Source organism: Methylobacter tundripaludum (genome assembly GCF_002934365.1).
Lineage (GTDB): Bacteria > Pseudomonadota > Gammaproteobacteria > Methylococcales > Methylomonadaceae > Methylobacter_A > Methylobacter_A tundripaludum_A.
In genome coordinates this window covers 1-450,240 of the sequence record NZ_PTIY01000001.1, presented here as the reverse complement: position 1 = coordinate 450,240, position 450,240 = coordinate 1, and the positions used below count along the sequence as shown (strand labels likewise).

Below are 450,240 nucleotides of genomic sequence, written 5' to 3'. Positions count from 1 at the left end.
ATAAGCTCAACCATCGCCCTCGAAAAACACTCAATTTTAAAACACCTCATGAGGTCTTTTTTCCTGAACAAGAGAGGGATGCCGCATGATTACTAAGATTGCACTTCGGAGTTGAATCCGCCACACGAATTAAGACAAAGCAATCCATCACTCAATATTCTGCACCTGTTCACGCATTTGCTCGATCAGCACTTTAAGCTCTATCGCTATTTTGGTCATTTCCTTGTCGGCCGATTTAGAACCCAAGGTATTGGCTTCGCGGTTCAGCTCCTGCATTAAAAAATCCAGCCGTCTGCCGACCGGGTCTTTTTGCTGGAGTACCCGCAATACTTCCGTGATATGGGTTTCCAGTCTGTCGAGCTCTTCGGCGATGTCCAGTTTTTGCGTCAACAGAACCAGTTCCTGTTCCAAGCGGTCGAAGTCGGGTTGCGCGACCAGTTCGGTAATCCGGTCTTTCAGCTTGTTGCGAATCAGCAGCAGCACTTCCGGCATGCGTTTGCCCGCTGATACGACGAAACTCAGCATCTTTGCGCAACGCTCTTCAATCAGGAGTTTAAGTTGGGCGCCTTCTCTTTCCCGCGCTTCCAGCAGTTGCGCCAGCGTTTGATCGACCAGGGCGGCGATGCCCTGGCTGAGTTGCTCTTTATCAATATCCGGTTCCTGCTGGATGCCGGGGAATGCCAGTACATCCAGCGCTGAAAAAGACAAGGGAGCGGGCATTTGCTGTTCTATGGCGGAGGCTGCGGCAAGCAGCGTGGTGACGGCATCGGCATTGATGATGAAGTTTTGTCCGCTTTTAGCCTGTTTTTTGTAGCTCAATGAGCATTCAACTTTGCCCCGGTTGATCTTGGCGGCAATGGCTGAACGCAGGTCGGCTTCGACAAAACGCAGGCGATCCGGCAGTTTTAAGCTGATGTCGCAGTAACGGTGATTGACTGAGCGCAATTCACAGCTTATGGTTAAGTCGCCTATTTCTGTTTCATTGCCGGCAAATGCGGTCATGCTTCTAATCATTTTTCACCTATAATCAACGGGCTTAAGTATAAACACACAACACGATGGCTGAATATTACGATCCGCAGACCTATCCCAAAGAGTGGAATTACCTGCAAACCGGCACCATTATAGATCAGTATGTCATTGAGCGGGAGTTGGCGCACGGCGGTTTCAGTTCCGTTTATCTGGCCCGGCAAATAGCGGATCAGGTTCAGGTTGCGATTAAGGAATATCTGCCGCGAAAATTCGCCCACCGCACCTGGAACAATGTGGTCGTCGCCAACAGCGAAGAGTCCGCGGCTTTATTCAAGCGCGGCCGGGTGCTGTTTTTCGAGGAAGCCAAAGTTTTGTCGGCGCTGAAACATCCCAATATTGTCGAAGTGATCGGTTTTTTTAAAGCCAACTCCACTGTTTATATGGTGATGACTTATGACTACGGGCTTACGCTAGACAAGCTGTTAAAAAACAAGTCGCTGTCCGTTTCCGAAGATTTTTTGCTGACCTTGTTCAACTCGTTGTTGGCGGGAGTCGGTCATATTCACAGCCGCCAGTTTATTCATCTCGACATTAAACCCGCCAATATTCTGGTGCGTCCGGGCAACGATGCGTTATTGCTGGATTTCGGCGCGATTCAGAGTTTTCCTAAATCGCACCTGGACAAACAAAGCAAGGTTTTAACCAAAGGCTACTCGCCGATAGAACAGCACGACCTGAGCGCCGAGCTGGGCCCGTGGACGGATATTTACGCGGTGGGCGCGAGTATGCGCACTTGTCTGGAGCTTAAAGTCCCGGTTTCCGCACAGGACAGGGTGCTGCAGGATACGCTGGTGCCTGCGGTGAAAGCGTTTAAACGGAAATTCCCTGAACACCTGTTGAAAGCTGTCGATTGGGCTATGGCGCTGCAACCGGAAAATCGTCCGCAATCGGTTGCCGAAATGCGGCAGGCGCTAACGGGCGGTTGATTATTGGTAACTGATGTTACTCAAACCACAAAAACTCACCACGAAGGCACGAAGGACACGGAGAAAAATATAAAACTTCGTGTCCTTCGTGCCTTCGTGGTGAAAATTTCTTAGTTATTGCGTAACTTCCGTTAGTAAATTGAACCGCCGGACAGCGCGCCGTTCAGGTATACTGTGCGGTTTTCATTTTACCGGAATATACATGAGACCTAGCGGACGCAACCCTGATCAACTAAGAGACATCAAATTCACCTGCGGTTTTACCAAACATGCGGAAGGCTCTGTTCTGGTTGAATTCGGCGATACCCGTGTGCTTTGCACCGCCAGTGTCGACAGGAGCGTCCCGCGCTTTCTTAAAGGCAAAGGCGAAGGCTGGATTACCGCCGAATACGGCATGCTGCCGCGCTCGACCCATACCCGGATGGGACGGGAAGCCAGCCACGGCAAACAAGGCGGGAGGACGCTGGAGATTCAACGCCTGATTGGCCGTTCGCTGCGGGCGGCGATTGACTTGAAAGCGCTGGGAGAACATACCATCACCATCGATTGCGACGTGTTGCAGGCGGATGGCGGAACCCGCACAGCATCGATTACCGGCGGATTTGTCGCGCTGTCGCTGGCGGTGCAGAAAATGCTCAAACGCAAACAAATCAAGACCAATCCGCTGCATGGGCAGGTCGCTTCGGTTTCTGTAGGCATCTTTAACGGCGTGCCGGTGCTGGATCTGGATTATGCCGAAGACAGCAATGCAGAAACCGATATGAATGTGGTCATGAACGATGCCGCGGCGTTTATCGAGGTGCAGGGCACGGCCGAGGGCCATGCGTTCAGGAAAGAGGAACTGGACGCGATGCTGGAACTGGCAGGTTCAGGCATCAAGGAATTACTGGAAAAACAACGGATAGCGATAGAAGAGCATAAATGACCTTTTCGACCTTACAAAAAATCGTCCTGGCCAGCGGCAATCCCGGCAAGATCAGGGAAATTCAGGCAATACTGGCGGAGCATCCGATCGTTCCGCAGTCCGAATTTAATGTTGTCGACGTGGAAGAAACCGGCGCTACGTTCGTCGAAAACGCCATTTTAAAAGCCAGGAATGCGGCGTTGCATTGCCAATTACCTGCAATTGCCGACGATTCGGGCTTGGTCGTTGACGCCTTGAACGGCGCGCCCGGCGTCATTTCGGCAAGATATGCCGGTGTCGGCGCCAGCGACCGGGACAATGTGGATAAGTTGTTGCGGGAGCTTGACGGCGTCCCGGATGAACTGCGCACGGCGCGGTTTATCTGCGTGATGGTGTTTATGGAACATGCCTATGATCCTTGCCCGGTCATCGCCCAAGGCGTTTGGGAAGGCAGGATTCTGGATCACGCCGTCGGCGAAAACGGTTTCGGCTACGATCCGGTATTCTGGGTGCCGGAACAGCAGTGCGCATCGGCGCAATTGCCGGCGGCCGTTAAAAATGCGCTCAGTCACAGAGGACAGGCGCTAAAACGTTTAACGGCATTGATCAAGGAAAGGGAAGCCGCCTGATGTGTTGAGGCGGCCGCCTCGCATAGCCTCGATAATATGTTGATGAACAGACTACTCCCTATCGCCACCCGGTTCGCCGATGCCGTTACAGAAATAACACCGCTCGGCAACGGGCTGATCAATGACACCTATTTGGTCGTAACGCAATCCTCCCGCTTTGTCCTGCAACGCATCAATACCCAGGTTTTTCCTGCGCCCGAACTGATTATGGCGAACCTGACCACGCTTCATCGGCATATCGTGCAAAAAGCCGGCGCCAAGCTGCAAATCCCGGAAGTTTTAAACACCGCCGATAACGAGCCGCTGTATCGGGATCAAAACGGCGATTGCTGGCGGGCGCTAAGCTTTATCGCCAATACCGAAAGTATCGAGGCTGTCGGCAGTCTCGGCGACGCGGAGCAGGCCGGTTTTGCGCTGGGGCATTTTCATCGCTTAACCAGCGACCTTGATCCTTTGCTGTTGCATGACACCCTGCCCGGCTTTCATATAACGCCGGGCTATGTAGTGCGTTACCATCAGGTCTTACAGCAGGCCGGGGCCGCAAGTTGTAAAGAAAGCCGTGATTGCGCTGAATTTATCGGCGAATTCCGGCATATCGTCGATGATCTGGAAAATGCAAAGCAGCAGGGTTTGCTGTCTTTGCGTGTGATTCACGGCGATCCCAAATTAAACAACGTGTTGTTCGATAAACACACTAAAAAAATCGTCAGCTTGATCGACCTGGATACCGTCAAACCGGGACTGGTGCATTACGATATTGGCGATTGCCTGCGCTCTTGCTGCTATACCGCCGCGCCGGTCGGGTTTGACCTGAATCTTTGCGCCGCCCTGTTGAAAAGCTATCTGAACGAGGCCGGTGCGTTTTTTACCGAACACGATTATCACTATTTATATCCCGCTATCCGCTTGATCCCTTTTGAATTAGGCATCCGGTTTTATACCGATTATCTGGAAGGCAACCGGTATTTTAAGGCGGCCGATCCCGAGCAGAACTTGCGCCGTGCGCTTGATCAATTCCACTTATGCGCAAGCGTCATGTCGCAGGAAGCGGCAATCAAAGCCCTGATCTTGCAGTTACAAAACAACGTTATTAGCAAGTAAAACCTCCTATTCATCGCCTGTTCCAGACTGAAAATACCTATGCAGGCTGTCGCCGGCAGGATCAAACGCGACTGCTTTTTAGGGCAAGCGGTTTAACTTCAGGCTAGCCGCCAATATAAGTTTATTTTTATTCCCTTCTGTGCTATTACATCAGGCCGCTTAGGAACAGACATAAATTAATTTACGCAATTACCATGAAGAGCATGAAGGACATGAAGACGTCAATCCTTATACCTTTCATGTTCTTCATGGTTTAAAAATAAAACTTGCTCGAGTTATTTTATGCACATTCCTTTCGACAGGCTCAGGGCGAACGGAAAAATCCTTAACTTAATGGCAGTGACGCGCTGTGTGATAACGAGAGCTAACTCAATACCTGCGCGCACACCCCTATCAGAAGTTTTATGTTCCATTCTTCATACCCTTGCGGTTAAATACCGGAACACTCATCCAGCAAACAAAATCAATGAAAGCCGAACCCTGTACCTACGTTATTTTTGGAGCCACCGGAAACCTGTCCCGGATTAAGTTGATGCCGTCTTTGTATCATCTTGACGCCGCGAACCGCCTGCCCGAAGGCACACGTATCCTGGCCATAGGCCGCAGGCCCTGGGATCAGCAAAAATGGCTGGCGGAAGTCAGGCAAATGATCGAGGCCAAAGTCTCGGACAATTTTGATGAAACCGTGTTCCAGCGTTTTAGCGCCCGGCTGCATTATCATCAAGGCGATATAAAACAGTCGCAGTGTTATAGCGAACTGGCCGACACGCTGGACCTGACAAACCGGTTCCCTAAAAACATCGCGTTCTATCTTTCGATAAGCCCTTCGGACTTCGGCACGGTCATGAAGCTGTTGAGCGATACCGGCCTGTTTGATGAACAATACGGCTGGCGGCGGGTGATTATCGAAAAACCGTTCGGCTACGATTTGGACAGCGCCAAGGCTCTGCAAAAACGCATCAGCCGCTATTTATCGGAAGAGCAGATTTACCGCATCGATCATTATCTGGGCAAAGGCATGGTGCAAAACGTGCTGGTGTTCCGTTTCGCCAATGTGATGCTGGAGCCGTTATGGAACCGCAACTATATCGACCATATCCAGATCACCCATTCCGAAGACATCGGCATCGGCAGCCGCGCCGATTACTATGACAACGCCGGCGCCATGCGCGACATGCTGCAAAGCCATCTGCTGCAACTGTTGACGCTGGTCGCGATGGAGCCGCCGGTTTCGATGGAAGCCGAATCCCTGCGCGACGAAAAAGTCAAAGTATTGAAATCCATCCGCCCCATTCCCAGAGAAGCGGTACACGGCCATGCCTTCCGCGCCCAATACGGCAAAGGCAGCGTCGGCGGCGAACGGGTCAACGGCTATTTGCAGGAAGACGGCATACCGCCTAACAGCATCACCGAAACCTATGCCGCAATGAAGCTGTATATCGACAACTGGCGCTGGCGCGGCGTGCCTTTTTACCTGCGCACCGGCAAGCGCATGGCCAAGGCGCAATCGACCATCTCGATTTGTTTTCGCCATCCGCCGTTGCAGTTTTTCCGCGGCACCGAGGTGCAGTGCATGAACCCCAACTGGGTGCTGTTAGGGATACAGCCGGAAGAGTTCATCCGTATTGAAATGACCGTAAAAGAGCCGGGCCTGGAGATGCGCACCCGCTCCAGCAGCCTGGACGCGAGCTTCCGCCAGGAGAATGAAAAAGCCATCGATGCTTACGAAGACTTGTTGCTGGACGTATTAAAAGGCGACCGCTCGTTATTTCTGCGCTTTGATGAAGTAGAATATGCATGGCGCATTGTCGATCCTATCCTGCAAACCTGGGCGATAGAGCGTGACTATATCGTCACCTATCCGGCCGGTTCCTGGGGGCCGGAAGACAGCCGCCGTTTATTCGACAAAGAAAGCCAATCCTGGCGCAGCTCATTAACCCCGGAGTGTAATTGAATGCAAACAAACAGCCGCTGGCATTATCTGGAAACTGGAGATGATGTGGCACAAGCCGCCTGCCAACAAATTCTTAACGCCGCAACATCGGCTATAGCAGAACGCGGCAAATTCAAGCTGGTTTTAGCCGGAGGCGGCACCCCGGAAAAAGTCTACCGCCTGCTTGCCGAGTCCGATGCCGATTGGGTGAACTGGCATATTTATTACGGCGATGAGCGCTGCTTGCCTGCCGATCACCAGGACAGAAACAGCCTGATGGCAAACCGGGTGTTATTGGACAAAGTGGCTATCCCGGCCAATCAGATATTTACCATGCCCGCCGAACTGGGGCCGGAAGTTGCGGCCGACCGCTATAAACTCGCCGTCAGCAAGGCCGGAACCTTCGATATGGTATTGCTGGGCATGGGCGAGGACGGCCATACTGCCAGCCTGTTTCCCGGCCATCAACATCAGCAGGATGAACTGGTGCACGCCGTTTACAATTCGCCCAAGCCGCCGCCGGAGCGCGTTTCGATCAGCGCCAAGGCATTAAGCAACACGCGGGAACTGATCTTTTTGATCACCGGCGCGAATAAACAGGAAGCCGTCAAGCTGTGGCGTTCAGGATCGGATTTACCGGTTGCGAGCATTGTTCCTGAAAATCCAATTGATGTTTACATTGATAGCGATGCGTTTAAGCCGTAGTTCATAACTATCGATCAAAATTGCGAGTAAGACCTTCCAGGTTTTTAAAACCTGGAAGGTCTGGCATAGCGGGGGGAGCTTCCTACCGCTTTGTCCAAGCGGCTCGATCCTGTATCATGTGAGCTCTTTAATTCAATATGTCCGTACAAAAATTCAGCTTCGGCCTCGAACTTTTCACCTTAGATTTATGAATATCGGCAAACTGTATATTATTTCCGCCCCGTCCGGCGCCGGTAAGACCAGCCTGGTTAAACAACTGGTTGCCGATCTGGACGGCCTGACCGTATCGATCTCCCATACCACCCGCCAGATGCGGCCCGGCGAAGCGCACGGCCAGGATTATTACTTCGTCACTGTCGCGGACTTTCAAGCCATGCAGGCACAACAGGCGTTTCTTGAACATGCGCAGGTGTTTGATAATTTTTACGGCACGGCGCAGCAGACGGTCGAAGAAAACCTGAATCGGGGGCTGGATGTGATTCTCGAAATCGACTGGCAGGGCGCGGAGCAAATCAAAAAACTGCTGCCCGACAGTCTCTCGATTTTTATCCTGCCGCCATCGACCGAAGTGCTGTTGCAGCGGCTCAGAAACCGGGGACAGGATGACGAACAGATCATCGCCCGCCGGATGCGCGATGCGGTGACCGAAATCCGCCACCATGACGAGTTCGATTATTTGGTGGTCAATGATGACTTTGCGCTGGCGCTGACTGAATTAAAAAGCATCATTATCGCCAACCGGTTGACCCGGCAGCGCCAGCAGCATAATCTGCGGCCTTTGTTGGCTTCGCTGCTTTCGTAGAGAACGATAATAAAGAGCACCACGAAGGCACGAAGGACACGAAGAAAAAGCCAAAGTAAAAAAACTTCGTGTTCTTCGTGCCTTCGTGGTGAAAAATATTTAAATAACCCCGTTCTCAACCACCGGCAGCACCCAATACCTGATCCCCGAACCGGAAAACTCCACTCTCAGCCGATCCAGTAATTGGACTAATTCATCCTCCGGCACGTACATCTGAAAGCGGATCTTTTTCTGCCGCCCGCTGACCTGCTCAGCCAGCGACAAGCCTTCATGTTTATGGTCATGGGAATTGACCGGAAAACTGCAAAAACCGTGTTCCGATTCCAGCGTCAACAGGCAATCGACAACCGCTTCTTCAAGGCTCGGCGGCACTCCGAGCGTGACTAAATATTCCTTGCTATTCATTCCTTAACCTCCGGCGGCAGTCCAAATAATTTAAACAAAATCGGCAGCAAAAATAAGGTCAAAAAGGTCGATGACACCAAGCCGCCGACCACCACGATAGCCAACGGCCGTTGAATTTCAGACCCCGGCCCCGTTGCAAACAGCAACGGAATCAGGCCGAACGCCGCGATGCTGGCGGTCATCAGCACCGGACGCAAACGCCGGGACGAGCCAAGCTGAACCACTTTGGCCAAATCCATGCCGGCGGCGAGCAGCTGGTTAAAATAACTGACCATGACCACGCCGTTCAACACCGCAATACCCAACAGCGCGATAAAGCCGACCGATGCCGGTACCGATAAATACTCGCCGGACAGCCATAAGGCGAACACGCCGCCAACCAGCGCCAACGGGATGTTGGATAGCACCAATACGGCTTGCCGGACCGAGCCGAACGTCGTAAACAATAATAAAAAAATCAGACCTAACGAAACCGGAATGACCACCGACAGCGTCGCCGCAGCGCGTTGCTGGTTCTCGAACTGGCCGCCGAACTCAACCGTGTAGCCGGTCGGCAAGTCGATTTTTTCAGCAACCGTTTTGCGGGCTTCATCGACAAAGCCTACCAAGTCCCGGTCCTTTACATTGCTGGTAATGACCACAAAGCGTTGGCCCCGTTCCCTGCCCACCGACACCACGCCTTCCACTTTCTCAATTTTGGCGACCGCGGTGACCGGCGCCTGCCCGCCATCCGGCAACGCGATTTGCAGGTTGTCGAAATTGGCGGTATTGCTGTCGCCGCGCAAAATCAAAGGTGTGCGCTTGATGCCTTCCTGGACTATTCCCAACTTCAAACCTTCTATCTGCGCCCGCAGCAACGTTTCAATGCTGTCGCTGTCCAGGCCCAAGCGCCCTGCGGCATATTTATCGATGGTCAGTTGCAAAAACTGCATCCCGGCGTTTTGCCTGGCGAATACGTCGCTGGAACCGGTTATGTTTCTCAATACATCGGCTATTTGCTGGGCTTTTTCATTGAGTACGGCCAGGTCGGCGCCGAATAATTTAACCGCCACATCGCCGCGCGTTCCGGTCAGCATTTCCGAGACCCGCATTTCGATCGGCTGGGTAAACTGAAAGGCGATACCCGGCGTTTGCGCCATGACCTTTCGAATCTCATCCAGCAATTGTTCCTTGCTGTCCATACGCCACTGGTCTTTAGGCTTCAATATTAAAAAGGTATCGGTATCGTTCAGGCTCATCGGGTCAAGCCCCAACTCGTCGGAGCCGACGCGGGCGACGATATCGACGATTTCCGGGATGTTTTTACGCAGGTTTTTTTGCACCTGTATATCCAGCGCCACGGATTGATCCAGCGTAATCGACGGCAGTTTTTCCAGCTGCACGATGATGTCGCCTTCGTCCATGGTCGGCATAAACGTGCTGCCGATTTGGGTGAACACCAGCACCGTCAAGGCCAACAGCGAACCTGTCGCGATAAACACTTTTTTGCTGTTTTCAAGGCACCAGGCCAAGGCGGGCTGATACAGTTTTTGCAATTGTCTGGGCAGCCAGGGTTCTTCGTGCGACACCTCCTTGAGCAAATAGGAGGCGATCACCGGAATCACCGTCAGCGACAACACCAGCGAACCGCTGAGCGCAAACACGATGGTCAAGGCCACCGGGGTGAATAATTTGCCTTCCAGCCCCTGCAAGGTCAGCAACGGCAAAAACACGATGATAATGATCAAGATGCCGGACACCACGGGGGCCGCAACTTCGCGGGTCGCCCGGTAAATAACGTGCAACCGGGGCAAACGTCGGGCTGTTTCCGTGTGAGCCATATGCGTGATCAGGTTTTCAACCACCACCACGGCGGCATCGACCAGCATGCCGATGGCTATCGCAAGGCCGCCCAAGCTCATCAGGTTGGCCGACATGCCCATGTAGTTCATCAAAATAAAGGTGAACAGTGCGGCCAGCGGCAAGGCCAGCGCGACCACCAATGCGGCGCGCAAATTACCCAGAAATAAAATCAGCAGGATGATGACCAGCGCTATGGCTTCCAGCAGCGCGTGTAAAACCGTGTTTACCGCGTGGTCCACCAAGTTGCCGCGATTATAAAAAACCTTGGCTTCAACGCCTTTAGGAAAACCGGGGCTGATTTCGGCCAGTTTTGCCTCTATCCCGGCGATGGTTTGCCTGGCGTTAGCGCCGCGCAAACTCAGCACCAGTCCGGTAACGGCTTCGCCTTCGCCGTTTTTGCTGACCGCGCCGTAGCGGGTCAACGCGCCGATTTTGATTTGTGCGACATCGCCGACGGTAATAGGGATGCCGTTTTTGCTGTCGACCACGATCACGCTGACATCGTCCAGGGTTTTGATGCGGCCTTCGGCGCGGACGATCAAGGCTTCTTCGCCGTCGGTTATTCGGCCTGCGCCGTCATTGCGGTTATTGTTTTGCAAGGCGGCCGTCAGCTGGTCAGTGCTGATGCCTCTGGCCGACATGCGGACATTATCGGGTATGACCTCAAAACTCCTGACCAAGCCGCCCAGCGAATTGACATCGGCAACGCCGGGTACTGTGCGCAGTGCGGGCCGTATCACCCAGTCCAGCAGGCTGCGGCGTTCCATCAAGCTCAAGCCGCCGCCCTCGATGTTAAACATGAACATTTCGCCCAACGGCGTGGTCATCGGCGCAATGCCGCCTTCAATGCCCGCGGGCAGACTCCCCCACATCGTGTTCAAGCGTTCGGCAATCTGCTGGCGCGCCCAGTAAATATCCGTGCCTTCCTTAAAATCGACGGTAATGTCGGTCAGCGCGTATTTGGCGATGGAGCGCAGCATGGTTTGATGCGGAATGCCCAGCAGCTCGACCTCGATCGGCGCGGTGATCCTGGCTTCAACCTCTTCCGGGGTCATGCCGGGCGCTTTAACGATGATCTTGACCTGGGTCGGCGATACTTCAGGAAAAGCGTCAATCGGGATGTTTCTAAACGCGTAATAGCCGCCGCCCGCCAGCAGCACGACCAATAACATCATCATCAGGCGCTGGCCCAGCGCAAAGCGAATCAGGCTAGCCATCACTCATCGCTCCCCAGGCCCAGCCAGTTGGCTTTCAGCGCAACCGCGCCTTGAACCGCTATCTCTTCATTGCCGGTGAGTTTGCCGCTGATAATCGACTCATCGCCCTGTTTACCGGCTACGGTAACCGGGGTTACCAAAAATCCCTGCCGGGTGCGGATAAAAATAAAGGCTTCGCCTTCGTTTTGGGCGATAGCTGTATTGGGGATTTTAAACGTCGCCTTGTCGCTGGGCTGAATAATCCGGGTATTGAGCCGTTGTCCTGCACGCAAAGATGCGGTGTCTTTCGTTACTACCGCTCTAGCCAGTATGGTCTGGTTTTCCGGGTTGACGCTTTGCCCGAGCAGGGTGATTTTTGCGCTGACTTCCGAATTTTCAACCATGACCCGGTCGCCGATTTTAATGCCGCCTATGCGTTCCTGCGGAATGGCGATTTCCAGCCAAAGCTCATCCAGGTTGGCGATGCGGTATAACGGCGCCAGTATATCGATGCGCGTTCCGGCAACGGCTAAACGCTCCAGCACTATGCCGGTAATGGGCGAACGCGCACGGAGGCGCCCGGCTAAGCGGCGCGTTTTGACGAGATGATCGATCTCGGCGGCTGTCATCCCGGCAATTTCCAGTAATTGCCTCTGCTCGTCGGCTTCGGAAACAACGGAATGATACTCGCTGCTGGTCTCCAGCCAGCGCCGTTCCGGGATCACGCCTTCTTCGAGCAGTTTTTTGTCCCGATTATAATTAACCAGGTGTATGCGCCGCACACTGTCCGCTTTCAGGTACTCCCGTTGCAGCGTCAGCAGTTCGGGGCTGTTGAGTTCGACTAAAACCTGTCCTTTTTCGACTTTATCGCCCACCGCCACATTCATTTTATCGATCAGGCCTGCTTGCGATGCGCTGACAATATATTCCTGTGTCGGTGGAACCATCACCTTAGCCGGGGCGGATAACACCGGAAATTGGGTAACGGGTTCGAGTTTACCCAGCTTTATACCGAGGTTATCAAGATTCTCCTTTGAGATTTGAATGATATTTTCAGCCGCATGGCTGCCGAAACCGGCCAGAGTCAATAACAGCACCATTGCGGGGCGAACAAAAAACAGGCTCATGGCAGCACTCCTACGGCTTGATTATAAAGCGCTATATCGCGCTGTAGCGTGATCGCCCGTTGTTTGGCGTTTAACACCGCTTGTTGGGTTCTGGACTGGATTCTTAACAAATCCATCAGGTTGATCTCACCTGCCGAAAAGCTCGACTGGTTCATTTTTAGATGCTCTTCGGCAACCTGTTGCAGTTTAGTGGCGATAATGAGTTCAGCCCGGTTGACTTCCAGATTGTGTTCGGCCTCGTGGTGCGTTTGTTCCAAATCGCGATGCAGTTGTTCGCGCTCCGCAAACAGCTTGTTCAATTCGACATTAACCGCCGCAACCCGCGGCGCCAGATGCGCGCTGCCGCCGAAGGGAACCGTAACGCCGATATTGAAACTGGCTGTACGATTACTGCGCTCATCGCCTGTGAACTGATCGCTGTTGACGCCAACGGCGACATTGGTCTGACCGGAACCGACCAGCTTAACCGTATTCAGTTCCGCCTGCTTGCGTTCGATCAGGCTATTGATCGCGACTAATGCCGGATGATTTTGTTGTATCTCGGTTAAGGCGACCAGTTTTTCCTGAAAATCGCTCGGGATTTTGACCATTTGCGTGACAGTGCTATATCGTTTTCGGGCGTGCATTAATTCCGCTTCAGCCTGCGTCACCACCGAGCGTTTTTGCAGCGATTCCGATTCGGCCAGCAATAAATCGGCTCTGGACAAGTCGCCCAGTTCGACGCGCCGCTGTACTTTAGCCAGCAGCTGATCGGTAACGGCCAGTTCTATTTTCGCCTGTGCATAGCTAAGATCCGCCAGCGCTATATTCCATAAAGCATTCCTGACCAGTCCCGCCACGCGTAATTTAACCGCTGTCGCTTGCGAGCTTGCGTTGCTTTCAGACAGCTGCGCCAATCGTTGTTCGGCATCGCGCTGGCCCAGATTCCATAGCGGCACCTGCACCACGCCGTCAATATAATGCAAGGTGCCGCTGGTTGCTTCCTGGAAACTAAGCAAGGCTTGCGATGAGCCGGCTGTCCAGCTGTCGCCGCGCTGCGCTATCGCCGAGGCTTCTTCTTCCAGCGATTTAAGCCAGGTGACATCCGGGTATTTCTCCAACGTTAAATCAACGACTTTGGATAAACTCAACGCCGGGTCGCTTTCAATCGGATCGTGATGCTCGACAATGGACGCCGAATCGGCAAAGCTGAGCGTTATCGTCATTAAAAAAACGACATTTCCAAACAGGAATCGCTTTTTAACAAGGTTCAAAAAAAACATAAGTTAATCTCAATGCGGCGTTGGCCGCGTTATATCGTTTTAATAAAAACTGGGCTGTAAAGACGTTGCGGCGCAACATTTTTACAAAAAAACGGAGATTATTGGGCAGGAGGCGCGCGCGGGGATAGCGAGGGAATAAACAACCGGCAGACGAACTGCCGCGATTGCGGGGAAAAATTAGTATCGAAAGGAGATAGGGCGGCATTAAATGCCGGGGTCTGTTGATGCAGATAATGGTTGTTATCGAGGTCTACAATAACTTGTTTGTCCTTCATTCCGGCATCGACGCCGACCAGGATGCCTTCGGAATGGGAATCATAATTGACAGTCTGGAACATCTGTTCAGCATGTTCAACGCCATATATTTCGAGACCGGGAACATGCAGGCCCAGGTCTGAAACTTTGTCTCCGGCATGCGCATGCACCAGCGGTGCAATCAGTTGCAGTATCGCCAGCAGGATAACGGTGGATTTGCGGAGTGCTATAAACATGCGGACAATGCTATGCTATAAAAAAGCAATTAACAACTGGTTGTTTACTATTAACAGGGCTTGTCTTTACTTATCCTGTTTCGTAGCGTTCCCTGCGGGGGGCGTTTTTTGATCGAACCGGGATTGATTCGTGGCGTGCTGTCAGTTTAGTCGGTGAGCAGCATCGGAATTTACCCCAACTTGCGATATAAGGTACTTCGATCCATACCGAGAATCCGCGCCGCTTGAATTTTGCTGCCTCCGGTCGCATCCAATACATGGCGAATGTAGGCAAGCTCCAGATTTTCCAGCGTCCAACCCTTGGTCATCGCATTTTGCAAAAAATCTTCGCTTTTCGGTAACCGCGAGGCTTGCGCCAAATCTTCCAGCAACAGGGTGTCATGCTCCGTTAGCGCGATAGCCCTCTCCAGCATATTGGAAAGCTCGCGTACATTACCCGGCCAATGGTAGGCGCGAATCCATCGTAAAACCTCCGCCGAAATATTAACCGGCATCATTTTACCGAGACGCAGGCTGATTTGCCGGCTCAACACATTCACCAGCTCGTCCATATCTTCCTTCCGCTCCCGCAAAGGCGGTATTTCCAGATTGATAACGTTCAGGCGGTGATAAAGATCGGCGCGGAACTGGCGTTCGTTGATTCGCTGCTCCAATGGCTGATGGGTGGCGGCAATCAGACGTATATTGACAGCGGTTTCCTGAGTATCGCCAAGCGCGCGGATTTTGCCCGATTCCAGCGCCTGCAGCAGTTTGGGTTGTATTTCCAAAGGCAGTTCTGCAATTTCATCAAGAAACAGCGTCCCGGAGTCGGCCTGCACGAACAAGCCGTGGCGGTTCTGATGGGAGTCGGTGTAAGCGCCTTTTCGGGCTCCGAACAATTCGCTTTCGACCAGGGTTTGCGGAAGCGCGGCGCAATTGACCGACACGAACGGGCCTTGCCGGCGCGGACTCAACTCGTGGATCCAGCGAGCCACCGCGCTTTTGCCGGTACCGCTTTCACCGGTTAAAAGTATTGTCGAGTCCACTGCCGCCGCGCGTTTTGCCAAGGCCAACATTTGCCGCATGCGCGGACTGTAAGCGATAAAAGCATTTTCATCGTTATTGGCGTTCGCGGAGCCGATTCTGACGGCCGTGCGGCGCATCTGCCGATCCAGCAGGGCGCGTTCTATGGCGGCGTAAAGCTCTTCTATGCGAAAAGGTTTGGTCAGAAACTCGCAAGCCCCGGCACGCACGCTTTGCATGGCAAGCTCGATACTGCCGAAAGCGGTTATGAGCAGCACCAATTGTTCCGGGCGCAGCCGGTGAATAGCCGCTATTAAGTCCAAGCCCCGCATTCCGGGCATTTCCACGTCGGAAATCACCAGGTCAAACGGTTCGGCGGCGATAGCATTCAGAGCGTCAGTGGTGTCGGTGTAGCCTGCGACCGAATAGTCCGCTTGCCGCAACATGTCCAGCAGATAATCGACAATCCCGGGATCGTCGTCTATCACCAGTACGCGGGGTTGGTCTGAACTCATATAGTCTCCTTCAGTGGAAGATGGACGATAAAACAACTGCCCTTGTCCGGCTGGGACTCGACAACGACAGTGCCGCGTAATTCGGTGATGATTGCTTTCACCACCGCGAGCCCCAAACCGGTGCCGCCCTGACCGCCACGGGTGGTAAAGAACGGTTCAAAAAGCTGCGATACATGTTCCGGCGCAATACCTTTGCCGCTGTCGGTCACGCTTAAGCGCAATGCCGGAACGGTTTCTATGGCGCGGGTTAGCGGGGCTTCGCTCAGGTCAACGGTTATCGTTCCCGCGTCGGGAATGGAAGCCAATGCGTTACCAATCAGGTTCAACACGATCTGCTGAACGCCGTCCCTATTGGTTAGCATGAACGGGAGTTGTTCCGGGTGAGTAAAGCTAAGCTCAATACCGCGGCGGCGCACTTCGTAACGCAGCATATCCAACACTTCGGCAATGGCTACGGCGACATCGCAATGCACCCGCTCGGGCGGGCTGCGGCGCGCAAATTCCAGAAGGCGTTGCACGATGCGGGTGATGCGGTCGGTCTGGACAACCAGAATTTCGGCCAGACGGCGCACGTCGTCGGGATGCTCGGCGCAATTGGCCAACGCTCTGGCACGGCCGTTGACAATTTGCAGCGGCGAACCGATTTCATGGGCCAGCCCTGCCGATAATTGCCCGATGGTGATCAGCTTGTCCGCCTCCTGTAGCGCCCGTTGCAGTTGCCGTCCTTGTTGCATTTCGGCATCCAGCCGGCGGTAAGCCGAAAACAGCTCGGCGGTCATCCGGTTAAATTCTTGCGTTACCGAAGAAAGTTCATCCTTGCCTTTTACCGGTAACGGTTCCGGCGGTTCCGTGCTGTTCCTGAAAGCCTGCATAGCTTGACGGAGTTTTTGCAGCGGGCGGGAAATATAAACATGGCCTAAAAAGAAACACAGCAAGGAGGTAAATAAAACGAAAGAAAAAAAAGACCAAAGAATATAAGTCTTGGTTTTACTTAAATCCTCTTTCATTTTTTGCAATGACCGCACTACGGCCAAATTGCCCTGCAAAGACGTCGATGTCTTATTAAAAGGCAGTGACAGTATCAGAAAGTCGGGCTCATCGTCGGGGAAATAATATTGTTTCATTTCGCCGTCAAGGGCGGTTTGCTGTAAGGTTTGTTCGACCTCTTCCGGCCATGCCAAGCTTTCCGCGCCCGAACGGATCACGGTGCGATTTTGAATGTAGATACGAACGTCGATAGAAGGCTTGAGGCGTTCTATTTGCTGCAAAAGCTCTTGCACGTCTTCCGTTTGCCTATCCCGTAAGGCGTTCCCGACCGAAATCAGCAAACTGTAAGTAAGTAAACGTGTTTCTTGTTCAACATCGTCCCGCAAATCTTGCGCTTCGGTTCGAAGTTGATACGTTCCATAGATGCCGAAAACCAGCAAAGATAAGGCGAACAGGGATAGCGTTAATTTATAGATAATCGACATAGTGGCGCATTCTGCGCCCGTATGTTGCAAAAAGCAACATTTCTGCAAAAACGCCGAGCCCTGGCGGCGAGATAAGTATAAGATAAATAAAGTATTTTTCTTTATTAAGTTGTGGCTTATTTATTGCTTTGTATTAAGGGTTTAAAAGATCCGTCAACTTGCGATGCTGTCAACAACTCAGCCAAGGGTCCAAAATTTAATAAGCATAATTACTCAAAATGAAAAATAGCCGAATACTGTTCCTCGCATTGTGCTTAATTGCAGCATCGTGCAGTTCAAAAAAAGAAACTGAAAAAGCCGACAGCCATGAGGTGATAAACCCCATAGTAAAAGATACCTCTTACAGCAGCGAATATGTCGCCGAAATTCAGTCGGTAAAGTATGTAGAGGTGAGGAGCAAAGTTAAAGGCTATATTGAAAATATTTATGTGGACGAAGGGCAGTCGGTAACGGAAGGGCAATTGCTATTCACGCTTAACTTTTTGGAGTTTGAAAAAGAACTGCAAAAAGCGAATGCGGCTTATAAAAATGCTGTTGCCGATTTGAAGGCCGCCGAAGTCGAATTAGCAAACGTGAAGTTGCTGGTAGAAAAAAACATCGTGTCCAAATCGGAGCTTGATGTCATAAAAGCAAAAGCGGATGCCTTAACAGCCAGTGTGGAAGAGGCTAAGGCGCACAAGGAGCAGGCCGCTTTATATCTGTCGTTTGCACAGATAAAAGCCCCCTACAACGGCATTATCAACCGTATCCCGAACAAAGTCGGCAGTTTGATAGCGGAAGGCGATATGTTGACCTCTATTTCCGACAACCGGGAGATCTTCGCTTATTTCAACCTCTCGGAAATCGATTACCTAAACTACATTTCCAGCGTCGAAAAGAAAACAAAAACAGTCAGTTTAAAGCTCGCCAATAACGCACTTTACGGCTACGAAGGCAAAATAGAAATGATTGAAAGTGAATTCGATCAATCAACGGGCAATATTGCTTTCAGGGCAAGGTTCCCAAATCCCGACGCCATTTTAAAACACGGCTCAAACGGCAAGGTCGTTGTCAACAAGCAGCTTAAAAACGCTTTGCTAATTCCTCAAAAGTCAACTTTTGAAATTCAAGACAAGATTTATGTTTTCGTGGTCAATCAGGACGGCGTGCTTAAGCAAAGGAATATCATCCCCAAAATGCGTTTTCCGGATTTTTATGCGGTGGAATCCGGTTTGTCCAAAGACGACAAGATATTGTTCGAGGGCGCTGAGAATGCAAAGGATGGAAATAAAATTCAACCGCTTCCTGTCGATCTGGCGACAGCTATGTCTTTAAGCAGTAAAGATTAACGGGGCGATAAGAATCATCATGACTGCTAAATTTATTCATCGTCCGGTACTTTCCATCGTCATATCGGTCATCATCACCTTGATGGGCCTGTTGTCTTTAACCCGGCTTCCTGTCACCCAGTTTCCCGATATTGCGCCGCCCGAAGTCAATGTCACGACAAAATTTACCGGCGCCAATGCGGAAGTTGTTGTCAAAGCTGTAATAACACCGCTTGAAAGAGCTATAAACGGCGTACCCGGTATGGCCTATATGTCGTCTGTTTCCGGCAATGACGGTAGCGGCGAAATTCAGATTATTTTTAAGGCGGGAACCGACCCGGAAGTCGCCGCTGTCAACGTGCAGAACAGGGTGTCTTCGGTATTGGACGAGTTGCCCGCAGAGGCGATTAAAGCAGGGGTTATTGTCGAGAAAGTGCAAAACGCCATGCTTTTATATATCAACATCCTCAGCTCTGATCCAACCTTAGATGAAAAATTTCTTTACAATTTTACCGACATCAATGTTTTAAAAGAACTCAAAAGAATAGACGGGGTTGGTTTTGCCGAAATATTGGGGTCCAGGGAATACGCCATGCGCGTGTGGTTGAAGCCCGATAAACTGTTGATGTACAACATCTCGGCTGCTGAAGTCATTGAAAAACTGAAAGCGCAAAATGTAGAAGCCGCGCCGGGTAAAATCGGTGAAAGCTCGGGTAAGAAGGCGCAGGCGCTTCAATATGTTTTAAAGTACACAGGCAAACATAACACCAAGAAAGCCTATGAAAACATTGTCTTAAGCAGTAAAAAGAGTGGCGAAATTTTGCGGCTGAAGGATGTCGCCGAAGTCGAACTCGATTCTCAGGATTATAATGTGCTTTCCAAAGAAAACGGCCAGCCCTCCGCCGCCATTTTATTAAAGCAGCGTCCGGGCAGCAATGCCAAGGAGGTCATTGACAACATCAAAACAACCATGGCGGCGATCAAAGCAACTTCCTTTCCTCCGGGTATGGACTATACCCTGAGTTACGATGTTTCCGAATTCTTGGACGCGTCTATTCATGAAGTTATCAAAACGTTAGTAGAAGCCTTCCTGTTGGTTGCCTTGGTGGTGTTTGTATTTTTGCAGGATGTTCGCTCCACCATCATACCCATTATTGCCGTGCCGGTATCGCTGGTCGGCACGTTTTTTTTCATGCAGCTAATGGGTTTTTCCCTCAACCTGATTACGCTGTTTGCGCTGGTGCTGGCCATTGGCATCGTCGTGGACAACGCCATTGTGGTCATTGAAGCCGTGCATGCCAAGATGGAGCATTCGCACATGGGGCCGAAACGCGCCACGGAGCACGCCATGCGCGAAATCAGCGGGGCGATTATTGCGATCACCCTGGTGATGGCGGCGGTCTTTCTGCCCGTAGCCTTTATGGAAGGCCCCGAGGGGGTTTTTTACCGGCAGTTTTCCCTGACCATGGCCTGTTCCATTGTGCTTTCAGGCATCACGGCGCTGACGTTGACCCCAGCGCTTTGCGCCTTATTTCTTAAAAACAGTCATCATGATGAGCAGCAAAACAAATCGGGACTTCAGCTTTTCTTTGCGGGATTTAATAACCGGTACAACAAACTGTCCGACAATTACAAAAAACTGATCGGCGCGATAGCTAACAGGAGAGTCATAACCTTTGGCATATTACTGGCGTTTTCCGTGGGCGCAGGTTTGATCGGGACTAAGGTTCCTTCGGGTTTTATTCCCGAGGAAGACCAAGGGACTATATACGCCAATATCACCACACCGTCAGGCGCAACCCTTGAGCGTACTGAGCAAGTGTCAAGTGAAGTGCAACGTATTGCATCGGGCTTGGACGGCGTGACTTCGGTTTCCAGTCTGGCGGGGTTCAGTCTGCTCTCTGAAGGCACGGGCGCGGTTTATGGCATGAATCTGATCAGCTTAAAAAACTGGGATAAAAGAATCGCCTCCGACAAGGAAATTATCCGCGAGCTTGAAGAAAAAACCCGGCATATCAAAGATGCCGGCGTTGAATTTTTCACCCCTCCGCCGGTGCCGGGTTACGGTAATTCAAGCGGCTTTGAAATGCGCTTGCTGGACAAAACCGGTGGGGGCGATCTGGCGCAATTGCAGAAAGTGGCCGATGCCTTTGTAGTAGAGCTGAACAAGCGGCCTGAAATAGCCAATGCGTTTACCACCTTCAACGCGAGTTTTCCGCAATTCCTGCTGCATATTGACGGCGATAAAGCCGCGCAAAAAGGCGTCACTGCCGAGAATGCCATGAGCACCCTGCAAACACTGATAGGCAGCGAATATGCGACCAACTTTATCCGCTTCGGTCAGTTGTATAAAGTCATGGTGCAGGCGCTGCCCGAATACCGGGCGCAACCTGACGACCTGATGAAGTTGTACATCAAAAATGAATCCGGGGAAATGGTGGCTTTTTCGTCTTTTCTGCGCATAGAAAAAGTCTACGGCCCTGAGCAGGTGACACGCTACAACATGTACACCTCGGCCATGATCAACGGACAGCCTGCTTCAGGATACAGCAGCGGGCAGGCCATTGCGGCAATCAAGGAAGTGGCGGCAACTAAATTACCGAAAGGTTTCGGCTACGATTGGGCCGGGTCGTCACGAGACCAAGCCAACGCGGGCGATCAGGCCATTTATATTTTTATGATTTGCCTGGTATTCGTCTATTTGTTACTCGCTGCGCAATATGAGAGCTTTTTATTGCCTTTTGCGGTAATTCTTTCCTTGCCGATTGGCGTCTTCGGGGCTTTGTGTTTCCTGATGCTGATGGGTTTGGAAAACAACATCTATGCCCAGATAGCCATGATTATGCTGATTGGCATTCTCGGCAAAAACGCCATCCTGATCATTGAATTCGCCACCTTGAAACACAGGGAGGGGAAAACGCCGCTCGAAGCGGCAATTGAAGGAGCCGTGTTGCGGTTACGGCCCATTTTGATGACCTCATTTGCCTTTGTTGCCGGTCTTATTCCGTTAATGTTTGCCTCGGGGGCTGGAGAGATAGGTAATAACACCATCGGTTCGGCAGCCGCAGGGGGGATGATTTTTGGGACAGTTTTCGGCGTTATTGTCATCCCTGGGCTTTATGTGGTGTTTGCAAGCATTGCAGATAAGCATCATCGCGGCGGAAGAAAAGAAGAAGCCGCCTTTACTGAAACTATCTAATATTAAATGAAGAGTCGAATTTATTACCCCTCAGCTATTGCATGTTTGATTGTCGCCTTAAGCGGTTGCGGAACACTCAATACAGTTTTGTCCATCCCGGAAAAGGAAATACCTGCAAGTTTCGGGAACCAAAAAAACACCGCCGGCTCTATTGCAAATATCAACTGGCGTGAATACTTTGCCGATAAGCCTCTACTGAAGTTGATGGATGCCGCCATAGCCAACAACATCGATTTGCAAATGGCCTTGCAGCGCATTGAAGTTTCGCGCTCAAGCGTGAAACTGGCAAACGGCGCGCTGCTGCCGCAAGTGGGTTTGAACATAGGAACCGGGATTCGTAAGTTCGGGCTTTACACGATGGACGGGGCCGGCAATGCGACTACCGAAATCACCCCCGGCCAACTCATACCCGAACATCTGCCTGACTATTATGTAGGGCTACAGGCATCCTGGGAAGTCGATATTTGGGGCAAGCTGCGAAACCAACGCAAGTCGGCGATTTCGCAATACCTGTCAAGCATTGAAGGAACGAACTTTGTCATTTCAAATCTTGTCGCCGATGTGGCGATTTACTATTACGAGCTGTTGGCGTTGGATAATCGACGGGACATTATCAAACAGACCATTTTGAAACAACAGGAGGCGTTGGATGTCATTAAATTGCAGAAAGAAGCCGGCAGGGCGAATGAATTAGCGGTACAACAATTCAACGCCCAGCTTCTCAATGCGCAGGTATTGGATAAAGAAGTGCTGCAACAAATCGCAGAAACCGAAAACAAAATTAATTTCCTGTTGGGACGCTATCCGCAGCCCATTCAGCGCACGAAAGAAGTTTTGTTCAAAGAAATTCCGCAACAAATTTCGGCGGGCGTTCCTTCTGCGTTATTGGAAAACAGGCCCGATGTTCGTGACGCGGAATTTCAGATTGAGGCCAGCAAGTTTGATTTGAAAGCGGCAAAGGCAGCGTTTTATCCTAATTTTAACATTACGGCGAGTTTCGGTTTTCAGGCCTTCAATCCCGAGTTCTTATTTATGTCGCCCGCCTCAATCGCCTATTCCGTTATGGGGACTTTAGTCGCGCCGCTGATCAATAGGAACTCGTTGGAGGCGCGATTCAACACCGCAAAAGCGAACCAGTTGACCGCAATGTATAACTATCAAAAAACAATTTTGAACGCCTATGTTGAAGTGGCGAATGAACTCTCTAATATTCAGAATTTGCAACAAATCAATGTCTTAAAAAAGCAGCAAAGCGATGTGTTGAAACAGGCGGTTGAAGCGTCAAACGAATTATTCAAATACGCCAGGGCAAGTTACCTGGAGGTACTGATCGCACAACAGAGCGCTTTGCAATCGAATCTCGAATTGATCGATGTCATCAAGCGTCAACGGCTATCGACAATAAATATTTACAAGGCCTTAGGAGGAGGATGGCGCTAGAAGGCGCAAGGTTTTTTGCGTCGATGCACGCTTTTCCGCTTCAGGCTAAATCTTCTTTTTTATAATCGGAGGGATACTATATTGATATGTTGCCGTGGATCGCGGATGCAAATGCGACCGGCCTAACAAGAAATTTACAGGGTGTTGAAAACACGGGCACAGTGCTATGCTATTAAAAAAGTAATTGGCGGCTTGTTGTTTAATTATTCACCCCAATGATAGATGAACCTGAACTTAAATTTAACCTTGTGAGTGTTATGAACAAAACTACCGGAATTATTGCCACGTTATTAATCGGTCTTTCCTTGACTTTAGGCGGGATGTCGGACGCCGCCGCCAAGCGTTTCGGCGGCGGCAGCTCTTTTGGCGGCAAGTCCTCCTATAGCGCACCGTACCAGCGTTCTGCAACGCCGCCATCGCGTCCCGCCAATCAGGACCAGCAACAAGCGGCCGCGCCAAACCAGGCGGGCAAACCGGGCTGGGCCAACCGTAGCGGTTTAATGGGCATGCTGGGCGGTTTGGCTTTAGGCGGATTATTGGGTTCGCTGTTTCACGGCGGCGGTTTTCAAGGCATTAACTTTATGGACATCCTGATTTTCGGCGGAATTGCCTTCTTATTGTATAAATTGTTCGCCGCCAAAAAGGCGGGGGCGGTCCAACCGCCTGTTTATAACCGGACGGCTGACAATGGTTATCAGGACACTGTTTCCAGCTATCACGAACCACAGTCGACCCAAGCCGGTCCGGCAGGTTTCGATACTGACATTCTGTTCAAAAAAGATAAAAACACCGGGGTTTTCGCCCAGGCCGTTCAACAGGATGCCGGATTCGTTAGCGCGGCTATTCCCAAAGACTTCGATCAGCAGGCCTTCCTTAGCGGCGCTAAAATAGCCTTTGCTAACCTGCAAAAAGCTTGGGATGAACGCGATCTTGCCGAAATCCGGGGCTTAACCACGGATAAGGTATTTGCGGAAATTCAGGATCAGCTTAAAGCGTCCGATACTGAAAACCGCACCGAAATACTGAAACTGGAAGCGGAACTGCTGGAAGTCAGGGAAGTCGGGTCGGAACTCGAAGCGGTCGTGCTGTTCGATTCGATCATGCGCGAAGATGCCGGCGCTCAAGCCGAGCAAGTCAGGGAAGTCTGGCATTTTATCAAACCGAAAGTCAGCATCCAGCCCAAATGGTATCTGGACGGCATTCAGCAATTGGCCGATTAAGTTTCCAGCGGAGACCGGTATAAAAACGGGTGTTTCCGGATTGTCGTACAGAGCGCCGGAATCGCCCGTTTTTGCTTGCGCTCAAGCCGCCCGTTTTTTCCTGTACCGGATCGATGACATTACCGACAGCGCGATCAATATGGCGCCGGTCAAGCCGGTTACAACTTCAGGAATATGATGGGTTATGCTGACCAGCATGATGCCGGCCAGCACCCCAATCGCATAATGAGCGCCGTGCTCCAGAAACACATATTCGTCCAGCGTGCCTTTCCTCACCAGGTAAACCGTCAGGCTTCGCACAAACATCGCGCCGATAGCCAGTCCCAGCATAATAATGACCACGTCCTGGGTAATCGCAAACGCGCCGATCACGCCGTCGAATGAAAACGACGCGTCCAGCACTTCAAGATAAATAAAACTCATCATGCCGCTTTTTTTAAGCGCCGCGACAACCTCTTCGCCCTCCTCCTCATGCTCGAACAAGGCTGAAAAACTGTCCACGATAACGAATAAGATAACGCCTGTGACGCCTGAAATCATGACATTCAAACGGATTTCCTCGGGCAGGTAGTTTTGGATAATTAACAGCGGACCTAAGGCCATGATTATTTCAATCGCTTCAAGCTTGCCGAACGAAGACATTTTTCGTTCCATGTAACCCAGCCAGTGCAGCTCCCGGTTTTCATCGAAGATGAACGAATAAAACACCATCAGCAGGAACATGCCGCCGAATGCCGCAATTTGCACATGGGATGCTTCCAAATGCTTGGCATAAATCGCGGGGGTTTTTAACGCCATCTCGGTTACGCCAGTAAAATCGATACCGGTAGCGGCCGAAACAATCACGATAGGAAACAGCAAGCGCATGCCGAAAACGGCGATCAAAATTCCCCAGGTTAAAAAATATTTCTGCCAGCGTTCATTCATGCGCTTTAGGATCGATGCGTTAACAACCGCATTGTCGAATGATAAACTGACTTCGAGGACTCCAAGAATAACGGCGATAAAAGCGCCCATGATTCCGCCCCAATAAAATGCTGTTGCCAAACAAACTGCGGTGACGATAAAAGAAAGACGGAAATGCTGCATGTAATACTCTATATTGTTAAGGATTAGTGTGTTTTTGTTGCGCAACTATAAGTGGATTTGATTTAAAATCAACATTTATAAAAATCCGGGCAACGCTTATTTTACGGGTTTTACGGGCTGCTTCTTGTGTAAAAGAAAAAATCGTAAGTGCTGAATTACAAGCGTACTATACCAAAATGCAAGAATTACAAATTCCAAATCGCTGATGCTTATGCCATTGTTCCGGCTGGGGACTCTTTTGTGCCTGACACTCTGTTCATCCCTGTTATTGGTTGAGTCCGCCCAGTCTGCCGAAAAAGTCTCTCTGCAACTCAAGTGGTTACATTCTTTCCAGTTTGCCGGTTACTATGCGGCCAAGGAAAAAGGCTTTTACGCTGAAGAAAATTTGGATGTCGCTATCCGTGAGCGTATTCCCGGCATCAATAACATTGAAAAAGTCCTAAAAGACGAGTCCCAATACGGCGTGGCCGATACCGGCCTGCTGGAGCACCGGCTGGTCGGCAAGCCGGTGGTGGTTTTGGCTTCCATTTTTCAGCATAGCCCGCTGGTCTACCTTACCCTGAAAAACTCAGGCATCATCAGTCCCTACGAGCTTAAGGGCAAACGCGTCATGGAAGACAGTTACGACAATGCGCCGCTACGGGCCATGCTTTATGAAGCGGGCATTTCCGCCGATGAATTTACTCATTTGGATAATTCATTCAACCCCGACGACCTGATTAACGGCAAAACCGACGCCATGGTCAGTTATCTGACCGACCAGATCGATTATTTCAAAAATAAAGGCGTCGAAATCAACATCATTGACCCCCGCAATTACGGCGTGGATTTTTTGAGCGACAATCTGTTTACCACCGAACAGGAAATAAACCGGCATCCCGACAGAGTGCGGCGCTTCCTGCGAGCCTCGCTCAAAGGCTGGGATTATGCGCTGAAACATCAGGACGAATTGATTCGGATTATTCTCGACAAATACAACACCGGCAACCGGCTTACCGCCGCTCATTTGCGCTTTGAGGCGCAGGAAACGGTGAAGATGATCCGGCCGGAAATCGTTCCTATCGGCCACACCGACACCAAACGCTTTGAACGCATCGCCGACACTTACCGGCAATTGGGTCTGGTCGAATCGATAGATCATCTGGATGGCTTTATTTATCGGCAAGACCAGCAAAACAAGCTTAATTTTACTCCGGCGGAACGGGCCTGGCTGCAAGCGCATCCGGTGATTCGCGTAGGCGTAGATCGGGATTTTGCGCCGTATGAATGGATAGACGCTAAAGGTGCGCTTGTCGGCCTGAGCGCGGATTACATCGCCTTGGTCGAGCGGCGGCTGGGGGTGAAGTTTGACATAGTGAAGGATAAACCCTGGGCGGAAATTATCGAAATGGCGCAACGTGGCGAGCTGGATATGCTTTCCAACGCCAATAAAACGCCCGAACGCGAACGCTATTTGATTTTTACCGAAACCTATCTGAATACCCCGATCATTATTGTCAGCGATAATAACGACGGTTTTGTCGGATCGCTGGATCGTCTTGACGGTAAGCGGGTGACGCTGGAAAGAGGCTATTTCATTCAGGAGCTGTTGATGCATGATCATCCTGAAATAAAGCTGGTTCCAGCTGACAATGTACACGATGCGTTGAACATGGTCAGCAGCGGCAAGGCGGATGCTTATCTTGGCGACGCCGCTTCGGCAAACTATGCAGTGAAGCGGGAGGGCATGCTCAATCTCAGTTTTTCCGGGGATACCCACTACAAAAGCTTGCATCGCATGGCAGCGACCAAAGCGAATCCCGAACTGGCAAGCCTGCTCGACAAAGCGCTGGCCGATATTCCCCTGGCTGAAAAGGAAATTATCCAGAACCGTTGGATGAGTTTGAAATATGAGCCCGGCATAAAAACCGAAACGGTTCTGCTCTATGCATCGGCGGCGCTGTTAGTGCTTACTTTTATTGTCGGCTGGAACATGCGTTTACGGCGCGAAATCTGGCAACGGAAACAGGTTGAAGAAGGGCAGCGTATGGCCGCCAGCGTTTTCGCCGGCACTCAGGAAGGCATCCTGATTACCGATGCGCAATGCAACATAATCGATACGAACCCGGCGTTCACCAGCATAACGGGATATTCACGAGACGAGGTGTTGGGTAAAAAACCGAATCTGCTCAAGTCAGGACTTCACGATGCCGGCTTCTATCAGGAAATGTGGCAAACAATCGACCGGCAGGGCTACTGGCGCGGCGAGGTTTGGAACCGTAAAAAAGGCGGGGAGGTATTTGCCGAATGGCTCACCATTTCCGCGGTTACCGACAAACGGAATAAAATAACGCATTACATTGGCGCGTCTTCGGATATTACCCAGCTTAAAGAGCATGAACGCAAGTTGGAGCTGATTGCTCACTACGATCCCCTGACCGGCGTGCCGAACCGGATTCTGTTGGCGGACCGTATGCACCTGGCGTTTGCCCAAACCCGGCGCGATAACTGTTTAATGGCGGTCGGTTATCTTGACCTGGACGGATTTAAACCCGTTAACGACAGGCTGGGGCATGAAGCGGGCGACCAACTGCTGATCGAAATTGCCCAGCGTATTAAAAATGCTCTGCGCGAAGGCGATACCGTCGCCCGCTTAGGCGGCGATGAGTTTGTATTTTTATTGTTGGGATTGGAAAAAGTTGAAGACTGCGAAATCACCCTGCATCGTCTGCTGAAAGTGATCAGTGAGCCTGTTGTCTTGAGAAACCAGCCGGTCTCGGTTTCCGCCAGTATCGGCATCAGCATTTTCCCGGAGGACGACACCGACCCGGATACGCTGTTACGGCATGCCGATCAGGCCATGTACCAAGCCAAGCAACAGGGGAAAAACTGCTTTCATATTTATAACCTGGAGCTGGACCGCCAGCTTCATGCGCATCGCGAAGCGTTGAACCGGGTTGAACAGGCGCTTGAGAACGAGGAATTCGAGCTTTATTTCCAGCCCAAAGTCGATATGCAGCAAGGCGCCGTGTTCGGTGCGGAAGCATTGATACGCTGGCGACATCCTGAGCGCGGGCTGGTCATGCCGGATGATTTTTTGCCGCTGCTTGAAAATCATGAGCTGGCAATCCGGCTCGATGCCTGGGTTATCGATAAGGCCTTGCAGCACATGGAAAACTGGCAAAGCCGGGGCCTGGAACTTCAGATCAGCATCAACATCACGGCCAGATCGCTGCAAACAGACGATTTTGTGCTGCAACTTTATTACGCATTTGAACGCTATCCCGCGACCAAGCCGGCTTATTTCGAACTGGAGATACTGGAAACCCAGGCCTTATCCGATTTAACGCTGACTTCTCAGGTTATAAAAGACTGCCAGTCGTTGGGCGTACAGTTTGCGCTGGATGATTTCGGCACCGGTTATTCTTCGCTCAGTTATCTGAAACACCTGTCGGTGGAAACATTAAAAATCGACCAGACTTTTGTGCGTGATATGCTCGAAGACGATGATGATTTAGCTATCGTGCAAGGCGTTATCGGTTTGGCCGAATCGTTCCGGCGGCAGGTCATTGCCGAAGGCGTGGAATCGATCGCACACGGTATCGCCCTGTTGCAAATGGGTTGCCGCCACGGACAAGGTTACGGTATCGCCAAACCGATGCCCGCCTCCGAGCTTGCCGCGTGGATAAAAGAATGGAAAGCCCCGGCGGAATGGAAAATATCCGATCCATATCAGGAACATTAAAGAATGATTGCAACTATTCGGTAGATCTATTTTTAATAGAACACGGATGACACTGATTAGACGGATTATCATCGTTAACTATGGAGTGCATTGATGTTTTGCTAAACGTAATGCAAGCCGCCCTCAATACTTAACGATGACATAAGCTCATAAAATGCCTTAATATTCTTACGAAGAAGCTCTATATTATCAGCGTTTATCAGCCAAATCCGTGTCATCTGCGTTCTGTTTTTTAGCTGTCGCTCCTCTGGCTGCGCGGGGTTTGCAACCTCAACCGTAACGATTTACTACCATAAACATTAACCGACATGACCTATAACGAAGACTTTTTGATCCTGGCCAATCAGCTGATTGAAGCCGGGCGCTTTATCGACAGCAAAGGCTGGGTGCCTGCGACCAGCGGCAATTTTTCCGCACGGCTGCCGGACGGCAATATCGCCATTACCGTGTCCGGCAAACACAAAGGGCGGTTACAACTGGACGATATTATGCTGATCGATAGCGACGCCAACTCGCTGGACGGCAAAAAACCGTCGGCCGAAACGGTTCTGCATACCTCGCTGTACAAACGGTTTCCTGATGTTAAGTCGGTGCTGCACCCGCATTCGATCAATGCCACGCTGTGTTCGCGGATTTTTAAATCCGAAATCGTGCTGGAAGATTATGAGCTGCTAAAAGCCCTGGCCGGCATTGACACTCACGAAAGCCGGGTTGTAATCCCGGTTTTTGCCAACGACCAGAATATCCCCCGTCTGGCCGGGCAAGTGGAACAATACATGGCCGAACACGAGGCCATATACGCCTACATCATCGCCGGACACGGGCTTTATACCTGGGGCGGTTCGGTACAGGAAACGCTGCGCCATCTCGAGGCGCTGGAATTTTTATTCGATTGTGAATTAAGGCTGCATGGCTACAGGAGATAGAAGACTATGAGCGCATTAACCGTTTACCCCGATAACCAGCCGCAGCTGGGCGAAACAGCCACTGACTTTATTGCCATCCAAAACCGGCTGAATGCCATCGGCGTACAGTTCGAACGCTGGACGGCCAACTGCGATTTTGCCGCCGATGCCGGTCAGGACACCGTGCTCGCCGCTTACAGCGATTCAATAGACCGCCTGAAACGGCAATACAATTTCCAGTCCGTTGACGTGATCAGTTTAGGCCCGGATCATCCCGAAAAAGCCGCGTTCCGGCAGAAGTTTTTGGCGGAACACACCCATGCCGATTTTGAAGTGCGTTTTTTTATCGAAGGCCGCGGCCTGTTTTTCCTGCATGTCGAAGACAAAGTCTATGCGGTGCTGTGCGAGCAAGGCGATCTGATCAGCGTACCGGCCAACACCACGCACTGGTTCGACATGGGCGAGAACCCCAAGTTTAAATGCATCCGCCTGTTCACCACGCCGGATGGCTGGGTCGCCGATTTTACCGGCAGCGACATCGCCAAATCCTTCCCTACCCTCGATCAGTACGTTGCAGGCTTGTCATGATTAAAGCCATCGTCACCGATATTGAAGGCACGACCTCGTCGATTTTATTCGTTAAGGATGTGCTGTTTCCTTATGCGCGGGCTAATCTGGCCGACTATGTCCAGCGCCACGCGAACGACCCGCAAGTCAAAGCGCTGCTGGAAGATGTCTGCACCGAAGTCGGCGAACAGCTGTCTACCGGGCAAATTATCGACCAGCTGATACAGTGGATAGACGAAGATAAAAAAGTCACGCCGTTAAAGTCCCTGCAAGGCCTGATCTGGGAAGCCGGTTACCGGCAAGGCGACTTCAAGGGCCATGTTTATCCCGATGCCGCGGAAAAAATCAAGGCATGGAAAAGTCAGGGGCTGGATTTATACGTCTATTCTTCCGGTTCGGTGCATGCGCAAAAACTGCTGTTCGGACATACCGAATACGGCGATTTGACGCCGTTGTTTTCCGGCTACTTCGATACCCATATCGGCGGCAAAAAAGACCGGGCATCGTATGACAACATAGCTGTGCAACTGGGTATCCCGGCTAATCAGCTATTGTTTTTATCGGATATTAAAGAAGAGCTGGATGCGGCCAAAGCCGCCGGTTTCCAAACCATCTGGCTGACCAGGGACAGCACGCCAGACCCGCAGGCCGAACACCGGCAGGTGAACAGTTTTGAGCAAATCAGCTGGGCTAAAGCCTGAAACCAGGCCGGCAGCGTAAGTTGAATCAGTGGTTGAAAACAGTCAAGCTTGCGCTGTACTATGCAGCTGCCGATTAATTACCCGAAGCCATCATGAAGCCAGACAGCGCCGCTATTAGAAAACGCTACGACCGCATCGCCCCGTATTTCGAGGGCATGGAGGCGGTCATGGAAGGATTGTTTTTTAAGAACTGGCGGAAAAAACTATGGGCCAAGGTCGAGGGGCACCATATCCTTGAAGTCGGCGTCGGAACGGGCAAGAATTTCGATTATTATCCCAAGGACGCCAGAATAACCGCGATCGATTTTAGCGAACAAATGCTGAAGCAGGCGGCGCAAAAACGGGACAGGAAAAATATCGCCGTCGAGCTGGAATTGATGGATATTCAGTCGCTGTACTTTGCCGATAACAGTTTCGATACGGTCATTTGTTCGTTTGTGTTTTGTTCGGTGCCGTCGGCGGTAAAGGGATTGAAGGAACTGTACCGGGTGTGCAAACCCGGCGGGCAAGTCTTGTTGCTGGAGCATGTGCTGAGCTCAAACCCGGTGCTTGCCGCGGCGATGAACCTGCTTAATCCTGTTGTTGTCAGGCTGGTCGGGGCCAACATTAACCGAAACACCGTTAAAAACGTCAAGGCCTGCGCGTTTACATCGGTGCGCGTCGATGAACGCAGCAGCGATATTATCAAGCTGATTGAAGCCAGAAAATAGCGGATATTCGGCAACGACTCAACAGGTGTCAAAAGTAGGCGCCTCCTGGCGGCCGGATTATCACTGATAAATATTGATATAAATCCGCTTAATCAGTGTTCTATTCGCAACTCCCAAGAACCGGCATGAAACTTTTTAACTGGATAGCCGCCGAATTGGGTAAAATACAGTGAATTTTTGGATTAATTATTTACGTGAAGCCACAATTAGAAAACCTGGTACAGACGCCGATCCCGACCAAACACGGCGAGTTTATCCTGCATTATTACAGCAACACCATTGATGACAAAGAGCATGTCGCCCTGGTTAAGGGCGATGTTGCGGGCAAGGAAAATGTACCGGTGCGCATCCATTCCGAGTGTTTTACCGGCGACGTCTTAGGTTCAAGACGTTGCGATTGCGGCGAACAGCTGGATATGGCGATGCAAATGATCGATAAAGCCGGTTTCGGCGTATTGATTTATCTGCGCCAGGAAGGGCGCGGCATCGGCTTGCTGAAAAAACTACAGGCTTATAACTTGCAGGATCAGGGCATGGATACCGTGGACGCCAACATTCATCTAGGCCACCTTGCCGACGAAAGGGAATACAGCATTGCCGCGTTAATGCTGGAAAACCTGAACGTAAAGTCCATCGAACTGATTACCAACAATCCCAAGAAAATAGAAGAGCTGAAAAAGCTCGGCATTAACGTCGCAGGCCGCATTCCGGTCGAAGCGGTGGTTCACGATGACAATGTCGGTTATTTAAAAACCAAAGCGAAAAAAATGGCGCACATGCTGTTTGAGACTAAAAAAAGCTAACTCAGACCTTCCAGGTTTTTAAAACCTGGAAGGTCTGGATGCTCCAAGGCCTTGATTACCTTAAGACTGTTTCAACCAATTTTACCCAATAAGCCGTACCGGCCGGCAATATCTCGTCGTTAAAATCATAATGCGGATTATGCAGCAAACAGCCGTTTTCGGAAGAGCCGTTGCCTATCCAGGCATAGCAGCCGGGTTTTTCCTGCAACATAAAGGCAAAATCTTCCGAACCCATGCTAGGTACCGGCTGCCGATCCACGCAGTCCTCCCCGGCCACGGCAACAGCCGCTTGTAGCGCCAGATTTGTTTCCGCTTCCGCATTAAAGGTCACCGGATAACCCGGATTTTCAGGGTTGAATCTGATTTGGGCGCTGACCCCGAAACCCTCGCAAATTGCATTCACCAGCCTTGTGATTTTATCGGCGATGGTTTTTTGAACCGCGCCGCTAAAGCAACGCACAGTGCCTCTTAGTACAACCGATTCCGGCAGCGCATTCCAGGTGTTGCCTGCATGAATCTGGGTAATGCTGACCACAGCGGGATCGGCGGGATTAACCGTTCTACTGACAATAGTCTGTAACGCGGTAATCAGCTGGGCCGACGCGACTATCGCATCATTGCCCAAATGCGGCAACGCGGCATGGGTCGCCTGCCCGGCGATAATGATTTCAAAGCAGTCGAACGACGCCATCATAGCGCCGGGTTTAACCGCGAAATGTCCGGGCGGAATATCGGGGAAATTATGCAGCCCGAAAACGCAGTCGGCCGGAAATTGTTCGAACAAGCCGTCATCGATCATCTGCTTGGCTCCGGCGCGGCCTTCCTCGGCCGGCTGGAAAATAAAATACACCGTGCCGTTAAAGTTTCGATGTTCGGCCAAATAACAGGCAGCGCCCAGCAGCATCGCCGAATGGCCGTCATGGCCGCAGGCATGCATTTTGCCGTCGTGGCGGGATTTGTGGGCAAAGGTGTTCCGCTCCTGAATAAACAAGGCGTCCATATCGGCGCGCAATGCGATTTTCCTGTCGCCGTTCCCTGCAGAAAGCGTTGCGACAACGCCGGTTGTGCCTAATCCCTGATGAACTTCCAGGCCGAAACTCGACAGCTTGTCGGCGATAAATTGAGCGGTTTGGGTTTCCTCAAAAGCGGTTTCAGGAAACCGGTGCAGATGTTGCCGCCACTCGCGCATTCGTGCGTGTAGTTGCTGTATATCGTTTGCGATGGACATGGGAACTCGAGTGAATTTAATAGTGGCTAATATGCTATAACTAAGGTTTGATAAAAGTAAGAATTTTTATTATGCCTCGGTTTCGGTATTCCGCGACGGGTAAACACGGGCTGGAGCGTTGCATTCACATGGCAAGAGAGCTCGGGTTTGCTCCGGCTTCTGCTGAGAATCAGGCTAAATCAACATCGTTCGGCGCGGCAACCGGAGAAAATACCGTCCGTGCGTAACATCAGTTACAATCGAATTGTGTTTTAGCGCCTGTAAAATGCAAACTTAATTGCCAAATTCAAAGGAACGATATGCTTTTTAATTTCTCCCCGTCTTTAGTATTGACCAAAGCCCCTGCAAGGTGGCTGACGATACTGGCTTTATGCGGCCTGCAAGGTTGCTTTTCACCGATGGCGCTGGATCGGGCGGTCATCGAATACGACAAGACAACAACCGACATTCTGTCCAAACAGCTGCTGTTGAATATTGCCCGCTCCCATCAGCATCAGCCCTTGCATTTCACCGGCGTTTCCAATATTGCCGCGACGTTTAATTTCCAATTTAATGCCGGGGCGACGCCGGCGTTTACCGGTGAGACCGGCTCGTTATTGACGCCGGTGTTTGGCGGCACGATGTCCGAGAACCCGACTATCAGCATCGTGCCGATCGAGGGCGAGGAGTTTACCCGCCGGTTGCTGACGCCGTTTCAGGAAAACAAGCTGACCATGCTGTTGCGCCAAGGCGTTGATGTGGACTTGATTCTGCGTCTGCTGGCAGGCGAACTGCGGGTTAACGGCGGCAGCCAGAGCGGCGTTTACCTGAACAAACCCGGCGATGCCGAAGGCTACCGGTTGTTCCGGCAAGCCGTGCTGCATTTGTCGTCGATCCAGGACAGACACAAACTGTTTGTCGAACCGTTGATGTTTGATCAGCATTGGACCTTGCCGGCCGAATCGTTGACGGCGGAACAAATGGCCGCGTTGCAAAAAGACTTCAAGGTCGAATATCAGGCCGAGCGTAAGCAAATTGTGCTGAGTAAGCGGGTGACAGGGCATATCCTGTTGACCAATTACGATCCGGCGACGTTGAGCAACGAGGAGCGCATCCGTTTGCATGAAGAAGCCGACCAAGGGGCGGTTAATGATGTCAGCGTCGATATCCGCCCCGGATATCCGGGCGGCGAATGGCCGATACACGGAGTCTTTCGCTTGCGCAGTTTTCATAATGTGCTGAATTTTATCGGCCAGTCCATCAGCGACGACCCCGAATATGCCGTAGCCAAACATCCGCAAACACCCGGTGTCAGCGAGAATCCGGTTAATACCCTGTCCTTGCTGGTCGGCGATAACGAGCCGGCGGCGGCCGATCTGAGCGTCAAGTTCGGCGAACATTATTATGCGTTGCTGCCGGAAACCGGCTATCAATGGAATCGCGAGGGATTCCGCTTGCTGTACCAGATTTTTCAAATGACGATGACCGACTTGGGAAAACAGGGCGCGCCGTCCATTACCATTGCCAAATAACGGGAGAAACTTTTGACGGGACAAATTGACAACAGCAGGGTCATGAGATGCGTGGCCTATCAAAACGGCGTCAGTATCGGCGACGTGAGTATCGAAGACATCAGCGAAGTGTTGCAACGGGAACACACTTTTGTCTGGCTGGGTTTGTGCGAGGCGGACAGCGAGCTGTTGGCAAAGATCCAGCTGGAATTCGGGTTGCATGACTTGGCTGTCGAAGACGCCTGTAGAGCGCACCAGCGTCCGAAAATCGAGGAATACGGCGAATCGCTGTTCATGGTGTTGCATACCGCCCATCTTGCGGAAAAGCAGGTCGAGTTTGGCGAAACCCATATTTTCCTCGGGCCGCGTTTCCTGGTGACGGTCAGGCACGGCGCTTCGCGCAGTCACAGCAAAGTCAGGGAGCGTTGCGAGGCCATGCCGCAGCAATTGGCCAAAGGGCCCGGATTTGTACTGTATTCGATCATGGATTTCATCGTCGATAACTATGTGCCGGTTATCGACGGCTTGCAGCAGCGGTTCGATGTGCTGGAGTCGGCGATATTTGAATACCGGCCCAGCCGGCAGACCATAGAAGGTCTTTACGAACTGAAGCGCGAGTTGCTGTTGCTTGAAGGTGCGATTAACCCGGTCATCGATATTTGCAACGAACTGATGCGCTTTCATAGAGGGCTTATTCCCAATGATGTGCAGGTGTATTTCCGCGATATTGCCGATCACATCAAACGCATCGACCAAGCGATTCACGGCATGCGCGAGATGCTGCTCGCGGCGATGCAGGTCCATCTGACCTTTGAGACGGTGCGCCAGAACGAAGTCGTCAAACGGCTGGCCGGTTGGGGGGCGATCCTGGCGATACCCACGATGGTATTCAGCTGGTACGGCATGAATTTCCGGCACATGCCGGAGCTGGATTGGGAATACAGCTATCCGGCGGTGGTTGGCGGCGTGACGCTGTGCAGCCTGCTGCTGTATTTGCGCCTGAAAAAAGCCGGCTGGCTGTAGTTATAAAATGCCCATATGACGCGCGGACAAGGATAGAGCAGCGCGTCCCATCCTGATTAATGGGCTTGTCTGAGGCCAGCGACGCTTGCCATTTCTTGCAAGGTGAAAATCCTTTCCTGGAATTCAAAGGAATACCAGCAGTCCTAATTATTGTGTCTCCAGAACGTTGTTAACTGTATACCCGCTTATTTTTACAGTTTTTTTATAACAACCGCGTTACATTAACCTCTCGGAATCTCCATAAAAGAGAGGCAATCATGACCTTTATTTACAGCTTGAGCGGCTTGCTCGCATTCGCATTATTCGTTTATCTGTTGGTGGCGTTATTTTACCCGGAGAAATTCTAATGACTGCAAACGGCTTATTTCAAATCAGTCTGTATTTTGTCGCCCTGTTGCTGCTGGCTAAGCCGTTGGGCGTTTATATGGCGGCGGTGTATGAAAATCGCCCGCTATTTCTCAAGCGAATATTGGGGCCTTTGGAAACGGGGTTTTATCGTTTGAGCGGCGTTAACCCGGAACAGGAGATGGGCTGGAAAGGCTACACAGCCGCCCTGCTCTGGTTTAATTTGTTCGGCGGGCTGGCGGTATTTGCCTTGCAAATGCTGCAAGCCTATCTGCCGCTGAATCCGCAGCAGATGCCTCATGTAACGGTCGATTCGGCATTCAACACGGCGGTCAGTTTTGCGACTAACACTAATTGGCAGGGTTACGGCGGCGAAACGACGATGAGTTATCTGACCCAGATGCTGGGGCTGAGCGTGCAGAACTTCGTTTCGGCCGCCACCGGCATGGCGGTTTTGATCGCGATGATACGCGGCTTTCAACGCACTCATGCGGACGCCATCGGCAACTTCTGGGTCGATCTGACGCGCGGCACGCTGTATATCCTGCTGCCGCTGTCGTTCGTGTTGGCGTTGGCGTTGGTTGGGCAAGGCGTGGTGCAAACCTTCAAACCTTACCAAACCGTTCCGTTGGTCGAGCAGGTCGGTACGGCAACGGAAAATAACACGCAAACCTTGGCGCTAGGCCCTGCCGCCTCGCAAATCGCGATCAAACAACTGGGTACCAACGGCGGCGGTTTTTTTAACGCCAACTCTGCGCACCCTTTTGAAAACCCGACGCCGCTGTCCAATTTCCTGGAAATGCTGGCGATCTTGCTGATCCCGGCGGCGCTGTGCCATACCTTTGGCGTGATGGTCGGCGACCCGCGCCAGGGCTGGGCCATTTTGGCTGCGATGACGCTGGTTCTAATCAGCTTGGTATTTGTCACGGTCAGTCTTGAGCAAGGCGGTAATCCTGGGCTGGCCAAGCTTGGAGTCGAGCAAAGCGTCGGCGTCGGTCAGTCCGGCGGCAACATGGAAGGCAAGGAAACGCGGTTCGGCATCGTCAATTCAGCGATCTGGGCGACTGCGACGACAGCGGCATCCAACGGTTCGGTCAATTCGATGCACGATTCCTATACGCCGCTGGGCGGTTTGGTTCCGATGTGGCTGATTCAGCTGGGCGAAGTCATTTTCGGCGGCGTCGGTTCCGGTCTTTACGGGATGTTGATTTTTGCGCTGATCGCGGTATTTGTCGCCGGTTTGATGATAGGCCGCACCCCGGAGTATCTCGGCAAAAAAATCGAGGCTTTCGAGGTAAAAATGGCGGCTATCGTAATTTTGATTCCGGCCTTTTTTATTCTGGGCGGGACGGCGTTGGCGGTCATGCTGGAGGCGGGGAAAACAGCGGTCGCCAATCCCGGCGCGCATGGGTTCAGTGAAATTCTTTACGCATTTTCCTCGGCTGCGGGTAACAACGGCAGCGCTTTTGCCGGTCTTAGCGCCAATTCCCCGTTTTATAACATAGCCCTGGCTACCGCGATGCTGGTCGGACGCTATGGAATCATTGTCCCGGTACTCGCCATTGCCGGCTCATTGGCGGCAAAAAAGACCGTGCCGACCACCGTCGGCACCTTGCCTACGCATACGCCGCTGTTCGTGATGCTGCTGATCGGTACCGTGCTGTTGGTCGGTGCGCTGACGTTCGTACCCGCATTGGCTTTAGGGCCGGTGGTCGAGCATTTAATCATGGTTGCAGCAAAAAGTTAGAAGTTAACGGCTTCGTGGTGGCTTTCAATTTAACACGGGGGCAGTTTTAAGGTTAAGTCGTTCGTGGTGAGCCCTTCGATAAACTCAGGAGAGCCTTGTCGAACCATGACCGGCTTAACCGCCCGCCCTTCGACAAGCTCAGGACGAACGGTTAAGCCTCGACACTTGTTCTGCCATAAATGGGAAGTCGTCGTGGTTTATATGAATTTAAGCAATAAGAGAAACAGGCTATGAGCAAGAAAAAACATACGCAACAGCTATTTAGCAGGCAGATCCTGGTGGATGCGCTAGGCGATACCCTGCGCAAACTGGCTCCCCAACAGCAATGGAAAAACCCGGTAATGTTCGTGGTCTATATCGGCAGTTTGCTGACCACCGGGCTATGGCTGTGGGAGTTGTATTCAGGAGACCATGCGCAAACCGGCTTCATGCTGGCCGTAACCTTCTGGCTTTGGTTCACGGTGTTGTTCGCCAACTTCGCGGAAAGCGTCGCAGAAGGCCGCAGCAAGGCGCAAGCGGCATCGTTGCGCAGCGCCAAGCGCGACATCATGGCGAAGAAACTGGACGAAGCGCATTACAGTACGGATTACGCGAAGGTTGCCAGCACCTCGTTACGGCGCGGCGACATTGTATTGATTGAAGCGGGCGACTTTGTACCCGCCGACGGCGAAGTCATCGACGGCGCGGCCAGTGTCGATGAAAGCGCTATCACCGGCGAAAGTGCGCCGGTGATCCGTGAATCGGGCGGAGATTTCAGCTCGGTAACCGGCGGTACGCGGGTGTTGTCCGACTGGCTAGTGGCGCGGATTGTGGTCAATCCCGGCGAAGCCTTCCTGGACCGTATGATTGCGATGGTGGAAAGCGCATCGCGGCAAAAAACGCCCAATGAAATTGCCCTGACTATCTTGCTGGTCGCGTTGACGCTGATCTTTTTGCTGACCACCGTGACGCTGTTGCCGTTTTCACTGTACAGCGTGGAAATCGCCAAATCCGGTACGCCGGTTTCGATCACCGTACTGGTGGCGTTGCTGGTTTGCCTGATTCCTACGACCATCGGCGGATTGCTGTCCGCTATTGGTGTTGCCGGTATCGGGCGGATGATGCAGAAAAACGTGATCGCCACCTCGGGACGGGCGATTGAAGCGGCCGGAGACGTGGATGTGTTGCTGCTGGACAAAACCGGCACGATTACGCTGGGCAACCGTCAAGCCTCGGCTTTTATACCGATCGGCGAGACCACCGAAAAAGAATTGGCTGACGCCGCGCAACTGGCGACGCTGGCCGATGAAACGCCGGAAGGCCGCAGCATCATTATTCTTGCCAAGCAGAAATTCGGCATCCGGGAGCGCAATATTCACGATCTAAATGCGACGTTTGTCGCCTTCAGCGCGCAAACCCGGATGAGCGGCGTCAATATCGGCGAGCGCCAGATTCGCAAAGGCGCTGCCGATGCGATACGCGGCTATGTCGAAGACCTGCAGGCAAAATTTCCGGAGGAAGCGACACGCATCGCCGATGTTGTTGCACGCCGGGGCAGCACGCCGCTGCTGGTTGTTGACGGCATACAGGTGTTGGGTGTCATTGAGCTGAAAGATACGGTTAAAGGCGGCATCAAGGAGCGTTTTGTCGAGCTGCGGAATATGGGCATTAGAACGATCATGATCACCGGCGATAACCGCCTGACCGCAGCGGCGATTGCGGCCGAAGCGGGCGTCGATGACTTTTTAGCCGAGGCGACGCCGGAAGCCAAACTCAAACTGATCCGCGAACAGCAGGCCGAAGGCCGTCTGGTGGCGATGACCGGCGACGGCACCAACGACGCCCCGGCGTTGGCCCAGGCCGATGTGGCGGTGGCGATGAATTCGGGTACCCAAGCGGCCAAGGAAGCCGGTAACATGGTCGATCTCGATTCCAACCCCACCAAGCTGATCGAAATCGTCGAGACCGGCAAACAAATGCTGATGACGCGCGGCGCGTTGACCACGTTTAGTCTGGCTAATGACTTGGCCAAGTATTTCGCGATCGTTCCGGCCGCGTTCGCCAGCACTTATCCGCAACTTGGCGCGCTGAATATCATGGGGCTCAGCAGCCCGGACAACGCGATACTTTCGGCGGTTATTTTTAATGCCCTGATTATCGTCGCCTTGATTCCTTTGGCCTTGAAAGGCGTGACTTACCGGCCGCAAAGTGCGGAAGCACTGTTGCGCAATAACTTGCTGGTTTACGGTGGCGGCGGCGTTATCGTGCCGTTTATAGGGATTAAGTTGATCGATCTTGGTTTAACGGCGCTACCGTTCTGATTAAAGAAAGCCTTCTCCAAAGGGAGAGGGTTGGGTGAGGGGAAATTAACATAGGAAAAAGCCTATTTGCGCTGGTTCCCAAGCTGGAGCTTGGGAACCAGCGAACACGTCGCATCTTATCAAACTAAAATCACAGGAATTATCCATGCAAACCACCATCAAACCTGCATTAATCTTACTATTATGCTTGACCGCATTGACTGGCGTTGTCTATCCGCTATTAGTCACGCTTAGCGCACAATTGCTTTTTCCCACCCAGGCAAACGGCAGTTTGCTCGGCAGTGACGAGAAACCGCTCGGTTCCGAATTAATCGGCCAAGCGTTTAGCCGTCCCGAATATTTTTGGGGACGGCCTTCGGCAACGTCGCCTATTCCCTATAACGGCGGAGCCTCCAGCGGCTCCAATCAAGGCCCTATCAATCCTGCACTGATAGACGCCGTTCAGGCGCGCATCAAAGCGTTACGCGATGCCGACCCCAGCCATTCGGAAGCTGTACCTGCGGATTTGGTGACCGCCTCGGCCAGCGGGCTTGATCCTCACATCAGCCCTGCCGCCGCTGTCTATCAAATCAACCGCGTTGCGATAGCCCGGCATTTGTCGCCGGACAGTGTGCGTGAACTGGTTGATCGTTATACACAAACGCGACAATGGGGCGTGTTGGGCGAACCCCGGGTTAATGTACTGAAATTGAATTTGGCTTTGGATCAGCGTCTTAAATGAAGTCCGGCACGAATCACAAAATCGGCGTTGACAGCATACCGGAGTACAAGGCTAGCCTTGTACATATAAATTGTTCAAAGCTTCCGCTCCTCGGCAACCGCTCCCTGCGTTGCTCTATCTCCTGCATCCTTGCAGTCGTGCTCACGCCCCTTACCTACATAATCCACAGGGATGTGGTGAATGCAGATATTGCAGGAGCAAATATCTGTCCATGTAGGCAAAGCCAGCTTTGAACTCCAAACGCACAATGCACAATGCACAATACACACTATGAACGATTCCACACGACCAGACCCTGACGCCCTGCTTGCCCGCGTAGAGCGCGAGGAAAACCAGCGACGACGCGGACGACTCAAGGTTTTTTTCGGCGCGGCAGCGGGTGTTGGCAAAACCTACGCGATGTTATTGGCGGCTCAAGCCAAGCGGGCTGAAGGCGTCGATGTGGTGGTGGGTCTGGTGGAAACTCACGACCGGCAGGAAACCGTCGCGGTATTACAAGGCCTGGATGTACTGCCGCCTAAGCTGGTGAAACATCGCGGTACGGTGCTGCGCGAGTTCGACCTGGACGGCACGCTGAAACGCCGGCCGGCGCTGGTCCTGGTGGACGAGTTGGCGCACAGTAACGCTCCAGGCTGCCGTCATCCCAAGCGCTGGCAGGATGTCGAAGAATTGCTGAATGCCGGAATCGATGTTTACAGCACGCTGAACGTCCAGCATCTGGAAAGTCTGAATGACGATGTCGGTCAGGTCACCGGCGTGCAGGTTAGGGAAACCGTGCCGGATACGGTATTCGAGCTGGCGGACGAAGTCGAATTGATTGATTTGCCGCCCGATGAATTATTGCTGAGGCTCAAGGAAGGCAAAGTTTATGTGCCTCATCAGGCGGAGCGGGCGATGCACAATTTCTTCCGCAAAGGCAACCTGATTGCGTTGCGGGAGTTATCCTTACGCCTGACCGCCGACCGGGTCGATGCGCAAATGCAAGACTACCGGGACGACCACGCGATACGCGATGTTTGGCAGGTTGGCGACAGGATATTGGTCTGCATAGGCCCCAATGCTATCGCCGAGCGGCTGGTGCGCGCCGCCAAGCGGCTGGCTACCAGTCTTCATGCGCATTGGATCGTGGCCTACGTGGAAACGCCGGAGCTGCAACGCCTGCCCGCCGAGCGTCGCGACGAGGTGTTGCGGGTGCTGCGTTTCGCCGAGCAGCTGGGCGCCGAAACGGTGACCTTGTCAGGCCCCGATATGAGCAAAGAAATCCTGGGGTTTGCCAAAAGCCGCAACGTCACCAAAATCGTGCTGGGCAAACCCGGCCGCCGTGGTTGGAAGCGCTGGGTGTTGGGCTCGGTCGTCGATACCCTGATCACCGAAGCCCATAACATCAACGTCTATTTGCTGGGCAGCCCGCGCGGCGAAGACTTAACCGAGCAAAAAAAGCCGAAAGAAATGCCGGGTGCAAAAGTGCTGCGCTCCGGTTATCCCTGGGGGCGCGCCAAGCGGCGCTGGTTAAATTGGGGCTGGGCGGTGGCTATGACGGTTTGCACCAGTTCGGTTGCCTGGCTGATGTCCGGGAAATTCGAACCGGCTAACTTGGTCATGGTCTATTTGCTGGGCGTGGTTTTCATGGCGGCGCGTTTCGGCCGCGAGGCGTCTGTGCTGACCTCGGTGTTGAGCGTTGCCGCATTCGATTTTCTGTTTGTAAACCCGGTTCATACCTTTGCGGTTGCGGATGTCCAGTATTTAGTCACATTCGTCATTATGCTGTTGGTGGGCTTGATCATCAGCCATCTGACCAGCAATATGCGCTCTCAGGCGAAGGTTGCTTCGCATCGGGAACGGCGCGCCAATGTCCTTTACGCACTGAGCGAGGATCTGGCGGCCAGCCGTACCGTAGCGGATACCGCCAGAATCGCCGCGCGTCATATTCAGGGGGAGTTCGGCGGCGCCAGCGTCTTGCTGTTTCCCACCGATGACAGCCGGATAGTCTACCCGCTGGACCCGCCAGTCCCGGAATCCCTGCGCGATTGCGATCTCAGCGTAGCGCAGTGGGTTTTTGACCACGGTCAGATGGCCGGACAAGGCACCGATACTTTGCCCGGAGCCGGGGCGGTGTTTTTTCCTATGTCCGGTTTTCGCGGCGTCATCGGTGTGCTGGTATTGCGCGCCGCCAATCTGCGCCGGGTATTTCTGCCCGAACAGCGTCGGCTATTGGATACTTTTATCAGCCAGATTGCCCAAACCATTGAGCGGGTGCGTCTTGCCGATGAGGCGCAACAGACGCAATTGCGGATGGAATCCGAGACCTTGCGCAATTCCTTGCTCAGCGCCATTTCCCACGATTTACGCACACCGTTGGCATCCATCGTCGGCGCAGCCAGTACCTTGGTGGAAGAGGACGCCCAGCTTACCCCGCCGGACCGGCAAGAGTTGAGCCTGACCATTTATGATGAAGCGCTGCGTATGTCGAACCTGGCCAATAATATTCTGGACATGGCTCGTTTGGATGCAGGACAGGCATCGCTGAACCGGCAATGGTATCCGCTGGATGAAATTGTCGGCGGAACGTTGACGCGAATGCACAAGCAACTTGCCGGGCGCGCGGTCAACGCCAAGCTGCCGGATGAGCTCTGTTTGGTGCGCGTCGACGCGGTGCTGATCGAGCAGGTGCTGGTCAATCTGCTGGAAAATGCCTGCAAATATACGTCGGCGGGCAGTCCCATCGACATCATTGCCGAAATTTCCGCCCACATGCTCAAGGTCACGATAGCGGATCGTGGCCCCGGCATACCACCGGGAGAAGAGGAAAAACTGTTCGATAAATTTTACCGGGTGCACCGGGAAGGCGCGCAAAGCGGCGTCGGTCTGGGTCTGGCTATTTGCAAAGCTATCATTATCGCGCATGGCGGCGTTATCGGCGCCGCCAACCGGCAAGGCGGAGGGGCGCAGTTCTTTTTTCTGCTGCCCGTAGACGAAGCGCCGCCGCAACTGGCAACCGAGCAGCCGCAAGATGAGTAACGCCAAACCCGTCATTGTGGTTATCGAGGATGACCCGCAAATCCGCCGATTTTTGCGCACCAGCCTGAGTGTGCAGGGATTCCAGGTGGTTGAGGCGGGAACCGGCGAGCGGGGCGTGGTGGAAATAGGCACCCGCAAGCCCGAGCTGGTCATTCTCGACCTGGGCTTGCCGGGCATGGACGGCATAGCGGTGATCCGCAAGGTTCGCGAGTGGTCCGCGGTGCCGATCATCGTGCTGTCGGCCAGAATCCAGGAAATCAACAAGATTGACGCGCTGGATGCCGGGGCAGACGATTACCTGACCAAACCGTTCAGTATCGGCGAGCTGCTGGCGCGCATCCGCGTATCGCTGCGCCACGCCGCGCAACTTACAGGAGATAGCGTCGAAACGCTGTTTCGCGTCGGCGAGTTGCAGGTCGATTTATCCCGTCGCAGCGTGCATATCGGCGACCGGGAAATTCATCTGACTCCGATCGAATACCGATTGCTGACCGTGTTGATCCATCATGCGGGCAAGGTATTGACGCACCGGCAGCTGTTGCTGGATGTTTGGGGGCCCGCCTACGTGGAGCACGCCCACTATGTGCGGATTTACATGGGACAATTGCGCCGGAAACTAGAGGTAGATCCCAATCAGCCGCGTTATTTGTTGACCGAAGCGGGCGTGGGTTATCGGTTGGCGTGTAGGGATGAGCGTGTGGGTAAATATCTTGCATAATGAGCCGTGAGAATGTGTTCTTACGGCTCGTTAAAACATCAGTGGTTTTCTACGCTATTTTGAGAACCGTTCAATCGTGTCACACAGCTCTTCGTCAAGCAGTTCTCTTTTGGATGCGATCCTATCAGCGAGAGAGCCTTTTACTTCATCTGCAAATTGAAATCCTTTAAGCCCATATTCTTTATTAAAGATTGAACAAAATTTGTACAAAGCTCTTTTTCCATCTAATATTCTTGAAAGCTTATCCCATCGGGCATCTGGACTTTGTTCATTGTTAGCGAATGCTAAAATTTTAGCCATATCTTCCAAAAATTCACTTGATTCAAGCGTCATTCCATAAGTTGAAAGGTAGTTATTGATTTTATTATGCAAATCTTCACCTATATTGGCACTGCCAAAACCTTCAGATGTAAATTTAACAGAGCTTTCCTTATTAGCTAAAATAGTACTCAATGTCGTCAATTTAATTAAATCATCCTCATGATTTAACAGCGTTTTAGCCGTAATTTCTGGTTCTAAACGATTAAGTGTTTTGCACCGGAGTTCTGATTTAAAAGCCTCCGGCTTTAATAAATAATTTTCCATTTCCCAACGGCGAAGCACATGAATATTATCTCCATAAGGTGAGGCCGCATGAAACTTGGTATCATCAGTTTCCCAAAAAACATCCTGTTTATTATCTTTCAAAAGCGTATCCCTATCTACAATGCCGTATGCAGTTAATTGCTGGCTTTCAGCTTCCCTAACTTTGCGCAACACAGCAGTGCATCCACCGCTACTTTTTTTACCGTCTTTTCCCGCACTTTCAAAACTGATTTTATCTTGATAATCACTGAACCAATGATCGCTAAAAATACGCACATCTTCAGTTGACTCCAAAAATACTTTAATACCACCTTCATACTTACTGCCGATAAAATCAGGTGCTATCTTTTTAAAGCTACTCATAATATTTCCCTGTTTAGTTCAGTTTAATTCCTGTTGTTCGATTAAATCACCACCGAAATATAAACCCTCTTTCTCAATATTCATCGACGCAGTAAAACGTCTTAGTATTTCAGTCGAATGGGTCGTCATAATTACAGTAAAGCCAGGGTGATCTTTCGCCAGTTTTTCCAATGCATTATAAAGACGATGCTGCCAGCGGATATGTAGGTGCGCGTCGATTTCATCGATTAGGATAATGGTATTGGCAGTACCATGCGCCCCTATTCGGAGAAATAAATGAACCAAGCTTTTTTCACCGCTACTCAATCTATCCAGTCCGTGTATTTCACCATCACCGGCATCAACCTGAGCTTCAGGCGGTACTTTTCGCACACCTTTTAAACGTTTCGGAGTACCGACAAAAACTTGTTCGTCTATAAGTTTCTGTGCGGCTTCGAAAGAGCCATTCTCCAGCCATTTAAGCCAAATAACCAGATTATCCAACGAGTCGCGCCATAAAGTGCTATGTGCATCGAAAGCATACAGAGGCCGATAATTCCAATGCGACGGCTGACTAATATTGCGTCCGCTTCCGTTATTGTCGTCACTGATGCCGGGAATATCCCGATAGGCTGAAAAATAGAGCGCAGTCGGTAAATGAAAACCCGGTTGTAGAAAATGCTCTTCAGGGGCACCATCCAGGCTTGCTCGAATTGTTGAAGATAAGTCCAATAGCAAATCGTCTTTACGGGACATAATAGCCTCGTAACGCCCTGGAACAGGGCTACGAAAACCCAAACGATGCCAGCTTTCCGCACTATGCATAGTCAATAAATCGTCTGTCCAAGGTTTAAGAAAAACCTCCTCGCCAATTGTTCCGGCAAGCACCGATAATACGATGGACATATCCCGGCCTTGCCAATGCAATCGCACCCAAAAATCCAATTGCGCCCGCCCGTCTTTTTTATCCAGATCTTCATGCCCGCAAGCGGAAATTTCCTTTTTACCCAATAAATTCATCAGGCAGGAAAATATCTCCAATGCCGTGGTTTTACCCATTCCATTGGCAGAAACCACCATATAGAAATTACAAGGATGATGCTTGCTGTCGGTGAAGTCTATTTCGTGAATATTTCTAAACGGGCCGATGCGGTCTAAGGTCAGAAATAAAGGCCGAAACTCATATATTCTTAATTCATCCATAATGTATCCACCTTTAAGAAAATTTTACGTTTATCGACAAAATTTTTGGATAGCCAGAGCAATCTCGCTATCGCCGACTCTTGCTCCATGTACTCGTACCGGTTCCGGTTGATCCGTCAGCTTTATTAGCATATCGCCTCTACCCAGTAACGCTTCCGCTCCTTTTTGGTCAAGAATGATTGAAGATTCCGTGTGTTTTTGTACTCTTAAAGCAATCCTGACCGGAATATTGCTACGCAAAAGCCCGCTGAACGTTACAGCATCCGGCCTTTGTGTGGCCAACACCAAATGTATTCCGGTAGAGCGCGCTTTTTGAGCGAGCCGTACCAATGGGGTTTCCAGTTCCCGCGATTGCATCAGCAAATCGGCCAACTCTTCAACCACTACCACAATGCGGGGTAAGGCCGATTTTTTGGAAGCCTCATCAATATCACGTACCCCCATTTCTACGAATAAGCGGTTCCTGGCCTCCATCGTCTCAACCAGCTCATCTAACATATTGGCTGCTTCCAAGGTAGATTTAGCAACAAAGCCACCGAATAAGTCCGGTAATTTTGCGTAAACATTCAATTCAGTGCCTTTAGGATCAATCAACGCAAACTGAAGCTTTTCTCGGCTTTGAGTTCTAAGTAACGAGCAAATCAAACTATGCAAGCAGACGGTCTTACCGCTCCCTGTTGCACCTGCCAATAAAACATGAGGGGCTTCCGCTAAATCCATGCTGAAATTTTCGCCTAGAACGGTTTGTCCCAGCCATACCGGTAATTTTTCCTTATGTGGAAGATCTGCCCATTCATTCATTCTGGCAGGAGAAACGATTTTCCAATGTTCAGGGGAACGGGGAATATCCAGATTGGCAACCCCCGCTTCTTTACTGCCGGATAAGGTAATCGCATTTTCAGGAAGTCCCAAGCGAAAAGATAACTTAGCCAAACCTTTTTTCAGGTTATCGAGGTGGTTGATGTTGGCTAGATAAAGGGCGTAGCGGTCTAATCGGATGCCCTGTTTTATATCGCGGACTTCGCTATGCACACCAATTTCAACCAATGCATTCAGCAATAAGTCAGTCTCGGTTGCTGCTGCAAGTTGAGAGTTATCAGGCTTTAAATCCTGAAATAATTCTTCACGCAACCAATTGATAAAGTTATGACCGGAACTCCAACTGGTGCGTATTTCCCGCAGGCCGCGACGGATATGGCGTTGTAAAAAGAGTTTATAACGTTGATCCGACGCAAATAAATCTTCTTGATGATAAACGCTTAATAAAGCGCGTATCGCATCATCAAAATCATGTAGCCCTTTATCATTTTCCGATTTACCAACGCCGGTGACTTCCCGGAAATCGTAGTCCCTGCCTTTTTTCTCGATAGTATCCAAACCCGATTCGGGTGGTGTTTCTATCTTTAAGGATTTTGCCAAAGCTAGACGCAATACCCCGTATTTCGCCGCTTCGGGTGTACGAAACCCTAAGCTCCTGACTTGCAGGACAATATTTTCATCTTCCTCGCTAATGGAAATGTTAGCCATAGTTTATATCCGGGCTTGTAGGAATCAACTCTACAGTGGTGCTGTCACCGTCAGCATTGTGCAGCAGGAATTCCCGGTGAATATAGGGAGCAAGCAGAGCCCGCTTTCTTTCGTCCAGTTCAGAATCGGTCGGCAATATAATGACCTGAGCCCCTGCATTGGGGTAATACTTTTCCAACAAATTGTCCTGATGTTGTTTATCGATACGGCCTAAGGGCGTATCGATGACAACCGGCAATTGCCGGTCAGCCGCCTCTTTTAAGGACCACAAAAGGGCGGTTGCGCAAAGCTGCTTCATGCCAGCGGACAGGCTGCTCATTGGCACGGTTTCTCCGGATTTGCCGTGATAGCTCAATTCAAAATTGTGGCTGATTTTTACCTCGGCGATAAGTTGGTTGGAATCCAATAATTCATGCAAATGGCGGTTAAAAGCCTGCTCCACGCTATCCCGTTTTATGGCTTTGATTTTCTGTTTATAGGCTTCCAATAATGCCAGCATATTATCCAGCAAGGTCACGCGGTCGCGCGCATTTTGGGCGTTTTTCACCTCGGCCTGCAAGGCGTTGATGGTACTCTCGGCTTTAGTGATCTCAGCCCCCGTTACTTTTTGTTCCTGGGTCAGTTTTTCCGATTCAACCTTTTGCTTCAACAGATGATTTTGTATTGATTCTTCGGCATATTGCAGTTTTTCCAGATCCACTTTATTTTCATCGGAAAGTTGGCTGACCGCTTGTAATTCATCGTCTATTTTTGCCATATCCTGGGCGGCGGAAATCGCAGTATTTAGACGCTGATAAAGCCCATTGGCCGGTTTTTGCTCTGGCTGGTAAGCGGCAAAAAAGTTCGCCAGCTTTCGCGCCTTGCCAGTATCCAAAACAAACAAAGCCTGTTCTTCGTCATTACGAATATCGCGGGCTTTCATTAATGCAGCGATACGTTTTTGATAAAAGCCAACTTGTGCGGTAGTCAGGCGAGTGGGGGGATAAGGCGGCCTGTCAAAGACTTCGATCAATTCATCGGTAATCGAACCGAGCAGCTCGGATATCTCATTGCTTTTGCTGGAAGCACTGGCCTCGGCGACATGCATAACTTGTTGGGCTAAGTCGGTATTCAAGCGCAAAAAGGCATCATGTTCAAATGCCGCGGAAATTTCCGATAAGACTTCGGCCTGTTGTTTTTCGAGCTGGCGCTTGTTTTCTTCCAGGCGTGCGTTTTTTTCCACAGACCCGGTGCCGGTCAACATGCGCATTTTGCGGCGTATATCGCTCAGGGCGTCTTCCTGGGCTTCTATGTCGGCATCGACCTCTTGCTGGGCTTGGCGCAAGGATTCCAAATGCAGTTGCAATTTTTCGAGCCGATGTTCCGCCTTGGTATGGGCTTCCCTTGCCTGGGCATCCATGGCGTTCTTTTGATATTCCCGGCGTAGCTCCTTAGCCACGATTTTTATATTTTCAGCCGGCCGGATATTCAGCAACAATTCCATTTTCTCGATCGTTTGGTTGCGGTTAGCCTCGGCCAAATAGCCAATTTCTTCGGTATCGAAAAAAAAGAAAGGGATAAAGTCCAGCGGCAATAACTCGGATAAATATTGCTGGGCGTCCTCCCCTTTGAGCGGTGCTTTGCGCGGGACATTGATCACCAACTGATCCGAGTGGTTGTCGTTGCTTAAATCCCAACGACGCGTGATGCGGATTTCCTGATGGGCTTGGTCAAGCAAAACCGCTTCAATGCTGCATTGCATGATGTTTTCGCTTCGGGCTTTTTGATTCAGAATTCCCCACCAATCCTTATGCCCCAACACAAAATTCTTTACTGAAGTTGTTGATCCCCGCTGGATGCTTGCCGTCAAATCCTTGGTGACACCGCCGAACAGTAATTTGAGACTATTAAGAAAACTGGTTTTTCCGAAACCGTTGCGGCCCATGATAATGACGATGTTCCGCTGCCCGCCCGGCTCCGGGCTGAAATCGAATTCATGCGTTCCGTAATAGGAAAACAGGTTGTTTAAAGTGATGGATTTAAAAATCATTCCGTCATTATCAATTTGTCCTTAAAAGCAGACTCGGTAAGCATTTTAAGTTTGTTCCTCAATTCCGCTTGACTGCCCCATTGACTCAGGTCCGGATATTTTTGCATTAACTCGCTTAATGAGTTGGCCAGTTCATCCGGGACATCGTGCTCTTTAGCCAATGACAGCAATAATTCCGTGTATTCATTCATGGTCTGTACTTAGCCAAGGTTCCCGCCCGTATTGTTCGGCAATACGCAGCGCACTATCGAAAACGTCAAAGTCGTTAGACCAGACGGACTGGATATACATGATTTCTTGATCGGAAATCAGCCGTTTATCCACTTGTTGTTCCGTTTCCAGCAATTTTTCGAGCATTTCTTTGCGGGTTGCTGCGATAAACGGCCCTTGTCCTTCACGGCCATCGCGCCTGACCGGGCTGCGGCGCGCTTCATCTTCGCGGATGTCTTTAAGCCAATTGCGGTATTCATTAAGCGGCTTCATCCAGGCTTCGCCGTTTTCGATGAAACTTTCCATGGATTTATCGGTTTTGACGACTGTACATGTCCAGCAGCCAAACCGGCTGCCGCCACAAGACGGTGTATTGAGGTCAACTACAACCGGACATTCGCCGCCGTTCGCCTGACGGTATAAATCTAACATAAAATCGTGGCTTTCGCCCCACGGGGGCGGGTTATGCATGAACAGATATTCCCAAACCTCATCGCTAGTCCATTTGGAAATGGGTGACAATACCAACGCATTGGGTATTTCATGATGCGGATTAAGCATACGGCTGCTTAATTCGCGGGCATTCATGCTCTGTCCGCGGCTGATGCTTTCATCGGTGCGGGTGCCTAATAGCAGTATGACACTGCCGTGTTTTCGAATCACATCTTCAATGGCCGATTTAATCGGCTTAATTTTCATTTTTGAAGTACACCATCGAAACCAGCGTGTAGGCGGCGGATAGCCTTTGCCGATCAAGTTACCCCAAAATCCTTGGTCAACGTCGGGCTGTATCAGTTCTGCATGGATAGGCAAATCGGAGGTGGCGGCATGTCTATTAATCGCCGCAATACTTTCTTCCAAATAGGATTCGATGTTGGGTGCTTCTACCCTCGTATCGGACGACACAATGTAGACCGGCTTACGCTGTGTTGAATCGAGGGATAATAACAATTCGTAAACCAGTTGCAAAACCAGCGTGGAATCCTTTCCTCCCGAATAGGCAACAACCCACGGCCTGGAATCTGCCAGAAAATTTGATTTAAGTAGGGCGCGAGAGTACTCAATATGAGACTCAGTCTGCTCAAGAGATGATGTGGTCGATAGCGCTAAATTTGTGTTCATGGGGCGATTATAAAACAATTCAGCAGATATTTTAGGGATTGTTAATTTAATCGCATTTTAGGCAGGGCGCTTTTGGCTTGAAACTTAAATTGGGACCGTGTAAATACTCTATGGCATAGGGAGCGCGGCAGGCTGTGTATCGCGGATTGTTTGAAAGACAAGCCGATGATGCTAATGAGTTGGATATTATTCGGGCAAGCTTGTGCTCTGGTACGCCGCTGGGTAACGAGCGTTTTAAGAAACAGATTGAAGTAATGGTTGGGCGAAAGGTTGGCTTAACCAAGCCAGGGCGGCCATGTCAATCGGGTTCGCTGTGAATGTAAGACTGGAAGCACGGTAGGGAGGAAACGAAATCCAACATGGAAAGCATCAATTGTTGGGCTATTTTAGTCAAGCAAGCCGGTAAAAACTGTAATAAGATAGCCGCAGTTTTTATTTTTAATAAGAGTCACTTTATGCGGCGTTTTATCTTACTGAGTTTGCTTGCCTTTCCGGTCTACGCGGCTGATGCTGTCGATGAGCGGCCGCCGGATCTTGAGGCTGTGCCGGAGGCGCCGGAGCCGCCGCTGCCGATTCAAAACGGCGAAACCATGGAGCCCGACATTACCATTATTCGTAAAAATAAGGAGACTATTCAGGAATACCGTCGCGGCGGCAGGCTTTATATGATCAAAGTTATACCGGCTGTCGGGCCTCCCTATTATTTTCTCGATACCAATGGCGACGGCAAAATGGATGTGCGCCGTAGCGATGGCGATAGAGGGTCCGACATCAATATGTGGAAGTTGCTGGAATGGTAGCCGCTTAGTCAGTGTCGGTATTTACTCGTATAACACGCCCGCAACTCGATCAATTCTTTAGTGCTTATAGTCTCGGCGAAGTCGTCAGTTTTGAGGGGATAACGGACGGCATAGACAATACCAATTATTCGGTAGCCACTACGCAAGGCCGTTTCATCCTGACTTTATTCGAGTCGCTGGCGGCCGATGAGTTGGCGCATTTTTTAAAGTTATTGTTACATCTGGGCAAAAACAGCCTGCCTTGCCCCTGCCCCCAACGCGACCGGCAGGGTAATCCGCTGCGTCAGTTTAATGGTAAACCGGCAGCGGTATTCAGGCTTTTACCCGGTTCATCAACGGCATCGCCATCAATCTTACAGTGCCAGGAAATCGGCTTGCAGCTGGCAAGTTTGCATCGCTGTACGCAGGACTATGTTTTCCCGGTAAAGAGCGGCAATGATATAAGCTGGTGCAAGACGGTGCTGAATAGGATCAGCGTTTATTTGTCGGCAGCGGATCGCGGGCTGATTGATGACGAGCTGGCTTTTCAAACTGAGAACAGCCGGGTTAATCTGCCGCGCGGCGTTATTCACGCCGATCTGTTCAGGGATAATGTGTTGTTTGCCGATGACCGGCTCAGCGGCTTGCTGGATTTTTACAGCGCCTGCACCGATACCTTGCTGCTGGACGTTGCGATAGCGGCTAACGATTGGTGCTGCGATAACGGCACGGTGAATAACGAAAAGTTCGCTGCGTTGCTGGCGGCTTATGAAACTTTAAGGCCGCTGGAGCCGCTGGAGAAACAGCACTGGCCGATCCTGCTCAGGGCGGCGGCGTTGCGTTTTTGGTTATCCCGGTTGGAGCATCAGTGCTATCCTCGCCCCGGCGAAATAACCCAGCAAAAAGACCCGCTGGTTTTTCGGCGTATATTGCTGCAACATAGGCAACAGACTTATTTATCGTTAAACCTTAGGAGTACAGCATGATTAAAATTCTTCATCTCACCTTTATTTTATTGTCGATCTCCAGCTTTGTCGGCAGGATCTATCTGGCCGAAAAGCGCCCGGAATTGCTGGAACAAAAATGGATAAAAATCGGGCCGCATATTATCAATACTTTTTTATTGATCACCGGTTTTACTTTGGTTTTTCAAGGTTCATGGTTGTCAGCCGAGTACGGCTGGATTGTCGCTAAGCTAATCGCTCTGGTCGCATACGTCGGCCTGGGGATTGTCGCGATCAAGAGTCAGGGCGAGCTGCGTTGGAAGGCTTTCGCCGGGGCGCTTGCCTGCTTCGTTTATATCGCGATAGTCGCAGTCAGCAAGCATGCCTTCATATTCTTTTAACGGCTAGAAAAACGCCGTTACAAGGAAAACTCAAGTTTATTGATTTGCCGGTCCAGCCAACATAAAACATCCTTGCCTTTATGTAACGGGGTTTCATCAAGCTCAGGGATTTGGGCGCCGGTTAATAGCTCCCAGCGGGACAGCCGGTTTTTTAGCTGTCCCTGTTCGCTGGCCGTAAAATGATAGCGTTGTATCAGCCGTTCAAACTGCGCCGGTTCCGGCGCAGTTATCAATTCCGCCAGACGTCTTAACTCCGCGAGCAAGGCTTCAATCGTTGCAACATGCGCGGCTATCAATTGAGAAACCTGCTTGGGCTGGATGTTTTCGGCCGGCGATAATGCATTGTCCGAGATAACTTTCAGGCAGTGGATTAATTCGCCTGACGAAAATCTTACGGCGATTTCATAAAATGCGGACGCCTCCATGTCGCAAAGATGGTGCGGGTCATAGTCAATCTGAGGCCTTGATACCGTTTGGATGGCGGCGGTGGGGCAAGGCGGCGTGAAAACCAGCGGCGGATAATAGCTTTTCAGGCTGTCAATATCGGTGATTTTGTCGATTAGAAACAGGCTGCCCAGGGCGTGGTCTTTATGCCCGGCAATGCCGATATTAACCAGCACCGGATGTTCAACCGCAGCAAACAAAGCGTGGGTGTAGGCTACGCCGGCAGCCATCGCGCTTTTTCCCAAGCCGGTTACGGTCAGGCAGATGTCCCGGCCCAAATAAACCGCAAACGGCTGAACAGGCGTCTCTTTTTTTAAGTTGAAATGCTCGACCAGCGGTTTGGCCTCGCAAGGCAGTGCGGCGTAGATAAAAATTCCGGGCGGATTTTGTTGATTCATGGGGCGCAATGTTTCCGTGCTGTAAACGACATTGCCTTTGTTATGGCGCTTGTTTATTTCTTGTCCTGAATCACATGAAAAGCGTCGGTGTAAATATCGCTGATCGATGCGCCTTTCATAAACGCCATTTTCTTGGTGTGGCTGACCATTTCGGGATGTCCGCACAGGAAAACCCGCCATCCGCTTAGGGATTCGGCGGAGGATAAGGCAATCTCATGAGCGCGGCCCCGGACATGATCCGATTCAATACCTTCTCCCGAGACACAAGGCGTGTAATGAAAGTTTTCAAACTCTGCGGCAAGTTCGCGCATTTCATCAATGAAATACAGTCCGTTAAGATCGCGACTGCCGTGATACAAATGGATAGGGCCTGAGTGATCCTGGGCCAAGGCGTCGGAAATAATGCCGTACAGCGGAGCAAGGCCGCTGCCGGTCCCGATCAGCAATAAGGGCTGCTCGGCGCGTCCGGGCAGGTAATGGCACGAGCCTTGGGCTTCTGAAATGGCGACAGATGCGCCTAACTCCAATTCATCATGAACCCAGCTGCTGAATTGGCCGTTCGGCAGGTGCCGGATATGAAATTCCAGAATGTTTTCATGCTGCGGGATATTCGCAATCGAATAGCTGCGGGTTAAGCCGTCGGGCCGTTTTAAATTAACAAATTGGCCGGCGAAGAAATTAAATTGGCTTTGATATTCCAAAACCAAGTGGACGATGTCGGGCGTCAACAGCTGCTTTTCGATGACGACGGCTTCAATCGAAGCGCCTTGCTGGTTGGGCAAGGCAACGGTCATATCCTGTTCTGGACGACAGATGCAAGACAGAAAGTAGTTCTGTTTTTGCAAGGTGTCTTTAAGACCGGCTTGGGCTGAGACAGGTGGAGGAGTATCAAGACTGCGCATCATGCAGGCTTGGCAAAGGCCCTGGCGGCAACCGTTAGGGATCTGCACGTTTTCCCTTAACAGGGTTTCCAATACAGTTTCATCCGGTTGACAGGAAAATGTCGATTCGCCAATCGTTATGCTTCGCATGGTCTCCACCTGGTATTTCAGTTATTTGCCTAATACGTCGTTGCGTGTGCTTTCCGCAATGGCGGCAGCTTCGGCGATCAGCTCTTGAGGTACATTCAGCTCTGTTAATGTCGCGCCAAGGTGCTCCATGACCGCATCAAAATGGCTGCTGTTCAAACCCATTTTGACCAGACGCGCATGGGCATTACGCATATCCTGGCCGGTATAATTATTGGGGCCGCCAAACGCCATGGTAAAAAAGGCCTTTTGTTTGGCGAGTTGTTTGTCCATGTCGGTGTTGTCGAAAAAACGGTTAATGCGGTAATCCGCCAGCACTTTGCGGTAAAAAATATCTACGGCCGCATTAACAGCCGCTTCGCCGCCGATTCTTTCATAGAGTGTTTGGCCGGTTTCTTGAGAATCGCTCATCATGTGTCTCCAGTTGTGTGGGTAATTATTATTATTTAAGCAAACTTGCTCAATCCGAAGTTTATAACAACAGACCGATTTATGCTATATAAAACTTTTACAAGTTATATATGTCATAATGAGCTATTATCTACATCGGCTTAACAAAAAGACATGATGAGAAGGATGAATCCGCTAATACCTCAAAAGATAAGTCCCCGGCAACACCAGATACTTGAACATTTGCTGGAAAACAGGAATGGCCTGAGTGTTGATGAATTGGCTAAAGTACTCGACATTTCAAGAACGGGCGTTCAACAGCACTTTGTCGCACTTGAGCGGGACGGCTATATCAGAAAAAGCATGCTCAATAAAACAGCCGGGCGTCCGGTAACCATCTACGTCATCACCGATAAAGGCAACAACTATTTCCCCAAGCAATACGCCTGGTTTTCAGAATTGATTCTTAGCGATTTATTGCAGGAAATAGGCCCGGAGCGTTTCAAAGCCTATATGCAAAAACTGGGCGGAAGACTCGCGGATAAACTCAGCGGCAAGTTTGATGGGAAAAGTTTAAGCGAACGCGTTGATGAATTGGCCTTGGTCATGACCGATCTTGGTTTTCAAGTCAAAGTGGGCATGGAACCCGGAACTGAAAGTCAAAATATCCAGGCTTTTAATTGTATTTATCACGATCTGGCTCAAAAGCATCATGAGATTTGCGAGTTCGATTTGGCGCTGATGTCTTCTTTGCTGGACAAAGACGTTGAGCAGCTAAGCTGTATGGCCAAGGGCGACTGTAGCTGTAGATTTAGAATCAAATAACTATTCGTAGCGCTTAATCAGTTGTCGGTAATAGCTTGCTTCCTCGGTTTTTCCGCGTTTGGTAACGCCGTTAAGGTAAACGCCGGCTTTTTTTAGCAGCATATTGACCGCCGCCTGCCGGTTTGGGGCGGACAATTGACCGGCATCAATGATTTTTTGCAAGGCGCTGATCCGAAACCGGTCCATGCCCCAGAATGCCTGGGACAACTGGTCTTGATGGCCGCCATGCTTGTTGATTTGCGGCTGTTCAACCAGTAAAACCGGGTAGTTGGCGGTGATTCTGAGCCACAGGTCATAATCTTCACAGGCAGGCAGCCGGGCGTCAAACAGACCGATGCCGGTAAATACCGAGCGGTGTATCAACGCGGTGGACGGGGATATTGCGCAGACCGGCAAGCAATGGCCGAATATCCAGCCGCCGGTCTTGGCGTATTTTTTGGGTACGTCAACCTGGATTCCGTTGCGTATCCAGTTTTCTTCGGTATGGCAAATCCTGTAGCCGGGGTCGGCCGTCAACGCCGCCTTTTGCTTGGCCAGTTTTTCAGGCAGCCATTCATCATCGGAATCCAGGAAGGCCAGCCAGTCGCCGCTGGCTTGCTGGATGCCGAGATTACGTGCGGCACTGACGCCTAGGTTTTCTTGGTAATAATAATTGACCTTCGGAAATTCCCGGCGGAGCATGGCTTCTGTGCCATCGTTAGAGCCGTCATCGATTACCGTTACTTCAGTCGGTAACAAGGTTTGTGAATAGACGGATAATAGCGCGCGTTTCAGCAGATCACGACGGTTGTAGCTGGGAATAACAACTGAAATTTTTATGACAATTACCTTGTGTTCGCCGATGACCTGACGCTGGTCTTATCAGCCTTGAGTGGAAGTCTGGCTGCGCACTCTGATGTTGCTCTTGAGCAAGTTTTATTTTTCATTTTTTTACCATGAAGGACATGAAGCGGCATGAAAGGTTTAAGTCTTCATGTCCTTCATGCTCTTCATGGTAATTGCCTAAATTAATTTACGCACGATCCTAACGTAATGATTTAAAGCCAATTAAGGCCGGATCAGCGGCTTCAACTCCGCTGATCCGCAATCCGCCCTCTTAGTTCTTTATCCGCTCTAGCGCGGGTTTGGATGTTATTGTTCCGTTACCTTCGGCGGCGTTTTTGATATAAATTTGTTTTAAGCGGTTAAAAGCCGACCATAACGTTTTATCCATAACAACTTCGTTGCCGACAGAAACAATGACCCGGATGAGTTGGGGTATTTTGTTTTTGGTTGAGACGATATAAACCGGCTGTACATACAGAACGTTATTGCCCATCGGCAGGATAATCATACGCCCCATTTCAATCCGCGACCCGCTCTGATCCCATAAGGTAAATTGCTCGGAAATCAGCGGATTCTGGTGAATCAAGGCTTCAACCTGCGCCGGTCCATTGACCTGAATATCCTTGCCGAACTTGTAAACGGTAATGCCGGGTTTATATGCCCCGCCGCAATTGGTTTGGTCGAGTGTCCCCGCTACACCGATCATGCTGAGATTGCCCCTGTTAAAAGGCGTCATCGGGTTAATCATTACAAACTCTTCAGCGTCGTTACAGTTGCCAAAGTCCATCGTCTGGTAATAAGGCAATACCTGTTCTCCACGGACATTGGCAAACTGCCAGGTTTCGGCCTGTTCGTAGAATAATTCGGGGCTTTTTTGATGATATTTCGCATACACCTTCATTTGCAGATAATAAAGATCGCGTGGATAGCGCAAGTGTTTCTTTAATTCCGCAGGCATTTCTTCCAGATTTTTAAATACCCCAGGGTACGCATTGCTGTATGCCTGAATAATCGCATCCGATGGGTCGGAAATATAAAAATCGACATCGCCGTCAAAGGCATCGACCACAACTTTAACCGAGTTGCGGATGTAGTTGAAATCTTGATGTCCTTCCAGGAAATCATCGTCCGCAGGTTTGGAAACCGGATATTTATTGGATAAGGTATAGGCGTCCTGTATCCAGTAGAACCGGTCCTTGTCTATAACCAGATAAGGATCTTTATCCAGATGCAGAAAAGGAGTCAGTCTATTAATGCGCTCGGTTATATTTCTGCGCATCTTGAGCTTGCTTTGGTTAGTGATGCCGGTTGAAAAGAATATTTTTTCATCCTTAAAATAAAAGGCGAATAATGCCTTTCTGAACAGCGATGGAATAGGTATCCCGCCCTCGCCGTGGTAAGGTTCCGCTAATTCCGGGTCGGTGCCGGCAATGCCCATGATATTTAACTTGTTAGGCACTATGGCAAAGTGGAATTGCTCCTGACCGTAGTAAATATCCGGGTGCTTAACGCTGAAGCCGACGTCGGAATACATATTTAAATCGCGTAGATACCATATCAGCTGCTTATCGGCATCCTGCGCGGCGGGAGTAGCGGCGGCGCCGTAGCCGTGAGTGTAGCGCAAGTGGGTGTTTTCCCAGTTTTGCGCTTCAGGCGGCAGCTTCGAAATATTGATTTCCCGGGCCGCAAGATTAACCTGCCGGGTATGGTCGAGAACAAAATAGCGGTCTTCATCGACCGACAGGAATTTGTAATAAGGCCTTATTTCCTGTAACTGCTTATAGTTGTCAATGATGAACTCCCTGTCCCAGACCGGAAGATTGTCAAAATGTTTTTGCGTACTCCATGATTCAATGTCGTTCGTCGCATCCAGATTAATAGTCATATCAACCGTCTTGATATTCTTCAAATCGTAAGCGGCCAGCGTCGCGTCGATATTATGCTGCATCAGCGACTTATTGGTTTTGACCGGATTCGGGTTGACGATATATTTCTGGATCAGATCGGGGATAAACTGAATCTTCGGCAAGCCTGCGACACACAGGAACAAAGCCAGCGATATTAAAAAAGGGGTTTTTACCCGGTGTTTTTCTGAAAAAATAAATAAGCCTGCGGTTATCGCTGTCGCCACGAAGGTAACGATTTCCAGCCAGATCAGCGGCAAGTGGTAGCGTAATTCCACGAAACCGGGGCCGTAAAATATCGGCTCGTGGGTCTTAGTATAAAGTAGCGTAAAGCGGTCCAGCATAAAGCCCCAGACCACAAACGCAACGACAAAGCCGATCAGCACGGTGAGATGAATCTTGGCGCCCAACGGGAACTCGGAATTTTCATCGGGTATAAAAATATGTTCCAGCCAATATAAAATGCCGACCATGCAAAAGATCAGCGAGGCGGTGATCAGCATTTCCTGTTGGATTAGCATGTAGGTCGGGTAGGACAGCATATAAAAGCTGACATCCTTGCCGTAAACCGTTTCGGTTACGCCCGAGTCGCTGCCGAAAAAATACAGCAGTGTCGATTCCCATTGATTATAGAAAGGGATGGCGATAAATATCGCCAGAATCAGCGATATTGGGGTATATACGGCTGCCGAACCGTTCATGAAGGTGTCGGCAAAACGCTGGAAACGGCGGCGTTTATCGATATTGCTGAGAAGTTCGTCAGCCGGATTGATGCCCAGGTAGCGCGAGGCGATCCAGAAGTGAAAAAAGAAAATGGCGAAGAACGCCAGCGTGACGCCGCCGGACAGGAAGAATTTGTACAGCAGCCTGAGCCAAAAATAGGCTTCAAGTTTTAATGACTGGTACCACCATAAGTCGACAAACAGATCGAGAAATATGAAATAGAAGGCGACATATAAAATGACAGCGATGACAACTGTCGCCCCAATCAGCGCGGGTAAAAGCTTCAGGTTCCGCATAGTGTCCTCTTAATGGAAAATGTTTTTAACGTTTTCGTTTTGTGCATTTTTTCAGATTACAGCTCGGGGTAAACGCACAGATTGGGTCGTATTCTAACACCCAATAAAATGTTCGTAATGATTTAGACATGATGGCTGAAAAACAATAAGGATATACTGCAACCAAACTGATCGGGAGAGTCGCCATGATCGTGACTCGAAACAATTTCACCGCTGCTTACCGGCGCCCGGCAAACTCAAACAAGTGTAAGATGATTCCCTCGATTAATAAGCAGAATATCGCATGACGCATTGGCTGATTTTTGTTGAGTTTACCGCCTTGGCTTTAGCAATCGGCGTGTCCGGTTACTTTCTCTCGCTCTACGGCGATGTTATCGCCGAAAAAACCGGTTGGGGAGGAACCTGGATCGGCATCGCTTTGCTCGCCACGGTCACTTCTCTGCCCGAGCTGGTCACCGGGATCAGTGCGGTAACGTATGTGAATGTCCCGAATATCGCGTTAGGCGATGTTTTGGGCAGTTGCGTATTCAATTTGCTGCTGATCGTGCTGCTGGATTTCCTGCATCGGGGCGCTTCGGTTTATACCCGAATCAGCCAGGGGCATATACTTTCCGCCGGTTTCGGCGTTGTGCTTCTCGGTTTCGTGGCGTTCAATCTGGTCTTGTATCAACACGGCATTAATCTGAGTTTTTGGCATGTCGGCATATACTCGCCGATCATTGTGCTGTTTTACATTTTTGCGATGCGCACGGTTTTTCGTTATGAAAAAGCCCAGCGTCAGGAAGTCGTGGAAGAAATTGCCGAGCGCTATCCGAAAATCAGTTTGCTCAAGGCGCTGACGTTCTTTATTTTAGTCTCTGTCGTGGTGGTTTTGGCGGGTATCAGGCTTCCGGTAACGGCGGAGCATTTGGCCGAAGCCATGGGCTGGCGGCGCAGCTTCGTTGGCACCGTGTTCGTGGCCACGGCTACTTCCTTGCCTGAAGTGGCGGTTACGCTTTCGGCGCTGAGAATCGGGGCGTTGGACATGGCGATCAGCGACTTGCTGGGCAGCAACCTGTTCGATCTGGTCATTATCGCCGTCGACGATATGGCTTACCTGCAAGGCCCTCTCCTTGCCAGCGTCTCGCCGGTACATTTGGTTACCAGCCAGTCGGCGATCATGATGACCGGCATTGCCGTTGTCGGGCTTCTGTATCGGCCGCAGCAACGCTTGTTCAAGACGGTAGGCTGGGTCAGTCTGTCCATGTTCATCATTTACATCCTCAACTTGTCGGTTCTCTATCTGCAACAGGAGTAGGCCAAGCGAGTGAATGTGTACGCAGTATCAATAATGGCCGGCATTGATTTGCCGGAACTGAGTTTCATCGATAATCAATGAATAGGGAGACCTTTATGCCTTCAGTTAAACGCATCGTTCTGGACGTGCTCAAGCCGCATCATCCAGATGCATTGGATTTGGCCGGCGCGATTGCCTCATTGGCCCCGGACTATCGGGTCAACCTTACCATTACGGCGGTTGATGAGAAAACCGAAAGCGCCGAGGTAATTATCGAGGGCGTAGCGGTCGATTTTGCCGCCGTTAAAGCCGTCATCGGTACAATGGGGGGGACTGTTCACAGTATCGATGAGGTTGAAGTCTCGGGCAGTCCCGCCGATCCGTTTTAAAGGCGCTGAATTGAGTAAAGCGCATTTGACCTTCGGAGACGGAAGCATTGATCAATTGGATTAAGCAGTTGTCCTTTCTATTACACATCACCGGATCGCGCGGTATCGCCCGGCGCTACGTGGTGGTGAACGGCTTTGACGGAGCGCTGACAATGCTGGGGCTTATCATCGGTTTCCATACCAGCGGCGAAACGTCGGCGACGGTGGCGGTAAGCGTTTGCCTTGGCGCCGCAATTGCGCTGTCGGTCAGCGGGGTGAGCAGCGCCTATCTCAGCGAAGCCGCCGAGCGCAGGAAAGCTTTGCGCGAGTTGGAAAAGGCTATGATCGTGACGCTCGAAACAAGTGCGCATGGACGGGCATCCCGGTTGGTGCCGATCATGATCGCTTTGGTCAACGGGCTTTCTCCGTTGCTGATTTCGGTTCTTATCACTTTGCCTTTGTGGCTGGCCTCGCAACAGATTCCTCTGCCTGTAGATCCCATGAACGCTTCTATTGGCATGGCGTTCGTGTTGATTTTCCTGTTGGGGACATACCTTGGCAAAATCGAGCATGGTTTTTGGTTATGGTCCGGTATCCGCGCCGTCTTGATTGCGGTTATTACCAGCGCGCTGATTATCGCGCTGGAACGGTGAGGCTTAACCCTAAAACCTGCGATTACAAATCTTTCGGCCCGTTTCGGTAAATCCAGCCCCGGCGGCGCAGCCATTTTTCGACTTCCACGACAAAGAACACGACCGAAGAAAGCGCCAGACAGAGCAACAGTTCATCGAGGCTCAAGGCTTCGGTCTTGAAGATCGGCTGCAACGCCGGCACATACAACACCGCCATTTGCAGGCAAAAGGTCAACAGCACCGAGCCTAACAGCGGCATGTTGGAAAACAGGCCCTGGCTGAACAGCGATTCCCGCTCCGATCTGATCGCCAAGACATGCCCCATCTGCGACAGGGCCAGCACTGTAAACACCATGCTCTGCCAGCGGGCGGAACCGGTAGAATAAGCCCAGCCTTGGGCGAATAAGGAAACGCCGCCCATCAGCAGGCCGATCCACAGAATATGTTGCCACATGCCTTGCGCAAAGATGCTTTCCTGGGGGCCGCGGGGCGGCCGTTCCATGATGCCCCGTTCTTCCGGTTCGACGGCCAGGGCCAGGCCCGGCAAGCCATCGGTAACCAGATTGATCCAGAGGATGTGGATAGGCAGCAGCGGGATCGGCAAGCCCAGAAAAGGCGCCAGAAACAGCGTCCAGATTTCCGCCGAGTTGCAGGTCATCGCATATTTGATGAATTTGCGGATGTTGTCGAAAATCCGCCGCCCTTCGCGCACCGCGGTCACGATGGTGGCGAAATTATCGTCCAGCAGCACCATATGCGAGGCCTCCCGCGCCACATCCGTGCCGATCTTGCCCATCGCGATGCCGATATTGGCCGCTCTCAACGCCGGCGCATCGTTGACGCCATCCCCGGTCATCGCTACGAATTCCCCCTTGTCCTGTAGCGCCTTGACGATTTTGATCTTTTGCTCCGGCGCAACGCGGGCATAAATACGAACGTCCTCGACTTGCTTCTCGAATTCCTCAAGATTCATCCGGGCCAGTTGCGACCCGGTCAGCACCTTGCCGCCGTCATCGACGATGCCGAGCCTGATCGCGATGGCGCGGGCGGTCGCCGGGTGGTCGCCGGTAATCATGACCGGCGTGATTCCCGCAGTCTTGCATAGCGCGACCGCTTCCTTGGCTTCCGGGCGCGGTGGGTCCATCAGTCCAACCAAACCCAGGAAAATGAGCCCGCTTTCGATAGAATCGGCATCCAGCGTTTGCGGTTGTTCAGGGAACTGCCGGTATGCCAGGGCCAGCACCCGCAGGCCTTCCTCGGCCATTTGCTCGGCAGCGGCCAATGCCGTCTCCATAGACAAAGGCTGCGGGCCGTTGCCGAGCCATTGGTTAACGCAGCGAGGCAGCACATTTTCCGGCGCGCCTTTGGTGTAAGCGACAAGTTCGCCGTTTTCCTGATGCAGCGTGGTCATCAGTTTGCGCTCGGAATCGAAAGGGATCTCGTCCAGCCGAGGCGCGTCCTTGACTAGGTTCGCGCCAACATAGCCCACGCTTTCGGCCGCTTCGTACAAAGCGATTTCGGTGGGGTCGCCCAGCAATTGACCGCCGTGGTCGCGGCGGGCGTCGTTGTTCAGGGCCAGCGCCCGTAACAACGGGGCCGGAAAATCGGGGTCTATGCTTTCCCGCAAACGCTGTTCGGCGTAAAACGCTTCGGCATGCATCCGGTTTTGCGTCAGCGTGCCGGTCTTGTCCGAGCAGATGAAGGTTACCGAACCCAAGGTTTCCACGGCGGGCAGCCTCCGTATCAGCGCGTTTTTCACGACCAGCTTGCGCGCGCCCATCGCCAAGGTCACCGTAGCTACGGCGGGCAGGGCTTCAGGGATGGCTGCCACCGCCAGACTGACGGCGGTCAAAAACATCAGTACGGGCTCTTCGCCGCGCAGTAAACCCACTACGAAAATAATCGCGCAGACGGCTAAAACCAAAAGGGCAAGGCGCATGCCGAAGCTGGCAAGGCGTTGTTGCAGCGGGGTTTTAGTCTCTTTTTCCTGGCGCAGGAGTTCGGCGATTTTACCGAGCTCGGTGTTCATCCCCGTGGCGATGACGACGCCGACGCCGCGGCCGTAGGTCGCAATAGTTCCCTTGTACGCCATATTGAGCCGGTCGCCGAGAGGTGAATCCAATTCCCGTATCAGCGCCTCCGATTTTTCGACCGGCAGCGATTCGCCGGTCAGCGCCGCCTCTTCCACCTTGAGCCTCGCCACGTCCAATAGCTTGAGGTCGGCCGGGACGACATTGCCCGCTTCAAGCATGACCAGGTCGCCGGGAACCAGCTCATGCGCCGCGATAGTTTTGGTTTTTCCCTCCCGCAGCACCTGCGCGGTGGGGCTGGACAAGCGTTTGAGCGCGGCCACGGCTTTTTCCGCACTGTACTCCTGAACGAAGCCGATGATGGCGTTCAACACGATGATGACGAGGATGACGACCGCATCCGTCATCTCGCCGAGCAAGCCCGAAACGATACAGGCCAAAATCAGCACGATGATCATGAAATCGGCGAATTGCCCCAAAAACATCCGAATCGGTCCTTTGCGGCGTTGTTCCTGGATGGCGTTTGGGCCGTAGGTCTCGAGACGTTCCTTTGCCTCCTGATGATCCAGGCCGTTTTCAGGGTTGACTTTGAGCCACGCGGTGGTTTGCCAGGGTTCAAGGAGATGCCAGGGGGGTGCGGAAGTTTGTGGTTTTTGAATCTTTGGTCGCTTGGTCAAGGTTTGACCTCCTGTAAAACAGACGCTACAAGTATCTCAATTTATATGATGATTGTAATATCCCTTAAAAAATGAAAATAAGATAGTGCGGATATTGGTGTTTTAAGAGGGTCTTTGTTCGGGCTATTTAATGATCGTTTTTGAAAGGTCGGATGGTGCGGTTTTTGTCTATCAGAACATTCAGTTGTCTAACTTTAGGGAGGATACCATAGCATAAAACTTCTTTAGCAGATTTACGCAAGTTCGTCATGCTTGTCGGGAGCGGGTATTCAATGCCATGGATGAGTACCTAGGGTCGGTGCGGCAAGATTAATGCTTGGTCGAAAGGGAGCTACGAATTACACTTTGCTGCGTTTCAAAATTGACTGACTTAAATTTCAAAGAGAAATAACTATGGATTACCTTATCGAACAAGGTATCGCGAAGGGACTTGTTTCCTTCGATGCAGAGCAGAAAAACATTAGCTACAAAACCCAAAATAAACGTTTACGTTTTACCGACCCGGAAGAAAAAGTTCGCGCCCGCGCGTATCTTTCCTTGGTATTGGAATATGGCTACACGCCCGAACAAATCGATATTGAAGTGGCCGTTGAGCATCGTGTCCCCAATGTATTTTCAGACATTGTTGTCTACGCCGACAAAACCCTCAAAAAGCCTTTGATTACCGTTGAATGCAAACGCGAAGAAGCCAGCCAGGGGGAGCTCGATCAAGGCGTTGAACAAGCCTTCGGTTACGCCAACTCAATGGATGCCGATTTCGTTTGGATGACCTCCGGCATTCGCAACGACTACTTCCGCCGCGACCGCGTTGCACCCAAAGAGCGTCATGCCAACCGTCTGGCCGATTTGCCGCGTCCCGGCAAGGAAGTTTCCCGATTCAAGTACGTTAAAGGCGGCATCGGCGGTTTTGAGCTGAAAACCGTTGAAGAAAACGAACTGACCCGCATCTTCAAACAAGCCCATGACGCGCTGTGGGCGGGCGGTAAACGTAATCCGGCGGAAGCTTTCGATGAACTGGACAAGCTGATTTTCTGCAAAATCTGGGACGAACGCATCAAACGTATAAACGGCGACCCGTATAACTTTCAGATTTTCAGTGACGACAAAGGCGATGCGCTCAAGCATCGTATCCATGACTTGTATCTGGAAGGGCGGAAAAAAGACGCCGAAGTGTTCAAAGAGGACATTCGCTTGTCCAATGCCGAATTGCAAACCGTGGTCGGTTACTTGGCGGCGACAAACCTGAATAAAACCGACCTGGACAGTAAAGGCCGCGCATTTGAGACGTTCATGACCGGTTTTTTCCGGGGCGAGTTTGGCCAATATTTTACCCCGCGCAAAATCGTCCAGTTCATCGTCGATGCCTTGCCGATCAATAATGACAGCATCGTGCTCGATACTTCCTGTGGAAGCGGCGGTTTTTTACTGCATGCGCTGGACAAAGTGCGCAAACAGGCCGACCTCAAAGCGCAACAAGGCTATTTCGACCCGGCCACGCCCGAAGGCTATAAAGAACATTTCGATTTCTGGCACGATTTTGCCGAGCATAATCTTTACGGCATCGAAATCTCGGAAGGTATCGCCCGCACCGCCAAGATGAACATGATCATCCATGACGACGGCCATACCAACGTTATCGCCTCCGATGGCCTGGAAGCCATCGATACCTTGCGCGAACGGAGCAAAAATAAAGGCTTCAAGGAAAACGGCTTCGACTACATCATCACCAACCCGCCGTTCGGCTCCAAGGTTAAGTTTGCCGAAAAACGCTACCTGGAAAATTACGCCTTGGGCAAAAAAGGCATCGACTGGATAGACGCCAAAATCAACAACGTTAATCTGTTGCGCGAAACGACCCGCGACCAGCAAACCACCGAAGTGCTGTTCATCGAGCAATGCCACCGTTTCTTGAAGCCCGGCGGTATGTTGGCGATGGTCATTCCCGACAGCATCCTGACCAACAGCTCAATGCAATATGTGCGCAATTGGATTGAAGAGCACTGGCGCATCGTCGCCGTCGTCTCGCTGCCGCAATTTGCCTTTGCCGCCAACGGCGCGGGGGTAAAAAGTTCGGTGCTGTTCCTGAAAAAATACAACGCGGCCACGACCGCCACAATCAAAGCCATCAAAACCCAAGCCCAGGATGATTTGTTTGCCGACAAAGCGTTGGGCGCTGCGCTGGAAGCGTTAATCGAAGAAAAGAAAACCGCGCTCAAGCGCGGCGATGCCGTTATCCGGCAGATTGAAGACGATTTGGTCGCCAAGCTCGACGCATTCGAAGCCCAGGGGAATCTTACTGCGGCGGACAAGCGCGAATTCAAGGCGCAAGCCAAAGCCGACATCACCGCGCACAAGGAAAGCGAAGCTTACAAAGACTGGCACCAAGCCACCAGCGACGATTATAACGAGCGCATCGCCAATCTGCGCGAAACGCTGGAAGACGACTTTCTCGCCAAGGTCAAACAGCAGCTTGAGGATTACCCGATCTTCATGGCGATTGCCGAAGATATTGGCTACGACGCCACCGGCAGGCCAACGGCGACCAATGAACTAGAGATCGTAGCTAGTGAATTAGCGCGGTTTTTGGAGCATCTTGAACAAGGAGACACGCGCCCTTTTGCCTAACCCCCGGCCTCAATGAAGACAAATTCTTCATTGTGAGTTGGGGGCAAACAGAATCCCGATATGACCCAAACTATCATCGAGGGCTTGGATATTCTCTTGCTGGATGGAGTAAAGTTGGCAGAATTGCCAGCGTTAAAGGGGGCAAGCGCATTCCGTTAGGCGATACTTACGCTATGGAAGAAACGGGGCTGTACTACCTTCGGGTTGATAATTTGGGGGCAAACGGTTCAGTGGTCGGCGAAATGAAATGGCTTACCCAGCAGACATTTGATGCTTTGGAGCGCTACCGTGTTTTCACGGATGACGTATTGATTTCAATTGCGGGCACTATAGGACGAATAACTGTATTTAATGAAGAAATCTCCCAAGGACCAACCATCCTTACAGAGAATTGCGCAAAATTACACATTGTCGATGGCATATTGCCCCAGTACTTAATGCTGCTTCTGCTTTCGAGGCCGCTTCAAAAGCAGATGGCGCGTGATTACATTCAAACCACCATTCCTAAGCTAGGGCTTGATCGTATTCGCCAATTGCGCATGCCGCCTATTCCAGAAATATCACGTCAGGAACGAGTAATTTCCGAATGGGAAGCATCACTGCAAAAATTTAATCGGACTAAAGAAAAGGCTCATGACTTACTTGCTTCCATAGATAACTATCTACTAACCGAACTTGGCATCACACTGCCACTCGAACCGGAAAACACTATCGCCAACCGCATTTTCACTGTGCAACGTCGAGAGCTGGCGGGATGGCGATTCGATCCTTATTATTTCAATATTCAATTTCATACACTTGAACAAGCCGTTGATGCAGGAAGTTACAGTACAGTTTCGTTAAATCGTCTATTTCTCAGTATGAACAATGGTATCGATTGCCGTGATTTTGTTGAAGACGGCATCCCTTATGTAAAAGTTGCCGATGTAAGAGCATTCGAAATCTCACCCAATAAGGCGCAAAAGGTACCAGTGACCGCTGTGCCTGAGCGTGGGATTGTCAGAAAAGGAGAGTTGTTGCTTACGCGTAAAGGTTCATTTGGAATTGCGGCACTGGTTGACCATAACGACAGTTTTGCAATTAGTTCGGAAGTGTTCAGAATAGAACTTGATAATAGCAAAGTCTCCGGTGAGTATTTGGTTACACTCTTGAATAGTCAATTATGCCAAAGTCAGTTTGATCGTGAAAAGATTGGTGCGATTATGGGTAGCCTGACTCAAGCGGCTCTCTCCCGAATTCATATTCCACTGCCTCCTCTGGCGAAGCAAAAAAGTATTGCAGAATTTGCCAACTCAATTCGTCTGCGATCAAAGCAGTTGATTGCTGAAGCAGAAAATGAACTCGAAACCGCCAAACGCCGCATTGAGGCTATGCTTCTTGGCGAGGTGGAAGTATGAGTTTAAAACATGACGCAGACGGTTTTCTGGTTGGCGCGCCAATCGGGCCTATTACCTTACGCGGCGTCCTGGCTGACACCTTGGGCGGTTTTCTGGTGGTGCGAGGCTACGCCAAATTCAGCGAGCTTGCCGCTCGATCCATTGCAGACCCCGGCTATCAACGTGATTTGATCCCTAAGCATCAGACTGAGATTGAAACGTTTTACCGGCGCGGTGAATACCTGTTTTTCCCGGAAGTGGTGTTGTCGCTGGAATTGCAGACAGACTACGAAAAACCCGGTGCGCCCGATGCCGATCCAGTGCAATTAGTGCTTAAGGGGGAAACGTTCAAGTCCAACATCAACGGCGTAAGCGTCAAAGTCACCAGAACCAAGACGGCGACAGGCTTAGCGAGGGCGAACATCACCTTGCCCGAGGAAGCAGGCAAAATCCTGAAACGTATTGACGGCAATCACCGCATCAGCGCCTTCGAAGCGATGACCGACGTGCAACGCCTCAATAGCAAACCCGTCTCGTTCTGCATCGTGCTGTTGACTCAAGGACAAGCCGAACAAATCGAAAAAGCGCTTTTTTACAATATCAATTCGAAAGCTAAACCTCTCACGTCCGAACAAATTTATCGAAGTATCATTGAAGATGAAGCAGGCTTTCCCGATGACGTGCTTGAACGCGATTTTGGGACTGAATTTGTTGTTTGCCGCCAAACACGTAAGGAATTGAACTTTACCTACCTATCCAATCTGCTGGACGTATTCGGTCAACACGAAGGGCAAGACGACAACCGTTGCTCGGTTTTAATCGAGTCGTTAAAGAATCTGCAAGTCGAGCGCAAGCGATTGAATGGCGTAAGCCTGCTTCCGAATAAGGATGATCTTTTGCAAGCAATTCTGAAGCTCAACAATAGCTATGTGGATGAACGACTACAATGTTCTACCTCGCTTGGACTATTTTCCGCCTTTCTGTTCTTCGCCATTCAGGACGGAGCACGCTATCGGCAATTTGAAACTTGGATGCTGAAAAATCATCTGTATGAACTCCAAGCAATCAATGCTTCAGACGTTATCCGTATTTTTGAAAAAGTGGCGAAATCGCGAAAACAGCAAATTTTTGTTTCGATGTGGTTTGACGAGAAAACCAAGTCAAATTTCGAGGCTATCAAAGCAGCGGTTGACGATCTAAATCAGATTTATACGCAAGATATTAAGCTAAGGCCAATACGGATTGATCAATTCGACACCGGCTTTTCGTATCAAATCACTGCGGAAATACTGCGCCTTATTGATGACTCTGGCTATCTGATAGCCGATTTAACAGGCGGTAACAAGAACGTTTACCATGAAATCGGTTTTTTGATGGGATTGAATCAGGGGCGGGAATTACCTCATGAAAATTTTCTGTTGCTGCACAATGATGGTATTGGTGAAGTTGCTAAGGATGTAGGTTTTAACCTTAACAATTTCAAGCAAATCCGTGTGTCTGACACTAACAGCCTGCGTGAACAACTGAAGAAGCATATAGCGATTTACTATGAGTTGGAGTTTGGCGCATGATTTGAATTCAGCCGTAAAGTACCAGTGAATCAACAGCAGTATCAGGTTTTGCATTGTGCATGACAGTAAAATCCATGGTGTTTAATACAAGTGTGAAGATGCATTTCATATGGATTCATCCATGCGGGTTAGTCCATCAAGGATGAATCGCTGTAATTGACGATTATCGGCCCTTTGCACACAAGCAATCGACGCTTCAATATAAGGATTGGGAGACGCGTCTTGGTTCAGGGCTTGGCTATAGTCAATCGGGTAATAGCCGTTGGCAATGGCAATCAGGTCGAAAAACTGCCGGGTGATGCGGCCATTAAGTTCATAAAAGGGATGAAGGGCAATCAGCTCGCATTGGTAGTAGGCCAGCCGCTCGGCAAAATGTTCCTTAGCCGCACTGTTGGCTTGTCTCAAAAACTGCTCTTGCTCCAGATTGTGGAATAACCGTTTCATCTGTGCAGGGAGGTGCTGTGCCAAACAAAACAAGCTTCCGCCTTTGCTCATATCCTCGCTACGGTATTCTCCCGCCCAATCGTATAGGCTGGCAAAGGTGTGTTTATGCAAGCCGATAAAATAGGCTTCATCAAATCGCGTGTCGGGTTGTAGCTCTGATACTTGAATTCTATAGGAAGCTATTAACAGGTTTGTTTCGATTTCATGCAACAGTTCGGCATCATCTATTCCTAAGCGATTTTTAGGGATGTCTGTGCCTGGCAGATAAATGTCACTTGCTTTGAACTGATACTTGGACACCTTTTTGCTCCATCAACTGTTTTGCCTGTTGCCTAAGCTGTTCGGTGCGTACAGGCTGATAGCCTTCGATGCGCATGGATGTTTGTACGGCTTTAATGAGCATTTCATCCAGTTTGGGATTGGTGGGCATGAGTTATCTTCCCGTGATAAGTAATCCGGCAGGAAATACGGCTGAAGCCCTGCTTAGGATAAAACAAGAGGCTAGTCCAATAACTCCGCCTGGAACCATTGGACTAGCCTCCTGCCGTGGGTGCTTTGCTTTGCGGCTGTATTTGCTTTTATCGCAAAAAGTCTGCGCCTTGTTAAACAGGTGCGCGTGCTTCGCGACCAGGTTTTGAATAGGGGCAATTTGCGGCCCTTTCGGATTTTTACGTTTTTTCATCATTTACCTCTTATAATATGTCAAGTTTGTGTGAATCCACACAGCAGTAATATACCATTTTTTAAGAGTACATAGCGCTAGTGAAATTTAGAAAAGACTTTGATGTCATCGTGGTTGGCGGCGGTCATGCGGGTACGGAAGCGGCGTTGGCTTCGGCCCGGTGCGGCGCGAACACATTGTTGTTGACGCAAAATATCGACACCCTGGGGCAAATGAGCTGCAACCCGGCGATTGGCGGGATAGGCAAGGGGCATTTGGTTAAGGAAGTCGATGCATTAGGCGGGGTAATGGCGCGGGCTATCGATCATGGCGGCATCCAGTTTCGCACTTTGAATGCGAGCAAAGGCCCGGCAGTTCGGGCGACCCGCGCCCAGGCGGACCGTCAGCTTTACAAGCAGGCGGTAAGAACGGCGCTGGAAAACCAGCCCAATCTGGCTTTGTTTCAGCAAACCGTGTCCGATTTGATCGTCGAAGGCGGCAGGGTTGCCGGGGTTAAAACCCAAATGGGCTTGAACTTTAGCGCAAGAGCCGTGGTTTTAACCACCGGCACTTTCTTGGGCGGCAAAATACATATCGGCCTGGAAAATTACAGCGGCGGCCGCGCGGGCGATCCGGCCTCGATTGCGTTGGCCGAGCGTTTAAGGGAATTGCCGTTCAGGATCGACCGTTTAAAAACCGGCACGCCGCCGCGTATCGACGGCCGGACTATCGACTTTAGCAAGCTGGAAGAGCAGCACGGCGATGATCCGGTGCCGGTGTTTTCGTTTCTCGGCAAGCGCGAGCATCATCCCCGGCAGATTCCGTGTCATATCACCCGCACCAATAACAAAACCCACGACATTATCCGTTCCGGCCTGGATCGTTCGCCGCTGTATTCCGGGATTATCGAGGGCGTCGGGCCGCGTTATTGCCCGTCGATTGAAGACAAGGTCGTGCGCTTTGCCGACCGGGATTCGCACCAGATTTTTGTCGAGCCGGAAGGCTTGAATACCCATGAGATTTACCCCAACGGCATCTCGACCAGCTTGCCTTTTGATGTGCAATATGAGCTGGTGCGCTCGATGCTGGGTTTTGAGAACGCCGAAATCTTGCGCCCCGGTTATGCGATCGAATACGACTTTTTCGATCCCAGGGATTTGAAGTCGTCATTGGAAACCAAGCATATGGACGCGCTGTTTTTCGCCGGGCAAGTCAACGGCACCACCGGTTATGAAGAAGCGGCGGCTCAAGGCTTGATCGCGGGACTCAATGCGGCGCGCCTGGTTAAAGGCCTCGACAGCTGGTGTCCGGGGCGCGATGAAGCCTATATCGGCGTGATGATCGACGATTTGATTACGCGCGGCACCCAAGAGCCGTACCGGATGTTCACCAGCCGCGCTGAATACCGCTTGCTGCTGAGGGAAGACAACGCCGATTTGCGCCTGACCGAAAAAGGCAGGGAGTTGGGCTTGGTTGACGACGAGCGCTGGCAGGCTTTCGAGACCAAGCGGGCTGCGATCGCTCAGTTGCAGGGCGAGCTGAAAAAGAAATGGGTCAGGACGGAAACGGAACAGGCGGGCCAAGTCGAGCAATATTGGGGCAAGCCGTTAATGCGGGAAGCCAATCTGATGGATTTGCTGCGCCGCCCGGAAGTGGATATTCGGCAACTGCTGTCGTTTATGGACGATGCCGGGGATATAGATCCGCAGGTAGCCGAGCAGGTTGAAATTCAGGCCAAATATGCCGGTTACATCGACAGACAGCAAACCGAGATCGACAAAGCCTTGCGCTACGATCACCTGCGTTTGCCTGAGGTGATCGATTACAGCGGCGTACCCGGCCTGTCCAATGAAGTCAGCGAGAAGCTTAAAAAGCAGCGGCCGGAAACCTTGGGCCAGGCCTCGCGTATCCCCGGTATTACTCCGGCCGCAATTTCCCTGTTGCTGGTTTATCTAAAGAAGAAAAGCGCCTGATGAAAGCCTGTCCTGAGCAAAGTCGAAGTGACTGCCGAAAAATCCTGGTCTCCGGGATAGCCGAATTAAACCTAAACGTAACTGACCATCAAGTCGATCAGTTGCTTGATTTTATAAAGCTGATTGAAAAGTGGAATAAAGCCTATAATCTGACCGCGATACGGGATAGGGAAGAGATGGCGCGGCTGCATATACTGGACAGCTTGGCGATTGTTCCGCATGTCGAGGGCAAACGCATCATCGATATTGGCACCGGGGCAGGGCTGCCCGGCATTCCGTTGGCGATCTGCCTGCCCGAAACTAGCTTTACCTTGCTTGACAGCAATGCCAAAAAAACCCGGTTTGTGCAACAGGTCGTTCTGGAGTTAAAGCTTAAAAACGTAGCAGTTGTGCATAGCCGCGTGGAAAATTATCATCCTGAGCCCGCGTATGATGCGGTTCTTACCAGGGCGTTCGCCAGCTTGCCCGATATAGTGAAACTGACTGCGCATTTGCTGGTCAAGGATGGCGTGTTGCTGGCAATGAAGGGGCAGAGTCTGGATGCAGAGCTGGCAGAGATAACAGCCAAAAAATCCGTCATATCGGTTAGCGTTCCGGGGGCTGACGTTGAACGATGTCTGGTACGAATACAATCACCTGAACAGGTCGAGGTAAGCTAGTGGGAAAAATAATTGCCATAACCAACCAAAAAGGCGGTGTAGGAAAAACCACCACCAGCGTAAATCTGGCGGCTTCGCTGGCTGCGGCTAACCGGCGCGTATTGCTGGTGGACCTTGATCCGCAGGGTAATGCGGCGATGGGCTGCGGCATCGATAAGCAGGAAGTTAAATATTCCAGCTACGATTTGTTGATGGAAGAAGTGCCTGCGTCGGAAACGGTCATCAAGCTGCCCGAGATCGGTTTTTCGGTGATTCCGGGCAATTCAGACCTGACGGCGGCCGAAGTGGAGTTGATGCATGCCGATCATAAAGAGCGGCGGCTGGCCGACGCCTTGATTCCGATCAAAGCGGACTATGATTTTATTCTGATCGATTGTCCGCCTTCGTTGAACATGCTGACCTTAAATGCGATGGTCGCCGCCAACAGCCTGTTGATACCGATGCAATGCGAATACTATGCGTTGGAAGGCTTGTCCGCGTTAATGAGCACCTTGAAAAACATCCAGGACAGCGTTAATCCCGAGCTGCATCTGGAAGGTATCCTGCGAACCATGTATGACGACAGAAATCGCCTGACCAAGGACGTATCGGAGCAATTGATCCGCTATTTCGGCGATAAGGTATTCCGAACCTGCATTCCAAGAAACATTCGCTTGGCGGAATCCCCAAGTCACGGTTTACCGGTGTTGAGTTACGATAAATCGTCGCGCGGGTCTGTGGCCTATATCGCATTGGCGGGTGAAATGATCAGAAAAGAAAAAAAATCCAGCAAATGACTTTAAAAAAACGTGGACTAGGTCGGGGGCTTGAAGCTTTGTTGGCGGAAGAGGAAAAGCATCAGCCGAAGACTGGGCAAGCGGGCGCTTATCCGGGAGCTAAAGATGCGGATCAGGATGAAATGCAGAGCGCCGGGGAAGCAGGTGGACAAGCGGCAATGCTGATGGCCTTTTTTAAGGACATTCAAAGAGAGCATCTTACTCTGTTGGCGGAAGCCGAGGCTCTAAGAAAGTTGATAGAAGAATTTGAAGCGATAGTCCGCGCTGATTTATCGTAAATCAGCGCAACGGGCATTGCCGGTGAAATGTTAAAAAAGAGAAAAATTGAATTATGGCTGTGAAAAAACGGGGATTAAATCGAGGGCTGGACGCTTTATTGGGCAGTGTTTCCGGTAAAGACGATCACGGCGACACCGGGGAAGGCCATCAGCTGCACACCCTGCCGGTCGAATACATGCAGCGGGGCAAGTATCAGCCAAGAAAAGATATTAACCCCGAAAAACTGCAAGAACTGGCCGATTCCATCAAAGCGCAAGGCATCATACAGCCGGTTGTGGTGCGTAAGATTGCCCCGGACAGGTACGAAATTATTGCCGGTGAGCGGCGTTGGCGGGCCGCGCAATTAGCCGGGTTGCAGCAGGTTCCGGTGGTCATCAAGGAGATAGACGACCGCACCGCAATGGCGATAGCGCTGATCGAGAATATCCAGCGGGAAGACCTGAATCCTTTGGAAGAGGCCGAAGCGTTAAGGCGGCTGTTGGACGAGTTTGAAATGACCCATCAGCAAGTTGCCGATGCAGTCGGCAAGTCGCGCGCGACGGTGACCAATTTATTGAGATTGATCGATTTGCACCCGGACGTGAAAAAGTTCTTGATCAACAGGCAGCTGGAAATGGGCCATGCGAGAGCGCTGCTGTCTTTGGATGGCCCGAAGCAAGTGGCTGCGGCCAACAAGATCGTCAAGGAGGGCTTAACGGTCAGGGCGGCGGAGCGTCTGGTTAAAGACAGCCAAGCCGAGCCAAAACCCCCTAAGGTAAAGGTAATAGACAACGATACCTTGCGTTTGCAGGAGGACCTGACCGCGAAACTGGGGGCAAAAGTAGTCATTGAGCATAAGGAAAATGGCGGCGGAAAGCTGGTCATCGCTTATTCCAGTTTGGAAGAGCTGGATGGGATTCTTGAGCAGATTAGAGCGTGACAGGTAATATGCTGGCGGATGAAGAGCGATCAAAAGCGGCCCTGAGTTTATTGTTTGAGCTTTCGATGCCTGCCGCTTTTCTATCTAAACCGCTTATGGGCGGTGAGCGTATAGCAAAAGGTTGTTCAGGTGCGTCTTTACGCTACGGCTTGGCATGATTTTTTTTAATAGATCATGCTCAAAAGATCAAGTGTACAAGGGAATCAGAATATAAACCATACGGTACATCAATCTTCCTTGATTTAATGGAGTCCGCTAGATATAATTCCCCCGATGTTGAGTATGGAATTGAGAGTGGTCAATACAAAGCGCACTACTGTCAGTAAAATCATAAGTTATCAAATCCTTATGATAGCGCTAATGACGGCAGGATTTGCCCTGGCAGGAGGTAGGCCTTACGCTTTATCGGCGGCTTTAGGCGGGGCGGCGGCGTTTATTCCGAATCTGTATTTTGCATTGCGGGTATATCGATCCGCAGGGCAGGAAGCAAGAAAGATCGTAAGATCTTTTTATGCCGGGGAATCAGGCAAGTTATTGTTAACAGCCGCGCTGTTCTTTATGATTTTCCAGCTTCCAAACATAGAAATATTACCGCTGCTCGCAGTATACGTAGCAGCTTTATCGGTTTTTTGGTTTGCGCTGTTGATGCGCTGACATTATTTATACTTAGAGAGGAACGATGGCTACCGAAGCTCATGCCGAAGGTGCAACCGGTTATATTATTCACCATTTAACTTCGCTAACCGTGGGCGAGGGTTTCTGGGCATTGAATCTGGATACCTTGTTTTTCTCAGCGGTTCTGGGCGGCCTGTTTGTCTGGTTTTTTAAGATGGCGGCAGAAAAGGCTACCGCCGGCGTGCCAGGATTGATTCAGAATTTTGTAGAAATGCTGATTGAGTTTGTCGATACCCAGGTTAAAGATAGCTTCCACGGTAAAAACAAATTAATCGCGCCTTTGGCATTGACCATTTTTTGCTGGGTATTCCTGTGGAACTTCATGGACTTGTTCCCGGTTGATATATTGCCGTTAATCGGTTCGATGATGGGCATTGAATACCTGCGCGTCGTTCCAAGTACGGATTTGAATGCAACATTTGCAATGTCAATTTCCGTGTTCTGTCTGATTATTTTCTACAGCATTAAAGTAAAAGGCCCTTGGGGGTTTGCTAAAGAACTGATGTTCCAGCCATTCGGCCCTTGGTTGTTACCCTTCAATCTGCTGTTAAAGTTAGTAGAAGAAATTGCAAAGCCCATTTCATTGGCGCTTCGTTTATTCGGAAACCTGTATGCGGGTGAGCTGATCTTTATTTTGATCGCTTTATTGCCTTGGTATATTCAGCCGGTGTTGAGTTTTCCCTGGGCTGTTTTTCATATTTTAATTATCACGCTACAGGCATTTATATTCATGGTATTGACCATTGTTTACCTGAGTATGGCGCACGAAGATCATTAAAGATTTTTTAACTTTTTTATAATTAACTATAGGTTTGGAGGTTTCATGGAAATTGCAAAATTGATTGCTGATGTACAAGGCATGACTGCTATCGCAGTGGGTCTGGTTCTGGGTATGGGCGCTTTAGGAACAGCGATAGGCTTCGGTCTGTTAGGTGGAAAATTCCTGGAAGGTGCTGCTCGTCAACCTGAAATGGTTCCTATGCTGCAAGTAAAAATGTTTGTTGTTGCGGGTCTGTTAGACGCGGTAACCATGATCGGCGTTGGCTTGGCGCTGTTCTTTACCTTCGCTAACCCATTCCTGTCTGCTGTAACAGCTGCGGCAGCGGGTTAATAGCCGTTTAACTTTAATAGCAACAAGAGGAACGCATCGTGAGTATCAATGCTACTCTGATTGGGCAAATGATAACCTTTGCACTTCTGGTATGGTTTACCATGAAGTACATATGGCCGCCTTTATTTGACTCTTTAGAAGAACGTAAAAAGAAAATTGCCGATGGTTTGGCTGCCGCTGAAAAAGGTCAGGAACAGATGCATTTGGCGGAGAAAAAAGCCAAAGGCGTTTTAAAAGAAGCCAAAGAACAGTCTTCGGAGATTGTGAATCTGGCTCAAAAACGTGCCAATGAACTTGTCGAAGCATCAAAAGACACCGCCAAAAAAGAAGGCGAGCGTTTGCTTCAGGTGGCAAAGGCGCAGATTGAGCAGGAAAAACAACAGGCTAAAGAAAGTTTGCGTAAAGAGGTATCGGCCTTGGCTTTGCTGGCAGCGGAACAGGTTCTGAGTGCGGAAATCGATAAAACCAAGCACCAAGACATCCTGAGCAAAATTTCTAATCAATTGGGTTAAGCATAATGAGCGAACTGGCAACATTGGCAAGGCCCTATGCAGCAGCGGTATTCAAGCGAGCCTTGGAGACTGGTACTACAGAAAAGTGGTCGAAAAGTTTGGCGTTTATATCGGCTGTGCTGAATGATAAAGAGATTTCTGTTGTAGTGGATAACCCCAAAGTAAGTAACGCGAGGTTGTCTGAGTTGATGCTCGATATTTGCCAGGAACACGTAAATGAAGAAGGTGCGAATTTTCTGAAATTACTAATTCAAAACAACCGGTTAACTTTGGCGCCGACTATTGCGTATTTATTTGAAGCCTATAGGGCGGAAAGCGAAGGTTATGTCGATGTTGAAGTGACAACTGCTTACGCCTTCTCCAAAGAAGAAAAGCAAGGTTTCACTTCAACGCTGGAAAAAACGCTAAGCAAAAAAGTCCATATGAATGTGACCGTGGATAAATCTTTAATCGGCGGCGTAGTGGTACGTGCAGGCGACAGGGTGATTGACGGTTCCATTAAAGGCCAGCTTCAACAATTAGCAAAACGACTCTAAACTAGAGCGAGAAACAGAACATGCAATTAAACCCATCTGAAATAAGTGATCTGATTAAAAAGAAGATCGAAAACTTCGACTTGAGCGCCGAGTCTCACACCGAAGGTACCGTCGTCAGTGTGACTGACGGTATTGTGCGAGTGCATGGCCTTTCGGAAGCGATGCAAGGCGAGATGCTGGAATTTCCAGGCAACACCTTTGGCATGGCGCTTAACCTTGAAAGAGATTCCGTGGGTGTGGTGGTATTAGGTCCATACCAGCATATCTCGGAAGGCGACACCGTAAAATGCACCGGAAAAATTCTGGAAGTTCCTGTCGGGGAAGCATTGCTGGGTCGCGTCGTTGATGCGCTGGGTAATCCTATCGACGGCAAGGGCGCTATCGAAACCACCGAAACTTCGCCGATTGAAAAAATCGCTCCTGGGGTAATTGCCCGTCAATCGGTTGATCAGCCCGTGCAATTGGGCTTGAAATCTATCGACGCGATGATTCCGGTAGGCCGCGGCCAGCGCGAGTTAATCATCGGCGACAGACAAACCGGTAAAACGGCTATTGCGGTTGATGCGATTATCAATCAAAAAGGTACAGGCATTAAATGTATCTATGTGGCTATCGGTCAAAAACGTTCATCAATTGCGAACGTGGTTCGTAAGCTTGAAGAGCATGGCGCGATGGAACACACGATCATCGTGTCGGCATCGGCATCGGAATCGGCCGCGCTGCAATTTATCGCACCTTATACAGGTTGTTCGATGGGTGAGTTTTTCAGGGATCGCGGCGAAGATGCGCTGATCATTTATGATGATTTAACCAAGCAAGCTTGGGCTTACCGTCAGATTTCCTTGTTGTTGCGTCGTCCGCCAGGCCGCGAAGCGTATCCAGGGGACGTGTTTTACTTGCATTCCCGTTTGCTGGAAAGAGCGTCACGGATTAATGCAGCCGAAGTTGAGAAACTGACCGGCGGCAAGGTAAAAGGCAAAACAGGGTCATTAACTGCATTGCCTATTATTGAAACTCAAGGCGGCGACGTATCGGCTTTTGTACCGACTAACGTAATCTCAATTACCGACGGTCAGATATTTCTGGAAAGCAACTTGTTCAACTCCGGCATCCGGCCTGCGGTGAATGCAGGTTTATCGGTATCGCGTGTAGGTGGTGCTGCTCAAACCAAGATCATCAAGAAATTGGGTGGCGGTACACGTCTCGATTTGGCGCAATATCGTGAGTTGGCGGCTTTCGCACAGTTTGCATCCGACTTGGATGAAAGTACCCGCAAGCAGATTGAACGCGGTCAACGCGTAACCGAACTGATGAAACAGAATCAATATTCACCTATGTCGGTCGCGCAAATGGCCGCTTCATTGTTCGCCGCTAATGAAGGATTTCTTGACGGCGTGGAAGTTAACAAGGTGCTTGATTTTGAGGCGGCTTTACAGTCGTACTTGGCGGCAGAGCATTCTGAATTAATGAACAACATTAATGCAACGGGCGATTTTAGCGATGACATAAGAAAGGGTATGCTGACCGCTATTCAGACTTTCGTCAAAACTCATAGCTGGTAAAAGGGTCTTAAGATGGCTGTTGGTAAAGAAATACGCAGCAAGATCGGAAGTATTAAAAATACTCAAAAAATTACCCGGGCAATGGAGATGGTTGCTGCGAGTAAAATGCGTAAAACAAAAGACAGAATGATGGCGACACGGCCATACTCCAAAAAGATTGGGCAGATTATCAAACATCTGGCTCACGCAAATCCGGAGTATAAACATTCTTTTCTCGTTGAACGTCCGGTCAAGCGGGTTGGCATTATTGTAATCAGTTCCGACAGAGGCTTGTGCGGAGGATTGAATTCAAATTTGTTCAGAAAAACTCTGACACAGATGACAGAATGGAACAAAGAGAATGTTGAAATAGACATTTGTACAATAGGTACCAAGGCGTTTGGTTTTTTTGGTAATCTGAAAGCAAATCTAGTCGGGCATGTTTCTAAATTAGGTGACACGCCGCACCAGCATGACATTATCGGCATCATTAAAATTATGTTGGATGCTTACGCGCAGGGTGCAATTGACGAGCTGCATGTAGTATACAATGAGTTCGTTAATACCATGACGCAGAAGCCTACTATCGAGAAATTACTGCCAGTGGTAGCCGGTGAGCTTGATGAAGGCCTAAACGGGCATTGGGATTATATTTATGAACCTGATGCCAAAGAAGTTTTGGACCATTTGTTAACCCGCTATATCGAATCCATCGTTTATCAAGGACTGGTTGAAAATAACGCTTGCGAACAGGCGGCCAGAATGGTGGCGATGAAGAGTGCTTCGGATAATGCCGGAAATATTATCAGCGAATTACAACTGGTTTATAACAAAGCCAGACAAGCTGCTATCACTCAGGAAATTTCAGAAATTGTTGCCGGTGCCGCAGCTGTTTAAGCCCAAGTAAAAATGACACAACACAAGAGGACAACTCAATGAGTTCGGGTAAAATCGTTCAGATTATCGGCGCGGTCGTTGACGTGGAATTTTCACGTACAGACCTGCCCAAAGTATATGACGCCTTAAATGTAGAAGGTATAGGCCTAGTGCTGGAAGTTCAACAGCAATTAGGTGATGGTGTCGTCAGAACTATTGCTATGGGTAGTACCGACGGTTTAAGCCGAGGCTTGGAAGTCAGTAATACTAAGGCAGCTATTGCAGTGCCGGTCGGCCAGGAAACTTTGGGCCGCATTATGAACGTCTTGGGCGAGCCCATCGACGAAAAAGGTCCTATCGGCGAAAAAGTAAAGTGGGGCATCCACCGTGAAGCACCCAGTTATGCTGAGCAGGCGGCAGCAACCGAGCTACTCGAAACCGGCATCAAGGTTATCGATTTGGTCTGTCCGTTTACCAAAGGTGGTAAAGTCGGATTGTTCGGCGGGGCCGGTGTCGGCAAGACCGTTAATATGATGGAGCTGATCCGTAATATCGCGATTGAGCACAGCGGTTACTCGGTATTTGCCGGTGTAGGCGAGCGTACTCGTGAAGGGAACGACTTCTATCACGAAATGACTGATTCAAACGTAATCGACAAAGTATCGCTGGTTTACGGTCAAATGAACGAGCCGCCAGGAAACAGATTGCGCGTTGCGTTGACCGGTTTGACGATGGCGGAATACTTCCGTGATGAAGGCCGTGACGTACTATTCTTCGTTGATAATATTTACCGTTACACCTTGGCGGGTACTGAAGTATCGGCGCTTTTAGGTCGTATGCCTTCTGCTGTGGGTTACCAACCTACGCTGGCCGAAGAAATGGGCGTATTACAAGAACGTATTACTTCAACCAAAACCGGTTCCATTACCTCTATTCAAGCGGTATATGTACCAGCGGATGACTTGACAGATCCATCGCCTGCAACCACTTTCGCGCATTTGGATGCAACCGTGGTATTGTCTCGTCAAATTGCCGAGTTAGGTATTTATCCTGCGATTGACCCGCTGGATTCCACCAGTCGTCAGTTGGATCCATTAGTCATTGGTCAAGAGCATTATGATGTGGCGCGTAAGGTCCAGGGTATCCTGCAACGTTATAAAGAATTGCGCGACATTATTGCGATCTTGGGTATGGACGAATTGTCTGAGGAAGATAAATTGACCGTAGCACGAGCGCGTAAAATGCAACGCTTCTTGTCTCAGCCTTTCTTCGTTGCCGAAGTATTTACCGGTTCACCTGGTAAATATGTATCACTGAAAGATACAATTGCCGGTTTCAAAGGTATTATCGACGGTGAATACGATGCTATTCCTGAGCAGGCTTTCTATATGGTTGGTACCATAGACGAAGCGCTTGAGAAAGCAAAAGGAATGAAATAAGTTAAAATCTGTAGGTAAAGTTCATATCCTTTACCTGCATCCATATAGGCAACAAACATGACCATGACCGTACATGTAGATATCGTTAGTGCAGAAAAGGAAATATTTTCTGGATTAGCGGAAATGGTATTTGCCCCGGCCGAACTCGGCGAGGTGGGTATTTCGCCTCGGCATGCGCCTTTAATATCCAGGCTTAAACCCGGCGAAGTTCGGGTAAAAGTCAGCGACAAGGAAATTTATCCGTTTTATGTGTCAGGTGGGATGCTGGAGATTCAACCCCATCTCATTACTATTCTGGCCGATACGGCTATAAGAGCGAAAGATATTGATGAGGCGGCCGCAATAGAAGCAAAAGCCAGGGCTGAAGAAGCATTAACCGATAAATCGGGCAAAATTGATTTTGCAGCGGCTCAGGCACAATTGCAGGAAGCTATTATGCAATTAAGAACTCTCGATAGATTTAGAAAGCGCGGCGGGTAGTCGGGATATTGCACGACTGCCTTTGCCCTTTTTGAGAAGCCCGATAACGTGTTAATACGCTATCGGGCTTTTTTGGTTTCACGTCAGGCTGTTCTGCCTGACGCCCTTCGGGTAAATGCAAATCTGTTCCAGACAGATTTGTAACGGAATATCAAATGAAAATAACGACCATTATTCTTGCGGCGGGTAAAGGAACGCGTATGCGTTCGGAGCTGCCCAAAATTTTACATAAAATTGCCAATAGACCGTTGTTGCAGCATGTTTATGACACTGCTAAGCAATTGCAACATAATACTGTCAAGATTGTTGTAGGCCACGGTGCGGAGCAAGTCACCGAGACTTTAAAGGATTTAGAGGCCGATTGGGTAGAACAAAAGCAGCAGTTAGGCACAGGACATGCCGTGCAGCAAGTCAGCGATCAAATTGCCGATGCCGACACCGTTTTGATATTGTACGGTGATGTGCCTTTGTTGAAATTGGCAACGGTCAAGTTGCTGATAAATAACGTCAATGACCAATCTCTGGCTTTGCTCACGGTGAATCTCGCCAACCCGGCAGGTTATGGCAGAATAGTTCGAAATGCCGCCGGGCAGGTTACAAAAATTGTCGAAGAAAAAGACGCGACTGCCGGTGAAAAGCTGATTAATGAAATTAATACCGGCATCATGGCGGTGCAAGGTCGACAGTTGAAAAAATGGTTGAGCCGGTTAAACAACAGCAATGCCCAAGGCGAATACTATTTGACGGATGTGATTGAAATGGCGGTTGCCGATCAAGTCAATATCGTTACCAGCCAGCCGGAAACCGAGGATGAGGTTCTGGGCGTTAATAACCGCATACAGCTCAGCCACTTGGAGCGTGTTTATCAGCAAGAGCAAGCCAATGGTTTGATGGAGCAGGGCGTCACCTTAAAAGACCCGATGCGTTTTGACCAAAGAGGCTCGATAGACAGTCTGGGGCAAGACATAGAGATTGATGTTAATGTGATCTTTGAGGGAAAAAACAGCATCGGCAGCAATGTCAAAATAGGCGCGAACACTCAAATAAAAAACTCTATCATCGGCGATTATGTGGAAATTCTGGCAAACTGCGTCATAGAAGACGCCGTCATAGGACAAGGCAGCAGAATCGGCCCTTATGCCAGACTAAGGCCGGACAGTGTTCTGGCTGAAGACGTCCATGTTGGTAATTTTGTAGAAATCAAGAAATCAACGGTAGCCGCAGGCAGCAAAATAAATCACTTGAGCTATATCGGCGATGCAACGGTCGGCAGCAAAGTGAATGTGGGAGCCGGAACCATTACCTGTAATTATGATGGCGTTAATAAGTTCAGGACCATTATTGAAGACGGCGCCTTTATCGGTTCCAATAGCCAGTTGGTCGCACCGGTTACGGTCGGCAAAAACGCCACGATAGGCGCAGGATCGACGATTACTAAAGACACTCCCGAAAACCAGTTGACGTTAAGCAGAGGCAAACAAGTGTCTATTACAGGATGGCAACGGCCCGTTAAGAAGGAGAAATAACATGTGTGGAATTGTAGGCGGTATTGCGCAACGAAATGTAGTGCCTATTCTGATGGAAGGTTTAAAGCGGCTGGAATATCGCGGTTATGATTCGGCCGGCCTTGCGGTTATCAATAATCAGCAAATCTACCGGAAACGGGAGCTGGGCAAAGTCAAAGGCCTTGAAACATTGTTGGAAGCCGAGCCTATTTCAGGCCATGTCGGTATAGCCCATACCCGATGGGCTACTCACGGTAAACCCAGTACGGCTAATGCGCATCCGCATATCAGCCGGGATACAGTGGTTGTAGTTCATAACGGCATCATTGAAAACCATGAGCATTTAAGAGAAGTGCAGCAGCAACTCGGGTACGAGTTCACTTCGGAAACCGACACTGAAGTTATCGCACATGAAATTGATCATGCAATGGAATCGATTCGGCCAAGCTCAGGGCAGGCTACCGATGGATTGCTGAGCGCCGTTAAAAAGACGGTCAAGAAGCTGGAGGGCGCTTATGCTCTCGGCATCATGAGTATTGATTACCCCGATACCCTGATAGCGTGCAGAAAAGGCAGCCCGCTGGTTATCGGCGTCGGCATAGGCGAGTATTTTATCGCCTCTGACGTGGCGGCATTACTCCCGGTTACGCAACGGTTTATATTTTTGGAAGACGGCGACATAGCCGCGATCACCATAGACGGACCGGTTATTTACGATTTGAATGATCAGTCTGTCAGTCGTCCGATCATAGAAAGCCAGTTGACAGCGGATGCCGCCGAGAAAGGCGAGTACCGCCATTACATGCTGAAAGAAATTTATGAGCAGCCCTTTGCTATCTCGCAAACGTTGGAAGGCAGGTTCATCAATAACCGCTTACAGGAAAACGCATTCGGGCATAACGCGGCGGAAGTGTTTGACAACATAAAAGCTATCCAGATTTTAGCTTGCGGCACCAGTTATCATGCCGGCTTGGTCGCGCGTTACTGGTTTGAGGAGCTGGCCCGCGTCCCCTGTAACATCGAAGTAGCCAGCGAGTTCCGCTACAGAAGTCCGGTGTTAGCGCCGGATACCCTGATTGTGACCCTCTCGCAATCCGGCGAAACAGCCGACACTTTGGCGGCATTACTGGAGGCAAAGAAGCTCGGGGCAAAATATTCATTAGCCATCTGCAACGTGCCGGAGAGTTCGCTGGTCAGGGAATCCGATTTGGTATTAATGACCCGGGCGGGTCCTGAAATCGGCGTTGCATCAACCAAGGCATTCACCACCCAATTGGCAATATTAATGTTGCTGGTCATTGCCGTCGGCAGGCGTTTTCAGTTGACTGAAATAGTAGAGCAAAAAATTACCTCGGAATTGTTCAGCTTGCCGGGCAAGATTGAAAAAGTATTGCGTTTGAATGATGAAATTAAAGTCCTGGCCGAGCAATTTGCCGAAAAACAGCATGCCTTGTTTTTAGGGAGGGGGACTCATTATCCGATAGCGATGGAGGGCGCGTTAAAATTGAAGGAAATTTCCTATATCCATGCCGAGGCCTATCCGGCTGGCGAGTTAAAACACGGCCCGCTGGCATTGATCGATGCCGACATGCCGGTGGTGACCGTGGCGCCCAATAACAGCCTGTTGGAAAAACTGAAATCAAACATTCACGAAGTCAGCGCCAGGGGCGGGCAACTAATTGTTTTTATGGATGAAACATTAGCCGCTGCCAATGATGAAAATGTGCGGATTGTAAAAATACCTCAAGTCGGCAATGAGATTTCGCCGATTGTATATACGATCCCGTTGCAGCTGCTGGCTTATCATGTCGCGGTGTTAAAAGGTACGGATGTTGACCAGCCCAGGAATCTTGCAAAATCGGTTACGGTGGAATAGACAATGGCAAAATTATCATTGCAGGAGCAATTGTTAAAATCCGGTTTAGTCAGCGCCGCTAAGGCCAAAACCATTAAATCGGAGAAGCACAAGCAAACCCAGCAGCAACGCAAGAATAAAGTTGAGGTGGTTGACGAGGCGAAGGAGTTGGCTCAAAAAGCGCAGGCTGAAAAAATCGAAAAGGACAGGCAGCTTAATCAGTTGCGCCAGCAGCAGGAAGAGCAAAAGCAGTTGGCAGCGCAAATTAAACAGATTATTGAGTTAAACAGGCATCCTCAAGATCCAGAAGGCTTGGCCTATAATTTTACCGACAATAATAAGGTCAAGCGGCTGTACGTCTCAGAAGCGATGCGCGATCAAATTGCCGAGGGACGGTTGGCTATTGTAAAGCTTGGGCAACAGTATGAAGTGGTGGGGGCCGAAGCCGCAAGAAAGATACAGTCGCGCGATGCGGCCAGCGTGATTGTATTTAATGAGTCCAATAAAACGGCCGATGCGGCTGATGATCCTTATGCGGCGTATCAAGTTCCCGACGATTTGATCTGGTAGGGAGGGAGGTTACAAAACGCAGCAACGGTTGCGGCCCTGCTCTTTAGCCAAGTAAAGCGCCTGGTCTGCTCGCTCAAATGCGGTTTCATCCGTATCATTTAGGATAAACTCGGTAAGGCCGCATGAAATGGTGATCGCAACGGAAGCGCCGCTGGCATTAAAGCCCGTTTTTTCAATGGTTTGACGCAGTTGATTGGCCAGTACCAACGCCGATTGGGTGTCGGTATTCGGCAGCAGCATAGTAAATTCTTCGCCGCCAAAGCGGGAAATAAAATCGGTTGCCCGGGAGTGGTCGGATAATTGTTTGGCTATTAACAGCAACACCTTGTCACCGGCTTTATGGCCATAGCTGTCATTGATGGTTTTGAAATGATCAATGTCCCAGACGATGAGGCTTAATGGGGAATGATAGCGTTTCCAGCGAGCCAGTTCGATTTCCAGGCGCTCGTTATAGGCATTGCGATTTGGCAGGCCTGTTAATGGGTCGCGCAATGCCTGGTTATTGGCGATTTTCAATTTTGATTTGAGCTCGGTGGATTCCGACTCCATTTCTTTTATTTTATTAGCTAAATCGTCCAGTTGTTGCTGCGTTTTTTGGCGTTGAATCGCTTCTTTTTGGGTGTGTTCCTGAATTTCTTTGGCAATGTTGGCTAATCGGTTGCTGATAATCCCTTTTAAAGGTTCCAGCTTAGTGGCGTTGGTTGAGCTTAACTTGAGTTCCTCCATTTGTTCAGAAACGGATTGATCCAGTTTGGTCCTGTTTTCGGCCGATTTTTGAGCGGCCGTACTGGCTCCCATCACGCTAATATCCAGTGTCGCCAACTGTTCGGTAATATGGGAGAGAAATTTATCTATGTCTTGTTGTTCTGATTGGCTATGTTGTTTGATTTTAAGCAGGAGCTTGAAGGATTTATCCAGAATAGTTTCAAAAGAGGCCGGGTTTTTAGCGGCAGCGGCAAGCAGACTTTTAGCTGCTTGCGCCTGCTGATCAAAAATGCTGGGAATTTCGATGCCTTCCAGCAAGTGCAATAATTGTTTGCTGACAATTTCAATATCGATGTGTCCGGCGATGACATTGGATGCCGCCGTATCGTTGTCGGGTTCAATGGCTTCAAGTATCGCGATAAACAATTGATTGGGAGTCCCGAATGCTTCTGTTTCGGTTTTTTTCTTCAGTTGCTTAAGGGCGTTCTGCTGTGTTTCAGCTGTATATTGCTGAAGCAGGAAAGTAAAAAGCAGATCGGTTTCCGGCGCTTGATTTTGCGGTGGCGCATGTTTGATCTGAGCGACGGAATTAGTGAATTTTTCAAGCTCGTCTTTAAGCGTATGGCTATTGATGCCGTTTTTTAATTGATCGCGGATGCTCAGCAGATGCGGATCGAGAAGGGGCTCCAGTCCTGTGGTTGCAATAGTTAGACGCACTATTGTTTTACAAAGCAGGTCTTCTTTTTCCTTGTAAGACTCTGCGGATTGTTCCTGTTCATCAAGCAGATTTAAATACTTTTCTTTCCATTTATCTTGGTCGGCTGCTTTACTGAAAAAACTCATGATAGACCTTGCTAAATGTTAAGGAGTAAGTGTGCTGTGTAATGGGTAGGACTTGCAAGCCGGCCTAATCTATCGCATCGGTTTGTTTCGGCTTCCTCGGCAACGGCCTTTAATGTGGTTGTGCTAATTACGGCACTTCCGCCATCCCCGGCAGTTGAGGGCAATCAGTTGATGCAGGACACAGTTATTTTGCCGCGCTTTCCTTTTGAATCAACTGATTGATGACGTCTATCATTTTTTCATGAGAACCGGCTAAAGGACCATTGGTTTTATACTTGCCGTTAACGATGATTGCAGGAACGCCGGTTACCCCGTAACGACCCGCTGTAGCGGCTGCCTGGCGCATTTTTGAGTCGACCAGAAACGAATTGTAGGCGTCATGGAATTCTTTTTCGTTAACCCCGTGCGCAACAAAGAATCTGGCCAGCTCATCTTCGGTTTCAAGGTGTTGTTTTTTGTTTTGTATGGCATCGAAAAAGTCGGCATGAACTTTGTCGACTACGCCCAGCGCTTCAGCCGTAAAATAAGCTTTGGCATGTTTGCCCCAAAGGTCGCTGAATACAGCGGGTTGTCGTATAAACTCGACGTTTTTAGGCAGATTTTTTACCCATGCTTCCAGTACCGGTTCAAAGCTATAGCAATGTGGACAGCCGTACCAGAAGAACTCAATGATTTCAATTTTATCGGGATTGTGGGTGGGCAGTGCCTGCGACAGGGTTTCATAACCGGCGGATTCAGCTTTTAATAAGGTTGAGCAGGAAAATAATAAGACTAATAAGCTGGTTTGAGCGATTTTTTTAAGCATGGCTGAAGTTCTCTATGGGGTTTGCAGGCCGGGCTTGCGCAAAGCACAATCGAATGTGGCGTAGCCCGATCTACGGAGTTTTATAAATTAAGCTTATTTCATCATCGATATGCGATAAGAAACGGCTTTTATTTCCTCATCCGTCATCTTCTTTGCAATCATGTGCATGATGTTTTCCGGATTATTGCTGCGTGCGCCGGATTTAAAATCGGTGAGTGCTTTGATCAAATAGTCGGCATGTTGCGATTTCAATGCCGGGAATGAGGCGGGTTTATTGCCCTCGCCAAAAGGACCGTGGCAGGCGATACAGGCGGACACTTCGCTTTTTAGGTTGCCGTTGCGGTATAGGTCGCTGCCTTGAGCAATGGTGGCCTGGACATCTTTGTTGCCGGCCGGTTTTTCATCGTCAGCCGCCAAGACAGGCAAGGTGTTTTCCGAAACCTTTTGCGCGGCGTAGTATGCGGAAATATCGGCAATATCCGCATCGTTTAATGTCTGAGCCATAGCCGACATCATGGGGTCGTTGCGGCTGCCGTCTTTAAATGAGCGCAACTGCTGTTCCAGATAAGAAGAATGTTGCTGTGCAAGCTTGGGGAAAGTTGCTACCATGCTGTTACCGTTTTCCCCGTGACAACTGGCGCAGGATTCGGCTTTTTGTTTTCCTGCGTTAATATTGCTTTCTGCATGTAAAATACTCGTAGCACTGGTCAACGCCAGAGAAATTGAAAGTACCTGCAATTTTTTCTTCATCAAATTCCCCTTCGGAATGGTTAATCATTTATGCCAGTCTTTTTAGTTATTCGGGTTGCTGTGCATGATCAAATTTTACTCTAAATAGTAACTCTAAGCGAGACAACGATGAATCCAGTTTATCATCAAGCAAAATTTATTAACAGTTCGCCGCATCTGAAGGATACGCCCCCGGATCGGGGACTTGAAGTGGCGTTTGCCGGGCGTTCAAATGCCGGTAAATCCAGCGCGATTAATACCTTAACCCGGCAAAACGCATTGGCCCGGATCAGTAAAACACCGGGCAGAACCCAGATGCTCAATTTTTTTGAAATTAATGAGCGGCAGCGGTTTGTCGATTTGCCGGGTTACGGCTATGCCAAAGTGCCTTTAGCGGTGAAGAAAAAATGGCATGAGTTGATGGAGACTTATTTAACCAGCCGCAAGTCATTATGCGCGATTATTCTGGTGATGGATGTGCGCCATCCTCTAACCGAATTTGACTGGCAGATGATAGAGTGGTGCGAACACACCGGATTGCCGCTGCATATATTGTTGACTAAGGCGGATAAGCTGACTTACGGCGCGGCCAAAAATACCTTGTTGCAGGTACAAAAGGAGCTAAAAGATGCGAGTTTTCCTTTAACGATACAGCTGTTTTCGTCATTGAAAAAAGCCGGGATCGATGAGGTGCATGCCGCGCTTGATCGCTTGTTTAATCCTGTTGAACAGGATCAGAGCGAAATATCGACACCTTCCTGAGCGAGCAATAATTCGCAGCCGACTTCAGCGTTGTTTCGCAATAAATCTTGATAAATCTCGTCAAGGTGTGCATCGCTGCGGGTGGGTTCATGGTGAGTGAAAAACAGTTTTTTTGCGTTGGCGGCGGTAGCCAGTTTTATCCCCGAATCATAAGTGCCGTGCCCCCAGCCTTGTTTGGAGGCATATTCCTGAGTGGTATAGGATGAGTCGACAATCAACGCATCGACATCTTTTATCGCCAGCACAACTTCATCCCATTTAGCATCAACAAAAGACTGGAATTCAGCAAATTCATCATCTTGCGGATCATAGATGTTGAGTTGCGGCTCGTAATCGCCGGTAAAGAAAACCGATTGGCCGTCGCAATCGATCCGATAGCCGAAATTCAATACCGGATGACTCAGGACAATAGGGGTGATTGTAGCGCTGCCTACCTTGACCGGTACGCCCGGCGTGACTGTGACGTACTCGATCCGGGCATTCAGCTGTGCTTCCCGTATCGGAAAGAAACTGTATTGCAACTGCACGGAAAGAGCCCGGTTGATGGTTTCATTGGTGACCGGATCAATTCCGCCGTAGATGGTAATGTGATTGTTGGGGATAAAAATAGGGATAAAAAAAGGCAGGCCCTGAATATGATCCCAATGCGTATGGGTAATGAAGATATGCGCCTTAACAGGCATTTCTTTCAGCAGGTCTTGTGCGAGGGCGTGTATGCCGGTGCCGGCGTCAAGAATGATCAAATCATTGGCATCTGTCCTGATTTCTATGCAGGTGGTATTGCCGCCGTATTTAACCGTATTGGAGCCCGGTGTGGCTATGGATCCTCGAACACCCCAGAATTTAATTTTCATTGTTGTCCTTTACTGCATGGATGTTCGCGTCTGCCGAGCATTACAGGTTAATAAAAGATTGAGCTTCCGATTTGACGGGTTCCAAATCCCCTAGCGCTTCGCAGATGGCGGGGAACGGCAGGCCAAAGCGGGAGATAATGGCTTCGGGAAACTCTTCTATCAGCGGATTGCCGCCATCACCGAACTGCATGTATTTGCTGATTTGATTCGCGGCAAAAACGCAATCCCTTAAGATATTTTGGTTGAGGCCAGGATTATGATGATGGGCAATAGCGTCAATTAACAGTTCCGACAGCTCCCATTTTTCGGCCAGCATTTTGCCGGCTTGCGAATGATTAAGGCCGATAAACTCGAGTTCGGTCTGATGCAGCGGCAACTGTTGTTCTTTGCTTTTTTCCAGTGCGAGTTTAAATTCATCCGGCATAAATTCAGCAAATACGACTTTGCCAAAGTCATGCAGCAACCCGGCAACAAAGCAATCGCCGGATACCATTGCAGACAAGCCTATGCGCTCGGCAAGCATTTTGCTGATCGCCGCGGTGGTCAATGAATGCAACAGGAATTTGGAGGTGTTGAAATCGGCCTTGTTATCGGCATTCAGCATGCCCATTGCAGCGACGCCTAGGGCTATATTTTTTATGGTGTTGATTCCAATATGCACGACCGCCCGCTGCACCGAGGTGATTTTTTGCGGTAAACCGTAGAAAGACGAGTTAATGGCTTTAAGGATTTTAACCGTCATGATCGGGTCGCATTCAATGACGCGGACAATGTCCTTTGCCGAAGCGTTGAGGTCTGACGTTAATTCCATGACTTGTTGAACGCTTTTAGGAAAAGCGGGCATTTTTTCAACGAGGACGATGAGAGTTTCGTTTTTTGAATTCGGCATTGTGTGTCGTTAAGCAAGAGTCAACAAGAAAAACATAGCAGGGAACAGTATTTATCAGATAGGCAGGCCAAAGTTATATGTCCACTATAATACAACACCGATACAATGCCGAAAAATAATAACTGACGGTTAGTGAGCTTCATCCCAATTATTGCCTATGCCTATATCGACAATCAGCGGTACGTCAAGACCGGCGGCGGCACACATGATTGATCTGATCTTTGCCACGCAATCGTCCAGCTGCTCTTCGGCAATCTCAAATACCAGTTCGTCATGCACCTGCATGATCATTTTGGCGTCCGGGGTGTCCCGATACAGCCACCGGTCGGCGGCAATCATCGCGCGTTTAATGATGTCCGCCGCAGTGCCCTGCATCGGCGCATTGATGGCCGTGCGTTCGGCGTATTGGCGGCGTGCCGCGTTGCGCGAATTGATCTCCGGCAAATACAGCCGCCTGCCGAACAGGGTTTCAACATAGCCTTGCGCGCGGGCTTGCTCCCGGATGTTGTCCATATAGTTCTTAACGCCCGGATAACGGGTGAAATACAGATCGATATAAGATTGCGCCTGGCTGCGCGACAAGCCCAGCTGTTGTGCCAAGCCAAACGATGACATGCCGTAAATCAGGCCGAAATTGATCGCCTTGGCCGAACGGCGCAAATCGGTGGTGACTTGCTCGGGAGCAACGCCGAACACCTCCGCCGCGGTGGCCCGGTGTACGTCCTGCCCTTCGGTAAAGGCTTTCAACAAGCCTTCATCGGCCGACAAATGCGCCATGATGCGTAACTCGATTTGCGAATAATCGGCGGCGACGACTTTTTTGCCTTCGGGTGCGACAAACGCCTGCCGGATTTTTCGGCCTTCTTCGCTGCGTATCGGAATATTTTGCAGGTTGGGGTCGGACGAAGACAGCCTGCCAGTTGCGGCTACCGCCTGATGATACGAGGTATGAATCCGGCCTGTTTGCCCGTCAACCTGTTGCGGCAGTTTGTCGGTATAGGTCGATTTCAGCTTGCTTAAACTGCGGTACTCCAGAATCAGCTTGGGCAACGGGTAGTCGATGGCTAATTCCTGTAATACCGATTCTTCAGTTGACGGTTGCCCTTTGGGCGTTTTCTTTAATACGGGCAGTTTTTGCTGGTCGTAGAGTATGTCCTGAATCTGTTTGGGCGAACCCAGATTAAATGTCTGCCCGGCCAGGTCGTGCGCATGTTGTTCAAGGGAGATAATCTGGCTGGAAAGCTCAAGGCTTTGCTGCGCAAGCATCGCGGTGTCGATTAATACGCCATTGTTTTCAATCCGGGCCAGTACGCTAATCAGCGGGACTTCCATTTCCGTATATAACTCAAGCAATCTCGGCTGCTGCGCCAGTTTTGCGGACAGCACTTGATGCAGTTGCAGGGTAATGTCGGCGTCTTCCGCCGCGTAAGGTGCGGCTTGTTCTATCGAGACTTCTTGGAAGCCTATCTGCTTTGCGCCCTTCCCTGCAACATCCTCGTAATGGATGGTTTCGACGCCAAGGTATTCCTTAGCCAAGTCGTCCATATTATGTTTGGTGGCCGTGCTGTTTAACACGTAGGATTCCAGCATGGTGTCGTGGGCAATGCCGCGCAGGGCAATACCGTGATTGGCCAGCACATGCATGTCGTATTTCAGGTTTTGCCCGAGCTTAGCCTTATGCGGATTTTCCAGCAGAGGCCGCAGTTTTTCCAGTATTTCAGACCGGTCCAGCTGATCCGGTACGCCCGGATAGTCATGAGCCAAAGGCACATAGGCGGCTTTGCCCGGCGTAACTGCAAAGGATATGCCGACTATCTGCGCCTTGCTGTAATCGAGGCTGGTGGTTTCGGTGTCGAAGGCAAACAGTTCGGCTTTTTCCAGTTGGGCCAGCCAGTCGTTAAAGTGCGGCTCGGTTAATATAGTTTCATGATTGGAATCGATTTTGGCTGGCTTGTCTTCGTCGGCTTCGACAGGACTGAGGACAGGCTTAGTCGAAGCACCTGTGCTGAGCCCTTCGGCTACGCTCAGGACCGGCTCAGTCGAAGCATCCAGCGATTTTAACCAGGATGAAAAACCCAGTTCGGCCAATAAGTTTTTCAGTTCCGCCTTATCCATCGGTTGCTGTTTCAAGTCTTCGATGCCGTAGGGCAAATCCAGGTCGCATTTAATGGTGGTCAGTTGTTTCGATAACGGCAGTTGCTCCAAACTGGCGCGCAGGTTCTCGCCGATTTTGCCGCCGATTTCATTGGCATGGGCGATCAGGTTTTCCAGTGTCTGATATTGCTCCAGCCATTTTGCCGCCGTTTTGGGGCCGACCTTGGGCACGCCGGGAATATTGTCGACGGTGTCGCCGACCAAGGCCAGATAATCGATAATCTGTTCCGGCCTGACCCCGAATTTGTCGATAACGCCTTGAATATCCATGCGCGTATTGGACATGGTGTTTTCCAGGATAATATGGTCGGTAACCAGCTGCGCCATATCCTTGTCGCCGGTGGAAATGATGACGTCATAGCCTTGCTGCTCGGCGTGTTGGGCCAGCGCTCCGAGCACATCGTCGGCTTCCACGCCGGACTCGATAATCAACGGCAAGCCCATGGCCCGGATCAGGTTGTGCAACGGTTCAATCTGTACCCGCAAATCATCGGGCATCGGCGGCCGATGAGCCTTGTACTGATCGTAAAGTTCATTGCGGAAGGTTTTACCCGAGGCATCGAAGACCACGGTGATGTGGTCGCTGTGATAGTCGGCGATCAGTTTGCGCAGCATGTTGCTGACGCCGTAAATGGCGTTGGTGGGCTCGCCGTTCGCGTTGGTCAGCGGCGGAATGGCATGGTAAGCGCGGAACAGGAAAGATGAGCCGTCAACGAGGATCAGGCGTTCCCTTCGGCTAAGCTCAGGACAGGTTTGCGTTTGTTGGGACATAAGATTTAGAGGCAAGGTTAGGTGTGAGGCGTCAGGTTTTACGCTTAACATCGACGATATTAGGCAATTGGCTTATTTTATTAAGCACTTGGCTTAACTGATCGGTGTTTTCAATTTGAATGGTCAAATTGAGTTGCGCTGAAAAATCGGGATGCGTATCCAGTGCCGCATTGGAAATATGGATTTTAGCCTGGGCTAAAATCTGGCTAACGTCGTTAAGCAAATTTTGCGGGTTAAACGCATGGATCACAATAGGCACCGCATAGCTGACCTGCTTTGATCCCCAGCTAACCGAAATAAGCTGGGCCTGTTTTTCGGGGCTGAGGTGCAGGATGTTTTCGCAGTCTTTACGGTGGATAGTAATGCCTTTCTTGTGGGAAATATAACCGATAATGTCATTGCCCTGGATCGGCGAGCAGCAATGGGCGAGAGTGGTCAGCACGTTATCAATGCCTTCTACGGAAATGGCCGATTTAATCTCGGCTTCGGGTTTTTTCCGTTGAGCAGGCGCAGGCGGGGCTTCCAGTTCAGGAATCTTAAAAAATGCCGCAAGCTGGCGGCTGGTAATATCGCCGCGGCCTATGGCTTCGAGAAACTTATCGGTGTCCGGCTGATGAAAATGTTTAGCCAACTCCGTTAAGTTGAGCGTTTTTAACCCCAGCCGCTGGCTTTCCTTGTCCAGAACCGACTTGCCTGTGGCGATATTCTGGGCTTGTTGCTGGTTTTTGAACCAGCTTTTGATTTTGCCGATCGCTGCCGATGTCTTTAAATAGCCCAGGTTCAGGTCGATCCAGTTGTGATTGGGACCGCCCTCTTTTGCCGTTAAAATTTTTACCTGTTCGCCGGATTTTAAGGTATAGGTCAGCGGTACAATGCGGCCGTTGACTTTTGCGCCGCGGCAGCGATGCCCTATTTCGGTATGAATGGCGTAGGCAAAGTCCAGCGGCGTGGAGCCTTTAACCAGATCGATTAATTTTCCGGCGGGCGTTAAAACGTAGACGCGATCATTAAATAATTCACTGCGAAAACTTTCGGACAGCGCTTCGTCGCTGCCTTTTTCTTCGAGCAACTTGCGCAAGGAGGCGATGTTTTTTTCAATGGCCGCATCATGTTTGCCGCCTTCCTTGTAAGACCAGTGCGCGGCAACCCCGAGTTCGGCAAAGTCGTGCATTTGCCGGGTGCGGATTTGCACTTCGATGCGGTTGCCGTCGGCATCGAGAATGACGGTATGCAAAGACTGGTAACCGTTCTCTTTGGGATTGGCGATGTAATCGTCAAATTCTTTGGGTATGGTTTGCCAAAGGCTATGCACCATGCCTAAAGTGGCGTAGCAGGTGGTCAGGTTATCGACGATAACCCGCACCGCCAACAGGTCATAAAGTTCGTCTATGTCCAGCTTCTTGCGGCGCATCTTTTTCCAGATGCTGTAAATATGCTTGGGGCGGCCGTAAATCTCGGCGGAAATTCCTTCTTCGGCGAGTTTGTTTTGCAGCAGGGCGATAAACTTATTGATGCAGTTTTCCCGCTGGGCGCGGTTATCGGACAACGACTTGGCGATGCGGCGATAGGATTGGGGCTCCAGATAGCGGAAAGCCATATCCTCCAGCTCCCATTTCAACTGATGAATACCCATGCGGTTGGCGATCGGCGCATAAATATCCAGCGTTTCCTGGGCAATAAAACGCCTGAGCTCATAAGACTCCCTGGGTAAGACCTTAAGCCGTTGAATCCGGTAAGCCAGCTTTATCAACACGGCGCGGACATCCTGAGTCATAGACAGCAGCATTCGGCGCAAGATTTCCGTTTGGCTGGGCTGGTCGGTCATTTCCAGGGAATAAACGGTGACCTTATTCAGCCAGTTAACATCTTTCACCAGCGTTGCAACGGTTTCCCCAAACAGTTCTTTAATGTTTGGGGCCGGATTCAAAGCGGTTAAGCGTGGATCGCTTAATATCGCCGCGATGATGGTTGCCAGATCGACATTGAAATTCATCAAAATGGTTGCCACCTCAACCCCCTTGGGGCGGAAATAATGAGGGTCTTCAGGGATTTGCGCAATGAGCGCCAGAGCCCGATTTATTTGTTCGGTATCGGACGCAGAAAAGCCGCTAAAAAGCTGTTTGTTCGGTTCGGTATTTTTTTGCATCAAACGATAGTCAATAATTCGAAAGTTTGGCAGTTATAATAGGCCAATGCCGGTAAATGTAAAAGCAGTCATTACCTACACGGACGCAGGTAAGGGGCGGAGGTTGCGCTCACCGACATTAGACTTAGCGCCTACGGTGGGCGTAGATTGGCGGAAATATATCGGCTAAATCTGTATTTTAACTTATTGAAATACAATAAAATAAATTTATGACGCTTATGGTTACGGCAACGGCGCCATATTTTTACTAAATAATTACAGTTGAAACAAAATGAAAATTACAATATTCGGAAGTGGTTATGTGGGGTTGGTGACGGGTACCTGCTTTGCGGAAGTTGGTAATGATGTTATCTGTGTCGATATTGATGAGGCGAAAATCGCCAAGCTGCAACAGAATATCATTCCAATATATGAGCCGGGACTTGAAGCCATGGTCAAAGAAAATCAATCGGAAGGCCGGTTGAGATTTACCACCGATATTAAGGAGGCGGTGGATCATGGCGTGTTCCAATTTATAGCCGTCGGTACGCCGCCGGACGATGACGGTTCGGCAGACTTGCAGTACGTGTTGGCGGTTGCCAGGAGTATTGCCGAGAATATGGACGAGTACCGGGTTGTAGTCGATAAATCGACAGTACCGGTGGGTACGGCGGATAAAGTTAAAGCGGTCATGCGGGAGATATTGGCAAGCCGCGGCAAAGAGCTGGAGTTTGATGTGGTTTCAAACCCCGAATTCCTGAAAGAGGGCGCGGCGCTGGATGATTTTATGAAGCCGGACCGGATTGTTATCGGCACCGACAACCCCAGAACGGCGGAATTGCTGAAAGCGCTGTATGCACCGTTTAACCGTAGTGTCGAGCGGGTCATCACGATGGATGTCCGTTCTGCCGAATTAACCAAGTATGCCGCGAATGCGATGCTGGCGACGAAAATCAGCTTTATGAACGAGCTGGCGAATCTGGCCGAGCGTTTGGGCGCGGATATCGAGCATGTCAGACACGGCATAGGTTCCGACAGCCGTATCGGCTACAGTTTTATTTATCCCGGTTGCGGTTATGGCGGCTCCTGTTTTCCCAAAGATGTAAAAGCGCTGGAAAGAACGGCAAAGGAATACGGTTATGATGCGGAACTGCTTAATGCGGTAGAGCGTGTCAATAATCGGCAAAAACACCGTTTGTTCGAAAAGATCAGCGAGTATTATCAAGGTCATTTAAGCGGCAAGGTATTCGCCCTGTGGGGATTGGCGTTTAAACCCAATACCGATGACATGCGCGACGCGCCTAGCCGGGTTGTGCTGGAAGCTTTGATTGAAGCCGGTGCGACGGTTCAGGCCTTTGATCCTGAAGCGTTGGGAGAAGCGCGGCGGCTTTATGGGGACAAGCCGGGGCTTAAGTTCTGCGAGTCGCCCAAGGAGACTCTAAAACAAGCCGATGTTTTGGTGATTGTTACGGAATGGAAGCAATTCCGCAGCCCTGATTTCGATATGCTGAGTCAACAGCTGAAGGACAAAGTGATTTTTGACGGTCGCAATATGTATGAGCCGGAGATGGTCAAACGTAGCGGGCTGGCTTATTACGCGATCGGAAGATAAAAAGTTGTATTTGCGCGGCAAGCGTCTAAACTAAGCGGCGAATGGTTAATAATTATCTTGGTTGGCTATATAAGACTATTCACAAATCATAAATCATATAATTTTTTATAATAGGAAAATAAAGATGAAAAGATTAATAGTGTTATGCGCCGCCTTTTTCTCATTTAATGCCATTGCCTCGCCTGTAAACATCAATACCGCTGATGCAAAAACCATAGGGGAAGCTTTGTCGGGCATAGGCCTGAAAAAAGCCGAAGCTATTGTTAAGTACCGGGAAGCAAAAGGCGCATTCAAAACCGCGGATGATTTAGTCAACGTTGATGGAATCGGCGCGAAAACCGTCGAAAAGATCAGGAACGATATTTTGTTAAGCGATGCCGCTGCTGCGGAGCAAAAGACAGATAAAAAAGTAGACGAAAAAGCCAAGTAAATTATTACCAGGCAACAACCGGCAGTTTCTAATCAGGAGCTGCCGGTTTTTTATTGCGTGGAGCTTATTGACTGGCGTGCAGCCGCTGGACGAGAAGTGGTTGCCGAGCAAAAAACAGGCGGATTAAAAATGCTGTAAAATGAACTAATCGCATTGAGCAGCGGCGCCGGTGCTGGGTGTTATTTTAATCGCAATGGTTTGATATGAAATGAATGAAGAATACGAATACGATGATGAAGAGATTGAATATTACGCAATCCGGCCTAATAAGACGCAAATAAAGAAAGATATGGCGGCGCTTTTTGCGGTCAGCGAAGAAATGTCCGAGTTATCGCCGGGGCAATTAAAAACGCTCGAGCTTCCCGAGGTCATCAATAAAGCCGTTGTCGAAGTGTCCGGCATGCCGCATAAAGGCGCCAGAAAACGGCTGCTGAAGTTTATTGCAGGCCAGCTTCATAAAATAGATGCGGAACCTATTTTAGAGAAACTGGCGCGTATCAAAAATAAAAGCGCCCACGCGGTCAGGGAGCATCATATTGTCGAGCGTTGGCGGGACCGGTTGATCGCCGAAGGCAATGACGCCTTGACCGAGTTGCTGGACGAACAGCCGCATGCCGACCGTCAGTTATTAAGGCAGTTATTGCGCAATGCCCAAAAAGAAGCCGAAGCCGGTAAGCCGCCTAAATCGTCCCGCCTGTTATATCGCCGGTTGAAGGAATTGTTTCAGGTCGAAGGCGAACCGGATGACGAGCCTGGGTTTGAGGATGAAGATGATGAGGAAGAGTTCGATGAGTCGTCCATGCCTAATAATCGCTAAACAAATCCATTTGCCGGAAATGAGCCTGCCCGGATTTGCTTTCCAGTGAAGACAGCGTAATCCCCAGCAAGCGGACATTACGCCTGCCTATATCGGTATTTTTCAATAAGTCTTCAAGAATGGCGGGTATCGCCGCTGCCGCAGTAATAGTCTGCGGCAGCGTCCGGCTGCGGGTGATTTGGACAAAATCATGATATTTGATTTTTACGGTCAGGGTATGGGCGACCAGCTGCTTCTCGGTAACTTTACTCAATGCCTTTTCCATCAAGTCTTGCAACTGCGCGATGACATCCTGTCTAGCTTTAATATCCTGCTGAAAAGTAATTTCCACGCCCACCGATTTCCTGATCCGGTAGTTATTGACCGGTCGGTTGTCTATGCCTCTTGATATGCTGTAATAATGCAAACCGGCCTTGCCGAAATAATGCTGCAACATTTCCAGCGGCAATTCCTTCAGGTCCTTGCCGGTCTTGATGCCCAGCGAGTGCATTTTTATCGAGGTCGCCTTGCCGATGCCGTGAAACTTTTCAACCGGTAGTTGTTCGACAAAGGTTTCGCCCTGTTCCGGCGTGATCAAATAAAGCCCGTCCGGTTTATTGATGTCCGAGGCGATCTTGGCGAGGAATTTGTTATAAGAAACGCCGGCCGAAGCGATCAGCTGGGTTTCCCGCTTAATCGCCGCCTTGATGGCTTTGGCGATTAAGGTCGCGGAGCCTTGATGCAAGCTGGCGTTGCTGACATCCAGGTAAGCTTCGTCCAGGGACAGGGGTTCAAACAGATCGGTGTAGTCGGCAAAGATCTTGCGAATGGCCAGCGAAGCTTCCTGATAAGCGTCGAAGCGGGGTTTTACAAAAATGGCCTGCGGGCATAAACGATAGGCATGAGCCGAGGGCATCGCGGAATGGACGCCGTATTTCCGTGCTTCGTAGCTACAGGTAGCGACGACGCCGCGGGAGTGGGGGGTGCCGCCGACGATGATCGGCTTGTTGCGGTATTGCGGGAAATCGCGCTGCTCTACGGCCGCAAAAAATGCATCCATATCGATATGAATGATTTTGCGGGTAGAGTTCATCGAGTGTAGTTAGTCAACAAGCGCTAATCCAATGGACACGAATGACACTGATTAGGCGGATTTAAACGGATTTTCAAAAAAGCCAAGTTCACTATGCATTTTACGGGCTATCAGTGTTGATCAGTCTAATCCGTGTCATCCGTGTTCTCGGCAACTGCTCCTGCGTTGCCCTAGCTCCTGCATCCATGCAGTCGTATTTTTCTAGCCACTGGATTATTTTGCGGAGTCTTTCGATTCCGGCAAGTTCAGTTCCGCGGTCATGTTCCAGTCGGAGAAAGGAAAGGGCATGACTTCGGTATTGAACGTCAGGAACAGCAAGATATGGTACGTGTAAATCGACAGGCTGCGCCCGAAATTAAGGATGTTGATGTTGGCTTTTCCGGTAAGCAGCGTTGACGCCACCTGCAATAGGATAACGGCCCAAAGCAGCATCCTGACCAGTCCGCCGATAGCCGCAAAAACCAGCATGAAGAAGATTCTTTTCCAGGTGCCAAGTTGCGTCAGGTTGTAGTTGATCTGTTCGTCCATCGTCTTAACCTCGGTTCATAATGTCGCGCAAATCAAGCGCCGCCGCATTGCAGCGAGCGATATAATTTGCCATGGACAGGGAGTAGTTGGCGAAAAGACCGTAACCGCTACCGTTTAAAATCATCGGGCTTAAAATAGGGGTCAGGGCGTTTTCCAGCGCCTTAATCATGATGTCAACGGTACGCATGGCCCGTTTGTCCAGCAAAATATCCTCAAAATCATGTTTGACCGCCCTGAGGATATGCAATAACGCCCAGCTTGCACCGCGCGCTTCATAGAAAACGTCGTCAATCTCCAACCAGCCTACTTTAGCTACGGAGGTGCCTTTTTCATCGGCTGCTTCTTTCTCAAGTTCGGTGAGTCCGGGGCCGTAGTTGCCGCCGGCGCTGTTCGCGGTCAAGCGGGTGGAAAGTCCGCCCAGGCGCTTGATCACAACCTCGGTGTATTGCCACAAATTGTCGGCCCGGGAATAAAATTGCGCTCTTTTGATGGGGCCGCCGTATTTTTGCAGGCGCTCCATATATTTATGCAGAGCCTCGACGCCTTTTTCATATTCGGCTTCGGTTGACGGCAAAGCCCAAGAGTCGTTTTCGTAGTAAAAATAAGGTTCCGCAATCGCCAGATCAGGATCTTCGGCCGATTGGGACTGATCTCTGGCAAAGTGGTTTCTTAATGCCGAGGTGGCGTCGCGCAGCATGACCAATGCGCCGTATTCCCAGTTGGAAATGTTGTCCAGAAACACGCCGGGAGGGGCGACGTCGTTGGTAATATAACCGCCGCTTTTATGCAGCAGAACCTCGGCGATATGGGCCAGGGTGTTGGTATAGACATAACCGACAGGGATGCTTTCGGTGGAGTGGGTTTCTTCGGCGCGCTTTACGGCTTCATCCATCACATTAAACTGATCGGGTTCCCTGCCCCACCAGGCGCCCAGAAAGAACAGGATGATGAGTACGATGAGGATGAAAACGCCAAAGCCCCAGAGTATTCCTTTAGATTTTATGTCGTTCAGTGTATCGTTTGCCGCCATTTTCGATGTCCCGTAAAGAGGTTTCCGAGGGTCAAAAAATATTTCGCCCTTATTGCATTTTTATATGAAAAATTGGCTACATGGTAGCAGGTTTTTTGCTTATGTGCTTATGGCGCAAGCCGCTATAACGGTTTTTTTTTGGCTCTCGGGTGCGCTTTATCATAGATTTCAGCCAGATGTTGAAAGTCCAGGTGGGTGTATATCTGGGTCGTGCTGATATTGCTGTGTCCGAGCAGTTCCTGAACGGCTCTTAAGTCCTGGCTGGATTCAAGTAAATGGCTGGCGAAAGAATGTCTCAGCATGTGCGGATGTATATGTTCGGCAATGCCTTTTTTTATACACCACCGTTTCAGTCTTAATTCAATATTGCGTTGGCCGAGCCGAATTCCGTGCGCTGAAACAAATAACGCAGGCTCGGCGGCAGGAATTTTTACGGCGCGTTGCTGTAGCCAGTTTTCGATAGCGGTAACGGCTTTGCCGCCTACCGGCAATATTCTCGATTTGCCGCCTTTGCCTAGGCGCACAGTCAGCGTACTGTCCGGCAAGTCCAGGTCGGTCAAGTCTAGTGCCGACAGCTCACTCAGCCGCAGGCCGGACGAATAGAATAATTCGAACATGGCCAAGTCGCGGATTTCGAGCAGCGAGCTGGTTCCGGCATCCAGCAAACCGGATAATTGATCGACATCCAGCGTTTTTGGCAGCTTTCTGGCTTGTTTGGGCGCTTGAATATGCTGGGCGGGATTGACGCTGGCCTGGCCTTGTTTTAACAGGTAATTATAAAAACTGCGAATAGCGGACAGCTCGCGTTGCAGGCTTTTGCTGCTCAGGCCTTTGCGGTGTCTTCCTGCTATGTGGGCGCGAATGTCCGTGAGTTTCAGGTCGGCCCACTGGCTGATGGCTTTATCTTTGCAATAGCGGGACAGGTGTTGAATATCCCGCCGGTAACTTTTTACGGTGTGTTCCGACGCGCGAACTTCGACGGTGAGTTGCTTCAAAAAGTCAGCCAGCATAAGCTCGGCATCGGGATGCATGTTAAGGATTCCGCTCCTGCAATAAAGTGATCAGCCGGGTGCCGATGATTTCGCTCATTTGATTCAAGAACAGGTTGCCCATGCTGTAATGGAAGCGGCCTTCTTCGCGGCTGCCGATGGCTAAAATGCCTTCCAATTCGGTAAACGCCATCGGAATGATCGCGCAGGATTTCACTTCGAACGCCGATTCGCCGAACAATACTCTGGCCTGAGCCATCGTCGGGCGGCCGCATTTGGGCTGGTTGCCGGCCAGTTCGTTGGCGAACGGTTCCAGGTCCTTGCTGTCCGGTTCAATAAAGAGATTGCTAAGAGCGGTGTCTGGATTGTGTTTGATGATGCGCACCGCAACAAAGTCGATCAAGAAATATTCCGACAGCACGGTATCGAGATTGGCGACGGCCTCTTCCAGCGTTGTCGCGTCCAACAGCGCCAGGGTGAGCTTGTGCATGCGGTTAAGGGACGTATCGTTATCCCTGGCGATTTCTATCAGCGCGGTGAGCTGGTTTTCCATGTCATGATGCCGACTTCTGAACAGCTCCAACTGCTTTGAGATCAGCGAGACGGCGCTGCCGGTAGGATGAGGAATACTCATGTGCTCCAGCAAATTCAAATGTTCGTGGAAAAACTCGGGATGTTTGCGCAGATAGTCTTCAACTTGGGCTGACGTGAGTTCAGCGGGTTGTTCGCTCATAAGGGTATTTGTCCTTCAAAAACAGAAATGGCAGGTCCCGTCATTAAGACCGGTTGATCACGGCCCGGCCAGCTGACGGTCAGCGTACCGCCGGGTAGCTCGACGCTGACGGTATGATCCAGCAGATTGTGTTCAATGCCGATGACCACGGCGGCGCAAGCGCCGCTGCCGCAAGCGAGAGTTTCCGCGGCGCCGCGCTCAAATACGCGCAGCTTAATGTGCTGGCGATCGACGACCTGCATGAAGCCGACATTGACCCGTTCCGGGAAAAACGCATGGCTTTCCAGGGCTTTGCCCAATTCGGCTACCGGCGCGGTTTTAATGTCCGTGACTTGAATGACGGCGTGCGGATTGCCCATCGAAACGGCGCCGAAGGCTTTTTCAGTGCCGTTAACCAGTACGGTATAGAAGCGGGATTCTTCTTCCGCCAGCAGCGGAATTTGGGCGGGGGCGTGCCGGGGTACGCCCATATCGACAGTGACCAAGTTATCGTCGTCAAAACGCAGCAGTAATTGGCCTGAATTGGTATCGACGCGGATTTCATCTTTGGCCGACAGCTTTTTATCGCGGACAAAACGGGCAAAACAGCGCGCGCCGTTGCCGCATTGGGCGACTTCGCCACCGTCCGCGTTAAAAATACGGTATTTGAAATCGGCGTTGGCGTTGACCGGTTTTTCGACCAGTAACAGCTGATCAAAGCCTATGCCGAAGTGCCGGTCGGACAGCAGCTGGATTGTCTCAGGCGTTAAAGCTACCTGCTGATTGATCGCGTCAATGACCACGAAATCATTGCCGAGGCCGTGCATTTTAGTGAAGTTGATCATTTAGTCGGTGTTTATTTAGGTAAGTGAGTTTTAAAGCGCTACGGTAACAAATGTTCGCCTGCCCAAAGCTGCGCAATGGTTTCCCTTTCCCTGATCAAGTGCAGGCTGCTTCCATCAACCATCAGCTCAGTCAGACGTGGCCTGGAATTATAATTTGAACTCATGGTAAAGCCATAGGCGCCGGATGAGCGTATCGCCAGCAAATCGCCCGGAGCGATTTTTAGCGGGCGGTCTTTACCCAAAAAGTCGCCGGTTTCGCAGACCGGGCCGACAATATCCCAGGTTGTTTCCTCGGCGTTACTTTGCAGGTTTACCGGGATGATGTTCTGCCAGGCGCTGTATAAAGAGGGGCGCACCAGGTCATTCATGGCCGCATCGACGATCGCGAAATTTTTATGGGCAGTCGGTTTAAGATATTCAACCTGGGTCACCAGGATACCGGCATTGCCGACGATAGCGCGGCCAGGCTCCAGTAAGATTTCAAAGCCTGTCCATTCGGCAGATTCAGGACAGGTTTTGCCAAGCCGCGCCAAAACCGCCTGAATATATTCGGCAGGTTCAGGCGGCTGTTCATCTTTATAGCAAATGCCCAAGCCCCCGCCCAGATCCAGGTGATGCAGGTTAATGCCTTCGGCTTTTAGTGTCGCGACCAGATCGAGAATTTTATCCAGCGCGTCCAGGAACGGCCGGGTTTCGGTCAGTTGCGAACCGATATGGCAGTCTATGCCGATCACGTTGATATACGGCATGGCCGCTGCGCGGCGATATTCAGTCAAAGCCTGTTGAATGTCTATGCCGAACTTGTTTTCCTTTAAACCGGTGGAAATATAAGGATGGGTTTTGGCGTCGACATCGGGGTTTACCCGAAAAGACACCGGCGCGATAACGCCCAGTTGTCCGGCCAGAAGGTTAATCCGGTCCAGTTCGCCGCTGACTTCGATATTAAAACAGCGGATGCCGATCTTTAACGCCGCCAGAATTTCATCCTCGCGTTTGCCGACGCCGGAAAACACGATTTTTTTAGGATCACCGCCGGCCTTAAGCACCCGTTCCAATTCGCCCAGAGAGACGATGTCGAAACCTGAGCCTAAACGGGCCAGCAGGTTGAGTATCGCAATATTGGAATTAGCCTTGACGGCGTAACAGATTAAATGCGCGTGCTCGCCAAAAGCCTGATCGAAAGCCTTCCAGTGCCGCTCCAGCGTAGCTCTTGAATAGATGTAGCAAGGGCTGCCGTATTTATAGACAATGTCCTGAACGGCGATGTCTTCGGCGAAAAGCTCGCCGTTTCGGTAATTAAAATGATCCATGTTATTTCTTTTTTTCGGGCTTGGTTTCCGGTTCGGGCGCTGGTTCCGGTTCTACATGAATCGGCGCTGCTTGTCCCGGCAAATAAAGCGGGCCGGGCTGTCCGCAGCCTGCAACAAACGAGTTTAGCAGCACAAGCAGTAATAATTTATAAGGTTTCATAGCGCATTATCATAAATCATTTTTGGTAAGCATGAGGCGCACTGGAGCCCCATGGCAAGAATGGCCGATATAATAAGCCGAATTGCAAGAAAAGGCATCAGAAATGCTGACAGTTACGGGTTTCCCTAATCAGACGGGTGGTATAGCCTTAAACTGAATGGGGCAGCGATTCCCGCCGCTTAAAATTATCGGGACTATTTCCTATGCAGATTAGGTTTGCCAGTGCGGAATTGCCGTAACTTTTGCCAGCCAATGTTTTAGCCTGTCGCGGGTTGGCGGGGTCGGGCGGTCAAAGACGAGACGGGCAGTAGCCCGGAGCACTTTAATGTGCGAGGATAATCGAAGTCCAACATTTTCCTTGGAGCGCTTATGAACCCTAAAGATTTTTTAACGTCCGCTTGCGGCGTACAGATGCCCCGGATTATTTACGGTACGGCCTGGAAGAAAGACGCAACGGCAGCGTTGGTGGAACAGGCTATCGGCTTGGGTTTTCGCGGTATCGATACCGCCTGCCAACCCAAGCATTACAACGAGGCGGGTGTCGGGGACGGCGTGGCCGCCTGCCTGCACCGAGGAATAGACCGCAGCGAGCTTTATCTGCAAAGCAAATTCACGCCGCTTAGCGGCCAGGATCCGATGAGCGTGCCTTATGATCCGAACGCCGGTCTCGGCGGGCAAGTGGCGCAATCATTCCAAGCTTCGCTGAAAAACCTGCAAACCACTTATCTGGATTGCCTGGTGCTGCACTCGCCGCTGGCAAATCCACCGCAGACAATGGAAGCATGGCGGGCGATGGAGCAGATCGTTCACAGCGGCGGTGTCAAACAGTTGGGAATCAGCAATTGCTACGATTTTGGGCAGTTTGAGCGGTTGTATCGGGATGCCGAGATCAAACCGGCCGTTATCCAGAACCGTTTTTATGCGGAGACCGGGTACGACCGGGCTATCCGCAATTTTTGCCGGGAACACGGGGTCATTTACCAAAGTTTCTGGACGCTGACCGCCAATCCCGGTGTCCTGTCTCATCCTACGCTGAAAGCTCTGGCGGTGAAATACCGGCGTAGCGCCGCCCAGATATTTTTCCGCTATTTGAGCCAGATCGGCATTATTCCGTTAACCGGGACCACATCGGAAATCCACATGCGCGAAGACTTGGCGCTATTTGACTTTGAATTGGCCGAAGGTGAATGCGATGCGGTGGAGACATTGCTTTGATTTACTCGATGTTCAGGGCGGAAAAACACGATGCCGGGCCGATTGCCGCTCTGGTTAACTCGGCTTATCGCGGCGAGTCCAGCAGACAAGGCTGGACCACGGAAGACGATTTACTGGCCGGACTAAGAACCGATACTGAAGAGATCCTGCGCTTGATCTCGAGTGAAGACTCGATGTTTCTGCTGTGCAAGGCTGAAGCGGAACTGATCGGCTCGGTGCATTTGCAGAAACAGGCGGAGCAGGTTTGCCTCGGCATGCTGGCAGTAAGCCCCGCATTGCAGGAACGGGACATCGGCAAGCAGTTGTTGGCAGCCGCGGAGCTGGCCGCGCAGGAAACCTGGGCCGTCAATAAAGCGGTTATGACCGTGATCGCATGCAGGAACGAACTGATCGCATTTTACCAGCGGCGCGGTTACCGGCGCACCGGGGTAAGCAAAGCGTTTCCGGTGAATCCCGGGCTATGGACGCCTAAAGTTACAGATTTACGCTTGGAGATATTGGAAAAGATTCTGTAGCGGTAGGGCCACCGCGCACCCTTTACGAATGCCGGCCATTGGGTTCATTGGGCAGCCTTGTCTCAGCGGTTTTCCCATAGTTTGATCATCGCCGCCTTAGAAATCGCAACCTTGCCGATAAAAGGGCGATCGACGGCGATGATCGAAAACATCATTGATCCGATCATCACTCCGAACAGGCTGGCCATAATGCGGGCTGCAACCAGATCATGTTGGTGGGCGAATGCCGAAAAGGTCAGCACCACCAGCGCGGTCATTACCACGGTCACCCATACTTCGCCGGGAATAATATCGGTCGCGGCCATCAGCCGGTTTTGCCGTGCTATTTCGACATCTTTCAAGGTGGCTGTCAGAGACCTGCGTATTTCCTCCGGCAGGCCGGGCAAGCCGGTCAGTACAGTCCGGTGCAAGTTATCGAGGATCTGCTGGGCGCCGGTATTTTCGATACCATCCGACATAGATTGCCATTCTTGCTGTGTTACTGTCTTGGCGTAGGCTGCAATCGCCAAGCCGAACTCGGGATAACGTTGTGCGTCAACCATTTTGGCCGCAAAGCTGAGCGAGCGTACTTCCTGATGCACGGCTTGCTCGGCGAATTCCTTTTCACGCCAGATGGTGTTGGCGACCAGGGCGGAAAAAATCACATAGCCGGCCATCATGGCGCCGCCCAACGGCGGCAGCATGTTGCGAAAGGACGGTTTTAGTTTCGCCAAATGAGTTCGGTGGACTATTTCAACAATCAACCAAGCCAAGGCAACCGTCGTTCCGATTATCAACAACGCCATCACCACAATCGGCAACTCAAGCAAGAACAGTATCATTTATTACATCTCCGAATTAATAGGCCCCAACCAGGCAAACGAGCATCCCGGCGCAGAAAAGGATGTGGATAAGTTTGTTCCACCGGATTAGGAGCAATGCGCTTCGTTTATTGCATCCACGAGCTACGCTCGCTTAGGAGAGCGTCTCCCGTTTGAAAGGTTTTACGATGGTGAAGTATAGCCATTAGGCACAGATATAACAAAACGTAAGGGTCGGGGTTACAAAACCCGGCTCTCTGATTCATGCCGTTCCCAGCGGGTTTATGTTGCGCATTTTCATATCGAAGCAACGATACATCGTCTATAGTTATCTTATTTTTAGAACCGTCGTTGAAAATTAGGTAAGCGCGTGAAGATCCAAGCCCGACTATTGTTGTTAATGTTATCCAAGACCACGTTCACGATGGTCATTGCCTTGCTCGTCACCTCGTATTTGACGCGGGATGTCGTGGAAACAGCGGCAAAGGAAAAATTGGCGGCGATATCGGAAGCCCGATACAGCGCGTTGAGCCGTTGGGCAGAGACGCTACAGGCACAAATGGCTATTTTGGCGGCCGAATCGACTACGGCCGGCTTGTTAGGCCAATTGAGCGCGGAATTTCACAACGTGGGCGACAATGCTCAAGTGCTGTTACAACAAAATTACCTGGCGGCAGGACGCGGTCAGGACGGGCAAAAACCGGCTTCACTTGCAGCTTACGATAAGCTGCAACGCACCGTTGTGGAATTCTTTAACCGTCGTTATGACGCCTACGGTTGGAACGATATGTTTTTGATTGATACCCAGGGTAATGTGGTGTTCAGTCTAAAAAAAGAAGCCGATTTCGCCACCAATTTACACACCGGCCCTTGGCGGGATTCGGGATTGGCGCGGGCGGTCACGCCGTTGCTGCATGATGCTATTCCAGGGCAACTCGGTTTTGCCGATTATTCGCAATATGCGGCCAACAACATGCGGCCGGCCAGTTTTGTTGCTATGCCGATATTCGATAAGGAAAAACAACAGTTTTTAGGCGTGGTGGCTATTCAATTGCCCAGCGCCGGGATGAGCGAGTTGATGATGGACAAAACAGGCCTGGGTGAAACCGGCGAGGTCATCGTAGTCGGCAAGGACAGCTGGGTGCTGACCGACTCCCGTTTCAGCAAGGAAAGCACCATATTGAAAAGACAGATTAAAGCCAAGCCCGAAGATACGGTATTGGCAGGAACAACCGCGACCCTGATCGTGCCGGATTATCGCGGTATTGAAGTGATAGCGAGGGTTAAACCGTTTACCCCCTTTGCCAACGCGCTGGGCGATAAGGCGCTATGGGGGATTATCACTAAAATCGAACACGCTGAGGTATTGCGCGAATACTATCATATCCAGCGCACGTTATTGTTTATCACGGGGGGTTTGATTCTACTTGCGGTGAGTTTGGGGGTATGGGGCGGGCGCACTATAACGCGGCCTTTGATCCGCATTACTGATGCACTGACGCGTTTGGCGAAGGGCGAACAAGTCAAGGTACCCGAATTAAATCGCAGCGACGAAATCGGCGAGATTGCCAAAGCGGCAGAGACCTTTTATACCATTGTTCAACAAGTGGAACAGGAGCACTGGCTCAGTGAAAATGTCACCTTATTGACCAGTGCGGTGTCGGCGGAAAAATCAGTCAACAAGGCGGCGGAACGGGTTTTGCATTTAATCTGCGATTTGTTGGACGTCCCCGTCGGCGCGGTTTATTTATTGGACAATGGGCGTTATCAACGCATCAGCACTCATGGCCTGGCGCGCAGTAATCAAGCCGAGACTTCATTTGAGCCGGGCGTAGGTTTATTGGGGCAGTGCGCGAAAAGCAATCAGGCCTTGGTGCTGTCGCCGGTGCCCGCCGGTTTAACGATTATCAGCACCGGCTTGGCGGAATTTGCCCCGCATGAACTGATCATTTATCCGATTGTTCATAAAAATGAAGTGTTGGCGGTGCTGGAACTGGCCGCGACGGGCTCATTGCAGGCTAAACAACACGCATTTTTGAAAGCCGCCTCCGCGGCCTTGGGCTTGCAATTCGCCAATTTGCAAGCGGCCGAACATAATTCCCTGCTGTTGGCGGAGACCAGTAAACAGGCCGCCGAGCTGCGCGCCAGTTCGGGTTATGCGCGCAGTTTAATTGAAGCCAGTCTCGATCCTCTGGTCACTATCGGTATCGACGGCAAAATCATGGATGTGAATGCGGCGACCGAAAGAGTAACCGGCGTAGCGCGCGACCAGCTGATCGGTAGCGATTTTTGCGATTATTTCACCGAGCCGGATGAAGCGCGCGCCGGTTATCAACAAGTGTTTTCCAAAGGCTTTGTCACCGATTATCCGCTGGCCATTCGGCACACGACGGGCAAAATTACCGATGTACTGTATAACGCCAGTGTTTACCGCGACAGCCAAGGCGAGGTGGCGGGGATTTTTGCCGCCGCCCGCGACGTCACCGAATTACGGGCCAGCTCCAGTTATGCGCGTAGTTTGATTGAAGCCAGTCTCGATCCCTTAGTGACTATCGGTGTGGACGGCAAAATCATGGATGTGAACGCGGCGACCGAAAAAGTCACCGGCGTAAGGCGCGACCAACTGATCGGGAGTGATTTTTGCGATTCTTTCACCGACCCGGATGAAGCGCGTGCCGGCTATAAACAGGTGTTCTCCAAAGGTTTTGTCACCGATTATCCGCTGGCCATTCGGCACACGACGGGAAAAATTACCGATGTGCTGTATAACGCCAGCGTTTACCGCGATAGCCAAGGCAAGGTGGCGGGGATTTTTGCCGCCGCCCGCGACATCACCGATAAAAAGAAAGCGGATCAAATCATGTTCGAACAGCAGCAGTCTTTGTTACAAAGCAACGCTGAAATGCAATCGATCACCGAAGAGTTGCGCAGTCAATCGGAGGAAATGAGATCGCAGAATGAAGAACTGAAATCCAGCCAAGAGGAGTTACGCGCTCAACAAGAAGAAACCTTGGAGAAAAATCAATTGCTGGAAACGCAAAGCAAGCAACTGAAAGAGGTCCTCGCCGAAGTCAATGCAAAAGCCGACCAGCTGCAACAAGCTAATCAATATAAATCGGAATTTTTAGCCAATATGTCGCACGAGTTGCGGACACCGCTGAACAGCATTTTGATCTTATCCAAGAGTTTGGCGGAAAATGACGAACACAACCTTTCCGCCGATCAGGTCGAATCGGCCGGGGTTATCAGCGAAAGCGGCACACAACTATTAACCTTGATTAACGATATTCTCGACCTGTCAAAAATCGAAGCGGGAAAACTGGAGCTGGTAAAAGAATCCTTTTCCTTGAATGACATGGCGGCTTATATACGGCGCGTTTTTTTACCGCAAGCGGAAATAAAACAGTTGTCGTTCGCGATAGAGCTCGCCGCTGACCTGCCCGAAACCATTTATACCGACAGGCAACGGCTGACGCAGGTGCTGTCGAACCTGCTGACCAATGCCATTAAGTTCACCGACGCAGGCTCGGTAAAGGTTCTGGTCAGCAAAATCGATGACGATTTGCAGATCGAAGTGGTTGATACCGGCATAGGCATTCCTCCCGATAAACTGGAACATATTTTTGGCGCATTTCAACAATTAGACGGCTCAACCAGCCGCAAGTATGGCGGCTCCGGCTTGGGGCTGGCGATCAGCCGTAATTTGACCAATTTGCTGGGCGGGGAACTTACCGTTACCAGTGCGATAGGGCAGGGCAGCCGGTTTTTTATACGCCTGAGCAAACTGTTGCAGCCTGAATCTCAGGCCGAATCGCATAATCCCGCGCCGGTATCTTCAGCAATTGCCGCAGTCACTCCGGCTGCGGGCGGCAATATTCTGTTGGTGGAGGATGATACCCGCTTGTTGGCTATTCTGGGGCGCATGATTGCCACATTAGGTTTTACCCCGGTAGCCGTCGAATCGGCCGAGCAAGCGTTATCGGCACTTGCTGAAACACCGCTTAGCGGGATTTTTCTCGATCTGGGCTTACCCGGCATGAGCGGCATGGAATTGTTGCGGCTGTTAAAAGCCGGCGAGGCTACCGCCAGGATTCCCGTGTTTATTATGTCGGGTGCGGTCGATACCGGAGAGGCTAAAAGCTTGGGCGCTCTGGGCTTTTTGGAAAAACCCGTCACCCGCGATACCATCATCAATGCACTGAAAACGATGACGCAAGCGACGCAAGATGCCGCTGTGCAGCAGATTTTACTGATTGAAGACAATCCGATCGATAGAACATTTGTCGAAAAGCTGCTGAAAGATACCGGGAGAGACATCGTTGCCGCTGAAACCGGCAGTGCGGCGTTGCAACTCTTGCAATCACAACGTTTCGATGTGGTCATTCTCGATCTGCAACTACCCGACATGACCGGTTTTGAGTGGCTAAAACAAGCACAACATCATTTGAATCCGCCGCCTATCATTATCTACTCGGCACGCGAATTAACCGAAAACGAAGTGTTCGAATTGAAAGGCGTGACCGAGAGTATAGTGACTAAGGATGCGTTAAGCGACCGTTTGCGTGAGGAAGTGCTATATGCCTTACGCTATGCTGAAGGACCCGCTACGGCAAGTTCGGAACAGGCCATAGGCAAAAAATTACTGCTGGTCGATGATGACGCGCGCAATCTTTATGCTCTCACCAAGGTGTTAAAAAGCAAAGGCTTTACGGTTGAGGTCGCGCCTGACAGCATAAAGGCGTTGGAACTGTTGGCGCAAACAACTTTTGATGTCTTGTTGACCGACATCATGATGCCGCAAGTCGATGGTTATGAGCTGATACGCCGTGTTCGCGCTTTAGATTACGACAAATTGCCGATCATCGCGATCACCGCCAAAGCGATGCAAGGCGACGACGCGCTGTGCCTGCAGGCGGGCGCGAATGCCTATTTAGCCAAACCCGTCGATGTTAATGCCTTAATCGAACTGATCAGCACGCTGTGATGACTGTTTTAATCAAATGGAAAAACCACCACATCGAGGATGTGGAAGTAAACCTGTTGTTGAGTGCGCTTAAAGAACGCTACGGTTATGACTTCTCCGGCTACGCCAGAGCGTCACTGAAACGTCGTTTGTTAGCATTGACGCATGAGTTTGATGTCGGGCAGTTATCTCAACTGATACCGATACTGCTGCATGACGAGAAGGTGGCGCAAACCGTCATCAACAGTATTTCCGTGCCGACCTCGGAATTTTTTCGCGATCCTGGCGTCTGGTATTATTTGCGCACCACTATTTTGCCGCAACTCGCCAGTTTTCCGCGCATCAACATCTGGCAAGCGGGTTGCGGCTACGGGCAGGAAGCCTACAGCCTGGCCATTCTGCTGCATGAATCAGGCTTGTTAAAAAGAAGCCGTATTTTCAGCTCCGATATTAATCCGCTATTTCTCGATAACGCGCAGAAGGGGTGTTGGCCGGCACGGTACAAACAACCATGGAGCGACAATTATGCGCGCGCCGGCGGCAGCGGAGTATTTGCCGATTTTTTTATCGAAAACAAAAATGACATTATTATTCGCGATGAATTTAAACAGCCGATAGAGTTTATTCAACATAATTTAGTTGTCGACGATGTTTTTAAAGAAATGCAGTTAGTGGTTTGCCGTAATGTTTTGCTGTATTTTGGCAATAGCTTACAAGAACAGGTTGTCAACTTGCTGACGCGCAGCTTGGAGCGCGGCGGTTATTTACTGCTGGGACGCGGCGAAAATATTGTAGATTTGGCGGAAAAACACCCGCAGCTGGAACTGCTGGATTGTTCATTACAGCTATACCGTAAACTTATTGGTACTCTTGATGTATAAAATGTTGGTCATAGGTTTATCGGCAGGCGGTATGCCGCTTGTAAAGCAGGTATTGGCTGCCTTACCTAAAGACTATTCCTTGGCGGTTGCTATCGTGGCGCATCTGCCTCAAGGTTACGAAAGTAATCTTGCGCAACTGCTGGATGCGGTAACCGACTTGCCGGTGACGACGGCAAGAGACAAACAGCCTATTGTCGCCGGGCATGTTTATGTCGCCCCGCCCGATTATCATCTGCTGGTTGAGAAAGACAGCCAGTTTAGTTTCTCCTTGTCAGAAGACGAACCCGTAAAATCCGTGCGTCCCAGTATTGACGTGTTACTTAAAAGCGCCGCGGAAGTGTTTGAAAGCGGTTTAATCGCCGTCATACTCAGTGGCGCGAACTCTGACGGCGCAGATGGCATGGTGGCCGTCAAACAACTGGGCGGTTTGTGTATGGTGTTGAATCCACTCGACGCGGAATTTTCCACCATGCCTAATGCCGTCATTCGGCAAGTCGATGTGGATTATATTGCCGGCATAGAGGACATTATCAGTCTGTTGGTTTCAGTAGACGAAAAATTATGACAGGAAAAGCCAAAATTCTGATTGTCGACGATAACCCAAACAATCGTCTTGCCATACGCACCATTTTGAAAGGCATAGATGCCGAGCTGTACGAAGCGGATAACGGTTTTGATGCGTTGACGATGGCAATTGAAACCGAGTACGCACTGGTTTTACTCGATGTGCAAATGCCCGAAATGGACGGCTATGAAGTTTGTGAACAACTACGCGCCGATGCCCGCACCGCCGACACGCCGGTGATTTTTTTGACCGCCGCCTATAAAGAAAACAGAGATAAGATGCGCGGTTATAGTGCGGGGGCGACGGACTATCTTACCAAACCCCTGGACGACCATATTTTGAAAGCCAAAGTCCATGTGTTTCTGCGCCTTTATTGGCAATATCAACAGCTACAGGAAAATAATGCCGCGCTCGCGTTGGCTGCTTCAGTCTTCGAATCGCAACAAGGCATTGTGATTTCCAATGCCGACAACATCATTGTCCGGGTCAATAAAGCCTTTTCTGAAATGACCAGCTACAGTGCCGAAGAAGCCATCGGTAAAAATCCCAGCATTCTCAAGTCGGGCCGTCACGACACCGATTTTTATCGGGCCATGTGGCAGAGCATTCATAATTTGGGCGCATGGCAAGGTGAAATCTGGAATAGGCGCAAAAACGGCGAGATTTATCCCGAATGGTTGAGCATCACGCCGGTTAAAAACAATGGGGTCATCACCCATTACATAGGCACAATGACCGACATCACTGAATACAAATCGGCTGAAGCGCAAATTCACCAACTGGCGTTTTATGATTCACTGACGGGATTGCCCAATCGCCGCTTGTTGTTAGAGCGTTTACAGCACGGCATTGAAATGTGCGTGCGCGATAACAAGCTTATGACGGTCATGATGCTGGATTTAGATAACTTCAAGCCGGTTAATGACAGTTTGGGGCATTTGGCAGGGGACGAACTGTTACAGCAAGTTGCCGGCCGCCTATTGGATTGTTTGCGTACTGCCGACATGATTGCCCGTTTGGGCGGCGATGAATTTACCGTGCTATTGGAAAACATCACCCATGCCGATGACGCGGCCCATGTCGCCGAAAACATCATCACTGCGTTAAGCAAACCTTTTTATTTGGTTCTTGAACATAAGGAAGTGCGCATTGGCGTCAGCATCGGTATCAGCGTGTATGGGCAGCATGGCACGACGCCGCAGTTACTGATGGATCATGCCGATGCGGCCTTGTATAAAGCGAAAGACAGTGGGCGCAATTGCTTTGCTTATTTTTCCGAAGACTTAACGATTGCGGCGCGTAGTCGCATCGAACTGGAATCGCGCTTGCGAGGTGTTATTGAACGTGAAGAATTATTGGTGTATTACCAGCCGCAAGTGGATATCGCCACCGACAAAATTATCGGAGCCGAAGCATTAATACGCTGGCAGCAACCCGTAGAAGGATTTACTTCGCCGGGGCAATTTATTGGTTTCGCGGAAGAAACAGGGCTTATTGACATTATCGGGGCGTGGATACTGCGTGAAGCATGTCGCCAAGGCAGGCAATGGCTGGATGCCGGTTTGCCCCCCTTGGTTTTGGCGGTCAATGTCTCTCCGCACCAATTCCGGCATAGCAATATCATCAGTCTGGTTGCCGATGTGCTGAACGACACCCGGTTTCCCGCACACTGTTTGGAATTGGAGCTCACTGAAAGCGGTTTGATGGACAATCAAGACAAAACGCGATTTATTTTGGATAATCTGCGTCAACTAGGCGTTCATATTGCAATTGACGACTTCGGCACAGGCTATTCGTCGCTGGCCTATCTCAAACATTTTCCGATCACCACGCTAAAAATCGATAAAAGTTTTATCGATGACATCCCTTACCAGCAAGACGACATGGCAATTGCCTCAACCATTATCGCGATGGGGCACATCCTGGGCTTTAAGATATTGGCCGAAGGCGTGGAAACGCCAGAGCAGCTGGCATTTTTGCTGGAAAAAGGCTGTGATAACTATCAGGGATATATCAAAAGCAAACCGGTGCCTGCGCATGAGTTTGCCCGGTTATTGCGTGATCAACAGCGGGACGGGTAACGGAAGATGGAGACTCTCTGTGCCAGATTTAACCCGTGCGGATCTTCAGTGTTTAAGCGTTGAAGTTCAGGATGCCTAAAGTTGCAGATTTGCGATTGGAGATATTGGAAAAAGTGATGTAGAGCCTGACGGCTTGCTTAGCTTGGAAAAATGTTGATTACTTCCAATACAGGTCATCAGACCAATTTATTCGGCACCGATCTGCTGCAACAACTCGATCCCAATGATCCGTTGTTCCGCCTTGCCAGCGTGCTGTCTTGGCGCGAACTGGATCAAGCCTTTGGATGAGGCTATTTTTTGCGCTGATTTTGATCGTTAAAACGGTTAAACCATCCCTGCTTCGGCTGGGTTCCGCTTAACAACTTGTTACCGGCTGAGTCGGAGTGTAGGCATGGTTGGGGGTTTTTTTCAGGGCTGACTACTTATCCAGAGTTCAGGTCAAGAAATTATGGCGCCCATTCAACGTTTGAAAAAATGGCCATCGCAATGGCCTCATTTGCGCGCTCTGTAGTATGAGCAAAATCCAAAAAGACTTCACCTTGCCTGTTTTCAAGAACATTACTCAAGTCGATAGATACAACTCCTTGAGCGTTCAATGCATTACTCTGGCGGACAAATTTGTCAATGCTATAGTTAAATACCCGCTCGATCCCCGGAGGGGTCAACAAGAAGTTATCAATAAGAAATTGCTCGTGTTTAGTACGAGATTTAAGCGAAAAGATGGATGGTTGAAGAAAATGATAAAAATCAGCTCCCGACATTTTGCTGTATTGATGCGCTAACCGAATGTTATTGGCAAAATTCTCGCTTGCCTTAATCGCCCTTGCGTTTATCTCTTCGGCATTACGCGCATTTGGCGGAGGCGACTTCTGCTTAATATATTTGAGCAATGTGGCGAAATTTATTAGCTTTACTTTCTCTAAAACAGGCACTATTTGTGATCCAAGAATATCCGGTTTTTGTGAATTCTGTAGAGTGTTTATGTTGACGCCATGTTCGTAACCGTTGTATATGTTATGTAAAATATCGGGGCCGCCATCGACAAATATTACGATATCTCCTTCTTTTAGTTTTGTCTCGCGTAAGAAATAAAGTTGCTGCTCGGAGTTCATTGATACGGCACCGTAATTAACGACCTTATATTTAGTCGTAATTTCGTTGACTTTGCGCTGCACTATGCTTGGTATAGTGTATTCGTCCGGGACTTCCTGCGAGTATATTGTGGATGAGCCATAAATGTGCACAGTATTTGTCGCGTTTTCCGGAACAAACGCAGTGCGACGGTGTCCGTCAATCACATTGATATACTTGCCTTCAAAATTTATTAATCTACGGACCTTGTCATCGAGCCTTGATCTTTCTCCGTTAGCGGATTCATGAATAAAATCCTCGTTAAAGTAAGGCGAATCAGAATATGCCGGCGGTTTGTTTGCCCGGAAAACCCACCGGGACTGATATACCGGCAGTTTTTTTATGATGAGCAGACTACATACTTCTATTAAATAAGTTGTAGCTACAAGAGTCACAAGGACAATTATTAAATTGGTTATTCTGTTGAATTTCACTGTCACTTTCTCTTGTAAGGTATGATATTGTTCTTTAAAGCGTTTGACTCCGGTCATGCCGTCCTGCACATAAGCCACGTCCTCAAATTTATCGGTTGGGTCGGTTTTCCGGCCGGTTTAACCCGCGTTTAATATCCGTTTTTGAAGCCGCATTTGAAAAATAGGCGGATTTATGGGCAAGCCTCATTTCCAGCAATGTGCGGCGCAATTCGTCAGAAATCAAAATAGATAAAAGCCGCTGTATTTCCCTGGCTTATTGTGATCGCCACAAGCCAACAGAAAGCCAGCGCAGTCCATATAAATTCAGGCCGCACGTAATAAACCGCAATTTTGGTCCGCCTGATGTCGTCAAACCGGTGTAACGCGAAGAACACTAAGATCAACAGCAACGGAAAAATATTATTGTTGACGAATGAAGTAATTCCGCCCCAACTGCCGATAAAGGGGGCCGCCCAAATGTCTAACGCTTTTGCAATAGTCGGGCTACGAAAAAAGACCGCGGCAAAAGCGAAAAAATGAAATGTCAGCAACACTCCAATCCAATCGGGCATTTTACCGGATGGCAATCTGCGCAAGGTGGGTCTCAACAAATAATTAACTGATATGCCGATGCCGTGCAACAAGCCCCAAATCAAAAAAGTCCAATTTGCACCATGCCATAAACCACTTAACAACATGGTAACCAGCACATTGCGGACGGCCTTGAGCCGTCCGTGCCGGTAGCCGCCGAGAGGCTGGAAAAGATAGTCGCGAAACCAGAATGAAAGCGTAATATGCCATCGACTCCATAAGTCGTTGAGCGAACGCGCGGCGTATGGGCGACGGAAATTATTAGGCAGATGAATTCCTAGCGCGAGCGCAAGTCCAATCGCCATGTCAGTATATCCGCTGAAGTCGCAATATATTTGGACCGAGAAACCGTAAATCGCCAGCAGCCCATCCAACGCTCCCGGCATTCCATTCTGTTTATAAACATCATCGACCGCGAAGCCGACCTGATCCGCAAAAACCAGCTTTTTTACCAAACCGAGCGAAAAAATAGCGAGCGGCACGGCAAACCGGCGTAGTGTCGCAATGCGCTGCCGTTCGAGTTGCGGCAGCAGTTCATCGGGGCGCAGAATCGGCCCGGCAATCAGGTGCGGAAAGAACAAGACGTAGGCGAGTACCGTCGACGCGGATGACGTTGCCGGAAACCTGCCTTTGTAAATATCGATTACATAGGCCGTGAGGGTAAAAGTGACGAAAGACACGCCAAGCGGCAATGGCAGATTGAGCAAACTGTCGTGTATGCCAACGAACGGGCCGATCAGCTCCCTAAAGAAAAAATCCGTGTATTTGTAGAAAACGAGCGGTAAAAATAGACCGATGACAGTCGCAACCGCCCGGTGTTTGCGTGCGACAGGACTGGTAGCGCCATTCATCCAAATTACGCCAAGATAGGCTATCGCCGTCAACAAGTAAGGCAGCCATATGTATTCGATTCGCCACCATGCGTAAAAGATCGTGCTACCAAGAATAACCAGGTAAATTCTAAATTGCTTGGGAACGACGAAGTGGAGCAGGAAGTAAACGGAAAAAAATACAAAAAATATCGGCGAACTAAATAGCATTCCCTTTCCTGTTTACTTGTTGATCGAGGCGTCGCCTGATTGGGAAAGCGTTGGCAGGATTGCCTCAGCCATCAGCCGGTGGCCTAGTGCATTGGGGTGCGGATCGGTCGGCATCGCCCAAATATCTTTCGACGGAATACCTTTCATTGTGGACAGTTGGTCGCAATAAATGTAGCCATACTCGGCGGATACTTGTCTCATAATGTCATGGGCAAAATCGAACTTGTAATCAACTAAATTGTATGTGATTGGCGTCATGGCCAGATATATGCGAATACCGTGTGCCTTGGCATAGTCCGAAAGTTGCTTGAGCTTTTCCTTCATTTTGATCATGCCGGGTGAATTCGGCTGATATACATCACGGTAGTACTGCACCATCGATTGCTCTCCCGTCTTCTCGAATACCCGGTGATAAGCGCCCCACAAAGTCACCGCCAGTTCACTGTGCTGCAACAGAAAATTACCTCCGCCAGCAGGGAGGTCTTCAGCGTCGCGCAGGCAGTAATGCACGACTATATCGGTTGGATGCAGGTCGGTAAGTTCATCAAAGAAACGGGAAACGTAGCGTTCCGTGTTGTAGTTGCCGACTCCGGCGTTTAGCACTTGCACGGGTTGCTTGTCGATAGCGCTCAACATCGTCTCAAGTTTTGCCTCGACGGTGTCCTGTTCAGGAACCCCCCAGCCAAATGTGATGGAGGCGCCTAGAAATAGGATTCTTCGTCCGCCGGGCGGCAATGCGGAAAGCGGGCCGCCGCGCAACCCATGCTCGTTAAGCCGGATCTCGACATTCTGCAGTATTGCCGATTTCGACTTAACATGGTCAAAGTCAAGCATTGGCTCGGGACGGCGGATTTTTAGCTCCTTGCCGTAGCGCCACATCTCGATATCGTAGTTGGTCATTGAGCTGTTCTTTATACGCAGGAGTCCTTCTGCGAGGCCTAGTGAGATTGCCAGAGAAAGACAGACTAAAATAATCGAGTGAAATTTTTTACTAGCTTGCCGCATAAAAACCTTCGGGAGAGTTTGAGTTATAAATCCGGATATCCTACTTCAGAAACCTTCATTGTGCTTGGCGTCCGACATATAGGCGCTTATAGGGGGCGCACATTTCCTCTGTGCGGCCGGAGCTTGTAATCTGATTGTCTTCATTATCGGGAGGATTTATTAATGCCAAGTCATGTTGCTATTACAACAATTTGCCGGTTCTCTTTTAATTAACCGCTATGGGCACGGTGCAGTTAGTCCGGCTTAAGGGTAGTGCTGTAATTTATTTTCAGACGGGTATCCTGTTTTTCTTTGTAAAGGATATAGTTCTCAATAACCAGCAATTCGATCTCCGATCCCATAAAACAACGAAAAGCATCCTCGGGGCTGCAAACAATAGGTTCGCCGCGAATGTTGAAGCTGGTGTTAACGAGAACAGGGCAGTCGGTGCGGGCTTTGAATGCGGACAGGAGTTCATGAAACCTCGGGTTGGTTTCACGATCCACGGATTGTATCCTTGCGGAATAGTCGACATGAGTCACTGCGGGTATTTCGGAGCGCGGCACATTAAGTTTATCGATCCCAAACAGCGCCAGCTCCTCTTTCGTCATTTTCCTTCGCTTATTTTGGGCTACATTTGCAACGAAAAGCATATATGGGCTGTCGCAATCAAGTTCAAACCAGTCAGCCATATCCTCTCGTAATACTGCCGGTGCAAAAGGACGAAAACTCTCGCGATACTTGACTTTAAGATTTAAGGTTTTCTGCATGGCGGGATTACGGGGATCTCCGAGTATAGAGCGCGCTCCGAGAGCGCGAGGGCCAAATTCCATGCGCCCCTGAAACCAGCCCACCGCTTTTCCCGCCGCCAAAGCGTCTACGGTGGCGGTAATCAAATCGGAGTCATTTAACTTTTCGAAGCATGCGCCAGCACTGGAGAGTTGTTGTTCAATCTCGCTATTGTTGTAACTCGGCCCAAGGTAAGCGCCGGACATTGCATCTTTTCCATTTGTCCGGCGCGGTTTGTCGAGATGTGTGTAATAAGCCGCCAAAGCCGCGCCAACAGCACCGCCGGCGTCTCCTGCGGCCGGTTGAATCCAAATTTTATCAAATTTACCGTCCCGCAAGATTCTCCCGTTAGCCACACAATTCAGTGCAACGCCGCCGGCAAGGCAAAGATTTTTGCTGCCGGTTTCACTGGAAAGGGCGCGCGTCAGCCGAAGCACTATTTCTTCCGTAACCCATTGAATAGACGCGGCAATATCCATGTGCTTTTGCGTCAAAGGTTGCCCGGGCTTTCGAGGCAGATCGCCAAAAAGCTTGTAGAATTTCTTGCCGGTCATCTTAAGGCCGGTGCAATAATTAAAATATTGCATGTCAAGCCGAAAAGTTCCGTCAGCCTTTAGATCAATGAGCTTGTCCAGGATAACGTCGGTATATTTTGCTTCTCCGTAAGGAGCCAATCCCATCACCTTGTATTCGCCCGAATTGACTTTAAAACCAAGATAATAGGTAAATGCCGAGTATAAAAGGCCTATCGAATGTGGAAAATGTATTTCTTTCGTCGTTTCCAGACGGTTCTCGCATCCGATCGCTACTGAAGTCGTTGTCCATTCGCCGACGCCATCCATTGTTAGTACAACGGCTTCCTCGAATGGTGAAGCAAAAAAAGCGGAGGCGGCGTGACTTTGGTGATGTTCAGCGAATAGCAAACGGCTTTCGATATTTGGCCCCGCGCCCAGCTTTGTCAATTCATCGCGCAGTAATATTTTTTGAAACAGCTTTTCCTTCAGCCAAACCGGCATTGCCGTTAAAAACGATTGAAAACCACGCGGTGCAAAAGCAATATATGTTTCAAGAAGTCGTTCGAATTTCAAGAAAGGCTTGTCGTAAAATACAACATAGTCAATTTGATCCAGTTTCTTGCCGCCTGCATTCAGGCAATACTCAATCGCGCTCTGGGGAAAACGGGCATCATGCTTTTCGCGCGTAAAGCGCTCTTCTTGGGCTGCGGCGATTATCTGCCCATCTGCAATCAAACACGCCGCGCTATCGTGATAAAACGCCGAAATCCCTAATATGTGCATGGGTTCTTCTGCGGATTTCAAAATATGGCGTAGATAAAGGGCGCGATTGCGGAACCCTGACTAAAAACAACCAGTCCGCCGACCAATGCCAGCACGAATACGATCGGCAAAAGCCAATATTTCTTTCGCATAGACAGGAAAACCCAAAGCTCTCGTAAGATGTTCAACATAATTAATTTCTCTTTAAAATTGATTTTTCATGTCTTGTTGTTTAGCTGCCGAAGGCGTCCGTTTTTGCCAATATGTTTGCGCTTCACGATCCAGTCTCAGCTTAAGCAAGTCTTTTTTGAAAAGGCGCATTAATAGTCCAATCGGGAAAATAGTCGATAAGAAAACGATCCCCATAATAAGGGGATTGACTACATGGGATAAAAGCAAGCCGATACGATACCAAAGATTGTTAAGCGGACGTAACGGCGCTACCCAGAAATAAGCAAGAAGAAGAAAAACAGCAGCGGTGGAGAGCCATGCCATCCACCAATAATCATGAAAGTCGCGGACTTGATAGAGTCTTACAAAACCTATGGCGGAAAATGCGGCAGAAAAAGTGATTCCAAATCCGCGTTCGCTTGGTTTTTTTTCCTGCTTCCCACGTAAGCAGTCTGAGCGTTGCTTAGTTAGTCCTGGTGGGGAGCTTTTAATCGTGACTTTTTTCATAAGATTGGCGAATGTCGGTTATTCAAAAATCCCTTAATATATACCAAATTTAATATACCAAATTTAAGAAAAACATCGTCATTTCGGTGGGAAATTGGCGCGCTCTGTCGCCTCTATAGATTATAAATTTTAAGGGACTGTTTTAGGAAGTTAATTTTAGTCAGGCCATTTCGGCATCGGATTGATTATATTGAACTAAGATTTAAATGACCAAGGCACAGCTAAGTCACGAAATGGAATTTCAAAAAGGAAGTCTTGTAAAATGGCGCGCCCGAGACGATTCGAACGTCCGACCACAGCCTTCGGAGGGCTGTACTCTATCCAGCTGAGCTACGGGCGCGTAATGCGTATTCTAACCGATCGGCGCTGTAATTACGACAACATTGTTTTCAAATGCGCCAGACTCGCCTTGCCGCGCTCTTTGATGACTTCCGGGGCCAGCTGTTTTTTGTTGACCCATTCCAGGTCGTCTTCGGGCAGTTCGCTTAAAAACCGGCTGGGTTCGCATTCGGCGACTTCGCCGTAACGTTTGCGATGGGTGCAGTAGCTGAACGTGCAGGTGCGCTGGGCGCGGGTGATGCCGACGTAGGCCAGGCGGCGTTCTTCTTCTATGTTGTCGGTTTCGATGCTGTTTTGGTGGGGCAGGATGTTTTCCTCGATGCCGATTAAAAACACATGCGGAAATTCCAAGCCCTTGGCGGCATGCAAGGTCATCAGGCTGACCTGGTCGCTGGCTTCGTCTTCCTGATTGCGTTCCATGATGTCCATCAGCATGATTTTGGCGACGATTTCCGCCAGCGGCATTTGGCCGTCGGTTTCCTTGTCGGCGATGCGTTTGAGCCATTCAATCAGTTCGTAGACGTTTTTCAGTTTGCGGTCGGCGGAGTCCTTGGTTTTGCTCTCCTCCTGTAAATGCTGCGGATAACCGATTTGGTCGATGAACTGCTCGATAACGGCAAAAGTATCGCCGCGCTCGATGCGGTCGGCGGTATCGATAACCCAGTCGCGGAATTTTGTCAGCCGGTGCATGGCTTTTTCGGACAGCCTTTGGCTCAGGCCGAATTCGGTACTGGCCGCGAACAGGCTGATATGCCGTTCGTTGGCATAGGCGCCGAGCTTTTCCAAAGTGCTCGGGCCGATTTCGCGTTTGGGCGTGTTAATCACGCGCAAAAACGCCGCATCGTCGTCCTGGTTAACGAACAGGCGCAGGTAGCCGAGAATGTCCTTGATTTCCGAATAGGCGAAAAACGAGGTGCTGCCGCTGATGAAATACGGGATGTTGTTTTCCCTTAAGCCTTTCTCGAACAAGCGGGACTGATGGTTGCCGCGATATAAAATCGCATAATCCTGGTAATTGCTGCCGGTCTTGAATTTATGATGAATGATCTCGGACACAATCTGCTGAGCTTCGATCTGCTCGTCTTTATGGCTTAAAACCCGTAGCGGATCGCCGTAACCCAGCTCGCTCCACAGCCGCTTTTCAAAAGCATGAGGATTGTTGGCGATCAGTTGGTTGGCGACTTTAAGGATGCGCCCGGTGGAGCGGTAATTCTGCTCCAGCTTGATGACGTGCAGACGGGCGTAGTCTTTTTGCAATTGCGCCAGGTTTTCTGGCTGCGCGCCGCGCCAAGCGTAAATGGATTGATCGTCATCCCCAACCACGGTAAACCGGCCCAAATTTCCGGCGATTAGCCGCACCAGCTGGTATTGAGTGATATTGGTATCCTGGTATTCATCGACCAGCAAATAGCGAATCTTGTTTTGCCACTTTTCCAGAATAGCCGGATGCTGTTGAAACAGCAGCACCGGGAGCAGAATCAGGTCGTCGAAATCGACAGCATTGTAGGCTTTCAAGCTGCGGGTATAGTCGATGTACAGATTGGCCGCCGGATATTCGTTGGCTTTGGCGATGGTTACGGACTGCTCCGGCGTGACGAAGGCGTTCTTCCATTGGCCGATTTGTCGGGCATAACTGTCGACGTTGTCGATGTCGCAGTCTTTCGCGCCGTGGCTGATCAGGTTGCGCAGCAGCGTGTGCTTGTCCTGTTCGTCGAACAGGGTCAGGCCTGATTTATAGCCCAGCGTCTTGGATTCCGCCCGCAATATATCCAGGCCCAATGAATGGAAGGTCGATACTCGCAGACCGCGTTGTTGCTTGTCGTCCAGCAGTTTGGACACCCGGCTTTTCATTTCCCGCGCGGCTTTGTTGGTGAAGGTCACCGCCGCAATATGCCGCGCAGGCAGGCCTTGCTTGACCAAGTAAGCGATTTTTTCGGTAATCACCCGCGTCTTGCCGCTGCCCGCTCCGGCCAGCACCAATAAAGGATGATCTATCGCTTTAACAGCGGCTTGTTGTTGTGGGTTTAGTTTGGACATTGATAGTTTAGCTAGTTCCCAAGCTCAAGCTTGGGAGTTCGGTTTTGGAAGCTCCAGCTTCCTGTCTCGCGAAGCTGCGACTGCATGGATGCAGGAGGTAGAGCAACGCAGGAGCGGTTGCCGAGAGCTTCGTGTTCTGAGTTCCCAATCTGGAGATTGGGAACCAGCAGAGCTTACGCTAATAAGCATTGTTCATAAAGACAACGCCGCGAAATCCTCGACCGCAACCTGCATAACCCGCTGGGGTTGCCTTTGTTGGTCAGTGATTGCCTGGTAATCGTTTTCGATTTTTTCTAAAACCAAAGCATCGAAATATTGCTCACCGCAAAACGTACATTCAAGACAAGGCACATGCTCAACAACAAGCATCTGCTCGTCTTTTTGGTAGATATAGCGTGTGGTTTTGCTGCTAAGGTGTTTATGACCACAGAACACACATTGCTCGGACATGTTATACCTCGTTCAAACTTAACTTAATCATATAGCGCATTAAACTTTACGATCCAGCTTGCGATAGCTGATGGCTTCGCTTAAATGCGCGGTTTCAATATTGTCCGATTGGGCAAGGTCGGCAATGGTGCGCGCCAATTTTAAAATCCGATGGTAAGCCCGATGCGACAGGCCGAATTTGTCCATCGCCTGCTCTAAAATCCGGTGGCTAGTTTCGGACAGCACACACAACTGTTTAACTTCCTTAGCCGCCAAAGCCGAATTGGCTTTGCCGCTACGCGCAACAGCCAAATTGCGGGCCGCAACCACGCGCGCCCTGATTTTCTCGCTGCTCTCTTCTCCTTCCGGCGAACCTTTGCGCAGCACTTCATGCGAGACCCTGGGCACTTCCAGATGCATGTCGATACGGTCCAGCAGCGGGCCGGATACTCTGGCCCGGTAGCGCATGACTTGCTCGGACGTGCAATGGCAGCGCCCCGAGGCGTCACCCAGAAAACCGCAAGGGCAGGGGTTCATCGCCGCAATCAGTTGGAAACGCGCCGGGAAATCGACTTGCCTTGCGGCGCGGGAAATGGTGATGTGGCCGGTCTCCAGCGGCTCCCTTAGCACTTCCAGAACCTTGCGGTCGAATTCCGGCAATTCGTCCAAAAATAACGTGCCATTATGCGCCAGCGAAATTTCGCCGGGCCTAGGATTACTGCCGCCACCAACCAAGGCCGCCGCCGAAGCTGTATGATGGGGCGCACGATACGGCGGCTTAAGCCAGTTGGCGACATCCAGCCCCTGATCGCTGATCGATGCAATCGCTGCGCTTTCCTGTGCCTGTTGCTCGGTTAATTGCGGCAGGATAGTCGGCAAGCGCGAGGCGATCATCGATTTGCCGGTGCCGGGCGGGCCCAGCATAATCAGGTTATGCGCGCCGGCCGCGGCAATCTCGAAAGCTCTTTTGACGTGATATTGGCCATGCACATCGGCAAAATCTATATCGGCCGCCTTTGCGGTCTGTTCTTCCTGCTGAAACTCGGCCTGTATCAGGTGCTGCCCGGTCAGATGGGAGCACACTTCCAGTAAGTGCATGGCCGGGATAATTTCAATATCCTTGACCAGCGCCGCTTCGGCGGTATTTTCCTTGGGCAGTATCAGTTTCCGCCGATTGTTTCGGGCTTGTATCGCAATCGGCAACACGCCGTTGATAGCCCGCAGTTCACCGCCCAACGACAGCTCGCCGACACATTCGTAGTGATGCAAGTGAGCCGTCGGAATCTGCCCTGATGCGGCCAGGATGCCCAACGCGATAGCCAGATCGAAACGCCCGCCTTCCTTGGGCAAGTCGGCGGGAGCCAGGTTGACCGTGATGCGCTGCATCGGGAACTCAAACTTGGAGTTTAATATCGCGCCCCGGACCCGGTCTTTGCTTTCCTTAACCGCCGTTTCCGGCAGGCCGACAATATTCAGTGCGGGCAGGCCGTTGGCGACGTGAACTTCAACGGTCACCAACGGCGCTTCGATGCCGGAGCGACCGCGACTGTAGATAACCGCTAAGGACATGGCTGCTGGTTCCGGCGGCCTACTTTTCTTCTTTGCTTAACAGTTGCTGTTCCATTTCGGCGACGCGCTTTTCCAAGTCTTCGAGCTTCGAGCGGGTTTTTGCCAACACCAGCTTTTGCACTTCAAACTCTTCGCGTGTGACCAGATCCAGCTTGCCTAACGCACCTTGCAAAATGGCATGGAAGCTTTTTTCAAGATCGTCTTTGAGGCTGTTCAAGCCCGGAGGTATGGCGCCCGCCAAACGGCTGGCAATATCATCAATGGATTTAGGATCAAACATTATGGCAATCTCACAGTAAAAGGGGTAACCGAGTAACCTAATAAAAGCATCACCACGAAGGCACGAAGGACACGGAGAAAAGCAAAATAAAAAACTTCGTGTTCTCGGCAATTGTTCCTGCATTGCTCTACCTTCCCTAACGTTTTTGCGATGAATGGGCCAAATGGCTACTCGCAACCAATGCAAAACGTTTCGGACGGGGCAACATGCCCCGTCCGGCTTTAGTAAAAAACTTCGTGTTCTTCGTGTCTTCGTGGTAAAAAAATCTACTTTAAATTAAACGCTTTTTTAACAAACTCAGGCTGCGCCAAAGCCGCTTTGTGTATATCGGCATTGTAGTAAGTCGTGTCGAACTGCTTGTTCGCGCTATCCAGTTCCCTGAACTTGCCCAGGTCGCCTTTGCTCGCAATCGTCGCGCTCCACCAGCCGGAAGGATACAGGCATTGCGGGAAGAACAAGGTCTGCAAATGCTTGAAGCCGGTTGCGCTCATCGCATCGCGCATCTCGCCGATCAGTTTTAAGTGATACAGCGCCGACTCGCTTTGCTGTACGACCATGCCGTTTTCCGACAGGCAGTTAAAGCAGTCATGGTAAAACTCTTTGCTGAACAAGCCTAAAGCCGGGCCGACCGGGTCGGTGCTGTCGACGATAATAATATCCACCGAATTCGGCTCGGCGTCTTTGACCCATTTAATGCCGTCGATAAACTTCAAGTCGGCTCTGGGATCGTTATTGGATTCGCATAATTCGGGAAAATAGATTTCCGCCAAGCGCGTGACCCGCTCGTCAATATCAATTTGCACGGCTTGTTCCACCGATTGATGCTTTAACACTTCCCTTAACGTGCCGCAGTCGCCGCCGCCGATAATCCATACCCGTTTCGGATCGGGGTGAGTGAATAACGCCGGGTGGCTCATCATTTCATGGTAAAAAAAGTTGTCGCGGGTCGATACCATCGTGCAGCCGTCAATCACCATTAAGTTGCCGAAGGTTTCGGTTTCGTAGATTTCAAGGTGCTGAAACTCGGATTGCTCCTCGTGCAGCTTTTGTTTAATTTTTAACGAAAAGGCCGAGCCGGCCCCAGAGTGTTGCTCGGTAAACCATTCAGATCGGTTCATAGTGTGGATTCCTGGAAAAATAAACGCATAAAGATTTAGTCATTATATTAGAATTCGGCATCTCACGGCACAACGGAGTTAATAAAGTTGAATTTAAGTCAAAGCAAAACCTGGACGACCCGCGAATCTGCGCAAACTTACGCGATAGACAGTTGGGGACAAAATTATTTTTCGATCAACGCCGACGGGCATGTCTCGGTAAAGCCCAGCTCCGATAAAGACGTGGAACTGGATTTGTACGAAATCGCCCAATCGCTGAACGACAAAAAGCTATCCTTGCCGGTGCTGGTGCGCTTTACCGATATTTTAAAAGACCGCGTGACCCAGTTGTCCCGCGCTTTCCAGAAAGCCTGCGCCAATAACGATTACCAGGGCAGTTACACGCCGGTGTATCCGATCAAGGTCAACCAGCAACGCAAGGTGGTTGAAGGCATTCTGGCCGCCGACAACATCGGTCTCGAAGCGGGCAGCAAGCCGGAATTGCTGGCGATTATGGCGCTGTCCAACAAAGGCGTGGTGGTCTGCAACGGCTACAAGGATCGCGCTTATATCCGTCTGGCGCTGATCGGCCTGAAAATGGGGCTGAATCTGTACCTGGTCATTGAAAAGCCGCTGGAACTGGAACTGATTATCGAGGAGGCAGCGCGCCTTAACATCAAGCCGCAACTGGGCGTTAGGGTCAGGCTGTCCAGCATCAGCGCGGGGAAATGGCAAAACAGCGGCGGCGAAAAATCCAAATTCGGCCTTCATGCCCATGAATTGCTGCTGCTGGTCCAGCGACTCAAGCAAACCGGTTTGCTGGACACGCTGAAACTGATGCACTTCCACATGGGCTCGCAAATCGCTAATATTCACGACATCAAAATAGCGCTGAAAGAAGCCGGGCAGTTTTACGTCGAGCTGCATCGTCTGGGCGCTAACGTGAAAATCGTCGATGCGGGCGGCGGGCTGGGCGTGGATTATGACGGCAGCCATTCGCGGCGCGAATCGTCAATCAACTACAGCCTGGATGAATACGCCCAAAATATCGTGCGCAGTTTTGCCGATATTTGCGCGGAAAAACAGGTGCCGCAGCCCGACATCATCACCGAATCGGGCCGTGCGCTGACCGCGCATCATGCGGTGTTGATCACCAACGTGACCGATATTGAATCGGTTTACGCCAACCACGCCGAACTGCAAGCTCTGCCGGAACCGGATAACCTGGTCGAGCATTATCATGATGCGCAGTTCGACTTGTCCGAAGCCCGAGCCCGATTTACCCAGGACAAACTGAGCATTACCGGACTGGCCGAGGCGGAGAACAACTATGCGCTGTTGTGCCGCCAGCTTCAGGCCAAGCTTAATCCGAACAATCAAAGCGAAGCCGCGATATTGCAGGAATTGAACGAGAAATTGGCCGACAAGGTGTTCTGCAATTTCTCGCTGTTCCAGTCGATGCCCGACATCTGGGGCATCGAGCAGATCTTCCCGATCATGCCGATCCACCGGCTGGACGAACAGCCCACGCGCCGCGCCGTTATCCAGGATTTAACCTGCGATTCCGACGGCCGCATCGACCAATATATCGACGGGCAGAACATCGAAAAAACCCTGCCGGTGCATCAAATCGACAGCAACGAGCCGTACCTGATCGGCTTTTTCATGCTCGGCGCATACCAGGAAATATTGGGCGACATGCACAACCTGTTTGGCGATACCCATTCGATCAACATCGAACTCGACGACCAGGGCTACCATTTTTACGACCTGCACGAAGGCGAGCATGTCGACGACCTGCTGGACTATGTGCATATCAACAGCGAAGACTTGAAAACCGCCTACCGGGAAAAACTGGCTCGTAGCGATCTTAGTGAGCAGCAGCGGCAGGAGTACGAGCAGGAGCTGATTGCCGGGTTGACGTCTTATACTTATTTGGCTAAATAACAAGAAAGCAGGCGTGATAGGCTCGGATGTATAACCATCTACACCGCCCGTCATTCCGGCAGGGAGTGCCGGGATCCAGAGCACAAGGATGTGATAAAACGAGATAAAGCCCGACCGGCTTGTGACTGAGTTAATAGAAAAAGTGGTGCTCCCATGATTTCCCTAAAAATCAAACTCGACGATATTACCGAAGCCCTGACCACACGTTTCGACATAGTAGAAGGCGGCTTTTACCTGGACACCGAAACCGGCGACATCCTGCTCAGCACCGAAGGCGTCGATGAGAGCGGCCTGCCGGACGACCTGGAAGACAATCCGCGTTATCGCCTGATCGATCCCTTAGCCTCCTATGAATCGTTCCAAATCATGGAAGACTTCGTTGACAGCCTCGGCGATACCAAGGAAGCGGTCAGGCTCCAAGAAGCGCTTAACCGCCGCAAACCGTTCCGCCAGTTCAAGGACACTTTGCACGAACACACGAGTTTAAGCGATGCTTGGTACGCATTCGAGCAGAAGGAACTGAAGCGTCTGGCCGAAGAATGGTGCGAAGAGAATGGGATTAAGGCGGAGTGGGTTTGAGGGGATATTTTATGATGACATTGGGGCTAAGGAAAAAACTAACAATTGCGAAACGCTTGACACCTTAAAAAGGATCAAGACCAGCCTCTAGTTTTCGAAAATTGACATCAGATATGACTAATGGATAATACTTCCTTGAGAGGTGTCTGCCTTGCGCCGACGTCTGGTTATCCCGCGTTGGCTTTCGACGGATCAAGGAAAAGTGCTATAGGTAATTATGGATATATGGCCCCGTCATATAATGCCTCCATTATCATGCTTAGCGTATGTGTATGGACTGATGATACGCTACCCAAGGTAAATTTAGACGCCTCTCACCTTCTTTGAACTGCCAACATGCCTAATTATGAACATTTTTTCACTGATGAAAAAATCATCAGTGCGCTTTGCAAGCAAAGAATGGTTTTTTGCCGAGATGCCCACGGAAAGGAGTTCTTAGGAAAATTTTTACCGGGTAATCAACGGACAGAAAAGCCTTCACCCATTTTAAGCTTGATGCCTCCCCGCTCCCGATGGAAGAGGGTGTGCAAACAGGCCAGCAATTCTCATCGTCAAAACACAACCAACTTGAAATTCACGGTCAAGCAACTCAGAGAAGCATCCGCTCCTGAAGATCGCTCTTGGATCGCAGCTCAAAATGAGTTAATAGAATCAATACGGGTTAAGGCTCTAGCGAAAGACCGTATATCGTTTGAATCACCAAAAATCACACCAATTCCTAAGGATAAATCAAAGTTAAAATATAGACTTATCGCAAGTTACAGCGATAATCTCGTGGATTCGACTGTCATTGGACAATGTGCAAATTATCTCCGGCGGAAATTTGATGATGCCTACTTTTTAGAATGCTCATTTGCATTCCGCTCACCTCCAGATGGTCAGAAACCTGTTACACATCACAATGCCTTTGAACAATTGGCAAAATTTTGGAAAGAAAACCAGAAGGGCAATCAAATTCAAGCATACATTGCTGAATGCGACATTCAAGGTTTTTATGACACCATTGATCGTGAAGTCATATTGTCTTGCTATGATGCGGCTGTTTTGGAGCTCAAAGAAAAGCATGGTATCGGCATTGATGACCGGGCTAAACAAGTTATTCTTGCCTATTTGGAATCATACACATACAACAATTATGGCCGCCCGAAAGCACTTTCCATATTAGGATTAAATAGTGCATCAACCGAGGTGAAAGACAGGGATGAGACGCTTCAAGAATTTCACGCTCCAGAAAGGAAATATGGGGTTCCTCAAGGCGGTGCTTTGAGCGTCTTTTTTGCAAACCTAATCCTTCATAAAGCCGATTTAGCTGTTATGAAGATACTTGAAACTCAGAGTAGCGATGGGCTTTATGTCCGATATTGCGATGATATGGTAATAGCGACCTTAGATGAAGGTATTACTGGTCGAGCTTTGGAAGCCTATACTGATGAGCTCAAAAAGTTAAAGCTGGTACACCATTCTCCAAAATCGATTGTTGCCTACTCAGGTTCAAAAAAGCGTGACTTTTGGAATACAAAGACAAAGAAAACTTACCTTTGGGGCAATAAAGCTACTGTCTCATCGGCAATGCCTTGGTTGGCTTTTGTTGGCTACCAGCTTCGCTATGACGGCATGGTAAGAATACGACCGTCTTCGATACAAAAAGAGCTAGAAAAGCAACGTAAACTACGGGAGAAGTTTTTAAAAAGCATTGAAACCGCTTTAGAGCATGACAAACCTTTAAATTACTCCAGACGCGAATTATTGGCCTCGCTGGAAGGATGTTTGAGAGCCGGTGCTATAGGAAAGCGTCCTGCATTGGATTTATCATGCGGGCTGACAGAATCAGAATTCGGTTGGTGCAAAGGTTTTAATGAACTGGCATCAGAACATTTGCCTGAATTACAGCCAATTGCCCAAAGCCAACTGAGGTGTTTAGACCGAGGGTTAGGCAAACAGCTAGCAATTGCTAAAGCTAGTTTAGCGGCGCATCCCAAACTATTAGATTCAATGAAGAATGGCGAAAACAACCCCACCCCCAAACTCAAGTACTCAGGTAAACCACGCAGTTATGCCGGTCAATTAAAGCCGAAATCAACAGACGGTAATTAAAAAATCTTTACTCTTGCCTTCATCCGTTGATGCTCGGCTTATAAAAATTAGACGGAATTTTTCGACTCCAAGCCTGTAGAGTACATATTGCATACCGTTTTATTCAGCTTGCGTACACCACTCATTAAATGTAGATTTATCCTTACTAAGGATTTGGTTAAAAATAACTTCCCGAAACCACTGTCTTCTATCGTCAAGCCGTTCGTGCTGAGCTTGTCGAAGCATGATCGGCTTGACGCGGGGTAGGCCAAAATTTTTCCGTCCACCCTTCGACAAGCCCAGGGCGAACGGAAAAATTTTATCCGATCCATATCGGGAAGTTATTAATGACCGTATCCTAAACATCATCATTTCAGGAAACTTTTATGACTGTAATTACATTCGACACTCACCAATTCATCAGCAAACTCATTGCTGCCGGTTTTGAGGCGAAGCAAGCGGAGGCTGTTTCCGATGCTTTTAAAACCGCGCAAGGTGAAACTGACTTGGCCAGCACCCGTGATCTGCGGGAAATGGAATTGCGCCTGGAAGCAAAAATAGACAAGGTAACTTCCGATCTTAAAGTCGATCTTATTAAATGGATGGCAGGGTCATTAATCGCTCAAGCGGCTGTTATTGCTACGCTGGTTAAGCTTTTGTGATATTTGAAAAATGGTACGCGAGGCGCAAAAAAGTGAAGCTATCATTCTACAAGAACAAATCATCAATGAAATCAGACAAATCCCCAGCGATAAATTAGCCGAAGTATATGATCTGATACATTGCTTCCGCCTGGACTTGAGGCATGAGTCTGATGCCTTGCCAAAACAGCGACCTATTGGTTTGGCGAAAGATATTTTTCAAATGCCGGCCAGTTTCTTTGACCCGTTACCGGATGAGAATTCTTAGCCGGCAGTCTGTAGTATTTACCCCAAGCACACACTTTTAAAAAGTGTCGTGAGCATACCCTATCCGGTTTAACAACAAGGGAGAAAGCCGATGACCATCTCGCATGTATTCGACACTTACGCAAAAACCGCCAAAGGCAGAACGCTGCATTTTAATGTGATATTGGATGAAGACGATCAGCAAAAAGCGCTTGGCTTCGCCAAACAATGGCTGGCAAGCATTAATCTGAAAGATGCCGTCGTGACCCCGGAGAATTGTTACTTTTATCACAGCCTCGAAGCTCCGGCAGCCATCAGAGCCGACATCGACAAGAACGGTTACGCAATTTATAAAATGGAAGGATGCCCCAAATAACACGAACCGGGTCAGTGTGCCGCATCCGCGCGGATAAACTCATAATATTAAACAATCTCGGGAAAATAACATGAAAGCAGGCATGATCGGCCTAGGTGCAATGGGCATCGGCATGGCCAGGAATATCGCCAAGGCCGGATACTTGACCGGCGTTTATAACCGCACGGCGGCAAAGGCGCAAAGTCTGGCCGAAGAATTGGATGTCAAGGTCTTCGATCAGCCGGAAGAGCTTGCGGCCAACGTCGATATAGTGCTGATTTGCGTGTCCGCCGATCAGGATGTGTTGGACATGGTTGAGGCGATAGCGCTTACCATCAGGCCCGGCACTGTCGTTGTCGACATGTCCACGGTCAGCGGCGATACCGCGAAGAAGGCCGCCGCTATGCTGGCCGAAAAACAGGCCGATTTTCTTGATGCTCCGGTATCCGGCGGCGTTGAGGGCGCTAAAAACGGCACATTGGCGATGATGGTCGGCGGAAATTCGGCCGCACTGGAACAAGCCCGTCCGGTGCTGGAAGCCATGACCGGGCGCATTATGCACATGGGACCGGCAGGTTCAGGCCAAGCCACCAAGGCGGTCAACCAAATCATGGCGGCGGGTATCAATCAGGCGGTGACTGAAGCGCTGGCTTTCGCACAGGCCCAAAATCTGCCGATGGATAAGGTGATCGAGGTGATTTCCGGCGGCGCGGCAGGCAACTGGTTTCTTCAGCATCGCGGTCCTACGATGACCCGAGGCGTTTTTGCTCCGGGTTTTAAACTGGCGCTACATCATAAAGATCTGAAAATCTGTCAAAGCATGGCAAAGCAATCCGGCGCATCGACTACGCTGATCGAGATGACGATTGCCGATTATCAGCGGTTAATGGCGGAAGGGTACGGCGATGAAGATATTTCAGCGCTTTACCGATTAAAATCGGATTGAAAATTAGCCTAGACCTGTTAAAGTCAGGCGCACCTTAAACATTACCGAGGAATAATTATGTCTGATTACAAAAAATACCAGTGCGGCGTTTGCGGCCATATTTACGATGAAGCGGAAGGCGATCCTGATTCAGGCATTGCGCCGGGCACTTTATGGAAAGATATTCCCGACGATTGGCGCTGCCCAGAATGCGGTGTGGATAAAAGCGAATATGATTTGCTAGGCTAATCGACCCTTACCGGAGCACAGTATGCATATCGTTATAATCGGCTCGGGCGTGGCCGGTGTCAGTTTTGCCGAGAAGTACCGCGCATTATCGGCCGACGATGACATTACGCTGGTAACCAGGGAGCATGACGGCTATTATTCCAGGCCGCTGCTGTCCCGCGGTTTTAGCAAGGCCGATATTGAGCAATCCATCATCCTGAAACCCTTTGATAAGCTGCGCGAAAACAACATCAATGTGCTGTGCGGCGTAGAAGTGACGGCCATTAATCGCGTCGGCAAATCCATTGCGATTAACGGCTCCTGCCAGGAAAAAGAGCTGCAATACGATAAACTGATTCTTGCGCCGGGTTCGTCCGCGTTTATTCCGCCTCCGTTCAGGCTGTATGAAAAGCTGTTTTTCAGCCTGAACAGCTTGGTCGATTTGAAGGCCTTGCGTAAATTCCGGCAGGGTTTTTTAAGTCAAAACCAACGGCCTGACTGGGCGATTGTCGGCGGCGGCTTGATCGGTTGCGAAGTGGCGTCCGATTTGGCGGCGGCAGGCGATAAGGTTACGCTGTTTCATGCGGTGGATCGGCTAATGGAACGCCAATTGGCGGCCGAAGATTCGGCTTTGTTGCTTAAGGTGTTGCAGGATTCCGGCGTGAAGGTGTTACTGAATCAGGCTGTGCAGGAATTTATCAAAGAGGAGGATAAAGTTTGCGTAAGAACCGAGGTGACGGCAGAGTTCGACGGGTTGATCGTCGCCTGCGGATTCAAACCGCGCACCGAATTGGCTGAGCTTGCAGGCCTCGAGACAGGCCGCGGCATCAAGGTCACCCCCTATTTGCAGACCAGCGACGAATCCATTTACGCGCTGGGCGATGTGGCCGAGTTGCCGAACGGAAAACTCTACGCCTTCATTTTGCCGATACGCAGTCAGGCTTTGTGGTTGGCGGAATTTCTGGCCGGACAAAAACAGGACGGCTGGACTCCGCCGGTTTTTACCACCAAAGCCAAAGTGCATGGTTTTGAGGCGGTCCACCCTTATAATGTTTGATACAATCAGGCGAAAGGCGAAGGGTGAAAAAACGCTTTTGCCCTTCGCCTTTCGCCTATAACATGACCCAAAATCGATACTCTGACGCGGAATGCGCCGCCGTCTATCGCGCCATTTATGAGCGCCGCGATATGCGCCATTTTTTGCCCGACCCAATCGATCCCGAGTTGTTACTCCGCCTGCTTGATGCCGCGCATCACGCGCCCAGCGTCGGTTTTATGCAGCCTTGGCGGTTTATGCGCATCAGTTGTCCTGAGCTTCGGAAAGCCATACATGCATTGGTTGAGCAGGAACGCATCCTGACCGCCAAGGCTTTGGACGAACGCGAAGACGAGTTTATGAAGCTGAAAGTGGAGGGTATACTGGAATGCCCGGAAGTGCTGGTTGCGGCCTTGTGTGATCAGCGGGAGCATTATATATTCGGCCGCCGCACCCTGCCGGAAATGGATCTGGCGTCATTGTCCTGCGCGATACAAAACATGTGGCTCGCAGCCAGGGCCGAGGGTATAGGCTTGGGCTGGGTGTCGATGTTCGAACCGGAAGCCTTGAAAACCTTGTTACGCATGCCCGAAGACAGCCAGCCGTTCGCGGTTTTATGTTTGGGGCATGTCGAGAAATTCTACGACAGACCGATGCTGGAACAAGAGCAATGGGCGGATCGTAAAGACCTTAAAGATTTATTATTTGAAAACGTTTGGAATACACCGTGCCGTTAAATTTTGTGATACCCCCGCTCAAATCAACGCTTAGCGCTGCCTTGCAAAGCAAAATCGACCAGAAAACCAAGCCGCTGGGTTCCCTGGGGCAACTCGAATCTTTGGCGTTACAGATCGGACGCTGTCAAAACAGCCTGAAACCGAGTTTAAATAAACCGTGCATCCTCATTTTTGCCGGAGACCACGGCATTGTTGAAGCCGGAGTCAGCGCTTACCCGCAAGCCGTTACTGCGCAAATGATCGCCAATTTTTTGGCCGGGGGGGCGGCGATCAGCGTTTTGGCGCGGCAACACGATATAGAACTATTGATTGTCGATGCGGGCGTCAATGCCGATTTGAACAGCCACCCAAAACTGATCGATGCAAAAATCGGCAAAGGCACCCAAAACTTTTTAACCGATCCTGCGATGACCGCCGAAGAATGCGGCAAAGCCCTGCAAGCGGGTGCGGATCAGGTTCTGCGGCAACATCAAGGCGGCTGTAACTGCATCGGCTTTGGCGAAATGGGCATCGGCAACACCTCATCCGCGGCACTGCTGATGCACCGTTTGACCGGCCTGTCGTTAGTGCGCTGCGTAGGCCGAGGCACCGGCTTAAACGACAGGCAGTTGCAACATAAGGTAACGATATTGCAGCGGGCGTTAAACCAGCATAGAGGCGCAACGGCGCCTTTAGACGTGTTGGCGACGTTCGGCGGTTTTGAAGTTGCGATGATGGTCGGCGCCTATCTAAAAGCCGCCGAACTGGGCATGCTTATTTTAGTCGATGGCTTTATTGCCGGTACAGCGCTGTTAGTCGCCGGTAGGCTGCATCCTCATGTGCTGGATTATTGCGTGTTCAGCCACGTTTCCAATGAGCAGGGCCATCAGACTTTATTGCATCAGTTCAAGGCAAAAGCCTTGCTGGATCTTGAACTGCGCTTGGGCGAAGGTTCCGGCATTGCGTTGGCCTACCCGCTGGTGAAGTCGGCGGTCGTATTTTTGAACGAGATGGCTACGTTTGCCGAGGCTGGGGTTGATCATTAAAATCGGTTAAAGCCGTATTCATCTTTTTAAACTCTCGGAGATACAACCATGCTTAGCAGCCAAGAGCTTTACCAACAGGTTAGCCATTTACCCCCATTAGAAAAATTACGTTTAGCAGAATTATTACTTGCCGATTTGGATACACCCAATCCGGAAATCGATGCTATCTGGCGTGAAGAAGCACAAAAAAGATGGAAGGCCTATAAAGCGGGTGAGCAGAAAACAGTAAGCTACGAAGCGGTTATGCAAAAATACAAATGAAAATAGAATTCCTTGAGTCCGCACAGACTGAACTGGATCAAGCGTTTGAATGGTATGAAGCTCAACAGAAAGATTTAGGCGTACAGTTTTTAAATGAATTTGATGCGGCAATTAGGAGAATTGCTACCTATCCAGAATCTTATATTTTGATTGAAAAAAATGTAAGGCGTTGCTTGGTTAAACGATTCCCTTATGGAATTTTATATGGCATAGATGCCGATAAAATTATTGTTATCGCTGTGGCGCATTTACATCGAAAACCTGATTATTGGATAGATAGAGCATAACAACCATGCGCCATCTAAAACTGTTCCTATTAGCCCTCAGCTTCTACACCCGCCTGCCGCATCCTCAAATTCTGGATTACAAGCAGCTGCCTCAGGCGGCGGTCTACTTGCCTTTGGTCGGCTGGCTGGTTGGCGGCGTCTGCGCGTTGGTATTTTACCTGGCGGATTCAGTTTGGCCGCAAGCCACGGCGGTGATCCTGGCGCTAATCGCCGGTATTTTGCTGACCGGCGCGTTGCATGAAGACGGCTTTGCCGATGTCTGTGACGGTTTCGGCGGCGGCATGGATAAACAGCGCATTCTGGAGATCATGAAAGATTCCCATATCGGGGTTTATGGCGTTCTCGGGCTGCTGTTGATGCTGTTGCTGAAGATCAGTGTGTTAATCGAAATGCCCGCCGCTGTACCTTCTGTGTTGCTGGCCGGGCACAGCATCAGCCGGTTGCCGCCGCTGTTGCTGATGCGGCGTTACCAATACGCGCGCGAACATCAGAGCAAAGCCTCGGGCGCGGTTTATCGACCCAATTTCCGGGAGTTGGCTTTTGCCGCCGTGACCGCGTTATTGCCATTGGCGTTGTTGCCGGTTTTATGCGCGCTGGCAATCATTCCGGTATTGCTTGTCAGCGTGCTGCTTGGACATTATTTTTACCGCCGTATCGGCGGCTATACCGGCGATTGCCTGGGCGCGAGCCAGCAAGTCGCCGAAACTGTTTTTTACTTAAGCGTGAGTGCCTTATGGATATTTATTTAATTCGCCACACCCAGACGGCTGCCGATCCGGGGCTGTGTTACGGTCAAAGCGATGTGGCCCTGGCGGCCGGCTTTGAGGATGAGATGGCGAACCTGCATGATAAACTGCCGGAGTTTGACGATGACTGCAAGATTTTCAGCAGCCCGTTAACGCGTTGCCTGCAATTGGCCGAGACCTTTTCCGACACGGTGACCACCGATGCGCGCTTGCAGGAACTTGATTTCGGCGACTGGGAGGGCAAGCGTTTCGACGACATCGAGGCCGATGCTTTGCAGCATTGGATGGATAACTTTGTGACCGGAGCGCCGCCTAACGGCGAAAACTTCGAAGACTTGTATCAGCGTGCGGACAGCTTTTGGCAGGATTTGTTAGCCACCGAAGCAAAGCAGGTTTTGGTGATAACCCATGCGGGCGTTATTCGCGCCTTGCTGGCGCGCGCCTTGAATCTGCCGCTGGCCAATTCATTCCAACTGCGGATCGATTCGGGTTCCGTGCATAAAATGCGCCGTGCCGACGATTATCTTTACATCGAATACATCAATTTATAATGGACCACGCTCGTAGCTATTACAAAGCAAGCTTTGTACTCCGATGCCTGGAGTCGTCCAAAGCTTGCTTTGGCAGATACTTAAGTTATCGATGAACCACGGCGGCAATATTTACCGATTCGCCCGGCGACTCGGCTGCCTGCCGGAACAGGTGCTGGATTTTTCGGCCAACATCAACCCGGAGCAGCCGGTCGATTTAAGTTGCTTGCAAGGCGTTCAGCTTACGCCTTATGCCGACCCCGATTACGGGCAGCTAAAACAGGCGATCAATCAGCGCTACCCGGTTCCTGCGGGCGTTGATCTGGAACTGTTTAACGGTGCGAGCGCGGCTATCTTCGCCCTGCTGCGCGGCTTGCAGCCGAAAGACCTGGTGTTATATACGCCGTTGTACGGCGAATATGCGCATATCGCCGGGGAGCTGGGCTGCAAGGTGCATAACATTGACCGGTTCGGTCAAATAATGGCGGATATTCCGCAACACAGCACGGTGATTTTTGTTAACCCGTCCACGCCGGACGGCCGGCTTTATGAGTTGCGGGACTTGTTGGCAAAATGGCAGGCGGCAGACTGCACGATCATCATCGATGAGTCGTTCCTGGACTTTAGCCAAGCCGATTCGGTTGCAGAATACACCGCGCATTACGCTAAGCTTTATCTGATCAAATCGCTGAGCAAATTCTACGGCTGCGCCGGTATCCGCATCGGCTTTATTCTGGCGGTGACGGCGGCGATAAAGGAATTGCAGCGCTTTGAACCGGCATGGAAATTATCCAGCCTCGACATGGCCTATATGCGGCAGGCGCTGGCAAATACCGCGTTCATCGAACGGACCCGTCGGCAGACCGCGCATTTGCGCGACTTGCTGCATCATGCCCTGCAAAACTCCGGTTTGTTCGATAAGATTTATCCGGGCCAGGCCAATTTTCTGCTGGCGCGCTTGGCGGACGGCGGCAGCGGTTATCAGTTGCAGGAACAACTGGAGCCGTCGCGGATTTTAATCCGCGTCTGCGACAATTTTGAGGGCCTGGATGAAAGCCATGTGCGTTTTGCGGTCAAGGATGAACTCGCCATAGCCCGGCTTGCCCATAGTTTTAAAAACATTAATAAATAAAAAACTCACCACGAAGGGCATGAAGAACACGAAGAAATAAACTTCATGTTCTTCATGCCCTTCGTGGTGCATAAAAACATTTTAAGTAAACAACGATGAAACCATTAGCCGTCTTCGGCACCAGTTCAGATGCGGGCAAAACCACGCTGGTCATGGCCTTGTGCCGGATTTTCGCCGACCAAGGCTTGAAGGTCGCACCGTTCAAGGCGCAAAACGTCTCCAATAATTCAGCGGTCACCAAGGAAGGACGGGAGATTTCCAGGGCGCAGTGCCTGCAAGCGGAAGCCGCGCGCGTCGAGCCGAGTTACCTGTTCAACCCGGTGCTGCTTAAATCGCACGGCAACGGTTCGGTGCAGGTGGTCGTGAACGGGCTGGTTTATCAAAACCAGTCGATTGCGGCCTATTATGCCGAAATCGACAGATTGAAAGATCAGGTCAAACAGGCCTTTTCATTATTACAGCAGGACTATGACCTGATAGTTGCGGAAGGCGCAGGCTCGCCGGTCGAGTTGAATTTGCTGAACAAGGATTTGTCCAATACCTTTGTCGCCAACAGTTTCAACAGCAAAAATATCCTGGTCGCGGACATCGAGCGCGGCGGCGTATTTGCGTCGATTTACGGCACCTTGGAGCTGATGGATCCGGTCATGCGCAGCAACCTGATCGGGGTGGTGATCAACAAGTTTCGCGGCGACCGGCGTTTTTTCGACGAGGGCGAAAAGATCATCACCGAGCGCTTCGGCGTTCCGGTTTTAGGCGTGCTGCCGTTTAAGCCGCTGAACATCGACATGGAAGACTCCCAGTCGCTGCGTAATTACCGTCAGCGCCTGGACGACGCCAAAATCCGCGTTGCCGTTATCGCCTATCCGGGCCTGAGCAATTACAACGATCTCGATGTGCTGATGGGCGACCCCGAGCTTTATGTCGAGCTGATCCACGCCCACCGCCCGCTGGAAAGCTTCGATATGGTGCTGTTGCCGGGCAGCAAGACCGTGATCCGCGATTTGCAATGGCTGAAAAAGCAGGGCCTGTTCGAGGAGATTTTGCGTTTCAATAAGCCGGTATTCGGCATCTGCGGCGGCTATCAAATGCTGTGCCGGAGCTTGCACGACCCTGATGCGATTGAACATGAAACTGCGATTGTGGAAACAGGCTTGAGCTTTATCGACGATACGGTGATTTATCAAAGCCCGAAAATACTCACACGCGGACAGTATCCGCTGTTTTCATACGCCGAGATCAGCGGCTATGAAATCCATTGCGGACGCATGGACAAGTATCCGCTGTATTATCAGGGCGGCTTGTGCTCAGGAACCCATGTGCATGGGATTTTCGATCACGATGAGTTTCGTACCGATTATTTCAAAGCCATTAATCCGCAGTATCGAGGCTATACCTATGCGCATTACCGCGAGGCCGAAATACAGGGCTTTGCCGATATGGTCGCGGAACGCCTGGATATAGCGGCCATTTTGCAGGCGTTACAGGCGGACTGATGCTTAGAATCACAAAGTTCAAAGCTTCCGCTCCTGCTCACGCCCCTTACCTACATCCATGTAGGCAAAGCAAGCTTTGAACTCCGGCATCTGTATTTTTTGGAGTCCAAAGCTTGCTTTGGCCGTTTAATGTTAAGCAAAGGCATGAGATGTTACGATGTTTTTTGAATTAGCGGCCTTGGCGTATTTTGTCGATATGATTTTTGGCGAACTTCCCTGCAAGCACCCGGTGGTATTGATGGGTGATTTTATCAATGCGTTTGAGCGCCGTTTTTACAGCGACCGGATTTTGCCCGGCGCGCTATTGGTGGTCGGTTTAATAAAATTAACCCTATTGATAAGCATCGCTGTGGCTTATCTGTGCGGCTTCTTGCCGGATTGGCTGTCGCTGACGGTTTTGGCGGTGCTTGCCTCGACAGGACTTGCGATGAATATGCTGCATGAAAGCGTCGCCGCGCTGTTGACCGCCGAGCAGCCCAAGCAGGCGCTAAGCTATCTGGTCAGCCGCGATACCCAAGACATGACCGAAACCGAAGTTTATAAAGCGGGACTGGAAACCTGGGCGGAAAATCTCAGCGACGGCGTTATCGCGCCGCTGTTTTATCTGCTGTTGTTCGGTTTGCCTGGGATTGCCGTGTATAAAGCCATCAATACGATGGATTCGATGATTGCCTATAAAACCGAACGCTATTTTTATTTCGGCAAAACGGCGGCGATAGTGGACGATATAGCCAACTACATTCCCGCCCGGCTGACCGCGTTGCTGATTGTCGCATTGGCAAAAGATAAACAACGCGTCTGGCAATGTTTACGGCGCGACGGCAACAAACTGGAAAGTCCCAATGCCGGTTACCCGATCGCGGCAATGGCCGGAGCCTTGGGCGTTGCGTTGGGCGGCGATGCCAGTTACCACGGCCAAATCAAACATAAGCCGACGCTGGGTTTAGCCCTTAATCCGGTCGACAAGTCTGCATTAACGCAGGCATTGCAAATGAAAACAGGCATTAATCTGATCGTTCTAGGCCTTTTGGCCGCCGGAGCCTTATTGTCATGAAAACACTGTTTATAGGCGGCATCAAAAGCGGGAAGTCGCGGTTGGCGGAGGCGTATATTTTAGAGCAAGCCTCAGCCGATAAACCCTACTATCTGGCGACGAACGAGGTTTTTGATGACGAGATGCAGGCGCGTATCCGCGTTCATCAGCAACGCCGCGAAGATTTATTTGCCACTATCGAAGAACCCGTTAAACTGCTTGAAGCATTGCAAAAATGCCGGGGGCCGGTTTTGGTTGAATGCGTGTCGATGTGGCTGAACAACCAGCTTTATCATCAAATTCCCGAAGCGGATATTTTGCAAGAACTGGAAGCGGTGCTACAGTTAACTTGTGACATGGTGCTGGTGCACAATGAAGTCGGACTCAGCGTCATTGCCGACAACCGCCTGGCTAGGCAGTTTGTCGATCTGTCCGGTAAAGCGGCTCAACTGATGGGACAGCATTGCGATCAGGTGTTTTTTTGCAGTGCGGGCCTGAAGATGAAAATGAAATAATTGCCTCATGCATATGATTAGGTAACTTCAAGGTAAATAGTATGACCAAAAAAACACAAGGGGTTGATGAACTTGTAAGTAAAGTGCTTGAAGCTATTTCACAGCCATACGGTGAAGATCTTATTGAGGATGTATTTCTTGCAATAGAACGGCAGCTTTCTTGGCAAAGACGATATGATGAACTTGTACTTGAATTAGGTAAAAATACAGTGAATCAATGGGTAGGGCAATATACCAAGCAAATCACCGGATTGAAAAATCCTAAGCAAGTTCCTGCAAAACGTAGCAAACTTACGAAGTCATACTCGAAGTTGTATTTATAATGAAACTAATATAGTCATGTTCTATTGATTTTTTATAAGAAAAATATTGCCTAACGAACACTCCAGCGGAGCTTCGCGTTCTGCATCGCTTAACAACAAAGAGACAACCGTGAAAAACACAGTCTGTAAACGCTTATTTAAACTGGCTTTGGCGCTCGCGCTTAGCGGATGCGCCAGCAATCCGGCGGTTAAAACCGATGCGCCTGATCAAGTTACCGGCACTATTCCCAATCGTTCGGTTGAGGATCAAGCGCAGATATTAACCGGGGCGTATGCCCATTCACAGCCGGTGCAAAACTTTATCCGGCACATGGTGCAAGAACACGGTTTTTCGGAAAGCTATTTGAACGGTTTGTTTTCGCAGGCCAAGCGCCTGGATTACGTTATTCGCCTGGAAAATCCGCCGCAATACCACGGTCCCAAACCCGCTCACCCGAAGGTGGGTGGCTGGACGCGCTACCGTCAGCAATTCATCACCGATGCGCATATCAATAACGGCATAGCCTTTTGGAGCAGTAATGCGGATGCGATCCAGAAAGCCAGCGTTACTTACGGCGTCGATCCCGAATATATTGTTGCGATTATCGGCGTGGAAACCTTTTTCGGCCGCAATGTCGGCAAAACGCGCATTCTCGATGCGTTGACTACGCTGGCATTCGACACCCAGCGGCGCTCCAAGTTTTTTACCTCGGAGCTGGAGAACTTCTTGCTGATGACCCGCGAAGAAGGCTACGAGCCTCTTAAACCGGTCGGTTCCTGGGCCGGTGCAATGGGCTTGGGTCAGTTTATGCCCAGCAGTTTCCGCACCTTGGCGGTCGATTTCAACAACGATGGGCATCGAAATCTTTGGGATCAGTACGATGCGATCGGCAGCGTAGCGCATTATTTTTCACGTAACGGCTGGCAAAGCAAAATGCCGGTAGCGGAACAAGCCAAAGGCTATAGCGGCGACGCAACCATTGAGCTGAGCGCAACCAACGGCAGCGAATACTGGCGCGTCCATCCCAATTTTAAGGTGATCAAGAAATACAATAACAGCGATAAATACGCAATGGCGGTGCATCAATTGGCTCAGGCCATAAAGCGCGGCATTTATCAGTCGGACAACAGGGTGGCAAGCTATCTTGCCCGGCGTTGAGCGTTGCGCCTCGCCTGACCGGTCGAACGTAGCGGCTGCCGAGTTTTCCGGCCCGCTACGATCATTCCTTCCTCTTACAAGCACCGCTTCATCGCCACCCCAATATCGGTCGGCGAACTGACCACTTCAATCCCTGCCGCTTTCAGCGCGGCGACTTTACCTTCCGCCGTGCCTTTGCCGCCGGTCACAATCGCGCCGGCATGGCCCATGCGCTTTCCGGGAGGCGCGGTTTGTCCTGCGATATATGCAACCACAGGCTTGGTGACGTGGGCTTTGATATATTCCGCGGCGTCTTCTTCCTCGCCGCCGCCGATTTCTCCGACCATCACGATGCCTTTGGTTTGGTCGTCGGCCTGAAAACGGCTCAGCACGTCGACGAAGTTCATGCCGTGGATCGGGTCGCCGCCGATGCCGACGCAGGTGCTTTGCCCCAAGCCTTGCGCGGTGGTTTGATGCACCGATTCATAGGTCAAGGTGCCGGAGCGCGACACGATGCCGATCGATCCGGGCCGGTGGATATGGCCGGGCATGATGCCGATTTTGCATGCGCCGGGGGTGATCACGCCGGGGCAGTTCGGTCCGATCAGCAATGCGCCGGTACCTGCCATCGCCGCTTTAACCCGCAGCATTTGCAATATGGGTATGCCTTCGGTGATGCAGACGATCAGTTGTATCCCGGCATCGACGGCTTCCAGAATCGCGTCGGCCGCGTAAAAAGGCGGCACGTAAATGACGCTGGCGGTGGCTCCGGTATCGTTGACCGCATCCTGCACGGTGTTGAACACCGGCAAACCCAAATGGGTTTCGCCGCCGCGTTCCGGGGTAACGCCGCCGACCAACTTTGTGCCGTAGTCCAGCGCCTGTTGGGAATGAAACGTGCCTTGTTTGCCGGTAAAGCCCTGGCAAATCACTTTAGTGTCTTTATCGATTAAAATGCTCATGCGGCCTCCTTAGCCAGTGCGACGACTTGTTCCGCGGCGTGCGCCAAATCATCCGCCGCATAAAGATTCAATCCGGTGTTGCTTAACAAGGCCCGGCCCTGTTCGGCATTGGTGCCTTCCAGGCGCACTACCACCGGTACCGCGACATGAACCTGTTCGACGGCGGCCAAAATACCGGCCGCGATAATGTCGCATTGGACGATGCCGCCGAAAATATTCACCAAGACCGCCTTGACGCTATGATCCGACAGGATCAGTTTGAACGCCTCGCAGACTTTTTCAACGCTGGTGCCGCCGCCGACATCGAGAAAATTGGCCGGTTGTCCGCCTTTCAGTTTAACCAGGTCCATCGTCGCCATTGCCAGTCCCGCGCCGTTGACCATGCAGCCTATATTGCCTTCCAGGGTGATGTAATTGAGCCCGAATTGCTGGGCTTTGTTTTCTTTTTCATCTTCTTGAGCGGGATCTTTCATCGCCCTTATATCGGGATGCGCTTCGACTGCGTTATCGTCGAAATTGATCTTGGCATCCAGCGCCATCAGTTCGCCGCTGTCGGTTTCTATCAGCGGGTTAATTTCAATCTGGCTGGCGTCCTTGGCTAAAAACAGGTCGTACAAGCCTTGCATGATTTTGCCCAGCGCTTTGATCTGCGCGCCTTTAAGTCCTAAGGCGTAGGCGACTTTCCGGCATTGATAGCCTTGAAGGCCCGCGGCAGGATGGACCGGAACGGTGATAATCTGCTCGGGCGTTTCGTGGGCGACGGTTTCTATATCCATGCCGCCCGCTGCCGAGGCGATAAAAATAATGCGCTGACTGCCACGGTCGACCAATACGCTCAAATAGAGTTCGCGCTTGATCGGGTAGGTCTTTTCGATCAGCACTGAGTTGATCGGCAGTCCTTCCGCGCCGGTCTGCTTGGTCACCAGCCGTTTTCCGAGCATGTCCCGGCTGAATCCGGCCACTTCAGCCGGACTCTTGGCCAGCTTGACGCCGCCGACCTTGCCCCGGCCGCCTGCGTGAACCTGTGCTTTAACCACCCAGCTCTCGCCGCCCAGCTCCTTGGCAACCTGTTCGGCGCCTTCGGGCGAGGCCGCCTGCTTGCCGTCAGGCGCCGGTATCGCGTAATGCAGAAACAACTGTTTAGCCTGGTATTCATGAATATTCATTTACGACTCCTCGATTGACCGGTAAGGTCCGGCGGGTATTTTTCACACACGGATGACAACTAAATGCTACGATTAAGGTACAAGGTTCAAGGTGCAAGGCGCAAGGTTTTTTCGCCTTGCGCCTTTAACCTCTCAAGTCCCTGCAAAACGCCATTCTAAAAACCGACATGCCGCCAAATACCGACGAGACCATTTATCCCTGCCCGTTCTCCAAAGGTTACGGCATTCCCGCCCAACAAGCCTGGTTATTGCTGAAAGTGTTTTTAGGCTATCGGCTTATCCTGGCCGGTTTGTTTGTTGTGTTGTTTTACAAGTATTCAGGGTCTTCATTGCTCGGCACTTACGACAGCCGATTATTCGTCTACACCAGCCAAAGCTACTTGCTGCTGTCAATCCTGTCGGGCATCTGCATAGCCTGGCGGCTGACGAGCTACACGACGCAGGCGCAACTGCTCATTTTTACCGACATATTCATTCTGACCTTGATCATGCATGCCTCCGGCGGTATCAACAGCGGCATGGGCGCCTTGCTTGCGGTATCCATCGCGGCGGGCGGCTTGTTGATCGGCGGCCGCTGCGCGATGGTATTTGCCGCGATGGCCAGTCTGGCCGTATTGGCCGAACAAGTCGTTGCCGCCCACATGCACAGTTTTCATTCGACTTCTTATGCCAACGCCGGAATGCTGGGCGCTTCATTTTTTACCATCGCCTTGCTGTCCTATATCCTCGCAAAGCGTAGCGAACAAATATTACGGTTGGCCGATCAACAGAAAAAAACCATTACCAAACTCGAGGACCTGAACAAATACATTATCCAGCATCTGCAATCGGGCATCATTATCGCCAACAAGCAGCAGGCGATTCAGATGGCCAATGAGTCGGCATTACGGCTGGCAAATTTACCGGTGCTGCCGGTCACGCTGAGCGACATTTCGGACCATTTATCGCAGGCATTTCAAACCTGGCTGTCCGATCCCGAACAGAATCTTGCGCTGCTGCAACTGCCGAACCAGTCCGAAATTCATAGCCGGTTCATGCCCCTGCCGACAGCTCATGAATTTTTTTACATGATCATTCTCGAGGATATTGCGCTTTATAACCAGCAGGTGCAGCAAAGCAAGCTGGCATCGCTGGGCCGGCTCACCGCCAGCATTGCCCACGAAATACGCAACCCCTTGGGCGCTATCAGCCATGCAGGGCAATTGCTCTCGGAAAACCCGCTGTTATCCGGCCAGGACCGGCGGCTGACTGAAATCATCCAAACCCACTCGGTCCGCGTCAACCATATTATTGACGATATTTTACAGCTATCCAGAAGAACCGACTCAAGACGGGAAAAGATCCAGCTAAAGCCGTGGCTGGACAGTTACCTGAACAATTTCACGCTTGAACACAATGTGAACATCGATGCGTTCAAGCTCTCGTGCCCTGCGGAATCCTTATGCGCACTGATAGATCCGGGCCATTTAAGGCAGATTATGGACAATCTGTGCCGGAATGCACTGAAATACGGAAAGCCCGAAGCCGGGCCAATCATTTTACGCGCTTTCGCGATACGACAGGCGCCCTGCATAGAAGTCGTCGATAACGGTTCCGGCATCAGCCGCAAACACCAGATCCACCTGTTTGAACCTTTTTTTACCACATCGTCTAGCGGTACGGGATTAGGCCTTTATATCTCAAGAGAGCTGGCCGAATTAAATCAGGCGAAATTGAGCTATTATTTAACGGCCGATAACCGGAGTTGTTTTCGGCTTTGCTTGTTAAATGCGGAACAGACCAGAATCGAACTATGAATAAACCATTGGCATTGATTGTAGACGACGAGCCCGATATCCGGGAGCTGTTGGAAATCACGCTGAACAGGATGGCTATCCAGACCTGCAGCGCTGAAAACGTTGCCGGAGCCAAGGCCTTGTTGCGGCAAAAGCCCTTCGATCTTTGCCTGACCGACATGAAACTGCCGGACGGCAACGGCCTGGAGCTGGTCGATTTCATACAAACGCTTCCCGATTCGATACCGGTTGCCGTTATTACCGCGCACGGCAATATGGAGTCGGCCATTCTGGCGATGAAAAAAGGCGCTTTCGATTTTGTGTCCAAACCGGTTGACTTGTCCGCGCTGAGATTGCTCGTTAACAATGCGTTAAAACTTTCCGAAGCAGGCTCTGTTAAAGCAAGGCAACCGCGCGACTCGCTGCTGGGCGAATCAGTAATCATGCAGGAGATCCGGGCAAAAATAGATAAACTCGCCCGCAGCCAGGCCCCGGTCTATATCAGCGGCGAATCAGGCTCCGGCAAGGAACTGGTTGCAAGGCTGATTCATCAGCGCAGCTCCCGTAGCGACCATGCTTTTGTCGCGATTAACTGCGGAGCGATTCCGCACGAGCTGATGGAAAGCGAATTTTTCGGTCATAAAAAAGGCAGTTTCACCGGGGCGGTCAGCGACAAAAAAGGCTTTTTTCAAGCCGCGGAAGGCGGCACCCTGTTTCTTGATGAAGTCGCCGACCTGCCGCTGCCGCTGCAAGTCAAATTACTGCGCGCGATCCAGGAAAAAAAGATCCGCCCGGTCGGAGAGCAGCAGGAAATCCCGGTCGATATTCGTTTGCTCAGCGCGACCCATAAAAACCTTGGCGATATGGTTAAGGACGGCAGTTTCAGGCAGGATTTATATTACCGTATCAATGTGATCGATCTTCATGTCCCGCCGTTGCGGGAGCGGCCCGGCGATATACCGGTCCTTGTCGATCATATATTAGTCAAACTGACCGATGCCGACAGCCAGCATAGGCCGGTCTTGTCGGCATCGGCATTAGCGGCATTGCAACGCTATCATTTTCCGGGCAATGTGCGCGAGCTTGAAAATATCCTGGAGCGGGCGCTTGCGTTGTATGACGGCAGCAGCATCGAGATAGACGATTTGAATCTGCCGGCAGACAGCCGGAAGGTCGCTAAATCGCAGGATTTTGACCCCTCCTTGGGATCATTGGCGGAACATCTGGAAAAAATTGAAAGAAAAGCCGTCACCCAGGCGCTGGAAGACAACAACTGGGATAAAACCGCCGCCGCCGAACAGCTGGGGCTGTCGCTCAGGTCGTTATGCTATCGTTTGAAGCAGCTCGATATGGATTATTGAGCCCCGCTCGCTAAAGAAGCGCTTAACAATTCGACAAGCTCACCACGAACGGAATCGGCAACTTGGGATCGTGCATCAATTAATTTAGGCAATTACCATGAAGAGCATGAAGGACATGAAGGCTTAAACCTTCATGCCGCTTCATGTCCTTCATGGTTAAAAAATGAAAAATAAAACTTGCTCAAGTTATTTCATATGAGGTTGCCGTTAAAAAACAGATCAAACCGGCGGGCGGGCCATGTGTTGGTAAGCGGTTAAGCTTGGTTTACGCAGCAACGCATTCTTGATCCGCCATTCATCCTGCGGTTCAACGCGCACAAGAAAACTGATTTTATCTTGCGCGCTATGGGCAATCGGAATTCCGTCTCGGTATAAAATGCGCTGACCCGGCTGCCCCGGTACGCGTTGTCCCGGCGTAACCAGACCGGTTAAATTCAACGGATCGGCGGCGCTGATGGCAATAAGATCGCCCTGCCCGGTTTGCTTGCGGATTTCTCTGAGGGCGCTTACCGCTTCGGGCAAGGCGTATTGTTCCCCGGCGAAGCCCTGCACGAAGCGGCCGCCGCGCAGCTCGCCCCGCGCCTCCATGTGCCGGAACACATATAACAATTCCCGCCACGGAGGCAGAATGTCTTCCTGATCCAGCAGCTTGCGAAAGATAATGCCGTAACGGCGCAGCAGGACTCGGGCGATGTGTTCGCAGTGCTGATAGCGGTCGGTTTCGACAGGCTGATTCGACCTATTTAACGACCAACGGCCGGAGGCGGCGAACGGATCGTGATGCGGATATTTTTTGCTGCGGCGTTGCTGGATTTTCTGCGGCGTGATCAGCGTGCGCAAGCCCTGAAAACTGTCAGCGGTAACCAGTCCCCAAGCGGCCAGTTCCGCCAGCGCTTCTTCCAGTTGCGATTTGAGCAGGCCGGTTTCTGCCAGCAGGTCTTCGAAGAAGCTGGCGCCCCATTGCTTCAGCGCATCGTAGACTTTTTGCCCTTTGCCCGACAACTCCAGCGCTTCATTCGCCGGCAGCGGCGCATAGGCGCGCCAGTGCGGAAGATTAGGCCGGCTGATAAAGCTGATTGAGGTGGATTTTCCGGCAGGGTTTTTGCGTTTGTTCAACGCAGTCCCGCTAGGAGCTTGCAAACGCAGCCAGGTGATTTTGCCGGAGCCGCACAATTTATCGAGATCTGAAGACAGATAGAAACGCATTCTGGCCGGCAGAATGTCGGCCTCCCAGCTGACGGCCGGAAGACAGAGGCCTTCCAGTTGCAATAAGCGCTGTTGCAAGGTGGCTTCTCCCTCGCCCGGATCATCCAGGCCGTGCCAGCGAAACAGGAAGCGCATGAAGTCCGCGGGAGCTACCGGCTCTATTTCAGTGCGCAATTGCTTGAGCGTATAGCGATGAATGCGCGCCAGTAAGCCGCGTTCGCACCATTCGGTTGCAGTGTTTTCCTGGGTAAACCTTCCTTGAATCACGAAGCCTTCCTGTTGCAAAGCGATTAAGGCGCGGTCAATAGCGGCGATGTCAAGCGCCAGCGGATCTGCCAGTTGCGCGGCGGTGACCGGTCCCAAACCTTCCAGGCGGCTGCGGATGATTTCCGTTGCGGCGCTGTCCCGATCGCTTGCTTCACCAGCGGCAACCGGGGCGATGAAAGGATGAATAACGGCCTTCGGAAACAGCAGTTGCAAAACCTCCAAGCGTTCGGCCGCAATCCATAGGCGCGTGTCATCGGCAAGGGTCATGACGGTTGCGCGTTTGCTCTTTTGCAGGCTTTCCATCAGGCTGGGCCAGCCGTGGGCAAGATTGTCATGCAAGTCCGAAAGCGGGCCGCGTGCTCCCTCGGTTTCGGTCAGAAACCCCAGCACCACCAGCGCGTCGTGAAGTTCGTCCGGGGTATGGGCTTCCGGCCAGGCTTCGATCCGTACCCGTTCGACGGCCTCGGGGTTCAGGCGGCCGATGTCGGCGGCGCTTTGCGGGTCCATGAAGCGCCGTTGCTGCACCGCCAGAGTCCTGCGTTCCTCGGCAGGGGCGTCGTCCAAAAAAGCATAGGGCCGGGCGTTGAGTATTTCCAGGGCCAGCGGGGAAGGGCTTGCCAAATCCCTGGCAATGACGGTGATCGTTCCCTGTTCGATGCCAGTCAACAGCCGTTCCAGGCCGTCGATGTCCATCAACTCGTGCAAACAGTCGGATAAGGTCTGGTTGACCAGCGGGTGATCGGGAATCTCCCGGTTTCCGGCGATGTTTTCCTGACAGGCGAGCTGATCCGGGAAGACCAGGGCGATAAGATCCTCGGCGTCGTTGCGCTGAAAATAGGCCGGGACTTTCTTTCCGGCGCGGTTGCGCGGCACGGCCAGCGCGGTGTTGGCAACCCAGCGCCAGCGCGACGGAAACATCGGGGCCGCTAACAGCGCCTGAATCAGGATGTCTTTGACCGTAGCCGCCTTGAGGTACTGCGCGGGTTCATCCAGCGGAAAACTGTGGGTCGGACCTAGCGACAACACAATGGTGTCTTCGCCGGCGGCGGCCTGTAGTTCGAAGTTGAAGCGGCGGCAGAAGCGTTTTCGCAATGCGAGGCCCCAGGCCCGGTTAATCCGGGAGCCGTAAGCCGAGTGGATGACGAAATGCATGTCGCCGGTTTCATCGAAAAAGCGTTCAAACACGATTTTCTGCTGTGTAGGCAATACCGTCAGAGCCGCCTTGGCCGCGGCCAGATATTGCGCCAGTTGCTCCGCCGCGGCATGGGGAAGCAGCAGGTTCTCTTTCAGATAACGATAAGCCTCGTCTTCTCCCTGTTCGAGCTTGGCATCCACGGTTGCGCGCAAATCCGATACCGCAAGCGACAGTTCATCGCTGCGGCCGGGCGCTTCACCGATCCAGAACGGGATATTGGGCGGCTGGCCGTGGGCATCTTCAACATAGACGCGGCCCTGTTCGATCTTGAGCATCCGATACGAGCTGTTGCCCAGTTGAAAAATATCGCCCGGCAGGCTTTCGAAAGCGAAGTCTTCATTCAGGGTGCCGACAAAAATGCCTTCAGGCTGCAAAATCACATCGTAATCGAACTGGTCGGGAATGGCCCCGCCGTTGATCAGCGCGGTCAGCCGCGCGCCCTTGCGAGGCCGCAGCATGCCGTGAACGGCATCCCGGTGCAGATAGGCACCGCGCCGGCCGCGCCGCGTATGAAAACCGTCGCTGAGCATTTTGACGACGTCTATAAACTGCTCATGGGTCAGTTCCCGGTAAGGCCAGGCAGCGGAAAAGGCCTGATAAAGATCGTTTTCGTGCCACTCGCGGCCGGCAATTTCGGCTACGATTTGCTGCGCCAGTACATCGAGCGGATGCTCGGGAATTGAAATATGGTCCAGTTCATCCCGTTGAATAGCTGCCATCATGGCAGTGCATTCCACCAGATCATCGCGCGACAGCGGAAACAGACGTCCTTTGGGCGTAGCGCCAAGGCTGTGACCGGATCGCCCGACCCGCTGCAGAAAGGTTGATATGGCATGGGGCGAGGCCAGCTGGCAAACCAGATCCACTTCACCGATATCGATACCGAGTTCCAATGAAGCCGTCGCCACCAGGGCTTTGAGCGTGCCCTGTTTTAAACGCTGTTCCGCTGCCAGCCGGTGTTCCTTGGCCAGGCTGCCATGATGGGAAGTGACAAATTCTTCGCCCAAGCGTTCGGCCAGCGCCGCAGCCACGCGTTCGGCCAGACGGCGGGTGTTCACAAAAATCAAGGTCGTGCGGTGTTGCTCGATCAACTGTTCAAGACGATTGTAGATTTCGCCCCAGACTTCCGCCGCCATGACCGCTTCCAGCGGCGAGCCGGTGACTTCTATTTGCAAATCACGCTGCCGTTTATGGCCGGTATCGATAATCGTACATTGCGTTGTCTGGGTTCCTGTCAGAAAGTGCGCCATCAGTTCGACCGGTTTTTGCGTGGCGGATAAACCGATGCGCACCGGCGGCGTTGCCGTCAGTTGCGTCAGGCGTTCCAGGGAAAGCGAAAGATGCGCGCCGCGCTTGTTGCCTGCCAGCGCATGAATCTCATCGACGATAACGCTGCGCACCGGGCTCAGCATCTCGCGTCCTGAATCCGAGGTCAGCAATATGTAAAGGGATTCCGGCGTAGTGACCAGAATATGCGGAGGCTGGCGCTTCATGGCCGCGCGTTCTGCGGTCGAGGTATCGCCGGTGCGGGTTTGGGCTCGGATAGCGACATCGGGCAGACCGCTTTCCAGTAACGCAAGACGAATCCCGTTCAGCGGCAGTTCCAGGTTTTTGTGAATGTCGTTGGACAGCGCTTTGAGCGGCGATATATAGAGAATCCGGGTTTCATCCGGCAACGGCGATTCCAGTCCCTGTTGCACCAACTGGTCGATGGCCGCAAGAAATGCCGCCAGGGTTTTACCCGAGCCGGTAGGGGCGGCGATCAGTGTGGATTCGCCCGCACGAATGACAGGCCAAGCCTGGCGCTGGACGTCCGAGGGGGCGTCGAAATGGGTATTGAACCATTGGGCGACGGTAGGATGAAACGATGTTAACGGCATGGCATCGGAAGTTAGCTTGAGAATACGGGGCCAGTATGAACGGAATCGGATCGTCAATCCAGCCACTACTCAGATTTCTGTCATCCCTGTAAATCAACATCCATTTTTCAGGCAAGTAAGATGGTGGTTGTTTTAAAAACAACAATATTTGTATGATGTTGGCTTTTAAGGTGAGGGTAGCGCTTTACCTTCTCTTAAACCCTTCTCGGCCTAAGACCGCAATAGATGAAGTGAATGCAGCGCAAAATCAATGCGGCATTAAGGACTAATGATTAAGCATTACGCTATCAAATCTCTGATTGATATAAACATAATGAGCAGTTGATTTGATCCGGCGATATTAAACAGGTTCTGACAGGCTGCAATCGGCCATTTTGCGACCTTCAAGTAGCCAAATATCTGAGACTTTTAGCGACGGCTTTGTAGCGTGATGCAGACATGATTACTTGCATGATTACTTGATTTTTTTTATAAGCACTTGGGCTTGAGTTCACATCCCGGTCATTCAGCAAAATTGCCCCGATTCGGAAATTAGAGTGTGAGCTAAAATGACTTATGTATTCGCCAGTTTTTTTACTGGCATTCACCTAACGGTCACTGGCAATTTCTCTTAGGAATTACGAAAATTAGCCAATAGAGAAGTAATATAGCCAGAACTATGCGCAAATTTGTTTGACACCCACAAATAATTCACCGAATTGGTTTTTGCTAAAAATTGACTGCCTCATTGCCGAATCAAAATATCTAAATAATCATGGAATTCGATCTCATACCTGAACGTTTCGAAACTAATCTTCGCGAAAAACTAGAGTTACTTATTACGGACGAAAAATTAGATGAGCTAGATGACATTCTGTTCAACCTGATTAGCGAAGAACCAACAAAAGACGCACTAGATTGTGTAAAGATTACAGCCGAGCTTCTGTCAGAATTTAAACGACCATGGCCATTGGCATATGCTTTGAACACACTACTTGCAGCCAATCTACTGACTAAAGACGTCGACGGTGCGATCAAAATATTTTCGCAGCTTATTGAACACTCTATAGAAAACGATACACCTACAGCAGCACTGTCTGGGATTGATAACATAAAAAGGCTGTTTGCGGAGGGTATACCTTATGACTATCTGCCTTATCTTTTTGAACAAACAGCTAGATTTTATTTACATTTTGGCGCAATCGTGGAAGCAATCACCGAGCTAATTATAGCTGCAAATCTATTCAGCGATTACGGCGCCTACCAGAGTGCATATAGAGTTCTCTACGACGCAGAACATTTAGCGCGTGAGAATAAAAATGCTGTTGAATTGGCGAAAGTCTTAACAGCCGAATGCGCTATAGCTATTATCGAAGGCGATCATGACTTTGCAGCAAAGGCAGGTAATGAAGCAATCGAACTTTATCGAATACTAGAATGTGACGTGCCAGAACACTTAACTTTGAATCTAGCCACATCAGCAATGAAAACAGAAGACTACTCCACGGCTATCAGAGTATACAAGGAGCTCTTAGCTAATAGCCAATGCAAGTCAGTTATGCTTCTGACCATTTTGATCAACTTATCTGCATGCTATCGCAGGATTGGCGAGTTAAAAAATGCAGATATTCACTTACTTAAAGCCAGAGATGAAATAAAAAAGATTTTGCCTGATCCTATTGACTTGGAACTGGCTGTCGAGTTAGAGCTGATCGCGGCAGCAAACGCTCTTGCTGGAAGTAAATTTAATGAATCTACTAAATGTCTTAATACCGCAGTCCATCTTCTTGATGATGCCGCGTCAGTTGTAGATCGACTTCACTATCGACGCGGTCATAGAGAGCGATATGTGGGTCGTATAGAATCGATGCTTTGTCAATTGCCACCTGAGGGCAAATCGGAAGATGTTGAGTTGATAATAGCTTATTGCCGAAGTAATCAACTCTCTGACTGGTTACATATATTGGACTGGGCCGATGAACTCGGGCAACTGCTTAGCGAAAGCGATAAAGCTAGACTTGATAAAGCAATTTTCCAATTGGCCAATTTTGGAGCACCATTTCTATATGGTTTTCGAGAAAAGTACAACGATGCTTTTGGAAGTGATCTGATGCCAGACCCGTGGCAAAAATTCACAGCGTTAGTTACCGATTTAACTGCTAGATACAAGTTTCGCCAACCTCTTTCCACTGCATCCGTTTTCAACTGTGTTAGCATGATTCGCCAGCGGTTGAGTGAAGGATATGGAATTCTAATCAGTATGTTTGCCGCTGGTAAAAAGGCAATGTTGTTGATTAATAGTCAATATATATTATGTGATCTGCCTGATACGGAGACTAAAGACTTTTTTTTGGCCCTGAATCAACATCGCAAAGGAAATGGTACAAGAAAAGTATGGAATGACTCCATCTGCGCTTATCAACAGGTGTTGCTTAAAAAATGCGTACCTTTGACAAAAGCACTTACAGATGACGAAACCTGTCGTGGGATCATTTTTCTACCAGATGGAATGGATTTAATTCCGATCAATTTATTGACTATTGGACATGATGTTCTTCGCAAACGCATTGCTGACGGTAAATTCGTAGTACGCACATGTTTGGCACTCTATTTGGATCGATCTTCTCCTTCCTCTTTGACATCTTTGAGCAACTTGACTGGGCTAATTGAAAAGTCGACAAATCTTAGATTTTCTAGTGAAGAAATCAAAAGTTTCTTCCGCCTGATAAACTCAGAAGGGACGGTCCTTGTCGATCCTACTTGGAGTGAATTTGAACAAAAGATGATGGTTTCAGATATTTTAATCATTGCACAGCATGGAGTATCAATTGCGCTCTTTTCTGACCCTCACTTTGGTAACTTGAGCGGTGTTGAATCTCGTGGGGTTATACGTTTTGACCAAATTCAAGAATCAGCTTACCTGTGGTCGCATCGGTTAGTTATACTGGGCACATGCCATAGCGGAGGGCTAATTAATAGAAATTTCCAAAAAATATTTAAAACACATGAGCTTATCGGATTCCCTAGCATATTTTTAACAAATAGAAAAAGTGTAGTATCAGCTGCTGATTGGGCTGTTTTAGATATGTATAACTATCTTTTGACAACGGTTTTTGCTGAGGAAATGAAACGCAATGACATTCCGCATGCTTTTAGCATCGCGATTGCAAAGCTAGTTGAAATGTCTGGATCGGATGCAATAAATCTCCTTGAACACATTGAGACACAAAGTATTAGAGACGAAATCCTTGAACACAAAGGCATCGAATACGTTGCCAACCTAAAGCAACAACCTTTCTGCTATGGTGCTTATCAAATATATACACTGTTATAAATTTCAAGTCTATGTAACGGACTTTACTCCAATCATTGTGAAAAGGCAGCTTTAAGTTTTGTCGTTTCACCATTGGGTAATAGAGCCTTTTTACTGCCGCTACGCCATTTGATTTGAATGGGTATGAGTAAGATTTATGTGTCGACTAAAGGAATTACTGCAGACATAAGCTATTGACATAAGCGAAAAGCCGCTTGGGGTCGAACTGAGTCAGTCACGAAAGTCTGGGGTCGGCCAATTTTTTGCACTCAGTGCATCGTAAAGTTGATGCCTCTGCCAGGCTGGTTCCAACTAATAACCTGACGGGCGCAAAATTTTCTTTCGGGAAAGTTAACATCTTTAAAAGAGGTGTTTCCGTGACAGTGACCATGCCATCTTTGCCTCGGATTCAAGTTCGTTTCCCCACACCTACACCAATCGACCAAGTTCAACCGTTTTCGGTTGGGCTTTTTTTATCCGCGTTCCCGCGTATTCGTGGGCGGAAATCCACCGTTCCTATTCAGGGCACATTTCACTTTCCCTGGGGCTATATTTTCTCCGAACCTTAGCCATCCGAAAAAGATCGAAGCCCACAAATGTCTGAATTTAACATTTTAAATTTGAATCGGCTGCGCACGGACTAATCGAATGGTTCGGCATCGGTTGGTGGAGAAAGATGCCCACTGCCTTACAATGTTAAGAACAGCGCGGACGTCCAGACTCTTGACTGATCGCGCTGGCGGGCGCTGATAAACAAAGGATGTTCTTGTCCACTTGCCAAGCCGAGCGGCGCAAGATCAATCTGCCCAGCCAACTCTCGGGGCAAATCGCTGTCCGTGAGCCGCTCCAGCGAGATTTTCAGCTCAGCGCCAGGCAATTCCTATACAAAACGGGATTGAGCAAGCAACGCATCACCAGACAGATCGAAAGCCATCTCGGGTGCATGCACATAAGGCTGCGGTTCACGCGGGTCGCCGACCTTGATATAACTGTCGATGCGAGTGCATGCCTGAATTTCGGCTCCCGCCAGCTTCGATAGATCGATTTCCAGGCTGTTGCCGTTGGTGTCGGTACGGAAAATCAATGTGGTCGCATTCCGGCGCCAGACGGTCTGCTCGGGATGGTCGAGCCCCAAAGTGCGAAAGCCTTGGATGACCGCTCCGGTGATCCGTATCTCACCGGTTCAATAAGCGCCGCGGTAGCGATCCTTGATCTGCGCACCGCCCAGACGCAGGCGAATCCTGCCTTCGGCAAAGCCGAGCTCCTGGTGTAAATCGCGCGACCAAATCAGCCGTTCGCCGTCGTAGAGTTCGACCTGTTCCCATCCGGCATCGCCCAGCAGCCGGTATTCCAGCGGCAGTCCCGGTTCAGCGGTGAACACATCGCCCATCAAATGAGTCCCTTGGCTAAGGCTGGCAAAGGTCTGTTCACCGGTGGTTGCAAACGTGTGCCGGGCGCGTAAGGCTCGGCCGACACCGGCACGATCGAAGCGTTCGGCGAGTACGCCGGTCAGTTCGCCGCGCGAGCCGAATACCGCCGTGGCCGGGACTCCGCCGCCGCAATGGCCTTGATGTTCGTCGCTATTGGCCGCTGCGCCGACCCGGTAACCGCGCTGCAAGGCTTCTGCGTAGACCCAGTGGAACAGCCCCCAAGCAGAACTGACTTCGAGCAGGCGCTCGAGCTCGAGATGATGCCAGTCGAGGTTGCAGCGGCGGCCTCCGACATGGGGCGTCATCAGGTGGCCCTGCGGGTCATTGGCATAGGCGGCATAGAGTTCGTCCACCGGCCAGGTGCCGGGCTTGGCAGGGTCGACGGTGACGAAAGTATGCGCGGGGCTAATAAAGGGTGCTTCGACGCGCGCAGACACAGCCCATTCGCCGGAGGCGCTGTTGGTTTTGGAATGCACCTCCTACTTTTCCAGCGGAGCATGCTGCGACCGCTCGACGTTCTTTATCCGGCCCGAGCGTTATGCGTGTGTGTTGAGTGGAGTATTCGGAAACGATTCAAACTGATCCGTTTTAAGCGAAGCGCAGAACAAGTTGATTCCATTCATGGTTCGACAAGCTCACCACGAACGGAATCAATAACTTACCGTTCATCCTGAGCCTGTCGAAGGATTTAATCAGCGCTTCCCTAGGTGAGACTCATTAAAAAAGGGGAGACTAATCCGGCCTCCCCTTCATTATTTTTGAAACTTGAAATTTGCTCCTAGGCCTTATACTTGTCCATGGCTTCCAGCTTTCCTATCGCCTCTTTTATTTTCGCTTCAGCCTCTGCATCCAGTTCCTTGCCGGCATAGACTTTTTCCAGCAAGCCTTCTTCAACCAATGCGTCTTTTATCCAGCGTTTGGTGAAGCGGTAATTGCTGTATGCCGTGGTAACTTCCCCTGTTTTCGGATCTTTTAATCCGGCGCTTTTTACTGCGACAGCTGGGGCTTTTTTAGCGGCGACCGGTTTGGCCGGAGCTGTCTTGGTTGTTGCCGGTTTAGCCGCCGCCTTAGGCGGCTCCGCTTTGGTTGCCGCAGCCTTAGGTGCAGCCGCTTTGCTCGCAGCGGTTTTAGGCTGTTCTGTTTTGGTTACCGCAGCTTTAGGCGCAGCAGGTTTAGCTGAAGCGGGTTTTTCGGTTGAGACCGCCGCCTGTGGTTTGGCTTGTTCCGTAGCGGCTGCCGGTGTTTCAGGTTTTGCTGCCGGCGAATGGGACTTAGCAGTTGCTTTTTGTTCGCCGATGATTGTATAGACAATATAGGCGACAAAAATAGTAGTTAATATAAACAATCCTTCAGTCATAATGGCTCTCCACCTCTTTAAGTTAATTTTTCATCACTGCTCTGAAATTAAGCGCCGCCGGTTAGCAGGGACGGGTCTTGTGCCTACCCTTTGCCCCCTCAGTCCTTTGAAGTCAATTATGACTTTACATTACTACTCTATGCCCTGCTGTCATGCAGGTAAACCGTATCGCTAGAGCCGGAATATACCAGAAGCCGGTGTGCAGGCAAAATTCTAATGCGAAAAACCGTAAACCTGGCCGGTACTTAGCGCTGGCATGTGGCGGTTACCAGCATATCCGGCCTTTCGCCAGCGAGGGCAGGTCATCGCGTAAACCCATTGCGTAATTGTTGAAATAAGCTTTGACCACCGCCGAGTGATTAATCAGGTTCATGCCCGCCGAGCGTAAGCGGATCAAGGGCTCTGCGTTCATGCCGTAAGCCTTGTTCAGCACATCCATGCTCGCCATCATCATCAGGTTATCGCCTTTACGCCAGCGCTCGTAACGGCGCAAGAAGCGCGAACCGGATAACGGCCTTTTTTCCCGTTTGGTTTGGATGACCAGTTCCGCAATGGCTGCGGCATCCAACAGCCCGGCGTTGACGCCTTGTCCGGCCAAGGGGTGCATCGCATGGGCGGCATCGCCGCACAGAGCGAAACGCTGATCGATATAGCGGTTTGCGTATTGAAAGCGCAACGGAAATGCGGCGCGCGGGCCGACGTCCAGCATCTTGCCGAGAATGCCGCCTGAGGCTTGTTCCAGGGCTTGCAGGAAATCTTGATCGGCAAGCGCCAGATGGTTTTTTGCCGTTTCCGAGCTCAAGGTCCAGACAATCGAACACTGCCCGTTTTTCAGCGGCAAAAAAGCCAATGGCCCTTCGTCGAGAAATCGTTGCCATGCGGTGAACTGATGACTCTTTTCGGTGCTGACCGTAGCGACCAGGCCGTCCTGATGATAGTCCCAGCCGGTGATTTCAATGCCCGCCATCGTTCTTAATGCGGAATCCCGGCCGTCGGCGGCAATCACCAGATCGGCCTCCAGGATGCGGCCGTCTTCCAGCCGCAACTGCCTGCCGCTGTCGTTTAGCTGCATATCGACGACTTTTGCCGGCGTTATGCAGGTGGCCGAGGGCAAGGTGTCCAGCACATCCCAAAGGGCGGCGACGGTGACCCGGTTTTCGACCAAATGGCCCAGTTCATTAAATTCGGTGTCGGCGCAATCGAAATGCAACTCGCCGTCGGCGGCGGCATCCCATACCCGCATGTCCCGGTAAGCGCAAATGCCGCGCCGCACCATGCCCGGCCAAGCGCCGACCGATTCCAGAATATTTTGGGAGGCTTTAGTCAGCGCGGAGACGCGAATATCGATAGGCTCCGGCGGCCACTGCCGTTCCGGGTTAAAGCGCTCCAGCAACGCAACCTTGACGCCGCCTTGCGCCAATGCGCAAGCGGTTGCCGCGCCAACCATGCCGCCGCCGCAGACGATGACTTCATAACGCTCGGTCATTGTTCTATCTCCTGCTGCCCAGGCGGGGCAAGCGCCCGGCCAAACCCATCGCGTGGCGCGTCAGCAATGCTTTTGCGGCGGGAATATGATCCAGCACCGCCAGGCCGATATTCCGTGCGGCAGCCAATGCCAGCCAATCGTTGGAAAAAATCCGCACTACGGTATCGGTAAAGTTGATGGTCCGGTCATGATCTTTCTGCCGGGATTCGGCATAAGCTGTTAAGAAATCGGCGGCGCCTATATCTTGACCGGCTTCATGCCGGGTGATGATCATTTCGGCCAGCTGCACAACATCGCGTAAACCTAGGTTAAACCCCTGTCCCGCAACCGGATGCAACTGATGTACTGCATTGCCGATAAGCACGGTTCTATCGGCGATCATTTTTTCGGCGCGTATCAGCGACAACGGGAACGCCCGCCGAGGAGCAGACAAACTAAGCCGGCCCAATCTATAGCCGAAACACTGTTGAAGCTCGGCCAAAAAATCCGCCTCGCTGCCGGACATCAGCGCTTCAGCATCTTCGCTGCTGCGCGTCCAGACCACGGCGCAATGAGCTGTATCAACCGGCAGCAAGGCCAGCGGCCCGGAAGCGGTAAAACGCTCGAATGCGGTATTGTTATGGGGTATCGATGATTTTACCGTGGTCACCAGCGCGGTTTGTCCATATTCGGTACTGTGCTGGGCTATTTCCAGCAGCTTGCGCACCGAGGAGTTGCCGCCGTCCGCGCCGACCAGCAGTTTGGCCGATATATTTAACGGCTCCTCGCCGCGTTTCAGGCTGATGTTGACGGCATCACTACCTGCCATCGAGCCGACCAGACGGGCGGGGCAAATCAGTTCCATGTCGGCCTCGGCTACCCGCTTGGCGACATGCGTTTCAATGTCCCGCGCGGTAATCACATAGCCCAGCGCCTCGACATGTTCTTTGTGCGCCGAGAGCCGGGTTTTGCCGAAATGGCCCTGATCGGAAATATGGATGTTTTTGATCGCCGTGGCGGCCTCGCTGACGCCTTGCCAGATGCCCAGCGCCTCAAGCATTTTCACGGTGCCGGCGGCCAAAGCCAAGGCCCGGTCCCCGGCCGGTGAATCATGGTGTTGTTCGCGGGTGTTTGCTTCAACTATTGCAATCTTCAGCCCGGTGTCTTTTAACGCCAGCGCCAGGCAGTTACCCGCCAAGCCGCCGCCGACAATCACTAAGTCGTAATCATGTCGCATCAGGTCGCCTGCATTAAGCTTTCAATTTCGGCAATGGTTTTGGGCACGCTGCCGGTCAAAATCTCGTGTCCCTCTGCGGTGACCAGCACATCGTCTTCGATACGGATACCTATGCCGCGCCATTGCTCGTCAACGGTCATGCAATCAGCCGGGATGTACAGGCCCGGTTCGACGGTCAACACCATGCCGGGTTCCAGCAGGCGCCATTCCTTGTCCAGTTTGTAGTCGCCGACATCATGCACGTCCATGCCTAACCAGTGGCCGATCCGGTGCATGTAAAACTGTTTGTATTTTTCATCCTTGATCAGTTTTGAGATTTTGCCTTTGAGCAAGCCCAACGATACCAGGCCTTTGGTCAGCACCTCAACCGACGCATCGTGCGCCAGATGCCACGGCAGGCCGGGCTTGATCTGTGCGAGCGCCGCCGTCTGGGCATCCAGAACCAGTTGATAAAGCTGTCGTTGGGGCTCGCTGAAACGCCCTGAAACCGGAAAAGTGCGGGTAATATCGGCGGCGTAATGGTCGCATTCCGCGCCGGCATCGATCAGCAGTAGGTCGCCGCTTTTTAACTTGTCGGCATTCTCTGTATAGTGGAGTACGCAGGCGTTCTTGCCGCCGGCCACTATCGATGGGTAAGCCACCGCACGCAAGCCGTCCTGGATAAAGTTATAGATAAGCTCCGCTTCTATCTGATACTCATACAGTCCGGGCTTGCATTTCTGCATGGCTTTGACGTGGGCGTTGGCGGACACCTCGGCGGCGCGGCGCATCAGTTTGAGTTCTTCGGGGCTCTTGAACAGGCGCATTTCGTGCAGGATATGCTCCAGAGAAACCAGTTCGCCCGGCGCAGTAACGCCGGTTCTGGATTGGCTGCGGATATGGTTTATCCAGAGCAATAAATTGTGGTCGAGATCGGAGTCCCGCCCTATCGGATAATAAACCTTGGCCTTGTCTTCCAGCATGCCCGGCAAAATGTCGTCCAGATCGTCAATCGGAAAAGAGTCGTCAGCCTTGTAATGTGCGGTGGCGCCTTCAAGGCCCGCATGCGCGCCTTCCCATAAGGCCTTTTTTTCGTCGAATTCGCGGCAAAATAAAATGTATTCGCCCTGCTTGCGGCCGGGGATAAAAACCGCCAGCGAATCCGGCTCATTAAAGCCGGTCAAATAATAAAAGTCGCTATCCTGCCGGAACGGGTAATCCACGTCCCGGTTGCGGGTTCGGACTGCGGCGCTGCCGATAAGCGCAATATTGCCGATGCCGATGTGCTGCATTAATTGTTTGCGGCGTTTTTTAAATTCGCTTTGTTTCATGTTTAGATCAGGTAAAGGTTAAGGGCGAAAGGCAAAAGGTTAAAAGTTCAAGCGGTTTTTTCGCCTTTTGTCTTTTGCCTTGCGTCTTCTTTATTCAATTCGCTACGCAGCAATAAAACCGCCGATCTGATGTATTCGGTAATTTCCATAAAATCGCTTTCATCTTCCTCGCCTTCAGCCTCCGTATCCAGCTTGGTGAACTCGACAATATCCTTCAGTATTTCAATCGTTTCCCTGGACCAGTCGGAAGCGGCCTGAGTAAATCCCACGCCCAATAGGAAGCCCTGGCACCAGTGGGTTAGCGCCTCGACCTGTTCGCTCAACAAGGTCTCATCGTCCGGCAACAACAGGTCGAATTCGAACTCGTCGCTCGCCAGCAGGCTTCGCGTTTCCTCGAACAAATGCGTCAGCACCTCTTTGTTTTGATCGGAAACCGGTGTCGCATGCCGAAACAGCTCGGTTAGCCACGCGGCGCTCTGAGCCTGTTCATTGACGCACAACATGCCCGCCGCCATGCCGTGAGCTTGCGCGGCGGTAAGTTCGGCGTCGCCTTGCATTACTATTTCACTAATTGTTTGATAAGTCATAAATTCCACATAATAATTTCACTATCGCGGACTAAAAATATCACTTATGCTACCATTGATCATAAACTTGGATAATATTTGTTAATCCTGAATCGCCCGGTAGATAGGCAATATTCTGCTTAACTACATTGCAATAACCTAGTTGCCACCATGACACAATCAAATCATTCTTTAGAGTTAAAAGACCTTGAGGACAAGCTGGATCAGCTGATCCAGCAATACGCCAGCGTAAAAAACGAAAACAGTTCGCTGAAAACCAAGCAGGATTCATTAGTCAGAGAAAAAGCCAAGCTGTTGGAAAAAACCACTCTGGCCAGAACCCGGGTTGAAGCCATGATTACCCGCCTGAAAGCAATGGAGAACGGATCGTGAACAAGAAGCCCCAGCCTGTATCCCTGATGATTATGGGCAAAGAATACAAAATTGCCTGCGCCCCTGACGAACAAAGCGACCTGATTCAGTCGGCTCAGCAGCTCGACGTTCAAATGCGGCAAATGCGCGATTCCGGTAAAGTGGCCGGCGCCGACAGGATTGCGGTGATGGCGGCGCTTAACTTGGCACACGAGTTGCAGCTGATGAAAAGTCAAAATGCCCAGCTCAACCAAACATTGAGCGAATGCCTGGCAAAAATGACTCACAAAATAGAAAACGTTTTAGAAAATCATTAAACACGCTAAAATACTTTCCTGCATTTCCTGCAGCGTTCGAGAGTGTGCTGGGTGTTTCCTGAACCTGTTTTTACCCCGGGGGCGGATACCAGTACTGGTGTGCATGCCCGTTCCATACGGGAAGCCTGATTTACCGGCCACGTCCCCACTTGAACCTCCGGTTCAAGGACGAAAGCACATTACGGCGCAGGCGGGAGATGCACCATAACATCCTCACTAAAACAAAATCCCGATGAATTACTGGCTAATGAAATCCGAACCCGATACGTTCGGGATTAACGATCTGTACAACAAACCCGACCGGACCGAACATTGGGATGGCGTGCGTAATTACCAGGCCAGAAACATGATGCGGGACGACATGAAGCTGGGCGATCAGGTTTTCTTCTATCATTCCAATTGCGACGTGCCGGGCATAGTCGGCATTATGGAAGTTGTTAAGGAAGGCTACCCGGATTTTTCCGCGTTCGATCCCGATGACAAGCATTTCGATCCCAAAAGCGATCCCGAGCATCCCCGCTGGATCATGGTTGATGTTAAATACCTCAGGACATTGTCCCGCACCATTACCCTTAAAGAATTAAAAGATAAGGAAGAGTTGGCGGACTTCGCGCTGGTAAGGCGCGGCAACCGATTATCCATAATGCCGGTCGGTAAAGACCAGTGGGAGTTTATTCTTTCGCTGGAGTAAAGCGGGTGGAGTTTAAATTAATATGGGTTCCGCCTCTCCGATCCTTGCGATTGTATTCGTTGCATTCATGCAAGTAATGTGTGGATAAATTTGTCTGCCATCAGTACAGATTCAGGTTGTCTGGAGTAATGTTAAGGTCTGGCTAAATCGGCCTGGCTATGAAACAATTGATACATTAACAAGGCGTGATTAGGACGGAATTACGCCCATTTTTTAAGGGAACGGTGTGAGAGATATTTTAGTCATTCAAATTGCTCAGTCGAAGTTGTTCCTGTTGCTTTCTTATGTCTGAGGACATCATGGGCAATAGTCATGCAATTATTCTTGCCGGCGGCAGCGGCAGTCGACTTTGGCCGCTTTCGCGCACATTACGTCCCAAACAATTGCTTCCGCTCGACGGAGAGCAAACATTGCTGCAACAAACAGCACGCCGTTTGCTCAAGCATGTCGATGCCGGGCGTTTGTTAACGGTTACCCATCAGGATCACAAGTTTGAGGTAAAAGGCCAATTGGCGGAAGTTGATGCACGGCTTCCTGCCGCAGTATTGGCCGAGCCCTGCGCCCGGAATACCCTGCCCGCGATTGCGTGGGCGGTCTGGGAGATTTTTAAGCAGGACCGGAAAGCGATGATCGGTGTTTTCCCTTCCGATCATGCAATCGGCAACGAACAAAACTTCCTGTCAGCTTGGCGCTCAGCTGAACTGGCTGCGGCGGCGGGTTATCTGGTATTGCTGGGCATCACGCCGCATGAGCCTGCAACCGGCTACGGTTATATCCAGCCCGGCGAGTCCCTGGGGCTTGATGCAGTCAACCCGGTTTTGAGCGTATCCCGATTTGTTGAAAAGCCGGATCTTGAAAATGCAAAGCGCTTTGTTGACAACGGCTATTTGTGGAATAGCGGCATGTTTGTATTTCGTGCAGGCGATTTTATGCAAATGCTGGAACAGCATCAGCCGGAAATTCACCGGGCAATAACCTCAATGCGTGGGACGGCGGACGTCGAAGCGTCTTATGAAGAGCTGCCGAATCTGTCCATCGATTACGGTCTGGCGGAAAAGGCAAAAAAAGTCGCGGTAGTGCCTGTCGCGATGAACTGGAGCGATCTCGGCAGTTGGGAGTCTATCTATCAGCATCGCGGCAAGGATGAAGCAGGAAATGTTTCCCACGGCGACGTACTGTCGCTGGATACGCAAGACAGCTTGCTATGGAGTTCGAACAGCCTACTGGCAACGATAGGCGTAAGCAATATTGCGGTGATTCAAACGGCTGATGCGACGTTGATTTGCGATCGCAGCCGCACCGAAGACATTAAGCAGTTGGTTGTACAAGTTCAGAAAACGCACCCCCATCTGACGGAAACGCATTTGACGGTACATCGTCCATGGGGAACCTACACGGTTTTGGAAGAAGGTCCACGTTTCAAGATCAAGTGTATTGTGGTCAATCCCGGCGCCAAACTTTCGATGCAAATGCACAATCACCGCTCCGAACACTGGGTTGTCGTGTCCGGTACAGCCAAAATCACCAACGGCGAGCAGGAAATCCAACTGGAGCCTAACCAATCAACCTATATTCCCAAGACGCACCGGCATCGGTTGGAAAACACCGGTACTCTTCCGTTGCAAATTATCGAGGTGCAATGCGGCGAGTATGTGGGGGAAGACGATATCGTGCGTTTCGATGATACTTATGGCCGAACATAGCTGAATGAATAAAACAGCATTAATTGCCGGAGTTGCCGAGCAGGATGGTGATTATCTGGCTGAATTCCCGCTCCAAAGTGACTATGTAGTGCATGACGCCAAACGGCGCTCATCGTTGTTTATGCGCAAGTTATTGGATGTCTCCAGAATTAGTGAACGGGAATGGGCGGCAAGCACCAGCTTGAAAGACGAAATTAAGCTGACTTACAAAGCATTCGGAGGCAATCAGGCATGAAAGCAATTATTCTTGCCGGCGGTTTAGGCACACGGATTAGTGAAGAGACATCAATCCGGCCTAAGCCTATGGTTGATGTTGGCGGCAAACCCGTACTCTGGCACATCATGAAAACCTATTCAGCCCACGGTATACATGACTTTGTCATTTGTTGCGGTTATAAAGGCTATGTGATTAAGGAGTATTTTGCCAATTACTTTTTGCACATGTCCGATGTGACATTTGACATGCGAAGTAACCAGATGGAAGTACATCAGCGCAACGCTGAACCATGGCGCGTAACATTGGTCGATACCGGCGAAGAAACCATGACCGGCGGCCGCATTAAGCGTGTTGCCGATTACATAGGCAACGAAGATTTTTGCTGCACGTATGGCGATGGCATTGGTGATGTGAATATCACTGCGCTGATTGAATTCCATAAACAGCATGGCAAACTGGCTACCTTGACAGCAATGCAGCCGCCGGGACGATTTGGCGCGCTTAATTTGAACGGGAGCAGTGTAATCGGTTTTCAGGAAAAACCGCAGGGAGATGGTAATTGGGTTAACGGCGGGTTCTTTGTACTTTCGCCAGAAGTGCTCGGTTACATTAAAGACGATCATACGGTTTGGGAGAACGAACCTATGGAGCAACTTGCCAGAGACGGACAAATGGCTGCTCATTTCCATTCCGGTTTTTGGCAGCCTATGGATACCTTGCGCGATAAAAACTATCTTGAAGCGTTATGGGCCGGCGGAAAGGCGCCGTGGAAAATATGGTAAGTCCATCATTCTGGGCCAATAGAGTCGTACTGCTAACCGGCCATACCGGTTTCAAAGGAAGCTGGTTTTCTTTGTGGTTGCAAGCTATGGGTGCAAGAGTAATCGGCTACGCACTGGCAGCGCCCACACATCCCAGTTTATTTGATGCCGCCAATGTTGCCGAAGGCATGGTTAGCATCGAGTCCGATATACGCGATTTTGCGGCGCTTTCAGCCGTGTTTGCAAAATATCAACCCGAGATTGTCATACACATGGCGGCTCAGCCTTTGGTGCGCTATTCCTACGCCAATCCGATAGAAACTTATTCCACTAACGTAATGGGTACCGTGCATTTGTTGGAAGCCGCAAGACTGACGAGCAGCGTGCGGGCAATCGTCAGCGTTACCAGCGACAAATGTTACGAGAACCGTGAATGGGTATGGGGTTATCGGGAAAACGAACCGATGGGCGGCTACGACCCATACAGTAACAGCAAGGGCTGTGCTGAGCTGGTTGCATCCGCTTATCGAAGCTCCTATTTCAATCCCGGTAATTTTACAGATCATCGCGTGGCATTAGCCTCGGCCAGAGCGGGCAATGTGATCGGAGGTGGCGATTGGGCGGAAGACCGGCTTATTCCCGACATTATGCGCGCCATCACTCAAGGCAAACCGGTGAATATTCGCAATCCACATGCCATCCGTCCTTGGCAGCATGTGCTGGAGCCGTTATCCGGTTATTTATTGCTGGCGCAAAAGCTTTATGAAGAGGGCGCGGCCTATGCAGAAGGTTGGAACTTCGGTCCGAACGATGAAGATTCCAAGCCCGTGCAATGGATAGTGGATAGCCTGACCAAATCTTGGGGTGAGGACGCGAGCTGGGTGTTGGATCAGGGCGATCATCCGCACGAGGCGCATTATCTGAAACTGGATTGCTCCAAGGCGAAAGCCCGGTTGGATTGGCGGTCGAAATGGCGTCTCGAAGATGCATTGGCTGCGATTATCGATTGGCATCGGGCATACCGGGACGGGAAAGACATGCATGAGCTGACCTTGCGTCAGATCCGGGCATATGACAATGATTTAAACAATTAAGCGGGAATTTGAAGTGGGCAAGGCAGAGTTGAAACAACAGATATTCGATCTGGTTGAGCGTTACAGTGAGTTGCATTTCGCGGAACAGGCATTTGAGGCCGGCTCCAGCGTCATCCCACCGTCCGGTAAAGTGCTTGGCGCCGGCGAATTGAAAAACATGGTCGATGCCTCCCTGGATGGCTGGCTGACCACAGGACGTTTCAACAAGGCATTTGAACAGCGCTTTGCCGAGTTTGTCGGCGTGCCTTACGCACTGACGACTACATCAGGTTCTGCGGCCAACCTGCTCGCGTTTACCGCGCTGACCTCGTACAAACTGGGCGAGCGCGCGTTAAAGCCGGGCGATGAAGTCATTACCGTAGCGGCAGGTTTTCCTACCACCGTTAATCCGATTTTGCAGAACGGCATGGTGCCGGTGTTTGTCGATGTCGATATTCCGACCTACAACATCGACCCTCAAAAAATCGAAGCGGCGGTGAGCGAACGTACTCGCGCGATCATGATCGCCCACACCTTGGGTAATCCGTATGATCTGGATGCTGTGATGGCTATCGCGCAAAAACATGACCTGTGGGTCATTGAAGATTGCTGCGATGCGCTGGGTTCGCTTTACAAAGGCCAGCATGTCGGCACTTTCGGCCATATCGCCACATGCAGTTTTTATCCGGCCCATCACATCACCATGGGCGAAGGCGGCATCGTTTTTACCAAAGACCGCAAGCTGAAAAAAATCATCGAATCCTTCCGCGATTGGGGGCGTGATTGTTACTGCGCGCCCGGCTGCGACGATACTTGCCGCAAACGTTTTGGCTGGCAACTCGGAACTTTGCCCAAAGGTTACGATCACAAATACACCTACTCGCATTTGGGCTACAACCTCAACATCAGCGACATGCAAGCCGCTTGCGCTTTAGCGCAAATGGACCGCTTGCCGGAATTTATAGCCGCACGCAAACGCAATTTCGCCTTCCTTAAGGCGCGGTTGAAATCCTGCGAAGCGCTGCTGATTCTTCCCGAGGCCACTGCGGATAGCGAGCCATCCTGGTTTGGCTTTCCCATTACCCTCAGGGAATCGGCGGGCATTGAGCGGGTCGAGCTGCTGAAATATCTGGATCAATACAAAATAGGCACACGCCTCTTGTTTGCCGGTAACCTCACACGCCAGCCTTATTTCAAAGATAGAACCTATCGTGTCAGCGGCGAACTTGCTCGCACCGATGAGATCATGAACAATACCTTCTGGATAGGTGTTTACCCCGGCCTGAATGAACAGAAGCTGGCGTTCGTGGTCGAGAAAATCGAAACGTTTCTTGGTGTGATCTCATAAAATCACGAGAACATAGGATTCGCATTGAAAGCCTCTGACGTAGTCGCCAAATTTCTGATAAACCATCGAGTTCAGACCTGTTTCGAACTCGTGGGCGGCATGATCACCCATCTCTTAGACAGCTTCGCCGAATCGGGGCAATTCAACATCGTTTCGATGCACCATGAGCAATCTGCTGCGTTCGCAGCGGAAGGCGTGGCAAGATATACCAAAGGGAAAACCATCGCACTGGCGATGGGAACCAGCGGTCCGGGTGCAACCAATCTGGTAACCGGTATCGGGAGTTGCTGGTTCGATTCCGTACCCTGCTTATTCGTCACGGGGCAAGTCAACACCCGTGAACTCAAAGGTGAACAGGCCATCAGGCAGCAAGGATTTCAGGAGCTGGATATTGTTGAAGTGGTACGGTCATTGACAAAATATGCAGTGCGAGTCGATGACCCCGAAGATTTGCTGTCGGAATTGCATAAAGCGTTATCGATATCACTGAGTGGACGTCAAGGCCCGGTGTTGCTGGATATTCCCAACGATGTCCAACGAGCCGGGATTCCTGATGCATTGGTTGAAAAATGGCTGAATGTTCCGCTGGACATCAACACCGGGCCGGAAATAGGTTTGAATGATCTGAAGAACTTGGAAGCGCTTTGTAAGGATGCGCAGCGGCCGTTGATTTGTATCGGCGGTGGAGCGCGCTGGGCCGACTCGATGAGCGATTGGCTGCTGGCGGCAGATGCTCTAGGCGTCCCGTATGTGTCTACACTGATGGGGCATGAGCGGGTGACCGCGGGCAACAATTACTTCAACATGATCGGCAGTTATGGCAATCGCGAGGCCAATTGGGCGGTACAAAACTGTGATTTGCTGATCGTAGTGGGTGCGCGCCTCGATGTTCGGCAAACAGGTTCCGACGTGGAAGACTTTGCTCGTCATGCGCATATCGTCCAGATAGACATCGATCCGTCGCAATTGGCTAATCGCGTTCAGGCCGACCTGAATATTTGTGCAACGGCGGGCAGTTTTTTCAAGGCATTTCCGCTTCAAACAAGCGTATTTTCAAGCCTGGACAAAAACTGGTTGACCGAGCTGTCAAAACAACGCGACCGGGCTCAGCTTAATGAATATGCGGACTGGGAAATCAGTCCCAGTGAGGTTGTCAAAAAACTAAATCGCATTTTGGCTAAGCATGCCGTCGATTACGTTTGTGATGTCGGCAATCATCAAATGTGGGCGGCGCAAAGCTTGCGTTTATCTCCTAACCAGGCTGTTCATTACAGCGGCGGGATGGGCGCGATGGGATTTGCATTGCCCACAGCATTGGGGATAGCCATTCAATCCAGGAACAAAGTTGTTGTGATTAGCGGAGACGGCAGCCTGCAAATCAATATCCAGGAGCTGGATACTCTGAATAGACTGGGCTTGGATCTGGCTATTATCGTAATGAACAATTCAGCGTTGGGCATGGTCAAGAATTTTCAGGATATGTATTTTGACGGCCGGAACCAATCGACTCAGAAAGGTTACAGCAGCCCCTCCTTCACCGATATTGCAACAGCCTACGGGATTGAAGCCCATCGTGTCGGCAACGCGGCGGATACAGAGCGCGCTTTGAATCTGATAGCGGAGCGCAAAAGCCCGCTGCTGATCGAAATTATGATGGATGGCGCGACGGAATGTCGGCCACGCTTAGCTTTTGGCTCGAAGCTGGATGAACAGTTTCCCCCGCTAAGCGTCTAATCGATCCGGCAGCATGATGAGAATTGCCATTCTGGGAGCGACCAGCCAAATTGCCAGAGACTTGATCGTTTCGTTTTCCACAGCGGACGACAAACAGCTGCACTTATTTGCGCGCCATCCCGACGAGGCGGCAAAATGGTTAATGTCTGTAGGTCTTTCAGGTCGCTATCCGGTAGATGAATTTTCCGGGTTTGCCAAGCAGGAATTCGATGCCGTCATTAACTTCGTTGGTGTCGGCAACCCTGCGCAGACGGTGGTCTTGGGCAATTCGATCTTTGATATCACCCTGCGTTTTGATGAGTTGGTGCTGGATTATCTAGGGGCACACCCGGCATGTCGCTACTTGTTTTTAAGCAGTGGTGCCGCATATGGATCGAGCTTCAACGAGCCGGCTGCCCGAAATACGCCGGCGGTTGTGGCGATAAACGATCTGGCCCCGCAGGAATGGTATGGCGTCGCTAAGCTGCATGCGGAATGCAGGCATCGCGCCCATCCTGAATTACCTATCATTGATATACGGGTGTTCAATTATTTCAGTCGCACACAGGATATTTCCGCACGCTTTCTAATCACGGATATTTTGCGCGCTGTTCGCGATGGAATAGTGCTGAAGGCTTCATCCGACTATATCGTGCGTGACTTCCTGCACCCATCGGATTTCTATAAACTGGTCAGCGCGCTTCTTTCTACACCGGCCGTCAACGCTGTTGTCGATTGCTATAGTCGAGCACCAATTAGTAAGCCTGAGCTATTAGCAAATATGCAAAAAGAATTTGGTCTGCAGTATGAAATAACCGACGCAACTGCCGGCGTTAATGCAACGGGTAGCAAGCCTCATTACTACTCATTGAATACCCGTGCCGCGGACTTTGGATATATACCATCCTTGACTTCCCTAGAGGGGATTGTGCAAGAAATGGAAGCGATGTTGCAACAATCTAGATCAAGCAGGATAAACATTTGTTGATGTTCGAGTGATTTATGGTGATTCAATCAATGATTTTGGTCACATGCAGAATAAGTGGTCGTGTAATTACAAATTAAGGATGGCGATGGAAACTAAAAAATTTTATGCTCAATTTGGTGAAGATAAAATTCTCAATGAGATTTTCGACAAAAAAATGGGGACTTGTGTTGAGGTCGGCGGGTTTGATGGCATAACTGGTAGTAATACCTACTTTTTCGAGAAACTGGGATGGCGTTGCTTAGTTGTTGAACCGATGCCAGCTTTCTGCAAAAAAATTAGGGATGCACGTTCATGTGAAGTTGTTGAGATGGCGGCAAGCTATAAATTAGGTGAAGTTGAATTTCATGTGGCCGTTGGAGTTGAAACGCTTTCGACAATAGAGAAAGATGAGAATCATTTTGCTCGAATCAGAAGTTTGAGTCAGCAAGAGGTGGAAAAAATTACAGTAAAAACAGCACGTTTGGATGATATTTTGCTCGAACGAGGCATAACAACCATCGATTTTCTAACAATTGATGTAGAGGGCCATGAAATGTCCGTGCTAGCGGGAATGTCTTTCAGCACAAACTCTCCTAGGATAGTAATTATCGAAGACAACTCACATGGACTTGACCCCCAAGTAAAAAAATTTATGCAATCTGTGTCATATATAAGATTTAAAAAAACAGGGTGTAACGATTGGTATGCAAAAAAGGACGATCCACTAGTTACACTGTGGAATTGTATTGCTACAGAAGTTCCAATATCCATGTATGTAATGAAACAAAAAATTAAACCTTTTGTTCCTCGTTTCTTAAAGCGAAAAACAACCTGAATTAAGTGTGGTAATAGTTAAATAATGCTATTAATTGCGATTGGACGGATTGCTCAGTTCGCGCTCTTGTTGCTAACGCTTCGGCTTGCAACAAGTTTGTTGTCGCCTGCAGAAATGGGTAAGATTTCTATCGTTACAGCGACAGTGGCCTTTTTTGCGTTGTTGCTACTCAATCCTGTTGGCATGTTTATGAATCGCCGATTACATGCTTGGGATTTGAGAGGGCAAGCGACAAATTATTTAATGTATTTTTGGCGCTATCTTCTAATAGTCAATGTATTTTCAGCCCTAGTATTGTTCGCTTTAACCGGATTTAACATTTGGAGCCCGAGCATTAACATTTATTGGCTGTTACTATTGGTTTGCGGAAACCTAATTTTTGGCACGATTAACCAAGTTGTAATTCCAGGATTGAATCTGCTCGGTCACAGAGGTTGGTTTTCTGTTCTGGCAGTCGCCACCACTGCGACGAGCTTGATTTTTGCTGTTGTGCTTGTTCGAGAGGTTTCGCCAAACGCTGAAAATTGGCTAAGTGGATTACTGATCGGCCAATTAATTGTCGGACTGATTGGAAAAAGAATCTTCTTTGGAAAATTACAGCGTGCGAACCCGAAAAGTAACAGACTCCCAAAGTTGTCACATTCACACATCCAGAGTTTTCTTGGATTCGCTTGGCCAGTTGCAATTGCCGTTGGGCTAGGATGGATTCAAAGTCAAGGTTATCGTTACCTGATGGAAGAACGTCTGGGATTGATTGAACTTGGATTATTTGTTGCTGGCTATGGAATAAGTGCTGGTTTAATTGCTGGATTTGAATCTATTTTTACAACTTATTTTCAGCCGAAATTTTATAAGCGAATAAGCAATGATAATATCAACGAGCAATATCATGCTTGGATCGAGTACTCTCAATCTATTCTACCTTCCTTACTATTGACGAGTATTCTTATAATGGCAACGGCACCGGAATTAACCCAGCTCTTACTGGGGAGTGACTTCAAACTGTCAACTCAGTTTGTTGTATGGGGCGCATTGGCTGAACTGGCAAGGATTTCAACGGCTGTTTTTGGCATGGCGGCTCATGCCCGAATGAATACAAAGCTATTGCTTCTTCCGAACTTAGTGGGAGCAGCGATGTCAATCTTATTAATCTGGTATCTGACTCCAGTTTATGGTTCACATGGCATTGGATTTGGCCTTGCATTTTCATCGATGGTCACTTTGCTATTAACTATCTACATAACCAAAAATCACCTGTCTGTAGTCTTGCCTCTGAAGCTATTTGTGAAAAGTGCAATCATGGGAGCGGTGCTATTTGTGATGGCAAAAATTTTAAGTCAATTACTGGACTATGACGGAAGTCATTTATTTGCGTTTATACGGTTGTGCGTTATTGGCTTATTATTTTTGTTGTTTCAATATTCAATGCTACTTCCTGTGTTGCGGAGAGAAGCAGTGATCTCTCATAACTGATTTAGGTTAACGGTTTATGCATTTTGCGTTCTGTAGCGATATCGAAGAATTTAATAAAGATCAATTGCGCGATAAGCAATGGAGTTACCGTTTCCCTGGTTCTGGCTGGATAACATGCTTGTATCGTATGGCTGCAGAATCTGGGATAAATGTAGCATCAGGTGATGTTGCGCTTGCAAATATTGCTTCAAAAAAATGGAATGCGAAAGATGTGTATGTAATACAGGACATGACGTCGACAGACGCAGCTAAATTGCTCGATTTGGGAGCTATGCCATTCTTAATTACTTGTTTTGAAGCGCCACTCTACGCGCCGTTTTTTTACGACAGCGTTGTTCAAATTGCCGATAGATTTAAGTTTAATTTGGGATTCGGTTTTCTAAATGGACAAGGCGGCGCTATAGGAGAAAAGACAAGGCTTCAATTTAGATTCCCTTCTTTTTATTTCGATGATATGCAAGAGGTTCGTTCATGGAAGGATAGGAAAAAGCTGGTACTTGTTGCCGCGAATAAATACAGAGCTAAAAATTTATTTATTCCTGGTCGGCTGAGCCTGATCAATGTATTACGGCAAGTTAAATCGGCGAGCTGGCAATTTATTTCTCCGGCGTATCGTAAATCATTAGCCGCATCGCTTCATGATCGACGTTTTGAAGCAATTGAGTACTTTGCAAGTAAAAAAGAGCTGGATTTGTACGGTGCAGGCTGGGGAGATTTGGATGAGCTGCCGATGGTATGGGGCAATAGGCTTAGAGATGCTGTCAAAGACCAGTATCTGGGGCGATGCGAAAACAAGCTGGAAACAATAAGTGGCTACCGCTTCTCAATTTGCTTTGAGAATATGGTATTGCCGGGATATATGACTGAAAAAATGGTTGATTGCTTTGTCGCTGGAACCGTCCCATTATATTTAGGTGCCCCGGATATTGAAACACTTGTTCCAGTAGAGTCATTTGTTGATATGCGAAATTTTAATTCTTACAATCAAGTTGATAATTATATGAACTCAGCGAATGAGCATGATGCCATAAGAATGATTAGAGCGGGGCGGGATTATTTGAGAACAGAAGCCGGGATGCTTCACTCCTATGAAGGCTTTGCGAGAAACGTAATTAGGTTGGCTAAGACATGCTAGACGTTACTGTATGCATCATGTCCTACAACCGTCCCGCATATTTGCGTGAATCGTTGCATTCCGTTCTTTCACAGACTAAACAACCTAAGAAAATTGTCATCTACGACAATGGTAGTAATAAGGATGTGTATGCAAGTATAGAAGAGTTTATAGGAAGTGAGGTCCAATGGGTTGAGGCCGAGAATAACCATCCATTTATCTGGAATTTCAGCAGAGCCATGCTTAGCAACGACTCCAAATATGTTGTGTTGCTTCACGATGATGATAGGTTGTGCTCCAATTTTCTTGAGACTCAAATCGGCTTATTGGAGGCTAACGATAGTCTTTTGGCTGTTTCATGTAATGGATATTTTATAGATGAAGCTGGTAATAAGACCGGAGAAACTCTTGTGCCCACCGTCGGTGGTGAACCTATTGAGTTGTACACATGTAGTGGGCATGTGGCTTTGAAATATGCAGGAAATTCATGTATACCCCTCTCCCCAGCGATATATCGCAGTCACGCAGTCCGTTCAGTTAAATTCAGAGAAGAATTTGGCAAGGTTTTTGACGCCGTATATTTTTGTGATTTGGCGGAAATTGGATCTATTGCGTATCAAGTTACGCCGCTATACGAGTGTCGGGTGCATGCTGGTCAGGATTCAAGCCACTTTCCATATGATCTAATGAACCGGCTCGAAGAATTTTATTGGTCAAGAACGTGCATGAATGATGCAGAGAGAATTAAACTGCGTGATTTATTGGTAAGGCAGCATACGGCTAGGAATCTTAAACGGCTTTTCCACTCAGTCAAAAAGGGGAATTTATCTTTGATGGCAACCCTTCTGCGGGACGATAAATTTAGATTTGCTGATGCTGTAAGAATAGTCGGAGCTTGGTGTATTAAGTATGTTTTTCAGAGACGATAAAATGAAGTTGCTCGCAAAAGTTCTAAAACACTGGTTATTGGCTTTTCTATATCCTCGTCCACTGCTTGGCATTCTTTATTTACCACGTTTTTTCAACCATTGGTTTCGCTATGCAGGGGAAACGGGCGCGGAAAAAATCCGCGTTCTTGATATGCAACCGTGCTTGGGAGATTGGAGTACTCATACACCATTCGATGCTCACTATTTTTATCAGGGTGCATGGCTTGCCAGACGTATCGGTGCTGCGGAAATTGCTAAGCATGTCGATATTGGTTCCAGCGTTCTCACCATTAGCGTACTGAGCGCTCAAGTCGAAACGGTTTTTGTCGATTATCGGCCACTTAAAGCATCCCTGCCGGGATTAACTTCTATTGCGGGGAATATTCTGAACCTGCCGTTTCCAGATGATTCTATCGAATCGTTATCATGTCTTCATGTTATTGAACATATTGGCCTTGGACGCTATGGCGACCCGATTGATCCTTACGGCAGCACAAAAGCGGCGCGTGAATTGCAGCGCATAGTGAGTCGTGGTGGCAACCTGTTTATTTCTTTGCCGGTTGGGCGCGAAAGAGTCTGCTTCAATGCCCATAGGGTACACTCGCCAATTTCAGTATTAAAGTTGTTTCCAGATATGAAGTTAATTGAATTTTCCTATGTGGATGATGCCGGCCAATACAGTGAAAAAAGAGCAGTGGAGGCCGCGAGCGATTTTGAGTATGGTTGCGGGCTGTTTCATTTTCAAAAGCCCTGATGGTTTTGGTCGATTATGAGTAATATTCTTATAAGGTGCATATGGTAGTTAGTCATATTCTTGGGGGTATCGGTAACCAGATGTTCCAGTATGCTGCCGGACGTGCGCTTTCGCTTGCGAATAGCCAGAAGCTTCTTCTCGACTTGGGCGATTTTTCGGATTACCGCTTGCATCATGGTTTTGAATTGAGCCGGGTGTTCAATGTGATTGCGGAAAGGGCAGAGGTGTCGACTGTGCGTCAGCTATTAGGGTGGAGAGCAAATCGCTTGGTCAAGAAAGTGCTGCGGCGCCCTCAGTTTGCAGGACTCAGGGGCAAGAAGTTTGTGGTTGAGCCCCATTTTAATTATTGGTCCGATTTCTTTAATTTGAACGATGATTGTTATTTGTTTGGCTACTGGCAATCGGAACGTTACTTCAAACCATTTGAAAGTGTTATTCGCCGGGATTTTACTTTTCGGGAGCCATTGGCTGGGCGAAATTCTGAGCTGGCATTGGAAATTGCAAATACCCAGTCAATCAGTTTACACGTCCGTCGTGGGGATTATGTCAGCGATTCCAAAACCGGAAAAATCATGGAAGTATGCTCGTCAGACTATTATCATAAGGCGATCGGTTATATTGCCGAGCGCGTTGAACGACCGGTGTTTTATGTCTTTTCTGATGATATGGAGTGGGTAAGGCAAAATTTAACCGTGGAATTTCCTTGTATTTATGTCGATCATAATCGTCAAGCGGAAAGTTACAGAGATATGCAGCTGATGAGCTTATGCAAGCATCATGTTATCGCAAATAGCACGTTTAGCTGGTGGGGTGCGTGGTTAAATCCTAGCCCAGAGAAATTGGTTGTCGCGCCCGGAAGCTGGTTTTGCAATGGGAATGATGATCGCGATTTGATGCCTAATGAATGGATTCGGCTATGAGTGATCGGTATGACTCAGTGCATACGCCTGTAAGCGTGATTATTCCGTGTTATCGTTGTGCGGATACTATCCAGCGTGCGGTTGATTCAGTGATCGCTCAAACACGCCCCCCGGAAGAGATCATATTGATTGATGACTTCAGCAATGACGGGGGAGAAACGCTGGCCGTTCTGGATCGGCTTCGGCAGGAGCATCAAGAAACGAACATAAAAGTCTTGCGACTCAATAAGAACGGTGGGCCCGGTAGTGCGCGTAACGCAGGATGGGAGCAGTCATCACAACCCTATATTGCATTCCTGGATGCGGACGACAGCTGGCATCCGGAAAAAATGGCGATTCAATATCAATGGATGGCGGCGCACCCGGATGTCGTATTGTCGGGTCATCCGAGCATCAAAATATCGGAAGGCGTTGCATTGCCGGAATTACCAGAAAGCTTGCTGGCTCGCCGGATCAATGAATGTAGATTGCTGTTCTCCAATTGCCTTCCTACACGTTCAGTCATGTTAAAACGGGAAGTCTCTTTCCGGTTTTTCCCTGAAAAGCGCTATGCAGAAGATTACTTGCTTTGGCTCACCCTTGTATTTAATGGTCAACCAGCCTGGTTTTTGAATAGTCCAATGGCTTATTCATTCAAAGAAGAGTTTGGGGATGGGGGATTAACGGGCAACCTGTGGAGAGCGCAACAAGGCATATTGGATACTTATCAAAAAATTTTTAGTGCCGGGTTTATTCCATTTTTCATGTTTATACTGGTTTCGAGTTTTTCGTTTTTAAAATACTTCCGAAGGTGGAGTATTGTAAAATGGCGTTTTTTGATTAACAGCGCCTCTTGATATTTTTGGATAGTAAAGTATGACGACTGACTCGTGGCAATCTATTCGTTGTGAACCAGCAAGAATACAAGGTGTTCGGATTAAACAGCTTTCGACTATTCCATTTTTTGTAAAACACCAACCGGTAATGCTCAGTAAACGCGATGCCTATGCGAGTGCGGTTTCTGGAGCGGTTTTGCCTAGTAACGTCTTAGTGTTGTTTGACTGGCGTAATATTTTTGACGGTCTTGCAACGGAACCCAAAGCATCGTGAAAAAAATCTGTTATGTAGCCACTATCCCTGCGGTGGTCCACGCTTTTTTGCGAGGACACATTCGAGCGGCTGCGGAAAAGTATGATGTAACTGTGGTCTGTAATAACGCCGACGCCCACTTGCTCGATGGCATCAACGCTCGACTCATTCTACTACCCATTGAGCGCAAAGCATCACCTTGGCGCGATTTAATGGTTTTGATTCAGCTGATGATTTTGTTTCGCCGTGAACGATTTGATCTCGTGCATTCCATTATGCCTAAAACAGGACTGTTGAGCATGTTGGCTGCTTGGGCGGCCGGGGTTCCCAATCGGATGCATATTTTTACCGGACAGGTTTGGGCGACAAAACAAGGATGGAAACGCGGATCACTTAAAATGTTCGATAGGCTGATAGTGCTATTCGCTAATCAGATTTTAATGGATAGTCCGTCGCAACGGGATTTTTTGGTTTCTGAAGGTATTTTGCCTCAAGGCAACGGCATCGTAATTGGGCATGGTTCAATCTGCGGCGTTGATGCCGATCAGTTTCATCCTGATGCTCAAGTGCGGGAGAAGGTGCGAAGAGAGTTAGACGTAAGCTTGGAGCAAACCATAGTCCTGTTCTTAGGGCGATTAAATCGTGATAAGGGAATACTCGATCTTGCTGCTGCGTTTGTCGAGATTGCATCAAAGCGAACAGATGCAGTGTTGGTATTGGTTGGCGCTGAAGAGGATATTTCTTTTGCTTATGTGCAAGCAATTTGTGGTGCATATGGGGATCGCTTGCGCAGAGTGAGCTTTACAACTAACCCTGAGCGCTATATGGCCGCCGCGGATATTTTTTGCCTGCCCAGCTATCGCGAAGGCTTTGGTCAGGTCATTATTGAAGCGGGAGCTACTGAAGTCCCGACCGTGGCTACGTGTATTTATGGAGTTACTGACGCAGTGGAAGACAGAAAAACAGGCTTGTTGTTTTCGGCTGGAGATGTTGCCGGTCTTACACAGTCTTTGCTGAAGCTGATAGATGATCGGTCTCTGAGGCACGAAATGGGCACTGCTGCGCGTGCGCGTGCGCTAGAGTTGTTTCCCAGCCACAAAATTTCCGAGGGAATGTTAGCGCTTTATGGCCAGCTATTGACGAAGCGTTGTGATTAATAAATGAGGGAGACGGGGACATTGCATAGCACATTTAGCTCAAGATCGAAGACGGTGCTTGTTAGCGGAGCAAATGGTTTTGTGGGCAGGTCACTCTGTGCTGAGTTGCGTCGGCAGGGGCAATCTGTTCGTGCGGTGGCGCGCTCTGTAAATTTTCAGGTCGAAAATATTGAGACCATGTCAATCGGGACTATAAACGGTGAAACGGATTGGACGGATGCGCTACGTGGTATAAAAGTGGTCATTCATCTTGCCGCGCATGTGCATGTAATGAAAGCTAGCGTAGCCGATCCGCAGGGTGCGTTTCGCAAGGTAAATGTTGAGGGTACCTTTAATCTTGCCCGGCAGGCAGCCGACGCCGGCGTACAGCGCTTTATTTTTATCAGTTCGATCAAGGTCAATGGTGAATTTACGCCATTAGGACAGCCTTATACCGCCGAAGATCGGCCTGCACCTGTTGATCCTTACGGCATTTCCAAGCTTGAAGCGGAAGATGCATTGCGGCAGTTGGCTGATGAAACCGGTATGGAAGTGGTGATCATCCGCCCGCCATTGGTCTACGGACCGGGGGTGAAAGCCAATTTTCGCAGCATGATGCGTTGGCTTGAGACGGGGGTCCCTTTACCTTTGGGTGGGATTCATAATAAGCGTACACTGGTGGCGCTGGATAATTTGGTTGATTTGATCGTAACCTGCATTGATCATCCTGCCGCTGCCAACCAGACGTTTTTGGCCGGGGACGGTGAGGACATATCTATTACCGAATTGTTGCAGCGTTTGGGCATCGCATTGGGCAAACCCGCTAAACTATTCCCTATACCTGTCTGGTTATTAAAGACAGGCGCCATGTTGTTGGGTAAGCGTGAGATGGCGCAGCGGTTGTGTGGTTCGCTTCAAGCCGACATCAGCAAAGCGTCCGATCTGTTGGGCTGGCGACCGCCGGTGAGAGTGGATGACGCGTTGAAAAAAACCGCCGCAGATTTTTTACAAAAATCATAAGCTGCTTAATCTCAGAAACATTCAATCTAAGTAATTCAGTTTTTCACTCCGACAATTTCCTGCCGGGAAAGGTTGTTGGCACTCATAGTAAGCTCAAGGAAATAATTCATGTTATTGGGAGCAGTTGCCGAAGAGCAAACACCTGTCCATACAGTTGTCAATTATTAAATAGAGGTACAAATGATTTTTTTGTGGTTTCTTTTGCTAACGAGTGCCGTGTCTTGGGGGCTTACCGGCTTTTTGCGCAGGTACGCGTTGGCGAGGAACTTAATCGATGTTCCTAATGAACGCAGTTCGCACTCGACACCAACGCCTCGTGGCGGCGGTGTCGCCATTGTGACAGCGTTTTTGGCGGCTCTCCCCCTCCTCAATAGATTTGATCTGCTGGCGAACCCTGTATGCTTGGCCTTATGGGGCGCCGGATGCGCTGTTGCGGTAACCGGCTTTTTGGATGATCATGGACATATTGCCGCACGCTGGCGCTTATTGGTACATTTCGGAGCGGCGGCTTGGGGGCTTTATTGGCTGGGTGGCTTTCCTCCTGTCTCAGCCTTTGGGTATTCGCTGGATTTGGGATGGTTTGGGTACGCGTTTGCGGCCGTGTATGTAGTCTGGTTGCTCAATTTGTACAACTTCATGGATGGCATTGATGGCCTTGCCGGTATTGAGGCGATTACGGTTTGTTGCGGGGGGGCTTTGATGGTGTGGCTTGTTGCGCCCGATTCAACCGCTTGGATGTTGCCGGTTCTTCTGGCTTCAGCAGTGTTGGGATTTCTTGTTTGGAATTTCCCTCCCGCCCGTATTTTTATGGGAGATGTAGGGAGCGGTTTTTTGGGTATCATATTGGCGCTGCTTTCGGTGCAAGCGGCAAGGATTGAACCTGGGTTATTATGGGTGTGGCTGATCTTGTTGGGTGTATTCATTGTCGATGCAACCGTTACCTTGTGTCGTCGCGTATTGCGGGGCGAGAAGTTTTATGAGGCGCACCATAGCCATGCCTATCAATATGCATCCCGCATCATAGGCGCCCATCAACCAGTCACCCTGGCAATAGGCGCTATTAATGTTTTTTGGTTGATGCCTGTTGCGGGTTTGGTTGCATTGGAAAAGTTAGACGGTATTGTTGGACTCATGGTGGCGTATTTGCCGTTATTGTTGTTGGCATATCGTTACAAGGCCGGTGATCGGCTGGCTCAAGCCAGGGATGCCGAGTGAGCTTGTTGAATCGGGGATAATGAAGCCGGTTATTAATGAAAATTGCTATAGAAAAACAGGGATAATTGATGAGGTCACGATTAGCGAACTGGTTCATTGGTCTTGCGCGTCAGAAGAAGGCATTTATTTTGATTAGCGCCGATGTTTTTTTTGCGATGTTTGCTCTTTGGGCGGCCTTTTCTTTGCGTTGGGGAGAGCTGTACATTCCTAAAGACGATGAGTGGTATCTATTTGCTGCGGCCCCGGTGATAGCCGTACCGATTTTTGTCAAGTTGGGCTTGTACCGTGCGATTATCCGTTACATAGAGGTCAGGGCGTTATGGACCATAATTCAGGCGACTACGCTTTATGCGTTGTTTTTTGCGTTTGTATTGTACGAGTCCGGCATCAAAGGCGTCCCCCGGACGGTGTTACCGCTCAACTGGTTGAATATGATGCTGCTGGTGGGCGGAAGCCGTTTTTTTGCGCGTTGGTGGTTGGGTGAGGTTTATTTAAACCTGGGTGTAGGCCGAGGTGCAAAAAATCACAGCAAAAAAAATGTAGTGATTTACGGCGCGGGAAACGCCGGCGTACAGTTGGCTTCCGCATTAGGCTATGGACGTGAATTCAGGCCGGTCGCGTTCATCGATGACGACGAGTTGCTGCATAAACAAAAGGTCAACGGTCTCCGGATTTATCCGCTCAGCTCTTTGCGGTACTTGATAGAAAAATATCAGGTTTCAGACGTTCTGCTGGCTATGCCTTCAGCTAATCGGGCGCGTAAAAGTGAAATTATTCGCTTGCTGGAGCCTTTTGCGGTTCATGTGATGTCGATGCCGGGTTTGTCCGAGATTGCCCAAGGCAAGGTCACCGTTGATGCGCTACAGGAGGTTGATATTGCCGACCTTCTGGGACGCGACGCTGTGGCCCCCGATCAATCGCTGCTGCATGCCAATATCGCAGGCAAGGTCGTAATGGTGACCGGCGCAGGCGGCTCTATCGGTTCCGAGCTTTGCCGGCAAATCATTCTGTTGCAGCCGGAGTCGTTGATTCTTTTTGAAATCAGTGAATTTGCGCTTTATGCGATAGAAAAAGAGTTGCAGCATTTATTAACCAAAGCCAAGAACGATAAAGAAATAAAACTGATTCCTGTATTGGGTTCGGTGGTAAACGCTAAGCGCTGCGAAAAAATATGCAAGACTTTCAAGGTGCGGACGATCTATCACGCGGCGGCTTACAAGCATGTGCCGATGGTCGAAAGAAATCCGGGCGAAGCGGTCTGGAACAATATATTTGGCACCTTGCATGCGGCAACGGCCGCGATAAAGACGGAGGTTGAGACTTTTGTGCTTATTTCAACGGATAAAGCGGTCAGGCCAACCAATACGATGGGAGCGACCAAGCGCTTCGCTGAATTGATTTTGCAGGCGCTCAGCTTTAATCAGGCTAATAATACAAAAACCCGTTTTACGATGGTGCGCTTCGGCAATGTATTGGGATCTTCAGGGTCCGTGGTGCCGTTGTTTAAGGAACAGATCGCAAGAGGCGGGCCGGTAACGGTGACCGACGAGAGAATCATCCGCTATTTTATGACCATACCAGAGGCGGCGCAGCTGGTCATTCAGGCCGGTGCAATGGGTCAGGGCGGCGATGTGTTTGTGCTGGATATGGGCGAACCTATCCGTATTGTTGATTTAGCCAAGAGAATGATTCATTTGAGCGGATTGGAAATCAAAGATGCAGAGCATCCGGGCGGCGACATAGAGATTAGCTATACAGGCTTAAGGCCTGGAGAAAAGCTGTATGAAGAACTTTTGATTGGCGATAACGTTTCAAAAACCGGGCACGAAAGAATTATGCGCGCGCAGGAGCAGGTGATTCCGTGGACCGAACTGGAGAAAATGTTGGCGGTATTGGAGCAGGCAACACAAGATGATGACTTTGAACGGGTTAGGGCTGTTTTGGCCGACGCAGTTACCGGTTTTGTACCGCAATGTGAAATCGAAGACTTGTTGTGGAAAGAAGACAGGCGGATTGTGAATGGATAAATTGACCAGCATGAACGTTTTCGTCCGCGTGGCAAAGGCCGGAAGTTTTGCCGGCGGCGCGCGCGATCTGGATATTTCAAGAGCCATGGCGACCAAACATATCATGCATCTTGAGGGTGTACTGGGTACGCGATTATTCAACCGAACCACGCGCAGCTTAAGCCTGACCGACGTGGGCGCGTCCTATTTGGAGCGATGCCAGCAAGTGTTGCTAGAGGTTGAGGAGATGGAGGCCGCTGTCACGCATTTGCAGACCGAGCCCAGGGGGATTTTAAGAGTCAGTGCGCCGCCGGTGATCGGGGCGACGCATATCGCTTGGGCCGTAGCTGAATTTTTGAAGATACATCCTGACTTGACCGTCGAGATGATTTTACAGAGCAGTCCGGGGGATTTGATTGACGAGGGGATCGATGTCGCTATTTCTTTGGGCGCTTTGGATGATACCAGCATGTTTGCACGGAAATTAGCCAGTTCGTCGTTGGTTGTTTGCGGTTCGCCGGAATATTTTGAGAAATACGGCGTTCCCCAGACGCCGGAAGATTTGGAGGATCACAGCTGCCTGGTCAACTGGGCTATCGCGCCGAGGAATAAATGGCTGTTCAAAGGCGAAGCCGGTTATACGGGGATAACGGTTTCAGGCCGGATGCAGGCGAATGTCGCAGACCCGATACGCATCGCCGCAATTAACGGCTTGGGCTTGGTGATGTTGCCGACTTATATCGTGGGCAGGGACATTGAAAAGGGCAAACTGAAAGCTGTTCTGGAAAATTACACCTCGCCGCCTCTGGATGTCCATGCCATATATCCCCATCGAAAGTATTTGTCGGCAAAGGTCAGGGGCTTTATGGATTTTTTGCAGGAATTTCTGGAATACCGGGTTAGCCGCGGGGAACGCAATCAGAGTGTTGATTAGTCGCGTGTTTTTGGCGGACGTTGCCCGGTATTTTCAGTAATGTAACGCCTTATTTGAACAGGTGGAGCTTCCTTTTTTTACCTATATCCTTGTAGGCAAGGGCTAAATATCAATGCTTGCCAGGAAAAATGCTCCATTATAGCGCCGTCCTGATGGCGTCGTCGTGAGTCGATTTCTTGACCGTGGCCTAGGGGATGCGATAATAGGCGACCGGAATTACTGTTTTATCAGCCTTTACGCAAGAAAAAGCAGCATCAGGGGTTGGCAATGAAGCCAGGTTTGTCGGCCAAAAACGCACGTAGAGATTAATAAGATGATAGAAAATTTAGCTCCGCAACACGCATGGGATTTGTTGCAAAATAATTCAGATGCGGTATTAGTGGATGTAAGAACGAAAGTTGAACATTCCTTTGTCGGGCATCCCCCAGGCGCTATATCCATTCCCTGGAAAGAAGCGCCCGATTGGCAAGTCAATCCGCAGTTTGTTGCCGAAGTTAAAAAGGTTGCACCTGATTGCAATACGCCGGTTTTATTGCTTTGCCGTAGCGGCCAACGTTCGCTGGATGCGGCAAAAGCATTGGAAGAGGCCGGTTATCAGTTGTTGATTAATATTGTTGACGGTTTTGAAGGCGCCCTGGATGAGCATAAGCATCGGGGTAATCTTGGCGGCTGGCGCTTTCAGGGCCTGCCTTGGGAGCAAAGTTAATCTTATAGCCAAATTTGGACCAAGCAGGGTGCGTCCAACAAAATCTAAACAGCAGTCATGACGGCGGCGCCGTCCTTTCTTCCCCCGCATTTAACCCATTAGAGTGCATCACGCATTCATCATGTTTAAAAAGGTGTGCATCGCGCATCTTACATTTGTTTATTTAAACCTTAGAGACCATAAAAGTGATCGAAAAATTAAGAAATATTGCAATTATTGCCCACGTCGACCATGGCAAAACGACCCTGGTTGATAAATTATTGCAACAGTCCGGCACGTTTGCCGCTCATACTAAAGTGACTGAGCGCATTATGGACTCCAACGATATTGAAAAAGAACGCGGCATCACCATTCTGGCCAAAAATACCGCGCTGGACTGGAACGGCTATCACATCAATATCGTCGACACCCCGGGACACGCCGACTTTGGCGGCGAAGTGGAGCGGGTGTTATCGATGGTCGATTCGGTATTGTTGCTGGTCGATGCGGTGGACGGCCCTATGCCGCAGACCCGTTTTGTGACCCAAAAAGCGTTTGCGCTGGGATTGAAGCCGATTGTGGTTATCAACAAAATCGACCGTCCGGGTGCTCGTCCTGACTGGGTTGTCGACCAAACTTTCGATTTATTCGACCGCTTGGGCGCAACCGATGAGCAACTGGACTTCCCTATCGTTTATGCGTCTGCAATCAACGGCTATGCCGGATTGGATCACAATATCTCCGGCGGCGACATGACCCCGTTATTCGAGACGATTGTTTCCAAAGTAAGCCCGCCACCTGTTGATATCGATGGCCCTTTCAAAATGCAGGTGACCAGCCTGGATTACAACACCTACACCGGCGTTATCGGTATCGGCCGGATTCAACGCGGCACTATCAAGCCCAACACGCCGCTGGTTATCGTTAATCGGGAAGGTGTTGAGCGTAAAGGCCGCATGCTGCAGGTTTACGGCTTTCACGGCTTGGACCGCGTTGAAGTTCAAGAGGCGCGGGCAGGCGATATTATTGCTTTTGCCGGTATTGAAAAGTTGGAAATATCAGACACCATCTGCCATCCCGATGCCGTAGAAGTCATGCCGCCATTGTCGGTTGATGAGCCGACGGTCAGTATGACGTTCCAGGTCAATAACTCGCCGTTTGCCGGACGCGAAGGCAAATTCGTCACCACGCGCCAAATTCGCGACCGCTTAGACAAAGAATTGCAACATAACGTTGCGTTGAAAGTTGAAGACACTGCGGATCCTGATAAATTCAAGGTATCCGGCCGCGGCGAACTGCATTTGTCGGTTTTGATTGAGAATATGCGCCGCGAAGGTTTTGAAATGGGCGTATCGCGTCCTGAAGTTATCGTCAAAGAAATTGATGGGGTAAAGTGCGAGCCTTTTGAAATGGTCACCATCGAAGTGGAGGAAATCCACCAAGGTGCGATCATGGAAAAACTGGGCGAACGCAAAGGCGATTTGACTAACATGATACCTGACGGCAAAGGGCGCATCCGTCTGGAATACATGATGCCGTCGCGCGGTTTGATCGGTTTTCAGACCGAGTTTATGACCGCTACTTCAGGTTCAGGTCTGTTGTACCATGTATTCGACCACTACGGACCGATGAAAGCGGGCGACGTGGGCAGCCGTCAACGCGGCGTAATGATTTCAATGGTTGCCGGCAAAGCCGTCACCTACTCATTGCATCCGTTACAAGAGCGAGGCGAGTTATTATTGGTTAATGGTGACGAGGTCTACGAAGGCATGCTGGTCGGTCTGCATTCACGTTCCAATGATTTAACCGTTAACCCTTGCAAGCCCAAAGCGCTAACCAATATGCGCGCTTCGGGTTCGGATGAAAACTTGGTGCTGGCGAGAATTCAGAAAATGACGCTGGAGCAAGCGTTGGAATTTATTGCCGAAGACGAACTGGTTGAAGTTACGCCAAAATCGATACGCTTGCGCAAGAAGTTGTTAACTGAAAACGAGCGTAAAAGAGCGACCAAGGGCTAAGTCAGCGGGCATCATGCTCATCGGCTCACCTTAACCGGCAAGCCGTATTCACAAAAGGGGGGGAACCGTCCGGTTCTCCCCTTTTTTGTGTTTTTGGCCGCAAAGGCCGCTCGATCAGACTTAACTCTGTAGAATTCATAGGCTAAAAATCAGTTGAGCCAAGCCTGAAAAAACATTAGGTTTGCGTTTGGTGGTTACAGCCGATCAAAATCGGAGGCGTTGTTCCGGCAACTATTTTTTTATTACCGATACAATGGATTGCCACGAACCGCATATAAGCGAGTTGAGCCCTACATTCCAAGGTTTTAAACATGAATCGATACGATCAATCTCAAGGTAAAAAAATCGGCAGAGCCGTGATTGTGGCGACGATTATTTTGGCCGCTTTGGCGAGCGCCGGTTGGTTTTATTTTAAGCATCAACAAAGCGCCGCCGTAACAGAACCTGAATCCCGTACTTTGGCGCTTCCTTCAGGTTTTGGACAGATGGATGCAATGAGTGCTTTGTCGATCAAGGAATCGATAGAGGGAGTGGCAGTGGAAGAAGCCGTTTCAGATAACATTGTCGAACTGCAACAGGAAACTGCATTTATTTTGCCCGACCTTGACCATAGCGACGCGCTGTTCCGGGAGGAAATGACAGGCATTTCTCCAGCGCTTGCCGGGCGGCTGAATACGGATCAGTTGGTCAGGAAATACGTTGTCATTGTTAACGATTTTTCGCAAGGCTTGCGGCTTGAAAAGCATCTGCGCTTTCTTCAGCCGGATCAGCCGTTTGCAGTCGAGCAACAGGATGGCTCGCTGTTTATATCGACTAAGAGCTATCAGCGCTATGACTGGCTGGCGGCGGCAATAAATGAACTGGATGTACAGGCGACGCTGGCAGTGTATAAAAAATTCAGGCCGTTATTGTTGCAGGTATTCAGGGAGTTCAGTTACCCGGATGAGTACAGCCTGGAAGATATTTTCACCAAAGCGGCGTCGGTCATTCTTGCTGCGCCTGTTGTTGACGGGCGGCTTGCAGTGCTAAGACACTCGATAAACTATAAATTTGCCGATCGGCAGCTTGAAGCGGCAAACCCGGTACATAAACAGATGCTGCGCATGGGGCCTGAAAATACCCGCATCATCCAAAATAAACTGCGCATTCTGGTTGAGGGATTGGTTAATACAAAAGAATAGTTTTAGCGCGTGCCAAACACCACGATCGTTTTGCCGTGCGCACTAATCAGTTTTTTATTTTCCAGTTCTTTTAAGACGCGCCCGGCCATTTCCCTGGAGCAACTGACCATGCGGCCGATTTCTTGTCTGGAGATATGCAGTTGCATGCCATCAGGGTGGGTTATCGCTTCTGGGCCTTTGCACAAATCCAGCAAGGTCCGGGCAATTCGACCTTCTACATCCATGAACGCCAGATCGCATAAATTACGGCTGGTGTTTAACAGTCGTGACGATAATTGCTCGCCTATCATGAAAAGAATGTCGGGGCCATGTTCCCCCAGATCTTTTCTCAAAATCTGGCGGAGCCGTTCGTAGCTGATTTCGGCCAAATGGCATTCGCCGCGCGTTTTAACGCTGACTTTTCGCGGTTCGGTCCCTTTAAATACGCCGATTTCACCGATAAATTCATTTTTATTCAAATAAGCGAGTATCAATTCGTGTCCGCCGTCGGCGTCTTCCACGCAAACACTGACCGAGCCGCTTATGATAAAATATAAGCGGTCGCCTATGTCGCCAGGCCGAATGATGGTCGTTTTGGCGGGATATTTCTTTATATGGCAAAAGCGTAAAAAATGCTCCAGCGCTGCTTTATAGGGGGATTCTTGGGGGGTAAGTGTCATAGGTGTAATTCATCTGTCCTTAGTGCCGTGGCGGGTCTGGGTAACAATGCAGGATTTTAACAAAAAAATCAATATTGTCACTCTGGCAATAAGTATTTTTATGCTACTCTATGCGTCATTTTTAACCGGGAAAATAAATGCAAGTAACAGTCAAATGGGTCGATGGCGTGATGTTCGTCGGCGAAACCGGCAGTGGACATGCTGTAGTTATGGATGGCCCTCCCGATCACGGCGGCCGTAACATGGGTGTGCGTCCGATGGAAATGCTTTTGCTGGGCGTCGGCGGTTGTTCATCTTTTGATGTGGTGCAGATTTTGCAAAAAGGCAGAAACGATATGGTTCACTGTGTGGCTGAGGTTACCGCCGAACGGGTCGACGCGATCCCTAGCGTGTTCAGCAAGATTCATCTGCATTTTATTGTCACCGGCCATGATTTAAAAGCATCTGCTGTTGAAAGAGCGGTAAAATTATCCGCAGAGAAATATTGCTCTGCTTCCATCATGCTAAGCAAGGCAGTGGAAATCACCCATGATTTTGAAGTTATCGAGGTTTAACTACGTTGAATAAATTGCAATTACACGGCTTTAACAATTTAACAAAGTCGCTCAGTTTCAATATCTATGACATCTGTTACGCTCCGGCTGAACAACAGCAGGCTTATATCGAGTATATTGATGAAGCTTATAACGCCGACAAACTGACCCAAATTCTTAAGGATGTCGCTGAAATTATCGGTGCGCAAGTCCTTAATATCGCCCGTCAGGACTATGAGCCGCAAGGCGCCAGCGTTACCATGCTGATCTCCGAAGGCGAAGCGCCGCCGCCGCCGAGTATGAACAGCCAGTCTCCCGGCCCCTTGCCTGAAACGGTGCTCGCGCATCTGGATAAAAGCCATATTACCGTGCACACTTATCCCGAAAGCCATCCCGATAACGGCATCAGCACCTTTCGCGCCGATATTGACGTCTCCACCTGCGGCCGGATTTCGCCGTTGAAAGCGCTCAATTACCTGATTCACAGCTTTGAATCCGATGTCGTGACCATGGACTATAAAGTGCGCGGTTTTACCCGCGACATTTCAGGTAAAAAACATTATATCGATCATAAGATTACGTCTATCCAGGATTATATTGCGATAGATACGCAAGAAAGTTACCAGATGATTGATGTGAATGTGTATCAGGAAAATATTTTCCACACCAAAATGATGCTCAAGGAAACCGAGCTGGAGAATTACTTATTCGAGAAGGAATGCGATTTGTCCGCCGAGCAAAAAGCGGAAATAGAAAGCAAGCTGCATAAAGAAGTGACCGAAATTTTTTATGGTCACAACTACCGTCAGCGTTATGAAGAAGTTAAGGCTTGATGCTTGATCTGCCGGGGCGAATGAATTCGCCCCGGCAGTGTCTTCTGCATTAAGTTATCTGGTTATGTTTTAATTGCCGCGCAATTAAAGTAATCGGATGAAGCACTTCCAGCGCCACTCCTCTCTCTCTTAGGCCTGCCGATATATGCAGCGCGCAACCTATGTTGGAGCTGACCAGATACTCGGGCTGACCTTCTAAAGCCACATTCAATAAATCATTTAACAAGGCTTGCGCCATTCGCGGATGGTCCAGCATGTAGCTGCCCGCCGAACCGCAGCATTGTATAGCTGCAGGCAGCTGGGTCATTTTAATATCGGGAATTTGTTGCAGCAGCTTTACCGCGCCCTGCTCCTCGCGCATGACGTTTTTTAGCGAACACGGGGTATGCAGGCAGACCGATGCCGCAAGCGGCATTAGTTGGTTGCTGAGATTGCAGCCTGATTTGATCAGAAACTGGCTAATATCAATTACTTTCCCGGCAAACTCGGTTTGTTGATATTCCTGCATCTGACTGCCGCAGCCGCTGGCGATGGTCACTATCGCGTCCAGGTTTTTATCCGCAAAAGCGCTGCAATTGGCTGCGGCCAGCTGTTCGGATGTTTCATTATCGCCGTCATGCAAATCCAGCGCACCGCAACAGGTTTGCTGTTCGGGTATAGATACATTAAACCCGGTCGCAGTTAATACCTTGATTGCCGCATCGACGGTTTCATGATCCAGCAAAGAACCCATGCAGCCGATAAACAAGCCTACGTTACCTCTCACTTCGGCAGTTGCCGGATAATGTGGGGCCAAAGGTTTTGATTCATGATAATCAGGCAGCAGACGATCGACTTTATCCAGTCTTAGCAATCCCGGCAACCCGAGCAATCGCGCCGTTGTTTGCAATCCCGTGGTTTGATAAAACCTTAAACCCGATTGCGCCAGACGGCCGGCGGTTTTGTTGTGGGACACTCTTTTCAGTAATGATACCGACAGTGTGGCGTCGCGATCGCCTTTTATTTGCTCACGAAAATTATTAACCAACCGCCCATAAGGCACCACGGCTGGACAAACCCGTTCACAGGAACGGCATAACAGGCAATTGTCGACATGCTCAACCAGCTTTTTTGATGTTTCCAGATGCCCGCCCGCCCAGGCTTGAATCAATGCAATACGGCCGCGAGGCGATTCGTTTTCGTTTTGGGTTTTATTGTAAGTGGGACAATGCGGCAGACATAAGCCGCATTTAACGCAGATGTCGGCGTCGGCTAATAAGTTATTCATGGTTTTGTGCAGAGATTGCTTCAATTATTTCTGAGTATTCATCGACTTTTGGCCGGTATAAAAACAGCCCCAGCGCCGATAGCCCGGTGAGTATGTACAAGGTGTTGAAACCATCGCCGAACACAAACATGATCAGGCCGAAAATTCCGACAACTTCAATCAGCGACATCGAAATGATGACGGTCACCAGATAACGGCTTTTGGCAATGTTCCCGGGCGTCGCGGCGGAGCAAGGCATGGTTTGATTCAAGCGAAGCTGGATGTGCCGGATCAGGTTGGTCAGCGGAAATGTCACAATTGCAATCACGTAAAACACCGTTCTGAGCAGTACCCGTTGGGCTTCCGGTAGCGGCTGTTGCAGCTGTTCGCCCAAGGTGTGGCAAATAATGATGTAAGCCGCCAGCATGGTAAGCATCATGCCGACAATAACCCAGGGCAGCATAAGATCAGCCTTTAGTTGTTTGCGTTCGACCTGATTCCCCATGTTGTTTCCTGTTAAGTGAATTTAGCGGCCTATGATACCAAACCCTGTCGCCATGAGGCTTGAATTTGTTGGGCCACGAAAACAGCCGGAAGAAATATCAAGTTGTCGGTTGTAAGGTGAAGGGCGAAAGGCGAAAGGTGAAAGGTGAAAGGCGAAGGGCGAAGGGCGAAGGGCGAAGGGCGAAGGGCGAAGGGCGAAGGGCGAAAAAATCAGGTTTCAAATTCCGGCGCCTTTAGCCCTTAGCTGTTTGCCTCTTTTTTAAACATAAAACCTTTTGACAAGATGAGACAACCGGTCGTATCATTTAGCCATGCAGCAGACTACAAAAAAACAAATTAACCGGGAAAATCTGTTAAATCAGGGTGTAACTCTGCTTATGGAGCAGGGTTACCACGGCACCGGACTGAAAGCGATTCTGGATGCGGTACAGATTCCGAAAGGCTCTTTTTATAATTACTTCGGTAGTAAAGAAAACTTCGGCGCGGAAGTTATCCAGCATTATATCGAGCCGTTTATTAAGCAATTGACCGCGCATTTGCAGCAGTCCGAAGGCGATGCGCTCGGCGCGCTGCGGCGCTATTTTGACGAGGGGATTGCCGAGCTTGAGAAAGCGGACTTCAAAGGCGGCTGTCTGCTGGGCAATTTAATGGGCGAAATCGGCGATACCAGCGATCTTTGTCAAAAATCGCTGCAATCCGCCGTCAACCGTTACCGGGATTTATTGCAATCAGGCCTCGCCCAAGCACAGCAACAAGGCACGGTAAGAACCGACAAGTCGGCAGAAGACATGGCCGATCTGCTGGTTAACGCCTGGCAGGGAGCCTTGTTAAGAATGAAAATTGAAAAATCGTCCGCACCGCTCAAGCAGTGTTGCCAGGATCTATTAGGTGATTTTTTTAAAGCGCAATCCTGATTGCGTTTTAAAAAGCCGCCCCATCGTTTTTACAATCAACCAGGAGATACAGATGCCAAAATATATTATCGAACGTGAAATCCCCGGCGCGGGTTCATTGGCTTATCGCGAGTTGCAAGACATTTCGCAAAAATCATGCGGCGTTCTTAACGAAATGGGGCCAAGAATCCAATGGGTGGAAAGCTATGTGACCGACGATAAAGTCTATTGCGTCTACATCGCGCCGGATGAAGAGGCGGTTAGAGAACATGCCGAAAAAGGTGGATTTCCAGCCAACCGCATTTCCCTGGTCAGGACCATAATCGATCCCACTACCGCAGAATAACTCATTAGACCGCTTCATCTATCCCAGCTCCCAATGCGGTTAAATCCACCTGCGGATTTAACCGCATTCAGCAAAGTAATCAGAGAAACCACGATGACAACAAAAAATACAATAAAATTCGCCCGCTCGCTGCTTGTTTGCACGGCGCTGCTTAGCCCGGTGCTGGGATACGCAGAAATATTGGCGATGGTTAATTACGAAAGCAAGCCGGGCCAAACCCCAAGACGGGAAGGCATCGCGATTATCGACGTCGATCCTGCATCGAAAAATTTTGCCAAAATCCTGAATGACATCCCGTTGCCGGACGACTTGGTCGCCCATCATATTTTTTATAACAAAGATCTCAGCAAAGCCTATATCACTTCATTGGGCAACGGCGCGCTGCATGTGATGGACATGACCCATGTTCCTTACCGGCCCAAAAAAGTCGATATGCCCGACTGCAAGGTCGCCGAAGACGTAGCCTTTTCCAAGGACAACAAGACCTGGTACATGACCTGCATGGGCTCAAGCAACGTGATAGTCGGCGATGCCCAAACCGATAAGCAGATCAAAGTGATTGCGGCCGATTCGGAAAACGCTTTTATCCGCTATCCGCACGGCATCAGCATCAATGAAGACATCGACCGCATCATGGTTACCAGCACCGTGCGTCCGTCGGATCTGGGCGATCCCGGCGAAACCGTGACCGTTATCGAAGCGTCCAGCGGCAACGTGTTATCCAGCCACAAATTGTCCGATAAACCTTCCCCTTCCGGCGTGTCTCCGGTAGAGGCGGTGTTCCTGCCCGGATCGAATCCGCCGACGGCTTATATCAACACCATGTTCGGCGGCGCGTTGTGGACGGGTACATGGAATGCGGGCAACAAGAACTTCGATTTCCAGCAAGTGTTCGATTTTAATGCGGTTAAACAGGGCGTCCCTTTGGAAATCTATTTCAATGACGAAAATGACCGCATGTATATTACAACGGCCAATCCCGGTTATTTGAATATCTTCGACATCAGCCAATCCAAGCAGAAGCCGACCTTGATAAAGGCCATACCGACCGCAGGCGGCGCTCACCATGTGGTGCTTTCGCCCGATGAGCAGTATGCCGTCGTGCAGAACAGCTTTTTAAACTTGCCGGATATGAGCGATGGTTCAATTACCGTGATCGACCTGAATAAAATGGAAGTAAAAGCCACTATCGATACATTTAAGAAGCAAGGGCTTAATCCTAACTGTATTATCATGATGCCGAAATGGCACCATGATACTGCGCACTAAGGATATGGTCAGTAATAACTTCTCGACATGGATCGGATGAAATTTTTCCGTTCGCCCTGAGCACAGCCGAAGGGCTCTGCACGAACGGTTTGACGACCGAAAATAGTAGTTATTTGTAACCAGATCCTAACGTGATGCGGGTGAGCTGCATGGAATTCTAACTAACCTGATGTTTTGCGAATGACCCTAAAAATAGCCCTGGCCCAAACCAACTTCCTGGTCGGCGACATCGCCGCGAATGTTGATAATATCGCCCGCGCCGCGATTCATGCCCGCGATGAATTGGGCGCGGAGATGATCGTTTTTCCCGAGCTGAGCCTGACCGGCTATCCGGCGGAAGACTTGTTATTGCGCGCCGATTTTATTACCGAAGCCAATAACGCGCTTTATCAGCTGGCCGACCGGGTTGAAGGTATTGCGCTGATTGTCGGCTTTCCCGAGCGCGACGGCGACAAGCTTTATAACAGCGCTGCGGTGTTGCACCAGGGCGCGATAGTGGCTTGTTACCGCAAACGGGCTCTGCCCAACTACGGCGTATTCGACGAGCAGCGTTATTTTACGGCGGGCAACCAGCCCTGCGTGTTCGAGTTTAACGGCACGTTTATAGGGCTGACCATTTGCGAAGACGTTTGGCGGCAGGGCATTATCGAAGACAACAAAGAGGCGGGAGCGGAGCTGTTGCTGACGCTGAACGCGTCGCCGTTTAATTCGGGAAAAATCCATCAGCGCGAAGCCATTATTTGCAGCCAGGTTAAAGCCGCGAAGATCCCGTTGGTTTATGTCAACCAGGTGGGCGGGCAGGACGAACTGATTTTTGACGGCGCGTCTTTTGTCGTTGACGCGGACGGAGAAGTGGTTTTCCGCGCCGAGGAATTTAAAGAACAGCTCAGCGTGGTCGAATTTGACGGCAGTCACCCGGCAAAAAGCACCTGCGCGCCGCTTTATAATGAAATCTCCAGCGAGTATCAGGCGCTGGTGCTGGGCATTAAGGATTATGTCAGGAAGAACGGTTTTCAGGGCGCCATTTTGGGCTTGTCCGGCGGCATCGATTCGGCGCTGGTTCTGGCGCTGGCCGTCGATGCCTTGGGCGCAGATAAAGTCGAAGCCGTGCTGCTGCCGTCGCGTTATACCCAAGACATGAGTAACGAAGATGCGGTGCTGGAAGCGAAAGCCTTGGGCGTGCATTACCATACCATTCCGATAGAACCCGCCGTTAACGCCTTCACCGGCATGCTGGCCGATATTTTTGCAGGGACCGCTAAAGACGCCACCGAAGAAAACATCCAGGCGCGTTGCCGCGGCGTGATCTTAATGGCCTTGTCGAACAAGCAGGGCAAGCTGTTATTAACCACCGGCAACAAGAGCGAAATGAGCGTCGGTTACGCGACCTTGTACGGCGACATGTCCGGCGGTTTTGCGCCGATCAAGGACGTACCCAAGCTGTTGGTCTACCGGTTGGCGCGTTACCGCAATACCTTATCCCAAGTGATACCGGAGAGGGTCATTATCCGCCCGCCGTCGGCCGAACTGGCGCCGGATCAGGTCGATGCGGATTCATTGCCGCCTTACGATGTATTGGATCCGATACTGGAGCGTTATATCGAAAGGGATCAATCCGCCGATCAAATCATCGCCGCCGGATTCAGGCGCGAAGATGTAGCCAGAGCCATCAGCCTGGTCGACCGTAACGAATATAAACGCAGGCAATCCCCGCCGGGGATCAGGATTACCTCCAGGGCGTTCGGCCGCGACCGGCGTTATCCGATCACTTCCGGTTATCGGGGCATTAAGTCGCCGGGTTGAAACCGCTGCTTCAAGTCTTAAGGTAATGGATTACCCTTTCTCAATTCCTGTCTATTTGTAATACAATGGGCGGGTTTTCAACCGTTTGTTTCGATCACGTAATGTTCCTGTCGGCGGGTTATAAAAACAAGGCTATAGCTGTGTTGGCTGTCGATATTGCCTATTAGCAAAAAACATCCGCATAGCTAAATAAAACATTACTGCTAGCTCAGCTACAGGTTTTTGGCTAGACGGTATTTAATAATTAAAAAAGGGTCAGTTATATGTGTTGGAGTGGTGAAGCGTCAGGCGTTCTAGCCGTCGCAGGTCTGAGTACCGCAGCTTACGTTGCGATCAAACAAGGGGAGTCGAAAGAACTTTGGATTCCGCTAACTTATTTTGCCTTAATGGAATTATTACAGGCGGCAACTTACGTCTATATCGATTTATGCGACAATCCGAGCAATCAGATACTGACGCTGCTGGGCTATCTGCACGTCTCGTTCCAGCCGTTTTTTGTCAACATGGTCGCGATGTACTTCATCCCGGAAAGCGTCAAATTAAAAATTCGCACGACGGTCTATACCATTTGCGCGATCGGTACGCTGTTCATGCTGATTAAGATGTACCCTTTTGCCTGGGCCGGTTCCTGCAACATCGGCGTGGAAGGCTTTTGCGGGCCGAGTGTCTGCTCCACCTCCGGTTCCTGGCATATCGCCTGGCAAATGCCGCTGAACGGCTTGATGTCGGATCCTGTCGGCTGGCTGTTCGGCTTTAACTGGGGCTTGCATGCATTTACTTATATCGTGGTCGCTTTTTACCTGCCGATCATTTACGGTTCCTGGCGTTTCGTAGGTTTCCATTATTTAATCGGGCCGTTTATTTCCGACATTACCACTACCGATCCCAACGAATATGCGGCGGTCTGGTGCCTGTTTTCTATCGCTTTGTGCGTATCGGTCATTAAATCCCCGATCAGAAAATACCTGCACGTTAAGACTTGGCCTTTTTATAAGAAGTATATCGGCGATTCGCTGTAGTGCGTTGGTCGGGTTAGTTTCAGCATAACCCGACTTATCTTTGCGTCCCATGTCGGGCTACGGTGCGGAGAAATTCATGGGTTCTTAAAGCTCATACTATGCGCGCCTAACCCGGCCTACGCGGCTGCGACTGTCAGTTTATATAAATAAAGCAGTGTGATTTTTTTGTTAAATGGATTCAATGGAAGGATACTTAGATTATGGCGAATGAGCAGACATCCTATTCGGCTGTCACCTGCGTAAATTGCAATCTCGACAAATTATGCATCCCTAAAGGCCTCGATCCCTCCGATGTCGGGGAATTGGCGTTAAGAGTCAACCGAAACAACATACGCCAAAAAGGGGAAGTCATTTATCATGCCGGCAGCACGTTCAGGGGCATCGTCGCGTTGCGTTCGGGCAGCGCCAAATTATTAAGTTACGATGGCGACGGCAACGAGCTGATCGTCGATTTTATTCTGCCCGGCGAACTATTGGGCTTTGACGGTTTTGCCAAGCAAACTCACAACTGCACGGCGATTGCGCTGGAAACGGTCAATTTCTGCCATCTGCCGGCGTATCGCTTGGACATGTTGGTCGGCAACACGTCGAACCTAAGCCACATCTTGCTGCAAAGGTCGTGCGACCAATTCGATTTTCAGGTGCAAAAAGCATTGTTCAATCGCCGTACCGCCGAGGAACGCGTTGCGTACTTCATAGTTGCTTTATCGGACCGGCTGAAACTCCGGGGTTATTCCGAGATGGAATTCAGGTTCAGCATGTCGCGCGAGGAAATCGGAAATTATTTGGGCATAACCCAGGAAACAGTCAGCCGTATCTTTCATCATTTTCAGGCCATGAACATGATAGAAATAAAAGCCAAGCGGTTGAAAATAATAGATAAAAAAAAGCTGTCCAGCTAACAGAATAACTGCCGGACAGCCTGGAAGAGAGGATTCGCTGAATAATCTTTGTTTCCCGCTGCCGCTAGACTCGATCGCTAACGTAGCGGGAAAACTGAAATTAAGTTAGAGCTTGCTGTTCCTATAAGCCGAGTTAGAGGAATCTTCGGCAATGGCTTTTTTAGTTGATTCGTATTTGTCGTGTTCGCTGCTTTTAATTGTTACCACTACAGCGACCATAGCCAATACCACGCCACCGACATACAACCAGAAATTGTCTTTTTCTTTTGCTTCGCTCATAAACATCTCCACAAGTATCTATTTAAAAATGAATAGGTTTTACGTTAATGCGGGGATATTTAAACAAACTTCGTCATTAATAATTTGATACAGATCAAGAAAAGTCTGTTTTGTTAACGGGGCTGTTTTTACTGGCAGCTTGTTTTTGGCGTGAGCGCTAGATGGTGCTGAGGTTCACCAAGCGGGCGGCGAGTGAAAGCCGCTCATGCCCAGACAGGCTTTCATTCGCTCCAACTGCGTTTTAGGGACGATATATTTCCGGCTCGGAGTCGTACCAGCGATTCCGGTCACTTCATGATAACCGCCCGCCGCTTCGCGCCCCAGTTCCCCGGCTTGGGATGGAATACCCCCGCACAGCGTTCGCCGCAAAAGCGGCAATTTCCTGACGCATCCAGATTCCATTCGGATAATTCGTACCAGTCGCGGCCGATCAGTAACTTTTTGCAACTGTGGCAATAGGTGCTCTCTGCGGGCTTGTCATGCACATTGCCCACATAGGCATAACGCACTCCGTTTTTTAAAGCGATTTGTCTCGCCTGTAATAATGATGCAAGCGGCGTGGGCGGCTTGTCCTGCATCTTCCAGTCAGGGTGAAACGCGGTAAAATGCATCGGCACATCCGGCCCCAGATTTTCGACCACCCATTGGGTCATGGCTTCCAGTTCGGCTTCCGAATCGTTCTCGCCGGGAATAATTAACGTCGTCAGCTCCAACCATACCGATGTTTCATGTTTGATGTATTTTAGCGTTTCCAGCACCGGGTCCAGGTGGCCGCCGGTAATCTCGTGATAAAAACGTTCGGTAAAGGCTTTCAAATCGATGTTGGCGGCATCCATCCATTGATAAAATTCGGCCCTGGGCTGTTCGCAAACATAACCTGCGGATACCGCCACCGATTTTATACCCAGACTGCGGCAGGCCTTGGCGGTGTCAATCGCATATTCATGGAAAACCACCGGATCGTTATAGGTATAAGCCACGCTGTCGCAGCCGTTATCCCGCGCCGCCTGCGCAATCGCATCGGGCGAGGCCTTGCTCATCAAGGTGTCCATTTCCCTGGATTTACTGATGTCCCAGTTCTGGCAGAACTTGCAAGCCAGATTGCAGCCCGCGGTACCGAACGAGAACACCGAGGTGCCGGGTAAAAAATGGTTCAGCGGTTTCTTTTCGATAGGATCAATCGCAAAGCCGCTGGACCGGCCGTAACTGGTCATCACAATTTGGTCGTCCAGATTCTGCCTGACAAAACACAGGCCGCGCTGGTCTTTGTGCATCTTGCAAAATCTGGGGCAAAGATCGCATTGCACACGGCCATCCTCCAGCGTGTGCCAGTAACGGGTTTTTACGGTATCGTTGGTGATAAAGTCAGTCATGGTTTTTCTCCCGGTTCCGCCAAACAAACGGCACTGTTCAGGTTATAACGTTTCGCTTTCTAGCATGACTTATTAACGGGACAAAATAAACGATTTTCGTCGGCTTAAGTAGTAACACGTATAGATGCCAAACCGCTTTGTTCTTATCATTCCGTTCTACTTTTAGAGTGATTTTTCATGGTTTAATAACCCGGTAACAGTTAAGCGTTACTGTCTTGCGGATTATCCGTATTGCTTTGGCGACAGCTCCGCGCCAAGAGCCCGTCCGTTACCCTGATAATGCCGTTGTACGGATTATTTTTTACCGAAAAACAGGACAAGTTAATGAACAGACAACCCGCCGTGGCAGGTTCTTTTTACCCTGCAAACCCCGAGCAACTTCATCTGATGCTGGACCAATATTTGAGCGATGCGGCATCCGCTGAAAAAGTTCCCAAAGCCATTATCGCGCCTCACGCCGGTTATATTTATTCCGGCCCGATCGCCGCAAGCGCCTACGCGCGGCTAAAAAAAGCCCATGACCGGATAACCCGCGTGGTGCTTATCGGCCCCTCCCATCGCGTAGCGTTCAGGGGCTTGGCTGTGAGCCGCGCGGAAACCTTTACCACGCCTTTGGGGTGCGTCCTTGTCGATCAGGAAGCCGTGCAGAAAATAGTCAAACTGCCTTTTGTCGAATACATTGAGCAGGCGCACACATACGAGCACAGTCTGGAAGTGCATCTGCCTTTTTTACAGGAAATGCTGGATAACTTCGAAATCGTGCCGATTGTTGCCGGCGACGCTTCGCCGGAACAAGTCAGCCAGGTGCTCGATGCGCTGTGGGGAGGGGAAGAAACGCTGATTGTGATCAGTTCCGACCTGAGCCATTATCATAATTACGCAACGGCCCGGCAGATGGATAAATCAACCAGCCGAACCATAGAAAAGCTGGAATATGAACAGCTCGATTTTGAATCCGCCTGTGGTAGAGTGCCGGTCAGCGGACTGCTGAAACTGGCGCGGAAAAAATCGCTGTCGATTAAAACCATCGATCTTCGCAACTCCGGCGACACCGCAGGGGATAAGTCCAGCGTAGTAGGTTACGGCGCTTATGTCATTGAATAAGGAAAACCGGCAGCGCCTGCTGGATTTGGCGAAGAATTCCATCGTACATGGATTGCAGAAAGGTCGGCCGCTAAAAGTCAACCTGGACGATTATCCGGCAGAACTGACAGAACTGCGCGCCACTTTTGTTACCTTGGAGATAAGCGGTCAGTTGCGCGGCTGCATCGGCATGCTGGAAGCGGTCAGGCCGTTAGCCGAGGATATTGCCGAGAATGCTTTTTCGGCGGCCTTCAACGATCCGCGCTTCCCGCCGCTGGACGCTTCCGAACTGGGCGGCCTAGAAATACATTTGTCGATACTGACGCCAGCAGAGCCGGTATCGTTTAGCTCCGAGCAGGATTTAGTATCCCAATTGCAACCCGGTATTGACGGACTGATTTTACAAGAGGGCCATCGGCGCGGCACTTTTTTGCCTTCGGTATGGGAGTCATTGCCGGAACCCAGGCAGTTTTTATGGCATTTAAAACAAAAAGCCGGATTACCGCCCGACTATTGGTCCAACACTATCCGAATTTACCGTTATCACGCCGAAGTAATAGACTGAGCTGTCCGTTACAGCGGACAGCAGTCCCTGAACAAAAAACAGAGACTGCCCCGCAACTTTTTATAAATCGTTCCCTACCTTTTCAATTAACTGTCAAGATCAACGCAGTGCAGATAAGTCCTGCGGTCAAACAACAGTACGACCATTAATGTAAGTTGAACAATGACGTTAAATATCCAGACTATGCTTTTCATGATAATTTCTCCCAGTCCAAAACTGCCGTTCTAATGTTCTTGATATTGTTATCGGCGGACAGTTTTTGTATTAAAGTCAAAATAGTAAATCCCTGGCAATTTAGTAAACATCCAATAACGCCGAAATGAGGATACCAGTGAAAAAGGACGTTGTTTTATATTTTGCCGGGGTATGCCTGTCTCTCTTAAAAAATTTGTCCAGACTTGCTTTTTTAAAAGCATAAAAAGCGCCATTCACTTTATTTTTATTGTAATACATACGGTTAGGGAGTGGTGCTATTCGTGGCCTTTGTGCGCCGGTATTAGAAGCGGCGGATAATGGCAGATTTTTGCCGCTATCCGCCCGTTTCATACCTCATAACAAGCCATGCTCGGCAAACGAATAAGGCTGGCCGTCACCGATAATGAAATGATCCAGCACCCGTATATCGAACAAGGCTAATGCCTGCTTGAGTTTTTCGGTGATGTGTTTGTCGGCCTGGCTGGGTTCGGAAATGCCGGATGGGTGGTTATGGGCGAAGATGACCGCCGCCGCATTATGGCGCAACGCCTGCTTGGCGACTTCCCTTGGATAAACGCTGGCGCCGTCTATCGTGCCCCTGAATAATTCATCCAGCTGGATGACCCGATGCTGATTGTCGAGAAACAGGCAGGCAAACACTTCATAGCTGTAGCCGCGCAGTTGGGCGCTGAGATAAGAGCGGGTGATTTCCGGGCTGGTCAAGGCGTTGCCGCGTTGCAATGCTTCCTTGAAATGTCGCCGGGCCATTTCCAGAACAGCCTGGAGCTGAACATAAGTGGCCTCGCCCAAGCCTTTGCCCCGGCAAAAGCGTTGCTGGTCTGATCCTAATAAGGCATTCAACGAACCAAAATCGGCGAGCAGCTCTCGAGCCAGATCGACCGCCGATTTGCCGGGCGAGCCGGTGCGCAGAAAAATAGCCAGTAGTTCCGCGTCGGTCAAAGCGGCTGAGCCGCGTTGCAACAGTTTTTCTCTGGGCCGGTCTTCTGCCGACCAATCTTTAATGGACATAGGTTCTCCCTAATGCGGTTGGTATTTAAGCATAGAAGAATTTCTTTAGACTTGCCATAATGTCGGTTTTGTTCAAGTCTCAGGGCATGACTATTAACAAGCATATTTTATTGGCCGTCAGTGGCGGCATTGCCGCCTACAAGTCGGCTGAGCTGGTCAGGCTGTTGCGAAAACAGGGCGCAGCCGTGCGCGTGGTGATGACCCGGTCGGCCATGCAGTTTGTCAGCCCGTTGACCTTTCAGGCGCTGTCCGGCAACCCGGTGCATAGCGAATTGCTGGATGCGGATGAAGAGCATGCGATGGGCCATATCAGTCTGGCGCGCTGGGCCGATGCGCTGATTATTGCGCCGGCAACGGCCAATACCCTTGCAAAATGCAGTCACGGTTTGGCGGACGATTTATTGTCGACGCTCTATCTGGCGGCGACTTGTCCGGTTTACGTCGCCCCGGCGATGAACCAGGCCATGTGGCATAAGCCGGTCACCCAGGAAAATATCCAGAAACTTAAAAGCCACGGCGTTACCGTGATCGGCCCCGAACAGGGCGATCAGGCTTGCGGCGAAACCGGCTTCGGCAGAATGTCCGAGCCTGCGGAAATTTGCAGACGATTAATGACTGAACCGGCGGCGCAGTGTTTAGCCGGGTTTAAGGTTTTAATCAGCGCCGGGCCGACCCGCGAACCTTTGGACCCGGTACGCTACATCACCAACCGCAGTTCCGGGAAAATGGGTTATGCGCTTGCCGCCGCCGCATTAAAAGCGGGCGCAAAGGTTACGTTGGTCAGCGGCCCGGTGTCGCTGCCTTCGCCCGCTAACGTGGAACTTATCAGCGTGGAAACGGCCGCACAAATGCATGCGGCTGTTCTATCCGAAGCCGCCGAGCACGATATTTACATCGGCGCGGCGGCGGTTGCCGATTACAGTCCGGTGCTGCCGGAACAACAGAAAATAAAAAAACAGGCCGGACAAACCACGCTGATCCTACAAAAAACCAGAGATATTCTGGCGGAAGTCGCACAACTCCCTAACCGTCCGTTCACGGTCGGCTTTGCTGCGGAAACTCACGATCTTGAACAATACGCGCTGGACAAATTGGCGCGGAAAAAGCTGGATATGATCGCGGCAAACTGGGTAGGGCGCGATTTGGGCGGTTTCGACAGCGAGCAGAATGCATTGCAGGTTTTCTGGAAAAACGGCCGGAAAGACTTCGCAATGACCGACAAAAATCATCTGGCCGAACAATTAATCGGCTTAATCGCAGAAAGAATGGAACATAAAAAAATATGAAAAGAGTACAGCTTAAAATTCTGGACGGCCGCTTAGGCAAGGACATTCCGCTGCCCGAGTATGCGACAGCGGGCTCGGCGGGCTTGGATTTACGCGCCTGTCTGGATGAGCCGGTCGAGTTAAAGCCGGGTGAGACCGTGTTGATTCCAACCGGTCTGGCGATTCATATTGACGATCACCAGTTGGCCGCCGTTTTATTGCCCAGATCGGGCCTAGGCCATAAACACGGCATCGTGTTGGGTAATCTGGTCGGGCTGATCGATTCGGATTACCAGGGCCAGGTTTTTATCTCCTGCTGGAACCGGGGCGACAGCGCTTTTACCATTAATATTGGCGAGCGCATCGCGCAAATGGTTTTTGTGCCGGTGGAGCAGGTACAGTTTGAACAAGTCGACGAGTTTGATCAAAGTTTGCGCGGTTCCGGCGGCTTTGGTCATACAGGCAGGCATTAAGCTTTTCCTTTCAGAGGCGCAAACATGGCACGACTATTTTCTTTACTGGCGGCGATTGCAGTTTTAATGATTCTGGCGGCCGGTGCCGGCGTTTACTGGGTCGGCACGACTCAAATCACGCAGGCCAAGCAGAATGCAACATTGGCTGTTGCAAACAGTGTCGCATCAAGCATAACCGCACAGGTCAACCTGCTAACCAATACGCTGGAAAAAATGGCGCAGGACCCCGAAGTGTTGGCTGCGGTTACCAGCGCCGACACGGCGCTGATGCCGCAGGTGGCCGCAAAGCTTGAAAAACATTTGCCCGAGGTCCTGAAGATCAGGCTGTTGCTGCCCGGCGTCACCGAGCTTGACGACAAAAGCGCGCCGAAAATGGGTTATGCCGATCTGGACATGGTGCGGGAGACTTTTACCAAAAATCAGCTGCCTGCTATACAAGGCGACAGCGGGCCTGACCGGCATCTGGCGATAACGCGCAGGATTGTCCAAAACGATCGGGTGGTCGGCGTTATTCTGGCCAGCTTGAATTACGGCTTTATCAGCAAGACCGTGCAGGCGGCCGGGTTAAAGGACGGACATCTTGAATTGAGACAGGCGGCGCTGGTGTTGGGTGCGGCCGGCGAGCCCGCCAGTGCGGAACCGAACGATGATGCGCAAATCAAGGTAGCGGGCACCGGTTGGGAGTTGCACTACCAATATGCCGACAGCGCAGCTTCCACGGAACCGATGCTCATAGTCGGCATCATCGCGCTTTGCGCCTTGCTGGCGCTGCTGGCTTTTTTCATCGGATGGAGGAAGCTTTCGGGGTTGCTGACGCAAGACCTGGGCAGTCTGTTGAAAGCCTGTAAGGACATGATGACCCATAAGCTACAGCCAACTTACCCGCTTAAGTTGGCTGAAATGAGTGCGGTTGTTTCGACTCTGGCGCAGTTTAAACGGGTTATGGATCATCAGGATGACGATGTAGCCGGCGATAAAAATCCTGTTGATGTTGAAATGAGCGGTTTTTTCGACGACTTTGACGACCTCAAGACCGCAGGCGGTACGACTTCATGGCCGGGAGAGGCGGAGCAAGACAAGGATCGCAATCCGGCTGTCGAAACCGGAAAACAGGAAATTGCTGAAAAAACCGTGCCGGATTTCTTCGACATGCCGCTTTCCAAAAAAAAAACAGCTGACTCAGGTACTATTTTTCGGGCTTATGACATCCGCGGCATCGTCGGCAAGACGCTGACCAAAGAAGTGGTTTACGACATCGGCCGTGCGCTGGGTACCCAGGCTAAAACGCAGGGCGTTAAAACAGTCGTGGTCGGCCGCGATGGCAGAACCTCCAGCCCTGTCCTGGCGGAAGCCCTGGCCAAAGGTATTATTGCAACCGGGCTCAATGTGCTGGATATAGGCATGGCGCCTACGCCGGTGCTTTATTTTGTCGCAAAACACACCGAAGGGCGTTCCGGCGTGATGATTACCGGCAGCCATAACCCTGCCGATTACAACGGCCTGAAGATGGTCATCAACGGCGAAACGCTGGCCGAGGAAAGCATCCGAGAGCTTAAAACCTGCATTGACAACCGGGCCTATGCAACGGGCAAATCCGGCAGCATCGAGCGGAACAGCCAATACGGCAATGAATACATCGGCATTATTTCCGAGGATATACATATCGCCAGACCCTTGTCCGTGGTGCTGGACTGCGGCAACGGCGTCGCCGGCGAACTGGGGCCGAAACTGCTCAAAACCCTGGGCTGTCAAGTGGTGGAGCTGTTCTGCGACATCGACGGCACTTTCCCGAATCATCATCCCGATCCCAGCAACCCCAAGAACCTCAGCGAATTGATTGCAACGGTCAAACATTACAAGGCCGACATCGGCATTGCGTTTGACGGCGACGGCGACCGTTTGGGCGTGGTTGATTCAAACGGCAAAATCATCTGGCCGGACCGGCAGATGATGCTGTTTGCGAAGGATGTGCTGGCCGGAAAACCCGGATCGGAAGTCATTTACGATGTGAAATGCAGCCGCCATCTGGCCGATCAGATTGTAAAATTCGGCGGCAGGCCGACGATGTGGAAAACCGGGCATTCATTGATGAAGGTAAAGCTGAAGGAAACCGGCGCCAGGTTGGCCGGTGAAATGAGCGGGCATATTTTCTTTAACGATCGCTGGTTCGGTTTTGACGATGCCTTGTATTCGGCTGCGCGTTTGATCGAAATACTGTCCAAAGACACGCGCAGCAGCGCCGAGGTTTTCGCCGATTTTCCCGACAGCATCAACACCCCGGAACTGAATGTTGCGCTGGAAGAGGGCGAAAACTTCAGCTTTATGGACAGCCTGCTTAAGGCCGCCAATTTTACCGGCGGTAAAATCACCGATATAGACGGAATGCGCGTCGATTTTTCAAACGGCTGGGGGCTGGTGCGGGCATCCAATACAACGCCGTCGCTGGTTATCCGTTTTGAAGCCGATTCGGATGCCGCCATGCTCAGCATTCAGGAGCAATTCAGGCAGCTGATGAAAAAAATCAAGCCTGATATTGCCTTGCCTTTTTAACAATCCGGTAAAAGCGTAGCGCCGGATAAACCCTATAAAGTTAAATACTATTTAACCCGCTTTCTTGTACAATAGCCGTGCTATCTATAGTGAAATAGTTGTTTATAGTTCCAGTTTTTTAACCCAGGAAAAAATAATGAAAAAAATAAAACTATTACTTGCTTTATCCTTGTTGTTTGGCCTGTTTAGCGCGTCTGCATTTGCCGATGCCCTGACGTCTAATAAAGACATCCTCGGCAGCTGGTTTCTGGAATATACAAAAAAATCGCCGGAAGATACCGAGAAAAAATTGATGGGTATGACCTGGGTATTTGATAACAGCCAACTGATCCAAAAAGATATTCCTCAGGTCAGAGGCAACCCTTATGATGCGCCTGCCGTCGACTATATTGTCGAAGACGGTAATTTAAAGGTCAGCATATTGGGCCGGGCGGGTAAATTCGACGTTTATTCGTTAGTCGAAAAAACCGATTCGACTATGGTGCTTAAAGACAATAAGTACGGCACTTACATGTACTTTAACAAAAAGTAAGCTCTCCCCTGTCGCCGAGACTTAAGTATAACCCTTAAGTCTCGGCAACCGCTCCTGCATAATCCACAAGGATGTACCGAATGCCGATATTGCAGGAGCGAATATCTGCCCATGCAGTCGCCGTCCCCCCCCCGCCCGCTTTTTCACCAGACAAAAAACGCTTTGAGTCCAGGATGGCGCCTGCCGCCGGGCATTGATGTTGTTTGGATGGATAATCGAATGATTTTAATGGATAATGCACACCTATTTACTTGATCTAACCTACGCAGTGAAGCAATGAAAAAAAAGATAGAGGAACTTATCCTGCAAGCCGTTGAAACACTTAAATCTGACGGTGTTCTCGCACAGGACATTACCCCGAATATTACTATAGACCGTACCCGTGATCCGCAACACGGCGATTTTGCTTCTAATCTGGCATTAATACTGGCGAAACCGGCCAAGACCAATCCGCGCCAGCTGGCTGAGAAACTGATGGTCGCATTGCCGCAAGATGCGGCAATTATTAAAGTTGAGTTGGCGGGTCCCGGCTTCATCAACTTCTTTATCGATCCTACGGCCCAATTTCAAATTATCCGGCAAATCCACGATGAAGGCCGTGAGTTCGGCTTGAGTCAAGTCGGCGAGGGCAAAAGAGTCCAGGTTGAATTTGTGTCGGCCAATCCTACCGGTCCCTTGCATGTCGGACATGGCCGTGGAGCCGCCTACGGCTCTGTCGTTGCCGATTTATTGCAGGCGGTCGGTTTTGACGTGCACCGCGAATATTATGTCAATGACGCCGGCCGGCAGATGGACATACTCGCCACCAGCATCTGGCTCAGATACCTCGAGGAATGCGGCGAAGTGGTGAATTTCCCCAGCAACGGCTACAGGGGCGAATATGTCCGCGAAATTGCCTGGGACATTCATAAAAACGCCAGTAACGAATATCGCAGACCTGTAGAGCTGGTATTTGAAGACATCCCGGCCGATGAACCTGCGGGCGGCGACAAGGAACAACATATCGATGCGTTGATCGCCCGCGCCAAAACCTTGCTGGGCGCATCGCTGTACCAGGACTTTTTTCAAATAGGCCTGAACAACATCCTGGAAGATATAAAATTGGACTTGAGCGAGTTCGGCGTCGATTATCAGGAATGGTTTTCGGAACGCCAGCTGATGGATGACGGCTCGGTGGAACAAGCGCTGGGGCGCTTACGCGCCGCCGGCCATCTTTACGAACAGGATGGCGCGACCTGGTTTGCTTGCGCCAAGTTGGGCGACGAAAAAGACCGGGTCGTGGTTCGCGATAACGGTCAATCCACCTATTTCGCGTCCGATATTGCCTACCACATGAACAAGCTGGATCGCGGTTTCGATCGCATCATCAACATCTGGGGAGCCGATCATCATGGCTATATTCCCAGGGTCAGGGCCGCGATTCAGGCCTTGGGCGCCGATGAATCCAAGTTGAAAGTGCTGTTGGTCCAGTTTGCCTCGCTGTATCGCGGCGAAGAAAAAGTGCAAATGTCGACCCGCTCCGGCGAATTCGTCACCTTGCGGCAATTGCGCAATGAAGTCGGCAAAGATGCGGCGCGTTTCTTTTACGTGATGCGCCGGTCGGAACAGCATATGGATTTCGACCTGAAACTGGCGACCTCCAGATCCAACGAGAACCCGGTGTTTTATGTGCAGTACGCCTATGCCAGGGTATGCAGCGTGTTGCGTCAACTGGATGAGAAAAATCTGGAGCGCGACTTGCTGCTGGGCATGTCCAACCTGACGCTATTGGCCGAGGAACACGAAACCAACCTGCTGGGAACGCTGGCGCGCTACCCCGAAACCCTGGAACGCGCCGCGTTGCAATACGAGCCGCATCAGCTGATTCAATACCTGCGCGAATTGGCGACCGAGTTCCACACTTACTACAATGCGCATCAATTCCTTGTTGATGACGCAAAGGTGCGCAACGCAAGGCTCAACCTGATTTGCGCGGTAAAACAGGTATTGGCGAACGGCTTGAACTTGCTGAATATCAACACACCTGAAGCAATGTAACATGGCTAAAGACTACAAACACAGAGCGAAGCACAATCACAGACAAAAGTCGGAGAGCCTTAGTCTGTGGCGCTGGATGCTGATTACGGCATTGATAATTTCGTTTGTAGTCTTCTTGGTTTATTTAAGCAATATCGGATCGAAGCAAACATCCCCGCAGCCGGATGTAGCGGCAGCGCCGGAAGCGGCAAAAAGCGAAGCGCCCAAGCCGGAGAAAAAGCCTGAGGGGCCGGTGTTGCCGCAGTTTGATTTTTACACCATCCTGCCTGAAAAAGAAGTCATCGTGCCGGATTACGAAATTAATACGCGCGCCAGGGAAGAGCGGGTAGGGCAGGCAAAAACCGCCAGTTATATTTTACAGGCCGGTTCGTTTAAAGACTTTAAAGATGCCGACAGCTTAAGAGCCAAGCTGGCGTTGATGGGGATTGAATCCAAAGTCGAGAAAGCCAAAGTCGGCAATGTGGTTTGGAATCGAGTCAAAATGGGGCCTTATGCCCAAATGACCAGCGTCAGCGCCATTCGCGCCAGATTAAGGGAAAACGGTATTGACGTGATCGTCATGGAAGCCAGCCGCTAAAGCGCTTAGAAAGAACAGCACATCACCACGAAGACGTTAACGATCGCCATTTCAAATTCATGCAAGGCGGCCGTTACATGCTCCTCCCCCTCTACGTTCCGTCCGGCAGGATTGTTCTTTGCCTGACTCCTTTCTGCTCACGCCCTGAAGGGACGGCAAACCTATCAAAGCCCCAAAATAGTATTCGGAGCCTATGCGCTGTGCTATGCTTTTTTCAATATATAAAATACAGGGGGGGGAATTGATATGGGTTTAGCATTAAAGGATACTCAACACCATTGCTACGGCGATTACCTGACTTGGCCTGACGATATGCGCTATGAGCTGATCGATGGCAGCGCCTATGCGATGTCTCCGGCTCCCGATCTGGCGCATCAGGATGTGGCGGGGGAAATTTATCGTCAGGCGGCAAACATTTTAACCGGTAAACCTTGCCGCGCTTTCATTGCGCCGGTCGATGTCCGATTGCCGAAACAGAATGAAGCGGACGAAAGCATCGATACCGTCGTACAGCCGGACGTATTGGTGGTCTGCGACAGCAACAAACTGGACCGACGCGGTGTGCGCGGCGCACCGGACTGGATCGTGGAAGTCTTGTCTCCGTCCACGGCCGGTCACGATCAAATAAGAAAACGCAATCTTTACGAACGCCATGGCGTAAAAGAATATTGGCTGATTCACCCGGTTGATCGGGTGCTGACCGTTTACCGGCTGATCGGCGATGAATACGGAAAGCCCGAACTCTATGAATTAAATGGCGAAACCCAAGTCGGCGTGTTGCCGGATATTGTGATCCGCTGGGATGAATTGGTTACGCGATTGCCGGTTGATTATTGACGATCGTCGGGCAAAGTGAAAAAGCGCGCGATGCGCCCGGATTAACCGCCCATTCAGAACAAAGACGGGTTGATTCGCCACGAAGATACGAAGAAAAGACCAGGCAAAACGTTGCGAAACAGGGAATCCCTAAACCTTGTTCCGAGAGAAGTGTATAACGCAAGATCCTGAGTGTTCCTCTATTATGCGGTTCCGCATATCCAGCCTGCCATCAATAGACTATGGCCTCACCTTTAATAATCCAAAAGTTGCAGTTGGAGTGTAAGGAACTTTCGACCATGTTCAAAAGATCATTATCGAAGCAGAGGCTTACCTCCGCTCATTTACAATGCGTAACTGCGGTTTTTAGGTTTATGTCAACCAGGTACGATCGCATCCTGAATTACGAATAACATTGATTATCATTTGCTGGTTGGGTAAGATATTGACTCACTTATTCTGAGGTTTATTTGGGCTTTTTGCTTCAATGCAGCTCTGTTCGAACCGTCTAGCAAAGGAAAATTGTATGTTACGAACAAATCGACTCTTTGTGCCGTTATCACTGGCCGTTATCACCGGTAGTTTTGCATCCGGCGCAGAAAGCGCGGACAAACCCACTGAAATCAAAACCTTGGGCACAGTCAGCATCGTTGGCAGTCCTGCGGAGGTAAAAGACATGCCGGCGTCTGCGCAGGTTATTACTACCGAACAGATACGTGAGCAAAGTTACAGCGATATTAACCGCATATTGCGACGCGCCCCCGGCGTCAATATCCGTGAGGAAGACGGTTTTGGCTTATTCCCTAATATCAGCTTCCGCGGCGTCGATACGACGCGTAGCGCCAAAATCACAGTCATGGAAGACGGCGTATTGACCGCGCCTGCGCCCTATTCGGCGCCCGCCGCTTATTACAACCCGGCCGGCGGGCGCATGAGTGGCGTCGAAGTCTTAAAAGGTTCAAGCCAAATCGGTTACGGCCCGCATATCACAGGCGGCGTGCTCAATTATTTGTCGACCGCAATTCCCAACACCGGCAAAGCCTATCTCAAGACGATCTACGGCAGTTATAACGAAGTCAGAAGCCACGGTTATGTCGGTAACACGCTGGAAACCAAGCACGGGCGTTTCGGTTATTTGGTGGAAGGCTTTTATCGGGATTCAGACGGATTCAAGACCATTGATCAAACCGCCGATTTCCATAACGGCGACCAAACCGGCTTCCAGCAGGTTGAGCCTATGGCGCGCTTATCCTGGGAGCCTAATACCGATTTATACCAAAAAATGGAAGTCAAGTTCGGCTATTCCAGTATGGATGCCGATGAAACCTACTTAGGCACGAGTGAAGCGGATTTTAGAAGCGATCCATACCGGCGCTACTCTTCAACGCGTTTCGACAACATCGATTCCAACCGTTTGGGCGGCTTTGCCCGTTATTTCATTTCGCCGACCGATAACCTGGATATTGTTACAACCGCGTACTATAGCGAGTTCGACCGTAACTGGAGCAAACTGGACAGCATTAGCGGCACTGGGATCAGCGGAACTCTGGCCTCAGCACTGGCCGGAGCTAACGGGGGCAACGGCCTTGCCTGCCTTAAGGGCGATCGTGCGTGTACCCTGCGTGTCCGGGACAACAACCGCAGTTATTATCTGGGCGGGGTTGAAACCGCAGCGACTTACCGTGTTGACTTAGGCGCTACGCATCATGAGTTGAACGGCGGTTTCCGTTACCACGAAGACCAGGAAACCCGGTTTCAACACGACACCACCTACAACCAGACGTCGAGCGGCACTATTTCCGGGAGCACCGTTGGCGCGCCGGGCAGCCAGGATGACCGCTCAGGGCTTACCAATGCCTATGCCTTCTTCCTGAAAGACCGTATCGAATTGGGCAAATGGGGTTTTACGCCGGGTATCCGCTACGAACATCTGAATCAAACGTATATAAACAACAAAGCGCCGAATACCAACGGTTCCAGCTCACTGGACTTATATGCCGGGGGCGCCAGTCTGGATTACCGCTTTAACGACGATTTCATGATGTTCACCAGCGCGCATCGCGGATTCTCGCCGCCAAGCCCGCAAAACTCCGTGATTGACAAGCTGGAAGAAGAAACCAGCAACGCTTACGAGCTGGGCGGGCGTTATACACATGGCGCTTTTTCAGCGGAGCTCACCGGTTTCTATACCCAGTTTGAGAACTTACTGGTGGTCAACAATATCGGCGGTGCAGGAACCGGACAAAGCGAAAACTTCGGCATGGTTGACAGCCGAGGCGTCGAATTGGCGATGAACTTCGACGCCGGGAATGCTTTCGGTTGGGGTTTCCGCAACCCTTACTTCGTATCCTTTACATACACCGATACCGAGCAGCTCAATGCCGCGACTTCGACGGACGCCGAATCGATTTTCAGTTACGGCGCAAAAGGTAACCGCATCCCGTATATTCCCGAATATACGCTCAGTTTCGGCAGCGGATTGCATTTTGACCGGTATGGCGTCGAAGTTTCCGCCAATTATGTCGGGGAAACATTTGCCAGCGCTAACAACACCGCGTATCAAGTAAACGGTGCGGGTGCCGCCGACTCGCGCTTCGGTAAAACGGACGATTACGTCATTGCCGATGTCTCGGCATATTATAAAATCGTCAAAGGCGTAAAGATTCTTGGCGGCATACAAAATCTATCCAACGAAGAGTATTTGGTTTCCAGGCAGCCGTATGGCCCCCGTCCAGGGATGCCCATATTCGCCTATGGCGGGTTTGAAGTCGATTTCGACATCTGAGGGCTTTGATAATACTGTTGTCGCCATCCCGGAAAGAATGCGAGACATATTCTTGCCGGGATGGCGACTTACTGTAATGACAGTGTCCCGAAAATCCTGAACAGTAGACCGCCGTCGCTGAACAGAGCCTTGCCTAACCATCAGCGGAATCAAAAACCTACCGTTCATCCCGAGCTTGCCGAAGGATTAAATCAGCGCTTCCTTAGAGCGGCAGAGGCAATTTGATAACATTCGGACGGGGTTACAAACCCCGTCTTACTTAGCGTTGTTGCGATTGCCGATGTGTGGCAATGAAGTCAAAAAGCGATGGGCGGTCATTTACCCCCATTCGCGGCCGTATCGCTCTTAGAAGGCGGAGCATAGGCCGCCGACCAGACATAGCCGCTGCCGGCGTTGCAGGATGCCCCGCCTTGCCCAATCTGATAAGGCCCCGAATAGATCGGGCATTCGCAGTTGGCGAACCCAGTCGGCTTACCGCTGGAATCCCGTTCAAAGGTGCAAGGCGCTGTCATACAGCCCGCATAAGAGGCCGAAGAGCCGGCGCAACTGGTCTGATCTTTGCCATAGCTTTTTATCTTGGCAAAGCTGAAAGTAGAGAGTAATTCAGCCTTTGGGGCCATCGGTGCTACGCCATTCGCGCCGGCCTGCAAATAACCGCAAACCGGGGCTGTCGGAAGATAGGGGACAGTCTTTCCGAGCAGCGCCAATGCTTTTCCGGCAGCTTCCGAAACCATATTACGGCACTTCTCGCCATTCAGGCCGCAGACGCGAACGGTTTCGACATAAGCTTCGGTATTAATAATGGAATTAATATCAACATACGAATCCCCGGATTCCGCATAGCAGCGGCAATCTGCAACGTTCGGGTTATCTTTGGACACTGTGCAGGGTAAACTGGGTAGCGTCTCTTTGGGTATTTTGCTGGCCGGCGCGGCACTCGGACCGGAATAGTAGCAAAGTGCGTAGCCACTGGAAGAACAGGCCAGGAAGTTGGTCGGCGATAATACGATATTGGCTGCGGCAGGGCCGTATTCGGTCGTCCAGAACTCGTTTTTAACAAAGGGGGCCGGACAATCCTGCTTGCACGTTGCAGGCATATCCTCCGCCCTGGCAACACCGGACAACAGGCATAGCAATGCAAGCAGTTCAAACACATAGCGAAATTGAGTCTTCATAATATGATTCCTAGGTTTTTGACAGCGTGGGTAATATTGGCGTTGATTCCAATATTGTATAAAAGGCAGGATCTGCCCCATTCTTTGTTGCAGGTAAGCAATCGGTTTTTTTGCGGATAAAGTTCGTGGCTGGTTTCGCGGTAGCATACTGCCAAAAACGTGTAACATCAAAAATAAGCCGCCATATCGTTCTTGCCCTGTTTGGAAAAATCCGGGCAAAGGGCTGTTCGATCATCCTGACATGGCGGATTGCTGCCGCGAATCCGCCTTACAGCTTTACAGCGTTACCCGGCTTATCAGTATCAAAAAACATAACAATAAATTTGATATTGACAGCAAAATATCTGATAGTACAATTTGATTATCAAAATAAAAAGGTGAATTTTATGAATGTAAAAGCTATTGTTGATATGTTTGGCGGGCAAACCGCATTGGCAGCATTGATTGGCAAAGGTCAGAGCACTGTAGCCTATTGGGTTAAGGCGGAATCTATTCCGGCAAGATGGCATCCAAAACTATTAATGTTGGCATTAGACAGAGGAATTAATCTTTCTGCGCAAGATTTCATTGAGCAGCCAACCATTGAACAAGACTATCAAACTCCTATGGAAACTAAGGCGGTATCAAAGCAAGAAATATCAAAGGCCATTCAGTTAGAAAATGAAGTTTATAGGGAAGACTCACCTTTTTTATTTTATGCGGCAGAGGATGGCACTATTAAGGTTCAAGTATTGATAGGCGATGAAACAGTATGGGCATCACAAAAAGGGATGGGGGAAATTTTTGATGTTGAATCAAATACCGTGACTTATCATCTAAAAAACATATTTGAAACCAATGAATTAGATGAAGATGCAGTTACTCGAAAAATTCGAGTAACTGCATCAGATGACAAAAACTATGACACCAATTTTTACAGCTTAGATGCAATAATTTCAGTAGGTTATAGGATAAACTCTGTTCGGGCAACTCAGTTCAGAAAATGGGCAACAACAGTTTTGAAAGATTATTTGATTAAAGGCTTTGTTTTGAATGATGAAAGACTTAAACAAGGAAATCAACTTTTTGGCAAAGATTATTTTGATGATTTGCTTGAAAAGATCCGGGAAATCAGAGCCTCTGAAAGACGATTTTATCAAAAAGTAACGGACATATATGCGCAATGCAGTATTGACTACGACAAAGATTCACCAATAACACAGCAGTTTTATGCTCATGTTCAAGATAAATTACATTATGCAATTCATGGTCATACATCATCCGAACTTATTAAATTGAGAGCCGATGCGACAAAGCCTCATATGGGAGTTCAAACATGGAAGAACGAAGGCAAAAAAGGAAAAATCACTAAATTAGATGTTACTGTCGGTAAGAACTACTTATCAAAAGATGAAATTGATAATTTAAATAGACTCGTATCAATGTACTTAGACTGGGCCGAGAATTTTGCTAGAAGGCATAAGCCATTATCAATGAAGGACTGGACAGAAAAGTTAGATGGTTTTTTGGATTTCAATGCCTATGATGTGCTTTCTGATTATGGAAAAGTGCGTCGAGAAGAGGCCAATAGACATGCCTTAAAAGAATTTGAAAAATTTAGAGTAATTCAAGACAGAGAATACAAATCAGATTTCGATAAAGTTATCGATAATATAAAAACGAACAAAAAGCTATCCGATTAATTTTTGTTATCTTCAGGCGTGAGGAGCATTTCGGTCCACGCCTTTATTTTTTTCATCTTTTAAGCTCTTGCTACATAATACAGAGGATTACGCTAAACCTCCTCCTTATCATCCTCATCCCCAGCCATATCCGAAATCTCCTTTAACCTTGAGATGGCCTTAAAATTAATACTGTCTTCCGGGTACATGCCTTCGCTATCTAACACGCCAGCCGATTCCCCGGTCAATAACTCCAGCGTTTCATCGACGTTGGAAACCGCATAAACCGCAAACAGCCCCTTTGCCACAGCATCGATCACTTCCTGTTTCAGCATCAGGTTACGCTTGTTGGCGGCCGGGATAATGGCGGCATGTTGGCCGTTAAGGCCGCGCGCCTGGCACAGCCGGAAGAAGCCTTCTATTTTCTCGTTAACGCCGCCGACCGCCTGCACTTCGCCGTACTGGTTGATCGAGCCGGTCACTGCGAAGGTCTGTTTGATCGGTATCCGGGTCAGCGCTGAAATAAGGCAGCACAGCTCGGCCAGCGAGGCGCTGTCGCCGTCGATATAGCCGTAGGATTGTTCGATCGCGATGCTGGCCGATATGGCCAGCGGAAATAGCTGGGCATAGGTGTGTCCCAGATAGCCGGTCAGGATCATCACGCCTTTGGAGTGGATGGCCTGGCCCAGTTCCACTTCCCGCTCGACATCGACGATGCCCCTGGAACCGGGGTAAACGCTGGCGGTGATGCGCACCGGCGCGCCGAAGCTGCTGCCGCCGACTTCCATTACGGTCAGGCCGTTGACTTTGCCTATCGCGTCGCCGTCGGTATCGATCAGGATGGTGCCGACCAGCATTTCCTCGAGGATGTTCTCGGGCAATCTGCCGTTGCGATGCTCTCTGGCGGCCAGCGCCTGTTCGATATGAGAGCGGTCGCAAACCGGCTGGTCGTCGGGCCTGCAAAACAGGTTGGCTTCGGCGATGATTTCCAGCGAGTCTTTGATCCGGGCGGAAAAATGATGCTGGTTTTCCGCAAGGCGGCAGCTGTGCTCGATCAGGCATTCAATCGCCGTTCGCGTCAACGGTTTGGCCCCGGAATCTGCGGCCTGCTTGATCATCAGCAGGATGAAGCGTTGCATCGACTCGTCGTTACGCGGGATGTAGTTGTCAAAGTCGGCCAGGATTTTGAACATCTCGTTAAACTCGTCATCCAGCTCTTCCAGCAGATAATAAATGTCTCTGGAGCCGACCAGGATCACCTTGACGTTCAGCGGGATGACTTCCGGCTTCAGGGTGATGGTGTTGATGCCGAGGTCCGAATAAGGCGATTCGATTTCAATGCGGCCGGATTGCAGCGCGCGTTTGAGGCCTTCCCAGACGAACGGATAATTCAGCAGTTTTTCGGCATCGAGGATCAGGTAACCGCCGTTGGCTTTATGCAATGAACCGGCGCAAATCCGGCGGTAATTGGTCACCAGCGTACCCTGGTCGCTGACGTATTCGATGCGGCCGAACAGGTTTTGGTAAATCGGGTGCGGCTCGTAAATCACCGGTGCGCCGCATTCCTGCTTGTTATCGACCAGGATGTTGGGCGCGTACAGCTCGGTCAGCAGCAGCCGCTTGCTGGTGTTGTCCTGCGGCTCCGGCGTCCGGCTGGGCATCAGGTAATCGGCAATGGTGTTGCCGAGGTTTTTTTTGATTTCCGCCAGGAAGGTGATCACATCATCGATATTCTGGTAACTGTCGTTCAGTTCGGCAAACAACGGCTCTATCGCCAGATCGATGGTGTCGTTATCCAGTTGCTTGATTTTTTCAACCATGGCTCTGCGCCACTGGGGCAATTCCAGCAAGACATCGCTGAGGTATTCTTCCAGTTCTTCGACACGCTTGTGGAAGACTTCCCGTTCCGTCAGCGGCAATTGGGTGAATTGGTCTTCATTCAGCGCCTTGTTGTCGCGGATAGGCGCAAAAGAAATCGATTCGTTTTCCCTGAACAATGCAATGTCCAATGCTTGGGCCTTTTTATCGACCAGATCGATCGCATTGTTATAGTACTGGTTAAAATGGCGTTCGATAGCGCTCTTTTTCTGCTGGTAAGTCGGGCTTTCGAACGCGGCGGGAAAGGTCGCCAGCAGGTTGTCGATCAGTTTTTCGATGTCCTTGCTGAGCGTCTGGCCGTGTTCGGCGGGCAACTCAACGGCCATCGGCTCTCTCGGATTGCCGAAATTATCGACATAAGCATAGGAGGGCGGCGCGGGCAGCGTTTTTGCCTGGGTATGCAGATGGTTGGTAATCATCGACAAGCGGCCCAATCCCGGCTCGCCCATCACAAAAACATTGTAGCCGGGATTGTTCATCGCGATGCCGAATTCAAGCGCCGATTGGGCTCTGGACTGGCCTAAAATAGTCTCGGGCAGCTTCGGCGCGGTGGGGAACTCAAAGCCCGCCAAATCGACATTCAGTTTCAGTGATTCAAGGGGAAGCTTTAAGGTATTAGGCATGGACAAGAGACGTTCTCGGATTGCGCAAAAACGGTGATTCTAGCATTTTTTAGCGCATTGTCCGCTATCAACCAAACAGCCCGGCGGCTCGCTCACGATGCTAAAAAAACATGATGGCCTTTAACTTTAGAATTGCTGGCGCTGCAACACCATAGAAACCGCCGCGGCGCGGGTGGCCACGCCAAATTTTTCAAAGATATGTTCGAGATGCTTATTGATGGTACGCGGGCTGCTGCCCAGAATAAGACCCACGTCCTTGTTGGTTTTACCCCTGGAAATCCACATCAGTATTTCCGCTTCACGCACAGTAAGTCCCAGGGAGCTTCTTATCCAATCAAGATCCCACTCGTGTGAATGCTTTTCTAAAACCAGCAGAGATTCGCCGGCGCTTTGGCACGGTATTATTTTTGCCAGAAAACCGGCTCCGGCTCGATAACTTTCAAAGGATTCGGATTTATCAATCAGCCCTGAGCGCCGGTTAATCCAGTCGAGCAGCGGTTTGGGCAGCGGCGAACCGACGTCATGCTTACCCGTTAATCCGTGTTTTTGCAGAAACTCATCCAGCCAGCGGATGCCGCCGGGCGTTAACCAGGTGATATTGCCAATTGAATCGATTGCCAACGCGGAAAAAGGGCTGTTGTTTAAAGCATTTTCAACGCGGCGCAGATTTCGGGTCTGAGTCAGCTGCACTTCCACTCTGGCCAGCACTTCCGGGGGCCGAATCGGTTTGACAATATAATCGACAGCGCCTTCATCGAAACCGCGTAACAGGTTGTCCAGTTCGCTTAACGCGGTCATAAATAATACTGGAATATCGGCCGTTTCCGGCGAGGATTTAAGCCGGTTACAGGTTTCAAAGCCGTCAATGCCCGGCATCATAATATCCAGCAAAATAATATCCGGTTTCAGATAAGCGATTTGTTCCAGCGCCGATAAGCCATCGGTGGCAACCAGCACCCGGTAACCGGCTTCCGAGAGCGTGTCCGATAACAAGGCCAGATTGCCGGGCGTATCGTCGACAATCATGGCAATTCCGATAATAGGAGAAGATTTACCGGTCATTGCCGCTTAGCGCCTCACTGGCAATATGCAAGAGTTTCTTGATTTCAAGTAGATCGAATTCGCCGGCCAGCGACATCATCCTCTGCGCAAAATAGCTATATTCAGGATGGTGCTGAATGAGTCGGGTCAAATATTGATTAAGTCCCTGTAAATCGCCGATTCGCACATAGCCGGTTAATTCCTGAACAATGTCTAGTGACGGCGACTGGTCGGAAATTTGCAGTTCGGTTTCATCATCCTGATAGACCCAGTTTAACGCCAAATGCAGTTTAAGTTTGTAGAGTAATTCGCTGACGTGTATCGGCTTGACCAAAAAATCGTTGCAACCGGCATTAACGGCATTGAGCCGATCGGCCGGATAAGCGTTGGCGCTTAACACAACAATCGGCGTTGCATTGCCGTTTTGGCGCAGGAGATGGGCGGTTGCGGCGCCATCCAGTCCGGGCATCGATAAATCCATCAGAACAAGATCCGGCGCATCATATTCGACTTTATCCAGGCATTCTTCGCCGCCGCCGGCCTCAATCAAAACGAAACCTAAGGGCTCTAAAATAGACAGTATCAGCTGCCGATGATCCGGCTGATCATCGACAATGAGGATTTTTTGGCGCTTGCCCTGATAACCGATAATGTCTTCTTCGTGAATGTATTGCTGTTCGCTGCCCAGATTGGGGAGCAGCAGCCTGACGGTAAAGGTGGAACCTTTGCCCTGATCGCTGACCACAACCAGTTCGCCGCCCATGATTTCGCATAGAATCTTACTAATGGTTAGACCCAAACCGCTGCCGGCGTCTAAATTCTCATTCGGTAATTGGGTAAAAGGCTGAAAAATATTTTGCAGTTGATCTTTATGGATGCCGGGGCCGGTATCAACGACCTGGAACGTCGTTACACCGCAGCTGAAACCGATACGAAAGATAACCTCGCCGGCCACGGTGAATTTGACCGCATTGCCGAGCAGGTTGATCAATATTTGTCCGACCCGCTTCTCGTCGCCGCGGACCCGTTGCGGCAGAGTGTTGATAATCTGGCAGTAAAAAGACAGGCCTTTCTGTTCGGCTTGCAGCTTAAACACACTGACCAGGTGCTCAATAAATCCCGGAAAATCGATAGGCTCCTGGCGCAGTTCGAACTTACGCGCTTCGATGCGGGCAATATCCAGAATGTCCTCGATCAGCGCGGATAAATGATCGCCGTTACGCTTTAAAATATCCACCGCCTGCCGTCTGTGCGCCGGTATCGCCGGGTCTTTCTGCAAAATATACGCGTAGCCGACAATACTGTTTAACGGCGTGCGTATTTCATGGCTCATGCTGCTGAGAAAACGGCTTTTCGCACTGTTGGCGCGATCCGCCATTTTGGTGGCTTGCTGCAATTTCGCGTCGGTCTTTTTATGTTCATCGATTTCCATCAACAGGCGCTGGGTTTGCTTGGCGATTTCTTCATGCGCAACGCGCCGGCTCTCGTCGTTCAGGATCAGCCACCAGGTACACAAACCGATGAAGACCAGCAATGAGGCGTAAACCTTAACAAAATTCGCCAGCAACAGATTGAACGACGGCAGGTAGTGTTCGGCAAGCAATAAATCCTGATAGTAAATAATGCCTACAAATATGCTGGTTAAAACGGCCAGAAACAAAAACAACAGGCTAAAGCGTATCAGGCGCAGCCTGACGCCCAGATTCATCCAACCCGGCAAACAGCATTCGGCAAAGCTTTGCAGATAGTCGTCCAGGCGCACGCCCGGTTTACAGGCATCCATGCAACGCGAGTCCAGCGTGCAGCAAAGCGAGCAAATGCTGTCCTCATAGACCGGGCAATACGCCACATCTTCGCGTTCGAAATGATTTTCGCAAATAGTACAGCGACTGACCGGAGTCATATTGTTAAGATGGATGTCGCGCGCCAGATAGCGTTGACTGCCGTATAGCAGAGCGATGCAAGGGACCAGCAGAAAGGCCAGACTCAAGGCGAAAAATGCTGAAAAGGCCTGCGCGAACGCACCGAAAAATCCCAGATAAGCCAATATCGATACTATCGAGGCACATAAGGTTGACAGCGTGCCGACCGGATTGAGATCCGGCAGGTAAGCACGTTTGAACTCAACGGCTTTAGTGCTCAAGCCCAGAGGCTTGTTGATCAGTAATTCCGCCGCAACCGCGCTGATCCAGGCTATCGACATATTGGAGAATAGTCCCAATACTTTTTCCAAAGCGCCGAATACCCCGAATTCCATCAGTAAAAGGGCAACGGAAACATTAAACACCAGCCACACAACCCGGCCGGGGTGGCTGTGAGTCAGCCGCGAAAAAAAATTCGACCAAGCCAGCGAGCCTGCATAAGCATTAGTGACATTGATTTTAATCTGGGAAATCACCACAAACAACGTAGTGACCGTTAACGCTAATTCGGTATTGCCGAACAAGTCGGCGTAAGCCACCAGATACATTTGCGTCGGCTCATGCGCATGGATCGGCGCTATGCCGTGGCGAACAGCAAGATGAGCCAGCAATGCTCCGCCCAGCTGCCTAGCCATGCCGAACAAAATCCATCCCGGACCCGCGGTAATGGTTGCCAGCCACCAGCGCATTCGGTTTTTTTCAGTCAGCACAGGCATAAAACGCAGGAAATCGACTTGCTCGCCGATTTGCGCCACCATTGAAAAGGCGATGGTGGTCGCGCTGCCGAACATCAGCCAGTTAAAGCCCTGACCGCTAGCCGCAATCCAAAAATAGGCTTGCACCGTCATCATCGAGTCCGGTTCGCGCATGAATACGGCAATATAGGGTGCAATCAATAGCACCAGCCACAGCGGCTGCGTCCACATCTGCAAGCGGCTGATCGTGGTGATTCCGAAAGTCACCAGAGGAATGACAGTAACGGCGCTGATAATATGCGCGATGGCGATAGGGATGTGGAAATACAACTCGATAGCCAAGGACATTATCGATGCTTCGAGCGCAAACAACGTGAACGTAAACGAGGCGTAAATCAACGAGGTTATCGTCGAGCCGATATAACCGAAACCGGCGCTACGGGTCATCAGGTCAATATCGATGTTATAGCGGGCGGCGTAATAGCTGATTGGGAAACTGGTGATAAAAATAATCAGACCAACCGCCAGAATAGCCCAAAACGCATTGGTAAAACCGTAATTGATCGACAGGAAGCCGCCGATGGCTTCCAGAACCAGGAATGAGGTAGAGCCGAACGCGGTATTGGCGACCTGGAATTCCGACCATTTGCGGAAGGTGCGCGGTGCGAATCGCAGCGCATAGTCTTCCAGCGTTTCGTTGGCGACCCAGGCGTTATAGTCGCGGCGGATTTTTGAGACACTTTGTCGGATCTTGGTTTCCTCGATGGTTTTTTATAAGGTGAGCCATAAGTAGATAGCTAAAAAGTTTTTTAACAAAATGAAAAAAACCATTTGTCTCCTTATTTACCACGAAGATCACGAAGAAAATAGTCAACTTCGTGTCCTTCGTGCTCTTCGTGGTGAGTAAAAAATGTTAAAAGACTTTTGAACGATTACTTAACCTGTTCACTACCTATGTTCAATCACTACCTCTTGAATCTAAAAACTGCGGCTTTTAGATTAAGCAATAACTACACCAAAGCTCATTAGCAAAGCCTATGCGCTAAACAGCAAGCTATCTATAAAAGCATTGAACTAAAGTGGTGCGGTTAGCCTCAATTACGCCCAATAAGTAATCGAGCTAAAGTTTTCCGGTTTTTTGGTGTGCAAGCTCTGCTTGCACACCAGGTCGAGCCTGCACTCCAGGCTTACATACAAGTCAGCAGCTTATATCAGGCGCTTATAGCCTTTCATGGCCGAATTTTAAAATCACCGGCGATCCCTGATTGTGAATGATGATCTGTTTACGGCCTTCGTTTTCCTTTTCCACGCCCGGTTCATCGGCTTTGACGGCTTCTTCCGGTCTGGTGACGGTTTCGATGCGCACCTCCGGTATCCAGCTTGGCTTAAAACTTGAAGACGGCTCGCTTTGCGTTTTATCCGGCCAGTTAAGCTCGCTCAACAGATTAAAACAGACGGTGCTGATGTGATCGACCAACTGCGCTTCGCTGGCCGCATTGCTGGCAACAAAGTCCATATGCAGATAGCTCGTCTGGGTCGGCTGTGCGATAGAGGCCAGCTCGCAGCCGATCGGCAGCACTTTGGCTTTTTGAAAATCGAGGGCCCTCGGATCGGAATTCCCGGAAGAAAATGAAAATCCGGGCGGCGTTTCGCTGTGCTCAATCAAGCCGATTTCAGCGGTTAAGCTATGGCTGAAAGCCTGATTGTCTTTAGCCCCGACCGGATAACCCCAGCCGGCCAGATTGTTGCCAATCCGGGCGGCCACATCCCGCCCAGCCAATGTCGATTTCAACGAAGGTTGCTTGATCGTACCGATCTTGAATTCAATCCGCTTAATTGATGCGGTGTCGAGCTGTATCGGCTTTTTTTCCAGGCCCGGTGCGCAGGCGCTTAATAACCAGGCCATTGCGATAGATTTGGACAGCAGGCTCCCTACAGGGCCTTGTATCAGCTTATTCATGCGACTCCGGATGGTGTGAGACAGGTTCCTCAACTGTAGACGAGTTGCCGGTTGATGGATATGCGTCATTTGACTGATGAGTCAGATGACGCATTGTGCAAATTTCCCCCGAGCAAAATAATGAATCCAGCCAACTTCCTGGCTGCATCCGGATAACCCGGATGCAATATCAAATCACCTTTTAAATTCTGGGGAACCTGACATGAGTGATTCTACAAAAACAACGGCCGGAATACGAAGCAAGCAACTTCTTCCGGCATTAAGCCTGTTAACGCTGGCGGTCGGCTATGTCCCGGCTTCGCAAGCCGGCGCAACTTTCAAAATTGACGACACCAAATGGGTCAGCATCGGTGCGGGTTTACGCACCAGCTTTCAGGCTGCCGAAAGCGGTGCCGGCGCTGGCGGCAACAAGTGGAGCAACGACTTTAATCTGGACAATATCCGTCTGTACCTCAACGGGCAAATCCACAAATATTTGAAGGTGGAGTTCAATACCGATTGCCAAACCTGTAGCAATGGCGGCGAAGTGCGGGTATTGGATGCGATCGGCAAGTTTGAGTACGTCCCGATGGCGAACCTCTGGGTAGGCCGCATGCTGGTTCCTGCCGAACGCCGGGAAATGAACGGTCCGTTTTACAGCGCGATATACAATATTTTCAGTTCCGGCACGCCGTTCGAGCCGGCCGATTACAATTTGACGATCAAGTCGGACGGCACTTCGGCTGGTTCTTTTGGCCGTGACGACGGAGCGACCTTTTGGGGTGCGGCGTTTGACGGCCGCCTGCAATATGCCGTCGGCTTTTTCCGCGGCTTAAGAGGCGGCGCGAATATTGACGACAATATTCTGTACAGCCAGCGCTTTGCCTACAACTTCTGGGATGTCGAGAAGAATCCAGGCTATTACACCTCCGGCACTTACTACGGCAAAGGCGGCGACATCCTGACCGTCGCCGTGTCCAACCAGTATCAGGAAGACGGCGCGGGTACCGCTTTGGATCATGGCGACTTCCGAGGCACCGCAGTCGACGTGCTGATGGAAAAAGTGCTGCCCAACAGCGGCGTGGTGACGGTAAACGGCGAATACAAAAATTACGGCATTTCCAACGGCTACAGCCAGGCCTCGCGCAATGCGGGCGGCGGTTTTTCGATGTTCGAAGGCAACGCCTATGATGTCAGCGGAATGTACTTGTTCCCGCAAAAAATCGGCATCGGCCAAGTCCAGCCGTATCTACGTTATGTGAACGTCCTGCCTGGCGGCAGTTCCAACCGTAATTCCTACGAAGGCGGCGTGAACTACGTGATCGACGGCCATAACGCGCGCGTGTCCTTGAGCTGGGAATACGGCGATCTTATGACCAAAGGCCTGAATTACACGTCGACGGCTACAGGCGAACACAGCAATGCCGTCAAACTCGGCTTTCAGTGGCAGATATAAATCTATTTAGCCGCTAGAAAATAGAACACAGATGTCACGGATTTTGGCTGATGGATGAAAAGGCAAAAGATGAAAGGCCCAGAATTTTAGCCTTTAGGCCACCTTTCTTTAACTATTTGAGATTTATTAATATGAAAAAATTATCTTCAAAACTGCGCTTACTCGGTATCGCCGGTGCGATAGCGGCATTAACCCTGGCGGCGGGTGCTGCACACGCCGAAGACACGATTAAAGTCGGTGTGCTGCACTCATTGTCCGGCACCATGGCGATCAGCGAAACCACGCTGAAAGACACGATGCTGATGCTGATCGACGAGCAGAACAAAAAAGGCGGTTTGCTCGGCAAAAAACTCGAAGCGGTGGTCGTCGATCCGGCTTCCAACTGGCCGCTGTTTGCCGAAAAAGCGCGCGAATTGCTGACCAAAGATAAAGTGGCCGCGATCTTCGGCTGTTGGACTTCGGTATCGAGAAAATCCGTGTTGCCGGTCATCGAAGAACTGAACGGCCTGCTGTTTTACCCGGTGCAGTATGAAGGCGAAGAATCGTCGAAGAATGTGTTTTATACCGGCGCCGCGCCGAACCAGCAGGCGATTCCGGCGGTCGATTATTTGATGAACGATTTAAAAGTCAAACGTTGGGTACTGGCGGGCACCGACTACGTTTATCCGCGCACCACCAACAAGATCCTTGAAGCCTACCTTGTCTCCAAAGGCGTCGCCAAAAAGGACATCATGATTAATTACACGCCGTTTGGGCATTCCGATTGGCAGGGTATTGTCGCGGACATCAAGAAATTCGGTTCGGCCGGCAAGAAAACGGCGGTTGTTTCAACCATTAACGGCGACGCCAATATCCCGTTCTACAAGGAGCTAGGCAATCAGGGCATTTCCGCAGAACAGATTCCGGTCATCGCCTTTTCGGTCGGCGAGGAAGAGTTGTCGGGTATGGACACCAAGCCGTTGGTGGGGCATCTGGCCGCATGGAACTATTTCATGAGCATCGATACCACTAAAAACGCCGCGTTTATCAGCCAATGGCATGACTTTATCAAAAACCCGAAACGCGTGACCAACGACCCGATGGAAGCGCATTACATCGGTTTCAACATGTGGGTCAAAGCGGTCGAGAAAGCCGGCTCGACCGATCCTGACGCGGTGCAAAAAGCGATTATCGGCGTCGAGTTTCCGAACCTGACCGGCGGCACCTCGAAAATGTTGCCTAACCATCACATCAGCAAACCGGTATTAATCGGCGAAATCCAGGACGACGGCCAATTGCAGACGGTTTGGCAAACCAACAAGCTGATCGACGGCGATGCCTGGTCCGACTTTTTGCCGGAAAGCAAACCGATTATCGCCGACTGGACAGCGCCTATCAGTTGCGGCAATTACAACACCAAAACCAAGAAGTGCTCCGGGCAGAATTTTTGATCGGTAATTAAAAAGCATTTGATCCACGAAAAACACAAAAAGCACGAAAACATTTAAAAAACTTACAAAGTTGTAAATCATCGCTCAAAGCGATGAATGGTGTAACACAGCATGCTAATTTATTTCGTGTCTTTCGTGGACAAACTTTGGTTTTTAGGTTTATTTAAAGTATGGAGTATTATGAAACCGAATTCTTTCAGATGGTGTTGCCGGGTAATGCTGGGATTTATCCTGATGTCGCCAACCTTGAGTATCGGTCAGGAAAATGCCGCCGAGGATGCCTTCTCAGCCGCTTTATCGAATCTTAAAGCCGGGTCCATGCAGGAGCGTGGGCAGGCTATCGAACAACTGGCCGCCGTGGAAAAGCCGCAGGCCGTTGCCGTATTGCAAGCGCTGCTCGACGGGCGATTATTCAATCTTAAGGCCGATGGGAAACTGGTCATCGGCGAAGAAGTCGAAACGGACTACAAGCTTACCGACGCCGAAAGCGGAGAAAATCTGGGCATGGTGGAACGCTCCGCCACGCAAAAAATCACCGTTAATAACAGCCTGCGAACTTCATTGAGGAAAATAATCGGCCGTTTGCAGCTGAATGACGACAATGCCGCGGTAAGACTCGCCGCCGTCAGCGCAATGGGTCAATCCATTGACGACCAGAGTTTGGCGTTGTTGCGCGGCCAACTTATCATGGAACAGGACGAACGCGTACAAAATGCGATCAAGCTTATTTTAGGCCTGGAACAATTAAACAGCCCCGACAAAAGGGTGCGCTTGGCGGCAATCGATTTATTGAAGGACCAAGCCGGCCGGAATGTGGTTAACCGGCTAAACGGACTGGTCGAAAAAGATAGCGACGGCCATTATCTGGAGGCGGACAGCGATGTGCGCAATCAAGCCGAAGCCGCGTTGTCAAAAATCAATTCACAGCTGCAAGCCTATGCCGCTATCGAAACCCTGTTTTTCGGCTTAAGCCTCGGCGCGGTGCTGGTCTTGGCCGCGATTGGTTTGGCCATTACTTTCGGCGTGATGGGCGTGATCAACATGGCGCATGGCGAGCTGATGATGCTCGGCGCTTATACGACTTATGTCACCCAACAACTGATGCCTAACCATTTGGGGCTGTCGTTGGCGATTGCGGTTCCGGCGGCGTTCATCATTTCGGCGCTGGCCGGGATTATTATCGAGCGCGGCATTATCCGCTTTTTATACGGCCGCCCTCTGGAAACGCTGTTGGCGACTTTCGGCGTCAGCCTGGTTCTGCAACAGGCCGTGCGCTCGATATTTTCGCCGTTAAACCGCAGTGTCGCGACGCCGGAATGGATGAGCGGCACCTTGCAAATCAACGACTTTTTGTCGCTGACCTGGAACCGCTTGTACATATTGATTTTCTGCCTGCTGGTGTTTGTGTTGTTGCTGCAAATCCTCAAACGCACCCGCCTGGGCCTGGAAGTGCGCGCCGTTGCGCAGAACCGCAAGATGGCCTTGGCCATGGGCATTCCGACCGGCCGGGTCGATGCCTTGACCTTCGGGCTGGGCTCGGGCATCGCCGGGGTCGCCGGAGTCGCATTAAGCCAAATTACCAATGTCGGCCCGAATTTGGGGCAGGCTTATATCGTCGATTCATTTATGGTCGTGGTATTCGGCGGCGTCGGTAATTTATGGGGCACGCTGGTGGCGGGATTTTCGTTGGGTATCGCCAATAAATTGCTTGAACCTTATGCAGGCGCGGTATTGGCGAAAATACTGGTGTTGGTGTTCATCATTTTATTCATTCAAAAACGTCCGCGCGGCTTGTTTCCGCAACAGGGCCGAGCGGTGGAGGGCTAAGCGATGCTGTTAAAAAACGATAAAGCCGCGCTCTCGGTGCTGGCCGTATTGGCCGCAATCAGCCTGATTGTTCCGGTATGCAATCTGGTATTTGCACCGGGTTCGCCGCTGTATTTCTCCTCTTACACGGTATCGCTGTTGGGAAAATATTTGACCTTTGCGTTGCTGGGCATGTCGCTGGATCTGGTTTGGGGTTATTGCGGCATTCTGGCTTTGGGTCACGGCGCTTTCTTTGCGTTGGGCGGCTACGCGATGGGCATGTATTTAATGCGCCAGATCGGTAGCCGCGGCGTTTACGGCGATCCGCTGCTGCCCGATTTTATGGTATTTCTTAACTGGAAAGAACTGCCTTGGTACTGGCACGGTTTCGAGCAGTTCTGGTTTGCCGCGATCATGATTTTTCTGGTTCCCGGCGTGCTGGCCTTTTTGTTCGGCTGGCTGGCATTCCGTTCGCGGGTGACCGGCGTTTATCTGTCGATTATTACCCAGGCTTTAACTTACGCGCTGTTGCTGGCCTTTTTTAGAAACGAGATGGGTTTTGGCGGCAACAACGGCTTGACCGATTTCAAGGAAATTCTCGGTTTTAACAGCCAGTCCGATTCGGTGCGCGCCTGCTTGTTGATGGCTTCAGGCCTGATCCTGATGCTGGCCTTCCTGGTCAGCCGCTGGATCGTCAACAGCAAACTGGGCCGGGTGGTAACGGCGATTCGCGACCAGGAAATGCGGGTGCGTTTTCTCGGTTATCGCGTGGAAATGTTCAAATTATGGATTTTCGTGTTTGCCGCGATGCTGGCCGGAATTGCCGGGGCTTTGTATGTGCCGCAAGTGGGCATTATCAATCCCAGCGAATTTTCGCCGTTGAACTCGCTGGAAATCGTCATCTGGGTCGCTATCGGCGGGCGCGGCACGCTGTACGGCGCAATCGTCGGCGCGGTGCTGGTCAATTACGCCAAGACCTTGCTAACCGGATGGATGCCGGAAATCTGGCTGTTTTTCCTCGGCGCGACTTTTATTCTGGTGACCGTGTTATTGCCTGACGGCTTGGTCGGATTCTGGCAACGTCGTTTGCAGGAGCAAAAACAATGAACGGCATAGCGCTTAAGCCGGGCCAAGTGGATGTCAGCCACGGCCCGATTCTTTATCTTGAAGATGTCAGCGTCAGTTTCGACGGCTTCAAAGCCTTGAATAACCTCTCGCTGTATATCGATGCAGGGGAATTACGCTGTTTGATCGGCCCGAACGGCGCCGGTAAAACCACCTTGATGGATGTGATTACCGGCAAAACCCGGCCCGATACCGGCTCGGTGTTTTTCGGGCAAACCATCGACCTGCTGCAAATGGACGAACCGGCCATCGCCCAGGCGGGCATTTGCCGCAAATTCCAAAAGCCAAGCGTGTTCGACATGCTCAGCGTATTCGAAAACCTGGAACTGGCTTTAGCGACCGATAAGGGCGCATGGGCGACTTTATTCGCCAAGTTGAACGGTGCGCAACGCGACCGTATCGAACAAGTGCTGGAGACGATAGGGCTGGTTGAACTGAGGTCGCAACCGGCGGGCATTCTGTCGCACGGGCAGAAACAATGGCTGGAGATCGGCATGTTGCTGATGCAGGAACCCAAAGTCATGCTGGTCGACGAGCCGATAGCGGGCATGACCCATCAGGAAGTGGAGCGCACCGCCGAACTGCTGTTATCGTTACAGGGCGAGCGCTCCATTGTTGTGGTCGAGCATGATATGGAATTCGTCCGCTCGATTGCCAAGCATGTGACGGTGCTGCATGAAGGCTCGGTGCTGACCGAAGGTAGCATGGACGAGGTGCAGAACGATCCACGCGTGATACAGGTTTATTTGGGGGACTGATGCTGAAAATTAGCGGATTGAATCAATATTACGGCGGCAGCCATACCTTGTGGGATGTGAATCTCGATTTACCGGCCGGTTCCTGCCTGTGTTTAATGGGCCGCAACGGCGTCGGCAAGACTACCCTGCTTAAAAGCATCATGGGGCTGATCGCGGTTCGCGACGGCGCTATCGAATATAACGGCGAGGCCTTAACCCTTGCCAAACCGGAACATCGCGCCGAGCTGGGCATCGGTTTTGTGCCGCAGGGCCGGGAGATTTTTCCGTTGCTGACGGTCGAGGAAAACCTGAAAATCGGCCTGCGCGCGGCGCGCAAGCAAGGCATTAAAAAAGTCCCGGAACATATCTATGAGCTTTTTCCGGTGCTGAAACAAATGCTCAAACGGCGCGGCGGCGACTTGTCCGGCGGCCAGCAGCAGCAACTGGCGATTGGCCGGGCCTTGGTTCTGAATCCCAAACTGCTGATCCTGGACGAACCGACCGAAGGCATACAGCCGAATATCGTCAGCGAAATCGGCGATGTGATTATCCGCCTGAACCGTGCCAAAGGCATAACGACGCCGTTGCTGAAACAAGGCGACGAAGCGAAAGACGAGGTGCGCGAAGGCATTATCAAAATCAAAAACGAATTGGGCGTGACCGTGTTGCTGGTGGAACAAAAACTGCCGTTTGCGCGGAAAGTCGCGGACCGGTTTTATATTATGGACAGAGGCCGGGGCGTAGCTGCCGGGGCAATGGATGAATTGAGCGATGACATGGTTAAGCGGTATTTGACGGTTTGATGGTTATCGAATGTAAAGGCATGATAGGATGAATTGAGAGAAACTATTCTCGATTGATGACTTTTCCTTATCCCAATACATTCATTTAAAAGGTATCTTAATATGTCGTACGATGAATCAGACGCATTATATGAACAGGGCATGGACTCATTATACGAGGACTTTAAACAACGTTATAAAGATGAATTTACCTTTGAAGGCGTTGGAAAGTTTTATGAAATTAGTCCTGAAGTTGTAAAAGCCCCGCTTCAAAATCTATCTGAGTCAAAGATCCTTTTTGAAAGTCAATTTCACACAGCTGCTTTTCTACATGCAATCATTTCAATTGAAGTAGGAATAAAATTAGTAGTGCTAAAACCCATTTTATATTCGCTGGCTATTGATAATAGTGCAGGTGATGTACTTTACGATCAAACATTTAAACAAAAAAGTCTAGAAAACATTCCTAAGATTTATTACCAAATTCTTGAAGATTTTACTCAATTAAATTTTAAAACAAATCGTAGCGGTTGTGCTGAATCGACAATTTGGAATGAATGGATTGAACTTCAGAAATTGAGAAATGAAGTAGTTCATCAGGGTATTTCTGTTAAAAAGGCGGATGCCGAAAAGTCCATTAATATGGCTTCTTACGTGTGCGAAGAAATAATTCCGATTGTCCTTGATAGATTTTTTTATCATATTGAAAATGGTGTAATTCAATTTGGAAGTCGTGAGCATATATTGAATCGTGAGCCTGCATTGAGGAAAACACAGAGCGAAGTGGAATAGGCTACATAACTATTATTTTTGAGTTGAGTATTTTCCTGATTATGAGTCCAACAATATTTCGTGAACGCGGTTACCGATTTTATTTCTTCTCAAGAGAAGAACCACGAATGCATGTTCATGTCGATCATGCGGATGGCGAAGCAAAATTCTGGCTGGAACCCGCTATCGAACTCGCGCAGAATTTTGGTTTATCTGCACAGGAACTACGGGAAGTAAATAATTTGGTAAATTTACACGAGCAGGAGATTAAAGATGCTTGGCACAGACATTTCCCCGGTTGAGGTTTCCGGCGTTACCAAACACGGTTTCTGGATACTGCTTGATGAAAAAGAGGAACTATTCGTTTCATTTTTGGAGTTTCCGTGGTTTCGTAAAGCGCCGGTAGCGGAACTTTTCCACGTTGATCGTCCCCAACCACACCATCTTTATTGGCCGGAATTGGATATTGATTTGCATGTCGATTCAATTCGTCACCCGGAGACTTTTCCTTTAGTTTCACAGCCTACAGCGTAGGGTACGCTGTGCGTCTCTTTTTATTAATGCCGCCGTACAAACTGAAAAAACACTGTGAACGCAAATTTATCAATAAAAGGCTGGCAAGCAAAACTGGAACTCGGCTTTGAACAAAAACACGGCAAAACGCTACTGGCGCACCGTCGTCATCAAGGCCCGCTAACCGTACAACGGCCTTTTTACCCGGAAGGCGGCGTCTGCCATGTGTACATCCTGCATCCGCCGGGCGGTATTGTCGGCGGCGACCGGTTAAATCTTTTCATCACTGCCGAACCACACAGCCATGCGCTGATTACCACGCCGGCGGCCGGAAAGTTTTATCGCAGCAACGGCGAGCTGGCCGTCCAGAACGTTTCGATCAAGGTGGAGGATGGCGCGGCGCTGGAATGGCTGCCGCAGGAGACTATTATTTATCAAGGCGCGCAGTTAAGATCGGCTGTTAACGTCGAATTGGCCCAAGGTGCTCGCTTTATCGGCTGGGAAATTCTGTCTTTAGGAAGGCCTGCCTGCGGCGAGAGTTTCGATGTCGGTTTAGCGGATATGAGCTGGCAGGTTTATTGTCGGGGACAGCCTTTGTTTTTGGAACGCCTGCATCTGGATGCCAAAGCTTTTGCGGCCCGTTGGGGATTGCAGGGCTTGTCGGCTTGCGGCACCTTGTTTGCCAGCCCTGCCGGAGCTGAAAGTCTGGCCGCAGTCCAGCAATTAATCGGCGAGAGCAAAGGCCGCGGCGTGACGCTTATCGATGAACTGTTGGTCTGTAGAGCTGTTGATGACAGAAGCGACCGGCTGCGCGGTTTTTTCGAGCAGGTTTGGGCGATTGTGCGGCCGGACTCGGTACAACGCAAAGCCTGTGCTCCGCGAATTTGGGCGACTTGAGTTTTATTCACCACGAAGACACGAAGAAAAAAATTTAATAACTTAGCTGGTTCCCAAGGATGTAGCCCGGAAACGCTCCACCCTTGCTGTCGCCGGGCGGGTTTATTCCGGCCTACGTCGAGATGTGTATAACGACGAGCGATCAAGCTTGGGAACTAGCAAACTTCGTGCTCTTCGTGTCTTCGTGGTGAATAAATCCGATACTGGAAATCATCTGAATAAAAATTGGACTAAAACAATGCAATTAACACCACGCGAAAAAGACAAACTGCTGATATTTACCGCTGGCCTGCTGGCCGAACGCCGCAAAGCCAGGGGCCTGAAGCTCAACTATCCGGAAGCCGTGGCTTTTATCAGCGCCGCGATCATGGAAGGCGCTCGCGACGGCCGCACAGTCGCGGAACTGATGGAATTCGGCCGCACCCTGCTTTACCGCGACGATGTAATGGACGGCGTCGCCGAAATGCTGCCCGATGTGCAGGTTGAAGCGACCTTTCCGGACGGCACCAAGCTGGTCACGGTCCATAACCCGATCGAATAGCAAAGTAGGAGCACAGTCATGATACCCGGAGAAATCATCCCCGCCGATGGCGACATCGAACTGAACGCAGGCCGCGCGACGATTAGCGTAGTGGTTGCGAACAGCGGCGACCGGCCGATTCAAGTCGGCTCGCATTATCATTTTTTTGAAACCAATCCGGCTTTGCAGTTCGACCGTGCGGCAACGCGCGGCTTCAGGCCGGATATTCCAGCCGGCACCGCGGTGCGTTTCGAGCCCGGCCAGCAACGTGAAATACAGCTGGTGGCCTTTGCCGGATTACGCTGGATTTACGGCTTCCGCCAGGACGTGATGGGCGCATTGGAGGACAATTTATGAGCAGGATCAGCAGGCAAGCTTATGCCGATATGTTCGGGCCGACCACCGGCGACCGGGTGCGTTTGGGCGACAGCGGCTTGTTTTTAGAAGTCGAAGCCGACCGCACGGTGTACGGCGACGAGGTCAAATTCGGCGGCGGCAAAGTCATTCGCGACGGCATGGGCCAAAGCCAGGTTGATTCCACCGTGGCGATGGATTTGGTGATCACCAACGCGCTGATCGTCGACCACTGGGGCATTATTAAAGCCGATGTCGGCATCAAAAACGGTCGCATTGCCGGAATCGGCAAGGCTGGGAATCCCGATACGCAACAGGGCGTCGATATAATCATCGGCCCCGGCACCGAAATTATCGCCGGTGAAGGACAAATCCTGACCGCCGGCGGCATCGACGCGCATATCCATTTCATTTGTCCGCAGCAAATCGATGAAGCGTTGATGTCAGGCGTGACTACGATGATCGGCGGCGGCACCGGGCCTGCAACCGGCACCAATGCTACAACCTGCACGCCGGGGCCGTGGAATATTCACAGCATGCTGCAATCGCTGGACGGGTTTCCGATGAATTTTGGACTGCTCGGCAAGGGCAACGCCAGTTTGCCGATTGCGTTGGAAGAACAGGTTCGCGCCGGGGCGATGGGCTTGAAGCTGCACGAGGACTGGGGCACGACACCGGCGGCTATCGATTGCTGTCTTTCGGTCGCCGACCGCTTTGATGTGCAGGTCGCGATTCATACCGATACCTTGAACGAATCCGGTTTTGTCGAGGACACTTTTGCCGCGTTCAAGGGCCGCACCATTCATACTTATCATACCGAAGGCGCCGGCGGCGGCCATGCGCCGGATATTATCAGGGCTTGCGGCGAGGCTAACGTGCTGCCGTCGTCTACCAATCCGACCCGGCCTTATACGATCAATACCGTAGACGAGCATCTGGACATGCTGATGGTTTGCCATCACCTTGACCCAAGCATTGCCGAAGACGTGGCTTTTGCCGAATCGCGGATTCGCCGCGAAACTATCGCCGCCGAGGATATTCTGCATGACTTGGGCGCATTTTCGATGATTTCTTCGGATTCGCAGGCGATGGGCCGGGTTGGCGAAGTGATTATCCGCACCTGGCAGACCGCGCATAAAATGAAGGCGCAGCGCGGCAGCTTGGCCGAGGATTCGCCGCGCAACGACAATTTCCGCATCAAGCGTTATATCGCCAAGTACACGATTAATCCGGCCATCAGCCACGGCATCGCGCACGAAGTCGGCTCTGTCGAAGTCGGTAAACTGGCGGATTTGGTGTTGTGGAACCCGGCTTTTTTCGCGGTCAAACCCAGCCTGATTCTTAAAGGCGGATTTATTGCCGCCGCGCCGATGGGCGACCCGAATGCCTCGATTCCGACGCCGCAACCGGTGCATTACCGGCCGATGTTCGGGGCGTTCGGAAGGACCGCATCGGTGACTTCGATGTTCTTTTTGCCTAAAATCGCGGTCGAGTCCGATATTCCAAGAACTTTAGGACTTAACAAAAGGATAGGCGTAGTCGCAGGCACACGAACCATCGGCAAAAAAGATTTGATCCATAACCACTACCAACCGCATATCGAAGTCGATCCGCAAACTTATTCGGTCAGGGCCGACGGCTTGCTGCTGACTTGCGAACCGGCCGATGTGCTGCCCTTTGCCCAACGTTATTTTTTGTTTTGATTATGCTGAAATTGACTGAACTGGCTCCATTGGAGACCGCCCCGGACGATGTGATCACGTTGCCGTATGAATCGCGCCAGAAAAGCCGCCTGCTGCTAAAAACCGACAGCGGCGCAAAAATCGGGCTGTTTTTGCCGCGCGGCCAAGTGCTGCGCAAAGGCTCGGTGCTGACCGGCCCCGACCGTTACCGGGTGCTGGTCGATGCGGCGCCGGAGCCGCTATCGGTGGTGCGCACCGATGACGCGCTACACTTCGCCAAGGCTTGTTATCACTTGGGCAACCGCCATGTCGCGTTGCAGATTCTGCCGGGCGAGCTTCGCTTCCTGACCGATCACGTGCTGGATCATATGCTGGAAGGGCTGGGCTTGACGGTCAGCCATGAAGTGTTGCCTTTCGAACCGGAGCAGGGCGCGTACCACGGCCATGGTCACTGATCTGGCCTTATTGCGTTTGCTGCAACTGGTCAGCCCCGGCTTGCCGATAGGCATGTACTGTTATTCGCAAGGCCTGGAGCGCGCGGTCGACGATGGCTGGATAAGCAATGCAAGCGATACCGGCGAATGGCTTAACGGCTTGATGGCGATTTGTTTGGCGCGTGTCGATCTGCCGATATTGGCGCGGCTTTACGACGCCTGGGAATGCGGCGATGTTGAACGGGTTGAATATTGGAGCGGAACCCTGATTGCCTGCCGGGAGACTTCCGAATTAAGGGCCGAAGACCGGCACACCGGCCAAGCCTTGGCGCGGCTGCTGGATTCATTGGTGATTGACGGTATGCAGCCCTGGATACGCAAACCCGAAACCACGCTGGCTACGGTATTCGCTTTTGCCGCTGTGAACTGGGGCGTTCCCAAACGCGAAACAGTCATCGGTTATTTGTGGAGCTGGTTGGAGAACCAGGTGTTATGCGCGGTCAAGCTGGTGCCGTTGGGACAAGTCGCCGGGCAACGGTTGTTGACCGATTTGGCCGGTAAAATTCCGGCTTTAGCTGACGAGGCGCTCAGCATTGCCGATCATGACATCGGCGGTAGCGCGTTTGGCTTGGCTTTAGCCAGCAGCCGGCATGAAATGCAGTATTCCAGATTATTTCGTTCCTGAGGGATTATATGAGTGCTAAACAAATATTAAGAGTAGGTATCGGCGGCCCGGTTGGTTCCGGTAAAACGGCTTTGGTCGATGCGTTGTGCAAGCAAATGCGCGACAATTTTGAAATCGGCGTGGTGACCAATGACATTTATACCAAGGAAGACCAGCAGTTTTTGATCCGCAGCCAGGCGCTGCCGGAAGAACGCATCTTGGGTGTGGAGACCGGCGGCTGCCCGCATACCGCTATCCGGGAGGATGCGTCGATGAATCTGGCGGCGGTCGATGAATTAAGCATGAAGTTTGAAAATCTCGACTTTATCATGGTCGAAAGCGGCGGCGATAATCTCAGTGCGACCTTCAGCCCTGAACTGGCCGATCTGACGATTTACGTGATCGATGTGTCGGCAGGCGACAAGATACCGCGCAAAGGCGGCCCCGGAATTACCCGTTCGGACTTGCTGGTTATCAACAAGATCGATCTGGCGCCTTATGTCGGTGCGTCTCTGGAGGTTATGGACCGCGATGCGCGCAAGATGCGCGGAGAACGGCCGTTTGTATTTACCAATTTGAAGAGCCGGGAAGGCCTTAAAGCGGTTGAAGATTTTATTATTCAGGCGGGAATGCTGGATTAAGTAGGTAGCCAAAAGTTTTTTAACAAAATGAAAAAACCACTTGTCTCCTTATTTACCACGAAGATCACGAAGAAAAATAGTTAACTTCGTGTCCTTCGTGGTGAGTAAAAAATGTTTAAAAGACTTTTGAACGGTTACTTAAGCGCGCCGAACATATTTCGCACCGCTAAAATCGTCCGTTCCTTCGTACAGTTTACCTTTATCCTAAAAACCGCAGTTTATCCACGAAAAGTACGAAAGACACGAAACAAAACGAAACGCTATAGTTATTTAGTAGCTCACCCTTTGGGTGACGAGCCGCGACTTGATAACTCTTTGAAATTTTGGTGTTTTTCGTGGACGAAATGATTTTTCTAGGTTTATGAATTCAGCTGAGGCGTTGAAACTTTAATGTCATCTTATTGTCTTGTAACTGTCACATAAATTTAATTGGAATATTGCATAATCAGTGGAACTTAACAAAATGAAAAGGCAATTTGATGATTATCAATTGGGTGGCGGCCAAGGCGCAGCAGTTTTTACCCGTACACGATACCGGACTCGACGAACTTAGCGCCAACTTTGATTTTGCTCTGAGCGCTGAAATTATGGAGCTGTTGTATCTGTATGGGCAAAGTGACGACGGCATGGCCGCGGGAGCGGTTGCCGACGATTGCATGAATGCAGAAAGTGGAATCGCGTCTGGAACGTCAACCGAGAGCGGCGAAGGAACCGTTGCCGGGGCGCGTCAACAGGTTGAAGCGGCCGAGGCGGCCGTTATATCAAGATTTGCATTGGACGAGCATGAGCTGGCGTTAGCCTGATGTAAGACCGATTAAACCGGGATCAGTTTGTACTCCCGCATCCTTGCAGGAGTCATCCGACCTACACAATTATTTCACAATTAAGCTGTTATTAACCGACTTAACGCCTTTAACCGTTCTTGCAAGTTCCACCGCTCTGGCGGCGGCGGCAGCGGAATCAACAAACCCACTCAGCTGCACAACGCCTTTGAAAGTTTCAACGTTGATTTGCAGCAGTTTAAGCCTGGAATCGCCCAATATTGACGTGTTAACCTTGGTAGTCAGCACCGCGTCATCTATATATTCCCCGGTACTTTCATGTTTAGCCCCTCCGGCGCAACCGGCAATCAACATGACCAATAAAAGACCTATTATCAACTTGCATTTACTCATAATGTTTAACCTTAATATAGTTTGATCGGATGTCAGTTTAAAAAACGGTTATTTCCGGTGTTAAGATACCAGAACGGCCCATGCTGAAAATAACGCCACGTCTAAATAATACAATAATATCGGATAGATGTATTCCACGCTTAATGAGGATGATTGTGAGATTTTGCCGGAGCGAACAGCAATTTGAATGTAGCCCGGTTTTCCTCCTGCTTAAAATCTTCAAACCTCGACGCGAAGTCTTGGCGGGCCCTGTCTCTATGGCTATCAAGATCCTGAATTAACACGCCCATGGCTAAAAAAGTATTGGCGGGGAGGTTAAGCGCCATCATTTCTTCGCTGAACAGTTTTAGATTATGTTCCTGAACGGCGTAGTCCTGAAAGTCGCCCAAAACCTCCTGAAGTCCTTTCAGGTGCTTAATCAGGTGTTTTATTTGCTGCTCGGGATAAAGGCTTTGGAAAAACTCTATCAAATAGCGCAGCTTTTTACAGGATTTTCTTAAATCATGTAGGGCTTCGGCGGGTGACGAGCCGGTAATCGCATCGCCTTCCTGCAACACGCGGCTGAAAACTTTCCATATTCTCCGGTCGGCGAGTTCTTTAATGCTCAGCTTGGCATTTTGCTCAAGCATTTTTTTGTACGAGGGCTCTTTAAGATACTGCTCCCACTCGGATAAGGTGGACAGGTACTTGTCCGATTGCAGTTTTTTTGCCAGCTCTTTCTGGGTTTTCTGCTGTTTGGCGAGTAGAAAATCGTATAAAGGATTGAGGTCTTCCCTGATAGAAATAGGCAGGCTGCTTTTATAACGGTCAAAATTCAGCAGATAAACATCCAAATCTCTTGCCGGTCCGGTGATCTGGCCCAGCCAGGAGAAAAAATCAACATAATAGGCGTTAATGTTGTCGGGCAATATGCCTTTGATCTGGCTGAGTCCGGCGCGGGTTCTTCTGACCGCAACCCTAAAGTCGTGCAAGAATTCGCTGTCGGTATCGGCAATCGTGCCCTGCTCGTTGGCTTTAATGGCTTTTAGCAGGTGGCTGTAGATATATTTTGCGGCAATATCGGCGCGCATGTCCGGGTCCAGGTTGATATTCAATTTTGATGAATAATCTTTAGGTTTGCGCCCCTGGAATTGCAAGGCTTTTAGCAGGACGGGTTCTTCGGTGGCGGTTAATCCCAGTGTGCCGGTCAATAGCCCGGTGATGTGTTCGGCCGCCTTGTCGTAGCCTTTTACCGGTTGCAGCAGGGCGCGGTTATTGAAATGGCCGTATTCTTCGACTATCAGCCGGAGTATGGTTTTTTCATCTTCATTAATGATGTTGAGATGATAAATTTCATAGTCCAGTGTGCAAACGGCTAATAATGCGCGCATTTCCAGTAACGGCTCCAGGGTGTCGCGGATTGTTCCCGGTTCGAATTCTTTGCCGAATAAAGGGACTTTCTTAAGCGGCGAGGTAGCGATAAGCCGAGCATTTTTAATCGATCTTAGTGTTAAGGATGAGGCGGTTTTTGTCCGATTAAACTCGCAAGTGATGTCGTTTGAATATAAACGCCAGTCAAAGCTGTCATAGTAGGTTTTGCTGGAAGTCTGCGTTGACGCGAGTTGCGTTCCTGCTTCATGACTTAATTTAGCGATAAATTGTTCGGCGGTTAAATTGACGGGAAATTCAAATTGTAAGGACATATTTGCCACGGAACGGGTGCAGGAGTAGTCTGACATGTGAACTCTCAATCATAACTGCGTAGTATTAATATTTAATGACAGTTTTGAATATCAATTGGCCGGCGCCCGAAAGGCGCCTATTAGAGGCGGTTTTAAGCGGCGCTTAAGAGAGTCAACCGAAGATGTTGCGCTCCCTGAATCGATACGATGGATTAATGAAAAAGATTATACTGTAATATTGTTGTCATATACTATTTACATAATAGCGCCACTTTAAATTATTTTGAGAGTTGATTATGAAAGTATCTTTTAAAGCCAAAGCGTTGGTTGCTGCAATGGGTTTTGGTGTTGCTACATTGTTTAGTGGTGTGGCGGGTGCCGTGCAAACGGTTGATGCAGGGGTTCCCGAGTATCAAAAAGCCAGCGGTATTTCAGGCAATTTGTCCAGCGTCGGTTCCGATACGCTGGCCAACCTGATGACGCTTTGGGCCGAAGAATTCAACCGCGTTTATCCTAACGTAAATATTCAAATTCAGGCTGCGGGTTCTTCTACTGCGCCTCCGGCGTTGACTGAAGGCACCTCAAATCTTGGGCCTATGAGCCGCGAGATGAAGGATGACGAACTCGAAGCTTTCGAAGAAAAATACGGCTACAAGCCTACCGCTATTCCGGTAGCTGTTGATGCGCTGGCGGTTCTTGTCAACAAGGACAACCCGGTCAAGGGTCTGACCATGGAACAAGTCGATGCGATCTTCTCTTCCACCAATAAATGCGGCGGCGAAAAAAGCATTGAATCATGGGGCGATGCAGGTGTTGCGGCTTGGGGATCAAAGAGCATCCAGTTATACGGCCGTAACTCGGTTTCAGGCACTTACGGTTACTTTAAAGAACACGCTTTATGCAAAGGCGACTTTAAAAACAATGTAAACGAGCAGCCCGGTTCTGCATCGGTTGTGCAGTCGGTCACTTCATCGGTTAACGGTATCGGCTACTCCGGTATGGGATATTCCACATCAGGCGTTAGAATGGTGCCTCTGGCAAAGAAGGGCAGCAAGACTTTTGTCGATGCAACGCCTGAAAATGCAATTGCCGGCACTTATCCGTTGACACGCTACTTGTATATTTATGTCAACAAGAAGCCGAACCAACCGCTGGCGCCGTTAGACAATGAATTTATCAGAATGGTATTGTCAAAAACAGGTCAGCAAGTGGTCATAAAAGACGGTTATATTCCCCTGCCGGCGAAAGTTGTCGACAAGGTACTGGCTACGCTTAAATAAGATTAAGGATTGGATGTAGTGTTGCGCAAGGACGCATAGACAGGGATGTCGGTCTGAATGTGTTGTTATCTTCCCCCTCAGAAAGAAAAACAACGGACAAAAATGCGGTCCAGATTTGCTTTGTGAGTCTTGACCGTTTTTTTTTGTTATATCATTGTCACATTTAATTTCTAGTCTCTTTAGCATGTCAGAAATAACCTCCCCTACAAAACAACCTCCTTCCATAAAAATCAGTTCCGGTGAGCTTTATCAACGTTGGCGACTCGTTAAAGATGCCTTGGCCCGCTATGGCGTCGTGGTTGGCGGGTTGGGTGTAATCGTCGCTATCGTACTGATTTTCTTTTATTTGCTGTATGTGGTTTACCCCTTGTTTATTTCGGCGACCGCGCAACCGGTCAGCGAATACGCAGTGCCGGAGCAGGCTTTAGGCAACACCTTGCTGCTGGAAATGGAAGAGCAAAACGAGGTGGGAGCTCGTTTTACCGATAGCGGGCACGTGGTGTTTTTTGAGGTGGCCAGCGGTAAAACGTTGTTAACGCAGGCGGTGGCAATCCCCGAGGGGGCGCATATCACCAGCTTTGCCCAAGGCAGCCCTATCAATGAGGGTGCGGTCATTTACGGTTTATCCGACGGTAGGGCGGTTGTCGTTAAGCATCAATATAAAGTTACTTACCCTGACAACGTGCGGGTTATTACTCCGTCGCTTAAATATCCGCTGGGCGAACAGCCTTTGGTGATGGACGAGTCCGGTGCGGCCTTGGAGAAAATAGCGGTTAAGGCGGGCAATGATGCAACAACGATCGTCGTAAAAACAGCCGATACGCCGCAGGGCGCCGGTAAAATCCGCCTGGTCAATTTCCAAAAAGAACAATCGCTGTTTGCCGAGGAAGCGGCATTGACACGGACGGATTCAATTTTTGAACAGCCGGCGGCGAATATTGCCGATATTTTAATCGACAAGGAGGAATCCAACCTGTATCTGATCAGCAACGACGGGCAGATGGGCTTTTTCGACATCAGTGACAAAAACAGCCCGGCTATCAGGCAGCAGCAGAATGTGGTAAGCGCCGGACAAAAAATCACCAGCGTGGCTTTTTTAAACGGCGATCTTTCTCTGATGATAGGCGATTCCAGCGGCCTGGTGTCGCAATGGAGTATGGTTAAAGACAAGTTGAACCGGCCGGCAATGCAAAAAATCAGGTCATTTAAAGTGTCCGATAAGGCGGTTGTTGCAATTAATGCCGAACAACGCCGGAAAGGCTTTATGACGACAGATGCCGACGGGATCGTGGGCATTTATCATTCAACCGCCGAACGGGAAATGGTTAAGGAACGCATAAGCGGCGCCTTGCCGACGGCGGCGGTGTTGTCGCCGCGAGCCAATGCGATGTTGGTGCAGTCGGCGGACGGCAAAATGCACTTCTGGCATATCGATAATGAACATCCCGAGGTTTCGATTAGATCGCTTTGGCAGCAAGTCTGGTATGAAAGCTATCCCAAACCCGATTACATCTGGCAATCTTCTTCGGCAAATAATGATTTTGAACCCAAATACAGCTTAACGCCATTGGTTTTCGGCACCCTGAAGGCGGCGTTTTATGCGATGTTGGTCGCCATACCGCTGGCGCTGATGGGGGCGATTTACACTGCTTATTTTATGGCGCCGAAGATGCGCCAATACGTGAAACCCTCGATTGAAATCATGGGCGCGCTGCCGACGGTTATTTTGGGCTTTCTCGCCGGCCTTTGGTTGGCGCCGTTTATGGAAGAACACCTGTCCGGGCTGTTCGCTATGTTGATGATTATTCCTGTAGGCGTCATGCTGTTTGCTTTTGCCTGGCAGTTTATACCCAAGCCCATTGCCCACAGACTTTCGGAAGGTTGGGACGCTGCGTTATTGGTTCCGGTTATTTTGCTGAGCGGCTGGTTTGCCTTTAAGGTCAGCGTACCGTTGGAAACGTTTTTGTTTCACGGCACCTTGCGCGACTGGTTTAAGGCTGAATTCGGCATCGGTTACGACCAGCGCAATGCGTTGGTCGTCGGTGTAGCGATGGGCTTTGCGGTTATCCCGACTATTTTTTCGATTGCCGAAGACGCCATTTTCAGCGTCCCGAAGCATTTGACTGTCGGATCTTTGGCGCTGGGCGCTACGCCTTGGCAAACCATGATCAGGGTGGTGCTGTTAACCGCAAGTCCGGGGATTTTTTCCGCCATTATGATCGGTTTCGGCCGGGCCGTCGGGGAAACCATGATTGTGTTAATGGCGACCGGAAATACACCGGTAATGGATTTGAGCGTTTTTCAGGGTATGCGTACCCTGGCGGCGAATATCGCTGTGGAAATGCCGGAATCGGAAGTAGGCAGTACGCATTACCGGGTCTTGTTCTTAGCGGCCCTGGTGCTGTTTATGTTTACCTTTGTTTTTAATACGCTGGCCGAAGTTATTCGTCAGCGCTTACGGGAAAAATACAGTTCATTATGATCAGGATTAAAGCATGGTTTAAAAGCGGCGCCCCCTGGGTATGGCTCAATGCGGCGGCGGTCAGTACCTGTCTTATTATGGTGGTCGGCGTGCTGGGCTTGATTGTCGTTCGCGGAGCGGGCCATTTCTGGCCCGCTCCAGTCGTACAATTCAGCTATCAGGAACCGGACGGACAAACCCGGACGATTATCGGCGAGCATGTCGATACCAGTATCACGCCGGCGGCGATGGCCAAGTCCAGTGGTCACATCATGGCCGATGACGAAGATACCCTGGTGCAATACTTGGTTAAAACCGGTAATCGCGATATTACAGGCACCGATTTCCGTTGGATATTGGAGCGCAATATTAAGCAGCAACAGTCTCCCGCCGAGTTGATGGTGGTGGAACGCCGCGAGTGGGGCAATTTTTACGGTCAGCTGGTTGCGGTCAAGGAAAGCGGCAAGGTTATCGCGGAAGGCGAGCAGGCCGGGCCTGTCGCTCAGGCCCGGATAAATGAGGCTTTAGCGGTTTTTGACGAAATAGCTCATCTGGAAAAAAAAGAAGTCGGCGGGATCAATTACAAGCTGGATCAGTTAAGGCTCGAGCAGAAAGGATTGCAACTGAAAAACCGCTGGGATGCGGCGGCCGAGCAACGGATAAGCGTCGAGAAGGCGGAGCTTGAAATTGAATATAAAAAATATCAAGCCCAGTTACTCGAGCTGTACAAGCAGATAAGAAGGGACAGCTTGGTCGCAAAAACCGAAAGCGGCCAGGAAGTTGAAGTTCCGTTGGCTAAAGTCGTCAGGGTTTACTGGCCAAACACAATGAGTATGTTCGACAAAATCGGCCATTACGGCGTTAAAGTGGTCGAATTTTTAACGGATGATCCGCGTGAAGCCAATACGGAAGGCGGGATTTTTCCTGCCATTTTCGGTACGGTGATGATGGTGCTGATGATGTCGGTTATCGTGACGCCGTTTGGCGTCATTGCGGCGGTGTATTTGCGCGAATATGCCAAGCAGGGTTTTATCACCCGCTTGATCAGGATTGCGGTCAACAATCTGGCGGGTGTGCCTTCCATCGTTTACGGCGTATTCGGTTTGGGTTTTTTCGTCTATATTCTGGGCGGCAACATCGATCAATTGTTTTACCCGGAAGCCGCGCCTGCGCCGGTTTACGGTACGCCGGGGTTATTGTGGGCATCGATCACGCTGGCTTTGCTGACTTTGCCGGTCGTTATTGTCTCGACCGAAGAAGGTTTGGCGCGTATTCCCAGGTCTATACGCGAAGGCAGTCTGGCCCTGGGCGCGACTAAACTGGAAACTTTATGGCTGACGGTATTGCCGATGGCAAGCCCTGCGATGATGACCGGATTGATTCTGGCGGTGGCGCGGGCGGCCGGCGAAGTGGCGCCGTTAATGCTGGTTGGCGTGGTCAAGCTGGCGCCGACGTTGCCGTTGGACGGCAATTATCCCTTCTTGCATTTGGACAGAAAATTTATGCACTTAGGATTTCATATCTATGATGTCGGCTTTCAAAGCCCCAATGTCGAGGCGGCAAGACCGTTGGTTTATGCGACATCATTATTGTTGGTACTGGTCATTGTTGGGTTGAATTTATCAGCTATCTTAATCAGGAATCATCTGCGAGAAAAATACCGGGCACTGGAAGGTTAAAAAAATGACAGCACAACACGCACGTACACATAGTATTGATGTAAGTTCAATTTTACGCGATCAGAAAAAAACTGATGAGCCGAACGAGCCCTGCATCAAGGTAGAGAATTTAAATCTTTTCTACGCTCAAAAACAGGCGTTGCATGACGTCAGCATGGAAATGCACAAGAAAAAGGTGACCGCCTATATCGGGCCCAGCGGCTGCGGCAAATCCACACTGCTGCGCTGCATCAACCGGATGAACGATCTGGTTGATAACGTTACCATCGAGGGCAAGATTCTGCTGGATAATGAAAACATCTACGACAAGACCGTCAATGTGGCCGCGTTACGCAGACGCGTCGGCATGGTGTTTCAAAAACCTAATCCATTCCCCAAGTCCATTTTCGAAAATGTCACTTACGGCCTTAGGATTCAGGGCATCAACGACAAGCGGATATTGGAAGAAACGGTCGAAAGCGCCTTGCGCGGCGCCGCACTATGGGATGAAGTCAAAGACCGCTTGAACGATAACGCGTTGGGTTTGTCAGGCGGGCAGCAGCAGCGTCTGGTGATCGCCAGGGCGATTGCGATAGAGCCTGAAGTGCTGTTGCTGGATGAGCCTGCATCGGCGCTGGATCCTATTTCAACCTTAAAAATTGAAGAGCTGATCAACGAGCTTAAAGAAAAATACACTATAGTTATTGTGACGCACAATATGCAGCAGGCCGCACGGGTTTCCGACTACACGGCGTTTATGTTTATGGGCGAATTGATTGAGATGGGGACGACCAGCGAGTTGTTTACCAACCCTAGAAAACAACAGACCGAAGATTACATTACCGGTCGGTACGGCTAACCAGGAGCAAGTAATGGACAACAGCAAAATAGGGCAGCATATATCAGGTCAGTTTAATAAAGAACTGGAAGATGTGCGCAACAAAGTTTTAACGATGGGCGGGCTGGTTGAGCAGCAAATAGAGCTGGCTGTAACCGCGTTCACGACGGGTGACGTGGAGATGGCCGAGCTGGTTATCAAGCAGGACAATCAGGTTGATGCGCTGGAAATGGCGATTGATCAGGAATGTATGCAGATTTTAGCGTTGAGACAGCCTGCGGCGTTCGATTTAAGATTGTTAATCGCCGTCATCAAGGTGATTAACGAGCTGGAACGCGTCGGCGACATGGCTGAGCGCATTGCCGAAATGGCGATACAATTATCGAATGCCGACAGCAACAAGCACGACCAATATTATGAGTTGGAGCACATGGCTGAATTGGTTCAGGAAATGCTGCACGGGGCCCTGGATGTATTTGCCAGGATGAATATAGAGGATGTAACGGCGATTACCGGACTGGACGAAAATGTTGACCGCGAATACGGCAGTATTATCCGGCAGTTGATCACGAAAATGATGGAAGATCCGAGAAACATCACCCGGATGCTGAATGTGCTCTGGGTGGCCCGTTCACTGGAAAGAATCGGCGATCATGCCTGCAATGTTTGCGAACATCTGATTTACATGGTGAAGGGCGAAGATGTCCGGCATTTGACCCAGGAAGAGCTGGAAAGAAAAATGAAAGAGTAGGAAAGTGAAAGGGGCGTTTCATATATTGTAACGGCCGGAGTCTGAGTTCGCCGTCATTATTTCCATTCGTGTTCTGAAAAGCGGATATTCCGAGAGCTATCAGGTATTATTTGAACTGATCAGGGTAATTATTGCTGTTTCAGTATCACTTTTTGGAGAATTGGATAGGGCTATGCGACAAACAATCAAGGCAAAACATGAGCTTCGCTTGTATGAGCTGAAAAAAGCGGTCAACGAATTTCTTGAGTTCACCGATCATTTAACCCTGCTTCAGGGGGTTAATGAGAAAGCGCAGGAGATGGTTCAGGCGGTTGAAGCCTTGCAACAGTTATTGCAGCAAGGTTTGGTTGCAAATAAATTGGTTAAGGCGGTGAATGTTTCCGATGCTGCGGCGTTGCTTGATGAGATAGTCGATGCCGATGCGGTTAGCGAATTGGAGGCTTATGTGTTGTCGGCGGCGGAAGGCGTCGAAAACCCCGAGGTGATGCAGTTTTTAACCGAAATAATGGATAAGGTTGAACGTAAATATAACCTGCTGCTTGAAAAAGCGCATGCTTACAACGCGCTTTTAAAAGATAAGTCTGCGTAGTTTTGTTCCTCCGACAGCTGGGGTTTGCCCGGTTTAATAATTTCGTTGGACGGAAAATTTTGCCAATAAAGTCAATGCTTCTTTGTAAGCGGAGTCAGGCAGGACGCTTAATGCCGCTATCGCTTTTTGCGCTTCTTCGTCCGCGCGCTGTTCTGTGTAATCAATGGCTTTAGTACGTTGCACCACGGTGAAAACCTCGTTAAACGCGTCGCGGTTGCCATTTTTGATTGCGTCAATAATGATTTTGGCTTCGTTTTCGTCGCCGTTTTGAATGGCGTAAATCAGTGGTAAGGTCGGTTTACCTTCGGCAAGGTCGTCGCCGAGATTTTTGCCCAGCTCATCTTTGCTGGCTTTGTAATCGAGTGCATCGTCAATCAGTTGAAAAGCAATGCCCAGATGTTGTCCGTATTGCGCCAGGCCTTGTTCTGTTTCAGCTGATGCCCCGGAGAGAACGGCGGCTAATCTGGTTGCGGCGCTGAATAAAATGGCGGTTTTCCGGGCAATAACTTCGAGGTATTTTTCTTCCGTGGTCTCGGGATTATTACAGTTTAAAAGTTGCAGAACCTCGCCTTCGGCGATGGCGGTGGTGGTTTTTGACAGGATTTCCATTACCTGCATATTGCCGGTACGCACCATCATTTCAAACGCGCTGGAGTAAAGGTAGTCGCCTACCAATATGCTGGCGGCGTTACCCCAGACGGCATTGGCGGATTCTTTACCTCGCCTGAGGTCGGAGTCGTCAACAACGTCGTCATGTAGCAGTGTGGCGGTGTGGATAAACTCAATGACAGCAGCCATAAGCAGGTGCTTATCGTTGGTGCCCCCCAGTGCCTTGGCTGCCAGTAACAATAGCATCGGGCGTAATCTTTTGCCGCCGCTGCCGACTATATAGTGGCCTACCTGGTTAATAAGGATAACGTCGGAACTTAACTCGTTAATAATGAGCTGATCGACGGCTTTTGCCTCAACCGTAGTTAATTGCTTAATTGAATCGAAATCAATGGGAGCAGGAGCGTTAGCGGGGGATTGTGAATGCGATGCCATTATGTCGTGTTGCGTGTAAGTTTGGGTTATTTTTCATAGCAATAGCCATGAAAATCAAAGTCTGCTAAACTATTATAACTTAATAAGGGGTTAACCGCCCATGCTATTGTTTGAGCGGGTTGATGATAATGGCTTTTTTATGCTATTTTATTAAATATTTAGGGCGTTAATTTAATTTAGATTGACTTGCCTTGGATTTAAAAATATAATTTTTTGTTCACTTTAAACAGATTAATGCTTGATGGAGCTTGCGCCGATGTATGCGGTAATTCAAACAGGTGGTAAACAGTACCGCGTAGAAGAAGGTACTTTCTTAAAAATAGAAAAACTGGAGCTAGGCGCAGGCGACAGCGTTGAGTTCGATAAAGTGCTGATGATTCAGTCTGACGATGCTGTTAAAGTTGGCATGCCTTTTATTGAAGGCGGCAAAGTTACAGCGACTGTCCTGTCTCAAGGCAGGCACAAAAAAGTCAAAATTATTAAATTCAGAAGACGTAAGCACCACATGAAACAAATGGGGCATCGTCAGTACTATACGGAAGTCCAGATTACTGGCATTTCCGCTTAAGATATTAGGAGTTACAGATGGCTCATAAGAAAGCTGGTGGTAGTACCCGTAACGGACGCGACTCTAATGCGAAAAGATTAGGTGTTAAGCGTTACGGCGGTGAGAGTGTAACAGCGGGTAATATTATTGTTCGTCAACGTGGAACCCAGTTTCATGCGGGTGACAATGTAGGCTGCGGAAAAGATCATACCTTGTTTGCAACGACTGACGGCAAAGTGGTTTTTCAGGTTAAAGGGCCTAATAACCGCAAATTTATCAGTATTGTTGCTGCATAAGACATACGACTGTATCGCGCTATAATTATGGCGGGACAGTTGAGCCGGGGAGTGTAGCCCGGCAACTTTTAAAAAACTCCGCCGTTGTTATGGCGGGGCTTTTTTTGTTTTTATCGGTTGGATTTGAAGTTTGGCGGCGTGTGATTTATGAGATTTGTTGACGAGGCGGAAGTTCGTGTTGAGGCGGGTGATGGCGGCAATGGCGCTATCGGTTTTCGGCGCGAAAAATACATTCCGATGGGTGGCCCGGACGGCGGTGACGGTGGTGACGGCGGCAGCGTTTATCTGATTGCGGCAGAGAATGTAAATACGCTGGTGGACTTTCGCTATCATGCCGTGCATAGGGCGCAACGCGGGCAGAACGGCATGGGCCGTAATTGCACCGGCCGGAAAGGCGATGATTGCTATGTGCCAGTGCCGCTCGGGACGCTGGTTTCCGATGCGGAAACGGGGGAGGTCATCGGCGATTTAACCAAAATCGGTCAGACCTTGCTGGTTGCCCAAGGCGGTTTTCATGGCTTGGGTAATACGCGCTTTAAAAGCAGCATTAACAGGGCGCCGCAAAAGGCAAGCAAAGGCACTGAGGGCGAGCATCGCAGGCTTAATCTGGAATTGACGCTGATTGCCGATGTCGGCTTGCTGGGCATGCCCAATGCGGGAAAATCCAGTTTGATTCGCTCGGTATCGGCGGCAACGCCCAAGGTTGCCGACTATCCGTTTACAACCTTGCATCCCAATCTGGGTGTGGTTAGCGTTGATGATTTGCGCAGTTTTGTTATTGCCGATATTCCCGGTGTTATCGAAGGGGCTGCTGAAGGTGCGGGTCTCGGCTTGCATTTTCTCAAGCATTTGCTGCGCACCGGCTTGCTGTTGCATGTGATTGATGTCGAGCCATACGAAAGTGCGGAGTCGCCGGTGCAGGCTGCTAAGAAAATCATTCATGAAGTCGAGAAATGGAGTGATGAGCTGGCCGCCAAGCCGCGCTGGCTGGTGCTGAACAAGATCGATCGTCTGCCTGAGGAAGAAGTCGATCAACGGTGCCAGACGATTGTCGATGAGCTGGGGTGGACAGGGCCGGTCTTTAAGATTGCGGCGATTAATGGGGATGGTACGAGAGAGCTGATGTTCGCCATCATGAATTTTTTGGAACTGCAACGGCGGGAAAAAAGTGAGCAGGACTGATTTTGCCAACGTTAAGCGGGTTGTCGTCAAAATAGGCAGCTCTTTGTTGACCAAGGGTGGGCAGGGGCTTGATAAGGTCTCCATTGCTGCCTGGGTTGAGCAGATGGCTGGTTTAAGGCGGCAATCTATCGACGTGATCCTGGTTTCTTCAGGCTCCGTCGCGGAAGGCATGTGCCGTCTAGGCATGAAGGCGCGACCCAAGACCTTGCATGAATTGCAGGCGGCGGCGTCTGTCGGTCAAATGGGCCTGGTGCGCGTTTTTGACGATAATTTCCAGCGGCATCGGCTGCATGCGGCGCAGGTGCTGTTAACGCATGATGATCTGTCGGACAGACAGCGCTATTTAAACGCCAGAAGCACGTTGCTGACTTTGCTTAAGCTTGGCGTGGTGCCGGTTATTAATGAAAATGATGCGGTGGCGACCGAAGAAATCCGCTTTGGCGATAATGATACGCTGGCGGCGCTGGTTGCTAATCTGGTCGAGGCCGATCTGCTGATTATTTTGACCGATCAAAAGGGTTTGTTTACGGCCGATCCCGGTTTAAATCCCGAGGCGAAATTGATTTCTGAGGTCAGTGCTAATGATGATCGGTTGGATGTGATGGCCGGTGACAGCCGTAGCGGTTTGGGTCGGGGCGGCATGTGTACCAAAGTGCGGGCGGCGCGGCTGGCGTCCAGATCTGGGGCGGCCACGGTGATTGCTGCGGGCGCTGTCGATAATGTTATTGCCGCCGTCATTGCTGGAGCCGATTTGGGTACCCATCTATTGCCGGATATAGAGCCGTTGGTAGCCAGGAAGCGCTGGCTTGCCGGGCAGTTGCAGGTTAAGGGACAGTTAGTTCTGGATGCGGGCGCGGTCAGGATGTTGAAAAATGAAGGCAAAAGCCTTCTGGCTGTCGGCGTTAAAGCGGTATCGGGCCGGTTTGAGCGCGGCGAGTTGGTTTCTTGTATGGATGAAAGCGGCTTGGAGATTGCGCGTGGGCTGATTAATTACGGCAATGCCGACGCCCAATTAATAGCAGGCAAGAGCAGTTCGGAATTTGAGGGTATTCTGGGCTATTTCGACGATTCTGAGCTGATCCATAGGGACAATCTGGTGGTAATTTAAGTCGGTTTTGGTGGGGCAATAAAAAAGGCCGTAACTCAATGAGTCCGGCCTTTTTTATTGAGTAAGATTAAAGCGATTAAGCGATAGCCTTTACTTTTGCGTTCAGTCTGCTTTTACCGCGTGCGGCTTTATTCTTGTGAATAATGCCTTTGGTAACTGCGGAATCGATAATCGGCACAGCAGTGTTGTATGCGGCTTGCGCTTTTTCTTTGTCGCCCAGCTTAACTGCGGCAATGATCTTTTTTATAAATGTGCGTAAGTTGCTACGTTGTCCTGCGTTGCGAATACGGCTTTTTTCCGCTTGTCGCGCACGCTTTTTAGCTTGTGCTGTATTAGCCATAGTTTCTCGATTCTTGGTGGTAAGTTAATTAAGCCTTACATTATCTTTATAAATGCTATTATTGTCAAACTTTTTAACGCATCATAACGGGAGCGGCGTTGAGCAGGCAGCTTTTTAAGTCGACGGTGGTGGTCGGCAGTATGACCTTGATTTCACGGATACTCGGCTTTATCCGGGATATGTTGATTGCACAGATTTTCGGCGTGGATTCGGCAACAGACGCTTTTTTTGTGGCGTTCAAAATTCCCAATTTTTTGCGTCGCTTATTCGCCGAGGGCGCTTTTGCACACGCCTTTGTTCCGGTGCTGTCCGATTACAAAGAGCGGGGCAGCAAGGCCGCGTTAAAACAGTTTATCGATAAAACCGCCGGAACGCTGTCGGTGTTTTTACTGCTGATTACCTTAGTTGGCGTAGTGGCAGCCCCTGTTCTGATCATGCTGTTGGCTCCGGGGTTTATGTGGCAGGGAACGCAGTATGAGCTGTCCGTGCAGCTGCTGCAAATCACCTTTCCCTACTTGTTTTTTATCGCGTTGGTGGCTTTTGCCGGCGGCATTTTAAATGCGCATGGAAAATTTGCGATTCCCGCCTTAACGCCGGTTTTCCTCAATATTTGCATGATAGCCGCCGCGATCTGGCTGGCGCCTTTGATGGACGAGCCGGTTACCGCCTTAGCCTGGGGCGTTTTTGCGGCAGGCATCGTGCAGCTGTTGTTTCAGCTTCCCGCGTTGATGCGCTTGGGGCTGATGCCAAGACCAAGGTTGGGCTTTAACGACTCGGGCGTTAAACGGATTATAAGTCTGATGCTGCCGGCGATTTTTAGCGTTTCAGTGACGCAGATTAACTTGCTGTTGGATACCTTGATTGCGTCGTTCTTAACCGTCGGCAGCGTGTCCTGGCTGTATTATTCCGACCGCCTGGTGGAGTTTCCGTTGGGTATTTTGGGCCTTGCGCTGGGGACGGTCATTTTGCCGAATTTAGCCAAAAGCCATGCTGCGGAAGACACCGCCGCTTTTTCAAATTCACTGGATTGGGGATTGCGGCTGGTCGTTTTGGTAGGCTTGCCCGCCACCATTGGATTGGTGATGCTGGCAGAGCCGATGCTGTCGACGCTGTTTCAATATAATGAATTCGGCGTCAGCGACGTGCATTTTACAGGATTAAGCTTGAAGGCTTATTCGCTGGGTTTGTTGGGTTTTATCCTGATCAAGGTGCTGGTGCCGGGCTTTACCTCGCGCGGCGACATGAAAACGCCGGTTCGCTACGGCGTTTATGCGATGCTGGTCAGTCTAGGCCTGAATCTGGCGTTGGTTTTTCCGCTGGCTCATGCGGGGCTGGCGTTGGCGACTTCGCTGGGCGCTTTTTTTAATGCCGCTTTGTTGTTGAGAAAATTGCACAGGGACAAGGTTTATCATCCGGCTGAGGGTTGGTGGCTGTTTTTAGCCAGGGTATCGCTGGCTGCCGGGGTAATGTCCACCGGCTTGTATCATTTTGTTGATGCCGGTTGGTGGTATGGCTGGAATTCGACAGCGCGAGTAATCAATCTGGTTAAATGGATAGGGATAGGATTGATCGTTTATACCGCGACATTGCTGTTAACGGGTTTAAGAGTAAAGCATCTTGTCGGACAGAAACATAGTTAAATTTAATAACTTGGACTTAACTTTACATTGTAAAACTCCTATTTAAACAATGCCGACAACGATAAAGTAGCTCGCTAGAGGTAGGCAAGACCGATAGAGATTTCCAAAGCGCTCAGTATTGATCCTTCGTTTTGTGCCGGGCTCAGTTGGGGAGGGCGCTAAAGTCGAAGGCTATGTATTATTGGATGGCAATTGTTCCTGATTTTGCTATAGTGCTTGGGATGCCCTTAAACCAGCGGGTTGCGTATGAACAGAACCACCAAACAAATTTGGCTCGCCTGCGCGCTGCTTGGTTTTGGGGTGCTGGCCGCTGTTTTCGCCAGCCTTCAAATTAAACAGAGTATGGAGGCGGATGCTCTACGGCAATTCTCCTTTACTTGCGACCAAGTCGCCCTGAAGATTAAGGAGCGTCTTGGCGCTTACGCCTTAACGCTGCGCGGCGGCGCTGCGCTTCTTAATGCGTCAGACGCCGTTACTCGCCAAGACTGGCGCGCCTACACGGAAATATTGAGCGTGCAGGGCAGCATTCCCGGCGTACAGGGTATCGGCTTTGCCCAAGTCATTACACCCGATCAGCTGAGCGACCACATCGCCCGCATTCGCCGTGAAGGATTCCCCGATTACAGTTTGAGTCCATCGGGCGACCGCGCCATATACACCGCTGTCGTTTATATCGAACCTTTCCGCGACCGCAATTTGCGCGCGTTCGGTTACGACATGTTCTCCGAGCCGGTAAGGCGAACCGCGATGGAGCAGGCGCGGGATACCGGCGAAGCGGCGTTGTCCGGTAAGGTCGAATTGGTGCAGGAGACCAGCGTCGAAGTTCAGGCGGGAACCTTGATGTATGTCCCCGTTTATCGCAAGGGCATGGCTCACGACACCGTCGAGCATAGACGAGCAGCGTTGAATGGATGGGTTTATGCGCCATACCGGATGAACGATCTGATGGCCGGGATCTTGGGCGATTGGCAGCATCGTGAAGGCCAAGCTATCAACCTGCAGATTTACGACGGGCCGCAAGCAACCCCAGCATCGTTGCTATTCACCAGCAAGATCGTCGCTACGCCGGACATGCAAGTGCTGCTCCAGCAGCAGCGAACCATTGATTTTAACGGCCGACAGTGGCTGTTGGCATTTGATCGCATGGGCGCAACATTCGATATCGGCTATGCGCCGGCCTGGACCGCCTTGTTCGGTGGTGTTGCGTTCAGCATCCTGCTGTTCGGCTTGATGTTGTCGGTGATCAATACCCAAGTCAATGCTGCCGGTATCGCCAATAACCTGACCCAAGAGATCAGACGCCGTGAGCAATTGTTGGCCGAAAGCGAATATCGCTGGCGGTTCGCGCTCGAAGGCGCCGGCGACGGGGTATGGGACTGGAGCTTGGCGGATAACACGGTGTTTTTTTCCAGGCGCTGGAAGGAAATGCTCGGTTTTTCCGAAGACGAGATCGGTAATAGCCTGGATGAATGGAAAAAACGTGTCCACCCCAGCGATATAGCCGAAACGTTGCTCACTCTGCAAGCGTATTTTGAGGGCGGGATTCCACTTTACGCCACCGAACACCGTGTCATTTGCAAGGATGGCAGTTACAAATGGATGCTCGATCGAGGCGTGGTGGTCAGCCGCAGTGATGACGGCAAACCCTTGCGCATGATTGGTACGCATACGGATATTACCGAGCGCAAGTTGCTGGAGGATGAACTCCGGCAAAGTCAAACAGAGCTGCAAGAAGCTCAGCGTATCGCCCAGGTTGGCAGCTGGCAGCTGGATCTGGTTACCAATCAGGTTCATTGGACGGAGGAGCTTTACCGGATATACGGTCTCAACTCAAAGTCGCCGCCGCCGGATTACACCGAGCAGTTTCGGTTGTTTACCCCTTCGAGCTGGAATAAAGTGAATAACGCAATAGCCAAGGCAAAAAGCTTGGGAATACCTTACGAACTTGAGCTGGAGACTATCAGGGCCGATGGGGCGCATGGCTGGCTATGGGCGCGTGGGGAGGCTGTTAGAGATGAGAGTGGCGCTATTGTCGGACTCCATGGCGTGGCGGCGGATATTACCGAACGCAAACAGGCGGAATTGATGTTGAAAACCGCGAACACCGAAAATCAGCGATTTCGCGATGCGCTGGATCATGTTTCCTCATACATTTACATGAAAGACACCCAATTCCGTTACGTTTATGCCAATCGCCCAACGTTGGAGTTGTTTGGTTGTTCAGCCGATGAACTGGTGGGATGCGACGATAGCCGCTTTTTCCCGCCGGATACAATCAAGCAGCTGCGAGAGATTGACTCTCGTGTGTTCAAAGGCGAGCAAACGACGGAGGAAGTTGAGGTTATCTATGCCGAGGGAGGGCGCCGCGTCTATCTGGAAGTCAAAACGCCGATTTACGAAGACGGCGAGAGCAGGGCGATTTGGGGATTAATGGGGATTTCCACCGATATTACCGCGCTCAAGGAGAATGAGCAGTATCTTGAGCATGTCGCCCATTACGACGCTTTGACCGGCTTGCCTAATCGTGTGCTGCTGGCTGATCGTCTTCATCAGGCCATGACCCAGGCTCAGCGACGCGGACGGCAACTGGCGGTGGCTTATATCGACCTGGATGGTTTCAAGGCTATCAACGACAGCCATGGACACGATGCCGGCGATCAGTTGCTGATGTCCGTAGCCACAAACATGAAGCAGGCGTTGCGTGAAGGCGACACCCTTGCCCGTTTGGGCGGTGACGAATTCGTCGCCGTTCTGCTCGACTTGGCCGACAGCGAACACAGCATAACGATGCTCACCCGCCTGCTCACTGCGGCGGCCGAGCCCGTGCATTTTGGTGCGTTGCTCCTCCAGGTGTCGGCCAGCGTCGGCGTCACTTTCTATCCCCAGCAGCAGGATGATGTGGACGCCGATCAATTACTGCGCCAAGCGGATCAGGCAATGTATCAGGCCAAGCTGGCCGGTAAAAATAGCTACCACATTTTCGACACCGAGCAAGACCGGCTTACCCGTGGGCATCATGAAAGTTTGGAACGCATCCGGCATGCCTTGGCGGAACGGGAGTTCGTGCTGTATTACCAACCTAAGGTGAATATGCGCAAAGGTACGGTCATCGGCGTTGAGGCGCTGATTCGCTGGCAACATCCGGACAGAGGGCTGTTGCCGCCGGCGGTATTTTTGCCTGTGATCGAGGATCATCCCCTGGCTGTCGAGTTGGGCGAGTGGGTCATCGACACCGCGCTGACTCAACTGGAGTGTTGGCGAGAGGGCGGGCTGAATATTCCGGTCAGCGTCAATGTCGGTGCTCGGCAGTTACAGCAAGGTGACTTTGTCGAACGGCTGCGCACTCTGCTGGCGCGGTATCCCGGTATCAAACCGTTCTCGCTGGAGCTGGAGGTGCTGGAAACCAGCGCACTTGCCGATTTGGTCCAGATTTCCCAGCTGATGGAAGACTGTCGCGACATCGGCGTCAGTTTTGCGTTGGATGATTTCGGTACCGGTTATTCTTCGCTAACTTACCTGAAACGCCTGTCAGCCGACATGCTGAAGATAGATCAGAGTTTCGTGCGCGACATGCTGGAAGATCCTGAAGATTTGGCTATTTTGGAAGGTGTGCTGGGACTGGCGGCCGCCTTCCGCCGGCAGGCAATAGCCGAGGGCGTGGAAACTGTGGAGCATGGAGAAATGTTGTTGCAACTCGGTTGTGAACTTGCACAAGGCTACGGTATCGCCCGTCCGATGCCGGCCGATGAATTGCCGGAGTGGACGGCCGTCTGGAAACCTGATCCTTGCTGGTTTGGTTTGAAGGCTATAAACCGTGCCGATTTACCGCTGCTTTATGCGGGGGCCGAGCTTCGTGCTTGGGCGGATGCTTTTGAGGTTTCTCTTGCCGGAGAGCGGAACGCGCCGCCGACGTTGGACCATCACCAATGCCGCTTTGGCAAATGGCTGGATTCCGGTGGCTTGGCTGGCCGAGGTTCGCCGTCAGCCCGGCAGACAATCGAGTCATTGCACCGGCAGGTGCATGAATTGGCGGCAGAGCTTGGCAATCTCAAGACCCAAGGTCAAGGCTACGAAGCAAAGATGGGACTGGGTGAGTTTCACCGGCTGAAAGACGCCTTGCTTAAATGTTTATACGCACTCTGGCGCAAGGGCTAGACGACCAATCCGAGGGGATGTTGTTTATGGACGAAATAGGATGGCAGATCCAGTTGGAATGATCTTTTGAAGCAGCCGGATTACATTCTGCTGATAAACGCCCCGCAACGATGGGGCGTTCGGTTATTGATTTAAGCATCAATCCTGCGTTAGCCTAACTTCCGCTTCGCGGTATTTCGCCGCGCAGTACCCGGCCACTTCTGCCGGTAAATGCGGCCCTGGCGCAGTTTTATCCCAATCCAGCGTTTCCAGGTAATCTCGGACATATTGTTTGTCGAAACTGGGCGGGCTGATGCCGACCTGATATTGATCGACGGGCCAGAAGCGCGATGAATCGGGCGTTAACGCCTCATCAATCAGGTATAAAACGCCGTTATCGTCGACGCCGAATTCGAATTTGGTATCGGCAATAATAATGCCCCGCTCCTTGGCGTAGGCGGCGGCTTCCTTGTACAGTTTCAAGCTGGCGTCGCGCACTTTTTCCGCCAAATCCCGGCCCATCAATTCAACGGTCCTTTCAAAAGAGACGTTCTCATCATGGTCGCCGACTTCGGCTTTGGTGGACGGCGTATAGATAGGTTCCGGCAGTTGCTGCGCCTGCTGCAAACCTTCGGGCAGTTTAATGCCGCAGACGGCGCCGGATTTTTGGTAATCTTTCCAGCCGGAGCCGATCAGGTAGCCGCGCACGATGGCTTCGACCGGCAGCGGCTTCAATAACTTGACGACGATAGCGCGGCCTTCAATTTGCGCGCGCTCGGCGGCATCGGGAACGACCTGTTCCAGCGGAATATCTGACAAATGATTGGGAATCACCTGCTTCATTTTTTCAAACCAGAAATTGGATACGTTGGTCAAAACACGGCCCTTGCCGGGAATCGGGTCAGGCAAAATGACGTCAAATGCAGACAGCCGGTCGGTGGTCACAATCAGCATGTGCTGGTCGTCAATGTCGTAAATATCGCGCACTTTGCCGCGGGCGCGGAGCTTTAAGGACGACAGTGTTGATTGGTATAAAGCTTCTGGAGCGGTCATAATTTCTCGCCGAGTGTCAAATAGGGTGATTTTATCAGTTGTTGGCGCAACCCAAAAATAATCTCGCAAAATGTCGGGACTGATGGGCGAATGCATCGGTTCTTTTCGACATCAAACTGACGGTGATATTTTAGCTGATTGCGGCCTAGGGTTGTGCGGCCTCAAATACGGCTGTGCTATTCTAGGCATCTTATTAAACGGTTAGAGTTGCATAGTGGAAATATATCTTGTTGGCGGTGCGGTGCGCGATCAATTACTTGGGCTTCCGGTCAAGGAGCGGGACTGGGTGGTGATCGGCGAGACCCCGGAATCCATGGTGAAACAAGGGTTCAGGCCGGTGGGCAAGGATTTTCCGGTATTCTTGCATCCGCAAAGCCGTGAAGAATATGCGCTGGCCAGAACTGAAAGAAAGACCGCGCCCGGTTACAAAGGTTTTACCGTGCATGCATCTCCCGATGTCAGCCTGGAACAGGATTTGATACGCCGCGACCTGACCATCAATGCGATGGCGATGACGCCGGAAGGCCTGCTTGTCGATCCTTACGGCGGGCGGCGCGATCTTGAGCGACGCATTTTCCGGCATATTTCACCGGCATTTGCCGAAGACCCCGTGCGGATATTGCGTATCGCCCGTTTTGCGGCCCGATACGCTGATCTCGGTTTCACGCTGGCTGAGGAAACCCGCGTTTTGATGCAGTCTATGGTGACGGCAGGGGAGGTGGATCATTTGGTTCCTGAGCGGGTATGGGCCGAACTGTTTAAGGCGCTGAACGAGAAATCGCCCAGCGCTTTTTTCTATACTTTAAAAGACTGCGCGGCGCTGGATAAAATCTTCCCGGAAATAAGTTGTTTATTTGGCGTGCCGCAGCCGGAAAAACACCACCCGGAAATCGATACCGGCATTCATGCCATGCTCTGCTTGGAGCAGGCGGCGCTTTTGTCGCCGAGTCCCGAAGTCAGGTTTGCGGCGTTGGTTCACGACTTGGGCAAAGGTCTGTCGCCGGAAGCAAACTGGCCGCATCATTACGCACATGAAACTCAAGGTTTGCCGGTATTGGAGCGGATGTGCGCCCGCCTGCGCGTACCGAACTCGTTTAAATCGCTGGCTATGCAGGTCATGCAATACCATACCCACTGTCATCGGGCTTTTGAGTTACGCGCTTCAACAATAACCGATATGCTGGCCGCTCTGGGCGCATACAAGCCAAACAATAAGTTGCCTGAATTTTTGCTGGCTTGCGAGGCGGACGCCAAAGGCAGAACCGGATTTGAACATTCACCCTATCCTCAGGCCGGACTGCTGAGCGCCGCCGCCAAGGAGGCGGCATCGGTCGATATGTCGGCTATTCTGAACAGTGAACTTAAAGGCGCGGATATTGGCGAGGCGATACGCCGCCTCCGAATTAAGGCTGTTGCGGAGTTTATTAAATCGGAATAAAAGTCTTCATTTCCGCCTGTATCCCTGTAGGAGGGCGGATGTTTTGAAGCCGGTTTAAATGAGAAAAGAAATATTTATGGAATCCGGGCGGCAGTAAAGTTGCTGATTAACAGGTGAAACAAGCGGACAGCGGGCTTCGGACGGGAAAGCGTTTTGAGGCTGATGCCTGGGCTTTCGCCATGTCCGCAGAGCATTGATGATTCAGAGTCCACAGAAACCATTGTTTTAGTCAAGATCCATCGGCTAAGGGAATGGTTTCGCGGTTGCCCGGCTGTCTTCAGGAGATTGAATCAATCCGGCTGACAATCTCGCTGGACGCCAACTCCAAGCCCTGCTTGTAACATTCGCTGGCCCTGTCCTTGTCGCCTTGGGCAAACATCAAGTCGCCGAATAGTTGATAAGCCGGAACGGTAGGCTCTATTGAAAGACTCTTGGTCAGGTAGGTTGTCGCTTTTTGGTTGTCGCCGCATTTCATGCTCAACTTGCCGAGTACGGTCAGGAACACGGCGTCCCGTGGGTGCATAGGCAGCCACTGCTCGGCTGTTTCGAGCTGTCTTGCGACGTCAATCGACTGAACATTGCCATACAGTACGACCAGCGTTTGATCCCAGGTTGTCGACAAGGCTCTGGACAAGCCGCCTTCGACTTTTGCGCCCGCCCCTGCGTCAATCATCGCGGCAAAGTAAATGGCCGAAACGCCTTTCATGTTTCTGATGTAATCGGGAATTTCCGACCACAGCGATTCAATTTGATCAACATTGCCGGTCTCGGCCGCCTGCTTTAACAGTTTGCTGAATGCTTCGGTTTCCAGCAGTTTTATCTCTGCTTCCATCAGCACCTTATTAGTGTTCAGCGATGGAATCAGCCTGCGGACGCCTTCCCAATCGCCGGCTTGTTGATAGGCTTGGTGTAAGAGTTTCAAAACGCTGGCGTGAGTCGGGTCGATGGAATGCAGCCGCGTCAGTGTTTCCAGGGCTTGCTCGAATTGTTTGTCCGACAAATGCAACTCGGCCTGGGTCAGGCCTATCGCTACGTCCGAGCCCGGCGCCTGGTCGGCCGCCTTTTTCAGGTATTCATCTCTTTTGTCGTAGGCGCCGCGAGATTGTGCAGCTCTTGCCGCGGTCAGATAATGGATCAACGGCGCGCCGCTGTGCGAGGCATGCTTGATCAATACCTTTTCGGCTTTTTCCCAGTTGCCTTCGGCGGAATCGACCAAGCCTGCAATCAGGGCTTCTTGGGAGCGGTTGAACTTGATGCTTTTGCCGCGGTTTTTGATTTGCCCCGGCAGCCTGAGCAGCCAGCCTAGAAACCTGAAGAAGATATAAAGCACGAAAAATCCCATGATCAGGCTAACCGAGAAAACGATTAACGATGTTTCAAGGGACCAATAGCCGATGCCGATCAGCACATAGCCGGGATTTTCAAATCCGCCCAGCCATTTATAAGCAACAAAAGCGGCGGCAACGGCAATGAGTAGGGAGCCCAGAAAATACATTATATTTTTCATTATGTACTCTCTGGATTAATGTGCGGCAGGCGCCGCTTCAATCGGTTGTCGAGCCGGGTCCTTCGGTAACTGCTCCTTGCGTTGCTCTACCTCCTGCGTCCGTGCAGTCGTACCGGCCTCCACACCTCCAGCATCCTTGGTAGTCGCCGGTGTCTCGGTAGGCTTTTCGGCTTCAACTGGAGTCACGGCTTCCCCTGACTTTGTTGTTTCAACAGGTTTTTCGACTTGAACCGGTTTGGTTTTTTCAACAGCCGGCATGGCCTTGTCGGCTTCCAGTCTCAGTTTAGTAATGTCCCTGAGCATTTTCAACGACAGACTGATGTCGGGAAAGTGGCTGCGGATTTTAATGGCGCTAAATTTGTCCAGTTCGGCAATGAAATTGCCGGTTTCTGTGTTTTTGGCAAAATTTTGTTCGGTCCACTTTTTTGCATCGGCTAGGCTGGATTGATAAAGTTGCTCGTTTTGCTGAACCAGAGCGATTTTGACCATTTCCAGTTTTACCCTTAACTGCTCGCGGATAAACTGGGCTTGTTCCGGCGTTAATATTTCCTTGATTGGATGTTCGATGTGCCGGATAGTCACCACCTCTTCCAATTGGTCCAATGCAGAATCAATCAGGTTCCGCCCTTCTTTATCGGCCGGCTCTTGTGCCGGCTTAGACGGGGTCAATGTTTTCCCGGTATAAGGCAAAAATAAGGTTAATTTATCGACCTGAGTTTGCAGTGCTTGAATCGAGGCATACATCCCGACAACATCGGCAACGGCAACATTACGGATAGCGCTAATATCCTTGGCGATTTGTTCGCGGATTTTAAATGTTCCCGCATCCCCGCTTTCTCTGAGACGTTGATCCGCCGCTTCCAGCGCTTCACGGGTGGTATTGACATCGCCCATTAAATACAGGCGCTGATTGGCTATGCTTAGCAAATATTCCGAATCGGCAATTAACCAGTCGCCGCGTGTCTTGCCTAATTGACGCTGCACCTGGGAAATTGCACTGTTTAATTCATTGCGGGCGCCGTCCAGCTTTTCGGTATGCAAGCGGGAGAAATCCGCCAGGGTTTGGGTGAAATGGGCGTCTTTTCCGGCAGCATCGGCTTCTACGGTCGCGAGTTGGGATTGAATGGCGGCCAGTTGCGCCTGATAACCGCTAATCTGTTTTGACAGCTCAATCAGCTGCATATCGCCTTTGTTGACTTCGCCGCCTAAATCGTCCTGTTCGGCACGCAATTGCTGAAAAAGATAAAATCCGGCGCCGGCTATGCTTATGATGATGAACAGCACAATGATCCCAAGCCAGAGTCCGCTACGAGACTTGCGAGCCTTGCTGTTTTCGCTCACAGTCTGTTCTTGTTGTTCGCTCAATTCGGCCACTCTATTCCCCTGTCACACACGTTTATTACTGTCTCAAGAATTGCCGTGTCGATAGGACTATCCGTCACAGTAATTCGATTAAACCCCATATCGAAGGCTTGTTGCCTGATTCTATCGCTAACCACCACCAGGGGTATTGATAACAATAGCTTATTATTTTCACCCAGCATTAAGCTCAAGTTTTGCAACGCTTCGGCACTGGTCACGGTAATGACGTCCAGGCGGCGTTGAACCAGCAACTCGACAACCGGAGAGCTATCAATACAGGGAGTTATTCTTTTATAGACTTCCAGATAGTCAACTTCTGCGCCTCTACTGCGCAACGCGGTTGCCAACTGTTCGCGTCCGCCTTCGCCGCGAACGATTAGACAATGCTGCCCGTCGACCCGCTGCAACTCCGGCGTCGCCAGCAAGGCTTCACTGTTATGTCCATTTTCAGGCAGCAGATCGACGGGCAAACCGGCCATTTTAATGGCTTGCGCCGTAGCTTGGCCCACTGCGGCAAAACGCACGGATTTTGTGCGGGGTATTTTGCCATCATTCGCCTTTAGAGCAAAATTTACTGCATTGGCGCTGATGAAAATAACCCAGTGGAACCTGTCCAGATTCGCCAGCGTAGATTGCGTCCGGTCGTCATTCCGTGCAACGATTTCCAGGGTAGGAAACCGCACGGCTATCCCGCCCTGCTGCTCAATTAAACGGCTGAGGTTTTCCGCCTGGTGCTCAGGCCGAGTCACTAAAATATGCGTGCCGTTCAAAGCCATATTTAATCGAACAGCGCTTGCAGAATTTTATCCGCGCCTTGAGCCAGCAAGTCTTCGGCAATCATTTTGCCGATAGCTTCCGCTTTGTCCACGCTATCGGTCCGTTCAGACCGATAGATCAGGCTGCCGTCAGGATTGCCGACCAATCCGCGCATGAACAGCTGATCGCCCTGCATTTGGGCAAAACCGGCGATCGGGACCTGGCAGCCGCCATTCAAACGCGCGTTCATGGCGCGTTCGGCCATCACGCACAGCCCGGTTTCGCTATCATGCAATGCAGTCAACATCTGATTGATTTCCAGATCATCGCTCCGGCATTCTATGCCGATAGCGCCCTGGCCGATCGCAGGCAAACTGACGCCTGCATCCAGGCCTTGGCTAATACGATCGGCCATGCCCAATCTCTTTAAACCGGCTGAAGCCAGGATAATGGCGTCGTATTCTCCGCTATCCAATTTGGACAAACGGGTATTGACATTACCCCTTAACGATAATATTTCAGCATCGGGGTAAAGTTCTTTAATCTGGCATTGCCTGCGCAAGCTGGATGTGCCGATTCTGGCATTTGCAGGCAAATCATGTAAGGCCGAATAACGGTTGGAGACAAAAGCGTCGGTAGGATCTTCACGGGTCAAAATAGCCGCCAGGTGCAAGCCGCCAGGAAACTCTACCGGCACATCTTTCATCGAATGCACGGCAATATCGGCAAAACCGTCCAGCATGCCCTGCTCCAATTCTTTGACAAACAGGCCTTTGCCGCCGATCTTGGCTAAAGGGGCATCGAGAATTTTATCGCCCTGTGTGGTCATTGTGACCAGTTCAGTCCTGCACCCCGGAAATGTTTGCTGCAAACGTTCAGCGACGTGCTCCGCCTGCCATAACGCCAATGGGCTCCTGCGCGTTGCGATACGAATAATTTTTTCAGTCAAAAGAACACCATTCATTTCTAACAATAAATCGTTTCATTGTACCCCTTGTCGGTTAATGACGGCTAATCGAACTTGAATTTCTTGTCTGCGAGAATGTCGATAAGAAGCGTGAGTTTGGGACGGGAGCTTTGTCCGCAGGGATATGGTAAGGAGCGTTAGCAGGGACAATGGCTTTAGTTGTATAATTTATATTCAATTGCAACTCACCACAAACACATCATGACCAACGTTAATTCCGACAAACTTTCCAGCGCCCGTTTTGCCCAAGCAACCGATGCCTTTGTCGAGGTATTCACCGCGTCTGTCGATTTTGACCAACGCATGGCGCAGCAGGATATTGAAGGATCTATCGCCCACGCCAAAATGCTTTGCGCGTGCGGCATTCTGACCGAACAGGAACGCGACGCGATTATTGGCGGCCTTAACCAAATCGGTCAGGAAATAGTCAGTGGTGAATTTGTCTGGTCGATCAAGCAGGAAGATGTTCATATGAACATCGAAGCGCGGCTGACCGATTTAATCGGTATTGCCGGCAAAAAACTGCATACCGGGCGTTCCCGCAACGATCAGGTCGCGACCGATATCCGTCTTTACCTGCGCAGTGAGATCAACCAGATTTTAAGCCAGCTCACTCGCCTGCAAACAGCCGTTCTCGATTTGGCCGAGCTTCATGCCGACACCATCATGCCCGGCTTCACCCATTTGCAGGTCGCCCAGCCGATCACTTTCGGCCATCATCTGATGGCCTGGTTTGAAATGCTCAGCCGTGATCGCGAAAGACTCCAGGATTGCAGCAAACGCGTCAACATCATGCCGCTGGGCGCTGCGGCATTGGCCGGAACCAGTTACCCGATAGACCGCCAGATGACTTCCGACTTGCTTGGCTTCAGCCGTCCTTCAGCGAATTCGCTGGATTCGGTCAGCGACCGCGATTTTGCGATTGAGTTTACGGCGGCCGCCAGCTTGATCATGATGCATTTATCGCGCTTTTCCGAAGAGCTAATCTTGTGGTCCAGCGCCCAGTTTGACTTTATCGAGATGCCCGATGCCTTTTGCACCGGTTCCTCGATTATGCCGCAAAAGAAAAACCCCGACGTACCCGAACTGGTGCGCGGCAAATCAGGCCGGGTAACCGGGCACTTGGTTTCGCTGCTGATGCTGATGAAAAGCCAGCCCTTGGCTTACAACAAAGACAACCAGGAAGATAAAGAACCGCTTTTCGATACCGCCGACACATTGATTAATTGCTTGCGGGCTTATGCCGACATGGTCCCTCATATCGAAGCCAAAAAAGCCAATATGTACAACTCTGCCAGACGCGGCTTTGCCACGGCTACCGACCTTGCCGATTACCTGGTGCGTAAAGGCATGGCGTTTCGTGATGCGCATGAAGTCGTGGGGCTGGCGGTGCGTTTAGGGCTGGACAGTCAGCGCGATTTATCGGAGCTGTCGCTGCCGGAGTTGCAGCATTTTTCAAGTTTGATCACGGATGATGTGTTCGATTATTTAACCTTGGAAGGTTCGGTTGCTGCGCGCAAACACATTGGCGGTACAGCTCCCGATACGGTCAGGCTCGCCATACGGACAGCGCGACAAGACCTGGCTTCAATATAGAATAACGTTTGAGTCATGATCAGGCCACACCAAGAGCGCCCCATTCATTTAGGTTCGCCCGGCGAAGAAATCAGCATACAAGACCTGCAAACGATCAAACACCGATTCAAACGCTTGAACCAGCTTCGCGAGCAGCGTGTTCAGGACTTCCTCCTGCCCCGGCAACAAGCGTTTTTAGACGTATTGGCTCTGCTTTTTCACTGCAACTTTCCGATGCTGCCGGGATTTATTTCCTCGACGACACCGGCCGGAATACCAGAGTATAACCCCGGCATCAGGACTATCAACGCGGCCAAACAACTGGCAAAAAATTTCAACTACACCCGCCCGGTATCACTCGTTTATCCTATTGAAGGGCTGTTCTTAATGGGCAGTGTCGGCAGTATCGCATTTTCCAAAACCAGCGACATGGACATTTGGTTATGCCACCAATCCGACTTATTGCCGGGCGCGATTGATGAGCTGCAAAAAAAAGCTACCGCAATAGAGGTCTGGGCTGCATCGTTAGGACTGGAAGTGCATTTCTTCCTGATGGACAGCAAGCAGTTTCGGCTCGGTGAAAATACCCCCATTTCCACCGAAAGCAGCGGTCAAACCCAGCATTACCTGTTGCTTGAAGAGTTTTACCGGACAGCGATTTACATTGCGGGAAAAAGTCCTGCATGGTGGCTGGTCCCTCCCCATGAAGAAAGCAATTACACGGGCTATATCAAGCACTTAATTGATAATCTGTTCATTCCCGAGCATGAGTTGATCGACTTCGGCGGCTTCGACGCCGTCCCGGCGGAAGAGTTTACCAGCGCAACCCTTTGGCATCTTTATAAAGCGCTGCATTCACCGCACAAGTCATTATTGAAACTGTTACTCATGGAGTGCTATGCCAGCGAATATCCCCAAACAGGATGGCTTTGCCAGGACATAAAAAAGGCCGTTTATCAGGGCGATTTCATGTCCGCCGATCTCGATCCGTATTTGCTGATTTACCAAAAAGTCGAAAGATACCTGCAAAAAGCGCATAGTCACGGAAGACTGGCCTTGGCCCGGCAATGCTTTTATTTAAAAGTGATGGGGTCATCCGACAATACGATGGACTCCCAGACCAGGGCCGCCAGGGAAAAATATATGCAGCATATTGCCAAGCTCTGGAATTGGCCGGTATCCACTATTGAGAATCTTAAGTATCAGCGGCTATGGAATATAAAAAAAGCAACGTCGGAACATGCCGTTATCGTACAGCAATTGACTCAGTGCTACCGTATGATCATGGGCTTCGCCAGGGACTACGTGGCCCAAAACCAGGAAAACAGTAACGATCTGAAATTAATCGGTAGGAAGCTCCATGCCTTTTTGGAAAAAAGGCCGGGCAAGATTGAAATCATTACCACGCGCTCGGAAGTTTATTCAAAAGAAAGCGCATTATCTATCGTAGAAAATCGTCTGCCCGACGGCGACGATGGTTGGGCTCTGTACTTGAAAAATGTACAGATGGCTACTGCCGGAGATTTTGAGCCGATACAAAAATGCAGGACGCTGGTTGAAATTCTTTGCTGGCTGGTCATCAATGGGCTCTATTCCAAACAACTGCAGCTTCAATTCAGTTCGCAGTCGCTTAAAATGCCGAATGACGAGATGCATTCAACTCTGACGCAAATCAACCACTTTTTAACCCAGAACTTTAACGACGACCCGCCTTTGGAAACCTACCAAACCCCGAAGGCGCAGCTGAGTTCATTGATTCTTATCAATATGGGAATCTCGGATGATGAAGCCCTGTGCGTTATGAGCGAGCGTTCCGATGCGCTAAGCTACGGCATGAGCCGCGAGTGTTTTATTCAGACTATAAACAGGATTTCGCTGTCCAGCTGGGGTGAAATCACCTCCAGCCAGGGCGAAGGCATAGAAGGGCTGTTTGACAGCTTAACGGACATCATTAACAACAATAAAAAGCCGTTATCCCCGGGCGGCCTGAAGTTTGTTTGTCATACCCCGGCTCGCGCCAAAGGTATTATCTTTCGCGTTGAGGCGGTATTTAATACTTTGGTTAAACTTTTCGCGAAGCAATATCATAATCGCGCGCCGCGTTATATTTTGCCGGGCGGGACTTCGTTCTATGTTTTTCAGTCCGTAAATCAAACCCTAGGTTACAAAAAGCTGGCAACAAAAAAACAGCTGCTCAATGAATTAGCCCGTCCCCAAGAGCAGTTCAGCACGATTTATTTTGATCAGGCTGTCCTGGAAAATACGCCTATCCAGCTCATTTATTCGCTGAATAGGCCGCAAGTAATCCAGCTTTTCTACTATGAAAGCAAGGCGGATACGACCATATATATCGTTGATGAAAGAGGGGGCTTACATATCCAGCGGCATAACAAAGCAAACCCCGGTTACCTATTAAAACAATACGCTGTTTTTTTAGAATCAATCCTTAACCGCAACCTTTTTGAAACACTACTGACCATTGAATATTGTGAAATCAGGAAGAGTGTTGCCGGAGACTTTTCCAGTAACCCGGTGCAGTTCAAAGCAACGCCGCCAAACAGTGAATTAAACCTGCGTATCACCGGTGAAGCCACCAATAAAGGCATTGTCTATACGATCTACTGCAATGAAAAAGAGTTTTCATCGCTAGATCACGGCAATCAAGTTTTTTATGCCGCGTATCAGCATATACTTCAATTCAGGAACGGTAAGGTTAGTTATCCGATTTATATCACCGATATAGATCTGCCTTTTTCTGCATTCCGCGTCGATAACCCTGAGCAGTTGCAAACCATCCATTATTTAAATTACAAACAAAAAATAGAAGACAAATTTAATGTTTAGAGTTCCGTGGCCGGGAATTATTAAAGCGGACGGCTTGTTTAATAACAGCGATCGTTTTCCAGGTCAATAGACTAAGGATCTAACAATTGGTACAATTGCCGAGATTCTCGGAAGCTTTAGTGCTGTCCGTTTTTGTAAGTTTTCATTTCACCAATCTGGAGAATATCTATGCCAATTAAAGTTGCAATCAATGGTTATGGTCGTATTGGACGTAATATCGTTCGCGCATTATACGAAGCAGGCCGTACCAATGAAATTCAAATTGTTGCAATCAATGATTTAGGCGACGCTGCAACGAATGCTCATCTGACTAAATATGATTCAGTGCATGGAAAATTTCCTTTCGACGTGAGCGTTGACGGCGATTATCTCGTCATCAACGGCGATAAGATTAAAGTTTTCTCAGAAAGAGATCCATCAAAACTGCCTTGGGGCGAACTGGGTATCGATGCCGTACACGAATGCACCGGTTTGTTTACCAGCAAAGCTAAAGCATCCGCGCATATTACCGCCGGTGCAAAAAAAGTTATTATTTCAGCGCCCGGCGGCAACGATGTCGATGCAACTATCGTTTACGGCGTAAACCACGATGTTCTGAAAGCATCGGACACTGTTATTTCCAATGCTTCATGCACAACCAACTGCTTGGCGCCATTGGTTAAACCTTTACACGATGCGATCGGTATTGTGAAAGGTTCGATGACTACCATTCATTCTTACACCAACGACCAAGTACTGACTGACGTCTATCACAGCGATTTACGTCGCGCCCGCTCGGCCACACAATCGATGATTCCTACCAAAACAGGCGCCGCTGCGGCTGTAGGCTTGGTATTGCCTGAATTGAACGGCAAGCTGGATGGTTTCGCAATGCGCGTACCCACTATCAACGTTTCTGTTGTTGATTTCACTTTTGAAGCGGCCAGAAAAACCACCAAAGAAGAAATCGACCAAATCTTGAAAACAGCATCCGAAGGCTCGTTAAAAGGCATTCTGGATATTAACACCTTGCCACTGGTTTCAATCGACTTTAACCACAACCCTGCATCGTCAATATACGAAGCATCGTTGACCAAAGTCATGGATGGCAACCTTGTAAAAGTGCTGTCCTGGTATGACAACGAATGGGGCTTCTCAAACCGTATGTTGGATACGACAATTGCTTTAGTTAACGCAAAATAACGGATTTCCTACATAATGTTAAGAAGAACCAAAATTTTAGCAACTCTGGGTCCCGCTACGGATAAGCCCGGAGTACTTGAAGGTATGTTTGCGGCGGGCCTTGACTTTGTTCGTATGAACTTTTCGCATGGTTCCGCACAAGACCACATTAACCGGGCGAATGCTGTCCGTGAGCTGAGCCTGAAAACCGGCAGACTGGTTGGTATTTTAGCTGATTTGCAAGGCCCTAAAATCCGCATTGCCCGTTTTAAAGACACCAAAGTGTTTTTAAAAGAAGGCCAAGATTTCGCTCTGGATATAAATCTTGATCCAACGGCCGGCGATAATACTCAAGTCGGCATTACTTACGAACCTTTGGCTTTGGAAGTCAAACCGGGCAGCAGATTGTTACTGGATGACGGTCGTATCGTTCTTGACGTGGTCAACGTTGTAGACATGCGCGTCAACTGTACGGTTGTCGTTGGCGGCGACCTGTCGAACAACAAAGGCATCAATCTGCTGGGCGGCGGCCTTTCTGCGGCGGCTTTGACCGACAAGGATAAGGAAGATATTAAAACGATTGCGATAATGAAATGCGATTATGTCGCCATTTCTTTCCCCCGCACCGCTGAAGATCTTCATGAAGCGCGCCGCCTGTTGGTTGCCGAAGGCTGTCATGCGGGGATCGTGGCAAAGGTCGAGCGGGCTGAAGCCATAGAGGTCATGGATGAAATCATCCTGGCCTCGGATGCGGTCATGGTCGCCCGTGGCGACCTCGGCGTCGAAATCGGCGATGCCAACCTGCCTGCCGTGCAAAAAACGTTGATTCGCCGCTCCCGCGACCTGAATCGTGTTGCGATTACCGCCACACAAATGATGGAATCGATGATAGATAACCCGATTCCTACTCGCGCCGAAGTGTTTGACGTCGCCAATGCGGTTTACGACGGCACCGACGTGATCATGCTGTCTGCGGAAACGGCATCGGGCAAATACCCGGTTAAAGCCATTGAAGCGATGAACCGCATTTGCGTTGAAGCGGAAAAACAACCGATTGTTCGCGTATCAAGGCATCGTGTTGATCTCCAGTTCGAGCGCGTCGATGAAGCGATTGCGATGTCTGCGATGTACATGGCTAACCACACTAAAATCCACGGCATTGCCGCGTTGACCGAATCAGGCTCTACGCCGTTATGGATGTCCAGAATCAGCTCGGGCATTCCGATTTTTGCGCTTAGCCCGCATCAAGAGACATTAGGCAGAGTCACTTTATACCGTGGCGTTTTCCCGGTACTTTTCATTCATGACCTTAGCGATCATGCCGAAGTCAACAGGGCGATCATTGCTGAACTGAAAAGACGCAACGTTGCGGCTGATGGCGATACCTTCATCATCACTCAAGGTGATCTGGAAGGCATAGCGGGCGGCACCAATGCGTTAAAGGTCATCACTGTCGGGCAGGATTCAACTCATTAAAACGTTGTTGACTGTTTGTTAACTCTTTGCCCGATAATTATACGGCGCGGCAAAGGGTTCATATTAATGGCCTGAAAAACTCAGTTTTTCAGGCCATTTTTTTTGCAGATATACTTCGATTAAAACCGCTTTAAAGCGCGAACGATCCCGTCATCGTGGCTTTTTAAATTTCACGACTTTATTTAGAGGACTCAGATTGATTTCATCGATCACTATCTGCGACCGCGAATTAAGCACATAGGACACCGCCTCGGCGACATCTTCCGGTTCAATAAAGTTACTGGCATCATCGCCCGGCTCGAAAGACAATTGCTCAAAAAATGGAGTTTTAACCATGCCGGGATTAATCAGGCAGACCCGTACATGGCTTTTGCCGCATTCCTCGCGCAGGGCCTGCGTAAAGCCGCGCACTGCAAATTTGGCGGCGCAATACAGCGCGCCCTTGCGGTTGCCTTTTAATGCCGCTTCCGAGCCGATAAAAATCAAATCACTGTGACCCTTGCGTTTTAAAGCGGGCATTAGCGCCTTCACCAAAAAGGCCTGGCTGGTAAAGTTTATCCTCATCAGGTCTTCAATCTGCGCATAGGAAAACTCCTCCACCGAGCCGAACTGGCCTTTTCCGGCGCAAAAAACCACCGCATCGATGCCGGGGAAGGTTTGCTCCAGTTCACGGACTTTGCGCGGTATGTCGTCTAACCGGCTTAAATCCAGTTGCATGGGAGTGAAATTATCCAGCTGCCGGATAAACTTGCCGCTATCGCGGGACACGCCGATCACATGATGCCCCTGTTGCAATAAATTCCTGGCGATCGCGCGGCCTATGCCGGAACTGGCTCCGGTCACCAGAACTGTGCGTTTAATAAGATTCATAACTAATTTCTCATTAATAATTATCACCACGAAGACACGAAGAAATAAAGCTTCGTGTTCTTCGTGGTGAATAAAAGCTTTTTTAGTCGTCTATTTACCATCATGCCGAACAAAATTACGTGCATGGAAAAAACTTGTCGGCGGGAATATAGTTTAAGAGTTGTTCGGCGCAGTAGTGCATCATCTCCTGCTCCAGGTCCTGCTTGTAGGAAACCATGCCTTGCTGGCTGACCAAGGGACTCGCAAAGAGCTTTTCTTCAGGATACAGTTTGTGCACTTTTTTAAAAAAGTTCTCCGGCAGCCTGAATACGCCGAGACTGACCGAATGCAGCCGGTTTAAATCGATACGGGAAAAAACCTGCTCGAACAACTCCCGATACTGCTGTTGGTAGCCGGATTGATAAATCAGCGGATCGAAGCGCAGCCCGATTTGCCAGCCCTGTTTCTGCACTTTGCACAGCGCATCCAGACGGCGAGCTACCGAGGGTGCTTTGGCTTCGACTTTTTCGGCGATTTGATCAGGCGACAGGCTGAACGCCACGATGCAACGGGGCAGTGGTTCCCGGTTTAACAGGCTCCTGACCTGGGTGCTTTTGGTTCTTAATTCCAGCCAGGCGTTGGGCAGTGTTGTAAAAAACGGCAAAAACTGCTCGGCAAAGCCGGTGACCGGCTCCAAGGCCAGGCTGTCGCAATCGTAGCCGGAAAAAAAATGCAGGTTTTCGCTTGGCGATTCGATGCACAGTTGGCGGATGTCCTGCTGGAAATCCTCGTAATTGACAAACAGCACGTAGTTGGCCGACTGGTACATGCCCTGCAAAAAACAATACCGGCAATCGTACAGGCAGTTGAGCATGTGCGAGAAGTAGTAATTTCTTGCCGCCCCGATGCCGTAACCCAAGGGCGCAGGCAGCGCAAAGTTTTTATATTTTTCCGCCAGTATCAACGCGGGTTGCTGCTTTTGCAGGCGGAAGTTTTGCGCCTTGGGGTTAAATACTTCGCCGTAACGGCGGCAGGTTATTTTCCTGGCTTGCGGGAATCTCGCAACAATATCCAAAACACGCGGGTGTTGCAGGATGGCTTCTTCGATGTAAATGGTTTCGATCATAAGCTCTGTTTATCGTTTAGTGCGTGTAATGTAGCACAGCTTGCCTGCTCAAAAGGCTTGTGATTTATCACACAGCCCTCATATAGGGTAAAATACTTTCAACTCAACAATCACATTATCAACCATGAAAACAAACAAGATAGGTTTTATCGGCGGCGGCAACATGGCGTCCAGCCTGATCAGCGGATTGATTGCCAGCGGCCATGCCCCTGAACAGATTTGGGTGTCGGATATTAACCCGGATACGCTGACAGCCCTGAAACAGGATCTGACCGTCAACACGTCGGCAAACAACGATGACGTCATCAATGCGGCCGATGTCGTGGTGCTGGCGGTCAAGCCGCAGACGCTGAGCGCTGTCGCGCAAAGTATCGCCGCGCTGGTTCAGCAGAAAAAATCGCTGGTGGTCTCGATCGCCGCCGGCATTAACCAGAACAGCTTAAGCCATTGGCTGGGCGCCGATACCGCGATCGTGCGCTGCATGCCCAACACCCCGGCGCTGGTGTTGACCGGCGCTACGGCATTACATGCCAACGACAAGGTCACGGCCGAGCAACGCGACCTGGCGGAAAATATTTTACGTGCGGTCGGTATCGCGCTGTGGGTTGACGATGAAGCGGAGCTGGATGCGGTGACCGCCGTTTCCGGCAGCGGACCCGCTTATTATTTCCTGCTGATGGAAGCCATGGAAAAAGCCGCTCTGGAACTGGGCCTGAGCCAAGAGACCGCGCGTTTGCTGGTGCAGCAAACCGCATTAGGCGCGGCTAAAATAGCGCTGGAGTCGACCGAATCGCCGGAACAGCTGCGCAAGCGCGTCACCTCGCCCGGCGGCACCACGCAGCAAGCCATAGAAACTTTTGAGCAAGGCGGCTTTACCGAGCTGGTTTCAAAAGCGTTACATGCGGCACGAGACCGCTCAATTGAAATGTCTAAACAAATGGAGAATTCGTAATGGATTCAAGCTACATGACCGACCCGGCTATTTTTATCATCGACTCGCTGCTTTCGCTGTACATCCTGGCGGTGCTGCTGCGCTTTTTATTGCAATGGTGCGGCGCCGATTTTTACAACCCGATCTCCCAGTTTCTGGTCAAGGCGACCCACCCGCCGTTAAAACTGCTGCGCCGCTTTGTGCCGTCCATCGGCAAGATTGACACCTCCTCGCTGGTGCTGGTGATGGGGCTGCAAATGCTGGCCGATTTTTCGATACTGTTGTTGAAAGGCGTCGCGATCAGCATCGGCGCATTGACCATTTTATCGCTGACCCAACTGGTTTCGCTGTTGATCAATATCTTCATCTATGCGGTATTTGCCAGAGCCATACTCAGCTGGATGAATCCCGGTACGTTTAGTGCTGCATCGTCTGTCTTGTACAGCCTGACCGAGCCTGTGCTTAACCTCTGCCGTAAATTTATTCCCGATCTGGGCGGCATCGACTTGTCGCCGTTGGCTGCGCTAATGCTGTTGCAACTGGCAAAAATGGTCATACTGCCGCCGCTGCATCAACTAGCCAGCTTGATCGGTTGAGCTGGTACTACTGGGAACATGGGGTTTTGACCTTGAACCTCCATGTTCAACCTAAAGCCAGCAAGGACGAATGGGCGGGGCTGCATGGAGAAAGGCTGAAGCTCCGAGTCAAGGCTGCGCCGATCGACGGCAAGGCCAATCAGCATTTGATCGCCTTTATAGCCGATGAGTTTGGAGTCAGTAAATCGGCCTGCAAGCTGATAACGGGGGAGTCCGGCCGGGAAAAACGTATCGCGATCAGTTCGCCGAAGAAGTTTCCATCCCTGCCGGACTCTCTGCAATTTGATATTTCCTTGTGACCTCCGTTGAAGCCCAGGTTTTCCCTGTTTTTCACCCGTTCCTTCAGCATCTGTTATCTTTGCAATATAATTTAATTTTTCAGGCAAAATCACACATCCGCCATGCAAACACGTGCTTTTTCAGTCAGTTTTTTTCTAGTTTGTTTCCTTTGTTTAAGCAGCCAGTCTGCGTTTGCCAAGAAAATGTACCGCTGGGTCAATGAGAACGGCGAAACCGTTTTCTCCGACCAAGTGCCGCCGGAGCATGCCCAGTTGCGGAGGGAATCGCTGAACGAAAAAGGCCGGGTTGTTGAAGTCACTGAACAGGCAAAAACGAAAGAACAGCAGGCTATCGATGACAGGCTGAACGCGTTAAAAAAAGCCCAGGAAAAAATTATCGCCCAGCAGGCGGCTAACGACAAAGTGCTGCTCAGCACCTTCCGTAACCTGAAAGACATGGAATCGAGCCTTTACGCAAAAATGCAATCTCTGGATGCGCAGCGGAATGTGGCTCAAGCCAATTTAAAGCGCGTTGAAAATCAACTGGAGACGCAGCAAAAGAAAGCCGCGGAACTCGAACGCAACGGCAAAAAAATCCCGGCAACGTTGCTGGACGAAATCAAACAAACAGAAGCCCAGATTCAAGCCGCTTACGCTGAAATAAATAAACAGATCGAAAAAAAGAACCGCGCCAAGGCCGAATTTGAAGCGGATATTGAACGCTATAAATTTTTAACCCAGGGGAATACCGATCCATCAAACGCGCCAGACCTATCTGTACAAGCCAAAGCAGCCGCCGAGATCGGCCTGTATGCCTGCGAGACTGATGAACTATGCGCAAAGGCCTGGGCTAGCGCTCATGAGTTTATCAAGGCCTATGCCACGACTCCGATCGATACCGATACCGACAAATTGATTATGGGCCGTGCGCCTGCAAGCGACAGCGATCTAAGTTTGTCGGTGTCAAAAATAGAAGATGAGAATAAAAAACAGCAGCTTTTTCTCGATATACGCTGCCGGGAATCATCGCTAGGAACGGAACTCTGCGCCAGCCAGAAAGTCCGGGAGTTACGCTCGGCGTTCAAGCCCTATATCGAATCAATGTTGGACAAATGAGGATTTTGAATACTTTTTATAAACATAATAGCCGATGATGGCTGTGCTGAGCCATCCGGTCACTAAAGGTCCGACGACATAGTTATAGCTGCTGACCAGATAAAGATATTCCGAATTTAAATTCGGATTGAACAAGGTGCCGCTCATTTTTATTTGCCACACCCACCCGGCATGACAACCGATGCATAGACCTAAACTTTCTTTGGCCTGCGTTCTGATGACGGCGAGAAAAGCGCCGACCACCAGTAATGAAAGGAATGCCGATGCGTTTTTTGGACTCAGTACATTAGCTAATGCTTCGCCCAGCAAGGTAAAACCGCTTAACAGCTGGGCCTGTTGAAAAGGTATCTCGGTTTTGCTGTCCAGGAAATGCAAAGCCGCATAATAAATTGAGCTGATTAAAATGGCCGCTATGACCGGCAAGTTCTTTTTTAAACCCGCCAATAACACCCCTCGAAAAACCGATTCCTCAAAGGCCGCAATCAATAGCGCCAGCAATAAAGACAGCATTATTTTTTTAACTATGAAACCGGCTGTCCAGGGCTCCGATTGATCAACAACATCGATGCCGAGAATATACAGGGTGATAAATATCGGCATCAGGGTGATAAATCCCAGACCGAACCCTTGTAATACCTGCTTCAAAAAAACGGCTCTCGCAGCAAAGCCTAAATCGCTCTTGTTAAATTTCAGATAGGCCACGGCCGGAAAAATACTCAGCACTAAGAATAACTGGGTCGATTTGGTGATTATTTTGGATAAAGGAAGCTGGCCATCTATACCCTGAAAAATAAAGTAACCTACGATACAAGCTAACGATGCGGCTGCGAGCAATACCAAAAGAGGCATTATTGAATTGATGATATATCTGCTCATTTGTCGCTCCTGCCAAAATCTCCCCACAACAACTGCACAGCGGCTAAGGCGGCGATTGATGCGGTTTCTGTTCTTAATATGCGGCTGCCTAAACGGACGGGTATGAAGCCGGAGGCTTTCGCTATGTCCCGTTCCCGATCGGAAAATCCGCCTTCGGGGCCGGTCAGTAAGGTTACCCTTCGACTAGGCTCAGGACAGGCTTCCATGGCTTCGGGTTTTAATTCCGTTAATGTCGTTTCCGCATAAGGGTCGAGAAATACTTTCAGGCCCTGTTGGTTGCCAACCCAGTCTTGCAACTGTTCAACTTCCGGCAGTGCGGGCAGGGTGGTCCTGCCGCTTTGCTCGGCGGCATGTTGAACTATTTTTTGCCAGTGCAATAAGCGCTGCAGCTTTTTTTCGCCTTTGAATTGCACCACGCAACGCTCGGTTAATAGCGGGGTGATGTGGTTGACGCCCAGCTCCACGGCTTTTTGCACGGTCAAATCCATCCTGTCGCCCCGCGAGACGCCTAGTCCCAAGATGACCTGCAACGGAGACTCCACACTGCGGTCGCTCCATTGCTCGACCGTAATCAGCACGGCCTTCCGGCCGGCTTCTGCAACAGTGCATAAATATTCCCCACCCTGGCCGTTAAATAAAATGACTGGGTCATCTTTTTTTAACCGCAACACCGTCCTGACATAATGGCCGTTGTCATCATCCAGTTCGATGAGTTTGCCTGTAGCCAGCGATGCCGGTGTATATAATCTGGAAACTCGCATAATCAGTCCTTAACCGCCTGTTGTATGCCTTGCCAAGCCACATCGGCAATCAACAAGAGTTCATTTTCGGTAACAATGTAGGGTGGCATGAAATAAATAACGTTGCCCAAGGGCCGCAATAATACACCTTGAGACAGCGCGTATTGATAGACTTTAAGCCCGCGGCGCTCCTGCCAGGGATAAGGTTCGCGGGTGCGTTTGTTTTTGACCAGCTCAATCGCCAGGATCATGCCGGTTTGCCTGACTTCTGCGACATTCGGATGATCATGAAAACGCGCCGCCGCTTTCGCCATGCTATCGGCCAAGGATTTGTTTTTTTCGATGATGTTGTGTTGCTGGAAAATATCGATGGTGGCAAGCGCCGCCCTGCATGCCAGCGCATTGCCGGTATAGCTGTGCGAATGCAGGAATGCGCTCATCGCCTGATAATCGGCATAGAACGCCTGGTACACCTGATCGGTGGTCAGCACCGCCGACAACGGCAAATAGCCGCCGGTCAAGCCTTTGGACAAGCACATGAAATCGGGGCTGATTACCGCTTGCTCACAGGCAAACAATGTACCAGTGCGTCCGAAACCGACCGCGATTTCATCGGCGATTAAATGCACGTTGTATTTATCGCAGGCGGCGCGCAGCAATTTCAAATAGACCGGATCATACATGCGCATATTACCTGCGCATTGCACCAAAGGCTCAATGATGACCGCGCAAACCGCGTCACTGTGTTGTTGCAGTGTCTGTTCCATCAGGGCAAAGCGGCGGGTCGAATAATCGGCCCATGACTCGCCGGGTTCGCGGAGGTAACAGTCCGGGCCGGGGACGGTGATCACGTCCATTAATAACGGTGCGTAGGTTTCTTTATAGAGCGACACATTGCCGACGGCCAGTGCGCCTAAGGTCTCGCCGTGATAACTGTTTTCCAGCGTGATGAATTTGGTTTTTTGGGTTTGTCCTTGGTTGCGCCAATAGTGAAAACTCATCTTCAGAGCAACTTCGACCGCAGCAGAGCCATTGTCGGCATAGAAACAGCGGCTTAGCCCTTCAGGCGTTATTTCAACCAGTTTTTCCGCCAGTTTGACCGCTGACTGATGAGTGAATCCGGCAAAAATCACATGTTCCAGCGTATCGAGCTGGTCTTTTAGCGCCGCATTGATTATAGGATTGGCATGGCCGAATAAATTGACCCACCATGAGCTGATCGCATCGAGATAGCGATTGCCGTCAAAGTCTTCCAGCCAAACGCCTTGCCCTTTTTTGATCGGAATAATCGGGAAGGTTTCGTGATCTTTCATTTGCGTGCAGGGATGCCACAGCACGGAAAGGTCTCGATCGGAAAGGGATTGGTTGGACGGCATAAGCTAAAGGCTCAGATTGGTAGCCGTTCCCAATGGCGCTTGGGAACGAGTGTGATTTTTGCTGCTATACGGATTTTGAACGCGGCCACGATTTGAGTGGTGTTTTTATTTTTGAGGCTTGATGTGCAAATTGTCCAAAATCGCCAGGGTAGGTGCGGCCTGATTCATCGTGTAAAAATGCAGTCCGGGTGCGCCGCCGTCAAGAAGACGTTGGCAAAGGTTGCTGACCACATCCAGGCCGAATGCCTGCACGGATTCCTTGTCATCGCCAAAACTCTCCAGACGTTTTCTGAGCCAACGGGGAATATCCGCGCCGCACATTTCCGAAAAGCGGAACAATTGTGTGTATTGGGTAATCGGCATAATGCCGGGTACGATGGGGATTGTTATGCCGTTTTTCTCACAGGCGTCAACAAAATAAAAATATGCTTCGGCATTGTAAAAATACTGTGTAATGGCGGCATTGGCGCCCGCCGCCACTTTACGCTTGAAGTTCTTGAAATCTTCCACGCCGTTGGCGGCTTGTGGGTGGACTTCGGGGTAGGCCGCTACGTGGATCTGAAAATGATCGCCGGTTTCCTGGCGGATAAACTCGACCAGCTCATTGGCATAGCGGAATTCTCCCGCTGACATCATGCCTGAGGGTAAATCACCTCTTAAGGCAACAATCTTGGTAATGCCATGATCCTGATAATCCTTCAGAATGGCGCGAATATTATCTTTGGTTGAGGCCACGCAAGATAAATGCGGTGCGGCGGCGACGCCTTTGGCTTGAATTTCGATGACCGTAACGAAGGTTTTATCGCGGGTTGAGCCACCGGCGCCAAAAGTAACGGAAAAAAAGTCGGGATTGAGTTTTGCCAGTTTGCTCTGAACAATTTGCAAACTTGCCGCGCCTTCTTCGGTTTTTGGCGGGTAAAATTCGAAACTGAACAGTTGGGGATGCTGTTTTTGCGATTGCATTTTATGGTCTCACTGACGGGAATCTAAAATGTATCGTTCCCACGGTTTCTGCCGGGATACCGCTGTGGAGCCATTGCGTTCCGTGCCGCAAAACGGCACGGATTGCATTCCCACGGGGACCGTGGGAACGATGATTAATCAATAACGGTAATGGTCGGCTTTAAACGGCCCATCAACCGGAACATTGATGTATTTGGCTTGCGCTTCAGTCAACACAGTCAAATTAACGCCCAATTGCTTCAGATGTGATCGGGCAACTTTTTCGTCCAGTTTCTTAGGCAGTATGTAAACCTTGTTTTCATACTGGGCGGAATTTTTCCAAAGTTCAATTTGCGCCAGAACCTGGTTACAGAACGAGTTAGACATTACAAAACTTGGATGTCCTGTAGCGCAGCCCAGATTAACCAAACGGCCTTCAGCCAGGATGATCAGGCGTTTGCCGTCAGGAAAAATCACATGATCAACTTGAGGTTTGATGTTTTCCCAAGTGTATTGACGCAATGAAGAAATTTCAATTTCCGCATCGAAGTGACCGATGTTGCAGACAATCGCCTGGTCTCTCATTGCAAGCATGTGCTGATGGGTAATGATATTGAAGTTGCCGGTTGCGGTAACAAAAATATTGGCAAGAGGTGCGGCCTCTTCCATCGTTACCACGCGATAACCTTCCATCGCCGCCTGCAATGCGCAGATCGGGTCGATTTCGGTGATCCATACGGTTGCGCCAAGACCGCGCAAAGATTGCGCGCAACCTTTGCCGACATCGCCGTATCCGCAGACTACGGCGATTTTTCCGGCGATCATCACGTCGGTAGCGCGCTTGATGCCGTCAACCAAGGATTCGCGGCAACCGTACAGGTTGTCGAATTTTGATTTTGTTACCGAATCGTTAACATTGAATGCGGGAACTTTTAACGTGCCTTTGGCGACCATTTCATACAGACGCAATACGCCGGTAGTGGTTTCTTCGGACAAGCCTTTAATATCGGCCATTAATTCAGGATATTTTTCATGCATCATGACGGTTAAATCGCCGCCATCATCCAGAATCATGTTCGGGCGCCAGCCGTCAAGACCGTCAATGGTTTGAGCGATACACCATTCGGCTTCTTCTTCTGTTTCGCCTTTCCATGCAAAAACAGGAATGCCAGCCGCGGCCATTGCGGCAGCGGCATGATCCTGAGTAGAAAAAATGTTGCACGAAGACCAACGAACCTCAGCGCCTAATGCAGTCAGGGTTTCAATCAATACGGCAGTCTGAATGGTCATATGCAGACAGCCGGCAATACGAGCGCCTTTTAATGGCTGTTCGCTACCATATTCTCCACGTAGCGCCATTAAGCCCGGCATTTCAGTTTCGGCGATATTGATTTCTTTGCGGCCCCATTCTGCCAGAGCAATGTCGGCGACTTTATAATCTGGTTGGCTCATTATGTTTCCCGTATTTAGTGTTTAATTAAAGGCCGGCAGCATCTTTTAATGCGTCAACTTTATCGGTCTTTTCCCAGCTAAAGGAATCTTCGGTACGTCCGAAATGACCATACGCCGCAGTTGTTTGGTAGATAGGCTTTAACAGGCCTAACATTGCAATCAAGCCTTTAGGTCTTAAATCAAAATTGTCTCTGACAATTTGCACCAGTCTGTCTTCGCTGATTTTGCCCGTGCCAAACGTTTCAACCGTAATAGATGTAGGTTCTGCAACACCGATCGCGTAAGAAACCTGAATTTCACAGCGTTCGGCTAATCCGGCCGCAACAATGTTTTTTGCTACATAGCGCGCCATGTATGCCGCTGAACGGTCAACTTTTGATGGATCTTTGCCTGAAAACGCACCGCCGCCGTGTCTTGCCATGCCGCCGTAGGTGTCAACGATAATTTTACGTCCGGTTAAGCCACAGTCGCCGACAGGGCCGCCGATAACGAACTGACCGGTAGGGTTAATGAAATATTTGGTATCTTTATGCAGCCATTCTTTAGGCAAAATCGGCAGGATAATTTCATCCATCACCGCTTCATGCAATGCTTTGGTAGCAATATCAGGTGAATGTTGGGTAGATAAAACAACCGCATCAATGGCTACGGGTTTGTTGTTTTCGTAGCGAAAAGTAATCTGGCTTTTCGCATCAGGGCGGAGCCAAGGCAAGGTTTTATTTTTGCGTACTTCAGCTTGGCGCTTGACCAGCAGGTGAGAATAGGTGATCGGCGCCGGCATTAATACATCGGTTTCATTGCTGGCATAACCGAACATTAAGCCTTGATCGCCCGCACCTTGTTCATGGTTTTCAGCTTCATCGACACCCATCGCAATATCGGCCGACTGCTTGCCTATTGCATTTAAAACCGCACAACTTTGTCCGTCGAAACCTATATCGCCATGATCATAGCCGATGTCGCAGACAACTTTTCTAACCAAGGCTTCAAGATCAACCCAAGCGTCGGTAGTTACTTCGCCAGCCAAAACAACCATGCCGGTTTTTACCAGTGTTTCGCAAGCAACTCGTGAACGAGGATCTTGAGCCAATAAGGCATCAAGCACCGCATCTGAAATTTGATCCGCAACCTTGTCAGGATGCCCTTCTGAAACTGATTCTGATGTAAAAGAATAATTATTGCTCACGATACCACCTTGCTAAAATGTAAAACCCAGATGTACAAAAGGCTGCTGATGCAGCCTTCTTGTGTATGGTGGGCCCTGTAGGACTTGAACCTACGACCTGCCGATTATGAGTCGGACGCTCTAACCAACTGAGCTAAGGGCCCTTATGTATTAATTACTCGCCATCCAGAAAGCAGCGCAATTGCTCTGATCTTGAAGGATGTCTAAGTTTCCTTAATGCTTTGGCTTCAATTTGACGGATTCTTTCACGCGTCACGTCGAATTGCTTGCCTACTTCTTCCAGCGTATGGTCGGTATTCATATTGATGCCAAAACGCATCCGCAGAACTTTTGCTTCTCTTGCCGTTAAGCCAGCCAACACATTTTGTGTCGATTCACGCAAACCGGCAATCGTTGCAGCTTCAACCGGGGACAATACTTTAGCATCTTCTATGAAATCTCCCAAATGAGAATCTTCATCGTCGCCAATAGGGGTTTCCATTGAAATAGGTTCTTTGGCGATTTTTAATACCTTGCGAACTTTGTCTTCAGGCATTTCCATGCGTTCCGCCAGCTCTTCCGGCGTTGCTTCCCGTCCCAATTCCTGAAGTATTTGCCTGGAAATTCGATTCAATTTATTGATCGTTTCGATCATATGCACCGGAATACGAATAGTTCGGGCCTGATCCGCAATCGAGCGGGTGATGGCTTGCCTGATCCACCATGTTGCATAGGTTGAAAACTTATATCCGCGACGGTATTCGAATTTATCGACGGCTTTCATTAAGCCGATATTGCCTTCCTGAATCAAATCCAGAAATTGTAATCCACGATTAGTATATTTTTTAGCTATTGAAATGACCAGCCTTAAATTAGCCTCGATCATTTCTTTTTTCGCGCGTCTTGCTTTGGCTTCGCCAATAGACATGCGCCGGTTAATGTCCTTTAGCCCGCTAATGGTTAGGCCATACTCCACTTCTATATCGGTAAGTGTTTTTTGGGCTTTTCTTGCTTCTTTTTCGCGTTCTTTCAGTGCTTGCGAGTATTTGCTTGCGTTCAAGTACTGATCGAGCCATTCTGAACTGGCTTCATTCTCAGTAAAGGAGGCGATAAATTCCTTGCGCGGCATCTTTGCATGGTTAACGAAAATGTCCATGATCAGTCTTTCCTGCTCACGCACGGCAGCAACACCGTCAGGAATGATAGCTGTCAATTTCTTTAAATACTGAGGAGTCCATTTAAACTCCATAAACAAATCAGCCAACGCTTCAAATTCTTTTTCTGTTTTATCGCTCAAATAGCCATGCTTTTTGATGGCTGCAGCGGCTATTTTTAACTGCTTTCTGAGCGTGTCAACCTTGTCTTTAACCTCTTCGTAATTTAGCCCTTTCGGCTCTTCTTCGGCTGCAACGGCGGCTGTTTCTTCGAGATCGTCACCGATTGGCAAAGCCGTGACAAAATCATCGGGCTCGCTTAAATCCACAAAACCGGAAATTAAATCTGTCAGGCGAATACCGCCTTCTTCGCTGGATATATTATCAAACGATTGCAAAAAATCTTCAACAACGATGCAGGAGCGAGCGATGGCCTTAACCAGTTGCTGCTGTCCTTCTTCAATGCGCTTGGCAATTTTTAATTCGTCGGCGCGAGTCAATAATTCCACTGAGCCCATTTCCCGCATATACATGCGCACCGGGTCTGTGGTTCTGCCGAACTCGCTATCGACAGAAGCTAAAGCAGCAACTTCCTCGGCATCTTCATCGTCCGTAGTAACGGCTGCTGAGTCGGTAATCAGGGAATCTTCGTCCGGTGCAACCTCATAAACCTGAATCCCCATATCATTGATCATGCCAATGATATCTTCAATTTGTTCAGGATCAACAATGTCGCTGGGCAAGTGATCATTGACCTCGGCATAAGTCAGGTAACCCTGTATTTTGCCTTTGGCTATCAATTGTTTGAGTTGGGACTGCTGCTGTTCTTGATTCATCATTTACTCACGGAAGACTTTAGTTCGACCTGGCTTCGCCGAACCAAAAATTATACTACAAATTCCTATTATTTTGCACCAAACTATTTAGCTGTCAGCATTTTTCGCAGCAGCTCTTTCTCCTGTGCATCCAATCCTCTGATCTTGTCTTTATCCAGCAGTCTAGCCAAACTGGCTTCTCTGGCTTGGATTAATAGCCTATTCAGTGCGTCGCAAAATACCGTCTCTATCTTGTCGTCAGGAACCTGTAAGTCTAAAAAAGCCAAGGCTTTTACAGGTTTTTCTTCGGTGGCGTCTCGATAGCACTCCACCAAGACAGGCATGGTTGCCGGGTTTTTATCTGCAATCGTTTGCAGGATATTCATAAATAAGGCGGCACCTTTGAATTCCAGACCATCCCAGTCAATTTCGCGTTGCTCAACTATCTCGGCCAACCGAGGGTTCTGGATCAGTAAGGCGATCGCTACGCGCGCCGAAGATAATCTGCCGCTATTTGGCGGTGGTTTTCTATGTATTTCCGGGCGCTGTTTTGAGCTTTGCTTGGGAGCAAGTGTAGCTGTATTCTCCAAAACATCCAGGCCGGTCCAGCCCGATAATTCTTTTAGTCGGGCAAGCATCATCTCTTTAAAAATGCTCTCCGGCAGTTTTTCCAGATACGGCTTAGCTTTGTTTACCAGTTGTGCTCGGCCCTCCATTTCGGACAGATTCAGTTCGTTCGAGACGCGTCCAAAAAAATATTCCGATAAGGTTTCGGCTGCCTGTACACGGGCAGTAAAGCCGTCAATTCCCTCTTCTCTTATCAGTGAATCGGGGTCATGATTTTGTGGTAACAGCATAATGCGAATCTGTCGCCCATCCTTTAAGCTGGAAAAGGCCGGTTCCATTGCTCTCCATGCTGCTTCCCGCCCAGCTTTATCTCCATCGAAACAAAATATCAGTTCCGAGGTAAACCGGAATAATAAATCCAGGTGGGCTTGCGATGCCGCCGTCCCGAGCGCTGCGACCGCGTAATGGATGCCGAACTGAGCTAAGGCGATAACATCCATATAGCCCTCAACAATCAAAATCCTCTGGGGTTTGGCATTCTTTTCCAGTAGCTCATATAAGCCGTAAACTTCTTTGCCTTTGTGAAATAAGGGCGTTTCCGGGGAATTCAAGTACTTGGGCAAAGAATTATCGAGTACTCGCCCGCCAAAGCCGATGATGCGGGAGCGTTTATCCCTGATCGGAAACATGATGCGACCGCGAAAGCGATCATAAATCTGCCCGCCTTCTTTGCTGACTAGCATGCCGGCCTCAAGCAATAGTTTCTGGTCAAATTGATTCGCCAAAGCTTGCCATTCGTCAGGTGCGTAGCCCAGCATGAAGTCGCTGGCGCAATCGCCGCTGACGCCTCTGCTTTTTAAGTATTCAACGGCCTTTTTTCCTTCGGCGCTAGTTCGCAGCTGATCCGCGTAAAAGGCTGCTGCTTTCTCCATTAGCGCATACAGATCGTTTAGGTCTCCTTTTTTTTGTGTTGATTGATATTCGACTGATTCTCTGGGTACTTCGATCCCTGCAAATCCTGCTAGGTCCTCAACGGCCTCAACAAAGTCAAGATGGCTAAAATCCATTAGAAAGCTAATGGCGTTGCCGCTGGCTCCGCAACCAAAGCAATAAAAGAATTGCTTTTTTCGGTTTACGGAAAAGCTGGGGGTTTTTTCGGTATGGAAAGGGCAGCGAGCGACAAAATTGTTACCCGTTTTTTTTAGAGGGACATGCGAGTCGATCAAATCGACAATATCAACCCGCACCAAAAGCTCGTCAATAAATTCGCGAGGGATTCTACCTGACACGCAATGCTCCGGCGGTTGCAGGGATGTAGGAGATAAACGCCAAAAACAGGTGCTTTGGGCGGCGCAGAATCAGTTGCAGACAAAAATCAGCAAAGAAACTATCCAGCTAGTGAGGCTTTGATTTTATTGCTCACAACCGACATGTCGGCGCGCCCCTGCATTTTTACTTTAAGCAAAGCCATGACCTTGCCCATATCCTTAATTGATTCGGCGCCGGATTCTGCAACAGCGTCCTTAACCATTAAATCAATTTCGGTCTCGGTCAGGGCTTGAGGCAAGAAGTCCTGAATCACCGGAATTTCGGCCTCTTCAATGGCTACCAGGTCGTCCCGGCCGGCCTCGGAAAATTGGCGGATGGATTCGCGGCGCTGTTTGAGCATCTTGTCGAGAACCATGATAATCCGTTCATTATCCAAGACAATGCGCTCGTCGACTTCCACCTGCTTGATGGCGGCCAAAATCAAGCGGATTACACCCAGTCTTGCTTTATCGCCGCCTTTCATGGAGGCTTTCATGTCGTCCTTGATGCGATCTATTAACAAATCCATCGTATTAACCTTGATCCTTTACAGTACAGGGCGTCCGCGACGTAGATTTTTCAGTGCGTAACGTTCACGCGCTAATTTCTTCAAGTGACGTTTAACGGCGGCGGCGCCTTTGCGTTTGCGTTCTGCGGTTGGTTTTTCATAAAACTCGCGGCGACGCACTTCTGCCAATACACCGGCTTTTTCACAAGCGCGTTTGAAGCGGCGAATCGCAATATCAAATGGTTCGTTTTCTTTGATTTTTACTGACGGCATTATAATGACCCAAATATGTTAATATTTAAAAAGTTAGGATTTTTAATCCACTGAACAAACAGAACCCTTAATTATACCTTTACTTTTATAAATTTCAAAAACTCAATGTACGTTTTAGGCATAGAAACCTCTTGTGACGAAACCGGTGTCGCCATTTATCACTCCGAACACGGCCTGTGCAGCCATCTTTTATACAGTCAAGTCGATATGCATAGCGAATATGGCGGCGTCGTCCCCGAACTGGCATCGCGCGACCATATTCGGAAACTGGTGCCTCTGATCAAGCAATGCCTAAAAGAAAGCGGATTGACCGGCAGCGATATTAACGGCATTGCCTACACCGCAGGTCCCGGCCTGATGGGGGCGTTGCTGGTTGGCGCGGCAACGGCCAGAAGCCTGGCTTGGGCGTGGCAAATTCCCGCACTTGCCGTTCATCACATGGAAGGTCATTTGCTGGCGCCCATGTTGGAAGAAAACCCGCCGGAATTTCCTTTTGTCGCGTTGCTGATTTCCGGGGGGCATACCTTGCTTGTGCGGGTTGAGGGAATCGGCCGCTATCAACTATTAGGCGAATCCCTTGATGATGCTGCCGGTGAAGCGTTTGATAAGACCGCAAAAATGCTGGGCTTGGGCTATCCCGGCGGACCGAAACTGTCCGCATTGGCAGAACAGGGTAAGCCGCAGATTAAATTTCCCCGTCCGATGACAGACCGTCCCGGATTGGACTTTAGCTTTAGCGGCTTAAAAACTTTCACGTTGAATGCCGTTAACGCCTCTGGAAAGACAGATCAAGATAAAGCCGATGTCGCAGCCGCATTCCAGCAGGCGGTTGCCGAGACGCTCAGCATCAAATGCAAGCGGGCCTTGCAGCAAACCGGCCTGAAACGACTGGTTGTTGCCGGAGGCGTCAGCGCCAACAAGCAAATCCGAGCATCCTTAACCCAAATGGTTGCCAAGGAAAATGCCCGGCTTTATTTTCCCCGGCTGCAATTTTGCACCGATAACGGCGCAATGATTGCCTATGCGGGTTGTCAGCGTTTAATGGCGGGCCAGCAACAAGGGCTGGAAATTTATGCCCGCCCTCGTTGGCCGATTAGTGAGTTATCCGGCTGTTGATCAGGCTTCTTGGCCGGCCAGCAAGCGTTGAATATTGCTCTTGTGTCGCCATAGCAAGAACACCGTCATCACTGCGGAAGCGGCAACGATGGCCTCGTTGCCGACTATAAACCAGGCAAAAACCGGCGACAGGGTCGAGGCGACTAACGCGGACAAGGATGAAATCTTGCCCAGCTTATAAATTAGGTACCAGGTCGCCATGAACGCAAGACCGAGCGCCCAGAAAAAACCGAGCAACACGCCGACCGATGTCGCAACGCCTTTGCCGCCTTTAAAACCGAAAAATACCGGGTAGAGGTGGCCTATAAACGCCGCCAAGCCGGTCGCCGCAACTAACTCAAGAGGCAGTCCCAACACATTCGCGGCATAAACCGGGATCAATCCTTTCAGCGAATCGCCCAGCAGGGTAATCGCCGCTGCTTTTTTTCCGCCGATACGCATCACATTGGTTGCGCCGGGATTGCCCGAGCCCTGCTCGCGGGGATCGGGCAATCCCATCATGCGGCAGATAATAATTGCACTGGAAATTGAGCCTATCAAATAGGCGGCCGGAATAAACAACCATTCAACCATCATGTAACCTTTTCATCATTCAGAACTTGTAAGCGCAGGGAGTTTCCCTGATACTTGGCGGTTTAAAAAAACACGCATCATAACCGGAAATCACTATGGACATCATATTTTTAGGCGGCCTGGAAATTAAAACCATCATCGGCATTTACGATTGGGAAAGAGTGGCCAAGCAAACAGTCATCCTGGATATTGAGATGGCTTTCGACATTCAAAAAGCCGCAGAAACCGATGACATTCAACATACGCTTGATTACAAAACGGTTTCTCACCGGGTTATTTCTTTTGTCGAGTCCAGCCAGTTTTTTCTGGTGGAAAGATTAATTTCGGAAATTGCCGACATTATTCGCAACGAATTTAACGTGTCTTGGGTAAAAGTAACCCTGAATAAAAAAGGCGCGATCAGCGGCGCCAGCGATGTCGGCATTATCATTGAGCGGGGGGAGAAAAAATCGTGACCAGAGGCTATATCAGCATCGGCAGCAACATAAACAAGGATGTACACATTCCTGCCAGCCTCAGGGCGCTTGAACAAGCCTTCGGAAAACTGACGGTTTCAAGTATTTACGAATCCGAAGCCGTCGGCTTTACCGGCGACGTTTTCTACAATCTCGTGGTCGGTTTCGACTCCGATTTGGAAGTGAAAGCGGTTGCAAAACAGCTCAGGCAAATTGAGCTGGATAACGGCCGCACGCCCGACAGCCGGAAGTTTGCGGCGCGAACCCTCGATCTGGATCTGATTCTATACGGAGAGCTGATCGTCAACGATGGCCGCCTGCAAATACCCCGTGATGAAATCGAGCATTACGCTTTTGTGCTTGAACCTTTGGCGGAAATCGCCCCGGCCCTGAAACATCCTGTCAATCACATCAGTTATGCCGAGCTGTGGCAGCAATTCGACAAGACCGATCTCAGGCAAAAGCGCGTCATGCCGTCCTGGGCTTCAACAAAATAGGGTGCGGCCGCCATCGACGGTCAATATTTGGCCGGTGATGTAATCGGCATCCTTAATCAAAAAAAGCACCGCCTTGGCAATATCATTGGGTTCACCGCTGCGCTTTAAAACCACCCGGTGCAGTATCTCCAGCTTGGCCGATTCGGATAAATCGTTGTCAGGCCAGAGTATCGCTCCCGGAGCCACCGCGTTGACCCGGACAGCTGGTCCCAACTCCTTGGCTAAGACCTTGGTCATCGCAGCCAGTCCGCCTTTTGCGATACTGTACACCGGATAACCGCTTAAGCCCCGTTCGGCATGGATGTCGACAATATTGACGATGCAGCCGTTATTGTCGGCCAAGGTCTTTGCCAGCGCTTGCGCCAGGAAAAACGGCGCTTTCAAGTTACTGCCCACTAGCTCGTCCCACTGCCGTTCGGTCACATCAGCCAGCGCCGTCGGATAAAAGGACGATGCATTATTGACCAATACATCGATGCCGCCCCAAGCCATGCAGGCTTCGTGGGCGACAGCCTCCAGCTCGGCCATGTTCAGTAAGTCTGCCTGCATGACTTTTGCCGAACCGGGCCGCAGATGATTCAGTTCATCGCAAAGCTGCCCGGCCTCTGCCGCGGAAGACCGGTAATGCAGAAAAACATTGCAGCCTTCGCTATGCAGCAACCGGGCACAAGCCGCGCCTATGCGCTTGGCTGCGCCGGTAATCAGCACATTTTGGGCGGCGGCTTTCATCAGGCTTGTTGAGCCAGACTTTTACTCGCCACTTCGTAGACATCCTTGGAAATCGCTTCGGTGGTCATGATCCGTTCCAACTGCGCCTTCATCAGCGCTTGCCTGCCTTCATCGTATCTGCGCCACGATGTTAATGCGCCGACCATGCGCGAGGCGATCTGCGGGTTCAAGGTGTTCAGCGCGATAATCTGGTCGGCGAGGAAGCGATAGCCTTGCCCGTCGGCCGCGTGAAAATGCAGCGGATTGGACTGGCTGAATGCGCCTATCAACGACCTGACGCGGTTCGGGTTTTTCAAGTCGAACGCCGGGTGCCGCATTAACGCCTGCACGGTCGCAAAAGTGTCGGGCATACTGCCGGAGGCTTGCAGCGCAAACCATTTGTCGATAACCAGGGCTTCGTCCCGCCATTGGTGATAAAAACTGTCCAGGCACTGCTGCTTGGCCGGATGCGGGTTATTGACGATGACCGCTAACGCCGCCATTTGGTCGGTCATGTTTTTGGCGGTGTTAAATTGCTGCTGCGACAGTTCATGGATGTGACTGTTTTCCAGCTTGCTTAAATAACTCAAGCAGGTGTTTTTGATGCGCCTGCGGCCTATTGCTCCGGCGTCGAATTTTCCCGATTCATCCCGATGATTACCTTGATATAACGCCTGGAACTGCGATTGCAGCTGTTCGGCCAACGTCAACGTGACAAACTCGCGGGCGGCATGGATGGCTTCCACATCGACAATCTGCATTTGTTCGGCCAGATAGGTTTCCGAGGGCAGACTTAACAGCAAAGAAAAATACGACAAGTCGTCCCACGGTTGCTCCAGCACCTGTTTAAAGGCATTGATCATGATCGGATTGACGGCCATGTCCCGGCCGTTTTGCAGGTCGGCAATCAGCCCTGTAATGATCTGTCCGGCCAATTGCTGTCCGGCTTCCCAGCGGTTAAAGGTGTCGCTGTCGTAGCTTAGTAAGAACGCCAGCTCATCCAGGCTGCGCTCGATCGTCAGTTTAACCGGCGCTGAAAAGCCTCTCAGGATCGAAACGATCGGTTGTTCGTTTAAACCTTCAAAGGTAAAAGCCTGTTCGGATTGCGTGAGTTGCAGTATGACTTCATCGCAGACTTGATCGCCGCCTTGCAGCTTGCAAGGCGCTACGGAGCCGTCTTTGTTAAGCAAACCCACAGTCACCGGAATATGCAGCGGCTCTTTAACCGGCTGCCCCGGAGTCGGCGGGCAGCTTTGGCCGATGGTCAGCGTCAGGGTTTGCGCGGATGAGTCGTAGTGCTGGCGGACGCTTAATACCGGCGTTCCGGCTTGGGAATACCAGCGGCGGAACTGGCTTAGGTCAACGCCGTTGGCGTCTTCCATTGCGCTGACAAAATCATCGCAAGTCACTGCCTGCCCGTCATGACGCTCAAAATACAAATCGCTGCCTTTGCGAAAGCCTTCAGCACCCAGCAGGGTGTGGATCATCCGCACCACTTCGGCGCCTTTTTCATACACGGTCAGGGTGTAAAAATTGTTGATTTCTATATAGGCGTCGGGGCGTATCGGATGCGCCAGAGGGCCTGCGTCTTCGGCAAACTGGCGGGTGCGCAGCATGTTGACGTCTTCGATGCGTTTAACGGCCTTGGAGGTGCGGTCGCCGGTAAACTCCTGGTCGCGGAATACAGTAAAGCCTTCTTTCAAGCTGAGCTGGAACCAGTCCCGGCAGGTGATGCGGTTGCCGGTCCAGTTATGGAAATATTCATGGCCGATCACGCCTTCAATATGTTCATAATCGGAGTCGGTCGCGGTATCGGGGCGCGCCAATACGAACTTGGTGTTGAATACGTTAAGCCCCTTGTTTTCCATCGCGCCCATGTTGAAGTGGCCCACCGCGACGATCATATATAAATCGAGGTCGTACTCGCGGTCGTACACTTGTTCATCCCAGCTCATCGCGTTTTTCAGCGATTGCATCGCATGGTCGCATTTGTCGATGTCGTGTTTTTCGACAAAGATTTGCAGGTCGATGTCTCGGCCGGACTGCGTGGTAAAACGGTCGGCGATGCATTCCAGCTGCCCCGCAACCAGTGCGAACAGATAGCACGGCTTGTTGAACGGGTCTTCCCAGGTCACCCAGTGGCGGTTATCCGGCAGCTCCCCTTCAGCGACTTTGTTGCCGTTGGATAACAGAACCGGATAGCGGTCTTTGTCGCCGACCAGCGTCGTGGTGAACAGCGTCATCACATCGGGGCGATCGAGGAAATAGGTGATTTTCCTGAAGCCTTCCGCCTCGCACTGGGTGCATAGCATGCCGTTGGACAGGTACAACCCTTCCAAAGCGGTGTTGGCTTTCGGGTTGATTGTGTTGTCGATGGTCAGCACAAAGCGCTGCTGCTGCGGGACATCATGAATGATTAACGAGTCCTGGGTTTGCAGGTATTGAGCCTTGCTTAAGTCGCCGTCATCCAGGTTAACGCGGATCAGTTTCAGGTTTTCGCCCGACAAGGTCAGCGAGGTGTCGTGGGATTGGCTTGCAGGGTTGCGGCTTAGCGTGAGCCGCGAACTGACCAAGGTGTTTTCGTCGTCCAGGGTGAAATTTAACGCAACGCTGTGGATCAGGTATTCGGGTACGGTGTAGTCTTTTAGATAAATGGTTTGTGGATTAGGGTCGCGCATTATTTATACCTGCTGTGGTGATCGGAAGCCCTGATGATTTTGGCTGCGAAAAGAGTGATGAGTAACCAGGCTGTTAAAAAACAAACACCGCCAATGGGGGTGATCATGCCTAGCCAGTTAAGATTGAGGATAGCCAGTAAATACAAGCTGCCGGAAAACAGCAAGATGCCCGCGAACATCAACCATCCGGCCCAGTGCAATAATCTGGAGTCCGACGCTTGCCGGCTGATCAGCGCAACGCCGATCAGCCCCAGCGCATGGTACATTTGATACGTCACGCCGGTTTGGTAGACGGCCAACAGCTCCGGGCTGATGACGGCTTTCAAACCATGAGCGCCAAATGCGCCCATGCCGGCGCCGATCAATGCGCTTAACGCGCCGAGCAATAAAAAAACCGGATTCATCATTTCTCCATCAGCCTGGGCATCAGCTGCGCCAGATTGCAGGGGCGGGTGCGATGATCCAGTTGGTCTTTAATCAGGTCGTCCCAAGCGGTGCGGCAGGCGCCCGACGAGCCGGGCAGGCAGAAGACATAGGTCGCATTGGCGACCCCGGCAATCGCCCTGGACTGGATGGTTGAGGTTTTAATGTCCTGGTAGGAAAGCATCCTGAAAATTTCGCCAAAACCGTCCAGCATTTTGTCCAGCAACGGCGCAACCGCTTCAGGCGTACCGTCCCTGCCGGTTACGCCGGTGCCGCCGGTACTGATCACGACATTAACCTCATCAGCGGCAATCCAGTTCGAGACAGCCGCCCTGATTTGATAAATGTCGTCAGGTACTATTTTCTTTTCGATAACCCGATGCCCGGCATCGGCTGCGCGTTCCGCCAGCGTTTTGCCGGAAACGTCATCGGCATCGGTGCGACTGTCGGAAACGACCAGTATCGCAATGTTAAGGGGGATGAAATTTCTGTCTGTAGTCATATTTTTTTAAAGGCGAAGGGCAAAGGGCGAAAGGCGAAAGTGCAAGATTCGAAAGTATGTACCTTTCGCCTTTAGCCCTTCGCCTTTCATCTGATCACTTTAACACAACAAAGAACCCTTCTTCTCCTCGCTGGATGTTAATCAGCAAAGCGCCATTAGGATCAATCACCTGTTTTAGTTCCTCCAGGTTGTGAACACGGTAGCGATTCGCCGATACGATAACGTCGCCGGGGCGCAAGCCTACGCGCCAGGCATTGGATGTCGTGTCTATTTTTTCAATTAAAACGCCTTCAATCTGGTTTTTCAGCGGCGTGCTTAACAGTGTGCCCTGCAAGGTGCGATGCAGCTTGTCTCCCGCCAGTTGCGGCAATTCCTGCTTGCCGATCGTGGCGGTGACTTGTTTTTTTTCGTTACCCCGGAAATATTCCAGCTCGACTTTATCGCCAATTTGCATCAGGCCGACGACATTGCGTATGTCATGGCTGTTTTTAATCGGGCGGCCATTGGCGGCAACAATAATGTCGCCGGGTTCCAGCCCCGCTTTCGCGGCGGGTGAGTTGTTTTCGATCCGGCTGATCGCGGCGCCGTGCTTGTTTTTTAAATCAAACGCCTTGACCAGTTCGGGCGTCAGGTCCTGCGTGGTGACGCCAAGTAAGCCGCGCCGAACCTCGCCGTGCTTGACCAACGAATCCTTGATGGTGACAACCATATTGGACGGGATCGCAAAGCCGATGCCGACATTGCCGCCGCTGGGGGCGAGGATGGCCGTATTCATGCCGACCAGTTCGCCGCGAAGGTTAACCAGTGCGCCCCCCGAATTGCCGGGATTGATCGAGGCGTCGGTTTGGATAAAATCCTCGTAGCCTTCAATGCCCAGGCCGGAGCGGCCCAAAGCGCTGACTATCCCGGAGGTGACGGTCTGGCCCAATCCGAACGGGTTGCCGATAGCGACAACAAAGTCGCCGACTCTCAGCTGGCTGGAATCTGCAATCGGCAGCATCGTTAAGTTTTCGGCGGGAATCTGGATGATGGCGACATCCGCTTCAGGATCGGTGCCGATCAGTTTAGCGGAAAGCTGGCGGCCGTCATTCAGGGTCACCATGATCTTGTCGGCTTTATCGATAACATGGTTATTGGTTAAAACCAGGCCTTGGAGGTTGTCGATAATGACGCCCGAGCCTAAGCTGTTTTTTTGCTGTTGCCGCAGCTGATTGGGCACATTAAAAAACTGGCGAAAATACGGATCCTGCATCAGTGGGTTTTCACTGACCAGGATATTGGTTGAGGTTGAAATATTGACGACTGCCGGCATGCTGCGCTCAAGCATCGGAGCAAGAGATGGTAATGCCTGGCCCTCTGCGTAGGTCGGCAAAGCCGCCTGTACGCTCGACGTTATACAAAAATAAGCGGGTAAAAGCGCTATTATAAATAACAGTTGTTTTACTGATTTAGCATTCATCATGATTTTCCGGGGTTTGTTAAACATGCATGATCCCTAATATATATGTAAAAATGTTTAATACAAGGTGTGCCAAAGTTGATTTTTTAAACAATCAATACTGTCATTTAACGGTTATCTTGCTTAGAATGTTGAAATGACCGTAGACGTCAATTCTGAAGATGGACTGATTATTCGTAAGCTAATCCCGCTCGCAACATTGCCGGGCGCTCAGTTTAATGCGTTATGCGCCGAAATGACGATCGAAGAGATACAAGACGGATGCTTGTTTAAAAAAGGCGATTCGGTTTCCCAGCTTGTTTACCTGATAAGCGGCGAGGTTGCTCTTCAGGCGGCCGGGTTGGTTGTTGAAGTCATTGCAGCGGGCAGCGACTCGGCCAGATTTGCGTTAGCGCACCAGATACCAAGAAAGATCGATGCAGTCGCGAACGGAAGAGTGCGTTTTTTGCGGCTGAACGCTGATATTGTTAATAATCCCCCACCCCTTGCTTATGAGGACAATAGCTACATGGTCATTGACGAGACTGAAGGCGATCCAGATGACTGGATGACGGTGTTATTGAGATCACCCATTTTTCAGCGCCTTCCCCCGGCCAATTTGCAAAAGATATTAATGGGGCTGGAGGCCGTCCATTTTAAAAAGGGCGAAACCATACTCGAGCAAGGCGGCACCGGCGATTACTATTATTTGATTAAGAATGGTCAATGCCTGTTAACGCGCAAGCCGTCACCTAATGCCAAAGAGATCAAATTAGCTCAACTGGGTAATGGCGACACTTTCGGTGAAGATGCGTTGCTTTCCGGCGCGCCTAGAAACGTAACCATTACGGCGCTGACGGACATCGTGTTATTGCGTTTGGATAAAAATCGATTTATATCCTTGATAAAGGAGCCCTCTTTAAAGTTTGTCGATTATGCCGGAATGCAGGAGGCGGTAAAACACGGAGCTATTTTGCTCGATGTCCGTTCTCAAGATGATTATGAAGACCAGCATCTTGACGACAGCATCAATGCGCCTTTTTTCTCGTTAAGAATGCAACTTAAGACGTTCAATCATGACAAGCCTGTTGTTGTGGTTTGCCGGGACGGCAGGATTAGCGAAGCTGCGGCATTTTTATTGCTCAGGCATAAGATTAACGCGATGATTTTGGCGGGGGGGATGGAAGGTCTTGCGCCTGGCGGCGGGCTTGCGGCAGGCGCATCATCCTTGGCGATGAAGCCGGAGCCGGAAGATAAAGCCTCTTTTGCCGCTGGGGTACGGATTGAGAGTCTTCCTAGGGAGATTGAGCAAAAACGCCTCATCGATAATTTGGTGACAGACGTCCCGGCAGGCATCCTGGAAGATCAAATAAGAGCTCTTAAATTGGAAAATGAAACGCTCAGAAACACCAATCAACAGCTCAACGATAAGTGCATGAAACTGGAATTTGACAAGCAACATGCCGAGAAGCAATGTCGAATATTGCACAAGCAGATGGAGAAGTTAACCCAAGTGCTGGATAGGCTAAAAGGGGGATAAGAGCGGCAGCGTAACCCGACAGTCAAAACAGCAGATGTCGGGTTATGATAGCTCGGTTCGCTCGTGGAGCGATTGCCGGAAAGAAACTTTTAAAATCGGATGGTTATTTGATTTTGGCTTCTTTGTAAATAACGTGTTTGCGGACAACGGGATCAAATTTTTTGATCTCCATTTTTTCGGGCATAGTCCGTTTGTTTTTTGTTGTTGTATAGAAGTGTCCGGTGCCTTCGGTCGAAATCAATTTAATTTTATCGCGCATTTTTTTATCCTCTTAAGAGATGTCGCCGGCTTTACGCAAATCGGCAAGAACAGCATCGATGCCTCTCTTGTCAATGATACGCATGCCTTTGGTGGAAATTCTGAGGCGAACCCAGCGGTTTTCGCTCTCTACCCAGAATCTGTGATGTTGCAGATTCGGACAAAAGCGTCTTTTAGTTTTGTTGTTAGCGTGTGAAACGTTGTTACCTGTAACCGGGCGTTTGCCTGTTACTTGACATACTCTGGACATGATTAACCCCTAATGCGTGCCTAAATTCAAAAGTTAGCCGAGCTTTATACCAAAAAATCTTTTCAAGGTAAATAACAATCTATAAAATAAGGCGAAAGATTAAGGGCAAAAGGCAAAAGGCGCAATGGTTTTTTAACCTTTCGTCCTTTGTCTTTCGCTTTTCGTCTACCGTAATCATCAGGAAAAAATAATGCTTATTAAGCTCGGCATGGTCATGGACTCCATCGATCATATCAACATAAAAAAAGATACCAGTTTTGCGATGTTACTCGAAGCCCAGGTCAGAGGCTGGGAGTTGCATTACATGGAACTCAACGACCTGTTTCTGAGAAACGGCAGAGCTTACGCCAGAACGCGGACGATTAAAGTTCAGCGGGATGAAAAAAACTGGTACGAGTTTACCGCAGAGCAGGATATTGCTCTGGACGATCTGGATGTAATCATGATGCGCAAGGATCCGCCTTTCGACCAGGAATATATTTACGCAACTTACCTGCTGGAACGCGCGGAAAGCATGGGTGCTTATGTGATCAACAAACCGCAGTCGTTACGGGACGCCAATGAAAAGCTTTTTACCGCATGGTTTCCACAATGTTGCGCGGAAACCTTGGTGGCAAGGGAGCCTGCCAGAATCCGGGACTTTTTGCTGGAGCAAGGCGAAATAATCCTAAAGCCCTTGGACGGCATGGGCGGCACCTCCATTTTCCATTTGCGCCAGGGCGATCCCAATCTCAGCGTGATCCTGGAAACCATGACCCAGTACAACAGTCGCTATGTGATGGCGCAAAAGTACCTGCCGCAAATTGTAGACGGCGATAAGCGCATATTGCTGGTTAACGGCGAGGTCATACCCTATGCGTTGGCGCGTATCCCCGCTCAAGGCGAGACCCGCGGCAATCTGGCGGCCGGCGGACGGGCCGAAGGCCGGCCATTAACCGATCGGGATCGTTGGATCGCCGAACAGGTAGGGCCTACATTGCGGGAAAAAGGCCTGGTTTTTGTCGGGATCGACGTGATTGGCGATACGCTGACCGAAATCAATGTCACCAGCCCTACTTGCGTTCAAGAATTGGATCGCCAGTTTGGATTGAATATTTGCGGCAAACTTATGGATCATATCGAAACCACCCTTGCTGCACCTGCTCCCGGCAGGTCTACGGCGTACACACCATCTATGGCGATAAATGAGAACACATCAGGTAATATTTGATCCACCTGCGCCGTTGTCTAATAATGATTCATTATTAATCGCTTTATTTATAGCGGCCGTCATTCATGTTGTGATCGGTTTAGGGATTAATTTCACCGCGCCGCAGCCGGAGCAAGTCAGCCGGTCCATTGATATTACCCTGGTCGATATGCCGAGTCGAAAAGCGCCCGAAAAGGCTCAGTTTTTGGCCCAGGAAAATCAGCTGGCCGCTGGCGAGCAAGATAGGAAGCCGGAACCTCCGCCGCAACAGTTGCCCCAACAGGGCGATAGCCAAAGCAAGCAGATAAAAAAGAGCGCACCGGAACAGAGCGAACCCAAGGCAGAAAAAAAACTGATTACCCAGAAAAAAGCGGATAAAAAAATCGTTACCGCCAGTAAACCCGACGCTAGGCGCCATACCGAAATACACCCGCAATTATCGGCGGAGATGCTACAGCAACAAATTGCGCAATTGGGCACTGAAATCAGGCTCAGCCAGCAAAGCGCCGATCAGCCTAAGATAAAATTCGTTGACTCGGTCAGCACCCATAAATACGTTGCCGCTCAATACATCAAGGACTGGGAAAACAAAGTAGAGCGTACCGGCAATCTGAATTACCCGGAAGTGGCGGCTAAGAAAAACTTTTTCGGCACCTTGACCATGGATGTCGGCATTAAAGCGGATGGCAGCATCTACAGCATACGCATCAACCAGTCTTCGGGAAATCCGGCCCTGGATGAGGCGGCAAAAAGAATTGTCCGTATGAGTGCGCCGTTTGCACCGATACCCCCGGAATTGCAGAAAGAATTGGATGTTCTGGTGATTACCCGTGTCTGGAAATTTTCCGATGAGTCCGGCATGACCGCACGATAAACAGTTGATTAAGTCACCATAACCTTTGATACTAAGCGCCATGAACCAAACCACTTACTTAACCGATCAGTTTATTATCGCCATGCCCAACCTGGCGGACCCCAATTTTTTTCATACGGTCGCCTATTTGTGTCAACACAATGCTGACGGCGCCTTAGGCATCGTTATCAACAGGTCGACAGACATGAAGCTGGGTGAAATTTTCAAACAGATGGATATAAAAGTCACTTCACCCGCTTCCGCTGAAACGCCCGTTTTCGCAGGCGGCCCGGTGCAGCAGGAGCGAGGTTTTGTGGTGCATACGTCAGGCGGAGATTGGCACGCGACCTTGCCCGTTTCAGAAACCATTTCCCTGACGACTTCCCGCGACGTACTTGAAGCCATTGCGGCGGGCGAAGGCCCCGAGCAATATCTGGTGGCTTTAGGTTACGCCGGTTGGGGCGCGGGTCAATTGGAAAAAGAAATCATGGACAATGCCTGGCTTAATACGCCTTCCGGCAAGCAGGTCTTGTTTGATACGCCGGTAAACTTGCGCTGGACTGCGGCAGCGGACCAGATCGGTATCGATATTAATCAGCTGACCGCTCCGGCAGGGCACGGCTGATTGCTTGGTTTGAACCTCAACCAGACGCCGCACCCGCTCCCGGCAGGTTTGCGGGTTACACACCATTCCTGGCGATATAAACTATGCAAGACCCATTACTAGCCAAAGCCAACGCCGATACCTATCTGGGCTTTGATTTCGGCACTAAAAAAATAGGCACGGCCGTCGGCCAAACCACCACGGCGACCGCAAGTCCGCTGCAAACCATACGCTCGATCAATCAAAATCCCAACTGGGACATCATCGGCAAACTGATACAGGAATGGCGTCCTGCCGGTTTGGTGGTCGGCATATCGAAACAGCACGACGGCACCGACAACCCGGTGACGCCGCGCATGTTAAAATTTTGCCGGCAGCTGGAAGGGCGTTATCAACTGCCTGTTTTTCAACAGGACGAAACCCTGTCGACATTCGAAGCCAAACAAATGCTGTTTGATGAAGTCAGCGTCAGCGCAAGCAAACTCTGGGAAGTGCAGGATCAACTCGCCGCCCAGCTTATCCTGCAAACCTGGCTAAACGACCGTACAAGAAAGGACTATTAAGTGTTAAAGATTCCCGAATTATTAGATAACCTGGAAACCGAGCTAAAACGCATTATCGACCAGAGAAAGCTGGTTAACCCATTGATAATAGGCATTCGTACCGGCGGCGTATGGATTGCCGAGCAAATGCACCGGCGGTTAAACATCAGCGAACCGTTGGGGCTGCTGGATATTTCATTTTACCGGGACGATTTTTCGCAAATCGGCGTCAATCCCAACGTAAAGCCCAGCCAATTGCCGACCAACATTGAAGGCCGCGACATTATCCTGATCGACGATGTTTTTTATACCGGCAGGACGATACGCGCCGCAATGAATGAAATTTTCGATTACGGCAGGCCGAACCAGATTGTGTTGGCGGTACTGATAGAGCGTGACGGCAGGCAAATCCCGCTGTGCCCCGATTGCGTCGGCGCCGGCGTTAAATTAACCGCAGGCCAACGGATCAAGCTGACCGGCCCCGAACCCTTGGACGTTCACCTGGAAACCATTGACGCGGTGGCATAAGCAATGACTGATAACCTGCAATTAAATGCGGAAGGCAAGCTTAAACACTTTCTGACCATCGAGGGTCTAAGCAAGAGCCTGTTGACGGAAATTCTCGATACCGCCGAGTCTTTCGCCGGTGTGTCCGAGCACCAGGTCAAAAAAGTACCGCTGTTGCGCGGCAAGACCATCGTCAACCTGTTTTTTGAAAACAGCACCCGCACCCGCACGACTTTCGAGCTGGCCGCCACGCGCCTGTCCGCCGACGTGATCAACATGAATATCGCGACCTCGGCCACATCAAAAGGCGAAAGCCTGCTCGACACCATCCGCAACCTGGAGTCCATGTTTGTCGACATGTTTGTGGTGCGGCATGCGCTCAGCGGCGCGGCGCACTTTATCGCCCAACAGACCGCGCCGCATATCAGTGTTATCAATGCAGGAGACGGCCAGCACGCGCATCCGACTCAGGCCATGCTGGACATGTTCACGATCCGCCAGCTCAAGCCGGATTTTTCCAGCCTCAGAGTGGCTATCATTGGTGATATATTGCATTCAAGGGTGGCGCGTTCGGAGATTCAGGCCTTAAATACCCTGGGCGCGGCAGAAGTCAGGGTGATTGCGCCCAAAACCTTGTTGCCCGCGCATGTCGAAAGCTTGGGCGTGAGCGTTTCGCATAATTTGACCGAAGGGCTTAAAGATATTGATGTGGTGATGATGTTGCGCTTGCAGAAAGAACGCATGAGTTCGGCATTGCTGCCCAGCGAGAGCGAATATTTCAAATGCTTCGGCCTGACCGAAGAAAAACTTAAAATCGCCAAGCCCGATGCGATCGTCATGCACCCCGGACCTATCAACCGCGGCGTGGAAATCGATTCCAAAGTCGCGGACGGCCCGCAGTCGGTGATACTCAAACAAGTCAGCAACGGCATTGCGGTGCGCATGGCGGTCATGGCGATGGCGATGCAAACGGCCGCACCTGCTCCAGGCAGGTCTGGCGGCATACACACCATCCCTGGCGAACGCCACGCCGGTTCCCTACCGGCTTCTGGCATACACGCCATCCCTGGAGATAAAGGAGCCGCATGATGAAAATCCGCATAGACCACGGAAGAATCATCGATCCGGCCAACGGCATAAACCGCGCCGGTTCCGTTTATATCGAAGACGGCAAGATCGTTTCGGCGACTGACGAACCGGCCGGTTTCAAGCCGGATACCGTTATCGATGCCGAAAATCAAATCGTCTGTCCCGGCTTTATCGATTTAAGCACCCGCTTGCGGGACATGGGACACAGCCGCAAAGCGACATTTAAAAGCGAAGTGCTTGCCGCCGCAAGCGCCGGCGTCACCACGCTGTGCCTGCAACCGGATACCGCGCCGGTCATCGATACGCCTGCCGTTGTCGAACTGATCAAGGAACTGGCGGAAAAATCCGGCTACCCGCAAATCTATGCGATCGGCGCGCTGACCCAGAAACTGGAAGGCACGGAATTAAGCTCCATGCTGTCGCTGAAACAGGCAGGCTGTATTGCAGTCGGCAATGCCAACCAGCCGGTGAAAAACCTGTTGGTCTTAAGGCGGGCCATGGAATATGCGGCCAGCCATGACTTATTGTTGATGTTCCGGTCCAATGATTTTTGGCTCGGCAATAACGGTTGCGCCCATGAAGGCGCAGTCGCCACTCGCTACGGCTTGCCCAGCATTCCCGAAGCCGCCGAAACCATAGCCTTGGCGCAATGCCTGGAACTGGCCGAGTTGACCGGCTGCCGGGTGCATTTCGGCCAGTTAAGCTGCAAGCGTTCGGTGATTAAAATCCACCAGGCGAAAAAATACGGCTTGAAGGTCAGCGCCGATGTCGCCGTCCATCAATTGCACCTGACCGAAAACGATATGACGCCGTTTGACAGCGCCTATCATGTGTTGCCGCCGTTACGCACCGAAGAGGACAAGCAGTATCTGAGACAAGGACTGGCCGGCAGCACGATTAACAGCATCTGTTCAGACCATCAGCCGCATGATTTGGATGCCAAGCTGGGCGCGTTCCCGGAGACGGAGCCGGGGATGTCGTCGCTGGAAACCCTGTTGCCGTTAATGCTGATGCTGGTAGCCCAACACGCGATAACGCTGGAACAGGGCATCGCCTGCTTGAGCGCAAATCCGGCGCGGGTGCTACAGTTAAACAGCGGTGCGTTGACGCCGGGTTTTGCTGCCGATGTGTGTATTTTTGACCCGGAACTCGAGTGGCAGGTTAATTCTGAAAACTGGAAAAGCCAGGGCGCCAACACGCCGTTCTGGGGGCAAACCTTCAAAGGGCGGGTAACCCATACCTTGCAGGCCGGCAAAATTATTCACCGATTGTAAAATTCAGCGCCACACCTAATTTTTTATTCACCACGAAGACACGAAGAGCACGAAGAAATAAAACTTCGTGTCCTTCACGGTGATAATCTTTTTTAAAGTAACGGAAAGATCACAACATGATGCAAAAAAGAACAGCCCACCAAATCGCCGATGTGCTGATTGAGGCACTGCCCTATATCCAGCGCTTTAAAGGCAAAACCATCGTGGTAAAATTCGGCGGCAACGCCATGGTTGATGAAGAGCTCAAAAACAGCTTCGCACGGGACATCGTGTTGATGAAGCTGGTCGGATTGAACCCGATAGTGGTTCACGGCGGCGGGCCGCAAATCGGCCAGCTGCTGGAAAAACTCGGCAAAACCACCGGCTTTATCGACGGCATGCGCATCACCGACAGCGAAACCATGGACGTGGTTGAGATGGTATTGGGTGGACTGGTGAACAAGGAGATTGTTAACCTGATCAACATGCACGGCGGCAAAGCGGTCGGCTTGACCGGCAAAGACGGCAATTTTATCCGCGCAAAAAAACTGCATCTTACCCCGCGCGACAAACTTGCCCCGGAGATTATCGATCTGGGCCATGTCGGCGAAGTGAGCGGCATAGACCCGGCGGTTCTCGATATGCTCGGCGGCAGCAATTTTATCCCGGTTATTGCGCCGATCGGGGTCGGCGAAGACGGGCATTCCTATAACATCAATGCCGATCTGGTGGCCGGAAAAATCGCCGAACAGTTAAAGGCCGAGAAACTGATTTTACTGACCAATATACCGGGCATCCTGGACAAGCAAGGCGCGCTGCTGACCGGCTTGACGATCAAAAAAACCGAGGAACTTATCGCCGACGGCACTATTTCCGGCGGCATGATACCGAAAACCCGTTGCGCGACCGATGCGATAAAAGGCGGGGTCACCAGCGTACATATTATTGACGGCCGGGTTGATCATGCAGTGCTGCTGGAATTGTTTACCGATCAGGGCGTCGGTACTTTGCTGCTGAATTGAACGGTTGCCCACACATATAGGGTACGCATCGCGCACCCTATATGGCTTAATCCCTGAAGTTTTCAAACTGCAACGGCATTTCCAGGTTTTCCGCTCTCAGCATTTTAATCACTTCTTGTAGATCATCCCGGTTTTTGCCGGTCACCCGGACCTGATCGCCCTGAATGGCGGCCTGGACCTTCAGTTTTTTGTCCTTAATCAGTTTAACGATTTTTTTGGCCAGCGCCGAATCCAGGCCCTGTTTCATGATAATTTCCTGGCGCACCGTTTTACCGCCGGGCTTAGGGTCGCCCACATCCATGCAGGCTATATCCACGCCGCGCCGGCTGAGTTTAGAACAGACAATACTGAACATTTGCTGTAACTGAAACGTCGATTGAGACGTCATAATCAGTTTGTCATCGGTCAATTCAAAGCTTGAGTCGGTGCCCTTAAAATCGAAGCGCGTGGTGACTTCTTTATTGGCTTGATCAACGGCGTTTTTAATTTCGTGCTTGTCAAATTCAGAAATAATGTCGAAAGAAGGCATGGTCGATTACAAAACAAGGTAACAAAAGGCATTCAACTATAATGATCTTTGCCGCATTATTCAACACCGTTCACCCTTGCGTGTATGGGGAACGGTGATCGACAGCCGGGGCAACGATCGGCCAAAGCGGCGGGCGAAAACGTGTTGCCCATTATCCTCAAGACTAAAACAAGCTACCCCACATCTGATCGACTTTCTTGACCACTTCGGGCGACATCACGATAGTCCTGCCCCATTCCCGGTTGGTTTCTCCCGGCCATTTATTGGTCGCGTCGAATCCCACTTTGGAGCCCAAGCCTGAAACCGGCGAGGCGAAATCGAGATAATCGATCGGCGTGTTTTCCAGTATGGTCAAATCCCTGGCGGGATCCATGCGGGTAGTCATCGCCCAGATCACATCCTGCCAGTTGCGGACATCGACATCGTCGTCGACGACAATCACGAACTTGGTGTACATGAATTGCCGCAGGAACGACCAGGTGCCCAGCATCACGCGTTTGGCGTGACCGGCGTATTGTTTTTTCATGCTGATCACGGCCATGCGGTAGGAGCAGCCTTCCGGGGGCAGGTAAAAATCGACGATTTCCGGGAATTGCTTTTGCAAAATGGGCACGAACACCTCATTTAACGCAACGCCCAGGATCGCCGGTTCATCGGGCGGCCTGCCGGTATAGGTGCTGTGATAGATCGGAGCCTGTCGCTGGGTGATTCTTTCGATCGTGAATACCGGGAAATCGGCGACTTCGTTGTAATAGCCGGTGTGGTCGCCGTAAGGGCCTTCGGCGGCGAATTCTCCGGGATAAATAAAGCCTTCCAGCACGATCTCGGCGCTGGCCGGGACCTGCAAATCGTTAAGCAGCGATTTGGCGACTTCGGTTTTGCTGCCGCGTAATAAACCGGCGAACGCGTATTCGGACAGGGAATCCGGCACCGGCGTGACGGCGGCCAGTATCGTTGCGGGATCAGCGCCCAAGGCCACCGAAACAGGAAACGGCTGGCCGGGATGGGCGGCCTGGAATTCCTTGAAATCCAGTGCGCCGCCCCGGTGCGCCAGCCAGCGCATGATGACCTTGTTTTTACCGATGACTTGCATGCGGTAAATGCCGAGGTTTTGCCGTTCCTTGTTCGGGCCTTTGGTGATGACCAGCGGCCAGGTAATCAACGGTGCGGCGTCTTCCGGCCAGCAGGTCTGGATGGGGTAATCGGCAAGATCAATCTCGTCGCCTTCCCGAACCAGTTCCTGGCACGGCGGGGAGCTGATTATTTTGGGCGCCATATTCAGCACTTGCTTGAACACAGGGAATTTCTCCCACGCGTCTTTCATGCCTTTGGGCGGCTCGGGTTCTTTCAGGTAAGCCAGTAACTCACCGATGCCGCGCAATTCGGTGACGGATTCCGCGCCCATGCCCATTGCGACTCGGCGCGGCGTGCCGAACAGGTTTGCCAGCACCGGAATGTTCGCGCCTTTGGGGTTTTCAAACAGCAATGCGGGGCCGCCCTGTTTTAAGGTGCGGTCGCAAATTTCGGTCATTTCCAGATAGGGATCGACTTCAATGCTAATGCGTTTGAGTTCGCCCTGTTTTTCCAGTTGCTTGATAAAGTCGCGCAGGTCTTTGTAGATCATGCCGCGATACCGTTATGTCTGAGTAATGCGTCGATGGTGGGTTTGCGGCCGCGGAAGTTGATAAATAACTCCATTGCGTCCTGGCTGCCGCCTTTTTCAAGGATATTGGTCAAAAAGGCGCGGCCGGTGTCCTGGTCAAAAATACCTTTTTCCTCGAACAGCGAAAAAGCGTCGCTGGACAACACTTCGGCCCATTTGTAGCTGTAGTAGCCTGCGCCATAACCGCCGGCAAAAATATGCGAGAAGCTGTGGGCAAAGCGGTTGAATTTGGGCGGCCGGACAACGGCGACCTGTTCCCGGACCTGTTCCAGGGTTTCATAGATGCGGCCGCCTTTTTCTGGGTCGTAGTCGCGGTGTATCCTGAAGTCGAACAGGCTGAATTCCAGTTGCCTGACCATGATCATACCGGCCTGGAAGTTTTTTGCCGCGATCATTTTGTCAAACAACGCATCCGGCAATTTCTCGTCGGTTTGATAATGGCCCGACATCAGCGCCAGCGCTTCCTGTTCCCAGCACCAGTTTTCCATGAACTGACTGGGCAGCTCGACCGCATCCCATTCCACGCCGTTAATGCCGGAGACGCCCAGATGATCGACCTGGGTCAGCATGTGGTGCAGGCCGTGGCCGAACTCATGGAACAAGGTGGTCACCTCGTCATGGGTCAATAATGCCGGTGTGTCGCCGGTCGGCGGGGTAAAGTTGCAGGTCAGGTAGGCGACCGGGGTTTGAATGGTGTCGTCGGATCGCTTACGGCTGACGCAATCGTCCATCCAGGCGCCGCCGCGTTTTTTGGCGCGGGCGTAAAGGTCGAGATAAAACCGGCCGCGCAGCTGGCCGCTTTGGTCATGGATCTGGAAAAAACGCACATCGGGATGCCAGCTGTCGAAATCGCCGATCTCGGTGATTTGCAGGCCGTACAGTTTTTCCACGATCGCAAACAGGCCGGGCAGGACGCGGGTGATTGGAAAATAGGTTTTAACTTCTTCCTGCGACAGCTGGTAAAAATGCTGGCGCATTTTTTCCGAAAAATAGGCCATATCCCAGGATTGCAGGTCGTTAATGCCGTAATGCTGTTGAGCGAATTCTCGCAGTTCTGCCAGGTCCTTGCGCGCATGCCGCCAGGATCGGTCGGCCAAGTCTTCCAGGAAATGGGTCACGTCATCCGGCTTTTCGGCCATTTTTGCCGCCAGCGACAGTTCCGCGTAATTGTTGAATCCCAGCAAACGGGCTTTTTCATGGCGCAGGGCCAGGATTTTTTCCATGTTTTCGCCGTTGTCCCACTGTCCGGCATGCGGGCCTTGGTCGGAAGCGCGGGTGGCGAAGGCTTCGTAGTGTTCGCGGCGTAATTCGCGGTTGTCGGCGTAAGTCATGACCGAAATATAAGACGGGAATTGCAGCGTGATCATCCAGCCGTCTTCGTTATGGCTCTCCGCCGTTTGTTGGGCTTGGGCCAAAGCGGATTCGGGCAGTCCGGCCAGATCGTCCGCATCCCTGATCAGCTTGCTCCAGGCGTTGGTTGCATCGAGCAGGTTTTCTTCATAGTTGCTGGCAAGCGCCGATAATTCCTGGCTGATGTCTTTGTAGCGCTGTTTTTTCTCGTCATCCAGGTCGATGCCGGACAGTTTGAAATCTCTCAAGGCGTTGCGGATGATTTTTTGCTGGGCGGTGTCCAATGTTGCAAATTCTTTGCTGTCGGCAATAAAACGGTAAGCCTTAAACAAGGCTTCGTTTTGGCCCATTTCAGTCGAGTAGGCGCTGAGCTTGGGCAGGCAGGCGTTGTAGGCGTCGCGCAGCTCGTCGCTGTTGACGACCGAGTTCATGTGGCTGACCGGGGACCAGGCTTTATTCAGCCTATCGTCCACATTTTCCAATGGCTCGACCAAGTTTTTCCAGGTGTAATGTTGCGTGGCCTGGAGATGTTGTTCTACCGACGAACGGGCTTCGGCCAACAGCTGGTCGATGGCGGGTGCGACGTGTTCCGGTTTTATTTGGGAAAACAACGGCAGAGGGGTGTTGGCTAATAAAGGATTGTTCATAGTGGTGTCAGGAAAGAAAGTTCATGGCTGCGTTGATCCGGTGCTTTGCTTTGTGCAGTACGTCCAAAGAAAAGTCTGGGGTTAGTTTGCTGTTTTTAAGTTTGGTGTAGGCAGGTATCGAGTTCAGGTAGGGTATTTCCTTTGCCCGGCTGGTGCCGAAATAGCTGTGCAATTTGGCCAGGATGACTATGTCGACCAGATTTAATTGATCGTCTCCGCTTTCGTAGAACCAGTCTTCGGCGTATTTGGGGATGTCGGCTAATTCCTGGGCAAAACCCAAGGTGTGCAGCACCAGCGAGCCGACCGGCGGGTTCAAAAACGGGATGGCCGAGTCCAACACATCTAAATTCGGGTATTCATTTGGATACTGCTCGGCAAAATGCAACACCGGTATCGTGCCTATGTCGCTGATCAAGCCGGCCAATAAGGCGTCTTCCGGGTTCGGCGAGCCGTTTTCTTGGGCAAGAACAAAGCTCAAGCTGGATATATAGAGGCTGTTTTTCCACAAGGCTTGCATTTTTTCCATCAGTTGCAGGTTTTGGCACCGGAATAATTGTTTCAGGCTGATGCCCATGACCAGTTTGCGCGTTTGATCCAGCCCTAATCGGGTGACAGCGGCATGACAGTTAGTGACCGGTGACACGGGCGAGTATAGCGGACTGTTGGCAAGCTGGATCAGTTTGGCGACGATCGATGCATCTACACCGATGATTTTAACCACCTCATTGATGCCTAAATCCTGCTCCATCGCTTCTTTCAATCTTAAGGCGACATTGGGCAATGAGGGCAGGCTTAACTTGTTTTCCCGGTAGGCCGCCGAAAAACTGCTGAAAAAACGGTTTCCGGCGATTTGCTCGGGCAGGTCGATCTCAATGAGTTCCAAAGCGGCCGGTTGTTGGAGGCCTTTACCCGACCAGCGGCAGATGAATTCGCCTGAAATCGCCAGAATAGTGATGTTCGTTTTGGCGAAGGCCGTTGCACCGCAAACCTTGCCGCTATTGAGCGGCAGATTGGCAAGCGATGACGCGGCGGACAGGGTGTAGCGGTTGTCGCTATTCGGTTGAAGCTCAACGATTCCTTTAAGCAGATAAAAAACCGAATTGGTTTTTTGGCCCAGTCTAAAAATCACAGAGCCCTGAGTATAAGTGAGTGTCGTGTGAACCAGTTGCTCAACATAGGCGTCGTCCATGTCTCGAAGCGGGGCCAGTTTTTTTAACGTTGCCAGCGGCACTTTCTTATATTCGGTGGAGACGGGTTCCGAACAGGTAAGCGGATTATTTGGGCCGGTGGGGAGAGTTATGTCGGGTTTTGTTTTCGGGAGAGGCGTTTGGGAGCGCGGGGAGAGAAATAACTTGGAAAACCAATTCATGATGACATCACGTGTTATTGTTTGAAATGAATTGTAATGGCTTAATGCTGGGCGTCGTGAGCGTCAAGAAACAGGGCTGTTTTGGAGAGGTGATCGTGCCAACTGAGCTGGTTTTTATCAATAAGAATCCACAAAATACCCAGTCCAAAGAATCCCCATGATACGATGGCGGCTACGAAACGGAGCAGCGCTTGTTTCCAGCTGATGGGTTCCCTATCCAGAGTAAGCACTTTTATTTTCCACGCGCGTAAGCCCAATGTCTGCCCGCCATGAGTCCAAAACCAAGCGTAAAACAGGAAGCTGACTAGCAGTAGGTACAGGGGGAAAAAGAACTGTTGGGCAGTAAACGCCCTGCCACCATTGAAAGGAAGCAATAGTGCGGTCGCGACAAATAAAACGGCAATCAGCAGCAGCAGGTCGTAAAATGTTGCTGCGAGACGACGTAAAAAACCAGGTCTGGAAATGTGGACATTGCCTGGTTTTTGCGGCGTATTCTTTGCTGGCTCGACCAATTAAACTTTAAATAAGGCTAATTTTTGACCAAAATACATGCACATCGCCATTAGCGCTCCCAGCATTAACAGGGAAAATAAAAACGGCGGTCTATGAAACAGAAGAATGAAAAAATCTGTTGCAAAAAGGCTGGTTAACAAAGGTTGGTCAATTAAGCTATTAAGAATCTTTTTGAACATAACAAATTCCAGTCAAGCACGCTAATGTTTGTGCGAGTGTTTAAAAAATGGTGGTCTGATTTTTTTATCTGGCGTGTGCAATATGTTTTAATTGGTTACTCGTAAAAATCAGAGTGCTGATTCTACTCCATTCAAAAGGGGAATGTAAAAGAAACTTGCGGATTGGGTTAGAATTCATTAGCAATGATATAATCAAAAATAATTAGAAAAATAAACAGGGTGTAAAGACTATTTTAAACTTCTTTAAAAAAATTATTGGCGTAGCCAGAAACGAGACTGTACCGGTTGCCGGACAAGTCAAAGTGTATTCGCGTGCGGAACATAATATTTCACGATCCCAGATCAGTGAAAACGCGCTGAAGGTTCTGTATCGGCTGCAAAAAGAGGGCTTCGATGCTTATCTGGTCGGCGGTTGTGTGCGCGATTTGCTGTTGGGGCGGGAGCCCAAGGATTTTGATGTCGTCACCAATGCCGACCCTGATCAAGTCAGAAAAGTATTCCGCAATTGCCGGTTAATCGGGCGCAGGTTTCGTCTGGCGCATGTGCATTTTGGCCGGGAAATTATTGAAGTTGCGACTTTTCGGGGCGCGGGAGAAGAGCAAAACGACAAGCAGGTACTCAACAAGGAAGGACGCTTATTGAGGGATAATGTCTACGGTACGATTGAAGAAGATGTTTGGCGCAGGGATTTTACCGTTAATGCACTCTATTACAATATCAAGGATTTTTCGGTGGTGGATTATGTCGGCGGCATGGCTGATCATAAAGCCGGGATGCTCAGACTTATCGGCGATCCCGAAATGCGCTTTCGTGAGGATCCGGTGCGCATGTTAAGGGCGGTGCGTTTTGCCGTTAAACTCGGCTTTAAACTGGATCCTGAATGCGAAAAAGCGATACACAACGACGTCCAGCTACTGGCCGACATACCATCCGCCCGTCTATACGATGAAGCAATCAAGTTGTTTTTATCCGGCTATGCGTTGCAAACTTTTGAAGTGCTCAGGCACTACGGTCTTTTTCAAGTGCTGTTTCCCGCCACGGAAAACAGTTTGGCGGTTGAAGAAGACGGCTTTCCCCGCTTGTTGTTGATTAAGGCTCTGGAAAATTCGGATAACAGGATAGCCGAGGGAAAAACGGTTACGGCTTACTTCTTATTGGCGGCCTTTTTGTGGGAGCCTGTGCGGATACTGGCCAAAGCAAAAATGGCGCAAGGCGAGATTGAAGTTATTGCCTACCAGGATGCGGCCAGCGAAGTTATTGCCAGACAGATCAGGAGTACGGCGCTTCCGCGCCATATCAGCATGGCTATGCGCGAGGTTTGGAGCTTACAACCCAAATTTAACGCGCGTATCGGCTCCAAACCCAGCCGCTTGATCGGGCATCCGCGCTTTAGAGCCGGTTATGACTTTTTGTTGCTGCGCGCCGAGACAGGGGGCGTCGATCCTGAGCTGGCCGAGTGGTGGACCCGGTATCAGAATGCCGATGAAAATGAGCAAAGAAAAATGACTCAGCCGCCGCGCCGTGGCCAAAACAGCAAGGCAGGACGTAAACGCAGCTATCATAAGAAAGCTAAAGATAGTGCGCCCAAAACAGAGTCTTAACGTATTTGATACCTATGAAAAATCCAGAAACTGACTCGGTCGCCGTTTATATAGGTTTGGGCAGTAATCTTGCCAACCCTGCCGAGCAAATAAAATCAGCGCGCACGGCAATCACGCAAATAGACGGGGTTAAGGAGCTGGCATTTTCCAGTTTGTATCATAGCGCTCCTATGGGACCGCAAGATCAGCCCGATTACGTTAATGCGGTGATGTGCATCGAAACGCGCTTGCCTCCCATCGAGTTGCTGCGTTGCCTGCAACATATAGAAAACGATCAGGGCCGGGTAAGAAAAGCTGAGCGTTGGGGGGCAAGAACGCTGGATCTGGATATGTTGATCTACGGCGATCGGACTATTGAGTTGCCTGATTTGACAGTACCTCATGTCGGTATTGCCGAAAGGGCTTTTGTTTTGTACCCCTTGTATGAAATTGCTCCGCAATTACGAGTGCCGGGGAAAGGCGATATTGCCGATTTGCTTGCCAAGTGTCCCTTGAACGGACTGAAGCGGTTGGATTAATTCCTCTGCCGTAGTAAAGTCTGCATCCCTCTGAAAAAAATGAACTCATATTCTTCCCCTGCTACGCTAAAGCCGCTGTCAATTATCGATCTGGCCGCGATGAAACAACGCGGCGAGAAAATCTCGTGCTTAACGGCTTACGATGCAGGTTTTAGCGCATTAATCGACAAGGTCGGCGTCGATATGATGCTGGTCGGGGATTCGTTGGGCATGGTTATACAGGGCCATGCGACCACGCTCCCGGTCACCGTCAGGGACATGGTTTATCATACTCGGTGCGTCAGCAATGCCAGGCAGCGAGCATTTATTATCGCCGATCTGCCGTTCATGAGTTATAGCACACCGGTTATTGCAGCCAAAAATGCGGCCAAATTAATGCAGCTTGGCGGCGCTCAAATGGTTAAGCTGGAAGGGCCTAGAATCGACTGCGTCAGTTTTCTGGTCGATCAGGGCATTCCGGTCTGCGGGCATTTGGGTTTGCTGCCGCAATCGATTAACCAATTGGGCCGTTATAAGGTTCAGGGCAAGGATCGCGCAGCTGCCGAAAAAATGCTGGTTGATGCCCATCAATTGCAGCAAGCGGGTGCGGGACTGCTGCTGCTGGAGTGTGTTCCAGCGGTCTTGGCTAAAGAAATCAGCTCGCAGTTAACGATTCCTGTGATAGGTATCGGCGCCGGTGTCGACTGCGACGCACAGGTGTTGGTGCTTTATGACATGCTCAATATCGGTACCGTCAAGCGTCCGCGATTTTCCAGGAATTTCATGAGCGGCGCAGCGAATATCGAGGAAGCGATTAATGCCTATCATCAGGCGGTCAAGCAGTCCCTGTTTCCAGCGACTGAACATAGTTTTTAAGGTTTATGCACATAGTTAATGCCATATCAGAATTACGCGATGCCGTTGGGGCGTGGCGAGCACTGGGACAGAGCGTTGCATTGGTGCCGACGATGGGTAATCTGCATGCGGGGCACCTGGCGCTGGTCAACGAGGCCAAAAACAAAGCGGACCGGGTGGTCGTCAGTATTTTTGTCAACCCTACCCAGTTTGGCGTCGGCGAGGATTTTGAGACTTATCCCCGTACCGAACGTGAAGATCAGGAAAAGCTTAATGCCGCCGGCGCGGATTTGTTGTTTCAACCGGCTGTTTCAGAGATTTATGCGCCGGATGCCAAAACCGTTGTATCGGTAAGCGGCTTATCTGAACAGTATTGCGGCGCGTTCAGGCCGGGGCATTTTGACGGGGTTGCGACAGTTGTTTGTAAATTATTCAACATCGTGCAACCGGATGTCGCTTTATTCGGATTAAAAGATTTTCAGCAGTTGACGGTGATACGGACGATGGTCAGGGATCTGAATATTCCTGTTGAAATAATCGGAGTAGATACAGTCCGCGAAGCAAGCGGCTTGGCAATGAGCTCCAGAAACGGTTATTTAACCGTAGAGGAAAAAGCTGTCGCCTCAAAACTGTATCAAACCTTGTGTGATGCGCGTAATGCTGTTTTAGCTGGGCATTTGTCTGATCAGGAAATAGAGAGCAGGGCGTTGCTGTTTTTGCAGGAATCCGGTTTTCAGCCGGATTATTTTAGCGTGTGCAGAGCGAGCGATTTAAAAAAAGCAGACGTAGATGATAAGGAGCTGGTTTTGTTGACGGCGGCGCGCTTAGGCAAAACCCGGCTAATCGATAATATTTATTTTTCCAGATAAGCCATAGCAGGATTTGTAGGGTTTGGAAAATGCTAAAAGTTGATGCATTGTTGCTATTAATGGATAATGCGCGGTTCTCAAAGGTATTTATATAGTTTTTTATTATGCAAATCACGATGCTTAAAGCGAAATTACATAGGGCCACGGTGACTCATTCGGAATTGGGTTATGAGGGTTCTTGTGCGATTGACGGCAATATTCTCGACTTGTCTGGTATTAGGGAATACGAGCAGATACAGATTTACAACATCAACAATGGCGCGCGTTTTACGACTTATGCCATTCGTGCGGAAGAAGGATCAGGGTTGTTCTCTGTTAACGGCGCCGCCGCCCGTCTGGCGTGCCCCGGCGACCTGATTATTGTTTGCGCATTTGCAATATTGGATCAACAGGAAGCGGAAAATCATAAGCCCACCCTGGTTTATTTCAATGAAAAAAATCAGGTTCAGCGTTCAGCCAGTTCCATTCCCGTTCAAGCCGCTTCTGCTTGATAGCCTATTTTTTCGGGCAATCCCAACGCATGAATCAAAGGCGGAGCGTTCGTGTCGAGGTTTTTGAGTGTCCCGCTTAATGCCCTGGATTCTACATATTACAAAACTGCCGCTAAAAAGCGGCAGTCATATAGCTGTTTAAGTCCGCCGCTAAAAATCAGCTGCCGCACTTTTTTGAGGTGGCATTCATTATGCCGCTCTATACGCTTTCAGAAACATTGATTTCATTGCTGGTGTCAGTCAGCGTGATGCTTTGCTCTACTTGGGTAAGCACTTTCTGCAAACCGATTCTTTTAGAGCAATTAATGACTAGCGGCGATTTGATCGAACCTTTAATGGTCGGCTGGTCGGATTCGTCTTTATGCAGAATTATCAGGATAAGAGTGTCGGCTATATCTTCAATTCCTAAAAGGGCTTCTTCGGTATCGTTTAACGCAAAGTTGTAATTGATATTGAAGTTAGACGGTTGCGTAACTGAAAAAGCCAGAGATTCATCATCCAGTGATTGCAGCCAGAAAATGAGTGGATTGTCGCCTTCCTGATGAAACAGCTTGAAGCGGGTTTGGTCTTCAAAGCCCGGGATTCCGTTAGGGAAGCTGAGGACGGTGTTGGGGTCGATGGTTTGTTGGCCGAAAAAGCTTGATTTAATTTCCATAATGAACTCGGGTAGGTGGATGTGAAAAATAAATGTATAGTCTAAAGCCGTCAGTATAGCAAGGTTGCCTTGTAATAAGCTATTTACCAGGATTTCGCCCAGTCGCCAACTCTGATGCCCAGCTCACGGGCCGGGACTTCCAATCTGCCTATCGCGTAACGGGGCGTAATATTGATGATGGTTAATACGCCTGTTGGTTGCTTGTCCCTGCCGACAAAACTCATGCCGCCGTCAACGTTTAAGTCCTCACCGGTTGAGCTATAGACCACCAGTTGATCCCCGACATTAATTCTTTCCTGTGCCCCCGCCTCAATAAATACCTGATTATCCTTGACTTCAATGATGCGCGTTGTAAAGGGATAGCAGCTTAAGGCGCGGCTAATGTCGTTGCTTGCCTGCTCTATAATCTGAGTTATTTTTTCGCCGGTTGAAGTCGAGTTAAAGCGTTCGCTGCCTACCGTATAGGATGAGGGTATCCATACATCGCCGATCACCGTGTCCACATAACGTTGCTGGAAGATTAATGCGCCGGTAAACCCGTCATGCACATAAACATCGATACCGATTCCGCGTCTGGCTATAACATCGCGCGCCAAACTTCTGGCGAATGCCAAAGGTCCGGCGCCGCTGATGTATTCGGTGGACTCGACTTCCAGATCCCTAATCACGCCCGACAGTACAAATTGCACGCCGTTCGATGCGGCTATCTGCATTAGTTTTGACGGATGATAGGCTGTGCGGTCTTGTAATTCGGGAGCTAGGTCGGGTCTTGGGTATAAATTGATATTGGCGGAGTTACTGACTATAAAGTTGCCTGATTCCATTAAAAGATTATTAAGTTCACGCGGAATGCCCGTGTGCAAATCCTGGGTTTCGTGAGCGCTCATTTGCCCTTGATTGGCTAAAGGGAAACCGGTTGCGATAATGCGTTTGCGATAGTGGGGCGAGCAGGAATTGTCGGCGGACAACTCCACCGTGGCTATAACATGATAGATATTATCGGTAGTCCATTCCTTGAGGATTTTAGTGTTGTTCACCGCAGCAGCGGTGCGCATGGACACGGCGTCTATCGAAACGTTATTTTGATCGATTAAAGTCTGGCTGTGAACATTAACGGACCCTTGCATGGATGCCTGCCGGATGGCATCCTGCAACGCCTGTTTTTTGGCTAATAAAGGCGCGCTTTTATTAATAGCGGCTTGACCTTCAGCGGTGACTACCTTGACATCAGGATTAGCCTGGGGTTGAACGGCAGCGCACGATTGGGTTAATAAACATGCGATCCATAGGTATTTGAGTAATATTTTTGCCATTCATCAAACCGGTCTGTTGCGGTAAACAGTTACGACGTTGCTGCATGATCGCCATTAGATACTATTTGTTACAATTTTAAAAGCGTGCGTTCCGGCCGTCACCGTTTTTCTACAGAAACGCACAGAATCGCGATGTCATGGCGCGGATTATTTTCGATTAAATCCCTTGGTTTTTGGATACGTGTAGCAGTCAACCGTGTTGCAGCCGGGACTGATGCTGGATACTGCGGGTGGTGGCGTATAGTCAAAATCGGGCGCCGGATTTCCGGGATTTTGTTGTAGACACTGATTAATCAATTCGCTGGAACCGTTAATGCACTCGTAGAATCGTGGCGTCAAGTCAAGCTCCACAACCGTTTCAAACGTATCGTCGCCGGCGTAGATGTCGCTGTTGATAGCCGTAGTTCTTTTTACTCTTGCGCCGCGCAAGTAAGCATTAAGATAAATCTGATAATTGTCATGGGAGACTTCCGCATTTGCGACCGTAGTCTGTCCGCGCATTTGGATGCCGGTAAGCTGTTCGGCCATACTTCTATAAGCATCCATCTTGGATGCTCTCATAGCCATTAATTTAATTTGCGAACGCGAATACCGATCGCTTTTTTCGACGGTGCCGTAACCCGTCGCGCTTAGCGTTTTATTCGGTAGAAATGCAATCGTTGGCGGCGCTTTCGGGGCAGTGCAGCCGGTCAGCAATAAACCGGCGGCCAGTCCTGCTATGACCAAGGATGATATATATGCCGCCCCCTTGTTGGGAGCAGGTGCGGCGAATGCTGGATTTAAATATTTAGTTTTCACGGTACTCACTCCTGTGTTGTCTTCTTGGTATATCGGCTGATAATGTGATTACTTAAATTTTTTGTAAGCGATTTACCCGAATGAGCAAGTTAGATACTCAATGGCGTAATACGGTAGGATATAAGCCGCTCGCTGCATTGCATCAAAACCTTGTTCTCTGTATCCTGCACCGCATGCAAATAAATCTGATTTCAGTAGGAAACCGTATGCCGGGCTGGGTGCAGCAGGGCTACGATGAATATGCCAAACGCCTGCCCCGTGAATGCGAACTGGTGCTTAAGGAAATTGCGCCGGGCAAACGGACCAAGAACAGCGATGTCGCCAGGATCGTCAAAGAGGAAGGGGAGCGGATGATCGCGGCTATCCCGCAAGGTTCCCATATTGTAACCTTGGACATCCCCGGAAAAACCTGGACGACGCCCGAATTGGCGGAAGCGATGCAGCGCTGGCTGGAAAGCGGTCAGCATGTCTCGCTATTAATCGGCGGCCCGGAAGGTTTGGCGGATTCGGTTAAACAGCTGGCGCGGGAATCATGGAGTTTGTCGAAACTGACTTTCCCTCATCCGCTGGTGCGCATCGTTGTCGCCGAACAGCTTTATCGCGCCTGGAGCATTCTCCACAACCATCCTTATCACCGCTAATGACTGTACAGATTATTCTCGCCTCAGCCTCTCCCCGGCGCAGGGAATTGCTCGATCAGATTAAGGTGACTTATCGCATCAATCCGGTCGATCTTGACGAGACGCCGTTGCCCAACGAAACCCCGTTGGACTATGTGCGGCGGCTGGCCGCCGAAAAATCTGCCGCATGTGTTGCACAGCTGGGCGGCAGTTTGCCGATCCTGGCTGCGGATACCGCCGTGGTTTTGGACGGCCTGATTATGGGCAAGCCCAAAGACCGCGAGGACGCGCTTGCCATGTTAAGGCAGTTGTCCGGTAAAATGCATCGGGTATACAGCGCTGTTTCGCTGAGGGGGCGGGAGCACGGTCAGGCGGTCAGCATTACCGAGGTGAGGTTCAGGCCGTTGGCGGAAAGCGAAATAGCGGCCTACTGGCGAAGCGGCGAACCGGCCGATAAAGCCGGCAGTTATGCAATTCAAGGCTTGGGCGGTGTATTCGTGGAATCGATACGCGGCAGTTTTTCCGGCGTGGTCGGTTTGCCGCTGTTTGAGACTGCGGAACTTTTATCCCGGCAAGGCATAGGGTTTTCAAATGAGTGAAGAAATTTTAATCAACGTGACTCCGCCGGAGACGCGTGTGGCGGTTATTGAAAACGGCGTCCTGCAGGAATTGATCATTGAGCGGACCCGGCAGCGGGGCTTGGTCGGCAATATTTATAAAGGTGAAGTGTGCCGGGTTTTACCGGGCATGCAAGCCGCTTTTGTCGATATTGGCCTGCCCAGGGCGGCTTTCTTGCACCTTTCCGATTTGTGCGCGAAGGATCTGGAAAAAAAAGGTTCGGAAAACATCGAGCATTATCTGCATGAAGGCCAGCATATTATCGTGCAGGTGGTCAAAGATCCGTTGGGCAGCAAAGGCGCACGCTTAACCACGGAAATATCGATTCCGTCGCGGTATCAGGTCTATATGCCTTATGCGCACAATTCCGGCGTATCCCAGCGGATTGAATGCGAGATGGAGCGGGCTCGGTTAAGAGCGTGTCTTGAGGCTTTCAGGCAGGAACATCAATGCGGCGGCTTTATCGCAAGAACCGCGGCGGAATGCGTGGGCGAGACGGTATTGATTGCCGATATGACGTTTTTATTGAAATTGTGGGAGTCGATAGCCGCCAAAATCGCCGGCGCCAAGCCCAAACAGTTTATCCATAAGGATTTGCCGCTGAGCATCAGGACTTTAAGGGACCTGTACCGGGAGGGTATAGAAAGAGTCCGGGTCGATTCAAGGGAAACCTATCAACGTTTGGTTGAATTTGCGGAAATTTTTGCGCCGGAAATCGTGCCGGTCATCGAGCATTACACCGGCGAGTGTCCGGTGTTCGACATTTACAGCGTCGAAGACGAAATTCAAAAAGCGCTGGACCGCAAAGTCAACCTGAAATCGGGCGGGCATCTGGTGTTCGACCAGACCGAATCGATGACCACGGTCGACGTGAATACCGGCGGCTACGTCGGCGGCCGCAACCTGGAAGAGACTATTTTTAAAACCAATCTTGAAGCGGCGCAGACGATTTCCAGGCAGTTAAGGCTACGAAACCTCGGCGGCATCATCATCATCGACTTCATCGATATGCAAAGCGAGGATCATAAAAAACAGGTTTTGCAAGCCTTCGAGCGGCATCTTGAAAAAGACCACGCGAAGACCAACATCACCGAAGTATCGGTGTTGGGGCTGGTGGAAATGACCCGCAAAAGAACCCGTGAAAGTCTGGAGCACATACTTTGCGAGCCGTGCAGCGCTTGCGGAGGCCGGGGCGTGTTGAAGACCGCCGAATCCATGTGCCTGGAAATATTCCGGGAAATTATTCGCGAAGTTCGGCAGTACAAAGTCAAGAAGATACTGGTGCTGGCGTCCAATGAAGTTGTGGAAATGTTGCTGGATGAGGAAGCGGATATGCTGGCCGAATTGGAGGTCTTTTTGGGCGTGCGCATCAAGTTCAGGGCCGAGGCTGAATACAACCAGGAGCAGTATGATGTGGTTCTTCTTTGAGACGAAAGGCGCAAGGCGAAGGGCGAAAGATAGCGGCAAAGCCCGCGAGACATTAAATGCCTTTTTAGCCTTGAATCTTTAGTTATGAACCCTTTACCTTTCGCCTGCCTTTGTGATTCATCATATTAAGCGCGCCACCCGGCACCTCATTTTCTGGTCAGTGATCGCGGCAGCTATCGGCTTGACCGGTATGCGCCTTTTATTATCTGGGATTGAACACTACAAGTCGGATTTGGCGAGTCATGTCAGCGACCTTGTCGGCACCCCGGTCACAATAGGCCGCCTGGGCGCAAAAATGCGCGGTTTTAATCCCCAACTGGTGTTAAAAGACATCACCATTTTATCCGCCGCGTCTGCTGACAACGGGAAACCTGCTATCCAGTTTACCGAAATACGCCTGGGTATTAGCGTGCTGGATATGCTGGTCAGTAGGGATTTATTGTCTTCGTCCTGGGTTACGTTGGTGGGCGCCAAGCTTGCCGTTAAACGGCAGCAGGACGGAAGTGTTGTTATTGTCGGCTTAAAAGCCAGCGATGGGCAGCCGCAGTGGTTGTTGCAGGGAGGAAAGTACGAGGTCTTGCAAAGCGAAATTACTTGGCAGGACGAAACAAGTCACAGTAAACCGCTGTTGTTCAATCAGGTGGACTTGGCAATCCGCAATGACGGCGAGCGGCACCGGTTGAATATGTTGACGAAGTTGCCGGAAAAAGTCGGCGATACTTTAAGGGTATCGATGGATTTTGCAGGCAATGTGTTCGAACCATCGACCATTCAGGGGCGCATTTATATAGACGGAAAGTCCGTCAACTTGCCTGAGTTGGCTGCGTTAGGGCAGGCCTCGGTCGGAGATCAAATCAATATCAATGCCGGCGTCGGCGATTTTAAAATCTGGGCCGATTGGCGGCAATCGCAGTTGGCGTCGATGGATATAGCGGCGCAAATTCAACAGATGAAACTGGTCCGGCAGGGAAAGCCGGAATTTAAGGTCAAACAGCTGGAAACCCGGCTTCACTGGGGAATGAATGATTTCCCCACGGGGGCGAGCAATTCGTGGCGGCTCGATGTAAGCGATTTTGCTCTGGAAACCCAGGACAGCGCCAAAGACGACGTTAAAAAATGGCCTTCCGCGGTATTCAGCGTTGCCGGACAACCTATGGACGATAGCGCTTTGCATAAAATAGCGTTGTTTGTCGAACGGCTGGACTTGCAGGAAGCGTCCGAGCTGGCGCAGTTTTTCGCGCCCTTGCCGGGCGAGCAGGCTGAAGCATTGGCAAAAGCCCGGTTGAAAGGATCGTTGGAAAATTTCTCCCTGTTTGCCGACCTGGATACAAAATCGGTGGCGCTGAACGGCAGGTTTGCCAATATCGGTGTCGCGTCGCTGTCGTCCGTTCCCGGCATAGAGAATTTGACCGGCGGGATCAAGGGCAGCGAAAAGCAGGGCTCTATTACCCTTGCGACTAAAGATGCGTGGTTAACAGGGCCGGACCTGTTCCGTGAAGCTTTACCGGTCAACCGGCTTCAAGGGACATTAGATTGGCGGCAGGCGGAACATGTCTGGTCTGTGTCCAGTCCATCAATTGAATTGGACTCGATGAGCTTCCAGAGCAAAACCCGGTTCCGCGTCGACATTCCCGAAGCCGGCAAGCCCGTGTTTATGGATCTGCAAACTGCATTTACCGGTGAGGACGCCAGCGAGGTCAAGCATTATTTACCGGTCGGCATTATGGATGAAGAAGTCGTTGCCTGGCTGGACCGCGCATTCGTCAGCGGCAGGATGACCAACGGCGGCTTGCTGGTTTACGGCAACCTTAAGGATTTTCCGTTTACCGACGCGCCGGGCGTTTTTGAGGGGGTATTTAATGGCGAGCAGTTCGACTTGTCGTTCGATTCGGAATGGCCCGATATAACCGGCATGAATGCGGAAGTCATGTTCTCGCAGGGCGGCCTCACGGTTAATGTCCTGCAAGGGCAATCCGGCGATGTGTCCATTAAGCAAGCCGAAGTCGCCATTCCGTCGCTGAATAAGAGCAAGCAATTGCTGATCAAGGGCGAGGCAGAAGGAGGTATAGCTCAGGTGCTGGCTTATATGCAGCAAACGCCGTTGAGTTCGCCGGTGGATTCGCTGCTGGAAGCCATTATTCCTCAAGGAAATACCCAAATAGCGCTGGATCTTAAAATTCCATTAACCGACGGTGCGCCGACCAAAGTCGATGGAACGGCGCAATTGAAAGACGCCCGACTGACGGTGAAATCCCTGGATTTGCCTGTCAGTAAAATGAACGGCGAGCTCAAGTTCAATGAGCAGGGTGTTTATAGCGACACCATTAAAGCTGTGGCCTTGGGACATCCGGTACAATTCAACATTAAAAGTTCGGATGTTCAAACCACCGTTAACGTGGAGGGGGAGGTCGGGATTGACGACCTACAGGCGCAATTTGACATGCCCTGGTGGAGCATCGCCGACGGGGAGACGGATTACCGGTTAAAGCTGGGGCTGCCATACGGTGGGGCTGCGGCGGAAGTGTTTGTGGAGTCGATGCTGTCCGGCGTATCCTTGGATTTGCCGGAGTCATTGGCTAAAACACGGGAGCAGAAAACACCGTTGTCGTTGATATTTAGCTTAAACGATAAACAGTTATTGCCGTTGCAACTTAATTACGACAATAAGCTGAAAGCGGCGTTGCAGTTGGATACCAAACAAAAGACCCTTTATTCGGGGCATGTGCTGGTGGGAAATGGCGAAGTCGCCCAGGTTCAGGATGCGGGATTAAAGCTTGAGATCAACCGCGACCGTTTGGCTTTGCAGGATTGGTTGGCGCTGGCTGCCGCCCAGGGCGCGGGGGACGGTGTTACCGAACTGAAGATTCATAGCGATCATGCATTGTGGAAGAAAACCGATATAGGCCTTTTCGATCTGGTCTTGAAGCACAATGACAAGTATTGGGACGGAGCCCTCGCAGGATCATTTGCAAAAGGAAAAGTCCTGATTCCCGCCGACTTCAAAAGCACGGACAGAATCAGTCTGGACATGGCGTTGCTGGATCTTTCGGCATTAAAGCAAATAGGCGCGAAAGATTTCGCCCGTGCTGTTCCTTCGGGCGCTCCGGGAGCAAAGCCGATCCTGGCGGATTTATCTTCGCCCCTCAAGGCGTTATCGCCGGAACTGGTGCCGTTATTGACGATCACCAGCAATAAAACGCTATGGCGCTCGGTCGACTTGGGGCGGTTGTCATTGGAAACCGAGCGTATACCCGGCGGCATGGGGTTCACGAATGTTCAGCTGGCGGGAGAAGAGCAAAAACTGGTTTTTTCGGGCGATTGGACGGCAAGCGGCGGGCAATCGGTAACGCACACCCAAGGCCATTTGGATGTACCGCGCGCAGGGCGGCTGCTGGCAAAGCTCGGCATTACCCAGGATCTGACCGAAACCGAAGCGTCCGTTGATTTTTCCGCCAACTGGAACGCCGCGCCGTATCAATTCTCGCTGGCGGAGCTGAAAGGCGAAGTGGATGTTAACCTTAAAAACGGACGCATTTTAAGCATCGAGCCCGGCTTCGGCCGGGTGCTGGGCATGTTGGCGCTGGCGCAGTGGATAAAACGGGCGCAGCTTGATTTTAGCGACATTTATGAGGAAGGCTTGACGTTCAACAGCATCAAGGGGCATTTCGATTTGGCTCGCGGGATTGCGTCAACCCATGACTTGGTTGTCGACGCCGTTCCCGCAAAAATCGCGATTAACGGGGACACCGATCTTGTTAGCCAAACCGTTGATCACATTGTCGATGTCACACCTAAAAGTGCAGAGGCCGTGCCTATTGCTGGTACAATTATGGGCAAAGTGGCGGCCCTGGTCGGGCGGTCGCTGACGGGCAAAGATCAGGAGGGATTTTTCTTTGGTTCCCAGTATCTGGTAAAGGGCGCGTGGGACAAGGCGGAAATCATTCCGATGCATAAAAACGACGGATTGTTACAGAAAACCTGGAACGGCATTACCGACTTTCCATGGATAGGAAAAGAAGAAACCACGCAGCAGTTAGAAAAACAGAATACGGGTGACGCGGATTTGACTGATAAACACTGATAGAATTATCCAGATAAAACACTTGGCTTCAGCTTTTTAGAAATCCGTTTAACCAGTGTTATCCGTGTTCCCTATATAAAAATTGTATCTGCTGAGCAGTCATAAATTTAAGAGAGAGCAATATGAGTAGATGTGCGGCCATACAAATGGCGTCAAGTCCCAATATCAGCGCCAATTTGCTGGAAGCCGGCAAGCTTATCGCGGAAGCGGCCAAAGCGGGAGCGAAGCTGGTGGCTTTGCCGGAAAATTTTGCGCTGATGGGCGACCATGAATTGGACAAAATCAAAGCGAAAGAAGTCGACGGTTCAGGACCTATCCAGAGCTTTTTGGCGTCGGTCGCCAAAAAATACGGGGTCTGGGTGGTCGGAGGCACCATTCCGATCGTGGGCAACGACAGCAATAAAGTGCGGGCGGCTTGCCTGGTTTATAACGATCAGGGCGAGCGGGTCGCACGTTACGATAAAGTGCATTTGTTCGATGTCTGCGTTCCCGACAGTGATGAAGTTTACCGCGAATCCGATTCTATTGAGCCGGGTACCGACTCGGTGGTGATCGACACGCCTTTCGGCAGGCTGGGTATCGCGGTCTGTTACGATCTGCGCTTTCCCGAATTTTTCCGCAAGATGGGCATGGAAATACTGGTTATCCCGTCAGCCTTTACCGCGGAAACAGGCGCCGCTCATTGGGAAGTGCTGTTGCGCGCCCGCGCGGTGGAAAATCTGTGTTATGTGATTGCGCCGAATCAGGGCGGCTTTCATATTAACGGACGTAAAACTTTCGGACACAGCATGATTATCGATCCGTGGGGTGTGGTGCAGGATTGCTACAAAACGGGCGGCGGCTTTGTCTCCGCTGAAATAGAACTGGAACGCCTGGAAAAAGTGCGGGGCGCATTTCCGGCGTTGAGCCATCGTCGTTTTTTTTAGTGAATAATATGCGCGTCATAGTTAAAAGTTTATTGTTGACCGGTTTTTTAGTTTCTTGCGGGACCACGGAAGAAAGTCGCTACCGCGACACCGAAGCCCTTGAGCGTCCGCCAACGGTGGCCAGCAGCCCGACCAGGGAGCAGCGTGTTGTCGATACCAGCTCGATTCCGAAGAAAAAAGACAAAACGGGCTTAGGTTCGGATGTTTACCAGAGTACGCCAACGCAGCTGACGATCAAACAGTCTTTTGATGACGCTTGGTCCACCTTAAAGCGGGCTCTGAAGCAAAGCGGCGTCAAAATCACCGATCATGAGCGCGACAAGGGGCTTTATTATGTGACACGAGAGCAAGATGAAGCGGATACTTCCGGTTTCTTTGCCAAGGCGAGCTCCCTCTTCGGTAGCGATAAAACCACCTATTTGTTGACCGTAAAGCAGGAAGGCACCGAAACAACGGTGACCGCAACGGTAGCCCATGCTACCGAACAAAGCAGCGCGGCGGCCAAGGATGGTGCGCCGGAAACCACGGAAGAAGGCCCGGAAGACTTGATGCAGTCACTGTTTAAGACGCTGCGCGATAAGCTCGAAGAAGAATGATGGAGGCGAAAGGCGAAAGGCGAAAGGCAAAGGGCAAATGGCGAAAAATATCGTCTTGCACCTTTCGTCTTTTGCCTTTAGCCCTTTGCCTTTTACCTTAAATCCCTATTATTGATTTGTTGATGGAAATACTAAACCTTGCAAGACAAGCCATCTTAATGCCGACCGGCATACAGGATGGCGATATTGAAAAGATTATGGGCCGGTTGCTCAGTTCGCCGGTTGATGCGGCGGATATTTACTTTCAATCCAGCCATTTTGAATCTTGGGTCATGGAAGGCGGCATCATTAAGGAAGGCAGCCACAATATCGAGCAGGGTGCCGGAGTGCGCGCGGTATTCGGCGAAAAAACCGGCTTTGCCTACAGCGACCGGATTGAACTGCCGGTGCTGCTGGAAGCGGCCAATAATGTCAAAGCCATCGTTCGGCAGGGACAGGACGCGGAACCGCTGCATTGCAAGGTCGCCACAAAGGCGGCCGGAAGGCCGAACTATTACGCGACGCAAAACCCGTTAAAATCGCTGGCGGATCAGCAGAAAATCGATTTGTTGCGTAGGGTTGACAGCGAAACCCGCAAACTGGACAGTCGGATTGAAGAAGTCATCGTCAGCCTGGTCGGCCTCCATGAACATATCCTGGTCGCACGGCAAGACGGTTCTTTGGTTGCGGACGTGCGGCCTTTGGTGCGGATGAATGTCACGGTCATCGTCGAACAAAACGGCCAACGCGAGCAAGGCAGCATGGGCGGCGGCGGGCGTAGCGATTACGGCTATTTCATCGACCGGGATACCGCGCTGGAATACGGCCGCGAAGCGGTAAGACAGGCGCTGGTTAACCTGGAAGCCGTCGAAGCCCCGGCCGGCAACATGACTGTCGTATTGGGGCCGGGTTGGCCCGGCATCTTGTTGCATGAAGCCATCGGCCACGGCCTGGAAGGCGATTTTAACCGCAAAGGCACTTCGGCATTCAGCGGCCGCGTCGGCGAACGGGTGGCCTCCGATTTATGCACCGTGGTCGATGACGGCACTTTGGAAGGACGGCGCGGCTCGTTGAGCATCGACGATGAAGGCACGCCGACCGAACTTACCGTATTGATCGAAAACGGCATCCTCAAAGGCTACATGCAGGATCAACTCAACGCCCGGTTAATGGGCGTCAATCCTACCGGTAACGGCCGGCGCGAATCCTACGCCCACCTGCCGATGCCGCGCATGACCAACACCTATATGCTGGCGGGACAACATGATCCCGAAGAAATCATAAAAACGGTGAAAAAAGGCCTGTACGCGAAAAATTTCGGCGGCGGACAGGTCGATATTACCTCGGGCAAATTCGTGTTTTCCGCCAGCGAAGCTTATCTGATCGAGAACGGCAAAATCACCCGTGCGGTTAAAGGCGCGACCTTGATCGGCAACGGCCCGGATGTGCTAACCAAAGTGTCCATGGTCGGCACCGATCTGGCGCTGGACAGCGGCGTCGGCAGTTGCGGCAAGGAAGGGCAAAGCGTGCCGGTCGGCGTCGGCCAGCCTACGTTAAAGATTGACGGCTTGACGGTTGGCGGGACGAGTGTTTAGGCTGAATTCATTTCAAACACGAAAGTCATGTAGGGTGCGCATCGCGCACCATTTTTCTACACAGAATTAGAGAAAACAGTGCAAAATCACCAACAAATCAACCGTTTGAAAAACACCGTTCAGTCCATCCTGGACGAAGCCGTAAAACAAGGCGCCAGTGCCGCGGAAGCGGGTTTGAGCCAGGAAAACGGCTTGTCCGTATCGGTGCGCCTGGGCGATGTCGAAACCATCGAGCACCACTGCGACCAAGGGCTGGGCGTGACGGTTTATTTCGGCAAGCGCAAAGGCTCCGCCAGCACCACGGATTTGTCGCCTGCTTCGATCAGGGAAACGGTCGGCGCGGCATGCAGCATTGCCCGTTACACCAGCGAAGACGAGTATGCCGGGTTGCCGGAAAAGGAGTTATTGGCGACCGAATTTCCCGATCTTGATCTTAACCATCCGTGGGATATTGGCGTCGATGGGGCGATTGCGCTGGCGATTGAATGTGAAAGCGCGGCGCGGTCTTACCATAAAGAAATTACCAATTCCGAAGGCGCTTCGGTCGATACCCACCAGGGCGTCCGGGTGTTGGGCAACAGCTTGGGCTTTCTTCAGGGCTATGCCTCAACCCGTCATTCCTTGAGCTGTTCGGTGTTAGGGCAGCGCGGCGACAGCATGCAGCGAGATTACTGGTACACCGTGGCAAGGAATGCGGCCAACCTGGAATCCGCAGCCGACGTCGGTAAAAAAGCCGCCGAGCGGACGATCCGCCGTTTAGAGGGGCGCAGCCTAAGTACGCGGCAATGTCCGGTGTTGTATTGCGCGGAAACCGCTTCCGGTTTGCTCGGGTCGTTTATCGGCGCGATCAGCGGCGGCAATCTATACCGCAAGTCATCATTTTTGCTGGATGCGCTAAACACCCAAGTTTTCCCTGAATTTGTCCGCATCCACGAGCAGCCCTATTTGAAAGGCGCATTGGGCAGCGGAGCGTATGACGGCGAGGGTGTCGCCACCCAAACCCGCGATATAGTCAGCGACGGTATTTTGCGCGGCTATGTGTTGAGCACCTATTCCGCCCGCAAGCTGGGCTTGCGCAGCACCGGCAATGCCGGGGGCGTGCATAATTTAACGATCGATCCGGGCAAGCTCGATTATCAGGGCATGTTGAAAGAACTGAACACCGGTTTGCTGGTCACCGAGCTGATGGGGCAGGGGGTCAATATGGTGACCGGCGATTATTCGCGCGGTGCGGCCGGATTCTGGGTCGAGAACGGCGAGATTCAATATCCGGTCGAGGAAATTACCATTGCCGGAAACCTGAAAGACATGCTTAAAAACATCGTTGCGGTGGGCAATGACGTCGATTATCGCGGCAATATACGCACCGGCTCCATACTGGTTGAGCGGATGTCGATTGCCGGGGAATAAGCCGGTTGTTATGATGTCTTGAATAGTTGTCTTGGGCAGTTTGCTAGCGGAGGTAAAATCATGTCGGCAAATTTACAGTCTACCAACGCCTGGATCAGTGAGGAAGATTACCTGGCAGGCGAATTAACCAGCGAAATCAAGCATGAATATATTGACGGCTACGTTTATGCGATGGCGGGCGCAAGCCGGAACCATGAACGAATCGCGGGGAATATTTATCGGGAATTCGGCAATCATTTAAAAAACAAACCCTGCGAGCCGTTCAGCTCCGACCTGAAAATAAAGGCCGGCAGCCGGTTTTTCTACCCGGATGTGATGGTCGTCTGCGATGAACAGAGCCGGCACGATTATTACACCGATTCGCCGGTGATTGTTGTCGAAGTTTTGTCGAAAGCTTCACGGCGCGTCGATGAAACGACCAAGCGTATCGCCTACCAGAGTATTCCCAGCCTGAAAGAATACGTCTTGATCGAACAGGATTTTGTCGATGTGGAAGTCTGTCGAAGAAGCGAAGGCTGGGTTTCCAATCATTATTTTATGGGCGACAGCGTGCGCTTTGATGCGATTGGTTTAACGCTGACAGTCGAAGAAATCTACGCCCGCGTCGACAATGACGAGGTTCGATCTTATATTCAAGAGCAGCAGGCGCAGCAGTAATTTACGCTTAAAGGCTCCGCACAATGTCGGCTATCAACTGCGGTCCGCGATAAATCAGGCCGCTGTATACCTGTACCAAACTTGCCCCCGCTTTTAATTTTTCCTGCGCATCTTCCGCAGTCAAAATTCCGCCCGCAGCAATAATCGGAATCTTGCCGTTCAATTCCGCCGCCAATCCCCGCACGACCAACGTAGATTTTTCCTTAACCGGCGCGCCGCTTAAACCGCCGGTTTCATTGGCAAGCGGATGATCGGCAATCATGTCGCGGGCAATCGTGGTGTTGGTCGCAATCACGCCGTCAATTTCAAATTCCAGCAACAGCTTGGCAATATGGCTTATTTCGTCGGCGCTCAGATCGGGCGCTATTTTCAGGGCCAAAGGCACGTATTTTCCGTGTTCCTGTTGCAGTTTCAGCTGCTCTTCTTTTAGCGCGGAAATCAGGCTTTTGATTTCAACGCCCTGCTGCAACTGGCGCAGATTCTTGGTGTTCGGCGAAGAAATATTGATGGTGATGTAGCTGGCCGAGGTGTAGGCCTTGCGCAAGCCGATCAGATAATCGTCCGCCGCCTTCTCAATTGGCGTATCGAAGTTCTTGCCGATATTAATGCCTAGAATGCCGGAGTAACGGCTTTGTTTTACCCGGCTCAGCAGATGGTCTATGCCCAGATTGTTAAAGCCCATGCGGTTGATGATCGCCTGATGCTCAGGTAGCCTGAACAAGCGCGGTTTCGGGTTGCCCGGCTGCGGGCGCGGCGTCACCGTGCCGATTTCTATAAAACCGAAACCCAATGCGGCCAGCGCATTAATATAGTCACCGTTTTTATCGAGGCCGGCGGCAAGGCCGACCGGGTTATTAAAGTCCAGTCCCATGATCGTGGCCGGTTTGTGGTCAACTGCCGGGTAGATCAGTTTTGATAAGCCCGAAACATGGGCCGCGTTCAGCAGTTTAAGCGTCACTTCGTGGGCGGTTTCAGGGGCTAGGGAAAATAACAAGGGGCGCAGTAAGGGGTAAAGGTTCATCTTGTGACCGTGTTGTTAGGCTGAATGGGTATGGCGTTCAATGTGGGCGGGATAATTTATAAGGTTCCGGCGCTATCGCTGTCGGACGCTCCAGCACAAGGTCGACCATCAATTGCGCCGATGCGGGTCCCATCGCCAGACCGTTTCTAAAATGACCGGCATTAATGTATAAATTGCCGATCTCGGGATGCTTGTCGATATACGGTATGCCCTGTTCGGTGCCGGGCCTTAATCCCGCCCAATGTTTAACCAGAGGAAAGTTCTTAAGCGACGGCAGTAAATTTAATGCAAATGCACTCAGTCGGTCACGGGCTTCGGTTGTTGTTATTTTGTTGAAATCATCCTGTTCTACCGTACTGCCTGCCAGTATTTTACCGTCTCGCCGCGGAATCAAGTATTGGTCGTCATCCAGCACCATATAAGTCAGCGTTTCGGGCTGGGCGTCGAATAACAGCATTTGGCCTTTCACGGGGCTGATTTTCGGCGCATTTTCGATAAAGGACGGGAAAAATCGTTCAAACAACTGGCCGCTCCAGGCGCCCGCAGCAATAATCAACTGATTGACTGCGAACTGGCCGGACGTGGTATCGATCGCCGTTATGCGGTTTTTATCCAGGGTAACCGCTGTTAACTCGCAATGTTCCATGAATGTAGCGCCTTTGTTAATCAGGTCCTGCTTTAATGATTTAACCAGACGGGGATTGCGGGCCTGGGCAATTTCCGGCAGCCAAAGCGGCTGGTCTGGGATTGTATCAAGCATGTTAAAAAAATCTGCACCGGCGGGCCGATAGACAATGCCGTTAGCGTCGCACCAGTTGGTAGCCGCGGTAAGGTCGGGGTTTTTAACAATCAATAAGCCGCAGGGATTCCATTCCGGGTCGATCAGGGTGTCGCTAGTCAGTTGCGAGGCTAACGTCGGATACAGCTTCAGGCTTTGCAGCACCAGCCGGGTAATCGCATCCGGTTGTCGCCATGGGTAAAGCGGCAGCAAAATACCGCCGCCCGCCCAGGATGATTCCTGTCCCGGCTCATTCTTCTCAATAATGGCGACGGTAGCGCCGGTCTTAATAAACTCGCGGGCAGTTAGCAGGCCGATAATGCCGCCGCCAATGATGGTAATATCCGGGGTTATGGTCATATGTATTTGCTAAGGGATCTGGGCAAAAAAATATTGTTACTATTCAGCGGGCAAGAGCAGCATGTCGATGCCGCCGATATAATTAGGCTTAAATAAGATTTTACCGGATTGAAAAATTTTATCTTTGGTGGCTGGCTTTAATAGCTTGTCGGCCGGAAACTGTTGCGTCTTTCGCCGTTTTAAATTTGTCGTTTTTTTATCGTACTTTGTCTGCGGAATTTTGACACATTGCTCGGCAGCGGGTTCATTTTATTTCACTGAGTACGATGCGAAAACTTTAACTGGTGTTTGAATGCGTCTAGGAGAAATAATTTGTTGTTTTTTGCATACAATTAATCGTTCAGCATTAAAATCATGGTTTACTTATTGATAAATAAGGATTAATTAATATAAAAAAAATGGCGTTAAAACTTGTAGGGAATTAGTTTAACTGCTACTATTACTCTCGGAAGATAGGCTTTGTTGTATTAAAGCAAATTTCTATAAAATAACAACCTCATGAGGGGGATAAATGATCAATAAAACTAAACTAGCGCTGGGCATTGCGACAGCAACATTAACAATGGCCGGCGCATTGGTTTCTCCACAAGCTATGGCGCTTTCAAAAGCGGATCGCGTTGCGGAAGCGGCAAACAATAAAGTGGATGCATTGGAAGCTCAAATGCAGGCTATGCAGGCTGAATTAAGCCGTTTAAAAGCGGCAGCAAACCGTCCTAGCGCTGATGCAGGCAAGGTTCAGGAGCTGGATCAGTGGATGAACTCAGTTAAATCGGCTCCAAAAGAAGCCAAAAGAAGCAAAGACAACATGGTGTTCTTCCGTGGCGGCTTTGCGCATATGAACAAAGGCAGAAACGATCTTTTGACCGGCGGTCAAACAATTCTTAACTCAGGTACAACAGATAAGAGCGGTTATGATCTGGGTGCCGGTTTCGATTTCAGTTTGAACGATGATTTGTTTGGCTTGATGGACAACACCGAAGTTTTGGCGGAATTGATGTTCGAATACAAAAATTATGACAAGAGATCCTCACAAGCAACGGTTCTTGGTACCAACACTCTTTGCGCCACATCCGCTCTTACTGTCCCTGGGGCTAACGCCAATATCACCGGACCTGATTGCGGCAAAGTTACTGTAAGCCAGTTTACTTTAAGCGCAGCGCCAAAAGTTAAGTTTATGAAAGGCAGCGCATTGAGACCATGGGTAATTCCTGTTGGTTTGGCAATGCACGTTATCAGTCCTCCATCTAACGGTGTGACTGTGTTCAACCCAGGCGCAATGTTTGCTCTTGGTGCGGACTACAAAATCTGGAAAGACATCTATGTCGGTGCTGATGCACGTTACCATTGGACAGCTAACAATGCTGACGGCGTAAACACTGACGGTTACACTGCTGGCGGTTACCTCGGTCTTGGCTTCTAAGCGTTTAGTTTAGAAACAAACCTGAAAAAAAGGGAGGGTTTTAAACCCCTCCCTTTTTTTATGTTTGCAGAATTAAAAAGAGGTGTTAGGTAAAGGCTCAAGGTAAAATAGCGTTTTTCCGGTTTTCTCCGGGAAACAAATTAGCTTTAGATGCTGTTGCCCATGAAAACTCTTTACCCTGAAATTTTGCCCTACCACAGTTTTTTCCTCGAAACCGGCAGTATGCATTCGGTTTATGTCGAGCAGTCCGGCAATCCTGCCGGCATTCCGGTTGTTTTTCTGCACGGTGGGCCATGCTCGGGAACCAAGCCCGATCATCGGCGTTTTTTTAATCCCGAACTTTACCGGATTGTTCTGTTTGACCAGCGCGGCTGCGGTCAGTCGCTGCCTTTTGGCGAGCTGGAAAACAACACTACTCAGGATTTAATCGATGACATGGAGCGTATCCGTGAACAGCTGGCTATCGCTCAATGGCTGGTGTTCGGGGGGTCGTGGGGAGGAGCGTTGGCTTTACTGTATGCCCAGCAGCATAAAGATAAAGTGATGGGCTTGATCATTCGTGCAGTGTTCTTGGCGCGGCAGCGGGATTTGGACTGGTTTGCCAAAGATGGCGCGGGCAAGGTTTATCCCGAGCAATGGCAGCGGCTGATTGAAAGCATTCCTGCGCATGCTCAGGATAATCTGCTGCAAGGGCTGTGCGATGTGGTGTGGGGAGAAGACGAGGTGGCAAAAAGGCGGGCAGCTAGAGAGTGGACGGCTTGGGGCGGTCAGGTATCCTTAGGCGGGGATTATCGGCCGAGTCCGAATGGCGAACATACGTCCGAGAAAATGGTTAAACAGGTGCGCATGGAGCTGCATTACGCCCGGCACCGTTATTTTATTGAGGAAAACCAGATATTGGACAACTGCAACGGTTTGGCTGAGATTCCAACGGTGATCATTCATGGCCGCCACGATTTTGTCTGTCCGATGGAGGCTGGGTACAGTCTGCATAAAGTATTGCCGAATGCTGAGTATATTGTATTGCCTAATGCAGGTCATGTTGCTCAAGGGAAGGAAATGGTCGAAGCGTTGGTCTCTGCAACCGACAGGTTCGCAAAACGCGGCGGCAGTACTCATAAATCATCCTAAATTTACATTCAACCGCCCTATAAAGCCGTAAATGCTTTATCATTGCATACTAAAATAAGCTTCGAGGTTTTTACTTATGGCGGGCGCGTTTGAAACGCCATGTTGATAATGCCTTAAGCGACTGGAACGCAACTTGTACCGATAGATGAAATTAGATGATCAAGAGCTCCGCAAATTGGGCTTAGCTGTTATTCAGGTGGAAACACGGGCGGTTGCCGCATTAGCCGATCAGATTAATGATGATTTTGTGCTCGCCTGCAAGTTAATGTTTGACTGTAAAGGTCGCGTTGTGGTTACCGGTATGGGGAAATCAGGGCATATTGCCGGTAAAATTGCCGCGACATTGGCCAGCACCGGAACGCCTGCTTTTTTTGTGCATTCGGGCGAAGCCAGTCATGGCGATTTGGGCATGATTACCCGGCAGGATGTCGTGCTGGCCTTGTCAAATTCAGGGGAAACAGAAGAGGTTTTAACGATACTGCCGATTATTAAACGGCTGGGCGTACCGTTAATAGCGATGACCGGCAATCCGGCTTCAACACTGGCCAAGTTTGCGACCACCCATATCAACGTCACTGTTGAGCAGGAAGCGTGCTCGTTGGGTCTTGCTCCGACTTCCAGCACGACGGCGGCGTTGGTGATGGGCGATGCGTTGGCGGTTTCCTTGCTCGAAGCGCGGGGGTTTACCCGCGACGATTTTGCCTTGTCCCATCCCGGCGGCAGTTTGGGTAGGCGTCTGTTATTGATGGTTGGCGATATTATGCATGCCGATAATGATGTGCCCATCGTTCCTGAGTCCGCACTTATCAGTCATGCATTGCTGGAGATGACCGAGAAGAAGCTAGGCATGACGGCTATTGTCGATGCGGGCAACCGCGTCACCGGCATTTTCACCGATGGCGATCTGCGGCGGATGCTGGGCAGGAATCTGGATGTGCATAAGACGGCTATTACCGAAGTGATGACCCCGAATTGCGCTGTTATTTCGGCGGATATTCTGGCGGCGGAAGCCATGCAAATTATGGAGCGGAAAAAGATTAACGCGTTAATCGTCGTTGATGAGCAGCGCAGAGCGATAGGGGCTTTGAATATGCATGACCTGGTTCGTGCAGGGATAGTATGATGACGGACATACAAAACAGGTTGGCTATTTTGGAAAAAGCCAAGAAACTCAAGTTGCTGATTCTGGATGTGGACGGGGTGTTAACCGACGGCAAGTTGTTTTTTGATGCCGAGGGCAACGAATACAAGTCATTTCACGCGCGGGACGGTCACGGTATCAAGCTGTTGCGGCAGACTGGCGTTGAGGTTGCGGTGATTTCCGGGCGCAAATCAAGCTCGGTTGCGTTGCGCATGAAAAACCTGGGCATTGAGCATGTGTATCAGGGTCATGAAAATAAAATCGCCGCATTTAACGAGATTCTTCAGAAAACAGGCATAACGCACGAACAGGCGGCGCACGTCGGCGATGACTTGTTGGATTTGCCGATAATGATTAGAGTCGGTCTGGCGATTGCCGTTAATGACGCCAACTTTGCCGTTAAGCAACGCGCCGATTGGTGTACGACATTGCCCGGAGGGCAAGGCGCGGTCAGGGAAGTCTGTGATTTTATTATGCAGGCGCAAGGCCGTTTTGATGAGGTTTTGAATGCTTACCTGGTTCGCTGAGCGCGAAGTGAAATGACCCGGTTAAATGGAAACTACATGCATCTGTTCCTGTTCGCTATCGCGATAGGAAGCTGGTGGCTGGTTAAGTTGACGGGCTCGGATGAGCCGAGTCACATAGCTGTTCCGGCGCACAGCCCTGATTATTTCAGCAAGGGCTATACGAAATGGGAAATGAGTGAGCAGGGCAGGCCGAAAAGCAAACTGATCGCCGATGAAATGACCCATTACAGCGATGACGGCACCACACACCTGACAAATCCATTGATGTTTTTTTATAATGACAAGACGCCGCCGTGGGTCATTCAATCGGAGACCGGTATTTTGTCAGCCGATGGCAAGGATTTATTGTTAAACGGCAAGGTTGTTGTGGACAGGGCCGCCGCTGAAGGCGTCAGAGAGCTTAAGATTTATAGCTTTAATTTAAAAGTAAAACCGGAAATCAGTTATGCAGAAACCGATGAGTGGGCAGAGTTGATCAGCCTGCCGAACTGGACGACAGGGGTCGGCATGAAGCTGACTTTTGCGGAACCGATTCATCTGGAATTGCTCTCTAATGTAAAGGGTAATTATGAAACAAAAAAAGAAAACCCGAGATAGCGTAATGCGCGGGAGCCGCTGCTGTTTATTGTTATTAGCGCTTTATAGCGCCGGTGCTTGCGCCTTGGAAAGCGACAGCGACCAGCCGATCATTATCGATTCGGATACGGCGACGTATGATGATGTCAAGGCTATCAGCACTTATACGGGTAATGTAATCTCAATTCAGGGCAGTATCCGGGTAAACTCGGATAAGTTGGTGGTTTATTTTATAGACGGTGAGGCTGATAAGCTGGTGTTTACCGGTAATCTTGCAAAATTTAAACAAACGCCGCACGAGGGGGCTAAAGATATAGTCGGTGAGGCGCTGACAGGCGAGCATTATCCTAAAAAGAATTTGTTGATTTTGATCGATAAAGCTACGGTCTGGCGGGAGAACGGCGTTTATAGCAGCGACTTTATCGAATACGATCTCAAAACCTCGCTGGTTAAAGCCGGAGAAAAAGAGTCTACGAATAAACGCGTTCATGTCATATTGCAGCCGAAAGAAAAAGAACAGCCGCCCGCAGCGGAACAACCGGCCAAGGGTAGCAAATGACAAGGCGCAGAGTTCAAGAAGCCGGATACCAAAAAGTTCTTTTCAATTTTACTTTTTAAAGATGACCAGACTAGCCGCAAAACAGCTGATTAAAAACTACAATAAACGCAATGTGGTTAACGGTGTTTCATTGCATGTTGATACCGGTGAAGTCGTCGGCTTGCTGGGTCCTAACGGAGCCGGTAAAACCACCAGTTTTTATATGATGGTAGGCCTGATTAAAGCCGATGAAGGCGAGATTACCCTGGATTCGCAAGTTATTACCCATCATCCGATGCATTTGAGGGCGCAATTGGGTATAGGTTATTTGCCTCAGGAACCGTCGGTTTTTCGGAAATTGAGTGTGGCGGATAATTTACGCGCAGTCTTGCAAATTCGTTCCGACTTAACCGAAGGACAGGCGGAGTTATTGATTGAGGAATTGTTGCAGGAGTTTCATATCCTTCATTTGCGGGATCAAACCGCTTTGGGTTTGTCGGGCGGCGAACGGCGGCGCGTCGAAATCGCCAGGGCGTTGGCGACTAACCCGCAATTTATCTTGCTGGACGAGCCTTTTGCCGGTGTTGATCCTATATCGGTGGACGATATAAGAAAAATCATCGAACATTTGAAAGACCGCAACATCGGCGTGTTGATTACTGAACATAATGTCAGGGAAACATTAAGTATTTGCGATCGGGCGTATATACTTAACAACGGTAGGGTGATCGCAGAAGGTGCGGCCGAAGCTATCGTTGCCAATGAGGAAGTGCGTAAAGTTTATTTAGGCAATAATTTTAGTCTTTAACCTTAAATTTTGAACCGTCATTCTTAAATGAAACAATCCTTACACCTTCGACTGGGTCAACAGCTGTCTATGACGCCGCAATTGCAGCAGGCGATCAAATTGCTGCAGATGTCGACATTAGAGTTGCAGCAGGAAATCCAGCAGGCCCTCGAGTCTAATATGATGCTGGAAGTTAATGAGGAAGAAAACACCGTTCAGGACCTCGAAATAGCGCCCGAGAAAAAAATTGACAATGCTGATTTGCTGACCAGTCAAGGTTCGCAAACGGATATACCGGATGAGTTGCCCATTGATTCTTCCTGGGATGATGTTTATGAATACGCGATGGAGTCGGGCGGCAATTCCGCCGATACCGTCGAGTTTGAAACGCAACGCAGTAAATCCTCAACCTTGTTGGACCATTTGTTATGGCAAGTGGAACTCACCTCGTTTTCAGAGCGCGATCACGCCATTGCGATGGCTATTATTGATTCGATCAATGAAGACGGCTATCTGATCAGCAGTCCCGAAGAAATCTTTCAAGGCTTGCAGAGCCAATTGGACGACCTGGATTTCGATGAGGTTAACGCGGTATTGCACAGGGTGCAGAATTTCGATCCGGCAGGCGTTGCAGCCATTGATTTGAAAGATTGCTTGAGATTACAGATACAGCAGTTGCCGGAGACTACGCCTTATAAAGAGGAAGCGTTGACGCTTGTTACCCGGTACTTGGACCTATTGGCTACGCACGAGCAGTCAAAACTGATGCGTAAATTGGGTGTGACGGAACGGCAACTTGGCGAGGTGGTGGCGTTAATCAGAACCCTCGATCCTAAGCCGGGGGCGCAGATACAGGAGTCGGATTCAGAATATGTTATCCCCGATGTTTATGTGGTTAAGAAAAACGATAAATGGGAAGTCAATCTGAATCCTGATATAGCGCCTAAATTACGCATCAACCCTTTTTATTCGGGCATGATAAAAAGAGCCGACAACAGCAAGGATAATGCCTGCATGAAAGACCATTTGCAGGAAGCCAGATGGTTTATCAAAAGTCTCCAGAGCCGTAACGATACCTTATTGCGTGTTGCCCGGTGCATCGTGGAAAAGCAGACCGGGTTTCTTGAACATGGCTCTATTGCAATGAAATCCATGGTGCTCAGGGATATTGCCGAAGAACTGGAATTGCACGAGTCGACCATATCCAGGGTGACAACGCAAAAATACATGCATACCCCTAACGGTATTGTCGAATTCAAGTATTTTTTCTCCAGTCATGTTTCAACGGAAGGTGGAGGGGAGTGCTCATCTACGGCCATCAGGGCGTTTATTAAAGAGCTCATCAGCAATGAAAATCTGGCAAAACCGTTAAGTGATAGTAAAATAGCCGAGCTATTAAAAGAAAAGGGCATCAATGTTGCTAGAAGGACAATTGCCAAGTATCGCGAAGCGATGCTCATTTCCTCATCAAGTCAGCGTAAGCGTATTTTATAGCGCCAACTGACACCAAACCAATCATTCACCATTAAAGGAGTTTATCTCATGCAAGTCATCGTAACAGGACATCATCTTGAAGTAACCGACGCTTTAAAAGCGCACATCGACTCAAAATTTGAGAAATTAGCACGTCATTTTGATAATGTTACCGATGTACACGTCATTTTAAGCGTGGAAAAGTTAGTTCAAAAGGCAGAGGCGACATTGCAATTGAGTGGCGCTAAATTGTTTGCCGAAGATCATCAGGAAGATATGTACGCCGCTATCGACAACATGGTTGATAAGCTGGATCGTCAGATTATCAAGCATAAAGAAAAAACCTCGCAGCATAGATAAATAAAGCAGGCGAAAGACGAAAGGCGAAAGGTAAAAATATTTTTGGGCCTTTTGTCTTTTGCCCTTAGCCTGGTTTTCTTATGAAACTATTAATCGTCAGCGGCCTTTCCGGTTCAGGCAAAAGTATCGCCTTGGATACGCTGGAGGATTGCGGTTATTACTGCATCGATAATCTGCCTGTCACCTTGCTGGAAGACTTTATCAACCACGTCATGCTGGTCGATAAGCTTACCTATGCAAAAACGGCCATAGGCATTGATGCCAGGAATCAGAGCGAAAGCCTGGTCAATTTTTCCGAAAGCCTGGCGCTAATACGCAATAAACAGATTGATTGCGAAATCATCTTTATGCAGGCTGAAGAGTCTACCTTGTTGAAACGCTATAGCGAAACCCGGCGACGGCATCCGCTGACGGATTCAAATGTGCCGTTAAGAGAAGCGTTAAAAATTGAAAAGGAAATGCTTACGCCGGTTGCCAGACACGCCAGCGTGGTCATTGATACCAGTCGGACCCATTATCACCAGTTGCGTGAACTTATCCGGGACCGGATTGGCGAAAGAGACGTCAGGCATATTTCCTTGCAGTTTCAATCATTCGGTTTTAAACATGGCGTTCCATTGGATGCCGACTTTGTGTTTGACGCACGCAGCTTGCCGAATCCTTATTGGATTCCTGAGTTGCGGGGGTTAACAGGAAAAGATCAGCCGGTAATGGATTTTCTTGATAAACAGAAATGGGTTGCCGAGCTTTTTAAGGATGTTACCGGGTTTCTGGAGCGATGGATTCCCCGATTTGAGGCGGAAGGGCGCAGTTATTTGACAGTGGCGATAGGCTGTACCGGCGGCCAGCATCGTTCGGTTTATCTGGTCGATGCGCTTGCCAAACAGTTCAAAGGCCCTTTTTTAAACGTCATTGTCCGACATCGGGAATTGCAATAAGTTGGACTATTCGGCGTGCTCCATTTCTTTCCAGGGCTGTGTGCTGAGATGTTTTTGCTTAGGATCGTGCATGAAATAACGTGAGCAAATTTTATTTTTAAACCATGAAGCGCATGAAGCGCATGAAGGGCATGAAGGATTTAAGTCTTCATGTCCTTCATGGCGATTGCTTAAATTAATCTTATTTCAATGACAGCGTTTCAGCACGCCCTATCATTTCAATGGATAGCTTGTCTTCCTTGCACAGCCAGCCTATGGCGCGTTGAACGTCATTTTTATTGATGCCGGTTTCGGTGGTAACTTTATTGACACTGGATGGCCCGTTTTTATCCAGATAGTTCCAGACTATTCCTGCTGCATCGCCGATTGTATTGGACATAGTGATTACCTTTTAGTGTTAAGAAGTTTTGGATTGATGCTCAGGCAGCACGATGTTTAATTCCAGCGTTTCCTGAGTGTCATTTTGCTCAAAGTTAACGGATATTGCGTCTTGCTCTACATTAACGTATTTTCGAATAACTTCCAGCAATTCTTTTTGCAATTGAGGAAGATAAGAGGGTTGGTTTCTGGAGCTGCGCTCGTGCGCAACCAGAATTTGCAGCCTTTCCTTGGCGAGGGATGCCGAGCTGGCTTTAGATGTTCTAAAATAATCCAGTAAACTCATTATTTGCTCCCGAAAAGCTTCCCGAACAGGCCTTTCTTCTCGTCAATGAATCTATGCGGCCGGTCTTCGCCCAAATAGCGCGCGATCACATCCGCATAGGCTTGGCCTGCATCGCTTTTTTCGTCAAGAATAACGGGGGTGCCGGAGTTGGATGCATTCAACACGGACTTCGATTCAGGGATAACGCCTAGCAAGTGCAGCGATAAAATTTCCTGCACATCGTCGACGCTGAGCATCTCGCCTAATCTGACTCTCTCAGGCGAATAACGGGTTAGCAGCAGATATTCTTTAATAGGCTCTTCGTTTTGTTCGGCCCGGCGAGACTTGCTGGATAAGATGCCTAGCATACGATCAGAGTCCCGTACCGAAGAGACTTCAGGGTTGGTGACGATGAACGCGTCGTCGGCAAAATACATGGCCAAATGGGCGCCTTTTTCAATACCGGCCGGGGAGTCGCAGACAATGTATTTAAAGTCTTTTTTCAGTTCGTCTAGGATCTTACCTACGCCTTCCTGGCTCAGGGCGTCTTTATCCCGAGTTTGCGAGGCAGGCAGAATGTAAAGCTGGTTGCAGTTTTTGTCGCGTATCAACGCCTGGTTAAGGCTTGCCTCACCGTTGATGACATTGACAAAATCATAAACAACGCGGCGCTCGCAACCCATGATTAAATCCAGGTTGCGCAAACCCACGTCAAAATCAATGACGACTGTTTTGTGACCTTTCTTTGCAAGCCCCATGGCAATGGCTGCGCTTGTGGTTGTTTTACCAACGCCGCCTTTACCCGATGTTACGACTATAATTCGTGCCACAAATTTTCCTCCAAAGAGCGATATAGATTAAATATCTTTAATAACTAAAGTATGGTTTTGTAAATAGATTTGAACGGGCTGGTTAAGAACGGCGCTATTCAAATCTTCGCTGATCTTGTAATTTCCGGCGATCGAAATAAGCTCGGCCTGCAAATCGGAACAGAAAATCCGCGCTTCGGTGTCGCCTTGCACGCCTGCCAACGCGCGGCCTCTTAGCGAGCCGTACACATGAATATTGCCTTCGGCCAGGATTTCAGCGCCGGCGCTGACCTGGGCTAAAATGACCAAATCGCCTTCGGCATAAATGCGTTGGCCGGAACGGACAGGCTGGGTGATCAGTGTGGTGGTTGCAACGGCTTGAGGTTCAGGCTCTGGAGTTTGCCGCTGCTGCGGCTCGGAAGCCGCTGCAACGTTATGTCCCGAATGTATGGGGATGCCAATTTCCAGTGCCTGTTGATTTTGTTGAGCAGTGCCGCCGCGTATCCCTATCGGCAATAAGCCGAGTTTGCGAGTGATGCGGGTGAGCTCTGTAACATCAACGTCGAGCTCTTGTTTATTCAGGTCCAGCAGGTCAAATACCAGCGGTGAATTTTTGAAGAATTCTGGCGCCAGATGGATTTTTTCCTGTAACTGTTGCTCGATAGTAGCGACATCATTGCTGGCTAAAACCAGCACAGGTACAGAAAAAGTGCTGCTTTTAAATTCCAGTACCGGCGAGCGATGAGCGTTCTGTTGAGAGTCTGTTGACATCCGTTATATCTGGTTAATCAGGAATTATGCTGATTCTAACATTGCTGATAAAAAAAATCATTTTTACAGTGCCGATAAGCTCGTTTTTTGGTATGGGGCGGGGCTTTGGAGATAAACGTTCGCAGAAGAGTCTTTCGAGCAAGGAGATTCTTAATGATCGGCTATTTTATCCTCATAGCGGTAGAGAGGGCGGCGTCAGCTGTAAATAGGCCGTTATAAATAGCATTACTTGTTAAAACCATTTGTTTTATAAGGTGTTTGTTGTAGGGCGAATAGGGTTCAAGCTTGCAATCTGCGGCATTATCCTTTAACTTAACGCCACATCCGTAAAGGCTAGGGGTGCTTGTCTGTTTTCATGCGGTGCATGGAAAAGGGAGGCTGAGAAAAACCCTTTGAACCTGACCCCGGTTAATGCCGGCGTAGGAAAGCCCAGGCTTACCTGCGCCTTGTTGTTTTGTTGTTGGAGATAAACATGAGCGCCGTCCTTAAAGAAATTACGTCTACTGCATCCAGTAGCGTAAAAATTGATTCCTACCCCGCATCGGAAAAAGTATATGTTCAAGGCAGCCGTCCCGACATACAAGTTCCTATGCGCAAAATTACCCTATCCGATACCCCGCTGCATTTCGGCGCGGAAAAAGGCGCGGAAAAAAATCCGCCGCTTTATGTTTACGATACTTCGGGCGTCTATACCGATCCCAATGTTGAAGTCGATTTGAAAAAAGGTCTCCGCGCTATCCGTTCAGCCTGGATAGAAGAGCGTAACGATACCGAAGAATTGCCCGGCCCCAGCTCCGAGTTCGGCCGTCAGCGCCTTGAAGATCCCGCTACCGCCGAGCTGCGATTTGAGCATATCCGTAAGCCGCGCAAAGCCAAAGCCGGAAAAAACGTATCGCAGATGCACTATGCAAGACAGGGCATCATCACGCCGGAGATGGAATTCATCGCGATTCGCGAAAACCAGAAGATGGAAGAAATGCGCGAATTGTGGAAAGACCAGCATCCCGGCGATTCGTTCGGCGCATCCATTCCCGACGTGATTACCCCCGAGTTTGTCCGTGACGAAGTGGCCAGGGGCCGGGCGATTATTCCGTGCAACATCAACCATCCCGAGCTGGAGCCGATGATTATCGGCCGTAACTTCCTGGTTAAAATCAACGGCAATTTGGGCAACTCGGCGGTGACTTCGTCCATCGAGGAAGAAGTCGAAAAGATGCTCTGGGGCATCCGTTGGGGCGGCGACACCATCATGGATCTGTCCACCGGCAAAAACATCCATGAAACCCGCGAGTGGATTTTGCGCAACTCACCGGTACCTATCGGCACCGTGCCGATTTATCAGGCGCTGGAAAAAGTCAACGGCAAAGCCGAAGACTTGACTTGGGAAATCTTCCGCGACACCTTGATCGAGCAAGCCGAGCAGGGCGTGGATTACTTTACGATTCATGCCGGGGTGCGTTTGCATCACGTGCCGCTCACCGCAAAACGCATGACCGGCATCGTGTCGCGCGGCGGTTCGATCATGGCGAAATGGTGTCTGGCGCATCACACCGAAAGCTTTTTGTACACGCACTTTGAAGAAATCTGCGAAATCATGAAAGCCTATGACGTGGCTTTTTCATTAGGCGACGGCCTGCGTCCGGGTTCGATCTATGACGCCAACGACGCCGCGCAATTCGGCGAACTGGAAACGCTGGGCGAACTGACCAAAATCGCCTGGAAGCACGACGTGCAAACCATGATCGAAGGTCCGGGCCACGTGCCGTTGCACATGATCAAGGTCAATATGGACAAGCAGTTGGAAGAATGCGGCGAAGCGCCTTTCTATACCTTGGGCCCGCTGACCACCGACATCGCGCCCGGTTACGACCATATCACCTCGGCGATTGGCGCGGCCAACATCGGCTGGTACGGTTGCGCGATGCTGTGTTACGTGACCCAAAAAGAGCACTTAGGTCTGCCGAACAAACAGGATGTGCGCGAAGGCATCGTGACTTACAAAATCGCCGCCCATGCGGCCGACTTGGCGAAAGGGCATCCAGGCGCGCAGGCGCGCGACAACGCGATGTCCAAGGCGCGCTTCGAGTTCCGCTGGGAAGACCAGTTCAATATCGGCCTGGATCCCGAAAAAGCCCGCGAATTCCATGACGAAACCTTGCCTAAAGAGTCGGCCAAAGTCGCGCATTTTTGCTCGATGTGCGGCCCGCATTTTTGCTCGATGAAAATCAGCCAAGATGTGCGCGACTATGCTGCGGAAAAAGGCCTCAAAGAAGAGGAAGCTTTGTTGAAAGGCATGGATGAGAAATCCAAGCAGTTCCTTGAAGAAGGCGCCGATATTTATCATAAAGTTTAACGGCTTGAAGCCCTTCCCGTTGGCGGGGAAGGGCTTTTTTCTTGATATGTCCCCGTTCGGCGCACCGCTGTTCCCGCTCCACCAATCATTTATCTAAAACCAATAACCACCGGAAGCAAGGCGAAAATAATGGGCGCTTATCAACATATTTTATTGGCTGTCGATTTTTCCGAACATGGCGACATGGTTGCCCGCAGGGCGAAGGATTTGGCCGGAAAATACCAAGCCAAATTGAGCCTTATTCATGTGCTGGATAATATTCCGATGCCGGACACCGGCTATGGAACCGTCATTTCGTTGACTGAGGATTCAGGTTACGGGTTGCTGGAGGCGGAGAAAGCCAAGTTGGTGCAAATCAGCGATGGGCTTGGAGTGACTCAGGCTAACCGTTGGCTGGTCTGGGGCGCGCCCAAACAGGAAATTGTCCGGCTTGCCGAGCAGGAACAGGTTGATTTAATCGTTGTCGGCTCTCATGGGCGGCATGGCTTATCGTTATTGTTGGGGGCAACGGCAAATAGCGTGCTGCATTACGCCCGTTGCGACGTGATGGCGATTCGATTGCAGGATGATTAGTTTTTAGATGCTATAATTTTTTACAGGAGCTGGATCGCACGGAATCAGCCACGTGGGACTGCGTTGCTCCAACGCATGCAAGAGCCCTACCCTACCCGCAGCAGCCCCCGGCGTCTGTCTGTGAATGAGCAGGAAAACTTCAAAAATATTATTCAAGGGATCTAATATGGCAAGCAATATCACGTTCACGTCGAGTTTAAAGTCAAGATTAATGCTGATGGCGGCCATCCCGGCTCTTGCCCTGCTTTATTTTTCCGGGTCGGGAGTTGTTGAGCGGCTGGCGGTATCGAAAGAAATGGTCCAACTCGAATCGCTGGTCGATGTCTCGGTCAAAATTGGCGCACTGGTACATGAAATGCAGAAAGAGCGCGGCATGAGCGCCTCGTTCATCAGCAGCAACGGGGCTAAGTTTTCCGCCGAATTGCCTGCGCAACGCACAAGAACCGATAAAGCTATTGAGACACTTCAGACAAGACTTAACCGTTTTGATGCCGGCATTTACAGTGACGGACTGAAAACGCTGCTAGACTCCGCTACCGCCAATTTGGCGGAGCTGGCCGCCAAACGCGGCGGCATCAGCGCCCTGGGCCTGGAAGTGGCGCAATCGAGCGCTTATTACACCAAGACCATTGCTTCCCTGCTCGATATTTCCGCGCAGGTCTCCACGCTCAGCAGTCATAGCGAAATTTCCCGTTTGGCTTCCTCGTATTCAAGTTTACTCAAAGCCAAGGAGCGCACCGGCATGGAGCGCGCGCTACTGGTTGCTACGTTTGGTTCGGACCAGTTTACGCCCGACGCCCATAGCCGATTTTTGAAAAACTTTTCCGCCCAGGATGTTTACACCGATCTGTTTTTCGCCTACGCGCTGGACAGTCAAAAAGCATTTTATAAGGCCAAAGTTTCCGGGCCTGCGGTTGACGAAGTCGCGAGAATGGAGAAAATCGCGATGGACAAAAGCAATGGCTTCGGTATCGATCCGCTGTACTGGTTTAAAACGGTGACCGAAAAGATTGACCTGATCAAGGAAGTCGAAGACAGGCTTTCCGGCGATTTGCTCGATGCGGCAAGCAAATTCAAGAGCGAGGCTGAACGGACGGCGGTATTCTTCATCGCGCTAACCGTGCTGTCTGTCTTGGCGACTGTCGCATTGACATTTTTTATCAGCCGAGAGATTTTGCGCTCGATTAATGCGCTTCGGCAGGTGGCCGGCGCTATTGCAAGCGGCGATTTGAGTTCCAGTATCGACCTTTCGCAAAAGGATGAGCTGGGCGAGTTATTCCGTTCCATGGATAGCATGCAGCAACAATTGCTGTCCCGTATAACGAAAGAGCACCGTGAGCATAACGAAGCCTTGCGCCTTAAAATCGCCTTGGATGGAATGACCTCTAATGTGATGGTGGCTGACAACGAAGGCAATATTATCTATTTGAATCCGGCCGTGCTTACTATGATGCAACACGCCGAGTCCGATATTCGTATGGTCCTGCCTAAGTTTGATTCCGGTAAGTTATTGGGGGCGAACATGGATTCTTTTCATAAGAATCCGGCACACCAGAAAAAGTTGCTTGGCGCGTTAACCTCGACTTTTAACAGCGAGATTATCATTGGGAGACGTACTTTTAATTTGATAACCAATCCCATCAGTAACGAACAAGGACGGCGAATCGGTACGGTCGTGGAATGGCAAGACCGTACCGCGGAAGTGGCTATCGAACAGGAAATCGCCAAAGTGGTCAGTGGGGCGGTGTTAGGCGATTTCAACCAGCGCATTGACGAAGGGGATAAAGAAGGTTTCTTCCTGGAATTAGCCGAGGGCGTTAATGAACTGATGGAAGTCAGCTCTACCGGCCTGAATGAAGTCGTGCGCGTACTGGGCGCATTGTCCCGAGGCGACCTGACACAAACCATCACCAATAATTATTCGGGAACTTTCGGTCAACTTAAAGACGACTCCAACTCCACGGTTGAAAAACTGAAAGAGATTGTCGGGCAAATCAAGGAAGCATCCGAAACGATCAATACCGCGGCAAAAGAAATCGCCGCAGGCAACAATGACCTGTCGCACCGTACCGAAGAGCAGGCCGCCAGCCTGGAACAAACCGCCGCCAGCATGGAAGAGCTGACCTCCACCGTGCAGGCCAACAGCCAGAATGCGAAGCATGCCAACCGGCTTGCCGTCGGCGCAACAGATATTGCCGGGCAGGGCGTCAAGGTGGTTGGCCAGGTTGTATCGACGATGGAAGATATTAACGAGTCTTCGCGCAGGGTAGTGGACATCATTTCGGTGATAGACAGCATTGCATTCCAGACCAATATACTCGCACTGAACGCCGCGGTGGAAGCGGCCCGCGCCGGCGAACAAGGCCGGGGCTTTGCGGTTGTGGCCGTCGAGGTGCGCAATCTTGCGCAACGCGCCGCGGCAGCCGCGGCGGAAATCAAAGGCCTGATCGGCGATTCGGTGGAAAAGGTTGAAGACGGCACCAAGCTGGTCGCCCAGGCCGGTTTAACCATGGAAGAAATCGTCAGTGCGATTCGCGGCGTGACGGTCATTATGTCCGAGATCAGCGCCGCCTCGATGGAACAGACTTCCGGTATCGAGCAGGTCAATCAGGCCATCGGCCAAATGGACGACGTGACTCAGCAAAACGCCGCATTGGTAGAGCAGGCGGCCGCCGCAGCGGAATCGCTGGAGGAACAAACGCAACAACTTGCGGTTACCGTGTCGCACTTTAAATTGGACGGTAATTCGCGTGGTTTCATTGGATTTGCCAATACCGAGCCGGCACGTACAGTCAATCAGACCGGCATAAAAAGCGCTCCTGTCGAGAAAGAGTCTTATCAAAATACGCCCGCATCAGATAATATCGGCATAGACCTGGACAAGGCGCTTGAGAAACATTCTGAGTGGAAGGTAAAGCTTCGCGCCGCCATATCAAAACGCGAAGAAATGGATGCGACAATCATTTCAAGAGATGATTGTTGTGATTTCGGTAAATGGTTGCATCACGACGTCAAGCATCACCTCGCCCATAAGCCGAGTTATGCCGATTGTGTGTCCAAGCATGCCGCCTTTCATATCGAGGCGGGAAGAATAGCGAATATGATCAATGCAAAAAAATTCAGAGAGGCGGAAACAATGCTGGGTAATGGATCCGCTTTCGTTTCCGCGTCAACGGCTGTCGGGGTTGCAATTATGCGCTTGAAAAAAGATTTCAACTCTCCGGTAAGTGCTGTCGCCAAGCCAAAATCTCAAGCAACGATAGCAAGTGCCGATGAGTGGGAAGAATTTTAATGCGGTAGCGCCGACAAAGGGCGATTGTTTAGCCGCCCTTTTTATTTAAAGCCTGTTTTGCCTGATTCCACAAAACATCCAATTCGGCCAGTTCGCAGTCTTTCAGGTTCAGGCCGGACGTTTCAAGCTGTTGCTCTATGTGTTGGAAGCGTCTGGAGAATTTTTGGGTGCTTTCCTTCAGCGCGACTTCGGCATTGACGTTTAAATGCCGGGCCAGATTAACCGCAACCAGCAGCAAATCGCCGATTTCCTCCTGAATATGCGCCTGATTCCCGGATTGCCAGGCTTCTTTAACCTCATCCAGCTCTTCCAGCACTTTATCGAAAACCGGCAACACGTCCGGCCAGTCAAAGCCGTGATTTGCGGCGCGATCCTGTATTTTCTCGCACTCGATCAATGCCGGAAGATTGCGGGCCACGCCCGACAACACGCTTTCCCGTTCCTCGTTTTTGCTTTTTTCCCGGCGTTCGTCGGCTTTTGCCTGTTCCCAGGCTTGGTGCCGCTCTTCATCCGTGGTGAAAACGGCGTCGGAAAAAACATGCGGATGGCGGCGGATCAGCTTGTCGCAAATGCCGGCCGAGACCTGTTCAAAATTGAACAACCCTTGTTCCTCGGCGATCTGGGAATGGAACACCACTTGCAGCAGCAGGTCGCCCAATTCCGAGCGCAAATCGTCCAGGTCGTTGCGTTCAATCGCATCGGCGACTTCGTAGGCTTCTTCAATCAGGTAAGGAATCAGGCTGGTGAAATCCTGTTTGACATCCCACGCACAGCCTTGTTCCGGGTGGCGTAGCCGCGACATGATGTCTAAGAGATTTTGGGTGTGTTTTAGCATGAATAGCTCGGTATAACTGTTTTAGATTCACCACGAAGGCACGAAGAACACGAAGAAATAAACTTCGTGTTCTTCGTGCCTCGGCAACTGCTCCTGCGTTGCTCTACCTCCTGCATGACCCACAGGGATGTGGGAAATGCAGATATTGCAGGAGCAAATATCTGTCCGTGCAGTCGTTCGTGGTGATTAATGCTTTTTGCAGATAAGTAATTAACGATTAAAACGAAGACCCGAAATTCTCGCGGTAGCGTTGCTTGAAGCCGTCCATGTCGAATGAATGATTCTGGGTGCCGTTATTTTCGATTTTAATCGCGCCCAGCAATGAGGCGACCCTGCCGGTGGTTTCCCAACCCAAGTCATTCATCAGGCCGTATAAAATGCCGGCACGATAGGAATCGCCGCAACCCGTCGGGTCAAGTATCGCTTTGGGCTTTGCAGGGGGAATGTTGATGCACTCGCCGTGAGTGTAAATCTGGGAGCCTTTACCGCCCAACGTAATAATCAGCGCCTCAACCCGTTCGGCCAGTTGTTCGAACGACAAGCCGGTGCGCTCCAGCATCAGTTCGGATTCATAATCGTTCAATGTCACCCAGGTCGCCTGATCGATAAGCTTGAGCAGCTCTTCCTTGTTAAACATCGGCATGCCCTGGCCCGGATCGAAAATAAACGGGATATCCAGTTCTGCGAACTGCTCGGCATGCAGTTGCATGCCTTCCTTGCCGTCGGGCGATACGATGCCTATGCTGATCTTTCCGTCGGTCGGCACTGAATTCAGGTGCGAAGAATTCATTGCGCCGGGATGGAATGCGGTAATCTGGTTGGCTTCTTCATCGGTGGTGATATAGGCTTGGCCGGTATAGCTGTCATCCAGGATCTTGATAAATTCGCTCGACAACTGGTTTTGCGCCATCCATTGGGCATACGGTTCAAAATCATGGCCGACTGTGGCCATGATTAACGGCTCTTCGCCCAACAGTTTCATATTGTAGGCAATATTGCCCGCGCAACCGCCGTATTCGCGGCGCATAACCGGCACCAGGAATGATACGTTCAGGATATGGATTTTTTCCGGCAGAATATGGTTTTTAAATTTATCATGAAAAACCATGATGGTGTCGTAAGCCATAGACCCACATATTAATGCGCTCATTGCGTTCCTCTTTATCTTCAGGGATGGTGTGTATGCCGTAAGGCTGCCGGAGCAGTCGCGGCTAAAGTAAAATTAATGCCCAGGTTACCGCGGCCCAGGCCAGCGACATCATGACAGCGGCGGAGCCAATATCCTTGGCGCGGCCCGATAATTCGTGATGCTCGAAACCCACTCTATCGACTACGGCCTCTACGGCTGTATTTAACAACTCGACCAGCATGACTAAAACGATGCTGCCGATCAGCAGCAGTTTTTCAATCGGAGTTTCTCCGAGCCATATCGCCAGGGGGGTCGTTAGCACAAACAGGATGACTTCCTGTCTGAATGCCTCTTCATGCGTCCAGGTTGCCTTAAAGCCGGCAACAGAGAAGAAACACGCGTTAATCAGGCGTTTAAAGCCTTTTGCATTTTGATTTGCCATTATTTGTTGATTATCTGTAATTGAAAAAAACAAATATTACACAGCTGTGTGTCAGTTTCGTTACAAACCAGGTAAAACAAAATTATTGCTCAATCATTTGCTGGTAGGCATCCGCATCCATTAACGCGTCCAGTTCGCTCAGGTCGTCCGCCTTGATACAAAACAGCCAGGTTCCGTAAGCGTCATCGTTGACCTGCTCGGGGGCGTCCACCAAGGCGTCGTTGACCGCGACCACTTCGCCGGCAACCGGGCTGAACAAATCGGATGCGGTTTTAACCGATTCGACCACGGCGCACTGTTCTTGCGCTGCAACCTTGCGGCCCAGTTCCGGCAGCTCAATAAAAACCAAATCGCCTAATTCTTCCTGCGCAAAATCGGTAATGCCGACACGAACGATGTTATCGCCTTCCACCTGCGCCCATTCGTGGGTTTTTGCGTACTTTAAGTTATCCGGTAGGTCGCTCATGATAATCTCTCGATAGTGATAGTTACTTTATTTTTTAAGGATAACGTGCAATTTTTTAAAAACAACAAAAAAATGCATTTAAGAATGGAAATCTTATAACATGAACGCATCTGTCTATCCCTTTACTGTCCACATGAATGCTCTTTTTATAGCCTGTATTTTTATACTCAGCATTGCCCCGGTTGCCGCCGATGATGACGATAAGCCGGTTGCCAAATTGTCGCAATCCGCAGGGCCGGGAACCGTTTTTCTGGCCGCCAAAGCCCAGGCGTTATCCGGCTTGCAGACGATAACGCTGACGGCCGCCAGCTATCGGCCTGAATTCCCGGCTTACGGCAAAGCGGTCAACATACAAGCGTTGGTCGATTTACGGCACCGCTATCTGGTCGCATTAACCGAGCGCGGCAGCGCTGCGGCGAAGTTTAAACAGGCCGAGCAGAACATCAAGCGTCAGCAAGATTTGTATGATGACGGCGCGACATCAAAACGGAACCTGCAAGTCCAGCAGGCGCAGTGGCAAATCGACAAAGCCCTGGTTGATGCAAGCGGCGTCCAAGGCAAGGCTATTCTCGATCAGGCCCGGCTCAGCTGGGGCGAAAAACTGACTGAATGGGCTTTGGCGACCGATTCCGACAAGCTGGGCGCTTTTTTGTCCGGGCGGAAAACCTTGCTGCAAATCACCTTGCCCGCTACTAAGCAGCTGTCCGGCGACATTCAGGACATTTATGTCGATGCGTCGGGCAACCGCAGTACGGCCGGTAAAGCCGAACTGATTTCAGCGGCCCCGCAAACAGACACGACCGTGCAAGGCGAAAGCTACTTTTTTCAGACCGACGGCCGCCGCGACTGCTCCGGGCAGTCTTGCGGCATACACGCCATCCCTGGCGATAACCATATCAGGACCGGCATGCGCGTTACGGCCTGGATACCGGAACAAGGCGAAAGCCATTCGGGTGTAGTGATCCCGAAATCCGCTTTAATCTGGTATCTGGATCAGGCTTTCGTTTACATCAAAACCGCCGAAGAACAATTCAGCCGCCGCACGATAGACCGGTATTCGGCAACGACCGGCGGGTATTTTGTCGGCAGCGGCATTAATCCAGGCGAGCAGCTGGTTGTCACCGGTGGGCAAATGCTGTTGTCGGAGGAATTCAGGGGGCAAATCCCGAATGAGGATAATTAGCCGGGCGGCGGGACGGGATAGCAGCGACACGGCTCTATTAGGGGGCGTAGGAGCGGGCCGCGCCCGCGATATTTCGGAATTGCGGCAGCTTCATCGCGGGCATGGCCCGCTCCTACAACACCTAAGGAACGTGCATGAAATAACTTGAGCAAGTTTTATTTTTCATTTTTTAACCATGAAGGACATGAAGCGGCATGAAAGGTTTAAGTCTTCATGTCCTTCATGCTCTTCATGGTAATTGCCTAAATTAATTTAGGCACGATCCTAACTTACTTAAGGCGGGGCGGAGAAATGGAGTGCAAGCTTTGCTTGCGGACAGGCAAAGCCCGTATTCCCATCTTAAGAATGGCGGCTGTTGCAGAGGCAAACATTAATCCCAAGGCGGCGCATCGCCGTCATAGGCGACAAAATCTTTAACCGTCGCATGGGTTTTGACGCCGGAGGCGGACTTCTTGGATGAAGAACTGATATGGGACGATGAAGTCTTCGCTCTCGGCGATTCGACAGCGCCGGATTCAGCTTGCCATCTGGCAAACAGCGCAACGTCCTTATCCGCCGGGACAAACCATTTCTTCTGGACTGCGTCCCACCTTGCGCCGAGCGCTTTAGCCTCATCCTTTTGGGCGAAAGGTACATTCAGATAAGTTTTCGATTCTGCCATTTTGCAATAGAGGGGGCGGGCTAGACGGGGTGAATTGCGGTATTATAAATCATTGCCGACGCGGCAGGACTGGATAATTAAATCGGATAACCCTAAAACCGGAGTTGGACCGTGTGAAAGCCGTTCGTGCCGAGCCCTTCGACTGCGCTCAGGAGAGCCTTGTCGAAGCACGAACGGATTTCACGCATTCCAACTGATTTTTTAGGATGAACAGATATTTGCTCCTGCAATATATCCCTGGATCGTGCATGAAATAACTTGAGCAAATTTTATTTTTAAACCATGAAGTACATGAAGGATTTAAGTCTTCATGTCCTTCATGCGCTTCATGGTGATTACTTAAATTAATTTATGCATGTTCCCCGGTGGATTATGCAGGAGCAGCGTAGCGGTGCGCCGTGGCCAAGCCTTACCCACAAAAACAAACTTAAGCTAAAAAACATGGAAAAACTCAAGCTGCACAGCCCCGATTTTACCCAGCAGAACATCGCCAAACTGGCCGAGCTGTTCCCCAATTGCGTGACCGAGACCCGCGAGGCCGACGGAACGCTGAAGCAAGCTATCGACTTCGACCAACTGCGGCAAGAGCTTTCCACATCGGTGGTTGAAGGGCCGCAAGAGCGTTACCAGCTCAACTGGCCGGGCAAGCGCGAGGCCTTATTGACCGCCAACGCGCCGATCGCCAAGACCTTGCGCCCTTACCGCGAAGAAAGCGTCGATTTCGACAGCACGCAAAACCTGTTTATCGAAGGCGACAACCTCGATGCGCTGAAACTGTTGCAGGAAACCTATCTGGGCAAGGTCAAGATGATTTACATCGACCCGCCGTACAACACCGGCAAGGAATTCATCTACGACGACGATTTTAGCGAGGACACCGCCAGTTATTTCCAGCGCTCCAACCAGAAAGACGAAGCCGGGCAGCGCATGGTCGCCAACACCGAGACCAATGGCCGCTTCCATTCCGACTGGCTGAGCATGATGTACCCGCGTTTGAAGCTGGCGCGGAACCTGTTGCGGGACAACGGGGTTATTTTTATTTCAATTGATGACAATGAGCAGGCGAATCTCAAGCGGCTGTGTGATGAGGTTTTTGGAGAAGCTAATTTTATTGCCTCAATGATTTGGGAAAAAGGCAGAAAGAATGATGCGAAACTGGTTTCTGTTGGGCATGAGTACATTTTGATTTTTGCAAAGTCGCTTGATGAGTTGCGTAACAGAAATGTCATCTGGCGAGAGGAAAAACCGGGAGCCAAGGAAATCTGGGCTGAATATCTTTCTTTGCGTAATCTTCATGGCTCAAACGATTCGCTTATCGAAGCCGATCTTCAAGCATGGTTTTCCGCGCTTTCTAAAAATCATCCCTCAAAAAAATGGAGTCGTTATAAGCGCATAGACGAAAACGGTCCTTGGCGTGACCGGGATATTTCCTGGCCCGGTGGTGGCGGCCCTAGATACGATGTGCTACATCCGAGGACAGGTTTGCCTTGCAAGGTTCCCGAAAGCGGTTGGCGTTTTGAAGAGTCAACAATGAAGCAGCAAATTAAGCTGGGCTTAGTGGAATTCAGAGATGACCACTCACAACCACCGTTTCGCAAGGCCCATATCCGCCCGATTCCTGCTGAGATAGCTGCCGAAGTCGATATGAACGAAACGGAGGAGTCCGAAGATGAACAGTTGGCAACACAGGTTAGAGGGACTTATTTTTATAAGCAGTCTCAAGTTGCGGTAAAGTTTCTTCGCGGGCTTCTGGGTGCAAAAGCATTTAACAACCCCAAAGATCATTTTGAACTGGCAAAGCTGATTAGCTATGTAACCGCAGACGATTCTAACGCAGTTGTCATGGATTTTTTTGCTGGCAGTGCCAGCACTGCACACGCTGTTTTCGAAGCAAATCTGTCCGACGGCGGAAGGCGGCATTATGTTTTGGTTCAAATTCCCGAGGCAGTTGATGTTGATAAAAAGGATCAAAAGATAGCTGCGAAATTTTGTGATGACATCGATAAACCGAGAAATATTGCCGAGATAAGCAAAGAACGCATCCGCCGCGCCGGGCAAAAAATCAGGCAGGACAACGTAGGCAAGGAAGGCATAGACAACCTCGACATCGGCTTCCGCGTGCTGAAAATCGACAGTTCCAACATGAAGGACGTTTACTACACGCCCGACGCGGTGCAGCAAAGCGACCTGATCGACCATGTCGACAATATCCGAGAAGACCGTAGCGCCGAAGATTTATTGTTCCAGGTGCTGCTGGACTGGGGCGTGGATTTGACGCGGCCTATCGCTCAGGAAACTATCGCCGGTAAGACCGTGTGGTTTGTCGACGGCAACGCGCTGGCCGCCTGTTTCGATGCCGACATTAACGAGGCCTTCGTCAAGGAACTCGCCGCCCGTCATCCGTTGCGTGTGGTATTTCAAGACTCAGGTTTTGCCGGCGACAGCGTGAAGATCAACATCGAACAAATCTTCAAGCTCATTTCGCCGACTACTGAAATGAAAGTTCTTTAGGGAAGCGCTGATTAAATCCTTCGACAGGCTCAGGATGAACGGTAACATATTGATTCCGTTCGTGGTGAGCTTGTCGAACCATGAATGGAATCAATATGTTCAGCGCTTCCTTAGAACAATGATAGAAAAACAAGCTGTGGACTGCGCCGCGTACTTTAAACCTTTTGAGTGGGCACTATGAACAAAGACCTGACCAATTCCTCGATTGATCGGCAAAATATTCTTAATAATCCTTATGCCCTTGCTGAAATTGAAAAGGCGGCGGGAATTAGAGGCATTCCGTTTGAGGGGAAAACTGTTCTGCTTAAAGAGCAGGTAGCCGCTTTTTTTGAGGTAACGCTTAGAACTATTGAAAATTATCTGGAGCAAAATGCCTCTGAATTGGCAAAAAACGGTTATGTAGTATTGAAGGGTAAGCGACTGAAATCATTAAAAGAAGCAATTCATCTTATGGATGTTCCCGAAACTGATTTCGGGAACATCACGAAGACCCCGCAATTGGGTATTTTTGATTTCCGCGCTTTTCTGAACTTGGCTATGCTGGTTTCGGAAAGTGACCGGGCAAAATTATTGCGTCAGGCGATTCTGGATATTGTCATCGACATTATTAACCAGCGTACCGGCGGCGGCACTAAGTATATTAACCAGCGTGACGAAGATTTTCTGCACTCTGCCTTCATTGAGGAAAACTATCGCAAAGAGTTTACCGATGCCCTGGACGATTGTGTTGATATGGGTAATTTTAAATATCCTGTGTACACCAACAAAATTTATGTCAGTATTTTTCGTGAGAACGCGAAGGAGTACCGAAAAATACTAAAACTTGAAGACAAAGATAGTGTCCGGCCCACTCTTTATTCGGAAGTGTTGGATCTGATTGCCGCTTACGAGTGCGGGTTCGGTGATCTTCTCCGGCAGGAAGCTAAGGCAAAAGGCCGCAAACTCAAACCTTCGGAAGTCGATGTTCTGTTTAAAATATTTGAGACTCAGAGTCACTGGAAACCGCTCATTGAAAAAGCGCGAATGAAAATGGCAAGTCGCGATCTAGCATTTCGAGATGCGTTGCATCATCAATTACAAGAATATGTTACCCCGCTACAACGGGATGAGTTTGAACGGTTTATTGGCGAAAGAAGCCAAGAATTGGCTGACCGTTTGGCAGATGCCAAAGATGTCATGAAACGCCTTAAGGATCGGGATTAATGACGGTCATTTATCTGACTATTGAGCAGGCAATTGATACTCACCGGAAAACGGTGGAAGTGAGCGGTGGCGGTACGCTTGAGCATCTTGATTTAGGTAAGCTGGCAAGCGTGTTGGACCATATCCAGAACGATGATTACTACCCGACTTTTGAAGACAAATTAACCCATCTGTTCTTTAGCGCCAATAAATTCCATTGTTTTGCCGACGGCAATAAACGAATAGCCATTACCTTATGCACACAAATGCTGCTTTTTAATGGTTATCTATATTGCGCGACCCGATTTTTACGCGAGATGGAAAATATCAGTTATCACGTCGCCGCCGGAAATATTGATAGGGATTTATTACATGAGATCATAACTGCCTTCCTCGCCGAAGAAATGGATGATGAAGGATTAAAGTTGAAGATTTTTAACGCGATTGCCGGAAACGATGATGAAACTGAAGTTTAAGAAGCAAGCGTATCAAACCAGCGCCGTCGAAGCCGTGGCTGATTGCTTTGCCGGGCAGTCGCTAACCGCCGGGATTCAATACCGCGTCGATCCGGGCCGCGTTAAACCGGGGGCGCAGCAAAGCCTGCTGGATGGCAACGGTTTTTGCAATAACAAGCTTGCGCTGACGCCGCCGTGTATTCTGGACAACATCCACAACGTGCAACGCCGTCAAAACCTGCCGCTGTCCACGGCGCTGGCTGGCGGCAAAATTTGCCCGGTAAACCTGGATATTGAGATGGAAACCGGCACCGGCAAGACTTATTGCTATATCAAGACGGTGTTCGAGTTGAACAAGCGCTACGGCTGGAGCAAGTTTATCGTGGTGGTGCCGAGTATCGCGATCCGCGAAGGCGTGTATAAATCGCTGGAGATCACCGCCGAGCATTTTTTGGAAGACTACGGCAAGCGCGCCCGGTTTTTTATCTATAACTCCAAGCAGTTGCATAACCTGGAAAGCTTTTCGTCCGACGCCGGTATCAATGTGATGGTCATCAACGTGCAGGCGTTTAATGCGACCGGCAAGGATAATCGCCGTATTTATGAGGAGTTGGACGATTTCCAGTCGCGCAAGCCGATTGATGTGATAGCGGCGAATAACCCGATTTTGATTCTGGACGAGCCGCAAAAGATGGAAGGGGCGAAAACGCTGGAATCGCTGAAGGGCTTTAACCCGCTGATGATTTTGCGCTATTCCGCCACGCATAAAACCGAGCACAATAAAATCCATCGTCTCGATGCGCTGGACGCTTATAACCAGAAGCTGGTGAAAAAAATATCGGTGCGCGGGATTTCGGTCAAAAATCTGAGCGGCGCCAACGCTTATTTATATCTGGATAGTATTGAAGTTTCGACGGCCAAAGCGCCGGTCGGTCGCGTCGAGCTGGAAATCAAGCAAAACACCGGCATTAAACGGGTGCTGCGCAAGCTCGGCAAAGGCGATAATCTGTTCGAGCTGTCCAAGCTGGATCAATATAAAGGCTTCGTGGTTGCGGATATTAATGCATATACCGATACCCTTAGCTTTACCAATGGCGTGGAGTTGACGGCAGGCGAGGCTGTCGGGGATGTTAACGAATCTACGTTGCGGCGCATCCAAATCCGCGAAGCCGTTAAAGCCCATTTTGAAAAAGAGCAGGCGCTGTTTCATCAGGGCGTTAAGGTGTTGTCGCTGTTTTTTATCGATACGGTAGCCAAGTATCGGTGCTACGACGAAAGCGGGGAAAGCTCCGGCGAATACGCGCAAATGTTCGAGCAGGAATACAGCCGTTATTTGGATGAGGTACTGACGCCAGACGACAATCCCTACAATGATTACCTGCGGGGTATCGGGGCTGACCGAACCCATCAGGGCTATTTTTCCATCGATAAAAAGAGCAAGCGCTTGGTCGATCCGGCGACCGGGAAAAAGTCTACCGAAACCGATGATGTGGACGCTTACGATTTGATTTTGAAAGACAAGGAACGCTTGTTGTCGTTGAGCGAACCGGTGCGCTTTATTTTTTCCCATTCCGCGCTGCGCGAGGGTTGGGATAATCCGAATGTGTTCGTTATCTGCACGTTGAAGCATAGCGACAATACCATCTCGCGCCGCCAGGAAGTCGGGCGCGGCATGCGGCTTTCGGTCAACCAGTTCGGCGAGCGCATGGACAATCCGGCAACCGTGCATCAGGTGAATGTGCTGACCGTCGTGACCGGCGAGAGTTACACGGAATTCGTCACCGGCCTGCAGAGCGATATTAGCAAGTCGCTGTCAGCGCGTCCCCGCATCGCGGATGAAAAATATTTTACCGGCAAAGTGCTTAAAACGGCGGCTGGGGATGTGGAAGTTACGGCGCAACTTGCCAAGCAAATTTATAAATATTTACTGAAAAACGATTACACCGATGACGGCGATAAAATTACCTTAACTTATCACGACGCCAAGAAGGAAGGGCGGCTTGCTGCGTTGCCGCCGGAATTGGCGGTTTATGCCGAGCAAGTGTTCGAGCTGATTGACAGCGTGTTCAGCGATGCCCAATTGCCGCCCATTGGTAATGATCGCAACAGCAGAATCAACCCGCTCAACGCCAATTTCGACAAGAAAGAATTCAAGGAGCTTTGGCGGCGAATCAACCGTAAGGCTGTCTATACCGTCGATTTTGAAACGCCGGAACTGATTGATAAATGTGTGCTTGAGCTGGATAAGGAGTTGCATGTAAGCCCTTTGCAATACACCGTCCAACGCGGCGAACAAAAGAACGAAGCTGTTTATGATGAAGTCAAACAAGGAGAGTCGTTCAAGGTGATGGAGTCAATAACGGCGTCGGATAAGGACTCTATCCGTTCCACGGTTAAATACGATCTTATCGGCAAACTGGCGCAAGAGTCGAATCTTACCCGCCGAACCATTGCCGGTATTCTTCAGGGAATACAGCCGGATACGTTCAACCAATACCCAACCAACCCGGAAGATTTTATTGCCAAAGCTACGCGACTGATTAATGAGCAGAAAGCTACCGTCATCGTCGAGCATCTGGCGTATGACACGATTGCCGGAACCCATAGTCTTGATATTTTTACCCAGGAAAAACGGACGCTGGATTTAAGCAAGGCCGGGGATAAACTGAATCGCCATATTTACGATTATGTATTTACCGATTCCAAGATTGAGCGCGCGTTCGTCAACGAACTCGACATCAGCGAAGAAGTGGTTGTTTATGCCAAGTTGCCGAAGGGGTTTTTTATTCCTACCCCCGTAGGCGATTACAATCCCGACTGGGCTATTTCATTTAAAGAAGGTGCGGTCAAGCATGTCTATTTTATCGCCGAAACTAAAGGTTCGATGTCGTCGATGGAGTTGAGGAAACTCGAGCAATGCAGAATTGATTGTGCGGGGAAGTTTTTTGGCAAAATCACTTCCGGGCAAGTCAAGTATGGTGTGGTGGACAGTTACGGCAAGCTGATGGAGTTGGTGAAGTAATACCAATCCCAATAAGTTCGCATGTTATCCCTTCTCCAGCGAGAGAAGGTTAGGTTGAGGGGGTCAAATAAAAACTTATTGGATTGGTATAATTCATACCTCCCCCTGTTCCCCACGGTATCGCCAGTCGCCAAAACGGAGGAATGTGATAACCGGGCTGGATTGGAACGCGTGAGCAAGAAGGCCGTATCCCTTGCTCACGCGATTGCCGTTAACCTTTTCCCGGCAGCATGCCGACCGAGCCGGGTTTGATGCGTTTGCAGGTAACAATCACATCCTCCAGGTGGCACTGGCTTTTTCCTTGGTTGGCGCCGGTGCAGGGTGTGCAGGTAGCCTTGCCTTCATCCTTCACGGCTTCGACATGCCAGCCGTAACCTTGCGTTTGACAAAATGTCTTGGAGAATCGGGTGATGTTGTAAGGTTTTGCCGCCGTTTCCTTGGCCTCGGACTCTACGGCGCAGCCCGGCGAAGGCAGTGTGTTAGCCATCAGGTCCCGATAAATATATTCTGTCGAAGATGCTGTTCCCGAAAAAAAAGCTAATGCCATCGAAAGGCATAGTAAATTAAGTCTCATGGTTCTCTCCTGGTTATCATTTTAAGTAGCGTGTGTTTGCGTTGAGCTTGACGAGAACGATTTTCAGTTGTCCAGTTTGGTTCTCGTGGCAGGGTATTATTCTCCGCCGCTCAAGACCCGTATATTCATCTGGGCAGCCTCTTCCTCCAGCTGTTGTTTGATCGGCGCGAATTTTTCGGTTTCGCTTTGCTTGACCATTGCAATGGTCACCAGCAAAGCCAATACGGTGCCGCCGACATAAAACCAGAATTTGTCTTTTGTTTGTGCTTCTTCGTTCATTTGTTATACCTTCTTGTCTGTTAAATCATCAATGGATAAGCGCCAAGGTTGATGTAAAAAGTAATATCAACGTTGGAACTGATTTCTCCTTGAGGCCTCCTCTATGCTACTTCACCCGGATATTTTGAATTCTCGGCGCTTGAGCTTCCGCGTGTAGGCGCGGAGGCAGGGGTGACGAGCAAATATCTTCTTTTTGTATAGTAGCGGATCAATACTATAAAAGAAGGTCAAGATAGCTGTCAATTAAATATCGATTCGATACAAGAATGCATCCAGAACTGCACCGTGTAGTAAATTCTGCGATAATAAAAAATAAGCTTTCTATCTATAAATTGCCGGTCTGATGCCGGTTATAACTCTTTATTCAACAACGCATCCATGAACGAAAAAACAGCATTCAAACCTTGTGATCTGGTTATCTTTGGCGCTTTGGGCGATTTATCCCGCCGCAAGCTGCTTATTTCATTGTTTCGGCTTGAAAAAGCCGGTTTGATTGAAGCCGGCACTCGCATCATAGGGATAGATCAACACGAGAATGACAGTTCGGGATTTGTCGGGATCATCCATAAAAGTTTGCGGGAGTTTTTAAACGAAGCAATTGATGAACAGGTATGGGCAAGGTTTTCGGCGCGGTTTTCCTACCTGAAAATAGATTTAACCCAACTGGATCAATACCAATTGCTGAATACTGTCATTGATGGACAGTCCAGGGTGATGGTCAATTACTTCGCGGTGGCGCCTTTTTTATTCACCAGTATTTGTCAGGGGCTGGCTAAGTGCGGGGTTTTGAATGAAGAATCGCGCATGGTCATGGAAAAACCGATAGGGCACGATCTTAAATCTTCAAAAGACATTAATGACGCGGTTGCCGAGGTGTTCAGCGAAAAGCAGGTCTACCGCATCGACCATTATCTGGGTAAGGAGACGGTGCTCAATTTATTGGCGTTACGCTTTGCCAATTCCATTTTTACGACCAACTGGAATCACAATACCATCGATCATATTCAGATTACCGTCGCGGAAGAAGTCGGTATTGAAGGACGCTGGGATTATTTCGACAAAACCGGCCAGCTGCGCGACATGCTGCAAAACCATTTGTTGCAGATTCTGACCTTTGTGGCGATGGAGCCGCCGATTAATCTGGAAGCGCAAAGCATACGCAATGAAAAAATAAAAGTGCTGTCCGCGCTACGTCCCATTACCCCGGAAAACGTCAAACAAAAAACCGTTCGTGGACAGTATACGGCGGGGGAGATCAACGGCAAGCCGGTGCCGGGCTATCTTGAAGAGGAGGGCGCTAATACTGAAAGCACCACTGAGAGTTTCGTCGCCTTGAAAGTGGCCATTGATAATTGGCGCTGGGCTGGCGTGCCGTTTTACCTGCGTACCGGAAAACGCATGAAATATAAACGCACTGAAATCGTCGTTAATTTTAAGCAGCAGCCGCATAACATTTTTAAAGACAGCTTTGCCGATTTGCCGTCGAATAAGCTGATCATTCACTTGCAGCCGAATGAAGGCGTGGAAATTCAGATACTCAACAAAATACCGGGTATCGATGAAAATATTAAATTGCAAAAAACCAAGCTGGACTTGAGTTTTTCCGATACCTTCAAAAACAGCAAGATTTTCGGCGGTTATGAGAAATTGGTGCTTGAAGCGATGCGCGGCAATCCCACGCTATTTCTTAGCCGCGAGGAGATTGAGCAGGCCTGGACATGGATCGATTCGATACAGGATGCCTGGGCGCATTTGGATGCTATACCGGCCCCCTATCCTGCCGGTACTTGGGGGCCTAAGGCTGCCGACAAGTTAATTGCGAGGGACGAAAGGGCCTGGGAAGATGAAGCCGAAAAATCAAGTTAAAGGTATTGTCGCCACTTAACGTAGATAGTAAGGAATCACGTACACTCCAGCTTGGTGGCGCGTACAGGCAACTAACTCGGTTAAAATAATATAAAAATTTTTACCATGAAGAGCATGAAGGACACGAAGAAATGAAACTTCACGCTCTTCATGGTGAATAAAAACTCTTAAACTCAACGAACATCATCTCTTTTTGGGGTGAATCGCAAAAACCGAAAACTTGACCGTCCAGATTATAAAAGGAACAGCTATGCATCCTGTATTAGAAAAAGTGACTAATGAAATTATCGAGCGCAGCCGTGAAACTCGCTCAGCCTATCTGGCGCGTGTCGATGCGGCTGTAAAACAGGAGCCGCACCGCGCCGAGCTTGCCTGCGGCAATTTGGCTCATGCTTTCGCCGCTTGCGGAGCCGGAGAAAAAGTCGATTTAACCGGGCATAAAAAAGCCAATATTGCGATTATCTCTTCTTATAATGACATGCTGTCGGCGCATGAACCGTACAAAGACGCGCCTGCGCTGATCAAGGCCGCCATCAAGGAGGCGGGCGGCGTCGCCCAGTTTGCGGCCGGCGTACCGGCGATGTGCGACGGCGTCACCCAAGGCCGTCCCGGCATGGAGTTGTCGTTGTTCAGCCGTGACGTGATTGCGATGGCTACGGCGATCGGTTTAAGCCACAACATGTTTGACGGCGCATTGTATTTGGGCGTCTGCGACAAGATTGTGCCGGGACTGCTGATCGGCGCGCTGAGTTTCGGCCATTTGCCCGCCGTGTTCGTACCGGCAGGACCTATGCCCAGCGGTCTGGCCAATAAAGAAAAAGTACGCATCCGCCAGCTTTACGCCGAAGGTAAAATAGGGCGTAAAGAACTGCTGGAGTCCGAATCCGCGTCCTATCACAGCGCCGGTACCTGTACGTTCTACGGTACCGCGAACAGCAACCAGATGATGGTTGAGATTATGGGACTGCATCTGCCCGGCAGTTCGTTCATCAACCCTTATACGCCGTTGCGCGATGAACTGACCGGAGCCGCGGCCAGACAGGTGTTGAAATTTACCGCGCTGGGCGATGACTTCCGTCCGATTGGACACATGATCGATGAAAAAGCGATTGTGAATGCGATTGTCGGTTTACTGGCGACCGGCGGTTCGACCAATCACACGATCCATCTGGTCGCGATTGCGCGCGCGGCAGGCGTTATTATCAACTGGGATGATTTTGACAAGCTGTCCAGAGCGGTGCCGTTGCTGACCCGCATTTATCCGAATGGTCAGGCGGACATCAATCACTTCCAAGCCGCCGGCGGTATGGGCGTACTGATTGCCGAACTGTTAAAGAACGGCCTGTTGCATGAGGACATTCTGACCGTAGCAGACCAACGCGGCATGAACAGTTATCATCAGGAACCCAAGCTGGTTGACGGCAAGTTGATCTGGGAGCCTTGCCCCGAAGCTTCTTTGGATGCGGAAGTGATCAGCACGGTCGCCAAACCTTTTGCAGCCGGCGGCGGCTTGCATGTGATGCACGGCAATTTGGGGCGCGGCGTATCGAAAGTGTCTGCGGTCGCGGAAAAACACCAGATCGTTGAAGCGCCTGCGATGGTGTTCGATGACCAGGACGATGTAGTCGCGGCCTTCAAGCGCGGCGAATTGGAGAAGGATGTTATCGTGGTGCTCCGCTTCCAGGGGCCGAAATCCAACGGCATGCCCGAACTGCACAAACTGACGCCGCCTCTGGGCGTGTTGCAGGATAAAGGTTTCAAGGTGGCGTTGGTGACCGATGGACGGATGTCCGGCGCTTCGGGTAAAGTCCCCTCAGCCATCCACATGTGTCCCGAGTGCGAGGAAGGCGGCCCGTTGGCGAAAGTGCGTACCGGCGACGTCATTTACCTGAATACCCAAACCGGCGAAGTCAACGTAAAGGTGGATGCGGCTGAATTCGATGCCCGCATTCCAGACGCCAACAGCGCCAAAGGCCATCATTTCGGCATGGGCCGGGAATTGTTCGGCGGCTTCCGCCAGGGTGCGTCTTCAGCCGAAACCGGCGCCTGCAATCTGTTTGTTGCCGATTAATAACTATAAAAATAAGGTAAGACAATGACTAAAAATAACTGGAAAATTCAACCTGCTGAAGTTTTAAACGCCGGTCCGGTGATGCCTGTAATGGTCATCCAGAACCTGGAAGATGCGGTTCCTCTGGCGCAAGCCTTGGTTGCAGGCGGCATTAAAGTATTGGAAATAACCCTGCGCACTCCGATAGCGCTTGATGCGATCAGGCTGATCAGCCGGGAAGTCAAGGACGCGATTGTCGGCGCAGGCACCATTACCACGCCGGAACAATTAAGAGCGGCGGAAGAGGCCGGGGCCGTTTTTGCGATTAGCCCGGGATTGACGCCGAAGCTTTTAGCCGCCGCCAACGACGGAAATATCGCATTGATACCCGGCATAGCGACGCTGTCGGAGCTGATGCTGGGGATGGAGTACGGGCTGGATCATTTTAAATTCTTTCCGGCCGAAGCGGCGGGCGGCATACCGATGCTGAAATCTATCGCAGGGCCTGTCCCGAAGGTGACGTTTTGTCCGACGGGCGGCATTTCGCCGGAAAATTACAACAGTTACTTGCAGTTAAGCAATGTTGCCTGCGTAGGCGGATCATGGCTGGTGCCTGCGGATGTGGTAAAATCAAAAAACTGGGCTAGGGTGACTGAACTGGCAAAACAGACCATAGACAAGGTTGTTTCGGTTTAATTAGCTTGTTCTTTAAAATACTGGCCGGGATCAATCATTCAATCGGCTTGGTAAATCTGGAGTTTTCCCGTTGCCAAGCCTGTTGATGACGCTACGGACTATGTTCAAAACTGAGAAAAACCATGACTAAACTGCGCACTGCTACCTTAAATGAGAAAACTCAGTCTTTATGTGAGTTGCCTATTTTATCTGGAACTATTGGCCCCGATGTAGTCGACATCCAAACGCTGTACCAGAAGACCGGCATGTTTACCTATGACCCCGGTTTTACTTCGACGGCCAGTTGCAGTTCATCGATAACGTACATAGACGGTGAAAAAGGGGTGCTGCTGTATCGCGGTTATCCTATCGAGCAGCTTGCAGAACATTGCACTTTTTTGGAAGTTTGCTATCTGCTGCTGAATGGCGAATTGCCCACGCCTGATGAAATGCAGCAGTTCGAAGGCACCATCACCATGCACACGATGGTGCATGACCAGCTGACCAATTTTTTTAAAGGCTTTCGCCGCGATGCGCATCCGATGGCGATTATGGTGGCTGTCGTTGGCGCATTGTCAGCGTTCTATCATGACGCGTTGGACATTAAATCGAAAAGAGATCGTGACATCAGCGCGATCCGTCTGATCGCCAAAGTACCGACCATCGTGGCGATGTGTCATAAATACAGTACCGGCCTGCCGTTTATGTATCCGCAAAACAAGTTGAGCTACGTTGAAAACTTTATGCGGATGATGTTGGGTACGCCTTGCGACGATTTCCTGCCCAACCCGGTGCTGGTCAAAGCGCTGGACAGAATTTTGATCCTGCATGCCGATCATGAGCAAAATGCTTCGACGTCAACGGTGCGTTTGGCGGGTTCCAGCGGGGCGAATCCCTATGCCTGCATTACTGCCGGGATCGCATGCCTGTGGGGGGCGGCTCATGGCGGCGCCAATGAAGCCGTGCTGAACATGTTGGAGGAAATTGGCGATGTCTCGAATATCACTAAGTTTATCAACAAGGCCAAGGATAAAAACGATTCGTTCAGGCTGATGGGGTTCGGTCATCGGGTTTATAAAAACTATGATCCGCGCGCCAAACTGATGCGCGAAACCTGTCATGAAGTGCTGACGGAACTCGGCTTGCATGACGACAAAATATTTAAATTGGCTTTGGAACTGGAGCGTATTGCGCTTGAAGACGAGTACTTCATCGAGAAAAAGCTCTATCCGAACGTCGATTATTATTCCGGCATCGTGCTGCATGCCTTAGGCATTCCGACCAATATGTTTACCGCGATGTTTGCGATGGGGCGAACCGTGGGCTGGATTTCCCATTGGGATGAAATGATCGCGGACCCGGAACAAAAAATAGGGCGGCCAAGGCAGCTTTATACCGGCGCAACAAAACGCGATATACCGCCGCAGCATATCAAGCGGGGTTAATTACCCGTCACCATGACGGCGCGAAGAAAAATCGTGTCTTCATGGCTTCTCACTGTGATTTGAAAATTGAATTAATAAACACTGAAAGGTGTTGTATCTCTTCAATGCAAAGATTATGCGCTATCAGGTAATCATGCCATTCGATGCTGTAACCCATCGATTTTAATGCATCGAACGCGGCTTTTCCGTCCTCGATCGCCATGACGGGATCGAGGACGCCGTGGCCCATAAATATCGGCATGGCGTTATTGGCGGCGGAGCGTTCTGTTTTTAACTGTTCGATGGTCGGCAAATAAGCCGACAGCGCAATAATCGCGGCCAATTTAGTCCGGCATTTTAGTCCGGCATGAAGCGCAATGACTCCGCCTTGGGAAAATCCCGCCAGTAAAATATGGGGCGATGGGATGCCCTTGTCGATCTCCCGCTGGATCAGCGGTTCAATCAAGTCGGCCGATTGATAGACGTCGTCAATATTGATTTTGCGTTGCGGCGACATCTCCAGAATGTCGTACCAGGAGCGCATGGACATTCCGCCATTGACAGTGACGGGCTGAATAGGCGCATTGGGAAAAATGAAATGGATATTTTCTTGCGCGGCTAAATGCAGCTCGGGAACCAGTCCTTCAAAATCATGACCATCCGCGCCTAGTCCATGCAGCCATATCACCGAATATCGGTGTTCTGATTCAGGCTGTATCTCGATGGTGCTCAATTTTCCTGAATTCATAAGTTTCTCCAAGGTAGGTAATGGCGTTAATGCCAGGGATTGCCGGCAAATTTCGGCAAATCGGGATTCATAGTGTCCCATGGCTGGGCGTCTGCCACCCATATATCTTTTTGCGGCTGAAAAATGCCGGGATCGTCAAGGGTCGTCGCAGCGACCGGCCTGATGCCGGTAAAGGCGCTGTTTCTGCCGAACAGCGAGGTCCCGCAGTTCTGGCAAAAGCCGCGATAAACCGTGTTGCCGCTGGCTGCAATCGTGGCATATTCTTTATAGTCGCCGGTTATGGCCAAGGCTGAGGTCGGAACAAACATGCCTGCAAAATAGGGTGCTCCAATCGCTTTTTGGCAGGTTCGGCAATGACAGTTGAAGCCGCCGATGGGGTAGGCGGATATTGCATAGCGGACTGCGCCGCAAAGGCAGCCGCCGGTGATTGGAAGCTTCATGCTTTTCTCCTTGAGAGTTTGCCGGCAAATCTTAGTACAATAGAGCGGGCTTACTTTAACAACGCGCGGTCATGGTTAATGCTGGACGATCTCATTCTAATCGCTTTACTGCTGGTCGGATACCTGTACTGGTTTAACGGGCAGCTGGTCAAAGAACTGGCGCTGAAAGCAGTCAGGGCGCATTGCCTGAATGTGGACGTGCAAATGTTGGATGAGTATGTCGCCTTAAACGGCGTCCGGTTGAAAAGGGACCAAGCAGGGAAAATGAGGTTGCAACGGACGTTTTTGTTTGAGTTTTCTTCAACCGGGAATGAACGCTATAACGGGATTTGTACTATGCTGGGGCGGAGAGTTGAGTCCATTCAGATGGAGCCGTACCGGTTTGAGGAATTCTGAAGAAATGATTTTTGTGGAGGATGTGTGAATCAATGTTCAGTATGCGGTCATCAGCGTAATGACCGTGATGTAAAATGCCCGGAATGCGGCAGTTTTTACTCGAAAATTGCCGAGATTATCGCCGAGCAGGAGGCTCTGGAGGAAATGCAAACATTTCGCGGGCGGTGTAAAAAAATTCTTGCTTCGGATGATGTGAAGCAGGCATTGCTGTCCGAACTGAAGTTGGCGTGGGCCGGCTTGACTAAAACAGGCGTGTTTGCGCTTTTTGTTATTTTCGTCTTTGTGTTTGCTCTGGTCGTTTCCGTTTTATAGAAAATAAGCGGGGATGACCGTTTTTTGATGTGCCTGTTAAGCTGTTAACTTGCCGGAAACAGCTTAGGAACGTGCATGAAATAACTTGGGCAAGTTTTATTTTTCATTTTTTAACCATGAAGGACATGAAGCGGCATGAAAGGTTTAAGTCTTCATATCCTTCATGCTCTTCATGGTAATTGCCTAAATTAATTTATGCACGATCCTTAACTAAGGCAGTGCGTCTGGAATTTCCGCGAACGTGTTATTTTTCCAGTAGATCAAGCTTTCCTTCTTTGCCATTCCACTCGTCGGCATCCGGTAAAGCCGATTTTACTTCGGTAATGGTGGGCCATGTTTTGGCTAGCTCTGCATTTAATGCGATAAAGCCTTCTTGTCCTTCCGGCAGTTCATCTTCCGAGAAAATCGCATTGGCAGGGCATTCGGGTTCGCATAATGTGCAGTCGATACACTCATCCGGGTCAATAACCAGAAAGTTAGGGCCTTCATGAAAGCAATCTACAGGGCATACATCTACACAATCAGTAAATTTGCATTTAATACAGTTTTCGGTAACTACAAAAGCCATAATTATTTCCAGGAAAGTTGGTTTAATTTAAAAAGGTATTCTAGCAGAAAGCATTGTACGATTGAATGCCGAGTTTATTAAAGGCTTTATTTAAGTGGGGTTGAGCGGAGTCTTGCTAACGGGGCCATAAAACTTATTTTGCGCTTGCCGAATTAAATAAAGACAAAAATATGCCTTTTTGGCTGCTGATTTTTCGTTGTTGGGCGTTTTCTAAGGCGAGTCTTGCTTCAGCCTTGAGTTGATTGTCGGCAAAAAGTTGTTCTGTTCGGGCCGGTGTGGCGCTTGCCTTTTTAAAATAAATAGCCGCATCGTTGGGCTTGTTCTGTTGCAACAGAAACTCGCCGTAAAAATAGTTGGCATCAATGCTGTCGGGATTAATTTTGAGAGCCGCTTCAAGCATTTGTTTGGCGGCATCGTCATCGCCGAATGAGATCGGCCATTTAGGCGCCATATAATAAAGTGTGCCTAAGGTTACATAGGCCGACCCGCCCATGGTTTTCGGGTCGATTTTAAGCGCCTTGAGCAGCAAGTCACGCGCTTCTTGAATGGCGCTAAGTGCGGAAAAAGCATCTTGATGGTCGGCATAAGTCGCCTTGATTACGGCTTGCCAGTAAATAGCTTCGGCAGCGTTCGGATATTGCCGGATTAAATTCGTCGTTTTGTCGAGCAGCTGAACATAAGCCGGACCCTGTTCGCTCTGGGGCGTTTTGTAGTAGATAGACGTCCATTCAGCCTCAATGTTTTTTAAAGAATCTTTAAGATTCTCTGCAAAGCATTGGGCCGATGACAGTAGCAATAAAACAACAAGAAATAATTTTTTCATGTTGCGAATATAGAACAAAACTCATTATATTTCAATATGTGTATGAAATATTTAGTCTTCGCGCCATTCAGAATAAGGGTGTATTGCGAGATTGTTGTTGTAATAACGCAAATCTCCGGTAACCTCCTGACCGAGCCAGAGCGGTTTTGCAAAGGATTGTCCTGTTTCGTCCAATTCAATTTCTGCGACTATCAAGCCCTGATTATCGCCTTCAAACTCATCTATTTCCCAAAGATTGCCATCATCAGTAACGAAATGACGGGTTTTTTCGATTAACGGTTTTCTGCAAAGAGTATTTAATATTTCATTTGCATCGGTCAGCGGAATTTCATATTCGTATTCATGCCGGTGAGTGCCGATGGTCGCCGTTTTGATATTCAGCCAAGCATGGTCGTCACTGGTTCGCACCCTAATTGAGCTGGTTGGCTGGGAGCTTAAATAGCCTTGCCGGTATTTTATCGAGCGGCTAATGTGTTGACGCCAGTCTGCGCTGGCGAGCAGGAATTTGTGTTCTATTTCTATAGCCATGACTGGATTTCCTTGCAGTGGGTTATACAATGAGGGGAAGGCGGATTATAAGATTACTTTGTAAGGCGGTAACCCATTAGGCAGCGTTACAAAGTTAAAGTTTTAGATGATCCCGGCTGCGCCGGTCATGTGTCGATCGATGCCGGTGTCATCGAAAATATGGATAAGCGGTTCTGTCCGCTATGCAGCTCCGGGTGTCTTGTTTTGCCGGTCGGCTAATGAAAAAAAGTATCGTCCTCGCTGTCGTTTTCCAGCGATACGGACTGTCCGGGAATCCTCTTTTCTTCCATTGCCCATTCTCCCAAGTCTATCAATTTACAACGCTCGGAGCAGAAGGGTTTGGAGAGCTGTTCTGGAACCCAGGGCACCGGACAGCCGCAGTTGGGGCATTTTACGATAAGCGGTTTGTCGGATGCCGGCATCAGAAGAGGCAGCAGGTTAAGGCAAAAGGAATGTCGTCAGGGCTTTGCGATGGCCTTTTGTTGTCGGAAGACGGCACCATGAAACGGATGGTGCAGCGGTGTTTGCCGCCGCTGATTTCTGCAAAACAGTGTATGGATTTATCCAGGCTTACTTTAAGCAGTTGATGAGGCTGGTTGGTGTCCAGCAAAAATTGAAAAAAACCGGCCTCCGCAACCTCTTGAGTCGGTGAACTGCAATTCCGTATAAAATTAAGGATCAGGTCTATTGCGGTACGAATGTCGGCAAACGGGCTGCTCCAGTGTTGCATATCTTTTAAGCGGGTGGCTTCGTCCTGTTCCAGCCAATAATGGAATTCGGGTAAATCAAAAGAACAGGTTCCGCCGGGGATGGAGCTGCGTTGGGCTATGCTCTGGAATAGGTCGCTTTCCATGACATGGGTGCCTATTTTTCCGTTAGTGGCGTAGAGTTTTTTGCTGGTTTGACTTAATGTGTCGAGCAGTTCTTCCAGTTTCAGGGTGTCGACGCCTTGATTATGGGCGATTTTATTCAGTACGTTGGCATGGCGATCCAGTTCCTTCAGAATTTCCGATTTTAAGTCGTTGCGCCTGAAAATCGTCATGATGTCGAGCAATATGCTAATCGCCGCGCGTTTGTCTGCGACGGTCTCCCCGGTTAAAAAATGATTGAATTGTTGGAAAAGCTGTTCTAACCGTATGAAAACCCGGATGCGTTCATTGAGTGGAAATTCATAGGTAATGGTGGTGTTCACAGACAAGTTAATCCCGGAAATCTCTTAATGAAAGGTACAAATTGTGCAGTTTTTTTACCTGTTCTGCAAGTCTATAATCCGCGCCCGAGTTATCAATCAGGTCGTCGGCTTTTGCTTTCCTGGTTGCCCGCGATACCTGGCTGTCAATTATCGATTGTATCCGTTCAACAGCGATCTTATCCCGAGTCTTAACGCGTTCAATCTGCATTTCGACAGGGCAGTCGATAACAAGTATCCGGTCAACAAGATGCGCCATGCCGGTTTCGAATAATAAGGGGATACTTACAATACAATACGGAGCGGTCAGTTGTTCAAGTTCCGTTTGTAGGGTTTTAAAGATTAACGGGTGCAATATCGATTCAAGTTTTTGTTTCTGCCCGAGATCTGAAAAAACACGCTCTCTGAGTTTTTTTCTATTTAACGAACCGTCCGGGTTCAGGATGTCCGCGCCAAATTCCTGCCGAATTTGAACCAGGGCGGGTTGGCCTGGTTCGACCAGCCGGTGGGCTATTTCGTCGGCATCAAGTACCGGGATATTGAAGTCGGCGAAAATTTTGGCAACAGTTGATTTTCCACAGCCTATGCCGCCGGTTAATCCGACTTTTAGCATGATTTTACAGACCTATGCTTGTCAAATAGAGCCGGTTGAGTTCATTCCCCCATAACAGCGCGATCCAGCCGGCGACAGCCAGATAGGGGCCAAAGGGGATGGGTACGTTGCGATCGTGTTTGACAAAAATGATCATGCCGATGCCGATGACCGCGCCGACCAGCGATGATAATAAAATAATGATCGGCAAGTACTGCCAGCCCAGCCAGGCGCCGAATAAAGCCAGCAATTTGAAATCGCCGTAACCCATGCCTTCTTTGCCGGTCGCCAGTTTGAACAAGTGGAAAACAGTCCAAAGCGCCAGATAGCCGGCAACAGCGCCGATAATACTGGTGCGGGAATCGGCGAATATATTAAACAGGCTCAGGCACATGCCCAACCAAAGCATCGGCAGGGTGATGGAGTCCGGCAGTAACTGATGGTCAATATCGATAAAGATTAACGCAATCAACGACCACGTCAGCAGCAGCGCAAAACCGGCCTGTGGCGTGTAGCCAAAATGCCAGGCCACGATGGTTGATGCTATCGCCGTGAGAGCTTCAATGATCGGATAGCGCATTGAAATGTGGCAACCGCAAGTTGCACATTTGCCTCTTAGGAAAAGGTAGCTGATGACCGGAATATTCTGGTAAGGCTTGATCGGCGTATTGCAGCCGGGACAGCGGGATAATGGGAAAACCAGGTTGAACGGCTCTTCGGCCTGGTTTGCTTCCGTGATCTGTTGCAGGTATTCCTCGCATTCCTTGCGCCATCCCCGCTGCATCATTATCGGCAATCTGTAGATAACAACATTGAGAAAACTGCCGACAAGCAAGCCGATAACGGCGGACAGAGCCGGAAATAAAGTAGGTGTGTTTATGAGCTGCTGCATCTGTATTTTTTGAGTAGTGTTCTGCCGGAGCAATTTAAAAAGGCGGATGGGTCTTTATGTTGTTTAATTGACATTTCTTGGTAGGGGCGGCAATTAGCCGCCGACTGCCGAACCCATTTTAAATATCGGCAAATACATCGCGACAACCAAGCCGCCGACTAAAGTGCCTAAAATAACCATAATGATAGGTTCCATTAAACTGCTTAAGTTATCGACAAGATTATCGACTTCTTCGTCGAAAAAATCAGCGACTTTCAACAGCATATTGTCCATGGAGCCCGATTCCTCGCCGATAGCCACCATCTGTATCACCATGTGCGGCCAAAGCCCTGATTGCTGCATCGCAAATTGCAGTCTCTGTCCGGTCGCCACTTCTTCGCGCATTTTTAAAACGGCTTCGGTGTAGATAATATTGCCGCAGGCGCCGGCAACCGATTCCAGCGCTTCTACTAAGGGGACGCCTGCCGCCGACATGGTTGCCAAGGTCCGGGCAAAACGCGCAACGGCGGACTTATGTAGAATGATGCCGACTATCGGTAACTTCAGCAGAGCTTTATCCAGAAAGTGGTTGAATGGCCTGGATCGTTTCTTAAAATAGCCGAATGTGTAAACGGTGCCGACAACAATGCCGACAACAACATACCACCACGCCTGCATCCATTCCGACATGGCGACAACCATTTTAGTGAAAGCCGGCAAATCCGCGCCAAAGCTTTTAAACATGTCGGCAAATACGGGTACGACAAAAATCAGCAGGATGGTGGTGACGATAAAGGCGACGACGATTACTGCGATCGGATAGGTCAGCGCCTTTTTGATCTTTTTCTTCATCGACTCGGTTTTTTCTTTGTAGGTGGCGATCTTATCCAGCAGCGTTTCCAGTACGCCGGCCTGTTCGCCTGCGGCAACCAAGTTACAAAATAATTCATCAAAATACAGCGGTCTTTTGTTAAGCGCTTCGGCCAGGGTGTCGCCGCCCTCAATATCGGCCTTGATGCCCAGCAGCAGGTCCTGCATGCTGGCATTGTCGTGGCCTTTGCCGACAATATCGAATGATTGAACCAAGGGTACGCCGGCGCTGAGCATGGTGGCTAATTGCCGGGCAAAAACGGCTATATCGCCTGGAGTGATTTTCTGGACTCTTTCGGTGAATAACGGTTTGGGTTTTTTCTTGAATTTAATAACCCGATAGCCCTGCCGCCGCAGCTCGGTTTTTGCAATGATTTCGCTTTTTGCAGAGATTGTTCCTCCGGCTTTCTTTTTGTTTTTGTCGGTTCCTTCCCAGACGAAATCTATTTGTTCAGTTTGCTCGGCCATGTCTATTCCTTGGTGATGCGATCGATTTCTTCCAGGCTGGTTATGCCCATGCGGACTTTGTTTAATCCTGACCGGCGCAAATCATTAAAGCCTTCGGCCAAGGCGCACTCCGCCAGTTGATCGGTATTCCCCCCGTTCAATATCAGTGTGCGCATTTTGTCGGTCAGCGTCAGGACTTGATAAATACCGACCCGGCCTTTATAGCCGTTGGTGCAATGTTCGCAGCCTACCGCACTATAGATTTTAAGATCGCGCAACTCTTCTGGTTTAAAGCCGGCAGCGAGAAGTACCTTATCGGGAAGGTCGGCAGGGATTTTGCAGTGTTCGCAGAGCCGTCGGCCCAAACGTTGCGCCATAATCAAATTAACCGCAGACACAATGTTGAACGCCGGTATGCCCATTTGCAGCAGCCGGTTCAATGTTTGCGGCGCGTCGTTAGTGTGCAGGGTTGATAGTACCAAATGTCCGGTTTGTGCGGCTTTAACGGCGATTTCGGCTGTTTCCAGGTCGCGAATTTCCCCCACCATGATGATGTCTGGATCCTGCCGTAAAAAAGCGCGCAAAGCGCTGGCGAAAGTCAGGCCGGCTTTAGGATTCATATTGACCTGGTTGATGCCTTCCACAGTAATTTCCACAGGGTCTTCGGCCGTGGAAATATTGCGCTCCATGGTATTGAGGATATTCAAACCGGTATAGAGCGAAACTGTTTTGCCGCTGCCCGTAGGCCCCGTTACCAGCACTAAACCGTAGGGCTTGTTAATGGCCTCAAGGAAAATCCGTTGTTGTTCCGGCTCAAAACCCAGCTTTTCGATACCCAACTGGGCGCTGGTAGGGTCCAAAATACGCAGCACGACTTTTTCCCCGAACAGCGTAGGGCAGGTATTGACCCGGAAATCAATCGCGCGATTCTTGGATAAGGTCATTTTGATACGGCCGTCTTGCGGAACCCTGCGTTCGGCAATATCCATTTTGGACATAACCTTGATGCGGGAGATGAGTCTGCCAGCGATACTGGGCGGCGGCGAAGCGACTTGGCGCAGCATGCCGTCCGACCTGTAGCGGATGCGGAAAGTTTTTTCGTAGGGCTCCATATGGATGTCGGATACCCCCTGTTTTATCGAATCCAGCAGTATTTTGTTTACATAGCGGACAATCGGCGCGTCATCAATATCCGAATTAATGTCAGCTTTAGTCGTATCTTCTTCGCCGCCGGTGATTTCCAGATTGTCCAGATCCTCATCCAGCATATCCGTCATCGACGTATCGGCGGCTTCCAAGGAGGCTTCGATAGCTTTGGTCAGTTTGTCTTCTTCAACCAGAATGGCTTCGGGATTAAGACGGCTGTGAAACTTGATGTCGTCCAGCGCGTGAAAGTCGGTCGGATCGGAGACAGCGACAAACAGTGTTTTGCCTCTGGCGAACAGGGGCAGTACATGGTATTTGCGGATCAGTTTTTCACTGACCAGGTTTATAGGCAGCCTGCGGAAGTCAATGGCGTCCAAATCCAGAAAAGGTATGCCGAATTCTTGCGAGGCCTGGGACGCCAAGGCTTTGCTGTGGATGAGCTGATGGCTGACTAGATAGCGTATTAACGGAATCTGGTTTTTTTTCGCTTCCTGGCTATGAATTTGCGCATCGCTCTCAGTCAGCAAGCCTTTTTCAATCAAGCATCGGGTAAGACCGCTAAATGGTAAATTTGTCGATGCTGTAGTCATATGATGATGGCTTTGTCGGTTTTTTACGCAAATATAGGCGAAAAAGGAGGAGGGTACAAGGCGAAAGGCTAAAGGCTAAAGGCGAAAGGCTAGGAGGCTTCCCTTTGCCTTTCGCCCTTCGTCTTTTGCCGGTTTTTCTTATAAAGCCCGAATTTTACGTTGCTGCTCCTCAAGATTGTTCAGCATCGAGCGCAAATCAGCCAGTTTGGCTTTTTCTTTATCGATGACTTCCGGCGGCGCTTTGTCGACAAACGCCGGGTTATTTAACTTGCCTTCAACTCTGGGCAGGTCATTATGGATTTTTTGTATTTCCTTTTCCAATCGCGCCAGCTCCGCTTCCTTGTCGATTAAGCCCGCCATCGGAATCAGGATTTTCATCTCGCCAACCAAAGCAATGGCCGACTCCGGCGCGCGATCATGAGGCGTTAGCCAGGTAATCGAATGCAGCTTGCCCAATTTTTGCAAGTAAACCCGGTTGTTGTTCAGGCTATGCTGATCGGCAAGAGAGCCGTTTTGCAGAAATATCGGCAGCGGCTTGCTGGGGGCGATATTCATTTCTCCGCGAATGCGGCGCACACCCAGAATAAAGTTCATCACCCAGCTGGTTTCGGCGATAGCGTTGTTGTCGATTTGCGTTTCATCGGCAACCGGGTAAGGCTGCAACATGATGGTATCCGCCTCAATCCCTGTTAGAGGCGCAACGCGTTGCCAGATTTCTTCGGTGATAAACGGCATGATCGGATGGGCCAAACGCAGAATCGATTCCAAAACCGTCAGCAGGGTTTTGCGCGTGCCGCGTTGCAGCGCCTCATCACTGGATTGCAGGGATATTTTCGCCAGTTCCAGATACCAGTCGCAGTATTCATTCCAGGTAAACTCGTAAATGGCCTGCGCGGCCAAGTCGAAGCGGTAGTTGTCGATCGCGTTGCTGGTTACGGCCGTTACCTGATGCAGCCGGGACGTAATCCAGCGATCCACCTGGCTGTATTTGCAAGGAGCGCCGGATAAACCGGTATCGTGGCCCTCGGTGTTCATCAGCACGTAACGCGCCGCGTTCCAAAGCTTGTTGCAGAAATTGCGATAACCCTCGGTACGGGCAAGATCAAAGCGAATATCGCGGCCGGTAGATGCCAGCGAAGCAAAGGTAAAACGCAGTGCATCGGTGCCGTATGACTGAATGCCGTCCGGGAAATGTTTGCGCGTATCCTGCTCGATTTTCTTTGCCAAATGCGGCTGCATCATGCCGGAAATACGTTTTGCAACCAGAGATTCCAAGTCAATGCCGTCGATGATGTCGATCGGGTCGAGCACGTTGCCTTTGGATTTGGACATTTTTTGCCCTTCCGCATCGCGCACCAAGCCGTGGATGTAGACTTCCTTGAACGGCACTTCGCCCTGGAATTTCAGCCCCATCATGATCATCCGCGCGACCCAGAAGAAAATGATGTCAAAACCGGTCACCAGTACGCTGGTCGGGTAATGTTTGGCCAGTTCCGGGGTTTGTTCAGGCCAGCCCAGCGTGGAAAAGGGCCACAATGCCGATGAGAACCAGGTATCCAGCACATCTTCGTCCTGCTTAAGCGGATAGTCGGCGGGCAGGTCGTGCTTGGCGCGGATGTCCTGCTCGGAATTGCCGACGTAAACATTGCCGAGCTCGTCATACCAGGCCGGGATGCGGTGTCCCCACCAGATTTGCCGGGAGATGCACCAGTCCTGGATATTGCGCATCCATTCAAAATATGTGTTTTTCCAGTTGTCGGGCACAAACTTGATGTCGCCGTTTTCAACGGCCGCAATCGCAGGTTCCGCCAGCGGTGCTACCCTGACATACCACTGGTCGGTCAAGAAGGGCTCTATCACGCTGTTAGTGCGGTCGCCGCGCGGCACCATCAATTTGTGGTCGGCGATTTTTTCCAGCAAGCCTGCCGCATCGAGATCGGCGACGATTTGTTTACGCGCTTCAAAGCGGTCCAGGCCGCAGTATTTGGCTGGAATCAGATTGTTATCGCCTTCACCGTTGTCGCGTATCGCTGCGTCAACGGTAAACAGGTTAATCAAGCCGCCATGCGGCAAGTCCTGGATAACCGAGTTATGCCGGTGGCGCGTCCAGACTTCGTAATCGTTAAAATCGTGAGCAGGGGTGATCTTGACGCAGCCGGTGCCGAATTCAGGATCGACGTATTCATCGGCAATAATCGGAATTCTGCGGCCGGTTAGCGGCAGCTCCACGAATTCGCCGAGCAGGTGTTTATAACGTTCGTCATTAGGGTGTATCGCAACCGCCGCATCGCCGAGCATGGTTTCAGGGCGGGTCGTGGCGACGATCAAATGCCCATGACCGTTCGACAACGGATAGCGCAGATGCCACATCGAGCCGTTTTCTTCTTCCGACAATACTTCCAGATCGGAAACGGCGGTATGCAGAACAGGGTCCCAGTTGACCAGACGCTTGCCGCGATAAATCAGGCCTTCTTCATACAAGCGTATAAAGACTTCCTGCACCGCGTCGGACATGCCTTCGTCCATCGTGAAGCGCTCACGGTTCCAGTCCAGCGAAGAGCCCATGCGCCGCAACTGGCGGGTAATCGTACCGCCCGATTCTTCCTTCCATTGCCAGACTTTTTCCAGGAATTTTTCGCGGCCCAGATCATGACGGGTCTTGCCTTCGGCATTGCACAAGCGCTCCACCACCATTTGCGTGGCGATACCGGCATGGTCGGTACCCGGCTGCCATAAAGTGCTGTAGCCTTTCATCCGGTGATAGCGGGTCAGCGCATCCATGATGGTGTCCTGGAACGCATGGCCCATGTGCAGGCTGCCGGTGACATTGGGCGGCGGGATCATGATGCAGTAGGACTCGCCTTTTGGCTTGACCTCCGCCGAACCTGCTCCCGGCAGGTTTCCGGCATACACACCATCCTTGGCGGTCGCCGCGTCAGTTCCCGACTGACTTGCGGCATACACACCATCCCTGGCGGTAAAATAGCCTTTATCTTCCCAGGTTTGATACCAACGTTGTTCGATCGAATGAGGGGCGTATGTTTTTTCCATGGGTGCGTTATTGTGTTCGTGAAAGATTAGCTATTCTAGCAGGATTAAGACTGGTAATCAGGCTGATGGATTGGATTGTCGGTTCTGGAGCCATTTAGCAATATTGCTCCTTATTTTATTAAACCTGAGTGCATCAATAGTACCCAGTTTGCCAATAAGAATGTCTTCATCTACAACAGCCAGTCTACTTGCTCGTATCAGGCTCGGATGCTTTAAACCGGTTTGCTGGAAATCCGAGTCTCCCAAGTTAATAATTTCATCCAGTTCTGGAATCGCTTGATGAAGTTGGCTGGAAATCGTGCAGATAAGCCAATCATCAAATTTCCCAGGCAGTTTTCGAAGTATAAGGGCGGGACGAAGTTTTCCGTCTTTTTGATCCGTTTGAGGAAAACGAAAAAAAACAATCTGGCCTTCTGAGATCATCAGTATGTTTCTTTCAAATCAGTAACGGAATAATTGGAATCCTCATTTTCCATGCCTCTCATTGCGGATGCAATAGAAAAGCTATTCCAATTACTACTTTCTTCTTTTTCCGTTTTTAGTTTTAGGTATTCTACAAAATCAAGCACTTCCACCTGTTTGGATTCGGGTAGAGAGGCTACGGTTGTTAAGATTTTTTCTGACAAATTCATGTTTGCCTCCAGTTAAATCGATTTAATCTGATTTCAGCATAGACCGCAAATATATCGCTGCCGCCTTTAATCATCTGTGCTTAATAGGCGGCTTAGGATCGTGTATTTGCTACCAATCTTTATATGTAGTGACTTTCATGCCGGACTGTTGATACTGACGGTAACGGCTCCTGCCCGCTTCTTTGGTTGTTTCGCTGTTATCCAGTATTTCAAGGATGCGCTCGGTTTGCGGGGCTATGTCAGGATAGCGGGACGACAGGTTGAACAGGACTTTCTGCCAGTTCTCGGGCGCATCTAGCGAACCGATCAGGATGACTTGCTCAACTTCCGGTTGTTCGCCGGAGTACAGCTGGTGCGGAATAAAACTGCCCGCCCTGAAAGTCCAGAGCAGGTCGTCTATGATTCGGCTTTGTTCTGGCGAATCGGTCAGCACATAACAGTAACTGCCGCTACGGTAGGCTTTCTCGATCAGTTTGCAGGCGAACAGGTGCCTGTCCTGTAGCGATTCGGTCGGCAGTATGTAAAAGCTGACTTCAGCCACTTTATGTTCTATGAGTTGGCCCGGTTGATCAGGTATTGGCTTAATAACGGCACGGGGCGGCCGGTCGCGCCTTTGGTCGGGCCGGTGCGCCAGGCGGTGGCGGCAACGTCCAGGTGCGCCCAGCGGAACTTCTCGGCAAATCGGGCCAGAAAGCAGGCGGCGGTAATGGTGCCCGCGTCTTTGCCGCCGGAATTGCTCATGTCGGCGAAATTGGATTTAAGCAGCTCCTGGTATTCTTCCCAGAGCGGCAAACGCCAAGCGCTGTCGTTGGCGATTTCACCGGCCGCAACCAGATCGTTGCATAAGGCGTCGTCATTGCCGAGCACGCCCATGGCTACGCGGCCCAAAGCGACGCCAACCGCGCCGGTCAGCGTGGCGATGTCTATCACCAGCTCGGGGTTGTAGCGTTCCGCATAGGTCAGTGCATCGCAAAGCAGCAGGCGGCCTTCGGCGTCGGTATTAATTATTTCAATGGTTTTGCCGGACATGCTGGTCACAATATCGCCAGGTTTGTTGGCGGCGCCGTCGGGCATGTTTTCCGATGAAGGAATCAGGCCGACAATATTCAGCGGCAGTTGCATTTGCGCTACGGCGAGCAAGGTGCCCAGGACGGATGCGCCGCCGCACATGTCGTATTTCATTTCCTCCATGCCCGCTGCCTGTTTCAATGAAATGCCGCCCGCATCGAAGGTCAGGCCTTTGCCGATCAGCACGATAGGTTGGGCGTTTTTATCGCCGCCTTGATAACTCAGGGTGATAAATTTTGCCGGTTGACGGCTGCCGCGCGAGACCGACAGAAAAGAGCCCATGCCCAGAGACGCCATGTCGGATTCTTCCAAGATTTTCACGTCCAGGCTGGCGTATTTTTTACTTAATTCAATCGCCTGTTCGGCAAGATAGGTTGGCGTGCAGATGTTGCCCGGCAAATCGCCCAGATATTTGGTCAAATCCATGCCTTCGGCAACCGCCTTGCCTTGCAGCAACCCGGCATGGGCTGAAGCGCGTTCGGTTTCCGGCGCGGCAATGGAGATTTTTGCAATCCTGCTTTCGGTTTCTTTATCGGATTTGGTGTGGGTAAATTGGTACGCGGCATCATTAAAGACTTCGATGATATGCCGGGATTTCCATTGCCAGTCGCGGCCTTCAACCTCGCATTCGGCCAAGCTGCAAACGACCGATTTGATTTGCGGTTTTTTCAGGCTGTTGACAGCGGCGAGCAGGGCTTTTTTGTAGTTTTTGCCGGATAAAGGTTTATTTTCGCCCAATCCGACCAGCAATATGGATTCAATCTTGCTGCCGGGAATCGCATTGATTAACACGGTTTCGCCGTTTTTTCCGCTCAGGTCGCCGCGGCTGACGATTTTGTTAATCAGTCCGTCGGTGCTGTTGTTAAGCGCGGTTGCCGACGGGCTGAGTTGCTGGTCTTGATAAACACCGACAATAACACAATCGCATTGCAGTTCTTCTAATGGCGCGGTTTCTACTGAATAGTCCATGACTTGACTCGGTTATTTGTTGAATAGAGCGTTATCTTGAGCGGGCCGGAAAATAAGTCGCTACAAGATGGGCCGTTTAGCGGGGATTATACAACACAAATATTGGTTTTTGCTTGGGGAGGTAGGGTTGGCGGTAAAACCGGATTGAAGCCCTGGGTTTAATTAAGTCATTTCCAGATTGTCGCGTTAGCTAAAACGTTATGGGCTGGGTTACAATTCAGTTCTGGCGCAAGTGTCGTATTTGTTTCTACGCTATGTCTTGTTGGATATTTTAAGTTTAATGAAAACAATTAAGTAATGGATGTTATGGGGAATATACGACACAGCGGTTTTTTTATACGATATGTGATGTTGTATATATTACGTTAGACATCTCACGAAAGGAATGATGTGATTCCAATGCATGAAGATATTGAGCTTATTTTGGTACCAGCACCAAGCGATGCGCCCCCGTTTAGTTCAGAGTATCAAACAGAATTAAGAGAGTTTGCAAAGCAAGCTGGTGCTCGCAGCCAAAGAGCATTTGTGATGGATAGCATCTCTGGAGGTGGCGGTCCACTCGGGGAGTTTATCTTTGACAATGCAGGGACAGTTATTGTTGCTCTAACATCCATTTGTGGAATTTGGATAAGGGCGAAATACGGAAGAAAATTGAAATTAAAAGTCGGAAAGATTGTTGTCGAGGCCAACACCACGGAAGAAATTGAGTTACTGGTAAAGCAAGTCAAGACTATTCAAGATAAAAGCAAATGACCCTGTCTAACCCATCAGTCGAGAGAGACGCCGAAAAAGCGCGGCCCCCCCTCACTTTTACGTTATGCGTCTTGATCCGCACATGCTGAAACGACTATTGCTGGCAGTACTTCTGGCTGCCCCTTTTGCTGCTTGGGCATTCCTCAAGCCCGTTCGAGTCTTGGCTCCCGAGTGGAATAGTGTCTCGTGCGTAAGCGACATCATTTGCACAGACGATCCATCACGTTCTGTTGTCGCGTCGAATCTTTATGAGAGTGCCCGCCAATTTGTTGAAGCTGCAGTCGGCCCAATGGAACACAAGCCTCGCGTAGTCTTCTGCTCCACAGACAGTTGCTTCCAGTCGTTCGGTCTTGGCAGGCGGTCTGCTGCGACGCTTGGAGCAGTCGCTATCGTGGTTAGTCCTCGCGCGTGGCAGCCGCATTATGTCCGCCACGAAATGTTCCATCACGTTCAGAACGAACGGCTAGGTAGCCTCAAGGTGTGGATGGTCAGTCCCGAATGGTTTGTTGAGGGCATGGCCTATTCTCTCAGCGAAGACCCCCGTCCGGTACTGAGTGAGCCGTGGCAGCATGACCGAACTGAGTTCGAGGCTTGGTTTCGTCAGGTAGGCAAAGATCGTTTGTGGGAGGCTGCGGCGAATCTATGAAGTCAAGTAGGTCGGAATAAGGCCATCCAAGTGCGTAGCGCGAGGTGGCGTTTCCGGCGGATTCGCGTGGTATGTGCCGGAAACACCTATTTTCGCTACCGCTCAAACAGGCTTATTCCGGCCTACAAGGCAACTTGTCTTGGCTGCCAAGCATGGTAAACTGGACGCTAAATCAAAAGCAGGAGGTAAGCTGATGACTGCCATTACGTTTGATACCCATAAATTTGTTCGCACACTCAAGGATGCCGGTGTGCCGGAAAGCCAAGCCGAGGCTTTCTCGGAAGCGTTTAAAGAAGCGCAGGGCAAGCCGATCTGGCAACCAAACGCGACATCGATGATTTAAGGCGCGACATTGACGTTTTGCGTCATGATATGGATTCGCGTTTTATCCAAACGGAACAGCGGCTGGTCATTAAACTAGGCGGTCTGATGGCGTTTTCCATTGGTGTCGTTGCCGCTCTGGTTAAGCTGCTTTGAATAGGGCGGACGTGTAGTCAAGTAGGCCGGAATAAGGCCATCCAAGCGCGTAGCGCGAGGTGGCGTTTCCGGCGGATTCGCGCAGTGTGCGCCGGAAACACCCGTTTTCGCTATCGCTCAAACAGGCTTATTCCGGCCTACGGAACCTTCGATCCCTGTACGGCCAACACACCCGAACGCCCTTCCACTTCGCCCCAGACCAGCTCATGCCTGGGCAGCGCGGCGGTGTCAATGTCGGCGACATAATCTTCCAGCGTACCGATGTCATCCTCGGCTTGTTGCCACAGTTGCAGCAGCTTTTCCATAACCGGCAGCAATTTCATGCCTTCCAGTTCGGCATGCAAGGTATAGACATGGCCTTCCGGGGCGGGCTGGCGGCTGGCGGCGAATACCGATTCATGCACATTGGCTTCGGTTATGCCGTTGCAACCGAGCAGTTCGTCCAGCGTTGGCAGGGTGGTCGGTATTTGCGGGCATTGGAAGGTTTCGCCTTCCATTTGCGGGATAAACGGAGATTGGCCCCGGCAGTCGCTGGCATAGCGAAAACCCAATTGCTGCTCCAGTTGCAGCGCGTGTTTGTTCAACTGCCAGCCGGCCGCGCCGTGTACTGACGGCGGATGGCCGAAAATGCCCTGAAATGAATCGATGGCCGCCTGCATTTCTTTCCGGGTCCACTCGGCATCGCGGTTGGCGACAAAATCCTGCCAGCGGACGTGGTCGTAGCAATGGACGCCGACTTCATGCCCGGCCTGTTCGGCTTGGCGCATGATGTCGCGGCCCCGGCGGCCGATATGCGGGCCGGGAAGCAATGTGCCGTACAGCAGGGTTTTCAGTCCGTAGTGGCTCAGTACCGAGGTGCGTTGAACCTTGCTGAAAAATCCGGGGCGGAATGCCCGGCGCAGCGCCCGGCCGGTATGGTCGGGGCCGAGGCTGAACAGGAATGTGGCCTTTACGCCGTAGCGTTGATACAGATCCAGCAATGCGGGTACGCCTTCCAGCGTACCGCGCAGTGTATCTACGTCGACTTTCAGCGCGATTTTCATTGGTCGATCAGCGCCCTGGCGGCGGCAACTTCGTAGCTGTAGGCATCGAAAATATTGCGCAACGCGTTTTCCACGGTGACTTCAGGTTTCCAGCCCAGGTCATCGATGGTGTTGCCGATCCAGGGCACACGGGTTTTAACATCCTGATAGCCTTTGCCGTAGTATTCATTGGCGGTGGTATCGATTAATTCGACTTTGGCGGCCAGATCCTTATATTCGGGATGCTCTTTGGCGATTTTCAGCATCAGCTCGGCCAGTTCCCTGATGGACAGGTCGTTGGCCGGATTGCCGATATTGTAGATACTGCCGGTGGCCTTGCCGTTTTCATTTTTGATGATGCGCACCAGCGCATCGATACCGTCGCTGACGAAGGTGAAGCTGCGGCGTTGCTGTCCGCCGTCGACCAGTTTAATGGATTCGCCTCGGGCGATATGGCCCAGAAATTGGGTGACCACGCGCGAACTGCCTTCTTTCGGCGTATGGATGCTGTCGAGGCCGGGGCCTATCCAGTTAAAGGGTCTGAACAGGGTGTAATCGAAACCCTGTTCCTGCCCGTAAGCGCAGATAACCCGGTCCATCAATTGCTTGGAGCAGGAGTAAATCCAGCGCGGTTTGTTCATCGGCCCTAAGATCAGGTCGGATTCATAAGGATGAAACTCCTCGTCTTGGCACATGCCGTAAACTTCGGACGTTGACGGGAACAGCACGCGTTTTCTGTATTTTACGCAGGCGCGGATAATCGGCAGATTCGCCTCAAAATCCAGTTCGAATACCGCCAGCGGGCGGTTCACATAAGTGGCGGGCGTGGCGATTGCAACCAGCGGCAGGATCACGTCGCATTTTTTAATGTGATATTCCATCCACTCATGGTTAATGGTGATGTCGCCTTCAAAAAAATGGAAGCGTTCGTTGTCGCGGAAGGCTTCAACGCGGTTGGATTGCATATCCATGCCATAGACATGCCAATCGGTGGTTTCGAGTATGCGCTTTGAAAGATGGTGGCCGATAAAGCCGTTGACACCGAGTATGAGTACGTTCATAAGTTCCTGATGGGTTATATTAAAAATTGTTAGCTATTTGCGTTTGGAAATAACTGTCCATTGTTGGTTATAGCGTTGAAAGCGGCCTGATCCAGGGCTATGCCGTCGCAGCTGAGCTGTTCGATGCGGAAGCGGTTGTTGTCGGCGCAGTCGGCGTAAAAATGACCGTCCGCCCAATAGATGCGAACCTTGCCCGGATTTAAAGCGGTTTCGCCGCTGTAATGGCTGCCGAACAGGAAAAACCGCTTGCCGTCGAAATCGAAAAATGCGCCCGGATAAGGCGGCGCGACGGCCCTGACCAGATTATGGATGTTCCAGGCCGATTGATGCCAGTCGATGCGTCCGTGTTCCGGCTTACGGCCGCCGAAATAATTGCCTTGAGCAAGATCCAGGGGCTTGGGCTCTATCTTCCCGGCCAACAACAACGGCAAGCAGCGGTCCAACAGCGTTTTTGCGGCTGGCGTCAGCTTCAAAAAAACATCGTGTGCGGTATCGTTGGGCAGAATGGCGACGGCTTCCTGGTCGATCAGTGAGCCGGCATCGGGCTTTTCCACCATTTGATGGAGGCTGACGCCGGTGGTCGATTCGCCGTGCAAAACCGCCCAGTTGACCGGCGCGCGGCCACGGTATTTCGGCAGCAGCGAGCCGTGCAGGTTGTAAGCGCCTCGGGGCGGAATCGCCAGCAGCTCGGGGCTCAGCATGTGCCGGTAATAAAAGGAAAAAAACCATTGCGGATGAAGGTCGGCAATGTGTTTGATGACTTCCGCCTGATTGGGGGCGTCCGGCGTTATGACTGGAATTTGATGCCTGCCCGCCAATTCGGCAACGCTGCCGAACCAGATGTTTTCCTCGGGGTCATCCTGATGGGTGACGACCAGTTTAATCTCGACGCCGGTTTGCAACAGGCACTCTATGCCGGTGACGCCGATGTTGTGGTAGGCAAAAACGACGGCTGACGGCTTCAAGATTTATCGCCTTGGGTGTTATCCAGGATGGCTTTAACCAGGTAACGAGGGCGCGAGCGGGTCTGGGAATAAATCCGCCCGATGTACTCGCCCAGCAGTCCGATACCGAACAGCAAAATGCCGATCAAAAAAAATACAATCGCGAACAGCGTAAAAACCCCCTCCGCTTCGGGACCTACGGTCAGCCTGCGCCAGCCCAGATAACAGACAAAAAGCAGCGACAGTATCGAAACGCCGATACCGATCAGGGAGAACGCCTGTAAAGGAGCAATGGAGAATCCTGTCATCAAGTCGAAATTGAGATGGATCAGTTTGAACAGAGAATATTTCGATTCCCCGGCCGCGCGTTCTTCATGGTTAATGACGATTTCAGTCGGATTTCCGGCATAAAGATAGGCCAGCGCCGGTATGAAGGTGTTGGTTTCAGTGGTGGCTAAAACCGCATTGATAATGTCGCGGTGATAGCCCCGCATCATGCAGCCCTGGTCGGTAATGTGAATGCGGGTAATTTTTTCGCGCAGGCGGTTCATCGCCAGCGAGGCCCAATGCCGCCAGAGACTGTCTTTTCGTTCCCGCCGGATAGTGCCGACGTAATCGAAACCGGCATCCATTTGAACCAGCAGATTGGGGATTTCTTCAGGGGGATTTTGCAAGTCCGCATCGAGGGTCAGGATATAACGGCCCCTGGCCCGCTCAAAACCGGCGATCAGCGCCGCGTGTTGTCCGGCGTTGGCGCGGAGGAACACGACGCGGGTTGTGCTCGGGAACAGTTGAAATTGCTTGCGCAGCAATGCCGCCGAGTTGTCTTGGCTGCCGTCGTCAATAAAAATGACTTCGTAGCTGCGCTGAAGGTTTTCCAGCACGGGATAAAGTCTTTCAAACAGCAACGATAAAACGGCTTCTTCGTTATAAACAGGAATAACGATGGATACTTCTGTTTCGGAATTGTCGGTCATTTAGATCAAGAGAGTATGATTTTAAATCGGTGAGTGCGCCGTAAAACCTAGCGAGGCAAGTTAACGGCTCTCATTGTAATATAAAAACGCACTGTTATCCTATTCGGAAACAGGCTTAACTGCTTCATTAATAAAGGCGGTAGGGCGCCAAAGGCATTTAATATTAATGCGATTCACCGCATCCGGCACATCCTATGCGATTTATTAATAAGAGCCGTTCAGTAGTGAAAGTACCGCCGAACAGACCCGGTCGACGTCTTGTTCCTCCATGCCGGGAAATAACGGGAGCGTTAAGGTTTGCTCGCCGATTCTTTCGGCATTAGGAAAATCGCCCGGCTTGTAGCCGTATTGGCGGTAAAACGAGAACAGGTGAATGGCCGGGTAATGAATGCCCGCAGCGATGTCTTGCTGCTTGAAGACTTCGAGAGCCTGATTGCGGCTTAAGCCTATCTTCCCCCAGTCGAGCAGTATACAGAACATATGCCAGCTGTGGCCTTCGGCGTCGGCGGGCAACACCAGCGCATCATGTTCCGGCAGTTGCTGTAAATAACGCTCAACCAGCGTCCGGCGTTTTAGGTTAAAACCGTCCAGTTTTTTCAGTTGCACCAAACCCAGCGCCGCGCCCACATCAGGCATATTCATTTTGCCGCCCCAGGCAGGCACATCCATGCCGCCCAGCGAGTCTCTTTCGATGCCGTGGAAACGAATGCCTTCGATTTTCTTCAGCAACACAGGATCGTTGATGGACAGCGCGCCGCCTTCAATCGTGGTCATGTTTTTATTGGGATGAAAGCTGAAGCAGACCGGATTGCCCGAGCTGCCGATCCGGCGGCCTTTATATTGAGTGCCGATGGCCTGGGCCGCATCCTCAAGCACCAGCAGATTATGCTGTTCGGCCAGTTGATAAATAGGGTCCATATCGACGGCGCGACCGGCAAAATGCACAGGGATAACGGCTTTGGTGTTGGGCGTGATTGCCGCTGCAATCGCAGCCGCATCGATATTGCGGGAGATCAGGTCGACATCGACGAATTTGGGCGTTGCTCCGCAGCGAACGATGACATTGGCGCTGGCGACAAAGCTCATCGCGGGTACGATAACTTCGTCGCCCGGCCCGATGCCGTAGGCCAGCAAAACGGCTTCCAGCGCGCTGGTGCCCGAGTTGAACACCCGAAGCTGGACATCGCCGCCGATATAATCGGTCAACGCGGTTTCAAAAGCGGCAACCTTGGGGCCGGTTGCCAGCCAGCCTGATTGCAGCACTTCTTTGATCGCTTCAAATTCTTCTGTATCAATGGTGGGACGGGTGAATGGCAGCATCTTAACTCCTTGCCAAGACGTAAACGCCGAGAAGGACGATGCTCATCCCGATGATGCGGGCGGGATTCATGGCTTCGCCGAACAACTGCCACGCGAACAGTGCATTGACGACATAGCCCATGGACAGCATCGGATAGGCGATACTGACATCGACCCTGGACAGCGCCAAGATCCAGACAACGACACTGATACCGTAACAAAACAATCCGATCCAGAGAAAAGGCTCAAACGCCAATTTCAGAAATGCCGTGGAGGATGAAGCAAAATTCAAGCCGATAGCGCCCATTTCCTTGACGCTGGCTTTGAGCGCCAATTGCGCGACGGCGTTCAGCATGACGCCGGTCAGGATAATGCAGAAACTAATAAGGTTCATTGACGGGCCACCGCGATATAACGGGAGTTTTGATAGATTATACGCATGGGAAAGTTCGGTTGATTCCATGGAAAGTTCACTAGGTTCAATTCATTATAGGTCTTCTGATTAAGTATGCCGATCGCCTGGTCTGAGTTTAACCATAAAGGCAGGAAATCCGCCTCGCTTAGCCATTTTTGCGGTTCCTGTTTAATGCCGAATTCCAGTTCCCCTGTGAAATTGACCAAGGTAATGGTTCGGCCCAAGTAATAGGGTAGCGATTGATCGTAGCGCGCGATATCGTAAATTTCCACGTTGTTCTTGCCGCTTTGGGCGATGTAGGACTGAATCGCTTCCGCCATAGCCCGGCTGGAGCGCAGTTCGCTGATGCTTTGATAGCCCCATGAAAGCATTTGTATGCCAAGCAACGCGCACAGGGCAAACACGGAGACAGCCAGATCCTTTTTGTGTCTGAACACCAGCGTAGAAATACCGGCAGTAGCTGCTAAAACAGCCGTTGCAATAATCCAGGGACGGAACAATGGCAGGTGCGCCGCTAATCGGCCAATCTTGGCGGTATCATCGGCTTGCCAGATAAAGAAAATGAAGATAATGCTTGCAAGCACTATAGCCACAATGCCGTCGGCAATAAAATGTTTGCGCTTGGCCATGTTCTCGCCGACCAACAGCGCCAGCGCCGGAAACATCGGCAAGATATAGCCCGGTAATTTGGAATGGGAAATTGAGAAGAAGAAGAAAACAAAGATTGCATAAACCCAAAGCAATCGTGAGGCTTCGAATTTTCCCGGTTCGGCGCGCCAGGAGAACGGTGGTTTAATCACGCCGTTTATTGCCGAGAACAGCCAGGGCATTGCGCCTATCGCAAAGACGGCGAAGAAATACCAGTTTGACTTGGTGCGTCCGTGAACGTCGCTGGTAAAACGCTCGAAATGTTCATGAATGAAAAAGAAATGCGGGAACTCGGGGTTCGCGTAGCTGACCGCAACAAACCAGGGTGCCGCTACTAATAAATAGACCAGCAAACCTTTGCCCAGATGCAAATGCCGCCACAACGCCCAGTCGCGCTGCCAAAGGGTGTACAGAACCAGGGTTCCGCCGGGCAGCACCAGGCCGATCAGGCCTTTGCTCAGCGTCGCTCCGGCAAGCGCGACCCAGGCCAGCAGCATCCAGTTTCGTTCCTGGTTCGGCCGATGCCGTTCTGTCTGCGCCAATACCAAGGCTCCCATGGCGATGAACAGTAGCGCGCTAACGCCCATGTCCAGACTGTTGGCGTGCCCCATCCCGGCATAAAGAACCGTACTGATTGAAAACAGGAATGCGAAATAACCGGCGCTGCCGCCATAAAGGCGTTTGCCGACAAAACCGGCCCATAAGGCCGCGACAAATCCAAGTCCCGAACACCATACCCTGGCGGCGGCATTGGTTTCGCCTAATATGGCCATGCTGATCGCGGAGCCCCAATACTGCAAAGGCGGTTTTTCAAAATACTTGAAGCCGTTCAGGCGCGGCGTAACCCAGTCGCCGGAGCTCAGCATTTCCCGGGCGATTTCGGCGTAACGCCCTTCATCCGGCTCTATCAGGTCACGGTAACCCAGCAAAAGAAACCATATAAATCCGGCAATAACGATTACTGCCCCCTTTATCCCGTATTGACGGAAAGACGCTGGTGTCATGTTTGGCTGTTCCTTTAGATCGAGTCGCAGGTGTTGGTAAATGCTTACAATGATAATACAATCCGCGGTTCTATACACTTTTATATCAAAGAGCATAGATAAAAAGCCAATATAATCATGTTGTTAGTATTGCATTGTTGCAGCAGACATGATTTTCTCACGGTTTGCAAAATACCGGGCGGACACAATAAGCTACTTCTAATGGTACTGTTTCTATAAAATGGTCGATAATTTACAGGTTCGGGTAAAAAACGATCTTTTTGATTTTAAGTTTTTATTTTACAACACACACATTTTCGATTGGGGAGATACGCTTGGAAGCGAATTGGGCTAAAGGCCATAAAATGGGACGGCGTAAGTTAATCACCGTTCTGGATAAGCTGATTGCGATGGATTTGCTGAAAACATTAATGGCGGTTTGGTCGGTGATTGTCGTTATTATCGTCAGCCGCCAGTTTATCAGGATTCTTGACAAGGCTATTCAAGGACAGGTGTCCAATGAAACCCTGTTGACTGTTCTTGGCTTGAAAACGATTATCGCCAGTGCGACCTTTTTACCGGCGGCCTTGTTTATGGCGGTGTTGATGGTTATGGGCAGAATGTACAGGGATCAGGAAATGTCGGCAGTGGCTTCAGCCGGAGGCGGAGCGGGAACGGTCTATCGGGCTATATTCCTGATGATTTTCCCGTTAAGCGTGTCTGCAGCCGGCTTGTCATTCTACATCTCGCCCTGGGCGGAAGCCAAGATGGAGCTGCTCATGCACGAGGATAAGGAGTCGTCCGATGTTCGAGGTGTTGCCGCCGGAAAGTTTAGCGAGTACAGCCAGGGGGACTTGGTTTTTTATGTGGAAAAGATTGATGACGATAAAAAGATGTATCAGGTTTTTGTCCAACATAGGCAGGGAAACCGCTTGGCGATTATTAACGCTGAAGTGGGCACGATGAAAGATTTGCCTGACGGCCGCTATGTCGTTTTGGAAAATGGCGAGCGCATACAGGGACAGCCGGGAGCCTTGGACTATGTGGTTGAGCAGTTCTCCGAATATGCGGTGAGAATGGAGACCAAAGAAGCAACTGCGGTTAAATTAGGCAAGGAATCGGCGGCCAGCGACCAGCTGATAAGTTCCGGTGAAGTAACCGATATTGCCGAATTGCAACGCCGATTCTCCGTTCCTATGGGGGTCATGTTGCTTAGTTTTATTGCGGTGCCTTTGGCCCAGATGTCGCCTCGCGGCGGTGTTTACGGCAATATGCTGGCTGGTTTCCTAATCTATTTCAGCTATGGAAATCTTATTCGCGTCAGCCAGAGCTGGGTCATGAACCAAACCATCCCCGCGTGGCTGGGTGCTTTCGGCGTCAATACCCTGTTGTTGGTAATCGGCGGAATTTTATTGGCGAGATTATACGGATGGCGATGGCTGTTTATGCAAGTCAAGGCAATGGTGCATAAGTGAATGTATTAACAGGCTATATAGTCCGGGAAATATTAAAGGGTTCTTTTGTCGCCGTTGTATTATTGTTGACCTTATTCAATTTGTTTACCTTCAGTGATCAGCTAAAGGATTTGGGTAAAGGACACTACGGTTTAACAGAGATTTTTTATTATGTCGCTTTGGGATCGCCTTCCGTTTTTTATGAGTTAATGCCCGCATCGGCCTTATTAGGCAGTCTGTTCATATTGGGCGCGATGGGCAATAACCGCGAGCTTATCGCCATGCGGGCGGCAGGCTTATCCATTCTGGGTATTATCAGGGCGGTTATGGCGGCAGGCGCGATTCTGGTCCTGATTTCGATACTGGTCGGCGAGTTTATCGCGCCGGAAGCCGAGCGGATGGCGCAAATGATCAAGGTCACCGCCGTCGATGAAGGCAAGATTATTATGAGTGCCAAATATGGACTTTGGTTGCGCGAAGGCAAAAAATTCATCAATGTCCGCACAGTACAAGATGACGGAAGTTTGGCTGACATCAGCATTTATGAGATTGACGACCAGCGTCATTTGCGCCATTCAACACATGCAGAAAAGGCTGTTTTTCAAGGCAATGAGCAATGGAAATTAGATCAAATCAAACAATCGGACATTTCAATAGAGCAGATGGCTGCAAGCCATCAAAGTGAGCAAATATGGCGTTCAACCGTTGCTCCTGATTTATTGGATATTGTTGTGGTCAATCCGAATAATCTATCCATGTATGATCTGGCTATGTATATTGATTTTTTAAAGGATAATCATCAAAAATCGCACGATTTTGAGCTGGCTTTCTGGGGACGCGTGGTCAATCCCCTGGTCGTTTTCGTTATGTTGCTGGTGTCTGCGCCCTTTGTTATCGGTGTTAAGCGCGGCGTTAACGTTGGCGGCAGGATGATGATAGGCGTTGTGATCGGTATGACATTTAATATTATTGATAAAATTGTCGGGCATCTCGGGCTGATTTATGACCTTAATCCACCGTTTATGGCGGTTGCTCCCAGTCTGATTGCTTTGGCCGCGGCTTTATATGCGTTGGGCCGGGTGCAGGCGTAATGAGTCCATTGAGTGTGCAAGCGGGAGAGCGAAGTGGCGGTTAGAAAATTTAACGATAAACAACCTGAAATCGGCAGCTCGGTTTTTATAGATGACAGCGCCGTGGTGATCGGCGATGTCACCTTGGGTGACGATGTCTCTATATGGCCAACGACGGTGGTCAGGGGCGATGTTGAAAGCATCACGATTGGCGCCGGCACCAATGTTCAGGACGGTTCGGTATTGCATGTCACTCACGCCGGAAAATATACGGCTCAAGGCCATCCCTTAATCATAGGCAAGGGCGTAACGATAGGGCACAGGGCGGTGGTTCATGCCTGCACTGTCGGCGATTATTGTCTGGTAGGGATAGGCGCGATTATTATGGACGGCGCCGTTCTTGAAGATTATGTGATGCTGGGCGCAGGTGCGCTCGTGCCGCCGGGGAAAAAACTGGAGAGCGGCTATCTTTATGTGGGTGTTCCGGCCCAACAAGCCAGGCCTTTAAAGGAATCCGAAAAGGAGTTTCTGGAATATTCTTCCCGGCAGTATATTCAGTTGAAAAATGAGTATTTGAAGGTGCAGGAGTAAAGGCGAAAGGCGAAAGGCGAAAGGCGAAAGGCGAAAAATTTGACGGCTTCTTAAATTTCAATGCAAGCTATTTTTGCCCTTTGCCCTTTGCCCTTTGCCCTTTGCCCTTTGCCCTTCAAGCTTGCCGCTCTGAATTCAGCAGTTCAATAACAGGCCGGGTTTTAGGCCGAACGCCGCGCCAGATAAAAAAAGCTTCCGCCGCCTGCTCAACCAACATACCCAATCCATCCAGGCTTTTTGCCGCATGATTATCCTGTCCCCAACGCACAAAAGCGGTCGGCTCGTTGCCGTAGGCGAGGTCGTAACACATGCCGCCCGCTGCGAGTAAACCGGTCGGCAGTGGCGGTAACTGGCCGCTCAAACTGGCTGAGGTCGCGTTTAAAATCAAATCGAACTGCCGGTTTGCTAAATCGTCAAAGCCGCAGCCGGTAACAGGACCTTTGCCGTGAAATTCAGCCGCCAGCTTGACGGCCTTATCCTTGGTGCGGTTGGCGATAACCAGGGTTTTCGGAGATTTCTCAAGTATTGGAAGTATGATGCCCCGGCTGGCGCCGCCGGCGCCCAAAATCAGGATACGGGCGCCCGATAAGGCGATGCCATGATTAGTGGTCAGGTCGGTTACCAAGCCGATGCCGTCGGTGTTGTCGCCCAAAATAGCGCCGTCCGGTTGAAGCGCGAGCGTGTTGACCGCCTTGCTCAGCTGGGCGCGTTCGGTTTTATGGTCTGCGTAGCTCCAGGCGAGTTCTTTCAGCGGCACGGTGCAATTTAAACCCTTGCCGCCCGCGGCAAAAAACGCCTCAACGGCGGCCTGGAATTGTTCGGCCGGGACTTCCTCGGCGATGTATTCGAGCGTTTGTCCGGTTTGTGCGGCAAAAAGACGGTGAATGCGCGGCGATTTGCTGTGTTTGATAGGGTGGCCAAATACGGCGTAGCGGTCAGTGGGCATCATAACTGTGCTTTTTTCTCCATCCATAACTCCCATGCAATGGTCACCGCAACAATCAAAATGGCTATGCCCAATTCCACCCAGAGAAAGTGCGGCGTATAAACCGAAACCACAGCGGCAACCCCGAGAAAAAGCCCTACCAGACTAAAACGCCAGCCTACGCGCAGGCCGTCGAGTATGGTCGAAAGCGATAAAATCAGTAGGATAATCAGGCCGGCGTCTTCTTCGGCTATCCGCCCGGATTGATGGATTAAAAATATTCCGCCAACGATCAGCAATGAGGTGAACCAGTGTATGGATTGTTCGCGGAGTATGATCTTGAAGTCGTCGGCGCGGTGTTTGGATTGCAGCCAGCCGATAATCATTGCGAACAGGCAAAATACGACAACTAAAATGAGCCAGTAGCCATAGCCGTCGGCCGGAGAAAAATCCATGATCCCGATGCCGACCAGCGACAGGATCAGCAGTAAAACCAAAATGGCTTCTTCAATGTGAAATTTTTTTTTTTCGGTGATTAGAATGTCTTCTGACATGAAACAAGCTCCATTTCAGTTGTTAAATTAAAAGATTATTTAAAATAGACGCACTACTCTTGCAGCCACTGGGCTACGGATTTGGCGTAATAGGTCAGGATGGCGTCGCTGCCGGCGCGCTTGAACGCCAGCAGGGATTCCAAAACAACCTGCTTCTCGTCCAGCCAGCCGTTCATCGAGGCGGCTTTAAGCATCGCGTACTCGCCGCTGACCTGATAGGCGAATGTCGGTACGCCGTATTGGTCTTTTACCCGGCGGATAATGTCCAGATAGGGCATTCCCGGCTTGACCATGACCATGTCCGCGCCCTCCTGCAAATCCAGCTGGATTTCGCGCATGGCTTCATCGGAATTGGCCGGATCCATCTGATAGCTATATTTGTTGCCCTTGCCCAAGGTTCCGGCGGAACCCACGGCATCCCTGAACGGGCCGTAAAAACTGGAGGCGTACTTGGCGGAATAAGCCAGTATCAGTGTGTTGATATGGTTTGCCTCTTCCAGCGCTTGCCTTATTGCGCCGATGCGGCCGTCCATCATGTCCGACGGCGCCACAATATCGGCCCCGGCTTCGGCATGAGACAGCGCCTGCCGGGTCAATACGTCGATAGTCTCGTCATTAATCACGTAGCCGTCGAGATTGACCAGCCCGTCCTGTCCGTGTGTCGTAAAAGGGTCCAACGCGACATCGGTAATAATGCCCAATTCGGGAACGGCTTTTTTTAAAGCCCTGATGCTGCGTTGAATCAGTCCGTCAGGGTTATAGGCTTCGGCCGCATGCTCCGATTTTTTATCTGCGGAAGTCACCGGAAACAGCGCAATCGCAGGGATGCCGAGGCTATAGAGCAGATGCGCTTCTTCAAGCAATAAATCCAGCGAGAGACGTTCCACTCCGGGCATGGACGAGATGGTCTGCCGTTGGTTTGAGCCTTCGGTGACGAACATCGGGTAAATCAGATCATCAACAGACAGGCGGTTTTCGCGCATTAAACGACGGGAAAAATCGTTATAACGCATTCTTCTCATACGTGTTTGAGGAAAATTGATGTTATTATATGTCATCTTATCCTTGGTTCTAAGGGTTTGGAAAATCTCTATATCTAAGTACAAAGGATTTATTGTATCAGGGAATTACCACGGCGATATTTGAGAGTAAACGTATTCGTCAGTTTGATTTTAGAGGGTTTTATGAAAGCTAAGCAAGTTACAATATTGGGTTTATTTGCGGTATTACTTGGTGTAATGCCTGTTGCCAAGGTAAACGCGGCTGACTTGTTGCCTCCACAACAAGCGATACAAGAGGCTTCTGCGAAATTACAGGAAAAACTTCAAGATAAGTCGTTTACCAAAGACTTTGCCAAGATTACGCAATTCGTCAACGAAGTTATTTATCCACATACAGATTTCGACAGGATTTCAGAATTAGTTTTGGGCAAGCTCTGGAAAACGGCGTCTAATGATGAACGCGAGCGGTTTAAGCATGAGTTCCAAACGCTGCTGGTAAGAACCTATTCCCGCGCTTTTGTCGAATTTACCGATTGGTCGGTTCGTTTCCTGCCGCTTGAAATGCAAGACGGCGAAACAAAAGTCATTGTAAAAACCGAAGTATTACAACCCGGAATACAGCCGATCGGCGTTAATTACCGGATGGTGCTGCGTGATGGTGAATGGAAAGCTTACGACATTATGATTGAAGGCGTGAGTCTGGTGACCAACTACCGCACTACCTTCAGCAATGAGGTTCAAACCAAAGGCTCATTAAACGCGGTTATTGAAGGATTGGTTAAACGTAATGCCGAAGCATTGTCGGATAAAACGGCTGCGAATTCTTAAAGCTACACCCGGTTTACCCCGCATACCCACAGAACAAAAGGGCGGCCGATAGGTCGCCCTTACTCAACCCAACAGCGGTTCCGTCCTGCTTTTTAATTCATGAACTTCCCGAAAGACTCCATTTATGCCAGCCCCATTGGCGAAGTCGGCGCTTTTAAATTTGACGAAACGGTAGCCGGCGTCTTCCCGGACATGATTCAACGGTCCGTTCCCGGTTACAGTGCGATTATTTCCGCGATAGGTCTTTTGGCCGGGCGCTTTGCCCGTGAACATAGCGTCTGCTACGACCTGGGCTGCTCTTTAGGCGCGGCAACCTTGTCGATGCGCCACCAGATTGAAGCTGAAAACTGCCGCATTATCGCCGTCGATAACTCCGAAGCGATGGTGACGCGTTTTCAGCAGGCATTGCAAAAAGACCATGCGCCGGTTGCAGTCGATGTGCAGTGCAGAGACATTCGAGAAGTCGCTATTGAAAACGCCTCGGTGGTGGTCTTGAACTTCACGCTACAGTTTATTCCGCTTGAAGATCGGTTCTGTCTGTTGCAAAAAATCTATCAGGGACTGTTGCCCGGCGGCATTTTAATCCTGTCGGAAAAACTCAAATTCGATGACGACCGGCAACAGGAATTGCAAACCCAAATGCATCATGCCTTTAAAAAGGCCCAAGGTTACAGCGATCTGGAAGTCAGTCAAAAACGCACAGCACTGGAAAATGTGCTGATTCCCGAGACCTTTGCCCAGCATCAAAACCGCTTGCGCGAAGTCGGATTCAGCAGCGCCGAAGTCTGGTTCCAATACTTCAACTTCGCCTCGATCATTGCGCTGAAATGATCGATTATCAACCCTTATACGATGCGCTGATCGATGCCAAGGCCGACGCTTGGGTAAAGATACTTCCCGAGCAGCTTGAACGAGGCTTTGATCAGTCCAGGCATGGCAATTTGGCGGAGTGGCAGGCGCTGGTCGACAGCGTGCCGGTATTGCCTGCCGCACAACGCGTGCTGGATACTGATGCGGTGCAGATAGGCGGTTCGGACGACCTGTCCGCGACAGCAAAAAATCAGCTTGAAAGCCAGTTAAAAGCCCTGCATCCCTGGCGTAAAGGCCCGTACAACCTATTCGGCATCCATGTAGACACCGAATGGCGCTCAGACTGGAAGTGGAACCGACTGAAAGATCATATCGCGCCGCTGGAACACCGTCTGGTGTTGGATGTCGGCTGCGGCAACGGCTATCATTGCTGGCGCATGCTCGGCGCGGGTGCCAAAACAGTGGTCGGAATCGATCCGATGATGCTCAATGTCATGCAGTTTCAACTGGTCAGAAAATTGTATGGCGAAGCGCCGGTTTACGTCCTGCCGATGGGCATCGAAGACATGCCTTACGGCTTGAAGGCGTTCGACACGGTATTTTCGATGGGCGTGTTGTACCATCGCCGTTCGCCTATCGATCATCTGATGGAATTAAGAGACTGTCTGCAACCCGGCGGCGAACTGGTGTTGGAAACCCTGGTTATCGACGGCGGCTTAGGCCAAGTCTTATTGCCGGAAGACCGTTACGCCAGAATGCGCAACGTCTGGTTCCTGCCCAGTTGCGACACGCTGGTTAGCTGGCTAAAGCGCTGCGGGTTTAAAAATATCCGTGTGGTTGACGTTACTGTAACCAGCATCGAAGAGCAACGGACTACGGAGTGGATGATCTTCCATTCGTTGAAAGACTTTCTGGATGCGAAAAATCCGCAGCTGACTTGCGAAGGCTTGCCTGCTCCTAAACGGGCTATTGTTATTGCGAATGTGGCGTAGACCGGAATAGGCGTCAGGGTGTTGGAGTGCAGGCTTCGCCTGCCTTGCAAGCACCAAAAGTAGGCGCTTTAGGCGAAGCTTGTACTCCTGTTAAAGCTCGATGGATACGCCCTGCTTCTCCAGCTAACAGACTTCCAAAACCCCCGGTAAAAAAAACTCGCTGACCAGCATTTGCCGATGCGCTATCGCGTAGACTGTTCTTCTGCCCCAGATCGGCTGGTCGATATGACCTTCAGCTATCGCAGGCTGCGTCCAAGTCGGCGGATTAATCAAGGTGACATCCATCTCGATGCGCTCCAGTTTGGGATAGGAAAAAATCACTTCCCCCAGCGGGCGGTTGCCCAGATGAGACAAGTTGCTTTTGGCGATTTTTACGGTGTTTGCCGGGATGATGGTCCTGGCTAGAATCAGCGGTTTGCCGTCGGCGTGCAGCAAGACTTCACGGATCAGGCTGTACCTGTTTTCGTGTAACTTGAGCAGCCTGCGCTCGCTTAAGAACGGCGTATTCCATTGCTGCAACAGGACTTTAACGCCAACCGCACCGCCGTAATAATCGCGCATGCGCTGGGTCAGCGAGCCCGGCTCATAAGTCCACGACTGGACATTTTCAGGCAAGATGTGGCGGGTGCCGGAGCGGTTTTCAAGCCACAAGGGTTCCCGGTTAAATAAAAAACTTTTGCTGGACAAGGGGTTAAACCTCTGAATATTCGGTGGATGCGCCCAGCCAGCGGTCGCACAAGGGTTGTATGGACTGAGGCGCTTGGGTGAAAAAATCGTCGCCGATCTGTTGGACGGTATCCAGCAACTCGGAATCCCTGGCCAAATCGGCAATTTTAAAATGCATTTGCCCGGTTTGCCGGGTACCCATGACTTCGCCGGGGCCGCGCAGTTCTAGGTCTTTTTCGGCGATCACAAAGCCGTCGTTGCTGTCCCGTAGAACCCCCAGGCGATGGCGGGCGGTATCGGACAGCGGCGCTTGATACATCAGCAGGCAATAACTGTCGTCGTTGCCTCGGCCGACCCGGCCGCGCAACTGGTGCAGCTGGGACAGGCCTAAGCGTTCCGGGTTTTCGATGATCATTAGCCCGGCATTGGGCACATCGACGCCGACTTCAATGACGGTCGTGGCGACCAGCAAATCGATCCGGTGGTTTTTAAAATCCTGCATGACGGCGTCTTTTTCGGCGGATTTCATGCGCCCGTGAATCAGCGCCACGCGCACATCCGGCAAGGCCTCTGTCAGCGTTTCTGCGGTTTTTTCCGCAGCCTCGCATTGCAAAACTTCCGACTCTTCAATCAGCGTACAGACCCAATAGACCTGCCTTTTTTTGCCGACCCAGCTGTTGATCCGGTCGATTACATCGGCGCGCCGCTCGGACGGGATCACGCTGGTCACGATCGGCTTTCTGCCCGGAGGCAGTTCGTCGATAATCGATATGTCCAGGTCGGAATATTGCAGCATCGCCAGGGTGCGGGGAATCGGCGTGGCGGTCATCACTAACTGGTGCGGCCTGATATTGCCTTGCTGGCCTTTCTCCCTGAGCGCCAGCCGCTGATGGACGCCGAAACGGTGTTGTTCATCGATAATAATCAGGCCCAGGCGATGAAAGTTCACGCTGTCCTGGAACAAGGCGTGAGTGCCGATGATAATATTGGCCGTGCCGTCCTCCAGTGCCTGTAATACGGTTTTTCTGGCGTTGCCTTTGAGCTGTCCGGTCAAGTACAGCACCTGGGTTTGAAAGCCGTCAAACCAGGCGCTGAAGTTGCGGAAGTGTTGTTCTGCCAGCAACTCGGTCGGCGCCATCACCGCAACCTGATAGCCCGCCGTCAACGCCAGCAGCGCCGCGTAGGCGGAGACTACGGTTTTGCCGGAGCCGACATCGCCCTGCACCAGGCGCATCATCGGGTGTTGCCGGTTGCAATCGGCTTCGATTTCGGCAATGACCCGTTGCTGCGCGCCGGTCAGTTTAAACGGCAGGGAGCGGATGAAATGCTCGGTGGCGATTTTGCCGGTAGTCCCTACAGAGAAAGAGGGCGCTTGCCAGGCTTTGGTTTTATTCCGGGTTGCTCTTAAGACTAAATAATGCGCCAGCAGTTCTTCAAAGGCCAGTCGTTTCAGCGCGGGTACGCTGCCGTTTTGCAAGGCTTCAACCGACACCGATTCGTCCGGCGCATGAAGCGTCTGGATCGCGTCTGCGAGGCTAGGGTAACGGTATCGCTTTAGGATGGACTCGGGTATCCAGTCGGTCAGCAGTTCAGGTTCCCGGTTGCACAGGTCTAAAGCCTGCTTGACTGCTTTGCGGATGACATTCTGGCTGAGGCCTTCGGTCAGCGGATAAACCGGGGTCAGGCGCGTTTGGGTGATGCAGTCGTCGGGGTTGGCGATAACCTTGTATTCGGGATGAACCATTTCCAGCCCGGCAAAACCGTAGCGCACTTCGGCAAAGCAGCTGATTGCCGTGCCGGGTTGTAGCGCGTTGTGCTGGCTGGCGGTAAAGTGGAAGAACTTCAGGTTGATAAAGCCGGTACCGTCGCTGATACGGCAGACCAGGCTTTTTCTGCCTCTGGGCAAAACATCGATAAATTCGACTTTGCCGCTGATCAGCGCAGTCATGCCCGGCTTTAATGAGCCGATAGCATAAACACGGGTTCGGTCTTCATAGCGCAGCGGCAGGTGAAAAAGCAGATCCTGAATGACGCAAAGGCCGAGTTTTTGCAGGCGGTTTACAGTTTGAGCGCCTATCCCGGTCAATATGCCGACCGGTTGATTCAGGGGGTTCGGTTTTTTCATTAACCGGGAGCATTAAGAAGCCGGATATTCCTGCGGCTTTAACACCATAATCGCATCCATCTCCACGCCGGCGGCTTTAGGCAACGCGGCAACCTGGACAACCGCGCGTGCGGGGTAGGGTGCTTGGAAATAATGCCCCATGATTTCGTTGACTATCGGAAAGTGCGCCAAATCGGTCAAGAAAACATTCAGCTTGACGATGTCCGAGAAATCGCCGCCCGCAGCTTCCGCAACGGCTTGCAGGTTATCGAACACCTGGGTGATTTGCGCGCTTATATCGCCTTCAATAATGGTCATGGTTTCGGGCACCAACGGAATTTGTCCCGAAAGATAAACGGTGCGATCAACCCTGACGGCCTGCGAATAGGTGCCGATGGCTTGCGGCGCTTTATCAGTCTGGATGATTTGTCTGGTCATTTTTGATCCTTTAGGCTTTAACGCGGGTAATTTTTAACACGATCGATAATTCTTTCAAACGTCGCATGATTTTGGCCAGATGCACCCGGTCTTTGACGGTCAAGGTGATTAAATCGACGCAGATACGGTCATCCTGGTCAACAACGTTGACGTTTTCAATATTCGAATTCAGTTCGGAAATCGTCGAGGCGACGGTCGCCAGCGAGCCGCGTTGATTGAGTATTTCTATGCGGATTTCAACCGGGAAATCGCCGACGGCGTCCTCGCTCCATTCAACATCCAGCCAGTTGGTTTGTTTTTTTCTGACCAGATTGCTGTTACGGCATTCGTGATGATGCACGACGATGCCTTTGCCGGGGTTGAAATAGCCGATGATCGAATCGCCCGGAATCGGCCTGCAACATTTGGCCAGGGTAATGACCATGTCTTCCGTGCCTTTTATGATCAGCGGCTTTTTTTGGGCCTGGTCGTTGTCGTCCAGCTTGACGGTGGCGTTAATGTCGTCCTGGGCGATGCGTTTGGCGATCAAAAACGGCATTTTGTTGCCCAAGCCTATGTCTTCAAGCAATTCATCCAGCGATTGCTTGGACATGACTTGAAGCAAGGCTTGTATTTTGTTTTTGTCGATGTCTTCCAGGTGCAGGTGCATGGCTTGCAGTTCTTTTTCCAGCAGCCGGCGTCCCAGGTTAATCGCTTCCAGTTGTTTAAAGTTTTTCAGGTAATTGCGGATGCCGGAGCGGGCTTTGGCGGTGACCACGTAATTGAGCCAAAGCGGGTTGGGCCGGGCCCACGATGCGGTAATGACTTCGACGGTGAAGCCGTTTTCCAGTTTGGTCTGTAACGGCACCAGCTGCTTGTCGATTCTGGCCGAAACGCAGGCATTGCCCACATCGGTATGCACCGCGTAGGCAAAATCAATAATGGTCGCACCGCGGGGCATTTTAATAATGGCGCCCTGCGGGGTGAACACGAACACTTCCTGCGGGAACAGGTCCACTTTCAGGTTGTCGATAAATTCCAGCGAATCGCCGGCGGATTTCTGGATTTCCAGCAAGTCGCGGAGCCACTCGTTGGCGCGATCCCGAAATTTTTGGGCTTTGTCATCGTCGGATTTATACAGCCAGTGCGCGGCGATGCCCGATTCCGACATGCGGTGCATTTCGTGCGTTCGGATCTGAATCTCGATAGGCACGCCATAGGGTCCCATTAAGATCGAATGCAGGGATTGGTAGCCATTGGCTTTGGGCAAGGCGATATAATCCTTGAAGCGCCCCGGAATCGGCTTGTACAGGTTATGCATGACGCCAAGCACGCGGTAGCAGGTATCGACGTCATCGCAAAAAATCCTGAACGCATAGACATCAAACACATCGGCCAGGGAAATTCTTTTGTTGAGCATTTTTTTATAAATGCTGTAAAGATTTTTTTCCCGTCCGGCAACTTCACAGTTTAAACCTACTTGTTCCAAACGGTTTTTTATCGTGCTTTCGATGATGTCGACAATTTTGCGGCGGTTGCCCCGCGCTTTTTTTACGGCATTGTTTAACACCGCGTGGCGCATCGGGTACATCGCCTCAAAACTCAGCGCTTCGAGTTTTTGCCGGATATTGTTCATGCCCAGCCGATTGGCGATTGGGGCGTAAATATCCAGGGTTTCACGGGCAATGCGGCGTTTTTTTGCCGCAGGCATGACGCCGAGCGTCTGCATGTTGTGCAGGCGGTCCGCCAGTTTGACGATGATGACGCGTAAATCTATGGCCATGGCCAGAAACATTTTGCGGACATTTTCCGCTTGCGTTTCGGCATGTGATTTACTGTCGATTTTGGTTAATTTGGTAACCCCATCGACCAGATCTGCGACTTCTGCGCCGAACTGTTCGGCCAGCTCTTTTTTACTGACCGGGGTGTCTTCAATAACGTCATGCAGGATGGCGGCCATGATGCCGTTGGCGTCCATGCGCATTTCGGCAAGACTGATCGCGACGGAGACCGGATGGCAGATATAGGCTTCGCCGCTTTTACGGAATTGACCGGCATGAGCGGCTTCGCCAACTTCATAAGCATGGACGCATTGGTCGATTTGGGTTTGATCCAGATAGCCGGACAAGGTCGTGCATAAACGCCGGATCAATTTGTCCTGGGGGCGTTCGAGCTCGATCGGGTCGGCTATTTCCAGCATAGGCTCTGCGATTTAGAACATCGGGTTTTGGCTAGGCTGATGCTCATGAGCTTCGCCGACACGGTGCAGAAGGTTGATGTTTTCGGGCGAGACATGGCCTGCCGCAATTTCGCGTAATGCGACCACCGTATCTTTATCCTTGCCGCGCGGCACAAATTCAGTCGCGCCGTGGCTCAGTTGGCGCGCCCTCGTGCTGGCTAATAAAACCAGTTTGAAACGGTTTTCAACGTGTTCCAAACAATCTTCGATAGTGACTCTGGCCATTTTTAATCCTGATGCGTTGTAGTTAAGGCAAAAGGCAAAAAGCGAAGGGTGAAAGGCTTTTTCGCCTTTCGCCCTTCGCCCTTCGCCTAACTTGTTATCGCGATTTTAACACAGAAACGGCTGGAAGTTCTTTGCCTTCAAGAAATTCAAGAAAAGCGCCGCCGCCGGTCGAGGTGTAAGACACGTCATCGTTAATGCCGTATTTGTCGATAGCCGCCAAAGTATCGCCGCCGCCTGCAATCGAAAAAGCAGGACTTTCGGCGATTGCCGCCGCAAGGGCCTTGGTGCCTTCGCCGAACTGGTCGAATTCAAATACGCCGACCGGACCGTTCCAGACGATGGTGCCTGCGGTTTTTAAAATTTCGGCATACTGTTTTGCGGTTTCAGGGCCTATGTCCATAATCATGTCGTCGGCTTCGACATCGGCGACATTTTTAACGGTGGCGACTGCGGTTTCTGAAAATTCCTTGGCGCAAACCACGTCGACAGGGACGGGAATATCGGAACCGTTGCTTTTGGCTGCCGCCATCAGTCGTTTGGCTTCATCAAGCAGATCGGGTTCATACAGCGATTTGCCGACCGGGAAACCGGCTGCCGCAATAAAGGTGTTGGCGATGCCGCCGCCGACGATCAACTGGTCGACTTTTTCCGATAAAGATTCTAATACGGTTAATTTGGTCGATACTTTAGAACCGCCGACAATCGCAACCAGCGGCTTAGTCGGTGTTTCCAGGGCTTTGCCCAGTGCGTCCAGTTCGCTGGCCAATAACGGTCCCGCACAGGCAATCGGCGCGAATTTAGCCACGCTGTGGGTTGAGGACTGCGCTCTGTGTGCGGTGCCGAATGCATCCATCACGAAGATGTCGCAAAGAGTCGCCATTTTTTTGCCCAGATCGTCGTTGTTTTTGCCTTCGCCGGCATTAAAACGCACGTTTTCGCACAGCACGACTTCGCCCGGCTGGATAGTGATGCCGTCGATCCAGTCTTTTTCCAGTCTGACCGGCTTGCCCAGCAACTCGGATAAACGTTCGGCGACCGGTTTCAACGAAGACTCTTCGTCGTACTGTCCTTCGACCGGACGGCCCAGATGCGACATCAGCATGACAGCCGCGCCAGCAGCCAGGGCTTTTTCAATGGTCGGTACGCTGGCCTGGATACGAATGTCGCTGGTCACTTTGCCGTTTTTTACCGGTACGTTCAGATCCTGACGGATTAACACCCGTTTGCCTGACAAGTCCAGATCTACCATTCTCTTAATTGACATATTACGCTCTCATTGTTGTGGGTTGTGTAGGTATTAGCTTTCTCAATGGAACTCGGCAATTGCTCCTGCATTGCTCTACCTCCTGCATTCATGCAGTCGACGGATGACACAGATTAGACGGATTTAAACGGGTTTTTTATCCGTAATTATCAGTTACATCCATGCTCCATTTGTTTTTTAGGGTTAATTTAAGGAACATGCATAAATTAATTTAAGCAATCACCATGAAGCGCATAAAGACTTAAATCCTTCATGGTTTAAAAATAAAATTTGCTCAAGTTATTTCATGCACGATCCCTACTTCCATTTGATCGAGCAGCCGATGCTGTTGATTTGCTCTTTGGGGCCGTGGCCGGTTTCGGCAATCAGCTTCATCGCCTCGAATAATTCACGTTTGGCGCCTTCCGGCGCGGTTTCCTTGCGGCTGGCGTCCAGTCGTCCGCGGTATTGCAGTTCATAGTCGGCATTATAGCCAAAAAAGTCCGGCGTACAGATGGCGCCGTAAGCCCTGGCGACCTGCTGGGTTTCATCAAGCAAGTAAGGAAAACAAAAACCTAGCTGTTCGGACAGTTTTTTTATGTTGTCGAAAGAATCGGCAGGGTATTCGACCGTATCATTGGGCATGATTGCGACCGTTTCAACCCCCAGCGCTTTAAGTTCCCGCGCATCCCGGACTATCCGGTCTTGCACGGCTTTGACATACGGGCAATGGTTACAGATGAACATCACCAACAGACCCTTTTCGCCCATGCACTGTTGCAGTGTCCAGGTTCGCCCGTCAACGCCGGTCAATTCAAAATCGATGGCTTTTTTGCCGAAATCACAGATCGGCGTTTCCAGTGTTACCATTTTTGCACCTGCTTGTGGTTGATCTTGTTTAAACGAATTCAACTGCTCAACTAAATCATGCACAGTTGTACTTGGATTATCCGTTGCCGGTTTTGTGATGCCATAAGTATCAACCCATGATTGAATTAGGTTGGCGGCATTTCTGATTGCAGCATCCTGTTGATCTTGATTTAGGATAAATAACGCATTCTTTTTATATTGATACTTATGTTCTAACTGTTCTACAAGCTCATCCCTATCAATGGCTGTATTTCTGTAGTCAAAATGCAGTAAATACCAGATTTCAAAGCAAGGGTTGGAATAAGCAACTTTAATATTTTTATTCTTAGCCCTTGCTATCGCTTGGTTAAAGCTTTCTAAAGTATGCCCGCCGCCATTTGTCCTTTCTTCGTCACGATCAATTACTATCCATTGGTGATCAAAGTCTTGGTAGTTGGGATGATTAAGCAAGTCATCTAAAACGCCAGCAGGGTCGGTATGTTTATGATTAACAATAACCAGCGAGGATGCCGCAATGGCATGATTTATTTTGAGGTCGTCAAAAATAGCGTTGAAATATAGGGGCGCTGATACGCTATCTTCACATGCGATAATGAGAGTTTCGCGCTCATTTTGAGTGTTTTGTGTTCTTTGGGCTATTTTTGCCCGTTTTCTTGCTTTTTTGTTACTTTCAAAACCTTCGGCACCTTGTCTTCTTGACATTACATCTCACCTATATAAGGCACGGCGCCGTATCGTCCTTGTAGATAATGCTTTTCTAAATTATCTGTTGCCCTGACATCTTTACCTTTATTCTTTTTTCTAAACTCAAGTAATGAATAAAGATTGGTGCTGCCGTATTGGTCTTTTTCAGTAAACCAAATTTGATCGCGTTCAAAAAGCTCTGGAACTGATAACAAGTGAATATCATGAGTGACAAAAATCAATTGTGCGTTGTGTTTATTCAGATCTTTATTATTAAAGAGCTTGATAAAACATTCCGTTAGCATCGGATGCAGACTTGCATCAAGTTCATCAATTAATAACACCTTTCCCTTATCTAACGTATCCAAAATTGGGGCGGAAAGTGCGAAGAATTTTTGTGTACCTTGTGATTCATCCTCACTTAACTTAAATAAAACTGCGCCTATTGGTTGATTTTTAGAGCTAAATTTTTTATGACGAGTTTGTAATTCAACTGTAGTTACACCGCCATCGTCGAGCATTTTTTGCTTCAATTCTTCAGGAATAGGCAGGTTTTTAATAATATCTTGAGGGACATCATTTTCTTCAATTTCTATTTCGTCGATTCCCAAGTCGGCAATTTTAACCAATTTAAGCAGCTCAGACTTAGCATCGGTATTTTCCATTTGCTTTAAAGCAATATGTAAATAACCTTCGTTTTCCAACCCATTAATTAAATTAAAATTATTAAACCATTGCAGGATTTTCTTTGAAATATCGCCGTTATTTTGATCGCACTTCCAAATAAACAAATGATTGTCGAGGACTTTTAGTCCTACGCCTTCTTTAAATTTTTGCTTATTAACGTAATGAATATTCTGCTCGTTATCGCGCTCAAATAATCGAGATTCCTTGCTCTTTTCATCGCTATAAAGCCATTCAGCGTAGACAGTTGTACTGTCGGCTTCAAAACCGTAGCGATATTTAACATCCTCTAAGAAAAACACGATTTCAAAATAACTGGAAGCCTGCTCCGTTTCGGTATTTAAACGAAAAGGCTGATGCGGTAAATCGTCAGTTGATTGGGTAATTTTAGGTTTGTTTAAAACCAAATTTCGCATGAAGCTCATGGCTTTTAAGACATTGCTTTTGCCGCTGGCATTTGCTCCGTATATCACCGCGCTATTTAGTAGGTGGCAATCTCTTGCTTGAAAGCTATGTTTGCTCGCTTCGTTTGAAGCGGTGTTCATGCTAAAAGTGACTGTATCTTTAATGGAACGGAAATTGTTAACGCTAAATTGCAATAGCATAATGATCTAGAGATAAATAATAGGATTATATTTTGTAAGTTTCATGCAAAATATAGGATAAATCAAGTATATTTGTTTAATTTGTAATTTTAATGTTGCAAGGTTCCAATCAATCAGAAAGCATCTTCTTTTAGGGTATTCGTGTTCTATTTTTGTGTCTTCACCGAAATAGCACCGCCGCGCTGATGGCCGCCGCGCTGATCAGCATCGCCCAGACCGTTCTGCGGTGGTTTCTAGCCATTTGTCGGCGCAGCAGGATTAATTCCTTGTTTTGCATTTCTGCTTGTTGCTTGGCGTTCGCGGCATTGTCCAGCGCTTTGTAAATCAGCGAAGGAATCTCGGGAAACTGCTCGGCAAAGTCGGGGAACTGTTTGATCAGCCTGTCGATTTTGGCTTTAGGGCCTACGCGCTGATGAAACCATTTCTCAAGAAACGGCTTGGCGGTCTGCCACAAGTCCAGCTCGGGATAAAGCTGCCGTCCCAGGCCCTCGATATTGAGCAGGGTTTTTTGCAGCAGCACCAGTTGCGGTTGCACATGCATATCGAAACGGCGCGCAGTCTGGAATAAACGCAGCAGCAATTGTCCGAAGGAAATGTCTTTCAGGGGTTTTTCAAAGATCGGCTCGCAAACGCTGCGTATCGCGGATTCAAACTCTTCTATCCGGGTCGATTCGGAAACCCAGCCGGATTCGACATGCATTTCGGCCACTTTGCGGTAATCCCGGTTGAAAAAAGCCAGAAAGTTTTTGGCGAGATAGTGCTGGTCGGACGGCGACAGGGTGCCGATGATGCCGAAATCGACGGCAATATATTTGGCCGGCAGATCGACGAAAATATTGCCCGGATGCATGTCGGCATGAAAGAAATTATCCCTGAATACCTGGGTGAAAAAGATTTCCACGCCGCGTTCTGCGAGTAATTTAAAATCGGCGCCGCCCACCCGAAGCTGTTCGATTTCACCGACCGGTATGCCGTGAATCCGCTCCATGACCATGACTTTTTGACGCGTTAACGGCCAGTGGATTTCCGGTATATAGATAATGTCGGAGTTTTCGAAATTGCGGCGCAATTTGGCCGCATTGGCCGCTTCCCTGACCAAGTCGAGTTCGTCGAGTGTGGTCCGTTCAAACTCGGCTACGACATCGACAGGGCGCAATCTTCTTGCGTCAGACCAGAAGCGTTCGGCAAAACGGGCCAGTTCGTAGAGCAGGCCTATGTCCGAGCGGATGCGGTTTTCTATGCCGGGGCGCAGCACTTTAACGACGACGCTTTCGCCGCTGTGCAGGACGGCGGTATGGACCTGTGCGACGGATGCGGAGGCCAGCGGTTCGGCGTCAAACTCGGCAAAGGCCTCGCTGATAGACATGTCGAGTTCTTTTTCAATAATGCTGCGGGCAATCGCGTTGTCAAAGGGCGGGACGCGGTCTTGCAGTTTGACCAATTCGTCGGCAATGTCCTCGGGCAGCAGGTCTTTCCGGGTGGACAAGGCCTGGCCGAACTTGACATAAATAGGCCCCAAATCTTCCAGTGCGCGGCGGATTCTGGCGCCGCGGGAGTCTGACGAGCTTCTGAACCAGTAGTTGGGCGAGAAAACCGCCAAATAACGGACAGGCCGGAATAAATGGGTTTTTAAAACGATTTCGTCCAGGCCGTGAAAGACCAGAACCCAGTTAATGTGAATCAGGCGCAATAATAATTTAGGGCGGATCACGAGTTACCTTTGTTTGTAGGGCGGGCTGTGTTTTTAAGTCCTAAATTCACCACGAAGACACGAAGTTCACGAAGAAAAGATAAGGTAAAACTTCGTGTCTCCGTGCCTTCGTGGTGAATAATTAAGATTTATTTTGCAACGTACTTTTCAGGCGATCAATCCGGCTTTGCAGGCGGTCAAAATCGGTGCGCAATTCATCGACCTGGGCGTAAAAAATATCCGCTTCGGGCGCTGCCGGCAAATCGCGGGTTTCTTCCTGCAAAAATTCTTTGGCATTCAGCCTGAAGGTTTCGAGCGAATCTTTGCTCCAGTTTTGCCCGGCGCGGAAAAAATTGGCCGTCTTATGCGCGATGATGTCGCCGGTGAATTGCGACAGTTTTTCTTCCAGATCGATGTCCAGTTTGGCGAACAGTTCCTGGAACTTGCGGCCGGTTTGCATATCGCCTTCAATTTTTACCTCGCCTGAGAAAACGGAACGCATCGGTGTCGAGCTGAGGCCCATTAAGCCCAGCGCCCAAATTGAACCGGTCAGCCGGGTGTCGGGTGGGTCCGGGAACTGATCCAGACACTGAATGGAATCGGTCGTCGGGCACAGGTAAACGGTTTCATCAAACGGCTGAATATTAACAGCAATGACCTTGCCGGCCAGTGGCGTCAAAAAATAGCCGCTGTCCTGATCCAACGAAAGATATTGATTCAGCGTGGCTTCCAGTGCGCCAATCAGCAATGGCTTGATAGTCATGCTAGATTTTATAACCTCTATGAACGGCGACGATGCCCTGCGTCATGTTGAAGTATTCGCAGCGTTCCAGGCCTGCGTTCTCCATCATTTTCTTCAGATCATCCTGTTTGGGATGCATGCGGATCGATTCGGCCAGATAACGATAACTGTCCTCATCTTTGGCGACAATCTTGCCGATCTTGGGCAGCAGCTTGAATGAGTAAAAATCGTAAACTGTCTCGGTGATTTTATCGACCGGGTGCGAAAATTCCAGCACGATGACGCGGCCGCCGGGTTTCAGCACGCGGTACATGGAGCGCAATGCCGCATCTTTGTCGGTGACGTTACGGAGGCCAAAGGCGATACAGACGCAGTCGAAAGTATTGTCTTCAAAGGGCAGGCATTCGGCGTTGACTTGCGCATAGCGGATATTGCCGACCAAGCCTCTGTCGATCAGGCGGTCGCGTCCGGTGCGCAGCATTTCCGAATTAATATCGGCCAGAACTATCTGGCCTTCTTTACCGACGCGTTTTTCGAACAGCGTGGTTAAATCGCCTGTGCCGCCGGCCAGATCAAGCACCTGATCGCCTTTGCGCACATTGCTTAGCTGCACCGCAACGCGTTTCCAGATGCGGTGGATGCCCATCGACATCAGGTCGTTCATGATGTCGTATTGTCCGGCAACGGAATCGAATACGCCGCGCACCAGCTTGACCTTATCTTCTGTGGCGACTTGTTTAAATCCGAAATGGGTGGTGTTGGTCATGGTTATACCTGATTTGTTTATATCGTAATTATATTGTTCCCATGCTCCGGCGTGGGAACGCACTCTGCAAGCCTGTCCTGAGCCTTTCCGAAGGGCTCCGGCGTTGTGATGACCGAGCAAGTCTTATTTTTAAACCATGAAGAACATGTAGAGAATGAAGGATTTAAGTCTCCATGTCCTTCATGGTAATTGCTTAAATTAATTTATGCATATGTCTTAGTTTTGCCGCGGTTCTTTGCGTTTATAGCCGGCGGATTCAAGATTATGAAGATAATCAGCCCATAAAGTTTGATATTCGGCGCCCAATTTATACAGCAAATCCCAGGTATAAATGCCGCTGTTGTGACCATCGCTAAATACCGGGGCTATCGCATAGTTACCTACAGGCTTGATTTCCTTGATGGTGATGTCTTCCTTGCCGACCTGCAGAACTTCCTGTCCGGGCGCGTGACCGACCGCTTCCGCCGAAGGCGTGTAGACGCGCAGATATTCGGACGGCAATTTAAACACGCTGCCGTCGTCAAAGCTGATCTCCAAAATGTTGGAAACCTGATGCAGCTTGATTTCGGTCGGGTGGGTGTTGCTGGGTTTTGCGGTTAGGCGCATAAGCAATATAAGGGAAAGGCTAAGGGCTAAGGACACAAGGCGAAGGGCAAGTGTTTTTGCCTTTCGCCTTGCGTCTACAGAATATAACGACTCAAATCCTCATCTTCAACAAACTCGGCCAAATGATCATCAACATAAGCGGCATCGATCAGGATGTTTTTGCCAAAAAGATCCGGGGCGTTATAGGAAATGTCTTCCAGTAACCGCTCCAGAACGGTGTGCAATCTTCTGGCGCCGATATTTTCGGTGGATTCATTCACTTGCCAGCCGAATTCGGCAATGCGTTTGATGCCGTCGGCGGAAAACGATAACGATACGCCTTCGGTATCCAATAACGCTATATATTGCTCGGTTAACGAGGCATCAGGCTCGGTCAGGATACGCACAAAATCATCGGCTGACAGCGCATCCAGCTCAACGCGGATAGGGAAGCGGCCTTGCAGTTCGGGGATTAAATCCGACGGTTTGGTCAAGTGGAACGCACCCGAGGCGATAAACAAGATGTGGTCGGTTTTGATCGAGCCGTATTTGGTGCTGACCGTGGTTCCTTCAACCAAAGGCAGTAAGTCTCTTTGTACGCCTTCGCGGGAGACTTCGCCGCCGCCCACATCGGAACGTTTGCAGATTTTGTCGATTTCGTCCAGGAACACGATACCGTTTTGCTCAACGGATTCCACCGCGCGCAAGCGGATGTCATCCTCGTTAACCAGTTTTGACGCTTCCTCGTCCTGCAATACTTTCAGGGCTTTGTTGATCTTCATTTTGCGGGAGCGGGTTTTGCCCGAACCCAGGTTCTGGAACATGCCCTGCAATTGGCTGGTCATTTCTTCCATGCCGGGAGGCGCCATGATTTCAACGCCTACCGGCGCAAGATGCACGTCAATTTCAATTTCCTTGTCGTCCAGATCGCCTTCGCGTAATTTTTTGCGCATTTTTTGGCGGGTCGATTCTTCGGTGTCGGACAGCATGCCGGCATTCGCTCTGGGCAGCAGAATGTCCAGGATTCTGTCTTCGGCGGCATCGAAAGCCTTGTTTTCGACCTTGTCCATTTCCGCCGTGCGGGTCATCTTGACGGCGGTATCGACCAAGTCGCGGATTATGGAATCGACATCACGGCCGACGTAGCCGACTTCGGTAAATTTGGTGGCTTCAATTTTAATGAACGGCGCATTGGCCAGACGCGCCAGGCGGCGGGCGATTTCGGTCTTGCCGACGCCGGTGGGGCCGATCATTAAAATATTTTTAGGGGTGATTTCTTCACGCAGGGCAGGATCGACCTGCTGGCGACGCCAGCGGTTGCGCAACGCGATCGCGACTGCACGCTTGGCATTGGCCTGGCCGACAATATGCTTGTCCAGCTCGCTTACAATTTCTTTGGGTGTCATTTGAGTCATTTATTTACTCGTTAGGTTCGGCGTCGAGTTCTTCAATACGCAAATTGTGGTTGGTATAAATACAAATATCTGCGGCTATATTTAAGGACCGTTCGACAATTTCGCGGGCGCTAAGATCGGTGTTTTCGAGTAATGCGCGTGCGGCAGCCTGGGCAAAAGCGCCGCCGGAACCGATCGCCATCAAATCATGTTCAGGCTCGATTACGTCGCCGGTGCCGGAAATAATCAGCGAAGTTTTGGCGTCGGCAATGGTCAGCAAGGCTTCCAGTTTGCGCAAGGCGCGGTCGGTACGCCAGTCCTTAGCCATTTCGACGGCGGCGCGGGTTAAATTGCCGCGGTGTTTTTCCAGCTTGCCTTCAAAATGCTCGAATAAAGTGAACGCGTCCGCAGTTGCACCGGCAAAACCGGCGATGACTTTGTCGTGATATAAACGGCGCACCTTGCGGGCATTGCCTTTCATCACCGTGTTGCCCAAGGTGACTTGACCGTCACCGCCGATCACGACTTTGTCGCCCCGGCGAACAGAAAGTATCGTTGTTCCTCTAAAGCTCACGTTAACATCCTAAAAGTTGCCAAATACATAAGGGTTAATTTTACATGGTCTGAATTTAAATGTGCGAAAAAATGAGGGCGTAGCTCTATTAGCGATCGGGATACGGTTTAACGGAGGTTCAGAAAAATATGCTACGCTGAGCAAAACAGTCGGAAAAAGGCCGCTCTAATGGACGCACTGGATCACATATCAACAACTCTGGCATTATCGATGGGGCTGGCGTGGGCCAGCGGTATTAACCTGTACGCGACGCTGTTTACGCTGGGCTATCTTGCCAATACCGGCAATATTGATTTGCCGCCCGATTTACAGATAGTCGCCAACCCGATGGTCATGGGAGCGGCGGGACTCATGTATTTCATCGAATTTTTTGCCGATAAAACGCCGGGCGTAGACACCGGTTGGGATGCGATACACACGTTTATCCGCATTCCGGCCGGGGCCATGCTCGCGGCCGGGGCGATCGGCGAGTTGAATCCCGCCGTTGAATTGGCCGCGGCCATCGTGGGCGGCGGCCTGGCGGCAGGCTCACATGCAACCAAATCCGGGAGCAGGGTGTTGATTAACACATCGCCGGAACCCTTTAGCAACTGGATTGCCTCGATCGGCGAGGATGTCGTCGTGATAACCGGCGTCTGGGCGTGCATCAATCATCCGATATTATTTTTAATAGCGTTGGCCGGTTTTATCCTGCTGATGATCTGGCTGTTGCCGCGTATTTGGAGCGGCGTGAAAAAAGTCTTTGGTTTTATTATCAGCTTGTTCGGCAAGGAAAACATCCCGAACGGCCAAAATCCGTCTCAGTGAAAAACATTATTTATTGACTGCCGCCGCATAATCGAGTCTAATGGCGCTCTTTTGTAGTTCCGCCCAGGTAGCTCAGTCGGTAGAGCAGAGGACTGAAAATCCTCGTGTCGACGGTTCGATTCCGCCCCTGGGCACCACTGCAAAAACTAAGAAACCTTAAAATGCCCAGGTAGCTCAGTCGGTAGAGCAGAGGACTGAAAATCCTCGTGTCGACGGTTCGATTCCGCCCCTGGGCACCATGAATTCCCTTAAAAAGACCGACCAATGAGTCGGTTTTTTTATGCCTTAAATTTCTGTCCCGGTTATTCACTGTTCACGAAGCCGATTTCTGCCGCCGTAATCTCGATAGTTCAGGTAATCGCAGTTATGCTTGGGTGGCCTATAGTTGCACGCTCCTCTCAAATTGCATTGACATTGTAAAAGCAAAAATGTGAACTTCTGATTTCTATCCTAAGCCGTCTTTCATCATTGCTATAATGCGGCTCTTGCCGCGTAGGGGCGCCGACTTATTGTTAAGCGCTTACCGTCTCGGATGTCTATCATGGGTTATTTGTAACATTTTATGAAAAAGTCAGTATTTGTGATTGTTTTATGCTGTGCATTCAATGTATTAACATTATCGTCTTGTTCCTCGGCTACACAAATTCGTCATCAAGATAATTTTGTAGACGTTGCACAAAATATTCCTGGTCTTGAGCTTGATATTCGCTATTTTGGCGAACATAATTTTCTTGGCGCCAGAGTGGATGGTTATCCGGCTCCAAAATGCCTATTAACAAAAGAAGCTGCATCCGCGCTTTTAAATGTGCAGCACGAGCTAAATAAGCATGCGCTAACACTCAAAATATATGACTGCTATCGTCCCCAACAAGCGGTGGATCACTTTGTAAGATGGGCTAAGGACGTTGATGACGTTAAAACGAAGAAGGAGTTTTATCCCGCATTAGACAAAATCAATTTATTCAAAGACGGCTATATTTCAGAAAAATCAGGTCATAGTCGCGGCAGCACTATAGACCTTACTATTGTTCCTTTGCCCGTTCCAAAACAAGAGGAATATTTCCCGGAACAAGGCTTACGCGAATGCTATCTGGACATTAATAAACGCTTTAAAGACAATAGCATTGACATGGGAACAGGTTTTGACTGCTTTCATACGCAATCGCACACTGAAAATAAAGAGATTGGATATCAGCAAAGAGTCAACAGAATGCTGCTAAAGACTCTGATGGAAAAACACGGTTTCAAAAATTATGCTAAAGAATGGTGGCATTTTACACTTGATGATGAGCCGTATCCTGACACTTATTTTGACTTTCCAATTGAGTGATTAGCATCGATTAATAAGTATCGCGGATATTGCCGAATAACATGCAGCCGTTAAGATAATAAGAAAACTAATATCATTAGATACCGGAAAATATGCAGTTAAGGCTCTCTTAAATGTTAAAAAATGACAAATAAAGCTATGGAACCGCAATAAAAATGAATATGAAAACTCGCGATATTATAAAAAAACTATCAAACCCCCGCGTTAGAAGGCGATTAAAAATCGGTCTCTCCGTTTACGGGGTTTTGATTATGATTGGTGTGCTATTTAAGGTTGTTTATGATATTGGTTATTTTAACGCGCAGTCGCTTAAAAATGATAAAAACGCTGAGCTACCGACTACCTATCCAGTGCTGACAATGGAATCCGCTCAGCGTATTGTGTCCGGTGCGCTAAAAGAAGATCCTGCTAACCCCAAAACAATTGTGGATCAGATTATTGATAACAATCATAAACTTTCAACCATTATCATAGAAAACAATAAGCTAAAAAAAATTGCTTGGATTATAGAGATGCGTTTGTTTTTTACCGGCGATCTATTCAATAACGAAGGTTATAATTTAACCGAAGGTATTGAACATCAACACAATATCAGTCGTGGTGAGCATTGATTGCTCGTAACAGGGCTGGCGGGGGGGGATTTGAACACTCACCACCGGGTCGAAGTGACGTTTCCGAATGCCGGGCGAAGCATCCCGGGCCGGCGCTGGTCGCTTTGATTTGAAGGGGGCGCAACGGATGCCCTTCACCTGTAAATGATATTTGGATTTCACCAAGCTAACCGGAGCGGAATAATTTTCCCGTACCGATGCGTGAATTTCAAACCGGTCATCAGCAAATTCCTGGCAAAGCCTCTCAATGAAATATTAATGACACATTGGTCTCATAGCATATGCAAACCCATTTTGGCACCATCTAGGAGATATGGATGAATTTCCCCTCGCTTTTGCTGTTTGATCTCGGCGGTGTATTAATTGAAAGTTCTGCATTCGAGAGTTTGAGCCGCTTACTGCCCGAACCTCTTGATCGTACAGCTATTAAAGATCGATGGCTGTTTTCGTCCTCAGTCCGGCGATTTGAGCGCGGGGAAATGTCATCTTGTGAGTTTGCCGAAAGTTTCATTGCTGAATGGGGGCTTCGGATGACGCCTCAAGTCTTCGTTAAGGAATTTGCATCCTGGCCTAGAGAATTCTTTCCCGGTGCGCGCGAAACGATCCATCATTTGCGAAAAAATTACCAGGTAGGATGCCTGAGTAATTCGAATCCATTGCACTGGGAACGGTTCCGAGGGTTAGAGGATGATTTCGATATTGCCCTATTTTCGCACTTGCTCGGAGCCATCAAACCGGATCTCGAAATATTTACGTTAGCACTGGGCAGGTGTGATGTTGATCCGGCCGAAGTCTATTTCTTCGATGATTGTTCGGCCAATGTCGATACCGCGCAAAGCCTTGGTATAACCGCGTTTCACGTTGATGGTTTTCAATCGCTCCAGAATGTCTTACTCAGCCAAGGCTTGCTTTCCAATGCAGTCGAACGATGATTCAACAAGTGCCAACGCTCTTCCCTTCCTTATTATTAAGGATATTTTTGAGCTATTGGCAATATCGGCTTTCGGCCATCAAGAGACAGTCATATAAATCTTTTGTACGGCTGGTCTTCCCGATAGCGGGCATTCAACGCCGAGCTCACCGGCGGCAATGGAGCCAAGCGGAATTGCCATCCGCATGTAGCTCATTGTTATGCATGCTTAAACCACAACTTGCTTGACATGAAAGCATGCCTAAACGGTGGCGACGATATCTTCTCGGATTGCTTTGTACAGTTGTATAACCGCTTTAAAAACGTTAACACCTTACAACGCTTGGATTATACCCGCCCACCCACGCCTTTAAACTTCTCAACAAAAGCAGCAATTTGTTGGAAAACGCTTTGTTTTTTGGTTAAGTATTGCGGATTCAGCGGGCTCATTTTGGGAAGGATTGCATTTAGCTCAGTGCCATTTTCACTGGCATATTCTCGTTTTAACGATGCAGTGATATAACGCTTAGCCGCTTCTGCATTCAGGTTTTCATCACTAATTAATTCTTCTGCTTCACGTTGTTGTTCAGCTTGAGCAAAGGTAAAGAAAGCCTCAATAATACTGGCTTTATCGAGAATCTTGTCCAAGTTGGTTTGGTTAATAAAATCAACCAGCAAACTTTCTTTGGCACGGTTGCCAAGGCTGGCACGAATTAAACGGCGTACTTCTTCAACCAATGCCGCTTTATCTTTAAGCTTTTTATTGTGTTCAAAAATCAATTCCAGAATGTAATCCAGATTAATCTCTTGTGATTTAAGCAGATCCACCTCAAAAACCACATCATCCCAATCAATCGTGGAGGCGGCTTTTTCGTTGGCGGTTTTTTCACGGCGAAGCCAATCGCGAATATCGTTATACGTTGAACGGTAATCTTGAATAGTGCGCTCGGCTGGCATCTTAATCGCTTGCATAGCGGCTAAGTCGTCATCGCTTAAATAGTGCTTAGCTTTAAACGCCTCTACAGCTTTAGGATCGGTCATATCTAAGCCTTGTAACGCTTTTAACCCTGCAAATTCGTCGTAGTTTTGCAAAATATTGTCTACACGCAAATACTCACTAAATAATTTAGCGAAGTCTTTTTTATCTTTTTCTTTAACAATGTCATCAGGATTGGAGAAACGTTGTTGTAACTCCGCCACCACGTCCAAATAACCACGTCGTGCTTCACCTGTTGCCACATCGGTAAAGCCTTGCATGTATTCTTTGTAGCTTTTCTCCAGCACCACGTTTTTGGTGTTCTTGTCACCAAATAAGGTAATGGCATCAATTGTGGCTTGTTCTAAATCACGGAAGGTGACGATATTGCCAAACGTCTTGGTGGCATCATATATGCGGTTAGTGCGTGAATAGGCTTGCAACAAGCCGTGGTAGCGCAGGTTTTTATCCACGAATAAGGTGTTCAACGTGGGCGCATCAAAGCCTGTTAAAAACATGCCCACCACAATCAATAAATCAATTTCCTGATTCTTCACGCGCAGCGCAAGGTCGCGGTAATAGTTTTGAAACGCATTGCTATCAACGCCGTAATTGGTTTTAAACAGCGCGTTATAGTCAGCAATGGCCACACTTAAAAACTCTTTAGCGCTACTCTCCATGGCCGTGAGTTCAAAGCTTTCATCAACAATGTCCCCTACGGCATCCTGTGCTTCATTGGCTGCAAAAGAAAAAATGGTGGCAACGTTGAACGGCTTATTACTGTCCTTTTGTAACTGCTTGAACGATTCATAGTACAGCTTGGCAGCATCCACACTGCTCACAGCAAACATGGCATTAAAGCCCTTGCCATTAGCTTGCAGGCGATGGGTTTTTTGCTTGAAGTTATTTAAGATGTATTGCGAAATTTCCCGAATACGGTCAGGGTGCAGCAACGCTTGTTTGTTTTCCGCCGCCGTGAGTTTCTTCTCGTCTTGTTCAGACTCAATTGCTTTAAACTGAGGGCGTACATCGTTGTAGTCCACTTTAAACTTCAATACTTTTTCATCGCGTATGGCGTCGGTAATCACATAAGAATGCAACTCACGCCCAAACACGCTGGCCGTGGTTTCCGCGCCCAGAGCGTTTTGCGGGAAAATTGGCGTGCCGGTAAAGCCAAACTGATAAAACTTTTTGAACTTTTTCTTTAAGTTTTTTTGGGCTTCGCCAAATTGCGAACGGTGCGCTTCGTCAAAAATAAAGACCACTTGCTTGCTGTAAATGGGCAAGTCGCCTTCACTTTTCATTAAGTTATTCAGCTTTTGAATCGTGGTCACGATGATTTTATTGTCATCTTTATCCAGATTACGCTTTAGCCCTGCGGTGCTTTCTGAACCATTAACGCTATCGGGCGAAAAACGCTGATATTCTTTCATGGTCTGATAGTCGAGATCTTTACGGTCAACCACAAAAAAAACCTTATCAATATAATCCAGCTCAGTCGCCAAGCGTGCCGCTTTAAAACTGGTTAAGGTTTTGCCAGAACCCGTGGTATGCCAAATAAAGCCGCCACCCTCAAGCGTGCTCCAACTTTTTGCTTGGTAAGCACTGTTTATTTTCCATAAAATGCGCTCGGTTGCGGCAATTTGGTAAGGACGCATCACCAATAACGTATCATTAACGTCAAACACCGAATAATGCAACAGCACCTTTAATAAGGCGCTTTTCTGAAAAAACGTCGCGGTAAAATCCTTTAAGTCTTTTATCAAGGTGTTATCAGACTTCGCCCAATTCATGGTGAAATCAAAACTGTTTTTATCGCGCTTGGTGGTATTGGCAAAATAACGACTATCGGTACCGTTTGAAATGACGAAAAGCTGCAAATATTTAAACAGTGAATTGTCTGTATTAAAACTTTCTTTGCTATAGCGGTGTACTTGATTAAAGGCTTCACGAATCGCCACACCGCGTTTTTTCAGCTCAATTTGCACCAATGGCAAACCATTCACCAAAATGGTGACATCGTAGCGATTAGCCTGCGTGCCCTTTTGTTCAAACTGTTTAATCACTTGCACTTTGTTGTTGTTGCGGGCAATATTTTTTTTATCCAATAGGTAAATGTTTTGGATATGCCCATCATCAAACACAAAATCGTGGATATAGTCGTCATGAATTTTACGGGTTTTGTCGATACTGTTATCGCTGGGCTTATCTAAATAGTCCTCAACAAAGCGCTGCCATTCACCCTCTAAAAACTGCACATTATTCAGGGCTTGCAGCTGCACGCGCACATTAGTCAGCATTTTTTCGTGGGTGTTTAAATCGCGTAGATATTCATAGCCTTGGTTTTCCAAGTCGCTGATAAACTCACGCTCTAAGTCGTATTCGCTTTGATAGGGTTCATTCACCTGTGAACATTTGGTGTATTTATCAAGGACGATAAAGTTATTCGATTCTGCGATGGGTTTGGTGTAGTCAACCATTCTGTTGTGCCTGCTGCCAGTAGCCATATTTATTTAGGTTTTCAAGTAGAGTACGAACCATCTCTTTCTCTGGCGGTGTCGGCTCTGCAATTTCTTCGTTGGACAAGGTGTTGTGGGGGTAAAAATTCATAATCCGACTTGCGTAAGCCTTTTGATCACCAGGCAATAAGTCTGACCAGCTTTTATACCCTAGGAAATTAGCGGTTTTCTCATATAGATTACGAAGAAGCGCAAAATGGTAGCGCTGTACACTATTTTGTTCTATTGCTTGCTCAATTAGTTTCTTGATATGCAGGTGATACGAAAAGCTTTTGTTTGAGTCGCCTTGCTTTTCTTCAAGCTCAAAGGTTCCATCGTCAAATCGGCTTAGAATGTATCCACCCTTTACTTGTAGCTCATTGTAAAGCACGTTATAGAAAATTGGGCTGTGCGTGGCAATAATGAATTTCAGCCCTTCGCTTCCATTTGTTGAGAAATAGCTAGCTTTTATTAGTGCGGCGAAATTTACCGCCAATTCAATTAGATGGTTTTCATCTAGCGAGCTTACCGGGTCATCAATAAACACATATTCCAACTGGTCAAAATCGTTGGTTTCACGATCACCGGGTTCTGCAACATTGAGAATGCCAATCACCTGTTCAAGAAGCGTGTAAAAAATACTCCAGATGAAATTGCTTTCTTCACCTTTGGAGATTTTCAGATTTCCGGAGTGTTCATCATCACCGCGCTCTAGCGAGAATGTAACCTCAGAGAAAGCTTTGACTTTGATCTCTTGATCATGCTCGCCTTTAACCGTATACTCTGAATTAAAACGAGGCGTTAGTTTTCCATTAGAAAATCGCTGAAAATAAGTAATGATATTTTGATCTTGCCCCTGATCTATCAGAATCCAATTAGTAAACGAATTGGGCTGAATTTTTAGTTTGGGCTCGGCATCTCCTTCCAAATCGTTATCCCAATAGAACAAGTCTTCGGTAAAGGCGTTGTAATAGAGGATTTTGTTACGCGCTAACTCAGGTTGATCACCGTCGTCATCTGCATCATCATTTTTGGAAGCAATGAACTGCTGCTTAAACTCCCGCGAAAGACGTGTTTTACCCGTGCCATTAAAAGCATAGATCAATTGCACTTTTTTATTGGCAGCCTTGAGTTGCTGTGCAATTTCCGTTAACGACTTTCCCATACTATGCCTCTACTTCTGCTTTTGGAAAGCTCAAAAGTAAATCGCGATAATAGGCATATTGCTGTTGGCGCAATGCAATTTCACGCGGCAAGCCTTCGGTGATTGAGTTCGTCAGCGCATCGAATTTATCCAGGATGTCAACAATACGGGCTTTTTCGGCAGGTGAAAGATTTGGAATTCTGATACTGTTTAAACTCTTTTGGTTTAATTTCGGTTGAGCTGCTCCCGAGATGTATGGAGTTAAGTCAATACTATTTAAATAGAATTCAACATATCTACGTTCAGCATAGGTATTGAATTTAAGTACATGAGCGTGATTATTTACCCAGCTTTTCCCGCTGATACTAAATGCTATGGGAGTACTTCTTGCGACCAAATTTGCGCCATCTTCCGAAACAAGCAAGAAATCACCATCAAAAATATAGTCTTTTACATAATCAACAATTCCAGATGCTCCGTAATATGGGATTTCACCAGACTCTCTTAGGCCACTCGTTATCGGTTTTCGCATTGAATCAAGATTCTCCGCCACTTCCCCCAACGCCTTCCACTCACCCTCTTCAAAACTCAACAACTGGTCGCGATAGTAGTTGTATTGCTTTTTCCGTGCGGTAAGCTCGGCGGTAAGCTCGGCGGTAAGCTCGGTGAAATTGTCCAAAATTCGGACAATTTCACCTTGAATATCGAGGGGTGGGATGGGGATTTCGAACTTATCAGTGTCTGGCGTTGCTATTTGAGGCATTTGCATTTTACTTCCAAGGCCTTGAAAATAAGGCTCATGTATTTTCAAGAAGTAATAAACAAACTTTATATTGATATTTTCATTTTTTGAATGGTATGACCACATTTCATTTTTATGTGAAAACGATTTGTCATAATACTCAAATTCAATAACGCCACGAGATTTTACGATAATAGATGGCTCTTTATTTATATCTTTTTCAGGTATATCGTCAAAATCAACAAGCGCAAAAGTCTTACCACCGGCAAAAATTTTCAATGGTGCGCCTTCTTTGTGCAATTCTCTCATTCGACCAGCAGTAATGTTTGTCCCTTTGGTACGAACTAGCACTTTCCCCAAAGGTTTCCATTCCACCTCAACGCCTTTAAGCCGTTCCATTATTGCACTCATTTTTTTCGACTCTCATTTTGGGCTTTGATTTCCAAGGCATTGATGGTTTTTAGGTATTCTTCTTCGACTTGCTCCAGCGTTTTGGCTTTGTATTTTTTATATTCCACTTTGGCTTTGTTCTCGGCTTGGGCGTGAGCGATGGTTCCCGCATTGGTGAGTAATTTTCGCCCCGTGCTTGAAAGGATATTGTCCAACTCACGAATATAATCCGCCATGCGCATCTCACGTTCTTCGATAGCGTTCAACTCCGCCAAGTCAAAATACGCCGACACAAGGTTATTCAGCACGCGCAACTCTTGCTCACTCAGGTAGTTTTTAGCAATCATCGCTTCGGCTTGCGTGGGTTGGCTGCCTTTAAAGTTGGTTAAGCCTGAAAAGGGTTTGTCGCTGTCCACACGCAGATAAATCACTTCGCTGGCGGTATGGCCGTGGGCGGCATAGTGCAGTTTGTTTTGTACGATTTTAAAAAAAGTGATGCTTTCCTGACTATTGGGGTCGTAATCGATTGCCGTTGAGTACAATTCCAGCACTTGGCGGTACATGACTTTTTCGCTGGAGCGAATGTCACGAATACGATCGAGCAGCTCTTTCCAGTAGCTGCCACCACCAAGGTTTTTTAATCGCTCGTCATTCAGTACAAACCCTTTTTTGAGATACTCTTTTAGGATATTGGTCGCCCAGATGCGAAATTGCGTACCGCGCAGGGATTTGACCCGGTAGCCAACCGAGATAATGACATCCAGATTGTAATGATCCACCTGATAGGTTTTTTCGTCAGCGGCAGTTGTTGCAAAATTTGCAACAACTGAATCCCGCAGTAATTCACCCTCGTCAAATATATTTTTTATATGGCGGGAAATCGTGGATTTGTCTCGATCAAACAACTCCGCCATCTGGTCGAGCGATAGCCATGTGGTTTCCGCGTCGAAATGAGCTTCAACGGATATTTTTCCATCATCCGCCTTAAAAATGACGATTTGCTTGGCACTATTGCTCATGCAGCAGCGCCCTCAATCTCTGCCACAATAGTATCAATCTCAGCGCGTAGCTGATCAATTTTCGCAACCGTGGTTTTAAGCTCGGCATTGAGCTTTTGTATATCAATCACTTCGCGGGTGTCTTTGGCTTCCACATAGGAGCTTACCGATAGGTTGTAGTCGTTGGCGGTGATGGCAGCGTACTCCACGGACTTGGCAAAGTGTTCGACGTCGGCCTTGTCGTCAAAAACCGCCATGATTTGCGTGATGTGGTCATCGGTGAGGGTATTGTTATTGGTCTCTTTTTTAAACAGGCTGCTTGCGTCGATAAACTGGGTAAGGCTGTCGGTTTTGTGTTTGGAAAGCACCAAGATATTGACGGCAATGGAGGTGCCAAAAAACAGGTTGGGCGCTAAAGAAATTACCGTTTCAACGTAGTTGTTATCCACTAGATATTGGCGGATTTTCTGCTCGGCACCGCCGCGGTAAAAAATGCCGGGGAAGCAGACAATGGCGGCGCGGCCTTTGCTGGATAAATAACTTAAGGCATGCAACACAAAAGCAAAGTCGGCTTTGGATTTGGGCGCTAACACGCTTGCGGGGGCAAAGCGTTCATCATTAATCAGGGTTGGGTCGTCGCTGCCAATCCAGTTCACCGAATAGGGCGGGTTAGACACAATCGCATCAAAGGGCTTGTCATCACCAAAATGCGGATCTAACAAGGTGTTACCCAGCGCGATATTAAACTTGTCGTAGTTAATGTTGTGCAAAAACATATTCATACGCGCAAGGTTATAGGTGGTGTGGTTAATTTCTTGACCAAAAAAGCCTTCTTCAATGATATGGGCATCAAAGTGTTTTTTGGCTTGTAACAATAAAGAGCCTGAACCGGCTGCCGGGTCGTAAATTTTATTGACGGTTTTTTGCTGATGCATGGCCAGCTGTGCAATCAGCTTGGACACGTGTTGCGGGGTGAAAAACTCGCCACCCGATTTACCGGCATTGGCGGCGTAATTAGAAATTAAAAACTCGTAGGCATCCCCAAACAGGTCGATATGGCTTTCCTCAAAATTGCCAAATCTAAGACCCGCTACGCCTTTCAACACAGCGGCCAAGCGGCTGTTTTTATCGGCAACGGTGTTGCCCAGTCGGTTACTGGTGGTATCAAAATCGGCAAACAGGCCTTTAATATCCATTTCGGATGGGTAGCCATTGGCCGAGCTTTCAATGGCGGAAAATATAGCGGCTAAATCGATGTTCAGGTTTTCGTTCTTGTTGGCGTTGGCGGCAACGTTTGCAAACAGCTGGCTGGGGTAGATGAAATAGCCTTTGGTTTTAATGGCGTCGTCTTTGATTTCTGCGGTAATGACATCATCTTTGAGCTCGGCATATTTAACGCTTTCATCACCGCCTTCAATGTAACTGGCAAAGTTTTCGCTAATAAACCGATAGAACAACGTGCCTAATACATACTGCTTAAAATCCCAGCCATCGACGGAGCCACGTACCTCATTCGCAATTTGCCAAATTTGGCGTTGTAGTTCCGCTCGTTGTTGGGTACTTGTCATTCTGGAATTCCTGTTTAAATACGTTTAGATAGCCCTCTGGTCATAACCAGCTTGGCATTATAACGAGCAAAGACCCTCTAATCTAATCACTTGTTAAAAACGGAGTAGCCTAATACATTGCGGACACTATATTTATTGCCAAAATGAGCTTTCTCAAACAATGCATAACGTTTGAAGTAAGAGGCTAGTGGCGCAGCCTGACAAGACGAAGACCAGCAAGACAAGCCAGCGATAGTGTCGTTGCATGATGATGTATAACGTGAAGCTAAGGGGCTGCGCGCTTTTATGCAGTCCCGCTTGAGCCCAGGGTTGGACGAAGCCGCTAGCGCGAAGAAAAGCCCCGAAGCACCTGGTTAACCTAATAAAATATGACCTCATCCCTCAAATCGGGGGGGGCATTCATCAATGAACCATGAGGTTACAATCTAATGACACCATCATTTGAATCCATTTTCAATCGGCGCCAATTAGCTGCTTTTATGAGGGTCTGCAATGTGAAACTGAGTTGCCAATCAAAACTCCAACCGATCAGGCTGCTTAGGGTCGTAACCGGATGTTCACCAATGGCCTTCGCGATCAGTTGGGAATAGCGTAGTTCTGCTCCCGGCACTGTCTTGTCTATTGAAGCGCCAATAGCCGTTTTTTTTGAACGAAGCTTTACTTCTGGTTACGCCGGAGCCGGTACCGGAGTTTTTTAGAGCGTGTAATTGAGAATCTTCGATTTCACCCCTGGACACCATGAATTCCAGAGGCTCCGGTCTGATCGGGGCTTTTCCTATTTGTTAGTCATTGCGCCTGTCTACGCCCAATTCTCACGCTTAATCAGTATCCCGCTTCAGTAACGCTTCAAACTGCTCAGCGGGTAACGGCTTGCTGAATAAATAGCCTTGCATCTCGTTACACCCCTGATTACGCAGGAAAGCCAACTGTTCCGCTGTTTCCACGCCTTCGGCAATGGTTTTTAGGCCCAGGCTCCGGGCCAGGCTGATGACGGCAATGACAATAGCTTTGTCTTCAGGGTCGGTGCTGATGTCCCGCACAAAAGACTGGTCGATCTTGAGCTTGTAAACCTTAAACTTTTTTAGGTAACTCAGCGACGAATAACCGGTGCCGAAGTCATCAATAGACATTCGGATGCCGCATTCGTGCAGATTGTTCATGACGTCGATCGCGCCTTGCGGGTTCTGCATGGCCACGCCTTCGGTCAGTTCGAGTTCCAGATATTCGGGCGGCAAGCCTTCTTCGTCGAGTATGCGGGTAACCAGCTTGGGCAGGTCGGGATGACGAAACTGCACCACCGACAGATTTACGGCCATGATCAATGGCGCTAAGCCGGTTTCCAGCCATGCTTTCGCTTGCCGCACGGCGCACCTGAGCACCCATTCCCCGATCGGTAAAATCAGTCCGCTGTCTTCCGCGACCGGGATGAATTCGGCGGGCGACACCGTTCCCAGTTCGGGATGCCGCCAACGCAGCAAGGCTTCCGCCCCGATAATCCGGCCGTCGGCTATGGACACTTGCGGCTGGTAGTGAATTTCAAATTGGCCGAGATTCAAGGCCTGGCGCAGGGCGCTGACCAGCTGTAGATTACGCGCCAGACGGGCATGCATTTCCGGAGTAAAGAAACAGAAGCTGTGGCGGCCTTCCTGTTTGGCGCGATACATGGCGATATCGGCAGACTTGGACAGCGTTTCCAGATCATCGCCATCGCCGGGATAGAGCGCAATGCCGATTGATGCGGTCAGGGTCAGGTCGTAATGCTCAATCCGAAAGGGCTCGGCGATGGCGTCCAACAGTTTTTGCGCCACATGAGCGGCGGCACGCGCCTCGGTGCCGGGTAGCAGGAAAATGAATTCGTCCCCGCCCAGGCGCGTCACGGTATCTTCTTTATACACAGTTGCACGCAGGCGTTTCGCCAGCTCAACCAGCAAGGCGTCGCCGACACTGTGGCCGAGGGTGTCGTTAATGTCCTTGAAACGGTCAAGGTCAAGAAACATCAAGGCCAATTGTCCATTGGTGCGCTTCGCCAAGCCGAGGGCGTATTTGAGGTGATCGTTGAGCCGGGTACGATTCGGCAGCCCGGTGAGCGGGTCGAAATTCGCCAGGTACTGAATATGTTCCTCGGCCTGTTTTTGCTCGGTGATGTCCTCGGATACCCCTAAAACACCGGTAACTTCGCTAGCCTGATTTTGAAGGGGTACTTTAGACGTGCGCAACCAGGTGATTTTTCCGTCAGGCGTGGTTATAAGCTGTTCGTAGGCCAATTTGGCGATGCCTGTAGCCATGACCTGTTGGTCGTCGGCTTGATATAATTCGGCGTGTTCTTTCCAGCACAGCTGAAAGTCGTTCTTGCCGATTATATTGTTCAGCGAGGCTTCGCCCGCATCTCTGGCAAAAGCCGGGTTGCAACCCATGTACTGGCATTGCTTATCCTTCCAGAAAATGCTTATGGGCGCGGTGTCGATGATGGTTTGGAGTAGATTGTGCGACTCTGCAAGCGCATTTTCAGCATGATTGCGTTGTGCTTCGCGCTCAAAGTTATTTAACGCGAAGTCGATGTCCATCACCATTTCATCCAGCAGGTTGCGTGCGGGTTCATCAAAGAAATCGATCCCGGAAGCATAGAGTGTGAAAACGCCGATAACCGCGCCGTTTTTGTGCAGCGGTAGCGCGGCGGACGCTTTCCAGCCATACGTTGAGCCGCGTTCATGCCAGACCGCCGTGACCGGGTCGTGCTGAAAATCCTGACACCAGAAGGGGCGGTCTTCACGCATGGAGATTCCGGTTGGGCCGCGCCCGGCAGGGTCGTGTTCATCAACCGAGATGTTGATTCCGTCCAGGTATTCGGTGCCGCTGCCATAACAGGCAATCGGCCTGACCTTTTTACTCGGTTCATCCAGCATGCCTATCCACGCCATCTTCATGCCGCCGAAGATCACCGCGTCGCGGCAGATTTGCGCAAACAGCTCGGCTTCATTATTTGAACGCACGATGGCTTGATTGCACTGGCTCAGTGCGGCGTAAAGCTGGGTCAGGCGTTGATTTTTCGCTTCATCCTGTTTGTGTTCGTTATCGAGCTGAGCCAGTTTGGCTTGGGTTTCCGATAGCCAGGCCATGACGCTGTTTTTCATGCCTTCGCCGACGGGAATCGGGCGTTCAAAATCCCCGCTGCCGAGGCGGGCGATATGCTTTTGCAGATTGTCCACCGAGCCGCCCAGCGTGGTATGTAAAACCCGGTAACTGCGCCAGAGCAGAACGACCAGCAGCACACCGAAGGCGATGAACGCCGCACGCAAAAGCGAGGCGGTGGCCGTGGCGGTATGCACGGCATCCAGGCTGCGCTGATTGATTATCTGGTAGAGCTCGTTGATCGGTCGCATGATGTCGGCTTTGGCTTGATGATAATGCTCATCGGACAGCATGCGGCTGGCTTTGATACGGTCGGCTTCGGTAGCCGGCGGCGCTGATTCGACCAACTTCATCGCGGCATGTTCGGTGTCGGTCAACGCGTCGGAATTGGCCTTGGCTTCCGCCAGTTTGGCTAATTCCTGGTCGGTAAATCCCGCTTGCCGCATCAGTTCCAGCAAGGCGATCGTTTGTCCGCTATCCGGTCGCGGTCGACGGCCGTCAGTCAGCACCAGATCCCAATAGATGTTGTGATAATCAACGGGGCGGGGCTTTTTGCCTTCGCGAATGTCGAGGATTTCCTGAAAATATTGTTTGTAAATGGGGTTGTCGGTTGTCACGTAGCTGCGGGCCATACGGGAAAGATCGTCGGATGACTGACGCAATTCATCGGCCAGCAAGAACGATTGAAGCCGAGTTTCGAGGGAGTGATCAATCTGTTTTTCCGCCTGGACGTACATGACAAAAACAACCGCGAAAATAATAAACATGGCCAAGGTCAGCCAGAGGTTTTTGGAAAATCGTGAAGAGCGGTCATAAATCGTCATTGCATCTTCTCGTTCACGAGCGGCGGGCATCGGCACCGGTTGCATGGTTTTTTTTGATTGTCATTGATTCGTTTGCAAGACTTGGTTTGTCTTTTCTAAAACCGTTTGATGGTGGTCAGGCAATAAGCTATTCCAAAGCTGCCCCGGCCGTCCAGATATTTTTACGGTCGGGTAAGCATACGCCTGAAATTTTAAATTGCCGTTATTTTTGAATGCTGCCGCGGTTGCGGAAGGTGTTGGCGGGCTTAAGTTTCTGATGCTGTTTGACATCTGCGCGGTTTTCAACTGCAAGCTTGTGCGGATGTACGCTATAATCGCCCAATATTCCACAACCTGGCATTCAATAAATGGCTCAGTTTTTTGAAATACACCCAGAAAGTCCGCAGCTGCGTTTGATACATCGCGCCGTGGAAATAATCCGTAAGGGCGGCGTTATCGTTTACCCGACGGATTCTTCGTATGCGATCGCCTGTCATATAGGCGATAAGCAGGCGCTGGATAAAATCCGCCGTATCCGGCAGTTGGACGATAAGCATAATTTTACTCTGGTGTGTAAAGACTTGGCGCAGGTGTCGATGTTTACCAAAATCAGCAATGATGCATACCGGTTGATTAAGGCGTTAACGCCGGGCGCTTTCACCTTTATTTTGGATGCTACGCGCGAGGTGCCGCGCCGGTTGCAGCATCCGAAGAAAAAAACCATAGGCATACGCGTTCCCGGCCACCCAGTCGCGCAATTGCTGGTGCAGGAGTTGGGCGAGCCTTTGTTCAGTTCTACGTTGATGTTGCCGGGAGAGGATGAAGCGCTGACCGACCCTTATGAAATCAAGGATAAATTGGACCATGAGCTGGATTTGATCATTGACGCCGGTATTATTGAGTTTGAACAAACGACTATTATCGAGTTTTCCGCTAATGGCGCCGAGATCATCAGGCAGGGCAAGGGCCTTGCGCCGATGTTGAGCTGATGAGGATGCAGGCATGATGGATGAATTGACGCTGTTGCAACGCATAGTGGTCTGGATTTTGCCGGTCATTTTCGCAATTACCGTGCATGAAGTGGCGCATGGCTGGGTAGCGAAAAAATATGGCGATAACACCGCTTCGATGCTGGGCAGGCTGACCTTAAACCCGATCAAGCATATCGATGTGCTCGGAACCCTTATTATCCCCGGTTTGCTGCTGCTTTCTTTTTCCGGTTTTATTTTCGGCTGGGCAAAGCCGGTCCCCGTCGATCCGAGGAATTTTAAAAATCCTAGGCGCGATATGGCGATAGTCGCCTTGGCGGGTCCTGTTTCCAATTTGTTGATGGCTGTCGGTTGGGCATTAATAGCCAGGGTGGGGGTGACGATAGGTATGCAAGCCGAAGCCGTTTCATTGCCGCTGATTTATACCGGAGTTGCCGGTATTTCGATTAACCTGGTGCTGGCGCTGATTAATCTGTTGCCCATTCCGCCGTTGGATGGCAGCCGGATTCTGACCGGCATTTTGCCCAGTTACTGGGCGTGGCAATACAACCGCCTGGAGCGTTTCGGGTTTATTATTTTGCTGGTGCTGTTATACACGAAGGTTTTGGGCCTGATTTTGGCTTATCCGATGTTTGTTGCACAGCAAGCGTTCTTTTCGATTGCCGGGTTGTAAGGTTTGTTTTTCGGCGACCTTTCCTGTATTCGCAAAGCTAGCGCTTGAAAGCGAGCATATGAGCCAAGACGCAGTCGAAGTTTTAGACCCGCCGCCGGCGTTTGCGATCGTTAACGGTGCGCCTTTTAACAAGCTGCCGGACGATCTTTATATCCCGCCTGATGCACTGGAAGTGCTGCTGGAAACCTTTGAGGGGCCGCTGGATTTATTGCTGTACCTGATACGAAGGCAGAATCTGGATATTGTCAACATACCGATAGCCCGGATCACTCATCAATACATCGCCTATATTCAGGTGATGACTGAATTAAACCTGGAGCTGGCGGCGGAATATCTGGTGATGGCCGCGCTGTTGGCGGAAATCAAGTCAAGAATGCTGTTGCCCAGGCAGCCCGATGCCGAAGACGAAGAGGAAGACCCGAGAGCAACGTTGATTCGCCGGTTGCAGGAATATGAGCTGATTAAAAATGCGGCTGAAGAAATTGATCAGTTGCCCAGAGTTGAACGTGATATATTTGAAATCAACGTCGATGTTTCGGCGCTGAAAAGTGCCGAACAAAACTTGCCGGATATTCAGCTAAAAGAAATGCTGCTGGCGTTTCAGGACGTACTTAAAAGAGTCGAGCAGCTCAGTCACCATCAAATTACCAAAGAACCCTTATCTGTCCGTGAACGCATGTCAACCATTTTGGAAAACCTTAAAGGAGCGGATAGTCTCCTTTTCTCGCAATTATTTATCCGAAAAGAAGGTCGACACGGAGTCGTTGTCTCGTTTCTGGCCATCCTCGAACTCAGCAAAGAACGACTCATCGATATTATCCAGCCCGAGCCCTTTGCCGAATTACGCGTCAGAACCGCCGCCACCGCCGAGAGCTGAGCCATCGCCGGCCGAGACAACTCAGGACAGGTCTTCCGTAACTGAACAACGTGACATTAATGTGGAAATTAAACGTGTAGTTGAAGCCATTTTATTCGCAGCAAACCGCCCGATGACCTGCAAACAGCTGCAACAGGTTTTTCCTGAAATCGAGCAGCCGCCGCTACAGGAAATACAGGACGCTTGCGAGGCGATCAAAGAGGATTATCGATTCAGGCCGGTTGAATTAAAGCGGGTAGCCAGCGGTTATCGTTTTCAGGTCAAGCAGGAATTGTCGCGCTGGGTATCGAGGTTGTTTGAAGAAAAGCCGCCACGATATTCCCGCGCATTGCTGGAGACGCTGGCGATTATCGCCTATCGTCAACCGGCAACACGCGGAGATATTGAAGATATTCGCGGTGTCGGCGTCAGCTCCAATATCATTCATACGCTGCTTGAGCGCGAGTGGATCCGGGTGGTGGCGCACAAAGAGGTGCCGGGCAGGCCGGCTTTATACGGCACAACCAAACAATTTCTGGATTATTTTAATATTTCATCATTAAATGAACTGCCGACATTGCAAGAGATTCAGCAGCTTGATTTGTCGTTAGATAATACGCAACAACCCATGCAGGTAAAGAGTGAAGAGCAAGAAACAACCGAACAGATCGCCGAAACCATCGAACAGCTCAGCGAAACAGCCGAACAGGCCGCCAAAGCCGACGACAGCGAAACCGGCGAGCAGGTCTCCTAAACAGACTGAAGGCAAGGCTGCCGTGGCGTCGAAAAAAATTGACGCGAACCAGTCAGCCGATGGAGAGCGTATCCAGAAGGTATTAGCGCGCGGCGGCGTCGGCTCCCGGCGCGAAATCGAACGCTGGATAGATGAAGGGCGCTTGAAGATTAACGGCAACCCTGTCGGTTTGGGCGACCGGTTGAAGGACGGCGATCATTTGACGATCAATGACCGGGTTGTTCACTGGGAAAAATTTGTCGAACAACCCACCCGCGTGCTGCTTTATCACAAACCTGTCGGCGAGGTGGTTACGCGCCGCGACCCGGAAGGTCGGCCGGTTATTTTTACGCAACTGCCGAAACTGTCTGTCAGCCGCTGGATAGCCGTTGGCCGCCTGGACATCAATACCTCGGGATTGTTATTGGTCACCAATAACGGCGAGCTGGCCAATCGATTGATGCATCCGTCAACGGAAGTGGAGCGTGAATATGCGGTGCGCATTTTGGGCGAGGTTTCAGACGCTACCCTGGCCAAACTCAAGCAGGGCGTGGAACTTGAAGACGGCAAAGCCAAGTTTGACGATATTCGGTTTTTCGGGGGGGAAGGCGCCAATAAATGGTACAACGTTGTCGTTACCGAAGGTCGCAACAGACTGGTAAGGCGTTTGTGGGAGTCGCAGGAAGTGATCGTCAGCCGCTTGATGCGCGTGCGCTATGGGCCGGTGGTATTGCCCGAGCGATTGAAAGCCCGTACATTCTATGAACTGACTGATAAAGAACTGGAATTGTTGTTTGAATTTGCCGGTATGGAGGCTGAGAAACCGGTGCGCGCATCAAAACCCGAATTTAAGACTCATAAGCCTGGGAAACATTAACGGCGCGATTCGGGTTTACCCGCAAGGCATAATCGTGCCGGGGTGCAACCCGATTTGTCTTTGATTCATTTGCTTGAGACAACTTGGTTTCGGCCTCTTTTTTTAGCGGTATACATGGCGTCATCAGCGCGTTTGATGAAAGACTCGATCGTATCATTTTCGCGCAAGGTGCTGACACCCAGGCTTGCAGTGATTTTAACCGCTTCCATGCCGTAAGCGATTGTGTGATGCTCAATTGAGGCGCGAATCCGTTCAGCCAGCAATTCCGCGCCGTGAGCGTCGGTATCGCTTAATAAAATCACGAATTCTTCGCCGCCATAACGGAACACAATATCGCTGTCTCTCAGGCTTTCTTTAATCCATTTTGCACTCAGCGCTAGCGTGGTGTCTCCGCAATCGTGGCCGTAGGTATCGTTGATGGTTTTAAAATGATCGATGTCAAAGAAAATAACCGACAAATTTTTGGCATTGCGCACGGCAAGACTCATTTCCCGGCTAATGGAATCGTTAAACGAAGCTCTGTTATGGGTTTGGGTCAGCGGATCCGTATAAGCCATTTTTAACGCTTGATGAAATAAGGTTGCATTTTTCAACGGATAAATTAAGCAGCAAAGCATTGTTTCCAGCACCTGAAGATCGGTATCGCTGAATCTGTGGTTGCTCATCAGCTTTAATTCGCCCAGTTGTTGTTGCTCGACCTTAAGTGCGTAGTTGCAGGAATGCCGTGTAAAAACGCCGCTTTTTATTTCCAGGTCAAATTCAGGATTGATATAAACATAAGCGCTATGAGGAATTTTGTTGGCGATTTTGCTGCTGAAAATAGCGATCAGCTCATTAAATTCCAGAGTCGTTTGCAAGGCGCTGCTGATGTCATAATTATCCAGGTTGATTGCTTTTGTTGCTTCAAAAGTGTTGTTGCTGATAATCGCTAAGTTTGCTGATTTATTGCCCATGACCGCTTCCTCGTGGATTGATGCATTACGTTGCAATAGCTAAAGCGAAGCCTGTGCCATTTAACTAAATAATTTTAATAATCAAATGGTTGGATTTTTTATTTTGGTATTTAGTCGTGATGCGCCGTAAAGTTGACGCGGCAAAGTGGCAAGGGATTGCCGGTAGGAGGACTTAAGCGCTTACTCTATTGCCGCTATGTCTATTTGGTAGTGGGTCAAACCTGTAATCTAGCATGAATATCGACGTTAAATTCTACCTTATTGATAAGCAAGCCAATGACGATATCGTGCATCAAAACTGACTTGGAAAAACAGATGGTTTTCCTTGTCAAACGTTTGACCCAGGTTCGTAGATTCAAGTTTTTGCGTTCTATTTTTTGAGTATTCCGCTTGCCAACATCATGCTTGGTCATGTCTAAATGACGTTCGTAGGCCCCCAATCATCGGTGTAATAACGGCTAATGTTGAACGGTTGAAGCAATGTCTTCAGTTGCAGGAAGACCTCATCTTTACGTCAACCAAAAACATAAGCCAGTATGATGCCTGTCACATGATCAATCGCATACCACAACCAACGCGGCTCAGATTTCTTACCGACAAAAGACCACCGTTCGTCCATTTCGGCTTCACAGAAAGCTTCAAGCCTAACCTCCCTGTCACCTGATGCAGCCAGGGTATTCACTATAGGGTTGACCTGGGTCAGCAGGGGTTGCTTTTTTTTAACGTGCTGATGACGGTGTTTTTGTTAATCCCCAGTAATCGCTCACCAATGTGCTGCGCCATTCAGGGGCTGATCGCGTCGATATTACGTTACGCAATGAAGCGGGTGTCTGTAAAGTGGACGTGAAGGACAACGGCAAAGGTTTCGACCCGCCCGTGTCGGTAGACGCGGTTCCCTCGGTATACGCGGTTCCCTCGGTATAATCGGCATGCAGGAGCGGACACTGAGTCTGAACGGAACATTGGATATCATGAAGGTTGAGTGGAGGTATGGTATTGAAATTACGCATACCTATCGAGGAATAGGATGAAACTTGCCTGGAGCCGGGGCGTCGTTGTCAGCTGAGGCGGAGTATGGATATACTCAAATAGCAAGAAATCGGCCTTGAATAGGGGATGAATTGCCATTCAAATTTAAACAATCAAACACAACTAAAAATTGAAGCGAGTAATCAAGATGATAGGAGTATTAATTGTGGACGATCATAAGCTGATGCGCGAAGGATTAAAACAGCTGTTCGATGGGGAAGATGGCATCGTTGTTAGTGGGGAGGCCAGAGATGGCGAAGAAATCCTGGAATTTCTGCAGAACAAGACGGCCGATCTGGTTCTGCTAGACGTCACCATGCCCGGCATTCATGGCGCTGAGCTGGTAAAAAAAATCAAGAAGCTGCCAAACAGCCCGCCGATTCTGATGCTGAGCATGCACAACGAGTCGTCTGTTGTCATAAGCATGCTTAAAGCCGGTGCTTCGGGGTATATGACCAAGGATAGTTCGCCTCAGGATTTGCTGAGTGCGGTACGCAAAGTGGCTGCCGGAGGACGCTTTATTGCCGGAGATATTGCAGAAAATATCGCATTCGAGGCCGGTAGCGCCACGACGATGCAACTTCATGAGCTATTGACCGGCAGGGAACTTGTCATCCTGCGCATGCTGGGCAAAGGACAAAAGGTCATCGAAATCGCCCGTGAACTCAATATCAGCAGCAAGACTGTCAGTACCCACAAGGCGCGGCTGATGCAAAAAATGTATCTCGATAGCGATGTCAAGCTCATGCAATACGCTATCGCCCACGGCATGGCGGATTAAAAACCTCATCAAAATCATTCCTTAGCGATTCCTGTTTTAGGCATCTTAGCTTCGGTGTAATGGTCAACTAAAACAGGACACTTTCTTAAGCAGTCTTCTTGTAAAATTCCCGCTCAAATTCCAGCGGGGATTGGTAGCTTAATTTTGAGT

The 450,240-nt window shown here is 50.2% G+C and carries 411 protein-coding genes, 4 tRNA genes, 1 other RNA gene, 2 pseudogenes and 1 riboswitch; of the genes and pseudogenes, 242 read left to right on the top strand and 176 right to left on the bottom strand.

The features are described from left to right. Positions 1-147: 147 nt before the first annotated feature. Positions 148-1,014, bottom strand: a complete 867-nt coding sequence (locus tag B0F88_RS02070; RefSeq protein WP_104422264.1) for a YicC/YloC family endoribonuclease — start codon at positions 1,012-1,014, stop codon at positions 148-150. Between the two features lie 44 nt (positions 1,015-1,058). Here B0F88_RS02070 and B0F88_RS02065 point away from each other — a divergent pair, with 44 nt between their 5' ends. From B0F88_RS02065 to gmk, 7 genes are all read left to right on the top strand, one after another. After that, a complete protein-coding gene (locus B0F88_RS02065) occupies positions 1,059-1,958 on the top strand; it encodes a serine/threonine protein kinase (protein ID WP_104422263.1) in 900 nt (299 codons plus the stop codon). Positions 1,959-2,160: 202 nt separating this feature from the next. Next, a complete protein-coding gene (rph, locus tag B0F88_RS02060) occupies positions 2,161-2,883 on the top strand; it encodes a ribonuclease PH (protein ID WP_104422262.1) in 723 nt (240 codons plus the stop codon). Next, positions 2,880-3,491, top strand: a complete 612-nt coding sequence (gene rdgB, locus B0F88_RS02055) for an RdgB/HAM1 family non-canonical purine NTP pyrophosphatase (protein WP_104422261.1) — start codon at positions 2,880-2,882, stop codon at positions 3,489-3,491. The genes rph and rdgB overlap by 4 nt, the downstream gene beginning before the upstream one ends. Positions 3,492-3,533: 42 nt before the next feature. Continuing rightward, a complete protein-coding gene (locus tag B0F88_RS02050) occupies positions 3,534-4,592 on the top strand; it encodes a phosphotransferase enzyme family protein (protein WP_104422299.1) in 1,059 nt (352 codons plus the stop codon). Between the two features lie 466 nt (positions 4,593-5,058). Next, a complete protein-coding gene (zwf, locus tag B0F88_RS02045) occupies positions 5,059-6,546 on the top strand; it encodes a glucose-6-phosphate dehydrogenase (RefSeq protein ID WP_104422260.1) in 1,488 nt (495 codons plus the stop codon). Next, entirely contained in the window at positions 6,547-7,230 is a 684-nt protein-coding gene (gene pgl, locus B0F88_RS02040) for a 6-phosphogluconolactonase (RefSeq protein ID WP_104422259.1), read from the top strand. A gap of 187 nt (positions 7,231-7,417) precedes the next feature. Beyond that, the gene (gene gmk, locus B0F88_RS02035) at positions 7,418-8,032 is read left to right on the top strand and encodes a guanylate kinase (protein WP_104422258.1); all 615 of its coding nucleotides are present in this window, start codon (positions 7,418-7,420) and stop codon (positions 8,030-8,032) included. A 99-nt stretch (positions 8,033-8,131) separates the two neighbouring features. Here the strand turns inward: gmk and B0F88_RS02030 are convergent, their stop codons facing one another. From B0F88_RS02030 to B0F88_RS02000, 7 genes are all read right to left on the bottom strand, one after another. After that, positions 8,132-8,437, bottom strand: coding sequence for a DUF3240 family protein (locus B0F88_RS02030; RefSeq protein WP_104422257.1), 306 nt, complete (start codon positions 8,435-8,437; stop codon positions 8,132-8,134). Then, positions 8,434-11,496 carry an efflux RND transporter permease subunit gene (locus B0F88_RS02025; protein WP_104422256.1) on the bottom strand — a complete coding sequence of 1,021 codons (3,063 nt, stop codon included), beginning with the start codon at positions 11,494-11,496 and terminating at the stop codon, positions 8,434-8,436. The genes B0F88_RS02030 and B0F88_RS02025 overlap by 4 nt, the downstream gene beginning before the upstream one ends. Continuing rightward, positions 11,496-12,602 carry an efflux RND transporter periplasmic adaptor subunit gene (locus B0F88_RS02020; protein ID WP_104422255.1) on the bottom strand — a complete coding sequence of 369 codons (1,107 nt, stop codon included), beginning with the start codon at positions 12,600-12,602 and terminating at the stop codon, positions 11,496-11,498. The genes B0F88_RS02025 and B0F88_RS02020 overlap by 1 nt, the downstream gene beginning before the upstream one ends. Next, positions 12,599-13,807: a TolC family protein gene (locus B0F88_RS02015; protein ID WP_258076528.1), complete on the bottom strand. Its 1,209-nt coding sequence runs from the start codon at positions 13,805-13,807 to the stop codon at positions 12,599-12,601. Before B0F88_RS02015 ends, B0F88_RS02020 begins: the two co-directional genes overlap by 4 nt. A 155-nt stretch (positions 13,808-13,962) precedes the next feature. Next, the gene (locus tag B0F88_RS02010; protein WP_104422253.1) at positions 13,963-14,355 is read right to left on the bottom strand and encodes a hypothetical protein; all 393 of its coding nucleotides are present in this window, start codon (positions 14,353-14,355) and stop codon (positions 13,963-13,965) included. A gap of 170 nt (positions 14,356-14,525) precedes the next feature. After that, positions 14,526-15,872 (bottom strand): sigma-54-dependent transcriptional regulator, encoded by a 1,347-nt coding sequence (locus B0F88_RS02005; RefSeq protein ID WP_104422252.1) that lies wholly within the window; start codon positions 15,870-15,872, stop codon positions 14,526-14,528. Further along, positions 15,869-17,344, bottom strand: a complete 1,476-nt coding sequence (locus B0F88_RS02000) for an ATP-binding protein (protein WP_258076527.1) — start codon at positions 17,342-17,344, stop codon at positions 15,869-15,871. Before B0F88_RS02000 ends, B0F88_RS02005 begins: the two co-directional genes overlap by 4 nt. Positions 17,345-17,562: 218 nt before the next feature. On the opposite strand from B0F88_RS02000, the gene B0F88_RS01995 reads away from it, so the two are divergent. From B0F88_RS01995 to B0F88_RS01980, 4 genes are all read left to right on the top strand, one after another. After that, entirely contained in the window at positions 17,563-18,672 is a 1,110-nt protein-coding gene (locus B0F88_RS01995) for an efflux RND transporter periplasmic adaptor subunit (protein WP_104422250.1), read from the top strand. 19 nt (positions 18,673-18,691) lie between these two features. Further along, positions 18,692-21,850 (top strand): efflux RND transporter permease subunit, encoded by a 3,159-nt coding sequence (locus B0F88_RS01990; RefSeq protein ID WP_104422249.1) that lies wholly within the window; start codon positions 18,692-18,694, stop codon positions 21,848-21,850. Between the two features lie 6 nt (positions 21,851-21,856). Then, the gene (locus tag B0F88_RS01985) at positions 21,857-23,290 is read left to right on the top strand and encodes an efflux transporter outer membrane subunit (protein WP_104422248.1); all 1,434 of its coding nucleotides are present in this window, start codon (positions 21,857-21,859) and stop codon (positions 23,288-23,290) included. A gap of 257 nt (positions 23,291-23,547) precedes the next feature. After that, the gene (locus tag B0F88_RS01980) at positions 23,548-24,510 is read left to right on the top strand and encodes a Tim44 domain-containing protein (RefSeq protein ID WP_104422298.1); all 963 of its coding nucleotides are present in this window, start codon (positions 23,548-23,550) and stop codon (positions 24,508-24,510) included. An 81-nt stretch (positions 24,511-24,591) separates the two neighbouring features. Here B0F88_RS01980 and B0F88_RS01975 read toward each other — a convergent pair whose 3' ends face one another. Then, positions 24,592-25,599 carry a DUF475 domain-containing protein gene (locus B0F88_RS01975; protein ID WP_104422247.1) on the bottom strand — a complete coding sequence of 336 codons (1,008 nt, stop codon included), beginning with the start codon at positions 25,597-25,599 and terminating at the stop codon, positions 24,592-24,594. A gap of 211 nt (positions 25,600-25,810) precedes the next feature. On the opposite strand from B0F88_RS01975, the gene B0F88_RS01970 reads away from it, so the two are divergent. From B0F88_RS01970 to ribA, 6 genes are all read left to right on the top strand, one after another. Then, a complete protein-coding gene (locus tag B0F88_RS01970; protein WP_181049814.1) occupies positions 25,811-29,323 on the top strand; it encodes an EAL domain-containing protein in 3,513 nt (1,170 codons plus the stop codon). A 308-nt stretch (positions 29,324-29,631) separates the two neighbouring features. After that, positions 29,632-30,249 carry a methylthioribulose 1-phosphate dehydratase gene (locus B0F88_RS01965; RefSeq protein ID WP_104422245.1) on the top strand — a complete coding sequence of 206 codons (618 nt, stop codon included), beginning with the start codon at positions 29,632-29,634 and terminating at the stop codon, positions 30,247-30,249. A gap of 6 nt (positions 30,250-30,255) precedes the next feature. Beyond that, positions 30,256-30,816 carry a 1,2-dihydroxy-3-keto-5-methylthiopentene dioxygenase gene (locus B0F88_RS01960; RefSeq protein ID WP_104422244.1) on the top strand — a complete coding sequence of 187 codons (561 nt, stop codon included), beginning with the start codon at positions 30,256-30,258 and terminating at the stop codon, positions 30,814-30,816. Next, the gene (gene mtnC, locus B0F88_RS01955; RefSeq protein WP_104422243.1) at positions 30,813-31,496 is read left to right on the top strand and encodes an acireductone synthase; all 684 of its coding nucleotides are present in this window, start codon (positions 30,813-30,815) and stop codon (positions 31,494-31,496) included. Before B0F88_RS01960 ends, mtnC begins: the two co-directional genes overlap by 4 nt. Positions 31,497-31,588: 92 nt before the next feature. Then, the gene (locus B0F88_RS01950; RefSeq protein ID WP_104422242.1) at positions 31,589-32,206 is read left to right on the top strand and encodes a class I SAM-dependent methyltransferase; all 618 of its coding nucleotides are present in this window, start codon (positions 31,589-31,591) and stop codon (positions 32,204-32,206) included. Positions 32,207-32,400: 194 nt separating this feature from the next. After that, positions 32,401-33,009 carry a GTP cyclohydrolase II gene (ribA, locus tag B0F88_RS01945; RefSeq protein ID WP_104422241.1) on the top strand — a complete coding sequence of 203 codons (609 nt, stop codon included), beginning with the start codon at positions 32,401-32,403 and terminating at the stop codon, positions 33,007-33,009. A 55-nt stretch (positions 33,010-33,064) separates the two neighbouring features. Here ribA and B0F88_RS01940 read toward each other — a convergent pair whose 3' ends face one another. Further along, positions 33,065-34,237: a M20 aminoacylase family protein gene (locus B0F88_RS01940; RefSeq protein ID WP_104422240.1), complete on the bottom strand. Its 1,173-nt coding sequence runs from the start codon at positions 34,235-34,237 to the stop codon at positions 33,065-33,067. A 299-nt stretch (positions 34,238-34,536) separates the two neighbouring features. Here B0F88_RS01940 and B0F88_RS01935 point away from each other — a divergent pair, with 299 nt between their 5' ends. The 8 genes from B0F88_RS01935 to B0F88_RS01900 all read left to right on the top strand — a co-directional run bounded on the left by B0F88_RS01935 (position 34,537) and on the right by B0F88_RS01900 (position 45,599). After that, the gene (locus tag B0F88_RS01935) at positions 34,537-35,748 is read left to right on the top strand and encodes a hypothetical protein (RefSeq protein ID WP_104422239.1); all 1,212 of its coding nucleotides are present in this window, start codon (positions 34,537-34,539) and stop codon (positions 35,746-35,748) included. 42 nt (positions 35,749-35,790) lie between these two features. Next, on the top strand, positions 35,791-36,750 hold the full coding sequence (locus B0F88_RS01930; RefSeq protein WP_104422238.1) for a magnesium and cobalt transport protein CorA: 960 nt from the start codon (positions 35,791-35,793) through the stop codon (positions 36,748-36,750). A 257-nt stretch (positions 36,751-37,007) separates the two neighbouring features. Further along, complete coding sequence (kdpF, locus tag B0F88_RS01925; protein WP_104422237.1) at positions 37,008-37,097, top strand: K(+)-transporting ATPase subunit F; 90 nt, start codon at positions 37,008-37,010, stop codon at positions 37,095-37,097. Continuing rightward, positions 37,097-38,842, top strand: a complete 1,746-nt coding sequence (gene kdpA, locus B0F88_RS01920; protein WP_104422236.1) for a potassium-transporting ATPase subunit KdpA — start codon at positions 37,097-37,099, stop codon at positions 38,840-38,842. The genes kdpF and kdpA overlap by 1 nt, the downstream gene beginning before the upstream one ends. A gap of 230 nt (positions 38,843-39,072) precedes the next feature. Beyond that, positions 39,073-41,142: a potassium-transporting ATPase subunit KdpB gene (kdpB, locus tag B0F88_RS01915; protein ID WP_104422235.1), complete on the top strand. Its 2,070-nt coding sequence runs from the start codon at positions 39,073-39,075 to the stop codon at positions 41,140-41,142. 145 nt (positions 41,143-41,287) lie between these two features. After that, positions 41,288-41,863 (top strand): potassium-transporting ATPase subunit KdpC, encoded by a 576-nt coding sequence (kdpC, locus tag B0F88_RS01910; RefSeq protein WP_104422234.1) that lies wholly within the window; start codon positions 41,288-41,290, stop codon positions 41,861-41,863. 270 nt (positions 41,864-42,133) lie between these two features. Continuing rightward, positions 42,134-44,881, top strand: coding sequence for a sensor histidine kinase (locus tag B0F88_RS01905; RefSeq protein WP_104422233.1), 2,748 nt, complete (start codon positions 42,134-42,136; stop codon positions 44,879-44,881). Then, positions 44,874-45,599: a response regulator gene (locus B0F88_RS01900; protein WP_104422232.1), complete on the top strand. Its 726-nt coding sequence runs from the start codon at positions 44,874-44,876 to the stop codon at positions 45,597-45,599. The genes B0F88_RS01905 and B0F88_RS01900 overlap by 8 nt, the downstream gene beginning before the upstream one ends. A 54-nt stretch (positions 45,600-45,653) precedes the next feature. Here the strand turns inward: B0F88_RS01900 and B0F88_RS01895 are convergent, their stop codons facing one another. From B0F88_RS01895 to dndC, 6 genes are all read right to left on the bottom strand, one after another. Further along, on the bottom strand, positions 45,654-46,547 hold the full coding sequence (locus tag B0F88_RS01895) for a DUF4435 domain-containing protein (RefSeq protein WP_104422231.1): 894 nt from the start codon (positions 46,545-46,547) through the stop codon (positions 45,654-45,656). An 18-nt stretch (positions 46,548-46,565) separates the two neighbouring features. Further along, positions 46,566-47,729 (bottom strand): AAA family ATPase, encoded by a 1,164-nt coding sequence (locus B0F88_RS01890; RefSeq protein ID WP_104422230.1) that lies wholly within the window; start codon positions 47,727-47,729, stop codon positions 46,566-46,568. A 30-nt stretch (positions 47,730-47,759) separates the two neighbouring features. Next, a complete protein-coding gene (locus B0F88_RS01885; RefSeq protein ID WP_258076526.1) occupies positions 47,760-49,148 on the bottom strand; it encodes an FtsK/SpoIIIE domain-containing protein in 1,389 nt (462 codons plus the stop codon). A 100-nt stretch (positions 49,149-49,248) separates the two neighbouring features. Next, the gene (gene dndD / locus B0F88_RS01880) at positions 49,249-51,285 is read right to left on the bottom strand and encodes a DNA sulfur modification protein DndD (RefSeq protein ID WP_104422228.1); all 2,037 of its coding nucleotides are present in this window, start codon (positions 51,283-51,285) and stop codon (positions 49,249-49,251) included. Next, positions 51,282-51,476, bottom strand: coding sequence for a DNA modification system-associated small protein (locus B0F88_RS01875; protein WP_104422227.1), 195 nt, complete (start codon positions 51,474-51,476; stop codon positions 51,282-51,284). The genes dndD and B0F88_RS01875 overlap by 4 nt, the downstream gene beginning before the upstream one ends. Further along, positions 51,469-52,617 (bottom strand): DNA phosphorothioation system sulfurtransferase DndC, encoded by a 1,149-nt coding sequence (gene dndC / locus B0F88_RS01870; RefSeq protein ID WP_104422226.1) that lies wholly within the window; start codon positions 52,615-52,617, stop codon positions 51,469-51,471. The genes B0F88_RS01875 and dndC overlap by 8 nt, the downstream gene beginning before the upstream one ends. Positions 52,618-53,072: 455 nt before the next feature. Between dndC and B0F88_RS01865 the strand changes: the two genes are divergently transcribed. From B0F88_RS01865 to B0F88_RS01855, 3 genes are read left to right on the top strand one after another with little or no spacing between them, the layout of a single operon-like run. Further along, positions 53,073-53,417, top strand: coding sequence for a DUF2782 domain-containing protein (locus B0F88_RS01865; RefSeq protein WP_104422297.1), 345 nt, complete (start codon positions 53,073-53,075; stop codon positions 53,415-53,417). Between the two features lie 11 nt (positions 53,418-53,428). After that, entirely contained in the window at positions 53,429-54,382 is a 954-nt protein-coding gene (locus tag B0F88_RS01860) for a homoserine kinase (protein ID WP_104422225.1), read from the top strand. Continuing rightward, positions 54,379-54,741: a SirB2 family protein gene (locus B0F88_RS01855; protein WP_104422224.1), complete on the top strand. Its 363-nt coding sequence runs from the start codon at positions 54,379-54,381 to the stop codon at positions 54,739-54,741. The genes B0F88_RS01860 and B0F88_RS01855 overlap by 4 nt, the downstream gene beginning before the upstream one ends. Before the next feature lie 17 nt (positions 54,742-54,758). On the opposite strand, the gene B0F88_RS01850 is transcribed toward B0F88_RS01855, so the two are convergent. Genes B0F88_RS01850 through B0F88_RS01840 form a run of 3 tightly spaced genes read right to left on the bottom strand, consistent with a single transcriptional unit; the run spans position 54,759 to position 57,022 of the window. Beyond that, positions 54,759-55,583 (bottom strand): hypothetical protein, encoded by an 825-nt coding sequence (locus B0F88_RS01850; RefSeq protein ID WP_104422223.1) that lies wholly within the window; start codon positions 55,581-55,583, stop codon positions 54,759-54,761. Between the two features lie 53 nt (positions 55,584-55,636). After that, the gene (locus tag B0F88_RS01845) at positions 55,637-56,614 is read right to left on the bottom strand and encodes a 2Fe-2S iron-sulfur cluster-binding protein (RefSeq protein ID WP_104422222.1); all 978 of its coding nucleotides are present in this window, start codon (positions 56,612-56,614) and stop codon (positions 55,637-55,639) included. A gap of 21 nt (positions 56,615-56,635) precedes the next feature. Next, complete coding sequence (locus B0F88_RS01840) at positions 56,636-57,022, bottom strand: group I truncated hemoglobin (RefSeq protein ID WP_104422221.1); 387 nt, start codon at positions 57,020-57,022, stop codon at positions 56,636-56,638. A 165-nt stretch (positions 57,023-57,187) separates the two neighbouring features. Here B0F88_RS01840 and B0F88_RS01835 point away from each other — a divergent pair, with 165 nt between their 5' ends. Continuing rightward, the gene (locus tag B0F88_RS01835) at positions 57,188-57,826 is read left to right on the top strand and encodes a helix-turn-helix transcriptional regulator (protein ID WP_258076525.1); all 639 of its coding nucleotides are present in this window, start codon (positions 57,188-57,190) and stop codon (positions 57,824-57,826) included. Here B0F88_RS01835 and B0F88_RS01830 read toward each other — a convergent pair whose 3' ends face one another. Both B0F88_RS01830 and B0F88_RS01825 read right to left on the bottom strand, forming a co-directional pair. After that, positions 57,827-58,627 (bottom strand): glycosyltransferase family 2 protein, encoded by an 801-nt coding sequence (locus tag B0F88_RS01830; RefSeq protein ID WP_258076533.1) that lies wholly within the window; start codon positions 58,625-58,627, stop codon positions 57,827-57,829. 295 nt (positions 58,628-58,922) lie between these two features. Continuing rightward, the gene (locus B0F88_RS01825) at positions 58,923-61,574 is read right to left on the bottom strand and encodes a UPF0182 family protein (protein WP_104422219.1); all 2,652 of its coding nucleotides are present in this window, start codon (positions 61,572-61,574) and stop codon (positions 58,923-58,925) included. Between the two features lie 283 nt (positions 61,575-61,857). Between B0F88_RS01825 and B0F88_RS01820 the strand changes: the two genes are divergently transcribed. From B0F88_RS01820 to B0F88_RS01810, 3 genes are all read left to right on the top strand, one after another. Further along, complete coding sequence (locus B0F88_RS01820) at positions 61,858-62,871, top strand: sodium:calcium antiporter (protein WP_104422218.1); 1,014 nt, start codon at positions 61,858-61,860, stop codon at positions 62,869-62,871. A 95-nt stretch (positions 62,872-62,966) separates the two neighbouring features. Beyond that, a complete protein-coding gene (locus B0F88_RS01815) occupies positions 62,967-63,239 on the top strand; it encodes a DUF211 domain-containing protein (protein WP_104422217.1) in 273 nt (90 codons plus the stop codon). A gap of 47 nt (positions 63,240-63,286) precedes the next feature. Further along, positions 63,287-63,871: a hypothetical protein gene (locus B0F88_RS01810; RefSeq protein WP_219820748.1), complete on the top strand. Its 585-nt coding sequence runs from the start codon at positions 63,287-63,289 to the stop codon at positions 63,869-63,871. Between the two features lie 22 nt (positions 63,872-63,893). Here the strand turns inward: B0F88_RS01810 and B0F88_RS01805 are convergent, their stop codons facing one another. Further along, positions 63,894-66,557: a cation-translocating P-type ATPase gene (locus B0F88_RS01805; protein ID WP_104422216.1), complete on the bottom strand. Its 2,664-nt coding sequence runs from the start codon at positions 66,555-66,557 to the stop codon at positions 63,894-63,896. A gap of 393 nt (positions 66,558-66,950) precedes the next feature. On the opposite strand from B0F88_RS01805, the gene B0F88_RS01800 reads away from it, so the two are divergent. Genes B0F88_RS01800 through B0F88_RS01790 form a run of 3 tightly spaced genes read left to right on the top strand, consistent with a single transcriptional unit; the run spans position 66,951 to position 72,129 of the window. Next, a complete protein-coding gene (locus B0F88_RS01800) occupies positions 66,951-69,182 on the top strand; it encodes a restriction endonuclease subunit M (RefSeq protein ID WP_104422215.1) in 2,232 nt (743 codons plus the stop codon). Between the two features lie 32 nt (positions 69,183-69,214). Continuing rightward, positions 69,215-70,579 carry a restriction endonuclease subunit S gene (locus tag B0F88_RS01795; protein ID WP_146083297.1) on the top strand — a complete coding sequence of 455 codons (1,365 nt, stop codon included), beginning with the start codon at positions 69,215-69,217 and terminating at the stop codon, positions 70,577-70,579. Further along, a complete protein-coding gene (locus tag B0F88_RS01790) occupies positions 70,576-72,129 on the top strand; it encodes a hypothetical protein (RefSeq protein ID WP_104422213.1) in 1,554 nt (517 codons plus the stop codon). The genes B0F88_RS01795 and B0F88_RS01790 overlap by 4 nt, the downstream gene beginning before the upstream one ends. A 105-nt stretch (positions 72,130-72,234) precedes the next feature. Here B0F88_RS01790 and B0F88_RS01785 read toward each other — a convergent pair whose 3' ends face one another. The 3 genes from B0F88_RS01785 to B0F88_RS01780 are packed head-to-tail and all read right to left on the bottom strand — an operon-like array spanning position 72,235 to position 73,258. Beyond that, a complete protein-coding gene (locus B0F88_RS01785) occupies positions 72,235-72,873 on the bottom strand; it encodes a Fic/DOC family protein (RefSeq protein ID WP_104422212.1) in 639 nt (212 codons plus the stop codon). After that, complete coding sequence (locus B0F88_RS19280; protein ID WP_181049813.1) at positions 72,845-73,003, bottom strand: hypothetical protein; 159 nt, start codon at positions 73,001-73,003, stop codon at positions 72,845-72,847. The genes B0F88_RS01785 and B0F88_RS19280 overlap by 29 nt, the downstream gene beginning before the upstream one ends. 3 nt (positions 73,004-73,006) lie before the next feature. Then, complete coding sequence (locus tag B0F88_RS01780; protein ID WP_258076524.1) at positions 73,007-73,258, bottom strand: DUF7230 family protein; 252 nt, start codon at positions 73,256-73,258, stop codon at positions 73,007-73,009. Between the two features lie 77 nt (positions 73,259-73,335). Here B0F88_RS01780 and mnmG point away from each other — a divergent pair, with 77 nt between their 5' ends. From mnmG to B0F88_RS01695, 18 genes are all read left to right on the top strand, one after another. Continuing rightward, on the top strand, positions 73,336-75,207 hold the full coding sequence (gene mnmG / locus B0F88_RS01775; protein WP_104422210.1) for a tRNA uridine-5-carboxymethylaminomethyl(34) synthesis enzyme MnmG: 1,872 nt from the start codon (positions 73,336-73,338) through the stop codon (positions 75,205-75,207). Next, positions 75,207-75,866, top strand: a complete 660-nt coding sequence (gene rsmG / locus B0F88_RS01770) for a 16S rRNA (guanine(527)-N(7))-methyltransferase RsmG (protein ID WP_104422209.1) — start codon at positions 75,207-75,209, stop codon at positions 75,864-75,866. Before mnmG ends, rsmG begins: the two co-directional genes overlap by 1 nt. Next, positions 75,866-76,642, top strand: a complete 777-nt coding sequence (locus B0F88_RS01765) for a ParA family protein (protein ID WP_104422208.1) — start codon at positions 75,866-75,868, stop codon at positions 76,640-76,642. The genes rsmG and B0F88_RS01765 overlap by 1 nt, the downstream gene beginning before the upstream one ends. Next, positions 76,639-76,920, top strand: a complete 282-nt coding sequence (locus B0F88_RS01760; protein ID WP_104422207.1) for a hypothetical protein — start codon at positions 76,639-76,641, stop codon at positions 76,918-76,920. The genes B0F88_RS01765 and B0F88_RS01760 overlap by 4 nt, the downstream gene beginning before the upstream one ends. Positions 76,921-76,973: 53 nt before the next feature. Continuing rightward, complete coding sequence (locus B0F88_RS01755) at positions 76,974-77,840, top strand: ParB/RepB/Spo0J family partition protein (RefSeq protein ID WP_104422206.1); 867 nt, start codon at positions 76,974-76,976, stop codon at positions 77,838-77,840. Beyond that, positions 77,837-77,998, top strand: a complete 162-nt coding sequence (locus B0F88_RS19275) for a hypothetical protein (protein WP_181049812.1) — start codon at positions 77,837-77,839, stop codon at positions 77,996-77,998. The genes B0F88_RS01755 and B0F88_RS19275 overlap by 4 nt, the downstream gene beginning before the upstream one ends. A gap of 115 nt (positions 77,999-78,113) precedes the next feature. Next, positions 78,114-78,494 (top strand): ATP synthase subunit I, encoded by a 381-nt coding sequence (locus B0F88_RS01750; RefSeq protein ID WP_374953564.1) that lies wholly within the window; start codon positions 78,114-78,116, stop codon positions 78,492-78,494. Between the two features lie 25 nt (positions 78,495-78,519). After that, positions 78,520-79,293 carry a F0F1 ATP synthase subunit A gene (gene atpB / locus B0F88_RS01745; RefSeq protein WP_104422204.1) on the top strand — a complete coding sequence of 258 codons (774 nt, stop codon included), beginning with the start codon at positions 78,520-78,522 and terminating at the stop codon, positions 79,291-79,293. Positions 79,294-79,338: 45 nt separating this feature from the next. Beyond that, positions 79,339-79,626 (top strand): F0F1 ATP synthase subunit C, encoded by a 288-nt coding sequence (atpE, locus tag B0F88_RS01740; RefSeq protein WP_006891456.1) that lies wholly within the window; start codon positions 79,339-79,341, stop codon positions 79,624-79,626. Positions 79,627-79,664: 38 nt separating this feature from the next. After that, complete coding sequence (locus B0F88_RS01735; protein WP_104422203.1) at positions 79,665-80,138, top strand: F0F1 ATP synthase subunit B; 474 nt, start codon at positions 79,665-79,667, stop codon at positions 80,136-80,138. A 5-nt stretch (positions 80,139-80,143) separates the two neighbouring features. Next, positions 80,144-80,674, top strand: coding sequence for a F0F1 ATP synthase subunit delta (locus B0F88_RS01730; protein WP_104422202.1), 531 nt, complete (start codon positions 80,144-80,146; stop codon positions 80,672-80,674). 20 nt (positions 80,675-80,694) lie between these two features. Further along, positions 80,695-82,236, top strand: a complete 1,542-nt coding sequence (atpA, locus tag B0F88_RS01725; RefSeq protein ID WP_104422201.1) for a F0F1 ATP synthase subunit alpha — start codon at positions 80,695-80,697, stop codon at positions 82,234-82,236. A 12-nt stretch (positions 82,237-82,248) separates the two neighbouring features. After that, positions 82,249-83,112 carry a F0F1 ATP synthase subunit gamma gene (gene atpG, locus B0F88_RS01720; RefSeq protein WP_104422200.1) on the top strand — a complete coding sequence of 288 codons (864 nt, stop codon included), beginning with the start codon at positions 82,249-82,251 and terminating at the stop codon, positions 83,110-83,112. A gap of 38 nt (positions 83,113-83,150) precedes the next feature. Continuing rightward, positions 83,151-84,530, top strand: coding sequence for a F0F1 ATP synthase subunit beta (gene atpD / locus B0F88_RS01715; protein ID WP_104422199.1), 1,380 nt, complete (start codon positions 83,151-83,153; stop codon positions 84,528-84,530). A 57-nt stretch (positions 84,531-84,587) separates the two neighbouring features. Beyond that, positions 84,588-85,010, top strand: a complete 423-nt coding sequence (locus B0F88_RS01710) for a F0F1 ATP synthase subunit epsilon (protein WP_104422198.1) — start codon at positions 84,588-84,590, stop codon at positions 85,008-85,010. A 155-nt stretch (positions 85,011-85,165) separates the two neighbouring features. Then, a complete protein-coding gene (gene glmU / locus B0F88_RS01705) occupies positions 85,166-86,536 on the top strand; it encodes a bifunctional UDP-N-acetylglucosamine diphosphorylase/glucosamine-1-phosphate N-acetyltransferase GlmU (RefSeq protein ID WP_104422197.1) in 1,371 nt (456 codons plus the stop codon). 1 nt (position 86,537) lies between these two features. Then, a complete protein-coding gene (gene glmS, locus B0F88_RS01700) occupies positions 86,538-88,391 on the top strand; it encodes a glutamine--fructose-6-phosphate transaminase (isomerizing) (RefSeq protein ID WP_104422196.1) in 1,854 nt (617 codons plus the stop codon). Between the two features lie 3 nt (positions 88,392-88,394). After that, on the top strand, positions 88,395-88,940 hold the full coding sequence (locus tag B0F88_RS01695) for a DUF2058 domain-containing protein (protein WP_104422195.1): 546 nt from the start codon (positions 88,395-88,397) through the stop codon (positions 88,938-88,940). A gap of 9 nt (positions 88,941-88,949) precedes the next feature. Here B0F88_RS01695 and B0F88_RS01690 read toward each other — a convergent pair whose 3' ends face one another. The 3 genes from B0F88_RS01690 to B0F88_RS01680 form a co-directional block, all read right to left on the bottom strand. Next, positions 88,950-90,488 carry a GGDEF domain-containing protein gene (locus B0F88_RS01690; protein WP_104422194.1) on the bottom strand — a complete coding sequence of 513 codons (1,539 nt, stop codon included), beginning with the start codon at positions 90,486-90,488 and terminating at the stop codon, positions 88,950-88,952. Positions 90,489-90,672: 184 nt separating this feature from the next. Then, a complete protein-coding gene (locus tag B0F88_RS01685) occupies positions 90,673-91,293 on the bottom strand; it encodes a thiol:disulfide interchange protein DsbA/DsbL (RefSeq protein ID WP_104422193.1) in 621 nt (206 codons plus the stop codon). Positions 91,294-91,386: 93 nt separating this feature from the next. Beyond that, entirely contained in the window at positions 91,387-92,043 is a 657-nt protein-coding gene (locus B0F88_RS01680) for a c-type cytochrome (protein WP_104422192.1), read from the bottom strand. A gap of 108 nt (positions 92,044-92,151) precedes the next feature. Between B0F88_RS01680 and yihA the strand changes: the two genes are divergently transcribed. Continuing rightward, the gene (yihA, locus tag B0F88_RS01675; protein WP_104422191.1) at positions 92,152-92,784 is read left to right on the top strand and encodes a ribosome biogenesis GTP-binding protein YihA/YsxC; all 633 of its coding nucleotides are present in this window, start codon (positions 92,152-92,154) and stop codon (positions 92,782-92,784) included. Here the strand turns inward: yihA and B0F88_RS01670 are convergent. The 4 genes from B0F88_RS01670 to B0F88_RS01655 form a co-directional block, all read right to left on the bottom strand. Continuing rightward, on the bottom strand, positions 92,757-93,638 hold the full coding sequence (locus B0F88_RS01670) for an MBL fold metallo-hydrolase (protein ID WP_104422190.1): 882 nt from the start codon (positions 93,636-93,638) through the stop codon (positions 92,757-92,759). The genes yihA and B0F88_RS01670 overlap by 28 nt on opposite strands. 40 nt (positions 93,639-93,678) lie before the next feature. Further along, complete coding sequence (locus B0F88_RS01665; RefSeq protein WP_104422189.1) at positions 93,679-94,527, bottom strand: HDOD domain-containing protein; 849 nt, start codon at positions 94,525-94,527, stop codon at positions 93,679-93,681. A gap of 129 nt (positions 94,528-94,656) precedes the next feature. Beyond that, positions 94,657-97,452 carry a DNA polymerase I gene (polA, locus tag B0F88_RS01660; protein ID WP_104422188.1) on the bottom strand — a complete coding sequence of 932 codons (2,796 nt, stop codon included), beginning with the start codon at positions 97,450-97,452 and terminating at the stop codon, positions 94,657-94,659. 31 nt (positions 97,453-97,483) lie between these two features. Then, entirely contained in the window at positions 97,484-99,598 is a 2,115-nt protein-coding gene (locus B0F88_RS01655) for a RelA/SpoT family protein (protein WP_104422187.1), read from the bottom strand. Positions 99,599-99,869: 271 nt separating this feature from the next. Here B0F88_RS01655 and B0F88_RS01650 point away from each other — a divergent pair, with 271 nt between their 5' ends. The 3 genes from B0F88_RS01650 (at position 99,870) to yjgA (ending at position 102,436) form a co-directional block, all read left to right on the top strand. Next, positions 99,870-101,189 carry a UDP-glucose dehydrogenase family protein gene (locus B0F88_RS01650; RefSeq protein WP_104422186.1) on the top strand — a complete coding sequence of 440 codons (1,320 nt, stop codon included), beginning with the start codon at positions 99,870-99,872 and terminating at the stop codon, positions 101,187-101,189. 124 nt (positions 101,190-101,313) lie between these two features. Continuing rightward, a complete protein-coding gene (locus tag B0F88_RS01645) occupies positions 101,314-101,619 on the top strand; it encodes a ComEA family DNA-binding protein (RefSeq protein WP_104422185.1) in 306 nt (101 codons plus the stop codon). Positions 101,620-101,827: 208 nt separating this feature from the next. Beyond that, positions 101,828-102,436, top strand: coding sequence for a ribosome biogenesis factor YjgA (gene yjgA, locus B0F88_RS01640; RefSeq protein ID WP_104422184.1), 609 nt, complete (start codon positions 101,828-101,830; stop codon positions 102,434-102,436). On the opposite strand, the gene dinB is transcribed toward yjgA, so the two are convergent. From dinB to lptM, 8 genes are all read right to left on the bottom strand, one after another. After that, the gene (gene dinB / locus B0F88_RS01635) at positions 102,423-103,508 is read right to left on the bottom strand and encodes a DNA polymerase IV (protein ID WP_104422183.1); all 1,086 of its coding nucleotides are present in this window, start codon (positions 103,506-103,508) and stop codon (positions 102,423-102,425) included. The genes yjgA and dinB overlap by 14 nt on opposite strands. Positions 103,509-103,721: 213 nt before the next feature. Next, a complete protein-coding gene (locus B0F88_RS01630; protein WP_104422182.1) occupies positions 103,722-104,036 on the bottom strand; it encodes a DUF4389 domain-containing protein in 315 nt (104 codons plus the stop codon). 4 nt (positions 104,037-104,040) lie between these two features. Next, positions 104,041-105,066 (bottom strand): DUF2333 family protein, encoded by a 1,026-nt coding sequence (locus B0F88_RS01625; RefSeq protein WP_104422181.1) that lies wholly within the window; start codon positions 105,064-105,066, stop codon positions 104,041-104,043. A gap of 122 nt (positions 105,067-105,188) precedes the next feature. Beyond that, entirely contained in the window at positions 105,189-106,097 is a 909-nt protein-coding gene (gene xerC, locus B0F88_RS01620) for a tyrosine recombinase XerC (RefSeq protein WP_104422180.1), read from the bottom strand. Position 106,098: 1 nt separating this feature from the next. Further along, on the bottom strand, positions 106,099-106,788 hold the full coding sequence (locus tag B0F88_RS01615; RefSeq protein ID WP_104422179.1) for a DUF484 family protein: 690 nt from the start codon (positions 106,786-106,788) through the stop codon (positions 106,099-106,101). Then, entirely contained in the window at positions 106,785-107,612 is an 828-nt protein-coding gene (dapF, locus tag B0F88_RS01610; protein ID WP_104422178.1) for a diaminopimelate epimerase, read from the bottom strand. The genes B0F88_RS01615 and dapF overlap by 4 nt, the downstream gene beginning before the upstream one ends. Positions 107,613-107,650: 38 nt before the next feature. Next, positions 107,651-108,922, bottom strand: coding sequence for a diaminopimelate decarboxylase (gene lysA, locus B0F88_RS01605; protein WP_104422177.1), 1,272 nt, complete (start codon positions 108,920-108,922; stop codon positions 107,651-107,653). A 1-nt stretch (position 108,923) separates the two neighbouring features. Continuing rightward, positions 108,924-109,082 (bottom strand): LPS translocon maturation chaperone LptM, encoded by a 159-nt coding sequence (gene lptM, locus B0F88_RS19270; protein WP_181049811.1) that lies wholly within the window; start codon positions 109,080-109,082, stop codon positions 108,924-108,926. Between the two features lie 369 nt (positions 109,083-109,451). Between lptM and B0F88_RS01600 the strand changes: the two genes are divergently transcribed. After that, positions 109,452-110,297, top strand: a complete 846-nt coding sequence (locus B0F88_RS01600) for an aldo/keto reductase family protein (protein ID WP_104422176.1) — start codon at positions 109,452-109,454, stop codon at positions 110,295-110,297. Then, positions 110,294-110,812 carry a GNAT family N-acetyltransferase gene (locus tag B0F88_RS01595; RefSeq protein ID WP_258076523.1) on the top strand — a complete coding sequence of 173 codons (519 nt, stop codon included), beginning with the start codon at positions 110,294-110,296 and terminating at the stop codon, positions 110,810-110,812. Before B0F88_RS01600 ends, B0F88_RS01595 begins: the two co-directional genes overlap by 4 nt. A 62-nt stretch (positions 110,813-110,874) precedes the next feature. Here the strand turns inward: B0F88_RS01595 and B0F88_RS01590 are convergent, their stop codons facing one another. Continuing rightward, on the bottom strand, positions 110,875-111,633 hold the full coding sequence (locus B0F88_RS01590) for a bestrophin-like domain (RefSeq protein WP_104422174.1): 759 nt from the start codon (positions 111,631-111,633) through the stop codon (positions 110,875-110,877). Between the two features lie 349 nt (positions 111,634-111,982). Between B0F88_RS01590 and B0F88_RS01585 the strand changes: the two genes are divergently transcribed. From B0F88_RS01585 to B0F88_RS19260, 5 genes are all read left to right on the top strand, one after another. Next, a complete protein-coding gene (locus B0F88_RS01585) occupies positions 111,983-116,596 on the top strand; it encodes a response regulator (RefSeq protein WP_146083296.1) in 4,614 nt (1,537 codons plus the stop codon). Then, complete coding sequence (locus B0F88_RS01580) at positions 116,596-117,456, top strand: CheR family methyltransferase (protein ID WP_104422172.1); 861 nt, start codon at positions 116,596-116,598, stop codon at positions 117,454-117,456. The genes B0F88_RS01585 and B0F88_RS01580 overlap by 1 nt, the downstream gene beginning before the upstream one ends. Further along, complete coding sequence (locus tag B0F88_RS01575) at positions 117,449-118,021, top strand: chemotaxis protein CheB (RefSeq protein WP_104422171.1); 573 nt, start codon at positions 117,449-117,451, stop codon at positions 118,019-118,021. The genes B0F88_RS01580 and B0F88_RS01575 overlap by 8 nt, the downstream gene beginning before the upstream one ends. Continuing rightward, on the top strand, positions 118,018-120,102 hold the full coding sequence (locus tag B0F88_RS01570) for a putative bifunctional diguanylate cyclase/phosphodiesterase (RefSeq protein ID WP_258076522.1): 2,085 nt from the start codon (positions 118,018-118,020) through the stop codon (positions 120,100-120,102). Before B0F88_RS01575 ends, B0F88_RS01570 begins: the two co-directional genes overlap by 4 nt. A gap of 150 nt (positions 120,103-120,252) precedes the next feature. Next, positions 120,253-120,390 (top strand): hypothetical protein, encoded by a 138-nt coding sequence (locus B0F88_RS19260; RefSeq protein ID WP_181049810.1) that lies wholly within the window; start codon positions 120,253-120,255, stop codon positions 120,388-120,390. A 158-nt stretch (positions 120,391-120,548) separates the two neighbouring features. Here B0F88_RS19260 and B0F88_RS01565 read toward each other — a convergent pair whose 3' ends face one another. The 12 genes from B0F88_RS01565 to speE all read right to left on the bottom strand — a co-directional run bounded on the left by B0F88_RS01565 (position 120,549) and on the right by speE (position 132,777). Then, the gene (locus tag B0F88_RS01565) at positions 120,549-121,724 is read right to left on the bottom strand and encodes a hypothetical protein (RefSeq protein WP_104422170.1); all 1,176 of its coding nucleotides are present in this window, start codon (positions 121,722-121,724) and stop codon (positions 120,549-120,551) included. 155 nt (positions 121,725-121,879) lie between these two features. Continuing rightward, a complete protein-coding gene (locus B0F88_RS01560; protein WP_104422169.1) occupies positions 121,880-123,277 on the bottom strand; it encodes an MBOAT family O-acyltransferase in 1,398 nt (465 codons plus the stop codon). Between the two features lie 12 nt (positions 123,278-123,289). Further along, positions 123,290-124,177, bottom strand: coding sequence for an SGNH/GDSL hydrolase family protein (locus tag B0F88_RS01555; RefSeq protein ID WP_181049809.1), 888 nt, complete (start codon positions 124,175-124,177; stop codon positions 123,290-123,292). A gap of 338 nt (positions 124,178-124,515) precedes the next feature. Next, positions 124,516-126,348 (bottom strand): carbamoyltransferase family protein, encoded by a 1,833-nt coding sequence (locus tag B0F88_RS01550; protein ID WP_104422167.1) that lies wholly within the window; start codon positions 126,346-126,348, stop codon positions 124,516-124,518. Positions 126,349-126,365: 17 nt separating this feature from the next. After that, a complete protein-coding gene (locus B0F88_RS19255) occupies positions 126,366-126,518 on the bottom strand; it encodes a DUF5989 family protein (protein WP_181049808.1) in 153 nt (50 codons plus the stop codon). Between the two features lie 13 nt (positions 126,519-126,531). Continuing rightward, positions 126,532-127,005, bottom strand: coding sequence for a hypothetical protein (locus B0F88_RS01545; RefSeq protein ID WP_104422166.1), 474 nt, complete (start codon positions 127,003-127,005; stop codon positions 126,532-126,534). Positions 127,006-127,268: 263 nt separating this feature from the next. After that, positions 127,269-127,345, bottom strand: a tRNA-Arg gene (locus B0F88_RS01540). Between the two features lie 32 nt (positions 127,346-127,377). Beyond that, positions 127,378-129,381, bottom strand: a complete 2,004-nt coding sequence (gene rep, locus B0F88_RS01535; protein ID WP_104422165.1) for a DNA helicase Rep — start codon at positions 129,379-129,381, stop codon at positions 127,378-127,380. A gap of 192 nt (positions 129,382-129,573) precedes the next feature. Further along, entirely contained in the window at positions 129,574-129,831 is a 258-nt protein-coding gene (locus B0F88_RS01530; RefSeq protein WP_104422164.1) for a YgiT-type zinc finger protein, read from the bottom strand. A 39-nt stretch (positions 129,832-129,870) separates the two neighbouring features. Next, positions 129,871-131,379: a YifB family Mg chelatase-like AAA ATPase gene (locus tag B0F88_RS01525; protein WP_104422163.1), complete on the bottom strand. Its 1,509-nt coding sequence runs from the start codon at positions 131,377-131,379 to the stop codon at positions 129,871-129,873. 19 nt (positions 131,380-131,398) lie between these two features. Continuing rightward, entirely contained in the window at positions 131,399-131,659 is a 261-nt protein-coding gene (locus B0F88_RS01520) for an accessory factor UbiK family protein (RefSeq protein ID WP_104422162.1), read from the bottom strand. A 266-nt stretch (positions 131,660-131,925) separates the two neighbouring features. Continuing rightward, positions 131,926-132,777, bottom strand: a complete 852-nt coding sequence (gene speE, locus B0F88_RS01515) for a polyamine aminopropyltransferase (RefSeq protein ID WP_104422161.1) — start codon at positions 132,775-132,777, stop codon at positions 131,926-131,928. An 87-nt stretch (positions 132,778-132,864) separates the two neighbouring features. Between speE and speA the strand changes: the two genes are divergently transcribed. The 21 genes from speA (at position 132,865) to B0F88_RS01405 (ending at position 150,009) form a co-directional block, all read left to right on the top strand. Then, the gene (speA, locus tag B0F88_RS01510; protein ID WP_104422160.1) at positions 132,865-134,703 is read left to right on the top strand and encodes a biosynthetic arginine decarboxylase; all 1,839 of its coding nucleotides are present in this window, start codon (positions 132,865-132,867) and stop codon (positions 134,701-134,703) included. 153 nt (positions 134,704-134,856) lie between these two features. Further along, positions 134,857-135,282 (top strand): UPF0158 family protein, encoded by a 426-nt coding sequence (locus B0F88_RS01505; protein ID WP_104422159.1) that lies wholly within the window; start codon positions 134,857-134,859, stop codon positions 135,280-135,282. A gap of 336 nt (positions 135,283-135,618) precedes the next feature. After that, on the top strand, positions 135,619-137,376 hold the full coding sequence (locus B0F88_RS01500) for a reverse transcriptase domain-containing protein (RefSeq protein ID WP_104422158.1): 1,758 nt from the start codon (positions 135,619-135,621) through the stop codon (positions 137,374-137,376). Between the two features lie 365 nt (positions 137,377-137,741). Beyond that, positions 137,742-138,017 (top strand): DUF1640 domain-containing protein, encoded by a 276-nt coding sequence (locus B0F88_RS01490; RefSeq protein WP_104422156.1) that lies wholly within the window; start codon positions 137,742-137,744, stop codon positions 138,015-138,017. A 10-nt stretch (positions 138,018-138,027) separates the two neighbouring features. Further along, positions 138,028-138,264 carry a hypothetical protein gene (locus B0F88_RS01485; protein WP_258076521.1) on the top strand — a complete coding sequence of 79 codons (237 nt, stop codon included), beginning with the start codon at positions 138,028-138,030 and terminating at the stop codon, positions 138,262-138,264. A 90-nt stretch (positions 138,265-138,354) separates the two neighbouring features. Next, positions 138,355-138,618, top strand: coding sequence for a DUF2024 family protein (locus B0F88_RS01480; RefSeq protein WP_104422155.1), 264 nt, complete (start codon positions 138,355-138,357; stop codon positions 138,616-138,618). A gap of 70 nt (positions 138,619-138,688) precedes the next feature. Beyond that, a complete protein-coding gene (locus tag B0F88_RS01475; protein ID WP_104422154.1) occupies positions 138,689-139,543 on the top strand; it encodes an NAD(P)-dependent oxidoreductase in 855 nt (284 codons plus the stop codon). Positions 139,544-139,600: 57 nt separating this feature from the next. Beyond that, complete coding sequence (locus B0F88_RS01470; RefSeq protein WP_104422153.1) at positions 139,601-139,771, top strand: rubredoxin; 171 nt, start codon at positions 139,601-139,603, stop codon at positions 139,769-139,771. 22 nt (positions 139,772-139,793) lie between these two features. Next, on the top strand, positions 139,794-140,807 hold the full coding sequence (locus tag B0F88_RS01465) for an NAD(P)/FAD-dependent oxidoreductase (RefSeq protein ID WP_104422152.1): 1,014 nt from the start codon (positions 139,794-139,796) through the stop codon (positions 140,805-140,807). Between the two features lie 62 nt (positions 140,808-140,869). Beyond that, positions 140,870-141,523: a 5,6-dimethylbenzimidazole synthase gene (gene bluB, locus B0F88_RS01460; protein WP_104422292.1), complete on the top strand. Its 654-nt coding sequence runs from the start codon at positions 140,870-140,872 to the stop codon at positions 141,521-141,523. Further along, entirely contained in the window at positions 141,514-142,548 is a 1,035-nt protein-coding gene (gene cobT / locus B0F88_RS01455; RefSeq protein ID WP_104422151.1) for a nicotinate-nucleotide--dimethylbenzimidazole phosphoribosyltransferase, read from the top strand. The genes bluB and cobT overlap by 10 nt, the downstream gene beginning before the upstream one ends. A 48-nt stretch (positions 142,549-142,596) precedes the next feature. Then, complete coding sequence (locus B0F88_RS01450) at positions 142,597-142,809, top strand: addiction module protein (protein WP_104422150.1); 213 nt, start codon at positions 142,597-142,599, stop codon at positions 142,807-142,809. Continuing rightward, positions 142,806-143,096, top strand: coding sequence for a type II toxin-antitoxin system RelE/ParE family toxin (locus B0F88_RS01445; RefSeq protein ID WP_104422149.1), 291 nt, complete (start codon positions 142,806-142,808; stop codon positions 143,094-143,096). Before B0F88_RS01450 ends, B0F88_RS01445 begins: the two co-directional genes overlap by 4 nt. 5 nt (positions 143,097-143,101) lie before the next feature. After that, positions 143,102-143,845 (top strand): adenosylcobinamide-GDP ribazoletransferase, encoded by a 744-nt coding sequence (gene cobS, locus B0F88_RS01440; protein WP_104422148.1) that lies wholly within the window; start codon positions 143,102-143,104, stop codon positions 143,843-143,845. Next, the gene (cobC, locus tag B0F88_RS01435) at positions 143,830-144,393 is read left to right on the top strand and encodes an alpha-ribazole phosphatase (protein WP_104422147.1); all 564 of its coding nucleotides are present in this window, start codon (positions 143,830-143,832) and stop codon (positions 144,391-144,393) included. The genes cobS and cobC overlap by 16 nt, the downstream gene beginning before the upstream one ends. 43 nt (positions 144,394-144,436) lie before the next feature. Next, on the top strand, positions 144,437-145,504 hold the full coding sequence (locus B0F88_RS01430) for an aminotransferase class I/II-fold pyridoxal phosphate-dependent enzyme (protein WP_258076520.1): 1,068 nt from the start codon (positions 144,437-144,439) through the stop codon (positions 145,502-145,504). 95 nt (positions 145,505-145,599) lie between these two features. Next, positions 145,600-147,000: a cobyric acid synthase gene (locus B0F88_RS01425; RefSeq protein WP_104422145.1), complete on the top strand. Its 1,401-nt coding sequence runs from the start codon at positions 145,600-145,602 to the stop codon at positions 146,998-147,000. 157 nt (positions 147,001-147,157) lie between these two features. Further along, complete coding sequence (gene cbiB, locus B0F88_RS01420) at positions 147,158-148,054, top strand: adenosylcobinamide-phosphate synthase CbiB (protein WP_104422144.1); 897 nt, start codon at positions 147,158-147,160, stop codon at positions 148,052-148,054. Continuing rightward, entirely contained in the window at positions 148,051-148,548 is a 498-nt protein-coding gene (locus tag B0F88_RS01415; protein ID WP_104422143.1) for a bifunctional adenosylcobinamide kinase/adenosylcobinamide-phosphate guanylyltransferase, read from the top strand. The genes cbiB and B0F88_RS01415 overlap by 4 nt, the downstream gene beginning before the upstream one ends. Positions 148,549-148,589: 41 nt before the next feature. Then, positions 148,590-148,871, top strand: coding sequence for a hypothetical protein (locus B0F88_RS01410; RefSeq protein ID WP_104422142.1), 282 nt, complete (start codon positions 148,590-148,592; stop codon positions 148,869-148,871). A 109-nt stretch (positions 148,872-148,980) separates the two neighbouring features. After that, a complete protein-coding gene (locus tag B0F88_RS01405; RefSeq protein WP_104422141.1) occupies positions 148,981-150,009 on the top strand; it encodes a lytic murein transglycosylase in 1,029 nt (342 codons plus the stop codon). Between the two features lie 74 nt (positions 150,010-150,083). Here the strand turns inward: B0F88_RS01405 and sucD are convergent, their stop codons facing one another. Together sucD and sucC are read right to left on the bottom strand one after the other, a co-directional pair. After that, positions 150,084-150,950: a succinate--CoA ligase subunit alpha gene (gene sucD / locus B0F88_RS01400; RefSeq protein WP_104422140.1), complete on the bottom strand. Its 867-nt coding sequence runs from the start codon at positions 150,948-150,950 to the stop codon at positions 150,084-150,086. Then, a complete protein-coding gene (sucC, locus tag B0F88_RS01395) occupies positions 150,947-152,116 on the bottom strand; it encodes an ADP-forming succinate--CoA ligase subunit beta (protein ID WP_104422139.1) in 1,170 nt (389 codons plus the stop codon). Before sucC ends, sucD begins: the two co-directional genes overlap by 4 nt. A gap of 167 nt (positions 152,117-152,283) precedes the next feature. On the opposite strand from sucC, the gene B0F88_RS01390 reads away from it, so the two are divergent. After that, positions 152,284-153,912: a sensor histidine kinase gene (locus B0F88_RS01390; RefSeq protein ID WP_104422138.1), complete on the top strand. Its 1,629-nt coding sequence runs from the start codon at positions 152,284-152,286 to the stop codon at positions 153,910-153,912. Next, a complete protein-coding gene (locus B0F88_RS01385) occupies positions 153,909-155,252 on the top strand; it encodes a sigma-54-dependent transcriptional regulator (RefSeq protein ID WP_104422137.1) in 1,344 nt (447 codons plus the stop codon). Before B0F88_RS01390 ends, B0F88_RS01385 begins: the two co-directional genes overlap by 4 nt. A 219-nt stretch (positions 155,253-155,471) precedes the next feature. Here B0F88_RS01385 and B0F88_RS01380 read toward each other — a convergent pair whose 3' ends face one another. Continuing rightward, a complete protein-coding gene (locus tag B0F88_RS01380) occupies positions 155,472-159,800 on the bottom strand; it encodes a DEAD/DEAH box helicase (protein WP_104422136.1) in 4,329 nt (1,442 codons plus the stop codon). A 754-nt stretch (positions 159,801-160,554) separates the two neighbouring features. On the opposite strand from B0F88_RS01380, the gene B0F88_RS01375 reads away from it, so the two are divergent. Continuing rightward, positions 160,555-163,113, top strand: a complete 2,559-nt coding sequence (locus tag B0F88_RS01375; protein WP_104422135.1) for a tetratricopeptide repeat protein — start codon at positions 160,555-160,557, stop codon at positions 163,111-163,113. A gap of 859 nt (positions 163,114-163,972) precedes the next feature. Here B0F88_RS01375 and B0F88_RS19490 read toward each other — a convergent pair. The 7 genes from B0F88_RS19490 to B0F88_RS01340 form a co-directional block, all read right to left on the bottom strand. Beyond that, entirely contained in the window at positions 163,973-164,227 is a 255-nt protein-coding gene (locus B0F88_RS19490) for a hypothetical protein (protein ID WP_219820746.1), read from the bottom strand. 48 nt (positions 164,228-164,275) lie between these two features. Further along, positions 164,276-164,827, bottom strand: a complete 552-nt coding sequence (locus B0F88_RS19485; protein WP_219820744.1) for a hypothetical protein — start codon at positions 164,825-164,827, stop codon at positions 164,276-164,278. Positions 164,828-165,300: 473 nt separating this feature from the next. After that, the gene (locus tag B0F88_RS01360) at positions 165,301-165,879 is read right to left on the bottom strand and encodes a hypothetical protein (protein WP_104422134.1); all 579 of its coding nucleotides are present in this window, start codon (positions 165,877-165,879) and stop codon (positions 165,301-165,303) included. Positions 165,880-166,144: 265 nt separating this feature from the next. After that, on the bottom strand, positions 166,145-167,365 hold the full coding sequence (locus B0F88_RS01355; RefSeq protein ID WP_104422133.1) for a UbiH/UbiF/VisC/COQ6 family ubiquinone biosynthesis hydroxylase: 1,221 nt from the start codon (positions 167,363-167,365) through the stop codon (positions 166,145-166,147). A gap of 4 nt (positions 167,366-167,369) precedes the next feature. Next, positions 167,370-168,581 (bottom strand): 2-octaprenyl-6-methoxyphenyl hydroxylase, encoded by a 1,212-nt coding sequence (gene ubiH, locus B0F88_RS01350; RefSeq protein ID WP_104422132.1) that lies wholly within the window; start codon positions 168,579-168,581, stop codon positions 167,370-167,372. Then, positions 168,581-169,891 (bottom strand): Xaa-Pro aminopeptidase, encoded by a 1,311-nt coding sequence (gene pepP / locus B0F88_RS01345; protein WP_104422131.1) that lies wholly within the window; start codon positions 169,889-169,891, stop codon positions 168,581-168,583. Before pepP ends, ubiH begins: the two co-directional genes overlap by 1 nt. Before the next feature lie 47 nt (positions 169,892-169,938). Beyond that, positions 169,939-170,478, bottom strand: coding sequence for a UPF0149 family protein (locus tag B0F88_RS01340; RefSeq protein WP_104422291.1), 540 nt, complete (start codon positions 170,476-170,478; stop codon positions 169,939-169,941). A gap of 150 nt (positions 170,479-170,628) precedes the next feature. Here B0F88_RS01340 and B0F88_RS01335 point away from each other — a divergent pair, with 150 nt between their 5' ends. The 27 genes from B0F88_RS01335 (at position 170,629) to B0F88_RS01210 (ending at position 196,907) form a co-directional block, all read left to right on the top strand. Then, a complete protein-coding gene (locus tag B0F88_RS01335) occupies positions 170,629-170,850 on the top strand; it encodes a TIGR02449 family protein (RefSeq protein ID WP_104422130.1) in 222 nt (73 codons plus the stop codon). Continuing rightward, positions 170,847-171,146: a cell division protein ZapA gene (locus B0F88_RS01330; protein WP_104422129.1), complete on the top strand. Its 300-nt coding sequence runs from the start codon at positions 170,847-170,849 to the stop codon at positions 171,144-171,146. Before B0F88_RS01335 ends, B0F88_RS01330 begins: the two co-directional genes overlap by 4 nt. 21 nt (positions 171,147-171,167) lie before the next feature. Further along, positions 171,168-171,347, top strand: a non-coding RNA gene (gene ssrS, locus B0F88_RS01325) — 6S RNA. A 31-nt stretch (positions 171,348-171,378) separates the two neighbouring features. Continuing rightward, positions 171,379-171,837 (top strand): EVE domain-containing protein, encoded by a 459-nt coding sequence (locus B0F88_RS01320; protein ID WP_104422128.1) that lies wholly within the window; start codon positions 171,379-171,381, stop codon positions 171,835-171,837. A 299-nt stretch (positions 171,838-172,136) separates the two neighbouring features. Next, positions 172,137-173,540 (top strand): mannose-1-phosphate guanylyltransferase/mannose-6-phosphate isomerase, encoded by a 1,404-nt coding sequence (locus tag B0F88_RS01315; RefSeq protein WP_258076519.1) that lies wholly within the window; start codon positions 172,137-172,139, stop codon positions 173,538-173,540. A 4-nt stretch (positions 173,541-173,544) separates the two neighbouring features. Continuing rightward, complete coding sequence (locus tag B0F88_RS01310) at positions 173,545-173,775, top strand: hypothetical protein (RefSeq protein ID WP_104422126.1); 231 nt, start codon at positions 173,545-173,547, stop codon at positions 173,773-173,775. Beyond that, on the top strand, positions 173,772-174,539 hold the full coding sequence (gene rfbF / locus B0F88_RS01305) for a glucose-1-phosphate cytidylyltransferase (RefSeq protein ID WP_104422125.1): 768 nt from the start codon (positions 173,772-173,774) through the stop codon (positions 174,537-174,539). Before B0F88_RS01310 ends, rfbF begins: the two co-directional genes overlap by 4 nt. Beyond that, the gene (gene rfbG, locus B0F88_RS01300; RefSeq protein WP_104422290.1) at positions 174,533-175,612 is read left to right on the top strand and encodes a CDP-glucose 4,6-dehydratase; all 1,080 of its coding nucleotides are present in this window, start codon (positions 174,533-174,535) and stop codon (positions 175,610-175,612) included. The genes rfbF and rfbG overlap by 7 nt, the downstream gene beginning before the upstream one ends. Before the next feature lie 13 nt (positions 175,613-175,625). Next, positions 175,626-176,939, top strand: a complete 1,314-nt coding sequence (gene rfbH, locus B0F88_RS01295; RefSeq protein WP_104422124.1) for a lipopolysaccharide biosynthesis protein RfbH — start codon at positions 175,626-175,628, stop codon at positions 176,937-176,939. Between the two features lie 24 nt (positions 176,940-176,963). Further along, the gene (locus tag B0F88_RS01290) at positions 176,964-178,673 is read left to right on the top strand and encodes a thiamine pyrophosphate-binding protein (protein WP_104422123.1); all 1,710 of its coding nucleotides are present in this window, start codon (positions 176,964-176,966) and stop codon (positions 178,671-178,673) included. A gap of 13 nt (positions 178,674-178,686) precedes the next feature. Next, positions 178,687-179,640 carry an NAD-dependent epimerase/dehydratase family protein gene (locus B0F88_RS01285; protein WP_104422122.1) on the top strand — a complete coding sequence of 318 codons (954 nt, stop codon included), beginning with the start codon at positions 178,687-178,689 and terminating at the stop codon, positions 179,638-179,640. An 85-nt stretch (positions 179,641-179,725) separates the two neighbouring features. After that, the gene (locus B0F88_RS01280) at positions 179,726-180,454 is read left to right on the top strand and encodes an FkbM family methyltransferase (RefSeq protein WP_181049806.1); all 729 of its coding nucleotides are present in this window, start codon (positions 179,726-179,728) and stop codon (positions 180,452-180,454) included. Positions 180,455-180,478: 24 nt separating this feature from the next. Further along, positions 180,479-181,927 (top strand): polysaccharide biosynthesis C-terminal domain-containing protein, encoded by a 1,449-nt coding sequence (locus tag B0F88_RS01275; protein ID WP_104422120.1) that lies wholly within the window; start codon positions 180,479-180,481, stop codon positions 181,925-181,927. Between the two features lie 16 nt (positions 181,928-181,943). After that, the gene (locus B0F88_RS01270) at positions 181,944-183,062 is read left to right on the top strand and encodes a glycosyltransferase family 10 domain-containing protein (protein WP_104422119.1); all 1,119 of its coding nucleotides are present in this window, start codon (positions 181,944-181,946) and stop codon (positions 183,060-183,062) included. 17 nt (positions 183,063-183,079) lie between these two features. Next, positions 183,080-183,970: a glycosyltransferase family 2 protein gene (locus tag B0F88_RS01265; RefSeq protein ID WP_181049805.1), complete on the top strand. Its 891-nt coding sequence runs from the start codon at positions 183,080-183,082 to the stop codon at positions 183,968-183,970. Between the two features lies 1 nt (position 183,971). Then, positions 183,972-184,724, top strand: a complete 753-nt coding sequence (locus tag B0F88_RS01260; RefSeq protein ID WP_219820740.1) for a DUF268 domain-containing protein — start codon at positions 183,972-183,974, stop codon at positions 184,722-184,724. Positions 184,725-184,765: 41 nt separating this feature from the next. Further along, on the top strand, positions 184,766-185,644 hold the full coding sequence (locus tag B0F88_RS01255) for an alpha-1,2-fucosyltransferase (protein ID WP_104422117.1): 879 nt from the start codon (positions 184,766-184,768) through the stop codon (positions 185,642-185,644). Then, positions 185,641-186,480 (top strand): glycosyltransferase family 2 protein, encoded by an 840-nt coding sequence (locus B0F88_RS01250; RefSeq protein WP_181049804.1) that lies wholly within the window; start codon positions 185,641-185,643, stop codon positions 186,478-186,480. Before B0F88_RS01255 ends, B0F88_RS01250 begins: the two co-directional genes overlap by 4 nt. A 19-nt stretch (positions 186,481-186,499) precedes the next feature. After that, positions 186,500-186,733: a hypothetical protein gene (locus B0F88_RS19145; RefSeq protein ID WP_146083294.1), complete on the top strand. Its 234-nt coding sequence runs from the start codon at positions 186,500-186,502 to the stop codon at positions 186,731-186,733. After that, entirely contained in the window at positions 186,730-187,869 is a 1,140-nt protein-coding gene (locus B0F88_RS01245) for a glycosyltransferase family 4 protein (RefSeq protein ID WP_104422115.1), read from the top strand. Before B0F88_RS19145 ends, B0F88_RS01245 begins: the two co-directional genes overlap by 4 nt. Before the next feature lie 3 nt (positions 187,870-187,872). Further along, positions 187,873-188,868, top strand: a complete 996-nt coding sequence (locus B0F88_RS01240) for a UDP-glucose 4-epimerase family protein (protein WP_104422114.1) — start codon at positions 187,873-187,875, stop codon at positions 188,866-188,868. 216 nt (positions 188,869-189,084) lie between these two features. Further along, positions 189,085-190,083, top strand: coding sequence for an MraY family glycosyltransferase (locus B0F88_RS01235; protein ID WP_308471966.1), 999 nt, complete (start codon positions 189,085-189,087; stop codon positions 190,081-190,083). A 68-nt stretch (positions 190,084-190,151) separates the two neighbouring features. Next, positions 190,152-192,110 carry a polysaccharide biosynthesis protein gene (locus B0F88_RS01230; RefSeq protein WP_104422112.1) on the top strand — a complete coding sequence of 653 codons (1,959 nt, stop codon included), beginning with the start codon at positions 190,152-190,154 and terminating at the stop codon, positions 192,108-192,110. Further along, on the top strand, positions 192,103-193,023 hold the full coding sequence (locus tag B0F88_RS01225; protein ID WP_104422111.1) for a LysR family transcriptional regulator: 921 nt from the start codon (positions 192,103-192,105) through the stop codon (positions 193,021-193,023). Before B0F88_RS01230 ends, B0F88_RS01225 begins: the two co-directional genes overlap by 8 nt. 313 nt (positions 193,024-193,336) lie before the next feature. Next, a complete protein-coding gene (locus B0F88_RS01220; protein WP_104422110.1) occupies positions 193,337-193,729 on the top strand; it encodes a rhodanese-like domain-containing protein in 393 nt (130 codons plus the stop codon). A 185-nt stretch (positions 193,730-193,914) separates the two neighbouring features. After that, positions 193,915-195,726, top strand: a complete 1,812-nt coding sequence (gene typA, locus B0F88_RS01215; protein ID WP_104422109.1) for a translational GTPase TypA — start codon at positions 193,915-193,917, stop codon at positions 195,724-195,726. A 311-nt stretch (positions 195,727-196,037) separates the two neighbouring features. After that, on the top strand, positions 196,038-196,907 hold the full coding sequence (locus B0F88_RS01210; RefSeq protein WP_104422108.1) for a DUF3014 domain-containing protein: 870 nt from the start codon (positions 196,038-196,040) through the stop codon (positions 196,905-196,907). Positions 196,908-196,909: 2 nt separating this feature from the next. Here B0F88_RS01210 and crp read toward each other — a convergent pair whose 3' ends face one another. After that, positions 196,910-197,566 (bottom strand): cAMP-activated global transcriptional regulator CRP, encoded by a 657-nt coding sequence (gene crp, locus B0F88_RS01205; protein WP_104422107.1) that lies wholly within the window; start codon positions 197,564-197,566, stop codon positions 196,910-196,912. 137 nt (positions 197,567-197,703) lie between these two features. Between crp and B0F88_RS01200 the strand changes: the two genes are divergently transcribed. Next, positions 197,704-198,120, top strand: coding sequence for an OsmC family protein (locus B0F88_RS01200; RefSeq protein ID WP_104422106.1), 417 nt, complete (start codon positions 197,704-197,706; stop codon positions 198,118-198,120). 5 nt (positions 198,121-198,125) lie between these two features. After that, the gene (gene speD, locus B0F88_RS01195; protein ID WP_104422105.1) at positions 198,126-198,932 is read left to right on the top strand and encodes an adenosylmethionine decarboxylase; all 807 of its coding nucleotides are present in this window, start codon (positions 198,126-198,128) and stop codon (positions 198,930-198,932) included. Positions 198,933-198,981: 49 nt separating this feature from the next. On the opposite strand, the gene B0F88_RS01190 is transcribed toward speD, so the two are convergent. After that, entirely contained in the window at positions 198,982-200,199 is a 1,218-nt protein-coding gene (locus B0F88_RS01190) for a (Fe-S)-binding protein (RefSeq protein ID WP_104422104.1), read from the bottom strand. Further along, on the bottom strand, positions 200,192-200,683 hold the full coding sequence (locus B0F88_RS01185; RefSeq protein WP_104422103.1) for a hypothetical protein: 492 nt from the start codon (positions 200,681-200,683) through the stop codon (positions 200,192-200,194). Before B0F88_RS01185 ends, B0F88_RS01190 begins: the two co-directional genes overlap by 8 nt. Before the next feature lie 310 nt (positions 200,684-200,993). Between B0F88_RS01185 and B0F88_RS01180 the strand changes: the two genes are divergently transcribed. The 6 genes from B0F88_RS01180 (at position 200,994) to B0F88_RS01155 (ending at position 206,914) form a co-directional block, all read left to right on the top strand. Further along, entirely contained in the window at positions 200,994-201,596 is a 603-nt protein-coding gene (locus B0F88_RS01180) for a TetR/AcrR family transcriptional regulator (RefSeq protein WP_104422102.1), read from the top strand. A 52-nt stretch (positions 201,597-201,648) separates the two neighbouring features. Continuing rightward, positions 201,649-201,921: a DUF4242 domain-containing protein gene (locus tag B0F88_RS01175; RefSeq protein WP_104422101.1), complete on the top strand. Its 273-nt coding sequence runs from the start codon at positions 201,649-201,651 to the stop codon at positions 201,919-201,921. Between the two features lie 93 nt (positions 201,922-202,014). Further along, positions 202,015-203,190 carry a YncE family protein gene (locus tag B0F88_RS01170; protein WP_104422288.1) on the top strand — a complete coding sequence of 392 codons (1,176 nt, stop codon included), beginning with the start codon at positions 202,015-202,017 and terminating at the stop codon, positions 203,188-203,190. A gap of 180 nt (positions 203,191-203,370) precedes the next feature. Beyond that, a complete protein-coding gene (locus B0F88_RS01165) occupies positions 203,371-204,993 on the top strand; it encodes an NAD+ synthase (protein ID WP_104422100.1) in 1,623 nt (540 codons plus the stop codon). A 263-nt stretch (positions 204,994-205,256) separates the two neighbouring features. Further along, positions 205,257-206,012 carry a DUF5765 domain-containing protein gene (locus tag B0F88_RS01160; protein ID WP_104422099.1) on the top strand — a complete coding sequence of 252 codons (756 nt, stop codon included), beginning with the start codon at positions 205,257-205,259 and terminating at the stop codon, positions 206,010-206,012. 200 nt (positions 206,013-206,212) lie between these two features. Next, positions 206,213-206,914 carry a helix-turn-helix domain-containing protein gene (locus B0F88_RS01155; protein ID WP_104422098.1) on the top strand — a complete coding sequence of 234 codons (702 nt, stop codon included), beginning with the start codon at positions 206,213-206,215 and terminating at the stop codon, positions 206,912-206,914. A 105-nt stretch (positions 206,915-207,019) separates the two neighbouring features. Here B0F88_RS01155 and B0F88_RS19250 read toward each other — a convergent pair whose 3' ends face one another. Further along, positions 207,020-207,193 carry a hypothetical protein gene (locus tag B0F88_RS19250; protein ID WP_181049803.1) on the bottom strand — a complete coding sequence of 58 codons (174 nt, stop codon included), beginning with the start codon at positions 207,191-207,193 and terminating at the stop codon, positions 207,020-207,022. Between the two features lie 287 nt (positions 207,194-207,480). Continuing rightward, positions 207,481-208,566: an AmmeMemoRadiSam system radical SAM enzyme gene (amrS, locus tag B0F88_RS01150; RefSeq protein WP_104422097.1), complete on the bottom strand. Its 1,086-nt coding sequence runs from the start codon at positions 208,564-208,566 to the stop codon at positions 207,481-207,483. A 324-nt stretch (positions 208,567-208,890) separates the two neighbouring features. On the opposite strand from amrS, the gene amrB reads away from it, so the two are divergent. Together amrB and amrA are read left to right on the top strand one after the other, a co-directional pair. Beyond that, complete coding sequence (amrB, locus tag B0F88_RS01145) at positions 208,891-209,670, top strand: AmmeMemoRadiSam system protein B (RefSeq protein WP_104422287.1); 780 nt, start codon at positions 208,891-208,893, stop codon at positions 209,668-209,670. Beyond that, positions 209,657-210,214 carry an AmmeMemoRadiSam system protein A gene (gene amrA, locus B0F88_RS01140; protein ID WP_104422096.1) on the top strand — a complete coding sequence of 186 codons (558 nt, stop codon included), beginning with the start codon at positions 209,657-209,659 and terminating at the stop codon, positions 210,212-210,214. Before amrB ends, amrA begins: the two co-directional genes overlap by 14 nt. A 294-nt stretch (positions 210,215-210,508) precedes the next feature. On the opposite strand, the gene B0F88_RS19140 is transcribed toward amrA, so the two are convergent. Both B0F88_RS19140 and radC read right to left on the bottom strand, forming a co-directional pair. Further along, positions 210,509-210,760, bottom strand: coding sequence for a hypothetical protein (locus B0F88_RS19140; protein WP_146083293.1), 252 nt, complete (start codon positions 210,758-210,760; stop codon positions 210,509-210,511). 3 nt (positions 210,761-210,763) lie between these two features. Then, on the bottom strand, positions 210,764-211,438 hold the full coding sequence (gene radC, locus B0F88_RS01135; protein WP_104422095.1) for a RadC family protein: 675 nt from the start codon (positions 211,436-211,438) through the stop codon (positions 210,764-210,766). An 86-nt stretch (positions 211,439-211,524) separates the two neighbouring features. On the opposite strand from radC, the gene coaBC reads away from it, so the two are divergent. The 4 genes from coaBC to B0F88_RS01115 all read left to right on the top strand — a co-directional run bounded on the left by coaBC (position 211,525) and on the right by B0F88_RS01115 (position 216,258). Beyond that, positions 211,525-212,724, top strand: a complete 1,200-nt coding sequence (gene coaBC / locus B0F88_RS01130) for a bifunctional phosphopantothenoylcysteine decarboxylase/phosphopantothenate--cysteine ligase CoaBC (protein WP_104422286.1) — start codon at positions 211,525-211,527, stop codon at positions 212,722-212,724. Continuing rightward, positions 212,721-213,176 (top strand): dUTP diphosphatase, encoded by a 456-nt coding sequence (dut, locus tag B0F88_RS01125; RefSeq protein WP_104422094.1) that lies wholly within the window; start codon positions 212,721-212,723, stop codon positions 213,174-213,176. Before coaBC ends, dut begins: the two co-directional genes overlap by 4 nt. A 24-nt stretch (positions 213,177-213,200) precedes the next feature. Further along, on the top strand, positions 213,201-215,726 hold the full coding sequence (locus B0F88_RS01120) for a phosphomannomutase/phosphoglucomutase (RefSeq protein WP_104422093.1): 2,526 nt from the start codon (positions 213,201-213,203) through the stop codon (positions 215,724-215,726). A 136-nt stretch (positions 215,727-215,862) separates the two neighbouring features. Continuing rightward, complete coding sequence (locus B0F88_RS01115) at positions 215,863-216,258, top strand: hypothetical protein (protein ID WP_104422092.1); 396 nt, start codon at positions 215,863-215,865, stop codon at positions 216,256-216,258. A gap of 34 nt (positions 216,259-216,292) precedes the next feature. Here the strand turns inward: B0F88_RS01115 and B0F88_RS19135 are convergent, their stop codons facing one another. Beyond that, positions 216,293-216,499: a hypothetical protein gene (locus B0F88_RS19135; RefSeq protein ID WP_146083292.1), complete on the bottom strand. Its 207-nt coding sequence runs from the start codon at positions 216,497-216,499 to the stop codon at positions 216,293-216,295. Positions 216,500-216,534: 35 nt separating this feature from the next. Here B0F88_RS19135 and argS point away from each other — a divergent pair, with 35 nt between their 5' ends. From argS to B0F88_RS01095, 4 genes are all read left to right on the top strand, one after another. Beyond that, positions 216,535-218,295: an arginine--tRNA ligase gene (gene argS / locus B0F88_RS01110; protein ID WP_104422091.1), complete on the top strand. Its 1,761-nt coding sequence runs from the start codon at positions 216,535-216,537 to the stop codon at positions 218,293-218,295. Between the two features lies 1 nt (position 218,296). Then, on the top strand, positions 218,297-218,872 hold the full coding sequence (locus B0F88_RS01105; protein WP_104422090.1) for an SPOR domain-containing protein: 576 nt from the start codon (positions 218,297-218,299) through the stop codon (positions 218,870-218,872). A gap of 246 nt (positions 218,873-219,118) precedes the next feature. After that, positions 219,119-219,709, top strand: a complete 591-nt coding sequence (locus tag B0F88_RS01100) for a Uma2 family endonuclease (protein WP_104422089.1) — start codon at positions 219,119-219,121, stop codon at positions 219,707-219,709. 505 nt (positions 219,710-220,214) lie between these two features. Beyond that, positions 220,215-222,473: a TonB-dependent receptor family protein gene (locus tag B0F88_RS01095; protein WP_104422088.1), complete on the top strand. Its 2,259-nt coding sequence runs from the start codon at positions 220,215-220,217 to the stop codon at positions 222,471-222,473. A 314-nt stretch (positions 222,474-222,787) separates the two neighbouring features. Here B0F88_RS01095 and B0F88_RS01090 read toward each other — a convergent pair whose 3' ends face one another. Next, positions 222,788-223,648 (bottom strand): hypothetical protein, encoded by an 861-nt coding sequence (locus tag B0F88_RS01090; RefSeq protein WP_104422087.1) that lies wholly within the window; start codon positions 223,646-223,648, stop codon positions 222,788-222,790. 125 nt (positions 223,649-223,773) lie between these two features. On the opposite strand from B0F88_RS01090, the gene B0F88_RS01080 reads away from it, so the two are divergent. After that, positions 223,774-225,330 (top strand): virulence RhuM family protein, encoded by a 1,557-nt coding sequence (locus B0F88_RS01080; protein WP_219820737.1) that lies wholly within the window; start codon positions 223,774-223,776, stop codon positions 225,328-225,330. A gap of 92 nt (positions 225,331-225,422) precedes the next feature. On the opposite strand, the gene B0F88_RS01075 is transcribed toward B0F88_RS01080, so the two are convergent. The 4 genes from B0F88_RS01075 to B0F88_RS01060 all read right to left on the bottom strand — a co-directional run bounded on the left by B0F88_RS01075 (position 225,423) and on the right by B0F88_RS01060 (position 233,428). Continuing rightward, a complete protein-coding gene (locus tag B0F88_RS01075; protein ID WP_104422085.1) occupies positions 225,423-227,810 on the bottom strand; it encodes a Lon protease family protein in 2,388 nt (795 codons plus the stop codon). A gap of 126 nt (positions 227,811-227,936) precedes the next feature. Beyond that, positions 227,937-228,872 carry a response regulator transcription factor gene (locus B0F88_RS01070; RefSeq protein ID WP_104422084.1) on the bottom strand — a complete coding sequence of 312 codons (936 nt, stop codon included), beginning with the start codon at positions 228,870-228,872 and terminating at the stop codon, positions 227,937-227,939. After that, a complete protein-coding gene (locus B0F88_RS01065; RefSeq protein WP_258076518.1) occupies positions 228,862-231,915 on the bottom strand; it encodes a hybrid sensor histidine kinase/response regulator in 3,054 nt (1,017 codons plus the stop codon). The genes B0F88_RS01070 and B0F88_RS01065 overlap by 11 nt, the downstream gene beginning before the upstream one ends. A 772-nt stretch (positions 231,916-232,687) precedes the next feature. Then, positions 232,688-233,428 carry a hypothetical protein gene (locus B0F88_RS01060; protein ID WP_104422082.1) on the bottom strand — a complete coding sequence of 247 codons (741 nt, stop codon included), beginning with the start codon at positions 233,426-233,428 and terminating at the stop codon, positions 232,688-232,690. A 202-nt stretch (positions 233,429-233,630) separates the two neighbouring features. Between B0F88_RS01060 and B0F88_RS01055 the strand changes: the two genes are divergently transcribed. The 17 genes from B0F88_RS01055 (at position 233,631) to B0F88_RS00975 (ending at position 248,022) form a co-directional block, all read left to right on the top strand. Further along, positions 233,631-234,863: a hypothetical protein gene (locus tag B0F88_RS01055; RefSeq protein ID WP_104422081.1), complete on the top strand. Its 1,233-nt coding sequence runs from the start codon at positions 233,631-233,633 to the stop codon at positions 234,861-234,863. A gap of 131 nt (positions 234,864-234,994) precedes the next feature. Then, the gene (gene urtA, locus B0F88_RS01050; protein WP_104422080.1) at positions 234,995-236,293 is read left to right on the top strand and encodes an urea ABC transporter substrate-binding protein; all 1,299 of its coding nucleotides are present in this window, start codon (positions 234,995-234,997) and stop codon (positions 236,291-236,293) included. Between the two features lie 180 nt (positions 236,294-236,473). Beyond that, the gene (gene urtB / locus B0F88_RS01045) at positions 236,474-238,120 is read left to right on the top strand and encodes an urea ABC transporter permease subunit UrtB (RefSeq protein WP_104422284.1); all 1,647 of its coding nucleotides are present in this window, start codon (positions 236,474-236,476) and stop codon (positions 238,118-238,120) included. A 3-nt stretch (positions 238,121-238,123) separates the two neighbouring features. After that, entirely contained in the window at positions 238,124-239,206 is a 1,083-nt protein-coding gene (urtC, locus tag B0F88_RS01040; RefSeq protein ID WP_104422079.1) for an urea ABC transporter permease subunit UrtC, read from the top strand. Then, entirely contained in the window at positions 239,203-239,982 is a 780-nt protein-coding gene (gene urtD / locus B0F88_RS01035) for an urea ABC transporter ATP-binding protein UrtD (RefSeq protein ID WP_104422078.1), read from the top strand. Before urtC ends, urtD begins: the two co-directional genes overlap by 4 nt. Continuing rightward, a complete protein-coding gene (locus B0F88_RS01030; RefSeq protein ID WP_104422077.1) occupies positions 239,982-240,764 on the top strand; it encodes an ABC transporter ATP-binding protein in 783 nt (260 codons plus the stop codon). Before urtD ends, B0F88_RS01030 begins: the two co-directional genes overlap by 1 nt. Positions 240,765-240,905: 141 nt before the next feature. Further along, positions 240,906-241,535, top strand: coding sequence for a hypothetical protein (locus B0F88_RS01025; protein WP_104422076.1), 630 nt, complete (start codon positions 240,906-240,908; stop codon positions 241,533-241,535). 41 nt (positions 241,536-241,576) lie between these two features. Continuing rightward, complete coding sequence (locus tag B0F88_RS01020; RefSeq protein WP_104422075.1) at positions 241,577-241,816, top strand: DUF4160 domain-containing protein; 240 nt, start codon at positions 241,577-241,579, stop codon at positions 241,814-241,816. Beyond that, complete coding sequence (locus tag B0F88_RS01015; protein ID WP_104422074.1) at positions 241,788-242,048, top strand: DUF2442 domain-containing protein; 261 nt, start codon at positions 241,788-241,790, stop codon at positions 242,046-242,048. Before B0F88_RS01020 ends, B0F88_RS01015 begins: the two co-directional genes overlap by 29 nt. A 54-nt stretch (positions 242,049-242,102) precedes the next feature. Further along, a complete protein-coding gene (locus tag B0F88_RS01010; RefSeq protein WP_104422073.1) occupies positions 242,103-242,924 on the top strand; it encodes an urease accessory protein UreD in 822 nt (273 codons plus the stop codon). Between the two features lie 238 nt (positions 242,925-243,162). Next, a complete protein-coding gene (ureA, locus tag B0F88_RS01005; RefSeq protein WP_104422072.1) occupies positions 243,163-243,465 on the top strand; it encodes an urease subunit gamma in 303 nt (100 codons plus the stop codon). 18 nt (positions 243,466-243,483) lie between these two features. After that, positions 243,484-243,801, top strand: coding sequence for an urease subunit beta (locus B0F88_RS01000; protein ID WP_104422071.1), 318 nt, complete (start codon positions 243,484-243,486; stop codon positions 243,799-243,801). Next, positions 243,798-245,501 (top strand): urease subunit alpha, encoded by a 1,704-nt coding sequence (ureC, locus tag B0F88_RS00995; protein WP_104422070.1) that lies wholly within the window; start codon positions 243,798-243,800, stop codon positions 245,499-245,501. Before B0F88_RS01000 ends, ureC begins: the two co-directional genes overlap by 4 nt. A gap of 2 nt (positions 245,502-245,503) precedes the next feature. Beyond that, entirely contained in the window at positions 245,504-245,935 is a 432-nt protein-coding gene (ureE, locus tag B0F88_RS00990) for an urease accessory protein UreE (RefSeq protein WP_104422283.1), read from the top strand. Then, on the top strand, positions 245,925-246,599 hold the full coding sequence (locus B0F88_RS00985; RefSeq protein ID WP_104422069.1) for an urease accessory protein UreF: 675 nt from the start codon (positions 245,925-245,927) through the stop codon (positions 246,597-246,599). The genes ureE and B0F88_RS00985 overlap by 11 nt, the downstream gene beginning before the upstream one ends. Positions 246,600-246,607: 8 nt before the next feature. Next, positions 246,608-247,219 (top strand): urease accessory protein UreG, encoded by a 612-nt coding sequence (ureG, locus tag B0F88_RS00980; protein ID WP_104422068.1) that lies wholly within the window; start codon positions 246,608-246,610, stop codon positions 247,217-247,219. A gap of 479 nt (positions 247,220-247,698) precedes the next feature. Further along, the gene (locus B0F88_RS00975; RefSeq protein WP_104422067.1) at positions 247,699-248,022 is read left to right on the top strand and encodes a hypothetical protein; all 324 of its coding nucleotides are present in this window, start codon (positions 247,699-247,701) and stop codon (positions 248,020-248,022) included. Positions 248,023-248,091: 69 nt separating this feature from the next. Here B0F88_RS00975 and B0F88_RS00970 read toward each other — a convergent pair whose 3' ends face one another. Beyond that, positions 248,092-248,394: a BON domain-containing protein gene (locus B0F88_RS00970; protein WP_104422066.1), complete on the bottom strand. Its 303-nt coding sequence runs from the start codon at positions 248,392-248,394 to the stop codon at positions 248,092-248,094. Positions 248,395-248,534: 140 nt separating this feature from the next. After that, entirely contained in the window at positions 248,535-250,076 is a 1,542-nt protein-coding gene (locus B0F88_RS00965; RefSeq protein ID WP_104422065.1) for a CHAD domain-containing protein, read from the bottom strand. Positions 250,077-250,351: 275 nt separating this feature from the next. Here B0F88_RS00965 and B0F88_RS00960 point away from each other — a divergent pair, with 275 nt between their 5' ends. From B0F88_RS00960 to B0F88_RS00935, 6 genes are all read left to right on the top strand, one after another. Beyond that, positions 250,352-251,335 (top strand): PstS family phosphate ABC transporter substrate-binding protein, encoded by a 984-nt coding sequence (locus B0F88_RS00960; RefSeq protein WP_104422064.1) that lies wholly within the window; start codon positions 250,352-250,354, stop codon positions 251,333-251,335. Between the two features lie 184 nt (positions 251,336-251,519). Beyond that, positions 251,520-253,817, top strand: a complete 2,298-nt coding sequence (locus tag B0F88_RS00955) for an ABC transporter permease subunit (protein WP_104422063.1) — start codon at positions 251,520-251,522, stop codon at positions 253,815-253,817. Then, on the top strand, positions 253,814-255,475 hold the full coding sequence (gene pstA / locus B0F88_RS00950; protein ID WP_104422062.1) for a phosphate ABC transporter permease PstA: 1,662 nt from the start codon (positions 253,814-253,816) through the stop codon (positions 255,473-255,475). The genes B0F88_RS00955 and pstA overlap by 4 nt, the downstream gene beginning before the upstream one ends. Before the next feature lie 4 nt (positions 255,476-255,479). Beyond that, on the top strand, positions 255,480-256,313 hold the full coding sequence (gene pstB, locus B0F88_RS00945) for a phosphate ABC transporter ATP-binding protein PstB (RefSeq protein ID WP_104422061.1): 834 nt from the start codon (positions 255,480-255,482) through the stop codon (positions 256,311-256,313). Between the two features lie 13 nt (positions 256,314-256,326). Beyond that, positions 256,327-257,043 carry a phosphate signaling complex protein PhoU gene (gene phoU, locus B0F88_RS00940; protein WP_104422060.1) on the top strand — a complete coding sequence of 239 codons (717 nt, stop codon included), beginning with the start codon at positions 256,327-256,329 and terminating at the stop codon, positions 257,041-257,043. 172 nt (positions 257,044-257,215) lie between these two features. After that, entirely contained in the window at positions 257,216-257,632 is a 417-nt protein-coding gene (locus B0F88_RS00935) for a hypothetical protein (protein WP_104422059.1), read from the top strand. 33 nt (positions 257,633-257,665) lie between these two features. Here B0F88_RS00935 and ispB read toward each other — a convergent pair whose 3' ends face one another. After that, on the bottom strand, positions 257,666-258,676 hold the full coding sequence (ispB, locus tag B0F88_RS00930) for an octaprenyl diphosphate synthase (RefSeq protein ID WP_181049802.1): 1,011 nt from the start codon (positions 258,674-258,676) through the stop codon (positions 257,666-257,668). Between the two features lie 256 nt (positions 258,677-258,932). Between ispB and rplU the strand changes: the two genes are divergently transcribed. The 4 genes from rplU to proB all read left to right on the top strand — a co-directional run bounded on the left by rplU (position 258,933) and on the right by proB (position 261,809). Continuing rightward, a complete protein-coding gene (gene rplU, locus B0F88_RS00925) occupies positions 258,933-259,244 on the top strand; it encodes a 50S ribosomal protein L21 (RefSeq protein ID WP_104422281.1) in 312 nt (103 codons plus the stop codon). A gap of 17 nt (positions 259,245-259,261) precedes the next feature. After that, positions 259,262-259,519 carry a 50S ribosomal protein L27 gene (gene rpmA / locus B0F88_RS00920; protein ID WP_104422058.1) on the top strand — a complete coding sequence of 86 codons (258 nt, stop codon included), beginning with the start codon at positions 259,262-259,264 and terminating at the stop codon, positions 259,517-259,519. Between the two features lie 147 nt (positions 259,520-259,666). Further along, positions 259,667-260,701 (top strand): Obg family GTPase CgtA, encoded by a 1,035-nt coding sequence (gene cgtA, locus B0F88_RS00915; protein WP_104422057.1) that lies wholly within the window; start codon positions 259,667-259,669, stop codon positions 260,699-260,701. Further along, positions 260,688-261,809, top strand: a complete 1,122-nt coding sequence (gene proB / locus B0F88_RS00910; RefSeq protein ID WP_104422056.1) for a glutamate 5-kinase — start codon at positions 260,688-260,690, stop codon at positions 261,807-261,809. Before cgtA ends, proB begins: the two co-directional genes overlap by 14 nt. 76 nt (positions 261,810-261,885) lie before the next feature. On the opposite strand, the gene rpsT is transcribed toward proB, so the two are convergent. Further along, entirely contained in the window at positions 261,886-262,149 is a 264-nt protein-coding gene (gene rpsT, locus B0F88_RS00905) for a 30S ribosomal protein S20 (RefSeq protein WP_006890844.1), read from the bottom strand. A 98-nt stretch (positions 262,150-262,247) separates the two neighbouring features. Between rpsT and murJ the strand changes: the two genes are divergently transcribed. Further along, on the top strand, positions 262,248-263,789 hold the full coding sequence (murJ, locus tag B0F88_RS00900; protein WP_104422055.1) for a murein biosynthesis integral membrane protein MurJ: 1,542 nt from the start codon (positions 262,248-262,250) through the stop codon (positions 263,787-263,789). Positions 263,790-264,035: 246 nt separating this feature from the next. Beyond that, positions 264,036-267,944, top strand: a complete 3,909-nt coding sequence (locus B0F88_RS00895; protein WP_104422054.1) for an EAL domain-containing protein — start codon at positions 264,036-264,038, stop codon at positions 267,942-267,944. 138 nt (positions 267,945-268,082) lie between these two features. On the opposite strand, the gene B0F88_RS00890 is transcribed toward B0F88_RS00895, so the two are convergent. Next, on the bottom strand, positions 268,083-268,976 hold the full coding sequence (locus tag B0F88_RS00890; RefSeq protein ID WP_104422053.1) for a phosphoribosylaminoimidazolesuccinocarboxamide synthase: 894 nt from the start codon (positions 268,974-268,976) through the stop codon (positions 268,083-268,085). Positions 268,977-269,190: 214 nt separating this feature from the next. Here B0F88_RS00890 and B0F88_RS00885 point away from each other — a divergent pair, with 214 nt between their 5' ends. After that, positions 269,191-270,414, top strand: a complete 1,224-nt coding sequence (locus tag B0F88_RS00885; RefSeq protein ID WP_104422052.1) for a multifunctional CCA addition/repair protein — start codon at positions 269,191-269,193, stop codon at positions 270,412-270,414. A 277-nt stretch (positions 270,415-270,691) separates the two neighbouring features. Here B0F88_RS00885 and B0F88_RS00880 read toward each other — a convergent pair whose 3' ends face one another. Genes B0F88_RS00880 through hemC form a run of 4 tightly spaced genes read right to left on the bottom strand, consistent with a single transcriptional unit; the run spans position 270,692 to position 275,003 of the window. Further along, a complete protein-coding gene (locus B0F88_RS00880) occupies positions 270,692-271,921 on the bottom strand; it encodes a heme biosynthesis HemY N-terminal domain-containing protein (protein ID WP_181049801.1) in 1,230 nt (409 codons plus the stop codon). 15 nt (positions 271,922-271,936) lie between these two features. Continuing rightward, on the bottom strand, positions 271,937-273,295 hold the full coding sequence (locus tag B0F88_RS00875; RefSeq protein WP_104422050.1) for a uroporphyrinogen-III C-methyltransferase: 1,359 nt from the start codon (positions 273,293-273,295) through the stop codon (positions 271,937-271,939). Next, positions 273,283-274,059, bottom strand: a complete 777-nt coding sequence (locus B0F88_RS00870) for a uroporphyrinogen-III synthase (protein ID WP_104422049.1) — start codon at positions 274,057-274,059, stop codon at positions 273,283-273,285. Before B0F88_RS00870 ends, B0F88_RS00875 begins: the two co-directional genes overlap by 13 nt. A gap of 2 nt (positions 274,060-274,061) precedes the next feature. After that, a complete protein-coding gene (gene hemC / locus B0F88_RS00865; protein WP_181049800.1) occupies positions 274,062-275,003 on the bottom strand; it encodes a hydroxymethylbilane synthase in 942 nt (313 codons plus the stop codon). Positions 275,004-275,207: 204 nt separating this feature from the next. Between hemC and argH the strand changes: the two genes are divergently transcribed. From argH to pyk, 4 genes are all read left to right on the top strand, one after another. Then, entirely contained in the window at positions 275,208-276,602 is a 1,395-nt protein-coding gene (gene argH, locus B0F88_RS00860) for an argininosuccinate lyase (RefSeq protein ID WP_104422048.1), read from the top strand. Positions 276,603-276,617: 15 nt separating this feature from the next. Then, entirely contained in the window at positions 276,618-279,425 is a 2,808-nt protein-coding gene (locus B0F88_RS00855) for a class I adenylate cyclase (RefSeq protein WP_104422047.1), read from the top strand. A gap of 168 nt (positions 279,426-279,593) precedes the next feature. Continuing rightward, a complete protein-coding gene (gene gap / locus B0F88_RS00850) occupies positions 279,594-280,607 on the top strand; it encodes a type I glyceraldehyde-3-phosphate dehydrogenase (protein ID WP_104422046.1) in 1,014 nt (337 codons plus the stop codon). A gap of 15 nt (positions 280,608-280,622) precedes the next feature. After that, positions 280,623-282,062: a pyruvate kinase gene (pyk, locus tag B0F88_RS00845; protein ID WP_104422045.1), complete on the top strand. Its 1,440-nt coding sequence runs from the start codon at positions 280,623-280,625 to the stop codon at positions 282,060-282,062. 150 nt (positions 282,063-282,212) lie between these two features. Here pyk and B0F88_RS00840 read toward each other — a convergent pair whose 3' ends face one another. Together B0F88_RS00840 and B0F88_RS00835 are read right to left on the bottom strand one after the other, a co-directional pair. Beyond that, positions 282,213-282,932 carry an SDR family oxidoreductase gene (locus B0F88_RS00840; RefSeq protein ID WP_104422044.1) on the bottom strand — a complete coding sequence of 240 codons (720 nt, stop codon included), beginning with the start codon at positions 282,930-282,932 and terminating at the stop codon, positions 282,213-282,215. Between the two features lie 115 nt (positions 282,933-283,047). Continuing rightward, positions 283,048-284,037, bottom strand: coding sequence for an SPL family radical SAM protein (locus tag B0F88_RS00835; RefSeq protein WP_104422043.1), 990 nt, complete (start codon positions 284,035-284,037; stop codon positions 283,048-283,050). 124 nt (positions 284,038-284,161) lie between these two features. Here B0F88_RS00835 and proC point away from each other — a divergent pair, with 124 nt between their 5' ends. From proC to B0F88_RS00815, 4 genes are all read left to right on the top strand, one after another. Beyond that, positions 284,162-284,989 carry a pyrroline-5-carboxylate reductase gene (gene proC, locus B0F88_RS00830; RefSeq protein ID WP_104422042.1) on the top strand — a complete coding sequence of 276 codons (828 nt, stop codon included), beginning with the start codon at positions 284,162-284,164 and terminating at the stop codon, positions 284,987-284,989. Then, positions 284,989-285,564 (top strand): YggT family protein, encoded by a 576-nt coding sequence (locus tag B0F88_RS00825; RefSeq protein WP_104422041.1) that lies wholly within the window; start codon positions 284,989-284,991, stop codon positions 285,562-285,564. Before proC ends, B0F88_RS00825 begins: the two co-directional genes overlap by 1 nt. 32 nt (positions 285,565-285,596) lie before the next feature. Continuing rightward, a complete protein-coding gene (locus B0F88_RS00820; RefSeq protein WP_258076517.1) occupies positions 285,597-285,863 on the top strand; it encodes a DUF167 family protein in 267 nt (88 codons plus the stop codon). 102 nt (positions 285,864-285,965) lie between these two features. Then, positions 285,966-286,958 (top strand): DUF4124 domain-containing protein, encoded by a 993-nt coding sequence (locus tag B0F88_RS00815; protein ID WP_104422039.1) that lies wholly within the window; start codon positions 285,966-285,968, stop codon positions 286,956-286,958. On the opposite strand, the gene B0F88_RS00810 is transcribed toward B0F88_RS00815, so the two are convergent. From B0F88_RS00810 to rpsU, 11 genes are all read right to left on the bottom strand, one after another. Continuing rightward, positions 286,941-287,834 (bottom strand): type II CAAX endopeptidase family protein, encoded by an 894-nt coding sequence (locus B0F88_RS00810; protein ID WP_104422038.1) that lies wholly within the window; start codon positions 287,832-287,834, stop codon positions 286,941-286,943. The genes B0F88_RS00815 and B0F88_RS00810 overlap by 18 nt on opposite strands. Beyond that, positions 287,831-288,595, bottom strand: a complete 765-nt coding sequence (locus B0F88_RS00805) for a 16S rRNA (uracil(1498)-N(3))-methyltransferase (RefSeq protein ID WP_104422037.1) — start codon at positions 288,593-288,595, stop codon at positions 287,831-287,833. Before B0F88_RS00805 ends, B0F88_RS00810 begins: the two co-directional genes overlap by 4 nt. A 2-nt stretch (positions 288,596-288,597) precedes the next feature. Further along, positions 288,598-289,950 carry an adenosylmethionine--8-amino-7-oxononanoate transaminase gene (locus tag B0F88_RS00800; protein ID WP_104422036.1) on the bottom strand — a complete coding sequence of 451 codons (1,353 nt, stop codon included), beginning with the start codon at positions 289,948-289,950 and terminating at the stop codon, positions 288,598-288,600. A gap of 105 nt (positions 289,951-290,055) precedes the next feature. Further along, entirely contained in the window at positions 290,056-290,913 is an 858-nt protein-coding gene (gene metF / locus B0F88_RS00795) for a methylenetetrahydrofolate reductase [NAD(P)H] (RefSeq protein ID WP_104422035.1), read from the bottom strand. Between the two features lie 138 nt (positions 290,914-291,051). Then, positions 291,052-292,344, bottom strand: a complete 1,293-nt coding sequence (gene ahcY / locus B0F88_RS00790) for an adenosylhomocysteinase (RefSeq protein ID WP_104422034.1) — start codon at positions 292,342-292,344, stop codon at positions 291,052-291,054. A 25-nt stretch (positions 292,345-292,369) separates the two neighbouring features. Next, on the bottom strand, positions 292,370-293,530 hold the full coding sequence (gene metK / locus B0F88_RS00785) for a methionine adenosyltransferase (protein WP_104422033.1): 1,161 nt from the start codon (positions 293,528-293,530) through the stop codon (positions 292,370-292,372). Positions 293,531-293,596: 66 nt separating this feature from the next. Continuing rightward, positions 293,597-293,673: transfer RNA gene (locus B0F88_RS00780), tRNA-Ile, on the bottom strand. 11 nt (positions 293,674-293,684) lie between these two features. Continuing rightward, a complete protein-coding gene (gene rpoD / locus B0F88_RS00775) occupies positions 293,685-295,499 on the bottom strand; it encodes an RNA polymerase sigma factor RpoD (RefSeq protein ID WP_104422032.1) in 1,815 nt (604 codons plus the stop codon). Between the two features lie 83 nt (positions 295,500-295,582). Beyond that, positions 295,583-297,334 carry a DNA primase gene (gene dnaG, locus B0F88_RS00770; protein WP_104422031.1) on the bottom strand — a complete coding sequence of 584 codons (1,752 nt, stop codon included), beginning with the start codon at positions 297,332-297,334 and terminating at the stop codon, positions 295,583-295,585. Positions 297,335-297,432: 98 nt separating this feature from the next. Then, positions 297,433-297,882: a GatB/YqeY domain-containing protein gene (locus B0F88_RS00765; RefSeq protein ID WP_104422030.1), complete on the bottom strand. Its 450-nt coding sequence runs from the start codon at positions 297,880-297,882 to the stop codon at positions 297,433-297,435. Between the two features lie 18 nt (positions 297,883-297,900). Further along, positions 297,901-298,134: a 30S ribosomal protein S21 gene (gene rpsU / locus B0F88_RS00760; protein ID WP_104422029.1), complete on the bottom strand. Its 234-nt coding sequence runs from the start codon at positions 298,132-298,134 to the stop codon at positions 297,901-297,903. A 105-nt stretch (positions 298,135-298,239) separates the two neighbouring features. On the opposite strand from rpsU, the gene tsaD reads away from it, so the two are divergent. After that, positions 298,240-299,250 carry a tRNA (adenosine(37)-N6)-threonylcarbamoyltransferase complex transferase subunit TsaD gene (gene tsaD, locus B0F88_RS00755; protein ID WP_104422028.1) on the top strand — a complete coding sequence of 337 codons (1,011 nt, stop codon included), beginning with the start codon at positions 298,240-298,242 and terminating at the stop codon, positions 299,248-299,250. On the opposite strand, the gene plsY is transcribed toward tsaD, so the two are convergent. After that, complete coding sequence (plsY, locus tag B0F88_RS00750; RefSeq protein WP_219820735.1) at positions 299,251-299,826, bottom strand: glycerol-3-phosphate 1-O-acyltransferase PlsY; 576 nt, start codon at positions 299,824-299,826, stop codon at positions 299,251-299,253. 92 nt (positions 299,827-299,918) lie between these two features. Here plsY and folB point away from each other — a divergent pair, with 92 nt between their 5' ends. Beyond that, positions 299,919-300,278, top strand: coding sequence for a dihydroneopterin aldolase (gene folB / locus B0F88_RS00745; protein ID WP_104422027.1), 360 nt, complete (start codon positions 299,919-299,921; stop codon positions 300,276-300,278). Next, positions 300,275-300,775: a 2-amino-4-hydroxy-6-hydroxymethyldihydropteridine diphosphokinase gene (gene folK, locus B0F88_RS00740; RefSeq protein ID WP_104422026.1), complete on the top strand. Its 501-nt coding sequence runs from the start codon at positions 300,275-300,277 to the stop codon at positions 300,773-300,775. The genes folB and folK (B0F88_RS00740) overlap by 4 nt, the downstream gene beginning before the upstream one ends. Here the strand turns inward: folK (B0F88_RS00740) and B0F88_RS00735 are convergent. The 5 genes from B0F88_RS00735 to B0F88_RS00715 form a co-directional block, all read right to left on the bottom strand. Continuing rightward, positions 300,764-301,504 (bottom strand): pteridine reductase, encoded by a 741-nt coding sequence (locus tag B0F88_RS00735; RefSeq protein ID WP_104422025.1) that lies wholly within the window; start codon positions 301,502-301,504, stop codon positions 300,764-300,766. The genes folK (B0F88_RS00740) and B0F88_RS00735 overlap by 12 nt on opposite strands. After that, positions 301,504-304,161: an aminopeptidase N gene (gene pepN, locus B0F88_RS00730; RefSeq protein ID WP_104422024.1), complete on the bottom strand. Its 2,658-nt coding sequence runs from the start codon at positions 304,159-304,161 to the stop codon at positions 301,504-301,506. Before pepN ends, B0F88_RS00735 begins: the two co-directional genes overlap by 1 nt. Then, complete coding sequence (locus tag B0F88_RS00725) at positions 304,161-304,565, bottom strand: DUF423 domain-containing protein (protein WP_104422023.1); 405 nt, start codon at positions 304,563-304,565, stop codon at positions 304,161-304,163. Before B0F88_RS00725 ends, pepN begins: the two co-directional genes overlap by 1 nt. Beyond that, entirely contained in the window at positions 304,565-305,086 is a 522-nt protein-coding gene (gene moaB / locus B0F88_RS00720) for a molybdenum cofactor biosynthesis protein B (protein WP_104422022.1), read from the bottom strand. Before moaB ends, B0F88_RS00725 begins: the two co-directional genes overlap by 1 nt. Positions 305,087-305,180: 94 nt before the next feature. Next, positions 305,181-306,545: a DegQ family serine endoprotease gene (locus B0F88_RS00715; RefSeq protein ID WP_104422021.1), complete on the bottom strand. Its 1,365-nt coding sequence runs from the start codon at positions 306,543-306,545 to the stop codon at positions 305,181-305,183. A 136-nt stretch (positions 306,546-306,681) separates the two neighbouring features. On the opposite strand from B0F88_RS00715, the gene B0F88_RS00710 reads away from it, so the two are divergent. Continuing rightward, positions 306,682-308,064, top strand: coding sequence for a cyclic nucleotide-binding domain-containing protein (locus tag B0F88_RS00710; RefSeq protein WP_104422020.1), 1,383 nt, complete (start codon positions 306,682-306,684; stop codon positions 308,062-308,064). 103 nt (positions 308,065-308,167) lie between these two features. On the opposite strand, the gene rpmG is transcribed toward B0F88_RS00710, so the two are convergent. Beyond that, positions 308,168-308,323: a 50S ribosomal protein L33 gene (gene rpmG / locus B0F88_RS00705; RefSeq protein WP_006890747.1), complete on the bottom strand. Its 156-nt coding sequence runs from the start codon at positions 308,321-308,323 to the stop codon at positions 308,168-308,170. Between the two features lie 12 nt (positions 308,324-308,335). Then, a complete protein-coding gene (gene rpmB, locus B0F88_RS00700; RefSeq protein WP_104422019.1) occupies positions 308,336-308,572 on the bottom strand; it encodes a 50S ribosomal protein L28 in 237 nt (78 codons plus the stop codon). 190 nt (positions 308,573-308,762) lie between these two features. Here rpmB and gshB point away from each other — a divergent pair, with 190 nt between their 5' ends. The 8 genes and pseudogenes from gshB to argB all read left to right on the top strand — a co-directional run bounded on the left by gshB (position 308,763) and on the right by argB (position 315,631). After that, entirely contained in the window at positions 308,763-309,782 is a 1,020-nt protein-coding gene (gene gshB, locus B0F88_RS00695) for a glutathione synthase (RefSeq protein ID WP_258076516.1), read from the top strand. Further along, entirely contained in the window at positions 309,757-310,635 is an 879-nt protein-coding gene (locus B0F88_RS00690) for an energy transducer TonB (protein ID WP_104422018.1), read from the top strand. Before gshB ends, B0F88_RS00690 begins: the two co-directional genes overlap by 26 nt. 40 nt (positions 310,636-310,675) lie before the next feature. Then, positions 310,676-311,239, top strand: coding sequence for a YqgE/AlgH family protein (locus B0F88_RS00685; protein WP_104422017.1), 564 nt, complete (start codon positions 310,676-310,678; stop codon positions 311,237-311,239). An 83-nt stretch (positions 311,240-311,322) separates the two neighbouring features. Next, positions 311,323-311,781, top strand: coding sequence for a Holliday junction resolvase RuvX (ruvX, locus tag B0F88_RS00680; RefSeq protein ID WP_104422016.1), 459 nt, complete (start codon positions 311,323-311,325; stop codon positions 311,779-311,781). Further along, a complete protein-coding gene (gene pyrR, locus B0F88_RS00675; protein ID WP_104422015.1) occupies positions 311,782-312,288 on the top strand; it encodes a bifunctional pyr operon transcriptional regulator/uracil phosphoribosyltransferase PyrR in 507 nt (168 codons plus the stop codon). It begins immediately after the preceding gene. A gap of 3 nt (positions 312,289-312,291) precedes the next feature. Further along, positions 312,292-313,233, top strand: a pseudogene (locus B0F88_RS00670) (aspartate carbamoyltransferase catalytic subunit); the annotation flags it as partial. A gap of 119 nt (positions 313,234-313,352) precedes the next feature. Further along, positions 313,353-314,630 carry a dihydroorotase gene (locus tag B0F88_RS00665; RefSeq protein WP_104422014.1) on the top strand — a complete coding sequence of 426 codons (1,278 nt, stop codon included), beginning with the start codon at positions 313,353-313,355 and terminating at the stop codon, positions 314,628-314,630. A 119-nt stretch (positions 314,631-314,749) separates the two neighbouring features. After that, positions 314,750-315,631 (top strand): acetylglutamate kinase, encoded by an 882-nt coding sequence (gene argB / locus B0F88_RS00660; protein WP_104422278.1) that lies wholly within the window; start codon positions 314,750-314,752, stop codon positions 315,629-315,631. Between the two features lie 46 nt (positions 315,632-315,677). Here the strand turns inward: argB and B0F88_RS00655 are convergent, their stop codons facing one another. From B0F88_RS00655 to B0F88_RS19595, 6 genes are all read right to left on the bottom strand, one after another. Next, a complete protein-coding gene (locus B0F88_RS00655; protein ID WP_104422013.1) occupies positions 315,678-316,160 on the bottom strand; it encodes a YajQ family cyclic di-GMP-binding protein in 483 nt (160 codons plus the stop codon). Positions 316,161-316,323: 163 nt separating this feature from the next. Next, positions 316,324-317,784: a 4-hydroxy-3-polyprenylbenzoate decarboxylase gene (ubiD, locus tag B0F88_RS00650; protein WP_104422012.1), complete on the bottom strand. Its 1,461-nt coding sequence runs from the start codon at positions 317,782-317,784 to the stop codon at positions 316,324-316,326. Continuing rightward, on the bottom strand, positions 317,781-319,820 hold the full coding sequence (gene prlC, locus B0F88_RS00645; RefSeq protein ID WP_104422011.1) for an oligopeptidase A: 2,040 nt from the start codon (positions 319,818-319,820) through the stop codon (positions 317,781-317,783). Before prlC ends, ubiD begins: the two co-directional genes overlap by 4 nt. Before the next feature lie 7 nt (positions 319,821-319,827). Next, entirely contained in the window at positions 319,828-321,189 is a 1,362-nt protein-coding gene (locus tag B0F88_RS00640) for an HDOD domain-containing protein (protein ID WP_104422010.1), read from the bottom strand. Positions 321,190-321,230: 41 nt separating this feature from the next. Continuing rightward, positions 321,231-321,701 (bottom strand): RDD family protein, encoded by a 471-nt coding sequence (locus B0F88_RS00635; protein WP_104422009.1) that lies wholly within the window; start codon positions 321,699-321,701, stop codon positions 321,231-321,233. Continuing rightward, positions 321,702-321,881 carry a hypothetical protein gene (locus B0F88_RS19595; RefSeq protein ID WP_104422008.1) on the bottom strand — a complete coding sequence of 60 codons (180 nt, stop codon included), beginning with the start codon at positions 321,879-321,881 and terminating at the stop codon, positions 321,702-321,704. It lies immediately after the preceding gene. Between the two features lie 251 nt (positions 321,882-322,132). On the opposite strand from B0F88_RS19595, the gene pcnB reads away from it, so the two are divergent. The 5 genes from pcnB to panD all read left to right on the top strand — a co-directional run bounded on the left by pcnB (position 322,133) and on the right by panD (position 326,194). Beyond that, positions 322,133-323,482 carry a polynucleotide adenylyltransferase PcnB gene (pcnB, locus tag B0F88_RS00625; protein WP_258076529.1) on the top strand — a complete coding sequence of 450 codons (1,350 nt, stop codon included), beginning with the start codon at positions 322,133-322,135 and terminating at the stop codon, positions 323,480-323,482. Between the two features lie 14 nt (positions 323,483-323,496). Continuing rightward, positions 323,497-324,000, top strand: a complete 504-nt coding sequence (gene folK / locus B0F88_RS00620) for a 2-amino-4-hydroxy-6-hydroxymethyldihydropteridine diphosphokinase (RefSeq protein ID WP_104422006.1) — start codon at positions 323,497-323,499, stop codon at positions 323,998-324,000. 39 nt (positions 324,001-324,039) lie between these two features. Further along, positions 324,040-324,855, top strand: a complete 816-nt coding sequence (gene panB / locus B0F88_RS00615; RefSeq protein WP_104422005.1) for a 3-methyl-2-oxobutanoate hydroxymethyltransferase — start codon at positions 324,040-324,042, stop codon at positions 324,853-324,855. Between the two features lie 5 nt (positions 324,856-324,860). After that, entirely contained in the window at positions 324,861-325,703 is an 843-nt protein-coding gene (gene panC, locus B0F88_RS00610; protein ID WP_104422004.1) for a pantoate--beta-alanine ligase, read from the top strand. A gap of 104 nt (positions 325,704-325,807) precedes the next feature. Then, positions 325,808-326,194: an aspartate 1-decarboxylase gene (panD, locus tag B0F88_RS00605; RefSeq protein ID WP_104422003.1), complete on the top strand. Its 387-nt coding sequence runs from the start codon at positions 325,808-325,810 to the stop codon at positions 326,192-326,194. Positions 326,195-326,393: 199 nt separating this feature from the next. On the opposite strand, the gene fliW is transcribed toward panD, so the two are convergent. From fliW to B0F88_RS00590, 3 genes are all read right to left on the bottom strand, one after another. Continuing rightward, on the bottom strand, positions 326,394-326,849 hold the full coding sequence (gene fliW / locus B0F88_RS00600; protein WP_104422002.1) for a flagellar assembly protein FliW: 456 nt from the start codon (positions 326,847-326,849) through the stop codon (positions 326,394-326,396). A gap of 83 nt (positions 326,850-326,932) precedes the next feature. Beyond that, a complete protein-coding gene (locus B0F88_RS00595; RefSeq protein WP_104422001.1) occupies positions 326,933-328,162 on the bottom strand; it encodes a flagellar assembly protein T N-terminal domain-containing protein in 1,230 nt (409 codons plus the stop codon). A 147-nt stretch (positions 328,163-328,309) separates the two neighbouring features. After that, on the bottom strand, positions 328,310-328,960 hold the full coding sequence (locus tag B0F88_RS00590; RefSeq protein ID WP_104422000.1) for an LPP20 family lipoprotein: 651 nt from the start codon (positions 328,958-328,960) through the stop codon (positions 328,310-328,312). A gap of 173 nt (positions 328,961-329,133) precedes the next feature. On the opposite strand from B0F88_RS00590, the gene rlmH reads away from it, so the two are divergent. The 9 genes from rlmH (at position 329,134) to B0F88_RS00545 (ending at position 340,870) form a co-directional block, all read left to right on the top strand. Next, positions 329,134-329,601 carry a 23S rRNA (pseudouridine(1915)-N(3))-methyltransferase RlmH gene (gene rlmH / locus B0F88_RS00585; protein WP_104422277.1) on the top strand — a complete coding sequence of 156 codons (468 nt, stop codon included), beginning with the start codon at positions 329,134-329,136 and terminating at the stop codon, positions 329,599-329,601. Further along, positions 329,601-330,179, top strand: coding sequence for a Maf family protein (locus tag B0F88_RS00580; RefSeq protein ID WP_104421999.1), 579 nt, complete (start codon positions 329,601-329,603; stop codon positions 330,177-330,179). The genes rlmH and B0F88_RS00580 overlap by 1 nt, the downstream gene beginning before the upstream one ends. Next, a complete protein-coding gene (gene rng, locus B0F88_RS00575) occupies positions 330,172-331,626 on the top strand; it encodes a ribonuclease G (RefSeq protein ID WP_104421998.1) in 1,455 nt (484 codons plus the stop codon). The genes B0F88_RS00580 and rng overlap by 8 nt, the downstream gene beginning before the upstream one ends. 112 nt (positions 331,627-331,738) lie before the next feature. Continuing rightward, positions 331,739-335,707 carry a YhdP family protein gene (locus B0F88_RS00570; protein ID WP_104421997.1) on the top strand — a complete coding sequence of 1,323 codons (3,969 nt, stop codon included), beginning with the start codon at positions 331,739-331,741 and terminating at the stop codon, positions 335,705-335,707. Between the two features lie 122 nt (positions 335,708-335,829). Next, entirely contained in the window at positions 335,830-336,633 is an 804-nt protein-coding gene (locus tag B0F88_RS00565) for a carbon-nitrogen hydrolase family protein (protein WP_104421996.1), read from the top strand. A gap of 8 nt (positions 336,634-336,641) precedes the next feature. Next, complete coding sequence (gene bamC / locus B0F88_RS00560; RefSeq protein ID WP_146083291.1) at positions 336,642-337,229, top strand: outer membrane protein assembly factor BamC; 588 nt, start codon at positions 336,642-336,644, stop codon at positions 337,227-337,229. Positions 337,230-337,351: 122 nt separating this feature from the next. Further along, positions 337,352-338,803, top strand: a complete 1,452-nt coding sequence (gene tldD / locus B0F88_RS00555) for a metalloprotease TldD (RefSeq protein WP_104421994.1) — start codon at positions 337,352-337,354, stop codon at positions 338,801-338,803. A 78-nt stretch (positions 338,804-338,881) separates the two neighbouring features. Next, positions 338,882-340,213 carry a metalloprotease PmbA gene (pmbA, locus tag B0F88_RS00550; protein WP_104421993.1) on the top strand — a complete coding sequence of 444 codons (1,332 nt, stop codon included), beginning with the start codon at positions 338,882-338,884 and terminating at the stop codon, positions 340,211-340,213. A gap of 60 nt (positions 340,214-340,273) precedes the next feature. Further along, positions 340,274-340,870 (top strand): Uma2 family endonuclease, encoded by a 597-nt coding sequence (locus B0F88_RS00545; protein ID WP_104421992.1) that lies wholly within the window; start codon positions 340,274-340,276, stop codon positions 340,868-340,870. Positions 340,871-340,877: 7 nt separating this feature from the next. On the opposite strand, the gene B0F88_RS00540 is transcribed toward B0F88_RS00545, so the two are convergent. Next, positions 340,878-341,891 carry a quinone-dependent dihydroorotate dehydrogenase gene (locus B0F88_RS00540; protein WP_104421991.1) on the bottom strand — a complete coding sequence of 338 codons (1,014 nt, stop codon included), beginning with the start codon at positions 341,889-341,891 and terminating at the stop codon, positions 340,878-340,880. A gap of 37 nt (positions 341,892-341,928) precedes the next feature. Continuing rightward, on the bottom strand, positions 341,929-343,029 hold the full coding sequence (gene thiO / locus B0F88_RS00535) for a glycine oxidase ThiO (protein ID WP_104421990.1): 1,101 nt from the start codon (positions 343,027-343,029) through the stop codon (positions 341,929-341,931). Between the two features lie 511 nt (positions 343,030-343,540). Between thiO and B0F88_RS00530 the strand changes: the two genes are divergently transcribed. The 10 genes from B0F88_RS00530 (at position 343,541) to rapZ (ending at position 351,920) form a co-directional block, all read left to right on the top strand. After that, positions 343,541-344,449, top strand: coding sequence for a porin family protein (locus tag B0F88_RS00530; protein WP_258076514.1), 909 nt, complete (start codon positions 343,541-343,543; stop codon positions 344,447-344,449). Positions 344,450-344,611: 162 nt separating this feature from the next. Continuing rightward, positions 344,612-345,580, top strand: coding sequence for a prolyl aminopeptidase (gene pip / locus B0F88_RS00525; protein WP_104422275.1), 969 nt, complete (start codon positions 344,612-344,614; stop codon positions 345,578-345,580). Between the two features lie 145 nt (positions 345,581-345,725). Beyond that, complete coding sequence (locus tag B0F88_RS00520) at positions 345,726-346,703, top strand: KpsF/GutQ family sugar-phosphate isomerase (protein WP_104421989.1); 978 nt, start codon at positions 345,726-345,728, stop codon at positions 346,701-346,703. Beyond that, positions 346,703-347,248 (top strand): 3-deoxy-manno-octulosonate-8-phosphatase KdsC, encoded by a 546-nt coding sequence (kdsC, locus tag B0F88_RS00515; RefSeq protein ID WP_104422274.1) that lies wholly within the window; start codon positions 346,703-346,705, stop codon positions 347,246-347,248. The genes B0F88_RS00520 and kdsC overlap by 1 nt, the downstream gene beginning before the upstream one ends. 36 nt (positions 347,249-347,284) lie before the next feature. Beyond that, positions 347,285-347,845, top strand: coding sequence for an LPS export ABC transporter periplasmic protein LptC (gene lptC, locus B0F88_RS00510; RefSeq protein WP_258076513.1), 561 nt, complete (start codon positions 347,285-347,287; stop codon positions 347,843-347,845). Further along, entirely contained in the window at positions 347,817-348,383 is a 567-nt protein-coding gene (gene lptA, locus B0F88_RS00505) for a lipopolysaccharide transport periplasmic protein LptA (RefSeq protein WP_104421987.1), read from the top strand. The genes lptC and lptA overlap by 29 nt, the downstream gene beginning before the upstream one ends. A gap of 61 nt (positions 348,384-348,444) precedes the next feature. Further along, complete coding sequence (lptB, locus tag B0F88_RS00500; protein WP_104421986.1) at positions 348,445-349,170, top strand: LPS export ABC transporter ATP-binding protein; 726 nt, start codon at positions 348,445-348,447, stop codon at positions 349,168-349,170. 27 nt (positions 349,171-349,197) lie between these two features. Next, on the top strand, positions 349,198-350,643 hold the full coding sequence (locus tag B0F88_RS00495; RefSeq protein WP_104421985.1) for an RNA polymerase factor sigma-54: 1,446 nt from the start codon (positions 349,198-349,200) through the stop codon (positions 350,641-350,643). A 48-nt stretch (positions 350,644-350,691) separates the two neighbouring features. Then, positions 350,692-350,982 (top strand): ribosome hibernation-promoting factor, HPF/YfiA family, encoded by a 291-nt coding sequence (gene hpf / locus B0F88_RS00490; protein WP_104421984.1) that lies wholly within the window; start codon positions 350,692-350,694, stop codon positions 350,980-350,982. 80 nt (positions 350,983-351,062) lie between these two features. After that, a complete protein-coding gene (gene rapZ / locus B0F88_RS00485; protein ID WP_104421983.1) occupies positions 351,063-351,920 on the top strand; it encodes an RNase adapter RapZ in 858 nt (285 codons plus the stop codon). 181 nt (positions 351,921-352,101) lie between these two features. Here the strand turns inward: rapZ and B0F88_RS00480 are convergent, their stop codons facing one another. Genes B0F88_RS00480 through minC form a run of 4 tightly spaced genes read right to left on the bottom strand, consistent with a single transcriptional unit; the run spans position 352,102 to position 354,143 of the window. Next, positions 352,102-352,299: a winged helix-turn-helix domain-containing protein gene (locus tag B0F88_RS00480; protein ID WP_104421982.1), complete on the bottom strand. Its 198-nt coding sequence runs from the start codon at positions 352,297-352,299 to the stop codon at positions 352,102-352,104. A gap of 18 nt (positions 352,300-352,317) precedes the next feature. Next, positions 352,318-352,584 carry a cell division topological specificity factor MinE gene (gene minE, locus B0F88_RS00475; protein ID WP_104421981.1) on the bottom strand — a complete coding sequence of 89 codons (267 nt, stop codon included), beginning with the start codon at positions 352,582-352,584 and terminating at the stop codon, positions 352,318-352,320. Next, entirely contained in the window at positions 352,584-353,393 is an 810-nt protein-coding gene (minD, locus tag B0F88_RS00470; protein WP_104421980.1) for a septum site-determining protein MinD, read from the bottom strand. Before minD ends, minE begins: the two co-directional genes overlap by 1 nt. A 27-nt stretch (positions 353,394-353,420) precedes the next feature. Beyond that, entirely contained in the window at positions 353,421-354,143 is a 723-nt protein-coding gene (minC, locus tag B0F88_RS00465) for a septum site-determining protein MinC (protein WP_104421979.1), read from the bottom strand. A 325-nt stretch (positions 354,144-354,468) separates the two neighbouring features. Further along, positions 354,469-354,586: riboswitch (TPP riboswitch) on the top strand. Positions 354,587-354,615: 29 nt separating this feature from the next. On the opposite strand from minC, the gene thiC reads away from it, so the two are divergent. From thiC to B0F88_RS00450, 3 genes are all read left to right on the top strand, one after another. Beyond that, positions 354,616-356,496: a phosphomethylpyrimidine synthase ThiC gene (thiC, locus tag B0F88_RS00460; RefSeq protein WP_104422273.1), complete on the top strand. Its 1,881-nt coding sequence runs from the start codon at positions 354,616-354,618 to the stop codon at positions 356,494-356,496. A gap of 129 nt (positions 356,497-356,625) precedes the next feature. Beyond that, positions 356,626-357,069 (top strand): universal stress protein, encoded by a 444-nt coding sequence (locus tag B0F88_RS00455; protein WP_104421978.1) that lies wholly within the window; start codon positions 356,626-356,628, stop codon positions 357,067-357,069. A 166-nt stretch (positions 357,070-357,235) separates the two neighbouring features. Further along, positions 357,236-360,361 carry a nitrate- and nitrite sensing domain-containing protein gene (locus B0F88_RS00450; protein ID WP_258076512.1) on the top strand — a complete coding sequence of 1,042 codons (3,126 nt, stop codon included), beginning with the start codon at positions 357,236-357,238 and terminating at the stop codon, positions 360,359-360,361. Between the two features lie 28 nt (positions 360,362-360,389). Here the strand turns inward: B0F88_RS00450 and mazG are convergent, their stop codons facing one another. From mazG to gcvH, 4 genes are all read right to left on the bottom strand, one after another. After that, positions 360,390-361,196 (bottom strand): nucleoside triphosphate pyrophosphohydrolase, encoded by an 807-nt coding sequence (gene mazG, locus B0F88_RS00445; protein WP_104421977.1) that lies wholly within the window; start codon positions 361,194-361,196, stop codon positions 360,390-360,392. 217 nt (positions 361,197-361,413) lie between these two features. Continuing rightward, a complete protein-coding gene (locus B0F88_RS00440; RefSeq protein ID WP_104421976.1) occupies positions 361,414-362,346 on the bottom strand; it encodes a carbohydrate kinase family protein in 933 nt (310 codons plus the stop codon). 61 nt (positions 362,347-362,407) lie between these two features. Next, on the bottom strand, positions 362,408-362,767 hold the full coding sequence (locus B0F88_RS00435; protein WP_104421975.1) for a diacylglycerol kinase: 360 nt from the start codon (positions 362,765-362,767) through the stop codon (positions 362,408-362,410). An 82-nt stretch (positions 362,768-362,849) separates the two neighbouring features. Beyond that, positions 362,850-363,233 carry a glycine cleavage system protein GcvH gene (gene gcvH, locus B0F88_RS00430; RefSeq protein ID WP_104421974.1) on the bottom strand — a complete coding sequence of 128 codons (384 nt, stop codon included), beginning with the start codon at positions 363,231-363,233 and terminating at the stop codon, positions 362,850-362,852. A gap of 100 nt (positions 363,234-363,333) precedes the next feature. Between gcvH and B0F88_RS00425 the strand changes: the two genes are divergently transcribed. Further along, complete coding sequence (locus B0F88_RS00425; protein WP_258076511.1) at positions 363,334-364,416, top strand: efflux RND transporter periplasmic adaptor subunit; 1,083 nt, start codon at positions 363,334-363,336, stop codon at positions 364,414-364,416. 370 nt (positions 364,417-364,786) lie between these two features. On the opposite strand, the gene B0F88_RS00420 is transcribed toward B0F88_RS00425, so the two are convergent. Further along, positions 364,787-365,077, bottom strand: coding sequence for a DUF5710 domain-containing protein (locus B0F88_RS00420; RefSeq protein WP_104421973.1), 291 nt, complete (start codon positions 365,075-365,077; stop codon positions 364,787-364,789). Positions 365,078-365,518: 441 nt separating this feature from the next. On the opposite strand from B0F88_RS00420, the gene B0F88_RS00415 reads away from it, so the two are divergent. From B0F88_RS00415 to B0F88_RS00400, 4 genes are all read left to right on the top strand, one after another. Next, on the top strand, positions 365,519-367,588 hold the full coding sequence (locus tag B0F88_RS00415; RefSeq protein WP_104422270.1) for a site-specific DNA-methyltransferase: 2,070 nt from the start codon (positions 365,519-365,521) through the stop codon (positions 367,586-367,588). Positions 367,589-367,765: 177 nt separating this feature from the next. After that, a complete protein-coding gene (locus B0F88_RS00410) occupies positions 367,766-368,791 on the top strand; it encodes a DNA-binding protein (RefSeq protein WP_104421972.1) in 1,026 nt (341 codons plus the stop codon). After that, entirely contained in the window at positions 368,791-369,246 is a 456-nt protein-coding gene (locus B0F88_RS00405) for a Fic family protein (protein WP_104421971.1), read from the top strand. The genes B0F88_RS00410 and B0F88_RS00405 overlap by 1 nt, the downstream gene beginning before the upstream one ends. Beyond that, the gene (locus B0F88_RS00400; RefSeq protein ID WP_104421970.1) at positions 369,230-372,247 is read left to right on the top strand and encodes a type III restriction-modification system endonuclease; all 3,018 of its coding nucleotides are present in this window, start codon (positions 369,230-369,232) and stop codon (positions 372,245-372,247) included. The genes B0F88_RS00405 and B0F88_RS00400 overlap by 17 nt, the downstream gene beginning before the upstream one ends. 211 nt (positions 372,248-372,458) lie before the next feature. Here B0F88_RS00400 and B0F88_RS00395 read toward each other — a convergent pair whose 3' ends face one another. Together B0F88_RS00395 and B0F88_RS00390 are read right to left on the bottom strand one after the other, a co-directional pair. Further along, positions 372,459-372,821 (bottom strand): hypothetical protein, encoded by a 363-nt coding sequence (locus B0F88_RS00395; protein WP_104421969.1) that lies wholly within the window; start codon positions 372,819-372,821, stop codon positions 372,459-372,461. A gap of 96 nt (positions 372,822-372,917) precedes the next feature. Beyond that, positions 372,918-373,100 (bottom strand): hypothetical protein, encoded by a 183-nt coding sequence (locus tag B0F88_RS00390; RefSeq protein WP_104421968.1) that lies wholly within the window; start codon positions 373,098-373,100, stop codon positions 372,918-372,920. 378 nt (positions 373,101-373,478) lie between these two features. Between B0F88_RS00390 and zwf (B0F88_RS00385) the strand changes: the two genes are divergently transcribed. From zwf (B0F88_RS00385) to gltA, 4 genes are all read left to right on the top strand, one after another. Further along, a complete protein-coding gene (zwf, locus tag B0F88_RS00385) occupies positions 373,479-374,966 on the top strand; it encodes a glucose-6-phosphate dehydrogenase (protein ID WP_104421967.1) in 1,488 nt (495 codons plus the stop codon). Between the two features lie 250 nt (positions 374,967-375,216). Continuing rightward, a complete protein-coding gene (edd, locus tag B0F88_RS00380; RefSeq protein ID WP_104421966.1) occupies positions 375,217-377,037 on the top strand; it encodes a phosphogluconate dehydratase in 1,821 nt (606 codons plus the stop codon). Positions 377,038-377,061: 24 nt separating this feature from the next. Further along, positions 377,062-377,712 (top strand): bifunctional 4-hydroxy-2-oxoglutarate aldolase/2-dehydro-3-deoxy-phosphogluconate aldolase, encoded by a 651-nt coding sequence (locus tag B0F88_RS00375; RefSeq protein WP_104421965.1) that lies wholly within the window; start codon positions 377,062-377,064, stop codon positions 377,710-377,712. A 122-nt stretch (positions 377,713-377,834) separates the two neighbouring features. After that, positions 377,835-379,136 carry a citrate synthase gene (gene gltA / locus B0F88_RS00370; RefSeq protein ID WP_104421964.1) on the top strand — a complete coding sequence of 434 codons (1,302 nt, stop codon included), beginning with the start codon at positions 377,835-377,837 and terminating at the stop codon, positions 379,134-379,136. A 49-nt stretch (positions 379,137-379,185) separates the two neighbouring features. Here gltA and B0F88_RS00365 read toward each other — a convergent pair whose 3' ends face one another. Next, complete coding sequence (locus B0F88_RS00365; protein ID WP_104421963.1) at positions 379,186-379,863, bottom strand: alpha/beta hydrolase; 678 nt, start codon at positions 379,861-379,863, stop codon at positions 379,186-379,188. Between the two features lie 26 nt (positions 379,864-379,889). Then, entirely contained in the window at positions 379,890-380,303 is a 414-nt protein-coding gene (locus B0F88_RS00360; RefSeq protein ID WP_104421962.1) for a GFA family protein, read from the bottom strand. 78 nt (positions 380,304-380,381) lie between these two features. Here B0F88_RS00360 and B0F88_RS00355 point away from each other — a divergent pair, with 78 nt between their 5' ends. Beyond that, complete coding sequence (locus B0F88_RS00355) at positions 380,382-380,699, top strand: DUF3301 domain-containing protein (RefSeq protein ID WP_104421961.1); 318 nt, start codon at positions 380,382-380,384, stop codon at positions 380,697-380,699. A gap of 24 nt (positions 380,700-380,723) precedes the next feature. After that, a complete protein-coding gene (locus tag B0F88_RS00350; protein WP_104421960.1) occupies positions 380,724-381,011 on the top strand; it encodes a hypothetical protein in 288 nt (95 codons plus the stop codon). 244 nt (positions 381,012-381,255) lie between these two features. Here B0F88_RS00350 and fdxA read toward each other — a convergent pair whose 3' ends face one another. The 14 genes from fdxA to B0F88_RS00280 form a co-directional block, all read right to left on the bottom strand. After that, positions 381,256-381,579: a ferredoxin FdxA gene (gene fdxA, locus B0F88_RS00345; protein ID WP_104421959.1), complete on the bottom strand. Its 324-nt coding sequence runs from the start codon at positions 381,577-381,579 to the stop codon at positions 381,256-381,258. A 133-nt stretch (positions 381,580-381,712) separates the two neighbouring features. After that, positions 381,713-382,402: a tetratricopeptide repeat protein gene (locus tag B0F88_RS00340; RefSeq protein WP_104421958.1), complete on the bottom strand. Its 690-nt coding sequence runs from the start codon at positions 382,400-382,402 to the stop codon at positions 381,713-381,715. Between the two features lie 51 nt (positions 382,403-382,453). Next, positions 382,454-382,930 (bottom strand): CYTH domain-containing protein, encoded by a 477-nt coding sequence (locus B0F88_RS00335; RefSeq protein WP_104421957.1) that lies wholly within the window; start codon positions 382,928-382,930, stop codon positions 382,454-382,456. Between the two features lie 215 nt (positions 382,931-383,145). Beyond that, positions 383,146-383,352 (bottom strand): DNA gyrase inhibitor YacG, encoded by a 207-nt coding sequence (gene yacG, locus B0F88_RS00330; RefSeq protein WP_104421956.1) that lies wholly within the window; start codon positions 383,350-383,352, stop codon positions 383,146-383,148. Next, entirely contained in the window at positions 383,352-384,122 is a 771-nt protein-coding gene (gene zapD, locus B0F88_RS00325; RefSeq protein ID WP_104421955.1) for a cell division protein ZapD, read from the bottom strand. Before zapD ends, yacG begins: the two co-directional genes overlap by 1 nt. Positions 384,123-384,129: 7 nt before the next feature. Continuing rightward, positions 384,130-384,732 carry a dephospho-CoA kinase gene (gene coaE, locus B0F88_RS00320; protein ID WP_104421954.1) on the bottom strand — a complete coding sequence of 201 codons (603 nt, stop codon included), beginning with the start codon at positions 384,730-384,732 and terminating at the stop codon, positions 384,130-384,132. Positions 384,733-384,736: 4 nt separating this feature from the next. Further along, positions 384,737-385,603: a prepilin peptidase gene (locus tag B0F88_RS00315; RefSeq protein WP_104421953.1), complete on the bottom strand. Its 867-nt coding sequence runs from the start codon at positions 385,601-385,603 to the stop codon at positions 384,737-384,739. Positions 385,604-385,696: 93 nt separating this feature from the next. Continuing rightward, complete coding sequence (locus B0F88_RS00310; protein WP_104421952.1) at positions 385,697-386,920, bottom strand: type II secretion system F family protein; 1,224 nt, start codon at positions 386,918-386,920, stop codon at positions 385,697-385,699. A 2-nt stretch (positions 386,921-386,922) separates the two neighbouring features. Continuing rightward, positions 386,923-388,635 carry a type IV-A pilus assembly ATPase PilB gene (gene pilB, locus B0F88_RS00305; protein ID WP_104421951.1) on the bottom strand — a complete coding sequence of 571 codons (1,713 nt, stop codon included), beginning with the start codon at positions 388,633-388,635 and terminating at the stop codon, positions 386,923-386,925. A gap of 138 nt (positions 388,636-388,773) precedes the next feature. Further along, complete coding sequence (locus B0F88_RS00300; protein WP_104421950.1) at positions 388,774-391,686, bottom strand: valine--tRNA ligase; 2,913 nt, start codon at positions 391,684-391,686, stop codon at positions 388,774-388,776. A gap of 57 nt (positions 391,687-391,743) precedes the next feature. Continuing rightward, entirely contained in the window at positions 391,744-392,109 is a 366-nt protein-coding gene (locus B0F88_RS00295; RefSeq protein ID WP_104421949.1) for a type II toxin-antitoxin system PemK/MazF family toxin, read from the bottom strand. Then, complete coding sequence (locus tag B0F88_RS00290; protein WP_104421948.1) at positions 392,109-392,318, bottom strand: DUF2281 domain-containing protein; 210 nt, start codon at positions 392,316-392,318, stop codon at positions 392,109-392,111. The genes B0F88_RS00295 and B0F88_RS00290 overlap by 1 nt, the downstream gene beginning before the upstream one ends. Positions 392,319-392,427: 109 nt before the next feature. Next, complete coding sequence (locus B0F88_RS00285; RefSeq protein WP_104421947.1) at positions 392,428-392,859, bottom strand: DNA polymerase III subunit chi; 432 nt, start codon at positions 392,857-392,859, stop codon at positions 392,428-392,430. Between the two features lie 8 nt (positions 392,860-392,867). Further along, complete coding sequence (locus B0F88_RS00280) at positions 392,868-394,355, bottom strand: leucyl aminopeptidase (RefSeq protein WP_104421946.1); 1,488 nt, start codon at positions 394,353-394,355, stop codon at positions 392,868-392,870. A gap of 399 nt (positions 394,356-394,754) precedes the next feature. On the opposite strand from B0F88_RS00280, the gene B0F88_RS00275 reads away from it, so the two are divergent. Both B0F88_RS00275 and B0F88_RS19480 read left to right on the top strand, forming a co-directional pair. Then, positions 394,755-395,108: a hypothetical protein gene (locus B0F88_RS00275; RefSeq protein WP_104421945.1), complete on the top strand. Its 354-nt coding sequence runs from the start codon at positions 394,755-394,757 to the stop codon at positions 395,106-395,108. 785 nt (positions 395,109-395,893) lie between these two features. Then, complete coding sequence (locus tag B0F88_RS19480; RefSeq protein WP_219820733.1) at positions 395,894-396,097, top strand: CCDC90 family protein; 204 nt, start codon at positions 395,894-395,896, stop codon at positions 396,095-396,097. 271 nt (positions 396,098-396,368) lie between these two features. Here B0F88_RS19480 and B0F88_RS00260 read toward each other — a convergent pair whose 3' ends face one another. The 7 genes from B0F88_RS00260 to B0F88_RS00230 all read right to left on the bottom strand — a co-directional run bounded on the left by B0F88_RS00260 (position 396,369) and on the right by B0F88_RS00230 (position 403,601). Beyond that, positions 396,369-397,274 carry a polysaccharide deacetylase family protein gene (locus B0F88_RS00260; protein ID WP_104421944.1) on the bottom strand — a complete coding sequence of 302 codons (906 nt, stop codon included), beginning with the start codon at positions 397,272-397,274 and terminating at the stop codon, positions 396,369-396,371. Further along, on the bottom strand, positions 397,271-398,314 hold the full coding sequence (locus tag B0F88_RS00255; RefSeq protein WP_104421943.1) for a bifunctional UDP-4-keto-pentose/UDP-xylose synthase: 1,044 nt from the start codon (positions 398,312-398,314) through the stop codon (positions 397,271-397,273). Before B0F88_RS00255 ends, B0F88_RS00260 begins: the two co-directional genes overlap by 4 nt. Positions 398,315-398,343: 29 nt before the next feature. Further along, complete coding sequence (locus B0F88_RS00250) at positions 398,344-399,279, bottom strand: formyltransferase (protein WP_104421942.1); 936 nt, start codon at positions 399,277-399,279, stop codon at positions 398,344-398,346. After that, the gene (locus tag B0F88_RS00245) at positions 399,276-400,235 is read right to left on the bottom strand and encodes a glycosyltransferase (RefSeq protein WP_104421941.1); all 960 of its coding nucleotides are present in this window, start codon (positions 400,233-400,235) and stop codon (positions 399,276-399,278) included. The genes B0F88_RS00250 and B0F88_RS00245 overlap by 4 nt, the downstream gene beginning before the upstream one ends. A gap of 204 nt (positions 400,236-400,439) precedes the next feature. Next, on the bottom strand, positions 400,440-401,555 hold the full coding sequence (locus B0F88_RS00240) for a DegT/DnrJ/EryC1/StrS family aminotransferase (protein WP_104421940.1): 1,116 nt from the start codon (positions 401,553-401,555) through the stop codon (positions 400,440-400,442). Position 401,556: 1 nt separating this feature from the next. Then, entirely contained in the window at positions 401,557-401,928 is a 372-nt protein-coding gene (locus tag B0F88_RS00235; protein WP_104421939.1) for an SMR family transporter, read from the bottom strand. After that, positions 401,925-403,601: a glycosyltransferase family 39 protein gene (locus tag B0F88_RS00230; protein ID WP_181049799.1), complete on the bottom strand. Its 1,677-nt coding sequence runs from the start codon at positions 403,599-403,601 to the stop codon at positions 401,925-401,927. Before B0F88_RS00230 ends, B0F88_RS00235 begins: the two co-directional genes overlap by 4 nt. 344 nt (positions 403,602-403,945) lie before the next feature. Here B0F88_RS00230 and lptF point away from each other — a divergent pair, with 344 nt between their 5' ends. The 3 genes from lptF to B0F88_RS00215 are packed head-to-tail and all read left to right on the top strand — an operon-like array spanning position 403,946 to position 406,695. Continuing rightward, complete coding sequence (gene lptF / locus B0F88_RS00225) at positions 403,946-405,055, top strand: LPS export ABC transporter permease LptF (RefSeq protein ID WP_104422268.1); 1,110 nt, start codon at positions 403,946-403,948, stop codon at positions 405,053-405,055. Further along, positions 405,052-406,125, top strand: a complete 1,074-nt coding sequence (lptG, locus tag B0F88_RS00220; protein WP_104421937.1) for an LPS export ABC transporter permease LptG — start codon at positions 405,052-405,054, stop codon at positions 406,123-406,125. Before lptF ends, lptG begins: the two co-directional genes overlap by 4 nt. Before the next feature lie 33 nt (positions 406,126-406,158). Further along, positions 406,159-406,695 carry a gamma carbonic anhydrase family protein gene (locus B0F88_RS00215; protein WP_104421936.1) on the top strand — a complete coding sequence of 179 codons (537 nt, stop codon included), beginning with the start codon at positions 406,159-406,161 and terminating at the stop codon, positions 406,693-406,695. A gap of 115 nt (positions 406,696-406,810) precedes the next feature. Here the strand turns inward: B0F88_RS00215 and aroE are convergent, their stop codons facing one another. Genes aroE through hemB form a run of 3 tightly spaced genes read right to left on the bottom strand, consistent with a single transcriptional unit; the run spans position 406,811 to position 409,232 of the window. Beyond that, the gene (aroE, locus tag B0F88_RS00210) at positions 406,811-407,644 is read right to left on the bottom strand and encodes a shikimate dehydrogenase (protein WP_104421935.1); all 834 of its coding nucleotides are present in this window, start codon (positions 407,642-407,644) and stop codon (positions 406,811-406,813) included. Next, positions 407,641-408,174, bottom strand: coding sequence for a hypothetical protein (locus B0F88_RS00205; protein ID WP_104421934.1), 534 nt, complete (start codon positions 408,172-408,174; stop codon positions 407,641-407,643). Before B0F88_RS00205 ends, aroE begins: the two co-directional genes overlap by 4 nt. A gap of 53 nt (positions 408,175-408,227) precedes the next feature. Next, entirely contained in the window at positions 408,228-409,232 is a 1,005-nt protein-coding gene (gene hemB / locus B0F88_RS00200; RefSeq protein ID WP_104421933.1) for a porphobilinogen synthase, read from the bottom strand. A gap of 126 nt (positions 409,233-409,358) precedes the next feature. On the opposite strand from hemB, the gene B0F88_RS00195 reads away from it, so the two are divergent. The 3 genes from B0F88_RS00195 to cmoB all read left to right on the top strand — a co-directional run bounded on the left by B0F88_RS00195 (position 409,359) and on the right by cmoB (position 411,805). Beyond that, on the top strand, positions 409,359-410,003 hold the full coding sequence (locus B0F88_RS00195; RefSeq protein ID WP_104421932.1) for an MlaC/ttg2D family ABC transporter substrate-binding protein: 645 nt from the start codon (positions 409,359-409,361) through the stop codon (positions 410,001-410,003). 99 nt (positions 410,004-410,102) lie between these two features. Continuing rightward, positions 410,103-410,834, top strand: coding sequence for a carboxy-S-adenosyl-L-methionine synthase CmoA (cmoA, locus tag B0F88_RS00190; RefSeq protein ID WP_104421931.1), 732 nt, complete (start codon positions 410,103-410,105; stop codon positions 410,832-410,834). Then, positions 410,831-411,805: a tRNA 5-methoxyuridine(34)/uridine 5-oxyacetic acid(34) synthase CmoB gene (cmoB, locus tag B0F88_RS00185; protein WP_104421930.1), complete on the top strand. Its 975-nt coding sequence runs from the start codon at positions 410,831-410,833 to the stop codon at positions 411,803-411,805. Before cmoA ends, cmoB begins: the two co-directional genes overlap by 4 nt. Positions 411,806-411,928: 123 nt before the next feature. Here cmoB and B0F88_RS00180 read toward each other — a convergent pair whose 3' ends face one another. The 14 genes from B0F88_RS00180 to hslV all read right to left on the bottom strand — a co-directional run bounded on the left by B0F88_RS00180 (position 411,929) and on the right by hslV (position 427,293). Continuing rightward, positions 411,929-412,492, bottom strand: coding sequence for a chorismate--pyruvate lyase family protein (locus B0F88_RS00180; protein ID WP_104421929.1), 564 nt, complete (start codon positions 412,490-412,492; stop codon positions 411,929-411,931). 4 nt (positions 412,493-412,496) lie between these two features. After that, positions 412,497-414,596, bottom strand: a complete 2,100-nt coding sequence (gene recG, locus B0F88_RS00175; RefSeq protein WP_104421928.1) for an ATP-dependent DNA helicase RecG — start codon at positions 414,594-414,596, stop codon at positions 412,497-412,499. A gap of 12 nt (positions 414,597-414,608) precedes the next feature. Next, positions 414,609-415,013 (bottom strand): RidA family protein, encoded by a 405-nt coding sequence (locus B0F88_RS00170; protein ID WP_104421927.1) that lies wholly within the window; start codon positions 415,011-415,013, stop codon positions 414,609-414,611. A gap of 10 nt (positions 415,014-415,023) precedes the next feature. Next, positions 415,024-417,192, bottom strand: coding sequence for a RelA/SpoT family protein (locus tag B0F88_RS00165; protein ID WP_104421926.1), 2,169 nt, complete (start codon positions 417,190-417,192; stop codon positions 415,024-415,026). Between the two features lie 12 nt (positions 417,193-417,204). After that, the gene (gene rpoZ / locus B0F88_RS00160) at positions 417,205-417,456 is read right to left on the bottom strand and encodes a DNA-directed RNA polymerase subunit omega (RefSeq protein WP_104421925.1); all 252 of its coding nucleotides are present in this window, start codon (positions 417,454-417,456) and stop codon (positions 417,205-417,207) included. A gap of 94 nt (positions 417,457-417,550) precedes the next feature. Continuing rightward, complete coding sequence (locus B0F88_RS00155) at positions 417,551-418,720, bottom strand: phosphoglycerate kinase (RefSeq protein ID WP_104421924.1); 1,170 nt, start codon at positions 418,718-418,720, stop codon at positions 417,551-417,553. A gap of 297 nt (positions 418,721-419,017) precedes the next feature. Then, a complete protein-coding gene (locus B0F88_RS00150) occupies positions 419,018-420,271 on the bottom strand; it encodes an RloB domain-containing protein (RefSeq protein WP_104421923.1) in 1,254 nt (417 codons plus the stop codon). Continuing rightward, the gene (locus B0F88_RS00145) at positions 420,271-421,542 is read right to left on the bottom strand and encodes an AAA family ATPase (protein ID WP_104421922.1); all 1,272 of its coding nucleotides are present in this window, start codon (positions 421,540-421,542) and stop codon (positions 420,271-420,273) included. Before B0F88_RS00145 ends, B0F88_RS00150 begins: the two co-directional genes overlap by 1 nt. A 160-nt stretch (positions 421,543-421,702) precedes the next feature. After that, positions 421,703-423,253 carry a ubiquinone biosynthesis regulatory protein kinase UbiB gene (gene ubiB / locus B0F88_RS00140; protein ID WP_104421921.1) on the bottom strand — a complete coding sequence of 517 codons (1,551 nt, stop codon included), beginning with the start codon at positions 423,251-423,253 and terminating at the stop codon, positions 421,703-421,705. Between the two features lie 121 nt (positions 423,254-423,374). Then, on the bottom strand, positions 423,375-423,995 hold the full coding sequence (locus B0F88_RS00135; RefSeq protein WP_104421920.1) for a ubiquinone biosynthesis accessory factor UbiJ: 621 nt from the start codon (positions 423,993-423,995) through the stop codon (positions 423,375-423,377). A 1-nt stretch (position 423,996) separates the two neighbouring features. Then, on the bottom strand, positions 423,997-424,746 hold the full coding sequence (gene ubiE / locus B0F88_RS00130) for a bifunctional demethylmenaquinone methyltransferase/2-methoxy-6-polyprenyl-1,4-benzoquinol methylase UbiE (RefSeq protein ID WP_104422267.1): 750 nt from the start codon (positions 424,744-424,746) through the stop codon (positions 423,997-423,999). Between the two features lie 210 nt (positions 424,747-424,956). Continuing rightward, on the bottom strand, positions 424,957-425,346 hold the full coding sequence (locus B0F88_RS00125) for a gamma-butyrobetaine hydroxylase-like domain-containing protein (protein ID WP_104421919.1): 390 nt from the start codon (positions 425,344-425,346) through the stop codon (positions 424,957-424,959). Positions 425,347-425,420: 74 nt separating this feature from the next. Next, the gene (gene hslU, locus B0F88_RS00120; RefSeq protein WP_104421918.1) at positions 425,421-426,740 is read right to left on the bottom strand and encodes an ATP-dependent protease ATPase subunit HslU; all 1,320 of its coding nucleotides are present in this window, start codon (positions 426,738-426,740) and stop codon (positions 425,421-425,423) included. Between the two features lie 4 nt (positions 426,741-426,744). Further along, positions 426,745-427,293, bottom strand: a complete 549-nt coding sequence (hslV, locus tag B0F88_RS00115) for an ATP-dependent protease subunit HslV (RefSeq protein WP_104421917.1) — start codon at positions 427,291-427,293, stop codon at positions 426,745-426,747. Positions 427,294-427,461: 168 nt separating this feature from the next. Between hslV and B0F88_RS00110 the strand changes: the two genes are divergently transcribed. The 6 genes from B0F88_RS00110 to B0F88_RS00085 all read left to right on the top strand — a co-directional run bounded on the left by B0F88_RS00110 (position 427,462) and on the right by B0F88_RS00085 (position 430,973). Then, positions 427,462-428,100, top strand: coding sequence for a DUF4126 domain-containing protein (locus B0F88_RS00110; RefSeq protein ID WP_104421916.1), 639 nt, complete (start codon positions 427,462-427,464; stop codon positions 428,098-428,100). Between the two features lie 61 nt (positions 428,101-428,161). Further along, a tRNA-Phe gene (locus B0F88_RS00105) sits at positions 428,162-428,237 on the top strand. 26 nt (positions 428,238-428,263) lie between these two features. Next, positions 428,264-428,339 (top strand) — tRNA-Phe (locus tag B0F88_RS00100). A 323-nt stretch (positions 428,340-428,662) separates the two neighbouring features. After that, positions 428,663-429,430: a M15 family metallopeptidase gene (locus B0F88_RS00095; RefSeq protein WP_104421915.1), complete on the top strand. Its 768-nt coding sequence runs from the start codon at positions 428,663-428,665 to the stop codon at positions 429,428-429,430. 155 nt (positions 429,431-429,585) lie between these two features. Beyond that, complete coding sequence (locus B0F88_RS00090; protein WP_104421914.1) at positions 429,586-430,041, top strand: hypothetical protein; 456 nt, start codon at positions 429,586-429,588, stop codon at positions 430,039-430,041. Between the two features lie 317 nt (positions 430,042-430,358). Continuing rightward, positions 430,359-430,973, top strand: a complete 615-nt coding sequence (locus tag B0F88_RS00085) for an HAD family hydrolase (RefSeq protein WP_104421913.1) — start codon at positions 430,359-430,361, stop codon at positions 430,971-430,973. A gap of 326 nt (positions 430,974-431,299) precedes the next feature. Here B0F88_RS00085 and B0F88_RS00080 read toward each other — a convergent pair whose 3' ends face one another. The 6 genes from B0F88_RS00080 to B0F88_RS00055 all read right to left on the bottom strand — a co-directional run bounded on the left by B0F88_RS00080 (position 431,300) and on the right by B0F88_RS00055 (position 443,220). Next, positions 431,300-434,407 (bottom strand): HsdR family type I site-specific deoxyribonuclease, encoded by a 3,108-nt coding sequence (locus tag B0F88_RS00080; RefSeq protein WP_104421912.1) that lies wholly within the window; start codon positions 434,405-434,407, stop codon positions 431,300-431,302. Continuing rightward, positions 434,400-435,590 carry an anticodon nuclease gene (locus B0F88_RS00075; protein ID WP_104421911.1) on the bottom strand — a complete coding sequence of 397 codons (1,191 nt, stop codon included), beginning with the start codon at positions 435,588-435,590 and terminating at the stop codon, positions 434,400-434,402. Before B0F88_RS00075 ends, B0F88_RS00080 begins: the two co-directional genes overlap by 8 nt. Before the next feature lies 1 nt (position 435,591). After that, positions 435,592-436,710 carry a restriction endonuclease subunit S gene (locus tag B0F88_RS00070; protein WP_104422266.1) on the bottom strand — a complete coding sequence of 373 codons (1,119 nt, stop codon included), beginning with the start codon at positions 436,708-436,710 and terminating at the stop codon, positions 435,592-435,594. Positions 436,711-436,718: 8 nt separating this feature from the next. Then, complete coding sequence (locus B0F88_RS00065) at positions 436,719-437,720, bottom strand: virulence RhuM family protein (RefSeq protein WP_104421910.1); 1,002 nt, start codon at positions 437,718-437,720, stop codon at positions 436,719-436,721. Continuing rightward, positions 437,717-439,267, bottom strand: a complete 1,551-nt coding sequence (locus tag B0F88_RS00060; protein ID WP_104421909.1) for a type I restriction-modification system subunit M — start codon at positions 439,265-439,267, stop codon at positions 437,717-437,719. The genes B0F88_RS00065 and B0F88_RS00060 overlap by 4 nt, the downstream gene beginning before the upstream one ends. An 818-nt stretch (positions 439,268-440,085) precedes the next feature. Continuing rightward, positions 440,086-443,220: an EAL domain-containing protein gene (locus tag B0F88_RS00055; RefSeq protein WP_219820732.1), complete on the bottom strand. Its 3,135-nt coding sequence runs from the start codon at positions 443,218-443,220 to the stop codon at positions 440,086-440,088. Positions 443,221-443,567: 347 nt separating this feature from the next. Here B0F88_RS00055 and B0F88_RS00045 point away from each other — a divergent pair, with 347 nt between their 5' ends. The 5 genes from B0F88_RS00045 to rluB all read left to right on the top strand — a co-directional run bounded on the left by B0F88_RS00045 (position 443,568) and on the right by rluB (position 447,327). Further along, positions 443,568-444,188, top strand: a complete 621-nt coding sequence (locus B0F88_RS00045) for an L-threonylcarbamoyladenylate synthase (RefSeq protein ID WP_104421907.1) — start codon at positions 443,568-443,570, stop codon at positions 444,186-444,188. A gap of 13 nt (positions 444,189-444,201) precedes the next feature. Continuing rightward, positions 444,202-444,861: a site-2 protease family protein gene (locus tag B0F88_RS00040; RefSeq protein WP_104421906.1), complete on the top strand. Its 660-nt coding sequence runs from the start codon at positions 444,202-444,204 to the stop codon at positions 444,859-444,861. A gap of 58 nt (positions 444,862-444,919) precedes the next feature. Further along, on the top strand, positions 444,920-445,738 hold the full coding sequence (locus B0F88_RS00035) for a segregation and condensation protein A (RefSeq protein WP_104421905.1): 819 nt from the start codon (positions 444,920-444,922) through the stop codon (positions 445,736-445,738). Positions 445,739-445,799: 61 nt separating this feature from the next. After that, positions 445,800-446,471, top strand: coding sequence for an SMC-Scp complex subunit ScpB (gene scpB, locus B0F88_RS00030; protein ID WP_104421904.1), 672 nt, complete (start codon positions 445,800-445,802; stop codon positions 446,469-446,471). 22 nt (positions 446,472-446,493) lie between these two features. Then, positions 446,494-447,327, top strand: a complete 834-nt coding sequence (rluB, locus tag B0F88_RS00025) for a 23S rRNA pseudouridine(2605) synthase RluB (protein WP_104421903.1) — start codon at positions 446,494-446,496, stop codon at positions 447,325-447,327. Positions 447,328-447,392: 65 nt separating this feature from the next. Here rluB and B0F88_RS00020 read toward each other — a convergent pair whose 3' ends face one another. After that, positions 447,393-448,280 (bottom strand): GGDEF domain-containing protein, encoded by an 888-nt coding sequence (locus B0F88_RS00020; protein WP_104421902.1) that lies wholly within the window; start codon positions 448,278-448,280, stop codon positions 447,393-447,395. Positions 448,281-448,495: 215 nt separating this feature from the next. Next, a pseudogene (locus B0F88_RS19980) lies at positions 448,496-449,042 on the bottom strand (IS1 family transposase); the annotation flags it as partial. A 433-nt stretch (positions 449,043-449,475) separates the two neighbouring features. On the opposite strand from B0F88_RS19980, the gene B0F88_RS00005 reads away from it, so the two are divergent. Continuing rightward, a complete protein-coding gene (locus B0F88_RS00005) occupies positions 449,476-450,090 on the top strand; it encodes a response regulator (protein ID WP_258076510.1) in 615 nt (204 codons plus the stop codon). Positions 450,091-450,240: the final 150 nt, after the last annotated feature.

Bases quoted from the DNA above. Each gene is read 5' to 3' on its own strand.
- dndC (WP_104422226.1), bottom strand. From the start codon at position 52,617: ATGAACACAAATTTAGCGCTATCGACCACATCATCTCTTGAGCAGACT.
- gcvH (WP_104421974.1), bottom strand. From the start codon at position 363,233: ATGAGCGACCTACCGGATAACTTAAAGTACGCAAAAACCCACGAATGG.
- B0F88_RS00955 (WP_104422063.1), top strand. From the start codon at position 251,520: ATGTCAGAAATAACCTCCCCTACAAAACAACCTCCTTCCATAAAAATC.
- B0F88_RS00765 (WP_104422030.1), bottom strand. From the start codon at position 297,882: ATGGATTTGTTAATAGATCGCATCAAGGACGACATGAAAGCCTCCATG.
- B0F88_RS00655 (WP_104422013.1), bottom strand. From the start codon at position 316,160: ATGCCTTCTTTCGACATTATTTCTGAATTTGACAAGCACGAAATTAAA.
- ispB (WP_181049802.1), bottom strand. From the start codon at position 258,676: ATGGCATCGCATTCACAATCCCCCGCTAACGCTCCTGCTCCCATTGAT.
- B0F88_RS01165 (WP_104422100.1), top strand. From the start codon at position 203,371: ATGACCCTAAAAATAGCCCTGGCCCAAACCAACTTCCTGGTCGGCGAC.
- B0F88_RS00435 (WP_104421975.1), bottom strand. From the start codon at position 362,767: ATGGCAAATCAAAATGCAAAAGGCTTTAAACGCCTGATTAACGCGTGT.
- B0F88_RS00870 (WP_104422049.1), bottom strand. From the start codon at position 274,059: ATGGCTTTGAACGGCACGCATATTTTAGTGACTCGGCCTGAGCACCAG.
- B0F88_RS01545 (WP_104422166.1), bottom strand. From the start codon at position 127,005: ATGAAAAAAGTCACGATTAAAAGCTCCCCACCAGGACTAACTAAGCAA.
- B0F88_RS01060 (WP_104422082.1), bottom strand. From the start codon at position 233,428: ATGAATAAGCTGATACAAGGCCCTGTAGGGAGCCTGCTGTCCAAATCT.
- B0F88_RS01340 (WP_104422291.1), bottom strand. From the start codon at position 170,478: ATGACTTATCAAACAATTAGTGAAATAGTAATGCAAGGCGACGCCGAA.
- fliW (WP_104422002.1), bottom strand. From the start codon at position 326,849: ATGGAAATTAAATCAAGCTTTTTCGGCCAACAAACCATCGACCCCAAC.
- B0F88_RS00195 (WP_104421932.1), top strand. From the start codon at position 409,359: ATGAAAGCTAAGCAAGTTACAATATTGGGTTTATTTGCGGTATTACTT.
- rpmA (WP_104422058.1), top strand. From the start codon at position 259,262: ATGGCTCATAAGAAAGCTGGTGGTAGTACCCGTAACGGACGCGACTCT.
- B0F88_RS00640 (WP_104422010.1), bottom strand. From the start codon at position 321,189: ATGAATTGGTTTTCCAAGTTATTTCTCTCCCCGCGCTCCCAAACGCCT.
- B0F88_RS01895 (WP_104422231.1), bottom strand. From the start codon at position 46,547: ATGAGTAGCTTTAAAAAGATAGCACCTGATTTTATCGGCAGTAAGTAT.
- B0F88_RS01840 (WP_104422221.1), bottom strand. From the start codon at position 57,022: ATGAGCGATTCTCAAGAAACCGGCCAAACACTCTATGAAAGAATCGGC.
- B0F88_RS00360 (WP_104421962.1), bottom strand. From the start codon at position 380,303: ATGAAGCTTCCAATCACCGGCGGCTGCCTTTGCGGCGCAGTCCGCTAT.
- rpmB (WP_104422019.1), bottom strand. From the start codon at position 308,572: ATGTCCAGAGTATGTCAAGTAACAGGCAAACGCCCGGTTACAGGTAAC.
- B0F88_RS00855 (WP_104422047.1), top strand. From the start codon at position 276,618: ATGATCAGGCCACACCAAGAGCGCCCCATTCATTTAGGTTCGCCCGGC.
- dinB (WP_104422183.1), bottom strand. From the start codon at position 103,508: ATGAACTCTACCCGCAAAATCATTCATATCGATATGGATGCATTTTTT.
- B0F88_RS01200 (WP_104422106.1), top strand. From the start codon at position 197,704: ATGCAAGTAACAGTCAAATGGGTCGATGGCGTGATGTTCGTCGGCGAA.
- B0F88_RS01630 (WP_104422182.1), bottom strand. From the start codon at position 104,036: ATGGACGAACAGATCAACTACAACCTGACGCAACTTGGCACCTGGAAA.
- B0F88_RS01985 (WP_104422248.1), top strand. From the start codon at position 21,857: ATGAAGAGTCGAATTTATTACCCCTCAGCTATTGCATGTTTGATTGTC.
- ureC (WP_104422070.1), top strand. From the start codon at position 243,798: ATGAGCAGGATCAGCAGGCAAGCTTATGCCGATATGTTCGGGCCGACC.
- yjgA (WP_104422184.1), top strand. From the start codon at position 101,828: ATGAATGAAGAATACGAATACGATGATGAAGAGATTGAATATTACGCA.
- B0F88_RS01375 (WP_104422135.1), top strand. From the start codon at position 160,555: ATGGAATTCGATCTCATACCTGAACGTTTCGAAACTAATCTTCGCGAA.
- B0F88_RS02005 (WP_104422252.1), bottom strand. From the start codon at position 15,872: ATGAGTTCAGACCAACCCCGCGTACTGGTGATAGACGACGATCCCGGG.
- B0F88_RS01270 (WP_104422119.1), top strand. From the start codon at position 181,944: ATGCATTTTGCGTTCTGTAGCGATATCGAAGAATTTAATAAAGATCAA.
- B0F88_RS01065 (WP_258076518.1), bottom strand. From the start codon at position 231,915: ATGACCCGTAGCGCCGGTTTCGGTTATATCGGCTCGACGATAACCTCG.
- B0F88_RS00070 (WP_104422266.1), bottom strand. From the start codon at position 436,710: ATGGAACGGCTTAAAGGCGTTGAGGTGGAATGGAAACCTTTGGGGAAA.
- atpG (WP_104422200.1), top strand. From the start codon at position 82,249: ATGGCTGTTGGTAAAGAAATACGCAGCAAGATCGGAAGTATTAAAAAT.
- B0F88_RS01260 (WP_219820740.1), top strand. From the start codon at position 183,972: ATGAAGTTGCTCGCAAAAGTTCTAAAACACTGGTTATTGGCTTTTCTA.
- argB (WP_104422278.1), top strand. From the start codon at position 314,750: ATGCAAAAAAGAACAGCCCACCAAATCGCCGATGTGCTGATTGAGGCA.
- zwf (WP_104422260.1), top strand. From the start codon at position 5,059: ATGAAAGCCGAACCCTGTACCTACGTTATTTTTGGAGCCACCGGAAAC.
- cobS (WP_104422148.1), top strand. From the start codon at position 143,102: ATGCGCCATCTAAAACTGTTCCTATTAGCCCTCAGCTTCTACACCCGC.
- thiC (WP_104422273.1), top strand. From the start codon at position 354,616: ATGAGCGCCGTCCTTAAAGAAATTACGTCTACTGCATCCAGTAGCGTA.
- B0F88_RS00595 (WP_104422001.1), bottom strand. From the start codon at position 328,162: ATGGCAAAAATATTACTCAAATACCTATGGATCGCATGTTTATTAACC.
- B0F88_RS19595 (WP_104422008.1), bottom strand. From the start codon at position 321,881: ATGTTCAAAAAGATTCTTAATAGCTTAATTGACCAACCTTTGTTAACC.
- B0F88_RS00970 (WP_104422066.1), bottom strand. From the start codon at position 248,394: ATGAGTAAATGCAAGTTGATAATAGGTCTTTTATTGGTCATGTTGATT.
- B0F88_RS00725 (WP_104422023.1), bottom strand. From the start codon at position 304,565: ATGAATCCGGTTTTTTTATTGCTCGGCGCGTTAAGCGCATTGATCGGC.
- B0F88_RS00420 (WP_104421973.1), bottom strand. From the start codon at position 365,077: ATGGCAGAATCGAAAACTTATCTGAATGTACCTTTCGCCCAAAAGGAT.
- plsY (WP_219820735.1), bottom strand. From the start codon at position 299,826: ATGATGGTTGAATGGTTGTTTATTCCGGCCGCCTATTTGATAGGCTCA.
- panC (WP_104422004.1), top strand. From the start codon at position 324,861: ATGCACATAGTTAATGCCATATCAGAATTACGCGATGCCGTTGGGGCG.
- B0F88_RS00530 (WP_258076514.1), top strand. From the start codon at position 343,541: ATGATCAATAAAACTAAACTAGCGCTGGGCATTGCGACAGCAACATTA.
- tsaD (WP_104422028.1), top strand. From the start codon at position 298,240: ATGTACGTTTTAGGCATAGAAACCTCTTGTGACGAAACCGGTGTCGCC.
- B0F88_RS01280 (WP_181049806.1), top strand. From the start codon at position 179,726: ATGGAAACTAAAAAATTTTATGCTCAATTTGGTGAAGATAAAATTCTC.
- B0F88_RS01555 (WP_181049809.1), bottom strand. From the start codon at position 124,177: ATGACCAACTACGATATCGAGATGTGGCGCTACGGCAAGGAGCTAAAA.
- B0F88_RS01940 (WP_104422240.1), bottom strand. From the start codon at position 34,237: ATGTCCATCGCAAACGATATACAGCAACTACACGCACGAATGCGCGAG.
- B0F88_RS01865 (WP_104422297.1), top strand. From the start codon at position 53,073: ATGCGGCGTTTTATCTTACTGAGTTTGCTTGCCTTTCCGGTCTACGCG.
- B0F88_RS01790 (WP_104422213.1), top strand. From the start codon at position 70,576: ATGAGTTTAAAACATGACGCAGACGGTTTTCTGGTTGGCGCGCCAATC.
- lptF (WP_104422268.1), top strand. From the start codon at position 403,946: ATGGGACGGCGTAAGTTAATCACCGTTCTGGATAAGCTGATTGCGATG.
- B0F88_RS01875 (WP_104422227.1), bottom strand. From the start codon at position 51,476: ATGAATGAATACACGGAATTATTGCTGTCATTGGCTAAAGAGCACGAT.
- B0F88_RS19280 (WP_181049813.1), bottom strand. From the start codon at position 73,003: ATGCCCACCAATCCCAAACTGGATGAAATGCTCATTAAAGCCGTACAA.
- B0F88_RS00890 (WP_104422053.1), bottom strand. From the start codon at position 268,976: ATGACCGCTCCAGAAGCTTTATACCAATCAACACTGTCGTCCTTAAAG.
- bamC (WP_146083291.1), top strand. From the start codon at position 336,642: ATGCGCGTCATAGTTAAAAGTTTATTGTTGACCGGTTTTTTAGTTTCT.
- hslU (WP_104421918.1), bottom strand. From the start codon at position 426,740: ATGACTCAAATGACACCCAAAGAAATTGTAAGCGAGCTGGACAAGCAT.
- B0F88_RS00715 (WP_104422021.1), bottom strand. From the start codon at position 306,545: ATGAATGCTAAATCAGTAAAACAACTGTTATTTATAATAGCGCTTTTA.
- panD (WP_104422003.1), top strand. From the start codon at position 325,808: ATGCAAATCACGATGCTTAAAGCGAAATTACATAGGGCCACGGTGACT.
- B0F88_RS00280 (WP_104421946.1), bottom strand. From the start codon at position 394,355: ATGGACTATTCAGTAGAAACCGCGCCATTAGAAGAACTGCAATGCGAT.
- B0F88_RS01025 (WP_104422076.1), top strand. From the start codon at position 240,906: ATGGACTCATTATACGAGGACTTTAAACAACGTTATAAAGATGAATTT.
- fdxA (WP_104421959.1), bottom strand. From the start codon at position 381,579: ATGGCTTTTGTAGTTACCGAAAACTGTATTAAATGCAAATTTACTGAT.
- B0F88_RS00045 (WP_104421907.1), top strand. From the start codon at position 443,568: ATGGCTCAGTTTTTTGAAATACACCCAGAAAGTCCGCAGCTGCGTTTG.
- B0F88_RS00355 (WP_104421961.1), top strand. From the start codon at position 380,382: ATGCTGGACGATCTCATTCTAATCGCTTTACTGCTGGTCGGATACCTG.
- B0F88_RS01240 (WP_104422114.1), top strand. From the start codon at position 187,873: ATGAGGGAGACGGGGACATTGCATAGCACATTTAGCTCAAGATCGAAG.
- B0F88_RS01090 (WP_104422087.1), bottom strand. From the start codon at position 223,648: ATGAAGACTCAATTTCGCTATGTGTTTGAACTGCTTGCATTGCTATGC.
- B0F88_RS01625 (WP_104422181.1), bottom strand. From the start codon at position 105,066: ATGGCGGCAAACGATACACTGAACGACATAAAATCTAAAGGAATACTC.
- glmU (WP_104422197.1), top strand. From the start codon at position 85,166: ATGAAAATAACGACCATTATTCTTGCGGCGGGTAAAGGAACGCGTATG.
- B0F88_RS01155 (WP_104422098.1), top strand. From the start codon at position 206,213: ATGGCGAATGAGCAGACATCCTATTCGGCTGTCACCTGCGTAAATTGC.
- coaBC (WP_104422286.1), top strand. From the start codon at position 211,525: ATGACTATTAACAAGCATATTTTATTGGCCGTCAGTGGCGGCATTGCC.
- B0F88_RS01160 (WP_104422099.1), top strand. From the start codon at position 205,257: ATGTGTTGGAGTGGTGAAGCGTCAGGCGTTCTAGCCGTCGCAGGTCTG.
- B0F88_RS19145 (WP_146083294.1), top strand. From the start codon at position 186,500: ATGACGACTGACTCGTGGCAATCTATTCGTTGTGAACCAGCAAGAATA.
- B0F88_RS00340 (WP_104421958.1), bottom strand. From the start codon at position 382,402: ATGAAAAAATTATTTCTTGTTGTTTTATTGCTACTGTCATCGGCCCAA.
- dut (WP_104422094.1), top strand. From the start codon at position 212,721: ATGAAAAGAGTACAGCTTAAAATTCTGGACGGCCGCTTAGGCAAGGAC.
- ruvX (WP_104422016.1), top strand. From the start codon at position 311,323: ATGCAAGACCCATTACTAGCCAAAGCCAACGCCGATACCTATCTGGGC.
- B0F88_RS01480 (WP_104422155.1), top strand. From the start codon at position 138,355: ATGACCATCTCGCATGTATTCGACACTTACGCAAAAACCGCCAAAGGC.
- kdpC (WP_104422234.1), top strand. From the start codon at position 41,288: ATGCAAACCACCATCAAACCTGCATTAATCTTACTATTATGCTTGACC.
- B0F88_RS00085 (WP_104421913.1), top strand. From the start codon at position 430,359: ATGAATTTCCCCTCGCTTTTGCTGTTTGATCTCGGCGGTGTATTAATT.
- B0F88_RS00690 (WP_104422018.1), top strand. From the start codon at position 309,757: ATGAGAACACATCAGGTAATATTTGATCCACCTGCGCCGTTGTCTAAT.
- B0F88_RS00260 (WP_104421944.1), bottom strand. From the start codon at position 397,274: ATGAAAATCGCGCTGAAAGTCGACGTAGATACACTGCGCGGTACGCTG.
- B0F88_RS00895 (WP_104422054.1), top strand. From the start codon at position 264,036: ATGAACAGAACCACCAAACAAATTTGGCTCGCCTGCGCGCTGCTTGGT.
- B0F88_RS01505 (WP_104422159.1), top strand. From the start codon at position 134,857: ATGATTTCCCTAAAAATCAAACTCGACGATATTACCGAAGCCCTGACC.
- B0F88_RS01470 (WP_104422153.1), top strand. From the start codon at position 139,601: ATGTCTGATTACAAAAAATACCAGTGCGGCGTTTGCGGCCATATTTAC.
- B0F88_RS00300 (WP_104421950.1), bottom strand. From the start codon at position 391,686: ATGGAAAAAACATACGCCCCTCATTCGATCGAACAACGTTGGTATCAA.
- B0F88_RS00960 (WP_104422064.1), top strand. From the start codon at position 250,352: ATGAAAGTATCTTTTAAAGCCAAAGCGTTGGTTGCTGCAATGGGTTTT.
- B0F88_RS00440 (WP_104421976.1), bottom strand. From the start codon at position 362,346: ATGAGCGCATTAATATGTGGGTCTATGGCTTACGACACCATCATGGTT.
- B0F88_RS01180 (WP_104422102.1), top strand. From the start codon at position 200,994: ATGCAGCAGACTACAAAAAAACAAATTAACCGGGAAAATCTGTTAAAT.
- B0F88_RS01565 (WP_104422170.1), bottom strand. From the start codon at position 121,724: ATGACCGGAGTCAAACGCTTTAAAGAACAATATCATACCTTACAAGAG.
- minE (WP_104421981.1), bottom strand. From the start codon at position 352,584: ATGAGTTTACTGGATTATTTTAGAACATCTAAAGCCAGCTCGGCATCC.
- B0F88_RS00075 (WP_104421911.1), bottom strand. From the start codon at position 435,590: ATGGGAAAGTCGTTAACGGAAATTGCACAGCAACTCAAGGCTGCCAAT.
- B0F88_RS19260 (WP_181049810.1), top strand. From the start codon at position 120,253: ATGTTGATTACTTCCAATACAGGTCATCAGACCAATTTATTCGGCACC.
- B0F88_RS01835 (WP_258076525.1), top strand. From the start codon at position 57,188: ATGAATCCGCTAATACCTCAAAAGATAAGTCCCCGGCAACACCAGATA.
- B0F88_RS01580 (WP_104422172.1), top strand. From the start codon at position 116,596: ATGACTGTTTTAATCAAATGGAAAAACCACCACATCGAGGATGTGGAA.
- B0F88_RS00545 (WP_104421992.1), top strand. From the start codon at position 340,274: ATGTCGGCAAATTTACAGTCTACCAACGCCTGGATCAGTGAGGAAGAT.
- B0F88_RS01095 (WP_104422088.1), top strand. From the start codon at position 220,215: ATGTTACGAACAAATCGACTCTTTGTGCCGTTATCACTGGCCGTTATC.
- minC (WP_104421979.1), bottom strand. From the start codon at position 354,143: ATGTCAACAGACTCTCAACAGAACGCTCATCGCTCGCCGGTACTGGAA.
- B0F88_RS01175 (WP_104422101.1), top strand. From the start codon at position 201,649: ATGCCAAAATATATTATCGAACGTGAAATCCCCGGCGCGGGTTCATTG.
- B0F88_RS00235 (WP_104421939.1), bottom strand. From the start codon at position 401,928: ATGAACCTTATTAGTTTCTGCATTATCCTGACCGGCGTCATGCTGAAC.
- B0F88_RS01950 (WP_104422242.1), top strand. From the start codon at position 31,589: ATGAAGCCAGACAGCGCCGCTATTAGAAAACGCTACGACCGCATCGCC.
- argS (WP_104422091.1), top strand. From the start codon at position 216,535: ATGAAAAAAAAGATAGAGGAACTTATCCTGCAAGCCGTTGAAACACTT.
- B0F88_RS02070 (WP_104422264.1), bottom strand. From the start codon at position 1,014: ATGATTAGAAGCATGACCGCATTTGCCGGCAATGAAACAGAAATAGGC.
- urtD (WP_104422078.1), top strand. From the start codon at position 239,203: ATGAACGGCATAGCGCTTAAGCCGGGCCAAGTGGATGTCAGCCACGGC.
- B0F88_RS00565 (WP_104421996.1), top strand. From the start codon at position 335,830: ATGAGTAGATGTGCGGCCATACAAATGGCGTCAAGTCCCAATATCAGC.
- B0F88_RS01645 (WP_104422185.1), top strand. From the start codon at position 101,314: ATGAAAAGATTAATAGTGTTATGCGCCGCCTTTTTCTCATTTAATGCC.
- B0F88_RS00080 (WP_104421912.1), bottom strand. From the start codon at position 434,407: ATGGTTGACTACACCAAACCCATCGCAGAATCGAATAACTTTATCGTC.
- hemB (WP_104421933.1), bottom strand. From the start codon at position 409,232: ATGACATATAATAACATCAATTTTCCTCAAACACGTATGAGAAGAATG.
- B0F88_RS00405 (WP_104421971.1), top strand. From the start codon at position 368,791: ATGACGGTCATTTATCTGACTATTGAGCAGGCAATTGATACTCACCGG.
- B0F88_RS00335 (WP_104421957.1), bottom strand. From the start codon at position 382,930: ATGGCTATAGAAATAGAACACAAATTCCTGCTCGCCAGCGCAGACTGG.
- glmS (WP_104422196.1), top strand. From the start codon at position 86,538: ATGTGTGGAATTGTAGGCGGTATTGCGCAACGAAATGTAGTGCCTATT.
- dndD (WP_104422228.1), bottom strand. From the start codon at position 51,285: ATGATTTTTAAATCCATCACTTTAAACAACCTGTTTTCCTATTACGGA.
- tldD (WP_104421994.1), top strand. From the start codon at position 337,352: ATGGAAATACTAAACCTTGCAAGACAAGCCATCTTAATGCCGACCGGC.
- B0F88_RS00315 (WP_104421953.1), bottom strand. From the start codon at position 385,603: ATGCAGCAGCTCATAAACACACCTACTTTATTTCCGGCTCTGTCCGCC.
- rapZ (WP_104421983.1), top strand. From the start codon at position 351,063: ATGAAACTATTAATCGTCAGCGGCCTTTCCGGTTCAGGCAAAAGTATC.
- gltA (WP_104421964.1), top strand. From the start codon at position 377,835: ATGACTAAACTGCGCACTGCTACCTTAAATGAGAAAACTCAGTCTTTA.
- ubiH (WP_104422132.1), bottom strand. From the start codon at position 168,581: ATGCGACATGATTACGACTTAGTGATTGTCGGCGGCGGCTTGGCGGGT.
- B0F88_RS02050 (WP_104422299.1), top strand. From the start codon at position 3,534: ATGAACAGACTACTCCCTATCGCCACCCGGTTCGCCGATGCCGTTACA.
- B0F88_RS00415 (WP_104422270.1), top strand. From the start codon at position 365,519: ATGGAAAAACTCAAGCTGCACAGCCCCGATTTTACCCAGCAGAACATC.
- B0F88_RS00685 (WP_104422017.1), top strand. From the start codon at position 310,676: ATGAACCAAACCACTTACTTAACCGATCAGTTTATTATCGCCATGCCC.
- B0F88_RS00245 (WP_104421941.1), bottom strand. From the start codon at position 400,235: ATGACCGACAATTCCGAAACAGAAGTATCCATCGTTATTCCTGTTTAT.
- B0F88_RS00060 (WP_104421909.1), bottom strand. From the start codon at position 439,267: ATGACAAGTACCCAACAACGAGCGGAACTACAACGCCAAATTTGGCAA.
- B0F88_RS01575 (WP_104422171.1), top strand. From the start codon at position 117,449: ATGTATAAAATGTTGGTCATAGGTTTATCGGCAGGCGGTATGCCGCTT.
- B0F88_RS00935 (WP_104422059.1), top strand. From the start codon at position 257,216: ATGCGACAAACAATCAAGGCAAAACATGAGCTTCGCTTGTATGAGCTG.
- B0F88_RS00665 (WP_104422014.1), top strand. From the start codon at position 313,353: ATGATGAAAATCCGCATAGACCACGGAAGAATCATCGATCCGGCCAAC.
- B0F88_RS01310 (WP_104422126.1), top strand. From the start codon at position 173,545: ATGAATAAAACAGCATTAATTGCCGGAGTTGCCGAGCAGGATGGTGAT.
- B0F88_RS00110 (WP_104421916.1), top strand. From the start codon at position 427,462: ATGGACGCACTGGATCACATATCAACAACTCTGGCATTATCGATGGGG.
- B0F88_RS00985 (WP_104422069.1), top strand. From the start codon at position 245,925: ATGGTCACTGATCTGGCCTTATTGCGTTTGCTGCAACTGGTCAGCCCC.
- B0F88_RS00800 (WP_104422036.1), bottom strand. From the start codon at position 289,950: ATGCCGTCCAACCAATCCCTTTCCGATCGAGACCTTTCCGTGCTGTGG.
- B0F88_RS00965 (WP_104422065.1), bottom strand. From the start codon at position 250,076: ATGTCCTTACAATTTGAATTTCCCGTCAATTTAACCGCCGAACAATTT.
- B0F88_RS01845 (WP_104422222.1), bottom strand. From the start codon at position 56,614: ATGCGAAGCATAACGATTGGCGAATCGACATTTTCCTGTCAACCGGAT.
- urtC (WP_104422079.1), top strand. From the start codon at position 238,124: ATGCTGTTAAAAAACGATAAAGCCGCGCTCTCGGTGCTGGCCGTATTG.
- B0F88_RS01255 (WP_104422117.1), top strand. From the start codon at position 184,766: ATGGTAGTTAGTCATATTCTTGGGGGTATCGGTAACCAGATGTTCCAG.
- B0F88_RS00205 (WP_104421934.1), bottom strand. From the start codon at position 408,174: ATGTCAGAAGACATTCTAATCACCGAAAAAAAAAAATTTCACATTGAA.
- proC (WP_104422042.1), top strand. From the start codon at position 284,162: ATGAAAACAAACAAGATAGGTTTTATCGGCGGCGGCAACATGGCGTCC.
- pyk (WP_104422045.1), top strand. From the start codon at position 280,623: ATGTTAAGAAGAACCAAAATTTTAGCAACTCTGGGTCCCGCTACGGAT.
- atpE (WP_006891456.1), top strand. From the start codon at position 79,339: ATGGAAATTGCAAAATTGATTGCTGATGTACAAGGCATGACTGCTATC.
- B0F88_RS01590 (WP_104422174.1), bottom strand. From the start codon at position 111,633: ATGATACTGTTCTTGCTTGAGTTGCCGATTGTGGTGATGGCGTTGTTG.
- B0F88_RS01615 (WP_104422179.1), bottom strand. From the start codon at position 106,788: ATGAGCGAACAACCCGCTGAACTCACGTCAGCCCAAGTTGAAGACTAT.
- B0F88_RS01655 (WP_104422187.1), bottom strand. From the start codon at position 99,598: ATGCAAAAAAATACCGAACCGAACAAACAGCTTTTTAGCGGCTTTTCT.
- pstB (WP_104422061.1), top strand. From the start codon at position 255,480: ATGACAGCACAACACGCACGTACACATAGTATTGATGTAAGTTCAATT.
- B0F88_RS01170 (WP_104422288.1), top strand. From the start codon at position 202,015: ATGACAACAAAAAATACAATAAAATTCGCCCGCTCGCTGCTTGTTTGC.
- B0F88_RS00150 (WP_104421923.1), bottom strand. From the start codon at position 420,271: ATGTCAAGAAGACAAGGTGCCGAAGGTTTTGAAAGTAACAAAAAAGCA.
- cmoA (WP_104421931.1), top strand. From the start codon at position 410,103: ATGAACTTCCCGAAAGACTCCATTTATGCCAGCCCCATTGGCGAAGTC.
- B0F88_RS00135 (WP_104421920.1), bottom strand. From the start codon at position 423,995: ATGACTATCAAGCCATTGCTGATTGGCGCACTGGAAGCCACGCTGAAT.
- lptM (WP_181049811.1), bottom strand. From the start codon at position 109,082: ATGAAACCTTATAAATTATTACTGCTTGTGCTGCTAAACTCGTTTGTT.
- B0F88_RS01670 (WP_104422190.1), bottom strand. From the start codon at position 93,638: ATGAAAATTAAATTCTGGGGTGTTCGAGGATCCATAGCCACACCGGGC.
- B0F88_RS01075 (WP_104422085.1), bottom strand. From the start codon at position 227,810: ATGCCTAATACCTTAAAGCTTCCCCTTGAATCACTGAAACTGAATGTC.
- B0F88_RS00095 (WP_104421915.1), top strand. From the start codon at position 428,663: ATGAAAAAGTCAGTATTTGTGATTGTTTTATGCTGTGCATTCAATGTA.
- B0F88_RS01190 (WP_104422104.1), bottom strand. From the start codon at position 200,199: ATGAATAACTTATTAGCCGACGCCGACATCTGCGTTAAATGCGGCTTA.
- B0F88_RS00710 (WP_104422020.1), top strand. From the start codon at position 306,682: ATGACCGTAGACGTCAATTCTGAAGATGGACTGATTATTCGTAAGCTA.
- kdpA (WP_104422236.1), top strand. From the start codon at position 37,097: ATGACTGCAAACGGCTTATTTCAAATCAGTCTGTATTTTGTCGCCCTG.
- B0F88_RS01120 (WP_104422093.1), top strand. From the start codon at position 213,201: ATGGCACGACTATTTTCTTTACTGGCGGCGATTGCAGTTTTAATGATT.
- B0F88_RS01320 (WP_104422128.1), top strand. From the start codon at position 171,379: ATGAATTACTGGCTAATGAAATCCGAACCCGATACGTTCGGGATTAAC.
- B0F88_RS00805 (WP_104422037.1), bottom strand. From the start codon at position 288,595: ATGCGAGTTTCCAGATTATATACACCGGCATCGCTGGCTACAGGCAAA.
- recG (WP_104421928.1), bottom strand. From the start codon at position 414,596: ATGAAAAAACCGAACCCCCTGAATCAACCGGTCGGCATATTGACCGGG.
- B0F88_RS01820 (WP_104422218.1), top strand. From the start codon at position 61,858: ATGACGCATTGGCTGATTTTTGTTGAGTTTACCGCCTTGGCTTTAGCA.
- B0F88_RS01335 (WP_104422130.1), top strand. From the start codon at position 170,629: ATGACACAATCAAATCATTCTTTAGAGTTAAAAGACCTTGAGGACAAG.
- B0F88_RS01225 (WP_104422111.1), top strand. From the start codon at position 192,103: ATGGATAAATTGACCAGCATGAACGTTTTCGTCCGCGTGGCAAAGGCC.
- cbiB (WP_104422144.1), top strand. From the start codon at position 147,158: ATGTTTTTTGAATTAGCGGCCTTGGCGTATTTTGTCGATATGATTTTT.
- B0F88_RS01475 (WP_104422154.1), top strand. From the start codon at position 138,689: ATGAAAGCAGGCATGATCGGCCTAGGTGCAATGGGCATCGGCATGGCC.
- B0F88_RS01430 (WP_258076520.1), top strand. From the start codon at position 144,437: ATGCCTGGAGTCGTCCAAAGCTTGCTTTGGCAGATACTTAAGTTATCG.
- B0F88_RS02015 (WP_258076528.1), bottom strand. From the start codon at position 13,807: ATGACGATAACGCTCAGCTTTGCCGATTCGGCGTCCATTGTCGAGCAT.
- B0F88_RS01755 (WP_104422206.1), top strand. From the start codon at position 76,974: ATGGCTGTGAAAAAACGGGGATTAAATCGAGGGCTGGACGCTTTATTG.
- B0F88_RS19140 (WP_146083293.1), bottom strand. From the start codon at position 210,760: ATGAAACGGGCGGATAGCGGCAAAAATCTGCCATTATCCGCCGCTTCT.
- cgtA (WP_104422057.1), top strand. From the start codon at position 259,667: ATGAGATTTGTTGACGAGGCGGAAGTTCGTGTTGAGGCGGGTGATGGC.
- B0F88_RS02030 (WP_104422257.1), bottom strand. From the start codon at position 8,437: ATGAATAGCAAGGAATATTTAGTCACGCTCGGAGTGCCGCCGAGCCTT.
- B0F88_RS01210 (WP_104422108.1), top strand. From the start codon at position 196,038: ATGAATCGATACGATCAATCTCAAGGTAAAAAAATCGGCAGAGCCGTG.
- atpD (WP_104422199.1), top strand. From the start codon at position 83,151: ATGAGTTCGGGTAAAATCGTTCAGATTATCGGCGCGGTCGTTGACGTG.
- B0F88_RS01600 (WP_104422176.1), top strand. From the start codon at position 109,452: ATGAACCCTAAAGATTTTTTAACGTCCGCTTGCGGCGTACAGATGCCC.
- dapF (WP_104422178.1), bottom strand. From the start codon at position 107,612: ATGATCAACTTCACTAAAATGCACGGCCTCGGCAATGATTTCGTGGTC.
- B0F88_RS00400 (WP_104421970.1), top strand. From the start codon at position 369,230: ATGAAACTGAAGTTTAAGAAGCAAGCGTATCAAACCAGCGCCGTCGAA.
- B0F88_RS01410 (WP_104422142.1), top strand. From the start codon at position 148,590: ATGACCAAAAAAACACAAGGGGTTGATGAACTTGTAAGTAAAGTGCTT.
- B0F88_RS01560 (WP_104422169.1), bottom strand. From the start codon at position 123,277: ATGCTATTTAGTTCGCCGATATTTTTTGTATTTTTTTCCGTTTACTTC.
- rfbF (WP_104422125.1), top strand. From the start codon at position 173,772: ATGAAAGCAATTATTCTTGCCGGCGGTTTAGGCACACGGATTAGTGAA.
- folB (WP_104422027.1), top strand. From the start codon at position 299,919: ATGGACATCATATTTTTAGGCGGCCTGGAAATTAAAACCATCATCGGC.
- B0F88_RS01695 (WP_104422195.1), top strand. From the start codon at position 88,395: ATGGCAAAATTATCATTGCAGGAGCAATTGTTAAAATCCGGTTTAGTC.
- B0F88_RS01380 (WP_104422136.1), bottom strand. From the start codon at position 159,800: ATGCCGTTAACATCGTTTCATCCTACCGTCGCCCAATGGTTCAATACC.
- panB (WP_104422005.1), top strand. From the start codon at position 324,040: ATGAACTCATATTCTTCCCCTGCTACGCTAAAGCCGCTGTCAATTATC.
- B0F88_RS00255 (WP_104421943.1), bottom strand. From the start codon at position 398,314: ATGAACGTACTCATACTCGGTGTCAACGGCTTTATCGGCCACCATCTT.
- B0F88_RS00735 (WP_104422025.1), bottom strand. From the start codon at position 301,504: ATGAAAGCCGCCGCCCAAAATGTGCTGATTACCGGCGCAGCCAAGCGC.
- ureE (WP_104422283.1), top strand. From the start codon at position 245,504: ATGCTGAAATTGACTGAACTGGCTCCATTGGAGACCGCCCCGGACGAT.
- B0F88_RS00055 (WP_219820732.1), bottom strand. From the start codon at position 443,220: ATGACGATTTATGACCGCTCTTCACGATTTTCCAAAAACCTCTGGCTG.
- B0F88_RS01850 (WP_104422223.1), bottom strand. From the start codon at position 55,583: ATGAATCAACAAAATCCGCCCGGAATTTTTATCTACGCCGCACTGCCT.
- B0F88_RS01385 (WP_104422137.1), top strand. From the start codon at position 153,909: ATGAATAAACCATTGGCATTGATTGTAGACGACGAGCCCGATATCCGG.
- pilB (WP_104421951.1), bottom strand. From the start codon at position 388,635: ATGACTACAGCATCGACAAATTTACCATTTAGCGGTCTTACCCGATGC.
- B0F88_RS00825 (WP_104422041.1), top strand. From the start codon at position 284,989: ATGGATTCAAGCTACATGACCGACCCGGCTATTTTTATCATCGACTCG.
- argH (WP_104422048.1), top strand. From the start codon at position 275,208: ATGACCAACGTTAATTCCGACAAACTTTCCAGCGCCCGTTTTGCCCAA.
- B0F88_RS00230 (WP_181049799.1), bottom strand. From the start codon at position 403,601: ATGACACCAGCGTCTTTCCGTCAATACGGGATAAAGGGGGCAGTAATC.
- B0F88_RS19250 (WP_181049803.1), bottom strand. From the start codon at position 207,193: ATGAGCGAAGCAAAAGAAAAAGACAATTTCTGGTTGTATGTCGGTGGC.
- B0F88_RS01390 (WP_104422138.1), top strand. From the start codon at position 152,284: ATGCCGCCAAATACCGACGAGACCATTTATCCCTGCCCGTTCTCCAAA.
- B0F88_RS00880 (WP_181049801.1), bottom strand. From the start codon at position 271,921: ATGAAAAATATAATGTATTTTCTGGGCTCCCTACTCATTGCCGTTGCC.
- B0F88_RS00450 (WP_258076512.1), top strand. From the start codon at position 357,236: ATGGCAAGCAATATCACGTTCACGTCGAGTTTAAAGTCAAGATTAATG.
- B0F88_RS01685 (WP_104422193.1), bottom strand. From the start codon at position 91,293: ATGCTTAAAAAAATCGCTCAAACCAGCTTATTAGTCTTATTATTTTCC.
- B0F88_RS00290 (WP_104421948.1), bottom strand. From the start codon at position 392,318: ATGAATTTGTCAGAAAAAATCTTAACAACCGTAGCCTCTCTACCCGAA.
- B0F88_RS01855 (WP_104422224.1), top strand. From the start codon at position 54,379: ATGATTAAAATTCTTCATCTCACCTTTATTTTATTGTCGATCTCCAGC.
- mazG (WP_104421977.1), bottom strand. From the start codon at position 361,196: ATGCTAAAACACACCCAAAATCTCTTAGACATCATGTCGCGGCTACGC.
- cmoB (WP_104421930.1), top strand. From the start codon at position 410,831: ATGATCGATTATCAACCCTTATACGATGCGCTGATCGATGCCAAGGCC.
- B0F88_RS00455 (WP_104421978.1), top strand. From the start codon at position 356,626: ATGGGCGCTTATCAACATATTTTATTGGCTGTCGATTTTTCCGAACAT.
- kdpF (WP_104422237.1), top strand. From the start codon at position 37,008: ATGACCTTTATTTACAGCTTGAGCGGCTTGCTCGCATTCGCATTATTC.
- B0F88_RS01425 (WP_104422145.1), top strand. From the start codon at position 145,600: ATGAAACCATTAGCCGTCTTCGGCACCAGTTCAGATGCGGGCAAAACC.
- B0F88_RS02010 (WP_104422253.1), bottom strand. From the start codon at position 14,355: ATGTTTATAGCACTCCGCAAATCCACCGTTATCCTGCTGGCGATACTG.
- B0F88_RS01055 (WP_104422081.1), top strand. From the start codon at position 233,631: ATGAGTGATTCTACAAAAACAACGGCCGGAATACGAAGCAAGCAACTT.
- B0F88_RS02000 (WP_258076527.1), bottom strand. From the start codon at position 17,344: ATGTCGATTATCTATAAATTAACGCTATCCCTGTTCGCCTTATCTTTG.
- B0F88_RS00310 (WP_104421952.1), bottom strand. From the start codon at position 386,920: ATGGCCGAGCAAACTGAACAAATAGATTTCGTCTGGGAAGGAACCGAC.
- B0F88_RS00495 (WP_104421985.1), top strand. From the start codon at position 349,198: ATGAAACAATCCTTACACCTTCGACTGGGTCAACAGCTGTCTATGACG.
- yacG (WP_104421956.1), bottom strand. From the start codon at position 383,352: ATGCCGGCATCCGACAAACCGCTTATCGTAAAATGCCCCAACTGCGGC.
- moaB (WP_104422022.1), bottom strand. From the start codon at position 305,086: ATGACTACAGACAGAAATTTCATCCCCCTTAACATTGCGATACTGGTC.
- sucD (WP_104422140.1), bottom strand. From the start codon at position 150,950: ATGAGCATTTTAATCGATAAAGACACTAAAGTGATTTGCCAGGGCTTT.
- prlC (WP_104422011.1), bottom strand. From the start codon at position 319,820: ATGAACAATCCTTTATTAGCCAACACCCCTCTGCCGTTGTTTTCCCAA.
- B0F88_RS01750 (WP_374953564.1), top strand. From the start codon at position 78,114: ATGTTGAGTATGGAATTGAGAGTGGTCAATACAAAGCGCACTACTGTC.
- B0F88_RS19485 (WP_219820744.1), bottom strand. From the start codon at position 164,827: ATGACGCCCCATGTCGGAGGCCGCCGCTGCAACCTCGACTGGCATCAT.
- xerC (WP_104422180.1), bottom strand. From the start codon at position 106,097: ATGCATCCCGATGCCGAGCTTATGCTGGCTGACTTTTTGAAGCAACTC.
- kdsC (WP_104422274.1), top strand. From the start codon at position 346,703: ATGACGGACATACAAAACAGGTTGGCTATTTTGGAAAAAGCCAAGAAA.
- sucC (WP_104422139.1), bottom strand. From the start codon at position 152,116: ATGAATATTCATGAATACCAGGCTAAACAGTTGTTTCTGCATTACGCG.
- rpmG (WP_006890747.1), bottom strand. From the start codon at position 308,323: ATGCGCGATAAAATTAAATTGATTTCGACCGAAGGCACCGGACACTTC.
- B0F88_RS19255 (WP_181049808.1), bottom strand. From the start codon at position 126,518: ATGTTGAACATCTTACGAGAGCTTTGGGTTTTCCTGTCTATGCGAAAG.
- B0F88_RS00365 (WP_104421963.1), bottom strand. From the start codon at position 379,863: ATGAATTCAGGAAAATTGAGCACCATCGAGATACAGCCTGAATCAGAA.
- B0F88_RS00815 (WP_104422039.1), top strand. From the start codon at position 285,966: ATGCAAACACGTGCTTTTTCAGTCAGTTTTTTTCTAGTTTGTTTCCTT.
- rplU (WP_104422281.1), top strand. From the start codon at position 258,933: ATGTATGCGGTAATTCAAACAGGTGGTAAACAGTACCGCGTAGAAGAA.
- B0F88_RS01980 (WP_104422298.1), top strand. From the start codon at position 23,548: ATGAACAAAACTACCGGAATTATTGCCACGTTATTAATCGGTCTTTCC.
- atpA (WP_104422201.1), top strand. From the start codon at position 80,695: ATGCAATTAAACCCATCTGAAATAAGTGATCTGATTAAAAAGAAGATC.
- B0F88_RS01285 (WP_104422122.1), top strand. From the start codon at position 178,687: ATGATGAGAATTGCCATTCTGGGAGCGACCAGCCAAATTGCCAGAGAC.
- radC (WP_104422095.1), bottom strand. From the start codon at position 211,438: ATGTCCATTAAAGATTGGTCGGCAGAAGACCGGCCCAGAGAAAAACTG.
- B0F88_RS00065 (WP_104421910.1), bottom strand. From the start codon at position 437,720: ATGAGCAATAGTGCCAAGCAAATCGTCATTTTTAAGGCGGATGATGGA.
- B0F88_RS00540 (WP_104421991.1), bottom strand. From the start codon at position 341,891: ATGAACCTTTACCCCTTACTGCGCCCCTTGTTATTTTCCCTAGCCCCT.
- rlmH (WP_104422277.1), top strand. From the start codon at position 329,134: ATGCAAATAAATCTGATTTCAGTAGGAAACCGTATGCCGGGCTGGGTG.
- B0F88_RS00480 (WP_104421982.1), bottom strand. From the start codon at position 352,299: ATGTCCAATACAATCGGCGATGCAGCAGGAATAGTCTGGAACTATCTG.
- B0F88_RS01960 (WP_104422244.1), top strand. From the start codon at position 30,256: ATGAGCGCATTAACCGTTTACCCCGATAACCAGCCGCAGCTGGGCGAA.
- kdpB (WP_104422235.1), top strand. From the start codon at position 39,073: ATGAGCAAGAAAAAACATACGCAACAGCTATTTAGCAGGCAGATCCTG.
- hemC (WP_181049800.1), bottom strand. From the start codon at position 275,003: ATGAATGGTGTTCTTTTGACTGAAAAAATTATTCGTATCGCAACGCGC.
- B0F88_RS01935 (WP_104422239.1), top strand. From the start codon at position 34,537: ATGCTTTTTAATTTCTCCCCGTCTTTAGTATTGACCAAAGCCCCTGCA.
- B0F88_RS01650 (WP_104422186.1), top strand. From the start codon at position 99,870: ATGAAAATTACAATATTCGGAAGTGGTTATGTGGGGTTGGTGACGGGT.
- B0F88_RS02020 (WP_104422255.1), bottom strand. From the start codon at position 12,602: ATGAGCCTGTTTTTTGTTCGCCCCGCAATGGTGCTGTTATTGACTCTG.
- B0F88_RS01730 (WP_104422202.1), top strand. From the start codon at position 80,144: ATGAGCGAACTGGCAACATTGGCAAGGCCCTATGCAGCAGCGGTATTC.
- B0F88_RS00295 (WP_104421949.1), bottom strand. From the start codon at position 392,109: ATGATCTCAGAAGGCCAGATTGTTTTTTTTCGTTTTCCTCAAACGGAT.
- B0F88_RS01905 (WP_104422233.1), top strand. From the start codon at position 42,134: ATGAACGATTCCACACGACCAGACCCTGACGCCCTGCTTGCCCGCGTA.
- B0F88_RS00170 (WP_104421927.1), bottom strand. From the start codon at position 415,013: ATGACCAGACAAATCATCCAGACTGATAAAGCGCCGCAAGCCATCGGC.
- B0F88_RS01780 (WP_258076524.1), bottom strand. From the start codon at position 73,258: ATGATGAAAAAACGTAAAAATCCGAAAGGGCCGCAAATTGCCCCTATT.
- B0F88_RS00145 (WP_104421922.1), bottom strand. From the start codon at position 421,542: ATGCTATTGCAATTTAGCGTTAACAATTTCCGTTCCATTAAAGATACA.
- rpsU (WP_104422029.1), bottom strand. From the start codon at position 298,134: ATGCCGTCAGTAAAAATCAAAGAAAACGAACCATTTGATATTGCGATT.
- B0F88_RS01710 (WP_104422198.1), top strand. From the start codon at position 84,588: ATGACCATGACCGTACATGTAGATATCGTTAGTGCAGAAAAGGAAATA.
- B0F88_RS01815 (WP_104422217.1), top strand. From the start codon at position 62,967: ATGCCTTCAGTTAAACGCATCGTTCTGGACGTGCTCAAGCCGCATCAT.
- B0F88_RS00810 (WP_104422038.1), bottom strand. From the start codon at position 287,834: ATGAGCAGATATATCATCAATTCAATAATGCCTCTTTTGGTATTGCTC.
- B0F88_RS00975 (WP_104422067.1), top strand. From the start codon at position 247,699: ATGATTATCAATTGGGTGGCGGCCAAGGCGCAGCAGTTTTTACCCGTA.
- B0F88_RS01990 (WP_104422249.1), top strand. From the start codon at position 18,692: ATGACTGCTAAATTTATTCATCGTCCGGTACTTTCCATCGTCATATCG.
- B0F88_RS01105 (WP_104422090.1), top strand. From the start codon at position 218,297: ATGGCTAAAGACTACAAACACAGAGCGAAGCACAATCACAGACAAAAG.
- B0F88_RS00155 (WP_104421924.1), bottom strand. From the start codon at position 418,720: ATGTCAATTAAGAGAATGGTAGATCTGGACTTGTCAGGCAAACGGGTG.
- B0F88_RS00040 (WP_104421906.1), top strand. From the start codon at position 444,202: ATGATGGATGAATTGACGCTGTTGCAACGCATAGTGGTCTGGATTTTG.
- B0F88_RS00165 (WP_104421926.1), bottom strand. From the start codon at position 417,192: ATGCTGGAAATAGCCGACCCGATCGAGCTCGAACGCCCCCAGGACAAA.
- B0F88_RS01445 (WP_104422149.1), top strand. From the start codon at position 142,806: ATGAAAATAGAATTCCTTGAGTCCGCACAGACTGAACTGGATCAAGCG.
- B0F88_RS02025 (WP_104422256.1), bottom strand. From the start codon at position 11,496: ATGGCTAGCCTGATTCGCTTTGCGCTGGGCCAGCGCCTGATGATGATG.
- B0F88_RS00395 (WP_104421969.1), bottom strand. From the start codon at position 372,821: ATGAGACTTAATTTACTATGCCTTTCGATGGCATTAGCTTTTTTTTCG.
- B0F88_RS01665 (WP_104422189.1), bottom strand. From the start codon at position 94,527: ATGCCGAATTCAAAAAACGAAACTCTCATCGTCCTCGTTGAAAAAATG.
- pgl (WP_104422259.1), top strand. From the start codon at position 6,547: ATGCAAACAAACAGCCGCTGGCATTATCTGGAAACTGGAGATGATGTG.
- B0F88_RS01520 (WP_104422162.1), bottom strand. From the start codon at position 131,659: ATGTTTGATCCTAAATCCATTGATGATATTGCCAGCCGTTTGGCGGGC.
- B0F88_RS00375 (WP_104421965.1), top strand. From the start codon at position 377,062: ATGACTAAAAATAACTGGAAAATTCAACCTGCTGAAGTTTTAAACGCC.
- B0F88_RS00020 (WP_104421902.1), bottom strand. From the start codon at position 448,280: ATGGGCAATAAATCAGCAAACTTAGCGATTATCAGCAACAACACTTTT.
- B0F88_RS01220 (WP_104422110.1), top strand. From the start codon at position 193,337: ATGATAGAAAATTTAGCTCCGCAACACGCATGGGATTTGTTGCAAAAT.
- B0F88_RS01415 (WP_104422143.1), top strand. From the start codon at position 148,051: ATGAAAACACTGTTTATAGGCGGCATCAAAAGCGGGAAGTCGCGGTTG.
- B0F88_RS01975 (WP_104422247.1), bottom strand. From the start codon at position 25,599: ATGCAGCATTTCCGTCTTTCTTTTATCGTCACCGCAGTTTGTTTGGCA.
- rep (WP_104422165.1), bottom strand. From the start codon at position 129,381: ATGTCCAAACTAAACCCACAACAACAAGCCGCTGTTAAAGCGATAGAT.
- gmk (WP_104422258.1), top strand. From the start codon at position 7,418: ATGAATATCGGCAAACTGTATATTATTTCCGCCCCGTCCGGCGCCGGT.
- B0F88_RS00840 (WP_104422044.1), bottom strand. From the start codon at position 282,932: ATGAATCTTATTAAACGCACAGTTCTGGTGACCGGAGCCAGTTCCGGC.
- atpB (WP_104422204.1), top strand. From the start codon at position 78,520: ATGGCTACCGAAGCTCATGCCGAAGGTGCAACCGGTTATATTATTCAC.
- B0F88_RS01500 (WP_104422158.1), top strand. From the start codon at position 135,619: ATGCCTAATTATGAACATTTTTTCACTGATGAAAAAATCATCAGTGCG.
- mtnC (WP_104422243.1), top strand. From the start codon at position 30,813: ATGATTAAAGCCATCGTCACCGATATTGAAGGCACGACCTCGTCGATT.
- rsmG (WP_104422209.1), top strand. From the start codon at position 75,207: ATGAAAGCCTGTCCTGAGCAAAGTCGAAGTGACTGCCGAAAAATCCTG.
- rdgB (WP_104422261.1), top strand. From the start codon at position 2,880: ATGACCTTTTCGACCTTACAAAAAATCGTCCTGGCCAGCGGCAATCCC.
- B0F88_RS01525 (WP_104422163.1), bottom strand. From the start codon at position 131,379: ATGTCCTTAGCGGTTATCTACAGTCGCGGTCGCTCCGGCATCGAAGCG.
- B0F88_RS01030 (WP_104422077.1), top strand. From the start codon at position 239,982: ATGCTGAAAATTAGCGGATTGAATCAATATTACGGCGGCAGCCATACC.
- hpf (WP_104421984.1), top strand. From the start codon at position 350,692: ATGCAAGTCATCGTAACAGGACATCATCTTGAAGTAACCGACGCTTTA.
- B0F88_RS00090 (WP_104421914.1), top strand. From the start codon at position 429,586: ATGAATATGAAAACTCGCGATATTATAAAAAAACTATCAAACCCCCGC.
- B0F88_RS01015 (WP_104422074.1), top strand. From the start codon at position 241,788: ATGCTTGGCACAGACATTTCCCCGGTTGAGGTTTCCGGCGTTACCAAA.
- B0F88_RS01250 (WP_181049804.1), top strand. From the start codon at position 185,641: ATGAGTGATCGGTATGACTCAGTGCATACGCCTGTAAGCGTGATTATT.
- speE (WP_104422161.1), bottom strand. From the start codon at position 132,777: ATGAACCGATCTGAATGGTTTACCGAGCAACACTCTGGGGCCGGCTCG.
- B0F88_RS01355 (WP_104422133.1), bottom strand. From the start codon at position 167,365: ATGACCGAGCGTTATGAAGTCATCGTCTGCGGCGGCGGCATGGTTGGC.
- B0F88_RS01185 (WP_104422103.1), bottom strand. From the start codon at position 200,683: ATGGGGAATCAGGTCGAACGCAAACAACTAAAGGCTGATCTTATGCTG.
- B0F88_RS01230 (WP_104422112.1), top strand. From the start codon at position 190,152: ATGAGGTCACGATTAGCGAACTGGTTCATTGGTCTTGCGCGTCAGAAG.
- pip (WP_104422275.1), top strand. From the start codon at position 344,612: ATGAAAACTCTTTACCCTGAAATTTTGCCCTACCACAGTTTTTTCCTC.
- zwf (WP_104421967.1), top strand. From the start codon at position 373,479: ATGAACGAAAAAACAGCATTCAAACCTTGTGATCTGGTTATCTTTGGC.
- B0F88_RS00835 (WP_104422043.1), bottom strand. From the start codon at position 284,037: ATGATCGAAACCATTTACATCGAAGAAGCCATCCTGCAACACCCGCGT.
- rpoZ (WP_104421925.1), bottom strand. From the start codon at position 417,456: ATGGCCAGAGTCACTATCGAAGATTGTTTGGAACACGTTGAAAACCGT.
- cobC (WP_104422147.1), top strand. From the start codon at position 143,830: ATGGATATTTATTTAATTCGCCACACCCAGACGGCTGCCGATCCGGGG.
- B0F88_RS00425 (WP_258076511.1), top strand. From the start codon at position 363,334: ATGAACGCATCTGTCTATCCCTTTACTGTCCACATGAATGCTCTTTTT.
- ureA (WP_104422072.1), top strand. From the start codon at position 243,163: ATGCAATTAACACCACGCGAAAAAGACAAACTGCTGATATTTACCGCT.
- B0F88_RS00275 (WP_104421945.1), top strand. From the start codon at position 394,755: ATGCATGAAGATATTGAGCTTATTTTGGTACCAGCACCAAGCGATGCG.
- gshB (WP_258076516.1), top strand. From the start codon at position 308,763: ATGCTTATTAAGCTCGGCATGGTCATGGACTCCATCGATCATATCAAC.
- lysA (WP_104422177.1), bottom strand. From the start codon at position 108,922: ATGGATCATTTTAATTACCGAAACGGCGAGCTTTTCGCCGAAGACATC.
- crp (WP_104422107.1), bottom strand. From the start codon at position 197,566: ATGACACTTACCCCCCAAGAATCCCCCTATAAAGCAGCGCTGGAGCAT.
- B0F88_RS01930 (WP_104422238.1), top strand. From the start codon at position 35,791: ATGAGATGCGTGGCCTATCAAAACGGCGTCAGTATCGGCGACGTGAGT.
- lptA (WP_104421987.1), top strand. From the start codon at position 347,817: ATGAAACAAAAAAAGAAAACCCGAGATAGCGTAATGCGCGGGAGCCGC.
- B0F88_RS00580 (WP_104421999.1), top strand. From the start codon at position 329,601: ATGACTGTACAGATTATTCTCGCCTCAGCCTCTCCCCGGCGCAGGGAA.
- B0F88_RS01825 (WP_104422219.1), bottom strand. From the start codon at position 61,574: ATGCGGAACCTGAAGCTTTTACCCGCGCTGATTGGGGCGACAGTTGTC.
- lptB (WP_104421986.1), top strand. From the start codon at position 348,445: ATGACCAGACTAGCCGCAAAACAGCTGATTAAAAACTACAATAAACGC.
- B0F88_RS01490 (WP_104422156.1), top strand. From the start codon at position 137,742: ATGACTGTAATTACATTCGACACTCACCAATTCATCAGCAAACTCATT.
- ubiD (WP_104422012.1), bottom strand. From the start codon at position 317,784: ATGATCTACAAAGACCTGCGCGACTTTATCAAGCAACTGGAAAAACAG.
- B0F88_RS01450 (WP_104422150.1), top strand. From the start codon at position 142,597: ATGCTTAGCAGCCAAGAGCTTTACCAACAGGTTAGCCATTTACCCCCA.
- pepP (WP_104422131.1), bottom strand. From the start codon at position 169,891: ATGAAACAAAGCGAATTTAAAAAACGCCGCAAACAATTAATGCAGCAC.
- rpsT (WP_006890844.1), bottom strand. From the start codon at position 262,149: ATGGCTAATACAGCACAAGCTAAAAAGCGTGCGCGACAAGCGGAAAAA.
- rng (WP_104421998.1), top strand. From the start codon at position 330,172: ATGAGTGAAGAAATTTTAATCAACGTGACTCCGCCGGAGACGCGTGTG.
- gap (WP_104422046.1), top strand. From the start codon at position 279,594: ATGCCAATTAAAGTTGCAATCAATGGTTATGGTCGTATTGGACGTAAT.
- pstA (WP_104422062.1), top strand. From the start codon at position 253,814: ATGATCAGGATTAAAGCATGGTTTAAAAGCGGCGCCCCCTGGGTATGG.
- lptC (WP_258076513.1), top strand. From the start codon at position 347,285: ATGCATCTGTTCCTGTTCGCTATCGCGATAGGAAGCTGGTGGCTGGTT.
- B0F88_RS01485 (WP_258076521.1), top strand. From the start codon at position 138,028: ATGGTACGCGAGGCGCAAAAAAGTGAAGCTATCATTCTACAAGAACAA.
- folK (WP_104422006.1), top strand. From the start codon at position 323,497: ATGAAAAATCCAGAAACTGACTCGGTCGCCGTTTATATAGGTTTGGGC.
- B0F88_RS01020 (WP_104422075.1), top strand. From the start codon at position 241,577: ATGAGTCCAACAATATTTCGTGAACGCGGTTACCGATTTTATTTCTTC.
- B0F88_RS01115 (WP_104422092.1), top strand. From the start codon at position 215,863: ATGAAAAAAATAAAACTATTACTTGCTTTATCCTTGTTGTTTGGCCTG.
- ureG (WP_104422068.1), top strand. From the start codon at position 246,608: ATGAGTGCTAAACAAATATTAAGAGTAGGTATCGGCGGCCCGGTTGGT.
- amrA (WP_104422096.1), top strand. From the start codon at position 209,657: ATGTCATTGAATAAGGAAAACCGGCAGCGCCTGCTGGATTTGGCGAAG.
- B0F88_RS01070 (WP_104422084.1), bottom strand. From the start codon at position 228,872: ATGACCGGTAAATCTTCTCCTATTATCGGAATTGCCATGATTGTCGAC.
- B0F88_RS00520 (WP_104421989.1), top strand. From the start codon at position 345,726: ATGAAATTAGATGATCAAGAGCTCCGCAAATTGGGCTTAGCTGTTATT.
- B0F88_RS01900 (WP_104422232.1), top strand. From the start codon at position 44,874: ATGAGTAACGCCAAACCCGTCATTGTGGTTATCGAGGATGACCCGCAA.
- B0F88_RS01360 (WP_104422134.1), bottom strand. From the start codon at position 165,879: ATGACTGAAGGATTGTTTATATTAACTACTATTTTTGTCGCCTATATT.
- B0F88_RS00240 (WP_104421940.1), bottom strand. From the start codon at position 401,555: ATGCTGCCATTCACCCGTCCCACCATTGATACAGAAGAATTTGAAGCG.
- B0F88_RS01760 (WP_104422207.1), top strand. From the start codon at position 76,639: ATGACTTTAAAAAAACGTGGACTAGGTCGGGGGCTTGAAGCTTTGTTG.
- metF (WP_104422035.1), bottom strand. From the start codon at position 290,913: ATGCAATCGCAAAAACAGCATCCCCAACTGTTCAGTTTCGAATTTTAC.
- B0F88_RS01465 (WP_104422152.1), top strand. From the start codon at position 139,794: ATGCATATCGTTATAATCGGCTCGGGCGTGGCCGGTGTCAGTTTTGCC.
- B0F88_RS01970 (WP_181049814.1), top strand. From the start codon at position 25,811: ATGCCATTGTTCCGGCTGGGGACTCTTTTGTGCCTGACACTCTGTTCA.
- bluB (WP_104422292.1), top strand. From the start codon at position 140,870: ATGACCCAAAATCGATACTCTGACGCGGAATGCGCCGCCGTCTATCGC.
- amrB (WP_104422287.1), top strand. From the start codon at position 208,891: ATGAACAGACAACCCGCCGTGGCAGGTTCTTTTTACCCTGCAAACCCC.
- B0F88_RS00410 (WP_104421972.1), top strand. From the start codon at position 367,766: ATGAACAAAGACCTGACCAATTCCTCGATTGATCGGCAAAATATTCTT.
- ahcY (WP_104422034.1), bottom strand. From the start codon at position 292,344: ATGAGCCAACCAGATTATAAAGTCGCCGACATTGCTCTGGCAGAATGG.
- B0F88_RS00125 (WP_104421919.1), bottom strand. From the start codon at position 425,346: ATGCGCCTAACCGCAAAACCCAGCAACACCCACCCGACCGAAATCAAG.
- polA (WP_104422188.1), bottom strand. From the start codon at position 97,452: ATGTCCCAACAAACGCAAACCTGTCCTGAGCTTAGCCGAAGGGAACGC.
- B0F88_RS01265 (WP_181049805.1), top strand. From the start codon at position 183,080: ATGTCCTACAACCGTCCCGCATATTTGCGTGAATCGTTGCATTCCGTT.
- B0F88_RS01100 (WP_104422089.1), top strand. From the start codon at position 219,119: ATGGGTTTAGCATTAAAGGATACTCAACACCATTGCTACGGCGATTAC.
- B0F88_RS00035 (WP_104421905.1), top strand. From the start codon at position 444,920: ATGAGCCAAGACGCAGTCGAAGTTTTAGACCCGCCGCCGGCGTTTGCG.
- aroE (WP_104421935.1), bottom strand. From the start codon at position 407,644: ATGATGCCCACTGACCGCTACGCCGTATTTGGCCACCCTATCAAACAC.
- edd (WP_104421966.1), top strand. From the start codon at position 375,217: ATGCATCCTGTATTAGAAAAAGTGACTAATGAAATTATCGAGCGCAGC.
- rfbG (WP_104422290.1), top strand. From the start codon at position 174,533: ATGGTAAGTCCATCATTCTGGGCCAATAGAGTCGTACTGCTAACCGGC.
- B0F88_RS01570 (WP_258076522.1), top strand. From the start codon at position 118,018: ATGACAGGAAAAGCCAAAATTCTGATTGTCGACGATAACCCAAACAAT.
- rph (WP_104422262.1), top strand. From the start codon at position 2,161: ATGAGACCTAGCGGACGCAACCCTGATCAACTAAGAGACATCAAATTC.
- B0F88_RS01680 (WP_104422192.1), bottom strand. From the start codon at position 92,043: ATGAAGAAAAAATTGCAGGTACTTTCAATTTCTCTGGCGTTGACCAGT.
- B0F88_RS00390 (WP_104421968.1), bottom strand. From the start codon at position 373,100: ATGAACGAAGAAGCACAAACAAAAGACAAATTCTGGTTTTATGTCGGC.
- urtB (WP_104422284.1), top strand. From the start codon at position 236,474: ATGAAACCGAATTCTTTCAGATGGTGTTGCCGGGTAATGCTGGGATTT.
- B0F88_RS01690 (WP_104422194.1), bottom strand. From the start codon at position 90,488: ATGAGTTTTTTCAGTAAAGCAGCCGACCAAGATAAATGGAAAGAAAAG.
- rpoD (WP_104422032.1), bottom strand. From the start codon at position 295,499: ATGAATCAAGAACAGCAGCAGTCCCAACTCAAACAATTGATAGCCAAA.
- phoU (WP_104422060.1), top strand. From the start codon at position 256,327: ATGGACAACAGCAAAATAGGGCAGCATATATCAGGTCAGTTTAATAAA.
- thiO (WP_104421990.1), bottom strand. From the start codon at position 343,029: ATGACCATAACCCCGGATATTACCATCATTGGCGGCGGCATTATCGGC.
- B0F88_RS01530 (WP_104422164.1), bottom strand. From the start codon at position 129,831: ATGTCCGAGCAATGTGTGTTCTGTGGTCATAAACACCTTAGCAGCAAA.
- B0F88_RS01275 (WP_104422120.1), top strand. From the start codon at position 180,479: ATGCTATTAATTGCGATTGGACGGATTGCTCAGTTCGCGCTCTTGTTG.
- B0F88_RS01965 (WP_104422245.1), top strand. From the start codon at position 29,632: ATGACCTATAACGAAGACTTTTTGATCCTGGCCAATCAGCTGATTGAA.
- B0F88_RS01995 (WP_104422250.1), top strand. From the start codon at position 17,563: ATGAAAAATAGCCGAATACTGTTCCTCGCATTGTGCTTAATTGCAGCA.
- B0F88_RS01315 (WP_258076519.1), top strand. From the start codon at position 172,137: ATGGGCAATAGTCATGCAATTATTCTTGCCGGCGGCAGCGGCAGTCGA.
- amrS (WP_104422097.1), bottom strand. From the start codon at position 208,566: ATGACTGACTTTATCACCAACGATACCGTAAAAACCCGTTACTGGCAC.
- yihA (WP_104422191.1), top strand. From the start codon at position 92,152: ATGAATCCAGTTTATCATCAAGCAAAATTTATTAACAGTTCGCCGCAT.
- B0F88_RS01000 (WP_104422071.1), top strand. From the start codon at position 243,484: ATGATACCCGGAGAAATCATCCCCGCCGATGGCGACATCGAACTGAAC.
- urtA (WP_104422080.1), top strand. From the start codon at position 234,995: ATGAAAAAATTATCTTCAAAACTGCGCTTACTCGGTATCGCCGGTGCG.
- B0F88_RS01890 (WP_104422230.1), bottom strand. From the start codon at position 47,729: ATGGATGAATTAAGAATATATGAGTTTCGGCCTTTATTTCTGACCTTA.
- B0F88_RS01800 (WP_104422215.1), top strand. From the start codon at position 66,951: ATGGATTACCTTATCGAACAAGGTATCGCGAAGGGACTTGTTTCCTTC.
- coaE (WP_104421954.1), bottom strand. From the start codon at position 384,732: ATGCTAAAAGTCGGATTAACCGGCGGCATAGGCTGTGGAAAATCAACT.
- B0F88_RS01550 (WP_104422167.1), bottom strand. From the start codon at position 126,348: ATGCACATATTAGGGATTTCGGCGTTTTATCACGATAGCGCGGCGTGT.
- pepN (WP_104422024.1), bottom strand. From the start codon at position 304,161: ATGCGCGACCCTAATCCACAAACCATTTATCTAAAAGACTACACCGTA.
- B0F88_RS02065 (WP_104422263.1), top strand. From the start codon at position 1,059: ATGGCTGAATATTACGATCCGCAGACCTATCCCAAAGAGTGGAATTAC.